Source organism: Paraflavitalea speifideaquila, from assembly GCF_032395985.1.
Taxonomy (GTDB): Bacteria; Bacteroidota; Bacteroidia; order Chitinophagales; family Chitinophagaceae; genus Paraflavitalea; species Paraflavitalea speifideaquila.
The window spans coordinates 4,882,323-5,332,165 of record NZ_CP135920.1 but is presented as its reverse complement, the minus strand read 5'-3'; the positions used below and the strand labels follow the sequence as shown (position 1 = coordinate 5,332,165).

Genomic DNA, 449,843 nt, shown 5'->3' with positions numbered 1-449,843 from the left:
TCGTTTTGATCAGCGGTTTATCCAGCAGTTCTACCGCTGTAAGTGGGTTGACCGTAAGAAAGGTGGCTCTTAAAGTGGCTGGTATCTTTTTTACAAATTCACGGATGGTAGTGCCGCCGCCGATCAATACGATCATATCATCTTTAAGGAGGCTAAGCGTTTTGTCGGCAATGACCAGTTTATTGTTGCGGGAGTAGGTTTTGGAGTCATCGCCAATATGATAGGCGGCCGACATGGCGCCACCCTTGATCCGGATCACCTGACCTTCTTCGGCCAGCTCATTCACGTCACGCCGGATCGTATCTTCCGATACGTCGATCAACTTCACCAGGTCGGCAAACATCAGGCGGGTATGGATATTTACCTGCTTAATGATCAGTTGTTTCCTTTCCTTTTTTTGCAATGCTACCGGTACTGGTGGCTGTTGTTGGTTGCTTGGCATAACTCCCTGATTATTTCTGTAAAGTCCGAAAGTCCGAAAGTCCGTAAGTCCGTAAGCAAAACAAACATTGTGTTGCCATTTTATTCCCGTGTTCCTGACTTTCGATCTTCCGGGCTTTCTTGCAATATTTGCAATGATACAACTTTTACCTGATTGATGGCAATTATTGAATTGCAAACGCTATTTGCCTGCCTAATTTGCCATTTTGTAATTGGTTGTGAATGCAATAGATTGGCTATTAAATTGTTAATGAGGGTCTTTACTCCAAATACAGCGCTTTGCTATAATGATTTAGTTAGGCAATATTTGCAATACAGGAAACTATTTTCTGCGTATTATTTGCAGTATTTGAAAAATTTGCAGTAGATTTGGTTGCTTTTTGCAATTATTAATGATTCTCCAATAACTAACGCTCATGAAGAAAATTACGTCAACGAGGCTATGGCTGCTATACTTAGCCTTATTTCTGGCCACCTCCTTTGCCGGCTTTGGTCAAACAGCCAGTGATCCGGTTTCTGTTACCGGTACCATCAAAAGCGGTGATGACCCCGTGCCCGGCGCTACAATTGTGCTGGCTGCTAATAAAAAGGTAGTAACCACTTCCGACAATGCAGGGTTCTTCACCCTCAAAGTGCCTGCTGCCAACAGTCAGGGTAAGCTGGAAATTATTATCAGCTCCATCGGCTACCTGGCGCAAACTGTGGCAGTACCCGCCGGACAAAATGCCGTAGCTGTACAATTACAAAAAGACCCCGGCGCAGTAATGGCCGATGTAGTGGTAACCGCCCTGGGTATTCGCAAATCGAAGAAAGCAGTTACCTATGCCGTATCCGAAGTAAGCGGCAGTGACTTTACACAGGCCCGTGAAAACAACGTAGCCAATGGCCTTACGGGAAGGATTGCCGGCGTAAATGCAACCGGTATCTCTACAGGCCCCGGCGGATCGAGCCGTGTACTCATCAGGGGAAATGGTTCACTCACCGCCAATAGCCAACCACTTTATGTAATTAATGGTATGCCCATCGACAATAGTGTACCGGGTGGAGTGGGTACGCCCAATGGTAATTCCATCAGGAACAGTACCGACCGCGGTGATGGTATTGGTGGTATTAACCCCGATGATATCGAAACCTTTACGGTGTTAAAAGGCGGGGCCGCTGCTGCCTTGTATGGCTCCAGGGGCGCCAATGGCGTTATCCTCATTACTACCAAAAAGGAAAAATGCAGAAAGGGGGCAGGGGTATTGGTGTTGAATACAATGGTACGCTTACCCTGGAAAACGTAGCCGTATTTCCCGATTTTCAATATGAATATGGTCAAGGTGATAATGGTATCAAACCTACCACCCTGGCGCAGGCGCAGGCAACCGGCCGCCGTTCATTCGGAGCCAGGATCGACGGATCGGAGTTTATGGCTGCTGATGGAAAGATGCATCCCTATACTGCTCAAAAAAACAACCTGAAGAATTTTTACCAAACAGGCACTACGGTTACCAACTCGGTAGCATTATCAGGAGGCAATGAAGCCATTGTGTACAGGTTGTCACTTTCCGACATGAATGCAAAAAGCATCTTACCCAATAATAAGTACAACCGTAAAACAGTCAACCTGAATATCTCTGCCAAACTCAGCGATAAACTGAGGATGGAGTCAGTTGTTCAATACAATGTAGAAAAAGGTAACAACCGGCCCATTGCCGGTGACGCCCTGGGCAATCCCAACTGGATGCCTTATGAAGTAGCGAATACGGTGGACGTACGCTGGCTGAAACCTGGGTATGATGCCAATGGTAATGAGCCGGTTTGGAATGATGCCACCATTGTTACCAATGGTTATTTTGTAGTGAATAAGTTTAAGCAATCGGATAACAGGAACCGGTTCATTGGCCAGGCTGCTATTTCTTATGATATCCTGGACAACCTGACCGTGAAAGGAATAGTTACACGTGATTTTTACAATTACAACTTCACCAGTATCGTGCCCACCGGTACACAATACTGGCCCAACGGTCAATATGATGGTATTAAATCGGATGTATCCGAAACCAACAGCATGATCACGGCTACCTATAAATCGTCGATTGCTGAGAAAATAGGTTACACCGTCCTGGCAGGCGCCAATACCCGCCGGGCCAAATCTAATGAGCTTACTTTATCAGGCCGTGATTTCACCACACCGTACTTCTATAGTTTTTCCAATTTGAAAACTTCTTCTACGGTGCCTGTATCGGGTGATATCAAAACCAACTCAGTGTTTGGATCAATTGATCTTGACTATAAGAATATCCTGTTCCTTACTGCCTCTGGCCGTCAGGATTGGTTTTCTACCCTTAGCCCCGATAACAACAGCGTTTTCTATCCCAGTATCGGTTCCAGCTTTATCCTGTCGGATGTAGTAAAGATGCCTGCTGCCGTGAACCTGGTGAAATTAAGGGCCTCCTGGGCGCAGGTAGGCGGTGGCGGTCCCGATCCCTATACCATCAACCTGGCTTATAGTGCCGTACCCAGTGATGGATCCGTGCCCTTACAGAATGTAAGTTCTACTTCCATTACCAATGCCAAACTGAAACCTTTTACCTCTACTACCCTTGAAGCGGGGTTGAATGCACAATTCTTTGGCGGAAGGCTGGGATTGGACATAGCCGTATACGATCGCAAATCAACCGACGATATCGTAAGTGTGCCCATCTCCACCTCTTCGGGTTATACCAATGCCATCCTAAATTCGGGCGAATTAAGTAATAAAGGGATCGAATTACTCATCGATGCCACACCCGTAAAGAAAAAGGATTTCAGCTGGAATACCAGCTTCAACTTTGCGTACAATAAAAGCGAAGTATTGAAACTGGCCGATGGCATCGCCCTGGCACAACTGGGTGTTTCGGTGAATGGAAATGCCTTCATCAACAATAAGGTGGGCAATACGTTTGGCGCCATCTATGGTTTCCGTATGCTGCGGGATGCTTCCGGAAGCATTGTGTATGATCCCAATTCCAACCTGCCCGTACAAACAGATGTAAACCAGGAGTTGGGTAAAGGCGTACCACCTGTAACAACTGGTTTCACGAATACCTTCCGGTATAAGAAATTTTCATTGGACATCCTCGTGGATGGCAAATTTGGCAACAGCATCTTCTCTGTAATGGAGGTATATGCTACGCGTTTGGGCCTCATGAAATCTACCCTGGCAGGCCGCGAAAATGGTTTGAAGCTGGATGGGGTAACGCCAACCGGCGCCAAATATTCCTATACGGTACCGGTAGCCAACCTGCGGGCGGCTTATTACAATAGTCTCAACAGGTATACTGAACTTTTTGTACATGATGCCAGCTTTGTAAAACTGCGCCAGGTAATTCTGTCCTACCGGTTGCCCGATAACTTCCTGAGCAAACTGGGCGTACAATCGGCCAATATCTCTCTCGTAGGCCGCAACCTGTTTATCCTGTATAAGAAGACCGACAATTTCGATCCTGAGCAAAGCCTTACCAATGGCGCTGCGCAAGGTATTGAGTCGATCGGATTGCCACGTACCCGTTCTTATGGCGTGAACCTTATGCTTAAATTCTAACTACTAAAAGTAATTGCGATGAAATTTTTCCTTCAAAAATATACCAGGCTTCTTCCAGTGGTGCTTTGTGCTGCGGCCCTGCAGAGTTGCGATAAAGACTTTGAGGAGATCAATACCAACCCCAATGCCGTATCAACCCCTACGCCTCAATTCATCTTCAGTAAGGCATTGTATGATGGAGCACTTAACTGTGGCAATACCAGTAAGCTTTTATTGGGTACGATGCAATACACCACCAGCTTTAATGATGTGGAAGGCTTTGGTTCCAAATACGTAGCCTCACAGGTAAACCTTACGAATGTTATTTTTACCAACTCTTATCCCAACCAGATCAATGAGATCGGTGAGGTGATCAAGGCCGTAAAAACGATCCTGCCAGGATCAATATGCTTTCAGTAGCCCGTATCTGGCGTGCATACTGCTTCAGCCGGTTGACAGATCTCTATGGTGATGTTCCCTATAGTGAAGCCGCGCAGGGTTTCAACCTTTCCCTGTATCAACCCAGGTATGATACCCAAAGCGCCATCTATGCCGATATGTTGAAAGAACTGGAAGAGGCGGCCGCCGCGCTCAATCCGGCCAATACCACCACTTTTGGGACGGCTGATCTTATCTATCAGGGCAATACCGATCGCTGGAAAAAGTTTGCCTACTCACTCATGCTGCGCCTGGGTATGCGCCTTACCAAAGTGGATGCCACGGCAGCCAAAACCTGGGTTACCAAAGCCATTGCCGGTGGGGTGATCAGGGACTATGCCGATATTGCTAAAGTGGCCTATCTGGCATCTGGTCAGAACCTCAATAAGAATCCCATTGCCCTCCAAATGTTCAATGATAATTATGTGAACTCCGATGGGGTGAGCAATCCGGAGGGAGGTAAGTATCATCAGGCATTTATTGATTCCCTCAAATCCAATAATGACCCCAGGCTCAGTGTCATCTCGGTTGTATATGTTGGTGGTGTGCCCAATTCTACAGAAAGTATCCAGAAGGGATTGCCTGCGAATATCAATGGTGCTAAACCGGCCGATTTTGTAACGTATTCAGAACCCAAAAATCAACAGTACTGCGTGTGGAAGCGCCCTTGTTGATATTTACAGCTGCCGAATCTAATTTTTTATTGGCTGAGGCTGCACTGCGCACCTGGTTTACGGGTGAAACTGCTGCCGCCCTGCACGAAAAAGGTATCCGCGCAGCTATGCAGCAATGGGACCTTATCAGCGGTACTGCCAATACCATTGATGCAGCACGCATCAATAGTTATGTAACGGGGCATGCGTTGAAGACCAGTGCTTCTGTAGCGGTGCAAACAGAACAGATCTATAACCAGGTATGGGTAGGCTTGTTTCCCGATGCACAGGAAGTATGGAATAACTATCGCAGAACAGGTTATCCTGCGCTGGTGCCCAATAACTATCCAGGTAATGCGACCGGTGGCAAATTCCCCCGCCGGTTCGTTTATCCGTTTGCCGAGCAAACGCTCAATCCGGCATCCTACGGTACGGCAATTGGCCGGCAAGGTGCAGATGATCTGAATACCCGGATATGGTGGGACAAACAATAACCAATAGGTCACAATTTCATACGTCAGAGATTTTAAGCATGGGGGCATTTCTATGCCCTCATTTTAATACTTCAGGAGAGCGGGATTATTGGTATTCCCACTTCCCGAAGCGCACAGCCCGAAGCTTGTAGCTCACAGCTTTTATTCCGTGTTAGATACCTTTAAACTTTTGCATGAGAAAACTGGCTAGTATTGTATTGTTTTTTTACTGACAGGCGCCGGGTTATTTGCCCAGGGCATTCAGGAAACGCCGCCGGCCATTATTCCCTGGCCGGTGGAAGTAAAAAAATGGATAGCTGTTTTGTTGTCGATACGGCTACGGCTATTTATTATAGCAATAGCGTACTTGAACCAGCCGCAGGGTTGCTTCAATTGTACCTGCAACAACAGCCTGGTGCAGGTACCGCGCCTGCCCTGGTAACTACAAGACCTGCCAGCAATTTGATTGTATTACAACTGGATACCATTGCCATACCCCAGGTGTCTGGTTATAATTTGCGTATAGAAAAGAGCCAGGTATCCATTACGGCGCACGATGTAGCCGGTATGGTACATGGCATTCAATCCCTGCGGCAGTTATGGCAAACAACCGTGGGTAAGGCTTTGATCATCCCGGGATATATCATTTATGATTATCCCGCTTTGGATACCGGAGTATGGCGCTTGACGTGAGTCGCTATATGTTTCCGGTATCCTTTATTAAGCAATACATCGACCTGCTGTCGCTGTATAAATTCAATACATTTCACTGGCACCTTACCGACGATCAGGGATGGCGCATCGAAATAAAACAATTCCCCAGGTTGCAATCGGTCAGCGCCTGGCGTAAGCAGACATTGATCGGACATAAGAAAGAAACACCCCACCGTTTCGATGGTCAGCGATACGGTGGGTATTATTCACAACAAGAAATAAAAGAGGTGGTACAATATGCCGCCCGGCGGGGCATTACCATCATTCCCGAAATTGAGATGCCGGGCCATGCCCTGGCTGCCCTCTCGGCTTATCCGGCATTGGGATGTACAGGCGGCCCCTATGAGACCGCTCCTTTTTGGGGCGTATTTGATGATGTGTTCTGTGCAGGCAATGACAGTACCTTTACTTTCCTGCAACAAGTACTGGATGAAGTAATGGGATTATTCCCTTCGCACTATATCCATATTGGGGGCGACGAATGCCCCAAGGCCAGGTGGAAAACCTGTGCCAAATGCCAGGCCCGCATGAAGGCCCAGGCATTGAAAGATGAACATGACCTCAATCTTATTTTATACAACGCATTGAAAAATATTTGAACAGCAAAGGGCGCGACATCATTGGCTGGGATGAGATACTGGAAGGCGGCCTGGCACCCAATGCCACGGTGATGAGTTGGCAGGGAGAAGAAGGCGGCATTGCCGCAGCCAGGCAAAAACATGCCGTGATCATGACACCGGAAAGCCATGTGTATTTTAATTATTACCAGTCACGCCATACAACCGAGCCGGTGGCTGCCGGCCATTATATTCCCTTAAGCAAAGTATACAGCTATCAACCTGCTGCCAGCTTACCCGATTCCTTTCAAACTTATATAGCCGGCGTGGAAGGTCAGGCCTGGAGTGAATACATGAACAATGAGCAATTGGCAGCCTATATGATCTTTCCCCGTGCATTGGCCCTGGCCGAACTGGCCTGGACACCGGCCAGCCTGCGCAACTATGACCATTTTTTACAACGCCTGCGGCAGCAAACGGCTTTGCTGGCGCAACAAGGCATCAACAGTGCTCCCAATTATGATGAAGTGATGGGTGCCGGTATACAGGCCCGGCGGGGCAGCGTAGAACTGTCACTGTACAGCAGCTATCCGGGCGTTGCTATTCGTTATACCACCGATAATAGTATACCTTCTTTGCAAAGCGCCTTGTATACTGCACCTGTGAGCATGAAAAGACCGGGTACCCTCAAGGCCCAGGCATTTGATGAAAAAGGGCGGCCATTGGGCCGGGTATATGAGCAAGCTGTAAGCGTGCATAAGGCCATTGGCGCTGCGGTTACTTTATCCCATACGCCCATGGCGCGGTGGAACCCTGGTATCAATACATTGGTGAATGGAATTGCCGGTACCCACCGGTACAATGATGCGCAATGGTTGGGCTTTGATGGCGATAACCTGGAGGCCGTGATAGATCTGGGTGCTGCCCAATCTATTCGTACCATTGGGATCAATTTTCTAAACTATCATTGGCAAAGGGTGTGGGCGCCGGTAGTATTGGAGGTGCTGATATCAGAAGATGGCGTACATTACAGCAAGGTATTTACACAAAAGAATTTTCCGGTCAACGGTATTAATACCGTGCGGGCCGTGATCAAACCGGTGAAAGCCAGGTATGTGAAAATAAACAGTATTAATAAAGGCGTACTTCCTGCCACAGAATATGGGGCAGGCAGCAGGGCCCTGCTGATGATCGATGAAATAGTGATTGATTGATATTTTTGTTGGAGAAGACACCTTTCGTTTGCAAGGCAGACAAAGGTGGGCCACCCTGCCGGGCTGCTGTGCCGGGCAGCAGGGTGACTCACCTTCGTTTTAAGAGGTGTCAGCTCTGAAGGGAAGAAGAAAATTTGAATTAACCGATAGTAAAAGCCCTTAGCATGTCATATATCATTGTACTGGTATGTATTGGTCTGTTGATCCTGCTCACCACCTGGGGCAAGTTCAATACTTTCCTGGCATTCCTGCTGGTGTCGGTACTGGCGGGCATCCTGTTACAGTTGCCTTTGGATAAGGTGATCGGTTCAGTACAAAAAGGCATGGGCGATACCCTGGGTTCATTGGTGATCATTATTATTTTCGGGGCGATGTTGGGCAAGATCGTGGCCGAAAGCGGCGCTGCCCGGCAAATAACGGCGGTACTTATGAAAGCGTTTGGCCCGCGTTATATGCAGTGGGCATTAATGGTTACCGGCTTTATCATTGGCATTCCCCTGTATTATGGCGTTGGATTTGTATTAATGGTACCCTTGATCTTTTCGGTGGTGTATGAATATAAGCTGCCCGCTATTTATGTGGGTTTACCCATGTTGGCTGCTTTATCCGTTACCCACGGTTTTCTGCCCCCGCATCCCTCACCCGTTGCCCTCGTAGGGCAACTGCATGCCAATATGGGGCTTACCCTATTGTATGGTTTGGTAGTAGCCATTCCTGCTATTATCATTGCAGGCCCTGTGTTTGCACAGTTTCTGAAAAAGGTACACTCCGAACCCTTACAAACATTCAGGCCTAAAGACATTGCAACGGCCAAACTGCCGGGAACCGCCAATAGCTTTATGAGTTCCCTGCTGCCCGTGTTTTTATTGATGGTCACTACGGCATTGCCTTACTGCTTTCCGCAGGCTTCTTCCCAGGCCAAAGCCGTACTGTCTTTGCAGGCGATCCCGCCGTGGTGATGCTGATAGCCATATTGGTGGCCACCTTTACATTGGGCACTGGTACCGGCCTCTCCATAAAGGCCGTGATGGATATGTATACCGATGCCGTAAAAGATATTGCTATGATCCTGCTCATTATAGCAGGGGCTGGCGCCTTGAAACAAGTATTGTCTGATAGTGGCGTCAGCAATGAAATTGCCATTGCTTTACAATCCTGGCCTTTACATCCACTCGTATTGGGATGGCTCATGGCTGCCATCATCAGGGTTTGCGTAGGGTCGGCCACTGTGGCCGGACTCACCACCGCTGGTATCATTGGGCCCCTGGTGGCCCAATCGGCCGTTAACCCCAACCTGATGGTATTATCCGTAGGGGCGGGCAGCCTTATGTTTTCCCATGTGAATGATTCGGGGTTCTGGCTGTTTAAAGAATACTTTAACCTCAGCATCAAAGACACACTCAAAACCTGGTCGGTCATGGAAACCATTGTTTCTATCGTCGGGCTAATAGGTGTACTGATATTAAGTTTATGGATCTAAAAACTCACCATGAAGGATATGACACTTAAAAGCGCAGAAGAGCAGTTTGTACAGTTAGGGTTAAGCTTACCTCCGGCACCCACACCATTAGGTGTTTACAAACCTTATTTAATTGATGGGAAGTACCTGTATATTTCAGGCCATGGCCCGGTGCTCAATAACAAGAGCCTGATTACCGGGCGTATTGGTAAAGACCTCGATATAGAGCAGGGTAAGATGGCCGCCCGCCAGGTGGGCCTCACCATCCTCTCTACTATCCGTACCCATGTAGGCGACCTGGATATGGTAAAGCGGGTGATCAAAATATTGGGCATGGTGAACTGTACCCCCGATTTTGAGCGCCACCCCTATGTGATCAATGGTTGTAGCGAATTGTTTGCAGCCATCTGGGGCGAAGAGTATGGTATAGGCGTACGCAGTGCAGTAGGATTTGGCTCCCTGCCCGATAATATTCCGGTGGAAATAGAAGCCATGTTTGAGTTACATTAAATTGAACAATATATGATGGGTAATAAACCTGTAGATTGGTATACCATCAACAATATTGCGGAGATTGATTCCCCGCATTGGTGCTGTATTATGACAGGATAAAGGAGAATATACGTTTATTGAAACAGCTGTCGGGCAATGTATCCTTGTTGCGCCCGCATGTCAAGACCAATAAGATAGCAGAAGTATGCCAGTTGATGTTGGATGAAGGGATCACCAAATTCAAATGTGCTACCATTGCCGAAGCAGAGATGTTGGCACTGATAAAGGCCCCCGATGTATTGCTGGCCTACCAGCCCATTGGTCCTAAGATGCAAAGGCTGGTGAACCTGGTGAAAGCTTATCCCACCACCCGCTTTTCCTGTTTGCTGGATAATCCCGGTGTGGCGGCTGATCTATCTGCTGTGGCTGTAAAGAATGGCATTACGCTGGATGTATACATTGACCTCAATATAGGAATGAACCGCACCGGTATCCTGCCGGGTGACGAAGTCCTGGCCCTGTATACACAGGCGCTTGCTTTGCCTGGTTTGCGCCTGCTGGGCTTACATGCTTATGATGGCCAGATCAAAGAAACAGATGTCATAAAAAGAAAGCAGCAAAGCGATGAAGGTTTTGCCAAAGTGCAGGCCCTGGCCGGCAGGGTACGGTTGCAGTTGGGCGTTACCCCATCATTATAGCTGGTGGATCACCCACATTTCCTATCCATGTGCACCGGGCAGGAGTGGAATGCAGTCCGGGTACCTTTGTATTTTGGGACAGGGGCTATAAACTGCAGATGCCGGAAATGGCATTCGATTATGCAGCCCTGGTCATAACCCGGGTGATCTCCGTTATCGACGCCCAAACTATTTGTGTAGACCTGGGCCATAAATCGGTTGCAGCCGAAAGCCCTTTTCCAAGAGTTTATTTTGTGAATGCACCCGATGCTACTCCCATCGGGCAAAGCGAAGAGCACCTGGTATTGAAAGTGCCCGATGCTGCTGCCTATACCATTGGTGATGTGTTGTATGGCGTGCCCATGCATATTTGCCCCACCGTGGCCTTGTACGAAAGGGCCCTGGTGGTCAAGGATCACCTGGCAGTGGAAGAATGGAAAGTTGTAGCCCGCGATAGAAAGATCAATATTTAACTAAAAGGTGGGTCGCCCTGTAGCCCCACTTTTGCAGCAAAGTCCCGCCGTATTGCGGGGCGGCTTATTTTATTTAGAATACAAAAGAATAATCTGTACAAGCGTATGTTTACGATCGATGCCCACCTGGACCTTAGCATGAATGCCATGGAATGGAACCGCGACCTGCGGCAACCGGTTATGGCCATTCGGGAAAGGGAGAAAGGTTTGGAAGATAAGCCCGACCGGGCAAAAGGAACCGTGGCCCTGCCCGAATTGAGGCAGGGGAATATTGGATTGGTCGTAGCTACCCAGATAGCCCGTTATGTAGGGCCAGGTAATCCCTTGCCTGGCTGGCATTCGCCCGAACAGGCCTGGGCGCAAACACAGGCCCAACTGGCCTGGTACAAGGCCATGGAAGCAGCAGGGGAGATGGTGATGATCAAAGATGCCGCCGCATTGGAGCAACACCTGAACTTGTGGATGGATGAAACTCCCAATCATACCAAGCCAGTGGGTTATATCCTAAGCCTGGAAGGCGCCGACTCATTGGTAACTCCCCATTACCTGGAAACCGCTTACCAGTATGGTTTGCGTGCTGTAGGGCCTGCCCACTATGGGCCGGGCAGGTATGCCAATGGTACTGATGCTACGGGCCACCTCAATGAGCAGGGAAAGGAATTGCTTAAAGAAATGGAACGGCTCAATATCATCCTGGATGCTACCCACCTGTGTGACGATGCATTTTGGGATGCAATGGACTTGTTCCAAGGCCCCGTATGGGCCAGCCACAACAATTGCCGCACACTGGTGAACCACAACCGGCAATTCAGTGATGATATGATTAAGGTATTGATTGAAAGAGGGGCCGTGATTGGTGGCGCCCTGGATGCCTGGATGATGGTGCCCAATTGGGTGCGACAACAATCTACCCCGAAGGCATGCAATGCAACCTGGAGAAAATGGTGGACCACCTGGATCATATTTGCCAATTGGCTGGTAATACCCTGCATGTAGGTATGGGTACCGATCTGGATGGGGCCTTTGGCAAGGAACAAAGTCCTTATGACCTGGAAACCATTGCCGACCTGCAAAAGATACCGGCCTTGTTGTCCAAACGGGGTTATTCAACCGCTGATATAGAAAATATTATGCATGGCAACTGGCTGAGATTTTTGCGTAAAGCCTGGGGATAGGAGCGGGCTGCCTATGTTTGCATAAACCGGCATGTGTAAACGCCTCATTCAAACAAACTTTTACCTATAACTGTAAATAAAGTGAAGCAGGCTTATTGGTGGGCAAAACATTCAGCAGCCACTTTGTAGCTTTAGGGTGGGTCGCCCTCTCAGGGCGGCATACCCTGATGGGACTTCAATAAATGACAGGGGTGGATAAATGCCGAAGAGGCTGTCTTATTAATATTAATTCCTCATCAGTATATACTAATACCCTCCGGTTCATTATATCCCTGCACTGCTGCAATGGGATCATAGGCCTTGTCATTAGATCATCATTAGATTTTTCCGAATTTGCCGTCTTTGATTTGGAAATTGTTTTCATCCGATTTGCTAATTTATAATTTGCAAAATGTTGATTAATCAATATACAGTTAACTGATTCATACAATAGGAATCTACCTATATGTACTATTACTACCAACTATACCTTCGGGAAAAATGGGCGTAACTGTTTGCGTTTTGATCGGGGATTGATTGGGGTTGATTGAAAAAAATAAAATTAGTAGGGGAACGATAAGCTCTGCTTTCCGGTTTACCGTTAAACGGAACCGGATGGATTCAATATGTTCATGCTCCTTAGCGAGAAACACTAATTTTCATGGAGCCCTTTTACTTTTAATTGTATGACGAAACGATAATTGAAGGGTAGCTTTTATAGAAGCTGGAATTAATCAAACAAAATGGTAAAAGTTTCTTTTACGGTAACATTCTGGTTATCGCTTAATGTTTGCTCAGGCTGATTTACGGCATTATTTTCTACAAAGTCTTTTTGATGTAATGGCAACATGTCGTTGTCGGTGATAACAGTCGAGTAAGCAAGGGAGTTTCACCCCAAACTTCTCACAGGACCGTGCTTGAGCCTCTCAACTCACACGGCTCTTGTTATCCATCATGCTTTTACTCCCAACCGACAATGGTAGAACATATCTGGATTAGCAGCCTGTATGTTACGATATTTCTCATACAGCCATACTTTCCCTTTTATCTTGTAGGTGTTCTTAACCCACTGACGAATTAATTCATTGAGATAATAAAACACATCGAGTCCTATTATCCTGTTGAACTTGGTGTAGTAGTTCATCCATCCTCTTATTTTGGGATTCAATACATCGGCAAACCACTCCAGCGACTTATCACTCCATCTTGTCTTCAGGATTTCTTTCAGCACTTTGCGGATATTTGTCTTTGCCATCTGACTGATAGCAGGACTAAACACCACAAGCCTGTTCTTTCTGCCAAACTTATCTTTGATTGTTCTGGGCTGGAAGCTGTAACTCAAAAGGTAAAGCTGTTGTTATCATGCTTATCATTGCGTTGATAATTCTTGCAATACACAATCTTCGTTTTATCGGGGTGCAGCTCTAACTCAAACTGCTGCATCCTTACTTTTAGTTTTTCCAGTAACTGTTCGGCTTCTTCCTTGCTGCTGCAATGGATAACTATATCATCCGCATATCTTTCGAAGGGATTCTGCAGATTCATTTCATTCATCCATTTGTCAAAAGCTTGATGCAGATAAATGTTAGCAAATAGCGGGCTGGCTACACCACCTTGCGGTGTGCCTTTTGTCCTTGCTTTAATGCTTCCATCTTCTTGTTCCACTCCTGCTTTCAACCAACGTTCTGCATACAGCATCACCCATTTCTCCTGTGTGTGCTGTTGCAACAGTTGCAGCATGATGTCATGACTGATGTTGTCAAAGAACCCTTTATATCTACATCAACCACCCATGCATATTTGATACAGTTGTCCTGGCATTGTTTTATTGCATCGTGTGCACTTCTGCCTGGTCTGTATTCAAAAGAACTTGGATGAAAGACTTTTTCCAATTCGGGTTTTAAATAATCCTTTACTACACCTTGTGCAATGCGATCGCTGACTGTTGGTATGCCCAATGGCCTTTTACCGCCTTGCTTCTTGGGAATAAACACCGTTCGCACCGGTGGTGGAAAATAACTCCCTGATGTCATGCGATTCCAAAGCTTGTACAGGTTATCAGACAGCTTTTCGTTGAACTGTTCAATGCTCTGTCTATCTATCCCTGCACTTCCATCCTTTGCAATAACTTTCAGATAGCTGTTATACACCATCCGTTTACTAATAGGCAATGACTTTGTCATTTTCTTTTACAATCCTCCCATTTTAATGGTTGTGATAAAATACTGTGACTGGATAACCGAAGCCCTTCGCTCCATTCCCATTACAAGAACTTCTTCACTACTATGGCTTCGTCCGACGCTTCTTGTTGCATTTCCCGTTTGTAACGAAATTGAGTTGCAGTATGAACTGTAGAACATTTGTTGAACAGTCTCCATTACAGATTCCTGCAAAGCTTTTGGCACATCAACAAGGAAGCCTCTCACGTTCTGAATAAAAGCCTGTGTAAAGCTCCTGCCGCCTTAATGCCGGTCAGCCTGTAACCAGTAAGCAGCTATCCGTTACAGTTTGTAGCCTCAGTCGTGGAAACTTTGGCTTTTGCATGACAAGGAGCCGTTTCGACACTTCATGAGCGGTTCAGTGAAATTCAGCTTCTTTACACGTACCTGATTTCGATATATCGAAGTCTTTACCTGAACGTTCAGCACCACAACTTTTGATTGCAGCACCTTCAGGTGGTTTGCATACTCTGTCTGCACAGCGTACGCGGTAGGTCTACTACCATCTTTTATTCAGCATTCAAAGAACTTATCCTGAACTTTGATTCGTGACACACCCGACAACGGCTTAAATCTTCTTTTAAGCCTGAAATAAATTCGCAAGCTGTTTGCATTTAAGTTAATATTCAAAAAGGACAGGCAGGTGAATCTTCCAGGCATCTTAAAATCTAAAAAGAAACAAAACTGATTGTTGGCTACCATGTAAATGCCGGACTGCTTCGCAAGCCATATAATATACATTTATTTGAATTGTTGAAATAAAAGCGCCTACCTTTGCTATTCAACAGTAAACAACATTCCTTATTAACCGGAATGATTTCCGCAACCCTCTCGTCTTTAGAAATCCCAGGTAATAAAAATCTATAACTGCTTGCCTTCACCAGGTAGTTAACAGTATCCGGCTATGGAAACCCCGGCCTGATCATGATACCCTCTGGAATAAATTGCGTAATGGTGGCTCTTTACCGTTGTTTTATTTCCATCACCTATTAAACAATAATATATGACTGAAACAAAAAGCGTAAAAGGGATTGTGCATAGTGCTGATTCCGGCAAGCCTTTGAATAGTGTTATTGTCATGATTACGGGTAGATCTTATGAATACCCGGATATAGCTTCCCAGTCTGATGAACAGGGCGTATTTTTTTGCCGGAGATAAAAATACCCGGTACCTATAATTTGTTAATACGGTACGGTGAACAGTCAAAAAAAATCGAGGTGCATCTTAACAGGGATAGCATCATAAGCAATATCTTTTGACCGCTAAATAATGCCGAGACCTGGCCGGCATTTTTGTAACATGTCATTTCAGCTTTGTTCACAGTGAAATTAAGGCCGTTTGAGTTCAAACAGTTTCCCAAACAGTTTTTCAGTAGCTATTACTTGTAGGGTACCATTAGAAGATAACACTATATTCTTTAATGAATAAAGCCCCGGTCGGCAACGGTTGGGTACCGTTAAACCTTCAATAGTTGCCTCTGTCGGCAAACAGCCCCCATCCCCGGCATTAACCTTTTCAATGATCTCAATAGTTTCCATCGGGCAGAAATAGAGAACCATTTTACCATAGGAACAATTCTCCAGTCGCACCGGTGAAATATTGGCCATCACTGTTTCACCATTAGTTAATCTTTCTTTATGCATCCGTTGATGCAACACATGGGTCTGTGAATAATAAGAGACTTCTACCGGCGTGGTCTTTTCAGACCCTGCGGATTTGCCCTTTGCCCCAAAGAGATTCCCGAAAAGGGGGTGTGTTCTTTTTCATGACGTTTAATTTTTAGATGAGAAATAAAATCTGCCATGATCGTTTGGTACTAATTTAATAAACTTTGCATACGGCTTTTGTGATCCAGGTATCAGATCAGAGAAGATAAATCCTGCTTTTGATTACTACGTTAGCTGAGTGATTAGTGGTTGGGCTTCTAACATTCTGACCAAAGTTACGTCAAACTTTGAAAATGGACTTCATCTTCGATGACTTGTTCGTATCTGTTTCAGCTTGCCTTTTAATCATAAAAATATTCAAAGATGGCACAACACTGATTTTAGAAAATATTTTCGTATTGATCGGATAATTCAGCGAGTTCATCGGTGATATAAAAAATATGTAGGAGATTCCTTAGTGTAAACCGCTACACATTTGAGCCAAGAATTATAAGAATTAAATGCGAATTTAAACAACAAGACTTTGAGCTTATAAAAAGATCGTTTCTTTTATGGTGTCTGCTTTGTGAACCCTGATGATCCAACCAACCGTTTCCTGGCAAGCGCCTGATTTGAGCATTGGTTACTTTCGAAGCTACTGGACATTTATTTATTTTTAGCTAAGTCATTTTTATAATATAGGCACGTTTCGCTGTCTCCTTGAAAGTCATTTTCTATTTTAATCAATAATAGCAAGTTCATCCATGCTGGAACAATGGCGGCCATTATATGAAATGCTGATAAATGAAATCGAAACCTGTACTTGCAGGGAACATTCGGTACTCAGTGTATAGAGTGTTGCTTTCAGATCAGTGAACAAACCTGGCTTCGGCTTCAGAAAAATATCGAAAACTATGCCTTTGGAAATGAAACAGAAGAAATTGAGTTCTTTAAAAATATCAAACCCCAATTTACAGCCCAGGTAGAGTACTATACCCTTTTGTATAGGGCAGAGCTTTTGCTCCTTCCCAAAAAGATGAATTGCTGCAATACTGGAACCGCGAAATCATTCTTTGCATGAATTTCTTTTCCAAATACGAAGAATTTTATCTGTACTATTAGCAGGGAGCATCAGAAAGTGACCAGCAATATTTTTACGTGCCAATATGAACCCGGATAATTTTCCCATGATTAAGGCGTATGATGAAAAACCGGAAACAGTTACTTCACATGACCGCCTCCTGGCCTCCATTCTGGCCAGGGAAAGATATGTGCAGTATATACGGGAGAAGCTTAAGGAAATCGGGTGAAGGGCATGATTAGGACATTGTTATTTATTTAATAAGTGTTATTACCATTGACTTTCCCGTTCAAGATATTCATGTGTATTAACCTCTTGCCATATCTCGGAGCCCCCATCCATCAAACTAAAATTAACATTTTACACTTTAAGCATTACTGGCAGCGGCATTTGCCACCAACTACTACAACGATTTTGTTTTTCTTTTAAAAGAAACTATTTTAGCAACAGGCTTATGAGATTTCCGTGGTAAAATTATTAAACCAGGCCGTCAGAGACAATGTTTTGCATATACTGCACTTCCCTTAAAAATCCGGCTTTTTTTTGCTAAATTTATAATGCATCAACTTTGCTTATTTTACAGCTCCTTATCATTTCACTTCTCCTATCACCTAATCATATCCACTAACACAGAATACCTTCCTGGAATTTAGCCTGAAAATTGCATCGAAAATGCAGGCTTCGTTTGTTTATCACCGTTTTACCTGACGAAATGAAAATTCTTTCCGATGATATTATTCTAAGATTTAAAAAGGCGATACCGCCGCCTTTAACAATTTGTTTAAACATTTCTATCCCGAACTCTATTATTTCGCCCGTAAGCTGACGGGCAGTAAAGAACAGGCAGAAGATATCGTCATTGATGTTTTCACGAAGTTGTTTGAACGCCATGAGTTATTTGACACCTATGCCAACATCAAAGCATTTCTCTACATATCTACACGCAACTCTTCTCTCAATTATCTGAAACATATTGCTTGGCAGAAAAAATGGCAAAAAGAATTTGCTGAAATAATACAAGAAGATGAGGGATTGCGCTTCTACTATGAAATTGAATCCGATTTACTGGAAGCTGTTCATAAAGCAATAGATGAGCTTCCCGATACATGCCGGAGAATTTTCAAAATGCTGTATTTCGAAGACCTGAAACCCGCTGAAATTGCAAAACTCCTGAATATTTCTGTAGATACAGTGTATAGTCAGAAACGGAGAGCACTTCAAATTTTGCAATTAATGTTGAGCGATAGCTATTTTGTCATTTTTCTTATCCTATGCTGTACTATTTCGATATGAATGCATCTTGATTCTGTTTTTGACCAACCCGACGCCATCAGATTGCAAGATTTACTTCATCCAAAGATGATTTAATTTACTCTTCATGTCAATATGTAACCTGATGCTAAGCATTTAGATTATTGACGAATAGAAATATCACGAACATGCTGCTAATTTGTTGCTTACCTGCTGCTATAAATTGCATTTTTGATTAACCTGGTGCTATTGGGTATCAATCAAAATCTAATAACCTCTTGCTTGGTGTATAAGGATTTCAAAATCGAGAATACCATATGTAGTATCCGGTTCCTGATAAATTAGCATCGGGTTCCATTTTTGACATCTGTCATTTATAGCTTTTGGTGCGACGCTTTTTATAGCTATCAATGCGACATAATAGGCCACACAAATCATTGACTATTATAATTCATAGATTAATTAACCCGTCGCATCAAAAGGTATATAAATAGTCGCACTATAAATTATAAAATGACAACATCAGAAGAAAAACTTTTATAATCTAAGGCTAACTTTTTGCAGATTTTGCCCTACACGTTTGTTTTCATTAAAAGAGCATTTCCAATTCTTATACAAAAGCAATTGAAAATAATATCGAAAAAAATTGGGCGACTGGTTTTCAAATATATCCGCAAGGAATTAACCTTTGATGAAGCCAATGACCTTAATGAGTGGCTTAATGAATCGGCGCTTAACAGGAAATTTTTTGAACAATCAGTTAATTCTGAGCAGCTCATTGAAAAATTAAAGTCCGGGAGAAAGCACGGAAAGAAATGGGCATAAAAAAGCATGGGAAAAACTGACACTTAGAAATCCGGAGTTTAAAACGTCGAAGGTGGTATCTATGCGAAACATATGGCGCAGGTATGCAGCCGTTGCGGCGGTCTTGTTGCTGGTTGCCGGTTACTGGTTGCTTGTGCTTGAAAAACGGGATTCCGGTAGCGCCAGGGATGGAGGTCAGAAGTCTGAAATTGTTACAAACGATGTAAAAGCGCCTGAAACAAACAGAGCTACGATCACACTCGCTGATGGTAAAACGGTTTATCTCGATTCAGTTGGCAACGGGCTGATGGCAGTTCAGGGAAATGTAAAGTTGCTGAAGCTGGCGGATGGAAAAATATTATATAGTCGGGAATCAGGAGTCGGGAGTCGGGAATTAAAGTATAATACTCTTACTAATCCAAAAGGAAGTAAAGTGATAGACATGACACTCCCTGATGGCTCAAAAGTTTGGTTGAATGCCGGATCGTCGGTGACATATCCTGTTGCTTTTGTTGGAAAGGAACGTAAAGTGTCAATCACAGGTGAGGCATATTTTGAAGCCTCCCCAGCCCCTCCGAAGGAGGGGGAAACGACCCTTCATTGTAAGCAAAGACGATATGAGTGTGACAGTACTTGGAACAAAATTCAACGTAAATGCTTACGATGATGAACCTGAAATTAAGGTAACACTGCTTGAAGGAAGTGTAAGAGTGACCCTTCGACAAGCTCAGGGTGACAAAGAAGCCGGTGGTATTAAATCAGAAGTATTGCTTAAGCCTGGTGAACAAGCAGGGGTGAAAGTCTCCACTAACGTGGGAGGTCGGGAGGGGGCTTCACCACTCACTATTCACCATTCACCAGATATTGAGCAGGTAATGGCCTGGAAGAACGGTTACTTTCATTTTAACCGTGATGATCTGGAAACTGTGATGCGCCAGATTGCAAGGTGGTATGATGTGGAGATAGTTTATGAAGGCAAAATTCCTCAACGCTTTTTGGCGGCGAAATCCATCGCAACACCACAGCTTCGCAAGTATTAACCATATTGGAAAGATACAATATACGATTCAGGATAGAAGGGAAAAAGATTATTGTGATGCCGTGATTGGAATTAATAAAATTAGTTCTGAAGAACTACAATGAAAAAGGATTTACTCTAAGTTCTTGCAAATACACTTTTTAATAAGCTAAGCAGTTATTGGTTGAAGTATAGCCATGTTTTTAGAGTCAATTTCATCCTTAAAAACTGGATGAAGTGAGTTGAATTTTTCCGGTAATAGTTTTAACTCTTTTCTCATGTGACTATGCTAAGCTTAAGCTATTGGAAAACACCAGGCTTTACCGGAGAAGGAATGATGGTATTAGTACCCTTTTGTAAACCCGTTCCATTCCATGCCAATGTGACACAACAGGTGGTATGGCATGGAAAATATTACAAGCAGCAAAGCCTTATCATTTAAGAAATACAGAGAATTTCTTGATAAGGGGTTATAGCCTTCCTTGAAAATTCTGTTGCTGCCTTATGAGAAAAAACAGATTGGAATGATTAGTTAACTTGGTTGAGGCTTCGCCGCTATTTCTTCCATGAGGCGGGGAGATTAAGAGTGGCCGGAGCCAAAAAAGCCGGAAGTGTTGGTGCACTGCCGGCTTGCAATGGGTTAACTGTTTTGATACACACAACATTCATTAACCCCCGTCCGGATGGATTCATCCGCGCGGACAACAGCAAAGTTATGCAAGTTTTTGCATCACCCAAAACTCTGCTATGGGGCGGAGTTGAACCAAAACTAATCCCGCTTGCAGCGGAAAACTAAAAATCCGCCTCAGGCGGGACGGATTATGAAGATAACCGCCATTATATTACTGGCCGGCTGCCTGCAGGTAAGTGCCGCAGGAAATTCTCAGACTGTGACACTCTCCGAAAAAATGCGCCCTTGCAAAAATATTCAATGCTATTAAGCAACAAACCAATTATGTTTTCTTTTATGAGTCTACGGCCCTGCAAAAAGCAAGGAATGTAACCATCGAGCTAAAAATGTACTCTTATTGGATGCCCTGGATATTTGTTTTAAAGATCAACCCCTTACTTACAGCATAGTGGGGAAAAATATATTAATAATAGATGTTAAGGGCAGCAATAGCGTTGATGTCCTGAAAAATGAGAGGCCCTTTGCGTTACCGCCCATTGAGGTAAGAGGTGTAATTGCAGATGAATATGGTAACCCACTTGTTGGCGCAAACATAAGAATAAAAGGAACAAATATTGGAACTGTTACAAAAGGGGATGGATCGTTTGTTTTAAAAGGTGTTGATGAAAATGCAGAGCTTGAAATTTCTTATGTAGGTTTTGAAACGCAAACTGTTTCTATAAAAATAATACCAACATTATTCTTTCATTAAAAAGAAGTGAAGGAAAATTAGATGAAGTACAAATAATAGCCTACGGGCAAACAACACGGCGCTTAAGTACTGGTAATATAGCTACGGTGAAGGCCGCAGATATTGAGAAGCAACCCGTTCAAAATCCCTTGCTGGCGTTGCAGGGCCGGGTACCGGGCATTGAGATTACACAACTAACGGGTATGCCGGGTGGAGGAGTAAGCGTGCGCATCCAAGGCCGCAACAGTATTGCTAGCGGCCTTGAACCGTTTATCGTTATTGATGGAGTGCCTTTTCCTTCGGTGCTGGAATACTCCGCCCGGGAACTGATGTTACAGGAAGGTAGCCCGCTAAATTATATAAACCCTGCCGACATTGAATCAATCACTGTTTTAAAAGATGCAGATGCCACTGCCATCTATGGTTCCCGTGCCGCCAATGGCGCTATATTGATCACTACCAAAAGGGGAAAGCAGGACGCACCACGCTACATTTCAACCTGCAGCAGGGCTGGGGAAAAGTGACCCGCAAGGTGAATATGATGAATACCCGGCAATATCTTGATATGCGTTATGAAGCATTTAAAAACGACGGTATTGCCAGTATCCCTTCCAATCAATTTGATCTTACATTGTGGGATACCACCCGCTATACAGACTGGCAAAAACATTGATCGGCGGTACAGCGCAATATACCAATATCAATGCCAGTGTATCCGGCGGTACAGCCGCTGTGCAATACCTGGCAGGAGCTACCTACAACCGGCAAACCACCGTATTTCCCGGAGATTTTGACGATAAAAAGGCACAGTTCACTTTAATATTAACGGCAGTTCTGCTAATCAAAAGTTCAAAATGCAATTGTCCGGCAATTATATGTATGACCGGAATCATCTCCAGGGAACAGATTTAACGCAGCGAGCTTTGGTTTTAGCGCCTGTAGCACCTCCCTGTATAATGCAGATGGCACCCTGAACTGGGCGCCCAATGCGGCCGGCACTTCTACCTGGGAAAATCCACTAATCTATACCCGGTCAAGTGAATTCAACAATACAACCAAAAGCCTGGTAAGCAATATCAACCTTAGCTACGTTATAGTGCCCGGCCTGGAAATCCGCAGCAGTTTCGGGTACAGTAATATTCAAAGCAATTTATTTCTACCTGTACGGTTGGAATCCTATAGACCGGAAGAAAGGGCCACTTCTCAGCGTTTTGCATCACATGTACAGCGCGATATGAGTTCCTGGGTTATTGAGCCCCAGTTGCAGTATGCGGGCAGGGCCGGCAAAGGCAAAATAGAAGGGCTGTTGGGCGCCAGCCTCCAGCAAAACAGCGCGGAAGTGTTTACATTGTTCGGTATAGGATATTCCAGTGATCTGCTGATGAAAACATTGAGAGCAGCCCAATCAATTAGTGTTGATGTATCCAGCTTTAGCAAGTCGAAATTTAATGCCTTGTTTGGCCGGCTGAACTATGTATGGAATGATAAATATATCATTAACCTAACCGCCCGCCGTGATGGCAGCAGCAAATTCGGGGATGCCAATAAGCTGCACAACTTTGGGGGCGTAGGACTGGCGTGGCTGTTCAGCAGAGAAAAATGGATACGGCAGGGCGTTCCTTTCCTGAGCTTTGGCAAGCTGCGAGGTAGTTATGGCACTACCGGTAATGACCAGGTTGGCGATTTCCAGCACCTGAGTTTGTATGGAATTGTAAGGCCCGGCATTCTCTACCAGGATGCTATTGGTCTTTCCCCATCCGTATTCCCAATCCGCACCTGCAGTGGGAAGAAACCCGCAAATGGCAGGGAGGAGTAGACCTTGATTGATACAGGACCGGGTAATACTGGGGGCCACTTATGCCCGCAACCGTTCTTCCAACCAGTTGATAAGTTATGTGATCCCCTCTACCACAGGTTTTACCGGTATTACGCAAAACCTGCCGGCTACTATTCAAAATACCAGTTGGGAATTTACGCTCAATACCACTAACATTAAAAAGAAAGATTTTTTATGGACCAGTGGCCTCAACCTTACCATTCCCTGGAATAAACTCATCAGTTTCCCCAATATTGAAAAACAATCTATGCTACCGGTGATTTTGGCGTCATTGTTGGTCAACCGCTTGCTGTCATCAAGGCCTATAAAAATGCAGGTGTCGATCCGGCAACCGGCGATTACCTGGTATATGACAAGAATGGCAACCCAACTTCCAGTCCGGATTTCTTCGAAGACAGAGCCGTTTTGATTGGCAACCTCACAAAATATTATGGAGGCATGCAGCAAAGCATCAGCTATAATGGCTTTCAGTTGGATGTTCATTTTCAATTTGTACGGCAAAAGGGATCAAGAGATTTATATTATTTTAATGGGTTCACTACAACCGTTCCACCTGGAAGTTTTGCTGCAAGTACAAGCAATCAGCCGGTTACATTAATAAACAACCGTTGGCAAAAACCGGGAGATAATGCTGAATTTGCCCGTTATACTTCCCGCCGCCGTGGTATAGCTATCCTTCCTTTACTGAGTGATGTTTGGTACAGTTATGATGCTTCTTTTATACGCTTAAAGAACCTGTCATTATCCTGGCAATTACCCGCCCAGTGGCTGCAGCACGCACACATACAAACTGCACGGCTTTATTTCCAGGGACAAAACCTGTTGACCATCACCAATTATACGGGATTAGACCCGGAGAATAGGAGCACCAGGTCCCTGCCACCCTTACAGCTATGGACGGTAGGAGTGAACATGGAATTGTGAGCAGGGTACCTGAATGACGTGATTATAATGATCAATCTAAAAATTAATTCAATATGACTGCCATCGTTAAGATAAAAGGGAAAACGCTTACTATAAGATTGTCCCATTTTATAGGTGTACTCCTGCTATTAAACACAACAGCCTGCAAAAACTTGTTGAGACCCCCATACCTACTGACCAGGTGGCGGAAAATGCTGTGTATAACAACGATGCTACTGCTATATCTGTGCTTACTGCAATGTATAGCGACATGAATACTACTCCTTTTCAGGGAAGTTTGACATTTGGTAGTGTTGCTTTATTTGCCGGGTTGGCGGCAGACGAATATACACTTGCCGCGGGTATTACACAGCCAACTTACTTGGCCTTTTATCAAAATGCTTTATTACAAACAGATTTATTCAGCAACCGGAGCAGAGCACTGGCCCTTGTTGTACAATTTTGTTTTTAAATGCAATGCTGCCATCGAAGGGCTAACCCGTTCAACTACTTTAACTCCTGCCGTAAAACAGCAGTTACTGGGAGAAGCAAAATTCATGCAGGCCTTTATGTATTTCTACCTCGTGAATGAATTTGGGGATGTGCCGCTGGCACTGACCACAGACCCTCAGGCCAATACCCTGCTGGCCCGCTCACCCCAGGCAAAGGTATATGAACAGATCATTACCGACCTGCTGGAAGCGGAGCAGCAATTAAGCAACGATTACCTGGATGTAACGCTGGTAAAAACACTTCAGAGAGAGTGCGCCCTACCAGGTGGGCAGCTAAAGCATTACTTGCCCGGGCGTATTTGTACACAGGAGATTTTAGTAAGGCAGAGGCTAAATCAACCGAGGTGATAAACAATAATGCTCTTTATGACTTACTCCCTTCCTTAAACAATGTATTCCTGAAAAACAGCCGCGAGGCCATCTGGCAGATACAACCTGCCGATATTGATTTTAATACACGCGAAGGCCAAACCCTGGTTATTCCACCAACAGGCCCCAGCATTGTAGGTACTGACAATCCTGTTTACCTAAGCGATCACTTGTTGAATAGCTTTGAAGCAAATGACCAGCGGGCTGTTTATGGAAATTGGTTAGATACGACCATTTACCCAATTACAACTACACCTTTGGTTTTGGATACAGTGATCTATCCATATAAATACAAAATCAATGCCTCGCCTGGCGTAAATACCATTGATGGGTTGCAGGAATATTTTATGGTGCTTCGACTGGCTGAGCTATACTTAATAAGGGCTGAAGCCAGGGCGCTACAGAACAAAATTGTAGAGGCGCAATCCGATCTGAATGCTATTCGTACGAGAGCAGGATTGGCCACAACAACAGCCAATGATCAAGCTTCCTTATTAACAGCTATACTTCATGAACGCCAAGTGGAACTATTTTCTGAATGGGGGCATCGCTGGTTTGATTTGAAGCGGACAGGTAAGATTGATGCGGTGATGAGCGTGGTAACACCACAAAAAGCGAATGGCGCACCCTGGCAATCGTACCAGCAATGGTTCCCGCTGCCAGTAACGGATTTGCTGATCTCGCCCAACATGACGCAAAATGCAGGATACTGAAAGTGAAAAACAAACAGAAATTTATGAAACGGATTTTGCTCTTACTGTTTATGATTCCTTTGTTAGCAAAAACGCAAGAAAAGCAAATAGATAACACAAAACTGGCAACAATCTCCGCCATTCAATGGACAGAAGGTTTAACCTGGCAGCAGGTAAAGGAAAAAGCAAAGAGAGAAAATAAGTACATTTTCATAGATGTCTACGCTACCTGGTGCGCGCCATGCAAAAAGATGGATAAAGAGGTGTACGCTAATGATACAGTGGGCAATTATTATAATGACCGGTTTGTTTGTGTAAAGGTCCAGATGGACAAAACGAAGCAGGACAATGCATTTGTTCAAAGCTGGTATAACGATGCAGCCACCATTAAGAGTGCATACAAAGTGTTGGAATTACCCACTTTTATCTTTTTATCTCCTCAAAGAATTGTTGTGGAGAAGTCAACAGGCTTTATGGCAGTGAATGATTTTTTAACGCTTGGAAAGAATGCCCTGGCGACCGGAAAAACCTACAATGATCCCTATGCGGAATACGACCACCTGGTAGCGGAATATCGAAAAGGGGTTCTCCATTACAATCGAATGCCCTATATGATTAAAACAGCGTTTCAATTAGAGGATTCAGTTTTAGCCATGAACCTAGTGAAAAGGCATACAGATTATATAATGGGGTTAAACCCGGAAGAGCGTTATTCGAAGGAGCATATTGAGTTGTGGTCCTCTTTTTTACTAAGTAGCAAAACAAGAATATTCCAATTCTTCTACAAAGATGGAGACAGGATTGATAAGGTGATGAATAAAAAGGATATGCAGCCGCAGTTGTAGATCGTACCATTATGGATGAGCTGGTGCTTCCTTTTTGATAGTGCAAAATAGGGATTCATCCATAGCTATGGATGCTGGAATGATACTGACCGGACCGGGGCTAAAAGCCAATTACCAGGAGGCTGATTGGGAAAAACTGTATAGAGAGATCCGGAAGGGATTTAATACTACTTATGCCAAACGAAATTTGCTGCAGGCGCGGAAACATTGGTACGAAAGGAACAGGAATTATCACGCATTCGGAAAATACAGTTTACAATATTTAAAGGAATATCCGCCCGATCTTACAGACCATAATCAAAGAGCGCAGTTGAACAGCGTTGCATGGAATATTTTTTTGCATACTACCGATAAACAACTGATTGATGAAGCTATCCAATGGATGAGGAAAATATTTGATCAGAATCCCCATCCTGTCGAAAAGGGTTTCGCATCAATAATGGATACCTATGCCAATTTACTGTACAAAGCAGGAAGAACAGTAGAAGCCATCCAATGGGAAGAAAAAGCGGCAGCTCTATGGCCGGAGAGAGAACTTTTTAAAGAAGTCGTCAGGCAAATGAAAAGAGGAGAACCAACCCATGGCGCCGTATGGGGCTACCATTAAGGGTCCTTTATTTTTCGCCTGAACCCCCTTTCGCATAATATAAATAATAACCCTTATATAGTACTGTTCTTTTATTCTTACCTTACTCATAAAGTACCAAGTATGAAGCAAGTGCTTGTTTTATTTTTTTAGTGAGTAATACCCTTGGTGTGCCGGCACAGCTTACTGTTGGCCGGGAGCCAGCTATTTCCCAAACCGGATACGCACAATGGGACCTCAACCAATATGTCTGGAGTCATACGCTTGCCAAAGGGAATAAACCGCCTTTGGATTTTGAAGCTATTGATAACTGGCCGGTGCTGGAGCCGGGTAATCTGTCCAGCAGTCCCAACGGCCGGTATTTTGCTTATACCATTGAACGAGGATTCGGGCCTTCTTACAAGCGGCCGGATAGCCTGGTAGTACAGAGTACCAATAATTCCTGGAGGAAGACTTTCCCTGGCGGAAGCCCGGGCTTTTTTCAGGCGACAGCAAACAATATATATTCCAGGACAAGGAAACACTCTGCTATTTGCCCACAGGAGGCGAACAGCCACGCTGCGTGAAGGGAGTGGTTTCTTATCAATTGCCACATAATGACCGGAATGAATGGCTTGCCTATACATTAAAGGATAATAACACGCTCGTATTGCAAAACCTGCTGACAGGAAAAGTAAAACACTTTAATGAAGTAGCTGATTATAGTTTTGACGAGAGCAATAATTGGCTGATTGGCCAGCTCAATAACGAATCAAAGGATTTATTCATTTATCACCTTGCAACAGACAGGGAAAGGGTATTTTCGTATGTTACCGGTTACCTGTTCCACAGGGATGGGCAATTGCTGTTATTGAAGGTAGAAGAAAAGCAGAACACCAAAAGCACCACAAGTTTACAATATGTAAGCCTGCCACAGGGAGCAGCCCAAACGATTTGGGAAACCAGCGATAGCAGCATTCAGGTAAGCAATTATACCATAGACGGAAGCGGCAGGCAACTGGTATTTACGTTGCAAAATGCCAATGCAAATGCCATCTGGTATTATGCAGCCGGCATGGACAAAGCAGTACTAAAAGTAAACCAACAAACAGCGGGTATTGATGCGGGCTTATTCATACAGGGCACAGCATCATTTACGGATAATGACCGTTATATTCAATTTGCTTTACTACCGCAGCCGGATTCCCGGAAGCCCGGCCCCGATGCAGTACAACTGGATATATGGAGCTACCAGGATACCATTCTTCAAAGTACTCAATCCCAACTGTTGAAGGAGCCTGTAACTTACAAGGCAATCATCAATGTGAAAGAGCGTCGGGCAATGTGCCTGGAGAAGGAGGGTGAAAAGCTATATCTACTAAAAGGTGATTTTGCTGTTATTAAAAAGCCGGGAAAGAAAATTTACGGGGACCGTTTTTGGGAAAAGGATTATGACAGGGACAGCAACTGGGTGCTATCACTAAAAGACGGTACCCGCCGTTTATTGCCAACAAAAGCAAACTATGATTATAATATCTGGTTTCCCCGGAAGGTAATTACCTGGTTTATTTTGATGCCGGCCAGGATTGTCATTATTTTAGTTATGACCTGCGTAGCCGCAAAACAACGGACATATCTGTGGGCGCGCCTGCCGGACTGCTGGGTAGTACATCATCTTACCTGCTAACTGATGAAAAGCCTCGTTGGGAAGTCGGGATCGCAGCCTGGATAGAGGGCGAGGCCGGGTTGCTGGTGTATGATAATTTTGATATCTGGCAATTAGACATCACCGGTAAAAAGCCCGCCATCAACCTGACCAATGGTTATGGACGCTTGCATGAGGTAATGTTAAGCCTGCTGAATGGTGATCGTTATGATCCCGTGATTCCAAAAGTTCCCAAAAAGGAAGCGCTGCTATTAAAAGCGTTTAATCTCCGAAATAAATACAATGGCTTTTTCAGGAAGCCGTTGGGTGCGGCTAATGACCCGGAATTACTGTTTATGGGCCCCTGCCTTATGCGAAGCCTGCGGCCAACACATGTGGGACTATATAACTATGGTATGCAGCCATTAAAAGCAAGGGATGCAGCTACCTGGATTGTGCAGCGCCAAACGGCTACCGAGGCGCCTAACTATTTTGTGACCACAGATTTTAAAAATATAAACCCTTAACCAACCTGCAACCGCAGAAAGCGTACAATTGGCTCACAACAGAATTACATTCCTTTAAACAATTGGATGGAACTATCAGTCAGGGTGTTTTATACAAGCCGGAAAATTTTGACCCGTCTAAAAAAATACCCGGTCATTATATCTTTCTATGGAGAGCTGTCCAGTTATTTATACCGTTACCCGGAGCCATTATATCCTCACCACCCTGGCGTCTTCGACCGGCCGGCCTGGTGGGCAAGCCATGGCTACCTGGTATTTACCCCGGATATCTATTTTCGTGAAGGCCAATGGGGTCCCAGTACGGTGAACACGGTTGAGGGGGCAGCCCGGTATATGCGTACCCTGCCTTATGTGGATAGCACGCACTTAGGCGCCTGCGGCCATAGTAACTCAGGACGGTTTGGCACTTATTTATTTACCCATTCCAAATCCTTTGCAGCCATGTCAATTGGCGAAGGCGCGGGCTATTCCAATGTTATAAGTCATTCTTTATCGGTTGATCGTGAAAATGGAAGCTGGTTAGAATGGGCAGAAAAAGGGGCTTATGCCGGGGATGGGGGATGATTTGGGAGAACAAGGCAATGTGGCTTGATCATACTGCTGTTTTACATCTCGATAAAGTAGCATCTCCTGTACTGATTTTTGCGGAGGAAGAGGAAAAGGAAGTGAAGCAATCAATGAAGCAAACAGCAACAGGAGAGTAGAGCTAACTATTCAGCTATTTACGGCATTACGCAGGCTTGAAAAGAAAGCATGGTGGTTGCATTATAATGAGGAACTTCATGTGATAACCCGATTGAAAGATTTAAGAGATTTTACCATTCGCTATACACAATTTTTTGATCATTACCTGAAGGCGGCTCCTCCACCGAAGTGGATGACGAGGGGCTTGCCCTTCAAATTGAAAGGTATTGAAAGCAGGTATGAACTGGACGTGGATGGTTCATGCGGGAAGGATTGCCCGGTATGCCCGGTAAATGAAAAGAGTTCATTCCCTCAATAAACTAAGTGATCCATCATACTGTATTGTTTGGTGGATCACTTTTTCTAAATTATTGTACTACAGCCGCTCCTATTAATCAAAGAGGCTATTCGTAATGATTAAAAGGTATTAATTGGCTGTGAGCCTCACTGGATTTGCATTCGAGCAAGGAGTATTAGGATTACATCCATTAGGAGGAATTGCTGTACAAAAAGGCCCAACTCCTCCTTGATCAGTTATCGCTTGATCAATTCGTAAATTTGGGCATTTCAACCCAGATGGACAGTTACCAGCAATGCCTGGAGTCGTAGTACAAAAATCTGTAACAAATTTTGCTTTAAATGCCAAAGCTCCGCCTACTATTGCAAATAGAGCAAGAGACATGAGCATGATCTTTAATTTTTTCATACCTGAATTGCTTTTTAGTTCAAAAGCTAAATTTTGGTTTTAAAAATGCCTACGCTTACATAAATAACTTCAGCAAAAAGGTGATAGGCATTACCCCTCCTGTGAAGCATCCGGATAAGTTTATCTTTGTGAAATGAGTTATTCTTCAGTTGCTTTTTTATCTGACTGCTGTAAATTTTTCCCTCAAAGGTTTTGCTTAATTTCTTATTCTTCCCATATATCGCTATATAAGGAACCCCGCTAATTTCAAAATAGTCGCTTACTGCAAAGGCGGTATCTATACCGGCGATAATGTTGGGATATTTTTCCAGGTGGTATTCATTGTAAAAATCTTTCATGGCAGGTAACGGGTGACCGGTTACGAAGTAAAACTGTATGTCTTTTAGTTTTTCTATATGCTCTATTATTTGTTTTGTCTGCGCTTTACAGTACGAACAGTAAGGACTTAAATAAAAATAGCAACGGATTTGCCGGCAGGTATATCCCGGCTATGTATCAGGGTGCTGCTGTCCAAAAGCAGCAGGCTGAAATCTGGTAATGGCTTCCCTTCATTGCCTGTTTTTTCGGTTCTTTACCAAAACAACCGGCTAGCGCAGCGATGGTGAGCGATAAAATGAGTTGCTTCATATTGATAAGTTTTTGTGAGTGGTCAATGGTCAATAAAGCGTGGGACGTGAAACGTCAAATGCGAGCCATTACTTCATTCGATAAATTCCCTTCCTGCTGCTTTTTAATTGCTTCCTCCCGCTTCATACTCAACATCAACTGTGCCATCCAGTCGACCAGCAACAGGGCAAAGACGGTGGTGAGAACAATCGGGAACGACTGGAACCGCAGGGCCGCAGACGAAGCCAGGATGGTAAACCCGGCATTCAACAGCCAAACCGTACCCCCATAATTAGTGTTTTATTAAATATCCGGTTGTATTGCCAGCCCTTGAGCAGTATATAGTATAGTAATCCAACAAGCATCACTACATTGATGATACCTGTAAGGATGGGGTAATAATCCAATACCCATGTTTTCCTATCATCCGCCCTGGTTGTTACATTCCTGCTTTCATATCCAAACCATTTTACAGTCTGACTATCCACAGTTTCATACCCGGAATTATAATATTGCAGGTATTCCACCGGCGGCGCAAAATATTTACGGCTGTTAGGCCATACAAAATGTGCAGCAAAATGCAGGGGGTACTGCCGGATAATGTACAAACCGTAGTCCTTATAAAACGGCCCCATGCTGGCCCATTTCTTCAATTCTGAAGCCATACTATCATTTGCTTTAAACAGGCTGTCGCGGTATTGCATCAGCGGCATGCCCCGGCTCCACATATAAAAGGTGCTGGCCATCGCTTTCTCATAGGGATATATACTCAAGTCGCGTGTCCTGTCATAGAATTTCCGGATCATACTGTCCAGGGCCTGGTACCTGGAAGGTACAGGTTTGCGGTCGGCACTGTCAACATCCCGATATGTATACATGGCATTGTTGGCAAACTGCCAGCCGCTGAAAGGAGAATACTGCCAGTAACCTGTAAGGCTTTTGTATTTGTACATGGTAAAGCATACAAAAGAACCACAAAGTATTACCACCATACCTAATCCAGCCAGTTTTTGCCTCAGCGGCATTTTAGACAACCAAAATGCCAGCAACGCAATGAAAGGATAAATAAGGGCATTATAACGCACGGTAAAAGCAATGAACAGTACCACAGCATGCCACACTACTACCTTTGGCGAAGGCCGGTGAATGATCCACAGCAGTAGGCTGAACCATGTAAGGCTCAGGGCCAGGAAAACCCCATCGCTGTTTACCAGGTTACCAAGGTGCAGGAACAGGGGATTTACAACCATAAAACCCAGCAGTATATATTGTATAACCCTGCCTGGCTTATAAAAATAAAATATAGTGAATAACAAGTATAAGGCGCTGCATTGAATAAACAGGTATTGAAAGGCTGTCAATACATAATCCGTTCTGTTAAAAACACTGAACATGCGCAGGAATTTGGAATACCCAATCAGATATGTATTAATATCCAGGTTTTTTTTCTGCTGCCTCCAGGTAAGAAAAAGAATCGCCATGTATATAACTGGCATAGGGATACAAATATTTGAATACAGCAAACTGGATAATGATAGCGGCTAATGTCAGCCACAGCATAATCCTGTTTCTCCGGTTCTCAAATAAAAAGCCCTTAAATGAAACCTGGTTGGCCGGTATGGTAGTTAGGTCATTCATAAACTTGTCAATGGTGAATGGTCAATTTTGTCAATCATTAGTCAGCAATTATCAATGCACTTGTGCCTATGCCACTGTTTGTTTAAACGTTCAATATTTGTTGCTTCCTTATGCGTCTTTCCAATGCAATGCCCGTAATGCCGAGTACGATAAATATACTGTTGAATACGAGGTGCCCCTGCCACGATAATAACGCTATCACCCCTCCGCAACTGCAGGGCAGGTCCCTGCTGAAGGTCATGATGGCGGTGATGTATATGGTAAAGAGCAACATTAATGTGAATGATGCATATAATCCCTTCAGCCGCCAGCGAGGGATAAACAATAAAAGAGATACTATAAATTCAGTTAAAGGCAATAGCCAGGCAGCGATGGCGGCTATTGGTTTCAGTATAGGTGATTCAGCAATTTGTTCTTTAAATACCGAATACTCCATCAGTTTGCTGATACCGGTATATAAAAAAGTATTACAAAAAGCAAGGCTATTAGTTCAACAATGCTGCTTTTCTTCAGCCATTTGAAAGAAATTAGTTTATAAAATACGTTTTGATTTTTCAAATCTGCGGTATGTAATGATGTTTTTCCATAGTATCTAATGGTAGTATAGTGTAAGGTATTCCCCTTCCGGTATCTTACTTAAGCCTTATCCTTTATTCCTGAAAATAGCTATACCATATAATACCGGTCCCGATACAATTTACCGGCAATATGGTATTGGACAACATTAAATAATCAAGGAGGGTACTTGCATTTTCAACTGTGCGGAGTGTAACAGGTAAGGATTTAAACCTGCCAACCGGAGGACTGGTGTTTTAATGTGGTTGCCACCATCTCTATTTGAGCGATCGAAATTTTAAGCAAACATTGTCCCTCTCACTGTCCAACAGTCAGCAGATTAGGAGTAAGTATTTCCCGTTATTTTTTTTTTTATTTGCCCTGGTGAGCAATGCTGATTGAGTTCAAAAAAGCTGAATGCGTTTTTCATATAGCGCTACAAATCTTCCGGCGAACAACTACCGGAGCCTCTCTTAGTTTCTGTATGTAAGTTAGAACGAAAATAACGTCAATGCAAATCTGTTTTATATGAGTTTAGTACTTTTTTATATGAATTTAGTCCGTGCCGGAATCATTTAATACTTATTCCATGGCACTGTTTCCATTCCTTTTTGCCAGTTAGTGGGTGACATTTTTTTATTTTTCTTAAAGGCGTAACTGAAATTATTTTGATTGCCATATCCACACTTAGTAGCTATTTCTTTTTGGTCATTTCGCCATTGGCAAGCATTACACTTGCAGCCTCCATTCGGTTTAGCAGTTGGTATTCGCTGACCCTTTTCCCAAATTTTTGCTTAAAACATTTTTGCAAGTCTTTCCTATTTACCTGGTGCATTCTGGCAAGCTCTTCAGTGCTTATCCATTCCAGCGGATGCAGGTCTATATAATCTTTTACTTTAGCCATGGCGTTTAATACCTTTTACAGAAATGATTTTTAGTACGCATGGTCAGATAAGGGTTTAGTTTTTAAAATCAGGATGCCGGGCCTTCGAAGGGTTAGAATAAACGCCTGGCCGGAATGCCTTGCAGCTTGTACGTAAAACAGTAGTTGCTTTATTATTTGTAGTTAGGTACGGACAATAAAACAATAATCCGGCTGTATAAGCGGGTATAAAGATTTGTAATGAGGGTCAATGAATGTGGGTTCGGAGCTCGCTCCTGCCTGAATTATAGCGTAGTAATTTGAGCAATGAAGTACTACGAATTTACCTTTTGACAGGGAGTTTATTAAATATTTTAAATATCTCTATGTAAATGAGTGTAGGTAAATAACATATACGCCATTGTTATAGTCCTCCTGTGAGAAGGTTGGGCAAAACCTTTTTCTGAATTTCAGCTATTAGCGAGTCTTTACCAAACAGGCCATTAAAAAGCATTGAGATATTGGCAGCAATAATATTATAGCAGATAAAATAGAAAAAAATTTTAATTAGCGCCAGTAAACATGAAAGATTATGCGTAGATGATCGGTAGCCGGTAAATACCCGCAACAATGCCATACAAGTATGTTGTTTATCCGCGACCAAATTTTTTCTATAAATGTATTCTTCACATTGCTTCGTCATCGAGGGTTAATTCAGGCCTTTAAAATTTGAGGTTTTTAAGGCTGTTATACTATAATCCACTGATAATATTAGGGGAGATAAAAATATTATTAATTTTCGCTACGTTATTCAAAAAATTAGGGTTTAATGGTTAATGGCTTTGGTTTAGCGCTGGCATCCCTCCGGGAGGCTTCTTTTCATTTTACAATATCACATAATGGTGGCACTGTACTTATCTGTCAATTGTAGCCATAATAAAGGCAAGGGCCTCCCCGATTGGTTACCCTTGCCTCCCTAATTAACAACCGGCTACGAACTACCTGTCAGCCGCCAAAACCGTGGCCGACTGACGGGTGATATATTCCTTTACATATTGTTTTATGGATAATCCGCTGAAATAACCCGCGATATCCCTTTCTATAGCTTCTGCTGCTTCCTGATTTCCTGCCCGCTGGTATGATGTTGCCAGGAGTTGCATGGCCTGTTCGAGGTTGATATTGTCCAAACCACGCCCTGCCTTGGATTTATCAATCACCGCTCTGAGCAATGCCTGACCCAGGTCAAAATTGGGCTTGCGAATCTGGATCTTCTTATCGGCTGTTATGGTTTTGAAAGTACGCAGGGCATTTACTCCTTTCAGGTATTGCACATATACCGCCAGGTCCGGGGAGGACTCGAACCTCCAACCTACATTTGATGGAGGATATTACCCTGTGCGGCAATAGCATACAGCGCGTTACTACGGCTGCACTGTGCTGCTTCTTTGAAACAGCCACCTGGTTTGCCGTTCAACAGGTCAATACCCTTCTTGCCGTTAAGCAAGCTATTTCGTCTGCACCTGGATTGGTATCAGACAACTTTATCGGCACAGCAGGAACTGGCAAATGCGTATGGCTTGGCCCTGAAGGCAAATCCCATTCCCATCATGTAGCCCATCGCATCTTTCAACGCGTGGTTACTTTTAAAGTTGGGATTGGTGTTGATATCGGCATGCACTTCCATATCCACACTGTAGTTGGTGAATAAACCGCACAGTTGGTAGGCTACTTCTATACTTTTGGCTACCTCCGTCAACATCCGTTCTTTTACGCTCATCGGTTGTTGCGAATTGTCGCCCAGTACATACATAAATCCCCTTTACCTTTGCGCAGGAATACGATCACCGTGGCAAAAGCGGTATTACCTGCTCTTACCTGGCTATCGGTACCGATACAAACTTTTAATTGATGCCCATGGGCTTTTTCCCTTGCCAAAACCGATCTTACTTCTTCTTCGATCGGCCGGTGAATGGCTGTACCATCCAACCGCTGCCATTGCTGTTCCATTGTTTGTGTTTTTAGGTTTCTCTGATTAGATCCATGATCTGACTTAATGATTTGTTTTTATATTGATATACATTCGGTTTTGCCGGCCAGTGATACTTATATGGAGTATGACCATGCATTATTTTATTCAGACGTCGTTGCAATTCGTTCCACTCCAAATAATCTTCAATGGCATCCATCCTGGCTTCAATCAATGTGTCACTTCTTTTTATGCGGGTGATCATATTAGGGCGTACACGCAATACAAAACGCCAGGGTTCATTAAAAACATAGCGTTTTTCCAGTCTGTGACGCCAATCGTAGCTATAGACCTCATGGAATTGGTGCTTTCCCCTTTCCGTAAGGTCCATCTTCATAAATTCCGATTCAGAAGGCTCTTTCAGATTTTGTCCCTTTACCTGGTACTTTCCCTTGCCATATCGCCTTTTGTGGATCTTAAAATCCCTTCGGTAGCTCCAGTCTGATGTATTGATCTTCTGCAGCAAGTTTTCATAGAACTCCGCATGTTTACTGCGGGCTATATCATCACGCAATACAAAAAAGCGGTTCCAGCCTCTTTGTATGGTCGGATCCAAAGGTTCCCATCCCAGGTCTTCTATTTGCTGATCCAGGGAATTGTGTTCCCGGTGCAGCCTTAATAACTGTTTGTCAAAATCTTCATACTGCATCCTTTTCTTTTGGCGGGCAGTACGGAGGCGATAGGAGAGGATGTCCTCCCCATATTGCTGAATAAGTTTCTTGTCCATAATGAGGTTATTTGTTCCGATCGGAAGCTGCAGTGCCACCGGGCCCCGCATATCCTGTTTGTCATTATGAACTGTTGATTCCTTTTCATTTTATTTATTTTAAGTGTTTTTCTGCCTTCATCTTCCAGGCCTGGCCCCGAAACCTTGATGCCTCGTTGCCTCACTGCCTTGTTGTCTTTTAAAAGTTGGTCCGGTGCGGCTCGAACGCACAACCCTCCGGTTAAAAGCCGGATACTCTGCCAATTAAGCTACGGACCAGGGTTGGTGATGACTGACGGATTCGAACTGTCAACCGGTATCGTATCAGGATACTGCTCTGCCATTGAGCTAAGTCATCGGAGGCGGGGCATAAAAAGCCCGGTCGATTATTCCGACCGGGCTGTGGTTGTTGTACGGCTGTGGTTACACAGCGTACCCTTGTACACAACATGGTCGAATGGCTATACTCTCCCTGTTAATAATGAGCCACATACCCTGGGGTATATACGCATAGCGTTTATTGCCGGGGCATAAAAGATATGCCTGCAATTCCGTACACGTAGTATGGCCTGTTGATAGTAGCTTCATCTGTTAAAATTTAGTGACAAAAAGCCCCGCAATCTCTTGCGGGGCCCGTGTTATCGTGAATTCGTTGTTTCAACTTATTCAGTAGGATAACTCCCCGCAACCGGTTTTGCCGTCTCTGCGGCTAAATCCGTTTGTTAGTTCAATATGTAATACGAGGTTTGTCATCTGCTGTTTTTAATTTGTTTTGCGATGCAAAGATGGAAATAATTTTCCGTTGTTTCCAAATTTTAGGGAAGTTTTTTTATATTTTCTTTAACAAGTCCTAAGGCTAAATGCCCTGAAAGGCTTACTGGTATTGGGTTTGGGGGAGGTTTCATAACCTGGTATAAGGCATAAATAATATACGGCTTTTGCGGCGAAATAAGAGTACCTTCGCCGCTGTTTGCCGCCAACAACACGAGCCTGTTTAAATGTGTTATACCTTAACAGACCGGGTTTTCTCTAACAACCTCAGTTAAATAGATTATCTTAAATAAAAATAGCATCATGAGAAGCGCAGGAAGGCCGCCAGTAGCACCCATTCAATTGAAGAACGGATATTATATTGAAGTGTGCGACAAAGGCTCTAAGAAAGGAATGAAAATATGGAATGCAACAGAGAAAGGCATGCAAGATGCTGCCCGTTTGTATGCAGGCCATAAAACAGTGATCATCCACGGAGAATATAAAGATGGTGGCTTTACCGGAACTTCGGTTATACATCAGTAAGTCATAGTCTCCACCCCTTACAATGATTTTCTAACAATCATTCGGAAGGGGTTCTTTACCTGTTTTACTTCTTTGTTCAGTAACATTTGAGCGGCTGTGATTCCCATGCCCTCAAAGTCAGTGGTCACCACCGTGATCTCCAATAACTCCTTCAATACCGTTTCATTGAAGGAGATTATACCCACCTCTTTGCCCAATTGTAAATTGGCTTCCCTTGATTTCTTGATCAACTGCGCCAGGTCCGACTCGGCCGTTACAATGTATACCGTGCCGGCCTGAGGTAATTCTTTATCAAGACTGGAGAGCACAGAAAAGGCTTTCTGGTGCTTGAGGCAAAATTCATTACAGCCTTCTACAATATCCCGGGGTGGTTGCTTTGCATGGGAAACACGATGACCAACTGCTTGTATTTCTTCAGCAGTGTTTCCGATGATTCCAACACCTCGTGTATATCCTGCTTAAAATCCTGGTATACCGTCATCTGGTGTTTCCCCAGCTCCGGTACATGTTTGTCCATGATCATCAATTGCGAAGGTGGGATTGATTTTAGTACCCGGAGGTAACTTTTCTTGCTCGTCTTATGAAAGAAATGAGGCATGATCACATAATAGTGGTACTTGCCCATATTGGCTTCTACAATCTCTTCCAGGCGGCGGATATCATAATGGTGCACCTGGAGGTCTACCACCGCTTTGTCTTGCAAGGTTTCCAGGAAACTATAGTAGATGATCTTCTTATAAGAGCTAAGTTTATTGAAGATGAGTAATATTTTGAGCTTTTTATCCTTGCGTCCCACTACATAATAACCTTTGGCCGGCACCGCATATACATATCCTTCTTCGATCAGTTCCCGGTAGGCCTTTTCAACCGTATCGCGGCCATAGTGATAGGTTTTGCTGAAGTCATTGATGCTAGGCAGTTTACTGTGGGGCTTCAGGCCGCCATTGTCGATGGACATGGATATGGCATGTACGATCTGCTTGATCTTGCTGGGAATATGATTGGCGTTGATGCTGAAAGACTTCATGTCATATTTTTAATAAGGATCAGGGTTGGATACGGGCTCAACCTCGAAATGGGACCGGTTGAATGACCGGAATCATGAATAAATATAAATCACTGGATGAAAAAACTAACAAAAGCTTTAGAATTGGCTCAATGCAGTAGGAGAATGCCAACATACTTTAGGATTGAAATGCAAGTTCCGGGCATTGTGCAAAGCGCTGTGGACAGCAAACGGGTGCCTGCGGACAAATCAGTTGTAGTAAAGCGCGTAGCCCGCGGCTCATAGCTCATGGCTTGCGATTCTTTATTTTCAACCACTGTTGCCGGCCAAAGACCAGGAACAGGAGCCAGGCAAACAGCGTGGCCACCAGGTTGGTAGGGTCGGGGTGGTGGTTGACCGACATCATATCATTGAGCTGGCTATTGTAATATACCTGCAGGGGGCTCCGGGTTTCAGTACCGCATATTCTTCTTCTTCAATGGGGATGGTCTTTTCTTTTTGTCATATAATACCGTGGCTTCATAGGTAAAGAACCAATTGCTGCGTTTGGATACCGATCGGCGGCTGGTGCTTAGTACGGCTACAGTTTCCTCCCGGCTGCCGGTTTTTAACCGGCTATGGTAGCGGTAATATTGCCAGGTATTATACGTGAGGTAGCCAACGCCGGTGAGCAGCAGGGCGATGAAAATAAGACTGCCCGGCAGGCGGAGCCATGATAAGCCGGTGAGGGTTGCCAGCAGGCCCGTCAACAGCAAAGTGAATACCCCGCTAAGCACGATACAGGCCAACAGCCATTTACTGCCATCATTCCACCTATTGATAATGGTAAACCGGATAAGGCGCGATTGGTTGCTATAGTCTTTGAAAGCGCTGAACGAGCGGGGTTGCCGGAAAGCCCCTAACCCGGTATGATAGAACAACTCTACCCGGTCGCCCGTATTGAGCCAGGTAGTATCCTGGTGATAACGAAGCGTATACGGTTTGTTTTGAAAAGTAAAAGTAATGTAAGCCACATTGGTAAACTGGTCTTTCCACGATTGGTATGCCCGGCTTACCTGGTCGGCCCGGACAGTTACCCGCTGGCCTTCCGTACTGATGCGGTCGTAAGTTTGTTGGTCCACGTATTGCTGCCACGACCACCAGGCCACCAGGCCAATCAAAGCGGTGATCACCAGCATAACAATAAACCCTGCCACCACGCCCAACCGTTTAAAGAAAGAGGGAGCCATCTTGCGAAGTTGGGGGAATGAGGCAATGTTGAAATCACTCAAATGTGTGAGTGGGGGATCCTTATTTCAGCACATCAAAATCCACTACCCGGCGCAGGTATTTTTTATCCTGTATCACCCAGGTATATTCATTGCCTTTGAAGGCAGTATTCAGGATATAGATATAAAAGGAGCGGCCATCATTGGATAAGAAAACGCCATTACGCGTTTTGGAACTACCATCTGTATCCTGGTAAAAAAAAAGCAGGTTCATACAGGTCAAAAAAGGCTGTGGGTGGAATGGCTACTGTATCCTTGCCAACCATAACCGTAATGGATTCAATAGTAGTGCGGGGCATTTCACCATAATTGCCATAATAGGGTTTGCCATCAATTTTAACCACATGCTTTTCTTCCAGCATGATCTTGTGTTTGGAGGGGTCAAATACACCCGTTTTGATGGTTACCTGGATGTCTCCATTGGACCAGGTCATATAATTATTGCCATAAGATTTTACAGGTACCGACTTCAGGGGCAGTTTGGTAATGCTTTCATCAATACCCGCCATGAGGAAGGAGGCCAGATCGGCCCGGATATCTTTTGTGACACCTTCACAAAATTGTCTTTCTTATTGCGAAAATCCCGGAACTCATCGTCCTGGGCCAGGCAAAAAGTGCTGCAAAGAAGTAGTATGGGCAAAATGATACGCATAAACTGGAGTTGGAATGAATCACGAATGTAATACCCGTTCATCATACCAGCAAGATGCGTGTTATTGTGTGCGTTTACAAGGATTTTGTGTTAAAAAAGCGGAAGATACATCTGGGAGAGAAAGCTACGAGCTGCGAGCTTTGAGCTGCGAGCCACGAGCTAATACCCGAATGCTTCGAAGCAAACGGCTCAAAGCTCGCAGCTCAAAGCTCGTAGCTTGTATTGGCTCACAGCTCGCAGCTAGTAGCTCACAGCTGGTTGTTACGGTTCCGTCACCCCATTCAATATCCAGGGCAGGTTGAATTTATGGAACTCGATCGAGCGATGACTCGTGGCATTATTGCTCACATCTTCATTGATCTCGATCAGGGCGGCCACGGCAAAGTCGGCCGTTTTGGCCATGCTGGAATAACCACCCTTGCCCTGGTCGCAGGTTTCCTCATCTGTGAGCCAGTCGTGTGTTCTGCGACTGATGGGCCAGGTAGCTCCTTCATCATAACTGATGCGGATGCGCATTTTGCACCTTCTTTCTGTACTGGCCGGGTTGAGGAACATAATACGGCTGGGTTCGCCCGTATACCGCAATACCGATCCTTCGCAACGGGGGTCCAATAGCGTATTGTGCGGGGCAAAAGCGCTCCAGCCTGTTTCGATCCTGCCCGTAGAGATCCACCGTCTTTTGGCTGTTTCAAATTGAGCGCTGCCGGGCCGGTCATTGCGCTGTAGCCTGCCGTCGATCAGTTCAATGATCGTGGGTTCGCCCGATCCATTGGGCACCAGCTGGTACTGCCAGGTGGCGCCATGATCATCACTGTAAATATTACGCCGGTTGGCGGGGATAATAAGCCTGCCTGGGTGGTCAACGCTCGTTTGTAAGCCCACGCCGGGGCCCATGGCATCCCAGACAAAGCCGGGCGGCAGCAGGGAGCTCGTCTTGTCCACCGGCGTAGCCCAGCTCACGCCGTCATTCTCACTCCATGACACATACACTTTCCGGTCGCCCCAGGTGTCGATCGGGTCATAGCCGTCCGTGCCACCCTGGTTGACCGTGCCCGAGTTCCACGACATCCAGAGCCAAATCCACCCCGTATTGCGGTCTACTACCGCGGTAGGATTACCCCAGGTACCGGGGCCCACCCCTACCACTTCGCCCAGGGCGCTCCAACTGGTGCCATTGTCGGTAGAGCGTTTAAACACCAGGTTGATATTGCCATAATCTTTGTTGTCACTCATGCGGCCTTCCGCAAAAGCGATGAGTGTGCCCGCATTGGTGCGCACGATCGAAGGGATGCGGTAAGAGTGATACCCTTCCGAGCCGCCATTGAACAATACCGTGGTGTTGTGATAAGGCGCTACTGCTGCAGCGGCCACCGCATTGGTGGCAACATCCTCTGCGGAAGGCGTAGCCGGTTCGGCGGGATTTACATGCCGGGTACAGGAGAGTACACCAGCCATCAATAATAGTAGAAGCGAAGGGGATAACCTCCCCGATAGGAACGTTTTTTCATAGACCAGCTCGTTTTAGTGATTATATGTTGTTATGTAATACATATTAAATATAGCACTTCTCCCCGATATTCCCAAAAGAGCCATGCCCGGGGGATTGGGTGTTGAACAGCGGGTTGGGAATGCTATGCCCCGGGGGCAATCCGGCCGGGCAGGGGATGCATGGAGTATTCAGGTGGTATGGCCTGCCTATTCACTACGTATTGCACTGGCTCTCTAGTGTAGTAGGCAATGTTTAGTGAGTGCCAGTGCAATTCCGGGGCAATGTGCAGGCCTGTAATCCAGCACCCGCCTGCATTTCAGCTGCTATAAGTCTGGAGTTTTTAGTGCAATAGGGGCAGTTTGTTTAAAAAGATCCATTCAATGCCAATTGAAAATTGAACAAAGCTTTATGGGAGAGCCGTAAAACAGGGCTATTGCAGGAAGCGGGGGAGTATGACGGCCATGAAGTAGCCAGCCCTTCCGGGGCATATCCCGGAGAGGCCTGGGATTGCCCTTAGTCCAGCCAGCTACCAGGTAAGCCGGCAGTAAACTTTAAAGTAAACCGTAAGTAAAGTGAAATGGCCTTATAAGTGCTCCAGGTGAGGCAGCAAGTGTTGTCGCATGGCATTGGGAAATTCCTCCGGTTTGTCGCCATGGAGGATGCGTACCAGGTCGGCATGCGTAACCGAGCCAACGGAAGTATGTTCTAATTTGGATTCATATTCCACCACGTATTCAAAAACCGGCATGAGGATCGTCTGAAAACGCTTTAGCGTCTCATTACCGGCCATTTCGTAGAGGGTGGAGTGGAAGTCTACCTCGCAGCGGATGCGCTCAATAGAAGTGCTCGCACGGCGCTCACGATCGACGATAGCATCCAGCTGTTGCAGGTGTTCCCTGGTTTTGCGGCGGAAGAGCAGGTCGCCCAGGCCTATCTCCAGCACGATGCGCAGTTCAAACAACTCCTTGCGCACGTTCATATCCAGCATGTTAGGATGCAAAATGCGCTCCAGGCCCTTCATCACATCAGGCTGGGTGAGGATCATGCCGCGCTTTTGCGCGACTCGATCATGCCCAGCATCCGCAACCGGCTCAGCGCCTCCCGTACCACATTCCGGCTCACCCCAGGGCTTCGGCAATCTCCATTTCCTTCGGAATGGCATCACCCGGCCGGATGGAACGCTTGATGATATAATCCCGTAACTGGGTCTCCACCTGGTCGGCCATGGTGAGGGAGGCGATAGGCTTCAGTTTAAATAGTTCCTGCTCGGTCTTCATAACGGCAAATGTAGTGAATGGTGTTGATATGTAATACTTAATAAGGGGTTTTGTTCCGGAAAGCAGCGTCAGGCACCCCTGGATGGTATTCCTTGATTTCTCCTCTTTTTTTATATAAATACCTATTTATCAAATAGCTAACCATCGAATTAAATTTTACCCAAAAACTTGGCTGGATACAGGAGTTCCCTATATTTGTGATATGTAGTACATAATAATCTACTCACAAGCTAACGCAAGCCATTATGAAAAAATTGATCACCTGCCTCACACTGGGCTGCTGGTTACTCCTCTCTTTAGGTGCTGCTGCACAGGATACGGAACTGGTCATTACGGGTACTGTTACCAGATCAGGTACTTCCGAAAAGCTGCCCCACGTGACGGTTTCGTTAAAAGGCAGCTCCCGGGCTACGGCTACGGATGCCAACGGACAATATTCCTTAAAAGTAAATGATCCCCGGGGCATATTGGTATTTAGCTCTGTGGGCCTGGGAGAAAAAGAAACCCCCATTAATGGGCGCAGCCGGATTGATATGGCGCTCGAAACGGGTAATACCACCCTCACGGATATTGTAGTGGTAGGGTATGCCCAACAATCCCGTACCAAGATCACCGCGGCGGTATCAAAGCTCAATCCCGAAGAACTGAAAAACACGGCCAATCCCAATCCCTTGCAAGCCATGCAGGGGAAAATAGCCGGCGTATCCATTCCCATTGCTACCGGACAACCAGGCGGCGGAGCCAACAATATCATTATCCGGGGCGGTACCAAACTCAATGCTTATGGCAGCGGCCTGGGCAATGCCAATGGCAGCGCCCTGGGGGCGTCTGATGGCACCAGTCCATTGGTCATCATTGATGGGGTATTCAGATCGCTCAATGACATCAACCCCGATAATATTGAATCCCTCCAGGTGATGAAAGATGCTGCCAGTACCGCCGTATATGGTGCGCAAGGCGCCAATGGTGTTATTGTGGTGAAAACAAAGGGCGGCAAGTTCAATAGCAAAATGGGCCTTACACTTAATCACCGCACTACCTGGGAAACACCCGCGCGGGAATACAAATACCTCAACGCCGATCAATACCTGCCACTGGCACGTACCACGGTGAAGAATACCTTTGATGGCCTCGATAAGAACAACCTGCTCAATAACGGCGGCTTTTCAGCCGGTACACGGGTATATACGGCCAAAGGGCAGTATGGCAATAGCATCAACCTCACAGCGCTGTATGATAATATTGTGGCCATTGAAGGACAAGCTTATGTAGACAGGCTACTGGCCAATGGGTATAAGACGATGGACGATCCCATCAATCCCGGTACCAGGCTACTGTATGCCGATAACCACTACCAGGATATGATCTGGGTAACAGGGCTTACCAATAACACCAACGTATCTATTGACGGTGGCAGCGAAAAAGCCAGTTACAATATGAGCGCCGGTTATACCGACCAGGCCGGTAGTTTTGTAGGTACCCGCTACCGGCGTTATGATGTGCTGGGCAATTTCAGTTTCAAGGCAACGGAGAATTTCCGCATCGATGCCATGATCAACTACCAGAACGTACTGCCCAATTTTGTGGATGCTTACCAGAATGAACTGGTGCGGGGCACACGCATCACGCCCCTGATCCGCATTTATAAAGATGATGGCAACCCCACACCGGGCGAACTATATACGGTGCGCAACCGCTTCCATACCCTGAAGTATGATGATTTCCGCGTCAATACCGAAAGATTGATTGGCCGGGTAGCAGGCGACCTCACGATTATTAAAGGACTGCACTGGAAACCGGCTTTCTCCTACATCATACAGGATTACCGCGAACTGTTCATGCGCAAGGGTACACCCTCCAATGAAATACAACCTGCTACCCAACGGCAAAAAAATGAATACACGGATAATATGCGCGACCTGATGACAGATCAGATCCTGCAATATGATTTCAATATCCAGGGCGATCACCAGTTCATGGTACTGGGTGGTTTCAACTTTCGCAAGGTGACCAATAGCATTATCAGCATTGGTTCGCAACGCGCCAATAATGATTATATCTATACCATTGTAGAACCGGCAACAACGGTGATCGGTGGGGTGGTGACTTCAATGTAACCAATTTTGCGACCACCCTCAGGGAACAACGCTCTGTTAGCTTCTTTAGCCAGTTGGCCTATGATTTTAACAATAAGTATTTGTTTGGTGCCTCCCTGCGCTATGATGGATTCTCCAACTTTGCGCCGGGCAACCGGTATGCCACCTTCCCCTCCCTGTCGGCAGGTTGGAATATCCACAAAGAAAATTTCTGGAAAGTAAAACCGGTTAGCTCCCTGAAACTGAGGGCCAGTTGGGGTACCAGCGGTTTAAGTGGCCTGGACCTTACGGATACCTATGGTGGCTATAGCGCCACGCAATATGCCGTGGGATCAGGTATCCTGCGCACCAACCTTAGCAACCCCAACCTGGTATGGGAAAGTACAGAAACCACCGACCTGGCCCTGGATGCAGGTTTTCTCAATGACCGTATTAATTTCTCGATTGATCTTTATAATAAGCTCACCAAAGACAGACTGGCTTCCAAACCCCTGCCATCCGAAGCGCCCTTCCCTTCTATTACCTATAACAATGGGGTGTTGCAAAATAAAGGTGTAGAGATTGAATTGGGTGGTACGGTGATCAGGACGGCCTCATTTACCTGGAAGGCCAGCCTGTCCTTTGCCTATAATAAAACAGTGGTAAAAGAACTACCCAATAATGGCCGGGCTAAGAACCGCCAGGGTGGAGATATTGTATACGATCCTGCTTCCAAACAAAATATAGAAGCTGGTGGTTTTGCCGAAGGCGAACGTCCCTATGGCCTCTGGGCGTATAAAGTGCTGGGTGTATTTGCTACTGAAGCCGAGGCTACTGCATGGAATGCTACTACCAAAGATAACCTGGCCTCACCCTCTGGTATAGCTGTTAAAAAACATGCCGGCGATTTCAACTTTGCCGACATCAATGGCGATGGTGTAATTGATAGCAAGGACCAGGTATTTATGGGCTACCGCACCCCCGATAAGATTGGTGGTATGCAAAATACCTTCAGCTATAAAGGCATCTCCCTGCGGGTAGCAGTTGACTATGCCCTGGGCCACCTCATCAGTAATGGCGCCCTGGCCCGTTCACTGGGTACAGGCCGGGCCTTTAATGAAGGCGCACCTTCCGAAGCACTGGGGCCCGATATCTGGCAAAAAGAAGGCGATGCCGGTAAGCAATATGCCCGCTTTTCTTTTGCTGATTTCGACTTTGGCCAACGCAACTACCTGCGCGGCGCTACACTGGGTGTTAATCAATCCTACAGTTCTGATGTATCGGTCATGATCGAAAAAGGTGATTTCCTGGCTTTCCGCGAGCTATCTCTTTCTTATGATGTGCCCAGGACCATCCTGAAGAAAATACGCGCTACCAATATGAATGTATTTGCCAGCGTATTCAACCTGGGTTATATCACGAAATACAAAGGACTCAACCCCGAAAGCTATGCCGGTTTCGATCCGGGTGGTTACCCCAGGCCCCGGCAGTTTTCGCTGGGAGCGACGGTGAGGTTTTAAGAAGACCGGAAGACCGGAAGACCGGAAGACCGGAAGACTGGAAGACCGGAAGACTGGAAGACTGGAAGACTGGAAGACCGGAAGACTGGAAGACGGAAAGTCCTGAAAAAGGCAGGAGCTATACATTCAAAAAGAAATAACGAGCATATGAAAAATATTATAACAATAACTATCCTGACCATTGGCTTGCTGGCACTGGCGGGTTGTGATAAACTGCTGGAGGTTGATCCCCAGTCGACCATTACAGAAGAAAGCTATTGGCAAAATGAGGCGGACTTCGAGCCTTATGTTACCGGTATCTACACCTATATGCGCAGCTTTGCCAATAATATTACCTATGGCACCGAGCGGAGTGAGGAACTGGTATCGGCCCTCAACTCCCGTTTTGGGGTAGCCTGGGCGCAAACTATTTCGCCCTCCTCGGGTGCCATCAATTACAACGACTGGTACAAAGCCATTGGCCATTGCAACCTGTTGCTGGAAAAAATAAAAGGGTTTGATTTTGCTTCCAACCCGGATACACGCAAACGCATCCTTGCTGAAACCTATAGCCTGCGTGCCTATTTCTATTTCCACCTTACCCGTATTATTGGCGATGCACCGTTGATGCTGCAAGCCGTGGTCAACGAAAATGTACCCCTGTTGCCACGCTCCAAAGCAGTGGAGGTGATTAAGCAGGTAAGAAGCGATATTGATTCCGCCATTAACCTGTTCAGCAGCATGAGCAGTTTCAATGTAAAGACCTATCCCTCCAAATACCGTTTTGCCTATGGATCAGTACAGGCGCTGAAAGCAGATGTATGCTTGTGGAGTGGTAAGGTATTGGTTGGCGGTAATGCCGCTTACAATGATGCCATTACGGCCATCAATGAAGTGGAAGCATCGGGTATAACACTCAATGCTGATTTTAAAAATGTAACCGGTATCCGGGCAGGTACCAATACCGAAGCGGTGCTGGCCGCCTATTTTCTACGTGATGAAAGCGGAACCAATTATGCCTTGAATGCCTTGCCCTACCTGTTGGGCGTGCAAGGGGCCTTGAACCTCGACAGCCTGCCTTATGTAGCGGCAGTTGGTAATGGCCAGGGGGCTTACCAGATCAGCCCCAAATCAAGGGCGCTGTTTGATGCTTTTCCCAATGACAAACGCCGGCCCTATACCTGGATCACTGAAAGGCAGGCATCGGGCCCTAAAATATCCTGGATCACCAAATACCCCGGCACCAAATATCCCGACGACCGGATACCGGATAACGATATTATCATTTACCGCCTGGCAGATATTTTCCTGCTGAAAGCCGAAGCGTATGCGGCACTGGACAATACCTCACAAGCCATTATTTATTTAAACAAAGTAAGGGCGCGTACCGGCAATGGCGATTATACAGGTGCTACGGATAAAGGCACCGTAGAAAAGAGATACTGAATGAAAGAGGCCGGGAACTGTTCTTTGAAAACAAACGCTGGTACGACCTGATACGTTTTCACAAAGGCGGCACCATCGATGTATATACCTATGTGCCCAACCTGGTGGGTAAAACAACGCCTTTATTCTGGCCATTGAATACCACCGTACTGGCCAATAATAATAAACTGCTTCAAACGGATGGGTACTAACCCGCCACCCCTAACCTACATAACTGACCGCTATGACCTACAAAACAATTGCTTATTACACCTTGTTCCTGGCCCTGCTGGTGGTGTGCAGTGTACCTGCTACAGGCCAGGACCGTATTCTACAGGTAACCGGTAAGGTTACCGATGAGCTGGACCGCACGTTGCCGGGCGCCAGCATAAAAATTGCCGGCACTAAAATTATGGCCATTACGGGGAATGATGGTGCGTATCGTATTATGGTAAGTCCATTGGATTCATTGGAATTTTCCTTCACCGGTTATAAAACCGAGGTCTTTGCCGTACGCAACCGGGTAGACCTCAGTGTGCGGCTGACGCCGGTAGCCGGCGGCCTCAATGAAGTAACCGTGATTGGTTATGGACAACAGAAAAAGTAAGCGTGATCGGCGCCCAATCGACCGTAACACCGGAAGACCTGAAGTTGCCTGCACGCGATATTGCCGGTATGCTGGCCGGCCGTATTTCGGGTATCATCACCACCTCGAGGGGGCGGACCCGGTCAGGACAACGCAGGGGTACTTGTCAGAGGGGTCGCTACTTTTGGCACCAGCACCCGCACGCCCCTGATCATTATTGATGGGGTACCCGACCGGAGTTTCAATGATGTAGACCCGGAGGATATCCAAAATTTCACGGTATTGAAAGATGCCGCTTCTACGGCTGTGTATGGTACACGGGGCGCCAATGGCGTAATCCTCATCAATACCAAACGTGGCGTAGCAGGTAAACCTGCCATCAATGTAGAGGTCAACCAGGGTTTCACCCAGTTTGTACAGGTACCCAAATTATTGGATGCGCCTACCTGGATGGAAACCTACAATGAAGCCCTTAAAACAAGGGGCCGCGATCCTTTCTATTCGGATGAAAGAATTGCCCTGCACCGCAATGGTACCGATCCCGATCTGTATCCCAATACAGATTGGTACAAAGAACTGTTCCGGGATGTTGGACTTACCCAACGGGCCAATGTAAACATCAGCGGCGGATCGGAAAAAGCCAATTACTATATTTCTGCCGGATACTATAACGAAACAGGGTTATTGAAAACACAGCCTGAAAGGAGTTATGATACCAAGACCTATTACCGCCGTTATAACTTCACCGCCAATATTGGAGTAAGTGTAACCAATACCACCAAGCTCGATCTGGGCATTGCCACCATCATCGACCAGCGCAATGGGCCTTATGATGGTTCCAATAACCCACAGAACGGCGCCTTTGAACAATCCCTCCGGGTGCCTTCACATATTATTCCGGCCAGGTATTCCAATGGTCAATGGTCTTCTACGCCTGATGGGCGAAGCAGTCCCGCCCGTATCATCTTTGGTATTGGTGCAGGCAATGAATACTCTGCCACCCTGCGCCCCAATATCCGTGTAAAGCAGGAGTTGAGCGCCCTCACCAGGGGTTTGTCTATCTCGGGCCTGTTCTCCTTCGATGTATATACCGATGCGCTGGTGGCTACTACCCATGCTTCGCCTACCTTCTATGCCGAAGGGCGCGATGCCAATGGCAAACTGATCACCCGGCAGGTGAATACCAGCAATGATATCCTTTCTTTGCTTCGGCCCGTACCTCCACCCGCCGTATGTATACCGAAGCCTCGCTAAACTATGCCCGCACCTTTGGTAAACATGAAGTGGGTGGTTTGTTCCTTTTCAACCAGTCGGAATATGTAGATGGTAATGCTACTACCTTCACCACGGCAGTGCCTTTCCGCAACAGGGGTTTAACAGGCCGCGCTACGTACGGATACGATAGCCGCTATTTTGGAGAAGTGAACTTTGGTTATACCGGTTCTGAAAATTTTAGCCCCGGTAAACGTTTCGGTTTCTTCCCTTCCTTTGGTGTGGGCTGGCTGGTATCGAATGAAAAATTCTTTGAACCCGTAGCGGATGTACTCAATTACTTCAAATTACGATATAGCTATGGTTTGACCGGTAATGGTGGATTTGCCACCCGTTTCCTGTACCTGAGCCAATTGAGCAAGGCGAGCAACGTATACCAGTTTGGTACGCCTACCTCATTATCACCCAGCTATGGGGGATATTCAGAATCACAGATCGCTACAGACCCGTCCTGGGAAACCTCTTACCGGCATAACCTGGGTGTAGAAATGAATTTCCTGAACAATGGATTGAAGATGGTGCTGGAACTCTTCCGTGAAATGCGCAAGAATATCTTACGCGCCGATCAAACGATTCCTTTAACATCGGGCTTTGGTGGCGTGAACCCTACGCGCAATATCGGCATCGTACTCAACAAGGGTATTGATCTCACGCTTTCTTACAACAAAGCCTTCAGCAAATCACGCTGGATCAATATTACGGGAACGCTGACCTATAACAACAATATCAATTTGGCAGATGGCCAGTCCACACAACCTTATCCCTGGATGAAGTGGAAAGGAAAGGAGGTAGATTCCAAAGAATTATATACCAACCTGGGCTTGTTTCAAGACCAGAAAGACATTGACACTTCTGCTACACAGAGTGGCGATATCAGGCCCGGCGATATCAAATACAAAGACCTGAATGGTGATGGAGTGATCAATAATTTCGATGTATCGCGGGTGAATGTATCGGGCACACCCAAACTGATGTATGGTATCAACCTCTCCTTTGGCTATAAAGGTTTTGATATCGGCGCCTTTGTGCAGGGTACGGGCAAAGTATGGTTATTGTATGGTAGTGGCGATGGTACTTATCCATTCTCTACAGGCGCCAACAGTCCCAACCTCTATGCCATTATCCAGGACAGGTGGACGGAAGCCAATCCCAACCCCAATGCCTTTTATCCACGCCTCACCAGTAACCAGGACCCCAATTCCAATTTCCTGGTGAGTGACTGGTGGCTCAAGCGGGCCGATTTTATCCGCCTTAAGAGTGCAGAGTTTGGTTATACCCTTCCTGCAGGACGCGTAAAAAAACTGGGCATTAAGAACCTGCGGGTCTATGTGAATGGTACGAACCTGCTCACCATTTCCAAATGGAAACATTGGGACCCTGAGTTGAATGATACGGGCACCAGCTCTACAACTGTTACACGGGGCGGTTTTTATCCCAATATCAAAGCTTACAACTTTGGCGTGCGGGTTACTTTTTAAACAGGGTAAGGTGAGCCGCTCTGCAGCAACACAGGAGCTGCCCCACAGAGCGACCCACCTTAAACCCGGAATCCTGGGTAATGCCACCCTGAACTTGTTGAAGGGCTTTCAAAGGGTGGGTCGTCCTTCGGGGGCGGCTCACCCTGGTTCGGATTGATCACATTATAAAAGCTATTGCAATGAAAAAAACGAATACATATACAACTGTGGCGATTGGCCTGTTGTTGAGTGCTGCCACCCTGGTGCCCATGGGTTGCACGAAGGGTTACTTTGATGCGGTACCCAAAGACCTGGTAGATGTGAATGCTATCTTCAAGAATAAAACCGAAACGGAAAACTGGCTGGCAGGGATCTATGGCAAGATGCCGGACCCCTGGGGTACTGCGGCCAGCTCGGCCCGGTATTTTGCGGCCTGGAGTGAAGAGTTGGACCTCAACACACCTTCGGCCCAAGCCACCAATGCATTGAGTCCGGTAACAGCCGTGAATATCTGGACGGTCAATTACCAAGGTATACGCCTGGCCAATATTTTCATGGCCAATATAGAAAACCCCGCAAGTAATTTGCTGGATGAACCCAATGGCGCTGTCCTGGTGCAACAATACAAAGGGAAGCCCGTTTTTGCGCGCTTACTTTTACTGGACGCTCATGAAACTGTATGGTCCGGTAGTACTGGTAGGTGATAAAATAGGAGAGGTAGATGATAATTACCAGCAAGCCAGGAGTACCTGGACGGAATGCATTAATTATGTATTGTCTGAAATGGATGCGGCCAAAGAAATGGTGCCCGAAAGGCATGTGGTAGTGGCTACAGGCGCCGATGATCTGTCACAAACCGGCCGGATCACCAAACTGATCATTGAGGCCGTGAAATCGCAGATCACATTATATGATGCCAGTCCCCTGTTCAATGGCAATGCAGGCATGGCCAATTTCAAGAATAAAGACGGACAGGCCTTGATGAATACCAGTTATGATGCCACCAAATGGGCGAGGGCTGCCACGGCTGCCAAAGAAGCAATAGATCATGCCGCATCCCTGGGTAAAAAGATATTCAAGGTAACCAATGCGGATGCTTTTGTAGCGGCTTTCAATAGTACCCGCGACCTGCACCTGACGGGCTGGTCGGATGAAGGTATCTGGATACGGACGGTAACGGCCTATGCCCAATGGGAAATTGATGCGGCGCCCCGCGCTGCCAATGGCAGTACTACCAATTCCAACCTCACCCCGCCACAGGAAATGGTAGATCATTACCGGATGCTCAATGGTAAAAGGATCAATGAAACAGGCAGCGGATATTCCGAAACAGGGTTTACCAATAGCGCTAAGACCAATTATTATGTGGCAGGTACCTCTAATATGTATGTAAACCGGGAACCCCGTTTTTACAATACATTTACTTTTAATGGCTCCACGGTACCCTTTATTGCAAAAACAGGACAAACGCACGTACAGTTTTGGCCAGCGGGTAATTCGGGCAATGGTGGCGGTAGTGAAGTCAGGTATTCCCGTACGGGCTACCTGGTGCGCAAGAATACCAACCCGGCGCGTAACCTGTCCAATAATGCCGGCAACATTGTGCGCCCGGCCATGTACATCCGCCTGGGCGAACTGTACCTCAACTATGCCGAAGCTTTGAATGAATCGAATCCCGGTCATGCCGATATCCTGTTTTACCTCAATGCCATTCGCACCAGGGGCGGTATCCCTGCGCTATCGGGCAGTATTTCACAAGACGATATGCGTAAACATATACGACTGGAACGCTGTATTGAACTGGCCTATGAGGGGCACCGGTTCTATGATGTGCGCCGCTGGAAATCGGTCAATGATGCTGACGACCGGCAGGGTGGTGAGTTTACCGGCCTGAATGTATTGAATGGAGCGAGCTTGACAGATCCCGTTTTCTATACCCGGACAAGGGTTGCTACACGGGCCTGGGATGATCGTTTTTATTTATTCCCGCTGCCGCAAAGTGAACTGAACAGGAATACCAAGATGGTGCAGCCGCCGGGATATTAGTGAACATTGAAAATTTGCAAGAAGAGGTGACACCTTTCGTTCGCGTCGCAAGGGAAAGGTGTCACCTCTTCCTGGAAAGCCTTTGAACCGATAAATGCTCAACGCTCAATGTTCAGAAAGAATATAAAACAGATAATTAAACAATATGTCCGTGCTTAAGAAGATAAAGATCTATCCCCTGTTCCTTCAAACCACTGTAGCCATCATAATGTGCATGGCATTGCCGTGCATATTATTGGCTGCGGGACCAGGAGAGGAGTTGGTATTTACACAACAAAACTACCAGGTACCGGTACTGATAAAAAGAAAGACAATCCGGTGCTACGTATACTGGTTCATAATACCGGAACGAAGGAGTCTTTTACGGAAGGGTTTCGGTTGAACCTGCATGGTACTTCAAATCTACAAGATATCAAAAGGGTAAGACTGTATTACGCGGGTAGTGATTCATCCTTCACCAACCTGACCAATGTAGGCAAGATGAAGCTGTTGGACAGTATAGATCGTATGTCGGATATTATGTGGATAGGTAAGCTGCAGGAACTGAACAAGGGTTTCAATGTGTTCTGGGTATCCGTAGAGTTGAATGATAAAGCCGATCTTTTGCATAAGATATATATCCGGGCAATCTCATCCATGCAGGGGCATCAAAACCCCGTTGCAATACCCAATACAGTGTACAGTCCCTTGCGTATTGGCTATGCCCTGCGCCAGCACAATGAGGATGGGGTGCATACCTACCGTATTCCCGGACTGGCAACGGCCAAAGATGGTTCATTGCTGGCCATCTATGATGCCAGGCGTGAAAGTGCCCGCGACCTGCAAGGGAATATTGATATTGGCCTTAGTCGCAGCACAGATAAAGGCCGTACCTGGCAGCCCATGCAGATCGCTATGGACAGGGGCGCCTGGGGTGGATTACCGGAAAAATTCAATGGGGTATCCGATGCCTGTATCCTGGTAGATAAAAACACAGGCCATATTTTCATTGCGGGGCTGTGGATGCATGGGGTACTGAATGCCCAAGGCAAATGGATTGAAGGGCTTAACGAAGACAGCACGGCCTGGAATCACCAGTGGCGGGATAAAGGATCACAACCGGGCTTTGATGTGCAGCAAACTTCGCAGTTCCTGATCGTAAAAGTGAAGACCATGGTAAAACCTGGAGCCAGCCGGTGAACCTTACGCAACTATGTAAACAGGCCGATTGGTGGTTGTGGGCGCCCGCGCCAGGACAAGGCATCACACTCAAAGATGGCACGTTGGTATTTCCTACGCAGGGACGCGATAAAACCAGCAAGGCCTTTTCCAATATCACCTATAGCAAGGATGGCGGCACAACCTGGAAAACCAGTGAACGGGGTTCGGATTTATCCACCACCGAAAACATGGCCGTTGAATTAACAGATGGCAGCATTATGCTGAACATGCGTTCCAACAGGAACAGAACGGATACAGGAAGCACCAATGGCCGGGAAATAGCAGTGACCCATGACCTGGGCGTTACCTGGCAGGCGCATCCCTCATCACGTGGTGCCTTGATAGAGCCTACCTGTATGGCCAGCATCATCAGGCATGACTATACGGAGAATGGCAAGCTAAGATCGGTTTTGCTGTTTTCCAACCCCGATTCTAAAACCACCCGCCACCGCATGACGATCAAAGTGAGTTATGATGATGGGAAGACCTGGATAGATAGCAAAAAGATATTGTTGGATGAAGGAAAGAGCAGGGGATATTCCTGTTTAACCAGCATAGATAAAAATACCATTGGTATCCTGTATGAAAGCAGTATGGCGGATATGGTATTTCAGCAAGTGAGTTTGAAGGAGTTGTTATAATGATCTGACAGCCTGAGCCTGACGAAGGCGGTTTAGGTGGGTCGCTCTCCTGGAGCGGCTCACCCTGGTCTAAAGAAGCCTGACAAAAACAAAAGCATGCTTACAGCGAAAACATTGAAGGGAAACTGGGCCACTTTGCTATTGCCCATTAATAGTGATGATAGTATTGATTATGTGCGATTGGCAGAGGAGATTGATGATATGATCCGGGCTGTACCGGACGGTATTTATTCCAATGGTACAGCCGGTGAATTGCACAACCAAACAGAAGCCGAGTTTGACAAGGTGCAGGAAATAATGGCTGCTAAATGTGAGGCGGCGGCGGTACCCTTTCAAATAGGTGCCAATCATCCATCGCCATTGATATCCTTACAACGGATGCAAAGAACGGTAGCCTTGCAACCGGCCGCCTTCCAGGTGATCCTACCCGATTGGGTAAGTACCGGTGCGGGTGAGCAAGTTACTTTTTACAAAGGATGGCAGCAGCTGCGAATGGCATACCGCTGGTATTGTACAATCCGCCCCATGCGAAAACAGTCTTACTGCCGGCTGAATTGGGAAGGCTGCAGGAATTGGTGCCGCAATTGATTGGTATCAAAGTGGCGGGTGGCGATGGCTCCTGGTATGATGCCATGCGGATCTATGTCAATAGCTTATCCGTATTTGTGCCTGGGCATTTCCTGGCTACGGGCGTGCAGGCAGGCGTGGCTGCCGGCGCTTATTCCAATGTGGCTTGTATTAGTCCACAGGGAGCGCAGTGGTGGTGGCGTTTAATGCAGTCCGACCTGGCCAGTGCGCTGGACGTGCAACAACGCATCCTGCAATTTTTCGATACTTGTATTGTTCCTTATAAGAATGCCGGTTATTCCAATCCTGCTTTGGATAAATTCCTGGCAGCAGTAGGTGGCTGGGCCGATATTGGTACCCGCTTGCGCTGGCCTTATAAGTGGATACCGGAAGCAGAAGTGGCTGCAGCGAGGAAAGCGTGTAAACAATTGTTGCCGGAGTTCTTCGAGGGGCGGGTGGTAAGTGGCAAGGTGGATGAAAAACTGGTTGGCCATGCAGATGCCTACTAGCTATTAGATTGAACATTAGATATTAAACATGATACAAGTCGTACAGCTTTTTTATTACTGGTTTTGTCCGTGGTAGCAGGATGCAGAACGGGGCGGTCTGTACCAAAGGCCGGCAATGCTGAACCTGCAACTACCGTGGTATTTGAGCCTATTGCAGGTTCCTATGCTTCCATGCGTATTCCGGCGCTGGTGCTTACCAAACAAGGCAGTTTGCTGGCTTTTTGTGAAGGCAGGATCGGTACGGCCAGCGATTGGGCTGATATGGACATGCTGATGCGACGCAGTACCGATGGTGGCAAAAGCTGGGAGCCCATCCAGGTCATTGCTCCCCGGCAAGGCGGCATGCCTACCAGCAATGCCACGCCTATTGTGGATGCGGAGGGCAATATTCATTTGTTGTTCCAGCGCGGTTATGCCCATGCTTATTATACCAAATCAACGGATGATGGTAAAACCTGGGCCCCGGCTGTTGATATCACCTATGCCTTTGATGCCTTTAGACCGGAATACAACTGGCAGGTACTGGCGCCCGGTCCTGGTCATTCTATTCAATTGAAAAATGGGCGATTACTGGTGGCAGTATGGATCTGTGAACCAGCTAAACTATTACCACATAAAAGCCATTACCCTTCCCGCATCGCTACCATATATAGCGATGATTTGGGTAAAACCTGGAAGCGGGGCGAGATACTACCAGGTGGTGTAGTGAAAAACCCCAGTGAAACCATGGCAGTACAACTGGAAGACGGGCGGGTGATGCTGAATATCCGTCATTCGGGTGATAGCCATCGCCGGGGTGTGAGTTATAGCGCCGATGGTATTAGCGGATGGACAGCGCCGGTGCTGGATGATGAATTGTATGAACCAGTATGTATGGCTTCCATTATCCGGGTCTATGATAAAGGCAAACCTGCGCTGTTGTTTACCAATCCCGACACGCGGCATGCACCCAGGCCACCGCGTAAGAACCTGACAGCCAGGTTGAGTTATGATGAAGGCAAAACATGGAGTATTCAACAAGTGATCGATACTTCCTTTGCCGGTTATTCAGACCTGGCTGTTGACGATAAAGGAACGGTGTATTGCCTGTATGAAACGAATACGGTAGGGACAGGCTTTAATTATAGCCTGGTATTGAAGCGGTTTAGATTGGAGTGGATGAAGAGGTGAATGGGATTGTGAATTGAACATTGAGCCTTGAACATTGATGACGTTAATAAAGAATCAATGTCGTTTACATAGAGCGTCAACATTCAATGGGCATTCAGACACCTTTAGGGGTCGTGCTTTGTAGCAACAGGTTAAGAATTTGATCCGGTGCCGTAGGCGACGAACCCTGGGTGGTGCGCCTACAGCGCACAATACCCATTGATTACGTTTTCTACAAAGCGGGAGCCCCTAAAGAGGCTCGTAATACCCAGCAATAAAATCAAATAAGTTAAAATACAATAACATGATGAAAATTGAAGGATTGATCGCGGCGACGTTTGGAGCCTTTCATGAAGATGGATCATTAAACCTTAGTCCAATTCCCGACCTGGTGGACAAGTTAATCAAGGACGGCGTAGCCGGTGTATTTATTTGTGGCACCAATGGCGAAGGTCCCAACCTGACGATTGAAGAGCGTATGGCAGTAGCAGAAGCCTATGTAAAAGCGGTGAACAAGCGGGTGTTGGTATTGGTGCATGTAGGACATACTTCCATTGCCGAGTCGCGCAAGCTGGCAGCTCATGCCGCGCGTATTGGGGCGGATGCTATTTCGGCGGTGGCGGCATTTTACTTTAAGCCCGGCTCGGTACAGAACCTGGTGAACAGTATGGCGGAGATCGCTGCTGCGGCACCTTCCCTGCCTTTCTATTATTACCACGTGCCTGCCCTTACGGGTGTGGGCATGGATATGATCGATTTTCTGCGACTGGGTGAGGATGCCATTCCCAACCTGGCTGGTATTAAATATACCGCCGCTACTATTTTTGAATACCAGGCTTGTCTTAACTACAAGAACGGTAAATTCAATATCCTGTATGGCTATGATGAAATGCTGTTGAGTGCCTTGGCAGTAGGTGCAGGCGGCGCTATTGGCAGTACGTATACCTTTGCGGCGCCCTTGTATTTAAAAGTAATGGCCTTGTTCAGAGAAGGTAAACAGGAAGCAGCGCAACAATTGCAGTTGAAGCTGGTAGAGATGGTTCGTTGCCTGTTGAAGTTTTCGCCCATCCCGGCACAAAAAGCCATTACGGACATGCTGGGTTATTCACTGGGACCTTGCCGGCTGCCGCTGGTAAGTCTGACCCAACAGGAAGCCACTGCTTTGAAATTGTCTCTGCAGGAAGTGGGTTTCTTTGAAGAATTGGAAAAACATTATGCGGGCAGGAAGGGCACCAGTACGCCAACACACTAGGCTGGGCTGCATACTCATATCATACCTTTACCATAAAATGACAAGTAGTCGGAGCACCTTTTACTGCATACAAAAACGTCAAAAACGATTTAGGGCGCAAGGGATATCTCCGACTTCTATCTTCTTTCGAGCTTGAACAGTTCCCAAAAGGACAGGTTAAACTTGTCACTTAGCATCTATGAGTAAAAGCCAGGAAGACCGTCATTTCCATAGTTAATATCTAAAACAATGTTCTATGGCTAAGCTACTTAAGTATGCAATTGGCCTGGACATCGCCAAGGACAAGTTTGACGCATGTCTGGCCGTAATTGATGAGACGCAAAAGGTGACTATCAGGTCCAGCAAAGCAGGGATTTCCAACAGCCCCAAAGGTTTTGACGAGTTACTGCATTGGGTAAAAAGCATATTTCTACTCAGGCGCCCATCCTTTTTTGCATGGAAGCGACAGGGATTTATTATGAACAGCTTGTCTGGTTTCTATATCAAAAGAGCATCCCGTAAGTGTTCTGGTCCCTAATAAAGCCAGGCATTATATGCGTTCCCTCGGTATCAAATCAAAAGACGATAAAATAGATGCAAAAGGCCTGGCAATGATGGCAGCTCAACAAACACTGAAATTATGGGTGCCCTTCAGCAATCAGATTTATGAATTAAGACAACTTACCCGGTTCCATCAACAGCTTCAGGATACCAGAACCATGCTTCGCAATCAGTTGCAGACAATGACTTACGCCAGGACGGAAAACGACACCGTCACTTTGGGCTTCAGGACGCTCCTTGCAGAAGTCGAAGTACAAATTAAACAGGTAGCAGCTGCTATCGAAAAACACTTCGTCAGGATGCTGCCTTATGGGAAAAAGTGGAAGCTATTAACTCCATTAAAGGTGTAGGCCTGATCAGTATAGCTACTATTATTGCCGAGACCGATGGCTTTACTTTATTTCAAAACCAGGCGCAACTGGTAAGTTATTGTGGATACGATGTAGTCAAAAATCAATCAGGAAAAAGACAGGGGAACACAAAAATATCAAAAATTGGCAACAGCCGTATAAGACGAATCCTATTCATGCCGGCATTTAGCGTGGTGAGGTACAATATCAAACCATTTACTGATTTATATGTCAGGGTATATATGAGAACACTGGTAAAAATGAAAGCATATGTAGCAGTCCAGCGAAAGCTACTTATTCTCATTTATACAATATGGAAAAAGGGAGAATCATTTAATCAGGACATGCATCCGGAGATGGGGACTCGGTCGCTCTCTTTCCATAAGACATAAAAAAGTAGCTCTGGATAGACCAGAGCTACACTAGATGAACGCATCCGTCGAAATTCGACTTCGGCGCTCTCTTTCCATATCCTAAAGTTCCTATTTTTTTAGAAACAAATAAAATTTGGATGACAGTTCCTTGCGCCAGGGGCCAAGAGGTGACACCTTTTCGTTTTCGTGGTAAGGGAAAGGTGTCACCTCTTTCCTGATGAAGGTGAGCCGCTCTACAACGCTGCATTTGCCAGTCTGCAGAGCGACCCACCTTTCGCCAGGGTGCAAACAAATAAAATTTGGATGACAGTTCCTTGCGCCAATTGAGGGGGATAAACACTATGCTGGTGGGGGAATACAAGCTGCGAGCTACTAGCTATGAGCTGCGAGCCGTTCTAAGCATTGAACATTGATTATTGCTTTCGTGGCAAACCTATTTACGATTCTCTTGCTTGGAGAGGTGACACCTTTCCTTTGCAACGCGAACGAAAGGTGTCACCTCTAAGCAGACGATTCACGATCACGATATATAACATGAAATACATCCTATACTTTTTCTTGCTGGTATTGCCATTTAGCTCACTGGCTGGCGATGCCCCCATCCTTCTTACCTAAGCTGGAAACAATTGCCGTCTCTGCCAGGTACACCTGGTTTAGCTGGTCCTTTGCCGGTGTGTCCAACGGGGCCCTGCTGGTGGCGGGAGGGGCTAATTTCCCGGATGGGGGTACACCCTGGACGGGCAGCACCAAGACATGGCAAGACAAAATATATGCGCTGGAAACCGTCAACGGTCAATGGAAGGAAGTGGGCAAGCTACCTCGTCCATTGGGATATGGTGTGTCGGTAAACTGGCGGGATGGATTGATCTGTATTGGTGGCAGCGATGTGAAACAGCATTATGCGGATGTGTTCATGGTGCGGTATGCGAATGGCCAGGTGCAAACAGAAGCCTTGCCCGCCTTGCCAAAACCATTGGCCAATGCCAGTGGCGTGCTGATAGGCGACATCATTTATATAGCCGGCGGTACAGTGAGTCCGTCTGCTACTCAGGCTGAAGGGGTTTGCTGGTCGCTCGATCTGTCGGCAAGCCCTGCCAACCGCCAATGGAAGGTATTGCCTTCCTGGCCGGGGCCTGCCCGTATGCTGGCGGTAACCGGCACGCTGGATGGTGCTTTCTATTTGTTGAGTGGGGTAGACCTGGTGAAAGGGGCGGGTGATAGTACGGTGAGCCGGGTATACCTGAAAGATGCTTATCGTTATACAACGGCCAAAGGCTGGCAACGTATTGCCGACCTGCCCAGCCCGGTTGCAGCAGCACCCAGTCCGGCTTTTACTACCGGCCAATCTCACCTATTGGTATTTGGCGGTGATGATGGCCGTTATAATGGACAGGGGCCTATCTTAAAAGAAAAACATCCTGGCTTTTCCGGCCAGGTATGGGCTTATAACAATATTACCAACGTATGGACAGGTATGGATACCATCTTCACCAACAAGCAGGCCGATGCAGCGGCACAGCCCAATAACAGCGTATGGGCGCCGGTGACTACGCCTGCCGTAGTATGGAATGGCAGCCTGGTATTGCCTTCGGGTGAAGTAAGGCCGGCAGTAAGAACAGCACGGGTGCTGATGGCGACCCCTATACAGCCTGCCGGTGCTTTCCATTTGCTGGATTGGATCATTGTAGGCATTTATTTCCTGCTGGTGATTGGCATCAGCGTAGTGGTATCGCGCAAGATGGAAAGCTCAACGAGTGATTTCTTCCTGGGTGGTGGTAAGATCCCCTGGTGGGCCGCAGGCCTAAGCATCTTTGGTTCCAAGCTAAGCGCCCTCACCTTTATTGCTATTCCGGCCAAAGCGTATGCTACGGATTGGGTATACCTGCTCAACAATATTATGATCGTAGCAGTAGCGCCGTTGATCGTTTATTTCTACCTGCCTTATTTCCGTAAGATGCAGCTAACAAGTGTATATGAATACCTGCGCATCCGGTTCAATCAACGGGTAAAATTGCTGGGCAGTCTCACCTTTGTATTGTTCCAGGTTAGCAGGCTGGGTATTGTGATTTACCTGCCCGCGCTGGTATTGAGCGCCGTAACGGGCATCAATATCTTTGTTTGCATTATTGGTATCACGGTGATCACCACCGCCTATAGTGTATCCGGTGGGATTGAAGCAGTGGTGTGGACCGAGGTGATGCAGGTAGTAGTTTTGTTGGGTGGTGCGTTGATGGCCCTCATCTTTATGGCCAATTCCCTGCCCGGCGGTTTTGGACAATTGTTTACTGAAGCGGCTGAAAGTAATAAGTTCCGCATGGCCATCATGCATGGCAAGATCACCGAACCTGTTTTGTGGGTGGTGCTGGTAGGGGGATTCCTGACTCAGTTGGTTACCTATTCGTCCGACCAGGTAGTGGTGCAGCGCTACCTGACCACGCCTACTGAAAAAGAAGCTCGGAAATCCATTTATACCAATGCCCTGTTGGTGATCCCCGCTTCACTCATCTTCTTTTGTGTGGGTACCGCCCTGTGGGTGTTTTTAAACACAATCCTGCCGCCCTCAATCCCAATGGCCGTATTGATGATGTATTCCCCTGGTATATCTCCAATCAATTGCCATCGGGCCTGGCGGGACTGGTGATTGCCGGATTGTTTGCCGCTACCATGTCTACCATCAGTTCCAGTATGAACTCCATTGCTACCGTGGTAACTACCGATTTCTATCAATACCTGAAGCCTGCCAGTACAGACAAGCAGCGTTTTGCATTTGCCCGCCGTACAACGGTTGTATTGGGTGTTCTGGGCTTCTTTATTGCCATGTATATGGTGTACTTAAGCAATGCTTCTATCTGGGATCAATACCTCAAGATCATTGGCTTATTTGGTGGCTGCCTGGCGGGCATGTTTGTGGCCGGCATTTTCTTTCCGCGTATCAATAGTATGGGTATTTTCATTGGCTTTATTGTTAGTGCTATTTGCCTGTTCTTTGTGCAGGCGGCCAATATCGTCAGCTTTTTCCTGTATCCCGCCGTAGCCGTGCTGGCCTGTGTGCTGGTGGGGTATATTAGTAGTTTGATCTGGAAAGAGAAGTAAGTTGAACATATATAAATAAAAAAGCGTCATTCCCAGGAACAGGAATGACGCTTTTTTATTAGAGATCATTATTTCCTGAACTCCAGGTAATGTTCTACGTTGCTGGTGCCGTCATCATATTTATCAAGCGTTTTCAATTCATTGTCGGTAAGTTTTTGAATGGTGTAATCGTCGCCATCAATGACCATGAGGGATTCGCTTTTAACCTGGTAACCAACAGTATCATACTCTGTTCGATTGCCGTCCAATATCTTGATATAGATCTTTCCGTCTGTTCTGAAATCGAGGGTGAAAACGCCCATGGGTATATTGGCGCCGGTTGAATCTTTGAAGGCGCCGGTATTGTAGGCATAGGTCTTTTCATATTCCTTCACCATATTCCAGGTGCCCAGGATACGTTCGGAAGGGGATTTGGGAGCTTCGTCTTTGTCTTTTTACAGGATAATAAAAGGGTCAGTGCAGTGAGACCAAGTAAAGGATAACGCAAAGAAAGGTTTTTCTTCATATTGGATACGAATTGATTTGAGCGCCAAAATAATAGAAAAATTGGATCGGTCAAATAGGTGAGTAAGTAAGTAACAATATATTGTTACTTGTTATGTATTCGTGTGTATATTATACACTTATTACTGATTGTCTTCCCTAATCAGGTGTAATGTGTAGTGCATAACGGCATCCCGGTTTTCAATGAAATCATTTTGTGATTGGGTGACGATCTTATCGGGCAGGATGCCGGAGCCGAAAGGTATATCCCGTTTGGGGGTTACATATTGCTGTAGGTCTACCACAGAAAAAGAAAAGTTGATACGGGTGTGCGGTAGTTCATAAGCCACTTTGTTGTGGCCGGTATGACCATAATAACCACCCATGGTTTCTTCACCGATCAGGGTAGCATAACCTTCACTTTTTACCATGCTGGCAAAAGTGAAGCTGCCGAAGCTACGGCTGGACTAACCAGGAGGTACAGGTTGCCTTTAAAAGCCAGGCTATCAGGTTGCCAATAAGGGTTAAAAGTGGGGTTCTGGTAATACCTGCCTTGGCTGAACTGGTTGTGCTCCTCCTGGAAATTTTCTTCTATGTCAATTATGTCGGTACTGTCGTCGGTATAAAAATATTGGCGGTAGGGTACTTTTTGAAAAAGGGTGTAGGCCTCTTTATTTTCTTTAAAGGGATGGTGGGCCAGGTAAGAAAAGGTGAGGAGGTCGTTGGGATCAGTACCGCCCCGTTCTTGCGGATGTCTACTACCAGGTTGGAGATATGCTTTTCTTTGAGGGTGGTGAAACACTGTAGCAGGAATTGTTTGTAGGCCGCATGTGTTTTGGAGTCGGGACCTCCCAGCGAAAAGCTGTTAACGGTAAGGATGGCGGTATTCAGGCTGTCGATCAACTCAAACTGGTACCGGTCGTCTAATAAGGTGTCGAGGTAGAGGGAATGCCTTTGTTTACGAAAGGAGCGGTGTTCCTTATAAGTGATGGCCTTGAGGGTAACTGTCCTGGCCACCGGTGCCTGGAAGGCTTTGTACATAACCTTGAACTTTGTAGCAGGGCCTAGTTCATAACGGTAGAACAAGGAGAATGCAGCACTGATACCGGTCAGTTTGCCAGTGGTATTCAGTCCGTCGGTTGTATAGTATTTATACAATCGGGGCAAGAGGGAAGGAATGGATTGTCCATTGATGGATAGAATTTCGGCGCCAGCCGGGATGGCCTGACTATCTATATTGACCAGGAGTTGCTTATTGATCAGGCTCACCGGGTACGGGAAAAAAACAGGTTGGGCGGCTATCTTGCTCAGATAGTTTTGGGGCAGGCTAATGTCATCGTGCAAACTGCCGATATAGGCCAGGATAGAGGAGCAATAGCGGTAGAAAGCAAGCAGGGTAGTAGTGGAGCTGATCTGCCGGCGGTAATGGCCAAAGATGCTGTCAACAGACTTTTGGGAATGGTATTTATACAGGCCGGCATGGGCTTTTTCGAGGATCTGCCGGTACAGGTCGAAGTCGGATAAGAGGGTTGTTTTACCCAATACGGCTGCTTTCGGGGCGATCTGCTTGTTATTGGGGGCTGTTGGGAGTAGGTTTGCTCTCCCCATACAATCAAGGTAAGGACTAATAAGATTTTCTGCATACAATGATGATTTGCTCATTGTTCTATACGCAGGTCTTCCATCGGCTGGATTCTATATGCTGTCTTCAGTATGCTTTCTCTTAAAACTGGTACTTGTATTCGATCTTGCCGATCAGCACCTTGGTTTTGGAAAAGCAGGCATCTTGTGCTTTCAGGCCTTTCTCATCATAGGTATAATACCATTTTTGGTAGTCGCCTGCGCCTTCGATGGTTACCAGCATGGAAGTTACGCGGTTCTGCTGATCATGTTCAAAGATATAATCGGGCAATAATCTTTTAGCGCGGTTGTTGTACCGGACAATATCTGTCAGGCGGTTGTTATCGTCATAATAGTAATAAACGGTAGGCAGGTTTTGACCTTTGTGTATGCTTTTTTCTTCGCCGGGATTTCCTTTTTCATCGGGCACCAGGGTGATGGTGGTGGTGTCGGAGTTGTTCTTGATCTTGTCCATCCGTATGGGGTTGCCATTGGCATCATAGCTCCAGCGGTGTTGCTCCTTGTTGACATAATTGCCGGGGGAGAAAGAATGGCTTACAATATTGGTGATGCGGTTATTGGCATCGTAGGTATAAGTGATCTCGGTCCTATTGCCATCAGTGGTATCGGTTGTTTTAATGAGTTGCCCGGCAGTATTATAATAAGCCGTATTGACGGAGGTGCCGGCCAGGGTGGTGCTGGTTTCGGTGATGATCTCTGTAAAGTTATTCTTTACATTTTGTTCACATTTAAATCCGTCGATGGGTTGGTTATTGCCATCCAGGCTGTTGAAACGTACGGACTTTACACGTTGTTGCAGCCATACGGCCCTTTTCTTCATTTGTTCGCCGGTCACTACCAGGTCATTATAATAATGCTGACTAAAAGTGGCCATGGCCATGCAAGTGAAGAAGAGGACGAAAATCGTTGTTTTCATGCTGGTGCTAACGAAGAAATGCCTGTTTTCCATATCGAGGATATCCAAATTTTTCTGTAAAATACTGTCTTTCCTTATTTTTAAACAAAATTTCACAGGTGTCCCATTCCAAAGAACGTCACGAGAAAATCTGTTTAAACTGTAATGCTGAGTTGTCCGGGAGGTATTGTCACGAATGCGGACAGGAAAATATCGAGCCAAAAGAGACGGTGTGGGGGCTGATCAGTCACTTTTTTATGATATTACCCATTTTGACGGTAAATTCTTCAGTACGACCCGGTACTTGATCACCAAACCGGGCTTTTGCCACAGGAATATATCAAGGGACGCCGGGCGCGTTACCTGCATCCGATCCGGATGTACGTATTCAGTTCGGCGATGTTCTTCATTATCTTTTTATGCTATTCAAGCCCAAGGATTGGTTCAAGGGTAATTTCGATCCTGATGATATCATTACAAATGTGAAGGATTCGGCGGTGCAGCTGGATATTGCTCAGCGGCTGGTATTGAAAACAGCCCATTCCAGGGAGGATTCGTTGGAGATCATCCAGTCATTTACTCAGGCCAAAGAGAAAGTGATCGATGCGAATGAAAAATCAAAGAAGACGGACAGTCTGCGTACGGATAGTTTAAAAAATAAGCTGAAGGGAAAGAAGGAAAATACGGACACCCGGATACCCTGGGGAAAAGCGCATCAATATTATAAATCGGTGGCTGACTATGATTCAATACAGAATGGATTGCCGCCTGGTATCAAAGATGGCTGGTGGGAACGAAAAGCGGCCCGCCGGAATATTGAACTGAATAACCGTTATAGGGATAATGAAGGAAAGCTTATCCAGGACCTGATAGACAAGTTTATGCATTCCTTACCATACCTGTTGTTCATTTCCTTGCCATTGTATGCTTTCTTTATGAAATTGTTGTACATCCGGCATAAGCAGTTCTTTTATGTAGAGCATGGTATCTTTTTCATTTACCTCTATATTTTTACTTTTATTTTCCTGCTGCTCTATTTTTCGGTGACGGAGCTGCGGCAGTATACGCACCAGAACTGGATTGGCTGGCTGGAAGGCCTGCTTATTCTGTGCGGTGTTTATTACACTTATAAGGCCATGCGTAAGTTTTACGGCCAGGGCCGGGGGATAACGATACTCAAATTCTTCCTGCTGAACATGCTGGCTTTTTTACGCTTCTTATCCTGTTCATATTTTTCTTTACGATCACGATCTTCCAGGTCTAAAACATATTAATGATGGAAACAAATAAGTTGGCGGCAGCATTCCTGCGCCTGGTGACGATCATGGATGAACTGCGGGAAAAATGCCCTTGGGACCGGAAGCAAACGGTAGAGACCCTGCGGCCGCTGACGATTGAGGAGACCTATGAGCTGGCGGATGCCATTACGGATGGTGATTGGAAGGGGATTAAAGAGGAAATTGGGGACCTGATGCTGCACATGGTATTTTATGCCAAAATTGGTGCAGAGCAGGGGAAGTTCACGCTGGAAGAGGCTTTGCAGGGGATCTCGGATAAACTGGTATCGCGCCATCCACATATTTATGGAGATATTACGGTGAAAGATGAGGAGGAAGTGAAGCAGAATTGGGAGAAATTGAAGTTAAAAGAGGGTAAAACCTCGGTATTGGGCGGAGTGCCGAAGGCGCTGCCGGCGGTGGTAAAAGCCACGCGGTTGCAGGAAAAGGCGAAACAGGTGGGATTTGAGTGGGATGAGCGGGAGCAGGTATGGGACAAGGTAAAGGAGGAAATGGATGAGTTGCAGGAAGCTGTGGCGGTGAAGGGGCCCGTGGAAATAGAGGAGGAGTTCGGTGACCTGTTGTTCTCCCTGGTTAATTATGCACGGTTTTTGCAGATAGATGCTGAAAATGCGCTGGAAAGGACGAATAAGAAGTTTATCAGCCGTTTTACCCGCATGGAGCAACAGGCCAACCAGGAAGGGAAATCCCTGGCAGATATGTCTTTGGCCGAAATGGATGCCATCTGGAACAGCATTAAAAAACAAAACCCCGGCACTTGAAGCAATTGCTGAAAAACTGGCTCAGTAAGAATATTTACCTGTTGGCTGCGATTGGCCTTTTCGGCGTAGCCTTTATTCTCAATAAGTACGTCATTGGTACTACCACGGCGCGGTATTATGTAAACCTCATTGAAAAAGGATCCAGCAAAAGGAAAAGGACTTTCAGGAATTTGCCAGTGATACAGCACAGGTGGGCAAACTGGTAGATCAACGCCATGATGAAGCGGGGTTGAACCGGGTATTGGATACGAAAAAGGGCTATGAGGTGTTTATCTATGAACACGCGCATGATTCGGCCAATACACCGCACCTGGTATTTTGGAATACTCAGAATATATTACCGGATGTATCTTTCTCCTGGGGCATGGATACCAGCCGGCTTACCAATCTCAGGAATGGGCAGTATGTATACAGCAGCCGGCGTATTACACTGGCCGGCAACCGGGAATTTACGATACAAGGGTTTATACCGGTGGTGTGGAAGTATTTTGTAGAGAATGAGAACCTGAAGAAAGAGTTTGCGGGTTATGCCAAAGCGGTGGAGCGGGTTGATCTGGTACTATCGCCCACGGCTTACCCGGTAAAAAGTGTACGGGGCAATACGTTATTTTACCTGCAGCGTATCAACGAACACCTGCAACAGCACAATATTTGGTCGATCCTGTTGGTGATTGGCGGTTTCTTCCTGCTCTTTTTATATTTACAACAAACTGCCGATCAAATAAGTCGCAAATACGGACTTTGGTATGGAGCTTCCTTTCTGATTGGCGTGTTGTTGATCCTTCGTTTATCATCCTACTTCTTCCCGGAAATATTGGACCTGCGGCAGTTTGAACTGTTTGATCCCTATATCTATGGTTCGAGCCTGGTATTGAGTTCACTGGGCGACCTGATGATCAATTCGCTCTTGTTTTGCTGGATGGTGATCTTTGTGAACCGCCGGCTCAATAATTCCAAACGCTATGCTTTTGCAGGTTTCTGGAAAAACTGGGGTGCGGCTACAGGCATCCTGATCCTATTGGTGATCTGCACTTTCACATTTGCCGATGTGTTGCAAACGCTGGTATCGGATGCGAAGATGTCGTTTAATGTGACCAACTTTTTCAGCCTGGTTGAGCAATATAGTTTTGTTGGTTTTGCAGTGATGGCCACACTGGGACTGAGTTATTTTTATTGTCGCAGATATTTCTCACGGTCATTGGTAAACTGGTAGGAGAACGGAACTATGTGGTGTATATCATTACGGCCTTTCTGGGTTTGTTGTTGCTAAGTTTCCAGCACAATAATGCCATGGTAGAGCTGAACTTGTATACGTTGTTGTGGCTGCTGCTGTTCATGTGGCTGATGCAGCAAAAGATATTTGCGGGATTGAACTACCGCCTTAATGTATCGGAAGTATTGTTCTGGCTCTTTGAATTCTCTTTTTCGATGGCGGCGGTCATTCTCTTTGAAAACGGGAAGATCGAATTTGAACAACGGAAACGTTTTGCCGAAAAGCTGGCTTCGCAGGCAGACCCCTCAAATGAGCGGTTATTGAGTATTGCGCTGGCTTACCTGGACAATAATTTCCTGGAACCTAATTTTCAACGTTTCTATAACCAGCAAGAAAATGCGCGGCTGAAAGATAGTATCAGCAATACAGGGTTTATTGGTTATGCCAATAAATACGATACCTGGTTATTTACGTTTGATAAGGATATGAACCCCTTGTACAATACGGAGCGGGGTTCGTATGATACGCTCAATACTATATTCCGCAATCAGTCAAAGGCCACCAATATACCCGATCTGCGGTATTTTGAACGGTCGTTCGATAAGTTCTCTTATATTTTTAAGAAGGAGGTTATAGATAGTAATGACGTAACTATTGGTTACCTGTTTGTATTGTCGGACCCCAAGCGCTACAAGAGTGAGGCGCTGGTGCCTGAATTGTTTAAACAAACACGGGAGTTAACGCCAGGATACTCACCCTCCTATGCCTATGCTATTTATGATAGCCTGCAATTGATCGTACATTATAATGATTATGCTTTTCCTACCTCGCTCAATAAACAATCGCGTAAGGAAGAATACAGCATTGTAAAAAAGAAGGGTATGAGGAACTGTGGTACCGGGGTACGCCGGATAAGGTAGTAGTGGTAGCGCGGAAAAATAACTCCTTCATTGAGGCTATCACGCTTTTTGCCTACCTGTTCAGTACCTTCCTGTTCCTGCTGGCCTTTTACCGGATTGTGGCTTTCCTGATGCGCTCGCGCCTGCATAAAACTCCCTTCCGGCAGTATTTTGAATTGAGCATCCGTTCGCAGATACATAGTACGATCATCCTGATCAGCCTGCTGTTGTTTGTAGTTATTGGGGTGGCCAACGTATTTTTATTATCAACCGGTATCATCGTAATAACCAGGAGCGGCTAACACGGGCCATCCAGATCATGGTGAATGAGGTAGAGAAAAAGCTGGACGATCACTCTACTTTCAATGAAGGGGTGATGTTGTATGAACCAGGTTTTAGTGATGAAGTGGAACAATTGATGCGTGATATTTCGGATATCCACGGGATGGATGTGAACCTGTATGATACATCGGGCGATCTGAAAGTAACTTCCAATCCTGATATCTATTACCGGGGGTACTGAGTGAAAAATGAACCCGCTGGCTTATTACCGCCTGCATACGCTGCGGCAGGTACAAACGGTTACGGATGAAAAAGTAGGGAAGGTAGATTACCTCAGTATCTATGCACCGGTGCGGGATGATGATGGGAATGCGGTGGCTTACCTGAATGTGCCCTCCTACAGCGCAGAGGTAGAGCTGACGCAGGAGATCTCCTATTTCCTGGTGACCATCATTAACCTCAATGCGTTTATATTCCTGGTGGCCGGTGCTATTGCCTTGTTCATTACCAACCGGATCACCTCTTCGTTTACGCTCATTACGCAAAAGCTGCGGGATATTAACCTGGGCAAAATGAACCAGGAGATCAATTGGCACCGCAATGACGAGATTGGGGTATTGGTAACTGAATACAATAAGATGGTGCGGAAGTTGGATGAGAGTGCGGAATCGCTGGCTAAGAGTGAGCGGGAAGGAGCCTGGCGGCAAATGGCGCGGCAGGTAGCGCATGAGATCAAGAACCCGCTGACGCCCATGAAACTCAGTATCCAATACCTGCAAAAAGCCATTGACGATAACTCGCCCAACGTAAAGGAAATGACCACCAGTGTAGCACGTACGCTTGTGGAACAAATAGACCACTTGTCGAAGATCGCATCAGATTTCTCGCAGTTTGCCAATATTGGTAATCCGCGCAATGAAGTATTTGACCTGCATGAAATGTTGTATTCGCTTACTTCGCTTTACGAGGCTACGGAGAACCTGGATTTTAGTTGGGAGCCGGTACCGCATAAGGTATTGTTGTTTGCCGATAAAACGCAGTTGAACCGGTTATTTACCAACCTGATGCAGAATGCTATTGAGGCCAGTGAAGACCGGCCGCAGCATATCATCCGCATCCAGGAAGAACTCAATGGAGAATACATTACGATCAGTGTTTCGGACAATGGCGGTGGTATACCGGAAGCTACACAATCAAAAATTTTCACGCCTAATTTTACTACGAAGTCGTCGGGTACGGGACTTGGCCTGGCCATGAGTAAAAGTATTGTGGAGCAGGCGAAAGGGGAGATCTGGTTTGTGACGAAGGAAGGTGAGGGTACTACTTTCTATGTAAAGATCCCCTTATTAAGAGCGATGAATTAATTGCGCATGCTCGCATAAGCCAATAATCATTAATTATTGGAAAACGCTCAATGTTCCATTCGCAACTGACTCCCGAAAGTTTTCCTACCTCTTGCCACTCAGGCATGCAATGGTTTCTTTAAGCTTTTTGTTTTTTTGCCCATGGTTTTCATCGGCCTCATCGAGGGAGTGGGAACTATGGAGATCTTTCTCCTTTTCGGACAGGTGGGATAGGTTGGTGTAGAATAAAGGCCAGGCTCTACAAAGTTCATTAACTCCTTTTAATGTGCTGATAACCTGGGTAGAGATTTCTACAGAATGGCGGCTTAGGCATGGGCATGTTGTTTGAAAATAGTAAGTTAAAATCTGCACCATGTTAAGCGATATTCAAATCGGTTTCCTAACCGACCGTATCCATGAAATCGGTAGCGCTCTTTTTGCCAATACGGGCAATGCTATCTTTAAGTTACCCACTTCTATTATATCTGTGCTGCGGGTAGATGAAGCAGGCAATATCTGGTTCTTCCTGCATAATCCTGACCTGTTTATACAGGAAGGCGACAAAGAGTTTCCTGCCCGCCTGGACTTTTACCGCAAGGGGAAGCCTTTTTCTTACAGGTTTCCGGCAATGCGCTGGTGATTACTGATCAGGCAGCGATCCATGACCTGGCGGGTATCCCGGAAACTTCAACTCCCCATCATACAGGCAGGTAATGCTTGTTAAAGTGCGGGTAGAACATGCTTCTTATTTTGAACAACGGCAACGTACGGTAAACCGCTTTCAATCCTGGTGGCACGCTATCTGCAAATACCTATTACAGGAAAAGCCCAGCCTCCGGCCTTATAAGTTACATCCGATGATCCTGGCTTAAAGAAAGAATGAGAACAACTAAACAAATAAACTACTAACAACTAAAAACATCGACCTATGCGCTTTATCCTGCCACAGAATCTGAAGTTTGTAAAACGCTTTATTGAAAGAACATTTTTGGCTCGCTGAAAGTACATGATAAAGAATCACAGGAACGATTCCTGGTAGAAACTGTTTTTATAGGTGCCAACCAATACCTATGGTGTTGCTGTGCGGAAGAGTTGCCTGTGGCTACCGGTATATTCCCGGTTTCGTTGAAGTACATTGAAAAAGTGATAGGCATTTATAGGAAGGTAACAGGTATATCCAGCCGGATGAAACCGGGGCATGAAAGGGATACCGTAGTAGCGCCCAACGGTGCAATAACGCATAATCCCGGTTTGCCTTATTGCGGGTTAAAATGACAGAAACTGTGTACTATAAAAATATAAAGGCCAGATCAATTTTTTGGCTGTAGCCAGTTAAAGAAGCACCATAAGGAAGTTTATAAGAAAACCACCCTAAGAGAGAGATGCGGTTTGATCGTTCCTGATTGGACCGCATTTTCTTTTAGAATAGAGAATATAGTAAACAGGTTACAGCATCATTTGATTGGCCAATGATGGGCAGCATTTTAGAACATCGGAATGATCTATATTAATAATCAATAACTAATAATCAATAATCCACCATTTGCATATGTCGAAAAAGAAAATCATCATTTCCATTGTGGTATTGCTCCTTATTGCGGGAGGGATCGTGACGTGGAATAGGTATAAGCGCAAGATCGTGAAGGACAGTATGGCCAAAACGGTATCGGATAAAACGGATAACCTGTATGGCATACAAACGGATAAATTGGATATTGATGAGATCGCCGGTAATCTTACGGTGACCAATTTGCGGTTGGAGCCAGATTCCAATGTGTATAACGGGCTTGCCAGGGGGATGCAGCACCCTCGGTATTGGTAAAGATCCATATTCCTTTGCTTACGGTAGCAGGGGTTAAAACGCCCAGGGCATTGCTGAACAGTGCCATTGATGGGCGCAAAGTGGTGATCGAATCGCCGCGCATAGAACTGTTTTTACGGGTAAGGGCAAGGATTCGCTGCGGTCGGTACCTGATAAAGAAGTATACCGGCAAATACTGGGCAACCTGAACCTGATCAAAATAGATACAGTATCGGTGGTGAATGCCAGGTTGATCACGCGGGATTGGAAGACGGGTGATATGCGGATGGAATTTGACAGTGTGAGCATCGACCTATTCCGGATTGCGGTGGATAGTGTGCATGATAAAGACAGTACACGTATCCTGTTTGCCGAGCAGGCATTGGTAAGCTGTAAAAAATACACTGGACCAGTGAGAACAAATTGTACCATTACGAGGTACGGGATATCCACCTCAACAGTGGGGAAAAAAAGTTGGGCATTCATCGCTTCATCATTGATCCCCAACTGCCTGAACAACGTTTTCTGCAACAATTTAAATACGCCAACGACCGGTTTGATGTAGACCTGCAAGAGATCGGACTAGCCAACCTGAATATACCCTTGCTGCTGCAGGGACAAGTTGAAGCATACGCGCTGGTATCGGGCAAAAGTAGTATCCGTATTTACCGTGACCTCTCTTATCCGCATGATAAAAGAACCGGATCGGCACGTACCCACAGCAGGTTATTATGAACCTGCCTTTTGACCTGGCTATCGGGCAAGCTCATTTTAATCATTCTTTTATTGAATACAAAGAACGGAATGGTAAAAGTGAAAAGAGTGGTAAGGTGCAGTTTTACGATGCAGGCATCAGGGTTAAGAACCTTAGCAGTCACCGGCAACAACTGGCAGATATTCCGATGCAGGTACAGTTCAATGCCCGCTTCTTAAATAAAGCGCCTGTTAAAGCGCTGATCCATTTCTATCCGGTTAACGGGAAGTTTACAATTGAAGGTGAAATGGGGAGCATGAGCGCCAAAGGCCTGAATGAATTAACCGAACCCATGGGATTGGCTACAATAGAAACAGGCACCATCAGCAGTTTGCGGTTCAACTTTATTGGTAATGACCGGGTGGCGGATGGGAGCCTAACGCTGCTGTATGATGACTTAAAAATATCATTGCTAAAGAAAGACAGTGTGGACAAATCGCTTGATAAAAGAAGTTTGCCAGTCTGCTGGCCAATATGCAGGTAAAGAATGGCAACCCTGGCAAAAACGATGAGGTGCGCCGGGCCAGGGTGCATTATGAGCGGGATGTTCATAAATCCTTTTTCAACCTTATCTGGAAATCTATATTTACGGGGGTGAAGGAAAGTGTGGGGATAGGGGAGTAGCATGCAGAATCCAGAATATAGAAGACAGTATGCGGAATATTGATTGGTTGAAAGGCTGATAGGTTGGAAAGGGAAAAGCAGGTGTTTTTTCCTTGTTAACTTTTCAACTTGTTAACCTATCAAGTTTACAGCTAATACCGCACACAAGTAGGACAAATATTCACTTCAGATAGCCCTTTATTCCTGATGAATACAGAATCGGTGAGGGTAAGGAGGAAGGCTTTTAAGGTTTGTTAATCATCGGCGGTGAGTGGCAGGCCGGTGCGGCCGGAAGGCTGTACCAGGCGGGGGTCTATATTATCAGTAGGCTGCACGTCGATGGCATAATGTTGCAATACGAAATCGAGGTTTTTGAAACGGCCATCGTGCATGTAAGGGGCTGTCAAGGCAATGTTTCTTAAGGAAGGTACTTTGAAGCGGTTTTTATCTCCAGGTTGTGCAGTTATGCCCATACGGCCATAATCGTCGCTATAAGTATACAAGCCAAATTAGGGCTGGCCATTCAAAACATCTTTGATAAACAATGGAAGGAAACGCAGTTTGATACAGAAAGCCGCTTGTTCAATGAAGCGGCACCGGTATCGGTCCATTTTTCACCCGGCACGCCTTTCTTTGCGAAGCTTAGTTTCACCTATAATTTTTAGTGCGGCAATCGGTAGTCGTGAATCGGCAATCGTTTGCTTCGAGACACAAGTACGCCAAGGCACAGTAGCTGGGCTGCATACGCGCCAGATGGGGGTATTCACTCACTCACCAGCGGCGATCGGGTGCCAGGTATCTCCACTTTCCTGATGAAGGAGAGCCGCTCTACAGCGCTGCACCGGCCAGCCTGCAGAGCGACCCACCTTTAAGAGGCAGCTTGCGCCAGGGGTGTGAAAGAATTCAGCATACAGCATACAGAACGGAACAGGGAGCACAAGTACGCCAGCGCCCAAGGCCGAGCCGCATACGCGCCAGGGGCTAAGAGGTGACACCTTTTCGTTTTCGTGGTAAGGGAAAGGTGTCACCTCTTTCCTGATGAAGGTGAGCCGCTCTACAGCGCTGCACCGGCCAGCCTGCAGAGCGACCCACCTTTCGCCAGGGGCAAACAAATAAAATTTGGATGACAGTTCCTTGCGCCGGGATAGGGGAAGAGGTGACACCTTTCGCTTGTTTCGTGAGCGAAAGGTGTCACCTCTATCATTTTGGGCTAATGGGGAATGGGGCAAAACGTGGAATAAATTACGCAGGAGTGGATTCAGGATCAAGCAATTACGAAAGGCATTGTTTTTAAACAGACCTTTGTAGAATAACAAACAAAATAAGTTGTTATGGTACGCTGGTCCATTGGGCTATTCATTGTAGCGCTGATTGCCGGATTGCTTGGATTTGGAGGCTTTGCCGCTGGTGTGGCGGCTATAGCCAGGGTGTTGTTCTTTATTTTCATGATAGGGTTTGTGGTATCACTGGTGGTGGGCAGTTTACGGGCACATTAGCGCAGGCGATGAATGGTTTCCTCCTATTTGCTGCTTTGAAAGGACTGCAATTCCTGAAGCAGGACTGCGAGAACAAGCACAAACTCGCAGGGAGAAGTATTTTATGTGATCGCGATATAGGAAACCGGTCTGATAGGAATTGACCGATTGTAAACAATTAAATCCTTTAGTTATGTTACGATGGACTGTCATTTTTTTAATAGTAGCCATTATAGCGGCTATATTGGGGTTTAGTGGTATTGCAGCCAGTGCTGCAGGCATTGCCAAGATCCTGTTTTTTATATTCATCGTGTTGTTCCTATTGTCACTGATATTGGGAAGAACTAAAACTCCCTAGCAGGGCCTCTTTTTCAACATTCGATCGTTATACCTGTATGGCGCAAACCAATCATCCCCTGAAAGGGTGGAGCAATTGGTTTGCGCCATGCTTTTTTATCCTTGCTCAACTGCTAAGAGAGGTAATAATCAATTATTGATTATTGGTTAGTGGGAAATGTTGATGCTTGACCTGGTCATTCACCAATGGCCTTGTTTACTTGATCTTCAAAAAAAAGAGGCATTGATCGCTACGACCACGGTGCTGATGCTCATGAGTACGGCACCGGCGGCGGGACTTAGGAGGATGCCCATCTTGTATAATACCCCGGCGGCCAGGGGCAGGGCTACAATATTGTAACCGGTGGCCCATACCAGGTTCTGTACCATCTTACGATAGGTGGCTTTACCAAACAATAAGAGGCTTACCACATCTTTCGGATTGAGTTGACCAATACAATGCCGGCGGTCTCCGCCGCCACATCGCTGCCCGATCCAACGGCAATGCCTACATCGGCCTGTGCCAGGGCAGGGGCATCATTCACCCCATCGCCGGTCATGGCTACAAACTCACCCTGCTGCTGCAATTCTTTGATCTTCTCCAGTTTTTGATGGGGCAGTACTTCTGCAAAATAGTTATCCATATTGAGTTCCCTGGCTACAGCAGCAGCTACCTGCCTGTTGTCGCCGGTGAGTAATACGGATTTGATCTTGTGCTCGTGCAAGGTGGCAATTGCTTCGGCTGATTCGGGACGGAGGGTGTCGGACAAAGCAATGAATCCTGCCAATTGATCATCGATCAATACAAATACAATGGTCTTATCGGCACTGTCGGTAAAGGCGGCAGGCAGGGGTATCTTTTTCATCGAGATAACCGGGACTTACGACTTTGATATCGTGGCCATCTACAGTAGCTTCAATGCCTTTGCCGGTAAGGGCGGTAAAGTTTTGTACAGGCAGGATGGTGATGGCCTGTTCTTTTGCTTTTTGGAGTATGCCGGTAGCAATGGGGTGCTCTGAGTTTTGTTCCAGGGCAGCGGCATATTTCAGTAGTTCTTTTTCAGACAAATTGGGCAGGAGGGATTGGATGGTGGACACTTCAAATTTGCCCACAGTAAGGGTGCCGGTCTTGTCAAATACAAGGGTGGTTATTTTCCGGGCATTCTCAAAGGCGGTCCTGTTCTTGATAAGCAGGCCATGTTGGGCTGATAAGGCAGTGGATTTGGCTACTACGAGGGGTACGGCCAGTCCCAATGCGTGTGGACAGCAAATGACGATAACGGTTACCATGCGTTCAATAGAGAAGGCGAGGTCTTTGCCAGCCAGGTACCAGGCCAGGAAGGTGGCGATACCGGCCAGGATGGCAATGAGGGTGAGCCAACGGGCTGCTTTGTCGGCCAGGAGTTGTGTATTGGATCTTGATCGCTGGGCATCCTGTACAAGTTGGATGACCTGGGAGAGGTAAGAGTACTGGGCGGCATGGGATACGGTAATTTGGATAGCGCCATTGCCATTGATGGAACCGGCAATGACCTTGTCGCCTTTCTTTTTCTCCACGGGTTTGGACTCGCCGGTGAGCATGGATTCATTGAGGTAGGTGTCGCCCTGGGTAATGATGCCATCGGCAGGTACTTTTTCGCCGGGCTTGATGAGTACGGTATCTTTTTCCCGGAGGGAAGCTGTTTTTACTTCCGTAACCTGGTTGTTTTGTACGAGGTGGGCTTCATCGGGCATGAGTTGGATGAGTAGTTCCAGCTCGCGGGAAGCGCCGGCTACAGACTTCATTTCGATCCAATGGCCTAAGAGCATGATGAGGATGAGGGTGGCCAACTCCCAAAAGAAATCCATGCCTTGCAGGCCCACTACGGTGGCTACGCTGTATATATAGGCCACGGTGATGGCAAAGCCGATGAGGGTCATCATGCCAGGATTCCAGTGGCGCATTTCCTGGTACCAGCCTTTGAGGAAGGGCCAGCCGCCATAGAAGAATACAAAGGACGACAAGGCGAGTAATAGATACGCGTCGCCGGTGAAACGGAGCCGGATGCCCAACCAATGCTGGATCATTTGCGACAAGAGCATGATGGGAATGGTGAGCAGGAGCACGATGTAGAACCGTTTTTTAAAATCGTCGATCATCATGGCATGGTGATCATGGCCAGCATGGCCCATGGGTGGATTGGCATCATGACGCTGGTGTGAAGAAGTGGCTGGTGGATGTTGGTGGCCGGCATGGTCGTGGTGTTGGGCAGCTTGTTGGTGCTGATGGGCACTTTGGGGTTCCTTTTTTACAGGGCCGGTTACCGGCACGAGGTCCATGCCACAGATAGGGCATTTGCCGGGAGCAGGTTGTACCACTTCGGGATGCATGGGGCAGGTGTACTGTTGGTGCTGATGTTGGTGTTCCATGATAGTTGATTTACTGTTTTTGTTCAAGTAAAGTGACTGTTGTATTGGCCCAGTTGATGATGAGTTGTTGTTGTGCTTTGTTGATGCCGGCGCCGGTATGGATAAGGGTATAGGAAGAAAGGGGCATGGCGCCTTCCCGTACCTGGGAGGCAATAGACTCCAGTTTGCTGATCTGCTTTTTGGGGCTATAGTTTAAGAACTCATCAAAGTTCAATTCCTTTTTCCGTCAACAATATGGTTGTTCATGTACCAGGCCAGGGGTTGTATATTGGTATACCAGGGGTAATGGGTACGGTTGCTGTGGCAATCGTAACAAGCGGTCTTTAACAGGGCGTTGACGGTGTCGGACAGGGGCAGGCCATTTTGTATACGGGCTGGCTGGGGAGCGGTGCTGTTGTTTTTCAAAGGTCGGGGAAATAATTGTAACCCGGCCATGATGATGACCAGTACAATTAGTATCCTCCAGGTGCGACGGGCGAAAGGTTTCATGTTGTAATTTTCAATCAATGTCATTTACTATTACTGTCACCTTGTCGAAGGTTGTCGAAGCTGCCTTTTACGAGCCCCTTTAGGGGCTCACGCTTTGTAGAAAACGTAAAGAAGGTGTTTTGTGCGCTGTAGGCGCACCACCGAGGTTCGTCGCCTACGGCGCCGGGTCGAATTCGCAACATGTTGCTACAAAGCGGTGACCCCTAAAGGGGCCCAAAAAACCAACCCTGCGCAAGTATGCAGCCAATCCACTGTGCGTTGGCGTACCTTGTGCCCATTCTTCGTAAAATTTTCAATATTCAATGGTCGATTTTCAATGTTCAATACTTAATGATTATGGCCAGCCATAGGATCAGCGCCTTTCTTCAAAATGTATTCGCTGTACAGGAGATAGGCGCCGGTAACGACTACTTTATCACCTGCCGCTACACCTTCGGTAATTTCGACCAGGGTAAAATCTTCCTCACCTGTTTTCACCATAACGGGTTTAAACTTGCCTTTGGCGGTTTCTATCCACACATGGGCGCCCCGGCCATCTCTGATCACGGCATCTACGGGCAGGGTCAATACACCGGCCCTGCTGGTTATGGGCAGCAATACATTGGCTTGTAATCCCGGTTGCCATTGGGCATTGGGATTGGGGATGCTGCCCCGGAGTTGGGTAAGCTGGGTACCATTTTGATAGGCCGGATTGATGAATTGTACCGTCATACGGTAGGTATTGTTCTCCCAGCCTGGAATAACTACTTGCAACAATTGTCCCACTTTAATGCTGGCGGCCTCGGCGGGATAGAGATCGGCTTCCACCCAGATGTTTTGATAGGCTTCCAGGCGCATGATGGCGCCACCTTCGGCTACATACTGGCCTTCGGTAACGGAGAGCTCGGCCACGGTGCCGCTGGCATTGGCGGGATAGGTGATATAGGGAGATATTTTTCGGATTGTTGTAGCTGGTTTAGTTGTGCAGGTGTTTGATCGTACAACAATAGTTTTTGACGGGCGGCCTGTTCAATTTGCCGGAACTTTTCATTGTCGGGAAATTGTTTTACCTGTGCTACGGCCAGCAGGAATTCCTGTTGCAGGGTAGCCAGTTGTTCGGAATAGATCTTATAGAGGGGCTGGCCCTTGCTGACCTTCACGCCGGTTTCTTTTACATAGAGGGTTTCTATGCGGCCAGCCACGCGGCTGGATAGGATACTGGTTTGCTGGGGATCGGTCACCAGGCGGCCATTCAATTGCTTGAAGTTGGACAAGGCATTGGCGCCAATGATGGTAGTGGTGATATTGGCCAGGGCGATCTGGCTTTCGCTGAGTTCCAGGAAGGCATCTTTGTTGTTCTTATCAAAAGGCACCAGGTCCATACCACATATAGGGCAGGTGCCTGGTTTGGTTTGTACCACCTGTGGGTGCATGGGACAGGTATAGGTTTTTGCGGCTCATTACTGGTTGCGGCCGCTTGTTTTTTGTCTTTGGCGTTGCAGGCCACCAGGAACAAGGAGGGCGCGAGGGAAGCCAGGGCAACGGTGCGCAGGAATTGCTTTCTTTCCATAATCTTATTGTTGTGGGCTGTTACTGGTTTTAATAAAGCTCTCGCTATCGACGAGGTAAGCGGCATTGGCCGCTATTTGCCAGCCGGTAATATCGGTGCTTACTTGTATCATGCTGGCCACGGCGGCGGTAATATTAATTTCCACGGGGGTAAATACATTGTTTGATTTCCTGAACAGGATGTACTTATTGCCCAGGCGGGTAACGGCTTGTGCGGGCAGCCAGAAACCACCTTCGTATTCCACAGGCAGGGAGGCGGTGAGCAATTGCCCGGGCCTGAAGGCGCTCTTGTTGAGGTATACCCTGGCCAGGGTAAAGTTCTGTCCGTTCCTGAAAAGAGGTTCAATGAGGCCAATATGACCGGTAATGGTATTGTTCTTGTCGTTGGGCGAATAAAAGGTGAGTGCCTGTCCGCGTTTAAGCCGCGCCGCTAGTTGTGGGGTGAGTGAGAACTCCGCCACCAGGCTATTGGGTTGGTAAATGGTAAATACGGGCTGACCGGCAGCTACATACTGGCCTTCGCGCAGGAGTACGGGTGTGGAGGTGGGAGCGGCGAGGGCCGGTGCTGTTGCGGCAGATTGATCGCCCATAGCACCCATGCCATCACCTGCAGCAGTGGGGGCCATGGCGGTTGCTGCAGGAGCGGTTGCTGCGGCGGCCGCTTGTTCCAGGATATAACCACTGGCATTGCTGAATACGGGTACGCGGTAAATGACCTGTCCCGTTTTCAATACTTGTTCTATTTGTGCAGGCTGCATGCCCAGCAGGAGGAGGCGTTGTTTGGCTTTGGACAGCAAACCATCGGTATCATCCTGCCTGGCAACAAAGAGCAATTCTCTTTGGGCGGCGGCCAGGTCGGGGGAATAGATCTCCATGATGAGCTGGCCTTTCTTAACAGGCTGGTAATTGTATTTGACCAGGAGGCGTTCTATCCTTCCTGCTACCCGGCTGGCAATGCTGGTTTGATTGCGGGTATCATAGGCCATCACACCATTCAGTTCCATGGTATAGGTACGGGTGCCTTTTTTAGAACTGATGACGGGAATGGCGGCAATGACCTGTGCATTGACGGGTTGGGTCAGGGCTTTGAGGGCGGTATCGAGCTGCACCTGGTCATGACCGGCATGGACCTTAGGAGGTGTTTTCTGCTGGCAGGAAGCGGCCACAAGGACCACTGTTAAAACGGCTGCTGTACTAGCGATATAATTCTTTCTCATAGTCCACTATCATTTCGTAAAGTTTCAATCTTTCATCTTGTACGTTCAGTTGCATCATGGTGAGTGCTTCCCAGGCATCGATCACCACGGGCAGGGCTGTTTTGTTTTCCTGGTAGGAAAGAAAACTGGCATCCATGGTTTTTGCAGGGAAGGGATGATCCTGGTTTCCATGGCGGTAATGCGTTGTTGCATGGACCTGATCTCGTATTGCATGCCATAGAGCATACCCTGTGTTTCCTGCAGCATGGCGGCCCTTTCTTTTTCCATAGCCTGTATCTCGTATTTCATGCCTTTGATGCCCGACTTGTACATTTTAGACGACCAGGGAGCAATGGGAATACTGATCATACCCATAACGCTAAAGGCATTGGGCATCATGGCATCGAGGGGTACATATGGTCGAAGCGGATGCGGAAATCGGGTTGCTTGTCCTTCTTCATGCTCTCGATGTTGAGTTGCATGGAGCGGATGGATTGGTTCATTTTAAATACATCCTTTCGTACGGTGGCCAGCATGGCGGTATCGTGGGAGGGGCGGCTATAAACACGGGCTGTACAGTGGTATCGGGTTCAAAGAGGGCGTTACCTGGGGCATTCATGAGGCTGTTGAGCCAGGCCCTGGCTTTGGCAATGGTGCCTTCCTGCATACGCATCATGTTCCTGTTGTCTTCGATCTTTGCATCGGCCTTGTATACATTGCCCAGTTGTGACTGGTTGTAAGGATAACGCACTTCCTCGATCTTCTTCATCATGATCATGATCTGCTCGTTCTGCTGCAATACACGGATGCGTTCGCGGGCAATGAGCCAGTTGTAATACAAACGCCTGGCCTGAGCTTTGAAATCGTTGAGGGTAATATCGCGGGTGGCCTTTTCTACATTGGCCTGTGAGGCGATATAGTTCTTCTTCGCTTTCAGCTTGGCGGTATTGGGAATGTCCTGTTCGATCTGGAGCATGAGGCTGCCGCGGTCTTTGGCATCCATGATCATTTGTCCGGGGTAGGGCGTCATAAAGGTACCTACACCCACCATGGGGGCCATCCAGGCGGTGGCGGCATCGGCGCTGTATTGATAGGATTGTGCTTTGAGGCCATAGGATTGCAGCAGCACATTGTTTTGATCAATGCGGCTTAGAATGGTATCCAATGGCAATATGGGTGCCTGCTGTGCTATTGCAAACAAGGGGGCTATGGCCAGTGCCAGGTAGGTTATTTTCTTAATGATTTGTTTCATGTATCTCCAGTTTTCCGTATTTACGCAATTCATATTCTTTACTCATGAGGAAGATCAGGGGAGTGACGAGTAAGATGTGGATGGAGGAGGTCAATACGCCACCAATCATGGGCAGAACAATAGGTTTCATTACATCGGTACCTACGCCGGTGGCCCATAGTACGGGCACGAGGCCAAAGAGGGATACGCAAACGGTCATGAGTTTGGGCCGCAAGCGCTTGGCTGCGCCGTGGATCACATACTGGCGCAGGTCTTCCCGGGTGATGGTTTCCCTTGAGTTGCCTTTTAGTTTTACGAGTTGGTTCATGGCATCGTTGAGGTAGATGACCATAACAATACCTGTTTCTACGGCAATGCCGAATAAGGCAATGAACCCTACGGCCACGGCTACGGACAGGTTAACACCATAGAACCAGATGATGTAAGCGCCGCCGATAAGGGCGAAGGGTACGGTAATGAGGCTCAGGAATGCTTCGCGCAGGGAATGGAAGGCGAAGTACAAAGAGAAAAAGATGATGACGAGTACAATGGGGGCTATCCACAGCAGGGTTTGCTGGCCGCGGATGAGGTTTTCATACTGGCCGCTCCATTCGAGGTAATAGCCTTGGGGGAGTACACCATTGGCCTGGTTCATTTTATCAATCGCTTCTTTTACGGTGCTGCCCAGGTCACGATCGCGCACATTGAACAATACGGCGCCGCGCAGCATGGCATTTTCGGAGGTGATCATCGGTGGGCCATCCTGGAATGCGATATCAGCTACGGCTGAGAGGGGCACTTCGCCAAAGTTGGGTGAAGTGAGGGGTATGCGTTTGATGCGCTCCACACTGTTGCGGTACTCCTGTGCCAGCCTTACGCTGATGGAGAAGCGCTGGCGGCCTTCTACGGTATTGCCAATGGAAGCGCCGCCGAGGGTCGATTCGATGGTTTGGTTAATATCGTTGATGGTGAGGCCATAGCGGGCCAGGTCGGCACGGCGGGGGCAATGGCCAGGTATTTACCGCCGGTGATGGGCTCTACGTAGAGATCGGCCACGCCGGGGTGCCTTCGAGTACCTTCTTCACTTTTTCTGATACGGCGGCCAGGGTATCGAGGTTTTGTCCATATACTTTTACGCCTACATCGGTACGGATACCGGTGGAGAGCATGTTGATGCGGTTGATGATGGGCTGGGTCCAACCATTGACCACGCCGGGTATCTGGAGTTTGGCATCCAGCTCATTGATAATGTCTTTTTGGTGAGGCCTTTGCGCCATGCTGCGGCGGGCTTGAGCATGATGATGGTTTCGATCATGCTGATGGGTGAGTTGTCGGTAGCGGTGCTGGCGCGGCCAGCCTTGCCCAATACTTTGTCAACCTCGGGTACGGATTTGATGAGCTTGTCCTGCACCTGTAAAATGCGTTTGGCCTCGGCATTGGATACATCGGGCAGGGTAATGGGCATGAAGAGGATGGATTGCTCATCGAGTGGAGGCATGAATTCGGTACCCAGGGAACGCAGGAGTGGAATAGTAAGGAGGAGGGCAATGATGTTGATGGCCAATGTGGTCTTGCGCCATTTCAATACCAGTTTTATAATGGGGGTGTATATTTTTCCAGCAGCCTGTTGACAGGATTGGCATTATCGGGCCTGAACTTGCCTTTCAGGAAAAAAAGAGATGAGTACAGGAGCCAGGGTAATGACCAGCAGGGCATCGGCGATCATAATAAAGGTCTTGGTCCAGGCCAGTGGGTGGAACAGTTTCCCTTCCTGCCCGGTTAGCATGAATACGGGTAGGAAAGAGGTAATGATGATCACGGTGGCAAAAATACGCCACGTGACACCTGCTTGCTGGATTGCTCTATGACTTTCAGCCTTTCTTCCTCTGTGATCCAGGGGCTTGTTTTGTTTTCTTTCTAAACCATTTCATAATTAAACGGGTTGATTATTTTGCTTAAGCCAGGTGGCATACCGTTCGGACAAATGCTTGTAGGCATTTTCGCTCATGATGATCCCATTATCGACAATCACGCCAATGGCCAAAGCAATACCTGTAAGTGACATGATATTGGAAGAGATGCCAAAGGCATTGAGTAATATAAAGCTGGTGGCCAGGGTAATGGGTATCTGAATAATGATGCTCAGTGCGCTGCGCCAGTGGAAAAGGAATATGATGACAACGAGTGATACAACGATCATTTCTTCGATGAGGGTACGTTTGATGGAATCAATGGATTCGTTGATGAGTTTACCCCGGTCGTACACGATGTCGAACTTCACTTTATCGGGCAGGCCCCTGGCCACTTCCTGCATTTTGGCTTTTACTTTTTCGATCACGGCGGCGGCGTTCTCTCCATAGCGCATGACCACAATGCCGCCTACGCGTTCACCCTCACCATCCTGGTCGAAAATACCGAGCCTGGTTTCACCGGTCATTTGTACAGCGGCTACATCGGCCACGCGGATGGGGATGGAGTTTTGTGTTTTAATGGGAATATTTTGTATCTCTTCAATGGATTGTAGGTAGCCGGAGGTTTTGATGATGTAACCAATATCGCTTAGCTCGAACTTCCTGCCGCCGGACTCATTGTTGTTGGCGCGGATAGCATTGATCACTTCGGCCACGGATAAGCGGTAATAGAGTAGTTTATTGGGATCGAGGGTTACCTGGTATTGTTTTTGAAACCGCCAAAGGAAGCGATCTCGCTTACGCCTTCCACATTTTGGAGGGCAAACTTAATGTACCAATCCTGCAGGGCACGTTGCTCGCCCAGGTCGACGGTAGGGGCATCGAGGGTATACCACAGGATATGGCCCACACCGGTGCCATCGGGGCCCAATTGGGGGTAACGCCGGTAGGCAGGGTACTGGTAACGGTACTTAATCGTTCCAATACTCTTTCGCGCGCCCAATAGATATCTACATCATCATTAAAGATGACATAAATGAAACTCATGCCAAACATGGAGCTCCCCGCACGTATTTGATACGGGGCATGCCCTGCAAACTGGTAACGAGGGGATAGGTTACCTGGTCCTCCATGAGCTGGGGACTGCGCCCCATCCATTCGGTAAATACGATGACCTGGTTTTCGGACAGATCGGGGATGGCATCAATGGGATTCTTCTTAACAGAGAAGAAACCCCATACGAATAACCCGGCAGATAAAACCAGTACAATAAACCTGTTCTTCAAACTCCATTCTATAATGCGGTGTACCATGTGTAGTTTCTTTGTGTTGCTGTGAGCGTACAGCTAGGAGCTGTGAGCTTCGAGCGAAAGGCAATTGAATCATTTTCGATGCAAATGGTTCGACGCAAAAGGCTCGAAGCTCATAGCTCGCCGCTCGCAGCTGGTTTTCAAAGCGCGCGGCTCCTGGCTCACAGCTTATTTTATTTGATGGCTTCCTGTACCTCGCCGCAGGTAAGCATTTCTTTTCCGAAATAGGGATTTTTAACGGCTGCGGCAGTGCTTATCCAATAAGCGCCTTTGTTGTCGAAAGCCATGGGGCAAAATGTTTTGTATACAGGCTTACCAGCGCCAAAACCTATGATGAGTTCATACACATCCTTGCTCATCTTTTCAAAATGCTCGCGTTGGTGTTTGATGGCGCCGGTGCTTTTGCCAATGTGCTCGGCATGCTCGCGGAGGTCTTCTTCATTCTTTTCATAGAGTGCTTTTTGATCGGCGGGCATGGCGGCCTTGTTCACCCTGGCCATCGCATCCACCAGGGCTACACCACCATTGCCGGCTTCATTGGCATCATCATTGGTGAGGGCAAATTCGATGTGGAAATAATGTTGCCATACTTCCTGCAGGCTGGCGCTGATGGCAGGATCTACCTGGGTAAAGGTGGGGGTAATGGTGGTTAGGTTTTCGGGCACAGCAGCAGCGGCTGGAGCAGCGGAATCTTTCTTTGCTTCATGGCCTTCATGGGCGGAGCCAGCTTCGTTGTTGCCACAGGCTGCCAGGAATAGCGTACCGATCGTGAATGTGCTTACAAGAATACGTTTCATACTGAATGATTTTATTTGGTGGTTGTGAAGAAGTCCGGAAGTCGGAAAGTCCGGAAGTCCGGAAGAAAAACAGTTTTAGGTCAGGGTGAGCCGCCCTTAGAGGGTGAGCCGCCACTTGGAGGGCGACCTACGCTTGGAGACGCAGTCTGACAATTGATTAGTGTTTATGGCCTGAATGGTCATCCTGTTTGGCTGCCTTCTTACGGTCATAAAGACAGCAACCGGGTAGTTTGTCGTATACCTGGGCATCGGCAGAAAACTTGTCGGTGTCATGACCAACGGCTGCAATCTTTTTCTGAATGGCCTCATTGGTGATCCTGGCGGGATCGTAGGTAACGGTCATCATTTTGGTGGCTACATTCCACTCGGCCCTGGCAATGCCTTCGGCAGCGAGTGACTTTTCAATTCTTTTCTTGCACATGCCGCAATTGCCATACACTTTAAAGGAATCGGTCTGGTTGGATTGTGCCAACAAACTGGAAGAGCTCAGGAGTCCAAACAGGACGGCCAGGAGAAAAACTGACTTTTTCATTTGTTTAGTTTTAGATTAAAAGGAAACATTATTGCTTAATGGTAATGCCATTGGGTTTTTTGCCTACAGTGATGTCTTTGATCCTGGTATGGCTGCCCACATCAATAACCGATACGCTGGCAGCCATTTGGTTGGTAACGTAGGCGGTATTGCCATCGGCTGTAAATGCGGTAGCATGGGCGCCGGCGCCTGCCGCGAATGCACCTGCATGAACCCATTGGCTGGTAGCCACATTCCATGACCAATAATGGACTTTGGCATTATCGGGATCGGTTACCCACAATTCTTTTTAGCGGCATTGTGGGCAGCGCTGCCGGGCATGAAGCCCAGGTTAATGGTTTGCACCACAGTATTGCTGGTGATGTCGATCACGCTGATGGTTTGCCCTTCTTCATTGTCCACATACATTTTACCATCGTATCCTATCCAGGCGGCTACGGGATCGGCACCTACGGGGATGGTGGCCATCACGGCTTTGGTAGCAGGGTTAATAACAGATAAGGTATTATCACCGCCATTGGCTACATAGGCCTTGGCGCCATCGGGTGAGAAGGTTACTTCGGCCGGCTGCTTGCCTACGGCGATGGTATTTTTAAGTGCGTAGGTGGTGGCATCGTATACCAATACTTTACCGCTGTTTTCCATTTGAGAGGTCCATATTTCGCTGCCATCGGGTGAGTAGGTGGCATTGTGGTTCATAGCCGGGACTTCGAGCTCTTTGGTAATGGTGCCTTTAACGGCATCGAGCAGGAGGATCTTTCCTTTCATACCTGCCATACCACCGGCATGACCTGCGCTCAAGTCCATACCGGGTACGCCTACGGCCAAATGATGAGCCCCGTTGGTATTGTGGTAATATACATGGTGGGGCCACATAGGCATGGACATGGACCCGCCTTCGCTCATTAATGGTATGGTATCGCTCACCGTATTGGTGGCGAGGTTGATAACAGAAATAGAATTGCTTTCGCCATTGACTACGTAAGCGGCAGGATAGTTGATGTTTTTGCTGGCATTTCCATATCATTCATTTTATGTTGACGACAGGAGATTAGGGCCATGGCAGTAGTGATGAGCAGGGCAGCCGGAATGGCCACACGGCGTATAGTGATAGTCATAAAACCAAAAGATTTAAGTCTTGGAGAAATAGGTACTAGTAAAGTGTAGGCGCCGGGCAATATGGGCTATAGCATAGCCATTATGATGGTATTGGAAGGCCCGGTTACAGGAGGAAAGATCAGATGCGGAAACTGCTGTTCAAAATAAACAGGTGGACTTTGCTACTTCGGGGAGGTGCATGTGCTGGGGGCAATGTTTGCTCTACAGCCAGTGGCAGCACCTGGGGTAATTCCAGGTAATTAACTAGAGTAGCGGTAGAAGTAAAGGCTACCAATTTGAAACTGCCGGCTTCGGCTGTTTTTTGGTCCTGGGCGGCCTGGAGTGTTTTGTGTTTGTCCTCGCAACATTTTTTGTTGCAGGTGTTGACTTTCTTTTGGATTCACAGTTGGCGCATTTATTGACTTTCCCGTGCCACAGGCCCATTTCCACCAACTGACCCATGCAGAAATGCATGTGAAGGGTAGCTCCGGAAGAAGTGCCCATGTAGAGAATTGCTAATATGCTAACTATGAATTTCTTCATTGGTATTACAAAAGTAGTGAATATCTACTAATGGGTGTTATAAAATTTTGAGGATGATTTATATTTTAATGGGGAGGTTCATTTAATAGGTTGATGGTGCCGAAAGCTGCCGTGAGGGAGTGGAGGAGTGGGAAAGGCAGTATTTAAGGTAAAACTGGAGGAAAAGCCATTGATCGATTTGATTTTCAGATATCACGATTAAATATATTACTAGGATACTAACATGATATTAACAAAAGATCATTAGCTTTGCCTTCTCCAATAAGCCTCCTTCCATATATCCATTGGATTTAGTTATCACCCTCAATTAATCTTAAGTAAAACCACGCTGTCACCTTTGCCTGCATTCCTGATGTAGCCACTTCAGGGCTTATATCCTTATGCATAACCGCCTGTGAGGTATCTAAAAACTGAATTAACGTTTTAAACCTTAGCGCAATATGAAGCGAATATTACTTCTAACAGTAACAAGTATGTTATTTTGTGTGGCCATGCTGCAAGCACAAAATGTGTTCGATCCTGCAGATACGCTTGTCCGGTGGAATGGCTCCACGCCATTGGGTTCTGTTACCAATCCCAATCCCGGCCAGCCCGGCATGCAAAAATGGGTAAGTGTGGCCTCCAGCGGTATTAGTACCGGTTTTGGCAGCTGGGATGTTACTTCCTACAAGGCCTATTATATTAATGCCGGTGGCATACAGATGAGCTTCCGGTTGAAGTTTCCCAAAAGCTTCAGCAATCCCGACAGCATCAATAAGAAATACCCGCTACTGCTATTCTTCCATGGTTTGGGCGCTTCCGGCTGTCCTGCCAATGGGGGCATTTACAACAATGAAAGGCAGCTGGTATATGGTGGTCAGCAGTTCAAGGACCGTGTGGATAAGGGGACTTTGATGGATTTGTGTTTTTCCGCAGGTGAACAATAACAGTTGTTCATACAGCTGGGGAATACCCTATTCAAATTATGCCAATCTTTTGAACAAGGTGATGGACTCACTGGCAAAGCATGTGCGTATGGATATTGACCGGGTGCTTGTAGCGGGTGTATCTGAAGGTGGTTCCGCTGCCTGGGGAATGATTACTGATCATGCGAAAATGGTGGCTGGCGGTGCTCCTTCGGCTGCGGCTACGGGTAGTACCAATTTTGGTGCTTTTGTACACGTGCCCACCTGGTTTGCTACGGGTGGTAAGGATACCAGGCCCAGCCCAACGATCGCGCAGGGTGTTTATGTGAATTTGAAAAATATAGGAGGAGATGTCAAATATACCCTGTATCCCGATCAGGGTCACAGTGTTTGGTATGCGCATTGAGTGAACCCGGTTTCAAGGAGTTCATGAATACGGCGCATAAGGCCAATCCACTTATTTTCTTCCAACGCAATGAGTTTTGTCCCGATTCTGTTATCAATGTAAAGCTGGGTATTACCCCGGGTTTTGTAGCTTATGAGTGGAAAAGGGGGAGACGACCATCGCTTCTATGAGCAATGAGGTTACAACGGTCCATGATCCGGGTGTTATCATCAATTATGCTGCTGGTGGTAATGAAATTACGGTGAAGGCGTTGGGTACTTATAGTGTCCGCTTCAAGCGTACTGCTTCCGGCCCCTGGTCGGTCTGGTCGCCAAGGCCGGCGGTGATCAGTTCCAAACCGGTGACGCAAACACCGCTGCCGCAGGTGAATGGGCTGAAGAGTAAGGTATTGCCTGCTCCTGATGGCAGCACTACGGTACCGCTGATGTTACCGGCTGGTTATGTTTCTTACCAATGGCTGCAGGGCGCTACGGTGGTAGGTAACCAGGCTGCTTATGCGGCGGCGGCTGGTAATTATACAGCCAGGGTGGTGGAACAATATGGTTGTGGCGCTTTGCCTTCACCGGTATTTACGGTGGTGAATGCCAATGGCCTTCCCAAACCCGAGCCGGCCAAAAACCTTGCTGCGGCTGCACTGTCGCTAACCAGCATCCAACTGGATTGGAGTGATAACCCCAATGCGGGTGAAAATGAGACGGGCTTTGAGGTCTACCGCAGCCTGACGCCCGGCGGTCCTTACCAACTGGTAGCGATCACACCGCCCAATACGATCACGTATACCAATACGGGGCTGACAACGAATACGCAATACTATTATATCGTGCGGGCGGTAGGCGCTTCGGGTGCTGCTGCCTTGAGCAATGAAGCCGGTGTCAAAACGGCTGTAGACAATACAGGTCCTACAGCCCCTTCCAACTTGCAATTGCTGAGTACTTTCACCAATTATGCCAACGTTTCGTGGGCAGCTTCTACTGATGAGGTAGGGGTGGGTAAGTATGATATCTTCATCAATGGCTCCAAAACCTATACGACTACGCAAACCAATTTCACGATTGCTAACCTCGACAGTGGCCAGGTTTATTCGGTGTACGTGAAAGCACGTGATGCAGCAGGCAATTATTCATCGCCCAGCAATCAGCTCATCATTTCTACCAAGCTGAGTGTAAATGGCCTCTCTTACAGGTATTATGAAGGAACCTGGACCAGCCTGCCCGATCTCAACGCGCTTACGCCTGTCAAGACGGGCACTACGGCCAATATTGATCTGACTCCCAGGAATCGCAACGACAATTTTGGGTTCCTATGGCAAGGGTATATCAATGTACCTGTTACCGCCAATTATATATTCGAGGTATGTTCGGATGATGGCAGTCGCTTGTTCATTGATCAGCCTTATGGCTTTGCGCGAACGCCTTCGATCAATAACGATAATATGCATGGCAATACGTGCAAGTCGTCGGGCAGTATGCTGCTTACGGCGGGCATGCACTCTATTGCCCTGGCTTATTTTGAAGCGACCAGCGGGCAATCGGTGACGCTGAACTGGCAGAACGATGCCGGCTTGACCAAGCAGGCAGTACCTGATTCTGTACTTAAATCTGCCGAGCAGGTGGCTCCCTCCCTGGCGGCACCTACCAACCTGGTAGCTACGGGTATTGCTCACAACAAGATCCAGCTTACCTGGGTGGATAACAGTACCAATGAATCGGGCTTTGAGCTCCAACGCTCCACCAGTGCTGCCGGTGTTTATTCGCAGGTGGCTACGGTAACCGGTAATACGTATACTGATTCCGGCCTACTGGCCAATACGCAATATTTCTATAAGGTACGGGCTGTTGGTCTAACCGATGAGTCGGTATACATACAATCATCCGGCACCACGCTGGTCACGCCAGCGGCCCCGGCTGCTCCCTCGGCCCTGACGGCATTGGCTGCTTCGGCCACTACGGTGAACCTGACCTGGCACGACAATGCCAGTGATGAGACGGGTTTTGAGATACTGCGGTCTACTACGAACAACGGTAATTACCGGGTGGTGGCGATATTACCAGCCGGGGCTACTGCTTTCAGGGATACGACGTTGTTTGCGAATGTGACTTTCTATTATAAGCTAAGGGCTACGGGTGTGGCTACTCCTTCCGCTTTCAGCAATGAGGTTGCTGTGGTAATGCCCAATACAGCTCCTTCTTTTGCTTATATAAATGACTTTACGATCAGGTACAATACAACGCATACTTTAACGGTAGTGGCCAATGATCCCGATGGTGATCCTTTGACATTTACGGTGGGTACGCTGCCGCAGTTTGTGTATGCACAAGGCGCTACTGCCAATAGTATCGATATCGTATCGGTTCCTTCAATAGCCGATCAGGGTGCTTATGCTATTACAGTATATGTGGAAGATGCGTTTGGTGGAAAAGACACGATCATCTATAATATGGAGGCCAACAGCAATAACCTGCCTGTGATCGACCCCATTGCCAATGTGCTGATGAATGAAGGTGACACGCGTAGTATTGCGCTGGTGGCCAATGACGATGACGACAATGGTACGCTGGTGTGGAGGGCCGTTGCAATACCCTCCTTTGCTACGTTTGTAGACAGTGGCAATGGCCGTGCTTCGCTGAAGCTGGCTCCCAATCTTGTGCAGGGTGGTTCTTACCAGGTGACGCTGAAAGTCGAAGACGGCTTTGGCGGTTCGGCGACCAGGACATTCAATGTGACGGTAGCGGAGCATGATCCTACTGAAAAGATCCAGGTCAATATGAAGTATTTTACAGCCGGTGGTGCTGGCTGGAATGATGTGGATACCTACAATGGGGGCGTATTCAATGTTGCCAACCTGAAGAATACGAAGGGGGCTACAACTACGGCGGGTATTAACCTGGTGAGTGGCATTTACAATGGCACAGACCGTGGCGTACAGGGCGGCGGCGTATTCCCCAACACGGTAATGAAGGATGGCATCTTTTGGGGTTATTGGTGGCAGACTGGTTCTACGGATACTTTGCGCCTGCGGGTATATGGATTGGACGTGGCCAAGAAATACAATTTTGTATTCATGGGCAGCAATAACAATACAACCTGGGGAACTCCGGCTACGGCCGTTACCACTTATAAGATCGGTAATGAAACGGCGGTGATCCCCTTTATATGAATGCCAATATTACGGATACGATCTACCAGGTGCAGCCCGCGGCCAATGGCGAAGTACTCATCACGATGATCGGAGACGCAGCCAACGGCATCGGTGGGGTGCTGAATGCACTGGTGCTGGATGCACAGTACGATGATGGTACCAAGCCGGTGAAGCCTACCAACCTGGAGGCAGAACCGATAGCTGGCACCGGTGTGAAGCTAACCTGGACTGATCAGGCTTACAACGAGTATTATTATAATGTATACCGTGCCGCTACACAGGCGGGTCCTTATACCCTGCTGGGTACGCTGGAGGCGGGTACAACGGCTTATACCGATCAAACGGTATCGCCTTTCACGCAATACCATTATTATGTAGTGAGCGCCAACAATTATGGTGGGGGTGTTTCCAGCGACACGGTGGGGGTAATATCGGCCAATAATAAACCGGTGATTGCCGGCCTGGTGAGCAGCCTGGCGGTGAAGACGGATGCCAGTGTACAGGATGACTTTACGGTAACCGATACACCGGGTGATGTGGTAACGGTTACGCTGGTGAATAACCCGGCTTATGTGAGCCTGCAATCGCTGGGTGGCAATAGCTACCGCCTGATCGCCGCTCCTTCTGTGAGCGACCTGGGCAGTACGGCCTTTACGGTGAAAGCGGTGGATGATAAAGGCGGCGAGGTAACTGTGGAGTTGACGCTCTCCGTGAGCGATAAGAATACCCGCTCGGTATACCTCAATTTTGGCAATTTTGGTGATAATGCTCCTGCGCCCTGGAACAATATGATCGGCTATGGCAATGCCGGTACCACGCTCAATAACCTGAAGGATGAGAACAATGCGGTTACGCCCTTTGGGTTCCAACTGGTGGGCGGATGGCAGGGTGTTTCGATCCTCGGTCATCAAACAGGCAACAACACCGGTGTGTTCCCCGATGTGGTGTTGAAGAGTGGATTGTGGGACAACAAGACGGAAACGCGGCAGGTGCGGTTTACCGGTTTGGACGATAGCAAAATGTACAACGTGGTGATCGTTGGTTCGCAGAATGAAGGTCTGGATGGCAGCGCCCGTTATGCTGCCGGCAGCACGAGCGATACGCTCAATGCCCGTTACAATACGCACCAAACGGGTAACCTGAACAACCTGACACCGGTGAGTGGCGTGATCAATATCGACATGACGAAGCTGTCGGGTGCAACTTACCAGTTCCTGACGGCTGTGCAGCTGGAAGAGTTTACGCCAGGTACCAACCTGAATCCGGTAAACCTGTATGTAGAGCCCTGGGACCGTAATTCAGCTATCCTGAGCTGGAGTGATCGCAACAGCAATGAAGATGCTGTGGACGGTTTCCAATTGCAACATGCTACCACCTCAGACTTCTCGAGTGCTGTGGGTGTTGACCTGGCAGCGAATACGACTACCTATAAGAGCACCGGCCTGACCCCCAATACCAAGTACTGGTATCGGGTGCGCAGCAAGATCGGTGGTGTATATACGGAATGGAGCAATGTGGGTAAAACGATCACACCTGCTTCTATTACTTATGTGAACTTTAATATTGCTACGGAGTACAATGCTGCCTCGCCCTGGTTCAACCTGGAGGCTTTGCCCGATCAGCATTTCGTGTTCGAGAACCTGCCCAACCAGGCTAATCAGCCGACCGGGCTGACGCTCAGCATCGAAAAACGATGAATGGTGATAATAACTTTGGGGTGATCACGGGCAGCAATTCGGGTATAGCTCCCGACGTGGTATTGCAATCGAACTACTGGATCGATAATACGCAGTTGGCCCAAATGAAGCTGACGGGCCTTAACCAGGCCAAGCGTTACCGGATCGGGTTCCTGGGCAGTATGAGTACCAATGGATGGAGTGCTGGTAATTATACCTGTACTTATACGATCAATGGCCGCACGGTGTACCTGAACTCCTGGATGAATTCGACCAAGATCGTTTACATCGGTGATGTGCAGGCTGATGCAAATGGTGAGTTATTGCTCGACTTCTCCACCACTAAGGAAGCGGCGTATGGTTTCAGCGCCGGCCTGGTGATAGCGTCTTATGATGATGCACCCGAAGGAGGCACGGTGCTGAACCGCAGCAACAAGCAGCCAATTACGCGGACTAGCAGTGTGGCCGGCGAAACAGCCCGGGCAAACACCAGCCCCATCACGGGCGGCAGGGTGTACCCCAATCCGTTCATCGACCAGATCAACCTGGATTTCAACAATACTGCCGCTGATAATCATGTGAGCGTGGATGTGTATGACCTAAGTGGTAAGCTGGTATTCAGAAAAGGGTTTGGCAAACTGGCCGCCGGATACCGTACGCTGCGGGTGGCTACGGGCCATGCGAACCTGCCTACAGGTATTTACCTGGTTACGCTGAATGTAAACGGTAAACCGGTACAGGTAAATAAAATGATAAAGACAAAGCAGTAGGGATTAGAAAATTGATCAATTAGAAAATTAGCCGATTAGCGATCAGCAATGAAAATAAAAATCCGGGAGGGCTCGTGCCTCCCGGATTTTTTACTTTACAATGCCGTTCATTACTAACCGCTAATGCCTAATTCAATGTCGTTTACTTAAGAAATGAATGTCAGGCTGAGCCTGTCGAAGCCTTTTAATGTGATTAAGCTCCTTAGTAAACCCTTCGACAGGCTCAGGGTGACAACTAAAGTAAATACACATACCTAGTTCTTAATTGCTTCCGCTTTAAATCCTGCCTTTTCAACTGCTTCGCGTATGATGGCTTCGTCACCTGTTTCGGATGATACGGTGAGTACTTTATCGGCCGACTGAAGATCTACCTTCCAGTTTTGCTCACCTGCTGCCTGGTTCAATCCGGGTGTTACGGTTGCTAAACATCCTGAACATTTGATATTCGTTTTAAATTGTACTGTTTTCATCGTTATAATTTTTTGTTGTTAATGTTGATTGGTGTTGTAAAATTAGGATCGATATCCCGGGTTGTTGTTACATTATTACGGTGCCTTTGTATATAATTGTTTGGAGAGAATTCAGAATACAGAAGAAATACAGGGCCGGCAGTCGGCATGCCTCGATGCCTTGGTGCCTTTACAACTTCGCGGCTTTCAGCCTCAGGCTATTGGCTACTACGCTGACGGAGCTCAGGGCCATGGCGGCACCGGCAATCATAGGATCGAGCAGGAAACCATTAAAGGGGTACAATACGCCGGCCGCAATGGGAATACCTATTATATTGTAAATAAAGGCCCAGAAGAGGTTTTGGCGGATGGTCTTCACGGTTTTGCGCGACAGCAGCAGGGCTTTGGGAATGCTGTTGAGGTCAGAACTGATAAGCGTCATCCGTGCTACGTCCATCGCAATATCGGCGCCCTTGCCCATTGCTATGCTGATATCGGCCTGTGCCAGGGCATGTGAATCATTGATACCATCACCCACCATGGCTACTACTTTACCAGCTTGCTGTAATTCCTGCACAAAGGCAGCTTTACCAGCAGGCATTACTTCGGCCTTAAAGGAACGGATACCTACCTGACGTGCCACGGCTTCGGCGGTATGTTGGTTGTCGCCGGTAAGCATGTGCACTTCAATACCCTTTGCTGCAAGGTTTCGATGGCTGTTTTAGAGCTTTGTTTTATTTTATCGGCAATGGCCATGAGGGCTAGTAATTGGTTATTGGCAGCAAACCAGATCACGGTTTTGGCATCTTCCTGCAAGCTGGCGGCTTTGGCCAACAGATCGGGGCTGATGGACACCTGGTATTGCAACATCAACTTTTATTACCTACCAGGTAGGTGATGCCCTGTTGCACACCTTTGATGCCCATGCCGGTGATGCTTTCCACAGCTTGAAAGGTGATGTTCTTTTCAACGGGTTGTATATGTTGTACCACGGCCTGGGCCAGGGGTGTTCGGATTGTTGTTCGAGTGCATATAAAATATCCTGGTGTTGTGCTAACTGCTGTGGCTGGTTGTTCCAGACCAGGTCGGTAACGAGTGGTTTGCCTTCGGTAATGGTGCCTGTTTTATCGAGGATCACGGCATTTACCTGGTGGGCCAGTTCCAGGCTTTCGGCATCTTTAATGAGGATATTGTTTTCGGCGCCTTTTCCAACACCCACCATGATGGCGGTAGGTGTAGCGAGGCCAAGGGCACAAGGACATGCAATGACCAATACGGTTACAGATGTAAGTAAGGCGTGGGTAAAGGCATTGTCGCCGCCCAGGAGCATCCAACTGATAAAAGTAAGGATAGCGATACCAATGACCACCGGTACAAAGATGCCGGCAATTTTATCGACCAGCTTTTGTACGGGGGCCTTGCTACCCTGTGCTTCCTGCACCATTTTAATGATCTGCGCCAGGAGGGTATCGGCGCCTACCTTGGCTGCCCGAAACTGGAAGCTGCCTTTTTGGTTGATGGTGCCGGCATATACAAAGTCACCATTGTTCTTGGCTACGGGTACGGGCTCGCCGGTGATCATGCTTTCATCTACATAAGATTGGCCGGAAACGAGGTAACCATCCACCGGGATCTTTTCACCGGGCTTTACCAGCAGGCGGTCGTCTATTTTTACCTGTGCCACGGGCACTTCGGTAATATCGCCATTGGAGGTAACGAGGAATACCGTCTTGGGTTGAAGGCCCATGAGTTTTTGATGGCGGAAGAGGTATTGGACTTGGCTTTTTCTTCCAAAAGTTTACCTAAGGAAATAAATGCTATCACCACGGCAGCAGCTTCAAAGTAGACGTGTGGATGAAGGCCGCGCTGGTGCCAGAAAGCAGGATAAATAGTATTGAAGGCGCTGAACAACCAGGCGATGCCGGTACTTAGGGCTACCAGGGTATCCATATTGGCTTTGCGGTGGGTAGCTTGTTTCCAGGCATTGATGAAGAAGTTGCGGCCAAAATAAAATACCACGGGGGTAGCCAGGGCCATCATGATCCAGTTGCCATAAGGCATATCCATAAAGAACATACCAATAACTACAATGGGCAGGGACAGGATGGATGCCCAGATGGTGCGTTGTTTTACCTGGCGGTAATGATTGCGCTGTGCTTCTTCTTTGATTGCTTCCTGGTTGTCTTTATCGATCAGTAGATCATACCCAATGGAGCGTACAGTAGCCTGTAATTGGGCGGTGGTAACGCGTGCGGGCTCATATTCGACCCAGGCGGTTTGGTTGGCGAAGTTGACGCCGGCATCGGCCACACCGGGTACTGATTTGAGCATGGACTCGACGCTGATGGCGCAAGCGGCGCAGGTCATATCGAGTACGGGATAGGTTTCTTTTATAGTAGGGCGGCCGGTAGTAGTGGCGGCTGTTGTTGTGCGTTTTGTGGGAATGGCTGTTGCTGTTGACATAGTCCGATCATTTTTGTAAAGGTAGGACCGGTCAACAGGGGTGTTGTTACAGGATTATAGCCGATATGTATATAATTATGGGGGATTAGAATACAGAATACAGGAGACAGCATACAGAAGAATACAGGGGGCGCTTAGTTATTGGAAACTAATCATTATTGGCGTATCCAAAGCTTCTGAATTCTGTATTCTGTCTCCTGTATTCTCTCCTACACTTTATCCAAAGGCTTGCGTTTGTTTTCTTTTAGCTGTTTGAAATGGGAGGGGTGAGGCCGGTGATCTTTTTGAATTGTTGGGACAGGTGTTGTACGCTGCTGTAACCGAGTTGATCGGCAATTTGTCCCAGACTCAACTGATCGTACATTAACAGTTCTTTGGCTTTTTCCACGCGCTGGAGGATGGCATATTTTTCAATGGTAATACCTTCTACAGAAGAAAAGAGGGTTGTGAGGTAATGGTAATCCATCTGGAGTTTTTCTTCGAGGAGGACGGACAATTTCATGGGCGCTGCCTCATTGGTTGCATGATGAATGAGGTGGATGATGGTATTCTTTATTTTTTCGACGGTGGTGCTTTTTTATTGTCGAGCACTTCAAAGCCCAGGGCCTGGAGGTTGGTTTGCAGGGATTGCAGTTTGCCGGCGGCAGGTGTGCCGGTCAGTTCCACTTCGCCCAATTGGATATGGCTATGGGTAAGGCCGAGTTGATCCAACTGTTGCTGTACCACGAGGATGCAGCGATCGCACACCATATTTTTAATGAAGAGTTGCATAATGGGTGCAAAGGTACGAAATGCAGGAGACAGGAGAAGGAATACGAATACGGCCTATACCATACAGAAGAAATGCAAAGGAAGGGATGAATCGCTGATTACGCGGAAAGGATTTCGTGGATCAGGCAGCCAATTGAGGGGTGGCGGCTTTAGGAGTTTGGCCTGCATTTTACGCCGGTGTTCTTCCTGTTCTTTATAGCGGCCTTTGAGGCGTTGTTCTTCGAACCATTGGAGTTGCTTTTCGCGGGCTATGCGTTTGCGCTCCTTTCCAGGAGTTCGGCGGTATTGTCATAACTGCTTTTCCAATGGTTGCGGCCAATGAGGCGGCGATAGCGGCAACGTTTGGGATTGCTGTCGCGGTGTTTGAGCCGGGTTTTATAGTCCTTCGGTCTTTTGACGGGTTGTTGTTTGCGGCCTGTCTCGAGCTTAATGCCGGTAGCTTGCTGGTAGAGTACCCAATACTCTACATAGGTCTTCCAAAGGTAATCATAGGCTTCCTGTGGCGTAGCTTCCTGGTTGAGCATGTTGATGGCTTCACCGGTGAAGTCGCGGTACATCCAGAACTGCCGCCAGTGGAGGGGCAGGTCGCTGTAAATAGAGGAAGCAATTTTGGAAGCTACGGCCAACCGGTTGGCATAGAACCTGGTTTTGGCAAAGGCGGGGTGTTTGAGCACCTTCTCGCGGGTAAGGCGGCTTTTCTTGCGCACAAAGTAGCGGCCTCCATCTTGTAGAAGGTGAGGTTGTCCCAAGGTACATTCAAGAAATATAGGTCCCATTACTTTGGCCATAACTGATTGGATTGCTTAATAAATTTACAGCCTATTTTTGAATGCTGGGATATAGGTGACCAAAATGGCTAAAATGGCCGCAAATGGCCGGTTTTGAGAACAGCTTCGAGCTATGAGCTGCGAGCTGTGAGCGAATACAGGTTGCTGTGTAGGGAGGAAGACTAAGGGTTGGTAGGAAGGGGGTGTTGGGGTATGGGAGTGGGCTTTGTGATTATATTATTGATTATTAGTTATTTATTATTGCCTTTGCGGGTAGTGACGAATTGAGGAAATGTGAATATTTAGGAAAATGCGCCTTTACCTACAAGGATAAGGCTGGGATGAGACAAGGGTTAGGCTTGGGGGAAGTCCGGAAAGTCGGGAAAGTCCGAAAGACCGTCTCCTGATAGCTATTGGGAAGCGATCTGGACTAAGGGTGATATTTATGAAAATGCGCCTTTACTATGGGAGCGGTACGGGAGGGCTACGGGTTAAGGTGGGGAGAGCTGCCAGGGAGGTACGGAAGAATGGCTGATTACGCAGGATGGAATGGATGCGTTTAATTGTTGTGTTAAGTTATAGTGTATAAACATGCTGTTTAGCCGAATCTATATTCCATTTAGTTGTTTCTATGCCGACTGCTTAGCTTCCTGTTCTATCCTTCTATTCTCCAATTGCTCCCTGCGCCAGGTGGCGGGTGGCTGGTGCATATTTTTTTGAAGAATTTAATAAAGTTGGTTTCTGCGTGATAGCCTATAAATCCAACGGAGATGGCGATGGTGCGAATAGTAACATCCGCCAATAATAATTCCCGGGCTTTTTCCAACCGCTTTTGTAACAGCCAGCCATAGAGGCCCATGCCAAAGGCTGTTTTAAAATCTTCCTTCAGTTTGTTTTTGTTGATTAATAGCTTTTCGGCCAGCTCGGGAATCCTGTAGTGGTATTTGAGATTGTTTTCAATAATGCTTGCAGCATGCAAGACCCTTTCCAGGTCCTTCGGGGACAAGGTTGTGACTTCTTTCATAGAAAGCAGGTTTAACGGCCTGGATCTATTCGATCCGGTTGTTTTTTTGAACAATAAAATAGCAATATGTATACTGCCTTACCAGTAAACAAGTATCTGCCCAGTGGCAGGGGGAAAGAATAATAAGGGAAGTTCGAATGTTGTGCAGTAGTAGAAATCGCCTTTTCTGCCATAGCGAAACTACAAATAATGGGAACCGGAAGTTCACAATGAGATGTAATTTTTTTCACCTAGATGTTAACCCCTACAATGGGGAATTGTATTTTAATATTCTGTAGTAGAAGAATTGTCCTCCCGCGAAGCGAAAAACAAAAACCAATCGGGATTGGCTCTATTGGCTTCGATGGCTTTTTCAAAACGCTCACTAAAATCACCGGGATTGGTACAGGCATCCAATGTTTTGAAATCGGGATAACCGCCCAGGTCTACCTCCATCAGGGTCATAATGGTTTCCGCAATCTCTTCCCGGGTAGCCGGCAACCCAGTTGCCTTATTGAGCATGCGCCCCCACTTTCGGACCAACGCACAAAAGCAACAAATTCTTCAGGTGACCCGCTGAATGCTGGTTTTTTGAACTCCATAGTGGTATTGGTTTTTATGAAGTTAGGATAAAATGTATATATGTATACCTCGTGTTCACCCAGGCCTGCTGTTGATCTTGCGCAGCCGAACAAGGGCCAGGAAGGTATACAGAAACAAGAGGGCTATGAGGTGCAGTATATGGGGCATATTTTGACCAAGGGAAGCGCCTCCCTGTACAATAGACTGATACATATTGATAAAGGGGGTAGTAGGCAATAAAGCAGACATCCACTGGAGGGGCACAGGTATGTTTTGTAAAGGAAAAGTATAACCCGCAATGAGGAAGAAAGGATAGGTGGAAAAAGCCATGACCTGCACATTCAACAAAGGATCTTTAAACAGCCCCCAATCCACTGAGCCATGGGTATAAGGGTAATGATAAAGAGAAAAAAGCAATGGCCAGTTGAAACCCATCACCCCGCATGGGCAGCTCCAGTATCCTGAAATTAACGGTCATAAAAAAATAAGCATACGCACAAAACAAAAGATATAAAAAGATCCCTTGCCCCAGATAGCCATGGAAGGACTGCCACCGGCAGCCTGCAGCCAGGCGGGAACGGTTTTCTTCTTCCTTTCGAGGGCAACGCTGGCCGACAAGCCGATCAATAAGGTTTGCTGTAAAATAATGGCCAGTAGTCCGGGCAACATAAAAGCGCCATAAGAACTGCGGCTATTGAACAAAGGCCGGTAGTCGAGGTTGACAGGCATCACTTCCTGCATGGACCCACCGGTATTCATGCCCTCCGATTTTTGAAGGTATTGCAGGCGCACACCCGCTCCCAGGGTAAGGCAGGTTTGGTTAATACTCAACAACAGATCGCTGGAGGGCAGGAACCGGGCCGCATTGAGTGCTACTACCACATGGGCCTGCTTCAGGGATTTTACTTTCTGCTCCAATCCATACTCGATATACAAAAAGCCCTGGCATTGGCCTTGGTACATGGCCTCCTTGGCATCTTCGATAGAAGGTACCAGGAATACGGAAGTGATCTGGGCATTGCTGACCTGCTGGGTAATAAGGCGCGATAAATACGTATGGTCATCATCTACCACGGCAAGTTTTACGGCTTCTTCTTCCTTGTACTGGTAAATGCTGCCATAAAAGAAAGCATAGAGCAGGGGGCAATGAGCAGGGTCAGCAGCAGGCTATGATCCTGGGCAATGCGGTGCACCTCGCGTAATATCAGTCGCCACAATATGGTCAGTTGGTTAGGTGATGGCACGTTTCAGTTGATTAAGTTGTTGCTGGTATAGAAGGATGGCCATGGGATAAGTAATGGCAATAAAAAGCAGCAGATAGCCCATTTCGGTAATGGCATAGCGTAAGGGGAGGTCCATATAATACACCTTAAAAAAGGCATCGAGAAAATGGGTATAGGGCATGATGTTGGCATAATACTGATCGTACCAGGGCATGGCCCAGCGGGGAAAAGTAAAGCCGCTGAATACAAAGGCGGGGAGGTATAAAACAAAGCGGCATCGGTGGCCACCATGGTATCGCTGAAGATGGCCGAAAAAGCTGGCCAATGCCCAGGCAGGCCAGGCTTAACAAGGTATACACCACAAAGAATTTACCAGCCGCTGCCATAATGCCCAGGTTGAACAAGGGAAAGATGATAAAGGCCACGAGTATAAAATTGATCCAGGCAATGACGAGGTGGGCCAGGGTTTTACCGGCAATCACAGCAGAGGCAGAGCCCCTGGCTATATACCAGAGTTGCTGGCGGGTATTGGTGGTGGCTTCATAATTCAACAATAATACACCCACCATGATGATGATCATTTGCAGGGCCACGGTAATAAGACCGGGTACCAGGTAATGCTGGTAGTTATAGGTGGGGTTGTACAAGGTATACGGCACCAGGGCAATGGGTTGAACAAGCGCCATGGCTTTGTCTTTGTCCATGCCGGTCTTTACAAACTTCTGGAGGATCACACCCGAACCGGCCGTGATGATCACCTGGGCGGCTTCCTTGTAAATGAGTTTGGCAGGTACTACGGCAGCAGCATTGGTATATACTACTACATTAACCGGGTGACGGCTCTTGATATCCTGTTCCATCTTTTTAGGAAAATGAACGGCACCCAGTATTTTTCCTTTTGAATAAGGTCTTCCAGTTCATCAATACTGCTAACCTGGGTGGTGAAGTGGCAGGTTTTTCCCTGTTGCAGCAGAAAGGTAAATTGGCGCGAGAGGGCAGACTGGTCGTCATCCCAAAGGGCCATGGGCAGGCGCTCTACCTGTTGTTCATTGTAAATGTAGGCGTAGAGTAAGAACAATATGGGCGGAGCCACCAGCAATACAAGGTAGTGTACTGGCAACCGGAAGATACGCTTCCATTCTCTTAACATGACCTGGCAGGTGGTTCGCATCAGGGTAGTTGAAGTGATGCCGTCATGCCGGAACGCAATCCCTGAATGGTTCCGGGGCGGCGGGTTTAAATTCAATGGTAAAGGTGCGCAGTTCGAACTGCCCTTTTTCTTTGGAGGGTACCCAATTGGCAAAGGTGAGGGAAGGGGCCACGGTAGAGACGACCACCTTAAACTCCTCTGGGTTACATCCGGGAACCTTTACGCTGGCATTGGTGCCGGGTTGCAGGGAGGCAGCAATATCCTGCCGGATATTGAAGCGCAGAATATAAGAGTTTTCTTTTTCGACGGTCATGATGGGATAACCGATGGATACGATCTCGCCCTGGTGGATAACAAGGAACTGATCACGCCGGTGGCGGGCGAATGGATCCGGGTATGTTCCTGCAAGGCCTTGGTCAGTTCAGCAGCCTGTTCAGCCCGTCGTACAATGGCCTGGGCACTTTTGATGAGCTCGGGGCGGGTACCGTTCTTCAACATCTCCAGGTTGAGTTTGGCCATTTCCATTTCTTTTTGGGCAGCCTGGTATTTGAAGAAGAAGATATCGCGCTCCTGTCCGCTGATCACATCGGCATTGTACAAGCGCTGCATGCGGTCGTAGGTTTTGCTGAATAGGTTGTACTGATCTTCGGCAATCTCCGTGAGTTTGCCGGTGGCGCTGATGAGTTCTTTGCGCGGGCCTGCTTCGAGTAATTCCAATTGTCCTTTGGCGGCATCTACAGCGGCTTGCGCCTGTGCGCGGATGGCATCAATTTCATTGGTGCGCAATACACCCAATAGTTGTCCGCTTTTGACGGTATCGCCCTGTTCTACAAACAAGCTATCGAGGCGGCCCGGGAATTCGGCGGCTACATCAACGCTGGTCGCATCCACCATGCCCAGGGGGCATTGGATTCGGTGGGAGATTTCCGAAAGAGAAACCATATAGCCACCACCAGTACAAGGATGGGGATGAAGAGGGCCCAGTATTGTTTGATGAACGTTCTCATATTGAATGATTTGAAAGAGGCATTAAGGCAACGAGTGAGAAAGGCAAGTTGTGAGCTGCGAGCTTCGAGCTGCGAGCGAAAAGCAAAGAGGGAAAGAGGCCACGCGGTATCGCTGTATTAGGCTCGCAGCTAGCGGCTCGAAGCTCGTAGCTTTTGACGCAATAAAGTATTGAGTTGTATGCATGTTTTACGGGATTAGTTCGGTAATGCGGTTAGGGGTACCATATACGTTCCAGTAAGTGGCCAGGGCCAGGTAATAGGCCAGGATGGCGGTATGATAGCCTTTCTCTACTTCGCTCTGGATGAGTATCACATCATTCAGGTCTTTGAGAGAAGACAGCTGGTTTTGTACGCGTTCATTAACGAGGCGGCGGGTGGTGGCAATATCCTGGCGGGCGCTATCGGCTGTATTGATCTCATTTTGAGCGGCCAGTATTTTATTGCGGGTAACCCGGAGTTGCATCTGAAGGTTTTCTTTGGTATTGGCTTCGGCCAGTTTTACTTCTTCTACCAACTGGTGGGCGGCCAGCTTTCTTTTTGTGTTTGGGTGCCGCTGAAAATATTCCATTGCATTTCAACGCCCACCATCCAGGGAGAAATGGTAACGGGCAATTGATTTTGGTAGAGGTTGAGGTTGCCAATGGCAAAGATATTGGGCAGGTTGTAGGAACGGGCAATTTTCTCGCCCACTTGCGCGGAGGCAATTTTACTTTGCACCATTTGATACACGGGGTTTTGCTGCCAGGCGTTTTGGTCATCAAGTGGGATGATGCCGCGCTTATACACCAAAGTATCATTAATGGTAAGGGCGGAATCGAGGGAGATACCCAATAATTTGTTTAATTCAACGAGTGCATTTTGTTTTTCCATGCCCAGGTTGGCATAATTGGTACGTGCCTGTGAGAGTAATACTTTGGTCCAGCTTTTTTGGTAAGGGGCGAGGATCTCATTTTTGACCATTTCATCACCATAGGCTTTGTTCTTATCAAACGCATCCACCACGCCTTGCTGTATTTTCAACAGGGTATTGAGGTAGTGTATGCGTATATATTGGAGGGTGATGGCAAACTGAACCTCTTTTTCGGCTAGAGCGGTACCAATGATACCGGAGTTGACTTCGGCTTCGGCAAAGTTGCGGACGGCGGTTAACTTATTGCCCAGGAAAATGGGTTGACGGGCAAAGAGACCCGCCAGGAAATAGGATTGTTTGCTAAGCGCCGGATTGTAATCGGGATATACAGCGCCGAGAATGGTTTTGGAGGTGTTATATATTTTGTCCTGTACCGGTTGGGATAGCTGGTTGCCGGTGATCTCCTGAAATACGGTATTGGCTGCATTGACAGCTTGTTTGGAACTGCCATCGAGTATGCCATTTCTCACGGTTTGTAAATTGATCTCAAGGGGCGGCTCAGGTAGGTATAGCTGGCCAGGGCATCTATCTTGGGTACAAAACGTTGTTTTTCTACACCAAGGTTGTACTGTGCCCGCAAGAGGGAGGTCTTGGATTGTTGTACGAGTTTGTTGTTGCTGGCAGCCAGCCGATAGCAGTCGTGCAGGGTGATATCCTGAGCGATGGTGGAGGAGCAGCCTATGGAACAAATGAGAATTACGGAGCGTACATAATGCTTCATAGTAGTGAATCTTTAGTCGGCAATCGGCAGTCGGCAATCTTTTGCTTCGGGGGCACAAGTACGCTCACACACAAGGCCAAGGCTGCATACTTGCACCAGGGGCTAAGAGGTGACACCTTTTCGTTTTCGTGGTAAGGGGAAGGTGTCACCTCTTTCCTGATGAAGGTGAGCCGCTCTACAACGCTGCATTTGCCAGTCTGCAGAGCGACCCACCTTTCGCCAGGGGCAAACAAATAAAATTTGGATGACAGTTCCTTGCACCAGAATGGTGATGAGACGAAACAAAGTAGTGCTACAGAAAGATAGATTTGCTTCATATAGTGAATAGTCAATAGTGAATGTTCGATCTTTTGCCTCGATTGTCTGGCAGATGGCAATTGTCAAACGTCGATGCTGGTACGGTAGCAGGGATGGGGGTACAGTGTAGGGCAGGCTGGGTTAGGCAGTGGGGGAGGGGAATAAGGGTTATTTAAAGTTAGGGAAGTTTTGGGTATGCTTTACAGCACTTACCATAAACCGAGCAATTTCCACCACAAACCTCCCACGACAAACCATATAACGAGAAAGAAAACGGAGATGAAGAATCCATGTTTCCACCAGTCTTTCATGTCTACATAAGTGCTGCCAAAGAAAATGGGGGCAGGTCCGTGGCCATAGTGGGTAAGTGATCCCATAAGTGTAGCACAGGCGCCCAGGAAAATAGCCAGCATGGTGCCAGGCACACCTACGGCAATGCCTACAGCGAGGAATACGGGATACATGGCGGCGGCCTGTGCGGTAGCACTGGCAAACATATAGTGGCAATAAGAGTATACAAGTATGAGGATGGGGAAAGCCACTTGCCAGCTGAGGTGGGCCATTTTGCTGCCGATGAGGTTGCCAAACCAACCTACAAAACCCAGTGAGTTGAGGTAGGACCCCATCATGACGAGTGAAGAAAACCATACGATGGTATCCCAGGCGCCTTTTTCGGCTTTTACATCCTCCCAGGTAAGGACACCGCTTAGCAACAAGATACACAAGCCAATTAAAGCGCCCGTGGTGGCATCAACTGCTATGAGGTTGCCAAAGATCCATAAGATGAGGAGTATGATGAAGGTAGCCACCATCAGCCATTCCTGGCGGGAAACGGGGCCCATCTCTTTCAGTTTTTCGGCAGCCATGCGGGGAGCTTCTTTTGTTTGCTTGAGTTCGGGTGGAAAGAATTTATAGAGTAGCAAGGGTAATAATAAAAAGCAAACGAGCCCGGGCAATAAAGCGGCGATGGCCCAACTGCCCCAGGTGATGGTAATGCCGAGGTCTTTGGCAAATTTCTGGGCCATGGGATTACTGGCGGTAGCAGTAAGGAACATCACGGAGGTGATCATATTGGCATTGTAACTGCCAAGGGTAAGGTAAGCGCCTATTTTTCGATGTGTTTCGGGTTTATCGGGCAAGGAGCCCATATTGATAGCGATGGATTTCATGATGGGGAAGATCACACCGCCTGCGCGGGCTGTATTGCTGGGGATGGCGGGGGCCAGCAGCAGATCGGCGGTATTGAGTCCATAGGCCAGTCCCAGGGTGCTTTTGCCAAATACTTTGATAAAGTTATAGGCGAGGCGGGTGCCCAGGCCGGTTTTAATAAAACCGCGTGCGATAAAGAAGGCAAGGCCAATGAGCCAGATGGTGGAATTGCCAAAGCCGCTCAATGCATTGGTAACCGCATGGGCAGGATCGCCCGGGGCCAATACTTGTGTAACAGCGCAAAGGGTAATGCCCAGCATGGCCATGGTGCCCATGGAAGCCGCTTTGAGGATGATGCCAAAAATAGTGCCCAGGAAAATAGCCAGCAGGTGCCAGGCATTGGGTTTAACGCCTTCGGGTACTGGAATAAACCAGATGATCAATGCAATGATGAGGGTAGCCAGTAATGCCTTGGGTTTGATTTCCTTCATAAACGTGCTTTTAGGTATTGTTTAAAACCGGATCTGTAATTGTGCGTAGGCCAGGTTATTGTTGTAGGTGGTGGTGAAAGGGATCTTGGTTTTGTAGAGATCGATGGCCACACCTACCTGTAATACGGCATAAAAATTATCGGCAAAGATGAGCGATACATTGGGGATGATGGTTTGCCGTGGATTATCATGTTGTTTATAATTTTCATCGAGGTATTCATACCGGGAAGAAAATTCAATGGCCCTTACCCTGGGTCGTTTGTATTCATAACGAAGGGTGGGGAAAAAATAAAAGCCTTGTGTACGGAACTGGCTAAGGGATGGCTTGGGTTGTTGGGTACTGGTATGGTATGCTATAAAATCGGAACCTGATTTGTATTCGCTCATGAGGAGGAGTTGCCATTTGTGGGAGAGGGGATCTTAGTGGTGGCATCGGCTCCCCAGGCATTGCCGGTACCGCTGCGGGTATTGGTATTGCCATTGGTACTGCCGGTGCCGGCATTGAGGGCGAAGGTTATATGGGGGTAGGGGTGGCTTCGAGGCGGGCATAGGCGTTTTTGGTATCATCATCGTCAGTAGCCTGGTTGCGGTTGTTGCCATTGTATAGACCGGCAAAGTAGCGGAGGTTGCCTTGCTGATCAATATTGCCAAAAACAGAAAGGCCTACCTGGAAGCTTTGCCAGCCATTGCGGCCAAAAGCATAATACTGGTTGGAGAAATCGAGGGTGCGGATGATATCAACAGGCAGTGCATCTTCAATACCGAAGAAGGGACGGAACTGGCCCACTTGTACATTGAAGTATTTATTGAGGGAGTATTTGATATAGGCGTTTTCGAGTACTTTATTGGAGGGGCTGCCGTTGAAATCGGCAAAATTGACGAGGATATTGGCCGAGAAGTGATCGTTGATATTGGCCCTGATCATGAAGCGGGCGCGTTTTACGAGAAAGGTATTGCGTACTGGTTTAGGGGTGGTAGTGGTATTGGGATCGAAATGTTTTCCATTTACATCAACGTTGTTGTTGAGGGAAGCCATATAACGGGTTTGCAATACGCCGGAAAAAGAAAGGGAACGTTGGAAGGCGGAAAAATTGGTAACGGTATCAGCAGAGGTGAGGGAGGTCTCATCTTTTTGCTGTGCCTTCGCAGTAAAACATAATAGTTGCATGCCTGTATATACGATCAGCAGGTAGTTTCTCATGAGGGTTAGTACTTAATGGTACTATAAATATATTAAAAATTAGGATTGAGTGATGAGGGTGATAGGACGATCGTACTTTAGTTTGGCTCGCAGCTCGAAGCTTATATCTCGCAGCTCCTCGATTTGATATATGTTAAATCGAATAGTTAAAGGAAGCAACAACCTGACAATAATACCCAAATGCCCCAGTGAATAATAAGTCGCTTACAAATTGATAAGTGGTTTTGCTTACTGTTGGTAGCGCGTTACGAATTAGGTTATTGTTTTGTGCAAGTTTTATAAGCATTACCCACTATTGTTAAAACAAATGCTGGCTGTTCCTTGCTTTAGTCTTATCATTGATGTATCTCCTGAAATAAAAATGCTGCCAAGAAATATAAATCAATGCTGCTTTTGAGTTGTTTAATTAGGGTTAAGTAGGCTTTAGATAGTAAATTGAAATACATTGATCAGACAGGAACTTCCAACCACCCATTGTGTAACACCAAAAATGAATTTATGATTGTACAAGCAAGTCGAGTCAGGTACTTTAGGCGGAAATGCAACTATTTATTCGCCTCGTCCTCCCATTTGTTCATGCAGCCCGGGAAAACCCCTGTCATTGGACAACTGTCGTGGCCGTTTCCCAACCATGATCTCCCCAGGTCATCCGGCTTCCAGCAAACCGCATAGAACATTGCTTCACCGGTTAACTCAACAATCACCGTAGATAGATTAAAGAAAATTGGTTACTACTACAGGCTGTTAATAACAAGCCATGTTAAGGATACCCCACCCAGGTTTAATGTATGAGTGTGTAGCGTGATTCCGTACAAGGATTTGCTATGCCGGGAGTTGAGCAATGTAGCGAATGCATCCAGCATACCCAGCCGGGTATGAATGGTTAACATTACACTACTAACATTAAATTTTATTCCATGTCTAACGATTTACTTTATCAACTGCCAATGGCAGGAAAGAACGATAAGCCCGGCTATACTTACGAATTGTCAACAGAACGGATAGCCAATATTGCGGCAAGGTTACATTGTTTTATGCATGAGCAAAAGCCTTTTTGCGTTTTGGTTATTCGATCCGCGACCTGGCAGATGACCTGGAGATACCATCGTACCAGTTGAGCGCCTACCTCAACCGGGAAATTGGGGTGAACTTTAATGATTACCTCAATCAGTTTAGGGTGAAGTACTGTGAGGAACTGCTGCAGCAAGGGATGGTAGTGCAGCTAAATTTTAAAGGACTGGCCTTGAAATGCGGGTTCAGTAACCGGAATACGCTTACTACGGCTTTTAAAAGTTTACGGGTTATACGCCATCGGTGTATACGCGGAATATGCTATCGTTCCGACGTTCGGCGGTCATGGCGGGTTGCCAATAATTGCCATAGGAGGCAAGGGGCAGGGCCGGTTTATGGGTGAAGTTCTTATGCCTTTCACTTTTCTTGTGCCCCGGTATTGGCTGTTGTGAATTAAGAAAGAGGTTGTTGATACCGGGGCACAATTTTTGGCAGGCCGCTTGTTGTCCCAACACATGATGACCGGTGTTTCAAGGATAATAGACCGTTTTTTCACAGAACAGGAATAGCAGTAAGTCGAATCGTAGGCAGTGTATTTCTACACATAGCTTTTCATTCTTCAACCTGATCACTGGGTATCGCCATGATCAACTGGGTGCAGAGGTTCGTTTGATAAAGCAGGTGTTTTTCATTGGGGGCTCCGCATCGGCGGACCCCCTTGTGTTTAAATTACCCAAACTATACAATGCTTGTAAAAGGTCAGAGTGAGGCCTGTAAACGGTCAATCTCAACAAGGGTAAGGGAAGAAGTACGGTGCCAGATTCGTTATTTTACTAGCCATAGCAATAGAAATGGTTTTTAAAAAAATAAGTCATGAAACAGTTAATAATTCGCTGGCCTGGAGCTTGTATTTATAACAATTGGCAGGTTATGCTGAATTATTCAGTAGCAAAATGGTTATATTTGTATGGCACTTCTATAAGGGGGTAACGTGTAAAGGCCACAAAAGCACCTCCTTTGTGATTAGCTTTCATTTTGATTAGTAGTCATCTTTAATACAACTGGACAACCCATACAGGGCTGAAAGCGGTAGAATATTTTCTATCAGTCTTTCTCTTGGTGGATGCTGTAGATTAGATGTTGTTTTGATGAGAATGTATTATATTTGATCATAATCCAAAATACGCTTATGAATACCCGCCGGCTTTTCCTTGTAGACGACGATATGGACGAACAATGGATCTTTAATACAGCCCTTTGCGCCTTAGATCCCACCATCGAATTATCAGGAGCCGCCAATGGGCAGGATGCCATCCGGCAACTGGCCAGTTCCCACTCAGTCCCCGATGTTATTTTCCTGGATCTTAATATGCCTGTTATGAATGGATTGGAATGTTTGCGACTGATCAAGTCCAATCCCGGCCTGTCGGGCATTCCCACTATTATCTACTCTACTTCTGCTGATCCGCTGACGATCTCTAAAACCATGGAAATGGGAGCAGAAGATTTTATTACCAAGCCATACAATTTTGAAGACCTGGTCAATACCTTGCGGCATGTGCTGGACAGGATAGTTGCTTAAGCTGGCTGCTGAAAAAGGTTGGTATCTTAACAAATGGTTTGCTGTATTCACTTACAATGAATTTAATAATGGCTGGTATAGCTCCACAGTGGCAATTTTTACAAGGTGGAGGAGAAATGGGGGCGTTGACCCGCGCTTACCGCTGGGAGGAAACCTCCCTGGGCGGGCCTGCACAATGGCCCCAGAGCCTGCGCACAACAATCAGTATTGTACTGAACAATTGCTTCCCGATGTTCCTGTTCTGGGGACCGGAATTATTATGCTTTTACAATGATGCTTACCGGCCCAGCCTGGGCAATAATGGTAAACACCCGGATGCGCTGGGAAAACCTGCCGTGGAGATATGGCCTGAAATATGGACGGTGATCAAACCGCTGATCGACCAGGTGATGGCCGGAGGACCGGCAATCTGGCGCGAAGACCAGTTGATACCCATTTACCGCAATGGCCACCTGGAAGATGTTTATTGGACATTTAGCTATAGTCCCGTACGCGATGAATCGAATGCGGTGGCCGGGGTATTGGTAACCTGTACAGAGACCACAGAAAAGGTACAGCAGCTTGCCACGGTAGTGGAGTTTTCAAAGGAGCTGAAAAGGCAGGTGGCTGAACGTACATCGGAGCTGGCAGCCTCTAACCTGCAGTTAAGACGTTCAAACCAGGAGCTGGAACAATTTGCCTGGGTGGCATCGCACGACCTGCAGGAGCCTTTGCGTAAGGTGCGGGTGTTTACAGGGATGCTCAAAAAGGGAATTTGCCGCCGCTGGAACTGATCGATAAGATCGATGCTTCCACTGCGCGCATGAGTAAACTGATACAGGATGTGCTGGATTTTTCGCGGTTATCAACACAGGAAGGATTGTTTGTGCCGGTTGGGCTGGAAGGGGTGATACAGGACGTACAAACAGACCTGGAGTTACTGATGGCCGAAAAAAAGCGGTAATCGACTATGGGGAGCTACCGGTGATCGAAGGGATACCCTTGCAGATCAATCAACTGATGACGAACCTCATCAGCAATGGCCTTAAATTCAGTGATCCGGGCCGGGCGCCCCATATCAGGGTAATAGCCGGGGAAACCGATGCAGAGACCCTGACCGCCTATCCTGAGTTGGCTGCCGGCAAAAGGTATTGTATGATCCAGGTGGCGGACAATGGGATAGGCTTTGGACAGGAACATGCAGAACAGATCTTCAATATATTTCAACGGCTGCACAGCCGGGAGGCTTTTGCCGGTACAGGCATTGGCCTGGCCCTTTGTAAAAGATCGTGCTCAATCACCAGGGCAGTATCAGTGCTGTCGGGAAACCCGGCGAAGGGGCCGTATTTACAGTAGTATTGCCTTTTGAGCAATAAGCTCCGGCGGGCGGCTTTGGCAGATTCCCTTAGACTGAGAATGTCAGGTTGAGCTTGCCGAAACCATCTTCAACAGGCTATGGTATGCTCCTTCTATCAACAACAATCATGGTAAACTTCCTGTCGGGACAATTGTTATCTTTAGCACTGGTTTAATTGCCTGGTTGTACATGGAAACATTTTTGCCTATAGCCACCTTATCGCCTTTTATCAAACATTACCTGGTTATTGAGAGCCAGGAAGTGATGGTGAACAGGACGCTGCCGGATACTTCGCTGGTAATGGCTTTCCGCTTTAAAGGGCAGGTACAGTTTCTGATGCAGGATACTACCCTCCATTTATCGCCTTTTACTTTATCGGGCCTTCGTAAATCTGACCGGCTTATCCAGTATGCCCCGGAAACGGGTAATGTGCTGGTGGTGTTCCGGAAGGCAGGGGCTACTGCTTTTATTCAGGAGCCTTTGCATGAATTGTTTGAGGAGCATGTAGCGCTGGATAGTTGTAAAGGATTTAATCAATTGTCGTTGCTGGAAGAGCAATTGGCGGCAGCGCGAAACAATGCTGCCCGGGTAAACCTGGTGGAACAGTATTTATTATCCAGGTTGTATGACCGGGAATCAGATGCTTTGATCGCCACAGCTATGGAGCGGATCCATGCCGCTAAGGGTATGATCCGCATGAAAGACCTGGCGAAGGGGCTTTATATCAGCCAGGATGCCTTTGAAAAACGATTCCGGCGGGCGGTGGGTGTATCGCCCAAACAGTTTGCCTATATCACAAAAATGAAAATGGTGGTGCACCGGATGGTCAATAAGCAGTCCCTGGCCGAAGTGGCGCTGGATGCGGGGTATTATGATCAGCCGCATTTTAATAAAGACTTCAAACTGTTTACGGGTCGTACACCTACGGCTTTTATGAAGGCCCCCAATATTATGTAAAAGCGAGCCGGGTAATGAGCAGCCTTCCCAGGGCTTTTAATAACTTCCTCCTCTTTGTATGGCATCAATTTTTACGAGGATGCCACCGGCATCATAAAAAAGCGTTGCTGGTTATTGCCTTTTTCTGCAATTACCTCATAATACATCTGGCGGGCGCGGCTTTCATTCCTGTAAAAACGGGAGCTTCTTACTTTAAAACCAGGATAGTCTTTTCGGATACCTTTCAGGGATTCCTTTACTGTGCCGGGCAGGTAGGTGAGGTCCTCCTGTTGTTTGGTCATAATGAGGAGGCCTGTGGCTGAAAACAGGCTGTAAAACTTTTGATCGCCTCTTTTAAGTACGAGGAGGTAAAAACTAGCGGGATCGGAATAGGATACCATGGTATCGGCATCGGCCCAGGCATTTTTGGCTGTTGCCGGGGGCACGGTATAAAACTCAATAGGGGTGGCTTTGGGGAACAAGCGGTGGAGGGAGTCGATCACAGGTGCCGGTACCAATTGGCGGTTGATCTTGGTCGCTTCATTGATGACAAATGCATCTTCCTGGGCAATGGCATAATAGGCGGTAATAGTGAAGAAGAGTAACAAGAAAAATGGTTTCATGGCTGCATTTTTGGTGAATGAAAGGTGTGTAGCAAGGAGTGGGCCCATGTGGCGGAGGTCATCCCCGGGGCAGATCAATGATTTTTACAAGGCGGGATGACGGCTTGCAGCGAGTTTTGCTTTCATAAAACACTGCAAAAATGAAACCATCCGTTTTGCCAGGCAGTTTATTACTGGCGGTATTGATCCTTACGGCATCTGCCCATGCACAAACCACTATTACCAAAGTCAAAAAAGAAGTCAGATATGAGTATTATCGAACAAAACAAAGCCACCATACAGGGAATGTATGAGCAAGCGTTGAATACGCATAGGTTTGAATTATTGGGAGAATATGTAGCTCCCGAATATACAGGGCCTGGCGGGCTGAAAGGAGCCGCGGGTTTTGGCGACCCACTACGGCCGCTTATAATAGCGTTTCCGGATTTTCACTGGCAGCTGGATGAGCTGGTGGCAGAAGGGGATAAAGTAATGATACGGTGGACGGTGACAGGCACGCACCTGGGGCCTTTGAATGGCCTGGCCGGTACGGGCAAAAAGGTAAGAAGCGCTGGTATGGGGGTGTTTGGGATGAAAGATGGAAAGGTTACCAACGGGCAGGTACTTACTGACCGGCTGGGCTTTTGCAAGAGCTGGGGTTGTTGCCATTGGATGTAAACCAGTTTTATACGCGTCAGGGAGCGGCTGGTCAGGTACGGTTCATTGATAAATTCCTGGTACCGGCGGCTGGCAGGCAAGCATTTCTGGAGCGGGTAAGGATCAACCGGGAGTTCATCAAAAAATTGCCAGGTTTTGTGGAAGATGCGGCGTATGAACGTACGGACGAACAGGGCAGCCTGGTGTTTATTACCGTAGCGGTATGGGCGCATGAACAGGCATTGCAAAAGGCCAAAGAAGCGGTACAGGCCGGGTACAAACAGGAGGGCTTTAACCCGGCAGCCTTTTGGGAAAAGTTGGGTATTTCGATGGACAGGGGAGTATATACAATAGCTGGTCATTGAGTTTATAAAATATGCCTTTGATAAACGATGGGCCTCCTGCAAGGGGGGCCCATCATTTTTGTAGGGGGAAGGGGTGTTATCAGCAGGATAACCGGAGGGGCGCAAAGGAGGACGCTTATAAGAGGCTGACTCGCAGGTAGTTTTAAGGGGGCGACGGACAGGGTAAAAGGGTTGATGATATAGGCGGACGGTGGATATTTAAGGCGGGTAAATGCTAAATATATTAGTATATTTGTGCTAATTTGTTTGGTTTGTGTGCCGGGAAAGTGCGGGGACTGTTAAACGCTGAGCAATGCTTCATGGGAGGCTAACAGTATAAAAAGTTAATCTTCTAACTAAAAAAGTTCACACCTCTACACAAAAAAGTATGAAACGTACATGACTAAAATTTGATTAATCATTTACTTTGACTAACGCAAATGTACATGGATGAACGATACAGAGTAGTAAAGGATTATATTGAGCAGGAGAAGATCCTCGAGTTCAGGGATATCTTTAAATACCTGCCCAAGACTGTATTGACCAAGGATTGGGGCTCAATAATTACCGCGTTACACGCTTCATTGAATACCCACAACAATTATCGGTGGAAGAGATCTATGAGATTGCGAAGCTGATCAATGTACATCCCGATCTGTTGGTAAGAATGGTGGTGCGTCAATTCAATAATATGATCAATAGCCATAAGAAACGGAAATAAGTAAGGGTACCATTACCTATCCTTTTGTAGCGCTGCTACTGATTTCCCGGACCATTGTACCTGTACAATAGCAAGCCATCCATGCTCCTGGATGGCTTTTTATTGCCCATCAATCATGACTTTAAGTCCACTGTAGTTGAATTAAGAAAGATGTCAGGCAGAACTTGTCGACTATCAGCCAGAGCCTGTCGAAGGCGTTTTAAGAGTGGGTCCCCCTTCAGGTCCCGCCAGTTGGTGAGATCACCCCGGTCTAAAGGCTCTCTTCAGTCGCCAGCCTCTGGCTGGTGACACCTATTTCAAAGCCTCCGGCTTTGTTGATGCCGTCTAAAGAAGCTTGTCGAAGCTGTATTAAGGGTGGGCGTCCTTCCCGCCCGTAGGTGGGACGGCTCACCCCGGTCTAAAAGATTTTGAGCCCCTATACAGTGGGGAGGGCGACAAATAGGGGGAGAATGCGACTTTCGCCTTCAAATATTTGCGTAAGTGAATACTTACGTATACATTTGTAAGCGATTACTTACATAATACAACTATGAGAAGAGATGTGTTCCAGGCAATAGCCGATCCTACCCGGCGCGAGATCATTAACCTGGTGGCTTTTAATTCGCTGAACTTAAATGCGATTGCCGAGCAATTTGATGTGAGCAGGCCGGCTATTTCGCAACATATTAAGATACTGACAGAGTGTGGTTTGATTGTGATCAAGCAGCAAGGGCGTGAGCGGTATTGTGAGGCGCGCTTGCAGGAGTTGGTAGCGGTATCCAACTGGTTGGAGCCATTCCGGAAAGAGTGGGAGCACCGGTTTGATAAGTTGGATAACCTGTTGCTGGATATAGAGGAGCCGGTGAAGAAGGGAGTTAAGAAAAAGGGAGCTGCGAAGAAGAAAGGGTGAGGGGGCAACCAGCTTCGAGCGACGAGCTGCGAGCTTTTTGAACACTCGCTCGCCTCCGGCTAGTGAGTCTATTACGTAGCCTCCGGCTACGACGAAGCGAGAGTCTTCAAAATACCCGTCCTCAGCGAGACGGTGGCGGCTGTAAGAATCATTGAACATTGAGTATTGAACATTAACCAACGAGGCAATCGACTGCCGATTCACGACTGCCGATAATAATAGGTTCATTATATAGAACAGCTACAACGATTTATCAACTAAAAACAACAATCAATGCAAAAGATCGTCACATTTCTCTGGTTCGATGGCCAGGCCGAAGAAGCGGTAAATTTTACACGCGTGTATTCAGGGATTCAAAGATCGTTACGATGGCGCGTTATCCCGAGTCGGTTCCGGGATTGGGCGGCAAGGTGCTTACAGCGATATTTGAACTGAATGGCCAGCGTTTTATGGCACTGGATGGAGGACCGCAATACAAGTTCAACGAAGCGATCTCGCTTTTTATTAACTGCGATAACCAGCAGGAGATCGATTATTTCTGGAATCAGTTGACTGCTGATGGTGGCAAGGAAGGTCGTTGTGGTTGGCTGAAGGACAAGTACGGTGTTTCCTGGCAGGTAGTGCCTGTGAATATGGGTGAGTTGATGCAGCCCAAGGATCCTTCAAAAGGTGGCAGGGCAATACAGGCCTTGATGCAAATGTCGAAGATCAGCATTTCACAACTGCAGGAAGCATAAATTGATTACTCAAACAACATAAGCCATGACAAAGAAAAATCCTACCATCGTTACGGCCGAGCCCGGCAAACAAGAGGTGGTTATTGCGCGCGAATTTGACGCGCCACGTGAAAAAGTGTTCAAAGCCTTTATTACACCGGAATTATTAACGCAATGGCTGGGCCCCGGGGTTATACGATGACCATTGATTATTTTGACCCCAAGGCAGGCGGTTCTTATCGCTATGTACACCTGGATGGGAAGGGCGGTAGCTATGCCTTTTCGGGTGTGATCCATGAGGTGACGACTCCCGAACGGCTGATCCAAACTTTTGAATTTGAAGGCCTGCCCGAAAAAGGACATGTATCGCTCGATACGGCGGTATTTGAATCCCTACCGGGCGGCAGAACAAAAGTGACGATGAAGACCATTTTTCAATCGGTGGCCGATCGTGATGGTATGGTACGATCGGGTATGGAAAAAGGGGTATCGCAAGGGCATGAACGCCTGGATGAACTGCTGGCCCTCGGTATTTAGAATGGGTAGCCAATACCCAGGTTCCAGGTGAGGTTGTCTTTTCTCCACCTGTTGTTTCCCAATTGAATTTTATCGATTATCCAACGTTCGCCATCTGGCAGCCAGGGCTTGCGTAAGGGGAATGCTACGTCCAATCGGATGATGAGGATGGTGATGTCCATGCGCAAGCCCACACCTGCCCCTACGGCAATTTCCTTCAGGAAGTTTTTAGAAAAGCGGGCGCCGGGTTTATTGGGATCGCTGTTGTAGAGCCAGATATTACCGGCATCTATAAAAGCGGCGCCTTCAAAAATGCTGAATAGTTTGCCGCGTAATTCGGTATTTAATTCCAGTTTAATATCACCAGTTTGATCGGGCAGGGTGTTGGTGGCACTGCCATCGTAGGTGCCGGGGCCAATGCTGCGGTTGCGGAAGGCGCGTATGCTATTGGTACCGCCGCTAAAAACTGCTTGATATAAGGAAGTGACCTGGAATTGCCATGCGGCAGGCTGGCGCCAATAATGAGGCGGTTGGCCCAACTGCCTTTTGGCGCCGTTTGCAGGTAATACCGGAAATCGGCCTCTCCTTTTACATACTGTGAAAAACGGCGCCGAATAGCTGACCCGACTTACCCCGGCTGCTATCGCCAAAGATCAGTCCTGCCGCATTGCCCGATACATCGGCTGTACCGCTGAAAAAGAATCCGGTAGCATGGGCCTGCTTATCTATCCGTGTATCGTACGTGAAGTTATAGGTACTACCCAGTATGAACTGTTTTTCGATGGCCTTGGCCAGGGAAGGAATGGTATCCATCTGCCCCTTGTATTCAGCCGTAACGTTCAGGGGTTGTACGTAGTTAATGCTGATAAAATTGAACTGGTGTTCTTTGTACAGGCTTTCTTTCCAGGCATAACCATAAGAAGCGCGGAAGGAGTTGAGTGTATACAGCTTGCTTTTGTTCAACATATCGTATCCCAGCATCATATTGGTTTTGGGTACAAAGCCGCTTCGCGTCCTGATCTTAAAGAAAGGCACCAGGAAGCGGGGGAAGGTTAAGGTGCCTTCCAGGCCAATGCGGTACACATTATAACCCTGCTGGGCGCTGCTGTACTGCACTTCGGCACCACCAGAGGCGGTGATGGTGAGCAATTCACCCGCGCGGAAAGTATTGCGGTTTTTCCAGGATACCGCCAGGTTGGTACCTACCAGGTTATTGCTTTTGGATGTACCATTGAGCTCGGCCCGCAATGATTTTTGGGGTAGGGGGTGAGGTAGTAATAGGTATTGAGTTGGGCAAAGGGCGAATTGGCCACCCGTTCAAAACGGTTCTTCACAAATTTGAATACGCCCAGGTTGACCAGGCGGTTCAAGGATAAGTTATGGTCTTTGCGGTTGTAAATATCATTGGGTTCAAACTGCATGGCCTGTTCAAACAGGTAGGGTTTATAGAGGTTGTTGCGATCTATTACATAATAGCCTTTGTATAGCTTCGCGCCTTTGCTGGAAGTATCGGAGCTTGATTGGTTCAAGCGGAAATTGGTATAGATAAATACATCTTTGATGGTGTACAGCTCGCGGGAGTTTTTGGGTAGGTTGGGTTTCAGTACCACATACATGTTCACACGGTTGTTACCAATGGTACTATCTGTTTCTATCAACAGGTATTCCGGGTTGAAATAATAAAATCCATTGTCTTTTAAATAGCCGTCAATGCGTTCGCGTTCCAGTTTGATCACATCGAGGTTATAGGGTTCTCCCCGTTTCAATAATGTTTTGCTTTCTGCCTGGCGGATGGTATTACCCAGGAAGCTGCTGTCCATCTCATACCGAACAGTATCGATGGTATACTGTTTGCCGGTTGTAACAGTATAAGTGGCAGTGGCCTTTTATTTTTAATGGTGGTGTCGCCGGTGGCCTGGGCCTGAAAAAGCCCCTGTTCTCCAGGTAATTTTGCAGGATGGCCGTATTCCTCGCCAGGTTTACATCACTTAATAATACAGGTGGTTCACCGGTCTTGTTTTTCATCTTACCGCGGAAGGAGGTTTCTTTTTGGGATTGCCGGCCAGGTTGTAGATCCATAATTTGATACGCATGCCCAGGAACCTGCGGTTGGGCCGGGGCCTGGTGAGGGTACTTAGTTCGGTGGTAATCGCTTTTCTTTTTCTTGCTCAGCCCTTCGCCTTTCACTTTAACCGTAGCGCCCAGGTACAAGGCATCATTGGCCGGCAGGTGTTTGGTATTGCTGCAGGCGGATAGAATGAAGATGAATAGGGGCAGTAATAAACCGTATGTGAATGATTGTGTTTTCAAAGTGAATGGTCAATCTTTTGTTTCAATAGTTTTTGGCAGTCGACAATCGGCAGTCCTTTGCTTCGCTGTTTTTGGGCTCGCAGCTCAAAGCTCGTAGCTCATAGCTCGCAGCTGATATTCCCCTAGTTGCTCCCCGCGCAGGCAGGGCAGGTGGTTGTTCTTCTTTTCCTTCCTGCAGTTGGCGCTGGCGTTGCCGTTCCAATCTCCTGGCCTGTCGTTTCTTAGCCGATTCAAATATTTCCCTGAACTTGTTGTAATCAATGGTAATGACGAATCCTACGCCGGTCTCAACAATGTATCCTTCCAATATACCTTCATACTCGTTTTTGCGGTAGGCACGTACTTTATACCGTCCATCCTGGCTCAATTGGTAATCGAGTGATACGTTGCCTGCAATATTATTGCTTTGGCGGTTGGTATTCTGTGCCCCTTCCAATTCAAAATTGCTACCCACGGTCACGGTGAGGCGGTCATTCAACAACCGCTTGGACACTTCCACATTCAGGTCGGTACGGTTTTTAAATTGGCCGGTACTGTAATCTTCCTGCGACTGTACATCAAAGTTGATGTCTACACCTGCTATCAACCCGGATGCCAGCTGGTTCAATTGTTCGGTCAGTAATTTGCTTACGCTTTGCCGTATAAAACCTTCGGCGCCGGGACTGCTGTTGCCGGTGATAAAGGGATCTTCGCGGATAAAGCGGTTGAGGAGTAATAAGGCAAATACTTGTTTGTTCAACTCGGCTGGTTGCTGCCTGATCTGCTCCAACTTGGTATTGGAAGCTTCTACTATTGATTTATCTACATTGTAGTTCTTATCCTCTGGCAGCTTAATATCAAACTTAATATTGGGTTTCATCAGTTCACCGGTCATCACCAGGTATACTTCAAAAGGTAGTTTTTGCCGGTAAGTGTTGCGGGTAGTGGCGCTCATGGTCTCCAGTTGACTTTCCACCAGGTCAATGGGAGCAGTATTAGCAACATATTTGGCAGTAATATCTACATCGGCCCTGGTAGGTTCGCCTACCCAGGTGATGCGGCTTCCTTTTACAATATCAAACTTGCGGTGCAGGAAATTGAAGGACAGATCATAGCTGCCTTGCTGCAGTTCATAAGCGCCGGTAAGGGTTACTTTGCCGCTGGGGTCGATGCCGCCATTAAGGTTGGCTTCACCTTTCACCCGTAGTAAATCACCATTGCCCTCATCGATCACCAGGCTCAGCTCGGCTTCTTTATCAATGGTAATGTTCACGGAGATATCGTAATCCCTGATCAGGGTGCGGTTGAGGGAATCAAGGCCAGATATCCAGATGGAATCTTCGGGAATAGAATCGCGGTCTACAAAACGCACAATGCCTTCGCGGTCCTGTACGCCGGGATCGTCCTGAGGCAATACGACGGTGAGTTTGGTTTTTCATTCACCTTCAGGGTACCATCAATGATGGGATGCAGTTCGGTACCTTTGATATTGAGGCGACTATTAAAGAAGAGGTCACCATAGTATAGGTTATTGTCCTTCCTGGTACTGTTCAATGCCTGGAAATTGTTGGCATTGAATAACAGGTCGAACTTATAATTGCTGAAATTGGTCGTGTAGGCGGTGCCATCCAGTTGGGCGCTATTGCTGGCTGAATCACGGATGGTAAACTTATTGAACACGATGCCCTCATTGGTGATGCGGATCTTTTGCTGGTCTATTTTTAGTGGGCTGCTCAAGGCGGCGGGTATGAGCATGGCTTTGTTGAAATTCAATTCGCCGTCTACAGAGGGTTTGTCCATCGTGCCTTGAATGGCAAATTGTCCATGGAGCGTGCCCGATGCTTTTTTGATACTGCCCATGCTAACGCCTTCCAGGGCGCTTAGTTGTAATTGGCGGACGGCTACTTCAAAATTGAAACTGCTTACCCCGGCTACTTTGTATACCCCTTTACGCCTACATCATTGCCACGGCCGGTAAGGGTAATATCGGCTGCATATTGATCGGGCTGGGCATTGTTCACTACCCCACGCAGATCGCCCAGGGTATCCTTGTTCATGCTTACATTGTTCACCGTGAGATCGCCGGCAAAAATGGGTGCTTTGGTAATATTGGCAAACTTGATGCTGCCATTCAATTCACCATCTACCAGCAGCGAATCTTTTTGGATAAAGCTGGCCAGGGTAGCAATGCGGAACCTGGAAAAATCGACACCCAGGGGCTGACCAGGTTCATTGACCCTGGTTTGGATGGTGAGCCGCTGGTCCATAAAGCTGAGCCAGAAATTATGGGCGGTGATATTGGCAGAGTCGATCCGGATCTTATTGTCATTACTGGCCAGCCACTCCTGGTAGTTCAACATCAGCGAATCGGGGCGCAGTGAAAACTCATAAATGGCATTGCTGGGTTGTGCCAGCAGGCCTTCCAAATGGTATTTGTTTTTGCCGTTGATGTCTTTGGTGTTGAGGGCAAAATTGATCTTGTTATTGGCCAAAGCTGCATTGAGCGAAGTACCATAAACCGTTAGGGATTGTCCACTGCGAAAGGCATCGATGGTGGCCAGTGCTTGTAATTTTTCCTCATTGGTATGGGCGGTTAATGAGAGGTGGTTGATCTCGTTGGTACCATTCACCACCAGGGGGCTTGTAGAGAAGCGTTGATGCCGCCATTGCTGGTAAAATGGCCGTCCAGTATTACAGGGTCCATCCGCTTCAGGTCGGGCGCCAATACTTGCAGTAAGGGTTTGTTGACGAGGGTAGCCTTTACCCAAAAATCATAAGGTGGCAGGCTCGTGAGGGAGTCGGGTGCATTGGAAAAATATTTTTGCAGCGACCTTTGCATCACCGTACCCAGTTCGGTCAGGTGGTATTGGCCCCACAGTTGGGCAGTGAGTACTTCGCTGTTCACGCGTATCACCTGGCCCGAATCGTTCAGGTCGGCAAAAACTTCCAGCGTGTCTGTTTCAATGCGCCGTTCGCCCAGCACCAGCAGGTTGCGGGTAACCAGCAAATGGCCCTGGAGGCTATCTATATGGGTACTGGGAAAATCAGCATCGATCTTACCCCGGTACAGAATGGGATCATCTGTGAGGTGGAGGGCCTGGGTGTTGATGCTGTCTATTACCACGTGCATTTTAATGGAGGGCCAGGTACTGGCCAGGTTGCCGCTAGCATCCAGGGTGAAATGGATGGGTTCGTTTTGGATGGCGGCATTGAGTTTAAACTGTTGCTGGGCAATTTGTCCATTCATACGGAAATCGCGATAGGTATATCCCTTGTATTGGGCCTGGGCGATATGTCCATCTACGGTAGCATTCATTGTTTTGGGTACCCGCCCCTTTCCCTTCACCGTTACGTTCATGGTCAGCAGCCCCAGGTCGGGCTGTTGGAGTAACTGCTTCAGGTCGAACGATTGGGTCGTCACCACGGCATCATAGCCAATATTGTTCGAGTCGGCTGGGTTTTGCACGGTTCCTTTTACCGTAGCGGTGCCCAGGGTGGTATTGAGCAGCAGGTCGGCGGCCAGGTTTTTCGGTTCCGTTGATGCGGCCCGACAGGTTGAATTGAGAAGGGATGGTGATATTGTTGGGCAGGGTGCCGGCCGGCAGGAATGCGCGCAGGTCTTTGGCGCTGCTGCTAATATCTTTAATGGCCAGGTTGGCTTCCAGTTTTTCATATCGGGTAACCCTTTGATATAGCCCGAAAGTTCGATATTGGTTTGCTGCATGCCCTTTAGCCGGAAGGAAGCAATGCGCAGGTCGTTGACAGATCCTTTCACTTTACTGTTGATATACCAGGTAGCCTGTGGATTGGAGAAGGCAGGTTGCGTACGCAGGTCGGGTACAAAGCTGAGGATATCCTTTACCTGCACCTGGCTGTTTTGGATATCCATATTGAGCTTAAGTAAGCTGATATTCTTTTGCAAGACATCGAGCGAAGGATAGGATACTTCAATGTTGCGCTCCAGTTTAGTGCCGGGCGTTTGCACCAGCAGGTCTTTCAGGTAGGCGCCCTGGTTGGTATATTGAAAAGTGGTTTTAAGTTGTTGCAGGGTAAAGCCCGATCGTTCGGCAAAAGCGCCGTTGGTGATCTGCCCGCTGATGGTATCGGCACTGTAACGAATATCCCTGGCAGCAAAGTGGAGGTTGCTGAGATGGAGGTGGGCATAATCCATGCCTGCTGTTGCCTTGGGGGCATTGTCGTCGTCCATCCGGAAACCATTTTTTCCAGCTGGAGCTTGTTGACGGAAACGGTCCATCCGGCATCAGCCCGGACTTGTGCTTCCTGTTTTATTGCTTTCACCACTACTGTAGTAGCGGGCTTTTTACCCATACGGATGGAGGTGGTGGTATTGTTCAGTATCACCTCATTGAGCCTGATGAGCCTTTGGGTGAGGTCCAATTGCCGCATATTGACTGTGAGTTCTCCCAGGTTGAGGTTGGCATACAAGGCGCTTTCATCATTGCCGTAATCGAGCTGGCAATCATCCAGCGCAATTTGTTTGAACCTCAATTGCATGGCGGGGGCTCCGGCTGCTTCTGCCTGATCCGTGGCCGGCGACCCGGGGTAACGAGGGGCTTGCGCTGGTAGATACTGGCCCGTAAGCCACTGAGCCTGGTAGAAGGAACAGCATATACGGCATGAGCGGGATCAAAGGCATCGATGCGCGTATCGAGGTGGCCCACAAAAACAGTCATATCGCTGCCACTCACCACATCATTGTAGCGGGCCCGCACCCTATTGAGCACAATGCGTTCAATCTGCATTTTCATAGTGCTGGTATCGGTAGAAGGGGCGGCTGGCTCTTTGGAAGCAAAGGCATCTACAATAAACTGGAAGTTAAACGTCGTATCCGGTAAGGTTCTTTTAATATGGGCGGTGAGGTCTTCGAGGTTGATCTCATTGACCACCAGTTCACTCTTGAACAGCTTCCACAGGTTCACGTCAAACTTCATCCGGCCACCATAGAACAGGGTGTCTTTTTGGCGGTCTTCGAGGTAAACGCCTTCCAGTACGATCTTTTGGGAAATCCGATATAGAGTTTGTCGACAGCTACGCGGGTTTGCAATTTCTTTTGCAGCCAGGTCACGGCCTCCCCCTGAGGAAGTGCTGAACAGGGGGTGTTTGTAGCAGGATCAGCAACAGGATCAATATGCCCAGCGTGATCAGGATGGTCTTAAGGAAGATCCTCCCAATCTTTTGAGTTTAGTAGGCACAGTGGTCGGTTGTTTCACAATCAGTCCTGCATTTGTTTGTAATACTATCAGTTATGCGAAAGGCTTCCCCATTCAATTCAAAAAGCAAGCCTTTTTACCCTGCTTTATTTCCTTGATTGTAAATAAGAAACGTAGAGATCGCTCTACAAATTAGGAAAAAACTACTGGTTGAAGATGTTTGAAAGTGGTAGATGGTTGGATAATGGTAAAAGGACGCACTACCCGGTATATTGGATACCCTTTTCTTCATTGCCTATTTTATGGAACCACCAGGCAATTTGCTGGCATTCCGTAAAGGTGGTGGGTTTGGTGATGTAGGCGGCGGCGCCAATCTCTTTGCACCGGGTGCGTTCCAGGTCATTCACGGAGGTTGAAAAGATAATAACAGGAATAGTATGAAACCGGGGATGTTGTTTCAGGAAACTCAATGTTTCGCGTCCATTCATGCGCGGCATGTTGAGGTCCATCACGATGAGGGAAGGCAATTGCTGCGTTGGTAACTGTTGCAATAGTTCAATGGCCGATTCGCCATTGTCGGCAAACAGGAGGGAATCACCAATGCCATTATCGCTGAAAGCTTCCTGCATCAGGAATTGGTCTTCTGAATCATCATCGACTAATAAAATGGTTTTTTCAGTCATGTATACAGTTTAGCAGGTATATGCACCTCCTGGGTACGATAGTGGGCATTAGTAGCCTCCTGAAAAATAATGCCTGTTTTCATAAAGCAGGTAACAAACCAATGGCATGGCCTTTATAACCTTATTCCTGATCACATCTGCCATTACAAATAGCTAAAAATGGCGATGTGTGGTTTTGCCCAAAATGTGGAAATATTACCCATATTGGGGAAATTGTTTAAGTATATCCCATCAATATCCCCTGGAAACCAATACAGGCAGTGTCCCGTTTTGCGCCAAAATCTGGCATGATTTATTATTTGGTATACGTTCTCACTTTAAACTTTTACTATGACCTGCCCAAAAATTAAGGCCATCCGGTCAACGGATGGCAATAGCATTGATACTGCCAAAAAAATGGATCTCCCAAATCCAATGGTTCTCCGAAAGCCATTCCGGCAGCTGACAACAAAAAAAGGGTGTCCGGACAGTTAGTGTATGATGGAAGCGGGCAACAGTTGGGCGCACAGCTTGATGAACGGGCTTTATTGCATGTACTGACAGAGATAAAGAATGGGAATTTCAATGTGCGCATGCCCATTGATGAGGTAGGCCTCAATGGAAAGATATGTGATACGCTCAATGATATTATCTCCCTTAATGATAAAATGATGCAGGAGTTTACCCGGGCTGGCAATACCATTGGCAAGCAGGGTAAGCTGACGCAACGGATAGAAGTACCCCATGCCAGGGGAGCCTGGAGTACGGGTGTAGACTCGCTCAATACGTTGATCTCGGACCTGGTGCATCCCACCATCGAGGTTGCGCATGTGATCAGCCTGGTGGCCAAAGGCAACCTGTCGCAGGAAATGCCGTTGGAAATCGGGGGCACCTGTTGCAGGGCGAGTTTGCGCGGATTGCCAAAGAGGTAAATGACATGGTGAAGCAGCTCAACCTTTTTCGATCGAAGTAACGCGGGTGGCGCGTGAAGTAGGTTCCGAAGGTAAGCTGGGTGGCCAGGCCGATGTACCCGGCGTAGGTGGTACCTGGAAAGACTTAACAGACTCCGTCAATAAAATGGCTTCCAACCTTACTTCGCAGGTGCGCAATATCGCCGAGGTAACGACGGCGGTGGCTACGGGTAACCTGAAACAAAAACTAAGTATTGTATCAAGGGGAGAGGTAGCACAGCTTACGGATACGTTTAATGAAATGATCGATACGCTGGCGGTATTTGCCGACCAGGTAACTACTGTGGCCCGGGAGGTAGGGGTAGAAGGGCGATTGGGCGGCCAGGCCAGTGTGCCCGGAGCATCGGGTATCTGGAAAAACTTAACAGAAAACGTGAACCAGCTGGCGCAGAACCTCACTACGCAGGTGCGCTCGATATCGGAAGTAGCCAGTGCGGTAACCAAAGGCGACCTTACACGAACCATTCGCGTAGAAGCCAAAGGAGAGGTGGAAGCCCTGAAGGATACCATCAACCAGATGATCAGTAACCTGAAGCAAACGACGCTGCGTAACCAGGAGCAGGACTGGCTCAAATCGAACCTGGCCAAGTTTGGGCAAATGCTACAGGGACAAAAAGACCTTAAAACCGTAACGCAGCGAATCCTTTCGGAACTGGCGCAGGTAGTATCGGTCCATTATGGGGCCTTCTATATTCTGAAACAGGAAAATACACGCCATGGCATGCTGAACCTTTTGCAGCCTATGGTTATAAGACGGATATAAATATTCCTACAGCGTTTGCCATTGGCGAAGGACTGGTAGGGCAAGTAGCTTTTGAAAAAGAAAGGATCATCCTCTCCAATGTACCCGGCAATTACATCAAGATCAGCTCGGGACTGGGCAGAGCCAAGCCTGCCAATTTGATTATCCTGCCGGTGGTGTTTGAAAACAAAGTGAAGGCAGTGATTGAACTGGCTTCGCTGGACATATTCAGTGAAACGCACCTCGACTTCCTTAGCCAGCTTACAGAAAGTATTGGTATCGTGTTGAACACCATCGAAGCCAACACCCGTACGGCCGAACTGCTTACGCAGTCACAATCACTGGCGGGTGAGTTGAAAATACAGCAGGAAGAGTTGAGTAGGACCAACGATGAGTTACAGGATAAAGCCTTGCTGCTGGTAAAACAAAAGAATGAAGTGGAAGCCAAAAATAAAGAGGTGGAAGAAGCCCGGCGTTCACTGGAAGAGAAAGCGGAGCAGTTGACCCTTACGTCCAAGTACAAATCAGAATTCCTGGCCAATATGTCGCATGAGTTGCGCACACCATTGAATAGTTTGCTCATCCTCGCCCAGCAATTGTATGAGAATGCAGAAGGCAACCTGTCTGATAAACAGATACGCTACGCCAAAACCATCCACTCCTGTGGGGATGACCTGATACAGTTGATCAATGATATCCTTGACCTGTCGAAGATCGAATCGGGCTTTATTACAGCCAATTTCGGGGCCGTACGTTTTGCGGAGATTGCCGGCTTTGTGGAAACTACTTTCAAACCTATTTCCGAAGCCAGGCATTTGCGGTTTACCATTGAAACAGACCCCAGTTTGCCGGATGCGATGGAGACAGACCTGCAGCGGTTGAACCAGGTATTGAAGAACCTGCTGTCCAACTCGTTCAAGTTTACCGAGAAAGGAGAGGTGCGGCTGCGTATGTATGCAGCGAAGAAAAACTGGAAACCGGGCACCCATAGTCTGGACAATGCAGCGAAAGTGGTGGCCTTTGCCATTACGGATACGGGCATCGGCATTCCGCAGGAAAAACAGAACATCATCTTCGAGGCCTTCCAGCAGGCAGAAGGTAGTACCAGCCGCAAATATGGTGGTACGGGATTGGGCCTGTCCATCAGTCGCGGTTTGGCCGAACTGTTAGGCGGTACTATTGAACTGGAAAGCCAGCCTTCCTTTGGCAGCACTTTTACCCTGTTCCTGCCGGTGGATGTGGTGGCCAGCCTGATACCTCAGGAGGAAACACTTTCTACGTATCGCCAATATCAACTGGGCGCTGATAGCGGAGAAATAGATACCCTCATCAATTCCATCCGCGCTACTACGGAAGGTAAAGAAGGGCAGGCAATGCACGCCATGGTGAATGAAATGATCAATGAAGCGGGCGACGACCGCAACCTCACACAGCCCAATGATAAGGTGATACTGATCGTGGAAGATGACCTGCCCTTTGGCAAGATCATCATCGATAAAGCGCATGAGCTGGGCCTCAAAGCCATCGTGGCCACCAATTACATTGAAGTATTTGATTGCATCAACCGCTTTTACCCATCGCCATTACCCTGGATGTGAATTTGCCCGACACGAGTGGCTGGAAAGTGCTCGACCTGTTGCGCAATGACCTCAATTACCGGCATATCCCCATTCACCTCATTTCGGGCGAAGAGAATAAAGAACTGGCGCTGAAACGGGGCGCCCGCAGTTTCCTGCTGAAGCCGCTGGACAATAACATGCTCAATGAATTGTTTGATGATATCATGGGTTTTCACCAGAAGAGCGTGAAAAAGGTACTGGTGGTGGAAGACAATGAGGTAGATTCTTCCCAGATCGTAAAAATATTGCAGGCCGATAATATGGAAGTGGTACTGGCCGATACGGGCCGGGAAGCCGTAGCGCAGATCGCTGATAAGGAAAACGATTTTGATTGCATCATCCTTGATTATACATTACCCGATATTTCAGGTACGGATATTGTGAACAAAGTAATAGAAAACAAACAGAAGCATACGCCGGTGATCATTTATTCGGGGAAGGATTTTGGGAAGAAAGAATTGCAGCACCTGGGACGTACTTCCAACAGTATTATCCTGAAAGGCGTCAATTCGCTGGAACACCTGCTGGAAGAAACTGTACTGCAACTGCACATTAACCACAAGGATCTGCCGCAGGAAAAGAAAAAGGTGATCGAGAATATCCGGATGAAAGAGGATATCCTCACCGGTAAAAATATACTGGTGGTGGATGATGATGTAAGAAACCTGTTTGCCCTTACCACCGTATTTGAAAGATATAATATCAATGTGATCACCGCCGAAAGTGGTAAGGATGCCATCAATATTATCCGGGATGAGCGTCCACGCATTGATATGGTACTGATGGACATTATGATGCCTGAAATGGATGGGTATGAAACTACGCAAAAGATCAGGCGGGAGCATAAGAACAGTACACTGCCCATCATTGCCGTAACGGCCAAAGCCATGAAGGGCGACCGGCAGAAATGTATTGAAGCAGGCGCTTCCGATTATATCACCAAGCCGTTGAAGATCGATCAGTTGTTGTCATTGATGCGCGTATGGTTCTATAAGTAGTGGGTGGAATCTACCTTCGGTGTCATTTCGAACGAAGCGGAGCGCAGTGAGAAATCCCGCGGAGCGGAACAAGTTCTGCTATCGAGACAAACGTCGAAGCTGTCTGTCGAAGGGTATTCTCTCCCCTAAAGGGGCGACAGCTTTGTAGAAATGAATATCAATAAATTCATTTGCCCTGTAGAGCTTGTCCCGCAATAAGCGGGTGGCAATCCTCTACGTAGTTGTGACCTAAAGGAGCCTGTTAAAGTGAGCGAGTGGCTACAGCGATCCAAGTCCTAAGTATTAATATCATTAAATAGAAACCCACTACAGCATGCAGCAAAAGATCTTATTGGTAGACGACCGGGAAGATAATTTGCTCTCCATGGAGGCCATCCTGGAGCCAGACGGCTACCAGTTCATCAAAGCTGCGTCGGGCCGGCATGCGCTGAAGATCCTGTTGACGGAGTTCGACTTTGCCCTGATCCTCATGGATGTGAAAATGCCCAACCTCAGCGGCTTTGAGACCGCCGCCCTCATCTACGAAAGGGAGAAGCTGCGCCATATTCCCATTATATTTATTACCGCCAACAACTATGGCGAAGACAATATTTTCAAAGGCTACCGTACAGGCGCGGTAGATTATATCTATAAGCCCATCAATCCCGAATTGCTGCGCACCAAGGTATCCGTATTCATCGACCTGTACCAGAAGAACAGGCGCCTCCTCATGCAGGAGCAAAAGCTCAAAGCCATCAATAAGAACCTGGAGGATGAGATCAATGAGCGCAAGGCTTCCGAAGAAAAGATCAAACAACTGAACCGGCAACTGCTGGGCAATATTACGTTGCTGGAGTCGGCCAACCGCGACCTGGACCGGTTTGCTTTCATGGCCTCACACGACTTGCAGGAGCCATTGCGAAAGATCCGTACTTTCAGCGATCTGCTGGCTACGCGCTACCGGAACGAACTGGATGCAGAAGCCAATACTTATATCAGTCGCATACAGAATGCCGCCGCACGTATGCAGGCACTTATTAAGGATATCCTGGCTTTTTCCAAACTCACCGGTGAAAAAGAGAACTTTGAATTTACCGATCTGAATATCCTCCTGTCCGAAGCCATGGGCGACCTGGAATCGGCCATCAAAGAAAAGGATGCCCGGATCAGCGTGGTAGAACCTTTGCCGGCACTGGAAGTAAATCCCGGTTTGATCAGGCCTTTGTTCTATAACCTCATCAGCAATGCCCTTAAGTACAGTAAAACAGAGGTGGCGCCCTGATCAGTATCCGTTATGAGCTTACTGCCGGACTGACCAATAAGCCTAATACCAACAAGGAGAATACCGGCAAGTACTGCCGTATTTTTATTGAAGACAATGGCATTGGTTTTGACCAGGTGTATGCCGGGCAGGTCTTTGAAATGTTCCGCCGCCTGCATGTGAGCAGTGCTTTTGAAGGTACCGGTATTGGGCTGGCCCTTTGTAAAAGATCGTTGAAAAGCACCACGGTTTTATCTCCGCCAACAGCAAGGCCAATGAAGGCGCCACCTTTGTGGTTACCTTACCCGTTTACCAACCCGTAAAGGTGATCATGAAGCAGTGAACATGGGCTGCACTGCCCTTCGCGGTCAGATGACCTGGTATTGTATTACCTGGCCAAATAATCCACAAAATGCTCTTCCAATCTGCAAACTGCAGCAATATAATCATCTGCTGCAACCGGCGCCTGTAATACATTGTCTGGCACGGCCAGTGCAGCTTCCAGCCTGGGCAGCAAGGGGATGACCCTGTCGAGCAGTTGGTTTTTAGAGAATAAAAGTTCCTTCCATTGCAAAGTAGTGGTCAGTTGTTCTCCGCTGAGCCACCCTGCATATTGCTCAAGCTCATGGATTGAGAAAAGATGCAGGAGGCATTGCAGTGTTATTCGATCTTCCTCCAGGCCCATGTTTGTCAATACACGATTAAAAGCTGCTATGGCATAATATAGCCCGTATAGTTTTGCCAGCAGAAGCGCATTTGGCGTCTGTTGATTCCAGGCGTTGAAATCTTTTGAGATCGCCAATTCCCGGTTCATGCTAGCCTTTAAATGTTGTATCGCTTTGGCAAGTAACACCTGCACAAAACCTGGGTCCCGTACATTCACCGCATCAGGGACCAATGGACCGGGAGCCGGTAACAACTCTCTGGCCACTTTAATGGCTATTACAATATTATCCCCTTCAGGGGGTATGGCGCTTTGCGTTAGCAGCAGGTAATCAACTATCCGGTTCATTTCAAATAGCCCTTGTGCGCCACACCGTTCCTTGCAATTAACAAGCACCTGCTGCGCTCCCCATAGAATACTCGCTTTGGCCAGCGCTATTTGTTGAATGGCCTCTATAGGTAATTTTGTTGAAAAAGCCGATCCTCGTCAAGCGATTGAACATATTGATTGGAAAGGTCATTCAACCAAAATGTATAGGCATAGGCCTGTGAAAAATGAACCGCCAGCTGCTCCTGAAGGTACCGGTAAACACTTACCGGTACCTGGCTAACGCCGATCGAAAATGTTAACCGCTGCCTTAAGTACCTGGTTAGAATGCTTAAAGCACCGTGCAGGTGACCAATAGCATACATGCTCAGGCATATTTTACCTGTTTGCACCCTGCTTACAGAATACAAGAACCGTTGTCGGATATTCGCTGTTTCACAATAAAAGGTACCATCCCGCTGTAATGTAGCATGATTGCAGATCAAAGACTCAAAAGGTAATTCCACCTGGTCAAATGAAGTAAGACCATGATCAACAGGCGCTCCCGCCCGGTGAGGAAGAGGAACCACCCGCACGCCTTCCCTAAGTCCATCCGCTGTTCTCAGGGTAAACAGGAAAGGGAATATGCCACAGTCTTCGCCTTTTACAATCAACCGGGCCATTACCACCGCTATTTTAGGCATAGTAGCATGACCAGTGTTGGGCATAAATTTGCGCGCCTTATCCGAAGGCGTATGTAAATAAAATACCTGTTTATTACTATCATAAACCGCAACCGTTTCCAGGTTGGCCACATTGTTGCCATGCCCAAGCTCCGTTAGCAGGTAAATGCCCGCGGCAGCTCCTGTTCCAGCAATTGAAGATAAGGTTTCACATCCGCTCTGTTCCCTCCATGGTCCAGGATGGTGCCCGAACACAAATTATAATGGATGGTGAGAATGACTGCCAGGGAAGTATCGGTCATGGCTGCCCATCGATGCAATAAGAACAAACGGTGAGGATGGGTGATTAAACCTTTTATGTCCTTCAACTCACTGGCTACAAAACCTAAGCGCTTATAGGCGCGGTCAACAAGGGCATCCGCAGACAGGAAATAGCTTTGTTTGAATTCCGGCGACGTAAAGATCCTTTCCATCTCCTCGTACACGGATTGTTGATGATTTACAAGTGCGTCAGTAATGGTACTGAACATAACAGATAAGGTTTTTTGATTTTCAATGAATGATTGGCAAAGCTGGATAACGCTTGTCCAATGTTCGATCATCGTTGGTATAGGATGCGATGCAGGAATGTTTCCCTGGTCTTCGCGGATACTATTTTAATAAGATATATTCCTGAGGATGCAGTATTCATTTTAAGGGTGTAATAGTTTGACCGGAGCACTTCCTGCTGCATTAACTGCCCATTTGCGTCGTATACATAAAGCAGGCTGCCAGCAAGATATTGGTCTGTTTCAATCCTGATCAGGCCGCTCGTGGGATTGGGAAATAGTTGTAGGCATGGTTTTTCGGCTTGTCCTGAAGAGGACCGTTGAGCCTGGAAGCTGTTTCTTTAGCAACCAGGTTGTTGAAGCAATTGGATACAGTAACTACTACCTTTGCTCTTTCCGGATATTGGCACTCATAGCCAGAGGCAGCATAATAGGTAGTTGTACTGTCAGGGCTTACACGATAATAGTTGCTGCTGGATAACAAATTCCCACCGGTGGGAGTATCATACCACCTAAATCTGATAGTGGCATCCGGTAAGCCAGGCACAAATACATGCAACGTAACACTGTCTCCCAGGCAGATATTCAAACTATCCTCATCTACCGCCGGCATTGCTGTGGCCCCTCCCATACTGTAGATCATATGCACAGTATCCGATCTGCAACCTGTCACCGAATCCATGGTCTGAACAAACACATCGACATCAACCGGAAACTTTGGATATATGGGCGGTGTCGTAATGCTATTGCTGTTGCTTACTACATAGCTGGTGTCTGCTACTGTACCCTGGAAACTGCGGTATAGGAACCGTACACGGTAGCTGTAGCCAACTGCGTGATTAAGTACCGGTAAATGCTGAATTCCGCATGCTACACCCTGGGGAACCACATAGTCAGGAGCAGCAAGCTTTCGTACTATTACTCTTGCTGGCGTACGTACAGGATAATCACATTCAAAAGCTGCTGTTACGTAGTACGTGGTGGTGGTATCCGGACTAACGCTAAAATTATGCCCTGTGTACAATAAATTGCCACCGGTCGGACTGTCATACCAGCGGATCAATGCCAGGTTGGTCCCGTTTGGATCATTAAAGAGATTGGCATTCACGATGGCTGTATCCCCCTTACAGATAACTACACTGTCTCCGGTAACCTTTACAGGCGCAGCATGCCCGCCAAATATAAAGAGCTGCTTTACACTATCCGATTGGCAACCGGTAAACGGATTTACAGCCCGGATAGACACGGCCGCAGTAGCATTGAAGTAGTATGCCAGGTCCCGCACTGGAATGCTATTGCTGTTATAAACCGTGTAGGAAGTATCAAAATTGAGGTTGCCACTCCCAGTGTAGTTAACACTAGCAGTATAATAGATACCTGGTTCGTAATTGGATACAAGCAAATTCACATTTCCGCAAGTACGACCCTGCGGAACTGTATAAATGGGGTTTGCGGGCCGGCCGGAATTCCGGTAAGCATAATAAATGTGGAATCCATTGAGCAGCCCCACCAGGCCGCTGCTTAAGGTTAGTTTTACGCGGTCAAAGGACTGACCGGGATGTAATAGTATTTCTGCCCGGGTATTGTTCTGCAATAGCCGTATGATACTGCTGTCCACCACCTGCGCATCATTATTGGCGGTGGTGCCGTTAAAGGTTTGCACAGTAATTCCTCCAAACAGGTTGGCAGAAAGAATGGCATTGCTGCTTCCAATGCCAACGATCAATGAATCGCAGCCGGTGCTGCTAACCGATGGGAAGATCAATGTTTGATGTACTGATACCCCAAGCAATCCGGTTGTAATGTTGAATTGAGAATAATCTTCCAGGTTGACGCTGTTAACCGGATTGTTGGGATTGGAAACGCCGCATAGCAAACATAAACCTGTAACGCCATTGGTTTGACCAGTGGCATATTCTCGTTGGGCATGCGCTTGCATACCTAAAAACAAAAGAGGAGGAAGATGGTCCTGGCTATTTTGCCCTGAGCGTAAAAATGATGATACATATGATAAGTTTTTTTGCAGAATGAATGGCTGCCTTAACCTTTAAAATAAGTAACATGCATTTTGTCTTGGTGTTTTGCCATGTTGGAATGCGAAAAGTAAATCGCTAATCATCTTGCCACCACATTCAATATCCAAATTTAGCTGTAAGGTGTATTGCGAAAAGAAGTAAAATGGCAAATAATATAAACCATAGTTACTCCTTTTTCATCCTTTTCCAGGATCGCCACTATCTTGCTCAATAGGTGAGCTTTGCCAATCAAAAGTCAACACAAAGGACTGCCGCCTGCCGAAGTATTTGATGCAAAAGATTGCCGACTGCCGAAAATGATCGAAGTGAAAGATTCCTCCCGCCGCATGGCGGGACCGATTGCCGAAGTATTCAAAGTAATCATGTATTCTTCTGTATTCTCATTTCCCCCGTTCTTCACCAGGTCAGCCACCACCTTATCAATCGGCAACGTCACTGCCTCCGCAGAAAAATCCTCCCAATCAATAAACCGGAAAGTTTCCGTTTCACCTGTGCGGTGGTATACTTCCATTTGTTGCTCGTCGAAGTCGAATAGTTTGGTACGCAGCGGCACTTTAATAGGTTCCAGCGCATGCGCAAAATAATAGATCGCAATGATCTGCTGATCGGGTGTGAAAGCGCTCATCTGGAAAAAGTCTGTGGTATAAATATGATCGCCGATACGAACTTCCAGGTCCATTTCTTCTTTGAACTCCCGTTTGAGGCAATCCCGGGTACCTTCTCCAAATTCCAATCCGCCGCCGGGAAATTTCGTATAATGACCACCACGAATGTATTCATCACTTACCAGTACCTGGTTGTTTTCACCAAGCAGGATACCGTAAACGCGCACATTAAACATGTTAGAATATTTTCTTTTTCAAAAAGAACCAGCCGATCACCAGTGATATGACCAGTGACAGGAATACCGGTATATAAAAAGCGTAAGGAGAATCCTTATAAGGGATGGGCACGTTCATGCCGTAGATACTGGCTACCAGTACCGGGAAGGTCAATACGATCGTGATCACCGACAGGCGGCGCAACACTTCGTTCTGGTTATTGGCAATGATGCTGGCAAAGGCATCCAGCGTACTGCTGAGGATATTGGTATAGATATTGGCCATTTCAAGCGCCTGTGAATTGTCTACGATCAGATCCTGCAGGAATTCCTTTTCCTCTTCATTGAGGGCGAGGAAATTCGTGCGTTCGATCTTCATCAGCAACATTTCATTCGAGCGCAGGGCCGTTACAAAGTATACCAGGCTTTTCTGTATACGCATCAGTTGCAGCAGCTCTTCATTCCGGTTGGCGGCATACAGCTTTTGCTCTACAATATTCCGGCGGTGGTTGATCTCCTTGAGCGATTCCATATACGTTTGGATGATCTTCTCAAAGATCTTCAGCGCCATCATCTTCCGGTTGTCCGGGTGACGGTTCTGGAAAGTGTGCAGGAACTTTTTGATGGCCCCGTTGTCGAAACTATTCACCGTTACGATCTGGTTGTGCGTCAGGATGATCACGATCGGGATCGTGATGTACAGGGCATCACTTTCATTGAAAGAGTTGTTTTCCGTAGGTGTTTTGATCACCACCAGCTTCACATTGTCGTCTTCCTCAAAACGGCTTCTTTCATCAATATCCAGTGAGTCCGTCAAAAAGTCGAGCGGGATATCCAGTCCATCCGACATTTCGGTAAATTCCTCCTGCTTCAGCGGAGGCAATACATTTACCCAGGAGCCATTTTCCGGTTTGTCGATGGCGACCGTCTGGTGGTTGATATTTTTAAAGTACTGGATCATTTTGCCGGCGCAAAGGTAAGGGTAAACAGGGTCGAATCTTCAATTTTAAATATAGGGTTCTTTCACAAGCTACGTGCTTCGGACCGCGGGCTACGGGGCCCTCAACAACCCGTTGCAGGCGCCTAGCCCCGGGCCCTTTACTTAGAACTTCTTGGCGACGAAAAAAAGCTCCTAATTGTATTTCGCTCGCAGCTCGCAGCTCATAGCTCGCAGCTTGTAGCTCTCAGCTGTTTTAATGAATTCTCCGCTGCACAATTTCCAAATGATGATCGGTATGGTAAATGGTGAAATAACACAATTCCCTCAGGGTGATCTTACCCAATAGGGGATGTTCTACCAGGTAATGGTCCAGTTGGGCATCTTTCCAATTTTTGCGCAGGGCTTGCAGGTAAATGGTGGTAAACTGTCGCCAATGGTTGATCAGTTCTTCCTTATTGGCCGTAGCTTTAAAATGTTTGGGAATATTGCGGCCTTTTGCCTTGCCGCCCGTAGCCAGTATTCGCTGGTATTGTTCTACCAGTTCGGGATAGGGGCGGAAGGGCGATTGGGTTTGCCGCCAAATAGGCGTACCAGGAAACGGGGCAGTGCATAGGCGGCCGTGGCCGTTTTGGTGCAGATCACCAGGTGTTGCAGGTTTTGTGCAATCGACCAATGACCGGCAGGCTCCCGGAAGAAGGTATCGGCAGGAATTTCTTTACAGAAAGCCGTAAAGCGTTGGAAAGCTTTTTCCGATTCGCGCAGTATCTCTTCTATGTTAAGGGTAGGGGGTAAGGGTTGTTGGATCATTTCAGTTCGATCCCTCCCTCAAACACTTTTTCTGCGGGACCGCAAAGCCATACATTCTGGTAGGTATCATCGGCAATCCGGTCGTATTCAACCGTTAATTTGCCGCCACGGGTAAGTACTGTTACATCATTAAAGCCGCGCTCATTGTGGTAACATACCAGGGCGCTGGCCGTAACGCCCGTGCCGCAGGACAGCGTTTCATCTTCCACACCGCGTTCGTAGGTGCGTACAATGATCTCATCTTCTTTTTCTGTTCTACAAAGTTCACGTTGATACCTTCTTTGGCATACGTATTATTGTAGCGGATGTCCATTCCTTTTATATACATCAAAGCCCATCACGTCGGGCACCATCTTTACATAGTGGGGACTGCCTGTATCGAGGATAAAATCGCCATGACTTTCGCGGATGCCGGCCACATCTTTCATTTTGAGGCTTACCGTGCCGTCGTCATCAATTTCCGCTTCATGCGGACCATCTACCGCAATAAAATGGTAAAGGCTTTTTTGATACCCTGGTGCCAGGCAAATTTTACCAGGCAGCGGCCGCCATTGCCGCACATCGAGCTTTCGCGGCCATCCGCATTGTAATATTTCATTTCAAAATCGTAGCCTGGTTTGGTATTCAGGAGCATGAGGCCATCGGCGCCAATGCCAAAGCGGCGGTCGCACAAAAACGGATCTGTTCGGTGTTCAGTTCGTCGTATCGCTGATCTCTGTTATCCAGGATCACGAAATCATTCCCCGTGCCCTGGAATTTGTGAAAATTTAAATGCATAGTTTTAGTGAATGGCTAGTGGCTAGTAGTTGCTGTGTCTAAACTGTTGATTTTGCTGCTCAACATTCTAAATACGGATTCCATGTACTGCTCTATTTCCTTTATTTAAATAATTTAAGTTTAGGGCAATTTCAAACTGATTATCAATTGCTGCCAGTGAACTTCCTGATACCTCGAAAAAAATGGTTCTTTTCCGGCTTTGACCTCCTGGCAGCTCCTGCTGCAATATTACTACAAACAGGAATAACCGCCCTGCGCAACTGGTTTATCAATACAAATCACGCTTCTTCAACAAGCCATAAGGCAATTTGATAAACTTCCAGCTTTTTGTGCGACAAATTTAACATCTGTTAATGATTTAGTTTTAACGACTTGCTACTAATCATTAACCGTTTTTGCCTCCCCGCCCGCCATTAGTTACTTCCCACTCGCTGTTTCACTCAACACTTCTAATGTTTTGGTGATCAAACCTTGCACTGCCAAACTGCCATCTTTTGAGAATTCTTTAATAATTCGGTTGGCTACAATGGCGCTTAGCGACAGGCAATGGTGGCCCAGCAGCCCGCTCAGGCCATAGATGCCGGAGGTTTCCATTTCAAAATTGGTAATGCGGTGCTGGCCGAAGCTGAAATCCGTTAGCCGGTCTATAAGATTGGGATTGCTCAAGCCCAGGCGCAGGATGCGGCCTTGTGGACCATAAAACCCGGGACAGGTCACGGTAATACCGGCATGGATGCCGTCGCCGGCAAAATGCTTCATGAGCGTGGCGCTGGCGGCACTGATATAGGGCTGTGAAATGCGGTGATTGAGCTGCGTTTGTGTAATAAAGGCCTGCAAGAGCTGCTTTTCTGCGTCATTTTCCTCATGGCGGTAAAAATTCAGGAGGTTGTCGATGCCCAGGCCGTGGGTGGATACCACCCAACTGTCCACCGGTATATCGGCCTGCAGGGCGCCGGAAGTACCTACGCGAATGATATTCAGGGTGGTATGATCGGGTTTGATCGTGCGGGTGTCGAAATCGATATTTACCAGGGCGTCCAGTTCATTCAGTACGATGTCGATATTATCGGGGCCAATACCGGTGGAAACCACCGACAGCCGTTTTTGGCCAATATAGCCCGTGTGGGTTACAAATTCCCGGTGACTGCGCTGGACTTCTATGCGGTCAAAATGCTTACTGACCTGGGGTACCCGGTCTGGATCACCAACAGTAATAATCGTGTGTGCAAGCTCTTCTGGACGTACATCGAGGTGATAAATGGCGCCGCGATTGTTGATAATCAGTTCCGATTCCGGGATACGTTGCATAAAAATGTGTTGCTGTTGTTGTCAAATATCCAACAAATATCCTACTTTTGCACACCCCAATCAGGCATACGGTGCCGGGTGTGGGTAAATAAAGGGTCCTGTGGCCGAGCGGCTAGGCAGAGCTCTGCAAAAGCTCCTACACCAGTTCAAATCTGGTCGGGACCTCCAAAGCCGATAAAGTAAAACCCGCCACTGTGGCGGGTTTTGCTGTAATCTACAGGCCATGACATCCCCGCGATTCTATGGGATGAATTTAAAAAAACGAGTAAAGGATGATTATTCGATCGATTCTACAATCAATGCCGCCTTACCTTAACCATTCCAATCGCTTCGCCCAATCCAGCAATACATCGTTCCTCCACTTGGCAACCGTTTTCCCGCCCTGTATTTTCCCATCGTAGTAGGCGGCAGCCGATTTGTCGGTATACCAGTTGCGGCCTGGTGGGTAATCGGTAGCATGGCGATTGCCGGGCCAGGAATTGGTAACCACCAATACGCCTGTTTGTTCTGCAAAGCCAGGTATAGGAAAAACGATCCGGTAGTTTACCACCTCCGCCTGCTTGGGGATGTATTGCAGCGGCAAATGCTTGATTTGTTTTCGGTGTAATGTTATTTTGCTTTACGCCGTTCCTTCACGAGTTGAGGAACGTATCTGTTTTTATCCGCTTGATCCTCGTATCCCAACCGAACATATACATCACCACCGATTCCCGGAAAAACAATGCCTTGTTGATTGCTTTCGCTGTCTTCAGCAAAATATAAATATTCAAACTTTTCGGAGATAGATTGGTCAAATTCCTGCTCCAGGTCAGTAGTAGCCCCTTTAAGCAAAACGGGGGCAACCACAAAAATCTGTTGCGGTGTAACACGCTCGATTAAATGAGTAAGATTGGTTCGAACGACACAAGAGCTGGATATAATAGACTTAACCACGACAATCACCTTAGACTGATCGTAGTGATCTTCATGATATTCTTTTAGAATGGGAGCTACGGGTATTTTATTTTCTGAACCGGCATTAAATCGCTTATTCCAGAAAACGACAAGACGTACTTCAACGCTGTGAAGATTGAGTTGCTCTAAAATACCCCGGCATAAATAATCTGCATCTTCAACGGTACAGGCAAGTGTAACAGTCTGACTGTTTTTTAATTTTCGAGACAACACCTCGCCAAATGTTTTACCCAGTTGAAAGAGCGTATCCGCATAATCCGTTGGGGAGGTGCTTGTGTCTACCAGCGTCCAGCAAACCGGTAACATTATTGTCTTTCGCTATGGAAGAATACATTCTACTCATGATACTGACAAATAAGGTTCGAGATCTTCAAATGTTTGTATGGGCGCCAGTTGAAAAATATCATTTTCCCATTGTTCAAATTCCTGACTGCCGATCCTTAAACCCACAGTACCATTGTCGGTAGCCAGGTAAGACCAGACAATATAACTATTTTGCACTTCAAATTTAAAGCCCGGGATCCCCATTCAATATGCCGGATAGTTTATCAGACAGTTGTGCGTTGCCTCCTTTGAAAAAATTGGGGTTGATCGAAACACACCTGTCAATATATTGTTTCAGGGGTACCCGATCCGGAACAACACCAGCCCATGCGCCCAGCAATAAACTTCCTATCAGGTCCAATTTGTCAATGGAAGGATTTTTCAGTGCGCAAATGCCTTCCAGGGCCTTTCTGAATTCGCTGTTGGTGCGGATAAGATTATTGATGGAATTGGCCCCTTCAAAATGGGTCACCGTTACTTTACGCTGGATGTTGACTGGCAAGTTATTTTTCAACTGCTGTTGTACATCGGCCAGGGAAACTACAATTTCCAAATGGGCTTTATGACCAAGTTGGGCGCATAGCGCATATTGAACGTCGACATCGTCCGACAAATGATGATCTCCATTGTTCCAGCGAAGGTTCGCAACATCTTTAATCTGATAATATTCGGTTAGCTTCTCAGCCATTTTTTCAATCACGAGATCATCGATAAAGGCTTTTACCTGCGATGAAATAAATGTAAGCTCTGGATCCGCTTTCACCTGCATCAAATAAGCTAGTTTGTAAATGGCTACGAAATTTTCAAAGATGCTGCCCTTACCGTTATTTCGTCCTCCGGCATGTTTATTTTGCACATACTTCCAAAGATACTCACCCCTGTCCTTCTCATATAGCTTAATCAGTTCATCTTTGGTGTGCATTCGCAGGCAAATTAAGTAATTGAATGATTACTGCTTATTTACTGTTTTCACAATTGTGGATATCCTGACATTCACCCGCTTTTCCTCCCCACCTACCGTAGAAATCCCCGTTTTTCAGCCACTGGCGACAAAAACGGCTAGAAAAGCGCTTTCCAATGCACCAGTCGGAGAATGTGCATAGCTATTTCACGGCACACTGATTTTCAAAAAGTAAAACCGGGTAGCAATAACAAAATAGACCATTTTACCCTCCCCGACGACTAAATAATATTGCCCAATTCATTTTTCTCCTTGCCTACCACCTGTTTGTCCAGCCATTTCCCCTGGCGGCTGGTAAAGACAATAATACTGTCTTTGTCCTCTTGCATGATCTCCCGGGCTTTCTGTAGTAATTCTTTCAGCTTCACCTCCGTCAGTTCCCCCTCGAACACACTATTCTGGATCCAGTTGAGGTATTGACGGCAAAGTTTTAACATCTTAACCACGCGCTTTTCTTCTATATCATATACCAGTATTACATACATCTACCACCATGCTTTAAATGGTTTGTATTCCTCCATTTCCAATATATGCTTCACCAGTTTATAACATTCCAGCTTTACCAGGTGCCTGTAACTCACACTTCTGCCCAACGTACGGTGCTTGATCGTTTCATTCAACCGTTCGTCCCAGGCTTTTACAACCTTTTTACGACCGCTGTCTTTCAGTAAACAGCTATTCAGCTTATGGTCAAAATCAGCTTTGCCAATGATCTTTTTGTTGAGCAATGCAAATACCAACCGGTCCGACAGAATAGGCTTAAACACTTCTGCCAGGTCTAGCGCCAGCGAATAACGCCTGAAACCAGGCTGGTGCAGAAAACTGATCGTGGGATTTAGCTGTGTATGATAGAGCTGATCCAGGCACAGCGTGTAACACATCATATTCACAAAAGAGATCATAGCATTCACTTCGTTCGATGGAGGTTGCCTGGTCCGGTTGCCCATTTCAAAATCATTGATGATCTGGTCAAAAGCCTCATAATAAGTAATGCGGATATTGCCTTCCAATCCCATCAACATTTCAATGTCTGTTGCCTGGGGTATGTTTAACATCAACGATTCTATGCGATCTATTTGTGCTGAAGTGTCTTTTTCCCTGTTATCGTAGTAGCGAAGGTTTTTCAGCATATTGAAAGCTGCCCCCTCTATGATTTTTTGAGCCAATACCAGCCGCTTCCTGGCCTTGCTGTACATTTCAGTCTGTGCTATTAATACCTTACCACTTAGCAAATAATCTTTCGGCATAAAACTGCCCGTATAATGTTCATAATAATCAAAGAAATGAACACTTACCTGCTGCTGACCTAAAAAATTGAATAAAGCACTATTTCCATCCAGACTGCCAAAGCAATAAAGATTGTCTACCGTTTCTACAGGAATGAATTTGGGCATTCCTTCCTTGCCCTCCTCATCTACCGGCGTAAATTTAAGCGTATTATCCTTCCTGCTCATACGGCCAGGATTGAACAGGTAGTAAGATTTTTTCATGAGTCATTAAATTCAAATCATTCTTGCTGGTTTTATTCTCCCACATAACACAGATCATAATAACTACAACTTTTGCAGATCTTTGCATCAATGCGCTGAGGGCACGCATCGTTTTTCAACAATAGCTTTATCGCCGGGACAATCTCCTGTAAATAAGACCTGTCTGCCTGGCCAAGCCATACTTCATCAGTTTGCCGCAGTTTTGGATATTCCAATATCGCATGCGCGTCCGTAATCCCGTTCAACTCAAGAAGCCAGATATAATATTTTACCTGCCATTCATGCGCCTCCTCTACTTTGTTGCTACGCTTGGTTTCATGAATGATTTTATCTTTGGCATCGTAAAAATCGATCTTTCCGGAAAGCGGGGTGCCATCCGGTAATACAGCTGATAATTCAATCTCCGTATGCTTTTCAGCCCGCTGTGGATAGCTCATTTCATGCAGCAGCTTGCCGTCATAAACCGTATCACTGGTATGTTCCATCCTGATGCCATGCGCATGCAGCCACATTTCCCGTGGGCATACATGATAAAGGTTGATGAGAGTGGCATTGATCGTCATAAGCTAGAGTATTTCTGCTGTATTCCAGGGGCTTCCTCATCTGCTATCAGGCCTAATTCCTCGTTGTATTTCTTATTGGTTATCAGGTATCGTTGTTCCATCTGTTTATTGTTCCTGGAATAGACAGTAATGTCCGACCTTATGTTGTCATTTTGCTTCCACTGCAATAGCCGGCCTTTTCTGATTTGCACTTTTTGGCTTTCAGCATTGATAAAATCAAAGGTGTTTAGATAATGTTCGTAGGCGGCCCGATTCGCTTGAGGTAATATTTTGATCCCGTCAAACTGATCGTAGAAGTCCTCCTCCGTACGTTTATCTTCAAATAGGGGCGAAAGGCCCTCCAGCGCTCCCTTCAAATAACTATATTGAGCTTCAAACTTTTCCTTGTCCGTTCCATTCCAGTTTGGATATACTTCATCTATCGAATGCTGTAATACCGATTCATCAATCACCCCTTCATGTGCAGTGATAATTCCCTGCAAGGATTGTAAAGTCTTTCCGATGATTTCCTTTGGGTAAATGAAAAAATCACTGTCGTGATTTGTAGTGAACACAATGCAGGGGCACACACCTTTTATTCTCCTCCGGTTTACCCGGCCAAACCGCTGGATCAAGGCATCAATAGGGGCTGCTTCTGTAAATAAAATATCATAATCAATATCCAGGCTCACCTCAATGGCTTGCGTACCTACCAGTAATCGTATACCACCTCTTAATAACACTTTTTCCTTCTTTGCCCGGTCAGCCCCGAAAAGGAGCCGTGCAATAACAAAGCCTCGCCGTCCGGAACATCATTTTTCAGTTTTTCAAAGACATGCTGAGATGATCCTACAGTGTTGCATACCACCAGCACCTGCTTCCCTGCACTCAATTGTCTTTTGATCTCAGCCAGGCCATCACCCAGTAGACCTTCTCGCAGTTCTACACGATGGCGTTTAAATTGGTCATACACTGTACGATCTGCTTTTACAATGGTATGTTTCCCAATACTGCCTTCCAGCATAGCCTGCATAAATGCTGGCATAGTAGCCGTCATGATCATTACGCGTGCATTCAAATGCCCCGTCGCAAATTCCAATAACACCTTTATTTGAGCCAGTGTCTCAGGATTATAAGCATGAATTTCATCAAATACCAGGTACGAACCCACCATTTCAAAGATGCCTTGCTCATAACCTTTCAGGCCAAACAAATGTTTTAACAATTGGAAAGGGGTAGCTACTTTCAGCGGTGTTACCACACTTTTAAACTTCTCTTTAATGGCTTGAATGTTTTCTTTTTTAACTCAACACTATACTGCAGGTCATCAAAGTAATTATTCAGGTAATCGTTCAGCTTACCATGCAGCATGCCGGCTTTCCCATCACCCATGGCATTATCAATGCGTTGATACATCGCGTTGATGGAGGCCGTGTAGGGAAGAATATAGAAAATCCTACCCTGACCTGTCTCCCTAAGCTGATTACGCAGCCATAATAACGCGCTTTCTGTTTTGCCGGAACCAGTAGGGGCCGTAAGCAAGATGTTGCCACAGATAGTTGAACAATAAATTTGGTGCTGGTAAAGATCTCCTCCCTTTTCAATCAATCCTTTCCGTTGTTGTTCAAGGAATGCGAAATCAGCATATTCAATCATTTTCAGGTCTGTTACCATTGCTGAGCCCAGGTGGTCGCACCATTTCAATCCTCCAAACAGTAGCATCAATTTAAAGTATTCATCCTGGTTTAACCTCGCAGGTTTTCGGGCATAGCTATAGATAATATGGTTAATAGGCTTCGCTTCCACCTCGTCAATAGTTAAACCATAATGGGCCAGTAATTGGCGTACGGCCGCTACATCCACCTGCCGAAAGGCTTCTTCGTACGTTTCCATGTCTTCTACTGTATCATACCTCTCTTCCGTATCCGGCCCCGGTAATAATTTATTTTGTTCAATAACGTCTCAATATCTTTATGATGTCCGGCTACTACCAATCTTACCAGGCGCAATAATACTTTGTCCTGTTTTAGTATCGCTTCCACAAAAGGAATTGAAAACAGTTCATGTCTTTGGGCATTCCATTTGTGCGGCTTCTGTTGTAAAAGTCGCTGAAATTCCTGGTGTGCTTTTCCTGTGTCATGTAGAATGATGGAAAGTCGAAGCACCTCCCAAAATGCCGGTCCCATGCCCGACAAAGTAGCCGCTTGCGGAAACGCTTTCTGTATAAATGCCCAAACAGCCAGACAATCATCAATATGCTCTTTCAATGTTCTGGCGGCAGTTCCCTGTCGGTTATCGGTGGATTTAGCCAATAATGCCATCCTATTGGAAATTCAATTCATGAAAGTAAATGTGTACTTCTTTGCCGTCGGGTAGCACATCCAGGTACGTGGTTATATCCCTGGATGATAATCGGGATTTGTGATGAATGATAGAGTAGGGGCTTGTTCCCAGGTTTTTCCGGGGAAATTCGTTCGTGAAGTATTGAGGCAGCGCCTGTATTTGCCCCGGCATCTGGTACCTGAGTGGAATGAGCTGTCCACTGATGGCTGTCGAATGCTCCACTTTTTCAAGTTTGTTTACCCGCCACACTTTTTCTACTGTTGCAAGGTCGTTCATGCGTCCCAGCACCAGTTGATAATAGGGTTGCGATAAGAAGCCGGCAATTTGTGCATCAGTGGTATATATACGCAGGTAGTTATTATATAAGAAACGCCTGTATATAATATTTGACTTCGCATTATTGGTTGGCTTGCCGTCTTTGCTGCTTACCTGGTAAATCGTTTCCAGGTCTTCTCCCGCTGCTTCATACTCAAAATAATAGCCCAGCTGGAGCTGCTGATGCCGGAGGTATTGGCCAGCCGCTGCATTGATCAAGCCCAGTACCGTGCTGATGGGCGGTACTTCCAGCGTGGGTTGCGTGCCACTGATGAGGTTGGGATAGCGGAAACTGGCAGTCCAGCTCCTGATATCAATTTTATATACTTCCATATCAGGGCAGTTGTGTCTTTACCTGCTCACAATACTGATCGATGGCCTGGTTTATACTCAACACTTTCACGTTCGGAAATTCACTTTCAAGGCCTTTCAATGAATCATTGTAGTCATCCAGGAATCCCGACCGCTTGCCAATAAAGATCGTTCCTTTAAATTGGGCTTTATAATCATTCAATACTTCCTTCAGCCCTTCAACGTTAAGCAAAGCAATTTCACCTCTTTGGCCTTCATTAACAGCAACATGAGAGAATGGATGATTGCCCGATGCCATCGTAGCAAGAATGATGAATTTAGGAGTTACATCGGCCATGTTATTGGTCTGCATAGCTCCTCCGGATATCGTCTTTAAAGCAGCAATTGTTTCAATCACCCTGTTAGTCCGGATATTCCTGGCCAACTGCACTAGCTTTTGCGGTTCACCGCTTTTGGTCTTTACAAAGGGTCATTGACTTCTGTAGCGCCTTTGCTGAGCGCTTCTGTTTTCAATTTTTCCGTCAGGTTCTTGAATCCCGTCTTATTATAAGTGGCGAACGTGCCTACCTGGAAAAGATCGAGCGAGAACATTCCTTTCATGATAGCAGAGTACTCTTCTTTAACATAGGGTACACTGTCGCCTTCCTGCCTGGCCATGCTCGACCAGTTTTCAGCGGGAGAAACTGTTGTTACGGAGACTATGGCCGAGTTCTTTAATGGAGAAACCCTCGTAACTGTAACATCTTCTTTCACTTCCTTCCCCTTTTTGTCCAGTTCTGGATTCCCTTCCTCATCCCGCACCACATCCTTGGCCGCTTTCATATAACCAAATACATCATCGTCTGCATATTGTATGGGGTCTGCATCGGTAAAAGCGATCTTGCTTTCCCGGGTTACAGGAGATAATGCCCAGCCATTTACTTTCAGGGCTTCCCGCCACCAATACCGCCAGGCTTGTCCCGATACATAAGTATAAGTACGGCCATTCTTGTAAATTTTCTTAGTGGCAACTGCATTGTCAAAATTGCTGGAGGTGCTTTTGCCTGCATTGTTGAGAGCAACAACATCTACATCCAGCAATACGAAACCTTGTGTTTTCAGGTTCATGTCAATACTATTAATGTTTGATGAAATAATCTTGTAATGTTCAGCGTAATTGGAAAATGCCGAATTAGTCTATTTCCACGTTTTCCAGATCACCGGCTTCAGCCAATACCTTTTATTCAGTTCGTGCAATTTCTGATAGATAGCTATTAAGAGTATGTCACGGATCTCATTCCAGTAAGAGCCGTCGGGGAAAAGATATTCCGTGTATTCCTCTACGCTTATAAGTGGTTTTGGACTATCACTGTGCTTTTCATTATAAAGGCCCACCAGTTTTAATAAATACCTGCGAAGGTCATTGCCCGACTTTTGACGATTGATATTCGTAATTGATTTTGATATCTCATCATCGCTGCTATCCGCAATAATGAAGTCGGCCAGTTCTTTGATCTTGGCCAAAGTTCCTTTATGCATATTTCGAATTTTTAGTTGGTATTGTTCTACAATCTGGAAGTTGAAGCTGTATTTCCTGGTATGTCTTAGAAATGCGTTCCTGACTACCTGTGTATTATCCGTTAGCAGCGCTTCATAAATCTTATTACGCCAGGATTTAAAGGTTGCGTAATCTGCCTGTTCTTTGTTGTTGAACCAAATTTCCTGTTCACTGTCATAAGTAGCCTGCTTGAGCCTGGCGCTGTATTGCCTGTAGATGAAATGTTGCCAATCTTTCTTATACCGGGAAATACAAATAGCATAAAAGTCAAATACCGTGGACCGCAGGGATAGGAGGTGGATTGTTGGGCTCGCTCCAAAATTGGTAAAATGATACAGGTTTAGCGTAATGTTCTTAGTATCAGAAATGTCTTCGTCTTCCTGGTAAGCTGCGGCGGGTAAATGGTCTATGCATTGCGTGGCGTAATCAAATAATGCATTTGAAGGGTTCGTGAAGTCCGATCTGACAATGGATTTTGACATTTTCTTTCCCAGCGCATTCCAGTTTTGATCTACATTTCTGTGTACAAAATACCGGGTTACTTCTTCATTATTGCTTATCAAAGCAGCCACTTTGTCCCCTACCTGTTCTACGCCCAGCGGGACAAAGAATATTCTTATCAATGCCTCTTTGGATAATTGCAGCCCGCTTTCAAATCCGTGATGAAAGTTGATAAGTGTGGCAGAGCCAGACATGATATGGTTATCTCTCGCGGCTGGGTAAACAGTGGTTTGCTGTCCCGTGATCCTGCAATAGCCGGGGATGCCTTTTTCGCCTTCCAGTAAACCTTGGTAATAAGCCATTGTCTTGTCATAGCCTTTTTGTCCCTTGTTTGAATTATGCGTAATGGTTGAATTCAGGAAAAAGCTATGCAGGTTATTGTCCCATTGTTTTACATAAATGCTGGTTGCCCATTCTATAAGTTCCGGTATGGACTTTTCAGGCGATCGTTCCTGCAGGTATGCTATCACCAATCCGCCGATATCGGCAAATACATCACCCGTAGGATGGGTTAGCCAATTAATGCTACTCATATGTTTTATGGGGTGTTTTCAGCTTTTTATATAATTGGAATTTAACAATTACGGCTTCTTTCATATCCTGAGTCAAATATTCATCATACCAGCATAATGCTTGTTTTTGCGCATCTTGTTCTGTCATGCCTTCATTCACGAAATAATCTATCTTAATGATTATTAATAGAATAATGGTCGCTTTATCAATAATACCGCCTGAATCTGTGGTAAGTTCCTGTGCCATTTTTCTATAATTTCAAAGTGATGTATATCACTTAATATCTTATTTATCTTTACATATTTAATGTAAAGTAAAGGAATATTTACAGAAAAGCGCGAAGATTTTTTAACTTTACAACAGTTCGTCGTCATGGAATTGAAATAAGTGCTATATGGCACTGATTGATAAATAATTGTACCAGACGGATTTATGAGTCTTGTTCTCAAGACTCATTTTTTATTTAAGGATATTTATTTATGCAAACTTGGTGAAAGACTAACCCTTTTAACCGGCCATTTCAAGACAGCCGAAGCCAAGAGATGAGTGGATGCCGATTCCTGCGTTCAAAGCTAATTGGATCATATCATGTGGTGCCGTTACCTTCAGCATAAACCGGGTATACCCCTGAGTTTGCTGGCCGCTGATGTACCTGCTTTGATAATGGGCTTGCGTTCCTGGGGCGGTTTGGTCAGTAATTCTACTTCCAGTGCCACCTGATTACGTAATCCGGCTGCTGTCTCTTCCGTATCCGGATTGGCAGCAAGGTATTTCTCAATCCAGTTGTGCAGCAGGCAAGTTGTATAGTCTACATCTTGCGGACTTCGGTAGTCGTAGTGTCCCCTGTCATTCTTTACGCCTGTTACTATCGGCGATATGGGTTGAAGTAAAACAGGTGTGTTCTTTTCTGCAGAAAGCCCAGAAGGCAATGCCTCTACCTGCCTGATCGTAAATACTGAGCGGGAGCCGGTATCGGCAATTTCAAGCTGCTGGTTCATGAATAGCCCTTTCACAAAGCTTTCTGCGGCATGAGGTACGTGAAAGCAAACTATCACTTTTATTTCCTGACTTTTGAGGTATAACCGGTCGTTGGTAGGAGGTGCAAAAGGCCCCCTGATATCGGAGAATGTGAATAATTTGAATTGCTTGGCTGAGCCTGATTTGCCATAGCCTGTATTGTGGAGAAAGGCTGCATAGCCAGTATCAGCCTTTTGAATGACCTTGTAAATGGCTGCGCTAAGTGGGTATTGGTAATTGATCGGAATTACCGGTTTATGTTCAGGGCTGTATAAGGTTAATAGCAATCGCATAAGGCAGGTGAGGTATTTAAGGAGCAAGGCCTTCTTTGCAAATATTAATAAATTTAGCATGGATACTATGTCTCATTGTCCTCATTTTTGCACATCTGTTACTTCCGATTCAAGGCTAAAGGATTCGGGGGCAGGTTCAAAGAGTTAGCAAAATGATATAATACATATATGTGTTAGGGTTTGCTTATTGGTTGCCACTACAATAGACCAGGCCATAAAATAAAGGTCAACCCCTGTTACAATAACAACTAAAGTTGCTCGGTGTACTAAAGGGAGTCTAACTTTTTATTCAGAATCGCGCACTTCCGGCATTTGCAAGGCTGATAGTGCATTTGTGTACTTTCTCTTTAATGCTACAATGGTTATTCATCTTTTTGACCCACGAAAGGTACAGTTAAGTAGATTCTTGGTATTACGGGAAACCGTATTAAGAGAGATTTTCATTCCACAATGGTACAATTAAGAGACCTAAAACAACATTATCACTACCGTTCCGTAATCCCATTTCAATTCCACAATGGTACAATTAAGAGGCCTAGGGGTTCATGTAACCAGCCATGTGATACAATTTCAATTCCACAATGGTACAATTAAGAGCGAACACAAAGACGCCGTAGGGATTATTCCTACAGCATTTCAATTCCACAATGGTACAATTAAGAGAAAGCAGGCCGGTACCACGAGGTACTGGTAGACACATTTCAATTCCACAATGGTACAATTAAGAGCGATTTCATCCTGTCGAATAGGTCAGCCGTAGGAAATTTCAATTCCACAATGGTACAATTAAGAGTTTCTACTTCCTCGCCTTCCAATCCTGCATATTGCTATTTCAATTCCACAATGGTACAATTAAGAGTTGGGGTACCCTATGAGTATTATAGAGTAAAGGTTCATTTCAATTCCACAATGGTACAATTAAGAGTCAGTATTCAAATCCGCGCTTGATAAAATAGGCTTATTTCAATTCCACAATGGTACAATTAAGAGTCCAATGCTGCGACCGTTTCCTCGCTGCCGTTCTTAAATTTCAATTCCACAATGGTACAATTAAGAGGGAATCATAGTACACTGCATCACTGGGTATATTCTCATTTCAATTCCACAATGGTACAATTAAGAGTGACAAGAACCTCGTAGCCATAAGTGAGGTACCCATATTTCAATTCCACAATGGTACAATTAAGAGTCCCTTCTTATCTGCATCGGAAAGTTTATCGAACGCCATTTCAATTCCACAATGGTACAATTAAGAGATGGCGGTTTTGCCCTACCAAAAACTGAACAACGAATTTCAATTCCACAATGGTACAATTAAGAGTTTTTGCATTTATATTTAAGTGTGTTCAAATCCGCTATTTCAATTCCACAATGGTACAATTAAGAGAACACAACCGGTACGACCGGCCTGGGTTTTCAAAATTTCAATTCCACAATGGTACAATTAAGAGAATATATCTATTCGGCTGTTATCCAACAAAATTATGATTTCAATTCCACAATGGTACAATTAAGAGTTTAATTGTGTTATATCGTTTTTTTGTATTTGTACAATTTCAATTCCACAATGGTACAATTAAGAGTAGTTCTGCTTCGGACGATGAGTTGCTTATTACTTCCATTTCAATTCCACAATGGTACAATTAAGAGGTTTTTTTTTATGGGGAGGTTTCCCTCCCGTTTTTAATTTCAATTCCACAATGGTACAATTAAGAGTATCCTACTCCTCTTACGCCTAAGTATGCTAATAGGCAATTTCAATTCCACAATGGTACAATTAAGAGATAACACCAGCAGCAGCAGTGTAATGGCAGATATTGATTTCAATTCCACAATGGTACAATTAAGAGGAACTTGGGAAGAGGGGTGGCGATTGCCTTGGCTAGTATTTCAATTCCACAATGGTACAATTAAGGTGTGTCTCCGAGTAGCCTAAAAATCGTATTGTTTAGTTGCCTAATTTTGCTTTAAGCCGTAGTGATGGCTTGTGTTTTTTCCACTGGTGGGGTAAGAGTTTCCTGAGTTGCGCGGTAGTCATCTCGTTGATGTTATGACTAAGCACTTCGCGGAGCCACTCATAAGGGTTTACGGTATTAAGTTTGCAGGTAACCAGCAGCGAGTATAAGAGGCCTGCTCTTTTGGCCGCTTCATGCGAGCCACAGAACAGGTAGTTTTTGCGTCCGACAGCCAGGTTTTTCATACAGCGCTCTATGGGATTATTATCAATATGCAAATGATTAGTAGAGGCATAGAGACTTAAGCCGTCCCAGCGTTTGATGCTGTAAGCTATAGCCTGTGCTATAGGGCTTTTCGGTTTTAGCTTTACATACTCCTGCTTCATCCACTCTCCCAGTTCTTTTAAAATAGGCACAGATTGTTCTGTCCGCCGCACTTTGATCTGGTCCGGGTTGAGCTGCTCTTCTCTACATTGCTCCTCGATCTTATAAAGCTTCGCTATCTCGGTCAAAGCATATTCTGCCCGAACTTTATCATTGCCTTTCGCCTCATAAAAATGACGACGGGCATGGGCCATACAAAAGAACACATGTATTCCTTTGATGTCCAACTCTTCATAGACATCATAACCATCTACCTGCAAGTGACCCTTAAAATGTTGTAAGATATGTTTGGCTGCCAATGTATCCCTCCCCCGATGATAATCAAAGTAGATCAGTTGCCCGTTATGCGTTAAGTACGTCCAGTAATACCCCTGGTGGGTATCTTTCTTCTTATTCCTGTCCAGAACCTGTATGGTTGTTTCATCACCATGCCAATAATCATATTGGTACATCTCATGCAGGTGCAGATGGCCCAGTGGCGCTACCACGTTCGCAACCTGCCGTACCCAATCGGTAATGGTTGAATAAGCAATGGTGACATTACTTCTCTTGAAGCAGTCCAACTGACGATTCAGCGGTTTATGATCTATAAACTTATCTATAATGATCTGTGCTAACAACTCCGGCGTGGCAATGCTCTTAGACAAGGCTTGCTCTGGAAGATGCGCCTGCACTATACGATGCTGATCAGGCCGTTCTGCTACAGAGCATTTATACTGAGGGATAATAGTACGTTGGAGAAATATTTCTCCCGGCTTCCAGCCAAGCTGTTCCTTTACTTCTTCTCCCACCTTCTCGCATCCGCTCACATCTTCCGGAGGCTCTATCACGGTCTCTTCCACCCGTAGATGATCCGGAAAGGCATTGGCTAACCCGTTTTCCCGTTGAACCTGTTTTTGCTTTACGTAACTTATCTTTTGAACATCAGCAAGGTTGGTTGCTTTATACCCCTGCTCAAAGGAAAGGCCTAATTCCTGCTGTTGCTGTAAAGGGGAAGGAACAAACTTCTCAGTCTTAAAACCACCCAGTAACTTCGTTAGTTGATACAATTGATATTGAAGCTGCGTTACCTGATCGCGTAATTCTTTATTGCTTTGTAATAGCTCCTGGTTGTTTTGTAGTAATTGTCCATTATTTTGTTGCTGTAGTTGCAGCATTGGAAGCAGTTGCTCATAGAGCGCTTTGTAATCTATATTTTCTGCTGCTGCTGACATTATACAAAGATAGCCCGGCTATGCATTTAAGCTATATCGTATAACCGAAAGTTATACAGCCGATGCGTGGATAAACCCGCATTCAAAAATGATTTTAAAAACAGCACCAAAAAATGTGGATAACCCGGCCTGTTTTTCTTAAAATAAAAAACGTTGCCATTTTTTCGATGGCAACGTCAAATATATTCAACCCATGATCCATAAGGATTACATCGTACCGATGTACCGCTTTCGAAAAACGCTTTCTTCAAAGAAACGCCCTGTAAGATCATACTTAATTGTTTAGCCGTAATACTACTGTGAGTGCCTTCCATAATACCTGCCGGTAACTCAAAGGTACCTTCCTCTAATCGCTTATAGTATAAGCTAAAACCATCCCCTTCCCATTCTAACGCCTTCAGGTGCGTTTGCCGTTTGTTCAAAAGATAAATACATCACCCGTCTGAATTTCCATTCCCAGTTCGTTGGTAACAAGCCCGCTCAAACCGTCAAAACTCTTCCTTACATCCGCCCACTTATGATACAACCAGTAATGGGTGCCGTTGTTGATCTGTAACATAAGTTAACTGATTAAAGCTTTTAAAAAACTCACAGATGGCTCCCGGTAAAAACGGATGCCCCGGTATTCCGCAAAGAGATCCTGGGAAATGGAAACCTCTTGCTGCCCTGTCACTGTTAGCAAAGTGAAACTACTTTGATTCTCCATCGGCTTATCTTCCAACCGGGCGTGATATTTCTTCTGCCAGTAGTGATATGTACCAGGTGAAAGATCATACAACTCACAAAAATCTTTTACTGTCATCGAACTGGCTTCATGTTCAGCTATCAACGCGAACATTTTTTGCTCCTTCGATAAGCCACTTGATTGCTTTTGTTCCATACGTTTACATTTTTGATAAGCCCAAAAGTAAACTTTTTATAATATCTTAATTTTTAGCTACTCGGAGGTACACCAATTAAGAGAGGCAAAACTGCCAACACTTACCAAGGCTATATTTTATTTCAATTCCACAATGGTACAATTAAGAGAAAGACGAATTGGCCTGTCGGATACTTTTCCAACAAATTTCAATTCCACAATGGTACAATTAAGAGAGGAGGAGCATGGCACAATCGATGGTGATACTCTGGAATTTCAATTCCACAATGGTACAATTAAGAGTACACCAACAGGGTTAATAAGCAATCAACAATATTATTTCAATTCCACAATGGTACAATTAAGAGTATCTTGTAGTCGCTTCCCATCCACTTAACAGTAAAATTTCAATTCCACAATGGTACAATTAAGAGCGGCTCCCTGCCCTACGGGGCAGGCCTATATCCTAATTTCAATTCCACAATGGTACAATTAAGAGCTTCTATATTGTAGTCACCCGTCGTTGTTACTAGCAATTTCAATTCCACAATGGTACAATTAAGAGAGGCACCGCAGACACTCCCATTGAAAATAAGTAATATTTCAATTCCACAATGGTACAATTAAGAGTTGTTTCCTTGGCTATAGTCTAGCCGTGGTGTAATATTTCAATTCCACAATGGTACAATTAAGAGTTTAATTGTGTTATATCGTTTTTTTGTATTTGTACAATTTCAATTCCACAATGGTACAATTAAGAGCTGCCCTACATCATTTTTCTTTACATTTTTCTTAAAATTTCAATTCCACAATGGTACAATTAAGAGCTTTTGCCACTTACATCCAAAAATCGTAAATCATGTTATTTCAATTCCACAATGGTACAATTAAGAGTTGTGGTGACCAGGGAGACGAAGGATTGTTTGTTTCATTTCAATTCCACAATGGTACAATTAAGAGTTTGCCACTTACATCCAAAAATCGTAAATCATGTTATTTCAATTCCACAATGGTACAATTAAGAGAATTAAATGCTATTACAAGCACAAGAAGCCATACCATATTTCAATTCCACAATGGTACAATTAAGAGATTTATTTACCTGGGTGGATGGCATCTACTTCGAGGTATTTCAATTCCACAATGGTACAATTAAGAGAGAGGGCAATTATATGGTAAGGATTGGCGAAATAAATTTCAATTCCACAATGGTACAATTAAGAGTTTTCTTTATTCTTTGGAAAATGGCGAATTCGTTTTATTTCAATTCCACAATGGTACAATTAAGAGGGCGATAACAATAGTATCCATAATAGCTATTTTAGGAATTTCAATTCCACAATGGTACAATTAAGAGCGACGACCTGTTTCTAAACCAATTATTCCCAACCGAAATTTCAATTCCACAATGGTACAATTAAGAGATATTTAAAATCAAAAGGGTATTTTTAAGCATTTTATTTCAATTCCACAATGGTACAATTAAGAGACGCCTGTTCGCATTTTTACGCAAGAGGGAATCATATTTCAATTCCACAATGGTACAATTAAGAGTTCTTAATTTTCTTAGGTGTCTCCTTCTGTTTGTTTTATTTCAATTCCACAATGGTACAATTAAGAGCTTCGACATGGAAGCACTTGGCAATAGTTCTACCGCCCATTTCAATTCCACAATGGTACAATTAAGAGTATCTCCTTCGTCACCATTTTCTGTAAAGCTATCCATTTCAATTCCACAATGGTACAATTAAGAGTATGCCGGTCCTGTACCCTTTAACCCGACCGCATCGGATTTCAATTCCACAATGGTACAATTAAGAGCCATTCCATTTGTTAGATACCCTCGGATCGAAAGTGTATTTCAATTCCACAATGGTACAATTAAGAGCTAAAATCGCCCTTTTTGACACCTACGACGAAGCGGATTTCAATTCCACAATGGTACAATTAAGAGACCAGGAGGCCAAGTCTTCAGAGCGGCGATTAAAAAATTTCAATTCCACAATGGTACAATTAAGAGGCTCTTGGGAACTCATATGAACCCTGTACTGCATCATTTCAATTCCACAATGGTACAATTAAGAGGCCTCATTACGGGCTCGTTCTATAGTAGTATGATACATTTCAATTCCACAATGGTACAATTAAGAGTCGCGTTTTATTTTCTGGTCTAAATAATGCTGCGAAATATTTCAATTCCACAATGGTACAATTAAGAGAAGGCACCGCGGATACTCCAAATGAAACTAAGTAATATTTCAATTCCACAATGGTACAATTAAGAGACCGGTCACAGGGTGTACAACAATTACGCGCACCACATTTCAATTCCACAATGGTACAATTAAGAGCCTTGGATCGGAGCATCGATCCCCACAGGAGATGTCTATTTCAATTCCACAATGGTACAATTAAGAGAAGCTGCCGCTGTGGCTGCTACCCTGGACCTCCCTTATTTCAATTCCACAATGGTACAATTAAGAGACAAGGAGAAGCAATCATTACCGATACAACAACGTTATTTCAATTCCACAATGGTACAATTAAGAGTATAATGTCATTTCACAATTTAAACAATAAAAAGAATTTCAATTCCACAATGGTACAATTAAGAGAAAACCAGGAATCTTTACATTCCCACTCGCAAACATATTTCAATTCCACAATGGTACAATTAAGAGAAAAACGCAAATCTGGCTGTGTTACGATTGTAGGTTTATTTCAATTCCACAATGGTACAATTAAGAGCCTTTGATATTGTATTAGTTAAGCGTACATACCAAGATTTCAATTCCACAATGGTACAATTAAGAGGCTTTGCAAACCGCTGGGGTTACGGGGGCGTGGTAAATTTCAATTCCACAATGGTACAATTAAGAGCCGCCTGATCAACGACTAAAAAGCCTTGACGCACAAGTCTTTTCACCGCGAACTTATGATTTTTTACCATCATGAGTCGTCTGACCCCAATAATAAGATTTGAAAGGATGCTCGACGACTGCTGGCCGCTCTTCAAAACCAAGGTATTACAATATAACCAGTTGTTCCAGGATAACAGTTCTTAAATTATCTGCCCTCTTCGACGCGAAAATAAGCAGCCTCCCGCTTACTGTTTCCAAAGATAACTATGATATAGGCTTACTGCTCTCCTGACAGCCCTCAGCTACCATCCAGGATATTTATGGTATTGGGCCACCATCGTTAAGACTGATCAGGAAATACTCCTTCAGAAGTTCCTCGACGTGGTGGTGACATGATTGCCGGTCAACTGACGCTGGGTAAAATTCGTCACTTTTTCAAGAAAAATATATAGTGTGAGGTGCTAGTTTGGATCGGCTCCCTTTTATTCAATCCATATAAGAAGATTATCACATTATAGTCAATTCGCCTGGAGAATACAGTAGCCGCCTGATCCTGCTGTTGGGGAGTAGATAATCGGATTCGGCTGGGATATTTTTAACAGCGTAGGTCATGATTGGGCCATAAGGCGAGTAGATGAACTATGAACCGAAAAGCACGCCCCGGGGGCGTAAGCATTTGTGTAGTAATTGGGCCATTTCAATATCTCCCAGTTTCCATAAATCCGCTTCCGGTTGTTACTTCAGTGCTAAATTAGCATAGTTCTATTTAGCTTCTTCCCTACGACAGTAGGGGAAGTAGGGTTCTATGGTTTTCCTGGTAGCATATTAACAATGGTATTTCGAAAGATCAACATAGGTTTTATTGCCATTGCTATTGAAATAGTAGCAGCCACCACCTGCCCCTTTGTAAAGAGTTTTCCCGTTATAAGTGCCACATCCGGTCGAACCTCCACCGTTATTGGGATTAGGTGTTTCTGTGTCTGCATCACTGGATTTGCCGCAGGCAATGGCTAGACTGATCAAAATTACTAAGAGGCATTTTTCATAATTTGGAGTTTAATTATTAGGAAGATTTCAAGAAATCGGCAGAGCATTAAGTCCCTGCATCAACCAGACCGAAACAATCGCAAGATAATCGGCGCAGATGCCAATTATTTACGGGAACCCGTACCCTCAGCCAGCACAACATCTCCGCTCTGCGGAAGCCTGTCACGCGCTGCTGAGAAACAAGTATTCCGCCAACCAGTTACAACTGCCTCCTGCTGCCTGATCACCCCGCCAGCTCTTGAGTGCCACCACCATCCACTGCTCCTCACCCCACCCGCACCTCGTACCAGCCCCGATCACTTCCTCCCAAAAACATCAAAAACCGCCAGCAAAATAATGCAGCATGCCGGCCCACACCAACCCATATCCGCCCCCGCCTACCCACCCATCCTAAAAAATCTGTCTACAGTAACCGGCAACTGCAAACCCAGCCAGCAACTTCTTCTCCTCGTTGCCCACTGCCTCCTTGCCTTGCTGCCTTCCCCCACCGGCCGCCAAAAACGGTCCGGCATAAAGCTTCAGTACCAGCCAGCATCGACCTGTCCCGCACCAGCTGCTGCAAGTCGGTTCTGCCAATGTATGCCGCGCATTTATTCCGGTCCTTTTTGGCCTTGCGCTCATGCTGCATTGAATGCTGCAGGCAGCTTTTGCTGTTATTTTTCATTTTTAAATGTTTTGTTATGAAGTATTATCTCGTGGCTTCCACTACTTGCGCGTTGGTCGGCATTGAGCAGTGTACCGTCTTCGTTGTTGGCCCTGGGCGCCAGGCGGCCTTTGAAAGGCAGTACAAAGGCCGCATCCTCATGGTCAGCACCAGCCGCCAGGCCCTTCCCCCGTGCCCGGCCGCGTCTATCAGTAAGGGCTTCGGCCCTTTTTCTACAGACACCAATATGAACACCTCCGTCATAAGCAGACAAAAACAGGCATGGTAGCCAATAACGGTCAAAACAGGCCGGAGTACCTCATTGAAAAATACGGTCGTAAAAACCTGAAAAGCCTGAACTTCTTGAAATTAGAACGGGAACCGATATATTTATCGCTGAAAAAGATAATTTATGCAGGAAGACATGCTCTTACAGATTAGCAATAAGATCAAAGTGATCCGCAAGCAAAAGAACATTACTGTGCAGGAACTGGCCAGTAAAGCCGATGTCAGTAAGGGCCTGATCTCGCAGATTGAAAACAACCGCGCGGTTCCCTCCCTCTCGGTATTAATGAGCATCGTGCAGGCATTGAATCTTGACCTGACCGATTTTTTAAAGACATCACCCCAAAAAGAAAACCCAGGCCAAGGTTACCTTCAAATCGCCTAAAGACTACCAGACCTTTGAAAAGAATATGCCAAAGGTTTTTGTATCACCGCGTTTTTACCCGTACTATTCAAAGCGTCCCGGTTGATTTTGTTTTGCTCGAAATGAAAAAGGAGCCCGGCGAAACAAGTTGATACAATCGGAATCGGTTGAATACAACTACATGGTAAAAGGGAAAGTAGAATACCATGTCGATGGCAAAAGCTACGTTTTCAGTGAAGGCGAATCCATTTTTTTAGACAGCCGGATGCCGCACAAACTGGCCAATATTGGCGACGGCGATGCCCTGATGCTCGTCGTTTATTTCTTTTTATAGATGGCCATAAATAACCTCCCCGGGATGAGCTGCGATCAATAGCCACTGCTTTATTTCCAGTAGATTTTCCTGCTCCCCTTCAGAATTACGCCCACCTGCTTAGGATTACGAAATTCCGCAAACGTTTGTCTTTACAAGAGCACACGATTGCGTAATAATGTTTACTAATACTAAACTTTTGTTTAGTAATTAGTAGTATATTTATACTAAACAAAGGATACATATACTAAACACGTTTCTTAATCCCAAAACAACTGCAATGAAACTGCTAAAACTAACTATGTTGCCGGTACTCCTTACAGCGGTGGCTGTATTGGCCGGTATGGGGGCTGCCTTTGCCCAAACCGAGATCAAAGGCGTTGTTACCGATCCAGGCAATCAACCTTTGTCTGGTGTATCCGTAATTGTAAAAGGATCTGCGTCGGGAACCAGTACCGACCTTCAGGGACGGTTTACCATTAATGCGCCTGCAAACGGTACCCTTGTTTTTAGTAGGGTTGGCTATGCTTCACAGGAAGTACTGCTGAAAGGACAATCCTCCATCGACTTGCAACTGCAGCAAGGCAAAGAAGCCCTGGATGAGGTGGTAGTAACGGCCCTGGGTATTAAAAAAAAAAAAGGCGGTTGGCTACGCTGTGCAAGAGGTAAAAGGCAATGAGTTGGTGAAAGCGAGAGAGCCCAATGTCCTCAATTCGTTGACAGGTAAAGTAGCAGGCCTGCGTGTTGCCGCTTCTTCCAACCTTTTCGGCGATCCAGGTATTGCATTGCGTGGACGAGGTACCATTATAGTAGTAGATGGTGTTCCCATCAATTCTGATTCCTGGAACCTGAGCGCGGATGACATCGAAAGTTTCTCTGTGTTGAAGGGACCGTCTGCTGCCGCTTTGTATGGGTCAGCCGGGGCCAATGGAGCCATTCAAATTACCACCAAAAGAGGTTCCAAAAATAAACGGGGCTACTCCATAGAATTCAACTCAAGTACCCAGCTTCAAACAGGCTTTAACGCCGAACCCGGTTTGCAATCCGAATATGGCCCCGGCTCCAACTTTCAATATGAATTTGTGGATGGTAAGGGCAGTGGTACCAATGATGCCGACTATGATGTTTGGGGCCCCATTTTGAAGGTCAACTCATCAATCAATGGGATAGTAAAGTTGACCCCTCTACCGGTAAACTGATCCCCTTGCCCTGGACAGCGAAAGGCAAAAACAACCTGCACAACTTTCTGCAGAATGGAATTTTATCTTCCAATAACCTCGCCATCTCAGCCAACAATGATAAAGGGGATATCCGTTTCTCCATGACCCAGCTGTACCAGCGTGGCCAGGTGCCCAATACAAAGCTCAATACTACCAACATCAATTTTTCAGGCGGGTTGAACATCTCTGAAAAATTGAGGCTGGAAGCCAATATCAACTACAATAAACAATACACACCCAATTATCCCAGGTTTGCTTACCAGCCGGCCAGTCCCATCTATTCCATGATGGTTTGGGGCGCAGCCAATTATGATGTTCGCGACCTTAGGGATTACTGGCAACCGGGTAAAGTAGGAACCCAACAGAAAAATGTGGAATACTATCAATATAGTAACCCCTGGTTTACAGCTTATGAGCAATTGCAAGGCTATTATAAAGATGATATTTATGGTTATGCCAAACTAAAATACAATATCACGGATAACCTGGATATTCACTTCCGTACAAATGTCAGCACCAACTACCTCAACCGCCAAAACCGTTTCCCCATCTCTACCTCCCAGTATAATGGCGATGGTAATTATTTTCAGAAAGGCGGCTATAATGAATCATTCAGTTTTTTCTGGGAGAATAATACCGATGTATTGGCTACTTACAATAAGGACATTAACCGGAATTTCTCCTTCAAAGGATCAGTGGGCGCCAACCTCTTATCCAGGAAAACAAATTACCAATACAGCCATACCAATAATGGTTTGTTGGTGCCACAATTATGGACCGTTCAAAACAGTGTTGACCAACCTTCTGCAGAAACAAGCAAATCGGCTTACCAGCGTAAAAGCATATATGGTTATGCCGACTTTGACTACAAGAAAATGCTCTTCCTGAGTTTAACAGGGCGCATGGATCAGTCTTCAACACTGCCAAAGCAAAATAACTCCTACTTCTATCCATCTGTTTCATTGAGTGCACTTATATCCGAAATGGTGAAGCTGCCTGCTTTTGTTTCTTTTGCAAAGATCAGAGCTTCCTATGCTAAAGTGGGAACCGATCTTGGCCTGTATTCTTTATCCCCTGTCTATTCTACCGGTGTAAGATGGAATGGAAACCCCTCCCTGTATTATGGCGGTACTTTGTATGATCCGGAAATTTTGCCTGAATTTAACAAGGCATTGGAATTTGGCGCCGACCTGCGTTTGTTCAATAACAGACTGGGTATGGATATTACCTATTTCAGAAATATTGAAGGCCCTTCTATCTTTTACCTTCCCCTGTCTTCCAGCAGCGGTGTTACTTCATTGCAGCGAAACGGGTTGACCTACAAACGCACAGGTGTAGAATTGATCGTAACAGCTACGCCCATAAAGAAACAAAACTTCAGCTGGGATGTAACGATCAACTGGTCAACACAACAGCGTTACCTGAAAGAAGTGTACGATACCTTAAAATCCTATAACCGGGTAAAAGTGGGTGAAAGAACCGACATGTTGTTTCTTTCCGATTTCCAAAAATCACCGGACGGACAAATCGTTTATAATGCCAGCAATGGAAGGCCTTTGTTCAATAACTATACTACACTGGTGGGTTTGGGCAATGAAAAATGGATGGCCAGCTTACAAAATACTTTCCGTTACAAAAATGTTAGCCTTGGCTTTATGGTAGATGGTCGCTATGGAGGCAAACTGGTCAATTATCTGAACCAAAAGCAATGGCAGGCTGGCGCTCATCCTGAATCGGCCAATGAATACCGCCTGGCTGACTGGAACAACCGTAATACGGTGGGTTATGCCGGTACTTATGTCGGACAAGGTGTTAACATTACCGGCGGCACATTGGTCGTCGATGGAGATGGTAATGTCATTTCAGACACCAGGACCTTTAAGGGCAACGCTAAAACCATTAAATGGGAATCATTTGCCAAAGGATACTGGGAAGCAGTATTGCCAACCTGGTTGATAAATCCTTTATGAAACTAAGAGAAGTGATCATTACCTATAATGTACCCCAAAAATTGCTGTCAAAACAAAAGTTCTTCAATGCAGCTTCCCTGTCGGTGGTTGGCCGCAACCTCTGGTACCATGCCAAAGACAAAAGCGCCAGGAACATCGATCTTGACCAATGGACCAGTACAAGTACCGAACTGGAAACCCCTTCTATTAAAAGTTTTGGCGTGAACCTTCACCTCACTTTCTAAACTTCAAAAACAGCAACGATGAAATCTGTATATAAAAAATGCATACTGGCAGCCGGAATCATTTCGCTGCTGTCAACAGGATGTAAGAAAATTGAAGAACTACAGCAGAACCCGAATGCTTCCGATCAGGGATCTCCAAAATTGATCCTTACCGGTATTGAATATGATTTGTATGATAATTCCTGGACTAATTACTCCTATCCGCACCGGATGGCCCAATCCATTGTCCTGAACTTTGATTATTATGGCAACCAGGCCTATACCTGGGGATCGGGTGACCTGTATTATGGTACCCTGCGCAATGTGGACCGTTTGGAAATAGAGGCAGACAAGCTCGGTAGCAATGCAGTCACCAAAAGCTATAAGACCATCGCCAAATTCATGCGAGCCTGGTTATACAGCCGGATGTCCGGACAAATGGGCGATGTTCCTTTGAGCGATGCCATGAAAGCAGCCAAAGGCACTTATTATCAAAATACGATAGTCAGAAGGAGGTGTTCAAACAATGCCTCCAATGGCTGGAAGAGGCCAATACCGAATTAGGAGCTATTATCAGCGAAAATCCATCTACTGCTGTGCAGGGAGATGTGTTTTTCAATGGTGATGTCACCAAATGGAGAAAAGCGGTGAACGCACTAACCCTGCGGATACTGATCAGCCTCAGCAAAAAGGAAGCAGATACCGACTTAAAAATTAAGGATAAGTTCAATGCCATTGTAAGTAACCCTGCTAAATATCCTGTAATGACAGGCAACGGGGATAATATGACTATGACCTACAACAGCAGCCACCTTAGCAACAATTTCCCGATCTGGCCGGATGATTCAAAATTCTACGTCAATAGGAATATATTAGGTGCCACCTGGGTCAATATCCTTACCTCGTTAAAAGATGCCAGGATATTCAAAATTGCTTCACCAGCTACCGGCATTGCCGATGACCCACTCAATCCATTTGCCCGGTACAAAGGAGCTAAGACGGGAGATATCAAAGCGATATTCAAACCCAAACCAACCTGGGTAAATATGCCACGATAAACAGGGATTATTGGCTGAAGGATGCAAATGGCATTCCCTGTATTCAATTAGGCGCCAGCGAAACCTATTTTAATATTGCCGAAGGCATCAACAAGGGCTGGACAAGCGGAGATGCAGCCGATAATTATAAAAAGGCATTGAAACATCAACGGCATTTTATGGCGTAACACAAACAGCAGCCTATTGGACACAACCTGAAGTGGCCTACAAAGGAAATAATGCAGACGGCCTGAAACAAATCCTTACCCAGAAATATGCCGGCTTTTTCAAAACTCAGGATGGCAGGCATTCTTCAATCAACGCCGTACAGGAGTGCCCACATTTGACATTGGTCCGGCTAATGAAAATGGTGGAAAAATACCTGTTCGCTGGTCTTATCCGCAATCAGAGTACACCAATAATGGGGTCAATGTAAAAGCCGCTGTTCAAAGCCAGTTCGGAGGATCCGATACCAGGAATGACCTGATGTGGTTATTAAAATAGCTTTTTCTCATAGGCAAGCATAAACAAAGGGCCGTGTTCTCACGGCTCTTTTAAAACCTCAGGCCCCAACATGCAGAACGCAGTATCCTCCGGAGGAGGCACCACTTGAAAATATTTAAGCGAATAAATTTAATCTAATCTAATGACAATCTCAACACAGGCATTTGAAGCAAACGGAATAAAATACCAACCGGCAGGCAAACCAATTGTAGTTATTTGTATCGATGGATCGGCTGATGAGTATATAGATACGACCATGTCATTCGACAGAATGCCCAACCTGAAACAAATGACAAGAAATGGGTACCGCGGTATGGTGCGCGGCGCTTTGCCTTCCTTTACCAATGTCAATAATTCTTCCATCGTTACCGGTGTGCCCCCGTCCGTCCATGGCATCAGCGGCAACTTCTTTATGATGCTGCCAAAGATCAGGAGGTGATGATGAATTCAGCCGAATACCTGCGTGCCGAAACCTTATTGGCTGCTGCAGCCAATGCAGGAAGAAAGGTAGCTGTTGTGACAGCTAAAGAAAAGCTGAGAGATATCCTTTCCTTCAAAATGAAAGGCATCGCTATTTCTGCCGAAAAAGCCAACCAGGCAAAGAAGGAAACCCATGGCATAGACAATGTAGAAGAATGCGTGGGCCACAAAACACCGGCTATCTATAGCGCCGATGCCAGCCTGTTTGTATTGCGTGCAGGCGTGGCTTTTATTGAAAAGGGACTGGCCGATTTCCTCTACCTATCCCTCACCGATTATATGCAGCATACTTACTCCCCGAAGCTGAAGAATCATTGGCTTTTTATGAAGCCATGGACAAAGAGATTGGAAAGTTGATAGCCTTGGGCGCTATTGTTGGTGCCACGGCAGACCATGGCATGAATGCAAAAGTAAAGGCAGACGGCTCACCCAATGTCTTGTTTGTAGAAGATATGCTGGAAGAAAAGTTCGGCGAAAATGAGTTCCGCGTCATTTGTCCAATAACCGATCCTTACGTAAAACACCACGGCGCCCTGGGCTCTTATGTAGTAGTGCACCTAGCCGATAAAAGCAAAATTGATGAAATAAAGAACTGGCTGGCAGTACAACCCGGCATTACCGAAGTGTACGATAGGGCTACCGCCGTCCATGTGCTCGAACAGCCGGAAGATCGGATTGGCGATTTGGTTGTCCTGTCAGGAAGAGACGTGGTAGTAGGACGACGCCCGAAGTACCATGACCTGTCTGCATTGGATGGCACACTTCGTTCACATGGTGGCCGATATGAGGAAATGGTACCCATGGTGATCTCTCACCAGTTGAATACAGCCTACAAAATGAAAGCATCAGGCGATCCTAGAAACTTTGACATTTTTGATTTTACCGTCAATGGAACGAATTGAGCTATAAAGAGGAGAATGGGCAAAGGCCATTGCCGGTTTGCTTCCTAACTCAAAAGCCATTTTCAAATCCTAAAAGCCTTTAATTAAAATGAGCAATACAATAGTGTCAGCAGCAGAAATGCTAAGTGAGACGAACGGAACAGCTGTCATTGATCTTTCCTGCTATATAGCTGGAAAATCCATTGATTCAGATAAGGTGGTAGAAATTCGTAGCCCTTACGATAAACGGCTGGTAGGTACAGTCAAACTGGCCAATGCCACCCATACACAGCAAGCTATTGAGGCAGCATTAAAAGGCGGCAAGAAATTATCGAGATACGACCGCTACAGCATCCTGGAAAAAGCCAGGCAATTGCTGGTAGAACGAAAAGAGGAATTTGCCCAGGTTATCAGCGCAGAGTCAGGATTAGCCATCCGGGAAGCCCGGTACGAAACCGACCGTGCCCATGATGTATTGATGTTTGCCGCCATCGAATCTTTAAAAGACGATGGTCAGATATTTTCCTGCGATATATCGCCCAGTGGCAAAGCCAGGAAAATATTCACCACCAGGGAGCCCCTGTCACTGGCGGTCTGCATCACCCCTTTTAACCATCCCCTTAACCAGGTGGCCCATAAGATTGCGCCGGCTATCGCCGTAGGAACCCCGGTAATTTTAAAGCCATCCGAGAAAACACCACTCACGGCTATTAAGCTGGTAGAGCTGTTGTACGAAGCTGGATTGCCACATTATATGCTGAGCGTATTGCTTGGCCCTACCACTGAAATAGCAGAGCCCCTGGTAAATGATCCACGGGTAGACATTGTTTCTTTTACAGGAAGTGTGGCTGTGGGTAAACACATTGCGGCAAAAGCAGGATACAAAAAAGTAATCCTCGAATTGGGAGGCAATGATCCTATTATCATCATGGAAGACGCCGATCTCGATAAGGCTGTTTTCCTGGCGGCAGAAGGGGCGTTCCGCAACAGCGGGCAACGTTGTACGGCTGTGAAAAGGATCCTGGTGCAGGAAACCATTAAGGAGGCATTCATAGAAAAGTTTGTTGTCAAAGCAAGAGAATATACCTGTGGCAATCCGGCCGACCCGTCAACCATGGTAGGCACCGTGATTGATGAAACCGCCGCCCTTTATTTGGAAGAAGTAGTCCGGAAATCAGTAGCACAGGGCGCAAAAGTCCTGTTGGGCGGAAACAGGAAAGGCGCCTTAATGGAACCCACCGTCATTGTTGATGTGCCACCTTATGCCGATATGGTCGTGCATGAATCCTTCGGCCCACTGGCGCCAATCCTCACATTCAGAGATATCGATGACGCTATCGCTCTAAGCAATGCTACGGCTTATGGCCTGTCGAGCGGTATTGTTACCAATAATATGGAATATGCCCTTCGTTTTATCAGAGAACTAAAGGTGGGTACCGTAAATATCAATGAAGTACCGGGTTACCGGATTGAGAGTTCGCCATTCGGCGGCATAAAGGACTCTGGATTGGGAATAAAGGAAGGCGTGATCGAGGCCATGAAATGCTTCACGGTGGTAAAAACCTTCTCGATGCCCTGGTAGCAGCGAAACAAGATCATTTGTATAAACTCAATAAAGAAGAAAATTACGGGCAATGAAAATTAAATCTGTTTTCTTTCTACTGCTGCTGCTTGGTGTAGTGAAAGGATTTACGCAGCAGAGAAAAACTAAAAACGTTATCCTGATCTCCCTGGACGGTTACCGGTGGCGGGAGATTTTTCTCGGCGCCGACTCGGCCTTGTTATTCAACAAAAGGTACACAAAAGATTCAGCCTGGACCTTTCAGAAATACTGGGCGGCTACTGTTCAGGAGCGCAGGGAAAAATTAATGCCTTTTACCTGGAGCCAAATCGCAAAAAATGGACAGCTATACGGAAACCGCACTTTAGGCAATAACGTAGATCTGAAAAACACCTACTGGTTCTCCTATCCTGGCCGCAGTGAAACGTGGACAGGGTATTTCGATCCCGCGATAAACTCGAATGACAAGATGGATAATCCTAATGAGAATGTAATGGAGTTTATTAACAGACAAAAAGGATTTGAAGGCAAAACAGCTGCGTTTGCGTCCTGGGATGTGGTGGCCTGGATACTCAATCGCAACCGCAATGGTATCACCGTGAATATCTGGGGCGAAGATGTAAAAGGCCCTAAACTTACCCCTCAGCAAAAGAAGCCAATGCATTTCAGCACATGATGCCCGATACCTGGGGGCAGGGCGAACGATTGGATGTAAGCACTTATCGCCTGTCAAAAGCCTACCTGGAAGCACAACATCCTCGTTTGTTCTATATTGATTTTGGCGACCTGGATTGCTTTGCCCATGACGGCGCATACAATAAGTACCTGGATGCAGCTTACAAAACCGACCTCATGATCAGAGACCTGTGGGAGTACCTGCAAAAGATCCATTTTATAAAGACCAGACCACCCTCATCATTTGTGCCGATCATGGCAGGGGAGAAGATAGCAAATGGACCAGTCATGGCGCCAGCACCCCACACGCTAACGAAACCTACTTACTGGTAATGGGCCCTGATTCAAAACCATTGGGTGAAGTGATAACACCTGGTCAAATTTACCAGGACCAGTTTGCACAAACCATTGCCAACTTACTGGGCTTTCAGTTTACGCCGGGCCATCCTGTTGGCGAAGCGGTGAAGTCCGTGTTGAAGGGTCACTAATTGTTCATATTAACGCAATCTGGCATTGCTCCCAAATAGGTAATGAACCAACTACAAAGGCTGCTTAGCCAATCAAAACTATTCTTCATTGCCTGGTGCATGCTGGCAGCATTTGGAACTTATTTCTGCATGTATGCTTTTCGGAAACCATTTACTGCCGGCACCTACAGTGGCCTCATTTTGTGGGATCTTCATTATAAGAGCATTCTTATTATCTCCCCAGGTATTGGGTTATATGGTCTCCAAATTCATCGGCATTAAGATCATATCTGAGCTAAAACCTGCCCAACGCAAAAACTGATCATTGGCCTTATACTTTTTGCAGAGCTTTCATTGTTGTTTTTCGGTCTTGTTGCCCAACCCTGTAATATTCTTTTTTATTCCTCAATGGCCTGCCATTAGGTATGGTATGGGGTATTGTGTTTAGTTACCTCGAAGGGCGGCGGTTTACAGAAGTATTGGCAATAGGGCTTAGCATTAGCCTGATCATTTCTTCCGGAATATTGAAAACGGCCTATTTCGAAATACACGACTGGTTTCCCGCCGTTTCAGAATTCTGGATGCCCGCATTGGTGGGGGCTGTTTCTTCCGGTGTTTTTATTGTTTGTCTGGATGCTGTCGGTAATACCTAAACCGTCACAGACCGATATATTATTAAGAGCAGAACGGGTACCCATGACAAAAAGCGATAAAAGACATGTATTGAAGGAGTTTGGGGTTGGCATTGTTTGTTTTGTTGTGCTGTATTCATTACTGGTGACCATGCGGGATTTTCGCGACAATTTCTCCGTGGAAATTTGGAAAGAAATAGGGGAACCTGGGATAAAACTATTTTTTCAAAAACAGAACTGATTACAGGACTGATCGTGTTAGCGGCCATAGGTTGTCTGTCCCTCATAAGAAGTAATATCAAAGGTTTCTGGGCTACACTGTGGCTGATTGCCTTGGGCCTCGTAGTAAGCGGCGCCAGTACTTTGCTGTTCCAGTTAAACTTACTGACTCCTTTCTGGTGGGTATTATTAGTAGGAATGGGCTTGTTTTTTGCCTATATACCCATACAGGTTGCCCTGTTTGAACGGCTGATCGCTTTATTCAAGATCAAGGCAAATGCAGGTTTCTTTATTTACATCTGCGACGCCATTGGTTACCTGGGCAGTGTTGCCTTATTGCTGTATAAAGAATTATTTATGAAAGACCAGCCCTGGGCGAAGGTCATGATGCGTTTTAGTTATGTACTCACGGCAACCTGTTTATTCTTCCTGGTATTGTCTGCTATTTTCTTCAACCGTAAGGCTGGTATAAAAGGCCCAATAACCGGAACATTGGAAAAACTACAATCAACATAAAATTATACAAATGAAACCAGCTCAATTACTATTCACGCCGGGGCCGCTTACTACTTCAAGGTCAGTAAAAGAGGCCATGATGCAGGATATGGGATCACGGGATTACGCCTTTGTCAATGCAGTAAAGGATATACGGAACGGCCTGTTGCAACTGGCACACTTATCAAAACAGGAAGGTTACGAGTGCGTGATCATGCAGGGCTCCGGCACCTTTGGAGTAGAAAGCGTTGTTAGCAGTGTGGTAGGAAAGAAAGACGTCTTATTGGTACTTGCCAATGGCGCCTACGGCGAACGTATGGCAAAGATGGCTTCCATCCACCAATTGAATCACCAGGTGGTTCGCTTTGCGGAAGATGAGATGGTATCCCCTGAAGCAACTGCAGCATTTCTGCAGGCACACCCTGAGATTACACAGGTGGCCTGTATTCACAGCGAAACCACTACCGGACTTTTAATCCAATCAGGGAAATAGGCGCAGTCTGCAAAAAGTACAATAAGGTTTTCATAGTGGATGCCATGAGCAGTTTTGGTGGGGTGGAAATGAATATGAAAGAAATGCAGATCGATTTCCTTGTTTCCTCGTCTAATAAGTGTATTGAAGGCGTTCCCGGTTTTGCTTTTGCCCTATGCAAAAAACAGAACTGGAAAAAGCAAAAGCACAGGCAAGGAGTTTAAGCCTTGACCTGTACGAACAATGGGCAGGACTGGAGGCCAGTGGCCAGTTCCGCTTTACCCCCTACACTTAGCATCATGGCTTTTCGACAGGCCCTGCGTGAACTGGAAGAAGAAGGCGGTATAAAAGCCAGGGAAGGTCGGTATAAGGCCAACAAGCAGGTATTGGATGCTGGCATGAAAGAGCTCGGTTTCAGACAATACCTGCGCCCGGAAATTCAGGGACATATCATTACCTCGTTTTTGTACCCGGATGATCAAACTTCAATTTTGATACTTTTTACAAAAAACTGAACGAACGTGGCTTCGTTATTTATCCCGGTAAACTGGGAAAAGCAGATGCCTTCCGCATTGGTAATATCGGGCAAATTTTCCCGGAAGATGTAAAGGCGTTGATCGTAGCAGTAAAAGAGGTACTGGAAGAAGAACATTGGATGATAGCGGAAGCCTGATGCCCTATAAAAGAGCACCTATCTGCCTTGTTGCAGTAAACAAATATTTACCCTGCTAAATCCCCAATCACTTATGAGCGGGGCCTCGAAACTGAAAAAGATCGCTTCGGCGATCCTTTTTAGTTGTAGGCAGTTGTAGGCTCAGTGACAAAGCCATTACACTGCACCCCTCATATTCCCCGAAATCAGGTGTTAAACTGATGAAGGCTACCAGGAGAATGTTTTGACCCGGTAGAAAATCCATTTGATGGATGCAATAAGTATATGGCTAAGACTCCATTATGTTTAGAAAGTACAAAGCCATTGGTACAATCCTTACAACCCTTCAACAAGCATGTATAGTTTTTTTAGTACGAGTCAATATGTAAAAATGGCCCCGCTCTCACGAACGGGGCCATTGCATAGTAACACCAGGTCAATACAGGTGATGGCATGCATTGCTGTATATACTTATCAAACATTGACATGTTCAAAAACAGGCTATATAACCGTTAGCTCCTAACAGTTCAAGCCAAGGCCCTTGTTCCGGCCAAAACCTGCCTTCCATTCTGCTGTTCCTGGCGCAAGGAACTGTCATCCAAATTTTATTTGTTTGCCCCTGGCGAAAGGTGGGTCGCTCTGCAGACTGGCAAATGCAGCATTGTAGAGCGGCTCACCTTCATCAGGAAAGAGGTGACACCTTTCCCTTACCACGAAAACGAAAAGGTGTCACCTCTTAGTCCCTGGCGCAAGTTTGCAGCCCGGTAACTGTGCCAGGCGTACTTGTGCCGTCGAGCCCTGGTGGCTGGCTCACCAAAGCTTTTAACAGATCACAGCAGCAAAATGAAAACCAGTGGCAATAGCCCTCAGCCGGTAGCCATCAACAAACTGCTAATAGCGAAACCTTAAGGCCAACTGCTAAAACCCAACCGCTAATAGCCCAACCTGGCCGCTAAAAGCAAAAGCTAATAGCTGATACCTAAAACCTGACTGCTGACTCCTAAGGCTCACAGCTCGTAGCTCGTCGCTCCAAGCTGGTATTCCCAAGTGTTGCACAACACTCCTCGTACATCAACCGTGCTTAGGGGCCCCGTCCACACAGTCGATCAGCTTCTTTATGTATACTCCGCCAAACCCCTCAAAAGACATCCAGCGAAGCAAAAGTTCATAATCCGCGAAGTCACTTTAATCCATTAATCAGCGATTCTATCTGCGATTCATTCTTCGATTACAAACATACGACAGTCAGATACCCGTTTCCAATACCCCATTGCCGGTTTATGTCGTTTCGGCTATAAATCGACGTCAATTACGTCGATTTATAGCGCTTTCGACATAAAATAGCCGAAACGACAAAAACACATTTGGAAATGGCCTGGCCAGTGTCGTACGTTTGCCCTGCAGTGTTACTGAAAAAGAAAAGAAAGAATAAGCATAAGGACCAGAAGCAAAGCACAGAAGACAACAGTAAAGAATTTACAAAGCTCTGAGTAATCAATAATCAGTATCCCTTCAGTATAGCTTCAGTATACCTTCCCTATAGATAGAGTATACTAATAGCACTAAACACAAAAACAGCCCATTTTTGCACAAAGTGGCAGGGAAGCTGGCGCCTCCCACCCAAAGCAACAATGGATGTAGATAGGTTGCACCGCGGGCAACCGCTTCACAAAGTTCTTTGATCGGGTGGTCTTACTTCGCTCAACTGCTGTCTCACCCGGCATTGCCGAAGGCGCCTTCCGTAAAGCCTCAGCGGTTCAGCAGTACAAAGCAATAGAAAGACTGCCTGATCAAAGGACTTTATTAAAACCTGAAGACCCTCAAAGTAAATAATCAAAGCGACACCTGGGGAGGAGTGAGCCCGCCAGGCCGCGCGGAGCGATCGGGCCTGGCTTGACTTTTTGGTTCTTTTGCATCAAGGCAAAGAACAGAAGAACTGTGCCGGCAGGCACCTCTGGCAAAAGAACAGAAAAAGATGCATCAAGCCAAAAGAACGAAAGAGTATTCAATGCAAAAGAACAAAAAAATGCATCAAGACAAATGAACAAAGAACCTGCTAGTCATTCAAACCTACAGGTCGCCTAAAGCAAATAACCAAAGCAACACCTGTGGAGGAGCTGGCTCGCCAGGCCGCGCGGAGCGATCGGGCCTGGCTTGACTTTGGTTCTTTTGCGTCAAGGCAAAGAACAGAAGAACTGTGCCGGCAGGCACCTCTGGCAAAAGAACAGAAAAAGATGCATCAAGCCAAAGAACGAAAGTGTATTGAAGGCAAAAAAAACGAAAGAGTTGATCCAATACGTCCGCCTTAAGCTTTTACAATCCTTACTACCTGCCCATCACTTGTCTTCAACAAATAAATACCAGCCGGATAGTCCTTAAGACGGATCGTGAAAGCCGTGCCCGTAATGATCACCGACTGCAATTGTTTACCATGCAGGTCATATAGCAGCGCCACAGTATGAAGCAGTTGATTACCTACAGTTACCGTTACCACATCCTGCGCAGGATTGGGATAGAGGCTGATCCTGCCCTGACCGCTTGCAATTAACCGGATGACGGAAGAGTGTGTAGCCCGTCCGTCCAGGTCAATTTGCCTGATCCGGAAGTAGGCAGTGGCCGAAAGCAATTGGTTATATGTAAAGGAATAAGCGTGTTGACCATCACCCTGGGAAACAAGTTCACCAACCACTACATACCTTACGCCATCTGTACTTTTTCTACCTGGTAATTCCTGACCTGTTGTTCTTCCACTTGCCAGTTGATACGCGCGGATCCATTATCCAATACCTGCCCCTTTACCGATAACCACCGTACGGGTAAGGCAGCAGAAAGGTAAAGAGCGATTGAGCACTTTCCACCTGCTGCCGGTCGGCCGTGGTCAATGCCAGGTTGAACAGGATTATTTCTGGAGTATGGAAGTTAGCAGCACTGCTTCCATCATTCCGGTTGCCCAGCATCAGGCTATTGCCGCCATCCGCAAAAGCTGGTACAGGTTGGTTTCCTGCCTGTACTCCATTTACGTAGTTATAATAAGTGCCCATAGAAGGGATCACAAAACTGTACACCGATTCACCTGCCTGGTCATTCACCGTCGATCGGGGAGTGCTGTTGCCTGCATGAATACTATTATAGGTAGCCGTATTGGCATCACCCACCGTAAATTCCGCGCCGGCATTCGTATAATCAAATGGCCCCGGATGCGCAGGATTACTGCCCGCAGCTGTTCCTGTTTTGGTCACGAAGGCAGAAGGCGTGTTGTTGTTGCCTTTGGCAACCCCCACCAGCGAGGCCCCCTGCGTGAACATATATTCTTTCCTGGTCAGGAGATGCGTTGCGTTAAAGTATACGGCCGGAAGACGGTTGATCCTTTCTACCACACCACTATTTACGATCACCGGCTGCAGGGCATTATTGCCCTGTTCGGCAGGAAAATTGTTACCACTCTGATCATACCACCGCGCTACATAACCATTACCAGAACCAACAAAGGCTTTTAACGAAGCAGTATCCAGGTGCCCGTCCGGGGTAAAACCGATATTCTGCGTGGCATTGTCACTGCTACGGCGAACAGTAATAGCCGCGCCTGCATAGGCACTGCTCAATAACCGCAGCGAATAAGCAACAGCCGCTGGAGTAGCACTGGTAAGGCCCACTTTGTCCAATGTCTTGGGTACAATGCTTTCAGTTTGCGTCTTGATAAAATAGCCACCCGCACCGATAGAATTAAAGCTCAGCTCCCAACGGTTGTACAGCCCATTCCAAACAATATCCGCATCATTGGGATTGGTGTTAATACTAGCTCCTGAATAGGAACCCGGCATGCCTGAACCATCAGCACTGGTGCCCAGGATTTTTCGATCAGTAAGTTCGCTTTATTGTTGGCCGCGTCTGCTGCATCAATGGGCAATTTTACCGTGTTCACGGCATTGAAATCAGTAAACTCCTGTTGCGTAAAATACAAGGTGATTCTTTTCGCTCCCGTACCGCTACTGATGGAAGGATCGATCTGGAAAAAACGTTTCACATACCGGGCAGGTTGTTGCGATGCCAGCCACACATTGGCCGTTATAGGTCCGCTAAAGCCCAAATTGGTTCCATACTGTTGAATACGGGCTATAAGGTTGGAACAATCAGTGATATAATCCGTAACGCGTGTTTGTATTTTCGTTATACTCGTATGCACAGCCGCGAGCGTAATGCCGGCAGGCGCCGCAATGATTTGCTTCGGCAGCAGTACATCAGTAGTCGTACCATCGCCCAGGTTACCATTGGTATTACGGCCCCAGGTCCACAGCGAGCGATCCTTTTCATCGCCCCGCCGAAATTCCAACCGGCAATCGCCGACTCCCAATTCACATCAGTGCCGATCTGCTTGGGTATTCTGGAGATAGGCGATCCGGTTCCCCAGGCATATGTATCACCTCCTCCCCACGACCAGGCCGTGCCATTATTCCGTATACCGATCGTGAAACCCTCACCAGGCAAAAGCCCTACCCAATCAGTTTGTACGCCGATCTGTATAGGGCTTCTTTCAAGGCCGCCCTGCTGATTGTTGCCCAATTGACTTACAAAGTTATCACCCCAGCCCCAGGCCGTACCATCAGGCGCGATGGCCATACTATGCAGGTTGCCTGCACTGATATAAACGAAGTTGCCAGTGGGTATAGCCGTAGGCACATTATGATCTCCGGAATTGCCGGTGCCGCACTGTCCACGATTGTTCCTGCCCCATCCCCAGGAATTGCCGTTGCTTTGTACCGCGAGGCTGTAATCACTACCGGCTGATATCATCATCCAGTCGGTACCCGTACCCACCTGCACGGGGATGTTTTTATGAGTGCAGTCGCTTCCCTGGCCCAGTTGGCAATAAGTATTGTTACCCCAGGTCCACATCGTACCATTATTTTTTAATGCCAGCGAGTGCCTGTAACCGGCAGAAACAGTTTTCCAATCAGTATCTGTACCTATTTGCGTAGGTGTTGCTTTATCCGTATTGGTGCCATCGCCCAACGCGCCAAAGCCATTAGCTCCCCAGGCCCATAGCGTGCCATTGGTTTTCACAGCCAGACTATGAACACCGCCCGCAGATACGTCCAGCCAATCGTTGTCCGTACCTATTTGTGTAGGCACCAGCAGATCTGCGCCACCACCATCGCCCAGCTTATTGGAAGCATTAGAACCCCAGGCCCACAAAGTACCATCGAACCTGATACCTAATACATATCCTTGTGGTGTACTCTTACCCGAAGACAGCTTGATGAAATAAGTACATTGGGCCCCTGCTGAAGAAGAAGCACAAAAGACAATCAGAAAAAGGATAACAGTTTGGAGGGTTTTGGGTATTGCGTACATGGTGCAAAGCAATCATATTTGGCGTATAGAAAGAACCGTAAGAACACGGCTGTTTCGCATGCAGCTACAACCGGAAGAAAACCAGTGGCGGGAAACCTGCATGGGCAGGGCGCTTGCGTGAATAACAAGGCCATAGCCTGTACATCGGCGAACGATCCATTTCTTGACAATTGTCAATAGGTATTTTAGCTGGTAGGTGTTTTTTTACGTTTTGTCCTGGAGGCAGCCGCATTTTTACTGCGCAACCGGCTAAGTGTTTCACTCGCAATACCTAAATAGGATGCAATGTATTTTTGAGGTATTCTATTCGATAGATTGGCATGCGTATGTAAGAAGTGATTGTATTTAAGGGCCGCATTTTTTAACCGCGTCAGCAAGGCCCTGTTTTCGGCATCCGCATAATATTGTTCATAGATCTTGCGGGCAACCTCATTAAACGAAGGAAATTTTTCATAGATGTATTCCAGATCAGCATGAGAAAGTGCCAATAGTTCACAATCCTCAATGGCCTGCACATATTCAATCGTTTTTGCCTGGAATACAAAACTGCTGATGGCCGCTACAAACTGGTTTTCCATCGTGATCCAGGTAGTACTGTCCGTGGCCCCGTTTTTCACAAATCCCCGTAATACACCCGATCTTACAAAGAAAATGTGCGAACAGATCTCTCCGGGCCTTAATAATAACTTCCCTTTTTGGATGCTGCAGGGCAGCATTTGTTGAGCAATGTACTTTCTTAGCCTTTTGCTCAATGGTTTAATACTGTCCAATACTTCTAGCAAAGGATCTACATTGGCCGCTACAGGATGGTTTTTATATTGAAGGCGCGTAATAAATTCCAAAGGGGATATTAAAGGATACTAATGCCTGTAAGGCATCACTGGTTGCTGCATGGGGAAATTGTTGTACCGGTGAGCGGGATAGCCATATTGGTACCCATACCGGCTTACGCCCACACTACCCGATAGGGAGAATGTGCGCTGGTCATTTACATACATTAATCCCATTTCCACCCTGGCAGGAATGGCAAATTGATTCAACCCATATACATTACCTCCGGGATAGTTTTTATTGAACCCCGGTGGATGGCTGAAGCCATTGTTAAAGTTAAGGTAGGAAGGCGCTATAGAAAGACCGGTAAAAGCGTACAGGTTATTATTGAGCCGGCGGTTCAACTGAATGCCAATAGGGGCCGATAAAAAAGTAGCCTGTCCGCCATTGAAAAAGCTGAAACCCGTCGAAATGCCACCATACTTACTGAGCGACCATTTCTTTTTGGCATTGCTGCTATCCGGTATAATAGGGTATTGATTAAACTGGGCCGGGTGCAAACCCATCATTCCATTGGGATAATTGGTTTGCGCTTTTAAGGAAAAGCCGGCGACACAGAAAACCAGGCAGAGGAGTAAACGCATCCTGTACAGTTTGTACTATAAAAATACGACAAAATAAACAGAAACAAAGCCCTCTTTGACCGGCCGGAAATACCGCGTTAGACATCATTTTGTCTTATTTTACCCGCAAGCTTGTCTCACTAGCCCCCTTCGGCTAACTGATTAACCAGTAGTTTTGTTTCCAACCTCCAACAGCCATGCAAACTATGAAAATGAAACCTGCCGAGTTCATTGCCCTGTCGGCCTGTACCATGATGCTCACCGCCATTGGCATTGATATCATGCTGCCCGTATTTGGGAGCTCCGCAAACACTTTGGCCTTCCGCACGGCTCCACCGCCACTGCACAGGTCATCGTATTTTTCTTCATGGGCCAGGTGACACAGATCATTTTTGGCACCCTTTCAGATCGTTTTGGCCGGCTGGCCATCCTGCGGGTAGGGTTTCCACTTTACATTGTCGGCGGACTGGCAGCAGCTCTTGCACCTTCACTGACATTGATGTGTGCCGCACGTTTTGTGGCAGGCATGGGCGCCTCCGCCGTATTCATGACCACCATCGCCAGTGTACGCGATCGCTTTGCAGGCGATCAGATGGCCCGCATCATGTCATTTATACTTACCATCTTCCTGTTTACACCCGTACTAGCCCCTTTTTAGGCATGGCCATCCTGAAGCTGGCATCCTGGCAAATGGTATTCTTTACGCCACCACTCTTTGCCGTACTGGTTTTTTGCTGGTCATTCCGGCTGGAAGAATCACTGCCGAAAGCGCAACGCACCCTACTCAATTGGCCAACTATTGGCCAATCCATCCGGCAGGTGCTGGGCAACCGCATCTTTCTTCGCTATACCGGTATCACCACGCTTCTTTTCACAGCACTCAGCTCCTACGTGGCCAGCTCCGAACATATAGTGGGCGAGATCTATGGCAGGCCCGGACTATTTGCCTGGATATTTGCAGGTATCGGACTGACCATGGCCTTATGCACCTTTATCAATGCCCGCCTGTCAGCCACTTATGGGGCGCGGCGTTCTATACAATGGCTCCTCACTGGTTATACCATAGCGGGATCTGGCCTTCTGGTGTATACCCTTGTTATGGGCGATCCACCGCGCATGATATTTTTTTCCTGGCCGTGGCGGTACTGATGGCACTTAACCTGGGCGTAGAGCCCAACAGCAGCGCGTTGGCCATGGAACCCATGGGCAAGATGGCAGGCATAGCCTCCGCTGTATATGGCACCTGCTTCTTCTTCATTGGATCGGCATTGGGAGCGATCATTAGTCACCTGATGACCAAAACCGTTTTCCCCATTGTGTGTAGTTTTTTTGTGATCGGGTTAGTCACCCTGCTGCTCGTATTTACCGACCGGCGCCCCATCAAAAGGCCAGTTGGTTAAACAGTTTGTAGAAATAATAATAGCTATGAATAAACAAGTGCTTTTTATACACGGCGGTGGCGACGATGGTTATGGGGATGGTGCTAAACTGGTAACATCCCTGCAAGCAGCCTTGCGAAAGGAGTATCAGTTCACTTATCCTCAAATGCCCTGGGAGGAACAGCAGCCGGATTATGGCTGGCTGAAGCGGATCGGAGCAGAGATCGACAGGCTGGAAGACAATGCCATTTGGATGGGCCATTCATTAGGTGGATCGATGTTGTTGAAATACCTGGCTGAAAATAAAATAACGAAAAAGGCCGCCGGCATCTTTCTCCTGGCTCCGCCATTTTGGAGCGGTAAAGAGTCATGGAAGCAGGGGTTAATACTCCAACAAGATTTTGCCCAAAAACTTTCTACCAATAGCCCGATATTCTTTTACCATTGCCAGGACGACGATGTAGTGCCCGTTGCCCAGATCGCTACTTATAAACGAGCTCTTCCGGAGGCTACGTTTCGCAGTATGGAGCGCGGGGGCACCTGCTGGAGAATAACCTGTCCATAGTAGCCAAAGACATCACGAACCTATAAATCCATCAAACGATTGTATCATAACAAAGGGCGCCGGAATGCCGGCGCCCTTATAGTATATGCCTGTGAATGATCTGTCAGGAGTGATCCCATAGAGACCTTTATTAAGTGAAGACTTTGTTATTTGGCGGATGCCTTTACCGCTGCTTCGATAATTACCTTAGCTACTTTTTCGGGTTGCGGCATAAACACCACGTGGCTGCCTTTTATTTCGGTTACTTTGGTATTGGACCCCTTGTACATAACGTGCTGTATGTTGGGCACAATGGCCTTGTCGTCCGTAGCGATGATACCATAGCTGGGTTTTACTTTCCAGGCAATGGTAAAATACTTATTATGCTGATCGCGGGTATAGAACCGGCGATCAAAATCGGCTTCGTCCTTCAACAGCAACAAGTGTGCGTCGGTAGGAGTATCAGTGATCTTTAGTTTCATTGCCCCGGATGGCTTACACCCTGCCCTGGCCCCACCATTGCAAATTGAGCATTGCTCCTCCTTGCAACCTGTCAACCCTATGTAAGCTTACCAGTCATTCAAATCTTCAGGTTGCCAATAGCAAACAACCAAAGTTACACAAGGGGAGGAGTGAGCCCGTCTGGCCGCCCGGAGGGATCGGGCCAGACTTGATCTTTGGTTCTTTTGCATCAAGGCAAAAGAACAGAAGAATCGTGCCGCCAGGCACCCCTGGCAAAAGAACAGACAAAAGCCCTTGGGGCTAACCCAACCTATCGAAGCAAAAGACTGCCGGTTGCCGTCCCACGTATCCCGTCTCACCGCTCACGCAATAGCCCTGGCCAGCGAAGTACGAAAACTGTTTCGGTAATGACTGGGTGTTATTTGCAAATGCCGCAAAAATACCCGGCGCATCGATACCGCGCCACCCAGTCCGCATTTATCAGCGATCAGTTCAATGTTGAGGTCGGTTTCCGAAAGGAATTTGCGGGCAGTGTCTATGCGTAGTTTCTCCAGGAATTTGGCAGGTGTTAAACCTGTTTCTTTAAAGAACACCCGTCCAAAGTTTCGCACACTCATATTAGCTTGTTGCGCCATGTCTTCCACTTGCAGCGTTTTGCGCAGGTGTTGCAGCAGCCAGGGTTGCAGCATGCTTACGAGGGGACTGGTAAGTTCGAGTGGCGGCAGGGATTGGCCAAACTGAAGTTGACTGCCGGGTCGTTTCAGGTGCAGTACCAGTTTACGCGCTACCGTGAGCGCTATTTCCCGGCCCAGGTCTTCTTCTACCATGGCCAGTGCCAGGTCGGTACCTGATGAAATACCACCGGAGGTATAAATGGAACCATCTTTTACATAAAAGGGACTACTGTCTACTTCTATCAGCGGATATTCAAATTGCAATTGGTCGCAATACTCCCAGTGCGTGGTTGCCCGCTTATGATCCAGCAGGCCGGCTTTGGCCAGCGCAAAAGCGCCCACGCATACCGATCCCATGCGGCGCACCTGCCGCTGGTGTTCCTGTAGCCAGGTAAAAAAAACAGGCGGTATTTGGGCGGCAAAAGCAAAGGGCATACCTGCGATCAGCAGCGTGTCTACCCCAAAATTGATTTCCGATACCCGTACCGAACAGGTGAGGGGAATGCCCGTTGCACTCACTACCCGTTTGGAGCGCGTGGCCGAAGCCAATATAATTTCATAACCAGCCGTATCCTTGCCTTGCATTTTGGCAGCTACCCTTGAGGCCATGGTAAATACATCCGCCGGCCCGGCCACATCCAATAAATAGGAGCCGGGCATGGCCACCAATACCACCTTCTTTTTACCGTTGCGCGGAGCACCCATACACTTGATTTGCATACGAAGTTACGTTCCCTACAGTTCTCCTACCAGTTCTGCTATCCGGTGCGAAATGCCTACTTCATTATCATACTAGGCTACCACCTTCACCGATTTTTGGATCACCTTGGTGAGTAGCCCATCAACAATCGATGAATGCGTATTGCCCAGTATATCGGCCGATACCAGCGGCTCTTCCGTATATTCCAGGATCCCTTTTAATGCTCCTTCCGCATATTGTTTGAACAGCCCATTCAATGCTTCGGCAGTAACAGCTTTGCTAAGGTTCACGGTAATATCCGCAATAGAACCATCAATTACCGGCACGCGGTACGAATAACCATCCATTTTCCCTTTGAGGTTGGGCAATACTTCTCCGATGGCTTTGGCTGCGCCGGTGCTGGTAGGGATGGTAGAAAAGGTGGCCGCCCTTGCACGGCGCAGGTCGCGGTGCGGAGCATCTTGCAATTGTTGATCAGCCGTGAAGGCATGTACCGTACTCATAAAACCCGTTTCGATACCAAATTCTTTGTCGAGGATATACAGTACAGGTGCGATGCCGCCCGTGGTGCAGGAAGCGGTGGAGTAAATAGTATCATTGCCGATCAGTTCATTGTTGATGCCATGTACAATTGTTTTCACACCGCCCGTGGCAGGTGCCGTGATCAGTACTTTTTGAGCGCCTGCCTGGATATGCGCTTGCGCCTGCGCGCGGTCGGTAAAGCGGCCGGTAGATTCAATCACCACATCAATGCCCAGCGACTGCCACGGCAGTTGTGCAGGGTCTTTCTCCGACAGGAACAAAATGTTTTTACCATTTACCACCAGGGCTTTATCCGTGGCCGAAATAGTACCGGGGAATCGGCCATGCGCACTATCGTATTTAAGCAGGTGTGCCAGCGTGTCTACATTGGTGAGGTCATTCACCGCTACTACTTCAATACCGGGTTTATTTTGCAAGGCCCTTAAGGTCATACGGCCAATCCTTCCAAACCCATTAATAGCTACCTTCTTCATAATATTTGATTTATTTCCTCGTAAAGGTAGTGGCAGGCGGGCTTGTCGGCCAGGACATAAAATATACCATTTCGGCCAGGATGGGGTTGGCCTTTTCAGGTCAAAGAAGGGCTGTGGAGTGAGGAGCGTTTAGCTGATCGGGGGAAGGGAAGCAAGGGAAGCAAAGGAGAGATCAATTCTTGACCAGTTCAATGTTGGGCGTCAGCAGGTGCTTCGTAGCTACTGCCCGGCCTTGTTCTACAGCGGCCCCGGGTTTATTGTTCACACCACCTACAATAGTTATCACCCCACTTACTTTTACTTTTTACCGTGCCATTTTTTGACCTGTTCATAGTCTAGATGAACAACATAACCTTTTAAATAAATGCCCTCTTTAGTGGCATTGGCAAGGTCAACCGTTGCTATGAAAATCACCATATCCGATCCCTGCCTTGTTTTCTTAGGCAGGGTATCTTTACCTGGGCAAAGGCCGGGAGGCAAAGGAGTGCTAATAACAGCAAGTATACGTATCTCATATCTTGTAAGGTGGATTTGCAAAATGGTGCTCCGGATAAGATGCACGGCCCTTAAATATCCATACGATTGCTATTCACCCCAGGCGGTGATCACCAGTCGCCTGTTGCCGCCCTGATCGCGGTGCTCACACAAGTAAATACCTTGCCAGGTGCCCAGGGCCAGCCGGCCATTGTTAACAGGAATCATGACCGAGCTGCCCAGCAAAGCTGCTTTGAGGTGGGCCGGCATATCATCGGGACCTTCATCATTGTGCAGGAAATCAGGATCATTTTCTGGTACTGCTTTATTGAACCAGGTTTCAAAATCCAGGCGTACCGTAGGATCAGCATTTTCATTCAGGGTGAGCGAAGCTGAGGTATGTTGAATAAATACCTGGCATATGCCTGCCCTCAATTGACCGATCTGTGGCAGGGCCCGCAATACTTCCTGCGTGATGAGGTGAAATCCCCGCGGGCGTTCCCGTAGGTCCAATATTTGCTGAAATAATTGCATGAAATAAAGGTCGGTAAAATGAGGATTAGCCTCCTGATCAATGCACCCGCTTCACAAAAATTTGTTCAGGCATATAGCCAAACACAAACTGCGTAACTGCACACAACCACATTTGTTGCATTACTTTTTTACCTTCAAACGTTTCCATCATATACATACCCCCGCCGATTTCGGTATCGCAAAGTTCCTGCAGGGTTAATACATCGGCCCCGGTAAAGGGTGCTGTAGCCAGCTCGATCGTAACGCGATCCTGGTTGCCAGACATTACATCCAGCATGGTATCGGCGCCAGCTACCATTTGAAGATCGCCTTTGTCGCCTCCATTGGCAAGGTAGGCTGGCAGGTCAATAAACCATTGGTCAGCTTCCTTTATAAATGTGTGGGTTTCCATACAATAAATTTAAGGAATACTGGTAAAACTAAAAGAGAAAGAGCTACTACTCACTCCTCTCTTTATCAATCTGGCAGGTTTGTTGCCGCAGCTTTATGCAGGAGGTAGTATTTCCTGACAACCGGTTGCTGGTTGGCCCACGCGCAACTATTGAAATCCCGATCTTCGCGCCAACATCAACCCAACCTGCACATGAGATATTTACACCTGGTCACCTCCTTATTGATCGTGTCGGCGGCATCCGCACAAAATAACCTGGTTACAAAAGCCAATTACCAACAGGCTTCCCGCTTTGCACCGCGCAAACTGGACAAACTCATCTTCAGCACCAGTGTAGACCCGCACTGGCTCAAGAAATCCGACCGCTTCTGGTATGACTATGAAACCACCGATGGTAAGAAATGGTATATCGTTGACCCTGTAAAGGCGAGAAGCACCAGCTGTTCGACAATGCCGACCTGGCCGCTAAAATTACTCGCATCGTAAAGATCCCTTCGATGCACAACACCTGGGCATTGATAGCATGCGTTTCATCAAAGATGAGAACTGGATACAGTTTGAAGTGAAGAGTACCACGGAAATAGAGAAGAAAGATACCACTGCCGCCGGCGCTAAAAAGGCGCTGCCGCAACGCCGCCGGTAAAAGAGAAAAAACCTTCTATTTTGAATACAATATCAATACCCGGGAACTGATCGAACTGCCCGATTTCAGGAAACCTAAACGTAAGCCTTCCTGGGCTGCCATTTCGCCCGATGGCAATACCATCCTGTTTGGAAAAAAAATTACAACCTGTATTGGATGGACAAAGCCAACTATGAAAAGGCTTTGAAGAAAGAAGACGATAGTACCATTGTTGAAAATAAACTCACCACCGATGGATTGGAATACTATGCCTATTATTCCGGTGGTTTTGGCAATGAGACCAATGTAGATAAGGAAAAGAACAAAGACAAACGCAAATCGGTGACTGCTTACTGGTCGCCCGATTCCAAATACTTTTCCCTGGTACGCAGGGATGAACGCAAGGTAAAAGAGCTGTGGGTGATCAATAGCGTGGCCGATCCACGTCCTACACTCGAAACCTATAAATACTGGATGCCTGGCGAAAAAGAAGCGCCCGTAGATCATATTTACTTATTTGATATGACGGCCCGTAGTGGCAGGGAAATGCCCGTATCCGCTTTTAAAGACCAGGCCCTTTCCATCTGGTCTACCCCGGCCCCGGCCAATACCAGGGATGATGATTGGCGCCCCACCACCTGGCTGGGCAATAACGGCAGGTTTTATTTTACCCGTACAGGCCGCGACCTGAAGAAGGTGGATGTGTGCCTGGTGGACATCAATACCGGTACCGTGAAACCCCTCATTGAAGAAAGGTTCAATACTTACATTGAAATAAAAAGAGTGGGACTTGTTGCAGAAGGCAAGGAACTGATCCATTGAGCGAGCGCGATGGTTGGGCCCATCTGTACCTGTATGATGAAAACGGCAAACTGAAGAACCAGATCACTTCAGGTACCTGGCATGCCGAAAGCATATTGGGAATTGATGAAGCCAAAAGAGTACTGTATTTCTCCGCCAATGGCCGCGAACCAGGCGAGGACCCTTACTACCTCCATGCTTACCGCGTGAATTTCGATGGCAGTGGCCTCAAACTCCTCAATCCCGGTGAGTTTGAACATGGCATGAGCATCAACGACAATGAGACTTACTTTGTAGACAATTACTCCCGCGTTAATACCGCACCCAGGTCTGTTTTGTATGCAGCCGATGGCCGTAAAGTGATGGACCTGGAAACGACAGACCTTTCCTCGCTGATGGCTACGGGGTATAAGTTTCCTCAGCCCTTCAAGGTAAAGGCCGATGATGGTATTACAGATATCTATGGCGTTATTTACAAGCCCATGGATTTTGATTCCACCAAAAAGTATCCGGTGATTGAATATGTATATCCAGGGCCGCAAACAGAGGCCGTCAACAAGTCCTTTGGTAGGGGTATGGACCGTACCGACAGGCTGGCCAACCTGGGCTTTATTGTGATCACCATGGGCAATCGCGGCGGCCATCCTGCCCGTAGCAAATGGTACCACAATTATGGTTATGGTAATTTACGCGATTATGGGCTGGCCGATAAGAAAGCGGCGGCCGAACAACTGGCCGATCGCTATACCTGGTTTGATATTAATCGGGTGGGCATTCATGGGCATAGTGGCGGTGGGTTTATGAGTACGGCGGCTATGTTGGTATATCCTGATTTCTTTAAGGTGGCGGTATCTTCTTCCGGCAACCACGATAATGCTATCTATAACAGGTGGTGGAGTGAGCAGCACCATGGCGTAAAAGAAACCATTAGTGATAAGGGCGATACCAGTTTCCTGTACAGCATTGAAAAGAACCAGGACCTGGTGAAGAACCTCAAGGGGCATTTACTGCTTACTACCGGTGATATCGACAACAATGTGCATCCGGGTGGCACCATACGCGTGGCCAATGCATTGATCAAGGCCAATAAGCGTTTTGATTTGGTGATATTGCCTGGTCAGCGCCATGGTTATGGTGATATGACAGAGTATTTCTTCTGGCGTATGGCCGATTATTTCACCTTGCATTTAATGGGCGATACCAATGAAAGGCCGGTGGATATAGAGCAGATCAATCGTGAGCAGGAGCAAAGTGGCGGTGCGGCTGGCAGTGGCGGCAGGAGAAGACCGGAAGATAATTAATCCATCTCAACGCATGGAGTAAGCCATGCTTTATCAAATAGCTGTTGCAAGGGTGTGCTGATCGCCTCCCGGCAACAGCTTTTTTGTGCATCATTAGTTCGATTAAAAGAGATAATAGGTTGCTTGAGAGAATTACAGGTAAGTTGACTAATGCAATAGGAAATGCTGGTAAAAATGATTATATTGGCCATAGACTGTATATCCTTCTTGTTTTTGGATAATCTTTATAAACGCTAAACCAGACTACTGAATATGGGAAGGCCTTTTGACGATATTACACTCTACCTGCCAACACCCTATGCCAACTCCACTCCGGAATATTGGGAGGAAACCTCACTGCATAATTATATCAGTGATCTGTATGTAAGGAAAATGTAGGGATACAAACCTCCTGGGGTAGTCAGTATAAGCGTTCAGCCGGCTTACCACCAAATATGGAATGACCCCTCGAAATTTGGCTCCGTTGTATTGGTCGCGCCTGCATTCTGCTATGACCACTGCAGGACATTGGATAAGGATGCCAGGAATCTTTACATCCTCAATGTGATACAGGCGGCTGTCCTGCAATGCTGTGAAGTTTATAACTGGGACAGGTCAGTTTTTGAAAACGCTTACCAGGAAGTCTTAAATGGCAATTTCAACTTTATCATCCCTTATCCGGCCAAGCAGTCTAAAGACAGGAAAAAGACAGCACATATTTGTATTGAAAAACACCGGTCATAACTTCCATTTTTGCTATTATAGAAGTTGGCGGAGAATTAACTAAAGTAAAGTTGACTGATAAAAAAATGGTTGGTGGTATGATACTGCCTATAGATGGGCCAGGCACAGTAAATGGTTTGATACAAATAAATTTGGGATTAGTTATCCCGATACAAAAACAGAATTATGGTACTCCCTGTTGAATAACCAGGTTGGACTATTCGTTGATGGCAAGGCTGAAACATCTTTTCCTGCATTCTAGCAGGGGAATTGTCCCCTTTTCCCCTATACATTACAATTAAAAGTCAGCTACTCCCAGGCAATGGCCACCGATTCCATTTATCTCGATTCCTGCATGGTACAATTAATAACCCTATCAAATGATCCTTCTTCAACTATTGTATCGGGTATCAATTACCCAGATACCGGAGCATGGTACCCCCATTCCGTTTTATGGTAACCCCTCATTCCGGTGATGGTAACCCCACCCCTCGGCTTCGTTTTTATCCTCCTGGATTTTATATCTCCCGTAACTTTTTCCCCTCTTTTTTGGTGCACTGTAATAATTTTTCTTTTCCCCGCACTGTCATTCCGGCACATGGTAACCCCTTTCGTTACCCACTTGCGTAATAGTCATTCCGGAGCATGGTAACCCCTTCAGCAGAAGCCTCCAAAGAGTCAGTGCTATTTGTATTCATTTGCCCTTTTTAAGACGATTAAACAGGGAAAATGGCTCAAAAAAGCAGTTGATATGAACCAGATAAAACAAGTCAAACAATTAAAGCAAGACGGCGTTCCCATAAAGGAAATAGTCCGTCGAACGGGTATCAGCCGTAAAACGGTTAAAAAATACTTGCGCAAAATGGAAGTCATCGATGATGATGATAGCCAATCATTATTAGCTAGTGATAAAGAGCTGGCAGCGGTTGTTTATAACAGCGATGATACAATCATCCGTGGTAAACGCTTCGAAGCCCTGCTGGCTCACGTTGAGCAGGCGCAGAAAGAACTACACAAAACCGGTGTTACCAAACAGTTGCTTTGGATAGAATATTGCCAGCAAAATGAAGAACCCTATCGCTATAGCCAGTATTGCTACCTGTTTAGAAAATATTTGAAAGACACTGACCCCGCTTTCCACTGGGAATATATTCCGGGAGAGTTCATGCAAGGTGATTTTGCCGGAAAGAAGCTCAGTTATGTAGACAGGCAAACTGGCGAAGTGATTGCCTGCGAAGTCTTTGTTGGTGTATTGCCCTTTAGCGGACTGATATTCTGCAAGGCTGTGCCATCACAAAAAACAGCCGACTTTGCCCATTGCATTAATGAGCACCTCAAGTACGTTGGTGGCGTTACCAAAACCATCCTGTGTGATAACTTCAAAACAGCCGTAAAACGCGCCGATAAATACGAGCCTGCCTTTACTGATCTTTGCAACCAGCTTTCTGAACACTACAATACCACGCTCAGCGCTACCCGCCCGAAAGAACCTACCGATAAGGGAATGGTGGAAAATGCAGTGAACATAGTCTATACACATATCTATGCCCGGTTGCGCAAAGACGTGTTCCATAGCATCGAATCGCTCAATCATCACATCCGCCTGCACCTGGATGTCCTTAATCGAAAACCATACAAGAACAGTTCGGAGAGCCGCATGGACATCTTTATGCGCCAGGAGCTTCCCGTGTTAAAACCGCTTCCCCGGAGCCATTCCGGGTGAAAAAGGCAAACAGGTAACGGTGCAATCAAACTATGCCATCCAACTCACCGATAACATGCATTATTACACGGTTCCATATCAATATGTCGGATACAAAGTATGGGTGAGCTATGATAGCAGGACAGTAGAAGTATTCTGTCAAAACGAACGCATTGCCTTCCATGTGCGCAGCAGCAACGAACCTAAGTTTAACCGTATCCATGAGCATATGCCTGCCAATCATCAGCATATGGTTGAGCTACGGGGATGGACGGTAGAGCAACTGCTTCAGAAAGCCGGATGGGTAGGCGAATATACCCGGCAGGCAGCCGACCGACTGCTGCATAGCAGCATATACCCGGAACAGAACTACAAGGCCTGTCACGCCATGATACGCCTGCAAGACGCATATGGGAAAGATCGTCTGGAAGCGGCCTGCCGCAGAGCAGCCAACGTTCCCAGGCCAACGCTGAAAATGATCCGTAATATCCTTGAAGCCGGACTGGATAAACAACCATTGCTTTTTGATGAAGAGCAGGACGAACAAAAAGAACAGTTGCCTGAACACGATAATATCCGAGGCCCTGAAAATTACAAATAGGGATCAAAACGATGATACAGCTATTACACACGCCAGCCCTCCGACGCCTGCCGCGGGCTTGCACTGTAGGAAGCATATGATTTTACTACCGGTATTGAATGAATGCTTTTATCAACCAATCATATGCTTCCTACAGCGCCAAACGATATTTTTAATCACTTATAAAAATCAACAACAATGAACACGACACAAACCCTTGAGCAAATGCAAGACTTAAAGTTAAACGGCATGGCAGCCAGTTACCGATGCCAATTGGAACTGCCGGTTAACCAGCAACTCGAAGGACACGAACTACTGGCTCATTTACTACAGGCTGAACAACTGCACCGTACCAACGAACGCATGGAATCCTTGTTAAAAGCCGCCAGGCTGCGTTTTAATGTCACGCCCCAGCAGATAGACTGTAGCCCTGAACGTAACCTCACAAAAGCCACCTGGAGCAGTTTACTGGAAGGCAACTACATCGGGGCCGGAGAAAATATACTGATTACGGGCGCTACCGGTTGCGGCAAAAGTGTAGTTGCCTGCGCCCTGGGACACCAGGCATGTATGATGGGCATTAAAACGCGCTATTTTAACATGAACCGGTTGATTGAAGCCATCCTCATGGCTAAAACTGAAGGAAGCTACGTAAAGCTGTTAAACCAATTGGAAAAGGTACCCCTGATCATTCTGGATGATTTTGGCTTACAGCATATCAACAAAAATATAAAGCTGGCATTACTTCAAATCATGGAGGACCGGTACGAAAAAAATCGCTCATCATTACCTCTCAATTACCTGTATCTGCATGGCATGATTACCTGGATGAACCCACCCTGGCAGATGCAATCCTTGACAGACTGACAGCCAGATGCCATCGAATTGAATTAAAAGGAGAATCACGCAGAAAGAAAAATAATAGTCCTTATCCCCCAAATCATATCTTTGAAATCTTCAAAATAGCTCTTTCTCTTTTGGGCCTTCTTGCAGGGGGTTACCATCACCGGAATGAGGGGTTACCATCAGCGGAATTTACACTCCGGGGATATGAAAAGGGATTTTTGGTGTAGTTATGGCTTGTATACTATGGATATTCTAATTTCAGTACTTTGCCATCAACAGGTTTTCTGAAAGTTGATGAAAAAACTACTGGACGACGGGCATGTTTTTATTAAACATATTTACATAAGCCTGGTGAGGAAAAAGCATAGGATTGTTGATGAGCATTAGTAATTGATTAAGTTGGAATTTAAGGGATAGGATAGTGTTGCCGGTAACTGTATAGTTGCGTAATGTTAATTCTGATATTTCCTTGTTTGCCCTTATGTTGGTAGAAGTTCCGGCATGGTTTAAATATTTGTACCACTCGTCAAGGTTTTTGTCGCCGGAGGTGAGGGTTAGTTGATTGCTGGATTCATTGGCACATATTTCAAAATCGAACAGGTTTTTTATAGGTTTTGTGCTGTTTTCCTTTCCGGATTTACACAAGTAGCAGAGGATGCTAATTGGCTGCGTTGCTGTTTGGCTTTTAGTAGTTTGATCTGTTTGTCCTTCACTTATTACGCCGGCATACATCCGGGCGATTGAGCGTGGGTCTGTTTTTAAAAGCCTAACGGCATCTATCCATTTTTCAGTTCCTGGTTTTTCAGGGTATTGCTTTTACATTGAATCACTATGGCAACTGCTTCAATGGGTATAAACATGATGTTGCCATAATTGAATATGAAGGGCGTATACTGTTCATCAAATACGACTAAGTCTACTTCCTGGGAAACCTGCCCTTTTGAATCAATGATGAATACGCCTTGCTCGATAGAGAATTTTTTGGGGATGATTTGCCGGAAAAGCGATTTCCAAACTTCTTCCCTGTAAGCGCCTGTGGTAGGGTAATGGTTTGTGATTTCGATGAACAATTGTTTTACAATTGACTCCTCCAGTTGCTTATAGTTTTGTATTATTTTACTGACAGTATCTTGTTGCATATCCTATTGTATAATGGGAGGTAGTGTTGGCTTGGGTTTGATGGATACCCATCCCAAGGGTGTCCAGGAGTGTTTTGCTACCAGCCGGGTTATGGGGAAATGGTCAGGGTTATTAAACTTTGTTTGGCCATAGGTCTTTAGGAAATTCTTAAAATGGGCGCCCCCTTGAAAATCATAAACAGCCAGGCCCACCGAATTAAAATAATACCCTTTGCCACTGCCAAGCCTTAATATCCCTGTTTGTGAGTTGGATTCCGAGGCAGCTTCATTAATAGAATGATGAAAGTCGGCAATTGGTATATTATAACTTTTCGAGTTAATTTTATTTTCGAAATTTTCAAGCATTTGCCATTCCCGGTCATTGTTGTGACGTGCATATTGATTGAGAATGGTAAATAGATGGTTGATTGTATTATCTTCAGGAATGCTTACCACTATTTCGGCAGATTTGTTGCTGGGAATAGCCTCCCAAATTTGAGGAATGCCCTCTGTTCCCGTTTTTAAATCCAACCGGCATGTTTCTAAAACAGTAAGGTCATTTTTGCCAAACGGAACACTGTCCGTAAATCGAATTTTAGAAAATTCCTCCATTTTCTTCTCCAATTCACGCTCTACTTCCCGCCTTTTTGTTTCGTTCTGTAGGTTCTCCAATAAAAATTGCAGGCGATGCTTTCCGTCCTTGATAAGCCAATCGTATAACATCGCTGTTTTGACAGCACCTTTTAGTGTGCTTCCAGGAATATATAGTTGTGTTCCGCAATGATTAATAGCAGTGTTTAATTCTTTCGCGGTAGTTACCTGTGTAGTAGCTTTTTAATTGAAGTACTTTTGTAATCAAATTTCAATCTGCTGGTATAAAAAGTACTAAGGTTAAAGCCGCTTTTATTATTATTCATTCCGGTGGTAATACCATTTACATACTCATCTATCAGCGTTGTTTTTTGGGACAGGGCATGTTGCACAAGCTCGTGGTTGATGTAATAAACGGTTTTATCCTCAATAATGTAGTCACTGTAAGGAGAAAGCTTAATGCCGCTGCCAATGGATACGGGTGAAAGAGTATCGATCGTAAGTGGTATATGCTTCATAAGCCTGGATTTGTTGTCGTACAATGATTAATATGCAGGGGCAATGAAACATTGCATCCGTATCGCCAGGAAGGATAACCCGGAATAGAACAATCTACTATAGCACCGGAAAGGGGAGCTGATTGAACGGCCCCTTCACCGATGGCATGTATAACCGGAAGCCTTTTCGCTGGCCCCAGGTGCATGCCACCTCTGGTAATTACTTTATAGAGCTGGAGCCTTCCTAATTCCTTTGAGGCTGGTATGGTTAATGAAATGCTTGCATATTGATCGCCAGTATGGTCAATTGCTAGTGAAAAAGTACGGTATTCAACGGCATCAATTTTGCCGCAACCAGTTGATCGCTCACCGCCAATACCCCTTTGAGACATGACCTCAATAGCCTTCCGTAATAATTGGCTACATTCTGGCAAGCAGTTGTTCTCCTCTAATAAAAAATACCAATAAATCTTGTTTTCCTGGTTTCCCAATAACACCAGATCGGTTTGTGTATACAGGTTGCCGGTTTCTTGTTTTGTTCTAACTTGTACTTTCTGGCTATCCTGTAAAGCCGAAAGTCTGAATGGAGTTAACTGATCAAGCTCAGTTTTCAATACGACGAAATTCCCGTCTGGGCTATGGCAATTTCCGGATTGGTTAAACCAGTCTGCTGCACCTATACCTTTTTCCCAGACACCTTTTGAAATGTATTTAACTTTACGCAGCTTTTTAAAATCATCAGAAAGAGCAAGGTCCTGGCTCATGGGTTTGGGTAAAAGGTATACATATTTTCCCGTTGATTGATTTGCGATACAGTAAAAAGCAGACGATATCTTAATATTCCCTTTCTCAAATTGTTCCTTAATGGTATGTAATGATTGGGGAGAGATGGAATTGATGGCTTGTATGAGGGCGCCAAATATTATATCTGAATGAATGATTTCAGCACACCTGTTCAAAGCATTGTCATTGTTTGAAAATGTTCCAAAATGAAACCTGGCGCCTGACGATGTTTTTAAAATTACGGCTTCCATTATTAGGAATAGGTTTTGGTTTCCGGTTCAATGTATTCCATGTTTATCTTGCCGTACCCCCTCGTGCCGCTGCCGCCCAGGTAATCATCATTCAACAAGGAAATGCCCTTTAAAAGGTATTCATAAAGATTTACTCCTTCATCATCATCATCATACACATCCAATACTATTTCAAAATTAAACTTAGCACCAGCAGGTACTCTTTCAATGTTCCTGAGACCACCATTGGCAGCTTTTCCACTTTTTCTGTCGATAGTATTTTCATATTTCTCCTGGGTGAAATTCGTGTCCAGGATGGCATTCTCAAATTCCTTATTAAAGTGTTCAACATCCAGGTAAGCATCCCTGAATATCAGTCGTGAAATTACTGGCTTTATAGGAGGTTCATTCTTTCCGTGAAACCCAAAAAGCTTCATTATTATTGGTTCATCCTCCTCAATGGGTGATTCCGTTCCCTTGGTGTGTTTGGCCAGTAAGCTCCTGATTTTCCCTTTTAGCGAACTGCCGGGAATATAAGGCACACCCTGAGGTGTTTTAATTACCGGAGAATCTAACCCGCCGATATCCATAGAGGATTTGGATCCACCGATGTGCAAACCCGTTTCTAAAGTGATGGTTCCTCTGAGTATTTGTTTTGCTTTTAGTCTCATAAGCTAAAAAATTAACCGTTTTTCTTTCCATAAAATTTGTGATACGCTACCATGGCTTCCATCGTTTTTTTGAAATTCTTGTGCCTGGAATCTGTTGTAACGTTTTGTATAAGATCATCAATAAGCGCCATCACTTTCTTCCCATCCGTGTTTTTATCCAACCTTGCTGCTACATAAGCCAGATTGGGACGCTTGCAAATCAGTTTTTGCCGGTCATTCCCTGCTCCCAGTACAAGGGCATACACATTGCGCAACTGGCTGATGGATAGATTTTTTCCTACTTCCCGGATAAACACTTCTAAAGCATTAAAGACATTGTTTAGATCGCTTTCGTTGGAATAATCCAGTAATTGTTCATAAAGGCCCTTGTCGAAATATTTATTCTTTACACCTGTAGCCAGGTCTTTCAGTGTTTCCGGTGGCTTTGGGAATCTTGATTGAGGTTGGTTGAGCTGCTTATCCATAATAAGTAGGTTTAATTATTTAAGCATTGTTTTTGGTCAGTAGTTCAGCCCAGCGAGCTGCTACCGGGAATTGGGCAGCACTACTAAGCTTGTTGGGGCTGATAAAATCTGCGATCAAAGCATTCTTATAGGTCTCAAAAATTTGCTCAATAATGGGCTGGTTTTCCCGCTTTACATTTCGTAAATAATATTTAAGGCGGTAAACTTTTGGAAATTCGATTGAGTTGAAGTTGACAGCTTTCTCCTGTAAACTTCTGAACCCTATTTCGCTTGATTTAACCCGTTCCAGGAAACCTCTGGACTCTCCACCCGTAGCAATTGCTGATTTAAGTAATGCTGCATTCTTACCAGCGTTTTCAAATTCCTGCCAGGACAAAACCTCTCCAAAGACTGCTATTTTGTTTTTGCCGTTATCCTTTGCTAAGGATAACGCATAGTCAGCCTCTGCTGCAATCCGTACAACCGGAAAATTTGGATTAAACACGGTCAAACTGCCAGAAATAGTTAGAGGGTCGCTTATCCCAGGAACCTCCTTGCGGAGTGTTTCCTGAATTGTGAAAAGGCTGTTTCTAATTTGCTGGCACAATCGAAAAGAATGTCCCAGGCGCCAATTAAAAACAGTCATCCCCTCCTGCAAATAAGGGATAGATATTCCCACTGTCAATGCCATTTTTCAATAGTTGCTGGTAAATTGTCTCTGAAAAGAACTGGTCGATTTTCCGCGATACGATCATGTATTCGGCCTCATTCCTTTCTCTGAATATTTTGCTAAGATTATCAACATCAATTTTCAGTGCTGCCAGCTTGTTATCTACTTTCCTTTCATTTATACAGTTGGCGGCGATTTGGTCAAAGGTTACCACTGAACCGTTTTCAAGTAAGTATATTTTGTTCAGCAGCTTATTAGTAAAAGCATTGTTTGAATTAGTGAGCTTGAATATATAGCCAGCCTTGGTAAGGCCTGATTTCTTAACTGAATCATTTTCATTGCATTTTACTATTTCAAATCCCTGGCTCGTAGCCAGTTCTTTCGTGAAATCTTTCCAGTGGTTTTCTGGCGCGTCATTGTCTATATCCTTCTTGTCTGGGCTAAAGGTTCTTTGCAGCTCCTTTATTTTAAGTGCTTGGTTTAAGGTTTGCATTTGCTTTTTGAAATCAATGCCATCGGTGTTTATGAATGCTATAAACGGAAATAACTGATCCCAGAGGAAATAAGATTGAAATGTATGAGTGACCCGCTCCAGCTCTTCCTGATTGGCTGTTATTTTGACTACAAGATTTCCGCCACCTTTGTATACTACTGAAAAGTTATGTGGAAACTTATCCAATAGCAATTGGTGTGCGATTTCAGTTATGGAATAAACGTAAATTGAACGCCCTTTCAACTCATTGGCGGCCCCTTTTGACTTGACATCAAAAATAAAAGATTGTATCCCCGAAATGTCTAGTTTTAATAGATACTGTTGTTTTTCCATCTGGTAAAAAGGTCAATCGTATAGTTAAGTTTGTGTTGAGCCTGGATATTAGCCTGTTTGTTTTTGGGCTCGGCTACTCATGCCACCTTCACCAGTTCCAAACAGCCATTTCCAACTGAGCAGTTTAAACCAAGGCCAGCGTCCAAAACCAGTTCCACCATTTTGTAAGGGGCTTTTACCTGCAATTGGAAGTTCATATAGCCTCTTAATTTACTAACCTTGTCAGTTCCATCCTTGATGATGGGTTTCCGTTCCCTGGGTGGTCGCGCCATTTGCTTTACGGAAATAGTAACCTGTGATCTCAGGTCGGCCGCATCATAGTGATGACCTTTGTACGCTGCCAGGTATTTTTCCACCCAGTTATACAACAGGCATTCTGTATAATCAGCCTCCAACGGATTTCGGTAGTCATATAGGCTCCGCTCATTTTTTTTGCCGGTTACAATCGGCGATAAGGGTTGTAATACCACGGTTGGGTGGTCTACCTCTGGCAGGCCGGTGGTAAGCACCTCCACCTGCCGGATGGTAAAACTGGCTTTGGAAACCTTGTCGGCAATGTCTATATGCTGACTAATAAAAAGCCCCTTTACAAAGCTTTCGGCAGCATAAGGTATATGAAAGCAAACAATAACTTGTAACTCCTGTCTGAGCAGGTATAAGCGATCATTGAAGGGCGGTGCAAAAGGCACCCGGATATCTGAGAAAGTGAATAACTTAAATTGTTTGGCTGAACCAGCTTTTGCATAACCTGAATCATGTAAAAAAGCGGCATAGTCCATGTCAGCCCGTTGAATGATCTTGTAAATAGCTGCACTTAACGGATATTGATAATTGATAGGGATTACCGGTTTTTCTTCATTAGTTACCAAGGTTAGTAATAGCCGCATACATGCTGATTTAGTTTATTGAAAATAGTTCTGCAGGTACCTTGTTATTGAAATGCAAAACAATGCTGGCAATCCGGCAATTGTTTGTTGCATAGCTTCGCCACCCCGCTTCTAAAGTATGGGTAGCGAACAGATGAACTCGTTATCGCACTCAAATAGGCTCCACCAATGATTTGAAACCGTCAGGGGTATAAATAAAGTAGGTAATCTGTGCCAATAGTTATTGATACCTGTCAGGTTCAGGGTATGATGGAGGTAAAATATATAAAACTTTTGATAGTTCAGAATGACTTATGTCAACATTGTCCTCGATACCCTATGTTGCCACTTCTTATTGATAGTACAACAACCAAACGGGTGTTTGGTACTAAACGATCTTCATATTTATTTTTATTGCATTGAATTTTCTATCCTACGTTAATTTCAACCAATCCCTAAATGTAAAGTGGCTGAATAAAGGATTTTTACGGAAACCCGTAAAGAGGCAATTCCTGGAAGGCAAAAAAAAGAGAATTATGGAGTTATATACAAATTGCGGCATTGGAATAATAATATCCTTGCCTTGTACGACCAGGGTACATATATTTCTTTCCAAAACAAATCGTTTCTCCATGTAGGTGGGAAACCAGCAGCTCTTAGGTCAATGGAGGGCAGACGATTGATCAATGTTAATAATTTCCCTTTGATATTTGAAGTGGGAGTGATACGTTTCAACATATAGGTAATGAGACAAATACTCAGGTACAATTTATCATTTCTCTGGGGCGCTTGACTGATCCAAGGTAGTACCGTGTGCCTTGGAATGGTGGGGGTTACTATTAATATCCTGTTCCAAAGCCGCCCATGATGCGCACAAATATTTCGTATATAGGTAAGGTGTTCGATCCAGCTTTCCAATATTGTATGATGTATTCCAAAATAAGCGGCTACTGCTTTTTTGCATCACTGTTTACCAGCGATTTAAACATCTTAGATAGCTGACCCAGGGATAAAGTTTCTATAGTCATCCAGGAAGGAGGTAGGGCAGGATGGGTATATTTATTTTTATAATGGTCAATAAATACCTCCCTGGTTCTGTCTAGTTCTTTATTAATAGCCGCCCTAAGTTGTGCATAATTCCTGCTATATAAACCTGCATCATCAAACCAGTGAGAACCATGCCGGATGGAATATTCGTATATGATCTTGCACCGAAGCGCTATTTCAATACGCTCAATAGCATCCATTAAAATGCCCCTTAATTCTCTGTCAAATCTGTAAAGGTTCATAATGCGTTCAAAACTTGCCCAGGGCATGAATTGATGATTAGGATCATTGTACCTTTGAAAGGGTTGGAAATAGGCGCTTAGCCGGTAATAACTGATATTCTTTAAAGAATGTTCGGCATTCGCTTCATTGGCAATCTTAAGGCCCCTCGACTTAAGCAATGAAATTTGTTGAGATATTGGTAGCGGAAGTTTGGTAAACTGCATCGGCTATAAACGAAAAACCCGCCCGGGTGCGCTGTTCAGATGGGAAGCGTGGCAGGTATGATTAATTCAAAAATACAACTTATATCTTAATATAAAAATATAATCAATGTTTTTTATTAATTACTTCTATGATCATAAAAACAATCTAATTGCGACTGATTTCCTGGCCAAATGGCCTGCTTGTAATGTTAATGATCACTTAATTGTTCTGTTGCATTAATTAATAACAACTAAACCGGTTGTTTGTACTAAAGCGCCAGTACATTTTTTTACCGTATTGGGAAGGTGATGGAGTTGCCTACTAACATATACGTATATACTTATCCAGGTAGTAGCCACCGGTTAAGGGCACTATCCATTATCCCGGGCAATAGATCAGGGTATATAATAAACGCTCGTCTCCTCCAGCAACGACTGCATTAATTCCTGCGCCTTATGATGTTTTAAAATGGGTGCAATTTGTCCACCCCAGAAATATACCATGTCCCACTGCTGCTGATCAATGGCCGCTTTTCTAAGCGCCGACATAAACGTGGTTTGTAAAGGAAAAGGTAGGAATTGCGCCTCCTGGCCCAACACCTCACGCGTGATCCTGTTGGCCATTCCGCGACCCAGCCGGCCCGTAAAGCCCCTGGATAAAGTAGTGTACTGTGCCGCCTTGGAGAAAAGCATTTGCTTGTGGGCAGGCAAGGCATTGCTTTCATCACAGGCCAGGAAAGCCGTACCGATCTGCACCGCTTCGGCGCCCAGCGTCATCGCAGCCGCTATACCCCTGCCATTGGCAATACCACCTGCCGCAATCACCGGCACCTTTACTTTTTCCCGGATCAACTGCACCAATACAAAAGTGCCGGTAAGGGAAGATTCGGAAGAAGCCAGGAACGAAGGCCGGTGACCACCCGCCTCAAAACCCGAAGCAATGATCATATCCACCCCGTGGCATCCAAAGCCAGGGCTTCCTCCAGCGTGGTGGCGGCGCCAATGGTCACAATACCCCGCTGGCGGCATAACTCCAACACATCAGCCGGCAACATACCAAACATGAAACTAAAGACCTTCGGACGGATATCCAGTATCACCTGCAACTGGTTTTCAAACCGCGACGTAAAAGGCGCCGGTTTGGCGGGCAGCGGAATGCCCGCCTTATCAAAATAAGGTTTGAACAACGCACTGGCCCTGGCATACTGCGCATCGGTAATGTTGCCATCAGGCGCATCGGTATCCGATACCCATAAGTTGAGATTAAAAGGCTTATCAGTAGCTGCCCTGATCTGACTGTTAAGGGTATAGATATCCTGCGCCTCCATCGTATACGCACCATAACCGCCCAATCCACCCGCATTAGACACCGTAGCTACCAGGTCAACAGATGAAAGCCCTCCACCAAAGGGGCCTTGCAAAATAGGGTAGTCAATGCCCAATAATGCCGCTGCTTTCGTATTGTACCACATGGTTCACTTTTTATTGTTTTACGTCGCTGAACATTTTATTAACGATGACCCATTTACCATCGATCTTGTGAAAAGACAAAAGATCATAGTAATTGAAAGTATACATTTTCATCCTTACCTCCGCTACAGCGATCGAATTGATCACTTTAACATGCAGTAACTCACTGGTAAAAGGTTTACCCGAGTCCTTCGGACTTTGCCGGTTTTTAACAGCATCCAGGTATTGCGCCAGTGTTTTGGCATAAGGCTGCCCCTGTACATCGCCATACAGTAAGGTGCCGGGATGGAAGGCCTGGGATAATATCTCCACATGGCCCTCATAGATGCCCTTGAAATAATATTGCTCCAATACCTGGGCAATTTGGACTGAGTCATTGTGTTGAGTTTCCATGGTTGAATGATTTTGTGCCTTGGCGCTCCACCAGCAGCAGACCACCAGGACCGGTAATAAAACTTTTTCATTGTTGTTGCATTTACCACGTTGTAAAGTTAGGCAGGGTTTTATGGAGAATTCCGTGACCTGCATCACATTTATACCAGTTACTCCATCCAACCAGGCAAACAGGTAGTATACCTTGATAGGTCTACTACTAGTCACGATCAAACCTCAACCATCCTTTACCTGCCAGGGCCTTTAACCATAAATTATGCGTTGGGTTTTGGCGGCAAATAGTAGCATTATTACATTTTATAAACATTCAATTTAATGACTATGATTACCGTTAACATTCCGTATTTCGCACCCATTGCAATCAACTGCCTGGACGAAGAATATCCAGGAGAGCTCGAGCTTAGAGGAGAGCAAGTTAGATTGGATCTCAATTTTGAACGGGACTGGATCGCTGCACAGAAACTGGAGCCTGTGCGAAAGATGGTAGGACGCCTGGTCTCCATGGACCAAAAGAGCATGGTCTGCCTGCATAAAGATTATATGGACAAGGATAGTACGATTGTCCGGTACTACCTTCAATACCTCCTTGAAAATGTCTGGCGGCCCACCCTCCAAAAGCGGGTGGATTTTCTTAGCCCAACCATATCTCCAATGGACCAGCTATTCCAATTGTTTCGGCTGGAGCGGGTAGGTTTTTATCCCGAAAAAGAAGAGTGGATGGCAGTATTTGATTATTTTATTGATGCCCGTTATTCCGAATCTGTGATCGCCATGCACTACAGCCATGAGGGCAAGTTGATAGAAATTCTTATGCATAACTAACCAAATCGACCCATTATGATATCAGCCAGCGCATTCCGTATGTTATGGATCAATCCGCACCATTTCTGGACATGGTTTCAGGAGCACCAGGAAAAGTTTAAATATCCGTCCAGATTGCCCGGCGATCAGGTCATTTATTGGGAAAAAGAAATGTATGGTGAGCTCATGCGGTATGGTTTTCTCAACCTGTTTGCAGACATTACAGTTGATGAACCAAACAATTGGGCACGTTTGGTAATCTCCGCTTATGGTAATAAAAAATATTTCGAGTCAGTAGAAATGTTGATTGAAGCTGCACCAAAAATGGAAGGCTGGGAGTTTGTGGCGTTGTATCCCCTGTGGCGGCAGGTACTCCCATCCTGCATAATTATCCGTCGGTGGCCATTACGCCCGGGGATATCTGGTTTTCACCACTACAAATGGCGCCAGTTAAGGGAATGTATAACCTTGAACTGTATACGGACAAAAAGGCGCTTGTTGACTGGGAGGTAACAGGAGCAGCCAAACAAATGATGTATGGCCTCCTGGGCGAAAAACCGGTACCCTGTATATACGCAAACTGACCGTCAGCTCTCTTGAATGGGCGATGCCAGCACTGAGGCAAAGCTTTCTACCCATGACGCAATTACCCGCCTATATACAGCTTGATGGCCGTTCCGGGATGGAGATCACTACCCGTGGCCTCAACCTCCCCGGAGGGGGAAGTAGCATTGCCTAGTCACTGCAACCGGTTGGCTACGCAGCGCCAAAAGCTCCCGCAGGGTTTCTGATGCACCTTTCTTATCCTGCTTTCTCCCATTCAGTGCAAAATCCAATTGCCGGTATCTATTTCTTATCGGCAGTGATACCTTGCTCACGCAATACAGATACCTGTTCGCCGGCATAACCCCAATTGTCCAGCTCTATTTCCTGTATCGAAATATGCGTAAGGTGCGGGTCTTTGTTAAGCACCTGCGTAATGAGGTCAGTTACTCCCTTGATCAATTGTTGTTTTTGTTCACGGGTAACGCCTTCACGCGTCAGCTCTATTTTAACGAAAGGCATAATAGTAAGTTTTAAGCCAATGCTACTTCGGCGGCAGCTTTGGCGGTGATGCGTACGTTTAAATCAAAATCATTGTAGATAAGGGTGTCGCCCAGGTTCTGAAAGAAATTGCCCGAGCGGTATTTCATATCGTACAGCGTACGGTCGATCACCAGCTTACCCGAAGCGGTCAAGTCATCACCGGTGAGTTGGAGCTTCACATAAAATGAAACAGGATGCGTAATCCCTTTTATGGTGAGGGTACCCTCTACATGCTGGTTGTTGACAGAGATAATGTCAAGCCTGGCTTCCGGGTATTGCGCCGAACCGAAAAATCGTCCGATGCCAGGTGGCCGGCAAACTGGGCATTGGTAGCCGGGTCGGTTACATCGAGTACGATGATGGAAGTGGTATCTGCGATAAAGTGACCACCGGTTAGTTGACCATCAGCTACAGTTAATGTTCCTTCCTTAAGCGCGATGGTGCCATTGTGTGCGCCAGTGATCTTGCGGCCTGTCCATTCAATTTGGCTTTGCGCAGTGGCGATTGTAAATTGTTGATGTCTCATAATTGTGTGCGTTTATTGCCACACAAAGATGCGCCTATACTAGGAGTTGATTGTGTGACCTGTATCACATTCCTGGCAGGGGGAGGGGTTAGTGATCTGCGTCACTAAACTAAACACGATGTCAGGCTGAGTCCCGCCGACGGGCGGGAAAGCAGTCTTGGGGTGGGTCGCCCTCTAAGGGCTATTGTGTACCCACAAATAATAGCTTTGTGACTATGAATCAAAGCAATTATAATTACTTATTCGGGGATAAACGAATAGAGCGTCGCGGGGAACAATTACTAAGTTCTTTATTTCGAGCAGGTTATAGTAGTATTCAATCGATATCCAATAGTCGTGCAGAACAAAAAGGATATTATCGTTTTTAAAGAATGATAAAGTACAAGAAGACCTGTTGATCAGGGAGATGGTAGAGCGTTGCGGTAAGGTAAGTGCTGGCAATGTAGTTTTATCGATACAGGATACCACCGAGATCAATCTATGTGATCATAGTGGACGGATCCTCTATGATGAGAGTCTTGGTCCGATCAACGATACGATAAGAGGGATAGGCTTTAAGTTACATCCGAGCCTGGTAATAGATGCCCGAACGAGCTATCCCTATGGGTACTCGGGTATTGAGGTGTGGTCCAGGGAGCATCAGAGACAGGAAGTGTCGCATTATGTTCAGCAGCGCAAGAGTGTATCAGAAAAGGAGAGCCAGGTATGGGTGGATTCCAATGAACAGACTTACAAGAGCCTGTCGGCAGCCCAGGCAGTGATCATTATTCATGACAGGGAGGGCGATTTTTATGAACAGTTTGCCATGGCTCCCCAGGATGGCAAGTTCTTTTTGCTGGTACGCAGCAACCATAACAGGCGGCTGGAACAGGGTGTAAAGCTTTGGGATCATATAGAGGGATTGCCCGTAGCGGGTCATTATAGGACAACCATCAGCTATCAGCATAAAGACAAAACCAGGAAAAAGAGGGAGGCTGACATAGCCGTAAAAATTGGCAAAGTAAAGTTAAAGAAGCCTCATAAGAAGGCAGCGTCCATGCCAGGGTCATCGGTACAGTTAACCGTAATAGAGGCGCGGGAGGTAAACACAGACTTTGCAGACCCGATATTATGGCGTCTATATACTACCTGGCCGGTAGAAGACTTTGAACAGGCCCATACGGTGATAGAATGGTACAGATGCAGGTGGTTTATCGAGGAGGTATTTAAAGTGCTAAAAAGGAATGTTTTAATATTGAAGGCAGTGAGCTGGAAAGTGGTTGGAGCATCCGCAAACTTACCCTCATGCTGCTGGACACGATCATTAAGTTGTTTCAGATGTCAATTGCCTACGGTATGGAGGAAGGGGATAGTCCTGATACGGGAACAATGTTTGAGGATGAGGAAGTAGCGTGTTTGGCAAATATCAATAAAAGGTACAGGGCAAAACAGAGAAACAATCAAATCCCTTTCAGCAGCAAAACTTAGCCTGGGCATTTTGGATATTAGCACGACTGGGGGGATGGAAAGGATATGCATCCCAAAGAAAACCAGGGTTTAATACCCTGATAAATGGACTAACTAAGTTTTACACCATTTATCAGGGATATGCTTTACAAAAAGATGTGGGTACACAATAGCCCTCTAAGGGCGGCTCACCCTGGAGTCGGAAAAACGACACCTTTCAGCAAGGGTGACAATCGACAAGTTAACAGCTTAGGTAAATGAGATTGGATCAGGAATGATGCAGGCGGCTAAGGGTTTCACGGCTTACGCCCAGGTAAGCCGCCACCAGTTGCTTCGGAACGAGGTTGTAAAGTTCAGGGTATTGTTGCATCAACTCCTCATACCGGTGTTTGGCATCACTGTTCATGAACGACAACAATCTTTTTGTAAGGCCACATAACCTTTGTTGGTACGCCAGCGGAAGAAATAGCCCACTTCCGGTATTTCCCGGCACAGTTTCTCGCGGTCACTATTGGAAAGGCGCAATACTTCGGCATTGGTAATACAATCTACCTGCACCGTGGCACGGTGACCATTGTACAAGGCATTGTAATCGGAAGCCCACCAGGTGGGCATGGCAAATTGCAGGATAAACATCTTCACCTCATCATTGATAAAGAAAGATTTTAAACAGCCTTCCAATACAAAATATTCGTGCTCTACTTTATCACCTTCGGATACAATGGCCTGCCCTTTCTTGAACGACTGTTGGGAGAAGTGGGAAAAGAAATAACCGAATTGCTCTTTCGACAGACTAATGGTTTTAGCGATATGCGCTTGTAAAATGTCGGCAGCTTGCATAAATAGAAAGGTTTCAATAGTAAATAACCATCACAAAAGTAAGCTGCAGGGGATATACAAATAGTAATCGTTTTTAAAGTATGGTTACCTTCCTGTAAAAGACACCATTCCTATACAGCTATTGTCAGCGGAATTTGCTGGTATTTTCCTGGCTGAAAAGCCTGTTCACCTTGCCTCAAAGGTCATTCAGCCCGTAAAAACCACATGAAGATGTCGCTTTTCTTCAATGGTTTGCTATTGGTTGCTGTTATCTTTGTGCCCGTTCAATAGCGTTCAGCAAGTATAATGATTATTGTATATAAAGAGTTCAGGCCTTCGGTAGCGCTGCAGCCCTATATAGAAAACTATTGGCTGCAGGTGTTTAATGGTGACCCCGCAGCGGAATCGCCGCACCAGGTATGCTTGCCCCTCGGTATGGTACAGATCATTGTGCATGTCAATGAACCCGAGTGCTTGTTGTCGCTCGATGGCCAATGGCAAGCGTTGCCACATGCGCTCTTTGCTGGTTTGTACAGCAACACGGTTACCTGGAAAGCCAAAGGATATGCGGTATGCTTTGGCATCAATTTCAAGCCCGAATCATTCATCCGGTTATTCGGGGTACCCGCAGCGGCCTTGTTCAACGACTATACCGATGTGCGTAATTTCCGGAATGCCGCTATTGACGAAATGGTCAATCGCCTGTATGGGGTGGAAGAACCGGCACAGTTGATCCGCATAGCAGAGGCCTGCCTGCAGGAGAAGCTAAAAGGATCCATTACCGGCAGCAGCATTGGCAACAGGCCATCCAACTGATCCGGCAGGCCAAAGGCAATATATCCATTGAATCACTTTGTAAAGACCTATATATAAGCGAAAGGCAGTTGCAGCGTAGTTTTCGTGACACCCTTGGCGCCAGCCCGAAAACCTATACGCGCATCATCCGCTTCAGAAATGCTTACCGGCAGGTAATACAAACTGCTCACAAAAAAATATCCTGGGCACACCTGTCCCTTGATCATGGTTATGCCGACCAGGCTCATTTTATCAGGGATTTCAAAGCGTTTGCCGGCGTAAGCCCTTCCCTGATCATTGAGCGGGAAGGACCATTTTACCAACTAAGTACTCCTATATTTCGCAAATAAGGCGGGCGCTATCGCCCAAACCATCCATGACATCCTGCTGGTGAAACTAATTTCTTAAATACAACTCAATATGAAACGATTCATGTACCCGGCCCTATTGGCCATCAGTGTAGCATTTGTGGCCTGTAATGAAACGGCCGGTAAAGACGGCGGTAAAGAACCGGCCACAGAAACACAACAAGCCGAAAGAGGTAAATACCTGGTCAACGTAATTGGCTGTAACGATTGTCATACCCCCAAGATCATGACCCCGCAAGGACCTGTACCGGATATGACCAAACTACTGTCGGGCTATGATGCGGCGGCAGGCCCCATTGGTCAGTATGATACGGCCGTCATCCGCGATGGAAGATGGGCTTTACTGAAGGGTGATCTTACTGCGGCGATAGGACCCTGGGGTATTACCTATGCGGCCAACCTCACACCTGATGATACAGGCCTGGGCGGCTGGACATACGACAATTTTCGCAGGGCGATCAAAGAAGGCAAATACCGTGGCGTAGCCAATTCCCGTCCCCTCATGCCACCCATGCCTACGCAATCATTGGCCCAGTTGACGGATGAAGATGTAAAGGCTATTTATGAATACCTCAAAACAATTAAGCCAGTGAAGAACCTGGTGCCTGCAGCGGCCCTCAATCCGCCGCCACCACCTGCACCAGCGAAATAGATTTAGTTGATCGCACTTTGTTCACCACACAGGTGACACCTTTCGTATGCGAAGCAAGCGAAAGGTGTCACCTGTGATCGTTTCTACCAGGGCAAGTAAGATCATGCCCTTTTTCCTATTTTTGCCCGCAACCATTCAGGCTGGTCAGTCCATCCGAACAACGGCCCGCCCCTAACTGTTGTACCCATCACAAATAGTATAGCATGCCCAAACAAAACAACGCCCTGCCGCAAGTAGCCAAAACAGGGATCGACTTCCTCAAAGCCCTGCGTAAAAACAATAACCGCGATTGGTTCAATGCCCGCAAAGAGCAATACCTCGCCCAGCAAGACAATATGATCCTGGTGGCCGAAGCCCTGCTGCAACAAATGAATGCCCATGATGAAATAGAAACCCGCTCGGGCAAAGAAAGCCTCTACCGCATTTACCGCGATACCCGCTTCTCCAGCGATAAAACACCCTATAAAGACAATTGGGGCGGCCGTTTTAAACGGGCCACCAAATACCGCCGCGGCGGCTATTATTACCAGGTGGGCCCCGGCAATAGTCTCATCGCCGGTGGTTTCTGGGCGCCCAATACCGCCGACCTGAAGCTGATACGCGATGACATTGCCTTCGATGCCACCACCCTCCGTAAAATAATCAGTAGCCGCTCCTTCCTCCAAAACTTCGGCAGCCTGCAGGGCGATCAATTAAAAACAGCCCCAAAGGTTACCCCGCCGATCATGAAGCCATCGACCTGCTGCGCTACAAACAATTCCTGCTCATCAAAAGGTTCACCGACGAAGAAGTACTAAGCCCCATTTTGTGAAAGAAGCCAGCCAGGCATTCAAAAACATGCGCCCCTTCCTGGATTATATGAGTGAAGTGCTGACCACTGATGCCAATGGGTTAAGCAGATAGGGAAGACAGTAATTAGGATCCAGAAGAAATACAGGCAGCGCAGCAGTGAACGCACGCCAGGGTGGGACAAATTGTGCGCTTCGGGCGAAATTCAGCGTAGCCCATGTTTTCGGCACCTTGCTGCCTTGTTGCCTTTGCTTGTTTTCCTTGCCTTCCTTGATCTAAATCAAGCATTTAGGGCCGGTTTTCCCGGATGCCAGCCAACAATTTCCCGATTCTGTAAACAGAAAGCCGGGCCGATGGGTACTTTTGCCGCCAAATCAGTCACCCCTTCACCCCATGTTATTAACAGGCAACTTCTTATCATCATTATACCAGGTTAAACACATACAGATGAAACGACTATTGGTCCTCCTTTTGTAGCGGCGTCTTTGTACGGGCAAGCGCAGAACAATGTATTATTAGACCCCGCGTTCTGGAAAAGCAATCCCGACCTGGCCACGGTAAAAGCAGCCGTGGAAAAAGGCAATAACCCGTCGGAACTGAACCGGTCGGCCTTTGACCCCGTGGTATATGCTATTAACAACAATGCCAGTACAGAAGTGATCACCTACCTGATCGAACAAAAGGCAATGAGGTCAATAAATTAACACACGATGCCCGTACCTATATTTTTTGGTCGGCTGCCCGCGGCAACCTGCCCATTGTAGCGTACCTGCTCGGCAAAGGTGCTAAGCTGGACCTGCTCGATAGCCATGGCAGTACCCGCTGGGCTTTGCGGCCAATGCTGGTCAGGCCAATACAAAGATCTATGAAGCATTGGTACGTGCCGGCGCCAATATCAAACAAAAGAACCCGGATGGGGCTAGCCTGTTGTTAACCGCCATCGCCAATGACAAAGACCAGGTACTCACCAATTATTTTATATCCAAAGGACTTTCCTTACAGGATACCGATGCAGCCGGCAATACCGCTTTTAATTATGTGGCCAGGAGTGGCAACATTGAACTGATGAAATCACTACTGCAAAAGGCGTTAAATCCACCGACCAGGCTTTCCTGATGGCCAGCCAGGGTAGGGAGCTAGCGGTGCTGGCAATGGAATGCCCGTTTACGAATACCTTGAAAGCCTTCACCTGAAGCCAACGGCGGTAAATAAGAACGGCGAAAACCTATTGCACTACCTGGCACGCAAGCCCAACCAACAGGAGATCATTCGCTATTTTATTGGCCGTGGCGTCAGTATCAACCAGGCCGATCTGGAAGGCAATACCCCTTTACTGAATGCTGCTGCTACCAATAAAGATACGGCTACCTTAACCTTGCTATTGCCCGCCAACAGCATTAACCAGGCCAATAAAAAGGCATCACAGCACTGGCCTTGGCTGTTAGAAGCAATTCACCCGAAGTGGTTCAATACCTGCTCAACAAAGGCGCCGATGCAAATGTGTATGATGCAGCTGGCAATAACCTGGCTTATTACCTGGTACAATCCTACAGTGCCCAAGGTGGCGCACAGGATGCTTTTGGTGCTAAAATGAACGTATTGCAACAGGCGGGTTATAATATCACCACTCCTCAAAAAGACGGCAATACCTTGTATCACCTGGCCATTGCCAAAGGCGAATTGTCTTTGTTGAAAAAGATAACACTTTTGCAGGTGGATATCAATGCCAAAAACAAAGAAGGTCTTACCCCGCTGCACAAAGCAGCCATGCTGGCCAAAGATGATGCCATGTTGAAGTACCTCCTGAGTATCGGTGCCCAAAAGAGGCAACCACCGCGTTCCAGGAAACCGCTTATGAACTGGCCAAAGAAAATGAGTTCCTGTCAAAAACCAATGTATCTGTAGATTTCCTAAAATAATGATGATGAAAACTGTTTATAAGCTGATGCTGTTATTGATCCTGTTGTATGTGTTGCCGGGTAGGAGCAGGGCGCAGAATGGCGGCAGTACACAATACAAATGCATGGTGCAGATGACCAATTATGTGGGCGAAGGCGCTTATATCGTGGTGTCGCTGATCGACAGCAAAGGCAAATACGAAAAACATTGCGCGTAATGGGGCCTGATAAAAAATGGTACAATAGCCTCAAGTCATGGCATGAGTGGCGCAGCAAAAAGCCCGTGAATGTAGATGCTGTTACCGGCCCTTCCGTTACCGGTGGCGACCGCTCGGTAACCATCCTGGAAATTGACAATGCCAAGATCAATGCGGGTTATAAATTGCGGTTTGAAACAGCGGTAGAAGACAAGAAGTACTACGAGAAAGACCTGGAGATACTCCTCACTACCGAGGGACTGGCCGCCAAGAGCGAAGGCACCGGGTATATCCGTTATGTACGGCTGGCTCAAAACTAATGAATCGCCCATGACCATTTCTGTTTGGAGATACAGCCATTTCGCACTGGCCGTATCTTCTTTTCTTTTTATTGTACTGGCTGCGGTGACCGGTATTGTCCTCGCTTTTGAGCCCATCACCGGTAAGATACCCTCCTATAAAGGGGAGCGTTTTGATGAACTCTCGCTGGCCCAAACCATTCCTGCCCTGCCATCCTCTTTTTCATCTGTCACCACCGTGAGTGTGGATGCCAACCAGTTTGTTGTGGTAAAAGGAACGGACGTCAACGGCAAGCCCCTGGAGGCCTACGTTGATCCCGCTACCGGTAAAGTATTGGGAAAACCGGGCAAACAACATGCTTTTTACCAGTGGGTAACGGCCCTGCACCGCTCGTTGTTCTTACATGAAGTAGGCAGGTTCTTTGTGGGCCTCGCTGCTTTTCTGTTGATGTTGATTGCTATTACCGGCGCCTTACTGGTGGTGAAGCGCCAGCGGGGCTGGAAACGTTTTTACCCGCATCGTCAAAGGCAATTTCGCACAGTACTACCATGTGGTACTGGGCCGCTGGTCACTGATACCCATTATCCTCATAGCCCTTACTGGTACCTGGTTGTCCCTGGCCCGTTTTGGCCTGCTGTCCGAAAAGAAGATCGCTCACCAGGTTGATGTGGACAATATTAAAGAAACCCCTGCCATCAAGCCTGCTGCTTTTCCCGTTTTTAAGCAAGTGAAGCTGGCGCAGGTACAAAGTATTGAATACCCTTTTTCTGAATTTCCCGAAGATTATTATACCCTGAAGCTGAAAGACCGCGAGATTGTGGTAAACCAGTTTACCGGTGAAAAGTTGAGTGAAGTGGTTTATCCCATGACCACCATCTTATCGCGGCTAAGCCTCGATTGGCATACTGGCCGCGTTAGCATCGTCTGGGCCATCGTCCTGGCCATTGCCTGCCTCAATATCCTGTTCTTTATTTACTCTGGTTTTGCTATTAGTCTTAAACGCCTGGAAGCCCGTAGCAAGAACCGGTACAAACCGGAGGAATGCCGGTTTATCATTTTGGCTGGCTCCGAAAATGGCAGCACACTCACTTATGCCAAAGCCTTGCAGCAACAACTGATCGCTGGCGGCGAAAGCGCTTATTGTACTGAACTCAACAATTACCAGCTGTTTCCTAAAGCTGAACATATCATTGTCCTTACCGCTACCTATGGTTTGGGCGATGCACCTACCAATGCCAACCGGTTTGCTGCCTTGGTGAAAAAATACCCTCAACAGCCAGGGGTACATTTTTCAGTAGTGGGTTTTGGCTCACATGCCTATCCCGATTTTTGCCAGTTTGCCTTTGAGGTCAACAACCTCCTTACCGCTCAGCCCTGGGCAGTGCCCTCGTTGGAAATTCATACCATCAATGATAAGTCGCCCGATCAATTCAGCCAGTGGCTCATTACCTGGTCGCAAAAAGCGGGGCTTACCGGTATTGCCCTGCCCGGAACGCTGAAGCAAAAACCAACCGGCCTGGAAACGATGACGGTGGTGGAGAAAACGGACATCACCCATGCCGATGAGCCTTTTATCCTACGCCTCAAAACCTCCTGGCGCAATAAATATACTTCCGGTGATCTGCTGGCTGTTTATCCTGCCAGTGATTACCGCGAACGGCTGTACTCCATTGGTAAAGTAGATGGGCAAATACAACTCTGCATAAAATTGCATCCGGATGGATTGGGGTCCAGCTACCTGTACCAACTTCAGCCAGGCGATACGCTGCAGGCACGTATAGCGCCCAATCCCCATTTCCTGTTCCCGCAGGATGTTCCCACTGTGATCATGATCTCCAATGGCACCGGTATTGCCCCCTTCCTGGGGATGATAGAACAGAACAATCAATCGGTAGAATGTTATTTGTACTGCGGTTTCCGTTTTCAGTTGTCATTTGAACCTTTTGCAGCAGCCATGGCCAGGCATATGGCCGCCAATAAGCTTGATGGCTTGCAAGTAGCCTATTCACGCGAAGAGGAGAAACAATATGTAAAAGACCTGCTGGCAAATGATGCTGCCTTTGTGGCCCAAACCCTCGCAAGAGGCGGCGTGCTGATGCTGTGCGGCTCCCTGTCCATGCAACATGATGTGGTGGCCTGGCTGGAAACCATTTGCCAGGATCGAAATGGCAAAAGCATCAGCCATTACCAATCCCATGGCCAGGTACTGATGGACTGCTATTAAGAAGCATATCGGATCCTTTTAAAAGTTTTTCTTCCCGGCTTTCCAACTGATAGCTATCGGGACCGGCTTCCGGTGTTTCCGGCTCCCGGACCTTTCTTTTGTATATGCCAATATAATTGTAATATTGACATTTATATACGCCCAACCAACTTGTTTGCCTATGAGATCGATCACAACACCAGCCCGGTATATCCTGGTATTGACCATTGGCCTGCTTGCTCTGTCCTTCCTGGCCAAAGCCCAACCTGCGCAAAGCGCTACCGATTCTGTTTACCTATTCTCTTATAGTACGGGCAAGAACAATGACCACAATGGCTTGCATTTTGCCTGGAGCCGCGATGCGGTAAACTGGCAATTGATCGGTAATGAGTATGCCTTTGTACGGAGCGATTATGGTCGCTGGGGATCAGAAAAGAAAATGATCAATCCATACCTGATACGGGGCGCTGGTGGCGAGTGGCAATGCGTATGGGCGCTCAACAACAAAGAAAAATTATTTGCCCATGCCAGTTCGCCCGACCTCATCTCCTGGGGGCGTCAAAGCTACCCCTCATGACCGCCGGCGCCAATGTACTGAAGCCCATCATACAATACAACCAGCAAAAGCCCCAATACACCATCACCTATGCCGATGCCTCCGGCAGGTATTTCCAGGTAACCACTAAAGACTTCAAAACCTATACACCGGCAGCGGCAGTACCTGTTGCTCAATATGTCGATCCCAGCACCACCATTCAACTGCCTTCGGGCAAAACCACCGGTCAACTGCATCGCGTGGCCTGGACCAACGTTGATCAACTCATTCGCCATTGGGAGGGGAAACAATACCGGAATACACTCTATGGAGAACAAGCAGCACAGGATGGACAACGCTTTGCCAACCTCAAACCAGTGGAGGTACAATTATCTATACAAGCTGACCGGACTAAGCCTATCAGTAATTTATTGACAGGCGTATTTTTGAAGACATTAACTATGCGGCTGATGGCGGCCTCTATGCCGAGCTGATCCAGAACCGCGATTTTGAATACGCCCCCGGCGATAAAGAAGGCCGGGATACCAATTGGCATAGTACATACGCCTGGACCTTGAAAGGTGATCAAACCACGTTTACCGTAGGTACCACGGCGCCCATTCATGCCAATAATGCACATTATGCGGTACTGGATACGAAGATGCCCGGTGCGGTATTGAGCAATAGTGGGTTTGATGGCATACCCATCCGGCAGGGCGAGCAATATAAATTGTCTGTTTTTACGAAACAAACCGCGGGCAGGGGAAAACTTCAGGTGCGTCTGGTGGGTAGTACAGGTAAAATATTGGCGCAAACAACCCTTGTACCTGCTGCCAATGAATGGAAAAAGCTGCAGGCGGTATTTACTGCCAATGACAGTGATACGCAGGCCAGGTTGGAATTAGTGCCTTTGGGTAAGGGATGTCTGCAGTTGGATATGATCTCCCTCTTTCCCCAAAAAACATTTAAAGAAAGAGACAATGGCTTGCGGGCCGACCTGGCGCAGGTGGTAGCGGATATCCATCCACGCTTTATCCGTTTTCCAGGTGGCTGTGTAGCCCATGGCGATGGGCTCGGCAATATCTATCACTGGAAAAATACCATTGGTCCCCTCGAAGCCCGCATTCCACAACGTAATTTATGGGGGTATCACCAAACCGTTGGCCTGGGCTATTTTGAATACTTCCGGTATTGTGAAGATATTGGCGCCGAACCATTGCCTGTACTGGCCGCTGGTGTACCCTGCCAGAATTCGGGCAGCAGCGCTACGGGTGGCGGGCAACAGGGTGGTATTCCCCTTGATCAAATGGGAGCCTACGTACAAGATATACTGGACCTGATTGAATATGCTAATGGCGATGTAAATACTACCTGGGGCAGGAAGCGGGCCGAAGCTGGTCATCCCCAACCCTTCCACCTCAAATATATTGGCATTGGCAATGAAGACCTCATCACCGATCTCTTTGAGCAACGTTTTACCATGATCTACCAGGCCGTGAAAGCCAAATATCCGGCCATCACGGTTATCGGTACGGTGGGCCCTTTTATGAGGGCACCGATTATGAAGAAGGGTGGCAACTGGCCGGCAAACTCAAGGTGCCCATGGTTGATGAGCATTACTATGTATCCCCGGCTGGCTCATCCACAACCAGGATTATTACGATAAGTACGACCGCCGTAAATCGAAAGTGTACCTGGGCGAATATGCGGCACATTTGCCGGGCCGACCGAATAACCTGGAAACGGCGCTGGCCGAAGCCCTGTACCTCACATCACTGGAGCGCAATGGCGATGTGGTGACCATGAGTTCTTATGCTCCCTTGTTGGCCAAAGAAGGGCATACCCAATGGAATCCCGACCTGATCTATTTCAACAACACAGAAGTGAAACCTACGGTAGGGTATGAAGTACAAAAACTCTTCGGCCTCCATGCCGGCGATCAATACCTGCCTGCTGTTGCCTCCTGTCCAATAACCAGGAAGCCGTCAGGAACCGGATCGCCTGGTCGGTGGTACGCGACACCAAAACCCAGGACCTGGTCATCAAACTGGTCAACCTACTGCCCGTGACCGTGCATACAGCCTTGGATCTCGGAAGTGTCCATCCCACTGGTATTACGGCTATGAAGACCGTATTGCAAGGACAGCCTGCCGATAAAAATGCCAGGCCGGTCAATACCATCATTCCCCTGGCCGATATTCCCGGGTTTGAACTACCTGCTTATTCATTTACCGTTATCCGGTTAAAAACAAACTGATTTCTTACATAAAACAGCAGGCCAGATCGGGTGATCGATTTGGCTTTTTTATGCCCTGTTGCGAAAATAAATCTCTACCAGGCTGGTAACAACCTGGTAAAACGGTCGGCAGAATCGTGCCAGCTTTGTGTCATCAAAATTGACGTATATGACAAACACACTCAACATAGCTGGACGGGATGGTAGCGTAATGATACCTGTATTGTCTGAAACTGGTAGCCGGATTGCCTGCCTACTCTATCCGGATCCCCGGGGAATCCCAGAGGAATCCTACCCCGCCAAGGCAATACCCAGGCAATACTTAGGCAATACCCAGGCAATCCCTCCTCAGGATAACAGCCATGCCGGGCGAAGTGGGCACGATTGCGCGCCTGGCTTGTCCCGGCTGTATAAAGATTTTATCAGTTGGACCGGCCAGCCATTTTTATCACCAGTAAAGCAAATCGCAATGGCAATATCAAAAGAGTAAGCACCGACAAGAGCATGAACGATCCGGCCTATGAACGTACACGGGAATACATGGCCGGATTCGGGCGGGCAGGTGAAGCCGCCAGTATCGTACGCGACCTCACGGCGTATACAAAGGACGACGACATACAGGCAAGGCTGTTGACCGTCCTGAAGCGTGAACGCTAAGCTGCTACGGTCAGCAAAAGGGGAGAACGTGCTGTTGCCAGGGGCGGGCAGGGGCAGTTGAAGAGCTTTAACTTCAACGGGCGGGTGTAAATTGAGGATGCTTGCTTTTAATGACTATAAAGGATAAACACTGTTCTCCTGTTCAGGCCCCGGCCACGGGCTGTGGTATTCGGCGCTACAGGCCTGGTGGAACCAAAGCCCCTCGCAATTAGTTTGCTTCGGTCAATACCAGCGGCTGCCAGGTACTCCAACACAGTTTGGGCGCGTTCACCGCTTAATTGCTCATTCCTTTTGTCGTACCCCTATTGTCGGTATGACCTTCTATCTGTAGTTGCTTAAAGGGCTGCGTTTTTAGCAGGGCAATGATCTTATTCAATACCCCTGCTGATGCTGGCGACAAGGTGGCCTTATTGGTTTCAAAATAGATGTACTGGGCCAGTTCATTTATGATAGTGGAAATACTGTCGTTGGTTTTTAAGGTGTCTATGTGCATTATAACGGGCGGCGGGTTGGTATTAGGTGGCGGGCAACCATGGTAGGCTGCCAGGCCAGGCGATGCCGGACATTGGTCCTCGTTATCAGGAATTCCATCGCCGTCTGCGTCCGGGCAACCATTAAAGGCGGCAGGGCCTGCCAGGGTGGGGCAGGCATCCAGGCTATCGGGTATCCCATCCTTATCTATATCTGCAGCTTGTTGTTGTATATGGGTTGCCTGCTGGTTGCTATCGGTTTTGTTTTGCTTTTTCGTTGCAGGATGGTTCCCAGCAAGCCGATTGATGCTGAAACATTGTTGTTGATCGTGGAAGAAAAATGGAACTGGTAGCTCAGTTGAGTATGCAGGAAGATAGTGCTGGAAATACGCAACTGAAAACCGGTGGCCGCCTGCAGGGTAGGGCTAAAGCTGGTATTATACAATGTAATACCTGGTCCGGCCCCTGCAAAGGGATTGATCAATACAGTATCGGCATATAATCTTCGGATACCATATATATTAATGAAGTGTAGTAAGTTGTTGCCATTGTTTAACGCTTTTCCTAACGGGTGTTTGGGAGATATACTACCTCCCTGTATCATGTAATCGTACTTGCCCGAAAGGCCATCTAAATAAGATAAAGCATATCCGTGATTGATCCTGTTGATCTCGAATGGAGAATGACTAAAGTTGGATATGCCGTAATGTAATCCTATGGCTGGGTTCCTTCTAACTATGTTCTTTCTGCTAACGTTGGTTTGTGCTAACAGGCATGAAACATAACAAAAAAACAATACAACTGTAAGTAAGATAGTTTTGAAAGGATGGAAAGGCATTGTAAATTTTCGGTTAACCTTGTGTTGGGTTATAGAGAAAAAAATAATTGTTGCAGAATTTGGATGCAATGTAATCCATTTCGTACATTTATTGAAAGAGGAACTCTCCATTCTCTGAATAACAAAAACCCTGTATGTCTCCACGCGCATAAGGGTTGTTTATTTTTTTCGATTAAATAATGTACAACTATTGGTCATGGACATCATGAGAGGAGGACCTATGTCTTTCCTGATCGTGCTGGCCTGCAACAAATAATGTTTTTCTTTTTGTCATTGGAACCACCTTATCCTTTGTATGGAAACGTTATGCCCTAACGTCAGAACCTGTAGTCTATTAACCTTCTTCCTGCTTGTGATTATGCTCACAGCCCAGGCAAGGCAGGATATAGGTTGTGCCTGTGCACTGGTAGATAGTTCCTGGATTGCTCAACTCAAACAGCCCTTGAAAGGGATCAACAGCAAACTCCCATCCGACTCCGCTTTTAATGAACTGAAAAAATACAGAAAAAGAAGATATGCCTTCCCGAAGTTCAATTATCGAAGGATAAATTATTTAATGGTCATTCGCTCAGTTACAATGCTACTTATATTTCAAGAATAGAAGGTGTATATGATTATGGTAATATTCTTCAACAAAACCTGAATTACACCACCAAAGTTGCCCTGTTGGCGGGTATTCCTTTCACGGTCTCTCTGTTTGGCCGGTATACCAACTCCCGTTACTTTAGAAATTACCTCGATTTTAACATCGATCTTGGAGCCAATGACCTGTCGGCCATTGCCCGTGGCCGTCAACAAACTGCTTTGCAAAATACCTGGGACGCGAAAACGCAAATGCTGGAGCTATACTTTAATGATCAGTTAAAGCAGTTGGCTTCTTTCTCTTCTTTGTTGCGTGTACCCGATAACCCGGACTGCCTGAACCGATACATACATTACCGTGAAATATTGGCCAATAAAGATATTTACCTGAGCAGCATAACTTCCGGCGCCGATTCAATTGCCCGGGCTGCCAGCTATGTAGAAAAGTATGACAAAGCAAAACATACCCTCGACTCGCTGAAGCTCATGACCGACAGTTTGACCAATGAATATAAAAATGCGGCGGGCGATATTCAACGGCTTATACAAAATGGTAAAGATAATGCAGCAGGAAGCGGTGACAGGCTGATTAAATATGCCGGTTACCTGAAGCGCCTGCGCGCAGATACCACCGCGCCGGATGATAACCGTAAAACCTGGTGGGATGGCTTTAAAAAATTGTCCATAGGAAGAAGCATGCCATCGCTTACACAATTGAGCTTTCAGAATATTTCAATCAATGGCATCAATACCCGCTACAGCTTTGGTCAGGTATTTACGGTATTACAGGCAGGATGGACAGATTTTGGGTTACGTGATTTTGTGCTCAACTCCTCCCGGCGCAGGATCAATAATTTTGTGTACCAGGCAGGGCTGGGTATAGAAGGGCGGAATAAAGATTATTTACTGGTAAGCCTCTTTGGCGGCAAACAACATCCCGTTTATACCGGCAATGCCCAAGGTGCCCTGCAACAGCGTACGTTGGGGGTAAGTCTTTCGGGACAACTGTCCTGGAAGTACCTCACTTTACAAGGTGAAATAGCCCAGTCTGATTACGCAAAGCCAGCCGGATCAGGTACCAAACGTTCCTTTCGTTTTTCGGATAATACCAATAAGGCCTATAGTGTTACGGCCTATAGCCTGCTGCCGCGGCTGGGCGTAAATGTCAATGGTTTTTATAAGTACTACGGAGTTAATTATTATGGATTTAACGCCTACCGCCTCAATGCCAATAATAGCCAATGGGGGATACAGGGGGCAAGTCTTTTTAATAACGCACTGACGGTGAACCTGGGAGTAAAAACCAATGATTATCAAAATCCTTATGTAGAACAGGTATATACAGGAAGGAATACCATTACTACCATCAATGCTAGTTTTAGGAGGAATAAATGGTTTGTAACAGCGGGTTATATTCCTTCTTATCAATATGTAAGTATTAATGATACAATCTATGAGAATCGCTACCAGGTCATTAATTGTATGACCAGCTATTCTTACCGGATTGGGGATATTCCATCTACCTCTTCTATCATCTTCAATCGTTTTCTGAATGATAACGGCGCTTCTGCCTATTTCTATGGCAACTCAACCAATATAGCGTTGACGCAGACCTTCAATTTTAAAAATACACCTCTTCCTTCAATACTTCTGTAATCAAAAACAACCTCTACAGTTATACTGTATTTGATGGAAGCATTCAGTACCAGCTTAATGAGATCATAGCCCTGAAGGGTGGATTTAAGATCAACAGCTTGTCGGCTCTTGATTATGAAAGTAAAGTGGGGGCTATGGTTCTACTGCCCTGACCATCCCCAAAGTAGGCACCGTATCGTTGCAGGTGGATTGCAATTATTATCCGGATATCAATTATAAGTTATACAACAATACGATAGGAGTACTTGGGTTCACTACCAATTTTAAATAAAAGTTATGAAACGGAATAGTATATATTATGTAAGTGTTGTCCTGACCATGCTCATGTTCAGGGCTGTTCATGCCCAGGACCTGGTGGTGAATGCCTTTATACCGCCGGGGGCATTGATCCAGAAGGAGCAATTGTGGAATGTGGTCATTTCAAATCCATCATCGGCTGTCCGCACCTGCCAGATTTCCCTGACGATCCTGAATAAAGCCAATGGCAACAAGATGCTTACTGCGCTTACCAACAATATAGTAGTGCCCGGCGGGGCCCGGCAGATACAGGTGGCTGATGTGATGCCGGTTGTATACAACGCACTTCATGAACAGGTGACCCTGGGTGGGCAGGGTTTGCTGCCTGTGGGCCATTACCAGGTATGTTATGAACTGGTAAGCAATAAGGGAGCGAGTTATGGAAGTACCTGCATAGATGTGCAGGTAGATGTATTGGCGCCTCCGCAACTTATATTCCCGGAGAATAAAAGTGAATTACAGGAACAGCAACCTGCTTTTAGCTGGATGCCGCCTGCTCCTATGGCCCTGGTGCGCAATTGTACCTACGAATACACACTGGTAAAAGTAAACAACAACCAAACGGCAGCTGATGCCATTAGGGATAATGCGCCTGTGTATAGAGTGGGCCGGCTAACGAATATTGCTTTCACTTATCCTGCATCGGCCATGGCCCTGGAGAAGAAGCAATTGTATGCCTGGCAGATCACTGCCCAAGCTGCTACAAATATAAAAAGTGATGTATGGACATTTTCTGTAGCGGATAAAGTGCCGCCAAAAGGTACGCCAGGCGATGGATTGGCCTACACGAAACTGGCTAGGAAAAATGAACAGGTAAGTTATTCTATCGTAGCACAGGGATTGAAATTCTCCTGGTACAATGAAAGCCTGGACAGTTTGTTTCAAATAAGAGTGGTGGATGTTACGGGCGGCGATCACATTCCTGTAAGTATAAACGAAGAATCTATACCTGTGTTTTCACCAGGTATCAATATCGTGGAGATAGACCTGGCGAAAGCGGGGAAATTTATCCGGGATCACCTGTACGAATTCAGCCTTATCGACAAGCAGGGGCAGGAGTGGAAGATGTCGTTTGAATACAAAGGCAAAAAGAAATAGGATATCAATTATTGTAAACGGTTTACAGAACTCAAATACGATAGTATGTTAAAGCTACTCGGGCAAAAATATAAGAAGCACATTGCCTTCCTGCTGATTAGTATTTTCTATGTAGATCTTTTAGGGCAGCTACATGCAGCTATCACCAATGCAAGGCCCTATTTTGTAAATGCCGGCAATCATTTTCCGTGTTTGTATCGCTACACTAAGCCACTGAACAACGTGGGTTGGGATCCGGTTAGTATGGCTGACAATAAGGTACTGGCTACTGAGCGACCTGCACCCATTAGCGGGACTACGCAAAAAGCCCGGCGGGTTGCTGCTGATATAGGACCTGCCCAACCTGAATCCTCCTCTTTCCAGAGTGCAGGTACTGATAACATGGTGGACCTGTTTTCAGGTGGTTTTGCCTATAATATTCCATTGATGGATGTGGGTGGCTATCCCGTTTCCGTTCATTATAGCAGCGGTGTAACGATGGACCAGGAGGCAAGTTGGGTGGGCACCGGGTGGAATATCAACCCTGGCGCGATCACCCGCACCATGCGTGGCCTGCCCGATGATTTCAACGGCCAGGACCTCATAACCAAAACAGAATCCATTAAGGAAAACAAAACAGTAAGTGTTAACGGATCGATTAATATAGAGCTGATCGGTATTCCCGAGTTGAAGAAAATGATCTCTGCAGGGCTGGAAATAAGTGCGGGCGTTTTCTACAACAACTATATGGGTTGGGGCGTAGAAACAGGTGTCAGCCCTTCTATCAGCAGCAATATTGCCGGTGGTAAAAATGTTTCCGGCAGTTTAACGGGTAGTTTATCCATCACCAGCAACTCCATGTATGGGGTCACCCTAAATCCCAGTTTATCCTTTTCTATCAACTCCGAAGAAAAAAAGCGGTCAATAGGAGGAGGTATTGGCACCTCGTACAATAACCGTACTGGTATCAGCTCACTGCAATTACATGGGGAGCTGAAACAGTCGGCCAAATCTTATGAGAAGTCAAGATTTTCCACCTCTGGTTTTGGTATGCCGGTGGCCTCTCAGATATCGTTTGCCACGCCAACTTATATTCCTACGATGACCATGCCTTACAAGAATACGGCCTACAGTTTTACCGGAAAGGTAGGAGGCGAGATCTGGGGAATTAGTCCAGGTATTGGCATCTCGGGCTCGGTACAAAGTCAAAAGCTGGCCTATACCACCAAATCATTTCCCGCCTATGGCTACTTTCATTATACCAAATCCATGAATGACCCTGATGGGTTAATGGACTTTAACCGGGAAAAAGAGCTGGCTTTCAACAGCGAATCAACGCCTCATATTGCGCTGCCTGTTTTTACACCCGACCTGTTTTCTATCAGTGGAGAGGGCACAGGGGATGTTCAGAGCCTACCGGGGCGATGTGGGTTATATAAGGGACCATAAAATGCAAACAACCAATGGTTCCGACAGGTTGTCGGTGGATATAGGCGCAGGTGGGTATGTACACGTAGGAACCGATCTGATGATGGTGGATGCTTCTACTACCAATGAAGCCTGGAAAGATGATAACCGGCTGGCTCCCTATCTGAAATTTGCCAATGATGATACTACCTACGAAAGTGTGTACTTCAAAAATCCAGGTGAGCAAACGTCGGTGGATAAAAACTTCTATGCAGCCCTGGGGGATGATGAACTGCTGCGTGCATCGCTGAGTGGAACGGGACAAAATGTAGTGCTGGATTCGAAGTTTGAAAAGATACGTAGCGGAGGCGTGATCAATGGTTACCTGAATGTAGCTGCTCCTATCATGCGTAAAACACGCGACAAGCGTACGCAGTTGATCACTTATTACACCGCCGGACAGGCTGCTAAATATGGATTCAATAAGAAAATATATTCCTATCCCGAAAACCTGCTTGGGCAGCCGCTGGTCTTAAACCTGGGTGGAGATACGGCTTGCATGACCGGGTTGACGAAAATAGAAAGAGAAGGGCCGATGAGGAAAACTAACCATATTTCGGAAATTGATGTATTGGGAAGTGACGGGAAGAAATATGTGTATGGCATTCCGGTGTATACGACCACGCAGCAGGATGTTACTTTTTCCGTTCAGCAGTCAATGGCTAATATAGACAAAGGATTGATTGCCTATGATGCCACAGATGCATCCATTGCCAATAATAAAGGCAAAGAAAATTACTATTCCAGGCAGGAGACACCCGCCTATGCACATTCATTCCTGTTGACTGAGATACTGTCGCCGGATTATGTAGATATACGGGGAGATGGGGTTACGGATGATGACCTGGGTGATGCGATCCGCTTTAATTATAGCCAGGTTTGCACAGAAGCCAATCCCTTCCAATGGCGCATCCCTTATTCCGGTACGCGATTTATGGCCAACTATAATGATGGGTTGAAATCATACAACCGGGATGACAAGGGTAGCTATGCTTTTGGCAAAAAGGAGTTGTGGTACCTCAATACCATCGAATCCAAAAACTTTGTAGCGGTGTTCATCACTTCCAGGGACCGGGCCGATGTGCTGAATACGGTTGATTCGACCGGCGGATTGATCAACGATGCTGCCCGCTCTCAAAGAAGGCTGGAAAGGATTGATCTCTATGCGAAGGCCGATTGGGTAAAGAATGCTGCCAACGCCCGGCCGGTAAAATCAGTTCGTTTTGATTATGATTATTCGCTTTGTAAGGGCATAAGTGGCGATCCGGCAAAGGGAAAGCTCACCTTGAAAGCTATTTGGTTTCGCTACAATAATGGCAAATGGAAAACCCTTACCGCTTCAATTATACAGGCAGCAACCCCAATTACAATCCTGCCCGTTATGACCGGTGGGGTAATTATAAAGATATTGCTTCCAATCCGGCAGGGATGGATAACTACGATTTTCCCTACGTGGTGCAGGACAGTGCGGTAACGGCAGCGCATGTGGCGGCCTGGAGCCTGACGGAGATACAACAACCATCAGGGGCCAAACTTAAAGTGACCTATGAAAGTGATGATTATGGTTTTGTACAAAACAAGCGGGCTTCGCGTTTATTTAAGATAGACGGATTTGGTGTTAGCCCTACCAGTACTGCCAATAAGTTTATCTATGAAACAGGGGTGAAAAATTTTATGTTTTTGCTACTTTACCCGTAGCAGTGGCGGATAAACGGGAATTACAATCCTTATATTTTCAGGGTATAACCAAGCTGTTCTTCAAATTGAATGTTCCGATGCCGGCCACGGATAAATGGGGTAACGGTAATGAATGGATACCACTGTATGCCGATATAGAGGATATTGGCCTGGTAGCCGGTACCACCAACAGGGTATGGATAAAAGTAAAAGAGGTGGAAGGTGTCAGCCCGTTTAAAAGGTAGCCATTCAATTCCTGCGGCTCAATCTTCCTTCTAAAGCCTATCCCAATTCTGAAACAGGCAGTAATGTAAGTTTTACAGATATGATCAAGGTCATATTTGGCTCTGTCGCCCAGTACCGGCAATTGTTTTCAACCTTTGACGGGATTGCCCAGGGGAAAAGCTGGTGCAAGGAAGTAGACCTTGCCAAAACATTTGTGCGGTTGAATGAGCCTACCTTTAAAAGATATGGAGGAGGTATGCGGGTAAAACGCATTGAACTTACTGACAATTTCAATGCGCTGACTGCCGGCAAACACCAGGATGCTTCCTATGGTAAAGAGTATACCTATACCACCACCGAAAACATCAATGGAAAGTTAGTTTCCATCAGTAGCGGCGTTGCCAGTTATGAACCCCAGATTGGCGGGGATGAGAATCCTTTCCGGATCGCCAAAGAGTTAAAAGAAAAGACCAACCTGCTGGCGCCGGTAAACCTTATGTATTCTGAGGAACCCCTGGGTGAATCCTTCTTCCCCTCGGCCATGGTGGGCTATTCCAAAGTAAGGGTAAGGACCATCCACCATGCCTACAAATCGGCCAACGGATCGAGTGAAACGGAGTTTTATACAGCCAAAGACTTTCCAACACTGACTGAAATGACACCGCTGGATGGTTATGCCAAGAAACCATTCCGCTCCAAACTGTCAGAATTCCTGAAGATCGACTCCCGGCAATACATGAATGTGAGTCAGGGTTTTAAGATAGAATTGAACGATATGAATGGCAAAATGAAGTCCCAGGCCAACTATGCTGAAACGGACCCGGTCAATCCTATTTCTTACCTGCGGTATTTTTATAAAGTGGATAATGATAAGGCCGACCGTAAAAAGTTGAACAATGAGGTGAGTGTGGTGAGTGGCAATAAAGGCGAAGTAATAGCGGGTACGGTTGGAAAGGATATCGAGGTAATGGTGGATCTGCGGCAGCAGTTGTCTAAAACAACTTCTACCAACCTGGGTGTGAATGTAGATGTGATCCCTGGGGGCATCTTTCCCATACCCCTTCCTTCGGCCATTCCTTTTCCCCAAAAGGAGATCATGCGTTTCCGTTCTGCTGCCGTGGTAAAAGTGATCAACCGGTATGCTTTGCTGGATAGCGTGGTGCAGATGGATAAGGGCAGTATTGTATCTACCAGGAATGTGGTGTGGGATGCTGAAAGCGGCCAGGTAGTGATAACACGTACCAATAACGAATACAATGACCCTGTATACAACCTTACCTATCCCGCCTGGTGGGCCTATGATGGTATGGCGCCTGCCTATACCAATATTGGTATTAACCTGGGTGCGGATGCTACCGGAAGGTCATTGAAGATCATCAAAGGCAAGTTGTTTGATTATGACAACAATACGGTGGATAATTGGGAGAAGTTCTTCAAAAGTGGCGATGAGATCATTGTGCAAAGGGAGTTTGAAGAAGACTTGCAGCCCATTACTCCATTAATGCGGGTAGCAGCGGCAGGACCGCCGATTGGTTTTGATCCTGCTTTGTGCGGCGATCCAAAATGGCGCATCGCACTCAAGCCGTTCATTAAGCTATGGGCTGTAGATGCGGGAGAAGGAAAAGAAAAGCACCAGGGCATCTATTTTATAGACCAGGAAGGCAGGCCATACAGTTGTACGGGTATTAAAGAGTTCAGGATCATCCGGTCGGGAAGAAGGAATATTACCGCTAGTCCCGCAGGCTCTCTGGTATCCTTGGCCAACCCCGTGCGCCTGGTGAATGGGGTCAATAAAATTACCATCGATGCACAAACCAAAGTGCTGCAGGCTTCTGCGGTAACGTATAAAAACCTGTGGAAAGTTGTTAATCACTGGTATGTAAAGGATTCGTCTTATATACTGGAAGAGGATAAGACGGTTACCCTGTATTCCAGGAGGAATTTATTGATGAAGAAAGTATCCTTGTCAACCTGGAATGGTAAAACGGGCTCGCACCTTGTTTCCCGCAGCAGCATTCCGCAGAGTCAATACTTTATCGCCAGCAATAACGTAGAGTTTTACAGGAATAGGCGGATCAGTTTTGAAGGAAGGGGCGGCTATTTTTACGATGCTGTATCACTAATAGATTTTGATATCAGGAACCAGTTGCTGGCAATTGATAATGATTTCTTTCGCAAGAACAATACCGTATACCGTGCCGTACTGAATTTCAATGCACAGATACCGCGTACCGTATGGGATTGGCGGGTAGATGCCCGTGGGTGCGATGGTAAAAGGGATGATGGGTGTATCCCCGACTGGGTATCCAGAACTTATGCGCATGCCAACAATGGATCTACCAACGGACGAAGCAACCTAACCATATTGCAGAATATACGTACGCCCTGGTTCAACAATACTCATGTTGACAATGTATTGTACACCGGCTCTACTGTTAGTCTGGGTACAATGGGCAATGGAACATCCGGCAGCAAAACAGACTTTAACATCCTGCCGCTGGTTACAGAAGCCCTGGGTGGCGGAGGCTCGTATGGATTCCGGCTGACCCTTCAGGACATGTATACCTATAGTCAAAATACCAGCGAACGCACCCAGTCTTATGCAGTTCCACTTTCCCTTAACATGTCGTACCGAAATTTTAAAAGGATCGACACCCTGCTGTGCAAGCAATATATTTCTGATACGGTGGTCAATCCTTACCGGTTTGGCATACTGGGCAATTGGCGGGTGGACAAAAGTTATGTATTCTATGGTGACCGTGATAGCCGGCGGGAGAATGACCTGGCGACCGCCCCGGTCAATGTAAGGACAGATGGTTCCTTATCTACCTTTAATCCTTTTTGGATATTTTCCACCACCGGAATTGCTGCTACTACGGATACCACCCAATGGGTTTGGAACAATGCAGAAAACTTCTTCAACCGGAAAGGATACGAAATGGAGAATTATGACGCTTTGTACCGTTATAATGCAGGTCAATATGGGTATAACCAACAATTGGCAATAGCTGCCACCCAAAATGCCAAAATGCGGGAAACCTTCTTTGATGGTTTAGAAGATTACGATTACAAAACCAATAAGTGTACCTATCTCTGTAAAGACACGCGCACCTTTGATGGGTTCAACATTACCAGTGAGGATAGTCACACCGGTTTATACAGCCTGAGCCTGCCGGCGAATCAAACGAAAACGATCTCCTTTCCTTTAACCGGGAAAGCTGATACGGCGGTCAATCTTTCTATCAGAGTCGATTCTTCGCTGGTGTTAAAAGAAACTGCTTTTCCCAAGGGCACCGGGTTGATGGGTTCCTATTCTGCCTGTGGCGGCACGGCAACACGCCTGGATAATACCATCAATTTTTCCTGGGCTAAAAAGAGCCTTGTCATCCTTCTATATGCGCCACCAATTGGACAGAGATCAGGTGGCGGGGAAAAATACAAGCACCTTATTCAGATACGTATCGTTTTTATTTAACCCACTCCGGCGGGCGTTCCACCTCGTATAGCATGAAGGTGAATGGGGTGGCGGTAGCTACCAATGTATCAGGAAGTGTGCCCCTGTTCCTGATGGTGGGAAGGTTGTATGATATTGAGATCTATGCAGTCACCGAACGTTCTCATAAGTTCTGGTGGTTTGACACGGATCATTATGATTTTTCGTTTTCAGCTTCCTGGAGCAGGGACAACAGTCCGGCGAGGGTGATCATTCCTCAAAATGTTTTGTATCCGCCCGGTGTTATTGATACCACCGGCAGTTACAAAAAGGAATGGTTTTATTGTGTAAAGCTCAACAGGATCAAACCCGAAAGCGTCCTGTTGCCCAAGGTAGCGCCGATCGAAGGCACCAGGTCAGTGGTAACAGCCTGGGTAAAAATTAAGGACGACCATACCAATACGGCCAGCACCAGCGGCCTGGCGCCCATCAAAGTTCAATATACAGGCGCCACCGGTGCTGATATGACCTTAAATGCCACAGGCGTGCGTATTGAAGGCTGGCAGCGATATGAAGGAGTAACCGATATACCCATCAACGCTACTGGTATACAGCTCGTATTCCAACCCGGTACCAGGAATATACTGGTGGATGATATCCGCATCCATCCATTCAACAGCAATTTGAAATCGTTTGTGTATGACCCCGTCACCCTGCGGTTGATGGCGGAACTGGATGAAAACAACTATTCTACCTTTTATGAGTACGATGATGAGGGTAACCTGTTGCGCCTCAAAAAAGAAACCGAAAGGGGATCATGACGATTAAGGAAACGCGGCAGAACACACAAACCATTTTACAATAACCACCATTTATAAAGTCATATATGAGATACCTGTTGAAAATAGCTATAATGACCACATTGGGTTGGATCATCTTCCAACAGCATGCAAAAGCCCAGAACGAGGGAATGCTGCCTTTGGGAGAAAGGCTGGGCAGCCGCACCGAAGCGCTGATGGAGATGAGCAGGATCGGACAGGTGTACCAGGCTACTGACCTGCTTAATTATAATATATCCTATGATTTTGCCGATAGTGCGGCACTGTCAGTTATTTTGGAGCATAAAGAAGGGAAGTATGCGCTGTATAACAATCTTTTTGGGGAATAGTAGACAGTAGTATGGAGTACCTGCAGGGACAACAATATTATGTAGTGGCCGATCACGATACCAAGAGCATCTATATTTATGATAAGCTCAATTATTCCAGGGTTATTAATGTTCCACTGCTGGATTCTTTATTTAATGAAGTGTCTTTAAAAGACCTGGTATTGACCCGGCCGGGGGCATTTATAAAAACTAAGTATCCAATACCTGCCTAATAATCAATACCGGCAGATAGAGATGATTTACGACTCTGCCACCTATTTGTTGAAGAGTATAGCTTACTATTACGATGCTGCTATTTACAGCCAGGCTTATTACAACTGTATGGATACGGTAACTACCCTGGCTGTGCCGGCTACAGGGATAGCGATGCCGGGTACGGTAACCTGCGCCAATCTGATAAAAACGTACAAAAATTTTATTGCCGAATTTCCTGCCCATACTAAGGGTGCCACCGTACGGATGTATGTTTCGCAAAGTGGCGTTGCCTATAACAACAGACCTGCAACCACTCCTGTACCCCAGGAAATAAAAGAGCTATGGATCGTTCCGCAGGCTGCTTCGCGTAGGGACAGACCCGTGAGAGATACGATCACGCCGCCACCCCCTCCAAAAAAATATGAAAGCCAGTTTATTGGCGGCGGGCAGTTGGGTCGATTCTGCTATGAGCGCCCTGAAGTTGTTTGAATGGTATATGAATGAGCACCTGGGTGTTCAATATTCAGGCGAAGTGTATACAGACTGGCTGGTAAATACCTGTGGATATAAACTAAGCCAGTTGCCTTATAATGAAACGACCATCGTTCGCCAGGATACCTTACAAAATATATGGAACCGTTTTGTGGCCAGGTACCCGGTATCCCAGCTATCCATTACCGAAACGGTAAGTGTGCCTGTGACAAAGGGGATTTCCACCACTACATTGTACGGGGCTGATGGGTATGACGGTGAATATATACGTCCTTCGAATTGGACAGATGGTTCCTGGTATATATCAAGGGGGCACTACCTACGACTTGTCTGTATTACCTCAAAATGCCAGTATACAATCGGCTGCTCTTAATCTGTATGCTTTTTGCCCCTCCTGGTTTAATGCGCCTCATTTCCGGTATGCTAACCAGTACCCATATATGCAGCTGCAGCCGCTAAAAGGAGTGCTTATACCCGGTAAAACAAATTTTGACATACGGCCCGAAGCGTATGCCGGCATGCCATCCATCAATTTTCCACCTACCAGTACCAACCAGGTACCTCCTACAGGCGGGGACTTCTGGAGCAACCAGGATTATCTGAATCAGCCAGTTTTAAGCATTGTAAGTGCAATGTATAACAAGGTGCAGACCACGGGAGTGAACTATCCTATAGAGTATAAAATGAATGATGAAAGTTACGTATATAAAAATTTCTATTTCGGCGGTGTTGAGTGCAGTAATGTGGCTAAAAGGCCGGTGCTGAATGTGGGATATACAGCTGCCCGATGTGATGTATTTACGGCTTTTGTAAACAGGGCCCTGGGCACCTATTTAAGTTATGATCAGGTGGTGGAGCTTTTTAAGTTCAGTGGTAAGCTGGACATTAACAGTAATTGTACAACTGCCACGCCGGGTGCAGGTTGTGAAGGGGATCCCGGTAAAGCTATTACAGGTGTTACCACTATTAGTTTTACTAAAATCGATGAAACCACACTGGACCTGAATTTCTTCAACGAAGCCAGGTTTATTTATAAGGTAGGCGAGACATTTATGCCGCAGAGCATGTATACAGGCTATACGGTGATACCGGTATTGGGAGGTAATTAATGGTAGCAAAGAATGCTGGTGTGGTAGAAATATAATAGGTATTGAATAATAAGGTTCAAATAATTGAAATATGAAACGAATCGTTTTATTAGCGGTATTGCTGACTGGTGCTATGTTCATTAGTTCCGATGCATGGGCGCAATGGAAGTATGAGGAATATACGAATGTGTTGAATGGCGCCAGCAATCCATTGAATACGGGCGATACCTTAACCGTAAGCGATACGCTGTTAAAAGCGCCCAATCTAAAGCCTGCAGTGACAGCAGTCAATGAGATTGCGAATATCATTGCATTCGCTTTCAATGAACCTGTGCAGTTTGGGACTGTCGTGCTTCCTGATACCTTTAGTATTACCCTCAATACCCTGGTGAGCGTTCTGCAAAACGAAGGAGGTACCGTTAGCACTACCACCAGGAGCTTTACCATCACCTACAGCAAGAACAACCCTTATAAAAATCGGATATTTTCTATTTCAATAATGGAAGGCGGGTTAAAGTGGAGCTAACGGGTATTAGCGCCTATAATATTAATATCAACCTGGCAAAATCAATTGTACAGCTTACGAATGATATGCGTATCGACAGGAGCTATACGACCGATTGTGCGGATTGTGGTTTAGGCGCTTTTAATAGTTATGCCAACAATATAACCGACAACCGCGATACCTTGTTGGTAAGCTGGCCGCTCAATAAATGGGCAAAAGCTTATGACCTGGAATGGACCTATATCAGCAATGAAGCCTACACTGATAACCGCTATGGAACGCCGGGAACAGTTGCTTTTGCACAGAATATTTTCAGGAACAATGCCACAAGGGTTACGATTACGGGATTAATGTATAATATTCCCTCTTGTTCAATGACAATGGATATGTATTTTTCAGGTTCAGGGCTGTACAGCCGTTGGCCAATGGGGAACGGATCACTTCTAAATGGAGCCCTGAATACAATCTTGTTAGTGGGTTGGGGAAAGCCTGGTTCATTGGCCACCAGGGAAATCTTAACTGGCAGGCTGCCACCAGTTTTGCGGAAGAAGGGAAGCTAAAAAGCATTGTGCAGTATTTTGATGGAACGCTGCGGGGAAGACAAATGGTGACCAAGGACAATAGCACCAACACCACCGTGGTAGCAGAGTCGTTGTATGATCACCAGGGCAATGCTGTATTAGCGGTATTGCCGGCGCCTACTTTAAACAGTATTATTCAATATACCCCTTGTTTGCGAGGAGCCTGAATGCGCCGGGCTCTGAATACAATAAGGACCTCTATGACGGCCTGGCCGCTACAGCCGATTACTGCAATGGCGCTGCGCCCGGCATGGCTACTGACACAGGGGCTTCCAAATATTATTCGCCACAGAACCCATTAAAACAGGTAGGATTTAACAGGTATATCCCGGATGCAGAAACATTTCCCTTCTCTGAAACAAAATACACCCAGGATAATACGGGCCGTATTGCGGCTCAGGGAGGGGTGGGTAAACTGTTCCGGTTAGGTTCCGGCCATGAAACCAAAAATTATTATGCCTCTGCCAGTCAGGCCGACCTGGACGCCTTGTTTGGAACAGATGTGGGAGATGCAGCCCACTACCAGAAAAATATGGTGCGGGATGCCAATGGGCAATATAGTGTGACTTATATAGATATGAAAGGACGCACCATTGCAACAGCCCTTGCAGGCGCGCCGCCTGCCAACATGCAGGCATTGAACAGCTTTCAGTTTACTACCCAAACAGAAGCCCTGCTGACGCCGGTAAACAATGTGGTCAAAGACAATAATGTGGTATTTACCCGCAGTATAGTAGCACCCATGGCCGGACCCTATACCTTCACGTATTCCTTAAACCCACAAACCCTGCGGATGGCCAACTGGGCCGGTCAGGAGATCTGCTATGACTGTTTGTACGACCTCACCATCACCATTGCTGATGAATGCAATAACCAGAGCATGACGGGTGGCAAACCTTATGTATATAAGAAATCCAACTTTTCGCTGAACAGTATCAACAGTAATTGTGCTGATCCGGTGAGAGGATTGTCCGAGTCATTCACCATAACCCTGGGCGAAGGTTCCTATACTATAACCAAAGAGCTATCCATCAGCCAGTCCGGCAAAAATTATTACCGGGATAGCGTTTACATGGCCAATAATAACAGAACAACTTTTGAGGATATTTATAAGCAGCAAATGGTATTGGTGAAGCAGCAGTTGGGCGATTGTAATACGAATGGCGACATCGTTAAAACAGACAATGATGATGTGAATACCTATGCCGACCTGATGTACGCTCAAATGACAGGAGATGGCATTTATGCTGCGCGGTACAAAGGCATTTATGATGTTTATTCCCGGCTGTTTGGCGGTAACGAACCTTTCCTAAAGATCATTATGTTGATGTTCCATCCCGAATACCAGGTGTATGTAAATTATTCCCAGCTTGTCACCAGCAACAAATGGGATGAAGCCATGGGTACAGTTGATACCTATCCGGCAGCGGTATCAGCCGGCTACCTCAACCCGCTTCAGATGACTACAGCGCCTGCAACCAGTTTTCCCGGTAACAATCCCGATCCCTTTTTCCAGAATAATACTTCCTATAAATCAAGAATGACCGATTCGCTGAACCGGGCGATGGTGACGAACGCAATTATATTTGGAGGCCGGCCCATCCCGATTGCATGGACCAACCTTTGGTCGCTGAGCAATATGATGGTGAAATGTAAAACCCAGCCAAACGGCCTGATGGAAGCAGCCTGCGTAAGCCAATATAGCAACCTGGCAAATGTGTACAATAGTTCCTTGTTGTGCGCTACGGAACTGGATGAGGCCTGGCGCCGGTTTAAGACGATCTACCTGGCCAAAAAAGAATGATGACGGCCGATTTTCTCTTCTCTTTCAATTACCCGGTATTGGAAAATGAAAGTTATCGCCTGTTTGTAGATCCCCGCAAATACCTCAATGCAGGTGCGCTGGGGTAAATCCTTATGAAACCGATGGCAATGTATTGAAGCAGCAAGCCCAGCAGGCGCTTACCAATTCCATTAGCGAGAACTGCCGCAACTACGCAGCCTATTGGTGGGATAAACTGGTAGAAGCGGGTTGCGGGTTTCAGAAGACACGTGATTCGGCCGCTATCATTAACCGGCTGATAGCCATTTGTAAAGAAGGAGGTGATGAAACGCATCCACTGGGCGCCAGTACGGTGAAGCCGGGTAGTACCTGGCCTTTCAAGAGCTTTAATGAGGCCATTATTGATTATGTAAGGAATACGCCTGGAGTAAGTCAGGATATCACTTTGTGCAACGGGGTATTGATCGATGCCCCGGGATCGTATGAAAAGCCATTTATCACGGTATATAAGCCCATTGCCGACAAGCCTACTGATTGTGAGTGCAAGAATATAAAGGGGCTTTTCCAGGTGTATCAAACCAGTTATAGCTCGAAGTATCCTTCTATGAGCAACTTTATGCTGGCGGTGTATAAAACCAATATCAGTAATGGTGCCCTGGATAGTCTTCGCCGTATGTGTAACAATGAATTTACCTGCCAACGCCTGCCAACACCTCCGGGTGCAATTGTAATGCCCCCGTATTCCAATGCGGAAATGTACAAACTGTATGTGCAGATTGTGAAAAAGTGAACATTGCTTATACTGCATTCAGACAAACTTATACAACCGTAATGCCTACGAAAAATGAAGATACTGCCCGCAAGAACACCTTTTTGCAGGATATATGCGTGATAAAACCGGACTTGACAAAACGGCGACGGAGTACCTGAATTTTATAGACCTGTGTAATAGTACACCTGGCAGTTATGCCGGTTCTATAGAGATCAATGATGGCAGTTGCCCCGGGATACCCTGACTTTGGCTTCTACCGGCATCAGCAGGCCTGCTGCTATTAGCTGTGCTGACCTGGTAAAAACCTATCAGAACTTCATAGCCGAATTTCCCAATCATACCAAAGGGGCTACCGTGCGCATTTATATATATAGTGGAAGCGCCTTGCGCGAAGCGCGCGACCCGGCTGGGGAGAAGTATGCCCTGGCCATGGCGGCCCCACTATCGAAAGGAGGGCCCAATATGCCCGAGTTTATGGCCACGGTATTGGATACGATCAAGCCCAGGGCTTCCAAACAAATGTTCGCCGCTTTCGCTTCCACGGGTTATTGGATGGATTCGGTAATGACCGCCAAACAACTCTTCCAATGGTATATGAACGAGCACCTGAGGCAAGGATATTCACATCTGCATTATGCGGATTGGTTGATCAACAGTTGTGGCTATAAGTTGAACCAGTTGCCCTGAGTGATACGGTGGCTGTTCGCCAGGACACTTTGCTGAATATCTGGAACCGGTTTGTAGCGCGGTACCCGGTATCCCAGTTGTCTATTACCGAAACGACTGCTGTGCCTGTAATAAAGGGGCTGCGTCCTTTTCTGATTGGAGTTCAGTGGGATATCATCCCGAGTACCTGCAATCCATGACCTGGACCAACGGGTATTGGTATACAGTCCGGTCGGCCAATACCTATAACTTGTCTGTGTTACCCAAAAATGCCAGTATACAAGCAGCCTACCTGAATCTCTATGCCTATAACCCGCCGTGGTCCCATGCTCCTCATTTCCGGTATGCGAATCAATCGCCTTTTTTGCAAATACAACAGGTTAGAGGGATATATATACCTGGCACATTCCCGTTTGCCGATCAACCGGCCAGCTATGCCGGGGTGCCCGGTTACAACCTGGCTCCTGTGAGTACTAACCAGGTAGCCGGTGGTGCGGGCGATTTCTGGAGTGCACAGGACTATCCCAACCAGAATGTGCAGGGCATGATAAGTACTATGTACAGCAATATGTTGACAACAGGGGTCAACTATCCGGTACAGTATAAGATGAATGATGAAAGCAATGTGTATAAGATGTATGAATTTGGCGGTCCGGATTGCAGCAATACAGCAAAACGCCCGGTGTTAAATGTGACCTTTAATGCCTCCCGTTGTGAGGTCTTTGCTGCCTTTGTAAACAAAGCCCTGGGCACCTATATGAATGTATTGGATATTAAGGACTTGTATGCAGCCAAAGGTAAAATGGTGATCGATAACAACTGTACTTCCTATAGTGCCGGGCCGGGTTGTGGCGGCGATACGCCTCCGGTAAAAGTGTATGCATCCGACCTGTTGTTGTGCAGCGCCAACACCGAACCTACCTTTGTCCCCTTGCCAATCAGTATATTGCCCAATGCCTGCAAGGACTCCGTGGCCATGGCCTGGTCTGTAGCGCAGGAGATGTATAATTACCGCAGGGATTCCCTGTTGGGTAATTTTGACAACGAATACACCCAAAAATGTTTATCGGCAGCAGCTATGGAAGGGCTGACGATGACCAGCACGATCAGCGAATACCACTATACTTTGTACTATTATGACCAGGCTGGTAACCTCGTGAAAACAGTTGCTCCGGCTGGGGTAGTGGTAGATCGCAGCGCTACCTGGCTGACCCAGATAAAGCAGAAACGGGCTGCCGGACAAGTTCAAACACCTGCTCACACAAAGTTTAGCTTGTACCGGTATAACAGCCTCAACCAGGTGATCAGTCAATTCACCCCGGATGGAGGACAGTCCAATTTGTGGTACGACAGGATGGGTAGAATGGCAATAAGCCGGAATGCGGAACAAAAGAAAACCAACCTGTACAGCTATACCTTATACGATGAACTGGGCCGTGTGGTAGAATCAGGCCAAAAACAACAGCCCAATGGTATTACAGATGCCATTGCACGGAATATAAGTTTGCTCAATAGCTGGTTGAATCTCACCAATGCCACTTACCCGCATACACAGGTAACCCGATCACAGTATGATAAAGCGGCTACCATTAGCCAGGTATATACCCAATTCAACCAGAAGGCATACACGTTGCGCAACCGGGTAAGCTATATGCAATTGTTTGACCAGTTGCAGTATGCTGGCAATATGCCTACCTACCTGAATCATACACAGGCTACCTATTTCAACTACGATATTCATGGTAATATAGACACCCTGTTACATGATTATGCCAGTGGAGCGATGGCCGCCAATGGATACAACCGTTTTAAAATGGTGGCTTATGGATATGACCTGATCAGTGGCAATGTGAACCTGATGAGTTACCAGCCAGGTCGGCAGGACGAACTATACCATCGTTATGAATATGATGCTGAGAACAGGATCACCAATTTGTACACTTCGCACCGGAAAGCATTTGTGGGCGACTGGAATGTGGAGGAACGGGATGCGCGGTACAGTTATTTTCGACATGGGTCACTTTCCCGCTTGGAAATCGGTAATAACAAAGTACAAGGTATGGATTATGCATATACCTTGCAGAGTTGGTTGAAAGGAGTGAACAGCACGGCACTGAATCCTGCTTTTGATATGCGGACAGATGGTAATAGTATTTCAAGTCTTACAGCCCGGGATGCGATCGGATTCTCGCTGAATTATTACATGGGTGATTATAAGGCCATCGATGCCACGGTTTTGCCCTTTGCAGAGCCGGGTGCTTTCTTGGGGCAGGTTATAAACAGATGTACAATGCTAATATCAGCAGTATGAGTGTGGCCATAAAAGGCCTGCAAACTATGCTGTTCAATTATGGTTATGATCAGTTGTCCCGCCTGGTCAATATGAATGCCTCTATAGGGTTTGACAGCCTTACGAACCAATGGGGTGGTTTAACTGCAGCTAATAAGTATGGTGAGGTAATAACCTATGATGCGAATGGAAATATACTTACTTACAACCGGGATGGTGATAAGGCGGGTGCTTCTCTGGCCATGGACAGGCTGCAATACAATTACCTGGCCGGTACCAATCAATTGGGTTATATCACAGATGGTGTTCCGGATGCAACCTACGTCAATGACCTGGATGGGCAGACGGCAGGTAATTACAACTATGATGCAATTGGTAATCTGATCAAAGACACGAAAGAAGGAATCGCTAATATAGAATGGACGGTATATGGAAAGCTGAAACGGATAACGAAAAACAATGGTGTGATCATCGATTATACCTATGATGCAACGGGGTACAGGATCAGCAAAACACTGAGTGGGGCAGGTGTTCCCGGTGGACCAGTTACTACCTGGTATGTAAGAGATGCACAGGGAAATACGCTCAGCACCTATATAGTAAATGCTGCAGGGGTAACGATCGACGAACAACTAGTGTACGGAAGTGAGAGGATGGGAATAAAAAATCGTAACTTAGTTCTGAACAGCACTTTGAATATTCCTTCCAGTACTGTGCCTGGTATTGGGGTCGTGTATAATGAAGAGTTCATGAGGGGAATGACCCAGTATGAATTGAGTAATCACTTGGGCAATGTACTGGCCACCATCACCGATAGGAAGGTGCCACATTTGAACGGAGGGGCGGTAGATTATTATGAGGCCGAGGTAGTCAGCGCACAGGATTATTATCCCTTTGGTATGGTGCAGCCTGGTAGAAGTGTTAATACCGGTGACTACAGGTATGGGTTTAATGGTAAGGAAAATGACAATGAAGTGAAAGGATTGGGTAACCAGCAGGATTATGGCATGCGAATCTATGACCCGAGGGTGGGAAGATTTTTGAGCGTTGATCCATTGTTTAGAACATTTTCGATGTTAACGCCTTACCAATTTGCAAGCAACACGCCTATAGCAGCAATTGACCTTGATGGATTGGAAGCTAAAATTGCTGTTTATGGGGCTGGTGTGCATAGAAACGCAACAGGAGCGATAACAGAGCGGCATGAGTCTCAGTTTAAGACTGAATCAGATAGAGATGTAAGTAGAAAAAATGCTACCATTTCAGTGGCCTGTCATACTGGGGTTGACCTGGTACGGATAATGGAGGAAAATACAACGAAAGAGGGGTCCATTGAATATTTATCTATAGCAAGTCATGCCGGGCCCATGGGGATTATTCTCGATAACGGTCAATACGGCCTGCAAGTGGTGGGTCATAAAGAGACAAATCTATGGACAAATAGCCTGGGAGCAGCCTATACCTCTATTGATATTGACGACATAACCAAAAACGTTAATATTAAATTTGCTAACAATGCCCTGGTTGTTTTTGCCGGATGCAATGCCGGAAGAACTGTAGCTTTCAGTGATAACAAAACGCCTATATACTCGGTGGCTAAAACCTTTACTGAAAAACGGGAGTAGCAACCATTGGAGCTTATGGTTATACTTCACCTTCGGGAAAAGGCGGAATAGAAAAGCAGATTATGAGTACCGGCTTTTCTATAAGGATGAGAATGATGCCTTGCAACAAGTTTCTTTAGGTAAGGAGCTTTCTCAGGCAGCCATCGATAAAGCAAAAATATATTAAATGATGTTGTTAAGAAAAAAAGAAGAAAAACTTAAAAAAGCGGCTGGCACCACCACCAGTACCACAGGTCCTTAGCAGAATAACCTTCATTACTCTTTTATTTGCCTGCATTGTTGGTTTTAATACAGATAAAAGCGTAATGAAGGAGCAGCATTTACAGTTTATGAAAGAATGTGGGGATTATATTACAAATTATTCACCGCAATACTTCGTTAATGGGGATACATTTGAAATAGCCCGGTTTAATAAGGTGCCTGCAAGAATAAATGATTATTTGATCAGTTGTGCACGTCAAGGCGATTTTACGCCGCTTAAATATGCCGCCGCATTAATTATCAGGCATAATAGAGAATATGCCAGGAAGAATAAATCAGATTTTGTGATTGGTGACGGGCTGCTTTATGAGAAAAATGGATTTATAGTCCTTTACGACAGGCCATGAAAGTGGGTAAAGTGGATGATGATATAGATACCATGAATTACTTTATCTATAATACGGGTGAGGTTTGCTTATGGATAAACAAGAATAAACAATTGTTCAGTGATTACGATTATGTAAAACGATATATTAAGAAGTTTTCCAAATAGTGTAAAAGCCAAAGAGGCTGTCGGCAGCCTCTTTCTTTAATAGGTCAGGTGAAATTCTATTTACTGTGCATATAGTTTGCTCTGCTGGTGTGTTGCAGCATTGCCTGCCTGCTCACTTCGCCTATCCTACTTCGCAAAGGCAGGCGTATCCTTCAAAAAAAAAAATAATTTGGCAATAATTAAATCATGGCTAACTTAGCGTTTCACTTTAGGGACTGAACGAGGATTTAGAAAGCAAAGATTGAACAGCGTGGTCTCGTTTTTCACTCAACTCTTCAAAATTGCCAGGTAAAAGCTACTTCCCGCAAACCAAGCACAGGTTATTTCTCTGATTAGCAAGTACGGATACACAATGGTCATTCACTCAGGTGATGCTGTTTGAATCATCTTCTCACCCAACCATCTTCGCAAGGGTTTCGACAAGCTATTATCGCTAACCAATAACCATTTAATCCATGGCAAAGCAATCCTCCGTTACTACCGGACGCTGGACACGCGACTACGTGTTCGATATCCTGAAAGATCTTGGTATCCATTATATTTTTGGAGTGCCCGGCACCAATGAAATACCGATTATAGATGGTACCAGTTATGAATCCAATGGCGTAAAATATATCGAGTGCCTGCATGAAAACATTGCTATTGGCGCTGCCATGGGATCTGCCCGTATGAGCGGAAAGCCGGGTGTACTGATGGTACATGTTACCCCAGGCATCGCCCATTGTATTGGTAACCTGTTCAATGCCTACCGGTCAAGCATACCACTGGTGATCCTCTGTTGCCAGCAGCAGCATGAGCTGGTTACCCAGGAGCCATTGCTGGCTTCCAACCTGGTAGAACTGGCCAAACAGTATACTAAATGGGCCCATGAGGTACGTACACCCGCAGAAATGCCACTGGTGCTTCAACGGGCATTTAAAGAAGCCATGGCGCCCCCTAACGGACCCGTATTTATATCCATCCCCTGGGACTTTACCATGGTGGCCATTAAGGATACCGACAAAGTGAAAGGCGTAACCCGTATCTCTCCCCATTTTACTGGTGATGATGCGAGTATACGGGAAGCTGCCCAATTACTCGCAACGGCCCAAAGCCCGGTGATCGTGGCCGGTGATGCTGTTGGTTATGCCGATGCCTGGGAGGAATTAGAAAACCTGGCAGAACTGACAGGCGCACCGGTGGTACTGCAAACTTTTAGTAGCATAGCTAATTTCCCCAACAATGACTACCATTGGCAGGGGAATTGCCGGGAGCCCAAGGCAATATTCAGAATATATTCAAGAAACATGATGTAGCCTTCCTGGTAGGATTTGGCGCGCAGGCACAGCTTGCCGTATTCAAATATGCCGATGGTCCCCTGTTTCCGGACAACCTGAAACAGATCTATCTCACCAACAATACCTGGGATATAGGAAAAACTATTATGGCGATGTAGCCATTTTGGGAGATGTAAAAGTCTCCCTGCAAGTGCTGAATAAATATGTAAAAGCACTATCGCCGCAGGGGGCTACAGAAAGAAATGCCCTGCTAAAACAGCTGGCAGCCACAAGAGCCAAAAACTGGGATGCCTACCTGCAGGAGGCGATGAAAGAAGAAAAAATATGGACTGTAGTCATCGCCAAAGCATTGAAAGACGCCATTGAGGCCAGGAAACTGGTGGATAAATATGTTTATGTGCATGAAGCGGTGTCGGATGGCGCACCACTGCAATATTATCTTCCATTGGGTACTACCGGAGCTCGGCCTGTGAGCTATTATTGTGTGGCCGGTGGCTCCCTCGGCTGGTCGATGCCTGCTTCACTAGGCATAAAACTGGAGGGAAAAACATGTCAGGGCACTACTACACAACTGGTGATCAATGCTGTGGGCGATGGATCAGCTCTCTTTTGTCCGCAGGTATGGTGGACGGCCACCCATGAGCAGTTGCCCATTCTCTTTATCATCACCAATAACCAGGAATACCATACACTACAACTGGGCCTGCAACAGGTGGTAGCAGCTTATGGCAGCGCCCCGGTTATGAATGGCATCCCAAAACAATGGACCCTCCCTATCTGCGACTGGAGCGGCCCGCTATCGACTATGTACAACTGGCCAGGGCATTTGGCATTACCGTTGGTGAAAAGGTGGAAACACCAGGCGCCGTGAAAGCTGCCATAGAAAAAGGAATTGACCACGTATTGCAAACCAAAAGCTCCTACATATTGGATATGCGTATAGCCCAGGATACACCCAGCGTACCTGCCGGTAAAGCGGCCCTCGGTGCTGGTGCAGCCATCAGTCAGCATTATCTTTTGCAACCCGGTCTTGACGTATTTCATGCCAATGGCGCAGCTTTAAAGTCAAAGAGTAAAGCGGGGGAACACGAAAACGGTACCACCATTCCCGCTAACATGCCAGTTTTATTCTAACACATCATTAAACAAGGAGGATATCTTATGGCAAACGTACAACTCGACATCGCCATCATAGGCGGTGGTGTTTCCGGCGTATACAGCGGCTGGAAACTGAAAGAAAAATACGGCGATAAAAAAAGATCGCCCTGTTTGAAGGCGCCGGTCATATTGGCGGTCGCTTACTCTCGGTAAGACCACCCGGTATTGATAATATGATAGCCGAACTGGGCGGTATGCGCGTACTGAAAAATGTACAGGAACGCATTATGAAACTGATCGATGACCTTAACATGAAATTACCTGCCGAAGAGAAGATCAAACTGTTTGATTTTCCTGTAGATGAAAACCAGAATATTGCCTACCTGCGTGGCGTCTACCTCCGGTTGTCTGATTTCGTGAACAATCCCGATAAGGTACCCTATCGCCTGGCCAGCGGCGAATATGCGAAAACCCCGGGAGGGATCATTGTAGATGCGATCGAAAAAATAGTACCCGGAATAGGTGAGGCTACCGATGCACAGCGCCGCGAAATGGTGAAGATCGCTACCTATGAAGGGGTGCCACTTTACCAATGGGGCTTCTGGAACCTGTTGTACCGCGTGGTGAGCACTGAAGGATACCAGTTTAGCCTGGATGGTGGTGGCTATGATACTACCCTGGTAAACTGGAATGCAGCCGATGCGATTCCCTGGTTCCTTTCTGATTTTGGTATTACGCCAGAGTATATGGGTTTCACCAATGGTTTCCAGCAAGTGCCTATCGCATTGACACAGTTTTTCCAGGACCTCGGCGGCAGCATTACCCTCAATAAAAAATTGCTTGGGTTTGAATGGAAAAATGATCATTTTGAACTCACTTTCCAGGATGAGGTCATCACCGCCCGGCAACTGATACTGGCCATGCCCCGGCGCTCACTCGACCTGCTGGCTCCCAAAAGCCCCAAGCTACAGGAGATCCATACCCTTACGGGCACAGTAACAGGCCGCCCGCTCTTCAAATTGTTTACCACCTTCGATGAACCCTGGTGGCGGAAACTGGGAGTGGAAGACAAATATCCACCGATAGAGCAGGGGCGTACCGTAACCGATATCCCGGTGAGGCAAACCTATTACTGGCCCAAGGATGACGGTCATCCCGTAACAGCAGGCAAGTGCATGTTGCTGGCTAGCTATGACGATGGCAATAATACCGGCTTCTGGGATGGCCTGAGGCCCCAGCGAAGCCTGGCCTGGCGTCTCGGAAGGGCCAGATCACTTGCCGATACTTTCAAAGGTGCCGATGACAACCTGAAAAATACCAGGGGCCTGTCATCCACCTACGGGCTCAACCAGGAATGGGGCCAATATGCAGCACCCAAGCGCATGGGAGAGGAAATAGCCCGGCAGCTAGCCCAGGTACACGATTTAAAAGTAATCCCCCGATAAAAAGCGCTGCCTTCCGCGACTGGGGTGAGGACCCATACGGCGGCGGATGGAATAGCTGGAATATTGGTGTTAAAAGCTGGGAAATAAGAGACAAGATCGTTCACCCCCTGGCCGACTGCCCCCTGTACATTTGCGGGGAAGCCTACTCTGATGCCCAGGGATGGGTAGAAGGCGCTTTGCAAACTGCCGATATCATGTTACAACATGTAGTGCAAGTGAGCAAACCTTTGCCTGTGGGCCAGGTATAGCCATTAGTTTATCAACAATAGAAACCGCTGCCTTTCCGGAGCGGTTTCTTAATTTATGAAAGGTTCATTGCTGCCTCCTCGTGCATGGAATACATAATTAGGGCCAGATGCCTGGCCGAACGCTATTAATGGGAATTAGCTGTACAGTTGGGAACTGTTTTTTGATCTTTACATTGGTTTACCTGGTATAGTTATTCGTTATAACTTTACAACCAGGCAGCTGCTTATGAGACCCAGTTATCCTCATAAACATTTTCCCGATTCCAGGGAACGTTCTATCTTTCTATTGGTGGCTTTAGCTACCAATCATTCCTACCCTTGATAATTACATATATTTTTTTGTCTTTAAGCGTAAAATTATTAGCGCCAAAACTGGCTTTTTAATCTAACCCACTTCTTATGAACCCTGTTGGTGTAGAACAAATTACCGGACCCGAAACAGAGCAATTCTGGAAGGAGATCTATGAATCCTATTTTCATGTATTGGTTCAGTATGCCCACCGGTTTGTTGAACTGGAGGCGGCCAGGGATCTTGTAACGGATGTATTTATCGATATGATCGAAAAGCGCCGGATGTTCGGGGGTGCGATCGATGCAAAAAATATTGTACTACCACTGTGCGCCATGCCTGCTTAAAACACCTGGATAAGGAAAAAAAGGCCGCCCTGGCCGAGACCGAACTGGGCATTCTGTTTCCCGATATAGAACAACGCAGTGTAATATTCCTGCATGAAGTATTGACCATCCGCGAAGTATTGAATAAACTCATGACGCACTTGAATCCGCAGGAGGAGGCGATCATTCGCATGTTTTATTTTGATAACCAGTCGATCGGTCACATCGCTACAGCAATGGACACCAGCGAAAACAGCATCCGGGTGCAAAAATCGAAGGCCATTAAGAAAATGCGCGATTCGGACAACGGCCTTTTGATGCGTTGGTGTACAGCATACTGGTGATAATGAGCGGTTTATCCTCTTAACACCAGGGTCTTAAAAAAAAGTGCCGGAAAGTTGTTAATAATTCCCCGGAACCATCCTTATATAGTCAATACCATTAAATCATGCAAAAGCTTAACGAAGACCTTGCTGAGATCAGGTTATTATTAGGCGAGGGAGTACCCCTTCGGGCGGAGCAGCGCATCTTATGGGAAGCCCTCGAAAACGAAATCAGATCAAGCGGATATAAAATAGTTACAAAGGAAAAACTGGACGAACAAATAAGGATCAAAGAGTACTGTGGCACCTGGGAAACATTTAAGCAAGCGTTGGGTATCAATATTCAGGGGGTAGAGCAGGCTGTACGTGAAATGGCAGCCCCCCACGATACCTGTATAGAAAATGGCTTGCCATTGCTGCCAGCATTGTAGTGGTATTGGGAACAGCCATTTTCCTATACCAGAACGGGCCTTGGAAAAAAGTGAAAAACAAATAATCGTAGCGGAACAGCAGGATGCAAGACAGTCGGTTTTGTACCTGGCCGATCATTCGGTGGTACGTCTACAGTATGATCAGGTCGTATTGCCCATCAAACAGGGCAATACGCTGGTCAGCGTCAAGCCGGGTGGCGAACTGCAATACAGTCCGGATAATACTGGCTCCAGTCCCGATACGGGGTACAACAGGATGGTAATACCCCGGGGCGGCACCTACAAAGTGGTATTGTCCGATGGTACCCGGGTATGGCTTAATACGGCCTCCCAACTTAGATACCCGGTATCCTTTGGAACAGGACAAAGGGTGGTAGAGCTGACTGGGGAAGCTTATTTTGAAGTAGCTAAAAAGGCTGCCCAACCTTTTATTGTAAACGTTAAAAATGCAGCAATAGAGGTATTAGGTACCCACTTTAATGTAAGCGCCTATCCCGATGACCCGGCTACTACTACCACTGTATTGGAAGGTGCTGTAGCGGTTAGTGCCGGCCCCAGGAAAGTGCTGTTGAAACCTGGGCAACTGGCCGAGGTAAAGGATGCCAACATCGGGTTGGAGCAGGATGTGGATCTGGAAAAACTCACCGCCTGGCAAAAAGGATTCTTTTATTTCAATAACGATAAGCTGTCTGATATTATGCGGGCGCTGGAACGCTGGTATGATGTAAAAGTTACCTATGGTGAGGGCGTGGAAGACAAGCGCTTTATGATTGGCCGTATAGCGCGTAAAGAGGATATTAATAAGCCCCTTACCATTTTAACGATGACCGGTTCTATTCATTATAAAATAAGTGAAGATGGAAAAGAAGTATTGATCAGTAAATAAGTACAACAAAATATTCTATCAGTCGCCTTTCTATACCATTAAACCTATCCTTTTTGTTACCATTCAAACCTATCCATTACAAACTGGTTAAATGCTCTGATACGCTGTGAACTGTCATCCTGACTACAGCGTTTGATCTCCGGCCAGTTTCTGCACGTTTTTGAAATCCAATTGCCACTGAACCACAAGGGGGTACGGCCTTTTCCTATGCTGGGTTCCATTGCCATTAAGCCTTTTAATGCCCGTCTCTTCCCATGAGGCGGGCACCCCTTTGTCCTATACTGCTGGGACCGGGGTAACTTGCCGGGTGTCCAATATAAAAATTGGGCATGCCATGACCTGGAAGTATTGCCGGGAAGTGGTAATTTATGGCAGGATGGCAATGGGATCAATATCAAAACTAATGTTAGCATGAAAGAAAAGAACTTTCTACACTGGTGGTGGCTGGTGGTGTATCTGGTAGCTCCTGCTACTGGATTTGCCCAGCAAGAACCGCCGGCAACGGAAGTCTATGTAACGCTGGACCTGCGCAATGCAGGCATCCACCAGCTGATCAAGCAGGTGAAGCGGCAAACGGCTTACCAGTTTGGATATGCAGCGCCGGATATTCGCCATGTGAAGGGTATCAACTACAGTGGCGCCAGGGTTTCGCTGGACGAGGTGTTCAAAACCATCTTACCTCCCTATAAACTGCAGCATAAGATCTACCAAAATTTCATTATCCTGACCAAGGTGGAGCCTGTGGTTATTCCGCAGGTGGCCAGGCGGGACCCCTATACGCTGGTGGGGTATGTGCAGGATGAAGATGGCATACCCATACAAGGGGTCAATGTGATGATTGCAGGCAAAGAAACGGGTGTGGTGTCGGACCTGAATGGAAAATTTACCCTCACCAATGTGCGCGAGCAGGCCGAGGTTTTTTATCCAAAGAAAGTTATAGAACCAGACGGGAGATCATTTCAGTGAAGGACACGTCGAGGATCTACCTGCCCCGTTTTTGTACAGGCCTCGATGAAGTGGTGGTGATAGCGTATGGTAAATCCAGTCAGCGGTATAAAACAGCAGCCATTGATAAAATAAAAGGGGAGGAACTACCTAAAAAATTTGATCCTAATCCGCTTACTTCCCTGCCCGACAGGATACCTGGTATCAGTGTTATTGGATTTAATGGTATTCCTGGCAGCACGCCTTTTATCGCTATACGAGGCTGGAGGCAACGGATAGGAGAAACATTGGGGCCTAATGATATGCCGCTGAACAATCCGTTGATCATTATTGATGGTGTGCCGTTGGTTACCGGTAATAAATACATCAGCAAATACAATTCTTCCGCCGGCATACCAGATGCCGGTGGTAATGCAGCCGGTGGTTTGAACCTGCTCAAAATGCTTAACCCTAATGATATCAAAAGCATTGAAGTGCTAAAGGATGCCGATGCCACTGCCATTTATGGATCATTGGCGGCGCATGGGGCCATCCTGATTACCACTAAAAAAAGGCAGTACCGGCCAATTTCAATTTACAGGCAATATCATGCTGGGAGGCGCCCGTACAGCCTATATACCAGCCATGCTGGATACCCGGCAATATGTAGCGATGCGTCGCGAAACACCCGGTAATAACTGGCAGGATCCCAGTAGAAATCCTGAATTGGTAATATGGGATACTACCAGGAACCAAAACCTGCCCGAACTGATGCTGGGCAATACGGCAGCTATAACAGATGTGCACCTGATGGCCAGTGGGGGAACTAAAAAGATAATTTTTACCTGGGGATGGGATACCGGAAGTACAACACTGTATTGCCGGCCAACCTGCCCAATGAACAGTTGTCGGCCACCTTCAACTACAATAGAGAGCTGACCAAAAAATTACAGGCCAACTTTGTTTTATTGCTTAGTACGGCCAGGGACAACCTAACGGTTACCGATCTGGTGCAGCTGTTTAGATTGCCCCCAACCTGCCACAGCTTAGAGACCCGGCTACGGGTAGCTATATATGGGAAGAAAAGGGGTTGCCTTCACCAATCCCTGGCCCATTTACAAAATCGTTATTATGCTGATATGGCCAGTTTACTGGCCGGGCTATTGCTGGAGTACAAGGTGACACCTAAAACCACCTTAAAACTCAACATGGGTATCAACAACGCCCGGGTTGAAGAGCGGCAAGCCTATCCTACAATAGCGCAAATGCCGTCGGCGGCATTGACTGGCGCCGCTTTCTTTGCTTATGCCAGGTATAAAAGTTTCATTGTAGAGCCGCAATTGCATTACTCCATTGTGAGGAAGGAAAAGGAAAAAGACATATCACTGTTGCTGGGCGGTACTTTCCTTTCCCAGCAGGATGAAGCCCATACAATAGCCGGAAGCGGATATACCGATGATGCCCTGCTGTTTACCCCCAGGGGGCCGACTCCACGCATGTGGAAGCAGGCTCTTCGCGCTACCGGTATGCGGCTATTTTCAGCCGCCTCAATATCCGGTTGCGGGATAAATACATCCTGAACCTGACAGCCCGTACCGATGGCACCGGGATGACCGGCACATCGAAAAAGTGGAATTTGTATGGAGGCCTGGGGGTTGCCTGGCTTTTTGGAGAAGAGACTTTTTCAGGAATCATGCGGACTGGGTTACAGGCGGAAAGCTACGCGCCAGTTATGGTACCTCGGGCAACGATCCGGCATTGTACCAAACCATTGGTGTATGGCAACCATCGGCTGGTGGAAGTGGAGGCGGCCAACCCGGCAATGGCCAGGCAGGTCTGGGACTTCGGCCTGAATTGAACAAGAAATTTGAAACTGCTATAGAACTGGAGATTGCCAGACGTTGGTCAATTGGTGTAGCCAGGTATACCAACCTTACCTCGCGCCAGGTAATAACGATCAATGATCCGGGAACGGTGGACAAGCAACGCCTCATCAACGCCAATGCAGAAGTAGAGAATGCGGGCTATGAGATCAGCCTGAGTTACCATACTCCGGCTAACAATAGGCAATCCTTTTTTACTGAGCTGGTGTTTTCCACGTATAAAAACAAACTCCGAAAGTTTGAAGGGCTTGCCAGCTCCTGTACAAGGATCAGTTGATCATTGGGCAACCGCTGACTGTTCAAAAGCTTATGAATTTGATGGCGTTGACCCCTCAACAGGGAAATACCGGTTTGTGGACCAGAACAAGGACAATAACCTGGATGAACAGGATCTAATCATACGGGGGCGCTGTCGCCCCGGTACCATGGCGCCTGGACGTCCCGGTTAAGGATGGCTCAATTTGAATTTAAGTTCTGCCTGGAATTGCATGGCCAGATGGGTATTGATCCTACTTACTACTGGCTATACCTGAATATGGTGCCGGGCAGGTTTAATCGAAACCTGCAAATGAACCTGCCGGCTGCGTTTGATGGCAGGTGGAGACAACCGGGGATATCAGCTCCATACAAGCCACGGGCACTACTAAAGAGTTCACCGAAGGAATTAATAACCTCAAGGCATCCACCGGATTTGTGCGTGATATGACGTACTGCCGGCTCAAGTCGATTGGATTGTCTTATGAGTTTCCCCTGCGCCTGCTGCATCCGATGGGCCTGAAGGGTGGGAAGCTGTATGTAGAAGGACAAAATTTATGGACTGGCAGGAATGGCTATGCCGGTGATCCCACCATTCTGCAGTCCTATATGGGTATACCTTCGGCCGCAGCAATACTCATTGGGTTGGAGATAAAATTTTAACAGATATAATAGGTAAACTTTATAGATTCCTTACTTCTGTCATTTCCTCAATTAAAGAAAGGTGATAACCACCTGCTCTGATTGATCCTTGTCAATACAATGGCCGATCAGTCAGGTGGTTTATTGTTGCTGCTGAAAAAAATGTATCTTGTTGGCGGGCTTCTTTGTGATAGCCCCTTTCCGTTCCCTCCTTTCGTGAGTACAACCCAACAAGGCTATACATTCACATTAATAAACCTCTCATTTATGAAACATTTACTTATCCTGTGTGCGGTGGCAGCATTTGCTGTCAGCGGACAAAGCAACAGAGCCGCAGCAGTACCCGAAACCAACAAAACTGTTGCTCAGGCGGCATTTAACGGTTATACCTGGTATACTGATATGGATCTGGAAAACCCTACAGGTACTTTTGGGTCCATTGGGTCAGAACTTGCCCGGTTACGGAGTTTACATCCCGGTTATGTATTCAGCAGCTCATTTTCGCTGGGGCTGCAGGAATTTGAATATGGCTATTCGCCCTATTATTTTACGCATGTTATTTTCTCTGATTATTGATCTTGAAAGTCGACACTAATTAATTAATTTATTTTTTGCTGTATAGCATTATTGCCGCCATTGGATAGCTCTAGTGTATCCTGGCGGCAGTTTTTATTATTACGCCGCTGTAAATTTTGTCTTGCTATAAGCAAGAATGATGTACGGAACGAGGTAAGCAATCGATATGTTCCGATTTGCTTACCTTAGTACTACCTTTCCTATATGCCCTCATCCTGTGGACCGCCACATTAAGAACGCATTAAAATCCCCCGGTGTTATGAGGTGTATAGTAGTGCTTGCCTGCCTGTTGATTGCATGGACAGTTGTTTCAAAAAAACGCATGCCGGAGAAAACGACCCCTTCTTCCTGCAACAATACGATAACCGCAACGGCCTTTCCAATAGCGCCATCAATTATATCTACAAAGATGCGGGCAACCTGCTGTGGATCGCCACCTGGGATGGACTCAACCGCTACGATGGCAATAACTTCCATGTATTCAATTACAGCAAAGACAATGATTTTAAAAGCATCGGCAGCAATGTGATCCGCCAGGTAACAGAAGATAAAAGCGGCAATATATGGGTGATTACCATGGAAGGCATTTCCCGTTACGAAAAACAATCGGGCCGCTTCTACAATTATTTTTACAGCCAGCAGCAAAAGGGCCGTATCAGCGAGCAGGAATATGCCCTGGCTATTGATACAGCAGGCAAAGTGTGGTGCCTGGACCGTAAAACCGGGCTCAATTGGTACGATGCGCCTGCCGATACGTTTCGCAATGTAGGTCCCTTGCTGAAAAATACAGCTGTGGGTAAACTCTGCTTCGATGCAAACAACCAGTTATGGATGCTGGATGCCAATGGCGGCATTGCCGTATTCAACCAGTCAGGACAACACTTTAAGTTGCTGCAAAACATACCCGCTGCTGTCGCTGTCAATTTCTTTCGCGTGGGACAGGAATTGTTTTATACAACCCTCAACAACCAACTGTTCCGTATTCAAACCGCCACCCGTACAGTCGAGCGGATCATGGACTTGCCGCAGGGGCTGGCTGCTATGACCTATTATAAGGGACATTATTTCCTGGCCTGGACCAACAAGGGGTATACAGTGTACAATCAGCAGTTTCAACCCGATGGCTGGCTGCAGGAACAAACCAGCCAGTTGCAGGATATCCGTATTACCTCCTGGGCCATTGGTAGTGAAGATATCTTATGGCTTGGCACCGATGGCAATGGTATCATCAAACTTTATCCCAAAACAAAATCCTTTGGTACCATTGGCACAGCTGGCAATGGCCTGCCTTATAACCGGGCCGTTCGTTCTTTTGCTGAAGTGAAAGGCGATCTATGGGTAGGCACTAAGGGCAGCGGCATCATGGTGCTGCATGACTTTTGGAAGCAGCAGGAGGCAGCGCATAAGACTTACTTTGCGGCACCCGTTTCGATTGATAACAACGCGGTATATGCACTTACAAAAGGTACAGATGGACTGGTTTATATTGGTACCGATGCAACGGGTATTGGTGTGTATGATCCCACCCTTCAACGTTTCTATAAATGGGCCGACCTGAATGGCAGCAAAGCAGGTCCTGAATTTGGTTCAGTATACACCATCCAACAGGATGCTGATGGATCCCTTTGGCTGGGCACCAGTGGGTATGGATTGGTGCATACGAAAATTAAGAAAGAACGCAACGGCCAACTCTCGGTGTCATTCATTGAACGGTTTATGTTCAACAACAGCCATACTGGCCCTGCCAATGATATTATCTATGCCCTTACCGCCGAAGGCAATGACCAGCTATGGATCGGCTGCCGCTATGGCGGACTCAACCTGTTCGACAAGCGTACCCGCACTTTCAAAACTTTCAAGGCCTTTACCTATGAAGGAAGCCTAAGCAACAACGATGTGCTTTCACTTTATAAAGACAGCCGCAACCGGCTATGGGTAGGCACCAGTTATGGACTCAATTGTCTTGATATAGCCGAAGGCATTCAAAAGGAGCCGGTATTCCGCAAGCTCACCACCATCAATGGCCTGCCCAACAATACCATTCATGGTATTACAGAAGACAGTACGGGTCAACTATGGGTAAGTACCAACAAGGGGCTGGCCCGGCTGGGCAATGGTGACCAGATAGCCTACTACCAGCAGGGGGATGGTTTGCAAAGCAATGAGTTTTCGGATGGTGCTGTATGGAAGGATGGCGAAGGGCGTCTCTTCTTTGGCGGCACCTATGGGTTCAACCAATTTTTACGACCCATATTCGCAGTTCACGCTGGCAGCCCAACCTGCTTTTGTCGGGATTACTAGTGGGCGGCCAGGAAACTGGTATGGATGGTTACCAGGTATGGGACACGGTGAGCCGCCAACCATTGCATATTGATGTAAGCCGAAAAGACAATTTCTTTGAGCTGGACATGAAAGCCATCAGTTTTCTCAATGCCGAAAAATGTGAGTATGCCTGGTTCCTGGAAGGTTATGATAAAGTATGGCATTACAGTGGCACTTCGGGTAGGATACTGTACAGCAATATTACACCGGGCCATTATAGCCTGCGGGTAAAATGGAGTAATGGCGAAGGCAGTTGGTCGCCCGAAATTTCGGTGCTCACAGTAACGGTAATGCAGTATGTATTGCTGCGCTGGTATGCCCTGGTATTTTATTCCCTGGTGGCAGCTTTGCTGGCATTTATGATCTATGTTTATCGCAAGAACAAGCAGGAGATCAGGCACCAGCTGGAAATAGAACACCGACTGCGCGAAAAAGATGAAGCCATGCACCAAAGCCGCATCGGCTTCTTCACCAATATTGCCCATGAATTGCAAACCCCACTCACCCTCATCATGGGATCTGTAGAGCGGTATATGGACAAGGCCAATCCTTATTTCCTATCGCTTATCCACCAGCAGTCCAGCCGCCTCACTTACCTGGTACAACAATTACTCGAATTCAGGAAAGGCGAAGCAGGCTTTGCCAACAACCAATACAGCTTTATTGATATCTCGGCCCTGCTGCAACACCTGGCCGAGCCTTTTGTACCGCTCAGTGAAAAAAATGGAATGGAATATGAACTGAGTATTCAGCCCGGCATTACGGGTTGGATGGACAAGGATAAATTGGAAAAGATCATCTTCAACCTCCTGTCCAATGCTTTCAAACATTCCACCAAAAATGAACAGGTATATTTCAGTGCTGTAGAAAATATCCAACGGCAGGAACTGGAGATCACCGTGGTCAATACCTGCGATACTTTATCGAAAGAAGACCTGGAACGGCTCTTCGATCAGTTTTATGTGAATCCGGCAGGCGCAGCGGCCACTACGGGTAAGTTTGGCACCGGTATTGGCCTGGCTTTTACCCGCCAACTGGTGCACTTGCTCAAGGGTACTATCACCGTGGCCAATGAACAGGACCGCATCATCTTTACTGTGATCCTTCCCATCCTGACGGAGGAAATGGAAAACAGTGCGCCCATGGATGTAAAGGTCATGAGCCACCATCCATCGCTCTTATACCGTTCTGTTACTACCCATCCCGAACCGGTGAGCCTGGCAGATACTACTAATAATAACAAACAGGCATTGCTGGAAACCCTGCAAACGGGCGACCGGAAAAATATACTATTGGTAGAAGATGATGCCGGTATTCGCTTCCTGGTAAAAGACATATTGAAAAATGATTACATTGTTCATGAAGCCATGGATGGCCTGAAGGCCCTGGAACAAATGGAACGTATTATGCCCGACCTGGTGATCTGCGATGTGATGATGCCCAATATGAATGGCCTCGATTTTTGCAGCCGTGTAAAAAATGCACCTGCCACTTGCCATATACCTATTATTATGCTATCGGCCCGTGGCGCAGAGGATCACCATATGGAAGGTTATGAAGTAGGAGCCGATGCTTATATGGCCAAACCCTTCCAATCGGCCCACCTGAAGCTGCGCGTGCGTAAAATGCTGGAACACCGTCAGCAACTACTGGAAGTGTTCAAACGTGGCAGCACCATCCAGGAACTGGAAGAAGCCGGTCTGAACAGTGATGATAAAGTTTTCTTGTCGAAGGTGATCAGCGTTATTGAAGAGCACCTGGCCGAAGCGGAATTGAATGCCCTGTTGTTGGAAAAAGCCTGCAACCTGAGCAAAATGCAATTGTACCGCAAAATAAAAACCCTTACCGGTATGACCCCGGCGAGTTCATTCGCCTCACCCGGTTGCGCCATGCGGCCGGTTTATTGGTGAATACACAACTGAGCGTAATGGAAATTTTTTACCGTACTGGTTTCAATAACCAGTCCTACTTTTTCCGGGAGTTCAAGAAAACCTACCACTGCGCCCCCGGTGAGTACCGCGAAAAGCGGGGAGTGATATAAAGAGGAGACACCTTAAAGAGGAGACACCTTTCCCCTTGCGCCGCAAACGAAAGGTGTCACCTCTGAAGAGGAAAGGTGTCACCTCTTGAGTGGTACCAACACCAGCAAACGCTTCATGAACTGTCCTTCAACCAATTAGTACTGCTAAAATGATACCCCGGTACAGTAAAATGTTACCATAGTGTAGCCATTCCGTCGGCGTACAATCTAATTTTCCGGTATCAATTACGCTTATTATGCCAACGATTCATTGCCACCATCCGCAACTTTTTACTGCCAACCAGCCCCCGGTCACTATGCTCCATTGAACCGGCCTGGATAATCCAGCTGCACCATTACCTTATTCTTATGGCCCTTATTATATTTTCTAAAACTATTAGCCGGTTTGGCTGTCTGCTGCCATAACCGCTCATGATCGCTTAAAAGTTTGCAGTATGAAAAAAAGATTATGCATTACCTGATTGCTCCTGCGCAGCTACGCAGCCAGGTAAATAAGCTGCTTGCCTGCCTGCTCCTTTTGGTATGCTTTGCCAATAAAGGCATGGCGCAAACGGGTAGGGTGGCCGGCATCGTCACCGATGCTCAGGGTAAACCCATACCAGCCGTTACCGTACAGGTAAAGAACAGCACGGTATATACCGCCACCGATAGCAGTGGTCATTTCTCCATCAAAGCGTCGCCCACCGATACCCTGGAGTTTAGTTCTGTGGGTTTTAAAAAATTAGCGCTGGCTGTAGGTGGTCAATCTACCTTGCAGGTGTCGCTGGAACCCGAAGCCGGTACCCTTAATAATGTGATCGTAATAGGTTATACTACACAACGCAAGAAGGACCTGACAGGATCTGTTTCTACGGTCAATACCGGCGATATTGCCGGCCTGCCGGTGGGTGGGGTAGACCAGATATTACAAGGTAAAGCCGCTGGTGTAACCATTACCCAAAATACCGGTGCGCCTGGCGATGGAGTAGTGGTGCGTATAAGAGGTATTGGCACCATCAACAACAATGATCCCCTCTACATTATTGATGGCGTGCCCACCAAGGATGGCATTAACCAGATCTCGCCCAATGATATTGAATCCATCTCTGTATTGAAAGATGCCTCTGCCGCTTCTATTTATGGCGCCCGGGCTTCCAATGGGGTGGTGGTGATCACAACCAAAAAAAGGAAAAACCGGCAAGCCCCGCCTAAGCCTCAATGCTTATACAGGCGTACAACAACCGGTAAACCTGATCAAGATGGCCAACACCCGCCAATATGTAACGGCTTTTAATACAGCTGCTGCGGCTGATGGCCGTCAGCAAATACCAATGGGTATGCTGGATACCTTGCCCAATGTAGACTGGCAAAAGAAGTATTGAGCAGCGCACCTATGAGCAATATCCAACTGTCTTTAAGCGGTGGTTCGGAGAATACCAAGTACCTCCTCTCGGCCAGTTATTTTACGCAAGAGGGTATGATCATGAACTCGTCTAATGGCCGGTTCAATATCCGTGCAGCTATCGACAGCCGTATCAATAATATGTTCCGGGTGGGTACCAACATCAACCTGGCCTATACCAAAACCCGGCAGGTAGGTAGTTCGGGTGATGGATTTGGTGCAGGCAATCCGGGCGCCAGTGTAATGCGTTACGCTTTGTTTCGTGCACCTGCCAGCCCCGTATATGATAAGACTGGCAACCTGGTAGATATTCCCAATCCTTCGGCTTTCTTTGGTGATGGCCTCAATCCTGTTGGCCTGGCGCAAAATACCGACCGCAACTTTCAAAACTCCTCTTTATTGGGAGATGTATACCTGGAAGTAACACCGATTGATCACTTGAAACTAAGAACGGCCTTCGGTACCAATTATATTATTACCGATTACAAACAGTTCTTCCCTACCTGGGGCAGTCCACAGCGTTTGCAAAACTCGCCCAATTCATTGGCGCAGTCCAATACCAATAATTTCAATTACAACTGGACCAATACCGCTACGTACGCTTGGCGGCTGGACAAACACCAGTTCAATTTCCTGGCGGGTACGGAGATCATCTACAACCGCTCGCGTCTGATAAGTGCTTCCAATACAAACTTTGCCAATCAATCGCCCGGTTTCATTTACCTGGGCAATGGCACCGGCATCACCCCTTCGGTAGGTGGTGGTCAGTCCAGTGCTTCCCTGTCATCCGTATTTGGCCGCATCGATTACCAGTATGATAGTCGCTATATTGCTGCCTTCAACTTCCGTCGCGATGGTTCGTCCAGACTTGATCCGTCTGATCGCTGGGGTAATTTCTATTCCGGTTCCGTAGGCTGGCGCATCAGCAGTGAGCAGTTCATGGAAAATGTAGATTGGATCTCCAACCTGAAACTACGCGCCAGTGTAGGCCAACTGGGCAACCAGGAGATCAACTATTACAATTATACTTCTCTGATAGGTAACTATGGTTATTATCCATTTGGTACTACTGCCAATGCAGCTTATACCGTTTACCAAAAAGGTAATCCCAATGTAAAATGGGAAACCAGTACCACCACCGATGTGGGCCTGGACATAGGTTTCCTGAAAGGCGATCTGAATATCACTGTTGATTATTACCGCAAGGTAACCAGCGACCTGTTGGTAAATCCTGCAGATCCCAGCAGCGCCGGCTCTATTGCCGCCCCTGCTTATATCAACAATGGAAAGATCCTCAACCGTGGTTTTGATTTTGAAGTGGATTATAAGAAGTCCCTCACCAAGGATTGGAACATCGGGTTGAATGGTAACCTTTCTACTGTTCACAATGAAGTATTGTCACTACTCAATAACCAGCAACTGGCATTTGGCCGGGTAGACAATGGCGTGTTTGTAACCAGCGTGGCCGTGGGCCAGCCCATTGGCGCTTTTTACCTGCTGGAACAGGAAGGTATTTTCCAGAATGCGCTGGATGTATTTACCCATGCTTCGCAAGGCGCCAATGTGCAGCCTGGTGATGTAAAGTTCAGGGATGTGAACAAAGATGGTAAGATTGATCAGAATGACCGGGTATTTGCCGGCAGCGCCATTCCCAAGATCACCTATGCATTTACCGGTACGGTAGGGTATAAGGATTTTGACCTTAGCATCTTTTTTCAGGGTGTGCAGGGCAATAAGATTTACAACCAGGTGAATACGGATATAGAAGGCTTCTATCGTTCATTCAACATTACGGAGCGTACGGCTACTGAGAGCTGGCATGGCGAAGGTACCAGCAACACCCAGCCCCGCTTATCCTGGACAGGCGCTCAAAACAATAAGATCACTTCCACCCGTTTCCTGGAAAGCGGTTCTTACCTGCGCCTCAAAAACGTGCAGTTGGGATACAACCTGCCCAAATCATTTACTGCCAAAGTGAAGATCAGCTCGGCCAGACTCTATGTGAGCGGTCAGAACCTGCTCACCTTTACCCGCTATACCGGCCTCGATCCGGAGATGGCTACCAGCGCCAATGCGGGAGGTGAAGGCGCCAAAGCTGCCGGTATCGACTGGGGTACTTATCCCTCTGCCCGCATATTAATAGTAGGGGTAAACGTAAATTTCTAACGGTTAAATCAATTGGCCATGCGCAACACAATCAAACATTCCATTATTATAGGTTCCCTTGCATTGGCAGCCACTGGTTGCAGCAAGATACTGGACCAGGATATACAGGGCAGCTATACGCCCGGCAACTATTTTACTTCAGACCAGAATGCACAGCTGGCTGTTAATGCCGCCTACCGGCCTCTTACGTTCAACTCCGGCGCCAACAATGCCATCTGGGTATTGGGCGATGTAGCATCGGATGATGCCATTAAGGGCGGCAATGAAGGCGACCAGGCTGACTTTGATGCGGTGGATAAATTCAATATCCTGCCCACCAACTCGGCGGTAGAAGCCGTATGGAAAAACTATTACAATGGTGTATACCTGTGCAATGTGGTATTGGATGGCGTAAGTGCAGGTAATACGGCCATCAGTGAAGCTACCCGCAAATCGGCGGTGGCACAGGCCAAATTCCTGCGGGCTTATTACTATTTCATCCTTACCAATGCTTATGGTAAGATTCCCCTGCACCTCAAGGTAGAAACAGCGGTGGAGGCACAAACACCAGCCCGTAGCCAGGACAGCATCTATACACAAATAGAAAAGGATATACAGGAGTCCCTGCCCAACCTGCCCCTGCCGGGGCAGGCAGAATTTGGACGGGTAACACAGGGTGCTGCTTTGGCACTGCTGGCCAAGACCTATTTGTTTCATAACAACCTGGCCAATCATTACCAACTGGCCGCGCAAACAGCCGATAAAGTGGTGGCCTTGGGTTATCAGCTTACTCCTAAATACTATGACAATTTTAGTACAGCTGCCAAGCAAAATACCGAAGCCATCCTGTCGGTCAACCATATTGCAGGTACCCTGGGCCTGGGCAATGAACTGAATGCCTGGTTTGCCCCCGCTCATTGAATGGTTATGGATTCTTTTTCCCACCCAAAGCCTGGTAGATAATTATGAGAAAGCCACCAATGGCGAAGTAGACCCCCGCCTGGATTATACCCTCGCAAGAAGCGGCCGCCCTTATTTTGAAACGCCTTTCGATGGATCATGGACTACTACAGGGTATATCACTAAAAAGATGGTGCAGCCTTTGAGTGAAGTAGGCACCAGCATTAAGAACGTAGGTACCGTGAATTATGAAGCCCTGCGTCTGGCCGATATCCTGCTGGTGCAGGCTGAAGCGCTCAATGAAAGCGGACAAAGCGCTGCCGCCCTGGCGCCCCTCAATAAAGTGCGCAAAAGAGCCCGTGAATCCTATCTCAATGACAATACTTTGCCAGGATTTGGCACGGTGCCTGCCGGCTTACTACCCGATATCAGTACTACCGATCCTGCACAGCTGCGCGCCATCATCCGCAAAGAGCGGCGGTCCGAACTGGCGCTTGAATTCCAACGTTTCTTTGATGTGATACGGTATGGTAAAACCTATGCCGAAGCGGCCTTAAAGCCGGGCGCTCCCAATTTCAATTACGACAACCAAAAATGGTTTCCGTTGCCCCAAAGTGAGCGCGATGCCAACCCCAACCTGTTCAAATAAATTGTTTCATTCCTAAAATAACGATCATGCATACCATACAAGGCATCTACCGTTTTTTACTGGCAGCCGTCATCCTTTCCCTGGCAGCCTGCTCCAAAGACGATGAGCCTGCACCGGATTACAATGCCGATAAAACAAGGCTTAAACAAGTAATAGATAGTTTAACCACCGTGTCGGGCAAATCGGTGGAAGGCTCCAAGCCAGGGCAATATGTAGTAGGTGCTAAAAAGCACTCGATTCGGTATTGACATTGGCAGGCCAGGTATATACCGGCAGCTATACACAACTGCAGGTCAACAATGCACTGACCAGCTTACTGAATGCCGGACAAAGCTTCAAATCCAAATTGCTGCAGGAAGTATCTGTAGCCAACCTCATGGCCTTCTGGAAATTCAATGGCAATGCCAACGATTCATCCGGCCATGGGCATCATGGCGCCCTCATTACGGGCCTTACCGGCAGTAGTGCCGCGGTTGCCAAAGATGGCGGGGTATTGCCCCAATTGGTAACCGACCGATTTGGCCGCGTAAGTATGGCTTACGACTTTAAGAACGGTGCTACCATTGAAGTGCCCTATAGCGCCGAACTGAACCCCCAGAACCTGACCATTTCTCTATGGGTAAAACGGCATACTACCAGTCCAAGCAATTACCTGGTATCCCTCAACCGGTGGAATGGGTATAAGTTCCAGTTGCAAAGCAACAACTTCCCCTTCTTTACTTTTCAGGATTCCAACAATGGTTACCACGATATAGATGCCAATCCCGGAACCGTACCACAGGATGTATGGACACAAGTAACGGTCACTTATACCAATGGCACCATGAAATTTTATATTGATGGGGTAATGGCCAAAACCATTGCGGTAAGTGGTACGCCCATCACGGTGAACCCTCCGGTCAATATGTCCATCGGTAATGAATTGCCCAAGAGCTATTATGAACTGGTCAATACCAATAGCCCCAATTTTTACTGGGGCGAAAGTTTCTTAAACGGATCATTGGATGATATCCGCCTGTACAATACCGCGCTGACTGATGCAGAAGTACTATCGATATATACCCAGGAGAAAACATTGTAACTATTTCCGTACCTCAGAACAAGTATTCAAATGATCCGGAATAACTATTTACAGGCCCTGATCTTTACCTGCCTGGTGGCAGTACTTGCCGGCGCCTGTTCTAAAAGCAATAAGGGCGATGATAATCCGGGGCCTGGCCCCGGCCCTGCACCCGATACCTCGCTTACCAATGGCTCCCACCTCAATAACCTGCAGGTATCCGTGAATTTTGAGAATGGGCAAAAAGGTACCGGCGTGTATATATATGCTGATGCGCCTTCTTATGCGCCTGTAGCTGCGCCTGGTGAAGGTTTTGCCTGTGTGGATGATGTGGCCCGTGCTTTATTGTATTATGTGCGCAGCAGCAGCTTTGCCACCGATAAGGCTATACAGCAAAAGGCTTTTGGGATGACGCGCTTTGTATTGAACATGCAATCGGCCAATGGGTACTTTTACAATTTCGTTCAAACTGGCAACCTCATCAATAAATACGGCATCTCCAGCATCAACCAACCCAAGTGGTGGAGTTGGCGTGCCTTGCAGGCATTTACCGAAGCAACGCCCATTATCAAAACAAAAGATGCGGCCCTGGCCCGGCAAATGGAAACAGCCACCAGTAAGCTCATGGCAGCCATCAAGGCCGACCTGGTAAATGCACCCAGCACTACCGCACTCAAAGATGGCATTGAAATACCTCAATGGCTGCCCGAAGGGCCGACCAGGCGGCTACGCTGATCCTGGCCCTCATTCCTTATGCCCGGGAAAATGGTGATGCGGTGATTAAAACTTATATCAAAAAACTGGCCGATGGTATGGTACTGATGCAACTGGGTGGCCCCAATCAATTTCCCTATGGAGCTTTCTTAAGTGCCGGTACTGCCTGGCATGCCTATGGCAATGACCAGGCTACCGCACTTTTTGCTGCAGCTTCCTTTTTAGGCGATGCTGCCTATGCAGCCAAAGCCAAGTTAGAAGTGGATCATTTTTATCCCTGGATGCTTAGCAATGGATATAAAAGTTCCTTCAGTATAAAACGCGAGAACAATACCCTGGTGGGCTACAACCAAAGCGATTATGAACAGATCGCCTATGGCATCAGGCCCATGGTATTTGCCGCTATTGCTGCTTATGAGCTTACCAAAGATGAACAGTATGCCACGATGGCCGGACGCATCGCTGCCTGGTTCATGGGCAATAACAGCGCCTCCGCTACCATGTATTCCACCAGTACAGGTATTTGTTATGATGCCATTGCTACCGGTATGGTGGTAAACAGGAATGCAGGGGCCGAATCGACCATTGAAGCCTTGCTGACCATGCAAAAGGTGAGTCAATACCCAACGGTGAAAGCCGCTATGAACAAGTATAAAAAATAAAGGACATGAATGATATGGCGAGGCGATACAGCGGTAATCCTATACTTAGGCCGGCTGATCTGAAACCCAGTATAGAAGGACTTGAAATAGCCTGCCTGCTAAACCCAGGTGTATTTCAATATGAAGGTAAGACCTGGCTGTTGATCCGGGTAGCCGAAAGGCCCCAACAGCAGGAAGGCATGATCTCTTTTCCCGTACTTACCAATACAGGTGGTATTACCATCATGGAGATACCGGCCGATGATCCGGAGCTGGATGCCAGCGATCCACGCGTGATCAATTACAAAGGGTTGGATTACCTCACCACCCTCTCACACCTGCGCCTGGTATGTAGTGATGACGGGCTCCATTTTTATGAACCAGAAGGCTATCCACAATTGGTGGGCGAGGGCATTTTGCAAACCTTTGGCATTGAAGATTGCCGGGTGAGCTTACTCGATAACAAATACTGGCTCACCTTTACGGCGGTATCACCCAATGGGGTAGGAGTGGGGCTGCGCACCACTACCAACTGGAAAGAGTTTACTGCTCATGGTATGATGTTGCCTCCTCATAATAAGGATTGCGCCCTTTTTGATGAAAAGATCAATGGTAAGTATTATGCCCTGCACCGGCCCAGTAGTGTAGATATTGGCGGTAATTTCATTTGGCTGGCATCTTCGCCCGATGGTATTCATTGGGGCGATCATCGCTGCCTGCTCACTACCCGGAAAGATAGTTGGGACAGCAAACGTATAGGTGCTGGCGCAGCACCCATCAAAACAGCACAAGGCTGGTTGGAAATTTACCATGGCGCCAATGCTGCCCACCAATATTGCCTGGGCGGCTTCCTGATGGACCTCAACGATCCTTCTAAAGTCATTGCCCGTTCAACAATGCCTATTATGATACCAACTGCCCCGTATGAATTGACCGGTTTCTTTGGCAATGTGGTATTCACCAATGGGCATATTGTGCACCCCGATGGTGATACCATCACGGTGTACTATGGCGCTTCGGACGAAGTGGTGTGCGCAGCTGATTTCTCCCTGGCGGAGATTCTTTCATCTTTAAAATTCAATGATGCTTAATAAACTCAAGCAGGAAGTAGCCCACTTTAAAACCCAGCCCCATAACTTCCAGGTACTTACAATGACTAACCTGGTATATGCCCTGGTGCTGCCGGTGATTGATATTTTTGTGGCGGCTTATGTGATGCGCAATTCCAACGATCCTGCCAAGGTAGTGATCTACCAGCTGACTATCTATACGGGGATACCCCTCACCTTTTTGCTGAATGGATTCCTGCTCAAACATGTTAATATCCGCAAGCTTTATTCGGTGGGTATGATGCTGAGCGGTGTTTCTATGATCATCATGATGTCGCTCAAAACCCTCGACCTGGTAGGTGTTGGCATAGCCGGCATTACCATGGGTTTGTCGTTTGGCTTTTACTGGGCCAATCGCGATTACCTGGCCCTGGCCATCACCAATGATGAGAACCGCAACTATTACTATGGGTTAGAAACTTTTTCTATACCATCATTGCCGTGGTGGTGCCAGTAGGTATTGGCTGGTTTATTGAATGGAAGGGCGGCAGTGGACAGGCGCATACGGCCTATGTGATCATTACTGCAATTGTGTTGGCCATTACCATCTGTGCTTCCATCGTTTGTTTCCGTGGCACCTTCACCAATCCCGAACAGAAAAAATACATCTTCTTCAGGTTCCATCCCCTTTGGTACAGGTTGCTATCACTGGCCATGCTGAAGGGCCTGGCCCAGGGTTTCCTGGTTACAGCGCCCGCCATGCTCATCATGCTGCTGCTGGGGCAGGAAGGCGCGCTGGGATCGGCTCAATCCATCGGCGCCATCATTGCCGCCGTGATCATGTACATCCTGGGCCGGCTTACAAACCTTCGGACCGAATCAAGATATTTGCTGCCGGTCTGTGCTTGTTTGCCCTGGGTGCTATTTTAAATGGCATCCTGTTTAACCAGTTGGGGGTGATCCTTTTCATCCTGCTGCTACTCATTGCCAAGCCTTTGCTGGACCTGGCTTATTTTCCCATCCAGTTCAAGGTTATTGACATCGTATCTAAAATTGAAAAGCGCGGTGAATTTGCCTATATCCTTAATCATGAAGCTGGACTTTATGTAGGCCGCTTTATTGGTGCTGGCACTTTTCTCTTACTGGCTTATGGTATTTCGACCGAAATTGCATTACGTTATGCCATAGTGATCATTGCCCTATTACAACTTTGTTCCATCTGGGTAGCCAAAAGATCATCGCCAAAGGCGAAGCTTTAGCCCCGGAAAAGAGCTAGAATACGATTGACGAAAAAACATTCCCCGATGAAGATTATCCAACTCAGTTTCGTATTGGCCATGGGCGCGCTTTCCGTAACTGCCCAGGTACAACAGCGTGCTTTATCAAGAGTAGACCAAATGGCCCATCTGCCTGCACCTTTGCAGGTTATCGACTACCAAGCCCTCGCGCAAAAATTCGATAAAACCGTATACGATTTCAACGCTAAAGGCGCTTTCTGGCCCTTGGTTTGGATGGACAGCAGCAACAAGAATTTCAACCAGCCGGTGCTGGGCATGTATACCGCCATTGGCGATGTGCGCCAGGGGCTGCAACACAACAAGGGTATGTTTCATGAAGCACTGGCCAATATGGGTGCTGTATTGGGCGCCAGTCTGACCGGCATTGACAAATCGAAACAGCAGCACAATTATGTGGCTATGTTGAAGAACTACTTCAACCGGGAAACCGGTTGGAATATCATGATGAACAATACTTGTCCGGAGGTGGCTTTGTTGGGTGGCGGTTATGGGCGCGATTGGTGGTATGATGTGTATCCCAACCTGTTGTTCTATGCTATTTATGATAAGTATCCCCATGAGCCCGGCTTTACGGAAATAGCCCGTACCATAGCCGATAAGTTTTATGCGGCCGATTCCATACTGAATGGCAACTATAACTGGTCATATTTTGATTATGGTAAAATGCAGCCACAAAAGAACAATATCTGTGCACAGCCCGATGCGGCGGCGGGTCATGCCTGGTTGTTGTATGCAGCGTATAAAAAGTTTGGTGATCCCCGCTATTTAAAAGGGGCCCTGAACGCCCTGGCGGCTTTACAAGCGCAGACTGTCAATCCTACCTATGAACTACTCATTCCTTTTGGCGCTTACCTGGCTGCCCGTATCAATGCTGAATTGGGCAAAGATTATGATGTGCACAAAATACTTGGCTGGACCTTCGATGGTACCGCCGTATGCCGGGAAGGTTGGGGTGTATTGGTGGGCAAATGGAATGGTTATGATATTTCCGGTACGGTAGGTAGTACGGTAGATCATGGTGGTTATGGATTCCTGATGAATACTTATGATGCAGCCTGGCCCCTGGTGCCCCTGGTGCGCTATGATAAATCCTATGCCCAGGCAATTGGTAAATGGATGCTCAATGCTGCCAATGCAGCCCGCTTCTTTATCCCCAATACATACCGGCGACGCACCAGACTATTCCGCAGCTGGCTGCCGTTACCAAAGGCGTGATAGCTTATGAAGGCATCATCAAACAATCGGGCTTTGAACAGTACAAGCACCTTAAAGCACCTGTAGCACAGGGAGATGGTCCTTTATGGGTGGCCAATAAAAATCCCCAGGAGTCGCAGTTCAGTGTATATGGCAGTGGGCATGTGGGTATCTTTGGCAGTATTATCCGTACTACCAATGTAAAAGGCATTTTGCAACTGAATCTGCTGGCTACAGATTTCTTTCACGAAAAGGCCTATCCCAGTTACCTGTACTACAATCCTTACACCAGCCCTAAAATAATCACTATCCAAACTAAGAAAGGGGAGAAGACTGATCTGTACAATACTATTACTGGTAAATTTTTAGCTCAAAATGTGACCGGCAGCACTACGCTCACCATTCCAGCCCGTTCGGCGGCGGTGATCGTGCACACGCCTGCTGGCGGGCAACAAACTACGGTAGGCAACAAGCTATTGGTTGATGGAGTGATAGTGGATTATAGAGTGCGGTAACCCTGTATGATCGGCAACTGTTGGACCAATTTGATGCAACTTGCAAATGAAGTTGCACCGCATTATCTTGTATTCCATGAAACCCCTCTATACCCTCCTGTTTCTGCTAGTCGTCGCCAAATTAACCATGGCCCAGGTGTCCGTCATCCATGATAAGGATGGTATTTGTAATGTAAGGGAAGATGCCGGAACCAGCAGTAAGGTGGTAGATAAACTACCCAATGGGCACCTGGTGTATGGTTTAGCAACCAAGGGTAACTGGGTGAACATCGACTACGCCAACAATAAAAAGAACGCCAGGGATATGTGTATGCCGACAGGCTACTGCCAATTAGTGCCTATCCTGCAATGCCATCCACCACAAAAGGCGACAGCATCTCTTTCAAAAAGGATTCCATCCAGGTAATTGTGACACAAGCAAAATTCGACAAACGTAAGTACCGCTTTACCTATTTCAAAGAAAACCCTGATCAGATCCAGTTTATCAATGGTAAACAATATTGGGGGCATGATGGTGGTATGCCTTCTACTATTTATAAGTCGATCGTCATCCGCATTGGAACAAAGAATCTTTCCTTGCCCGCCAAAGCATTCGATGATCTTTTGAACCCAGTCTTTACAATACAACGGTCAACTACGACGCAAAAAGTGATGTACTCTATATCCATTCCATGAACAGCGATGGAGCAGGGGCCTAGGATATTAGTATTCCCGCCCGTGATGGCCACAACCTGGGCCTCAGCTATGGCGTGTTAAGCGCCTTGGCGATCATTGTATTTATATTAGCCAGGAAGGTGAGGAGGGAGCGCCGGCTCGTGAATCGGCAATCGGCAACTAACTACGAGCTGCTAGCTGCGCGCAACGAGCTGCGCAATCCATCTCATCTTTGCATAACCTGCGTTTCTATTTCCCTGCTTTGCGCCGCAGCTCAATTACTTTTGAGCGGCATACATGGGTTCCATATCGCGCAGGTTCTCAAAATGCAGAATAGCTGCTGTCCATTCTCTTTGTTGTTCGTAGATGAGGCCCAATCCATTTTGTACATTGAACCATTGCTCGGGTTGGTCTTTGGGTGTATAGTAGGTCTGTGCTGCTTCGTAAGCAGTGGCTGCCGCTGCCAATAAGGCTACATTGTCGCCGGCGGCGCGGCCGCTTTCTTCCCATAGTGCGGTGCCCAGGTTGTATTGCGTACTGGCCCAATCGGCAGGATAACAATCTTTCGTTCTTACCGTCAGCGCTTGTTTGAAGGCGGTAGCGGCTTGCGACAATAAGTCCCTGCCTCCTTCGCGCCGGCCCTGCTCAAAAGCGATACACCCAGGTTGTGTTGTGTCCAGCCCCATTCTTCGGGAGTGGCAATAGCTGTATATACTTCCAATGCCTGACGGTAGGCAAGGGTTGATTGTGTAAAGAGGTCAGTGCTTTCGGCTCCTTTTGCTTTGCCGGCCTGGCATTGCAGCATATTGCCCAGGTGGTAGGCGGTAGATGCCCAGTCGCGGGGATTATCCTGTTCTGTAAAGATGGCCTGTGCCGACCGGAAAGAAGCGGTAGCTTCTTTAATAGCCCCCAGCTTACTTAATACTACACCCAGGTGATGCTGCATCCGCGCCCAGTCTACCGGCAGCTCTTTTTGCGTATATACGGTCAAGGCCTCATTGTAGGCCGATATGGCCAGCATGTATAAACTATCACCGGCTGATGCGCCACTGGCCTGGTCGCCCAGCAATTGCCAAATAGCGCCCAGGCGACATTGTGTTTTGGCCCATTCCTGTGGATTGGTGGCGGGTTGGTAACGGGCCAATATATTTTTTTCCAATAACGCGGCGGCGGTTAAGGATTCATAACTGTGTTGATCATTGAGTTGACTACCTGCTTCCAACAAGGCAGCTGCCAATAGGCGCTGCAGGTCGTATTTTTTGCCAGGAGAGAGGAATATGTTTTGTCGGCCGGTGCGGGCAGCAGCAGTATACTGTCGGCTGTTCGATACAGCCGGATAGCCCGTTGGTAGTTGCCGCCGGCAACAGCGCTATTGCCTGCCAGTGTAAAAGTGGCGCAAACTGTTGCTGCTTCTTCGGCATCGCCGGCAGCCTGTTCATAATACAAGGAAGAGGTTTGGTATTGCCGGAGGTAGTAATGCCGGGCGCCCTGCAGCAGTACATCCGCTTCATCTTCGGCCACTGTACGGCCCGCCACCCAGGAATTCATGAGGCTACGTACTTGCTCGGGACTCAAATGATGTTCAAAGGCAAACGCGCGAAAATATTGATCCTGTAAAGCCGGGAGCTTACTCCTCTCGGTCATGGCTTGTGCCGTGGTTTGTGTGGATAGCTCACTAATAAAGGTGATGAAAGTGGCATTGGTGAAGATCCTGAAAGGGCTGCCCATGGCAGAATCCTGCCTGGTAGTACCAGCAGTATCGGGCTGTACTTCCTGGGCATGGAGGTATGGCAGGGTGGCAAATGCCCATATAAAGATCAGACAGGTAAAGCACTTACGCATAAGCTGTACGATTGTTGGTGCAGGGTACAAACAATTTATTCATTCAGGCATACCAGATAACGGTGTATCAATCAAGAGGATAGGGAAATAAATAATCAACGGCAGGGTAGGTATTCTGCAGGAATTGAATGGTTGGGAGCGGTACGGTCGGTTGCTGGGACAAAATTAATCAAAATAGGCAGCTCTCCAAATGAACGGGCCATAACTTATTCCTGCCTGCACCCCACAATCCCGGCATGGGGATAGAAGCAAAAAATAAAGGGACCGCAGCCCCTTTATTAAATTTCTTCCAATCCTATAAATCCAATGGATCATGGTTCAGACGATCAATCCTTCCACCTCCATTCTCCTTCCAGTTCCAGCGGTTCTTTCAGGTTGTGCTTGAGCAGGAATTCTTTTGTTTCTTCATCATTCAGCTTCTTTACAGGAATAGCTGCTGCGTCGCCCAATCCATACAGCAACATGGTTACAAAACGTACCGTGTTTTTCATGCCTTGCTCACTGGTCACCAGACTGAATACATCACAATCGGCATGGTAACAGCCTGCAGGGCCATTAACACCACGGGCGCCGCCGCCACCGCCTGTTGGTACACCTTGCAGCATAAAAGGCTGGTGATCGCTGTGCAAGCCGGCACTGCTGGAAAAGCCATTATTGAAAGTGGTATCGATCTGGTTGATCACTGTGCCAATGGATTGGAACAGTTCCTTAGCAGTAGGGGCGCTGGAATAAAAATTGCGCACATCGCCTGTCATATCAAAATTGAGCATGAACCGTATCTGGTCAATCTGTTTATTTTTGGTGGCGGCTGCTACATACGCTTTGGAGCCCAGTAAGCCCTGCTCTTCACCCATAAACATCACAAACTCCACCGTGCGTTTGGGTTTCAGTTGCAGCTTTTTAAAAGTGCGGGCCATATCCAATACTGAAAAAGAACCAATGCCATTATCAATAGCGCCAGTGGCCAGGTCCCAGCTGTCGAGGTGGCCGCCTACAATGATCTTTTCCTGGGGCAGGCTACTACCCTTGACGGTGGCGATCACATTGCGTGCTTTGATGAGGCCCGAGTTGTTGGTCATCAGGATGCGGCTGAAAAGCGGGCTGCTTTTCAACGTCTCTTTCAACTTCATGCCATCTTCCTTGCCGATACAAACGGCGGGAATGGGGATCAACTTGCCGGTAACTGATGCCGTGCCGGTCAACAAAGTGCCGCCATCAACCGTATTGATAATGATGATTCCCTGGCGCCATACTTAATAGCGATGGCTGTTTTTTCCGACCGGTGCAAATACCTGCCGGTAGTGCCGGGCAATATGCCCAGGTATACCAGTGCGATCTTATCTTTTACCACACCAGGTTTGCGTACATAATCACTATCCAGTCCATTGCCCATATCCACTACTTCGGCAGTCAGGTCTGCTTTAACCGGTGAGTGCGCCAGGGATACTGATTTGATGGGTTGTAATTGGCTGGTACTGCCGCCGGCCGTCACAGTGAGCGTACCGCGGCTCCAGCTTTCTACTTCAAAAGGCTGATAGCGTACATCAGTAAAACCATACGATTTGAGCAGGTTGTACGTATAGGTTTCCGCTTTCTTACCATTTTCAGAACCCGTTAGCCGGTGGCCAATGGTTTCTGTAGCTTCTTTCAGCGTGCTATAAGCCCGTGAATTTTGTTGTACCTCCTCATTGATCTTCCTGAATACAGGTTCCAATGAGGGGGTGCTGTGCCAACAGGGCATTGGCTGTGAAGGTCAATAAGCCGGTTAGTATGATTTTATTCATGTGCATGGGGGATTAAAAGCGATGAAAATAAGGAAAAAATAAATCCCCCTCCCTACAATGGTATGAACGGATAGCACTTCCACCTGCGCCCTTCGAGCCGGTTACGTCTATTGGCTTATGGTCCCGATTATTCCGATCGCAGACTTTTTACCGGGTTGGCCATGGCTGCTTTGATAGCCTGGAAGCATACGGTGATCAACGCAATGAGTACCGCTGCCAATCCGGCCAGTGCAAATACCCACCAACTGATGGATACGCGGTAAGCAAAATCCTGCAGCCATTGGTGCATGGCCCACCAGGCCAGCGGAAAGGCAATAATAGAAGCGATGAGTACCAGCCGGGCAAAATCTTTGGACAACATGGTTACGATACCGCCAACGCTGGCGCCTAGTACCTTACGTACCCCGATCTCCTTGGTGCGTTGTTCGGCTGCATAGGTCACCAGTCCAAACAAACCAAGGCAACCGATCAGGATGGCGATAATAGCGAAGGTCAGGAACAACTTCCCGGTTTGTTGTTCGGCTTGGTACATATTGTTGAAGTCCGCATCCATAAAAGAATAACGGAACGGTTCACCGGGTACAGCTAGTTTCCATTGCTTTTCAATGCTGCTTAGGATGGCAGGAATATGTTGTGTATTGACACGCACTGCAATATTGCCATTGCGGCGGGCCAGTTGCATCACCAGCGGCCCTACTTTATTGTGCATGGTGCTGAAGTTAAAATCCTTCACTACGCCCACCACGTGGTAAGGAACCGGTTGATCGTTGTTGGAACCATACAGCGTTTCTTTTAAGGGATCTTTGAAGCCCAGCATTTTTACCGCTTCTTCATTGAGGATAATGCCCGTTGAATCCGTTGAATGTTCTTTTGAAAAATTCCTGCCTGCTGCCATTTGCATGTTCAGCGTAGGGATATATTGTTCGTCTATCTGGTAATTGGCCATGATGATGCCCTTGGTGGCATCCATCGTGGCATCTGTAAACCAGCCATTTTGATTAAAGGTGGCGCTGGTAGGCAGATCGGTTGTTACGGTAGCGTTTTCTACGCCGGGAATAGTTTGCAACTGTTGCCGGAATGAATTCACCTGCCTTCCTAATGGGTAGGTATTCTGTAGCACAAGTACTTCATTACGGTTATAACCGATCTGGCGATTGCGCATATACTCCAGTTGATTGTATACGACGATCGTCCCAACAATGAGGACGATGGAAATGCTGAATTGAAAAACCACCAGCGTGCTGCGCAGCCAACTGCTTTTAAAGCCTTTGGCGATCTTACCTTTTAATACTTCTACCGGTTGAAAAGATGATAAATAAAAGGCGGGATAACTGCCGGCGATCAACCCTACGATCAATACCAGCGCGATCATGACAGGCAATAACCAGCCTGCTAATAAAGTGCTTGCCTGCAATTCTTTGCCCGATATGATATTGAACAGGGGTAATAACATAGCCGACAGTAAAATAGCCAGCAGCAGAGAGAAGAAACTTAATAGTACGGATTCGGTGAGGAATTGTGTGATCAGTTGCCTGCGCCGTGAACCGGCAGCCTTGCGTATGCCCACCTCTTTAGCACGGTTGGCCGAACGGGCAGTGGACAGGTTCATAAAGTTTACACAGGCTATCAACAAGATGAAAGCGGCGATTACGGAAAAATGTACACATAGCTGATATTGCCATTGGCTTCAAATTCATACGATTTATTGGAGTGTAGGTGTATATCTTTCAGCGGCATTAATGGATAACGAAAATGGTTGCCTTTACTTTCTACTTCTTTTAAAGAGGAATGAAGAAAGGACTCCAACTGTTTGCCCAAATAATTATTGATGGCAGCATCCACGCATGATTGGATGAAAGATTGGCTAACACCCGGCTTTACCAGAATATAAGTATGCGTATTATTGCCCAGCCAGTTGTCGGCATTACCCCTGAAGCCATCGATCAGGGGGCGAATAAAACTGAAATGTACATGCGACTGACGTGGCATATCCTTCATTACACCCGTGATCTTACAGGTCGTTTTATTGTCGATCAGTAAAGTTTTACCTATTATATCCGTGCTGTTGAAGTATCTCCTGGCAGCACTTTCATCAATCACGATGGAGTTGGGTTCTTTTAAAGCGGTAGCCCTATCACCTGCTATCAGGGGCGCCGTAAAGACGTAAAAAAAAGAAGAATCAGCAAATACCGCATGGTGGTCCTGGATGTTTTCATTCCCTTTGCGGATGCTGATATCGCCCATATCATTGAAACGCACCATTTGCTCTACCTGTGGGTGGTCGTTCAGCAGGGCTGCTGCCAGCGGTTCGGGGTTACTGCAAAATTAACCTGGGTATTGTTGAACAGGATATCGGCGTCGATACGATAAATACGGTCGGCCTTTTCATTGTATTGATCATAACTCAATTCTTCTTTTACATACAACACGATCAACAGGCAAACGGCCAATCCTGCTGCCAGTCCCATGATATTGATGGAAGAGAAAGCTTTATTTTTCCATAAGTTGCGGAAAGCAATCTTCAGGTAATTCTTGATCATAGTATGGTTGATTATTCTGAAAGTGATGGGCCGTTCTGTGATAGCCGTCCAAATCACCCGGTTAGTTTGATCCAACATCTTGCCATTTATTAATGCCTTGAAACGCAAGTGGTTAATTAGCAGGACGACAGGGAAGTTGTGCGGATATGATACACTGGCCGCCCGTTTTTGACTGCTGCGGATACCTGGAAAAAGGGATGCCTTTAGGCCGGCCAGTAACCCGAAAAGTTAATAAATGAAAGATGTGGAGAACTATTTAAGTTACAATAATTTAACTCTAATCTAGCATTGTTAAAGGTATCTTCGCCTCTCCTTATCAGGGCACAAATGATACGCCCAAAAATGGTAGGCACAATGCCCCCAAAATTACCAAGATTAGCTGCTTCGTATCGACACACTCAAAATTCAATAGCGCATGAAACTTGGTAATTTAACGATCGGATTTCGTACAAAAGATCAGGAACTGGATGATTTGATCAAGATGGAATTTGAAAAAGAAAAGATGCAGTACGAAAATCAGTTTACAACAGAATCCCTCATCACCATCATACTTAGTGCAACGAAAGAATCTGTAGAAAAGTTGTTGCATTTTTTCAGGCGTCACCGCGAAAGTTTCAGTATTGCTTTTATACGTACGGCAGATGGTACCACCTTGTCTTTGTTTGAACATGCTGATAAGGAGGTCTTCAGGTTGGCCGGTGCGGGCGATTTGTAAGATGCACATTTTGCCCTTCCAATTTACCTGCGGGAAAGGAGTTTTTGGTCCATAAAACGGGCAAATTGGCTGGCGGAGCAACCGTAGAAATAACCTAACTTTGATTAAGCATGGAGGAAGCATGTTTTTATCCGGAAGGGGCTTTCCGGTTCACACCTGCTGAAAAACGGGCAGTATAGCACAATCGTTTTCCCCATATTGTTCTTGGGGCGCTTCCTACACACCTTATCTTCCCGGTTAAGTAAACTTTGATTGAGCATCACATGGTTCTGCACAGGGAGAAACTGGCAAACCCTTTGCTTTTTCTATCACCATAACCGCGCTGCTATGGAAAGTAAACTTTACATTACCCGAAGAAAGGACTTGTTTGATCATACTGATAATTCAGAGATCACTTTACAAGAATGGACCAATTTTGTGGCCAATGATCCAGACATGCGTTTGGAGAATGAAACCACCGTTACCCTACCCGATGGAACTGATTACCGCTACCCGAGTCCCGGCAAAGCTATTTGGCTCAACAGGCAACCAGGTGAACGGATAGCCCAGGAAGTAATATTTGATTATGCCTCTGGCAATATTATCATCGATGATCCTGATGCCGCCACCCTGAAAAAGATCAGGCATATTGCTTTCAAACTGAATACCCGCGTTTTTAAAGAAACACCGCACGATACAGGGCAGGTATTGGAAGAACAAACAGTGTTGGTACCACGCTTTAGCTTTGGATCGATGATGGCGCCCTTTAAAAAAGTTTTTCTCCATATAGGCCACCTATTTCACCAGGCCTTTTTTTCCCTTTTCAGCAATAGCCCGGAAAAATTGGTGCGCAACAGTAAGGACAAGAAACCGTGAACCGTGAAAGCGGCAATCCGTAGCCAGCTATCGTCAATACGTTTACCTGAAATCGGGGTTAGTTACTCCGCGGCTTCCGGACGCTAGCGGCTAGTGGGTGTCGTTCCCTGTTAACCTTTCAACCCATTAACTTGTCAACTAGCTCAAACTTACAGTGTACCTATGCCCTCCTTCTCAATTCTGTATTCTGTCTCCTGTATTCTGTATTCTGTATTCCATTTCTTGCTAAATTGTTATAGTTAGCGTACTTCAGCTGCACAGGTATTGGGAAATTTACTTAATATTGTCAACAGCTATCCATTTGTATAACTGTCAAGCCCTTTCAAAAGAGGGTGGCCAACCAACCTTTGCAGCACTATGAGCACCTTACTCAAATACCTGGCAGGTATAGCAGGTACCCTGGTTTTTAGTACCCTGTCAGCACAAACGCCGAAAGTTCCTGCCTTTACCAGCTATGTAAATACTTTTATTGGTACCGCCCCTCTTACCGATCCCAGGATACTGGGATATGAATTGCCCAAAGGGTGGCGCTCCTGGGCAGGATTAACTTTTCCCGGTAGCTCATTGCCCAATGCCATGGTACAGTTAAGTCCCATGACCGAATACGGTTCGGGCGCCGGTTATGAATACGAAGATTCAGTGATCCTGGGTTTTACCCATACCAATAAAGGCCATTGGAACCTGTGTAATATCCCCGTATTACCCTTGTCTAATCCAGGTGCTCCCTTTGGATCCCGCTTTTCACACCAAAAAGAATCAGCCGCACCTGGTTATTACCAGGTATACCTGGAAGATTATAAAGTGGATGTTCAACTTACCTCCACCCTGCGCTGTGGTTATCACCAATACCGCTATGACAACAATACCAACCGGCAAATATTGTTCGACCTGGCCCGGGCCAATAGCCGCGTGTCTGCCTGGAACATAGAGCAGGTAGGTGATTCGGCAGTAAAGGGATTCCAGAGTGGCGAGAACGTTTATTTTTATGCCGTGCTGAATACCCGGATAGACCGATTGGAAAAAGAAAGACGAAGGCCGGCCCAGCGGTCATGCCATTGTACACCTGGTCAATGGCAGCACAGGGCCTGTTGAATTGAAAATAGGCTTATCCTTTGTAAGTACCGCCAATGCCCGGCAAAACTTACAGCAGGAAATTGGCAACCGGTCTTTCAATGATATTCGCCAGGCTGCCAACCGGCAATGGGAAACCATCTTATCCTCCATACAAGTAAAAGGAGGTACACCCAAACAGAAAGGAATGCTATATTCTTCATTATATCGCTCCTTGTTGTGGCCCGCCTTGCGTAGTGATGTAAATGGTGAATATACCGATGCCAAACGGCAGGTAGTAAAAGCCAATTTTAATTATTATACCGAGCCTTCTTTATGGGATACCTACCGCAATAAGGATGTATTGCTGGGATTGGTGTCTCCGCAGGTTGCGTTGGATGTGATCAAATCGATGAAAGACGTGGGAGATAAAAAGGGTTCATACCTACCTTCTTCCATGGCGATCATGGCGCTTCTTCTATTGTGGGCGCTTACCTGCGTGGCATTGATCAGTTTGATATAAAAGCTACGTATGAAATATTGTTGAAGAATGCCAATACACCCGGTGGCGCACGGCCCCATATTGAAGAGTATATCAAAAAGGCTATATCTCCGATCCGGATATTGCCCATCCCCATGTAGAAACAAAAGCCAATGCGGGTGTTTCCAAAACCCTGGAATATGCTTATGATGACTATTCGGTAGCGCAGCTGGCTAAAAAGCTGGGTGATACAGCCAATTACCGGATACTGATGGCCCGTTCAAAGAACTATAAGAATATGTTTGATCCGGCTACCCGGTTTATGCGGGGCCGCCTGACCAATGGCTCCTGGATCACTCCCTTCGATCCCCAATATCCTTACTATGAATACATGTACCGCGAAGCCAATGCCTGGCAGGTATCTTTTTTTTGCACCGCATGATATGAAAGGTTTGGTTGGCTTATATGGCGGCGCCAAAGGATTTGAATCCAAACTGGATTCCCTATTTACCGTTCCCTGGAATCCCAAACATATTGCCCGCAATGTGGAAACCATGATTGGCCAGTATTGCCATGGCAACCAGCCCGATCACGAAGCGCCCTTTGCGTATTACTTTATCAACAAGCCGGCGAAGTCGCAAAAGATCATCGATACCATTCTCAACAGTCTGTATGGGATAGGAGAGGAAGGACTGGCCTTGTGTGGAATGGATGATGCTGGAGAAATGTCGGCCTGGTATGTATTCAGTGCATTGGGCTTGTATACTTTTTCAGCCACCGATCCCGAATACCTGGTTACCGTGCCCCTATTTGATGAAGTGAAATGGAAGACCAGCACCGGTAAATGGCTCACCATTGCAAAAACAGGTTCAACGAGGAACCTTTCCTCTATAAAAGTGAACAACAAAACAAACAAAGGATACTTTGTACCACACGATCTATTCAAGGTTGGCGGTAAGATAACTGTTGTCACCAGGTAGCGCCCTGATCGGCCATATTCCCCAGCATATTTGTCGCATTAGCACCCGTTTTTCAGCTGGTGCTGGTATACCTTTGGTCGGCAAAAGCGATATATATGAAAACTCTTTTTGCCATCTTGCTTATGATCAACGTTACCGGTGCGGCAACCGCACAATCCAATGGCCATTATGCCCAGGTGAATGGCTTGAAAATGTATTATGAAGTACATGGCGAGGGGTTTCCCCTGGTACTCATTCATGGTGGAGGCTCTACCATTGGTACCACTTTTGGCAGGATATTACCTGTACTGGCCAAAACCCATCAAGTCATTGCGGTAGAAATGCAGGCGCATGGACATACTGCCGATATTAACCGCCCACTGAGCTTTGAACAGGATGCCGATGATGTAGCTGAACTGTTGAAGCAATTGAAAATTACCAGTGCCGATGTATTTGGATTCAGCAATGGCGCCAGTACTACCTTGCAACTGGCCATCCGGCATCCTCAATTGGTGCATAAGGTCATTGTAGCTTCTACTTTTTACAAGAAGTCGGGCGCCCAGCCCTGGTTTTTTGGTATGATGGCACAGGCCAGTTTTGAACAAATGCCTCAGGCATTCAAAGATGCTTTCTTGCAGATCAATCCCGATAAAGATGCCCTGTATGCCATGTATAAAAGAGATGTGGTGCGAATGCAAAACTTTCAGGAAACAAAAGAAGAAGATATCAAGGCCATCACTGCGCCCACACTTATTATCAGCGGCAACCAGGATGTAAATACCCTGGAGCATGCGGTGGAAATGTCGCGGCAGATCAAACACGCACAGTTAGCCATCTTTCCTGGTGGTCATGGCGATTATATTGGAGAAATAACCACCCTGAAGCCTGGGCAAAAGAGTATGTGGCGCTGCCAGTGATAGAAGCATTTTTAGCCACCACGAATTAACAGTAGGCGATAAATGAGAACTGGTTACCGGTTTGAGAAAGCTGGTAACTTACCTGCTTAGTAGGGATGCTATCTAGTGCGGGATGCCTGAGCGCATGTATAACAAGTTCATTGCTGCGATTGGTAGTATGCTGATTGGTTACCGGCAGGAGAAGGCTTATCATCCCATTATAAAGTTGTATCCTGTATTCTTTCCTACATTTACTCCTGCATGGAGCAACTGTTACAACACCTGAAGAACTTTTATCATTTAAGCGAAGCTGCACAGCTAACACTGCAGGATAGTTTTACTAAGGTCATCTTGCCCAAAAATGAAATGCTTATTACTGAGGGTAAAATATGCAGGCATCTTTATTTCTTAGAACAGGGATGCCTGCGTGGCTTTTATAATTTAGAAGAAAAAGAGATCACCCACTGGTTTGGGTTTGAAAATGATTTTGTAACCTCTTTCCACAGTTTCACTACCCAACAGCCTGCCGTAGAAAATATACAACTCATAGAAGGCTGCGTATTGTGGTCCCTCTCCAAAGACACCCTCACGGCGCTATTCAATCAACACCACGAAATAGAAAGACTGGTACGCATAGCTTACGAAAAATATTATATACGACTGGAAGAACGCTTCGTCAATGCCCAATTCCGGACTGCTGGTGAACGATACCAGGACCTGCTGGAGCAAGCGCCACATATAATCGACCGGGTACCATTGGGATATATAGCTGCGTACCTGGGCATATCACAAGAAACGCTTAGTCGAATCCGCAGCCGGCTTTAACATTTGTGATGGACTGTTTTGACTGTTGTCAAAAAAAATGGGGAGGGGCTTGGTAGTTTTGGATCCATAAAATAACATATATGGAACCCAAGAACCCCATGCAACCTTCTAATGCTTTTATTGCTGCTTCCTGGATAGCCCTCCTGGCAGGGATGATCGCTTACAATATTGGCTTATGGAATGCCCAGATGGAGCTGAATGAAAAAGGTTACTATTTCACGGTACTCATGTTTGGCCTCTTCTCTGCCATTTCCGTACAAAAAGCAGTGCGCGATCAATTGGAGGGTATTCCTGTTACGAACCTCTATTATGGCATAGCCTGGTTTACCACACTTTTGTCGATCCTGCTGCTTACCATTGGCCTTTGGAATGCCGGCCTCACCAAAAGTGAAAAAGGGTTTTATGCCATGTCGTATACCCTTAGCGTATTTGCGGCCATTGCCGTACAAAAGAATACCCGCGATATGAAAGCTGCACAGAAGGATGACCACCATTCTACCGGCACCAATACCGAAAAATAAGCAATCAAGGCAATTAAAGCCATAAAGGGCGTGTATCGAAACTGCGATACACGCCCTTCTGCCTATTCACCCAATAGCGGCCCAGGTAGGTCATCCACACCATATTCGGGGCTGCCAGGCATTTTACCCTGGCTGTGAAAGGTTTGATATACAGCATATTATGCCCATATCGCATGAATGGTAAGTAGTATTTATTCCCTTAAGTCTCCAGGTGGAACCATTGTTAATGTATTAATGGTGTAGTGCTGCTTTTTATATAATACGTATATAATTCCTATACAATAGCATTATATTCCGTACATATTCCGTCTCTATAAAGGACGTGATATATACGGAATATCTACGGATTGTATACGTAATATCTACGTATTATCCTATCATTCCAGGTAAAGCCTGTATATGGCAAATAAGGTCTTGCCCACCATCTGGTATGAACTTTACACCTCAATACTTAAATAGTATTAGGTAATTATGTCCCAATAAGGGATATTTATACACCTATTTCCTTTTTAAGCAGATCCCCCATTATTCCTCCCTCTGCCGTATTACCCCTTCGCTCAATGATTAGTAGCAACGCGTTGACAACAAGCTATTCAACAAACACCTTTATATGCGAATCCTCTGCTTCTGGGTACTCTGTTGCCTGGCCAGTCCTGCTGCAACCTTGTCTCAATGTCCACATATAGCCGGCATTATGGTAGACGCCTGCGGTTTAGAAAACAATAACGAGTTTATTTTCCTGCGTACGGGCTCCAATCCTGTTAATGTGAATGATATTGGCATCGCGTTACCTGCCAACGGTAACATTACTGTGGCTAATTTGAATGATTTCTCTCCGCCTGATCCTTCCAATCTGACTCCCTGGGTGCTTGTCTAGTGGTGATAGACGATGGTGCGGTCATTCCTCCCAATTCATCGGTGGTGATCTTTATGTCGAATAATATCACCATAACGTATAATTTTACATCCTGGTGCACCCAGTTTGGAACCGTGTACATTTTATACCGGAACCTTGTTTCACCCACCACGCCCACTTTCCTGAACACCAGTGCTTCACCTGAACAGCGCACGGCCAGCTTGTCGATCAATGGGGTACCGGCTTGTAATGCTGCTTTTAAGTACAATGTGCCCACTACTTCGACTGAGGGCAATTTTTACCAGTTTCCCACACCCACCGCTGGCGTCAGTATATCGCCGGGATCGGTTAATAATGGATGTGCTTCTCCGCCATTTAGCGTATTGCCCATCAGTTTGAAAAGCTTTACAGCCACCCTGGCTAATGAAGCGGTACAAATCCAATGGACTACCAGCACGGAGCAGCAAACCGATTATTTTGAAGTGCAAAGAAGCAGTAATGGCAGCCAGTTCATCAGCCTGGGGAAAGTGGTGGCAGCAGGTAACTCAAACAGTGATCTGACGTATAGTTATAAGGATCCCGGAAAAATTACTGCCCCCGCTTACTATCGCCTGCTTACGGTTGATATGGACGGAACAAAAGAATACTCAAAAGTAGTAAGGGTGAAACCTGGTATTTCGGCCTTTGAATTGATAGAGGTAAGTCCCAATCCGGCCATTAGCGAATTGGTGGTAGCTTGGAATGCTGTCTCCGCTGGCTCCACCACCGTCATGATCGGCGATCTGTCTGGGCGGGTAGTATATACGAGAAACCTAGGCGGCGTTGCGGGATATAACCGCATTCGCTTGCCAATATCTGTTTTATTACCTGGTCTCTATCAGTTACGTCTGCAAAGCGATCAACATACGGCTTCCAGGAAATTCATTAAACAATAAGGTTCGTCCAGTCCGGGCAGTTTGTGGGTCGTTTCAGGAGACTAAATTTTCAGTTCGGACAATAGTGTATGTCCAGTTGGGGCAGTTGTAATAATTTGTATGGCTGATACAAAATATTATTCCATGCATATATCTGCCAGGTGTTTACAGATCGTTTTTCTGGTGCAAGGCATTACCTGTGTGGCGCAAGAGCGCATGCCAGCATTGGATAAGGGCAAGTGGTTTCCGGCGCCCCTAAATATTATTCCTTTCAAAGGGCCGGTTATTTTGGTTTTACCCAGCAACAACAACTGCAAATGCTGGGCAATATGGCAAAAGTGATAGAGCAGATACACCAAACGCCGGTATTGAATCCGCCTAAGGGATTTTCGGCCGGCGCCTATGCCTCGTTGTGTGAATATGGATGTGAGGTTAAAAAACAAATAACAGGAGAATCAGGTATTATTTTCCTGGAATTTTATAGAACAGGTAATAATCCCCAGGTCAAAGTGGAAGAGGAAGGCCCCTCTTTGAAGCTGTTTTTTAATAATATTGATATCATCGTTAGCAACAACGGCCTCAATAAGGATGATTATTTTGAAGAGCCGGATGTTACGGATCATATCCAGGGCTTTCCCGTGTACGGAAACCTGGTAGCCATTACAAAAAACAAGGAACCGCTGTTTGTGCCGCTTACAAAGGAACGTTATTTGCTACTGGCTATAGCGGCAGCCAAAAACAGGTGGAGGAATTGAAAAAGTCATCTGCTGAAGGCAGTCCTTACCAACAATGGCTAAAGACTAAGGATGCGGGTATGAAAGGGGCGCTGGAAGGGTTTGATATGCTGGCCAAATCTGAACCCGCGAAAGCTAAAACGGCTAAGGAGAAATACCTCAAAGAAATGCAGAAAATAGACAGTATGTATAAGGCCGATGAAGCCAGTTTTTACGCAACCAGCAAGCCATGATTGATAAGCCAGCAGGGAGGTGCAATCCAATCAGCAGCAACTGGCTGCTTATACAGCCGAAGAAAAAGGCAGCCCATGCTGGCGCGTAGTGGCCGCCCTTATATGCAATGTAATTCTAATTTCTTCAATAAGGCATTACCGCCCTATGCAGTCCAACTTGTTTTAATAGATTTGTACAAATACCCACGTAACAAGTCGGTTGTCCTTAGCAAACGCGACCATGATTTAATGAAAGAGATACTGGAGACGCTAGATCTTAGCAAGGTGCAGGCAGTATTGCAATAGAGCAGTAAATGTTAATTGTATCCTTTATCTCCACCTGATTTACGACAAGTGAGTATCGCTCTTTTAATAGTCACGGTGTATGCTCCATTGGATATATCGGTTGGCCTACAAAAACACATGGCTACTTCCTGGCTATCGGGAATGCCAAAACAAGCATCGGGAATGGGAAACTTACAGGAGGAAGGTGGTAATCCATTGGTGCCTGCTGGTTTGGCTGATAGGCGTGTAGCATGACCATGCATATATGCTGGCTTAACAGATGGGGTGGTTGGCTTAACGGAAATCATCACATCATGCATACGGTTGCGTGGGCTACTTTCAATCTTATCGGTTATCTTAGGGCATCATTAAAAAGGTGTCCCCTTCATGCAAAAGCTCATTACTCTATTGGCGGCCTTATACATTTACTTGGGTGCAGGTGCTCAGGTATTGCAGCCGGCTACTCAACCCAATGCGGCTCAGCAGGCCATGATCAAAAGAGGGTATGGCATGTTCATCCATTTTGGTGTGAATACTTTTGCGGATGTAGAATGGTCGGATGGTACGATTCCCGTTGACAAATACAACCCCACCCACCTGGACCCTGATCAATGGGTGCGTACGGCTAAGGAAGCCGGGTTTCGTTACGTATTGCTCATTACCAAACACCATGACGGATTTTGTTTGTGGGACAGTAAATACACCACGTATGATGTAGCTTCCTCACCGGTTAAAACAGATGTGGTTAAAGCGGTAGCGGCTGCCTGTAAAAAATATGGGATACAGTTTGCCATCTATTACTCTCTCTGGGACCGGCATGAGGCTTCTTATAAAGACAAAGATCCACAGGTATATGTGCAATACATGCTCAATCAGTTAACGGAATTGTTTACGAATTATGGGCCTGTTTGTGAATTGTGGCTGGATGGTGGCTGGGACAGGAAACCTACGGACTGGGGTATTGACCAGGTTTATAAACTGGTGAAGCAATTCAATGCGGCTTGTGCAGTGAGCGTGAACCATACTATTGTAAACGAAGCAGGCAAACGTAAGTTTACCCCTCCTTCGGACATGACGGTTGATAATAAATATTACTTTCAATACTTCCCCTCCGACTTCCGCCTTTGGGATCCCCGGCTGGCCCATAAGTTTGATAAGAAACAATACCTGCATGAAGGCAAATCATATTACCTGCCTTTTGAGCATACTTTATGCCTCAGCCAGCGATGGAACTGGTTTCAGAAATCAATGCCATTGCCTGTACGGGAACCCGATGAACTGGAGGAGTTGTTTTACTGGTGTACTGATAACAACAATTCGCTGGTGATCAATGTACCGCCCGATCAAACGGGCAGGATACGGGAATATGAAGCTTTGGCGGTGATCAACCTGGGCAAACGCCTGGGCCTGGCAGGGGGTAAACCATTGCCCCGCAATGGCCGTTATATCTCCTTACTAAAGCCGGCAACAGCTAGCAGTGTATGGCCTGATAAAGACAATCAGTATGATGCAGCAAAGCTCACCGATGGCAATCTCGACAGCCGATGGGCTTCGGCCGATACGCTGGCTACTGTGGAAATTACCCTCGATCCAACACAAGCATTTAATAAGATCAGCATTTTTGAGTACAAGGATACCAAATCATTGCCCGATGGATTTTCGCAGGCGCGATTGCCCCGCATACAGGAATACCAAATAGATATATTTCAGAATGGTCAATGGTATACTATTTACTATGGACATGAGCCCATGGGAGATTGTAAGGTGATCAGGTTGCCGCGTAGTTACCATGCTGGTAAACTTCGATTGAAGATCAACCGGGCTACTGCTCCTCCCTCTATTCATGAAATAAATGTGAGTGACAGCTCCCGCTAGATGATGGCTGCCCGCGACCAGCCACTAGCAATCCTCCCAGGGTGAGCCGCCCTTGCAGGGCTATTGTGTACCCACAAATAATAGCTTTGTGACTATGAATCAAAGCAATTATAATTACTTATTCGGGGATAAACGAATAGAGCGTCGCGGGGAACAATTACTAAGTTCTTTATTTCGAGCAGGTTATAGTAGTATTCAATCGATATCCAATAGTCGTGCAGAACAAAAAGGATATTATCGTTTTTAAAGAATGATAAAGTACAAGAAGACCTGTTGATCAGGGAGATGGTAGAGCGTTGCGGTAAGGTAAGTGCTGGCAATGTAGTTTTATCGATACAGGATACCACCGAGATCAATCTATGTGATCATAGTGGACGGATCCTCTATGATGAGAGTCTTGGTCCGATCAACGATACGATAAGAGGGATAGGCTTTAAGTTACATCCGAGCCTGGTAATAGATGCCCGAACGAGCTATCCCTATGGGTACTCGGGTATTGAGGTGTGGTCCAGGGAGCATCAGAGACAGGAAGTGTCGCATTATGTTCAGCAGCGCAAGAGTGTATCAGAAAAGGAGAGCCAGGTATGGGTGGATTCCAATGAACAGACTTACAAGAGCCTGTCGGCAGCCCAGGCAGTGATCATTATTCATGACAGGGAGGGCGATTTTTATGAACAGTTTGCCATGGCTCCCCAGGATGGCAAGTTCTTTTTGCTGGTACGCAGCAACCATAACAGGCGGCTGGAACAGGGTGTAAAGCTTTGGGATCATATAGAGGGATTGCCCGTAGCGGGTCATTATAGGACAACCATCAGCTATCAGCATAAAGACAAAACCAGGAAAAAGAGGGAGGCTGACATAGCCGTAAAAATTGGCAAAGTAAAGTTAAAGAAGCCTCATAAGAAGGCAGCGTCCATGCCAGGGTCATCGGTACAGTTAACCGTAATAGAGGCGCGGGAGGTAAACACAGACTTTGAAGACCCGATATTATGGCGTCTATATACTACCTGGCCGGTAGAAGACTTTGAACAGGCCCATACGGTGATAGAATGGTACAGATGCAGGTGGTTTATCGAGGAGGTATTTAAAGTGCTAAAAAGGAATGTTTTAATATTGAAGGCAGTGAGCTGGAAAGTGGTTGGAGCATCCGCAAACTTACCCTCATGCTGCTGGACACGATCATTAAGTTGTTTCAGATGTCAATTGCCTACGGTATGGAGGAAGGGGATAGTCCTGATACGGGAACAATGTTTGAGGATGAGGAAGTAGCGTGTTTGGCAAATATCAATAAAAAGGTACAGGGCAAAACAGAGAAACAATCAAATCCCTTTCAGCAGCAAAACTTAGCCTGGGCATTTTGGATATTAGCACGACTGGGGGATGGAAAGGATATGCATCCCAAAGAAAACCAGGGTTTAATACCCTGATAAATGGACTAACTAAGTTTTACACCATTTATCAGGGATATGCTTTACAAAAAGATGTGGGTACACAATAGCCCTTGCAGGGCGACCCACCCAAAGCCGGCTTCAGCCACCCTTACTAGATAAGAACTGCTATCTGCTAACCGCTTTTAGCGGTAAGGTATTACCTTATACCTTATATAACTCCTATGAAGGCGCGCTAATAGTGAGGTTTTGCTTTTTTGACACAAAACCAGTAGATAACGAATGATTATTTTTATGCAAGTGTAGATGAAATATAAATTTATAGCCGTTTCCAATATTTAATCATTAAACTCACGGCTATGCAAAACTATCCAAGTTGTCCTTGTACAACTTGAAAGACGAAGTGGTGGTAGATAAGTTATCTGGCACCCTCGATCAGCAATTGCTCAACTCCACCTTTGAATCTTACCTGAAGCTCGACGGCGAACACACCAATCATTTTAAAGTAGGTGAAAGTTATTATGCCATAGGTTCTACTGAAAATGGCAGTCCTGTCAGATCTGAAACAGTTGTGTGTAAAGTGGCGAGCCCTCATCCTGTTTTTGAAGGTAATTTGACATTGCCTGAACCAGGCAAAGGAGGCAATCCTGCACCATTGGCCGGAGGCGATATGATGATCCAGTTCACCAATTTTTCTTCCACTACTTTCAGTCTTAGCACACATGGTGCTAATCTCCAAAAGGGATTGGGTGGATTGACCACAGCGCCAGGGCCTTATTTACAGACTATTTCCGGGATGCAGTCCATGAGTGCCAACCAGGTGTTGGCCGGAATTGAACATGGCGACTCGGGCATCTTTTTGCCAATGCGGTGTCGATGAATCAACCCACCTATGCGGTAAACTTTCTGGATCTTCCGGCTGGTACCGATGAAGGGACAATAGGGGAACAGCTATTCGGCACCACGGATAAGCTGTATTGTACCGATTCATTGGTTTATGGTGCAATAGGTGATGAAACTATATTGGACGATCTGGCAGAAGCTGGTAGAATGCTCGTACTCTTTTTGAGCGCCTGATATTTCATGATCACGCACCACGGGAGGAGTACTACCAAGTGGTGAGTGGTCATTTATTTCAATTCATCGGGCCAGGCCACTTGGCGGCCACTGGCTTTCCAGGTGGGCATTTGTGCGTCCCGCTGTCTTAGTTCATCACCCAATAAGTGGGCAAGCCTTGCTACCTGTTGTGGATAGGTGGATGCGAGGTCATGCTGCTCACCCAGATCGGTATCAAGATTGTAGAGTTCCAGCTTTTGTTGTTTCATTAGGTACACCAGTTTCCAGGGGCCTTTGCGGATGGCACTGACCCAGGCAATGCCTTCGTCTTCGCGGGTAGTCCACCGGTTGGGGTAATGGAATACCAGTGCACGGGAAGTGTCTGTGTATAAAGGATTCTTCAACACAGGTACATAGCTGCGTCCGTCAATACGGGTAAGTTGTTTTGCCGCCGGCTGGGTTGTTTTACCAGCTTGCAGTAATGACTTTTCGCTGCCTGCTTGTGGAAGGGGAATACCTGCCATGGCGAGTATGGTTGGAAAAAGGTCTTCGGCCATTACATATTGTTTGGTACGGCTGCCGGGCTTTGTGACACCGGGCCAATGCACCATAAGTGGTACGCGGATGCCCCCTTCATATACCGATCCCTTGCCTGCCCGCAAAGGCAGGTTGTGGGTATTGCGAATGCCGCCCCGGCCCGCATTGGACAGGCCGCCGTTATCGCTCATAAAGATGATGATGGTGTTTTTGTCTATCCCTTTCTCGCGTAGGTAATCCATAATGTCTCCCAGACTTTTATCCATGCCTTGTACCAGCGAAGCATAAGCTGCTTCAACGGGTGAAAGGCCGGCCGCCAGGTATCGGTCTACATATCTTTTATCGGGCTGTATGGGCGTATGCACGGCATAATGCCCCAGGTAAAGAAAAAGGTTGCCGGCGGTTGATGGGTACTTCCATCACCTCCTTGGCTTTATGAGTAAGTGCATCTGATAAGAAAATATCTTGCCCATAAAACTCCTGCAGCCCTGGTACTGCATTAAAAGTTGCTTTGCCCGGCTCATTGCCAAAGTTCCGCTCTCCATAATAACTCTGTGGATGTCCCAACGATCCTCCAGCTACATTGGTTATGAAACCCAGGTTCAGCGGATCACTGCCCGGTGTGCCCTGGCTGCCCCAATGGGCCTTGCCCACATGCAGGGTTTGGTAACCTGACTCCTGTAACAATTGCGGAAAAGGTTTGGTGGTATAAGCACCAGTCAACGGGTGGGGCTGATGCCATTGATATTCCACACCGGCGGCTGTAATAAACTATCCGGGTAGTCTGTAGGCTGATCGCGGGTAATATTCGTCCAGTTGGTGATATGGGTGCGCGCTGCACTCATACCGCTTAGTATGGAGGTACGTGTGGGTGTACATACCGGATTTACATACGCATTGGTAAATACCATACCTGCCTTGGCCAGCCTTTCCATATGGGGGTATGGAATTGCCGGTTGAGGGCCATTACCGAATCGCCAAAGGGTAGGGAAGTATCCATCCAGCCCATATCATCAACCAGGAAAAAAATAATATTGGGACGTTGCTGCTGCGCCGGTCCTTGTGCCATGCTGGTCAGGAAGTAGAGTAAACAGGAAAGGGTGGATAGTATCATTTTCATACAGCTGCGTGCGTAACCGGAATACGGGTTACCCTGCTAATATAGTGCAATTCAATGGGGTGCTCCTTATAGCACGATGTGCAAACGTATGCGCAGTGATTTCCTGGTTGGCCTTTGCTAAAATGACCTACTTTCATCGCGCATGATACATTGATGACCCAATAATAAAATTGAATGAACATGATCAGGAAAGGCTTACTGCTGATAACAAGTTTAATGTATGTGAATACCATGATGGCACAACTGGTAAAAGCGAAGGCGTCAAAACCTGCTTTACCCAATATTGTGTACATCTATGCTGATGATTTGGGTTATGGCGACCTGGGCTGTTATGGCCAGCAGAAGATCGAAACACCGAATATTGACCAGTTGGCAAAAATGGCATGCGTTTTACACAGCACTATGCTTTCCCGGTTTGCGCTCCTTCGCGTTACTTGTTGATGACGGGTAAGCATTCGGGCAGGGCCTATATACGGGGTAATGATGAATGGGGTGAAAGAGGACCGGTATGGAATTTTAAAGCCATGGAAGAAAACCCTTTCCTGGAAGGTCAACGTCCCATTCCCGATTCAACGCTTACGATTGCAGAGGTACTGAAAGAAAAAGGCTATACTACTGGTATGGTTGGCAAATGGGGATTGGGGCTCCCTTTACCAGCGGCGTTCCTAACCGGCAAGGGTTTGATTATTTCTATGGTTTCATCTGTCAACGGCAGGACCATACTTATTATAGTGGTCATTTATGGGAGAATGAAGACCGGGTAGTGCTTAGCAATAAAGTAATGGACCCTGCAGTGAAATTCCCGAAAGACCTTGATTCAAGTGATCCTGCAAACTATGCGATCTACGAACAGAAAGATTATACGCCCGACTTCCTGATCAAGTCGGCAGTTAACTTCATTGATAAGAATAAGAACAAACCTTTCTTCCTGTATTATCCATCGCCATTGCCGCATGTGTCATTACAAGCGCCTAAGAAATGGGTAGACTATTACCATGCCAGGTTTGGTGATGAAAAACCTTTCCTGGGCGATTCGTATTTTCCATGCCGTTATCCACATGCTACCTATGCCGCCATGATTGCTACGCTCGACGAGCAGGTAGGGCAAATTGTAGCTTCGCTCAAACGAAATGGCCTGTATGAGAATACGATCATTATGTTTTGTAGTGACAATGGGCCTGCTGCCAATGCGGGTGTGGACCCGGTATTTTTCAACAGCGGAGGCCCCTTCCGCGGCGATTATGGTTGGGGTAAAGGTTTTTACATGAAGGGGGTATACGGGAACCGTTCATTGTACAATGGCCGGGCAAAGTTCAACCAGGGACTACTTCCGATCATCTTTCCGCTACCATCGACATCATGCCTACGCTTTGCGAACTGCTGGGTAGGAAACCTCCAACCGATATTGATGGTATTAGTCTTTTACCTGCTTTGCTGGGTAAAAAGAAAAACAGCAACAACATGCCTACCTCTATTGGGAATACCCGGAATATGGCGGTCAGCAGGCGGTGAGAATGGGCAATTGGAAAGCCCTGCGGCTGAACCTGCTGAAGGGAGTGATTAAAACAGCCTTGTTTGACCTGAGCAAAGACCCGCAGGAGCAGTATGACCTGGCCGCACAATACCCCGAAATTGTAAAAAGATGGAAGCCATTATGCTGCAGGAACACCAAACGCCGGAAGTGACCCGGTTCCTGATGCCGGTACTGGAAAAATAGGGGTTAGCTGTTAGCTTGTAGCTTTTACTGTTAGTAGTTGGCTATCAAGCTAAAGCAGTTAATTAACTAATGTGAATGGTAAAAAAACGGACTCCTTACTTTTTACTACCTCGTCCTGGTCAATGTTCAATTTTCAATGCTCTATGTTCTATGTTCTATGTTCTATGTTCTATGTTCATTGGGGTGGCTCTCCTAATGTCTAATAGGTAACAATTCGCTCCTCCTCACTCATTTGAGTACCTAAAAGAATAATGCAGGTAGTATAACTTGCAGGAAAAGATTCCTGTGAAAAATTCTTTTGTTATGGACAATGGGTAGGGATATACGTAATTAAGTGGAGACTTATCTTTACTTATGCCCTAAACACGCTTTGTAATTCGCTGCTTACTAGTCGGTTAATGTAGACTGTATGATTGAAGGTTGATTAGTGCCCCATGAATAGCAACAGATAGGTTGTTGGCCCTGCCTGGCAGGATACGTTAATTTAATCATTAAATCATCCTCCACCCCTTCGTACAATTGAAAAAAATAATTAATTTGTTATTCCCCTGACTATTTTATGCGACTAATAAATCATTAATCACTTTTTAAAACCTTCCAAGATGTCATTTAATGCAAAGCTAAAATTCGGCAGCAAAGATAATATCGATGTCCTTGCCTGCGATTATGCACTTCGTCGTGATGTAGATGCCAAGGGCCGTCCCGCTTCCGGTGTTTATGGTGGTACTATTAATCTCACCGTTGAATCTACTGATGATACCAGTATTATTGAAGCGATGGTGAATCAATACAAACCTGTTGATGGCAGTATCACTTTTAAGAAAAGTGATGAAGACTCAAAGATGAAAGAACTCACTTTTGAAAAGGGTTATGTAATTGCTTTCCAGGAAAGTATCGATATTAAAGGGGCAAAACCGATGCAGATCGATTTCACTATTTCAGCGCAAAAGATCAAGGTAGGCAATGCTGAACATAAGAATGAATGGCCTTCCTAGTTAGTATTTGTTATTTCATGGATTCCTTTCGACTGTTTCTATATCGTTCCCCCATACTCCCCGTTAGATTCAAAGTTGTATCTATCTCTTTGTTTTAATTCCTGAAGGAAAACCACTTACCGTACTTGATTCTTTATTTAGTTGATGTTTGCCTTTGTGTAAATGTCAGCATGAACTGTTATTCCTTATAACGCAGGCTCCAGGGGTATATACCTATGGTAGCCTTCCCTTGTTGGATAAAACCGGCGCCGGCGTTGCAGAAGGAACATAAATCTTTGTAAGATGCAAAACCAGGTCATTGCCGATATTGAAATTGAAGACCAGAAAATTGATAATTACAGTGTTGTTGTTATCAAGCAGCGCTTTAATGCCCATCATGAATTTGCCATTCGCATCCGGTATGATGTACTGGGGCAGGGCAGTTCCTTCAAGCTGAAGAATAGCCAGAAATTGATTGGTAAAATGGCCTCGATCAAACTGGTACAGGCCAATACACGTGAGCAAGCCTATGAGTTCAGGGGCTTATTTGCGAGGTGAGTATGGAGCAGTCCGATAATTTCACCAGTGAGTTGGTATTGAAAGGTTACAGCCCTACCATCCTCCTGGAAAATGGTCCGCATCTGCTCTCCTTTTATAAGAAAAGCCTGGACGATATTGCCAACCAACTTACCGAGCCCGCCGCCCAAAGTTGTGATGTGCAATTGGCTCCCATACACAAACCGCCACTCACCTACATCTGTCAATACCGCGAAAGCACCTTCCATTTTCTTAACCGCCTATCAGCCGATTTTGGGGAATGGCTATACTATGATGGTAAAACATTGTTTTTTGGTAAGCCCTCCTCATCACCCGATGTTGATATTACCTACGGTCAGGATGTGCACAATATGCAGTTTACGCTGCGTATTCTGCCGTTGAATTTCAGTGGTTATTCTTACTTGTCGAAGGATGATAGTTTTATCTCCGGCAAATCACCCAAAGAGGTAGAAGGTCTGGATGAGTATGGGTCTTTTGCCCTGAAAGAATCGAATAAGGTCTTTGCCGAATCGGTTAGTTTTCCAATAAAACCCCGGGTTGAAAGCAAGGGGGACCTGGATGCCTTTATCAAAAAACAAAAAACAGCGATGGCTGCCCGTCTGGAAGTATTGACTGGCAGCAGTGATAATCCCTTCATTTGCATTGGTGCTGTAGCCAACGTGAAGTTCTCCAAATTTGAAAATGATTCCTTTACGAAGGAAGATTATGGAAAATTCCTGATCACCTCCATTGAACATCATGTTAATGAGAACGGTAAATACTACAACAACTTTGAAGCGATACCTACTGGATTAGATATGATCCCTGTACAGCAGGTAGTGGTGCCCATTGCAGAGCCACAGGTGGCTACTGTGATGGATAATGCGGATCCGGATAATAAGGGCCGGGTAAGGGTGCAAATGCTGTGGCAGCGAGCCAGTGGTGAAATGACCGATTGGATAAGGGTGATGACTCCTGATGCCGGTGGTGGTAAGGGTGGTGCCCCCAATCGTGGACTGGTAGTGATACCCGAAACGGGCGACCAGGTACTGGTTGCTTTCCGGTACAATGACCCCGACCGCCCCTTTGTAATGGGCAGCCTGTTTCATGGTAAAACAGGCGGCGGTGGTGGACAGGGTAATAAATCAAAAAGCCTTACGGCGCTTTCGGGGAGTGTGATTAGCCTCGACGGCGATGCCATTTCGGTGGTTGATGCCGCCGGTAATAAGATCCACCTGGATGGAGCCGGTAAGATCAATATCAATTGTTCTACGGAGATCACGCTGGAATGCGGTTCCTCAAAAATTACGATGAATTCGGGTGGTAAGATAGAGGTCACGGGAACCGAGATCATTGCGCATGGTTCAACCAAGGCTGAGATGAAAAGTACGGCTTCCTTTACAGCACAGGGTACCTCGGCCATTGTACAAGGCACCGCCACGGAGATCAAGGGCGATGCCAAAGTGGATGTGGTTTCCCCTTCCACCAGTGTCAATGGCGATGCCAACCTGCTGCTTCAAAGTAAAGGCACGATCAATGTAGACGGCACCACTATGACGAATGTAAAAGGTGGTACGGTAAACCTCAATTAAAACAGGCATGCTGGCAGAACACAATCCCATAGCAGAACTGGTACATAAGATACAATCGAAGTGGATCAAAGAGGTATCACCTTTTCCCCACCTAAAGATGGTGCGTTGGCTTATCAAGCCGGAAGAGGCCCGGTTATATGAAGGATTCCTTAAACTGGAGTCAACCGAACACGGCGCACTTCCCGAATTGGTGGTAACGCTGCTGACGCCCTTTGAAAATGAGAACGACCATTCCCTGCATTTATACAATGATTGGATCAACACACTCCAGGCCGATCAAAAAGCTCAGCAGGTATTGACACCTGCACAGATAGCGGCAGTTGAAGGCACTGGGGGAGGGGACCGGATGCTGATGCTCGTTTGCTGGCCATGTTGACGCGTTTCCGCGAACAACTGCCCGATAAAACGATGCCCCTGGTAGTGGCCCTGTTGCCACACGCCATTCATGATATGGATGGTTACCGACAATGGCTCATCGGGTTATTGAAAAAAGGTATTCCTCCATCTGTCTCTTTCATGATTGTAGATCATATAGGAGCTTACTACTTTGATGGCGTGATGAAAAAATACCCGGATAACACCAAATCATTGAGTGTGGAGCTGGACCTGGATGGGGCCATCAGTAAGATCGCTAAGTCGGGCAATAGCAATGCCCCGGTAGCCAAACTCAATGAATGTATTTTGGAAATGGGGAAAGCAGTACAGCAAAACAATGTTGCACGGGTAGATGAATGGGGCGAAAAAGCATTGTTTATTACCCAACGATCTGGCTTGAAAAGCCTGTTTGCCACTGCCCATATTGTATATGCAGGTATGTTATTCAACTTCAAACAATTTGAGAAAATAGATGGGCTGCTTACAAAAGGTTTGCGCCTGGCTACTCAGGGCTTAAATAAAGAAGGAGATGCCTGCCGCCCCTTACTCATACAGTTTCATGGTTATATCGCGGCCAGCAGCCAGTTACAGAAAAATGCCTGCTGCAGTAGCCGGATTTGAAAAGCAAGGCGATACGGCACAGGAATATGCCCTGCCGGGAATGGCCATCAATGCCTACCGGCAAGCCTATACCTTAAGTAAAAAAACGTACCGGAGAAATATGCCGATCTGCTCACCAAGGCGCTCAATGCAGGTCGGGCCATGCCCCTTGAAGAACAGCAAAGCAGTCAATTAGGACCGGTGGCCCTTGATAACCTGCAATGGTATGAAGGAAAACAACGATGGGATGAGGTCAAAAGCATCGACCAGGAGTTCACTGCTTTACTGGGCCCACAATGGAAAGAATCAGCGAAAGATAAGCACGAGTCCATTCTCCCAAAACAACGCGAACCTGTAACCTAAACCAACTACGATGTTACCGGCGAACAGGCATTTATTACCCATCATTGGCATTGACATCCATATGGTACTCATATTGGGTGCGCCTGTTCCTATTCCGCATCCTTTCATTGGACTGGTACTTGATCCCATGGATTGGATACCTAAAATAGGCGCTTCTGTGCGGGTAAATGGCATGCCCCGGGGCAATGCGGGTACGGATGGTATGCTGGGTTGCAAGGTACATATTCCCATGGGTGGTCCCTTTGCCATGGCGCCCATGATTGGGCATGATTCCAAAAACTTTTTCGGTAGTCCCAAAGTAAAAGCAGAAGGTTCTTATTTCAGTGGAGCGGGTTTCCTGTTGATGTCGTGCAACGATGTAGGTATTCCTTTGTCTATTACGCCCGGTAAAAGTTTAAACCGATCCCTTCTTTATACCTGCCTACTTCGGCAGCCATTCCCATTCCGGCAGGTAAACCGGTGGTGGTAGGCGGTCCGTATGTGCCCGACCTGATGAGTATGCTGATGGGTCTGGCCATGTCGTTTGGCTTTGGCGCGCTCATGAAAGCAGGCGGGAAGGCCATGAAAAAAGCGTTGACTGCTTTTAATCAAAAGGTGCTCAAGAAGTTCAAATGCACGAAGAGCCTGTCGAAGAAATTCTGTAAGCATGGCTTTGAACCGGTAAACCTCATCAATGGTAGTGTACTGTATGAAGGGATAGATTTTGAACTGCCCGGCCCTATTCCTCTTAAATGGGAACGGACCTGGTATTCCGATTCAGGTTATGAAGGATTGATGGGGCATGGTACACATTGCAATTACGACCTTACGTTGCTGGTGATGGAGCAGGATAATGGTATTGGCATTAGCCTTCCCGATGGCCGGGCCACGGGATTCCCTTTACTGGTAGCGGAAGGAGATCAGTTTTTAACCGGGCCGAAAAACTAACGCTTACCTGTAAAGATCATAATCATTATGACCTGTTTGATCACGATAGCCGGCTAACCTGGCAATTTGTAAAAAGGCATGACAATGTATTTAAGCCGGTAGCGCTTGTGAACCAGGCTGGTTTAGCGATCCGTTTTTCTACAACAGGAAGCATATCCTGGAAAAGATCGTTGATACGGCGGGGCGTGAGATCATGCTTACGCTGGATGCCTTTGACCGGGTAGTGAAGGTAGAGGGCGTGCATCATGGATCCAGCCGGTTGTTTGTAGCATACGGCTATAATGAAGTGGGTGACCTGGCAAGGATAACGGATGCCTATGGTAAAACCACTCATATTCGCTATGCGAATCACCTGATGGTAGAGAAGACAGACCGCAATGGACAAGCCTTTTATTGGGAATATGATGGTACGGCTACCGGCGCCCGCTGTGTACATACCTGGGGTGATGGTGGTTTGTTGGAAGGTAGTATTGAATACCATGATGGTTGCAATGTAGTGACCAATTCGCTAGGGGAAAAGAAGTTGTATTACTATGATGAAAACGATTTATGTATCCAGCAAACGGATGCGTTGGGCAATTCCATATTCTATGAGTATACGGATGGGCCGGAACTTTACCTGGAAGTAGATGAAGAAGGTAATATAACGGGCTATGTATATGATGCCCGGGGTAATAAGGTATCGGTACAAACACCCGATGGAGCTGTTACCGCGTATATGTATGATAAAAGTGACCAGGTGCAGATGATTACGGATGCAGGAGGCAATGCCACGGTGTATGTGTATAAAAATGAACAGCTGCGATCGGTAGTGGCTGCCGACCGTGCGGTAACCTCTTATGAATACAATGAACGTGGGCTGGTAACCCTCATACAAAATGAGCAAGGGAAGCACACGTTGTTGGAATATGATGAGGACCATAACTTAACCAGTATAGCTGTACCAGGTGGTGCAGTATCCCGGTGGGAATATGATGCCTGGGGTAAGTGCATCACGGCCACCAATCCCGAAGGGCAATCCAAAAGTTTTGGATACGACCTGCTGGACCGGTTAGTACAGGTCAGGGGATATGATGGCAACCGGTTTAAATTCCGCTATGATGCTTATGATGAAGTGGTGTATGCGGAGGATGCGCATCACAAAGTACATTTTGAATATACACCGCTGGGTAATCTCAGTGCCCGGGAGGAAAATGGCGTTCGTATCCATTATCATTATGATACGGAACAAAGGCTTTTATCGCTGGTCAATGAGCGGCATGAAGTATTTCGCATAAAACGGGATGCTCGTGGAAAAGTGGTCCAGGAAACCAGCTTTGATGGTTCGACGACTGTCTATACACGTGATGGGGCTGGTAAAGTGATCCGGGTAGACAGGCCCGGTAAAAGTTTACGTTACTGGAGCATGATCTGGCAGGACGTATTACGCGGGTAGAACACAGTGATGGGAACTGGCAGCTTTTTAATTATGATGCCAATGGCAGGATGGTAGAGGCGATCAATGAAAACAGTAGGCTTCACATTCAGCGGGATGCGCGGGGCCGTGTGATCAGCGAGGACCAGGATGGTCACCAGGTGCAAAGTAAATATGATAAGCCGGGCAGGCGTATGGAGATGGTCAGTAGTTTAGGTGCTGCTGTTAACATTAGCCGCAATGCTGCAGGGTATATCAATCAGCTACAAGCTGTAAACCAGGAAGGCGCCAGTTGGGAGGCGCAATATGGGTACAATATACTGGGGCTGGAGACGGAACGTTTGCTTCCTGGCGGCATCCTGGCCACCTTTCAATATGACAGGGCCGGCCGGCCGGTGGAACAAGCAGTCAATAATTCTTCCCGCAGCTTGCGCCACCGCATTTATGCCTGGAATGTGAATGACCGCCTGCAAAGCATGATGAATGGCCTTACCAGGGGACTGGTACAGTATAGTTATGACGAGTTTGCCAACCTGGCCTGGGCTAAATATGAAGACAATACATTCGATTGTCGCCAGGCGGATCATGCAAAGAATTTTTATCGTACCAAGGATCAACGGGACAGGAAATATGGTCCCGGCGGCCGCCTGCTATCGGCCAACGGTACGCAATATGAATATGATGAAGCTGGCGACCTGGTATTGAAAACCACCAATACCGGAGAGCAATGGTGTTACGAGTGGCTGGGTAATGGCATGTTGAAGAAAGTGATCCGTCCAGATGGTAAAGCAGTAAGCTTTGAATATGATGCGTTGGGCAGGAGAACAGCCAAGCTGTTTGACGGGTATATTACGCGTTGGGTATGGGATGGCAATACGCCGTTGCATGAATGGAAGTATGCCTTGAAAGAAAGGCCGGTAACAGTGATCGATGAGTGGGGAGATGTGCATAAGGATAAGGTGGAACCTGTGACTAATATGATCACCTGGGTATTTGATGAGGGAGCTTTCAGGCCGGCAGGTAAAATACAGGGTACCCAACGATACAGTATCCTTACCGATTACCTGGGTACGCCGGTGGATATGTATGATGGGGCGGGTAATCCAATATGGAGTGTGGAGTATGATATTTATGGAAAGGTAAGGAAGCAAAATACCGGAAATGCTGTAGATTGCCCTTTCCGGCTACAGGGGCAGTATGAAGATGCAGAAACAGGCTTATATTACAACCGGTACCGGTATTATGCACCGGATGAAGGGATCTACATCAGCAAAGACCCTATTGGATTGGAAGGTGGGCTGGCGTTGTATGCATTTGTGGATGACCCGAACAGTCAGACGGATATATTCGGTCTGTATATCTATTACCAATTGAAAGACAAGTATGGTAATGTAGTGTATCATGGTATTACGGAGCGTGACCTGGAAGATCGTACAAAGGAACATGCGCGTGATGGAAAGACCTTTACCCAGGTTACTTATGTGGATGATCTTGATGACAGAGTAGCGGCAAGAGACCTGGAAGGTTCGGCCTTGTACCACGCCAGGGATAAGGTACTGCAAAATGCGGAAAGACCGGTAACGCCGGGTTATTACCATAGTTATGATCCCGATAACCTGAAAGAGGGGAGAACGATGAAGACGGCGAAGCAAATAAGTTTGAAAATGAAAACCGGTAAAACGGTGAAGGTAGATGATGCTGGGAAAATAAAATGTAAGTAACTGTAAACTATGAAGCAAAGCAATATGGAACAGATCGAGGCTTTATTAAAGAAAAAGAAAACATTGAAAGAAGAAGAGGCCGTGGAACTTTCCAAAATAATAAATGTAGAAGCGGCGGAAGAATTTACCAGTGCAAGGAAAGCAAAGTATGCCAACCTGCCTTACATTAAAGAGATCATTGGTCTGGCTACAGGGTATGAAGACAATGCTGTAATTCTCCGGAACATTGTTTCTGCTGTAGGCTTTATTGGAAAGAAATATGAGTTTTATCCCGACGCCGCATTTGATTTCATTGCCAGCCAAACCGGCAATAAGAACAGCATCGTAAAGATTGCTGTGGTAAAGAATATCTTCCGGTTCCCGCAATTTGTGAAAATGGACAACTGTTGGGACTATTTGCTGAGTGTGCCTTCGATTGCTCCTAAAAAAAGATTCGATGGATTATTTCTATGTGGCCGTTAAAACCCTGCAAAAGGAAATTCCGGCTGGCTATATCGATAAAATAAAAGCTGTGTTTAAAGCCTATATTGATAAAAACCCTGATCAGTATGCTGTTAAGGAATATAAAACATTTTTGACAAAACTTAAGTAGTAGCTGTATTAACACCCCTGAATGCGTGTAGTCATGGCCAAACCTTCTCCCGTAGTAAAAAAGTACATCCTGGACCGGCGCCAAAGGTTGTGAAAAGAATAAAGGTGGACATCGCCAGCCAGCGGTTGTATGCTTACGAGGATGATGTGGCAGTACATGTGTTTGGCTGTGTTACAGGTGATACCAGGCATGCTACACCCAAGGGTAGGTTCAAGATCCTGCGCAAGGAAAAAGTACGCAGAAGCGGAAAGTACAATGCACAAATGAATTATGCCTTACAGATCAATGATACTGGTATCTTTATTCATGAGTCGTACAATTATATAGAAAACCCCGCCGCACAAAGCACCCTGGCCACCGTAGTTTCTGATACTGCAGCCGTTTCTATGTCTCGCATGCGATCCTGGTTTCCTACGATCGCAGAGAAAGAAGTGGTTGTTAAAAACCTTAATCTGATCGGTTCACATGGCTGTATAAGGCTGGCCCATTCACATGCCGTAATCCTGTTTGATTGGGCCGAAGTGAATACAGCTGTTGAAGTGAAGTAAAACTGTATACGGATGCTACCGGCTAATAGACATTTATTGCCAATCATTGGCATTGATATTCACATGGTGCTCATATTGGGTGCACCTGTTCCTATTCCACATCCTTTTATCGGATTGGTATTTGATCCCTTTGACTGGATCCCCAAGATTGGGGCTACCGTGCGGGTAAATGGCATGCCCAGGGGCAATGCCAGTACCGATGGTATGCTGGGTTGTAAAGTGCATATACCCATGGGCGGTCCTTTTGCCATGGCGCCCATGATTGGTCATGATTCCAAAAACTTTTTCGGCAGTCCCCGGGTCGTGGCGGAGGGATCGTACTTCAGCGGTGCAGGTTTCCTGCTCATGTCTTGCAACGATGCAGGTATTCCTTTGTCGCTTACGCCTGGCAAAAAGTTTAAACCAATCCCTTCTTTGTACCTGCCTACTTCGGCAGCCATTCCTATCCCGGCTGGTAAACCAGTGGTGGTAGGTGGTCCCTACCTGCCCGACCTGATGGGTATGCTCATGGGGCTGGTCATGTCATTTGGCTTTGGCGCTTTGTTGAAAGCGGGCGGTAAGTTGATGAAGAAAGCGCTGAAGGCCCTTAACCACAAGGTGCTGAAGAAATTCAAATGCACGCAAAGTTTGTCGAAGAAATTCTGTAAACATGGTTTTGAACCGGTGAACCTCATCAATGGCAGTGTGCTGTATGATGGGGTGGATTTTGAGTTGCCCGGGCCTATTCCCCTTAAATGGGAACGAAGCTGGTATTCCGATTCGGGCTATGAAGGATTGATGGGGCATGGTACGCATTGCAGCTACGATCTTACCATGTTGGTGATGGAGCAAGACAATGGCATAGGCATTACCCTGCCCGATGGCCGGGCTACGGGTTTCCCCTTACTGGTAGCGGAGGGTGATCAATTCTATAACCGGGCTGAACGGCTTACCCTTACCTGTAAAGACCATCATCATTATGAGCTATTTGATCACAATAGCCGCCTTACCTGGCATTTCGTAAAGTGGTATGACCATGTTTACAAACCCGTGGCGCTTGCCAATCAGGCTGGTTTGTCTATCCGGTTTTTTACAATCGGAAGCATGTACTAGAAAAGATCATTGATACGGCGGGGCGCGAGGTGCTACTGACACTGGATGGATTGGGTCGGATAATTAAAGCAGAAGCGCAACACAGGGGTATCCGTCGGAGCCTGGTGGAGTATGGATATAATGAGGCGGGCGATCTGAATGCCATTACTGATGCGAATGGTAAAACCACGCATATCCGTTATGCCAACCATTTGATGGTGAAGAAGACGGACCGCAACGGACAAACCTTTTACTGGGAATACGATGGGGTGACTACGGGCGCCCGCTGCGTACATACCTGGGGTGATGGGGGATTATTGGAAGGATCTATAGAATACCGCGAGGGATACAATGTAGTAACCAATTCACTGGGTGAAAAGAAGCTGTATTACTATGATGAGAGTGACCTGTGCATCCAGGAAACAGATGCGCTGGGTAATTCGGTATTTCATGAATATACGGATACGCCAGAGCTGTACCGGGATATTGACGAAGAAGGAAATATTACGGGGTATGTGTACAATGACCGTGGTTATATGACGACTGTTCAACAGCCGGATGGCGCAGTGACGGCCTACCTGTATGATGAAGCAGGTTATGTGCAGATGGTGACGGATGCGGCTGGTAATGCTACGGTATATGTGTATAAAGATGGTTTATTGAAATCGGTAGTGGCGCCCGACAGGGCTGTTACTGGTTTTGAACACAATGAGTATGGCTTGGTTACTGCCATACAAAACGATAAAGGGCAAAAAACATTTGTGAGTTATGATAATGACCATAACCTGGTAAGTATGACGGTGCCTGGGGTGTTACTTCGCGTTGGGAATATGATGAATGGGGCAGGTGTACCACGGCCATAAATGCGGAAGGTCAAACACAAGGGTTTAGTTATGACCTGCTGGACCGTGTAGTGCGGGTGCGGCAATATGATGGCAATAAGATACAGTTTCGCTACAACGCGTATGAAGAAGTGGTGTATGCTGAAGACACGCACCATAAAGTGCATTTTGAATATACTCCTATGGGCAGTCTTGCTGCCAGGAAAGAAAATGGTATTGCTCTTCGCTTTAATTATAATACCGAAGAAAAGCTGGTATCGCTCATCAATGAGAAAAAGAAGTATACCGGCTGCGGTATGATAATGGGGGACGAGTGGTTCGGGAAACGGGATTCGATGGGCTTATCAGGGATTATGCCCGTGATGGTACAGGCAAGATAATACGGGTAGATAAGCCGGGCAATAAGCATGCTCTATATGAATATGATCTTGCCGGTCGCATCACCCGTATCGAACACAGTGATGGTAGCTGGGAATTATTCAGTTATGATGCCAATGGTAGGATGATAGAAGCGGCCAATGAGCACAGCAAGGTGACGCTTCAGCGGGATACCGCCGGAAGGATCATCAGCGATAACCAGGATGGCTACCTTGTGGAAAGCAAGTACGATAGGCTGGGCAGGCGCTATGAAATAGTAAGTAATTTGGGAGCTACGGTTAAAGTAGATCGTGATGAAGCCGGGAATATCAGCAGCTTGCAAGCCGGCAATGCAGCAGGAGCTGATTGGGCAGCCAAATTGAGTTGTAATGCACTGGGCCTTGAAACGGAACGATTACTGCCGGGTGGTATTGTAGCTACTTTTCAATATGATCGTAATGGTCGTCCGGTGGAACAGGCAGTAGGTAATAATACACGCAGGATGCGCCAACGCATTTATGCCTGGAATGTGAATGACCGGCTGCAAAGCATGGTGAATGGACTTACCCGCGGTATTGTGCAGTATGGTTATGATGAATTTGCCAACCTGGCCTGGGCGAAGTATGAGGATAATAAATTGGATTTCCGTACGCCTGATAAAACCGGGAATCTTTACCGTACCCGGAATCAGGACGATAGGACCTACGGTGCGGGTGGCCGCTTGTTAACAGCCAATGGAACGCGGTATGAGTATGATGAGGCAGGCAACCTATTGTCCAAATGCCTGGCAGACGGAAAATGCTGGCGTTATGAATGGCAGGGTAATGGTATGTTGAAAAAGGTGATCCGCCCCGATGGGAAAAAGGTGGGATTTGAGTATGATGCGTTGGGCAGGCGGACAGCGAAGATCTTCGACGGACATATCACCCGTTGGGTATGGAATGGGAATATCCCCTTGCACGAATGGAAGTATCCCTTGAATGAGCGGCCGGTAACTGTTATTAATGAATGGGGTGATATAAGCAAGGATAAAACGGAGCCGACACGGAATATCATTACCTGGATCTTTGATGAAGGTACATTCCGTCCGGCAGCAAAGCTACAGGGCACGCAACAATATAGTATTATTGCCGATTACCTGGGTACACCGGTAGAAATGTATGATGGTGAAGGCCAGGCAAGCTGGAGTGTGGAATATGATATTTATGGGAAGATCAGGAAGCAGTATACGGGCAAATCCATTGATTGTCCTTTCCGTTACCAGGGACAGTATGAGGATGAAGAGACAGGTTTGTATTACAACCGGTTTAGGTATTACGCGCCCGGGGAGGGCCGGTATATTAGTCAGGACCCAATTAGAATGGTATCGGGGCAACCTGATTTTTATGCCTATGTGCATGATCCCAATGGCTGGGTGGATGTATTGGGCCTGGATTGTAAGCCGGGCTATCATTACCGGCAGGGAAAAGCATCCGATCCTGGGTTGGATGACTTTGTCAATGGACTTCAAAGCAGGGGCGTAACGGTAGTAGGCAAAAACCTGGAGATAGTGGAAACAGCCACCGGCAAAGTAGTGGGAGAGGTGGATGTATTAACTACGCATGCTGCCATTCAATATAAAAATGGGGGATCCAGTGCCGCAGCAATTACGGACCAGATCCAGAATAAAACAGAACCCTATGTGACCAAGCCTGTTATCGGCTTTGTGGAAGGGGCCAATGGAACCACCAAGGCCGCTGTGCGGACGGTTAAAAATGCAGGTGACAAAGTTTTGGTAACAAATGATATAGATTTGCTGGCGGCTGTCATTAAATAATCAGAACCAATAATGCCACATTCAATTATAATTATCACATCCGGAGCTATTGATTTGTCTAATATTCATGCTTCTTTGTTGGGGCTGGGTGCTAAATACAAGTTAATGGCAGGACAAGATAATTGTTATGTAGAGAACAAACTGGCTGATGGTACCAGTAATTATGTATCTATTGACAAGCTTCGCTCAACAACGTTGGCCAAAACAGACTATGCGGAAAGAGATGATGTGCCCGAAGCTTTCAAGAAGGAAATAGGAGGGAGTAATTTTTTTATCGTCAATTATAATGACCTTTTTTGTGTAATGAAGTGCTGCAATTTTTTCTCGCTGAAAATAAAACAACACTGGACAGTATATGGTTTGATAATGATTATGCTGCCATCTTACAGGGGCCTGCCGTTTTAGAAGCAATCACTTTAAACAATGGCTGGAACTGGGATCGATAGGCTTTAATTGTCTTCGGAGTTTGCCAGCCGGATAAGTGATAAAGAGGGTGCTAAAAAAATTAGTTTGATTGCATTGAAAAAATAGTATATTTGTGTGGATGTAAGAAATTAGGACGGAAATAGTAATAACTTAAAAACTAATGATCCATGGAAACCATATCAATGACCAGGCTCTACGAGATCCTTGCCCAGAAACTTGGAAGAAATGAAGCGGAATGCCTGACGCAATATGTAGAAGTAAAAGTTAAACACGAAGTGGAGAACAAAGTAAACATACTAGCTAGTAAAAAGATGTTTTCTTAGTCAAAGAAGATATTTTTCATGTGAAAGAAGATATTCACATCGTGCGCAATGAAATGAAAGACAGCACCATTACGGCGCAACGGTGGTTTCTTAGTACGTTTATTACTTTGGTTGTCATGATCCTTGGATTGTACGCTGCCATCTTATTAAAATAATAAGATCTTACCCATTATCTATCTAGCGATTCACGCCCGAAAGTTTTCGGGACCACTCACAAGAACGTATCCTCACCCAATACCGCATTCAGGTCGCTTTCTTCATCCGCTAACCGGGTGAACTGCTCATTATCAGGCAATACAAATTTTGTAACAATATCGAGATGAACGGGCAACAGGTAATCCAATAGGGATTGCAATACCTGCTGACTACTACCTCCATGCATGAACTGCTGTTGTATGGTATGCGGTGCCGGTCCGATGCTGACCACTATTTCGTCCATCCCTTCCGCTATCATTGTATTGCCAGTAGTAAGGTCAATGCCTAAGCTGCATTCGCTCATAGTGCTGAGGATGGGGTGGCTATTGTAGAATGGCAATTGCTGTCTTAATTGAATGTGTACCGGTACCTGTACCATCATTTCGAGTACATTTTCTATTATCCGGTGATCATCTCGTATATCATGAATAATGGGCAGCAGGTGCAGGAAGATATCCGCTTGCCGGGCATCCAGGTATTGGAAGATGGGCCAGTGATGGGAAAAAATGGAAACCAGGTCATTGTATTCTGAACGCTTATCAAGGCGGGTTTCGTACAAGGCTAGTTGGGCGCGCAGGAAGTTGATGGCGCATTCAAAAGGAAGGAAAAATTTCCGGGCGTTGCGTTCTTCTTCTTCCCGTTGCTTAATGGCCTTGATAAGCTCCTTCTCCGTTCTAAGTGAACGGGAGGTAGGGGCCTGGTGAAACAAGCGTTGCGGCAGCATATCATAGATCCCTTCCCGGGCTGTCTTGATCAGGGTATAGCTGCGACGATCATAATCCGACACCACTTCTTCAATGAGGCTCACATCTTTACTCACTGTTCGTTTCATGGCACCCATCATGAGGATCAGTATCCGGTCGGGATCCGCTCCCTGCTCCAGCATTTCGGCCGCTATTACTTCGGCTTTAAAATCCTTCCGGGCATATTCCAATGATGTAAATAAAGGTTCTGTCATCTCCTGTATAATTAACCTCCATTCTTGAATCAGGGTGAGCCGCCCATTTGAGGGCGACCTACCCTTTGCTTAGTTGTATTTTTGCTTTCGCTACCGGATAGCTGATCCTTCCTGTAACAATATCCGGTAATTATTACTGATACCCGAACGGGCTTGTAATTTTGATCTCAATTGTTCACAAAGTATTTCCCATTCCTTGTTTTGCAAAGCATGGGGATCGGCAGGAGTAAGCAATACATCAATGGTTCTTCTAAAAGCTTCCCGGGGACCTGCTCCCATGTCAATTCCTTTCTCTACCCTGACCTGTAGCAGGCGGTCGCCCAGTTCATAAAAACAGAAATGGCGTATGTCCTCTTTTGTCACGATCCGGTTGCGGGTCATGATGCCATAGCGGAATGCGTTAACCCTTTCACCCGGCCTTAGCCTGTTCTTGCCACCCAGGCTGGTGGTGACGAGCATCAGCTGATCGGCCTTTACTTTTACACCTTTTTCCAGTTGCAACTTAGTCCCTGCCCGCAGGTTATTGGCTGTTTCGGCCAGGGTAGTCCAGTATTCGGTATACATCACATCGCTGTCTTCAAATGGTTTTACTACCAGGTAATGGGGGCTTCCGTTGCATTATTGGCATTGCCCTGCATTTTCTGTTCCATCACATGGATCTTTTGGTTCATTTCGCGTAGGGTGGTAGCAATAAAATCATAACCATATCCGGCAAAGGCGGCGCTTTCACTGCGCAGTAATTCCAACAAATAGCTGATCATTTCATGGGCATTGCGCGTATCAAACCGTTCTACACCACCTGTGCGCAAAGTATAAGTACCTGTTTGCTCTTCTTCCATTTTCCGGTAGGGAACGGATTTGAAGGACCTGGTCTCATCCGAAAGGGATTTGATAGAAAGGAAATGCTCAAAATCACGTGTCTTCAAGGGAATGATATAACTACCCCTTTCAAACGGTGCTTCTGGTCAAACAGGCGTTTATTGATCACGGGAAAGGCATTGGGATAAACATATAGTTCGTCCAGGTGCTCTTGTTGCAGCGCTGCCGGGAAAACAATGGTGATCCATAATAGCTTATCGGTGATCTTCTGCAATTCATTGGCCGGAAAACTCCGGTTGAAGGCAGTGGGCCAGGACTGTTGTTGAACGACTACCGTATCGAGGCTCGTAATGGTAATGTATTTAGGGTTGTAATAATGCTTAATATCCTTTTCTATCAATGGTAGCAGGTCATAGTCCATAAAGATATTGTCATTCCTGCCCGATTGGTTATCAGGTGCCTGGTATTGTAATCCAGGTGTGGTTTCCAACAAAGTATTACCTATATACCATTTTGAAAGTGGCAATAGCTGGTAAATATGCCGGGAAAGTTTGGATTCCAGGTTCTTGGTGTCGAAGCAAAAGAAAAGGTTTTGCAGCTGATCTACCTGCGGATTGATCTTCAGTCCCAGGTGTAGGGTATTGTTTTCGGCGTTGAATCCCTGGCCACGGATGAGTAGCTGTTTATGGAATCCTGAACCATAGGCATACAGGTTATTGCCGGTACCCAGGTAGGCTATGGTGAGGTCATTCAGCTGAACTGTATCTACCGGGGTAAAATGTATATTGATGGCGGTGCCCGATCCATCATTGGCGGGAGAGGGGATCCTGGAGGGCATAAAAAAGCTACTGGTATTGCTTAACCATTCGGTGGCTTCGGTAGGGGCGGCATGCAGGATGGCGTGGGCTGGTGCCGGGGCTGTCAGGGAATCTGGTGCCAGCAGACCAGCAATCTTTTCCAGTATGCGTACCTGGGCATCCCTGGTTTCATTGCCCAGCATGTAAAGCTCCAGCGACAAAGCTTCCAGTATCAACTTCACCGATGGGTCGAGGTCTTCCACCTGCCGGATACCCCAATAGGTGAGGGCATGCTTGATCATCCTGTTTTTGATTACTTCTTTGGAACTGTTTATGTCAGAAAGCATAATGGTAATTATTTATTCGATGGAAAGCGGACTTAAGAACATGCTGGTATTGAAGACAAAAGGTTCGCCGGTTTTATGGATCGTACCGGTAACGCTGATATTGACACGCTTTTTCAGTTCTGTTGCCTGCTTGAAAATACTGAACTTTTCAAGGTCGCTGATGGTCACATTAATGGCTATATTGTTAAGTCGTAGTTCATGGCTGGTTACTGATTGCAGCAAAGATTTGCGGAGGCTTTCTTCCCAGGCGGCAATACTGGAAACCAATTCAAAATCAAGGTTCCATATCTCACTGCCAAAGCTGGGATCGCTGCGGTGCTCACCGAAGCGGGTAGTAAGGATTAATTCAAGATTCTGTGTAACAGAATGCGATAAGCTACACGAAGCCAGTTCGTTGCCTTTCATTACGGCGTCAAATTGTAGGGGTAGCTTGTAATAAGTACTCATGATAGCTCATTTGTGTTATATCAAATTGCTCTTTAATCCTGTAATTTGTGCACCATTTGCACCGTATTAACGTCATTCGTAGCCGATTCCTGTTATTCGTACTTTTCAGGATTTAGTTTAGTCTTTGGCGTTGACCTGTGACCTGTATTAAAGGGGTAATCGTTCTTCCTGATAATCAATTATTCGTCGGTGGTGTAATACGCAAAATTAATAATGGAAATTAGGATATTTCGGCTACATTTTCTATATTTAGCTTCACTTTAAAAAGGCAATTACGCTACAAGCCTTACTGGATCTGCCCCCGGATACCCTATAGTTAATCCCCTTTACTCGCTTAGAAAATTACGTTCATGTGCTGCGATAAACAGCTCTAATCAAATACATGTCGACAATTGTTCTTAATGAATCCATGAAAACTGCGGTGGAAATTGCCCAGTCTCTTGCCAGGGAATATCATAACGAGTATTTCTACCCTGCACATATTTTGCGTGCCTTAGTTCATAATGAGGTAGGATTGAAAGACTTCCTGGAGTCTATTGATAAAGATCCCGGTTATATAAAGGAGTGGGCCGAAGAACATATGGCCGCTTGCCCTAAGGTGGGAAAAGCCAAGGATAGTATAATGGGTGATCCCGTGGTGAAAACGGTCTTCGATGAAGCAGATCATATACGTATTAAATTGGGGTTGGATAAGATATCCCCCATTTGTGTACTGGCAGCCCTTGTTAAACCAGGTGTGGCATTCAGCAGCGCCCAGCTGAAATCTTTCCCCGTTATTGAAAAGAAATACTGGATGCCTTTATCAATGAAGGTAGCATCCAGCAGGCTGTGAAGGGAGCCGATAAAAGCGCGCCGGCTTCCACAGGCGCTATATACAAATATTGTATTGAGCGTACTGCATTGGCCCGGGCGGGTAAAACCGATCCCATTGTAGGCAGGGATAAAGAGACCAGGATGATGATGGAAATACTGGGCCGGCGTACTAAACCCAATGTAATGATCATAGGAGAGGCGGGAGTAGGTAAAACAGCCTTGATAGATGGATTAGCCCTTGATATTATTAATAAACAAGTACCTGAACGACTGGCTGAAGCACAGGTATTTGAACTGGACCTGGGCGCCTTGATTGCCGGCGCTTCCTATAAGGGCGAAATAGAAGACCGGCTCAAAAATATCCTCAAAGAAGTAAAGCAATTTCCCAAGGCTGTTATATTTATAGATGAGATACATGTGCTGCTCGATAGTAAGGGAGGCAGTATTGGTGCAGGAGCTGCCAATCTCCTAAAGCCTGAGCTGGCCAGGGGCGAACTAACGGTTATAGGCGCTACTACGCTTGAGGAATACCGGAAATTTATAGAATCTGATCCTGCCTTTAATCGTCGCTTTGAAGTATTGCAGGTAGGGAGCCCGATGAAGTGGCAGCAGAAAGAATGTTGGATTGCCTGGCTCCTAAATTTGCTGAACATCATGCACTTGTCATTGAGAAAGAAGCTATTCGTGAATGTGTGCGCCTGGCAAAAGATACCTCAAAGATCGAAGACTCCCCGATTCAGCCATTGACCTGCTCGACAGGACTATGGCTGCTATTAAGTTGATGGTAGATACTAATAAGCAAGACCTGGTGCAGTTGAAGGCTGAGTTTGAAAGGTTAAAAACAATGGCCATGTTTCCAGTCAGGAACTTTTTCCGACTACAAGTGGTTGGATACGGTGATCCAAAGTAAGATTAGCCCTGTATTGCTGGGCAAACTAGAAGATCCGGTACAGACCGATAAATTTGAAACTGCGGAGGAATTTGACCAATACCTGACCAGGAGCCTCGACAAGTTGACTGTTTTAGCCGATGACCTTAAGGGTGATGTGAATAAAGAAGACCTCGCAGCGGTGGTTTCTTATAAGACTGGCATTCCGTTTGGTAAGATAAAAGTGCAGGAAAAAGACAAATTGCTGAATATGGACAGTTACCTGAAGCGCAGGGTAGTGGGGCAGGATCATGTGATCAGGGTCATCGCAGAATCGGTATTGCAATCGCGCAGCGGCCTGAACAAGAAGGGGCAACCGATTGGATCATTTTTCTTCATGGGTCCTACGGGTACGGGGAAAACTGAACTGGCCAAATCGCTGGCCGAGTTCCTGTTCAATGATGAAAAAGCGATGATCCGCTTTGATATGTCAGAGTTTAAGGAAGAGCATTCCGCTGCTTTGTTATATGGCGCCCCGCCGGGCTATGTGGTTATGAAGAAGGCGGTATGCTGGTGAATAAGATCAGGCAGAAGCCCTATTCTGTATTACTCTTTGACGAGATAGAAAAAGCACATGCCTCAGTATTTGATACCTTTTTGCAGATCCTGGACGAAGGTGTTATGCATGATAGGTTGGGGAAAGAGGGAGACTTCTCTAATTCCTTGATAATCTTTACTTCTAATATTGGCAGTGAATGGATAACGGAGCAATTTGATAAAGCTACTATCCCTGGCTCCAACAAACTGATGGAGATCATGTCGAAGTATTTCCGCCCCGAGTTCCTGGCAAGGCTAACCGAGATCATTCCCTTTGCCCCCATTAGTGAAGGTAACCTGGTGCGGATCTTTGATATTCAAATGAAAGGATTACTGGAAGCATTAACAAAGCAAGGCATTGGTTTGCAGATATCTGATGAGGCTAAACGATATCTTGCTTTAAATGGCTTTACCCCTAAATATGGCGCCAGGCAGGTGGCTGGGGTTATTAGGAACCAACTGAGCCGTCCCATTTCCAAATACATTATCGGTGGAGAGGTGAAAAAGGTCATCAGATCGTGGTGGGATTGCAAAATGAGGAGCTGGCATGGTCTATTGAGTAACAAGCAAGAATAACACAAAGTGGTAATAAACTATGTGTGTTTATATATCTAACTTACATAGTTCCATTATATCCAATGAAGTGTCGGACTAAGCCATGTTGTTTAACGGGAGGGCCTTCACGATAATAAATTAAGTCATTACAAAACCATCCAAATATGCCACAAAATAAAGCTGGTATTGCTACTACGATACTTGCGCCGGAACCCGCAGGAGAAGGTTTTATTGAAATATCACCCAATAAAACACTCTTTATTCAGAAGCTTACGAATGAAGATCCCCCTTGCCCGAAATTGTAAAGGGCCTTGAAACAGTAGAAAAGGTATTTGAGCATTTTAAGCCTAACGTAGATGTGGAGTTGAATAAAGAAGATGGCTCTACTACCAAAGAGAATTTTGCATTTGCCGGCCTGGGCGACTTTGAAGTAAAAGCCCTGGTTAACCAAAGTGCCTTCCTCAAAAACCTGAGCCTGGAAAACGATGCCTACCTGAAGGTGATCAGCCAGCTTAAACAAAATCAGTCACTTAATAATGTTATTCAGAATCCTGAAACCAGGGCTGCCTTTGTGAATGCATTAAAGGCATTGGCTGCAGAACTGGAAGCCATTGAAGGGCAGGAATAACCTGGGCCCTCCATTGTATTGAATACCGAACTATTAAACTTTCTTATATGGAAAATGAATTAAAAAGCTCCAATCAACAGGCATACAGAGAGGCTGACAACAAAGAAGCGGTACAGGTACCATCCTTGGAAACAGCTGTTAAGGAACTGGCCAGTAAAGGCGGTTATGATTTTCTGGAAGCTGTGGTGGATGGGGTTGACAGTATGAATCCAGCCCGTAAAGCCAAAAGGAATATCTTCCTCACCGATCCTGATAAAAAAGCCAGCGTGGCGACCTCAAGAAGAAGCTGAACCTTTGGATAGATCTATTGTCGGAGAATAACTCCGTAGCAGAAATGGTGGATAAAGCCTCCGAGCGGTCGAAAGCGGCCGATAAATTATTGAAAGGAAACGTAAAGAAAGTATTGGAAGTTACCCGCGAGCTGGAAACGAATTACCGTACGGTACACCTCTTTTACAAGAATACAGAATCTTCCAAGCTGAAGAATGTAAATATCATGAATGCGCCTTTGCGCCAATTGACCAACCTCACGGAGCCTAAGTTTATTGAGTATGTGGCCAATGAATTAAAGACCAATTATGATAGGCTGGATATGCGGCATAATTACTCACTGATGGTGGTGCCTGGTTACCTGAAAAACAATACCACGCTGGATAAGTGGACCAAGATGGCCTATAATAACAAGGTGATGCTGGTGACTGATTTCCTGAATGTGGAGTCGCCAGGCGAAGCGCTTGATATCTTTACAGATGCTAATTTAACCAGTGGCGATCCGCATAAGGCCAATGTGATCATGACCTGTAATTATATGGTGTGCCGGGGTAAGAATACAGATGTTGATGAGCAAGAGGATCTCTATGTGCCAGGCTCGGCAGCGCTGGCTGGTAAAATGTACTGTACTAAATTATCACAACCGGTGGCTGGTAAAACCTATGGCTCCATTGATGAGGTAGATGCTATTCGTTTTGGCACCCTCAAAGAAGATATCTCTATGTTGGAGGATGCGGGATTGGTACCCCTGGTAGAGTGGGGCCGTGTAATGCCTTACTCGGCCAAAACCCTGTTTACAGGTGATAATATTGGTATGAAAACGTATTCGGTAGTCCGGGTATTTGATTTCATTGCCAAAGTATTATCGGATTTCCTGAACCGGCGTGCCTTTGAACTGTGGACTACCCAAATGGAGAAGAACCTGCGCTCACAGATTGTAAAGTTCCTGGATGGTATCCAGGGGCCTGATAAACTGATCGAGAAGTTTCAGATCCTCCGGTTTGAAAAAGATGATACCCAGCCTGATCATGTATTCCTTGATATCCATATTACACCATTTTTCCCTGCCAAGAGCTTCCTTGTAAAGCTGGATGGGTACAAAGGTGATGATGGTGAGGAATGGAAGGCTGAATTGAAAGAAGCTAAGGATAAAAATAGCCCAGTTGCTGCACAATTATGACACTCAAATTCTTTTATACCTACATAGGCATATTCCTGGTCAGCTCGGTATTCATCGCACTGGCTGTAAAACAATTAGTACCTGGTTTTACGTCGGGCGGTAAGAAACCTTATGCGTTTGGGATCCTATCTTCTTTGATGGCATCCGGCGCAGCTTTTTATCCTCGGTGATCTCCAGCCATTCCTTCATTGTTTTTGGATACTGGCATTGGTGTATTTCTTATTCGGGGTGATCTATATACTGATAGGCCGTAAGTATTTTAAAACGGCCGGTCAACGTACCAGTAAGGTCATCCTGGGCGAAGTGATCTTCGGGCTATCGCTTATACTTTTACCATTGTAGTTTTTTCGGCCTTGCAATATTTCGTTGCGGATAAGTCATTCCTGTTCTATCCCATGCTCATTAGCACCTTTGCCTTTTTCATTCCTTTATTGTTTATGTATACGTTTGAAGCAGCCTGGGCCATTCCCGCAGCCTCGTTCAAAACCTGGCAATACCCGCTGGATGCTTCTAATCTGGAGATGCGCGGTGAACAATCGGGTGAAAAATTGCTGGCTGTCTTTTGAACTGACCAATAGCCCGGGTGATAAGGGAAGGAATAAGTTCACTGCCACCGCACCTGAGCATATGACGTTGGGGAACTGTATTATCACCTGATCAATCATTACAATGAAGTAAGAAGCGAAACGCCGATCATCTTTGAAAATAAAACACATGAAGCTTATCACTGGTGGTTCAGACGAAAGCGCAAATGGTATCAGTTTCACCGGGTGCTAGACCCTGAAAGTTCATTCAGGGACAACCGGATCAAAGAAAGCACGGTGATCGTATGTGAGCGTATATCTATCAGCCATTAATTATTACCCATGATGAGAGACTATCCCAAACATTTTCCGGTGAACTGGATTGATGGGATGAAGATCAATAAAGGACATTTTATTGCCCAGGACAATGCCTGGACGGATGCCTTGCATGAGGTGGGGGCCCTGGCCACTTCACCTATACGCTTTGGCATACTGCCAGCTACCTTTCCAGGGGAAGACACGTATAATGTGAAGCTGTCGTTGGACAACCAGCAAACCCTGCGGGTAACGGTATTGGCCTGCCAGGCCGTTACACCTGGCGGTATCAGGATCAACCTGCCCGCATTCAATGGGTTTAGCAGGGCGGCCACAGATGGGGCACCAGCCTTGTCTTTTTCCTTTTCTTTTCAGGAAGCCAAAGCTGCTACCGAATGGTGGGTCATTTTAGCTGTTAATCCCTTTGATAAGCAACCAGCCGGCAATCCCGATCTGGCCGAAAATCCACCCCGGTATCCGCACGTATTGCCTTCCTATACCATACAATTGGTGAGTGAATATGAGTTCAATCAGTTCATGAACCATCCTTATGCCATCACGGTGGGTAAGGTGCTGGTGAATGGTAATAATGTAACGGTAGACTATGACTATATACCACCTTGTTATACGCTGAGTGCTTCGCCCGACCTGGTGAACCTGCATGCTGAAATTGATCAGTATATGGCGAGGCTGGAAATACTCTGTTCACTGGTGGTGCAAAAGATCTTTCAAAAGGACCAGCAGAATGATATTTCCAAGCTGATCATGTTTCTGTGCGACCGGGTAATACTGTACCTGGGGCAGGCCATAACGCATATTCGCTGGATGATGCTGCATGAATCGCCGGCAGCACTTTTCCAGGCCATTGCCAACCTGGCCAGGGTGATGAAGAATACCATTGACTTGCGGATAGGATCGGGGAAAGACCTGATGGTAACCTATCTCAGTGATTGGAGCGAGTTGAAGCAAGGTGAATTGGAAAGCTTGCTCACTGGTATGGCCAATATCAGGTATGATAATAATGACATTAACCAAAATATTGGGCAGATAACGGTTTTTGTAGAAACAACACGGCGTTTATTTGAAAAGCTGAACACGCTGGAATTTATAGGTAAGCAAAAGGATACGGGACCATTTGTAAAGGAAGAAAGATTGGATAAACCCGAGCCTGGCGAAGCCAATACAAGACGTCGTTTTTTTGAAGTAAATAATTATTAGTCGTATAAAATATCATTTATGCCTCCCATTAACCAGGATGCAAGAAGAAGATCCTTTCTCTATTTCTTGCTCTTCTTTGTAATAACCATTGGGGTTATTACCACTACCATCTTATTTAGTTTCCAGGTGCCATTCAAAGAAAACCAGAAGCTGCGCAAGGAAATGGACCGTGCCGAGAATGAAAAGGCGTTTATGCAGTCGTTTGAAATCAAACTGGAAGAAACGATGAACCTGCTGGATTCTGTCAATCTATCGGCCGACAATGCTTACCTGATGGACAGTAAAATAAGCAGGAACATTGATGCCATGTTAACCATGAGCGCCAATGACTCCATTTCCTTTAAGGGTATGGTCAATGTGATCATTGACAACCTTAAGAACCTGCAAGTGGCAAAAAAGCAATTGCGGGATGTAAATAATAGTGCTGTTGAGCTGGAGAAGAAAGATCGAAAGATTGAGCAGTTGGAAAATGAGGTGCGTGATTATCAGAAAATATTATTGCAACCAAGGCAGGGCGGAGCCCAATAATCAATACCCATTACCATGCAACCATCCACCATATTTACCCGCAAGATAGCAGGCCTTGATTACCATGTATGGATCACCATGCTGGTCCTGGTATTGATCTCTGCAACCTTATTCAGCTATACCATCATCAACAGGGAGAAAAAGATACCTGCGCTGCCTATGATATTTATGTGAACGGGCGTACAGTTACTGATACGCTGGCCTTCCATACGGGCGACCCAGTAAGCTTTAGGATCGCCTATGCTCCCGATAGTAAGGTAGTCTGGGATTTTGGAGATGGCGTAGCCGGGGAAGAGGGATTTCATACGATACATACCTATAAACAGGAAGCCCGGTTTACAGTAAGGGCGGTGGTGAATAAGGTATGTGTGTATGAAAAGAAGATCAGCATTAAAACGCCGCATATTGAGCCTGCCTTTGGGGCAGATATTATTGGGGAAAATGAGGCTACTACGGGTGAAACCCTCGATTTTACAACACCACGGCCTGCTACGACCTATGAATGGTTTATTGAGAACAACAGCAACTTCCCCAAACAAGCTGGTACCAAGGCAAGTTTTAAGTTCAAGCACCAGGGTACTTACCTAGTGGTGTTGATATTGGACCAGGACCGGCAGAAGAAGTATCTCAAGTCGGTGGTGGTATCTGATGACCCGTTATTGAATTCAGATATTAAAAAAGAAAGCTGGTAATACCCCCATCTTCGGGGCCTGTGGCTCAACCTAAGGATACCCAGGTGATCAGTTTGCCCGAAACCATCCGGCGCCCGGCCACCAAGGTGATCAGCGACGATAACTTCAGGAACCTGGTGCAATCGGTGGTGTGCGAAAAGATGATTGCCAAGGACTTTGGCCAGTATTTATGTGAGGGAGAAAATACACCTGTTATCCTCAATAACAAACGTATCACTTTTGCCATGCTGTGCAATGAGATCAGGGGCAAGAAAATGAAGGTGGAATCGGTGCTAGCCAGCCGTGACAACGATAATTGTGTAACCAGCCTTACAGTGAGCGTTGATAAGAAGGGGTGGCTGGGCAAGAATCCTTGTAAGTAATACCGGCCAGAAAGCTGTTTCCCCCAACCATATTAAAACAATCATCGTATTTTTTTAATGTGTAGGGTACGCAATGTTGGCCCTTGTGAAAGAGTCTAAGAAGTGCATTTTCTCATATTAGCAGTTAGTTTTGGTCAGCCTGGGTCTCTACCCGGGCTATTTTTGGGCCTTTGACGGGTTTGCAGTGAATGGTTTGACCAATGCCGGGCCTGCTCTTTGGTCACTAAGTATAACCCCTTCAAAATCTATTATTTAAGTGCCTGGGGCTCATTGACCCATCAACCTGTCAACCGATTTAACTATCTTCGCCCCTCTTTTTCAATATGAAATACTCTCAATGGATTGGCATAGCTGCCGCTGTAGTACTTGTTGTAGCCTGTTTTTTGCCCTGGACGTTTCATCCCGACCTCAATAAGCATTTTACGGGGTTCTTTTCGGAGAACAATAATTATGGCAAGCCGGGCAAGGTGTTCATCGTACTGTCTGTGGTGGCGGCCATCTTCTTCATAATCCCCGGGTATGGGCTAAACGTTGGAACTTGTTGGTAGGGGCTTTGATTGTGGCCTATGCCATTAAGAGCTTTATTGTGTTTTCCGGTTGCTACAATGGTATTTGCCCTACTAAACTGGCGGGTCTGTGGATAATGCTGGTATCGGCTATTGGGGTGCTGGCGATGGCCTTGCTGCCTGATATGAAGGTAGTGGAGAAAAAGGGCTAATAAGCGCTAATAAAGGCGGTATAAGAACCAACGAATGATGTTGCCACCATCCGTTGGTCAATAGTAAATATTAATCTTCTTCTATAATTTTTGTTGCGGGACCGGAATAAGAGCCGGTTACTTTTTTCCATTAAAGTCCAGGCTATAATCGATGGTAAAGTTGCTGCCATTTACCGTAACGGTGGCGCTTCCTCCTGTGATATCATACAAATAAATTCCGTTGGTTAAATTGGGAAAGGTTACATCTATATAGGTATTGGCATCAAAAAAGTGTTTGGTGGGGTCATAATTAGGATCAGTATCCCTTTTAAAGGTGTAGGAGCCAGCCGTAATTTTGTCATTGTCAAAAATAATTTCTACCCCGCTTAATTTTCCGGAATAGTTGCTGGAGTAAGCTCCTGACGTAAGTAAAATTTCTGAATAAGTGATCTGACCCGAAGTTCTGCTCTTGAAGCCAATATGAGTGGCATTGTTGGTGGTGTAGGTTTGCCCATTATGGGTAAAAGAACCTTTGGGGTCATTGTTGTCTTTGTCTTTTTACAGGCACTGAAAAGATTGCCATGCTTAATAGCAGGGTGAGAGAACGGATGGTTGTTTTCATGAATGCTTGTTTAGGAGTGTAATGGTGAAAAATACTATCTCGAACTAATAAACGCAGGTATTGACATTTTGGTATATTCTGCTGGTTCGTATAGGGTGGCTTATCTTATGAATTTGCGACCTCTTTTCACTGGGAGGGGCTGTGTCAGCAGGTAAGTATTCGATATTCTATACATGCGTTCCGGTTGGTTGAGGTTGACCATTGAATAGGCCAACCCAACCATTATGGACATCGTAGTAGCCTATAGAATTCTTTCCTGGCAGGTAATAAAAGAATTTGGAAAATGGTTATCCGGATCAGGGTTTGTCCAGGATCGACAAGGTACCTGCAATAATATTAACGGATTCCAGTACCTGCTCCCGGTTGATGAGGAGTGGCGGCGAAAGGCGGATCTTATCGCCATGGGTAGGTTTGGCGAGTAGCCCTTCCTCCTTCATGGCCAGGCAAAGGTCCCAGGCTGCTTCGGGGTGGGGATGGTCGATCACAATAGCATTTAAAAGCCCTTTTCCACGAATTGTTTTAATATGGGGGAGTTGAGGGCTTGTAATTCCTGGCGGAATAATTGCCCCATTTCCATGGCATTTTCGGCCATCTTTTTCATCACGCAGTACATTGAGTGCAGCCATGGCCACTTTACAGGCCAGGGGCTTCCTCCATAGGTAGAACCATGTTCACCCGGTTTAATGTTGAGCATGATCGCATCAGCGGCCAAAACTGCTGATACTGGCAGGGTGCCTCCGCTGAGGGCCTTGCCAATGATCAGGATATCGGCGCGCACGCCTTCATAATCGCAGGCCAGCATTTTGCCAGTGCGGCATAGGCCGGTTTGAATTTCATCGGCTATGAACAATACCTGTGCATCCTCGCAATATTGTTTGGCAGAAGCTAAATAACCATCGTCGGGGATCACTACGCCGGCTTCACCCTGGATGGGTTCTACCAGCAATCCGGCTACATTTTTATCCTGCAGGGCAGTTGCCAGTGCCGTTAGGTCATTGTAGGGCACTACTTCAAAACCCGGCATAAAGGGGCCAAAACGATCGTACGAGGAAGGGTCGGTACTAAAAGAGATGACAGTACTTGTACGGCCATGAAAATTATTGGTACATACCAGGATCTTCGCTTTGTTGGAGGGGATGCCTTTAACATCATAACCCCATCGGCGACAAAGTTTGATGGCGGTTTCCACGGCTTCCACCCCTGTATTCATGGGCAATACCTTATCATAGCCAAAATAGGTGGTGATGAATTGCGTATACTCACTCAATAGCTCGCTGTGAAAAGCACGGGAAGTGAGGGTGAGTTGCTGGGCCTGTTCCATGAGTGCTGCAACAATGGCCGGATGGCAATGGCCCTGGTTGACGGCCGAATAACCGCTTAGGAAATCGTAATACCGCTTGTTGTCTACATCCCATACAAAAACACCTTGTCCCCTGGTTAGTACGACGGGCAGGGGGTGGTAATTGTGTGCGCCATACTTTTCTTCCAGATCGAGGTAATATTTTGTTTTATCGGACATCATCATGGTGGATTGCATACAAATAGAAATAAGTGTGAAGAAATGGGTGAGACTATAACAACAGGGTCCGGCATGGGTGTATGCCGGTAGTAGGGGAGCCACCTTAGTGGTTGAGCAGATCGAGGTTCTGCAACAGGAAATGTACTATATAAGTGCCTGTATTGATAGGTAGTAATTTGAGAGGCAAAGATACGCAATTTTGGCGGCACCTCCTAGTCACACCGTTGTGTCATGTTGTACTGCCCGATAGGATGGAGCATCCTTTCTATCGGTGCAATTATCCTTTAAAGTAAAACAGGGATAGTCAGGAAATAGGCCGTCAGGGACTTTTTCAGTAGGAAAAATGCCATAAAAGCTGGAACCGCTGCCCGTCATGGACGCATATACAGCGCCGGAAGCATACATGCTTTCTTTGATATCCCCAGGGCGGGGTGCAGGCGGCATACAGGGGCTTCAAAATCATTGATCAGGGTATCCTTCCAGGCGCTTAGGGGTTGTGCAATTACCTCGTTAATGGGCTTCTCCTGCGGGGCAGGAGTAATTTGCTCAAAGGCCCATCCCGTATTGATATGTACTTCGGGGTATACCAGCAGGAATGACCAGCCTGAGAGGTCGAGGGAAATGGGTTGCAGCAATTCTCCCCGGCCGGTGGCTATACAAGGTTGGTTGATGATAAAGAATGGACAATCACTGCCCAACTCCAGGGCATACTCCAGTAGTTTTTGAGGCGATATGCCCAGCCTGAATTTATTATTGAGCAATTGGAGGGTAAATGCCGCATCGGAAGACCCTCCGCCGAGGCCTGCCCCCATGGGGATGGCCTTGTGCAAATGCAATGGTGGATAGGCGGCAATTGGGGAAATCGTTTTTCAGGAGCTGCCAGGCTTTGACGCACAGGTTATCGACAGCATGGCCATGGACCGGTAAGCCAGTCAGGTGAAGATCAACGGTATTGCTTCCTGTATGGAGGGGGAATCCCTGGGCTGTTTGAGGGGTGGTGGTAATTTCAGGGCATCTTGCAAGGGGAGGGGGTAGAACACTGTTTCCAGGTCATGGTACCCATCTGGTCTTTTACGGGTAATGTGTAAACCGAGATTGATCTTGCAATTGGGAAACAATATCATTACCTGCCTCGTTTACGGCTATTGATCTCATCGCGGATGGCGATGGCTCGGATATAATCTTCCTGGTCCAGCACCTCATTGAGCAAGGTATTGAGTTCTTCGAGGGTCATGGCTCTAAGGTCATCATGTGCGCCACCAGTTTCAGCAGCTACCGCTTCTTTGGGCTGCTTTTTCTTTCCGGAAGGATCTTCCATTAAGATGCCGGCACTTTCCAGGATATTATCGTAGGTGTAGATAGGACAGCCAAAGCGTACGGCCAGTGCCAGGGCATCGGATGTGCGGGAGTCAATTTCTACAGTATCATGTTCACTTACACAGACCAGTTTGGAGTAAAAAATGCCTTCCTGCAGGTCGCAGATAATGATCTCCTGCAGGTCGATATTGAAAGCATTCATGAAATTCTTCATGAGGTCATGCGTCAATGGCCTGCTGGGGTGCATTTTTTCCAGGGCCACAGCGATGGCTTGTGCTTCAAAACCGCCGATCACGATGGGCAAACGTCGTAGACCGTTCACTTCCCCCAATACAACTGCATACGAATGTGTTTGGGTAATGCTATGTGACAGTGCTACTATTTCCAGCTCGATTTTTTTCATACGAAAGCACGAAACTAAGGGTTTTTTACTTAAAAAAATGCGGTTGTGAATCAACCGCATTTACAGCTTTTATTGTATAGGAGGCATAAAATCAGGCTACTCCCTTCACTTTTTTAACCGCTTCTATGATTTTGGGTACTACTTCAAAGGCATCGCCTACAATACCGTAGTCGGCGGCCTTGAAGAAAGGTGCTTCGGGGTCTTTATTGATCACTACGATCACCTTGCTTCTGTTTACCCCGGCCAGGTGTTGTATGGCGCCGGATATACCGATCGCAATGTAGAGGTTAGGCGCAATGGCCAGCCCCGTTTGGCCCACATGTTCGTGGTGTGGGCGCCAGTGTACATCAGCTACGGGCCTGCTGCAGGCCGTAGCAGCTCCCAGCAGGTGGGCCAGTTCCTCGACCATACCCCAGTTTTCGGGGCCTTTCAAACCACGGCCACCGCTGACTACGATCTCGGCCTCGCTCAGGGGCACTTCGCCAGTTACCTTATTAACGGCGGTTACCTTTACTTTGGACGCTTCAACAGTTGCATTCAATGCTGCCACTTCAGCAGTGCCTTCGCCAGCCACTATTTTATAAGAATTGGGATTGAGTGATATGATCTTGATGGGGAGCTAAGGGCAATATTGGCAAAAGCCTTCCCGGAGAATACGTTCTTTTTCACCACAAATCCATTGCTGGTATCGGGTAAGGCTACTGCACCGAAACCAATCCAGCCTTTAAGCGGGCTGCCAGACGGGGGCAATGGCTTTTCCATCTACGTTATTGGAGAAGATCACTACGGTAGCATTGGCAGCAGTTACTGCCTGGGCTATTACAGCGGTGAATACTTGCGCATCAAAATGGTTGAGGGTATCATTGGATACATGGTGCACCTTTTGATACCATATTTACCCAGTGCGGCCAGGTCTTCCGTTACAGTACCCAGTACCACACCTTCGGCAGTGGTGCCCAGTTGTTCGGCTACCTTGGTGCCGTAGCTCAGGACTTCCAGTGATGCTTTCTTTACATGGCCGTCGGCCTGGTCTATGAATATAAGGACTGACATATAATTAATTTGAGAATTAGATAATTTGAAAATTTGATAATGAGCTTAATTGCTTTGTGGCTGTGTACAGGGACATTTTCAAATTGCCACATTGCCACATTATCAAATTAGCTTGGCTTCTTCATGCAGCAACCTTACCAGCTCGGCAGGATTGTCGGCAGGTACCAATTTCACGCCTGCTTTGGCAGGAGGCAGCTCAAAACCTACAATGGAGGTTAGGGCATCGGTGGCTACGGGTTCTACCACTTTCAGGGGTTTGGTGCGGGCGCCCATAATACCTTTCATATTAGGTATGCGTTGCTCGGCCATGCCTTTCTGGCAACTCACTACTACTGGCAATGGTACATCACATATTTCTTCGCCGCCCTCTATTTCGCGGGTAATGGTGGCGGTAGTACCGTTGAGGTCAAACTTAATGGCCAATGAAACATACGGCAGGTTGAGCAGTTCGGCTACCATGCCGCCGATGGAAGATCCATTGTAATCAATGGTTTCTTTACCGGTAAAAATAAGGTCGTAATTACCTTGTTTGGCTACTTCTGCAATTTGAGAAGCAATATAAAAACTGTCATGGCTATCAGCGTTTATCCGGAAAGCCTCATCACCACCCAGTGCCAGGGCTTTGCGAATTACGGGGTCCGTATCAGAGCCGGCTACCGTAACGAGGTGCAGGACGGTGGAGGGATCTTTTTCTTTTAATTCAATGGCGCGAACCAGGGCATACCACTCATCGTATGGATTGATGATCCATTGTACACCATCCTGTGCGAATTTCGTATTGTTATCCGTGAAGGCTATTTTTGCCGTTGTGTCCGGCGTTTTGCTGATACAAACTAAGATCTTCATAACGTTTATTTTTTGTAGCCCTGATGCTTTTAGTCCCAGGGTGGGATTGATGGTTGTTTATGCAACCAATCCTTATACAAATATAAGTGCCGCAAAGATAGTTTTGAAATATTTAATGGGGGAAAAAGATGGAACGAATTGACAAACTTAAAACATTTCTACAGGCCAGCCCCAACGACCCTTTTCTGAAACATGCATTGGCGCTGGAATATGTGAAATTGGGGGATGAGGCGGGCGCCCGGAAATTATTTGAGGAAATATTGACCCAGGATCCGGGGTATGTGGGTTCCTATTACCACCTGGGTAAGTTATTGGAACGTACGGGTGAGCGGGCATTGGCGCTGGAATGGTTTGAAAAGGGGCTGGCGGCAGCTAAAGTGGCTGGCGACCGCCATGCGTATGGGGAGTTGCAGGGGGCTTATGACGACCTGCAGGATAACTGAGGATCACTGAGCGAAATAAACATGGAGGCCCTGGTAGGCACTAATATTTTTGTTCATCATTTGTTTGACATCCATAAAATGAGTTTATTAAAGCAATTTATTGATTACATAGGTAAGGAACATCTTTTTACATCAAAAGATACTTTGCTGCTGGCAGTGAGCGGAGGAGTTGATTCGGTCGTATTGTGTGAGCTATGCTACCAGGCAGGGTATGATTTTGTGATAGGGCATTGTAATTTCCGGCTAAGGGGCAGGAGAGTGAGCGGGATGAACAATTTGTGCGCGAACTGGGGGAAAAGTATGGAAAAGAAGTGCTGGTCAAACATTTTGATACGGAAGGATATGCTGCCCAACAAAGAGTATCCATACAAGTTGCTGCCAGGGAGTTGCGTTATGGGTGGTTTGAGGAAATTGTGAAACGTAAAACGTCAAACGTGAAACGGGAAACGTCAGATGTGAAAAAGGATGATCCCATGTCTCACGTCTCACGCCTCACTTCTCACGTCTCACTTCTCACGTCTCACATCGTAACGGCCCATCATCTGGATGATAATATAGAAACGGTGCTCATGAAATTCTTCAAAGGCACGGGTGTGGCAGGATTGAGGGGCATTTTGCCTAAACAGGGTAAAATTGTACGTCCCTTGCTATTTGCCCGAAAGGAAGAACTGGTACAGTTTGCCACCGGTAGGCAGCTTGCCTGGGTGGAGGACAGCTCCAATGCGCAGGATAAATATGCCCGCAATTACCTGCGTAATCAGGTAATTCCTTTGTTGCAAAATATCTATCCCGAAGTAGTCAATAACCTGGCAGGGAATATTAACCGCTTTCGTGATGTAGAAGTATTGTACCATCAATCGGTGGAGGGACACCTGAAAAAACTGTTGGAATACAAAGGCAATGAAATTCATATTCCGGTTTTGAAATTAAAGAAGGCCAATCCCTTGCCCACCTTAGTATATGAGATCGGCAAACCTTATGGCTTTACGGCTGCACAAATACCTGATATGATCCATTTGCTGGAGAGTGAGTCGGGGAGATATGTAGCTTCCGGTTCGCACCGCATGATCAGGAACCGTAACTGGCTTATCATTGCCCCACTGGCTGTGGAAGGAGCCAGCCATATACTTATAGAGGAAGGAGAGAAGAACGCTGCTTTTGCAGGAGGGAGTATTACCTTGAAATTGATAGTGCCCAGTCATCCGTTTACTCCACCGGCTGCTGCTGCCATTGCCTGTCTTGATGCCAGGCAGGTGCAGTATCCCTTATTACTGCGCCCCTGGAAAACGGGGGATTATTTCTATCCACTGGGCATGATGAAAAAGAAAAAAATTGGCTCGTTTTCTCATCGATCAAAAGGTTTCCAAAACCGACAAAGAAAAAGTGTGGGTGTTGGAAAGCAATAAAAAGATCCTTTGGATAGTGGGCGTGCGTATTGATGACCGGTTTAAGGTTACCAACAGTACAGAACAGCTGATTCAGTTTGAATTAAAGATGTAAGTACTCCTTCACCTGGCTGACAAATTGCGACAGCACGGGGTAGTCTGAAAAAATAGCAGCCATTACTATGACGAAGATCATGCCATACAGAGCGCCCCATATATGGGCTGAATGGTTAATATTGCCACCACCACGTTTGTCAAGATAGGACGAGATACCCAGGTAGATAAATCCAAAAATAAATCCAGGTATGCGGATGCCAGGAATAAAGATGAGGCCGAGATTGGCCATTGGATTGACCAATATATAAGCAAAAATAACTGCCGATACGGCGCCAGATGCTCCCAGACTACGGTAATACGAATCGTCCTTATGTTTGCCATAGGTAGGTAACAAACAAACACCGAGGGCCGAAATGTACATCAGCATATAGAACAGTTTCCCCTTATCCTGAAAAAGATAATTGGAGAAAAAGCCTTCTACTCCCACGCCAAACATGTATAGGGCATACATATTAAAGATCAGGTGCATCCAGTCGGCATGGATCAAACCGCAACTAAAAAGCGGTACCACTGTCGCTGGTAGGTTACTGCCGGTGGATAAAAGATCAGGTCATTGTATATCTTATCGCTGGAAAATGCCGAGATGGAAACCAGTGCCGTTATAATGATAATAATTAAAGTAATACTCATTGCTATTGCTATTGGACTCAAATCTAATCAAAAAGCTGACAGGTTTAGTGGGGTAATTTTATTTAAGGTGGGTCACCCTGCCGCGCTGCTATGCCGGGCAGCAGGGTGACTCACCTTTATTTTAATGAGGTGCCCCTTTAACTATGGTGGTATTTTTCGTTGCGGATAATGCTGCACGCGCGGTATACCTGCTCGGCCAGGATAAGGCGTACCAACTGATGGGGGAAAGTAAGTGCCGACAATGACCAGGTATGGTTGGCTCTTTTCAAGACAGCTTCATCAATGCCATAGGCCCCACCGATCAGGAAAACTATTTTTTTAACACTTTCATTGCCCCTGGCCTGGATGAATTTGGCCAATCCTTCCGAACTGAAAGATTTGCCTCGCTCGTCCAATGCCACCAGGTAATCACTGCTATCCAGCCATTCCAGAATGGTTTCGCCTTCCCTTTTCTTCAGGTCCATTTCACTGAGCATACCCGCATTTTTGGGTACCGGGATAATGCTCCACTGAACCGGATAGTATTTTGTAATACGACCGGTAAAATCTTCGATACCGGCATTTACATAACTTTCATGCTTCTTTCCTATCGACCAGAAATGGATCTTCATGGGATAAAAATACGGAAAACTGAAGTTGGAAGTCCGTGGCAATGGTTTTGCATGAACTGTGTAAATAGCTATTTTATGACCCGTATTGTATTTAGCCTGATGCTTTTGTTGGTAATGATCAATCTATCATCCTGCGAGGTGATTGGGGGCATTTTTAAGGCCGGTGTATGGACTGGTGTGCTGGCGGTAGTTATTGTGGGTGCTTTACTTATCTGGATCATTGCCCGGATAAGTGGCAAGAAATAAAAAACCGCCGGCATAACACCGGCGGCTTACCTGTTGATTCACCTTTCCATTTATCTGATAATAACGGATTGTTTGGCCAATAGTCCATCATCGCCGGTGATGCGGATCATAAAAGTGCCTGTAGTATGTCCGGTGGGGGTGGCATGGAGCTGAAATAACTGTCTGCCGGCAGTCAACGTGCGTTGTTCTGATTGTACAATGCGCCCATTCATGTCTACAAGCTCTATCATTACGCGATTCATTCTTTTATTGGCTTCAATAAATACTTGCTTACTTTCTATGATCGTAGGGAAGACCCTGATGGCATCCGGCTGTTGGAGAGATACTGCTACGATGGTTGAATATCGTATAGAACCATCTTTGTCGACCATCGCGAGGCGATACCATACTTTGGCGCTTTTTACTTGTTGTTCGGTATAACTATAGGTCTGGAGTAGGCCGTCGGTTTTGGCCGTCACCTTTGCTATTTCACGAAATTGTTGTCCATCAGTACTTTTCTGGATAAGAAAATGATCAAAGTTTACCGCCTCGGCTGTTTTCCAATTGAGTGCCACATTATTGGTGTTGATGGCTTTGGCATTCCAATCAATAATGGTCACGGGCAAGATAGTAAGTTGTGTAGCAGAAAAGGAGAGCCTGTTACTACCGGAATTTTCATAAAATTCCAATACCATATCATAGGTGCCATTGAGGTTGTTGACAGTGCGGGTGGTGGTTTTGTATGATTGGGCCTGCCATTCATTGATGATCCAGGTAGTGCCTCCATCAAGGCTAAGCCGGTAACCATCATCGCCACCTACGGTAAAGGAATAACTACCCGTCAAAGTGGTTCTTGAGCGGAAGCGGGCGCTGAAATATTCGGTAGTAATGCTGCAATTGCTGGTAGCAAACGTAGTATTGGAGCCTCCAAAACTTTCATCAAAATTCATGGTACTGCCGTTGCCTTTGGAAATAAAACCCTTGTACTGGTCAAAATTATTGCCCTGGTATAAATAGCCAATCCAGGAATTGTTTGCGCCAAAAATAGCAGGGTTTCCATTGCCGGTACAAACGGCTGCTACATCAAAGGTGATGCGGTTGGCGCCAAAGTTTTCATAAAACTCCAGCACCAGGTTGTAAGTGCCCGCCGTAAGGGCAATGGTACGTTGTTCGGTCGTATAGCTCTGATCACCCCAGCGGTTGATGAACCAGGTAGCGCCTCCATCGAGACTAAGGCGGAATCCATCATCGCCACTTACTGTAAAGCTGTAATTGGAATCAGCAAATGTTTTAGAGAGCCTGAAACGAACACTAAATGTATCGGTATAGATAGCACAGCCATTGGTTGAATAATTGGCCTGGTTACCGCCAAAACCTTCATCGAAATACGGATTGGCGGGATTGCCTTTGTTTACATAACCTTTATAATTCTCAAAATTTTTGCCCTGATACAGGTAGGCTATCCAAACGTTATTGAGGCCATAAGTGTTGGGGTCGCCCTGTGGTGTACAGGATTGTCCAATGGCAAAGGTTGCCGACAGGAGGAGTGACAGGATAAAGAAAAAGGGTTTAAGCAATTTGTAAAAAGGGTACATGACATACGATTTGGGTACGATATGATTATTCCCATAGACGTGCCAAAATGCAGGAGACTTAATTTCAGTAGTTTATGTATGTGTGGGATATTGATCCCTTCCCAAGGGTGGAATAGCATTATTAAAATGAGAGTTATTTATCATAGATCAATGAAGGCACTTTGATCTATGATAATAAGATAACTGTATGCATACGTCTATAGGATAAAAGCTTTAATAACTTTTAAGCTAACTGTTAAATATCATTTGAATAAACTACAAACCAGTCTATATCAACGGATACCCTTAATTTTGCGGCCGGCAGGTATTGTGAAAATTAAAATCGTCATACAATTAGTTGTTTGTATCCTGATGGGATACCTGGCAAGGGCCGAAGGCCCTCGCTGGGAAAAACAACGTATGGGTTGCGACAATCCCAGTTATTACAATTTATCGCACACTCAGGCTGCGTTGGGATACCAGGACGAAAACGTAAGCATCGCTACCCAGCCGCCCAGGCATAAACAGTTAAAATGCCGTACCAGGTTCCGCGCTGCTGCTTCCTTTACGGTATCCAGCACGGCTTCGGGCGATGGTTCACGCTCCTTTGATCACAGTAGCCTGGACGAGCCGCTTCGCAGCAGTAATGAACATGGTATACTTCCTTTCTATTATATCTTTCTTTTCCGGTTTACTCCCTTTTGATTTAGTAATCAGCATAGGTTGCTGTTGATCTCTGTTGCCTGTTAACAGGCAATTTTCATTGTGTCCATAAACTACCAATGCGCTATTGGCCGTCATGATCCAATTCATGGACTGCGCAAAATTGTTTTTGCCACCTGGCAAGGCATTATTCTAAACCAATATATAGTTATGAAGATTCTACCAATTGCCGGTTTACTGGGCCTATTGTATCTCACAGGTTGCACGGTAAAAGGCAATACGAAGGAAAAACAAAAAGACATTGAATTGCCGGTGTTACAGTTGGATTATAAAGACACGCTGCTGCACCGTTCGTATGTAGCCACCATCAATGCTTTTCAGAATGTGGAGCTGCGTGCAAAAGTGAATGGCTTCCTGGAACAGGTGCTGGTTGATGAAGGTCAGCTGGTAAAAAAGGACAAGCATTGTTCAGACTGAATGATGCCGAATTCAAAGTACAGTTATCGGAAAAGAAGGCCTCCCTGGCCAGCGCCCATGCCGAAGTAAAAGCCGCTGAGGTAGAAATGACCAGGGTAAAAACATTGGTGGGTAAAAATGTATTGTCTGCTTCGGAGCTGGAACTGGCCAGGGCCAGGCTGGCCATGGCTACGGCTATGGTGGCCGAAACATCAGCCCAACTGGAAAAAGCACGTATCAGGCTTTCTTATACGCTTATTCGTGCTCCTTTTAATGGTATCATCGACCGGATACCGCTCAAACTGGGCAGCCTTATTGCGGAGGGCAGTTTACTCACTACTGTATCAGATATTCATAAGATGCATGTTTATTTCAATGTATCAGAAAATGAATACCTGAACTATGTAAAGGGTGATGAAAGGGAAAACCGCATCGGGCAGGCGGTCAACCTGGTTTTGGCCGATGGCACTACTTATCAATATCCCGGAAAGATCGAAACCATGGAAAGTGAATTTGAACCGGAAACAGGTTCTATTGCTTTCCGTGCCAGTTTTCCCAATCCCTCCAAATTGTTGAAGCATGGCGCCAGTGGTAAGGTGATGCTTACAGCGCCCGCGCCCAAGGCGTTGATGATACCCCAGCGATCTGTTTTTGAGATACAGGATAAGAACTATGTATTTGTAGTGGATCAGCATAATATGGTTCGGATGAAAAGTTTTGTGCCTGATACGCGGGTGGAAGACTTTATACTGGTTAAATCGGGCCTTTCTGATGAAGACAAGATCATTTATGAAGGGGTACAGCATATCAGGGAAGGGAATAAGGTCATTCCACGTCCTGTGTCGATGGAGCAGGTGATGGGGGAGGAGTGAGTTGGCAATCTTTTGCTTTGATTGGGAAGTGATGGTAATGGATAATAGGTAAGATCAATATTAAAAACAAGACATGCTTGAAAAGTTTATACGCAGGCCGGTATTATCATTGGTGATCTCATTGGTGATTTCACTGCTGGGGTTGCTGGCCTTATTTACGCTGCCGGTAACACAGTTTCCGGATATTGTTCCGCCTTCGGTAGTAGTTACGGCCAGTTACAATGGCGCCAATGCTGAGGTTTGTGCCAAAGCGGTGGCAACGCCATTGGAGCGGGCCATCAATGGGGTGCCAGGGATGACCTATATGAATTCGGTGAGCAGTAATAATGGGGTTACGTTGGTACAAGTGTTTTTTGAAGTAGGTACAGATCCCGATCTCGCCGCCGTGAACGTGCAGAACCGGGTTACCACGGTATTGGACGAGTTGCCCGAAGAAGTAATCAAAGCGGGGGTAACCACAGAAAAAGAGGTAAACAGCATGTTGTTGTACCTGAATGTGATGAGTACGGACTCTGCTGCTGATGAAGAGTTTATTTACAACTTTACAGATATAAATATATTACAGGAGCTGAAGCGTATTGATGGCGTAGGCTTTGTTGACATCATGGGTTCGCGCGATTATTCAATGCGGGTATGGTTGAAGCCGGACCGTTTGCTTTCTTTTAATATTTCCACGGATGAGATCATTGCTGCTTTGCGGCAACAGAATATTGAGGCAGCGCCTGGTGTAACGGGCGAAAATTCGGGCAAGGATCAACAAGCCAAGCAGTATGTACTGAAGTATACGGGCAAGTTTAATACGCCGGAGGAATACCGAAATGTGGTGTTGCGGGCTAATAATGATGGATCGGTACTGCGTTTGAAAGAGGTGGCCGATGTGGAATTTGGTACGGTGAGTTATGATATGGTGTCCAAAACAGATGGCCGCCCATCGGCCTCGATCATGATCAAGCAAAGGCCTGGCTCCAATGCGCAGGAAGTGATCGGTATGATCAAAGAAAAGATGACCGAGTTGGAAGCCAATACTTTCCCGCCGGGCATGGTGTACAATTATGCGTATGATGTATCGCGTTTTCTCGATGCCAGTATCCATGAGGTATTGCGTACCTTGATAGAGGCATTTATCCTGGTGTTCTTAGTGGTATTCATTTTCTTGCAGGACTTCCGTTCAACGCTTATTCCGGCGTTGGCGGTACCGGTGGCGTTGGTGGGTACGCTGGCGTTCATGCAAATGCTGGGCTTTTCCATTAATATGCTGACGCTGTTTGCCCTGGTATTGGCCATTGGTATTGTAGTAGACAATGCCATTGTGGTGGTGGAAGCGGTGCACGTAAAAATGAACCAATTCCATATGAGCGCCATGGATGCTACGGTGGCGGCGATGAAAGAAATAGGCAGCGCCATTGTAGCCATTACCCTGGTAATGTCGGCTGTATTTGTACCGGTAGCCTTCTTGTCGGGGCCTGTGGGTGTATTTTACCGGCAATTCTCGCTTACGCTGGCTATGGCCATTGTAATATCAGGTATCAATGCGCTTACGCTTACTCCTGCCCTCTGTGCCTTGTTGTTAAAGCATACGCCCGAAGGAAAACGCCGGAAGAATTTGTTGCAACGCTTCTACAGGGCCTTTAACAAAGGGTATGATGGTACGGAGCGTAGGTATGGCAGGATGGTGCAATGGATGGCGGGCCGTAAGTTGGTCACCCTGGTCATGCTGGCTTTCTTTTGTTTCGCCATCTGGGGCAGTGGTAAGTTGTTGCCCACGGGTTTTATCCCGGCGGAAGACCAGGGTATGATCTATGTGAATGTTACCACACCGCCTGGTTCTACGGTAGAACGTACAGAAGATGTGCTGGATGAAGTGCAAAAGGCAATTGGCGGTATCAGGAGTATTGAGAATACGAGTACATTGGCGGGCTATAGCTTGATGAGTGATATATCGGGTGCCTCTTATGGTATGGCGATGATCAACCTCAACGGATGGGCCGAAAGGGAGGAAACGGTACCGGAACTGATCACGGAATTGAAAGCAAAAACAAGGCATATATCCGATGCGGCCATTGATTTTTTTGCACCGCCTACGGTACCTGGTTTTGGTAATGCAGGTGGATTTGAATTGAGGTTATTGAATAAGAACCGTAGTACGGACCTGAGTGAGACGGCGAAAGTGAGTGATGCATTCCTCACTTCACTACAAAACAACCCTGCCATATCAGGAGCTTTTACCAGCTTTGATCCCAATTTTCCGCAATATATGATCCATGTAGATCAGGAGATGGCTGCCAAGCAAGGGATTACGATCGACAATGCGATGAGCAATCTTCAAACATTGCTGGGCAGTTATTATGCTACAAACTTCATTCGCTTTGGGCAAATGTATAAGGTGATGTTGCAGGCACTGCCACAATACCGGGCCAATCCAGAAGATGTTTTGAAGTTGTACGTGAAGAACAACAAGGGGGAGATGGTACCCTACTCCAATTTTATCAAGATGGAGAAGGTATTTGGCCCTGAGCAGATCACGCGTAACAATATGTATACGGCTGCTATGATCAATGGTGATGCGGCGCCGGGGTATACGAGTGGGCAGGCCATTGCTGCAATACAGCAAACGGCTGACAGGGTATTGCCGCGCGGATACAGTTATGAATGGAGTGGTATGACGCGGGAGCAGATACTGTCGGGCAACCAGGCTATTTACATTTTTATTATCTGTCTGTTATTCGTTTACCTGTTGCTGGCGGCGCAGTATGAAAGTTTTCTCTTACCGCTGGTGGTTATTCTTTCACTTCCTGCGGGTATAGCCGGGGCCTTTGCCTTATTACTGGCAACGGGACTTGAAAACAATATCTATGCTCAGGTAGCGCTGGTGATGTTGATTGGGTTGCTGGGTAAAAATGCCATCCTTGTCGTTGAATTTGCAGTGCAGCGGCAACGGGAAGGGTTAACGGTGCTGGAGGCTGCGCGGGAAGGAGCGGTGTCGCGGTTGCGTCCCATTCTCATGACCTCTTTTGCTTTTATTGCGGGATTGATCCCTTTGTGTGTGGCCAGTGGAGCTGGGGCCATGGGCAACCGGTCGATAGGTACGGCGGCAGCAGGCGGCATGCTTACAGGTACGCTGCTGGGTATTTTCCTGGTGCCAGGCCTCTATGTTTTGTTTGCTTCCAGGAAGAAGAAAAAGTAATCTCCATTCCGGTAAATGCATTGCCCGAACAAGGCTTGCAGCCTGATCAGGTATCGGGGTAAGACCGAAAGTTGGGAAGTCCTTCCCGATAGCTATAGTGACGGAAGACCGGAAACTTGGGGATGAGGTTGATAAGTTACCCGGGTGAGTTATAAAATTGAAAACAGTATGTACAACAATATTAAAAAGCGCATTTACTTTTTGCTATAGTCATCAGTGTACTGCCTGCCGGTTGTAAGGTGATGGCGCCTCTGCCTGTACCTGAGGTAAGAGGGCTGCCTCAACAGTACAACCGGCCGGATTCCGTACTGGCAACGGATACGGTACAATTGGCTTTCAGTCAATTCTTCCCGGATCAACACCTGGCATCGTTTGTTGATTCGGCTATGAAATACAATACCGATCTGCAGGTGGCGCTTCAGCGGGTGTTGACGGCAGAGGCAAGACTGGCCATGCGGCGGGGCGCCATGGCGCCTACCTTGGATGGGGTGATCAGTGGCAGTGCCGACCGGTATGGCGATTATACGCTGAATGGCGTAGGTAATTTTGATACGAATCTATCTCCCAATATTGATAAGGACCGGAAGATACCTGTACGGCCTACTACGGACTTGTTCATAGGGTTGCGGAGTAATTGGGAAATAGATGTATGGGGTAAACTCAAGCACCTGAAAAAGCGGCCCTGGCCGATGTATTAGCTACCAGAGAGGCAAAGCAGTTTGTGGTGACCAACCTGGTAGCCAGGCTTACGCAGGGGTATTATCACTTACTGGCGTTGGATGCTGAATTGGCCATTGTAAGCAGGAACGTAGGTTTGCAGGAAGAGGCATTGGAAATTGTAAAAATACAGAAGGAAGGAGGCCGGGCTACTGAGTTGGCAGTACAACAGTTTGCGGCACAAGTACTCAATACACGTGCCATTGAATTTACTTTACTACAGGAACGGGTGGCCGTGGAAAATGAATTGAATACGCTGGCAGGCAACTACCCGCAAACCATTATGCGTGATACTTCGATGTTACAAAAGGTACGAACGGTTACCATCGCAACAGGGGTGCCAGCCTCGCTGTTATCCAACCGGCCCGATATCCGTCAGTATGAATGGCAATTGCAGGCCGCCCGTGAAAATGTGGGTGCAGCGCGTAAGGCCTTTCTGCCTTCACTGGTGATCAGTCCCTATATAGGATTGAATGCTTTTACACCCGGCCTGTTGTTTAAACAGGGCTCGGGAACGTATGGCTTATTGGGAGGTATTACGACGCCTTTTCTACGGCAGGGTGATCTGCGGGCGCAATACACCATGGCCAATGCAGCCAACCACGAGGCGGTTTACCAATACCAGCAATCGCTATTAGACGCTTATAGTGAAGTGGTAACGAATATGAGTGAGGTGGAAAATTATAAACGCTCCTATACCTTAAAACACCAGGAAGTAAAGCAATTAAAGGAAGCTGTGGTAACGGCACGCGATCTTTACCTTTCGGGATATGCCAATTACCTGGAAGTAATTACGGCACAGAAAAATGTATTGGAGGCGGAATTGCAACTGGCCCGGCAGCAACAGGATATCATTGTAGCGCAGGTGCAGTTGTACCGGTCGCTGGGTGGAGGATGGAAGGAGGGGAGGTAGGGGAGGTAGGGGACAGAATACAGGAGCTGACCTGTAAGTGAAAAAGGTCCGTGTGGATTTGCAGGTAAGTGGCCAGGAAGGTTATCCAGACTGTGGGCAAAAAATGGCGGCGCGAGCGTGGAGAAAGGGTAATTTTATTGGATTATTTAGATTGAAGCATGCAATTAACAGCGGAACAGCAGGCTATTGTGGAGTCTACGGGTGATATCAGGATCAATGCGGTAGCAGGATCGGGGAAAACGACGACCGTCATCGAGTATGCCAGGGCGCGTCCGGAAAGCCGTATCCTGTACCTGGCTTTTAATAAAGCGGTGAAGATGGAAACTGCCCGGAGGTTTGAGGCGCTGGGACTTCATCATGTAAAAGTAGAAACGGCTCACTCACTGGCTTATAAGCATATCGTCTTCCGGCATCAGTACAAAGTGCGGGCGCAGGGTTATAAAACAACGGAGATCGTATCCTTGCTTAACCTGCCAGCTTCTGGTGAAAGGCATGCAGAATATATACTGGCCAATCACATTAATAAGTTTGTTTCCTATTTCTGCAACAGCGACAAGCAACGGGTGCAGGACCTGAACTACCTGGATATTGTTACGGATAAACAAGCGATCAAGTTTGTAAAAATAATTACGAACAAATTGAACAGCATACACGGTTATTGCTGGCCAAAATGGATAAAGGCGAAGTGGAGATCATTCATGATTTCTACCTCAAAAAGTTCCAGTTGTCCGCTCCCCGGCTACCTTATGATCATATTCTCTTTGATGAAGGGCAGGACGCTTCCAGCCGCTATGCTGGATGTGTTTTTCAAGCAACCGGCTACCAAGGTCATTGTAGGCGATACGCATCAACAGATCTATGGCTGGCGATTTGCGGTGAACTCACTGGAGAAAGCCAATTTCAAAACCTATCACCTGTCTACCAGTTTCCGCTTTGGGCAGGATATTGCCAACCTTGCCCTGCGGGTATTGACCTATAAGCAGCATATTGACCAGGAGGAGGCGGTGACGATCAATGGACAGGGCGAGAACAAGGAATTGAAATCAAAAGCGGTGATTGCCCGTTCTAACCTGGGGTTATTACTGGCGGCCATTGGGCATGTACAGGAAGGTAAATTGAAAAAGATCTACTTCGAGGGTAATATCAACTCCTATACTTATGCTGATGAGGGCACTTCTTTGTACGATGTGCTGAACCTGTATAATGATAAACGCGCGTATATAAAAGACAGCCTGATTACAGGCATGAAGGATATGAAGGACCTGGAGGAATATATCGACAAAACGGAAGACATGCAATTGTCGATGATGGTGGAAGTGGTGAAGGAATATGGTGATGAGATACCGGCCATTCTCAAGAAGATCCGCGACAAGCATGTACCGGATGGAGAGAAAGACAAAGCAGAGATGTTCTTTTCTACGGTGCACCGGTGTAAGGGGATTGAGTATGATGAGGTACATTTGGCCGATGATTTTATTACAGAGGAACGATTGAAAAAGCTGAGGGAAGAAAAGAAGGAGGAAATGAATATTTCCAAACTCAATGAGGAGATCAACCTATTGTATGTGGCAGTAACCAGGGCCAAGGTGAGTATTTTTATGCCAGAACTTATTATGCCCGATGGATTGGCTTATTCGGCGCATGTGAAAACATTGCCAATTACAAAACGGGCAACTTACCCGGCTTCGGGCAGTCTACAGCAAGGAGCCAGGGTGATGAGTAAACCCTATAAAACCACCCCGGCCACGCGTACCTATTCTTATGAGAGGGTACGGGATGACCACCAGGGAGCTTATACAACCTGGACAAATGAATTGGATGATGAGCTGACGATCATGTATGGTGATGGAGTGAGTATTGCAGATATCGCAGAACATTTTGGACGGACCAAGGTAGCGGTGATCATGCGTATCAAGAAGCTGCGGCTGGATTGGGATAGTTGAATAGGTGGGGGTGGGGGTGAAGGTTGTCTAAACGTCAGATAATCAATATTTTATATCATATAGGTGTATGTTCCTGAAAAAGCTTTATAGTAGGGGGTCAATATTTTATGAAAATGCGCCTTTACTACCCTTCCGGTGCCCTTCGACTCCCCTTGTTCTACCCTGGGACCACCCTAGAGGCTAGTGGTGACTCGTCCATTGGCAGGATGGGGTAGGAATATAAATAATTGTTTTCCTGATAAATGTGGAAATTTTATTGAATTCTGTTTGGGAGCAATCGATAATATCTTTATTTTTGCAGCCCATTTACACAAGGTAGATGTTCACAAGGCCCCGTAGCTCAATTGAATAGAGCATTTGACTACGGATCAAAAGGTTTCTGGTTTGAATCCAGACGGGGTCACCACATTGAATTTTCAAACTTAAACCCGCTCTCGTAGCGGGTTTTGTTTTGCCTGCACATCATCCCCATTTAATCCATTCTGTATAATCCGGTTGGGTTCAATGTTTTTGTGGTTTGATTCCAGTTTGGTAGCCGGATTGGAATAATTCAAACCGGTTCATTGCTACACCAGCAGGAAAGGACCATTCTAAAAACAAGGTCTTAATGAAATTATATTACCTAAACATATGAGACGTTAAAATCCGCCCCCGATTTAGCAGGGGAAAATGACAAAGCCTTTTCAGTGAACGGTAATAGATAAAATTATTTTTATGACGATACAAGTTTTTGAACAGCTACTAAGTGATGGGCAGGTAGCTAAAGGGCTGGGCTCTTTCGAAAGCGGATATATACACGAACTGGAAGAATAGGAATTGTTCGCCCAACTCAGGCCATCTTCATTACTATTTCCAGGAATGTCTCGATATTGCAAACATTCACTTTAGGAAACTCAAGGTTCTTCACCACATTAAAATGAGCATCATTCGTAACAAGATAATCTGCGTTACAGGATACTGCAATATCAAAAATTTATTATCATCGGGATCAGCGGTAATTACTTCCCATTTGTAATATATATGCTTGAAAACAACGTCCGGAGATTCTGTAAGAATATTTGCGATGATTTCAAAAGCCCCAGGTGCGCCGTGTACTCCTATCACTTCTTCATATTCATGCAGGATTTCCTGACACAATCCAATTTCAAATTTGCCTTCAACAAAGGCGCTCCAAATTGGCCGGTAACGGCTCCTTTTTCCTATGGCAACCAGTAAAACATTTGAGTCAAGAACTACAAGCATCAGTTGGGGGAGTGTGGCTTGCGAAGATGTTTTTAGCGAGATCATCATAATGTTGAGTGGTAATGCCTTTTTCCTTTTCCCATTCATCCATCTGGTTGTCGAGTTGTTTAGCCAGAAGTTGTACTGCCAAACGCCTCAATTGGATATAGTCCTCCTCGGGCATAGGATTTTTAAACAGGCGAAGCATATCCTGTTGCTGCTGATTAAGGTGGTTATATGATAAAGGCTCTCCCATTTTTAAAGAATGATTTATTCCCAAATTTACTTCTTTCCATGGGATTTGGCAACAAACAGGTATTGTCGGCAGGTGAAAATGATCACCTGCGGGTGAAGGATAAGGGAGCCCGATAGTGGGAAATTGGCTCATTAAAGGCTCAAAATGGGCTCAGATATCAAATTAGACTAACGTGTACATGGTCAATTTTTTTGGAGTCACCGAGCTAAATTATCCAATAATCTTTGTTACCTTATTTTATGTAAATCAATGACTTAATTCTATACAACTGCCTCAAATCCTCCATCAAACGGTTTGAAGATATTCCAATCCGGTTCACAAAGCCCTCCGGCGATAGCTGGAGGGCTTTTTTCTGAAAAGCCTTCAAGAAGTTCCTTATCAACCTATCAAGGGATCAAATTTTTTCTACGTGCTCTGAGGCACAGCTGCGGATGCTTGATAGGTGAAGCCAGTTTTTGTGCCGGTTTATATACCAGTAAAGCCTCGGCCTTTAAGGTTGCAATACAGCTTCATATCCGAGTTGTTTGATCTTCTGCAGATATGCATTAAGCTGTTTGGTTTTTATTTTTTGTTGTAATACAATTGGATCGGGTTGTGTAAAAGGTTGCTTGTCTTTAATCATATGCCAGACTGCACACAGGATCTTATGCCCTATAGCGATGAGCGCCTTTTTAGCGCCTATTCGTACCGCGAGGCTATAATATTTGTTACGTAGGTAGTCCTTTCCCTCGCCCTTGCAATGTGTAGCAGCCCAGGCACATTCTACTAGAACGGTTTTGAGTTGGGGGTTGCCTTTTGTTATTCGGCCGCTTTTTTTTACCAGCACTTTCATTATTGCCAGGACTAATACCAGCCCACGATGCAAGGTGATGTGAAGATGGGAAAGCCTCCATATTGTCACCAATTTCACTAATGATAGTAGCGGCACTATCTTTCCCAACTCCTGGTATGGTTTGCAGTAGATCAACAGACAGTTGGTGACTTTGCAGATGTTCGTCGATCGCCTGGTCAACGTCTGCGATAACTGCCTGTATTTGGGCTATAGACTTTTTGATTGTCTTGAGCATGAAGCGATGATGAGCAGTGATACGCCCCTGCAGGGATTTATGCAAGGTGTCTTTGGATGCTTTTACCCGACCAAGGGCCAGGGAGGTCAAAACAGCAGGATCTGTTTGGCCGCCAATGATGGCATCGATCACAGCTGACCCACTTTTGCCAAACACATCACTGATGACACTGCCGAGCTTGATGTTAGCGTCTTCCAGTATCTTTTGAAGGCGGTTCTTCTCGGCAGCAATCTGACCGGTGAGTTTCTTTTTATAGCGGAACAAGTCTCGCATTTCTCTTATGTCTGAAGGTGGAATGAAGCTGCCGCTCAATAATCCACTGAGCAATAATTTGGTCAGCCAACGGCTATCGGCCTTGTCCGTTTTGCGGCCAGGCACATTTTTTACATGCCGGGCGTTAACCAGCAGGATCTCGAAGTCTTCTTCCAGGATATTATAGACAGGCTTCCAGTAAACACTGGTGCTCTCCATGGCTACGTGGGTAATACCAGTTTGCTTTAACCAATGGCGCAACTGCTCTAAAGAAGCAGTAAAAGTCTCAAAACTTCGGGTTTCTTCCACTATCCCTTGACCTCCAATACTGGCTACCACACTGTTCTTATGAACGTCCAGACCGCAGCCTGCAGCTACTACCTGGTCAAACTCAATTGTTGACTTTACCATAGTAACCTCCTTGTTTTGTATATAGGAAAGTTACCATTTTTCAACGGCTCACACTTTTCATGGGCGCGGGTGCTCAAAAGGCATCAATGTTTTTGTTGTGTGCCGGGCATGTATATCAGCTCTAGGGTGAAAGTCCCGAATACGTGTTACAGTGCATAGTATTAGCCAAGGGCAAGGGTGTCCATCGCGAGGTGGAATCTGAAAGAAGCCGGCGGCAAACGTTCGAGCCTACGAACAGAAATTGCATACAAGGCGGGCTGACATGGGTGATGTTGCAACACAAACAGAAACCCTACACTGTGCAGACTGTCAGAACGTAAATGCAGAGGCTACATGAACGGAAAGCGGATATACTTACCCCGGGAGGTCTGCAGGCGATTCTTCGCTTAGAGCAGAAGTCAGCCGAAGCCGTAGTAGGAAGGAAACGAGCCATCTCCCCGTAAAGGGCAAAGACGGAAGACTCACAGCCAAACCGAAGGGCCGAATGTTAGAATGGCGAAAATGAACAAGACGTTTATGATTGAGGCGATTACAATAGAAGAACATTAGAAAACTACCTGTGTGAGGATAAGCCGGAAGCTAAAAGTAAAACACAGGAGGAGTTGAGCCTCATCATGCAACCAATGGGAATAACGCTGGGATGATTTTTTTTTAAGTAATAGTATGCTGGAAGAAATATTAGATATCCGCAATGTACAAAAAGCCTTTAAGCAGGTAACTGCCAATAAAGGGGCTGGAGGTATAGATGGTATGCAGACCGATGAACTTCGCGACTACCTGAATACCAACTGGCAAACACTGCGTACTAGTATTTTAGAAGGCACGTACCGCCCCCAGGCAGTGAAGAAAGTAGAAATAGACAAGGAAAACGGAGGCGGTAAAAGGATGTTGGGAATACCTACAGTAATCGACAGGCTAATTACGCAGTCAATAGCCCAGTGGTTGAGTCCGCAGTATGAAGCGGAGTTCTCCAATTATAGCTATGGGTTTAGAGAGAATCGCAGTGCTCATCAGGCAGTGTATCAGGCTCAAACCAGCCTGAACGACGGCAATGAATGGGTAGTAGAGCTGGACCTGGAGAAGTTTTTCGATCGGGTGAACCACGACCGGTTAATGTCGGCGCTGGCCCAAAAGATAACGGACAAGCGGACACTGAAGCTACTGCGAGCGTACCTGAACTGCGGAATAATGGAGAATGGAGTAGTGATAGAACGCAAAGAAGGCACTCCTCAAGGTTCTCCGTTATCACCGCTGATGAGCAACATTGTTTTAAATGAACTGGACAAAGAGTTAGAGGCAAGAGGCCACCGGTATGTACGATATGCAGATGACTGTAGCATCTATGTGAAAAGTGAAAAGTCAGCGGCTCGAGTGCTGACTACAATCACAGAGTTCATAGAAAAGAAGCTAAAGTTAAAAGTAAACCGCACAAAAAGTAAAGTCAGCCGCCCCAATGACAGTACGCTACTGGGTTTTTCTTTTTACCGAAGCGAAAAGGGCTGGCAAATACGTATTGCGCCCAAATCGCTGAGAAAGATTAAAGAAAAGATGAAAGAGCGAACTCAGCGTAAATCCCCCGGTAAAGTGGAAGACAAGATAAAGAAGATGGAGGCGACAATCGTTGGTTGGGTGAACTACTTTAGGATAGCCAAAGCCAAAAGCAGAATGGAGGAACTGGACAGATGGGTAAGAACGCGTCTAAGGATGGGAATATGGAAACAATGGAAAAGACCAAAAACGCGGTGGATTAACCTGAAAAGGCTGGGAATCAATCCTGGGAAAGCCTATGAGTGGTCAAATAGCCGTAGGGGCTATTGCCGCATTGCACACAGTCCAATATTGACAAGGGCATTAAATAATGAATACTTTGTCAGGCATGGATACGTAGGGTTCGCAAACTACTATTACTGGAAAACAACTCACCAAACTAAGTTATTCTGACAAACCGCCGTATACCGGTCGGTACGTACGGTGGTGTGAGAGGTCTGTGAGGGAATTAATCCCTCACAACCTACTCGATTCGCAACGTTGAAAGCTTGCTTTCAAAAGCGGAGAAGCAAAAAGCCCTCACCACGCGACAGCGTGGTGAGGGCTTTGAGTAAGGCCAATGCGAAACGGATCATGTAATAATTCTGAGGGGTCACAGAGCCTTTCGGTTATTACCGGAAGGCTTTTTGTTTGGTAGCATTGAAAGCTTGCATTTAAAGGCGGTAAATAAAAAAGGGATCAAGTCAAATTCCTGTAGACCCGGTTGTAGATTTAAAAAGAAAGGCCCCGCTCTTGCGAACGGGGCCACCTATGATACAGTTTAAATGTTATTAAATGACTACTTAACCAAAGCCCTGAAGTTAATAACTAACCGCTAACTCCTCACAGTTAATAGCAATTGGCTCTTCGCCCGTAGCCTGAGGCTCGCTGCTTTTATTCCCAACCAAAACCTGCCTTTCATTTCCTGCTGCCTGCGGACCATTGTCCAGTGCCTGGTGGCTGGCTCACCGAAGGCCTTCATCGATCACAGCGGCAAAACGAAAACCAGTGGCAATAGCCCTCAGCCGGTAGCTACCTGAAAAACAAATAGCAAACAGCCAAAACCTACAAGCAAACTGCTAAAAACCAACCGCCAATAGCGAAAAACCAATTCCTGACTAACCGCTAATTCCTAACTGATAAAAGATAACCGCTAACTCCTAACTCCAAACTGCTGTTTCTTACTCCTCAATTCGTGTTGCACAACACTTATCATTCATCAACTGTGCTTAGGGGCCCCGTCCACACAGTCGATCAGCATTTTTATTTTGTTCTTCCCCGGTCTACTCAAAAGAAACCCGGCGAAGCAAAAATCATAATCTGCGAAATCCATTTTAATCCCTTAATCTGCGATTACAAACATACAACACCAGGATACCCGTTTCCAATACCCACTTGCCGGTTTATGTCGTTTCGGCTATAAATCGACATCAATTATGTCGATTTATAGCGGTTTCGACAAAAATAGCCGAATCGACAATCGCACATTTGGAAATGCCATATCCTTCTTCTTACGTTTGTACGGTAGTGTTATTGAAAAAGAACTCATGCCGCTCAAAAGAGATCCAACGAAACAAAAGTTCATATATCCTCAATCTGCGAAATCAGTTTAATCCGTTAATCTGCGATTAAATCATGGTTCCGACAACAAACATACAATACGCAGATACCCGTTTCCAAATCCACGTTGATTGATTCCGAAAACTTTGTAAGTTTTGAGTTATAATGCTTGAAAAATCAATCATTATGCATCATTTCTTACAAAAATTGCGGTATCTGTCAAAATGCATTTGGAGATGACCTTTCTCGCGTCGTACGTTTGTAAGGAAGAATTACTGAAAGACAAAATAAAGACAAGGACGAAGAAGAAAAGTACAGAGAACGAGAGAAAGAAATCTGCAAAGCAGGGAGTAATTAACAACCAGAGGCCCGTAATCAGCGACCAATAATCAGTAATCAATAATTAACAATCCCTATCTCTACACTATAGCATCAGTATACCTTCAGTATAGATCGAGTATGCTAATAGCGACAAACGCAAAAACAGCCACTTTTCGCAAAGACTGGGCAGGCAGCTGGCGCCCCTTACCCAAAGCAACAACAATTCCGCTATTACCTGGCAGGAAATAGGAGGTGGTGGCTTTTCTAAGGGTTGCCAAAGCCGGAACGAAAAGGTTCTGGCAAAAAGCAGCTAAATTTGCGGCTCTTTAAACAGTTGTTCGATATGAAAAGTATAATGGTCTGGCTAGTGTTTAGTATGATGTCTGTTTCGATGTATGCGCAGCAATCAGGTTGCTCTTGCGTGGTGGTATTGGACAAACTTATACAGAAAGTGGAGGCAGAGTATCCCGGGTTTTCAGTAAAAACCAAAGAAAGAGTTTCCTACGACGAGTTAAAACAAAAGCTGGGCGGAGATGCAGGCAAGGTGGATAGTGCCGGATGCGGGCAGGTGCTGAGAAAATATACGGATTTCTTCAAAGATCCCCATTTATGGGTTGGTTTGAACGGCTCTCCTTTTCCTTCCGGCAACGGCGGTTTGGCAGAAACCATAGAGGTTGATGTGGTGGATTTCAAAATACAGTTAAGGGCACGCGGGATCCACTGGAAGGGGTATGGTCAACAGAAGGCTATAAAATTGGGATCAAAAGGTAGACAACAATGAATATACCGGTTTTATCATCGCAGCAACATCAACGCTGTGGAAAGCCGGAGATGTCAAGTTTAAGCTATTTCAAAACGGCTCATTTGAGTATGCACTGCTTGACCGGTCAAAAAAGAACGGACACTACAATGTGTACAAAGAGGGTATCCTATACCTGGATGCGGTTGGGATGGCATTAGTCAGAGAAGTTCCTTCGCCCTCGGTAACCCCGGCTCAGCTCAAAGAAAAATGAAGGAACTTACAGGCTTTTATTTCAAAAAACTGTCTGCCAGGACATCTATCCTTAAATTACCAAGTTTTGAATACCAGCATCTTGAAGAAATTGGTCAATTGATCTCCAGCAACAAAAAGGGTATCGAAGGTTGCGAAAACCTGATCATCGACCTGCGCGGTAATCCCGGAGGGACCACAGATGCTTATCAAAAACTGTTACCCTACATCTCGGGAAAAACAATACGAAACACAGGCGCTGAATTTCTTGCTACGCAGACCTATATCGGAAATCTGGAGGCTTACAAACGAAGTCTGAAAAAGGGCAGTCCAACGAGCGGCATAGACAATAACATAGAACTGCTAAAAAGAACCTGGGCAAATTCGTCAACTTTAACGATGCTGATAAACCTGTCTACATCGAACAGGTTAAGCCGGCATCCAAAAGCCCCCGGCATGTTGTTATCCTCGCTGATAAGGGAACAGGCAGTTCGGCAGAGTACTTTCTGTTCATCGCAAAACAGAGTAAAAAGGTCAAGCTGTTGGGTAAGCCCAGTTATGGCGCCCTGGATTACGGAAATGCATATTTAAACGATTTTGGATGTTCCGGTTACCAGGTGTTTATGCCTACCTATCGTGCCATGCGATTGCCCGAATTTCCGATAGACAATATCGGGATCCAGCCGGATGTTTACCTGGACAGTTCTGTAAAGAATTGGGTGGAATTTGCATTGAAGTATGTAGAAGAATAATTTAGAACATTACCTGGCAGGTAATCCAGGCAGGGTTGCCAGGTGGGACAGGCCCAAAAATACCTTAGGTGACTTGTTAAATATTTCTTAACCCACCATTTCCAATCCACACAGGGGGTAACAAACGGCTTTACTCATGGATATACCGGTATGTAAACATTTCTTCACTAAAAAGGATGTTATGAAATACCTGGTATATTCCCTGCTTTTCTCCCTGTTACTGGCCTTCGATGGATTGGGGCAGGTTGCCAAACTAAAAAAAAGACACCATTGAACGCAATGACCGGTATTGGCAGATCTCCCTTCGTGGAGGCCTGGACCTGGCTACGAAAAGTAAAATGCCAGGATCGGTCAAAATGCCATTAAAAGGCTACATGGCTGGCCTGAGTATCGATAAATACTGGGGTTTCTGGGGTATCGGCCTGGATGCGGACATTTTCAAGAACGATGCGCCGCATCATGATTCAACAGGATTCAGCCAGCAGGTTGCTCCCTGGGTTGTAAATAGTTATACGACCTCCTCCACTAAGCTGGAACGCTATTTTGCCGGCATTGGACCTTCCTTTAAATACCAAACTGTCAACAATCATTTTACGGCTGAATTGAATCTTCGTGGCGGTGTTACCCGCACAGATGGATCTGCTTTGTATGCACAGACATTGATTACAGGCCCAACCAGTTCCCTCCTTACCCCGCTCTTCCTTCATACAGGTTACCAGGAACAATATCATCCGGCAGCCAAAGCACAGGTACGTTTTAGTTTCTATCCGGGCAAACGTATCGGCTTACAGGCAGGCGCTTATTACCTGCATCAGTTCAACAGTGAGCAACCTTTTCAATATGCCGTATTCAATGCCAAGCCGGACGATCCGGTAATCGCTTACCAGCAAACTGCCTTATCTTCCTACGGGGCTTTTGCCGGGATCAGTTATCGCCTGTTTGACCGGAAGTCAAGACAATTAGTGCACCAGGCAAAGAGCGCTGTAACAACACCTGTGCCTGTTGCAGAAAAACCTGCGGTACCCGTAATAACAGAAAGAGATGTGATCGTACACGTGAAGGATGAACAGACAGGACAACCCTTGTACCATGCTACAGTAGTGATGAAAGGTGCTGATGGAAAGGAGCAGACAACCCATACCGATAAACAGGGTATTGCACGGTTTCCAAAAACCTTGTCTGCGGCTTACGAAACGATGGCAACGCTGAATGATATCAACTCTACCAACGCCACTATCCTTATAGCAGATTTCAATACAACAGGTTCTATCGAACGTACGCTCTATCATAATGACCCCAGGTTTACCTTGGTAGGAAAAGTGGTCAACAAAGTCACACAGTCTCCCGAAGGCAGTGCATTGGCCACCCTCACCAATGAAACCAATAATGGTGTCAGTCAGGCCTCTTCTCAATCAGGTACCGGCGAGTTCAGGTTTCAACTCGAACGCGAGTCTGATTTCTCGGTAGTGGGGAAAAAGCAGGATATATATCTAATATCGAACGGGTATCCACAAAAGGGCTGAACAGAAGCCAGGTATTGTATGTACAGATCGAACTGGGCGTAGAAGAAGCTACGAAAGGTAAAAGATCACGCTCAACAATATCTATTACGATCTGAATAGCGCCGCCCTTCGCAGTGATGCCAGTAGTGATTTGAAGAAACTGTTGATCTTCTTGCGCGATAATCCAGCGCTGCATATTGAGCTTGCAGCACATACCGATGCCAGGGGAAGTGATAGCCACAATATGCGATTATCGCAGTCCAGGGCGCAAAGCGTAGTGAACTACCTGGTGAATAATGGCATCGCCCGTGAGAGAATGGTAGCGAAAGGATACGGTGAAACCCAGTTAATGAATCGATGCGCTAATGGTGTAGGGTGCTCAGAATATGAACATCAACAGAACCGGCGGACTGAGATAAAAGTACTGAACGGGTAAATAGTCAAAGTAGATGTAATTCTTCCACTTGCCGTCGTTCCAAAATAGGTTCGACAATGGCCCCAACGAGGGACACAAAGCCTTTCAGCGACAGCTGGAGGGCTTTGTCGTGATAGAATTTCATGCAATCGTTTGACTAATAAATGTACCATCCTTTCTCCTAACTTAGAGTATATAATAACTGCTACTGCTTGATAATCTACCAATCATATACTGATGCTGAACTGCTTTTGCTCATTCAGCAGAACGACGAGGCGGCTTTTCGTGTTCTTTACGAGCGGTATTGGAAGAAGCTGCTGACGCAAGCATATTTCAAATTGCAGTCGGCAGAAGATGCAGAAGAAATTGTCCAAACTATTTTTATCAACCTTTGGCGGAGGCGCCAAACGATTCAATTGAAGCATAGCTTTCATACCTATGTCGCTTCTATGCTGAAGTATGAAGTGCTTCATAAATTATTATTACACAAAAGAGACCAGAAGAATAAAGCGGATGTACCCTGGTTGCAGGTTGTTGAGGATGATAGTACCTGCCAGTGGCTTGATTATGAGCAGCTCAGGAGTGAAATGGAGAAAGAAATACAGCGGTTGCCCGAAAAATGCCAGCTTGTATTCCGGTTGAGCCGGGAGGCCGGGCTTTCTGAAAAACAAATTGGTCAGGTGATGGGCATTGCTCCCAAAACAGTACAGGCACATATGGGTAAAGCGTTAAAACAACTAAGAACCTCTGTGCAGCGATTGCTTTACATGGTATACTGAATTGATTAGTATAAGGTATGGTTCCGCTAAATGGCAGGCCAGGGTTGGTGAAAAAAAAAAAAGTTTTGGCAGACTAAGGGTAGAAGAGGCTTCCGGCACGCTATATAGGAAACCAGTAATCTTCATGCCATCCTTCCTTACACAGGCACAGCTAAAAGAATATGCAGCAAAATGGCTGAAGGGAACCATTACACCTGAAGAAAAGGAATTATTTGAACAGTGGTATAACCAACAGGCTCCGGATTCGATCGAATGGCCTGGCGAGGAAACAGCCAGCGCCCTTCAGGAAAAAATATTCAATAAACTTCAGCATGCCATCTCCGAAGAACATAATAATACACCTGTTGTTAAAAACAGCTGGATAACACCCTGGCGAATGGCCGCTTCAGTGGCTGCACTCATTATATTGAGTATAGCAGTACTTAAATGGCCGGTAAGCAAGGACAAGAAGCAGCCGGAGCCGGCAAGCCCTTTACTCAACAAGACCATCCTGGATAAAACAACGGATTATACCCGGCATCTCACTTTGCCTGATGGTAGTACAGTGGTGCTCCGCGCCAACAGCAAACTTGATTATTCCGGAAACTTTTCAGGTAACTCCAGAGAGGTGATCCTGGTGGGCGAGGCCTATTTCGATATCGTTCACGACGAAAAAGACCCTTCATTATTCATACCGGCGAGGTAAAAACAACTGTTTTAGGTACGGCATTTTACATAAATGCCAATCCGGGATCAAAAAAAATTACCATAGCGGTTACCCGTGGAAAAGTGCGGGTAGAAAAGAAACAACAGATACTGGCTGTTTTGACACCAGACCAACAAGTAACCTATAATGCTGAGGAACAAAAGCCTGGCCAACAACAAAAGGTCAATGCTTTGGCGATCGTAACCGATTGGACAAAACAGGAGATGGCATTTGAAGATATCTCTTTCGACAAAGCTGTTCAATTATTGAACCGCCGGTATAATGTACCCATACAATTCAAGAATCCCGCTTTACAAAACTGTACGATCAAAGCCTATTTTAATGGTACTGAACCTTTAGAGAAAGTGCTGGACGTATTATGTATTATCAGTAATTCCAGTTATACCATGACAGAAAATAAAAGTGTATTACTGGATGGCCAGGGATGTGAAAAATAAAACGAAAACCAAACAATTAGCTGGATGAAAAGAAAAATTAAGCTGCGCATTCATCATTCAAAACCTCCACCGTCAACTGGGGGATAAATGAAAAACCCCTCCCGCCGTGGAAAGCTTTGAGGGGTTGCTTAAAACAATCGATTATCATTTTAAACAATTGCAATTTATGCAAAAGCCAATTACTTCTGGCATTATTCGCCTATGTAGGCGATGGGCCAGGGTGCAACCTCAATTAAATGTATCTTTTATGGGGAAAGTGAGTATTGGACTGGTCATATGTATGATTTTATCCATTCAATTCCTGGTTGCTGGCAATGGATTCGGCCAGCCATTGAAAGACAAATTAATTACGCTTGAGTTGCGTGATGTTTCTTTACGTGATGCACTTAATAAAATTGAGAAACTGTCGGGATTTAAGGTTGCCTACATCCTGCAGCAGGTAGCCAAGTATACGAATATCAATTTGGAAAAAGACACACGTTCTGTTTCCACCACACTCGAGATTATATTGTCTTCAACTCGGCTAGGTTTCAGGCAGGAGGATAATACGATCCTGATCTATCCCAAAGAGCGGGTGGCATCAACTGATGCCGGGGTTAATGAATACGCGGTTCCTGTTTTGAAGCCCATTCACGGCCGTGTTACGAATGAAAAAGGCGAACCCGTTTCCGGCGTTTCTGTCTACGTAAAAGGTAATAACACAATTGGTACCACCACCGACGATAAAGGAATATTCAAACTGGAAGTGCCTGACGAGGCAACTATGCTGGTTTTTAGTTCGGTGACGACCGAGCGACTGGAACTCTCCATCGCTGGCAAGCAGGAAGTTAATGCAGTGCTCAGGATCAAAGCTGTTCAACAGGAAGAGGTAGTTGTTGTTGGTTATGGAACGCAAAAGAAAAGTGATCTGACAGGAGCTGTGACCAGCCTGAAATCCAGCGATCTTACCCTCGGCGGTACGATCAGTAATGCTGCGCAGGCTTTACAGGGGAAAGCTGCGGGGTGTTGGTAACACAAAACTCGAAAGCGCCCGGTGGCAGCATCTCGGTTAGGATTCGCGGAGCCAATTCTATCAGCAGTACCAATGAACCTTTATATGTAGTAGATGGATTTCCCACATCGAACGGATCGGATATCAACCCCAATGATATCGCCTCGATGGAAATATTAAAGGACGCTTCTGCTACTGCTATCTATGGGGCAAGGGCGGCCAATGGTGTTATCCTGATCACTACCAAAAGAGGCCGCAATGGCAACAGCCAGGTTTCTTATAATGGGTATATGGGTACGCAAAAGATCATTAACAAGCTGAATATGCTGAATGGAAAGGAATACATGTTGCTGGCCAATGAACTGTACCAGGAAATTGATGGACAACAGGGACAACAGTTTGCGGTGTATACCGAATCCCAATTGAAATCAACCGTCAATACTGATTGGATCAAGGAAACCACCCGGTCGGGCATTGTACAAAGCCATACCATTCAGTACGAAGGTGGAAATGACAAAACAAAGATTCTTACCAGTCTTGGCTACTTTAAGCAAAAGGGCGTTTTAGAGAACACCGATTTTCCCGCATCTCGGCCCGCATTAATGTTGATCAAAGAATAAACGATTATATAAGAGCGGGGGCGTCGGTGTACGGACAACGTTCTAATTCAAATATCCAGGACTATAGCGGAAACATATTGCAGCAAAACGTATTGCTGGGCATCTTAACCTATGATCCAACGGTGCCTGTATACAATGCGGATGGTACCTTTGGCCGGCCTCCGGGGAAAGGGAGATAATCCATTAGCCAACCTGCTCGGCCGCCAGAATGAATTGAGAAAAGATTGGTTAAACGGAAACACCTATTTAGAAATTAAACCGATACCGGAGCTTACCGGCCGGGTAAATGCCGGTGTTGAGATCGCACATAATTTTACGGGAAGGTATTTACCCCGGTCTACTTACCAGGGGGCATTGACAATGGGGTGGCCAGTACCAATGATGGCACTTTAACGCACCACTTGCTGGATGCAACGTTGAACTATACCAAAAAGCTCAAGGGAGATCATTCGTTTAGTATACTGGGTGGTTACGCCTATGAAAAGACCATTTCGGAACTCCGTAATATTGGTGTAAAAGGGTTTTCCACCGACCTTTTTCGTTCAATAACTTAGGAGCGGCTTCTACGATAACGGGTATTTCATCGGCTAAATCTGAGAATATATTGATATCCTTCTTCGGCCGGTTCAATTACTCTTACCTCGATAAATACTTGCTTACACTCACCCTGCGCCGGGATGGTTCATCTCGTTTTGGTAAAGATTATCAGTGGGGTTCGTTCCCATCAGGTGCTTTTGCCTGGCGGTTGGACAGGGAAAAGATCATCAAAAGCCTGGACCTGTTCTCCAGTTTAAAATTCAGACTCGGTTATGGTAAAACGGGTAATGACCAGATAGGGAATTATGCCTCCCTGGCTTTAATGAGCAATACCCGTGTTTCATTTGATGGATCCGGTAATACAGCCGGTACACACCTTAATCAGTCAACCCCTGAGAATTCGGCTTTGAAATGGGAAACTACCGACCAATACAATGCCGGCCTGGATATGGGATTTTTGACTCCCGCTTACTCGTTACAATAGATGGATACTATAAAAACATCTGATCTGCTGATCAGAAAAACCTTCCGCTGTATTCCGGCTTTACTTCAGGTCTTGCCAATGTTGGCTCGGTCGAAAACAAGGGTGTTGAGCTGGAAGTGACCACGCGCAACCTGGTGGGTGTCTTTAGATGGGATACCCGGCTTAACGTGGCGATCAACCGAAACAAAGTACTCGATATTGGCGGCGGCGGCGATATCTCCCTGACCTCCTCAAAGCCCATAGGAACTGTTTCTGAAGAGCAATTTGCGGTGATACGGAAAGGTGAACCGATAGGCTCCTTTATATGGATATGTATATGCCGGTGTATTGCAAGCAGGAGAAAACTATGCGGCGCAACCCAATTCCAAGCCAGGGGATCCAAAATTCCAGGACCTTTCCGGGCCTGACGGAAAACCGGATGGGAAGATTGACAACTTTGATCGGACAATCCTCGGTTCTGCCAATCCAAAATTCATTTATGGGGTTACCAATACGTTCAATTATAAAAACTTTGATCTTTCTGTTTTTGTACACGGATCAGTGGGCAATAAGCTGCTCAATATGTCGCGCATGAACCTGGAATGGAACAGGACTACTGAATCGTTGAAGCGTTGGACGCCTTCAAACCCCAATACTGATATTCCACGCAACGGTTTTTATTATTCCAAATACGGTGGCTATGTCAACTCTCATTTTATAGAGAATGCCTCCTTTTTACGGATGAGAAATGTTACACTGGGTTATACCGTGCCGGCCAATTCGAAGATCTTTCAATCGTTGCGCCTGTATGCTACGGTCGAAAACTTGTTTACGATCACAAAATACAGTGGCTGGGATCCTGAAGTGGATACCAAGGGATATGAATCCAATTCAACGGGTGGACAAACAGCCAATGCCGGCGCCGGGCTCGATTTTAACTCGTATCCCAGCATGCGTTCCTTTACGATTGGTGTAAACCTCAATTTCTAGTAGGTATAAAAACAAAACAATGAAATATTCAATTATAATACTTGCGGTGTTGACTGCTGTGGGGTGTACAAAATTAGAGCCGGAGCTATACAGTGATCTAACTACGGCAAACGCTTATTCAACAGAAAGTGATATCAATGCGGCGTTGACAGGCATTTATGCCGATCTGGCGCCTTTTCCGGGAGATGGTTGGATGTATTATAACGGGTACCTCGTTATGACAACTGATTATACAACGGATATGGGATTTTCCACGGCGGCTGGTGACCCAACCAAACTCAGCAATTTTACCTATGACGCCAATAACCGCTACATACGGTATAACTGGCAATATATGTATGAGGTGATCAGCAATGCCAATGTGTTGTTGTCGAAAATTGATGCGGTAACGATGGATGAAACGAAGAAAAAAAGGATCATTGGGCAGGCGAAGTTTTTAAGGGCATTGGCCTACCGCGATCTAACCGACGGATGGGGACCTGTTCCATTGATCACTACGGTTATCCCGCCGGGCAAAACTTTAGACATGGACTTAAGTCCTGTATCGGAAGTGGATAAAGTCATCATGGAAGACTGTAAGTATGGAATCGAGAACCTGCCGTTATCCTGGAATGCGAATGAAGGTTTATCGCGGGCAACAAAAGGTGCAGCCGCTACCTTACTGGGACAGGTGTATCTCCGGGCGCATGACTATACCAATGCCAAAACCTATATCGATATGGTGCTGGACTTGAAAACCCAGGGGATCTATCAGTTGAATCCGGATTTCAAGAATGTATGGTCCGAAAGCAACAAATTTGACAAAGGGTTTATTTTTTGTATCCTGCATGAACCTGCTTTAAATGGTGGGGAGATCACCAACCATTTTGGGCCGATGGACAGCCGTGAAGTTCCTGACCGCTGGCAGTATTATGCTGTTTCATTAGAGTTTTGGAGAAAGTACAATGACCAGGATCCCAGAAAGAAGTTCTTTTATTATAACTATGAAGGTGCAGCTGCCCGTGATGCTACTACATCACATGGATACTATTATATGTTACCGGCTCCGGGACAAACAACTCCGCCCAATGATACTACGAAGTTCTTAAAGAATGTGGCCACCAAAAAGTACTCCTATGAAATGGTGTCTAATTCTTACTATGATGGCCGTACCATTGCTGTTTTACGCATTGAGGATGTTATTTTGAATAAGGCCGAAATTGAAAACCAATTAAGCGGGCCCGCGGCAGCCTTGCCTTATCTCAACCAGATAAGGGCCAGGGCAGGCGCTCCACAATATGGTGCGGCTCCGGGTTTTCCGACCCCAACGACCAAAGAAGATATGGCCCGGAAGATACTTGATGAAAGAGGCTTTGAATTGGTATTTGAATACAAGCGGCGTCCGGATCTGATCCGTTTTGGAAAATATGAATCCACCTGCAACGATTATTTGATTGCCCGTGGCCTGGCGCCGGTGGTGAAACCCAATCTCAATATTTCCCGTATCCTTTGGTGGATGCTCAGTTGAATAATAAAATGTCCGCTGCCAACGCAACAAGGATCCCCTGATAATATCATTTTCCCCTGGCAATGATTGTTGCCAGGGGGAAGTTTATCCGATCAAGATAAGTGTATGTGATGAATAGAAAACGAACAAAAGTAGTATTGATCCTGGTGGTTTTGCTGGGCCTGGCAGCCACCGGTATTGCCTTGTACCTGAACAACTCGATTTCGATCAAAAGTATTGAGTTGAGTTCACCGGGAAACTATGCGATGAACGAAGACGTGAAAGTGAAACTGAATGCAACAGCAGCGTTGTATATCAGGTATTGGAAAGAGGGTTCCGGAGAAATTTTTAGAACCGCGACCACTGGTAAAGCAATGGAGCATACGGTCAGGTTATTGCTGCTGCAACCGGATGCCACCTACCATTACGAAGTAGTTATAGATAAACTTGTCAATGCTTCCTCGAAAACCTTTTCATTTCATACACGGAAACAATCTCCCTGGTTAATACATAATTGGGTAAAAGAAGATAATCCACATGATGCCGGTGCTTTGGGCAATGGTATGGTAATGCTGTGCAATGCCAGATTGCCCGGGTATATTGCCATGGTGGATGGTAAAGGATCGGTTAGGTGGTACTGGCAAACCGACGATATCGGCGTAAGGGCCGCTACCATCACACCCAGGGGAACGATACTGGCCATGCTGCGACCGCCGATGAAAGATGTTATTGACGACACGCCGAAAGAGGAAGCCGACTCCTTGCGGGAGATGGAAAAACCGATCCGCCGCGGAGCTATGGGTTTTGCGGGCGGTACGGCCATTGCCGAGATAGATCTGAATGGCAATCAGCTTTGGCGGATCAACATGGACACTGTATTGGGGGTAAATACAAGGTCATACACCATGATGTGAAGATGGACAAGAACGGGCATGTTGTAACGCTAACCAGGAATAGTAAAGTGTTCGACATGAAACTGGTAGGAGGGAAGAATATCGACACACTGGGTGGTGATGGCATCATGGTGATGGATACGGCGGGGAATAAGATCTGGGAGTGGAATTGCTGGGATGTGTGGGATATCAAGAACGATCCTTTTATACAGCAATTTGCCTATGACCGGTTTCATATTAATTCATTAAGCTTCGATACAGATGGCAATTACCTGGTATCGTTGGCTGTGGAGGACCAGGTTTGGAAAATCAATGCAACTACCGGAAAAATTATGTGGAAGCTGGGCAAGGGTGGTGATTTCAAAATGGATACCACCAATTACTTCTCTTTTCAGCATTCAGTACATATCAATCCCTATGGAGACCTCATGGTGTTTGATAACTCGATATGGAAAAAGCAATCCGGGGCTGTTTCTTTTTCATTGGATACGGTTCATTGGACAGCCACCGCAAAAATTAATGCCATTTTGCCAAGGTCCAAATATACTTCCCGCATGGGAAGCGCCTATGTGTTGCCGAACAGGAACCTCTTACAAACCAGTTCCAAAACCGGGGCCGTGATGGTGACTGGTGAAAAGGGGAACATTTTATGGGAGCTGAACTGTTACTTCGTTCCTTACCGGGCCGAATATATTCCGAAGGGGCTCTGGAATAGTTATTTTACGAGCGAATGATTGGTAAATCTTGTTTTAATAACCTGCTTAATTAAGATCATGATACGTGTAGTTACCATCTGTGTGGTTATCAGTTTTTGCGTCATTGCTTTCCATTCCTGTCTGTCATCGGCAGGGGAGGAAAACCCGCGTTATCCCAGGAGGAGCAATTCATTATTGTAGACACGGCTTTGATTGGACTGGATAAATTTGGTGATGCAGTCCGCTACGGCCGAGAACTAATGATCAATACCGCTTATTATATAGGCCCCAAAGGGGTTAAAGGAAGCTACCTGGGAAATATCATGAACTGCACCAATTGTCACCAGGATGCGGGAACAAAACCTTTTCGTTTAACCTGATGGCCACGCACGATAATTATCCGCAATACCGGGCAAGGGAAGGGAAGATATTAACCCTGGCAGAACGGGTTAATAATTGCGTTATGAGGCCCCATAACGGCAAGCCATTGCCGCTGGATGGTGAAGAAATGGTTGCTTTCCTGTCCTACTTTAAGTGGATCAATGGTTTTGTACCGAAAGGGAAGCCTTTCAAAGGTGGTAAGAACATGAGCGTAGATTTTCCCGCCATGGCAGCCAGTTCCGAACGGGGCAATATATTGTATGATCTCAATTGTGTAAGATGTCACGGAAAAGACGGGGAAGGCCAGCTCAATGCGGATAAGACAACTTATGTGTATCCTCCTTTGTGGGGCGCCAGTGGTTATCAACCGGGTTCCAGCATGCACCGTGTCATTAAACAGGCACAATGGTTGAAAGCGAACATGCCTTATGATAAAGTGATGGTCAATAAACCTTTTCTTACCGATGAAGAGGCTTTGGACATCGCAGCTTATGTAAACAATGATGTGTTGCATAAAAGGCCGGACCCCAGGACCTTTGACTATCCGCATATAGACGAAAAAGCAATTGATTACGACCATGCTCCATTTGCCGATACCTTTTCTGTTGCGCAGCATAAGTACGGTCCTTATCAACCCATTATCGACTATTGGAAAAAGCAGGGCAAAAAGCCCAGTTATTAAGGGAACACAAAATATTTCACTACTTCATGAAGCATATGGGACGGATTAGTTTTTCATTATCAGAAACAGTTTTAGGGGCGGCTTTGGCATTAGCGCCCGTTTTTCGACTGCACAGGAGATCAGGTATACCGTATGCGACGGTTGCTGGAATCCGGATTCACTGGGCAACCATCGCGCTGTTGTTTTGTTTGAAGGTGAGGGTAACTTAGCGAAGGTTACTATCCCCTGGCGAAGGAGGGATAAGGATCCGCAAAACAGGCGTATCATCGTGGCAGATGCCAAAACGGGACTGAAGATACTGAATACTAAACCCGGTGTCGTCAATAGGGAGTATGGAGAAGTTTACTTTGAACCGGTTTCAGGTAAAGGGCAGTATTATATTTATTATATGCCCTATAAGAATGAAGGCAGGTCCAATTATCCCAGGGGAACCTACCTGAAGCCGGAAAACACGGCCTCGGAGCCCTGGATAAACACAATGGCTGACGCAGCGAAGGTTGCATCCAGGTCAACTGCTGCCGTCGTGGAGTTTCAGTCCATAGATGCTTTGAATAGCTATTTCCCCATGGAAGTTATTGCCACTGCAAAAGAAACGGATGAGTTACTATCGCGGAATGCAGGAAAGCCTTTTCTCGTTTTCCCGGAAGATCGGGAGCGTTCCATCCGGATGAGGAATGACCTGCCATATAGCTGGATACAAAAAGGGGTGCAAACATCTTTTAATGCAGAGGCGCGCAAAGGGGAATTCTATACCTGGCAACTGGGAGTATATGCACTGCAAGATCTGGATGAGGTAAATGTTACCTTTAGTGATCTAACAACCCCGGCAGGGACGAAATTACCAGCTTCGCTGATCTCCTGCTTTAATACGACCGGCATTAATTATGATGGAAAGTCATTTGCCAAAACAATAGCTATCCCCGACAGGAGATCCAGGCGCTATGGTGTGGCATCAACATACCGGCCCAGGCAAAAGAAGGATTGTATTCGGGCATTGCAACAATAAAAGCAAAAATACGGCTCCTCAAACCATACGCATCCAACTTACAGTAGGTACTGCAACGCTAACAGACGGAGGGATCAGTGAGCCCTGGAAAATGACCAGGTTGCATTGGCTGAATTCTACCCTTGCCCAGGAAAATAGTGTCATCGCACCTTATACGCCCCTACAGGTTAAAGGGAACACCATCAGTATGCTGGGTAGAAAAATGATCATCAAACCAGACGGGTTCCCGCAACAAATACAAACTTATTTCACCCCCGAAATGACGGGTTATGCTGCCACGCCTAAAAATATATTGGTTCAACCAATACAGTGGATGGCGGAATTGGCAGGGAATAAAAAGCTGACCTGGAGAAATACTGGCCTGAAGTTTACAACTATACAGGCGGGAACGGTTAAGTGGACCAGTACCAGTATATCGAATGCGTTAAAAATGGAGGTAACGGCCTCGGCTGAGTTTGATGGCTTTGTCGCTTATGAAGTAAAAGTAACGGCACTGAACGATGTATCGCTTGACAATACCAGCTTACAATTGCCGATGCATCAATCGGCTGCCAAATATATGATGGGGCTTGGCCAGCGGGGCGGTTACCGCCCTTCGGGCTTTGATTGGAAGTGGGATGTGGCGAATAAAAACCAGGACGGCGCCTGGTTGGGAGATGTAAATGCAGGTCTGCAGTATTCCTTGCGTGATGAACGTTATGTGCGCCCCTGAATACCAATTTTTACTTGCAGAAGCCGTTGGTATTGCCTTCATCGTGGGGTAATGACAACAAAGGAGGTATCAGTATTCGTGAGGAAGATAATACTGTTTTGGTAAACAATTACAGTGGTAGCCGGAACATGAAAAAAAGGGGAGGTGTTATTTTATAATTTCACTTTGCTGATAACGCCTTTTCATCCGATCAATACAGACTTTCAATGGGCTACCCGTTTTTACCATCGGTACAAGGAAATTGACACAGTTAAAGCAACAGGGGCTACGGTGATCAATATCCATCACGCCAATGAGATCAATCCCTGGATCAACTATCCCTTCATTGAGCATGCTAAAATGAAGACTTATATCGACGAGGCGCACCAGAAGGGATTGAAGGTTAAAATTTATAACACCGTCCGTGAATTGTCGAATCATGCTTATGAGACTTTTGCTTTAAGAAGCCTTGGTCACGAGATCTATTCTCCTGGCAAAGGAGGCGGCTTTAGTTGGCTGCAGGAGCACGTTGACAGCGACTATATAGCTGCCTGGTTTGTTCCGGAAATTAAGGATGCTGCTATTGTCAACAGCGGCATGAGCCGGTGGCACAACTATTATGTGGAAGGGATAAACTGGCTCGTAAAAATGTAGGTATTGATGGCATTTATTTGATGACGTAGCTTTTGACCGCATTACGATGAAAAGGGTCAAACGGGTACTTACACTAAACAATCATCCTGGCATCATTGATCTGCACTCGGCCAACCAATATAATAAAAGCGATGGCTTTAATAACAGTGCCAACTTGTACATGGAGCATTTCCCTTATCTCAACCGCTTATGGTTTGGCGAATATTTTGACTATGAAAAGAGTGACCCGGATTTCTTCCTTACGGAAGTGAGCGGTATCCCTTTCGGATTGATGGGCGAGATGCTGGAAGGGGGTGGTAATCCATGGCGCGGCATGATCTACGGATGACCAATCGCATGCCCTGGAGCAATGATGCTGACCCAAGGGCCCTTTGGCAATTGTGGGATGATTTTGGTATGAAAGGCACTGAGATGATTGGTTATTGGAGTGAAAATTGCCCGGTCAGGACCACTGATTCAAAAGTATTGGCCACCGTTTATAAGAAGAAGGGGGCTGCACTTATTTCCATCGCGAGCTGGGCCAATTCCGATACGACGGTAGATATAAATATTGATTGGGAAAAATTAGGCATCAACCCGGCTAATTGTATCGTACAGGCTCCAGCCATTAAAAATTTTCAGCCCTCGCAGGCATTCACTTTATCCAATAAAAATTTGGAAAAGCTGACTGTGCCAAAAGGTAAGGGTTGGTTGTTGGTGGTGAAGGAAGTAAAATAAGTGGCGTCCATTTCTAATAATTCTCAAAACCGGCAAACGCGTTTCCTGGTATGAAAAAAACATCGCTGGTCCTGCTTGTGGCATTGTTCTGCCTGCAATATGCAATGGCACAAAGGGCAAAGGTCAATGAGTATAATAAGGTATTCACCACTTATCCATTTTCCGATCCCAACCCTATTCCTTCCTTCAGCAAAATTTATCCCTATTTCCGGTTTGACGGTTTTACCAACGCTCCTGTTCAAAAGGAGTGGAAAGTAGTAGAGTTAGAGAATGATTATATTAAACTTTCCATCTTACCAGAAATAGGAGGGAAGATCTGGTCTGCTATTGAGAAATCAACGAATCAATCGTTTATTTATAATAACCAGGTAGTAAAGTTTCGTGATATCGCGATGCGGGGACCGTGGACCAGCGGTGGCATTGAAACCAACTATGGCATTATTGGTCATACGCCTAATTGTGCCTCACCGGTTGATTACCTTGTACGAACCAATAAGGACGGTAGTGTAAGCTGTATTATTGGCGTGCAGGACCAGTTGACAAGAACAAACTGGCGTATCGAGATTAACCTGCCAGCGGATAAAGCCTATTTTACGACAAGGTCTTTTTGGCATAATGGTACGCCGTTGGAACAGCCCTATTATCACTGGATGAATGCAGGATTAAAGGCTAAAGGAAACCTGGAGTTTATTTTCCCCGGAACCAAATACCTCGGTCACGACGGTGAATATGCCGACTGGCCAATGAATAAGTCCAACGGTAAGAACCTGGCTTTCTATGAACAAAACAATTTCGGCGGCTACAAATCCTATCATGTATTTGGAAAGTATACACCTTTCTTTGGGGGTTATTGGCATGATGATGACCTGGGTATGGTAAGATACGCGCCTCATGATGATAAGGCGGGAAAGAAAATATGGATATGGGGCCTGTCACAGCAGGGCATGATCTGGGAGAAGTTATTAACCGATGATGATGGGCAGTATGTTGAAGTACAATCGGGGCGATTGTTCAATCAAAATGCAGAGAAAAGTACCCTGTCGCCTTTTAAGCATAGGAGCTTCGCACCCTATTCCACGGATGAATGGATTGAATATTGGTACCCTGTATTGCGTACCGGCGGATTCGTGGAAGCCAACGAATTTGGGGCGTTCAACATGAAGCCCGAAAATGGGTGGTTGAAACTTTATTTTTCACCCGTTCAACCGATTGATGATACACTGGAAATAAAGGCCGGTGACCAGGTAATATATCGGAAGCCCATTTCCCGACGGGTATTACAAACGTTTGCTGACTCTCTTAAACTTACAGCCGATTCCCGAAACCTCACAGCAAGCCTCCCGAAAGCGGGCTTGGTATATCATCTGCCATCAGCGGCTAACGATCTTTCCCGGCCGGTAGATGTTCCCAGGAATTTGACTGGAACAGTGTCTATGGATTATACCTCGCTGGAAAAGAGTTTATGGATCAAAAGCTCTATGTTGAAGCGGAAATGAAATTAGTGGCGGCGCTGGAAAAGGACCCCAATTTTTTACCGGCTTTAACGAAACTGGCGGCCCTGTTCTTTCGGAACCTGCGTTATGCGGAGTCGCTGGAACTGACACGCCGGGCATTGGCTATTGATACCCACGATGGTGCCGCGAATTATTACTATGGACTAGTGAATGCAACGTTGGGTCACCTGGTTGACGCCAAAGATGGGTTGGACCTCGCGGCTCTGTCAGTAGATTACCGCAGTGCCGCCTATACTGCCTTAAGCAAATTATATTTGAGAGGAAAGGACTATCAAAAGACATTGACCTATGCGGATAAAGCGCTTGCCTTTAATCGCTATGACCTTTCGGCTTATGAATCAAAAGCCATAGCCCTTCGTTATCTCCGTCAGCAGCAAAATGCGGTATCTGTGTTGGATACAATATTGACCCTGGACCCACTCAGCCATTTTGCACGTTTTGAAAATTACTTATGGGAATCGTCGAAACAGAAGAGGGATAGTTTTACATCGTTGATCCGCAACGAACAACCCAGGGAGTCTTACCTGGAGCTTGCCATCAGTTACTTTAATACAGGTTGTATAGAAGAAGCCATAGAAGTACTGAAACTGGCCCCTCCAATGCGTTGGTGGTGTACTGGCTGGCTTATCTTAATCACCAGCAGGGTAGGGCGTTTCAGTCGCAACTGGAAAAGGCCAATCAATCATCACCGGCATTCATATTTCCTTTTCGTTCCGAAACTGCCGCTATGTTGCAATGGGTGACCCAACAAACCGATGACTGGAAACCCAAATATTGGCTGGCGCTTATTTATAAAGACAGGAACAGGCTAGCAGAAAGCAGTATGCTGTTGCAACAGCTGAAGGAAATTCCGGATTATGCGCCTTTCTATGCTGCCCGTGCCTTGGCCAGTGAAAACAAACCGGAGCAAATACTACGGGATCTTACCAGGGCCATGGCATTGGATAACCAGGAGTGGCGTTATCACAAGTTGCTGGGCGAATGCTATATCCGTCAGGGGCGGGAGGATACTGCGCTACTGGTGGCTGGAAATTTCTATTCAACACATTCCTCCACTTACATTATGGGCATGCTCTATGCCAAAACATTATTGTTAAATAAGCAATATGCTGAAGGGGATAGGCTGCTTTCCAAATTAAACATCATTCCATTTGAAGGGGCTACAGAAGGCCGTGAACTGTACCGGGAAGCGAAATTGATGCAGGCGCTACAGCAAATAAAGAATAAGAAGTATAAAAAGGCACTGACCTTTATCAGGGAAGCCCGGGAATGGCCTCAGCATTTAGGGGTAGGGAAACCATACGAAGAGGAGGTGGACGAGCGCTTGGAAGATTGGCTGATGTACCAGTGCGGGCATAAAACAGGCGACAAGGATCAGGCTAAAGCATCTTTGGATAAGATCACCCGCTTTCATCCTAAGGTTGACAATACGGTCAGGAATTTCATTCCGGCCAATGCGTTGGTTACCCTGTGGGCGCTGGAAAAACAACCAGCAGGGCTAATGCCGGGATCTGGCTGAACGATCAACTGGCTAAATTTCCGGATAATGAGTCCCTGGTATGGGTAAAAGAAATATTTCAGGGTGGCAAATCGGATTTAGCGGAAGTGAAGAAAGATGCTTCCATTAGAATTTTAGAACAATTGATCAAATTGGAAGAAAAGAGCCGGGTTGAATAATCTATTCACCAGGTTAACTGCCGTGGGAATAACCTATTCAGATGATGCTGTGCAAGTACCGATAGTATACCGCTTTGGAAAAATACAAGTGCAGTAATGATCTTAGCCTTTCAGCGCTGCTGAAGGGCTTTTTATTTACTACAGGCGGGCCACGCTGGTAAAATAAAATACAACTTAGTTGCATTTAGTAGAAATTCCCCTATCTTTGATTCCATGTATCGCGCAAGGCATATACCTACCAGGCAACTGATCGCATTACTGCTTCTGTCGGTAATGATGCTGGTACATGCGGTGAAAGCTTTGCACACACATAACTCCTTTAGCTCCGACCATTCTTCCTTCCAGGAAAACGTACTTACAAAAGCCGGCGCCATACACAGTACCTGTGACATCTGTGATTTCCAACTCGCCAAAGACGCGCCCTTTACCGGCGAACTACTTCTGGTGATAGCGCCTGTACACATAGCACCTACTTACAGCAGGCTGCTCACTTCCATCAATCCCGATCGCTTATTTGTTACAGAAGGCCGGGGACCACCCCGCGCCTAACACTGCCTGGTACAACGATTACCTGGTGGCCGTTCCTGGATAGGAGACGGGCCAATGGTGATACGTACCATCACCCGGCAGGCAATCGCCTGATAAGGCATGGTTATGCCCGCTGCAACTAATTCCTTACATCAAGTCTGAGATCCGCCGTGGGACAGATTGTCCCCTAAGCATACTGAATTGCCTTGCGGCACGCGGTACCCGTGCAACTATGGCATAGAGGATATCGCCGAACACCTCTTTCCAAAATAGTAGGCATTATCAATTAAACATTTTTACTATGGAAATCATCAACCGCGATGCGCTCATTGCTTCCCTCATCGAAGAAAGAGAAAACGCATGGACAGGCGTTGGTACACATTGCTGCGGCGGCAGCCATTGCTGCAGTTCACAGGATTAATGGTTAGTCTGTTGTAAAAAAACAGCGGGGCCATGTTCCCCGCTGTTTGTACCAAAACCAAACCACCATGCAAAGTACTGACCTCACAACACTGCTGCAATACAACAACGAAGATGTACTGTCGCGCTTCACCGATCTGTTTGAAGTAACGGAAACGGAAGCCGCAGATATTTTTACCGAAACCAGGAAGTTCCTTTTCATCTGCGGGCAGCCAGACGTATTCATACCCGACGAACTGCTGATCATAGATGAAATGTGGCACAACTTCATCCTATTCACGGCCACCTACCAGGATTTTTGTCATCAATATTTCGGTACTTATCTGCACCACCAGCCTGCCTCGAAAGTGGAGAAAATAAGGCATCAGGAACAGTTGGCTGCAGATGTGGCCACAACCAGGAAAGTATTCAATGAAAAACTAACCAGGTTTATGACCGTTACCTACGATCAGCTGGGCCATGATACAATGATCAAATGGTTTCAGCAATACCCTGTGCAGTACAGTAAACAAGTCATCAAAAGTCTTAGAAAGAACTGACATGAGTATTTTCCCCAAACGCGCCGTGGCCGGCAGCAACGTCACCATCCACTGGAACCTCACCCTCCCGGCAGGCATGACATCGGCTGTATCTCCGTATGTACGCATCGGCATTCATACCCCCGATGGAAAAACGCAGGTGCTTTTGAAGAGCACGTACTGTTGCTGCCCTCTACGGCGGCGCCTGCTGCACCTACCTTACCGCAAACCAGCAATTTTCAATACCTCAATAAGCATACACCCTTGGTTGTACTGGCCTCCTACCTCGCCGGCCAGCAACCACGTGAAAAGCTGGTGGAAATATTGACCAATATACAGAACGGGCGGCACTACTATTTTACCTGGGCGATCCCTGCCAACGCAGCGCCCGGCAAATACACGCTGCTATCGGAAATGTACCTTGACGGCACACTCAAACAGTCAGGTACTGCTGCAGATGATTTTTCTATGTAGAACAATTGGATATCATTTCCCATTCTCCGGGTGAAATTATTATCCATAACCCTGGCCCGGAACCCGTACCTGCCAAACTAATTACGTATGCCAGTGGCCGCTACCAGCAGCCTGAGGCGATTGATGTATGCTACATCGAGGCAGGTGATAAACGCCACATTACCACTACTGCTAAAAGTATTTTCCTCGTGTACAGCGAAGAAAGGATCATCATTCCCTTGCATACCGGGCAGCAGCCACGTGCGCTGCGCAACCAGCAGCACCATGCCCTGTACAAAGAGGAGGCAGGAGAAGCAGTGACCTACATATTGCCTCGTGCGGGAGAAATAGCCTGGCGGCTCACTGGCGTACAACGGGCCTTTTGGGAATTGGCAGACGGCATGACAGGCGCAGAACAACTCCGGGCAACAGATAGCAATGCTTATGATGAAATGCTTGCCCAGGGCTTAATTATTGAAATACCATGAACAAACAATATACCCTGTTAACCCTGCTGGCCCCTTTGCTTTTCCTGTACAACAGCCAGGCGCAAACTTCTACCACAGCGGCAAACGGTACATCCATATACCTGGACACGCTGAAGAAGCCTGCCACCCAATTAAAGTCGGTACAGGTAAGCGCTGTGTCTTCCGGCAGCTTGCAACAATCCAATCGTGCTGTCACCGTGATCGACGCCAAAAAAATATTATAACCGCCCGGCCACCACGCTGGCGCTCATCAACCAGAGCCCAGGGGTACGTGTACGGCAGGATGGGGGCTTGGGCAGCAAGGCCGACTTCTCCATCAACGGCATCAGTGGCCGCCAGGTGAAGTTCTTCATCAATGGTATCCCTGCCGATTTCCTCGGCGCCGGCAACCGCCTCAATATTTTTCCTGTCAATGCCATCGACCGTATTGAAGTGTATAAAGGTATTGTGCCCATCGAACTGGGCAGTGATGCCCTCGGCGGCGCCGTCAACATCGTCACCCGTCAGCAACTCAGCAATTATACCGATGCTTCCTACAGCATGGGTTCTTTCAATACGCACAAAGCAGGGGTGAACACCTACCAAAACCTGGGTGAGCACTTCTTCCTGCAGGCCGGCGGCTTTTACAATTACAGTGACAACAATTACAGCATTACTGCCGATGTACCAGACCGGCTGGGCAACCCCAAGCCACAAAAAGTAAAGCGTTTCCACGACCGCTACCGGGACTACCAGTTCAATGCAGAGGCGGGTATCCTTAAAAAGAATTGGGCCGACCTGTTCAGCATCAATGCTTCGTATTACGGTATGGACAAGAACGTGCAGCACAACCTGGTAATGACAGAACCGTATGGCGCTGTAACCCGTGATGAACACACCTGGAATGCGGGGATACGCTATGTAAAACAACAGTTGCTGCCGAAGCTCAACTTATCTTTCTACGGCAATGCCGGGCAGATCAAAGAAAACTTCCTCGATACCTCGTACAATGCTTACACCTGGGACGGAAAAGTATATGAAAGAAGAATTGCCTATGGAGAAATAGCCAGCTCACGTACCGATCTGCTTTTTACTACCTATAACCTCGTGAGCAGGCTGCAACTGGACTACCTGGCCGACAGCAGCAACAAGTTCAGCTTTTCACTCACCAGCACCTGGTTCACCCGCAAAGGAAAAGATACCATTGCGGAACATTATTATGGCCAGGATTTCTATGGCCACCCGGTGCGAATGCAGAAGAATACGGCGGGCCTCGCCTGGCAGCATCAGTTTGCGCGGCGCCTTACGAGCACCACGTCGGTCAAATATTACTGGTACAAGGCTAATGGTTTCACCATCGACAATATGGTATTCAACCCAGCGACACGCTCCAAACAACAATGGGGGTAAGTGAAGCCCTGAAATACGATCTCAACAAAAACTGGCTTATTAAACTATCCTACGAATATGCCACCAGGCTACCGGATGAGATGGAGGTGTTTGGTGATTTTAGTTTGGTAAAAGCCAACCCTGCCATCCAACCGGAAAACAGCCACAACATCAATTTGATGACGCGGTATACGCGGGCGGCCTTTACAGCGGGCGTCAATGGGTTCTTCCGGCTTACCGACAATATCATTTTTCTGCAGGCTTCGCCCCGCAGCTCCCAGTACCGCAATCTGCTCAAAGCCCTGTCAGCCGGTATCGAAGCTGAAGCGAGTTACCAGTTCACGCCCACACTTTCGCTATGGGCCAATGGTACTTTTCAGCATATCATCAACAAGTCGGATAAGGAGAATACTGGAAACATTGACGACCGGTACTATAACCAGCGGCTGCCCAACAAGCAATTTCTCTTTGCCAATGGCGAACTGCAATGGACACGCCGCAACCTCTTTCGCAGGCAGCATGTTTTGCAGTGCTGGTACGGCATCAACTACGTCAACTGGTTTTACCTCTACTGGTCCAACGATGGACGGCGGGATACCAAGGCCGTCATCCCTACGCAGTTGGTGCAACAGGCAGGTGTGAGTTATGCCTTCGCCAACAACAAAGCAGCCCTGAGCTTTGAAGTGCACAACCTGGGTAATGCACAGGTGTACGACAATTTCAATGTGCAACTGCCTGGCCGCGCCTGGACGCTGAAGTGTAGGGTGTTTATAGAATGATTCTTTGTCAGGTTGAGTCCCGCCGACGGGCGGAAAACCGCCTTAAGGGTGGGTCGCCCTTCCGGGGCGGCTCACCCTGGTCTAAAGGAGCCTGTCGAAACCTACTCGATGCCTCTAAAACAAAATATTCATTGATCAATAAAAGCAACTCTAAAAAATGAAACGTAACAAAACGCTGACAGCAACCCTCTTACTCTTCTGTATGATCGCCGACAGTGGCTGTAGTAAAGACAAGGACAGTGGCGGGGACCCCGTCAACAAAGACGCCAACCAATATGCCATAGCCCTGGTAGCTGGCACCGGCAATGCACAAACCACCTATATTCAGGGCCTTGCCGGTTTTGACACCATATCACTGGGCAACAACAATGCTACCGAACTCACCGGCAATGGCCGGATGTTGGTCTATAACGGCGCAGCTTATGCCAGTGTGTACAATTCCCCGCCACCATGACGAAGTACGCCTTTGATAAAAACGGGAAGGCCACCAAGGCAAGCGAGCTCGTCGTGCCTGGCGCCAAAACCTACAGCACCGTTGAGTTCGTAAACCCTACCGAGGCTTATGCTTCAGTAGCCGGCGGCCTGGCCAAGCTGATCAAATTCAATCCCACCACGATGGAGCGCACCGGCGAGATCGACCTGTCGTCCATCCTGCGTGCAGAAGCGCCTGTGATGTATTACCTCGGTATGAAGGCACGCGATGGCAAACTGTTTATGGGTGTATTCTATGAAGGCGCCGGATTTGTAGAGAAATACAACGACACGGCTTATGTGGCCGTGATCGACCTCGCAACGGGCAAGCTGGAAAAACTCATCAAAGACTACCGCACAGGTAGTGTATTTGATGCTTACGACTCATTCTCCATCGATAAGAACGGTGATATTTATGTAGCAGCCCTCGGCTATACCAACCGCCCCAGTGGACTGCTGCGCATCAAAAAGGGGCAGACTGATTTTGATCCTGCTTATTTCTTCGACTTCGATGCAGCCACAGGGTATAAATGCCGCGGGGTATCCTTGTTCGACAATGGCCTGGCCTTTACCCTTGCATTGGTGAAACCCGCGGACTCCTATGAGATCAACGGTCCTTCCCATCAGTTTTATAAGTTGGATGTAGTACAGAAAACGAGTGCCGGCAAACTGGGCGGTCTGCCCGATGTATTTGGTTCTAATGGCGCTACCATGCGTCTCTACGGCAACGATCAGGTCATTTTTGCGTTTGCCGGTAAAACGGAGAACAGCCTGTACAGCTACCAGCTTGCCAATAGCAGTGTAAGTAAAAAAATATCCTCACCGGAGGCCGTTGCAGCGGTTTCGGTAAACTACAATAAGAGATCATGATCCGCAACTTGTTACAGATAGCCATGAAAGAGTTGACCACGGTATACCGCAGCAAGATGGTCCTGCTGATAGCAGGCATCATCCTGCTGCTGCTGGGGTGGCGGCCTGGAGCGGCTATCGCGATTATCATACAGCAAAATATATACGGGACGAAGCAAAGCGGGAAAAAGGGAACAGTGGTTGCACCAGGACCCCAAGCACCCGCATATAGCAGCACACTTTGGCACCTTTGCCTATAAGCCCAAAACCTGGTTCAGCATGTTCGATGCCGGGCTCGACAGTTATGCCGGGGCCTATGCTTACCTCGAACCGCACCGGCAAAATGATTTCGTATTCAAGCCTGCCGAAGGTCATGGCGCCAGCATTCGCTTCGGGCAACTTACGGTAGCACTTGTATTGCAACTGCTGGTGCCCCTGCTTATCATCTTTATGGGTTTTGCTACCATTACCCAGGAAAGGACTCAGGGCACGCTCAAACTACTACTAAGCAGCGGTGTTTCTTTTACCACCCTAGCGACTGGCAAGGTGTTGGGCCAGTTTACGGCCCTGCTATTATTGTTATTGCCTGCGTTGCTGCTCTCTACTGTCTTTTACTCAGGCATGGCACCGGGCGCGGGCAGTGACAGGTGGCAGCGCACGCTACTGCTGATGGCTGTATACGGCACTTACTTTTTCCTGTTTACCCTGCTCACTGTATTCATATCGGCCATCAGCAAAACCAGCGGCAATGCCTTGCTTGCCCTGCTCACCATCTGGATCACTGGCTGTATCATCCTACCTAAAACCGCGGCCAATATGGGCAGTGATCGTTATCCGCTTCCCGCTCAATATACTTTTCGTGAAGCCATCCAGCGCGATATCGTACAGGGTATCAACGGGCACAATACCAAAGATGATCGCGCGCGGGAACTGGAAACAAAACTCCTGCAACAATACCATGTAAAGCAGGTGAGTGAACTGCCTTTCAATTTTGAAGGCTACGTGATGCAGGCCGGAGAAGAATACAGCAGCCAGGTGTACGATAAACATTTTCACCAACTGCAGCGAACCCTGCTTCAACAGGATGATTTCTGCCGCCTGGCCGGTATGGTAGATCCCTACCTGGCCGTACAAGGGCTTTCCATGGCCCTGTCGGCTACCGATCTCTATACGCATATTGATTTTCAGCAAAAAACAGAAGCCTACCGTCGGCGCTTTGTGCAGCAGATGAATGAGGATATGATGCATCATTCCAGGCTGGGCGATTGGGATTATAAAGCCTCGCAGGCGCTCTATGCATCGGTGCCGGATTTTGAATACCAGCTGCCACCCTTACAGGAGGTACTGCATCGCTACCGCAGGGAACTGTTGTCACTCGCTGCGCTGCTGGTACTGGCCTGTTTGCTTTTTTACAGCGTATTGAAACGTGTTCACCTGGTCACCTGATGTAATGCTCTTATCTATTATTCATCAAAAACGGCATCCCGACTTCCGGTCATTCGGACTTTCGGACTTCCCGACTTTAAAACATGAAAACACTGCTTCTCATCAGCACGCGCGAATGGAAAATATTTACCAGGAACTACGGACAACTGGTGATATTGGCTGTATTCCTATGTGCGGGCCTGTATGCTATCCACTACGGCAATGCAGTGATCGACCGGCAGGAAGACACGGTACAATACATCCGCCGGCAGAATGCCCTCGACCAGCAACAACTGGTAAAGGGGCTGGAAGCCGACACCACTTCAGCAGCGGGCAGGGCCGCCTGGGAAAAAGCCGCCTATCCATCCAAAGTGCGCTTCTTCCTGAACTACTATGCCATTGACGAGCCGGCGCCGCTGTCGAGATTGTCCATTGGTCAGCGCGATGTGAATGCCTTTTACCTGCCACTCAACGCACAGAACCTGTACCTGCAGCTCTTCCGGTCGGAGATCGCCAATCCGCGCAAACTGCTGGCCGGCAATTTCGACTTGTCGTTCGTTATCATCTACCTGCTGCCATTACTTATCATCAGCTTCGCCTACAATCTGCTGTCGGACGAAGAAGAGAAAGGCACCTTGCCCATGTTGCGAATACAACCCGTGCCCCTTCATCGTATCATCCTGGGGAAAGGATTGTTTTGGTTTGGCATCACAACAGTTTTGTTGCTGCTCCTGTCGGTGATAGCCTTCGTATGGAGCGGCCTGCCGGGCAGCGCCCTGGCCTCCATGGGATGGTGGTTGCTCATCACCTTATCGTACGCTGCCTGCTGGTTTGCACTGTTGCTGCTCATCAATGCCTTCCGCTACACCAGTGCTTTCAACGCCCTATGCAGTCTCGGTAGCTGGCTGCTTTTCCTCGTGGTGCTACCGGCCCTGCTCAACCTGAGCTATACAGATGAAAGCCAGGCCGACCCTACCAAACTCACCAACTATATCCGCCGCCAGCAAGGGCTGGGCGAAACGAAACAGGAGAAGCGCGAAGTATTGGAACGTTTTTACAAACTATTCCCGCAGTACAGGAATGCAGATACGACAGCTGCTGCCAGTTTCCTGGAATTTCAGGCGTATTCCGCCTACGTTGCCCTGGCCGATGTAGAGGCAAAACCGGTAGTAGACGCTTACTTTCAGCAGGTGTGGGGCGCCATCAAAAGATCGCCGCTTTCAATCTCATCAACCCGGCCGTCAATACGCAAAACCTGTTGAATACCCTGGCCCATAGTGGGCTTGATGACGCATTTGCCTTCCGGGAATCCACCACAGTCTTTCACCGGCAGTTGTGTCATTTCTGCTTTGAACCGCTCTTTGCCGGCAGGATGATGACCAGGGCCGACTTCGACCATATACCTGTTTTTACATCCATTCCACGCCCGCCTGCAGCAGCCATGTTGTTGAGGGGATTGGGATGGCTGTGGTTGTTGACGGCCATTGCAGGCGCCCTGGCGTACTACCGGTTACGGTACAGGGTATAGAACACTTTTAAATAGTATTATTCACACCAATAAATGCTAATTATATGTATGCACTACAGGCAACACAGTTATCAAAACAATATAAAAACCATGCAGCGCTTAACAACTTGAACCTGACGGTGAACAAAGGCGAAATATTCTGCCTGCTCGGACAGAACGGGGCAGGCAAAACCACCACCCTCAATATCTTCCTGGGCTTTATTCCCGCCAGCGGCGGCCTGGCTTCCATCAATGGCGTGGCGGTATCGCCCAACAACAACGACACCAAAAAAATTCATTGCCTATATACCCGAGGTGGTGATGTTGTATGGACAGCTTACCGGGCTGGAAAACCTCGACTTCTTCAGCCGCCTCGCCGGTTTCAGGTACAAAAAGAACAGTTGCAGGAATTGCTGCAAAAGGCCGGTCTGCAAGCCGAAGCCTTTTCTAAAAGAGTGAGTACCTATAGCAAAGGCATGCGGCAAAAAGTGGGTATCGCCATCGCCCTTGCCAAAGATGCCGACGTGATTTTCATGGACGAGCCCACCAGCGGCCTCGACCCTAAGGCCACCAACGAGTTTACAGCTATCGTGCAGCAACTGGGCAAGCAGGGAAAAGCGGTATTGATGGCCACCCACGATATTTTCAATGCGGTGAACGTAGCTACCACCATCGGCATCATGAAGCAGGGACAGCTCGTCCATGTGCTAAGTGCAAACGATATTGATGCACACAAACTACAACAGCTATACCTCGAAACCATTTAAAGCCTGCTGCCTGCAACGGCTTGTTTCATCGATCTATGTAATACACTACCATGAACACTCCTTATTCTATTATCCTGGTTATATTGCTTGCGGCAGTGATCCCGGCTGCCGGGCGGGCACAATCAGCGCCTGCCGGTACGGCCGGTACCAAACAGCCATCTGTGAAAAAGGATACCCTTGCGTTTCCCCACACCGATTCTATGCGGCAGGTAACCGTTACCGCTACTAAAAACACTTTGCAGGTAGAGAATGGTCGTATTGTTATGAACCTGGCCAATAGCGCCCTCACCAGCGGCGCTTCGGTATTCGACCTGTTGAAGAAGATGCCGGGCATCAGTGTAAGTCAGGACGATAATATCAGCCTGCGCGGAACAGAAGGAGTGAACGTACTCATTGATGGAAAAATGAATTACCTATCGGGGAAACAATTGGCCGACTTTCTGAAAGGACTGAGCGGTGATAATGTAGCGAAGATAGAACTGATCACCGCGCCTGCAGCGGAGTTTGATGCCGCCGGCAATGCAGGCATCATCAATATCGTTACCCGCAAACGTACCATTCGCGGCTATGCCATTGACCTGCGCTCGGCAGTGACCAGGGGTAGCACCTGGATGACAAATCAAAACATCAGCGCTACACTCAACACCAGTGCTTTGAGCCTCTATGGTTCCTTCGATTACAATACGCCCAACCGTAAAGTGATCAGCACCAGTAGCAATACCATACAGGAAAACGGTGCTGCTTTTCAGCTTCAACGATCTGGCGACAGCCGCTACCTGATCAAATTTTACACCTGGCGCCTGGGCGCCGAGTGGCAGCTCAACAGCCGGCACCAAGTGAGCGCTCACTATCATGGCTACTTCGATGATTTTGCAGCACCCAAAGATGCATTGGTATATAAATACATGGGCAATCACCAGTTGCATTCCATTATCCAAACTGACAATAATATTGTGGAACCCTATCATTACGATGCAGCCAATTTGGCCTGGACCTGGCGCATCGATACCACGGGTAAAAAACTAAGTACAGAAGGTCACTACATCAGTTACCGCAATCTTTCCGATGCGCTCATGACCACCACCGTGACCAGTGGTACCGACGGTTCACTCCTGGAAAAAAATACCCTGCGTTCTCATCAACCAGGATACATCACCATCCGCTCGGCCAAAACAGATCTCGAATGGCCTCATAAAGGGATACTATTCAAAGGAGGGCTCAAATATGCCTACGTGACCAATGACAACAATTTCCGCTTCGATTCACTCATCGGCGGTTCTTATAAGGAAGCCAGCACTATGTCGAATCATTTTATTTACGATGAACGCGTATCTGCCGCTTATCTTTCTGCTGCCAAAAAGATAAAACGCACCAGCATTATGATTGGCCTGCGGGTAGAACATACCGATGCCAAAGGGTATACCGTGAAGGACGGCTTTAGCAACCGGTGGGCGTACACCAGTTTCTTTCCCAGCTTATCCATAGACCGTGAGCTGAAACAACACAAGCTGAACTTATCCATCAGCCGTCGCATTAACCGGCCTACTTATTCCGACCTCAACCCTGTACGTTGGTATACGGATCAATACTTCTATTATTCAGGCAACCCATCGCTTGTGCCGGAAATGGCCTGGCTGATCTCCGGCGCCTGGACCATCCACCGCAAATACATTGTAACGGCCACCTACGCCCTGCGCAACAATTATATGACCAAAAGGCTACTCCATGACTCTGCCACCAATGCCATTAAAAGCGTGACGGCCAACTTCCACTATATGCAGCGGTTCGACCTGCTCTTCTCGGCGCCTTTCAATGCGGGCCCCTGGAGCATGCAGGTATCCGCCGGCGCCAACTATTCCCGTTATCCCTTGCCGCAGGCAGGCGATGATGTCATCGCCGCCCGTTGGGCTTTCAATGCACAGGCCCAGCAACAAATTAGGCTGCCCATGGGGTTCCGCCTCGAAGTAGCCACTTTCTTTCATTCGCGTGAGCTATGGGGCATTTACCTCAAAGATCCCTTATTCTTTATGGATGCCGGTATACGCAAATCCATGATGAAGGACAACCTTACGTTGCAGCTCAACTTTATGGATTGCCTGCGCACTTACCGCCTGCGCGGAGCCTCACTTGCCAACACAACGGATTACAGTTATTATGACCGGCCCGAAGCGCACCGCATCAGCTTCAGCGTACGGTACCATATTGGCGGCAAGCTTACCTCCAAAAGAGCCAGCAGCATTGAAGAACAGGAAAGACTATAATCATAAAGACATACAATGTCTTTGGTTTTAGGAATATCGCATCCCTTTAAACCGGCCATAAACAGTGTAAGTCTTTGGCTTATTCGGGCAGGCGCCCTTATAAAACACACCATTGTATACTCCCTCTACATAGGAGCCAATGTTGCCCCAATTTGTAACAGTTATTCCGCCCGAGGAAAAAGCTTTTTCGAGGGGTTAGTACACGTTAAATAGTCAGAACCATAAGCATCGTGTATAAGATAAGCGATCCCGACGGCTCTTTCACTGGTATACGTATAAAGATTGTTTAGGTCAGGGGTAACCGTTTTTATTGCCAGAACCAACTTTGTGCTTGTCTGTGAGTTCAGCACGGTTATTACTGTACTGGCACCGTTGGTGCCAATAATCAAGTTGTCAAAGGCCTCGTTTCCATCCTCAGAAATAACCGTGGCAAACTGTTTCTTATTCAGTACAGCGAAACCAACATGGTGTAACTGAATCCCCGTTCTGAACTTTTCACGCTTGCTATCGAGATCAATAATCTTTGCGGAAGTGGGCACGCGCACCACGGTTTCCATAGCACCTGTTTTATCAGGTGCTGTAATGGTTGCTTCACTTCCGGCTGCGACAATAGTGGCGCCGCCATTGACGTTCCAGTCAGCAATCGCGGAAGGGTTATTAAATACGGTCATATCACCTACTGGTAAAATATCTTCAATAATGCCGGCAGCATCTTTTATGGTCAATTCATTGGCCATTACTTTAAGATGGATCTGCTCATTGTGCCCAACTACTTCATCTGTTGTCTGCAACTGATATTGTTCAAACAAGGCCCAATCGCTAAAATGCATGGTTTCTACTGTTATTGTGCTACTGTCTTCATTAAGCTTTGACCTCGACTTGACCTGCCAAACATGCTGTGGATCCTGAAAGGCAAAGTAAAGTGCCCCGGCACTGGTTCCGGCGAGATCCGCGTTTGAATAGTGAAACAGCAGGGTAACCGGTTTCTGAAAGCTGGTGGGTGACGGTAATAAACGATATGCCACACCAGAACTAAGCGGGAGTGTATTGGTAATCGGCTGTATTGAGAAGTCAGTGGTCACACTAATTGCTCCTGCAGGAACTACAATTGTCAGCCGTCCATCTGGTGTGCTGAACTGGCCGCCTGCGGCACCGATCGGTTGGGTAGTAGCATTACCTATAGCAACACCCTGTTCCCTCGGGACAGGGTGTACTGCTGGCTCTTCTGTATGGGGAGAACGCTCTTTCTTACAGGAAGCCAGCAATAGGATAGCCGCTATGAGCGTATACGTTAATATTATTCCTTTTGGGTTGTACATGGAAACAAGTATTAGAGAAAGCAAAGTTAGCCTGGTATAAAAGGGCGGTCAAGCCCACAGATATGTATAAGAGTAATAAAAAATGGGAAAAGGGCAACAGATATGTGTCACATGTTACCTCCAGCATTCTTTTGCAAAAAAGAATGCTGCAATTCAATTATTAATCGTAATATTGCGATATGGGTCTGACGAAATCAGAAATATTCACGGATAAGCAAAATAGGCTGGCGCAGATGATGAAGGCATTGGGGCATCCTGCCCGCATAGCCATCATACAATACCTGGTTAAGGCGCAGGCCTGTATCTGTGGTGAATTGGTAGAAGAATTAGGGCTGGCCCAGGCAACCATCAGTCAGCACCTTAAAGAACTTAAAAATGCCGGTTTGATCAAAGGAACTATTGAAGGTACCAGTGTTTGTTACTGCATTGATCCCAAAGTCTGGCATCAATACCGTAGTGCATTTGATGCCTTTTTTGTATCCTATGTTAACAAGGATGAATGCTGTTAGCATTTTTTTGCCCCTAATAATCGCAATATTGCAATAATACAATTAACTATTAATCAATGCAAACGCCCGATCAGATCAAAGACATGGTGAGGCAGAAATACAGTCAGATTGCCTTACAGGATAAAACAGACAATGCAGCCTCCTGCTGTGGGGCTGGTGGCTGTTCTATTGAAACGGTTAACATTATGACGGATGATTACAGCAACCTGGAAGGTTACAATCCCGATGCCGACCTGGGCCTGGGTTGTGGATTGCCTACGCAATTTGCTCAAATTAAAAAGGGCGATGTGGTGATTGATCTTGGCTCCGGAGCTGGCAACGATGCTTTTATCGCCAGGGCCGAAACAGGCGAAACAGGTAAGGTGATCGGTATTGATTTTACGCCGGCAATGATTGAGAAGGCCAGGCAGAACGCTGAAAAATTAGGCTTCCATAATGTAGAGTTCCGGCAGGGTGATATTGAAAATATGCCTGTTACAGCCAATACAGCGGATGTAATTGTGAGCAATTGTGTACTGAACCTGGTGCCCAATAAGGACGGTGTGCTTAAAGACATATTCCGTGTATTGAAGCCTGGTGCGCACTTCAGCATTTCTGATATTGTATTGGAGGGTAACCTTCCCCCGCTATCCAGGAAGCTGCAGAAATGTATGCCGGTTGCGTTTCTGGCGCCATTCAAAAACAGGTGTACCTTGAATTAATAGGCAATAATGGATTTACGAATATCACCATACAAAAGAAAAGCCCATCCTAATTCCTGATGACATACTAGCTGGTTACCTTTCGCAAGAGGAAATAAAAGAATTCAGAAGCAGTAATACAGGCATCTTCAGCATTACCGTTTATGCAGAAAAGCCAACAGAAAAAACGGCCTGTTGCGAACCCGGTTGCTGTAGCTAAACTTACACCCAGCAGGATCGCTACTGACATTTTGTAGATAACCAATCAATGAATGGCTAATGGGTGCTAATAATTGTAATCCGGCCAATGAAAGGCAAAGGCTTGGTTTTTTGGATCGGTATCTGACGCTATGGATATTTCTGGCCATGGCATTGGGGGTGGGTATCGGGTATTTTGTACCCAAATCAACAACGTTTATCAATTCCTTTTCTTCGGGCACTACCAATATTCCACTGGCGATTGGACTAATTTTAATGATGTACCCTCCCTTGGCAAAAGTTAGGTATGAGAAAATGGGGAGGTGTTTAAAAACACGAAGATACTGGGCATATCGCTACTCCTCAATTGGGTGATTGGCCCCTTACTTATGTTTTTGCTGGCAATGCTCTTTTTAAAAGATTATCCTGAATATATGACCGGCCTTATCCTGATTGGCCTGGCCCGTTGTATTGCCATGGTGATCGTTTGGAATGAATTGGCTGAAGGCAACCGGGAATATGCAGCCGGTTTGGTAGCGCTGAATAGCATTTTTCAAGTGGTATTCTTTAGCATTTATGCATATGTTTTTATCACTGTATTACCTCCTTTCTTTGGTTTAAAAGGTCTGGCTGTTGATATTACCATTGGACAAATAGCAGAAAGTGTAGCGATCTATTTGGGAATTCCCTTTGCAGTGGGTGTGATCACCAGGTTTGTACTATTAAAGGCAAAGGGAGAAAAATGGTACCAGGAGCAATTTGTACCTGCTATTTCACCCATCACATTAATAGCCCTGCTCTTTACCATCGTTGTCATGTTCAGTTTAAAGGGAGAACTGATTGTTCGTATTCCCTTTGATGTCATCAGAATAGCTATCCCATTGGTCATCTATTTTGCGATCATGTTCCTCGTTAGCTTTTTTCTGGGCAAAAAAAGGGCGCCGATTATTCGCAAAATGCGGCTGTCTCTTTTACGGCAGCGGGTAACAATTTTGAACTGGCCATTGCTGTAGCCATTGGGGTGTTTGGCATTAATAGCGGCCAGGCTTTTGCCGGGGTAATCGGACCATTGGTTGAAGTGCCGGCGCTCATTGCCCTTGTTAATGTGGCTTTCTGGCTACGAAAAAAATATTACACAACTACTCAAACGGTTTAATCACTCCAACATGAACATTGCATTGTTTTCTGACATTCATGCCAACCTGCCTGCCCTGGAAGCCTTCCTTAAAGATGTGGATAGCCGCCAGCCGGATGCCATCTATTGTCTGGGAGATCTGGTAGGTTATAATATCTGGCCCAATGAAGTGATCCATGAAATACGCAAAAGAGGCATCCCTACGATTGCAGGTAATTATGATTTTGGCATTGGCCGAGCCAGTGATGATTGTGGTTGCGCTTATAAAACCGACGAGGAAAAGGCTAATGGAGCCGTCTCCATTTCCTTCACGAATGAGCTTGTTAAGCCGGAAGAAAGGAAATACTTAAGGACCTTGCCTGCGCATCTCCGGATTGAATTTCAACTGAACCAGGATAAACTGAATTTATTACTGGTACATGGAAGTCCCAGGAAAATAAACGAATACTTGTTTGAAGACCGGGACGAGAAGAGTATGCTGCGTATTATGCAGGATGCCGATGCAGATATCATGTGCTTTGGACATACGCATAAGCCTTATCATCGTATTTTAGGGGCTAATGATAACAACCATTTCCGCCACGCCATCAACATTGGTTCGGTGGGCAAACCCAAAGACGGTAATCCACAGGGAGGATATGTTATGTTACATATTAATGACAACAGTTCCATTACAGATAAAAACAGTATTCAGGTAGAATTTATCCGATTTAGGTATGATGTAGAAAAGGCAGCAAAAGCAGTAGAGGACAGTCCGCTGCCCAATGCCTACGCAGAAAGCCTCCGTACAGGAATTTAAGCAGCAGCAAAGTAATAGGTATGCATAATAGTAAAGCCCCCATTATCGGGGGCTTTACTATTTAAATCAAACCTTGGCGGTTAACCTTTGTCACACTTGCTTTTGTCGCAGCAAGGTGGGGTTGGTTTGGGACAAGGTTTAGGGCAAGGCTTTGTACAGTTTTTTCTGTTTTTGCTTTGCTCTCTTTATTTTTTTACCGCCATTGGCAAAGGCTACTGTGCTGCTCATGCACATAGCAATAGCAGCCAATAGAAATAACTTTTTCATATTGTTGAGTTTAAATGAAATTAAAATGATTGTAGAAAAATAGCTGGTATGTACCTAGCCGAAGTTTGGTGGCTTCCACGCAGTAGAGCAGTAGGTGAAAATGTAATTTGACTGATAAAGCGGGTATTCTGTTTTTACAACTCCGGTAGATCTTCCAGGATTGATAACGCTAGTGAGGGTGATTACATAGCAAAGCGGGCAGTTCAAACAGCAGTCGGCCGTATTGCTTTTGTTCTCCGTAGGTGATTTTTGCAGGGAGTGCTTGCCTTTTTGCAAGCGCTGTTGGTCTTTTGCTGCTACAGCTGCTTTGTTTGATTGGAACTGGGTTGCAATACACTGGTAAAGCAGCTAATTCCATGATGTAGATCAGCAGGCAAAAGGTTAATATGGAGGCTTTACATTTCAAACAATGGTTTCCTTTCTGAATGTAAAATAGCAAAAAAGATTGAAGAATACCGGCCTTTGTCCAGACCACCGGTTAATCTGTCCACTTCACAGGGTTGTCTTTCTCCAGCGACCCTAAGTCCGGCAATTTCGTGTCATCAATTAACACTAAACAAGTTATAAGATGAATACCAATAACCGCCGTTCCATCACCACCGCTCTACTTTTCAGTATCACTTTGCTGGCTGCCAGTCAAACGGGCAATGCGCAGCAGGCCGGAAATACCACACAGCCTTCATCTTCCTTTGACGAGATCAAACAAGTTAAAACCGGTATCCTGGATATTGGTTATGCCGAAGTAGGTCCGGCCAATGGCCAACCTGTGATCCTGGTGCATGGCTGGCCTTATGATATGCATAGGTATACCACCGTATCGGCCCTGCTGGCTGCCAGGGGTTACAGGGTATTGATTCCTTACCTGCGGGGTTACGGCACCACCCGCTTCCTGCAGGCATCAACACCCCGTAATGGCCAGCAAGCGGCGCTGGCAGGTGACCTGATCGATTGCATGGACGCACTGCATATTGATCAGGCGATACTCGGTGGCTTCGATTGGGATGCACGTACGGTAGATATTGTAGCTGCCTTACGGCCCGAACGGGTCAAAGCGCTCGTATCGGTAAGCGGTTACCTGATCGGCAGTCAGCAAGCGAACCAGAAGCCCCTGTCACCCAAAGCCGAACAGAGTTGGTGGTACCAGTTTTATTTCGCCACCGGGCGGGGGCAGCAAGGATATGAGGCCAATCGCCGCGATTTCAACAAACTGATCTGGCAAACGGCTTCTCCCAAATGGCATTTCGATGAGGCTGAATATGAAAGATCAGCCGCTTCATTCGACAATCCCGGCCCTGTGGCCATCGTGATACACAATTACCGCTGGCGCCTTGGGCTGGTGAAGGGAGAGGCACGGTATGATGCCTGGGAGAAGAAACTGGCCGCCGGGCCTGCCATTACGGTACCTACGGTGACCCTGGAAGGTGATGCCAATGGGGCGCCACATCCTGATCCTGCGGTATATGCTGCCAGGTTCAAAGGCAAATACTCAAACCATTTTCGCAAGGGGACCTGGAAAAAGCCATCGGCAGGGTAGAGTCGCGGGGTAATTTTTTTCAGCGTAATAGCCAGCCCGGTCTCGCGGCTTTATTCAGCAAGTTGGGCAAAGAGGAAGGCAAAAGAGTTTTCTCGTATTCCAGGATAATAAGTATGTGACTGTTCCTGCGGACCAGATCGCCTTTTTTTATTCCCGCCATGAAACCACCCACCTGGTGAGTTTTCAGCAGCAGACCTATGTGGTGACTCAGTCGCTCGATCAACTGCAAAGCCAGCTATCGGCCTCCCAGTTTTATCGGCTGAACAGGCAATACATTATCAACTTCAGTGCAGTAAAGGAAGTGGAACATTATTATGGCCGGAAATTGTTGCTTCACCTGCTGGTGAAGGCGCCTGACGACTTGTTGATCGGGAAAGAAAAATCTACCGCCTTCCTTAGTTGGTTGTCGGAACGTTGACTTTCGGAAAGGTATCAAGTGACTGCTGGTTCATTAGCATATTGATTGCGTATTGGCTTTTGTGTGATGTAGCGTGTAAAATGTCTAATCATCAAAGCCCTGCCTTAATGGTGGTAAGGAATTGTTTGTTGTTCGACTTCTTAATTTGGATATCGTGGCAACGATTGAATTGGGCAAATTGTTGAATGGCTGCTGTGATCCTGGCAAGGTTTGCTTTGCTTAATTTCACCGCTTCAAAGTGTAGGTTATGGATGATTAGTGTCTTTTGTTTTCTATCGGCCTTGAGTCCATCCTGGCCACAAAGGTGTCGCCCAATAGTACGGGTAGTGAGAAGTAGCCATACTTCCGTTTGGGTGCAGGTACAAAACATTCAACCTGGTAGTCGAAGTTGAAAAAGTCGCGCAGGCGATGCCGGAAGACATTCAATACATCAAAAGGCGAAAGGATAAAAACGTCACCGGTCAGGTTGATCGTTTTATTTTTATAAGCAGGCAGCATATATAGTGGTACGGCTTTCATTCCTTCTACAGTTACCTGAACAATTTTACCCTCTTGCAGGAGATTTTCCAGTTCTGTTTTCAACAGGTTGTTTTGGGCTCGTCGGGCACGCCAGGCTATTTCTTTTACACCGGCAATACCCAGTGCTTTTAATTCCCGTAGGATAGCATGCCTGGCAAATTCCTGTTGCGTGGGTAGGGTGGTGTCAATATCGTCTGGTACCAGGTTGAGGGGCAGGTCGTATATTTTCCGGAAGTTGCTGTCGCGCGTTACCATGAGTTGCCCGTCCATATACAATCTTTCGAGGGCTATCTTCGATGGCCGCCAATCCCACCAGCCTGTACTGGCTACCTGGCGGTCATTATCAAAGTCCTTTACCGTGAGGGGACCTTCGCGGGCAATCCGGTCCAGCACTTTTGCATAAGATTGACCTCGGGCTGGGTCAGCGGTTGCCTGTTGGCTGCAAAGGCTTCTTTAATTGGCAGTGAAAAGCGAAAGTGGGGCATGGGCATATAACCCGAGTCGGAGGTAAAGAATTCAAAGATCCTTCCATCGGCCTGCAATTCTGCCAGGTATTCGGGTTTGTAATCGGGTACACGGGCTGCAATGGCATGGTGATGGGCCCGCTCAACTACTGCAATGGTATCGATCTGTACATAACCCAGGTGGTCAATAAGTTTATACACCGCCTCACGCCCTTTTCCCCAATAAGTAGGCTTTGAAAGCCCGGCTGCATGGAGAATGATCTTCCTGGCCTGGGATAGGGTAAGCGTGACTTGCTTCATAATGGTATTGTTTTTGCAAATGGCTGATTAATGCACTTGAAATTACTTATAAATCAATCTCGACCAGAACAGAAGTGCCTCCACCCGGAGTAGAATTAATGTCCACCCTGCCTCTTAGGAAATCTATCCTGTTTTGAATATTGATCCAACCGGTGCCTGCTCTATTGTCTGCCGCACCCGGTTCAAATCCCTTGCCATCATCTTCCACCGTTACCGACAATATTTTATCTTGTTCGGCAGCATGAAGCTGGACCAGCACGGTGTTTGCTGCCGCATGTTTTATTACATTGTGTACCAGCTCCTGTACGATGCGGTAAACGGCCAGCGAAGTGGTCTGATCGATTGCTGTTTTTCTAGTCCCATTGGCTGGTATACGATCGTGATCACCCCACTTCGGCCAATCTCATTGCAAAATTCTTTCAAGGCGGCATGCAGTCCATATTTGAGTAGTATCTCGGGCATCAGGTTGTGGGCTACACGCCGCATTTCGCGGATGCCGGTATCCAGCATGTCCAGGTTGCGTTCAAATGCCTGGGCGTTCTCAGGTAGCATAACGAGGTTTTCTTTCATATTGATGAAAGAATATTTTATACCGCTCAGCATGCCTCCCAGCAGTTTCAACATACTATCTATTGCAGGCAATGGCTGTGCGGATGCGGCATAACCTTGCAAAAGGAAAAGTAGGGTAATAATAGTATTCCTCATTTTAAAGCAGTCTTTCCATTCTTTACAAAACAAAGGATTTGTCGGGTTAATTCCTTTCAACCTTTTAATGATATTACTGAAAATGTGATAGAAATCAATCATTTTATTGATTGGCCGGTCTCCTCCGGCGTTCTACTTTTACAAAGTAAACATTTCTGGTAATACCTGTCTTCTGAAAAGCACTGATATTGAGGTTGACCGGAATGGGATAAAAGCGGTTGTAGAGGTGCTTCTTTTTAACCAGGCCTTTAGCCGGGCCAGCAGTTCCCGCATTTCAAAAGGCTTTGCCAGGTAATCAACGGCGCCGGCATCAAAGCCCACCACTTTATCATCAGTACTGCCCAGGGCCATTTTTTTACCTGCCTCGCCGTCATGAACGGTGGTCACCTGGTAGCCTGCCTCTTCCAGCCCGCACTGCACCAACTGGACCATCCTTATTTCATCTTCAATAATTAAGATAAGGTGTAGGGAAGCTTTGAGCCTGGTCTACCTGCTTTGTGTAAACTGGACTAGGAAAGTGTTGTTCATTGCCGGTAATTTTACTGCGTCAACAACAATTATCTTCTATGCAATTTTCGATTCAACCCATTATGGAAAATAACAGGGCCCTCCTGCTTCCTTTGGAAGCAACGGATTTTGAGGCTTTGTATGCAGTGGCTTCCGATCCCAAAATATGGGAGCAGCACCCCAATAAAGAGCGCTGGAAAAAGATGTGTACACTACTTTTTTGAAGGAGCCATGGAAAGCAAAGGGGCTTTTAAGATCATTGATAAAGCAACCGGCGAAATAGTGGGTAGTACCCGTTATTACGAGTATAATGAGGCCGAAAACAGTTTGGCCATTGGTTATACTTTTTATGCTACCAGGTGTTGGGGCACTGGTTTCAATCCTTCCATCAAGCAGCTCATGCTTGATTATATGTTTCAGTATGTGGGTAAGGCCATTTTCCACGTAGGGGCTACCAATATCCGTTCACAGATAGCTGTAGGCCGCTTGGGCGCCGTTAAAACAGGCGAACAAACAGTACAATATTATGGTGAACCTCCCAAGCTGAACTTTGTGTATGAAATAAAGCGGGAAGATTGGCTGGCGCGCACAGGCAATAGTGCGGTTGGTGTAGCCAGGTAATGGGTTAAACAGGCTGCCTTTTTATCAGAATAAGCTGCCTTCCCTCCAACCAGGCAAGTCCGCCAACCACCAGTACCTGTAGTACCAGAAAGATAGCGCCAAAAATAGTGGCGCCCGGCAGGTACAGGATCAATAACACCACGCTCACAAGTGTCCAAAACCAATTGGCATATACCAATATCCGCAGCCTGCCCGGGTGTGACTTTGGCGGCAGCGCCAATGATATTGCAAACAGCCCATAGGCCAGGGTTACTGCTGCGACGATAAAGGTCAACCAGGCGGGCAGCCCTAAAAAGTCTTCCAGTATCTTATAGAGTAATAAACCGGGTAGCGTATTCCCTGCACTCTACTACAAATTAAGTATTTTATACCCGGCCAGAAGGTAGAAGTTTTGTACCCATCATTCACTTTAAGTTCTGAGCAATGAAAAAGATACTATACTACCTGCTACTTGTAGCCCTTATCAGCAATGGCTGCCGCAAAATGACCGCGGCGGCAACACCGAACCTGACCCCTCTATTCCCGGACTGCCTAAAGAAGGCATAACGGTTGGTACCAGCGTATTTGGACGAATTGTCGATGAACAGGATAAACCGCTGGCCGGCGTGGCTGTTACAGGAGGCGGTAAATCGGTGGTGACGGATGTAAACGGTATTTATATCCTCACCGATGTACAACTCGACCAGGCGCGGGCTTATATTACAGCCCTTAAGCAAGGTTTTTCAAAGGGTCACGCATCTTCCAGCCCATGAAGAATGGCTTGTCCAAACCCCTTTAATTAAGCTGCTGGCGCAAAAAGTATTGGCACCATCGGCGCCACAACTGGCGGTGCGGTAGAATCGAGCGGTGGTATTAAGATCGAATTGCCTGCCAATTCCATTGATGGCTATACCGGTCAGGTAAATGTAGTAGCCAATTATATAAACCCCACCAGCCCCGATTTCTTTGCCCGCATGCCGGGCGATCTGGCGGCAGATAATGCCGATAACAAAAGAGGTGCACTTATTTCTTATGGCATGTCGAACCTTGACCTGCTCGATGATAAAGGCAATAAACTAAAGATCAAAGCAGGCAAAGATGTAATGGTGACTTTACCCGTACCGCAAAAACTGCAAAGCTCGGCTACCCCTTCTATAGACATGTGGTATTTTGATGAAGAAAAAGGCATCTGGAAACAGGAAGGGAAAGGTGCCTATCAACATGGAAAGTACGTAGGTAAGGTTACTCACTTTTCCGTCTGGAACTACGACCACTGGAATCCCCTGATGATATTGCCAATGGTGTTGCGTTGGATCATACCCAATATTACCAGCATGCCGCCGGATGAGGTCAGTGATATTGTAAATCACCCGCCCGACTTTTTACTACAGGTGCGCGATAAAAAGACACAAACAACCTTGTATACGAATGTCTTTCCGCCACCCACCCCCAATCCCAACAACAATCCTCCCGGTGGCACCAGCACCGTCACTTTCCCCTTGCCCAGTATGACAGACATCATGGAAATAACCGTGATGCCGGTACAGCCCGGCGGCCCTGATTATCCCACCAATCCCAATCATACACCTACAGGAGGAGAGACTCCTCCTGCGGCGCCTACATTTGCAGATGAAGGGCAAAGTGTAACCATGGAGGTAAGGCCTACCAATCCGCCCACTACCATTACCATCACCCTGCCTCCTGCAGGTGGTGGCGGTGGCAACGGCGAAACCATTGTGAATGTAAATGGCAAGGCAGTGAATTGTGATAACAAACCGGTAACTGCGGGGTATGCCTTCCTTAGTATGCGCAGTGGGAATACCATTGTAAAAGTACGACGGCGCCCGTATTTGGCGCCGAAGGACGATTCACGGCACAATACCTGTTCATGCGGGCCTTGACCAATAAGGTCGATAACGTAGTATTGACCGTTTATGATGTGGCCACCGGCAAAAAAGCCAGGATATCAAGATCAACGTAACTCCTTCTGTGGCCTATATGCTACAGCAGCCGGTAAAAGTGTGCGATAACCCCGGCACGGGCAACCCAGGTACAGGGGATGATAAAGTATTCCAGGGCAATTATTCCATTAACGATGCTACCAGCCTGAAAGCATTTATCGATTCAGGATATACTGCTGTAAGCGGCATGTTGTACGTTTCAAATATGACCGACCTGGGCGGCATCGTAAAGCTGAAAAAAGTAGGGGTTTGGAATTGCGCCGGAACAATATAACGAGCCTGGGTGGACTGGCAGAAGTTGAAGATATGTCCTATCTGTCGTTGGTAGAAAACGGTCAATTGGTCAGTGCGGCCTTTCCCAAACTGGCCAGCAAGACCGTGCAGGGTATTCATATCAACTACAACCTTTCGCTGGTGGCACTTACCTTACCCTCCATTGAATCGGTGAGCCCCTGGGCAATGATAATATTTCCATTACGGGTAATCCATTGTTGAAAACCCTGTCCATTCCGGGTTTGAAATCGGTTGACAAGTGTGGCTTAATCGAGATATCCAACACCCTACTGACTAACCTGAGTACATTTGCCAATGCCAGTGGTACATTGGGAGGATGGGGCATGACGCTGGTTGACAATCCCGACCTGACTTCGGTAAGCGCACTTAAAAATATTGTGTGCTCCAGCAGGCTCACCATCGATCAGTGCCCGAAGTTAGCTTCTCTCGAAGGCATCAATATACCGGCTGTGATGACAGATTGGGTATCCATCACACGCAATGATGCACTCACCGATATTACCGCCGTGGCCAATAAACTAAAGTCAACCGGGGACTGACCATAACCTCCAACAAGGTATTGCAAACAGCTCATTTCCCGCTTTATGAAAAAGGCAATATTGCCTGCAAGGAAAATGGGGCGCTCACCACCTTTACCTTGCCCATGTTCAGGGAAGCTGAATCTGTCAACCTTACCCACAATATAAAACTGGCTACGATCAATATGAATGCGCTGGAAAAGTTGCCCAACGGTATTCACCTGGATGGCGGATTTGAAGTCGTGCAAGCTTTAACCACCTTCGATCTGCCTGCCTTAAAAACCTGTGGCCGGTTTACCATTATTAATTGTCCGGGCATCACCAACCTGGATGGGTTTGCCAACCTGGAAAGTGTGGACGGCGACCTGACCATTTCAAATGCCAATATACCCGGTGCCAGTATCAGGTTGCAAACGATCAACGGATTTAATAAGTTGACAATCGTCAAATACTCCCTCGGATTGGAAACCGCTGCAGGATCCGGAGACGGGTTGGTTGGATTTGACGGTCCACTCAATAGCATCAAGGGTTTTAAGAACCTGAAAACCGTAGGGGCTATGTTTACCATCGGCGGCAAGAACCTGGCCGATATTTCAGGCTTCTCCAACCTGGAAAGCGTGGGGATGGACCTGCGCATCATTACAACAGGGTTAACCGGACTCACGGGCCTGGCCAGGCTGACCTCTTCGGGGCTTAATGAAAACCGGGCGATCAATATCACCGACAATACCAAACTCACTACCCTGAAAGGATTGGCTGCTATAACCAACGTGGTGAGCATCTTTATTGCGCGGAACCCGGCACTGCTCGATGTTGATGGCCTCGAAAAGTGGTGACGATGAAATACGGCATTACATTGGGACAGAATGATAAACTGGCCAACCTGAACGGATTAAGTAATGTGGATGGTACCATTACCAACATTAGTATCAACGGAAACAAAGTGTTGAAGAACTTATGCGGGATTACCAGGGTGGTAAAGGCAGGGGCCATAACCGGCGGCTATTATGTGGCCAACAATGGCTATAATCCCACCCAGCAGCAAATAATAGCAGGGCAATGCAGCCAATAGCGGGGAATCCGGTAAGTTTGAGGAATAATAGGGTGTACATGCCTCGTATTACAACAATCCTGTTGTTCTTCCTGTTGCCCGCAACAAATTCAGTTGCTCAAACCGGCATGATAGACAGTTTACTGCAAACTATTTATCATGCCGGTACTGAAAAGGATAAATTAACGGCCATCCTTAATTTGTGCGAAGAATACCAAAGCCTGGATCGTGATACGCTTGATCATTATGCCTATAAGGCCAGGGACCTGGCCGCCAAAACCGGCGATAAGAAAGCGATAGCGCTGGCAACCATCGCAGTGGCCAATGATTATCTGCGCTGGGGTTGGGTAGATAGTGCCATTGCCACCATTAGCCCCGTATTGGCAGCACACAAACCAGGGGAGCCGGGGGAAAGAGATATTTATTTTAAGGCGGCCCGGCAGCAGGCACTGTATTATGGAAGTCATAGCAAATATGCCGAAGCTTTGGCTGTACTTTATAAGATCGTGGGAGAGGCCGAAAAGTACAAGGATACCCTGGTGATAAGCACGAATATGAACACCATTGGTTCTATTGCCCTTGCCCGGGAATTGCCAACAGAAGCATTGCAATGGTTCAGGCGGGCACTAGTGAACCTGACGAATGAGCCCCGGTTCAATATGGTGCGCGCATCTGTCTATGTTAACCTGGCACAGGGGTATTTATTGAATAATGAACTGGATACGGCCGTTTATTATGGTGAACAGGGTATACAATTGTTGCGGCAGGGGCAAAACCTGCATGTACTCGCCATGGCCTTGCAAAGACAGTCAACTATTTTTCTGAAAACCAATGCCGTCAACAAGGCTGAAGCTGCTTTGCAGGAAATGATCCAGGTTAGGGATAAAATGCGCGATGGGGCTGTTTGGATCGATGATCATTTAGCACTCATTAATTTCTACATCACCACCCAACAAATAGATAAGGCCATTGATTACTGCCATAAGAAATTGCAAAGGGGGCAACTGCATGCCGCCAGGGCCGGACCCGAACAAACCTTTGCCAATACGCTAAGTATGCGCATTGGCTATTATGATTTGCTGGCCAAATGTTATAAGATCAAAGGAAACAATGCGGCGTACGAACAAACACTGGAGCAGATCATCCGGGCCAAGGACTCTTTGTCGGATGTACAGGCCGAACAGGCCATTGCAGAGATGCAAACAAAATATGAGGTACAGAAGAAAGAGAATACCATCATTTAACAGCAACTAACCATTGCTCAAACGAATAACAGCTTATTGTTGGCAGTAAGTATTGGAGGCCTCGTGCTTTTAATGGCCTTCATGTTTTTCAGGGATTACCGGAAAAAACAGCGGCAAAAAATGCAGCAGGCTATAGACAAAGAGAAGACCCTGGCGGTGAAGGCTGTGGCTGATGCCGAAGAAAATGAGCGCAAACGCATAGCGGCCGATCTGCACGATAACCTGGGCGCTTATGCGGCTTCCATTGCTTCCAACCTGGATATTATACAAACGAATGGCATCAGCGAAGAGAATAAAACAGCCCTGGAAGAATTGAATAATAATTCACAAACCATGGTCGCCCAATTGAGCGATACCATCTGGGCCTTGAATAAAGATACCCTTACCCTCACGGCCATCAGCGACCGGATCAAGGTGCTGCTGAACAGGATCAGGAAAAGCCATAGTGGTATCGATATGGAAGTGATAGAGCATATAGAACTGGATAGGGCCCTGCCGCCCACCCAGGCATTCCATCTTTTTCAGGTGATCCAGGAAGCCATTACCAATGCTGTAAAGCACAGTGGGGGCAACCAGGTATGGATTGAGGTAACAGGTAATACGAACTGGCGGGTAAGTGTGGCTGATAATGGAAAAGGAATGATGAACGAAATTAATCAGGCAGGGAGGGGGTAATGGATTAAAAAACATGCGGGCAAGGGCCGCCCTGGCCGGTTGGGATATTAGCTGGGAAACTGTTGATCCATCGGGAACCAGGGTTATTATTCAACCTATGCCTGCTAAAAATTGAAGTTATGAAATTCAGGATCGCGCTGGCGGAAGACAATGCTGTAAATCGTAACACCTTCATGCAGAAATTGAAAGTGTCGGGCCAAATGGAATTGGTATTTGTAGCCTACAATGGCAATGAATGCCTGGAACAATTGAAAGGCTTGCCCCATACGGGACTGCCCGAAGTACTGTTCATGGACCTTGAAATGCCCGAATTGGATGGTATTGAAACGATCCGTATCGCAAAAACCTTGTATCCGCAGATACAGTTTATTGTGCTTACCGTATTTGATGATGATGCCAAAATATTTGAGGCCATCAGGGCCGGCGCTTCCGGTTATATATTGAAACATGAACCGGCGGCCATCCTGGAAGGTGCAGTAGTAGAGGTGCTGCAAACAGGCGGTGCGCCCATGAGCCCGGCCATTGCCCGCAAAGCATTGCAGTTATTGAGCCGCACCACCGCCCCCGAATTAGCCACCGCCCCTGCACAAACCATCCCCGTCAATATCACAGATAGGGAGCAAGAGATACTCCAACACATGGTAAGCGGTTGGGATGCTAAACGGATTGCCGCCGCCCTGCAGGTAAGCGTACTCACCGTAAGAAAACATATTGCCAATATTTACGACAAACTACATGTCAACTCCCGGGCGCAGGTAATATCCCTTGCCCATAAAAACAAATGGCTGAAAGAATGATTGGCAGCATTAGCCTGGTTATTGAATTTCATTCCTGGTGCCACTTACTTTTAATTGGCCATGCTACTAAGTTTTAATAGCTTCCGGTTTCATCAAAATCAGTCGCCCCATGAACCGCCTGGCTGCTATTTATCTTCCCCTGTTCTTTCTTTTTGCAGGTTTGTGTTTTCAGCAAAGCCATGCGCAGTCTGCTGCAGCAGAAAACTGCATAGCGGAATGGATGAAGCAATCAAAAGTGGTAGGCTTGTCCGTAGCTGTTGTTAAAAACAATCAGCTTATTTATACCCATTCCTTCGGATATAAGGACCTTGAAACAAATACCCCACTCACCGATAGCAGCTTGTTTCGCATTGCCTCTATTTCAAAATCTTTTACAGCTACCTCCCTCCTGCAATTGGTAAAAGCCGGGAAACTATCACTGCATGATGATGTTAGCGACCTGGTAGGTTTCCAGGTGAGGAACCCCCGTTATCCCGATACCAGGATCACCCTCAGGATGATCCTTTCACACCGTTCTTCCATCAATGATAGCCAGGGTTATTTTACCCTCGATGCCATCAATCCCGGTAAAAATCCCAATTGGGCCAAATGTTACAACCAATATGCCCCGGATAGCGGATATATGTATTGCAACCTCAACTTTAACCTGGCAGGAGCTATCCTGGAAAAGTATTCGGGCGAACGATTTGATCAGTATGTAAAACACCATATCCTCGATCCCCTGGGTTTGTATGGTGGTTATTGCGTGGATTCCTTGGATAGATCACGCTTTGCCACTATTTATGAATACAAAGCCGACTCTGATAAATTCATCCCTTCGCCCGGCGCTTATGCCCCCGCAGCGAAGAGATCGCCAACTATACCAGGGGATACAGTACCCCTGTATTTTCACCAACCGGCGGTATGAAGATCAGCGCTACCCACCTGGCCAGGTATATGATGATGCACATGAACCTGGGTAAACTGAATGGCAAAAGGATCATCAGCCGGAAAAATGCGCGGCTGATGCAAACACCACGATCAAAAGAAGAAGGATATGGGCTGGCCATCACGACCACAGATAACCTGATCAATGGCAAAACACTTAAAGGGCATACCGGTTCGGCTTATGGTTTATACAGTTCCATGTTCTTTGAACCCAAAGAGAAATGGGGCATCGTGGTCATTACCAACGGCTATTATTCTACCGAACCCGGCGGATTGAAACCCTTTGTCAATTGTTTGTATGAGTATTTGATTAAAGAGTAGCTTGAAAAGCGGAAAAGTTGATAAGTTGAAAGGGTAAGAAGTACAATCCTCATTACCCTGTCAACTTATCAACTCGTTAACTTTCAACCTTCCAACGTATCAAGCAACTTGCTCCCCATTACCAAACCCTGAAGATCTCTCTTGAACCCGTAAGATACAGATCCGTATACCCGGCCATTTTCTCTCCCATCTTTTTCATTTTCTCGGGATCAGCTTCCATCCTTTTCCAACTGCCTTCAAAATCGGCCATGTCTTTATACTGACTTACAATGATAACCCGGTTGTATTGACCGGTAAGGTCAGACAGGATATTGACCAGCTCCGTGCTATCGGCCATTACTTCTTTGAATAATTTGGCCAGTTTGAGGCATTCCCCGGTTTGCAAACAAAAGTTTCTTGAACAATGATCATAGCTACTTATTTAATTGTGAATGATAAATCAATGTCGTTTACTTCAGCATAGCGTCCTACTTGGCTTATTGATGATCTGCCCGTGCCTTCAACACCCGCTCGCCTCCTCAACACATGCTTGCCTCAACACTCGCTCACCTCTGTCAACACTCAACACTCGCTCGCCTCTGGCGAGTGAGACCATTTCGTAGCCTCCGGCTACAGATCTGACAGTAGTCTACAGAATCCTGCCCAGGGCGGCTGTCGGGTGGGTCGCTCTCTCCAGGAGCGGCTCACCCTGATCTGGTTGTATTGCAAAGTTGGAGCCTGGCTGGCACCTGCAGAGGGGGAATTGCGACTGTTTGGATGGCCTTTTAGCCAAATGGCCTATTTTATCCAGGCCAATACCTGTTGGGCCACTTTACTGCCATTGTCATCAAAATGGTGCCCTCCTTCAATCGTGATGGTGTTGTAGTTGTGGATGGACAGGCTTTGGAGGGGAAACTGGTTCCTTTCAGTGCCCAATACAAACAAGATAGGTCTGACTATTTTATTGATCTCATCGGGCACACTGTAAGCCTCTTTTCTTGAAATGCCCAGCATCTCCGTAAGGTGTACCTCAAAGTCGGTTGATTTGTAAGGCAGCATCAATACAATATGGCTCGTTTTAGCGGCAATGTTTTTATCCAGGTAGTTCTGTATAAAAGGTGTCACATCAGCGCCAAAAGAATAACCGGCCAGTATCAATGAATCACGATTCCATTCAGCCAGGTATTTGTTTAATAAAGCACCTACATCCGCTGCCGTTTGCGCCGGTGTTTTTCTTCCAGAAATAATCTTTGGAGTTCAAGCCGATCACAGGATAACCGGCTTTGTTAAAGGATTGCAGCAGCGCATTGGAAAAGCTGGTCCAGCCACCATCACCCGAGGCATAAAATATAATGGGCTTGCCGGGTATATTACTGCTCAATAACTTAATGGGCAGCTTTTCCGTTTGCGCCTGGCCATTGGTAAAAAACAAAAGCTGGCTACTAAAAGGAAATATTTCATGCTATCATTTTTTATGCAGGTGTCTCCGAGGCAACAGCAGCAGGGCTTTCTTTCAACTGCTGTTCTTCCTGGATAAACGATTGCCTGGCCATTTTGGCTGTTTTATGGTTTCCGGTATGGCTCCAGCCTGGTGGCATCACCAAATACAACAGCTTATTTTTTATGCCGGGTGCAGCCACAATATCTTTCCCCAAACAAATAAACTCACCAAAATAAGCATCCCATAAACTATTGGGTTTCATCTCCCGCGTAATGCCATATTCAATTTTGATATCCCTTCTTTCTGTTTGGTAGGTCTTGAAGATCCGGTCCCAGATATTTAATAGATTGCAAAAATTGGTGTCCATATACAATGGGTTTTTTGCATGATGAACCCGGTGATGAGAAGGCGTCAATACAATATTGTTTAAGAAACCCAACCTGGCGTCTTTCAGTATATTTTCTCCAATATGTATAAAAGATCCCCAGAAACCGTCAATGAACATAATGAAAAACAACAAGGCAGGATTAACCCCCAGCAATATACAGATCGAAGTACGGACCACATCCGCATAAGGCGCTTCTAAAAAGAAATGCGCAAAATTAACAAAGAGGTTCATTTGCTGTGGGGCATGATGCGTGGAATGCAGGCACCATAGTAGCCGAACCTTATGTGCTAAAGCATGATACACGAAATGCGAAAATTCCCAGATAATATAACCATATATAAGCCAATACCAGGTAAAAGTGGTGGTAAAAATAGCCCACTTTTCAAGTAGCCCGATGCAAAAGGCCACGGCTGCAATGGAGATAAACCGCGATATGAATCGATTTAGCACAAACACCAGGAAAGGCATCTGGTAATCCTCTATTTTAAAACGTTTGTAAAAAGGGCCCGTATGATCTCCAGTAATAGCAATAAAGGGATGATGGGCCCTATCAAAGATTGTATGCCTCCTAAGGTAGAAAGAGCGCTATAATCGCCCGATTGCCCCAGTTTAATAATACCGCCAATACCGAAGAAGCCAATTAACTCATTGTATAATGTTTGTAATATATCCATGGGGGTATTTAAAACTTCTAACTGTTTTAAGGTACAAAAAGTCTTTTTACAAGTATCTTTTTTTCCACGCCTGCATCATGTGCACATTGATTGCCCACTGATCGGCAATTGGCTGGTTGGTAAATGGAACAGTTGGCATATAAGTAGGAGGACCAAATTCCGTTAACATCGTGAGCGTTTTGCCTTGTTCCTTTTTTAAGGCAACTATCTTATCCCACCAGGAAAAATGCGCCTCTACGGCAGATTTCCACTCCGGGGCACGTGGGTCGCTCACCTGCGGACCCTGAGCGTGACCAACCCGTGAATGAACATGATCTGTACGGGATATAGCCAGTTCAACAGTGGCTGGCTGATCTTCCAGTAAGCTTTCACTAACATTACACCAGTGTGAAATGTCCAGCGTGAGCCGAAGATCCGGGTTGCCCTGTAGATAATGCAAAGAGGCGGGTGCTGAATACAGCATACGCGATCTGTGGGTTTCATGATAAATGGGTACACCTGTTTTCTTTGCATGGTCTACCGTAAAATCAATAAACCGCTTGTTCTCTTCGTAAGTAAAAAGTCCTTCCCCGAATGCACATTGATATATAATGGCGGCTGGTAAGTATTATCGGTTGCTTCCTTCAATACCTTTTAAAAGTGGCAAAATGCGGATCGGGAAGCGCTTCGTCTCCCCGGCAAAGAAAACCTACGGCTAATTGATACTTCTTTAAGGCACTGAACAATTCCTTTTGCGTGGTGGGATCAGCATTCCAAAGAATTTCCACCCCATCATAACCGTCCTGTTTTGCCTTCTTACAAAAATCAGTTACAGCGCCATTGAACCCCCAAAAGGCGCCATGATCTTTAAGGTAAAACCTGCTGATATCTTTTCCGGGAGCATGGTAGCGGATCCGAAGGTGTCTATTGAGTTTAAAAAGAGGGCCGTTGTTGCTGCAACACTATTCCCAATAAAATTTCGCCGGTTAAACTTCATAACAATCAGGGTTTTGGAAATACAAATTACATGATTTTTAATCAGTACAGACCGGGATGTAGTTATTTTTATAACACCGGCCGCATCACCTTCCTAAGTGCAGCAGGTAAACTGAACAGGTCAAAATCATGTTCATATACCAGGTATTTATTTTCCCAGAAACTGGCATACTTTTCTTTGAACTCCCGCAGGCCATAATACTGCCTGAACCGTTTGGCATTGGGCGAAAACAATTTTAATAATTGCTCGGCCGTATTGTCGGGTTGGTTAATACCTGTTAACGGTACCATGCCCAGGTTGATGAACGATTTCTGTTTCCTGCGCGCATAATTGATCAATTCAAGTATCAGCGCATCGGCAGCGGCAGGCGGGGCCTCATGGGTTTTGCGGATCAGGTCATACGTGCATTCTTCCGCTGCATAGTCGGGAATGATGTTCAGAAAAGCAATGACCTTGCCGGCTCCATCCGCCACCGTAATGATGTCTTGCTGCATTAACTCCCGCGCATCAAACATACCTTGCGCAAAGACCAGCTCAGTGCGGGTAAAGGTTTGCAGCCAATCGTCCGATACCCATTTCAATGCCTGTACAAATGCTGTGCTTTGCGGTCCTTCATGTACCGTAACAACATATCCCTTCTTTTCTAAATTGTTCAGGCCATTGCGCAGCGATTTTTTATCCCTGCCTGCCAGGTTGAATTTCGCCAGTTCCAGTATCCCTTCCTGGCCAATCATCAGCTTTTTCTTTTTCATGGCATGGAAATAAGGGATGCTGTCTTCGTTTACCCGGTAAAAAGCAGTCCTCAAACCCATCTTCCGGCAATGCTGGTCAAACTCCATCAATACCACTGCTTTATAGGCTTCAGCACATACCGGTTCCTCCAGCACAATCGCAAACCCACCAGCTATGCGGTAGGCAATAAATGCTTCCTGCAGGTCGGAGAAGAAATACAATTTGTCCCTGTATACTTTGAAATAGTCCATGGCCGAACCGCCGTATTGATTCAGCAGGAATTGCGCACGCTGACGAAAGGTTTCATTGACCTTATGACGCCTCGTATAAGGTATGATCAGCGTAAATAAGAGAAATGCCCAGGTAAGAAACCCGGCCACACGGATGATAACAATGAACTCATGTCCAAACCGCGTCAAAGGATGCAGGCCACTGTCTTCAACCAGCAAGAAACTATTCAACGTATGTTGCAGGGATTGCCGCCAGGTAAAGTCAACTCCAAAATGTTTTTGGTCGATAAAATAGAAACTTAAGAACCCAAATAACAAGGCGGCTGATATACTAAGCAGCGCTGTTTGAACCCCCGTCTTGATCCACTTATAACTGCTCCGGGCGCGGTATTGATTGCCCGTGGTGAGCAATATAAACAATGTAATACCCGCCAGTAGCGCTTCCTCATAATCGAGGGCTTTGGTAAGATGCCCTGCGAGAGAAAGAAAAGACAGGGCCAACGCAATGATCCAGGCGCTGCGTAAGCCGCGCAACAGGAAGGCAGCCGTAACTACCAGGCCCAGCCCAATGTACAATACCAACACATTGGAGGCATGCATCGTACGCATGGGCAGGTATTCCTGCAACAGGTGCAGGCGGCCATGTACCGGTGGCAATACAACCGATATGATATTGATAATACCCAGCGAGAAAGTAAGCAGGGCAGGGGCCACCCGGAAAAACAGCTTTCGTCCCTTCCACGCAAAAGCTACCAGGCCAGCCAGTAAAGGCAACCAAAATTCAAATACCCTGAACAATACCATCACCGCCAGGGCTTGCTGCAAGGGATACCCAAATTGTTGTAATACATATACCAGCGATATTTCTACGGCCCCTAGCCCCTTTAGGAAAGGAGATACTACCATCATCAATACACCCGCCGTATAGGCTGTTGCTACCGCCATCAGCGAGGCCGGCAGACCCAGGGCCAGCATAGCCAGGTACAAGTGAAGGATACCGCATACTTCTACACCCGTAGAGAAGAGAATGGCCCCTGTATATTGTTGTAGGTCTACCCGGGCCGAGAACAGATCGTCCAATTGAGGCATCGCCTTGGGAAACTTTTTTGCTAACCATAAATAGAGCTTTCCCTTTTGAGCGATGGAACGTATGGCCAGGGCCAGCGTACCCAATAACAACACCATGATCACCAATCCGCCAACCATATAACCTGGTTGAACCTGTTTTACCATAAAGGGCAACAGGATAACGACAGGTAAGCCTACTACGACCACGGTGAGCAGACTGGCAAAACCAAAGAGGCCGCTGGCCTGGTATACCTGGATTTTGCTAAAACCGGCCTTGCGGATCTGCGAAGGGGGAATAAGCCAGTGCGCTGATGCTGCCGGCAGGCAGGAACACACTGATAAAATTCCTTTTCAGGAAAAGCAGGATGGAATTGATCCAGGAAAAACGCAGACCAATAGCAGCAAAACTTTTTAGATAGATACCCGATTGAAACAGGATGTAGATGCCGGTTAATGCCAGGCCCGCCGTTATCCACCAGGTATTGGCCTTGTGCAGTTGTGGCAGGATCGTGTTTAATTCTTTTCGTTCACTGCGGAAAAAAACAAAGGCCAATAAAAGCACCAGGATGGCCAGTATTTCCTTTTAGGTGCACGGCGAAAGAAGCTGTTAGCCTTATGTTGTTGGTTAATGTGCATGGAAGGTATTTGCAACTACAAACCTACCATGGATAAATGCCTGTTCACCCCTTGATCGGTGAACAGGCATTTATCGTCGGCGGTTGGGAGCTTGTTTAGCCCCGTTTATTTGATCTCGATACGGCGTATGACACTTTCTGAACTGCCTCCTTTACCATCATCAGCAATCACTTTCCAGTAATAAGCTTTACCCGATTCCAGGTTGGCAAATTCATGCATCATCGTGGCGGTGGTGCTGCCTTTGTTTGCGCGGCCACAGAAGTAATACGTGGCAGCTACACCCAGTAAGATCAGCAGCAATACCAATAACAGCAGTCCGGGTTTTCTGCGCATACCCAGGAAGAAAAGAAGGAAGAATAGCAGCAACCCTGCCAATCCGGCCAATGCGGTGCAACCCGTTTGCCTTTTCCACCAGGCGGGGGTGCCGCCTACCAGGGTAGCATTGTTGTTATTGGGACCATCATTGACCGGCCATACCACCAGTTTGTAAGTGATGGGGTCCCCGTCTGCATCTTTAGATTTTGTCCATTCAAATTTTACAGGCATCGTCAGCCCTGTTTTAAAATCATCGGGGAAAGTCAGTACCGGGGCATCGGGTATGGCGTTGTTATTGATCTTATCGGCCTCCACATAGGTTTTGCCAAATCCTGTTTCACCGGTTGCCATTACATCCAATACACAATTGGATCTGCGGTTACCATCTTTTATTTCACCACATATTTTTTCGGCTTCGGCCTTGGGAATGGGGCGCTGTGGTTTAATACCACCCGGAACATCCGGTGGAATACAATTTTTAGTAGAATCACCGCCCGGCCAGGAAGGGTTCGTAAATGTTTTGGTAGAAGTGCCGGGGGCGTAATCGAACAGCGAAGTGGTATCATGCACCCGCCAGGCATTGCCAAATACTTCATACAGGTCGTGGTAACGTTGTGTTAAACTGCTAGGCATGGGGCCCAGCCATTTCCCATCAGGAAGCGCTGGCAGCCAGTTGCCCGCAGTTATTAGGCCCATCAGCCCATCTGTGGCCCTTACATGGCGCGAATCAATATTAAGGTACCATACTTTGTAATGATCCCACCAGCCCGGGGTAATGATCAATACCGTGCCGCCTCCCGGCTCAACCTGGATGCCACCGGCAGCACTGGTTTGAATGATGCGGCCGCCCGTATTCAGTGGAATACCCGCAGCAGTTAACCGCACCGGTTTGCCATCAATGCGCAACTGAAGTCCCGATGGATCGGGTTCACCATTTAAGTTGGGTTGATAAGTGATCCGTTGTTTGCCTGCCCTGATAGCAATGGCGCTGTTCACACTTACACAGGAAGTAAGCCCTGTGTGTCCATTGGCCCCAGCGGGGCATCCGTTTGTACGGCTTTGTGCCGCGCCTGTACTTCCATTCCCTCGTCACGCAATAACACAAATTCACCCGCGGCCTGGAAATCGTAGTTGATATCATTCACCGTTTTAATATGCGGGTCGCCATTCGTGGATGGACGGCCACCTACTATCCACCGGCGAATAGTTTCAATATCAGCTTTGCTGAGTGCCGGCCCGCCGCAGGGCATCAGTTCGCGGTTCATAATATTACAATCCTCACTGGCGCGGATCAACCGCTCATATATACCACTGGTAAGTCCGCCATTCGTATAAAGGATGGCTTTGTCATAAGACCGGGCCAGGCGCGGACTTACACCGGCAGGGGTACCGGCAGGCGGCGCTTCATCTTCCGACACATCGAGGAAGGTACCGAAGCGTACATAAGGCGGATAGTCCAACCCGCCATGGCATTCAATACAACTTTTATTAAAGATCCTTTGTATATCCGTATACTTGGGCACATCGTTCACTCCAGGTAAACTACCTAAAGTACTATTCACTGCAGCTATCACCTCCGCACTATTCCCGGGATTGGTAATGCCGCCCACCGGGTTGCTGGTTAAACTGGCACTTAAGCCCGACGAAAATACCGTAGTATAAGACGTAAACACATCGGCAAACGTATACGACCTCGACCGGCCACGTACACCCATCGACCATTTGTCGACCGACATACCCAGCGGTTCAAGGAAATAACGGTACAAGGCTATTTTCTCAATATTACTTTCCAGTTCACGATCTACATAAATGCCACCCATAAACGTACGGTCGCCCACACCTGCATCAATCGGCCTTCTGAATACTTCCTGGCGCACCCTGGCCAGTGAGGCGTCTGTACCCGCTGCTGTAGCCGCGCCGTATTGTTGTGCCATGCCAACAGCAGGCGCACCAACAGCCAGGTATATATCATCCGTACGGTTCACATTTAACTTTTTGCAGATCGGCCTTTCGCCGGGGTATGCTAAACGAGCGGTTCCTCGTATCCGTCACCAGCTCATTAATACTCATCCCATTCCTGGAATTGAAGAACGAGAGAGCAACTGTAAGGGGCGATCCGCCCACTGCACTTTGCACCGTATTGGAGCCTGCATTGATAGACAACATATTATTGGTGATGGCCAGCGCTATCGGCCGTATATCGATGGGTACACTGCCGGTGGCAAAGCGGTGATTGATCAGTTCATCCGTTATCCGTTGCGGATTGAGGTTGCCGTCGGCGCCGCCCAGCAGGTCAAAGAGCTGTACCCCGCGTCCTTCTACATTGGTGGGCGTAGCCGAGTGGTGCAGCGTAAGGAACGTACCGCCCCTTACTACCGTAGTAGCCGTACCCGATCCTGCCACCCCTGTAAAATTATAATTGGTGGTAATGGAGGCGCCACTGCCTACAGGTGCTGGTTCTGTCAGCACGATCGAACCCCATCAAAGGCAAAGTTTACATGCCCATCATTGGCGCCACCCGTTGTTCGGGTGATGGCATCACCGGCCGGTACGCCGGGTGGTTGTAGTTGCAGTTGTTCCATTACTGCCCTTACCGGTTCATTAGCAGACCAGGTCCAGGGATTGAAGAGTTTCCGGAAAGCAGCCGCTTCCAATGACCCCTGGTAAATGCGGTCGCGGTTAAAGGGCATCATGCCACCCCAGCTATCATACGTATCCCAGTTGGGTTTGTTCTTAAATTTAAGCGAGCCGGGTACTATGCCCGTAGTGCCGGGAAAAGTACTGAGGTTAAGTACATTGTTGGTGGAATGACATTTAGAGCATTTGCTATCATCAATAGAGATCGAACGCGTTCTGGCCGGTACCGTACCCATGGCTGGTATACTGGCGAGGATGACCTCATGAAAGCGGAAGTTTTTTTTCCGTGGCATCCCATTGCATCATTTCAATGGCCATGGGATGAGAGCCGGGGTATGAGCCATGTGTTACCAAACCAATGGTGAAAACGATCTGGGCATTGGCATTGGGCAACAGTAAACGCGGAAATTCGGCCGTGCCCGTTTGCAGGCTCTCTGACCGGCTCATCAATATCCAGTTCTGCCTGAATTCGGCAGGCAATGCACTGACAAAGCGGGCAGGTGTATTCACCGTGGGATTGGCGGTGAGGTAGGCCTGAATGCCGGCTGGTGTAAAATTGGTGAGCGTAGGGATGGCGGTCGTAAGGTCAAATACCGCTCTTACCGAGGTGGTGCTGCTGGCCGTGATCGTTACCGTAGTAGCTGTGCCTGATGCATCACCTTCCCAGTGGGAGAATACCGATCCCGGATCGGCAGTAGCCGTCAGCGTAAGCGAGGCTGGACCGGTGATCGTTTCCGTACAATCGCCACCACAATTAATACCCGCGGGATTAGAAGTAATGGTGCCTGTTCCCAGGCCCATCTTCATCACCCGTACATCTACCGGCGGTGGCGGCGTAGCCGTTATGATAAAGGTGATCAGCAGAATGCCAATGCATAGTATAACCCGTAAGGTGGGTGAAAGCCATTTCGATAAATTAACAGAGAATCGCTTTACCGATTTCATATTGGTGTTGTTTTATTGGTGCATAGAAAGTTTGTTGGCCCGCAGGCAGCCATGGCTTTCAGATGAGTGGCAAACAATAAAAAGGATTCCAGCCATGTTTGCTGGAGGTTAATTTTTCTTAGGGTGCTTAACCTTTAATTGGGCTACTAATTGGTACTGTTGTGGCAGGAATGGGCATCCATAGGGATGTAAAGAAGATAATTGAAGGTAAATGGAATGTTTCGGTTGTACAATACCCTGATAGTGGTATTTGTTCACCGGGCGCGGGCTACCCGTTAGTGGGAGGGTATGGGACAACAAAAAAGCCCCCATCTTGCCGAAGCTGAATGGAAGGCCTTTTGTTGGTAGGGAACCAGGGATTTATCTATGAACGTATGCAGACCTTATACTGCGCATTACCGGATCACCAATTTTTCTGCACCCTGTTCAAATTTTACAACATACGTACCTTTGGCATATCCCGATACGTCGATGACCTGTTTGCCAGCGGCTACTTGTTTTTTCAACAACAGTTTTCCGTCGGCGTTATACAACTCAACTGTACCCGCCTGCGCCTGTTGCACCAGTAAGCGCCCGTCCGTAACCAGGCCGGTCAATAGTTTCCACGCTTTGCCTGCTTCCCTGTTCTTACACTTACCACCTTGCTTTGCGTACTCCTGCCATCCAGGTCCCGCTGCAAAATGCGGTAATAGTTGATGCTGGCAGCGGGCTGCCCATGCAGGTAACTATATTGTTGCGGACTGTTGCTATTGCCAGCGGCAGTGGTAGTACCGATATTGTTCCATTGACTGCCATCAGTGCTGTGTTGAATAATAAAATCACGGGTGCCTTGTTCCTGTTCAGTGCCCCATTTCACCAGCACCTGGTTATTGTGCATCGTGGCGCTTACCTGTTGCCAGGTAAGTGGCATTAACCAGGCTGGTCCCAGCGTGGCATAAAAAGGCCGGTAAGTATCCCCAAAACTGCTGAGCGTTCCTCCGGCAAATACATAGCTGGCATTGGCGCCTACCGCCCAGGTGGTAGGCTGTAAAGTGCCTGTATACCCTGCATTGGGGTTCCAGGACGCTACATTGCCATTGGTATATACAGCCGCCAGGTGATTGCGGGACACCGTTCCAACCGTTGTAAAATTGCCTCCTATATAGATCGTATTGCCTTGCTTGGCCATACTCCATACAAAATTATTGGTGCCAGGGGCCCAACTGGTGAGCGCACCGGTGCTAAGGTTGAAGGCTGCCAGGGAGCGGCGTGTAAAACCATTGATGAAAGGAAAATAACCACCTACATAGAGCGTATTGCCATCTTTCAACAGGCAATTGACCATGCTGGTTACACTAGGCGCAAAAGAATTAAGACTGGCGTTGGTAGCATTTACTGCAGAAAGGAAGGCCCGGGTGGTGCCATTGATAGTGGTTTGCTTGCCCCCAATATTACCTGGCTGCCATCCACCACGATCGCATTGATCTCGTTATTGGCATTGGGATTCCAGGCTGCATCCAGTGCCCCTGTAGTAGCATCTACTGCGGCTGCATTGTTACGAACAGTACCACCCACATTGGTGAACCAGCCGCCCAGGTATATTTTGCTGCCATTGACGGCAACGGCATTGACCGAGTTGCCCGTTACATTGGGATTCCAGGCGCTCAGTGCCCCCGTAGTTATATCCACTGCGCCCACCCGGTTGCGCGTAGCGCCACCCAGGGTTGAAAACAGACCGCCTACATAAAGCGTAGAGCCCGATTTTACAAGCGTTCTTACCCCACCACCACAAGCAGGCGCCCACGACAAAAGATTACCGGTGGGAATATCAATCGCCGCCAGTCCATTGCGTACCGTACCATTGGCTACCGTATAATCACCCCCAGGAAAGTGGTAGTGCCGGAAATATTTATGGTGTATACCCGGCCGGATGCCATGGGATTCCAGGTTTGCAGGGCCCCATTGCTTACTGCAAACGATGCTGCGCCATAGCGGGCAAAACTACCATCGGCCGCTGCATTATAGGCCCCCGCAGCATATATATTGGTGCCTGATATCGCCATACTGAATATACCTCCTATATTAAGGCTGCCGCCCGGCGCCCAGGCCGTAAGCGCACCTGTGGTATTGTTCACCTGCGCCATATATGGACGTGAAGTACCGGCCAGCGAAGCAAATGATCCGCCAAGAAATACATTGGTACCGCTGGGCACTATGCTGTATACCGATCCATTTGCATTGGGATTCCAGGTGCTTAATAGGCCGGTAGTCACATCGTAGCCAGCTGCCCGCCGGCGCGTATTGCCGCTGATAAAAGTATAATCACCGCCAACATAAAGCGTAGCGCCATTGAGCGCAAATGTATTCACCGCCCCATCAGCATTGGGGTCCCAGGTCATAGGGGTGCCTGTAGTAAGGTCAATGGAGGCAATGCGGTTGCGCGTAGCACCGCCGATGGAGGTAAACCACCCCCGATATACAATACAGTACCCTGCACCAGGAAGGCCCTTACACTGCTATTGGCATTAAGGTCCAGGCTGCCTACCGTGCCTGTACTGGCGTCCACGGCGGCAAAATTGTTGCGGCTAACACCACCGATCGTAGAAAAATTGCCCCCTACATATACCGCAGAGCCATTCAGGGCCAGTGCATAGATATAGGCAGAGGAAGAAGACACATCGGGATTCCAACTGTGCAGCGTGCCATCCGCATTGATACGTGCCAGGCAGTTCCGCGTTTGTCCAAGAACCGAGGTAAAACCACCACCTATATACCAACCTCCAGCTCCATCAGGTATCGAAACACGGATATCGCCATTCACGCCCATATTGTGCGACCATTGGGCCGTCCCTGTAGTCGTATTAAAGGTTTGCGCCCTTTCATAGAGCGGACCGATCATCGTAAACATGCCACCCAGGTATAAATTATTGCCATCTTGTTCCATGGCCCTCACCTCGCCGTTGATATGCCAGTTATAGGGAAGTACAAGCGATTGTGCCGATGTGGGCAGCGATAATAAGAAAGATGCTGCAACCAGCAGCCATAAGAAAAAGGAATGCGTACCTAAAGAATGTCGTGATCTGTGTAGATAACAAGTCATATATATTATTTATAGGTATTGAATGCAGAAGGAGCGTCTCGGCTCTTGTGACTGGTAAAACACCTTAACAGGCAGGTGGCGTAAGATGGTGCAGGAGCAGTTTCATAACGATGATTTTGGATGGTCAATATTAGGAATGGATGTTTGCTTTTGCAGGAAGCAAACCTAGTCAGGCCGCGTGGAAATTGGTGGTAATACAGGGCGAGGTTTGTGCCATTTTTCAAAAATGACACAAGGTAAAAGACAAGTGGGGCTTGCTATGCCTGCCTGTGGCTGATAAATTCGCTGGGCGACAGCCCCGTTACTTTTTTAAACGATTTAAAGAAAGCAGAACGCGAAGCGAAACCCGCTTTTAGTCCAATTGCTTCCAGCGTCAGTTCATTGCTTAATCCGGCTGCGATCAACTCCTGTGCATAACCAATGCGGTAACTGTTGCGGTAGTCATTAAAGGTTACCTGTTTGTGCTCGCGGAACAAATAACCCAGGTGGTGGGCAGGCACATTGATCATATAAGCCAGTTTCAGCATATTAAAGGCAGGCGCCAAATAGGGCTGTTCTTTTTCCATATAACGATCTACCTCTTTGGCCAGGGCATCCAGGTAGGGAAGCTCCAATTGCATTTTGGGCGATAGGTCGGCTGTCATTGCCATACCCGTACCTTCCACAACCGTATCCGCAACATCAGTAGGCAGGATGACTTCAGTAACAGGTGTGTGTACCTCCCCTACAAGTTCTATTTTATCGGCCACAGTATTGTGTGATAAAACAGGTTCAACCGTTATTGATTGAAGCGGATCGCTGGAAATAAGCGTGCGGGCAGGTAACCGTATTTCATTTTCTTCCTTGAATGCGGGCCTGCTGTCAAAATCAGGCAATCCATACAATACCTGCGGAAACAGGAAAGGGGCCAGCAGTAATCCCACCATCGAAAAAGCAACCATCACTTGCAGCGTTCGGGCATTGAGCAGGTGAAAGAAAATATCCGGCCGCTGCCCCTGCAACAGCGCAATGGCAAAACCCAGGAACAGCAACAACTGGAAAGAAAGAAAGCAGGCCACCCATTTTTTGATCACCCGGCGTTGTGTTGTCAGCGGCGATAGCCTGATCCTGCGCAAGTGCCTTCGCCAGATCACAATAGAAACAAAAGCGTAGATCACAGCCAGCAGGGGGCGGCTCAGGTACATCACCATATTGGCGCCTGTCAGCTCAGTAAATAGATTCGCCTTGTGTACAAATACATAATTGATATTATTCGCAATGGCCGCGCCTATCCCCAGCTTTTCAGAAAATGGCAATACCCAGTAAGGAAGGGATATTAATACGTGGATCAGCGCAGGCAGGAAGTGAATTACATCCTTCCCGCTTAGTTGCGTATTGTCGCGGATCAGACTGCGTACATAAAAGTAAGCCATGGGGCCCGTGAGGTAAGCAAGAAAGGTTGAGTGCACATAAAAGACCGCAATCCAGAATGGCGAACGGGCATAAACAAATATATAATGGCTAAGCCCATACACACTGACCAGGAAAAAGAATACCCCAGGTAAATACTCGATTGAAATCGCCTGCCGTTAAAGTACAGCAACAGGAGCGACATCAACAAACCCAACAAGGATAGATATAATAACATACGGCGACTTAGGGGCCGCAAAGATAACTGGCGTTATTGAGGCCAACAAGCAAGGCGCCTGCTTTGCCTTTTATTTTTCAATCAGGTAACCGTAAATATGTTCTACATAATAATCCGGATTTAACTAACTTGGTCACCCAAACCAAACCAGTTATATGAAGTTTGTCATCTTTGCCAGTTTGCTAAGCCTTGCTTGTTGTCAATCGTCCCTGGCCCAAACATCGTCTGCCACGGCCAATCCTGATTATCGCCCCGGTGCTTATGCCGTGAAAACCGCTCAATTCAGAGCCTATCCCAATTCAACAAAAGATATTATTTTCCTGGGCAACAGCATTACCGCTGGTACCGACTGGGCCGAGCTGCTGGCCAATCCCAATGCCCGCAACCGCGGTATCTCTGGCGATATTACCTATGGCATCCTCGCCCGCCTCGATGAAGTAACAGAAGGTCAGCCCGACAAAGTATTCCTCCTCATCGGCATCAACGATATACAGCACAATACCCCCGACAGTATTATTATCGCCAATTACCGGAAGATCGTGCAAACCATCAAACAGGCTTCACCCCGCACCAGGATCTATGTACAAACCCTGCTGCCCGTAAACAATACCTTCACCCAATTCAAAAATCATTACAATAAAGACGAGCACATCGCTGCCGTAAATGAAGGCATCCGCAAAATAGCGGCTGAAGAAAAGGTAACCTGCATTGAATTGAACAAAGCATTCCAGGATGCAGAAGGCAAACTGGATAAGAACCTCACCATGGATGGACTGCACCTCAAAGCCGAAGGGTATAAAGTGTGGGCCGGTATTTTGAAGCCCTACCTGTAAACCAGTAGAACACCCTGGTGTAGTTTTTATACCTTAGCGCCGTTCATTGATGTCGTTGAATTAACTAGTTACTCTGTAGTAGTAGACTGTCCGCCTTGTCGACTGTCAGGCAGAGTCTCGCCGACGGGCGGAAAGCCGACTTAAGGGTGGGTCGCTCTCCAAGAGCGGCTCACCCTGGTTCTTCAGTCGCCAGCCTCTGGCTGGTGACGCCTATTTTGTAGCCTCAGGCTACAGACTTAAACTGTAGTCTAAAGGAGCGTGTCATTTGTTACTGAATTCAACGACATCGTAGCTTATCTCTTCAAAAACACACAAACATGAATCGTTTGCATTGGCTCCTCGTTTGTTGCTTTGTTCTGGCAGGTTTTTCATCTACTTACGCGCAGCAAAGCAAAGAGACACTTCCTTTTAAAATGCGTGAAGGAGCACACAATTTTACCCTTCAATGGATTGGCTGGGAAAATCCTGGCAAAGTGCAGATCACCAAAAAAACAGACAGTACCTATTCCATACAGGGAGAACAAAGAGGGGAAGGAACTGATTTTGTAAGCATTCACGGTACCCTGAAAGTGGTATCGCCACGTGAACTGACCTTCGATGGTACCATCCTTACCAAGATAAGCCATATCTACGAAGGAAAAGTTTGCGACCGTACTGGTACTTACCATTTCCTGGCAAAAGGCGCGCGCAAATACTGGCGTTTGCAGGAAATGGACAATTGTGCCGGCGGCGCTCATGCCGTGGATTATGTAGATATATTCTTTTAACGGCGTTGCTGTGCTTAGGGTAGCGCCCTGTCCTGAGTGTAAGTTTAATTAATTGCCTGCTGTTACCACATACTTGAACGTGAATCCTGGTATCACATACGTATTCAAGCCCGTAGGTACAGGTGTGGTGGGCCCGGCAGACCAGTAATAATGCAGGCGGATATTGCCCGCTTTAAATTCATACATGAAATGGTGGTTAATAGCAGGAAATGCACCCAGGAAGCTATAGGGCAGGTTAGTCCAGCTATCGTTGTTGGGTTTAAAAAACACTTCCACCGATCCCCGCTTAATAATGTCTGCAGTAATGAGGTCCGTAGCTATGTCCGCATAGCGGGTTGAATAATACGTGATAGCTCCTCCCCCTGTTTGCAGTGCCCATTGACCAGGATACAACCAATTGCTATTGATTAGCCTAATAGTATCGCCTTTTACATTGGCATTGCCTGCCGGGCCCGGAGGCCCCTGGGTTCCTTCCTTTTTACACCCAGCTAAGGCTGGAAGGATCAGCAAATAGGTAAGCATATGGCGGATGATGCCTGATTTCATAGCCGGGATATTTTGGGCAAAATTTGGAATAAGCTGCGCAGGGAAAGCGCCAGTTAGCCATTCACAGGAATGAGTGAGCCAATGGGGCCGCATGCAAAAATTGGGCTACCTTTAACAGGTTAAATACTGCGTTATGGGTGAAAAATACAATTACTCCATCCCAAAGGCAAAAAACTGGCCCGCATTGACAAGGATAAATATGATACAATCCGCAAAGCCATCCTGAAAGCGTTGAAAAAGGCCCCTTGCAACATACTCCCTTGCTGGAAGCCATCCTGGCTGATTTTAAGAAACGCAACGTACAATTTGAAGGAGCCATTGAGTGGTACATGGAAGGCGTAAAGCTCGACCTGGAAGCCACCAGGGTGATCCTGCGCATTCCTGATAAACCTCCTTATCAATGGCTACTGGCGCCTGCTGTTCCTTAATAACCATCCAACCACTGCTTGTTCCTGCAATGCTTGGTACCCGACTGGGTTTTGTATATTTACTCCCACATAATGAAAACCTATGCATAAGAACCTTTTTTTGTTGGGGATGAGCTGCCTCCTGGTAAGCGGGCCGGCCAGTACCCTCGCAACACCATCAGCTTCCATTAGTCATGTGCACATACAACCTGTTGCCGAACCCAAGGACCTTATTGGCCGTTGGGATATTACCATCGACAGGGATGGAAAACCCGTTCCCTCCTGGCTGGAAGTAAAACTGAGTGGCAACCGCACCCTGGTGGGTTATTTTGTAAGTGTTAGCGGCAGCGCCCGCCCTGTATCCAAAGTAAACTTTGACAATGGTAAGTTTAGTTTTGCCATTCCTCCCCAATGGGAGCGGGGCAACCAGGACCTGGTACTGGAAGGTGAAGTAACCGCCTCTGGCATTCAGGGAACTGTTGTAACGCCCGAAGGAAAAAAATACAACTGGACCGGCGTAAAAGCCCCTTACTTGCTTAGAGCCTCCGCCCCCGCATGGGGTAAGGCCATCAACCTGTTCAATGGCAAAGACCTCACCGGCTGGAAAGCCCTGGGTCAAAACCAATGGGAAGTAAGAGATGGTATTTTAACCAGTCCCCGTTCAGGCGCCAACCTGATCTCTGATCAAACTTTTACCGATTTTAAATTGCATGTAGAGTTCAGGTTCCAGAAAGGCAGCAATAGCGGCGTATATTTAAGAGGCCGTCATGAAGTGCAGATAGAAGACAATCCTGCTACCGATCATCCTTCTGCCCACTTATTCAGTGGTGTATATGGTTTCCTGGCCCCCAGCGAAATTGCTTCCCTGGGTCCCGATCAGTGGCAAACCTATGATATTACCCTGGTGGGTCGTATGGTGACCGTGGTGGTGAATGGTAAAACAGTGATCAGCAACCAGGAAATACCCGGCATTACCGGCGGCGCCTTAGACAGCAATGAAGGCGAGCCAGGGCCTATTTATATCCAGGGCGATCATGGCCCTATTGAATTCAGGAAAATTGTGATCACACCCGCTAAATAAGGCCAGGTCGTTCAGCATGATAACTATTTTAGAAAGTTTCACCCCTCCCGGTGGAACTTTTCTTTTCCAGATACTAGGCCATTCCTGCTTAATCCTCAACACCCTTTGTTGGTATGCCCAATTTCAACCAGTTTTGCCAGGCGATCATTGATTGGGATAACTTATTAGAGCATGACACCAAATAGCCACCATAACAGTTATAAACAATGGATAGCTAGCTTTTGCCTGGCTATGGCGGGATCGTTGTCTGCCGGTGCGCAAGACAAGGGGACCTCCTTTGGCAATCATTTTCTGTTCGAGCTGTTCACCATTACTACCCGTGCCCAGGTAAAAGAACCCGTATATACCCTCATCAGCGATACTGCCTTGTACAGCATCTTTGATAAACTACAGGCGGGGCCAAAGGAGGGCGTGGTAAATAATACACCAAAAAGCCCCTTGCTACTGGGTATTAAACTGAATCCCCAACTCACCAGGTACAATGCCAATATTGTTCATTCCATCAGTAAAACATATACCAGCTACCGGATTGCCGATAGCTCAGCAGCCATCCTGATAGCGATGGGGATTACCGCCACCAATAAAGCCCAATACCAATACCATGTGGTGATGAACGATAGCGTGGAACTGGTGCCCTGGAGCCCCGTCACCAAATTGGAGCAACACTATGGAGCCAGGCAACCCTATGCGGCGCTGGGTACATTCCAGTCGCCCGGCAATATGATCATGGTAGAGGTGGCCAACCGCAAGGATTACAGCATCCGCGATGGCGTGATCTTCGATTGGCGCACCAACCTGAAACCTGTATTGGAACATATTACCATAGACATGCGCCGCGACTATTTCAACCTGGCCTACCTGGCCCGTAACCGGCAATATGCTACCCGGTTTGATGCACAAACCGGTGTGCCCCTCGATTTTACTTTTCCGCAAGACAGCATAGAGCGACTAATCATCCAGTTTGAAAAACGGCCAACCGTGGCTTATGCAGCTTACTTGCTCAGAGATAGGGCAGGTAAAAAGATACACTCACCCTTGAGTTGATGAGTGAAATGGGACAGGTGGTACTCGATAAAAACAAATACCATCAACCCGGTCGATATGAACTGCGTGTAGAACCACAGGCAAGGATACCCGTATGGAAAGAAGCCAGTATGATCACCATACCATTCGAGGTTTTACCCTCACCAGTCCGTAAGCCCCTTACCCTCAAACAGGTTTGGCCTTGGATAGCAGGTGCGCTGGTGCTGATTGCCCTGGTATTTGCTGCGTACCGGCAGTATACCAGGCGACTGGTTCGCCAGGCGGCACAACAACGCAGTAAGGTACAGCTTACCCTAAGAAGCATCCGCTCTCAACTGAATCCCCATTTTATGTTCAATGCCCTGGGCTCCATCCAAAACCTCATGAACAAACACCAACTCCTGGAAGCCAACCATTACCTGGCCAAATTTGCCGCCTTGACCCGCCAGGTACTCAACACCAGTGAGCGCGAATTGATCAGCCTGGAAGATGAACTCAAAATAGCCAGCGATTACCTCGAAATGGAACAACTAAGGTTTGCCTTTCAATACCGCTTGCAGGTAGCCCCCAATATAAATCAGGCCAATAGCGAAATACCTTCCATGCTATTGCAGCCCTTTATTGAAAATGCAGTAAAACATGGCATGGCCAGCCTGCGGGAAAAGGGCTTCATCACCGTTGAAGTACAGCAGCAGGAACACAACCTGGTGTTTACCATACATGACAATGGGCCGGGTTTTAATAATGAGCCCCCGATACTAAACCTGGTTCATTTGGTTTGAAGCTTAGCCGCGAAAGGATTGACCTCATCAACCAGGTGTATAAAGACCAGCCAGCTTCCCTGCACATAGATTCAAAACCAGGCAATACTACCATTACACTTACTTTAACCAATTGGATATAACCATGCCAATCAATGCCGTGATCATAGAGGATGAACCCAATAACCTGGAGAACCTGCAAGGCCTCCTGGCCAATTGGTGTACCGGTATACAGATTGTAGGTACAGCTACTACCGTGGATCAAGCTGTGCAGGCCATCCGTACACATCGCCCCAATTATTATTCCTGGATATCCAACTCCATGATCGTACGGGTTTCGATGTGCTGAAAGCCATCGACTCAATCAATTTTGAAGTGATCTTCATTACCGCTTATGACCATTACGGCATACAAGCCGTAAAATTCTCCGCCCTCGATTACCTGTTGAAACCCATTGATATCCGTGAACTGCAACAGGCTGTTGACAAGGCACGGCAAAAAATAGCGGCCAGGCAACAGAACAGCAACCTGGAAAACCTGTTGCAGTATATCAGGCAGGTGGGTATCGATATGCCCCGTATTGCCTTGCCTACCTTGCATGAAACGCGCTATGTAAAAGTGAGTGAAATAATACGTTGCGAGGCATCGAACAATTATACCCGGTTTTATTTGAGTAGCGGTGAAAGTATCCTGGTAAGTAAAACCCTGAAAGAATTTGCAGAGCTGTTGAAGTCTTATGATTTTTACCGCATCCATCAATCACACCTGGTCAATTTGAAGTATGTGAAAAGCCTGCTACGCGAAGATGGTGGCGCCTTACTGATGGAAGACGGCGCCAGGGTACCCATATCCCGGCAAAATATGGAATCCATAAAACAAGCCCTCAACCGGCTGTTGTAAGTATAAATAGTTTCCCATGTCATTTACTTAAGCAAACGTCTGTCAGGAGCCTGTCGACCTTTCAGTCTTGTCGAAGGTGGGCCACCCTGCCGCGCTGCTTTGCCGGGCTGCAGGGTGACTCACCTTTCATCTAAAGGAACCTGTCGAAACATGCTGTCTTGTTGAGCTTGTCGAAACCGGCTGAAGGGTGGGTCGCCCTCTCAGGGCGGCGCACCCTTCAGACAGCACTCGCTCGCCTCTGGCGAGTGAGGCTATTGCGTAGCCTCCGGCTACCAATAGCTCATCCTGTTATTGAAATAATTTCCTTCATTTATTAATTGTTCTTCTATGAAGTATCTATCATTATGCATGGTAGCCGTCATTGCTATGTCTGCTGCCTGGGCCCAGACCCCCATCCCAAACCAGTAACCATAACAGCAGGCGTAGTACATGTTACCGATAGCACACCTACCGTATTGGCCGTTCATTTTGTGAACCCCTTTTTTAAACAATCACCCAGGGCCCAACTGAATAAAAAAGGCACCCTGTTGGTACGGGGTGAAATGCTCTTTGCCCAAAACATGACCGTACGGTACAATGATGTTTTTATCAACTTGTATGTAGTGCCCGGCGATTCCGTACACCTGTCTATTGATGCTGCCAGGCTAAACCAACCAAACTTTGCCTGGCTCACCATTTCCGGCGATCATGCCCACTTAAGTACCCAGCTCAACAAGGCCCATCACTTTATCATGGGCCTGCCCAATAAAAAGTATGACTGGCGTTTGCCGGCTCCTGCTATGCTATTGGCTATTAAAGAAGATTACAACAACAAGGTGGCCAGCTTCAATTCCTATGCCATCAACAACCAGTTAGATACCCTGGTGATTAATTTCATCCGGCGCGACCTGTTGTATGCTATTTCAAACTACCTCACCGATTATGTATATGATACCCTGGCGCCTGCTGAAAAACAGGCCCGCATTAACCTGTTCAGTGACACCCTGTTTGATATGCACAATGCGGCTAATTTTCAAACCATGCTATTTGCTTATCACCTGGGCTGGTATGCCCAGTGGATTACCGGCAGCGATAGCCTGGTGCAACAGGCGAAAGCGAAGGAACAATACCAGACAGCGGCCAGGGTAGGGGCAGCCATCCTGTTAAAACAACCAGCTACCATCAGCCGCGATTATATGCTCTATTCATTTCTTTCGGGCCTCGGCCTCAAATCACCAGCCCTATTGAGTGAATTACCCGAAATACCCAGCTGCTTTACTACATCACTGTATTATGATTATTTAACCAGCAGTATGCAACGTGCCCATTCATCCAACTTTGCCGTACTCCCCATTTCCGGTATGTATTATTTGACTGCATCCCGTAAAGAACAAGCCGTACCCCGCACCGGTATACTCCAATACCTGACAAAAAAATATCCCGGCAAGGTCATTTACCTCGATGTATATGCTACCTGGTGCGGCCCCTGCCTGAAGGAAATGAAATATGCTCCCGCCCTGCACCAGCTTTACAAAAACAAGGGAATTGTGTTTGTCAATATCTGTGCACAGGACGATATCGTGTATTGGAAAAACTGGTCAAAGAAAAGAAGTTGCCAGGCGAACATTATTTTCTGGATGTAGATGCCAGCAAACTGTTCATGGGCAATTACCAGATCGATGCTTTTCCTACCTATGCCCTCATCAATAAAAAGGCGTTATCGTCACCACCCATGCCCCCAGGCCATCCGATGGACCGAAGTTGCACCGTAAGTTCGAAGAATTATTGGGGAACGATAAGTAGTGTAGCCTCCGGCTACAGAACCGAGACAGAAGCCTAAAGCCTTTTCTTTCCGACTTCCGGACTTCCCGACTCCCGGACTCAAAAGGCGCCTACCGCCATTTGTCAATAGAGGTGACACCTTTCGTTTTCTACGCAAGCGAAAGGTGTCACCTCTGATGCCCCCTCACTCGCTCGCCTTCCCGCCGAATGGCGGGATGAGGGTATTGCTTCACTCGCTCGCCTCTGGCGAGTGAGGGTATTTCGTAGCCTCCGGCTACAGAACCGTGACAAAAGCCTAAAGCCTTTTCTTCCCGTCTTTCCGACTTTCCGGACTTTCGGACTTTCCGACCCCGGACTCAAAAGACCCTCATCGCCATTTGTTCCTGATCCGGTCCCAACTCGTTACTCCGATCTTGAACTGCACCGGATTCCGGAATTGATTGGCAGCCGAGCCAACTACATATATACCTACTTTGAATTTGGCCAGCGGTGCAAAAGGCCATTTGAATACCCGTTCTACTCCGGCAAATATTTCGCCATAATGCAACTTGCGTTCTGGCGCTATGAGGAAACCGGCGCCGGCTACTTCGCGCAGTTCCAGCTTTTCAACAGCGGTACCTTGTTTAAAAGAAAGCCATTGAACTCATGCAGGTAATGCGCCTGGTAAAAACGGTTGAATACCGGGAAGGTAGAATCCAGCGATTGAAAGGCTTCATGGGGGTTAGAGAATAACAGTGGATCGCCACGCCGTTGGAATTTATAATCTACCAGCCGCAGGTCCTTCCGGTTGAGAAAACTACCACTCAACAAGGTGTAAGAGGATATGCCAGTAATCCCCAGCTTTACTTGTTGTTCCAAACCAAATTCCAGGTAGTCAAAATCCACCTTACTGTTAAAGGGCCCCTTGATGCCCTTACGCCACAGCCCATAAAAAGTAGGCCAGGCCGATCCCAGGATGATCTTCTGCCTTGGCTCACGGATATAACGCTGCCCTGGGGTGTAGGCCAGTTTTACTTTACCATACAAGGCATTGTACGACGCGAAGGCGATGGCCTGGTTATCCTTCAGCACATTGCCAAATAAACTGTCTAGTTGCGGATTGGTCTTGTAATCACTCACTGAACGACGGTAAGCGAAATCAATATCACTGTACAGGAAAAGTCCATTCACCAATTCCAATCCATGTCCTACACTGACCGGGTGATCGAGAAACACATTACTGCGCTTCAACTGATTGATCCAGGCATCACCGGCGAAGATGGCCTGGAACTCGCGGCCCACCGCAACGCGTACAAAACCACGGTTGAAGGGATTGTATAGATGCGATGCGTTGATACTGCCATTGATATCTTTGTTGCGCAGTCCGTAACTGATATTGGCATAGAACTGAACCGTTTTTCGACTTAAAGGTTTTATAATAACCCAGCGTGGGGTTGATGCGTGTGCCGCCAAACTCCAAAGGCTGGTATAACCCCAATACAGTGGGCAATACCCAGGTTCTTTCTTTTTCCCGGTTATACAATTCCTGGCCCAGGATGCCGATCTTTTTCCAGGTGATTTTATTGGTCATCCTGTCGATGGAGTCAAGATACCTCTTGGTATGCGTAGCATTGTACACACTGTCCTTGTACCGGATGAACTGTATCTCCTGCGCGGTAAGCGGCTCTGTACGCGTTTGCTGCCAGTAAGTACTGTCCCGCTGATAAGCTTCCTGCGTGGTAGCACTTACTTCATTGCCAAAGTAACCTTTGGGAAATTGTTTGTTCAGACTAAAGTGGTGATAGTTGACAATCGTTTGTCCCGACACCTTTCCTTTGCCATGCCTGGAGTGATACCTAAAAGATTGCCGGGTGATCATCCAGGCCGTATCATGTACACACTCATATTGTTGGTCTACTTCAAAGAAATCATATTCCGGCAAATGATAGCGCGGCATCCGAAAAGTGGCCGACAAGATCACCCAGCTACTATCGGCTATTTCAATTGACCCTCCATCGTAGCATTGCTCAGCTGGCGGGGCTTGAAACTGACCGTAAATACTTTTTGCCCATTTTTCTTTTCTGTACTGAGCGTTTTATACCGGTAGGCCACCAGTCCACTGTAGCTCACAGGCGATATAAAAGGGATCGTTGAAAGCGTGCGTGATTGGAGCAGGTTCTTATATAGATTAAAATCCCCTTCCGAAGCCGATAAATAAAACAAGCCTTCCGGTGTTCCCCGCTTGCTAACCCCCTGCCTTTCTTCATGTACCTGTTGCGATAGCGATTGATCATAGCGTAGCGAGATCTCCGTCATCGATAACTTATTCAACTCACGGTGCAGCAACTGCTGCACCGTACTGCCGGGTTTGATCTTTTTATTTTTTCGGCCATTGAATCCTTGCGTAGCGCCCTGATGTAGATGTCGCAGGAATAAGCGCCCGGGGCTGCCAGGATACTGTCCTTGTGCCGGATCACCTGGCGGATAAATTCTTCGGCCCTGTCCTTGTATTTTGCTTTTACCGTTACTTCAGTTAAGCCATTATTGTCGCTGGGGTCCAGTATGAAGTTTTGGACAGTGTTCTTATTCACCACCATCGTTATGATCCTGCTGGTAAAGCCAACCATGCTGATCACCAGGTCGTACTTGCCTTCTTCCAACTTTAATTCGTAACTGCCATCGGCCTGCGAAAGCGTACCCTTTTGCAATTCTTTTACCTGGATACTGGCATACCCCAGCGGTTCCAGCTTATTGTTAGTAACCTTGCCACGGACGGTATAGAACTGAGCTGCCAGCGGTTGCGTGCAAAGCAATAGGATCAACAGGGCACAGCAGTTGTTGGTCATGGGGTTATTTATGCGGCTAATATGTAGATTTTACCTTTATTATTTTCATAAGGAAATGATAAAGTGCGCGTCAACAGGATAAGCTATTACCGCTCTTTTCCTGACGAACGGATGCCTCCCAATGGTTGGGAACCGGGGTGCTAAAGCCAACTATTTGATCTATCTCAAAGAAAACTTACTAATTTCCGGCATGAATGAGGAAGAGCAGCACAGGTATTATTGGGAACAGTTGCGAAAGGGCGACAAACAAGGCCTTTTGAATTGTACAATAGCACCTACTTCCACCTCGTGCGCTTTGGATTAAAGATCACCGCTAACGATGAGCTCGTAAAAGATTGCGTTACCCAACTTTTCTTTCAGTTGTGGGATAAGCATACCCGGCTCAATGCCGTTACCCATGTACGCGCTTACCTGTTCACCTCCCTGCGCAGGATGCTGCTCGACAAGCTGGAGTATCATTCCAAAACCGATGCAGCCATTAGTCGTCTCTCTACCAAAGAAGATCATGAAGAGCTGCCTTATGAAGAAATTATTATCCGGGTGCAGCATGATGAGGAGTTGAGACAAAAACTATACAGGGCCATGGAGCAACTCACACCCAAACAAAAGGAACTCATCCGTCTTATGTTTTTTGAAGGCCTCAATTATGAGCAGGTAGCAGCCCAAACCTCCCAAAGTATTAAAACCGCTTACAATACAATCTATAACGCTATCCAGGTATTGCGGAAAGTGCTGAAGTAGCTGTTCACACCCTGGCGCAAGCTGCCTCTTAAAGGTGCGTCGCTCTGCAGCTTGGCCGGAGCAGCGCTGCAGAGCGGCTCACCTTTGCCTGCAAAGAGATGACAACTTTCCCTTGCCACGAAAACGAAAACGAAAAGGTATCACACCTTAGTTCCTTTGCGCAATGTAGTGTGGTGGCTGTTGGGATGCCTGCTTGTGCCTGGGTGATCTGCATATTTATTGGAGATCTTTTGGAATCACATATAAGACTTGCAATACTTCATAAGAAAACCATTGATTGGAGAAATAGGCCTCAGCATGACTATTTCCTCAAAGGCCACCTGGGCAATGTGCGCATGGTGCTCACCGAACAAACCGACACCACAAAGTACATGGCTACCATGGAAGCGGCTTACCCATCTTCTGCCATAAGTCCCGATACTCTCGTGGCCAGGGTCGGTGGCAGTGGTCCAAAGGTAGGGCCGGCCCTGGTACTGAAGGTGATTTAACTGGATACTACTTGATGAACAATTAAAATATGTAACTGCCAGTAGTGGAGCACAAGCGGTACAAGGCCCTGATGCCATCAATACCCTTTCGCCGGGTATTGTAAATATCGCCCCAAACGGATATTTTTATGTATACCTCAGCAACGAAACCCAGAATTGGGATAGCTTGTTCCGACAGGCACTGTCGGGATGTTCTTTGATTACCTGGTGGTGCAGCACTATACCGGTCCCATCACCGGGGAAACGCATTATTATCTTTTGGGCTCACCATGGCGGGGGTTAGTTCCAAAGCCATCGGCAAGCAGGATAATAAGTATGAATACAACGGCAAGGAAAAGCAGGAGAAGCAGTTTAGTGATGTTCCGGATGAGTTAACTGCAAAAAAATTGCCGAAGCAATTTGGTTGCCCATATATGGAGATGATGTATTAAAACAAAAGCCTTACAAAGTTCATTTGATAAAGGATTCTATTTGGATAGTTGAAGGAGCTTTGAAACCCAATTATTCGGGAGGAGTGGCATATATCGAAATACGTAAGAGTAACAGTACAATATTAAAAGTTACACATGGAAAATGATTGTCTATTTATTCCTAACCTTTTTTTTTAATAGGTACACTTACAAAAGAATAGGAAGAAGAGGAAACCGGATTAAACCCCAACCCCAAAACTAAATATATATGGAAAAAGGTATTCTGACATGGCTTCAGGAATGGTATGAATCGCATTGCGATAGTGAAAGGGAACATGAATATGGAATAACCATTAATACAATTGATAACCCTGGATGGTACATTACAATTGATTTAGCATTTACAAAATTAGAATCTATTGAACTTGAGGGTGGAACTGTGGAGAATGGTGAAGATGATTGGTATTTTTATAAAATTAATAATAAACAATACAAAGCAAGCGGAGATTGTAGTAAGCTAGAGTTTCTGCTTTTGAAATTTAGAGAGATTGTTGAAAATAATTGACCCCAACTACCACAAGTATGCTGGGAGAGCTTTTTTTACGCTCCAGACCGAGGGAGCTTGTAATGTAACCGATTATTGAATTTCTGCCCAATCCGCCTAAATCTGCGTCATCCATTCCAATCCGCGTAATCAGCAATTCTTCCGCACCTCCCTGGCGGCTCTCCCCACCTTAACCCATAGTCCTCCCGTACCGCTCCCATAGTAAAGGCGCATTTTCATAAATATCACCCTTAGTCCAGATGGCTTCCCGATAGCTATCGGAACGGTCTTTCAGACTTTCCCGACTTTCCGGACTTCCCCAAGCCTAACCCTTGTCTCATCCCAGCCTTATCCTTGATGGCTTCCCGATAGCTATCGGAACGGTCTTTCAGACTTTCCCGACTTTCCCGACTTCCCCGACTTCCCCAAGCCTAACCCTTGTCTCATCCCAGCCTTATCCTTGATGGCTTCCCGATAGCTATCAGGAGACGGTCTTTCGGACTTTCCTGACTTTCCGGACTTCCCCAAGCCTAACCCTTGTCTCATCCCAGCCTTATCCTTGTGGGTAAAGGCGCATTTTCCTAAATATTCACATATCCTCAATTCGTCATTACCCGCAAAGGCAATAATAAATAACTAATAATCAATAATGTAATCACAAAGCCCACTCCCATACCCCAACACCCCCTTCCTACCAACCCTTAGTCTTCCTCCCTACACAGCAACCTGTATTCGCTCACAGCTCGCAGCTCATAGCTCGAAGCTGTTCTCAAAACCGGCCATTTTAGCCATTTTGGTCACCTATATCCCAGCATTCCAAAAATAGGCTGTAAATTTATTAAGCAATCCAATCAGTTATGGCCAAAGTAATGGGACCTATATTTCTTGAATGCACTTGGGACGACCTCACCTTCTACAAGATGGAGGGTCGCTACTTTGTGCGCAAGAAAAGCCGCCTTACCCGCGAGAAGGTACTCAAACACCCCGCCTTTGCCAAAACCAGGTTCTATGCCAACCGGTTGGCCGTAGCTTCCAAAATTGCCTCCTCTATTTACAGCGACCTGCCCCTCCACTGGCGGCAGTTCTGGATGTACCGCGACTTCACCGGTGAAGCCATCAACATGCTCAACCAGGAAGCTACGCCACAGGAAGCCTATGATTATCTTTGGAAGACCTATGTAGAGTATTGGGTACTCTACCAGCAAGCTACCGGCATTAAGTTCGAAACAGGCCGCAAACAACAACCCGTCAAAAGACCGAAGGACTATAAAACCCGGCTCAAACACCGCGACAGCAATCCCAAACGTTGCCGCTATCGCCGCCTCATTGGCCGCAACCATTGGAAAAGCAGTTATGACAATACCGCCGAACTCCTGGAAAGGGAGCGCAAACGCATAGCCCGCGAAAAGCAACTGATATGGCTCGAAGAGCAACGCCTCAAAGGCCGCTATAAAGAACAGGAAGAACAGGAAGAACACTGGCGTAAAATGCAGGCCAAACTACTGAAGCCTCCTCGGGGACTGGCCGCCTAACGTAAAATCATAACTATTTCCAGGCACTACTAGGTCCGCTTTGCGGAAAGCACGCCAGGACAATTGTCTGTGCTACATACTTTAGCCAGTTCTGGAGTTCGTGTAATCCGCGATCTCAACCTCCTACATCAAACTTCCGGACTTTCCGACTTCCTGTCTTCCCGTCTTTCGGACATTCCCGGCTTCCCCACTGCTGTCTTCTCCACCTTCATTGCCCAATCTGCCTCAATCGCGTAACTACACAACGAAAGTTTTAAAATAGTTTAAAAATACCCGGGAAAAAATCATCCTCCCGCCCTCTGTATAATAAAGGGCAGGCCGATGCACAAACCAAACTACACCGTTGAGGACCTCATTTGCGACGTTTCCTTCCAGCATTATTGCCTGGGTTATGATCCCCAGGCCATCCAAACCTGGACCACCTGGATCAACAACAACCCGGAGTTGGCGCCCCTGGCCGATGAAGCCAAACAGGTCATTTTCATCCTCAATGCCAACCAGGGCCACCTGCCCACCCAATTACACCAATTAAAAGACGGCATCAACCGGTTTGACCTCCTAAAGCAGGCCCTCCAGCAGGAGCCAATCGCTCAACCCGCTCCACCAACAAGATCCATTAGCGTTCGCTTCAAATATATAGCCGCCGCAGCCGCTGTATTCGTATTGGTGCTGGCAGGCCATTTCTTATTCAGGCCCGCTGCCACCCTGCCTCCCCAGGAGCAGGTAGCCACTATTACCCAACAACCTACTGTCCTAAGTTCGGGCAGTGAGCCCCGCAAAACCGTGGTTTTGCCCGATGGGTCCGTAGTAACCCTGCGCAGCAATAGCAGCATTACCCTGACCCACCATTTCAATACCGCCAACCGCGAGCTCACCTTGTCGGGCGAAGCTTTCTTCGATGTTACCCATCAGCAAAACCGTCCCTTTATTGTACATGCCAAAGAGCTCAAAATAGAAGTATTGGGCACCGCCTTCAATGTGAGCGCTTATCCGGCCAATGCACATACCGAAACTGCCTTATTCAGGGGCAAAGTAGTCGTAACCATAAATGACCATCCCGGTCAAAAGTAATTCTTACCCCAGTATGAAACTGGTGTATAACAATGAAGTAGCTGCGAAAGCACCTGCACCTGATAAAGATCCTTTCCGCATTGTACCCATGACCGTTGACCCTTCCAACCACAAAGCCAAAGAAATTGCCTGGATACGCAACAGACTTAAAATAGAAGACGAACCACTGGTAGCCATTGCCGCCAAATTGCAGCAATGGTATGGCATCGGGATCGCCTTTGCCGATGACACCGTAAAAACCTACCGTTACTCCGGCACCTTTGAAAGCGAAACCGTAGTGAAAGCACTGGAAGCACTGCAACTATCTTATCCTTTTAATTTCCAGGTCGAAAAAGAAAAAATCATCATCAGCAAATAAAAGAAAAGACAACGTATTGATCACTGAAAACCAACTAACATTATGAAGACTGCTATTGGCTTCACAGGAAGACCCCGGCTCTTTCCAGGCAGGCAACTCTTGTTTTTATGAAGCATATCCTCATTTTATTGGTATGCGTAGGCATGCAGGTGCAGGCCAAAACCTTTGCCCAGGAAAGGATCAACCTGCAACTCCGCAAAGCTTCCCTTAAACACCTGCTCAATGAAGTAGAGAAGCAAACCCTTTACCGGTTTGTATACCACACCGGTACCTTACCCGATGATAAAAGATCGACATTACCGTACGCAGCGCCAGTCTCGATCAGGTGTTATCACAAGCCTTTACCGGTCTGCCACTCAATTATACCCTGAAAGAAGACAACCTGGTGGTGATCTTCTCTACCGAAAAGAAACCCGCACCCGATAAAACCATCAAGGGTAAAGTAACCGGTCCCGACAATACCATCCTGGTGGGCGTATCAGTATTGGTTGCCGGCAGTTCCCTGGGCACCCTCACCAATGCAGCAGGCGAGTATACCCTCGATGTGCCCGACAATGCTAAAACACTGGAGTTTTCACTCGTAGGTTACCAGGAACAGAAAATAAACATCAATGGCCAGTCTACCATCAATGTAAGCCTCAAGCTGTCCGCCGTTAACCTCAACGAAGTCGTGGTGACTGGTTATACCAATTACAACAGGAGCAAATCAGTATCGGCGGCTACTACCATCGGCGGCGATAAGATCAACGATGTGCCCGCAGCTACTTTTGAGCAGGCCCTGCAAGGCCGCGTACCTGGCTTGTCCATATCGTCTGTGTCCGGCCAGCCCGGCACCAGCGCCAACGTTGTATTGCGGGGGTAGGGTCCATCGGCGGCACCAGCTCTGCCCTGTACGTCATGGATGGAGTACCCATTGAAGCCGGCTATTTTCAATCACTCAATCCCGGCGATATTGAATCAGTTACCGTATTAAAAGATGCCTCTGCCAAAGCCATCTACGGTTCCCGTGGTTCCAACGGTGTGATCGTCATCACCACCAAAAAGGCAAAGCCGGCAAACTGTCTGTTGAATACCGCTCACAATACGGTGTATCCACCCTGACCTCTACCAAATTCAGGATGATGAACTCCGCCGAACGCAAAGAGTTTGAAGAAGGCATTGGCCAGGAGATAGGTGATGAGGCTGGCCCCTTCTGGACCTATTCAAAACTCAATCCGGACTATGCTTCCAAAACTCCCGCCGAAAAACAGGAAGCCGATCATATTGTAGACAGCCTCCTGGGTGTTAATACCGGTTGGCGCGACCTGTTCATGCGCAATGGTAGTTTTATAGAACAACAGGTAAGTGCCAGCGGTGGTAACCAGAATATCCGATTCTACACCTCACTCAACTATTTTGATCAGCAGGGACTGGTAAGAGTGTCAGGGCTTAAAAGATATACCCTGAAAAACAACCTCGACTTCAGTTATGGAAAATTAACAGCCAATGTAAACCTCAATATCGGTTACTCAAAATCAACCTATATCCAAAGTGAAGGAGGCTCAAGTGGCAATAATCCTCTATCCGCCGTCTATTATGCCCTTCCCTATGAATATCCTTATGCACCCGATGGCAAACTGGTGACAACGGAAGATGGTACCAATTATCCTGTGCTGGACCTGCGCGAAGGCAGCGATGCCTACGAACGCATGCTCAATACTTCCAGCAAGCGGGATCAGTTAAAAACCGTGTTGGGCATGAGTATCAGTTATAATCTGTTGAAGGGACTCACTGCCAAAACAAGACTGGGTATTGACTACCGCGATCAATCCAATGAAGACTGGATCAACCCGGATTCTTATGCAGGCCGTAAGTTGTCCGATAATGGCGAGATGGGAAGTTTTGGTGAAGGCGTCGTGCGCCACCTGTCCCTCGTTTCTACTTCGGGGCTCACCTATACCAATATCTTTGCCGAAGACCATGATGTGGAAGTATCCGGCTTGTTTGAATACCTATCCAACAAAGACCGTTCCTTTGGCTATATTGGTTATGGTATCGATGGCAGGTTGCCCAATACTTTTGCCGGCGTAGGTAATCCCGGTACCTATATTCCCAACCTGAGCGGCGGCCGCACACAAAATGCCATGGCCTCCTTTATGGGGCTATTAAGATATACCTATCAAAACAAATATACCCTCAATGCCACTTACCGCTATGATGGTTCTTCCACCTTACCGGTACAAAACCGTTGGCATGGATTCTATTCCCTGGGCGCCAGCTGGGAAGTGAAGCGGGAAAGTTTTCTGCAGGAGGTGGACCTCATTTCCAACCTGAGGTTAAGGGCCAGCTATGGTACTACCGCTAGTCCGTTTACCAGCAATTTTGGTTATCTCCCCGCTTACGGACAAGCTAGCTATGGAGGCCTAGCCGCCATTATACCCAAGCAACCAGGCAATGCCAACTACGATTGGGAATATGCCAAAGAGTTGAATATCGGTTTCGACCTGGCCCTTCTCAATAACCGCATCCGGCTTACCAGCGAATTTTATAACCGCATCACCAGCAACCTCTTTATCAACCAGGACCTGCCCCTCACTTCCGGCGCACGCAACCTGGACATCAGCTCCGGTAAAATGAGGAACCGTGGCGTGGAGATCGACCTGCAGGAGATGTGATCAAAAACAAAAACCTGCTGTGGACCATCGGCGCCAATATGGCTTATAACAAAAATGTGGTACTTGACCTGGGCAATGTCAATGAGTTTGAATACCAGTACACCGGTATTATTCGCGTAGGCCTTCCTTTTGGAGCGCACTATGCACCCAAATGGGCAGGTGTTAATCCCGCCAATGGCGATCCCCAATATTACACCCCGATGGCCAGATCACAACCACCTACAATGCGGCTACTTTAAGCGTGGCCGAATTTGGTACCTATGTACCCGTTATTACCGGGGCTTCAATACCTCCCCAAGCTGGAAGGATTTTTATTGCAATGCCCTGTTCACCTTCAATGCCAGGGTGAACCGCTACAACAACGAAGATTATTACAACGAAAACCCCAGCTTTACTACCAGCAACCAATCCACCCGCCTCTTGTACGATCGTTGGAAAAAGCCGGGCGATAATGCCATCCTGCCCCGCATCAGCGCCCGGCGCACCTTTACTTCCAGGGATATACAGGATGCTTCTTATGTAAGGTTAAGGAATGTGAACATTGGTTACAATGTACCCAAATCAGTAATCGGTAAATGGAAAGCCATCAGCGGTATACAGATCAACCTGCAGGCCCAAAACCTGGTAACCTGGACCAAATGGAGAGGCTTTGACCCGGAGAACGGCAATGAATACGCCCGTTTCAGCTATCCGGCGCCAAGAACCTATGTAGTGGGCTTAAACCTTAACTTTTAATTCCAACCACCATGACTACCAAACGCACTTTCTATACAATTACAGTAATGGCCGCTGCTTTGCTGACCCTGTCAATATCATCCTGTAATAAACAGATCGACCTGTTGCCCACTGACCTCATTGACCCTACCAAAGCCTTCAGGAGTGTAAAAGACCTCAATGCAGGTTTGTTGGGAGCCTATACCAAACTCAATTACTTCAGCAGCATTCTTTATACTTCCCGCATTACCGATGAGGTCATGTTGCCTTCTGAAAACAATACCGGAGGTGGTGTAGCCACCTACCGCTGGCAATACGATGGCAGTTTTGAACATGATGCCTGGGGCGATAATTATGCAGCTATTGACTATGCCAACAGAGTATTGGCAGTGATCGACGACATTGTACCCAAGCCAGGTGAGGAAGCGCTGAAACCCCAATACAAGGGCGAACTGCTGGCGCTGCGTGCTTATTGTCATCTTGAGCTTATCCGCAACTTCGCGGCTGGTTATGTAGCCGATTCTTTGGGGTGCCCTATATGGAAAAGTCAGAGATCAGCTACCCGGCCCGCCTGTCTTTTGCCGCTACCATGGCCAAAATAAACACCGACCTCACCGCCGCCAAAGCCCTCATACCGGCTTCATTTGACGACAATACCCGGATCACAGTAATAGCCGTGTCGGCTATCCAGGCCCGCGCTGCCTTGTATGAGAAAAACTGGGACAATGCCATTAAGTATGCCACAGAGGTTATCAATGCGGCGCCACTGGCATCACGCGCTAATTTCCCCGGATATGGACTGACAAGAGCAACGACGAAATATTGTGGAAACTGAAAAGAGTGGTGGCCGATGATGAGAAACGTCTCAGCGACAATTATACACAGGCCAACTTCCTCGATAATCCCGGTGGATCACGTTTATACTATGCCGCATCCTATAAGCTCACCAATCTTTTTGACCAGGCCAATGATATTCGTTTCAGTACTTACATTGTTATAGACCCGGCCCGGAAGGCCGCCGGTAAAACACCCAATGCCGTGGTTAAATTCATGAGCGACGATCCGGATAATCGTAACCTCACCGGCATTAAGTTATTCCGTACCGGCGAGATGTACCTCATACGGGCAGAAGCGTATGCCGAAAAGAATAACCTCTCCGCCGCCAAAAATGACCTCAATGCTCTGCGTGCCCAAAGGATCACTGGTTATGTTGACCAGGACTTTACCACCAAAGAAGCCCTGAATGCAGCCGTAGATACAGAGCGGTTCAAAGAACTGGCATTTGAAGGCCATCGTCATTTCGACCTGCGCCGCCACAAACTGCCCATCAGCCGCAATCCCGAAGATGCCATTAATGCACTGGGTGCCGTACTGCTTAAGCCCACCGATGCCCAATACATCTGGCCCATTCCCAACAGGGAATTACGGGTCAACAAGAACCTGAAACAAAACCCTTATTATTAATCCCTGCAGCACCTAACCTCTTCTCCCTGACAAGAACTGTTTTATTGGTGACCCTCTGCGCTCTTTACATCAACAGTGTCCAGGCACAAAAGTTACTTTAAAACAGGTATACCAATAGTACCTGTTTTTAGGTATTATCGATATAGTGAAAAAGTATTCACCAATTGTTGTTTACTTTGCCAGCATGATCCGCCACACCACCCTCTTCCTGCTGCTGGCAACCATCATTTCAGGGGTCAGCGCCCAAGTGCCCCTGGATGAAAATAGGTACAGCGACAGCCTTAGTAATGTATTGAAGCAGGCCACGGCCGATAGCGTAAAAACCAAGGCCAGTTACTTGCTGTCCTATTATTGGGTATTCAGGGATCCCGCAAAAGCCAGGGAATACCTGGATCAGGGAAGGCAATATGCAAAAAGCAATCCCTTCCAATTAGCCATATCCTGGTTCTATGAGGGTATTATTTTTTTATGCCAACGGCGATATCCCCAAAAGCGAAGCCGCCTTTTTAAGGGCCGATACCCTCCTTAGTAAGTTTGACACGAAGAACGCCAAACTTTTCAGGTCACAGTCATGGCACAATTATGGCGTGCTGCAACAGGCAAAGGGCGATGAAAAAGCCTTTGCCGAAATCCTCATCAGTAAGGCCATTCCCCTGGCCCAACAAGCGGGCGACAGTTCGGGACTGGCTAAAAATTACCACGACCTGGCACTCACCTTTAAGAACACAACCCAATACGGGAAAGCATCTACCTGGTGCCTTTTGGCCATTGCAGTATTCAGGGAACTCCATGAAGAAAGTGCCCTCACCACTGCCTATATTACCGCTGGCGAGAACTACGTATTGTGGGAAAAGCTTGCCCAGGCCAAATCCATGCTCGACAGTGCCAAAGCCATGCTAACGCCTTTCCCCACCTCCTCCCTCCTCGTAGATTATTACGCTGCCGAAAGCATCTATCTGAATGCAGCAAAACAGTTTAATGATGCCCTGGTGAGTGCCAACAAAGGTATTGCGCTGGCAAAGCAAGCAGGCAGGCGCTATGAAGAGCAACGTCTCCTGCTGCAAAAATTCTATGCCTTTTTTGATCAGAAGAATTACCGAGATGCACGGCCCATATTAGACTATTTGATAGCCCAGCCCGAAATGATATCACAGATCACCAACCGCCTCCAACTGTATAAAGGCCTGGCCGAAACCCATGCCGGCCTGGGTAACCTGAAAGATGCCTATCAATGGTCCAAACAATACAGTAAACTTAGCGACAGCGTACATGAAAGCCAATTGAAAACAGATATCCAGGCCCTGGACCTGAAGTTCAATGATGCCGAGAACCATAAGAAGATCGCTGGCCTCCAGGCAGCAAATGAAAAGGCAGCTCTCACCGCCCGTAATACCCGTTTATTGAACTGGTTCCTGGCTTCGGCCAGTATCCTGTTGCTCATTGTGGCCATGCTGGCCCTGCTCTATTATCGCAACAATAAAAAACTGTCTGTTCAAAAAGACCTGAATCACCAGCAACAACTAAAGGAAATAGACCAGCAACAGCAAATCCAGTTCAGCCATGCCATGCTCCAGGGAGAAGAAAGAGAACGGCGCCGCGTAGCGGGCGACCTGCACGATGGTTTAGGAGGGATGCTGGCCGGCGTAAAATGAATTTAACCGGCCTTACCGTAACAACCCCGTACCACAGGATGCCGACCTGCACAAGGTAATTGGACAACTCGATCATTCGATCAGCGAACTGCGCCGTATTGCCCGTAATATGATGCCTGAAGCCCTCCTGAAACTGGGATTGGAAACAGCCTTGAAAGACCTGTGCGAATCGGTGATGACCGGCCACACCCACATCGAATACCAATCTTTTGGCATTGAAACCACCATTCCCCAGCAAACACAGGTCACCATTTACCGTATTGTGCAGGAATTACTCACCAATGCCATCCGCCATTCCGGCGCTTCCAGCATTTTACTCCAATGCAGCCAAAATGAAGGGATCTTTTAGTGACCCTGGAAGATAATGGCAAGGGATTTGACCCCAAAATAACGACCAGGGCCAAGGGCATTGGTTTGAGCAATGTAAAAAGCAGGGTAGATTACCTGAATGGCAAAATGGATATTGCCTCAGCTATTAATGAAGGAACCACCATAAATATTGAATTGTATGTTGCAGGATAAAGACAGGATAGCGCTGACCATTGTAGACGACCATCCTGTTGTCATTGAAGGGATTTTAAAACTACTGGATAAGACAGACCATGTATATGTAGCAGGTTATTTTACTATGGGCGCCACCTTTATTGAGTTTCTGAAAAGCAATAAAATAGATATTGTACTCCTGGATATTTCCCTGCCTGATATCAACGGAATGGATCTTTGTAAGGAGATCAAAATAATAAGCCCCGCTACCTGTATACTCGTATTGAGCAACCACAGTGAGCGGAGCATTATCATGCAGGCCCTGCAAAATGGGGCCAGTGGATATTTGCTGAAGAATGCCTCCTCGGCCGAACTCCTGGCTTCCATCAATGAAGCTTTGAACGGTCAGATCACCTTCAGTAAAGAGGTCAAAGAAATTATTGCCCGGCCTTCTGTAAAGGAGCTAAAAGGCATCCCCCAGCTCACCAAGCGCGAAAAGGAGATATTGCTACTCATTTCAGAAGGCATCACCACCGCCGGTATCGCCTCCCAACTGTCATTAAGCCCACTGACTGTAGAAACCCACCGCCGGAACCTCCTCCAGAAGTTTGAAGTAAAAAATGTAGCTGCCCTGATCAAATTAGCCGTTCAGCAAGGATTGATATAAAATTGGTATTAGCTGTTAGGTGTTAGCATATAGGTGTTGGCGAACCAAAAGCGCTAAAAGCTAACACTCGCTCGCCTTCCCGCCGCATGACAGGGATGAGCCTGGCTTGGTGCATGAGCGTACTGGTGCCCAAGCTAGAAAGAGAAAGTTGCCAACAGTAAATAATCAAAGTTACAGCTGGGGAGGAGTAAGCCCGTCTGGCCGCCCGGAGGGATCGGGCCAGACTTGATCTTTGCATCAAGGCAAAAGAACAGAAAAAATTGCGCAAAGAACAGAAAAACCGTCCTGCCCGGTAAGGCAAATCCCTGTCGGAAGTATACAGCCTGGCTCGGTGCATGAGCGTACTGGTGTCAGGCCTTCCCATCAATTAAACTTAAAGGCACTCAATAAAAAGATAATCCCAAACAAGGCCAGCTGCGCAATATGAAAGAGCTGCAGGTTGCGCTTCACCCGGTTCAGCGATTGTTCGTCGGGTGTTTGCGCAGGGCCTGCTGCCAACAGCCGGTTGAGTTGCGTAGCCAGTCGTCGCCCAAATACCACCCCATTCAAGATCACCACTACCACCAGCGCCATTTTGATCCTGAACCACAACATAAGTCCAAGAACACTGTGAAGAATGGTCATCATACCCACACCCGATAGCAGGATTAGCACAATCCCGGCAACGATCAGTAATGGCAACTTATCCGACATTTTCCTCACCAATATACCCTCTGTCCTGTCTTTGGCATAGAAAGTCCAGAATTTCCGGGTCAATACAAAATCCGTAACCGTGGTGCCGGCCAGTAAAGTAATGCCAATGATATGGAACCATAAGGATGCTTGATAGATCATAATTTGCTTTTGTACCTAAGACAAGCCAACCCATTTTTCTGTGACAGCGTCAATACTTATTCGCCACCTTGCTGGCCATAGTTAATACCATAATTGAGTAAGGGCTCCGGCAGCCACACACCTACATAACTTTCCCGTTGTACACGGGCACTGTGGAGGTAATTGATGCAGCGATTCGTCACCATCTTCACCAGGTAGGCCTTCGTATGCCTCACCGTACCATCTTCCGTTTCCATCCACTTTAGGAAAGTATCCTGCACGATGTCCTCGGCAGTATCCACACTGCCCAGCATATTATAGGCCATAGTGAACAGCAGGGCCTTGTATTCAATAAACAGTGCCGCTTTAGCGTCCATATTAGATAAATCTAAGTTATTTGTAAGAATAGGGGTACCCCCTTTAACAGAAGACAATTAAGCAACCCGGTTTGTGACAGGGGAGTAGGTATTAGCTATTTAGGGTTTAGCCAATTGCTGGCAGAGGTGACACCTTTCGTTTGCGACGCAAGCGCAAGGTGTCACCTCTGACCCTCGCGCAAGTAGGCGGCCTAGCTCCTCAAATTGTTTTTATAGTGCTCACCCACGGGAATCGTTGTTTTCCCAATGCTTACACTGTCTTTTTCCAATTATGGTCAGGTGATTGGTGTTCACTACATACGACCGGTGTATGCGTTTGAAATGTTGGTCCGGCAACAGTTCCAGCAACGATTTCATAGTAAGGTGCGTAATATGGTTGCCCGTAGGCGTCACGATCTTCATATAATCCTTCAGCGATTGCGCATAAAGGATTTCTTCATGAAAGACCTTTACCAAATTACCATCCACCTTAAAATATACATAGTCTTTGGCGGGTGGGCTAAGCGGGGTTGGCTGTTGCTGCAGGAAACGGCTATGCTCTTTGAAACCGTTCGTAAGTGATGGGTTTTAACAGGTAATCAACCGCTTCCAGCTCATAACTCACCAGCGCATATTCGGCATAGGCTGTAGTAAAAATAAAGGCGGGTGGGTTTTTCAGCGATTGTATGAATTGCATGCCATTTACCAGCGGCATTTTGATATCCAGGAACAGCAGGTCAATGCCCTGCTGGTGCAGTACCTCAAAAGCTTCGGCAGCCGTAAAGCATTTGCCTGCCAGCGTCAAACCTTCCGTTTGAGAATATATTTTTCCAATACCTGTTGCGCCAGCGGCTCATCATCAACGATCATACAGTGTACCATATCAATGCAGCATAATAGTTAAAAGTACTTCATAAGTGTCCTTATTTTCCTGCAGCCGCAAGGAATGTTTTCCCGGTACAGCAGCCGCAATCGTTTCCTTGTATTGTCCATGCCAATGCCATAGCCGGCAGCGGTTGCCTGGTCCATATTCCCGTCTGGCCGACTGTTTTTTACCGATAACGTAAGTTCATGAGCATTCAGGTAAATAATGATCTCCATAAAGCCGCCAGGAACTTCCTCTATACCATGTTTGAAAGCATTTTCTATAAAGGGCAGCAGGAGCAGCGGCTCAATCTGCGCTTGATCCGTGATACCCTGCGTGTCAAACCGGATCTTGGTGCTTTCCGGGAACCGTACCGATTGTACGTCAATATAATTGCTCAGGAAGCCGATCTCCTGGCTGAGCGGTTGCCTGGCCTGCCCTGTTTCATAGAGTACATAACGCATCATATCCGATAATTTGGCTACCAGCGGGGCCGTTAGCGCCGATTGCTGCAGGGCCAGCGAATAGATATTGTTAAGCGTATTAAAAAGAAATGCGGTTGTAGTTGCGCCCTGAGATATTGAAGGTCCGTTTCCGCTTGCAGCCGTTTTAGTTCCTGTATTTGTTTTTGCTGCTTGTCGTAATCGATAAAATAAGCCAGGGCGATCATTTCCAATAACTGTACCGCCAGGTAATTGATCGTGAAATGTAACCGGCCCTTCAGTTGCATTACCTTGGTCGCTTCCGTGATCATTTCGGCCGGTAAAAAAGTAAGCCGGCTAATAGATCCATACATAACATAAACCGTGTACACCTCACGCACCACGATAAATAAAAGGATGGATAGTAAAAGTACCCGTATTTTTTCCTGATCAGCAACCGTTGGATAGCCAGTTTATAAAACAGGTAGTGGGGATCACCATAAAAATACCCCACACGATGCGCCGGATGATACTGACCCGAAAATAACTCCACTGTAGTTGGTGGGCCTCTTCATTAAAACCATACTCCAGGTCCGACGCTATGGGAATAACAATCCAGATGAACAGAAAGAAGATCCATTCTATCCGGGTGTATTTATCCATCCCTCTGAAAGACCATTTGAACCCCATAGCTTTTAAAGATATTGTAAACCTGCTTTATAAAAGAGACCTGCCTGGCAAAAGCAGGCCTTTTCGATAAACACCCTTTATTTTTCGATTAACCAGCCTCGTCTTTTGTAGCAACCCCTTGCCGAAACGCCGGTTGTACCCCTGGCAGATGGCCTATGTTTGTTTGAACAATCAATACAATCATGAAACGTATTTTATTATGCCTCCCCCTATGCGCAGCGTCTTTTGCCCAGGCCCAAAGCCCCGGTACCCCCAACAACGCCGTGGCTGTGCTGCAAAAACAAGCACCAAACTACAAAGCCTCACCACCTTCAGTTACCGGCAAACCCGCGAAACAAGGTATTATGAAGGCAATTACCACAATACCATGGGCGCTGACCTGTATATAGAATACAACCAGCAAAGCCCCATCGGGTTGCAGTTCCAGGCACGCAGGGATCAACAGCTGTTTGTTTACGACGGCCAGCGCACCCTACGCCTGGATAACGAGGCCATGACCATCGACACCGCTACTGCCAGAACAGCCCAACAACTGGAAGGCAATAGCTATTTATTCCATTCCTGGCCATGCTGCGCAGTAACCTGCCCACCATCATCAGCGATGACCGGATCCAGAAAACACTTAGCGATACCCTCATTGCCTATCACCATTACCATTGTGTAAAAATAGAATACCCGGGCAGGTATTTTTAGGCTTTAATGGAACTGATTCCATTGGCGTGGCCAATTTGCAGAGACCCTATTACCTCGTCATCAATAAAGAAACATACCTGCCCCATAGCTTCATTTCCAAATATATCCGGGGAAGCGATGACCGCGATTTTCTGACGGTAACCTATACTGCCATCAATACAAAGCCTGCCAGGCCCACCGCTGCCTCCTGGAAATACAGCAGCTATGCAGGCAGCTACATGCCTTTCCGCCCCATAAAGAAAATACCCCTGGTAAAGGTGGGCAGCCAGGTCGCCGGTTTTACCCTGCCCAACTATACGCTTGCTGCCATTGACAGCATCTCCCTTCATCAATACGCAGGTAAAGTCGTGCTATTGGATTTCTGGTTCAAATCCTGTGGCCCTTGTATGGCAGCCATGCCCCATTACAATTCCTTACAAAACAAGTTTGGCGGACAAGCCTTTCAATTGCTCACCGTCAATATAGAAGATGGAGAAAGCGATATGCGGTTCTTTTACAATAAGCACCAGCCTGCTTATAAAATGCTGTACAAGGGTGGTAAACTGTTTAAAAGCCTGGGTTTGCCGGGTTGCCCCTCACTGGTATTGCTCGATAAAAATGGTAATGTGCTGCAGGTTTTTACCAATGGATTTGAGCAGGAGCTCATCGAAAAGAAGATAAAAGAGGCATTGGCTTTGTAAATACTGAAGTGTGACAGGAATGTTGCCAGGTTATAGCAAAATAACCTGGCAATCTGGTACCTGTCCTTGTCAGATTTATTTTACATGCTTGTTGACAATCTTTGCCAGTTCAAACATGGAGATCTGGTCTTTGCCAAAGATGGGTTTCAACTTGGCATCAGCGTTGATCATTCTCCTGTTCTTTTTGTCCTGGAGGTTGTTCTTCTTGATGTAGTCCCAGATCTTCTTAACGATCTCTGTTCTTGGGATAGCCTTTGCACCAATTACTTCAGCAAGTGTTGTACTTGGTGTGAGGGGAGCCATGAAGGCTGCATTTGGTTTCCTGGCTGATTTCTTCTTAGCGGCTTTCTTAGGAGCTGCTGCTTTCTTTGCGGCTTTCTTTACGGCTTTCTTTGCAACCTTCTTAGGTGCTGCTTTCTTGGCGGCCTTTTTTACTGCTTTTTTAGCTGCTTTCTTGGGCGCTTTTTTGTTGCCATTGTTCTGTTTTTTTTTTACGATTGATGATGGTGTCTAATGCAGGAGGAAGGGATCTTATTCCTGCATTAGACAGGATGTTAATCTATCCTCCAAAATTAATGAAGTAATATAGTAAGAAACATCCATATCAGCCTATCATTTGTACACCAGTTATTCACGATTCCATTGAGAGCTCATTGGAGAAATTATCAATGTGACTTATAGGGCAGATTCTTCATTGGGGAGACGTACATTTTAATAACCGGACGTCATTCCAATTGCCGAAGCGCTTTGGCAATATTAGCCACCTTACCCAATACCGGTTTGAATAGATCACCGGTGCTTTTGACCCGCTGAATTGCATTCAACATTGTGAAATCGAGTAGCTCTAAACCCTTCTTGACCTCCGACCAATCCAGCGGCATCGGCAACGTGGCGCCGGGTTTGGGTCGTAGTGAGTAAGCCGCTGCCAGCGTGGCTTTGGGCCGGTTTTGCAGGTAGTCAATATAGATCTTTCCCTTCCTGTTTTGGGTAAGTCTTTCTATGCTGGTGAACCGTGGTAATCTGGGATGCCGCATTAATCCGTCGCTGGTAATTTCAGCATAACTGACCTCGCCTACCAGCTTTGGCCGCAGCCAGGTAACCGTAGCATGCGGTGGGTTGGGCCTGAAACGGGAAGGCTTATTGACGTCTGGCAGTTCTGTAAAAGGGCATTTGGTGGTGATCAAGGGTTTGAACCGCTGCATCATTTCCTGCTGCATCTTATCATTGAAACCCGTACCGATCTTACCGGTATAATGCAAACGCTTTCCATCATATACCCCTACCAGCAACGCACTGAACCGCTTGGGCGAATCCTCATTACGCGTAAAACCGCCAATGACTACCTCATGCCGTTTGTTCACCTTAAGCTTTAACCAATCCCGTGTTCTTTCCCCGGGCAGGTAAATACTATCCGCTTTCTTGGCCATTACCCCCTCCATACCCATGGTTGCGGCCACAGCAAGGAATTCCGTGGCGCTACTCTCAAAAGACTCACTATACCGTATAACGCCTGTTGCCGGTACCAGGGGCTTTAACAGTGCCCGGCGTTCAACCAGCGATAGCCCCGTAAGGTCGCGGCCATCCAGCCATAGCATATCAAATACATAATACACCAGTTCTCCATCCGCTTCACTGCGCCAGTTTTGGAGGGAACCAAAATGCGCAATCCCCTTTCATTGACCACACATATTTCCCCGTCAATGATGGCATTGAGCTGCCAGTCTACCACCGCTTGGTATACCGGATAGAATTTCTCATTGAAGGATTTTTGATTGCGCGATTGCAGTTCTACCTTACCCTTATGGCAAAGGGCCAGCGCCCGGTAACCATCCCATTTGATCTCATACAACCAGCCTGGTGCATCAAACGGTTCACTCACCAGAGTGACCAACATGGGAGATATCTTTTTAGGGAAAGGCGCTTTAGACGCTGCGGGTAGGCTTACTGCTTTTTTTTTCGGGCCAACTTACGGGGAGTAGCTTTCCGTACCGCTTTTTCGAGTAGCGGTTTTGCCGGTCGCTTTTCAATACCCCTACCATTTCCAGCCGGAAATCATAATGCAAGCGCGTGGCAGCATGCTTTTGTATTACGAAGTGTAATGCTTTGCCGGCTGCCTTGCCGCCCGTAGGTTCGGGCGTATGGCTGAATGAGCGTTTTTTCGATAATTTGTTAATGCCATATCAATACATTTCTGCTAAAGGCATCCTTAAATGGTATGCCAGTAGCAGAAAGCGGCCATAAATTGCGGCATTATTGGATAGGAAGGGTCTATCCATCCAGGCGGAAGGAGATCTTACAGATCACCCCGTACGTAACGATCTTATCGTTCTTTACATGGGCCTTGATATCCTTTACATACACCGAGTCAATGTTGCGGATGGTTTTAGCAGCTTCTTTTACGGCATTTTGTAAGGCATCGTCAATGCTTTTTCGGAAGAAGCGATGACCTCAATAACTTTTACGATAGCCATAATGGTAAGTTTTGATGAAAAGGTATCACTGATACAATTTTCATACCTGCCAATCCCAGCGGACTGGCGGCCGGTTAAGTGCGGCGGAGCTTCTACAGTATATAGGTATTTTCATGGCGCCTGCCTGACGCATTCAGCCCGCTTTATTGTCGGATTAGCACAGTACTGGTTTGAGCAATTGACAGTAGGTTTGCTTTATCATTAAATAACCAAGTATATGCCTGTAAAGAATTTTATCGACCTGCCTTTTGCCCACCTGGATAAATTGCTACTAGAACTGGATATCGCCGGCCGGGAATTATTACATGCCCTGGCCTCCTTTAGCCAGGAACAATTCAATAAAGTACCATTTGCCGGTAGCTGGACTGCCGGTCAGGTAGGCGAACATTTATACAAATCATTGGAGGGAATACCCTATATGATGGAGGGAGATACCGCCCCTACCACCGGAAGAAAGCCAGATGCGCATGTGGTGACTATCGAGTCAATTTTCCTGGACTACGATACCAAAATGCAATCACCTGATTTTATCCTTCCTTCCGGCGGGCCGCAGGATAGAAATGCCCAGTTGCAGGGCTTCAGGGCCACCTGGGATGATATGACTGTCAAAGCGCGCACCATCGACCTCTCCTTCACCTGTAATGAATTTGAGTTTCCCGGTGTTGGCCTTCTTACCCGTTGGGAATGGGTCGTTTTCGCCATCTGCCATACCAAACGGCATACTGTACAGCTTAGAAATATCTTTCAGCAGGTGGCAACTGTGGCTGCCTGATAGCACCGATCTTATTTCACCAACCGGGGATCAAAGATGCCATGAGGGCCTGCCAGGAAATGACCGGCAGTCAGCCGGTTGAACCTGCTTGTACTGTTGGGAGATGCAGGCGTAGCCCCATCATCACCGGTAGTCCGGTAGGAGCGCCATGTCCTGCCTTTTGTCTGCGTTGCATATCCAGTCTGCGATGTAATAAGATTAATAAATCCTTTTAATCCGTTGTTGATACTAAGAGATACTGTTTTCATAATTTTTTTCCTTTAATGGTGAATGAATAACCTGTTTGCCTTCGGGAAGGTGGACAGGTGTTTTTTTCTGTTTGGCAAGCACCATACAAAGAATAAAACCGGTGAGCGCTAATCCGGCGCCTACATATTCCGGTGAAGTATAACCAAAACCTGCCGCAATGGGCAGCCCACCCAGGTAAGCGCCCAGCGCATTACCCATATTGGCGCTGGCTTGCAGCGCGGAGGAGGCCAGCATTTCGGCTCCCTTGGCTGCCCGGATCATCAGCATTTGCATGGGTGCTATCACCGCAAAGGCAATAGCCCCTGTGAGAAAGGTCATTACAATGGCTGGCAATTTATAATAACTCACTACCGATACGATCAGCAGCGCTCCAATCATGGTTAATAAAAGCATGCTGGTAGTTTTGAGCGGCGAGAACTTGTCGGCCAGCCGGCCGCCAACAAAATTACCAGCGGCCATACCCAGGCCGGCAATAATCATAATACTGCTGATACGCCCACTACCAAATCCGGCTACTTCTGTCATCAACGGCGCTATATAACTGATCCAGGCAAATAAGCCACCCGTTCCTATACTGCTGATACCAATGATGAGCCAGATATCCTTTTGCTTAAAAACCTTAATGCTTTGACCAAAGCCTCCATTGGCTCCAGGAGCCAGGTTGGGCATCCATTTCCGGATGCTTACCGCGGCGATCACAGCAATAGCTGCAATGGCCAGGAAGGACCAACGCCAGCCAATCGTATGCGCCATCCAGGTGCCCAGCGGAACACCAATGATATTAGCGAGTGTGAGGCCGGCAAACATCATAGATACCGACCTGGCTTCCCTGCCGGGCTCGGCCAGGCGACTGGCTACCACCGCACCCATGCCGAAAAAGGCGCCATGCGGCAATCCAGCAAAGAACCTCGCCGTCAGTAATAGCCCATAATTGGGTGCCAGGGCAAACAAGGTATTGAACAAGGCAAACATACCCATGAGCCCCATGAGTACCGTCCTGGGCCGGTAATGGCCCGTCAGGCCTGTCATCAACGGCGCACCGATCACAACCCCCAGCGCATATATAGCAATGAGGTAGCCGGCCGAAGGAATTGAGATCGACAGGGAGTTGGCTACATCCGGCAGCACCCCCATCATCATAAATTCCGTCATACCCACTACCATGCCGCCCAACGTAAGTGTTAGTAAGCCAGGTTTCAGCGTGGTTAAAAAATTGCTTTGTTTCATGAGCTGTACTTAAATAGTTGAATAGGTTAGGGGTTAAACAAATAAAAATGCCCGCTATTTCAGCAGGCATTCGTGTAGGGGATCTCAAGTGAGCTTTTAGCTCCGTTCCCATAGGTAATATCTTTCACACAGTACAGGCAATTTGACAACTCATTCTGTAACTAAACAATTCTTACATGCTTACCTGTTTGCAGCACTTCTGCCACCAGATCAAGATCACTTTTTGCAGCACCTGAAATAACTACGAGATCTATGCTTGAGTCATCCATGATAGCTCTTTATCCAATACGATTTCCGACTGAGGGTAATGCATCCGGGTGATCTCCGGAGAGGCATTCTGCACCATCACCTTCTTCAGGCGAAAGCCATGCTGGTTGCCCAGCGAATCGGTGTTAAAGGCACCCGTAGGTGTTTTACATTCAATGAGCCCTACATTGGTTATTGTTTCCATACTCACAGGCTTTAAATGTTATACCCTGGCCAGCCGTTCTCTTAGGTATTGACAATCTCAGGCTGGGAGGTTGAATTGTGTTTCGACTACGCAAAGATACGCCCATATGGTTAAACGTTTAACCAGTTATTCCTTTTAACGTTTCTTAATGCCGCTTTAATGCTATAAAGGTATTTATATGATTGATATTCATTGACTTACTTATTGATGGTTGGTTAATGCAATAATTGTATTTTAGTGTTTTATCTATAAACCGGGACATGGAGCGAAAGGTTTCCTTGAAAGATATTGCGCAAAAGTAGGGGTGTCAACCGCCCTGGTTTCCTATGTCTTGAACAACAAGCGCGAGAACAGGGTGTCGAAAGAACTGGCCCAGCGCATCCGGGAAGTGGCGGCCCAACTGAACTATCGTACCAATCAGGTAGCCCGCAGCCTCAAAATCAATAAGACCTATACCATTGGACTCATTGTAGCCGATATCGCCAACCCTTTCTCATCGGGTATGGCACGCATTATCGAGGATGAGGCCGAGCGACATCAATATACCGTAATCTTTAGCAGCTCGGACGAGAATGCCCGGAAATGCGGTAAGCTGATCGATACCTTGTTAGACCGGCAGGTGGATGGTCTCATCATTTCGCCGCCTGCCTTTTCCGAACACCAGGTCATTTACCTGCAAGAACAGCAAGTGCCTTTCGTATTGATCGACCGGTATTTTCCAGCGCTGAAAACCAATTACGTAGCCCTGATAATTATGGCGCTGCCTTTAAAGGAGTAGAGCACCTTATTCAAAGCGGTTGCCGTAACATTGGTATGGTGACTTACGATTCGGAGCTTTTCCACTTGCAGGAGCGCAAACGGGGATATAGGGCCGCCCTGGAAAAACATCAATTGCCTGCTGCCAATAGCCTGATCAAAGAAGTAGATATCAAGGCCGAAAAAGGTACTATCGACAAAGCCATCCAGGAACTGCTGGCCGGTGAAGCACCTGTTGATGCCCTGTTATTTGGCGCTAATAATATTGCCGTGGCTGGTTTAAGGTATATTAGCACCCTATCTGTAAAGGTACCCGGCGACCTGGCCATTGTAAGTTTTGACGAAACGGAAGCACTCGAATTTTTTATGCCCCCTTTGCCTATATCAAACAACCCTTGCCCGAAATGGGACGCCTGGCTACCCGGATATTATTAGAGAGTATTGAAAAACCCAGAGCCACCACCCAGTTCAACCTGGAAGGAGAGCTCATCCTTAAGAAACCTTTTTCATTATTGTAGGAAGCCATAAAGGCTGTAAGTCCGTAAAATATATTTCTCCTTTTATTTTTCCTGCTGACATAGGGCTGTCACTATCACTGATTTCCTTTGAGGTATTCACCAATTAATACCAATTTTAAGCAAGACAGCCTGACAATGCCCGCTGTAGTTATTACTCCCGCCCAATTATTGGAACACTGGCAGGGCCACCGCCAGCTTACCCGTAAGGTAATAGAGGCATTTCCTGAAGACAAACTATTCACTTATTCAATCGGAGGCATGCGTCCTTTTTCCAAGCTGGCCCATGAATTAATACAATTAACCTTTGTGGGTGTGCATGGCCTGGCAACCGGCCAGTGGAAAGAATTGCAGGAATTGTATGCAGGCAATACGGAGCCTGCTACCAAAGAAGGCTTGCTGCAATTTTGGGATGACGCTACTGTTTACCTCAACGAGCAATGGGCGGAACTGAAACCCCACCGCTGGCAGGAAAAAGAAACCTTATTGGGGCAATATGAAGGAACCGTATACGGCGGTATGATGTATTGGCTCGACAATGAGAACCATCACCGTGGTCAGGGATTTGTATACCTGCGTTCGCTGGGCATCGAACCTCCTTTTTCTGGGATAGGGGTACTAGGAAATAGTAGGTCATTGTAGCTTTTGATGTTCTTGTTCAATGATCTTTTCAAGCTCCGTTTCACTGGGAAGATTGACAAGATACTTTGATACAAACACTTGCTGGGGAAGTCCCATGGTTGCGTATTTTACCAACGCGTCATTTTTTTCCTGCACACAAAATGATTCCTATCGGAAGGTTATCTTCCGGTAGGATCTCATTTTCCGTGTAATAGTTGAGATATACATTCATTTGCCCGGCGTCCGCATGGGTGAACTCGCCCATTTTTAGGTCCAGCAATACATGGCATTTCAGTATGCGATGATAAAAAACCAGGTCAATACGATAATGCGTATTGTCAAAAGTGATCCTTTTCTGGCGAGCCTCAAAACAAAACCCCTTCCCATTTCCAGCAGGAAGTTTTGCAGGTGATTGATAATGCCCCCTTCTATGTCGGTTTCTGCATAGGTTGCTTTCTCCTCTAAACCTAAGAAGTCAAGTAAGTAAGGGCTTCGGAAAATATCTTCGGGTGTAAGCCCTGTTCCGTTACGGTGCTTTTCAAGCACTGCTTGTTTATCGCTGCTTAATCCGGTCCGTTCAAATAACATACCATTCATTGCCCGTTGCAATTCCCGGACAGACCAATTGTTCTTAATGGTTTCTGTTTCGTAAAAACTTCTTTGTAGTGCAGTGTTGGTTTTTAGAAGCTCAATAAAATGCGAAAAACTTAGCCGGTTGATCAGCAACTCAGGGGATTCCTGATTACCAGAAAGAGTCAAGGCATCACGCTGCATAAATTCGTCAGACAGCGTCTGACGAATTTCAACTAATTGAAAATCAGATCTTTTAAATTCGTCAGTCACCGACTGACGAATTTGTGGATAATGATTGTAAAACAACCGGAATAGCTTTAGATTGGTTTCTGCGATACCCTTGATGCCTTTTTCTTTAACTGGCTTGCCAGGTTTTCTAGCATTTTGTTGCCATATACAGCCCGGTCCTCGCCGCCTTGCTCATACTCTGTTATATAGCACCCAATGATCCAATTACGTAAGGTTAATGCCCTGTTTACTTGTCTTTGTACCTGGTCTAAAAAGTGCTGATTAGTTTGTTGAATCGCTTGTACAAGGTGATCAAGGTTGTTAATTCCTTTCTCCATTGCTTCCGTTTTGGCCATGCTTTTTTAGGGCATATACGATAACCCGTTGTAGTTAGTTCGCATACCCATGCTGTTTTTATAATAATTGCCTGATAGGAGATGTGTATAAAATACAAAGCCCTCCGCATAAGGGGAGGGCCTGGATATATTGGATCTTATCATTTCTTTTTATTTGGCATCATCCGACAAAGTACCATTGGTAATAAACCTGATCTGTACTTGCTGGTTGTCGTTGGTGGCGCCGGGTATGCCTGCCAGTAATACAGTGTATGCTTTATTTTGCTCCAGCGTAATGTTGCGATTGACATTTACCCCGCTATTGTTTTTTACCACAATGGCCACCTCCCCCGGTGTAATGGCTTTGAATTCACTTACGGCGCCATAAGCTGCATTTTCGTTCACTATATTGCTGCCACCGGCTGCAATGGTAACCATAGGTGTGTTCACCGAAACGGTAATGGCATTGATGTACCGTACATAGGCTTTGCCATTGGATGCCGATAAACTATCAAAATTGTCTACCGAAATAATATTGCGGTAAGCGCTATTGGCGCCAATAACAAACAGGGAATAATATTTATTGTTTTCAAAACTGTAACTGCTGGAAGCAATCGGCGTGCTGTTGGGATAATTGAATGCTTCTACTGGTCTGTTGCCTACATAAATATGCTGGTATACACCTGTGTAATTCGTAT

General features: G+C 46.7%; 597 protein-coding genes, 4 tRNA genes, 32 pseudogenes and 2 CRISPR repeat arrays (2 of these 635 cut by a window edge). Of the genes and pseudogenes, 389 read left to right on the top strand and 244 right to left on the bottom strand.

The genetic code is table 11. The features are described 5' to 3' along the window. Positions 1–442: the 5' portion of a DeoR/GlpR family DNA-binding transcription regulator gene (locus RS881_RS36735; RefSeq protein ID WP_315815315.1), read on the bottom strand. 341 nt of this gene lie to the left of the window's left edge; 442 of the gene's 783 nt are visible here — the first part of the coding sequence; its start codon is at positions 440–442; its stop codon lies off the left edge, out of view. Between the two features lie 415 nt (positions 443–857). Here RS881_RS36735 and RS881_RS36730 point away from each other — a divergent pair, with 415 nt between their 5' ends. The 15 genes and pseudogenes from RS881_RS36730 (at position 858) to RS881_RS36660 (ending at position 12,313) form a co-directional block, all read left to right on the top strand. Next, positions 858–1,727, top strand: a complete 870-nt coding sequence (locus RS881_RS36730) for a TonB-dependent receptor plug domain-containing protein (RefSeq protein WP_315815314.1) — start codon at positions 858–860, stop codon at positions 1,725–1,727. Further along, a complete protein-coding gene (locus RS881_RS36725; RefSeq protein WP_315815313.1) occupies positions 1,664–4,009 on the top strand; it encodes a SusC/RagA family TonB-linked outer membrane protein in 2,346 nt (781 codons plus the stop codon). Before RS881_RS36730 ends, RS881_RS36725 begins: the two co-directional genes overlap by 64 nt. 18 nt (positions 4,010–4,027) lie before the next feature. Further along, positions 4,028–4,408, top strand: coding sequence for a hypothetical protein (locus RS881_RS36720; RefSeq protein ID WP_315815312.1), 381 nt, complete (start codon positions 4,028–4,030; stop codon positions 4,406–4,408). Beyond that, on the top strand, positions 4,396–5,100 hold the full coding sequence (locus tag RS881_RS36715) for a SusD/RagB family nutrient-binding outer membrane lipoprotein (protein ID WP_315815311.1): 705 nt from the start codon (positions 4,396–4,398) through the stop codon (positions 5,098–5,100). The genes RS881_RS36720 and RS881_RS36715 overlap by 13 nt, the downstream gene beginning before the upstream one ends. Further along, entirely contained in the window at positions 5,082–5,573 is a 492-nt protein-coding gene (locus RS881_RS36710) for a SusD/RagB family nutrient-binding outer membrane lipoprotein (RefSeq protein WP_315815310.1), read from the top strand. Before RS881_RS36715 ends, RS881_RS36710 begins: the two co-directional genes overlap by 19 nt. Before the next feature lie 288 nt (positions 5,574–5,861). Further along, complete coding sequence (locus RS881_RS36705) at positions 5,862–6,245, top strand: glycoside hydrolase family 20 zincin-like fold domain-containing protein (protein WP_315815309.1); 384 nt, start codon at positions 5,862–5,864, stop codon at positions 6,243–6,245. Next, a pseudogene (locus RS881_RS36700) lies at positions 6,230–7,191 on the top strand (beta-N-acetylhexosaminidase); the annotation flags it as partial. The gene RS881_RS36705 and the pseudogene RS881_RS36700, both read left to right, overlap by 16 nt. Further along, positions 7,177–8,037, top strand: a complete 861-nt coding sequence (locus RS881_RS36695; RefSeq protein WP_350340282.1) for a discoidin domain-containing protein — start codon at positions 7,177–7,179, stop codon at positions 8,035–8,037. The pseudogene RS881_RS36700 and the gene RS881_RS36695, both read left to right, overlap by 15 nt. A 164-nt stretch (positions 8,038–8,201) precedes the next feature. Further along, a complete protein-coding gene (locus RS881_RS36690; protein ID WP_315815306.1) occupies positions 8,202–8,996 on the top strand; it encodes a GntT/GntP/DsdX family permease in 795 nt (264 codons plus the stop codon). Further along, complete coding sequence (locus RS881_RS36685; RefSeq protein WP_315824717.1) at positions 8,903–9,517, top strand: GntT/GntP/DsdX family permease; 615 nt, start codon at positions 8,903–8,905, stop codon at positions 9,515–9,517. The genes RS881_RS36690 and RS881_RS36685 overlap by 94 nt, the downstream gene beginning before the upstream one ends. 18 nt (positions 9,518–9,535) lie before the next feature. Then, complete coding sequence (locus RS881_RS36680; protein ID WP_315815305.1) at positions 9,536–10,006, top strand: RidA family protein; 471 nt, start codon at positions 9,536–9,538, stop codon at positions 10,004–10,006. Between the two features lie 119 nt (positions 10,007–10,125). Beyond that, complete coding sequence (locus tag RS881_RS36675; protein WP_315815304.1) at positions 10,126–10,686, top strand: alanine racemase; 561 nt, start codon at positions 10,126–10,128, stop codon at positions 10,684–10,686. 29 nt (positions 10,687–10,715) lie between these two features. Next, positions 10,716–11,138 carry a type III PLP-dependent enzyme domain-containing protein gene (locus tag RS881_RS36670; RefSeq protein WP_315815303.1) on the top strand — a complete coding sequence of 141 codons (423 nt, stop codon included), beginning with the start codon at positions 10,716–10,718 and terminating at the stop codon, positions 11,136–11,138. Between the two features lie 105 nt (positions 11,139–11,243). Next, on the top strand, positions 11,244–12,134 hold the full coding sequence (locus RS881_RS36665) for a dipeptidase (RefSeq protein WP_315815302.1): 891 nt from the start codon (positions 11,244–11,246) through the stop codon (positions 12,132–12,134). Then, complete coding sequence (locus tag RS881_RS36660) at positions 12,080–12,313, top strand: membrane dipeptidase (RefSeq protein WP_315815301.1); 234 nt, start codon at positions 12,080–12,082, stop codon at positions 12,311–12,313. The genes RS881_RS36665 and RS881_RS36660 overlap by 55 nt, the downstream gene beginning before the upstream one ends. 931 nt (positions 12,314–13,244) lie before the next feature. On the opposite strand, the gene RS881_RS36655 is transcribed toward RS881_RS36660, so the two are convergent. The 3 genes and pseudogenes from RS881_RS36655 to RS881_RS36645 form a co-directional block, all read right to left on the bottom strand. Then, a complete protein-coding gene (locus tag RS881_RS36655) occupies positions 13,245–13,634 on the bottom strand; it encodes a group II intron maturase-specific domain-containing protein (protein WP_315815300.1) in 390 nt (129 codons plus the stop codon). Then, positions 13,631–14,325: pseudogene (gene ltrA / locus RS881_RS36650) on the bottom strand (group II intron reverse transcriptase/maturase). Before ltrA (RS881_RS36650) ends, RS881_RS36655 begins: the two are co-directional and overlap by 4 nt. A gap of 1,515 nt (positions 14,326–15,840) precedes the next feature. Then, entirely contained in the window at positions 15,841–16,155 is a 315-nt protein-coding gene (locus RS881_RS36645; RefSeq protein ID WP_315815299.1) for a hypothetical protein, read from the bottom strand. Positions 16,156–17,324: 1,169 nt separating this feature from the next. Between RS881_RS36645 and RS881_RS60410 the strand changes: the two genes are divergently transcribed. From RS881_RS60410 to RS881_RS36545, 22 genes are all read left to right on the top strand, one after another. Continuing rightward, complete coding sequence (locus RS881_RS60410; protein WP_350339989.1) at positions 17,325–17,468, top strand: hypothetical protein; 144 nt, start codon at positions 17,325–17,327, stop codon at positions 17,466–17,468. Positions 17,469–18,016: 548 nt separating this feature from the next. Next, on the top strand, positions 18,017–18,532 hold the full coding sequence (locus tag RS881_RS36640; protein WP_315815298.1) for an RNA polymerase sigma-70 factor: 516 nt from the start codon (positions 18,017–18,019) through the stop codon (positions 18,530–18,532). Between the two features lie 844 nt (positions 18,533–19,376). Next, positions 19,377–19,961, top strand: a complete 585-nt coding sequence (locus RS881_RS36635; RefSeq protein WP_315815297.1) for a FecR family protein — start codon at positions 19,377–19,379, stop codon at positions 19,959–19,961. Beyond that, positions 19,912–20,334 (top strand): FecR family protein, encoded by a 423-nt coding sequence (locus RS881_RS36630; RefSeq protein WP_315815296.1) that lies wholly within the window; start codon positions 19,912–19,914, stop codon positions 20,332–20,334. Before RS881_RS36635 ends, RS881_RS36630 begins: the two co-directional genes overlap by 50 nt. Continuing rightward, positions 20,301–20,399 carry a hypothetical protein gene (locus tag RS881_RS61860; protein WP_425476399.1) on the top strand — a complete coding sequence of 33 codons (99 nt, stop codon included), beginning with the start codon at positions 20,301–20,303 and terminating at the stop codon, positions 20,397–20,399. Before RS881_RS36630 ends, RS881_RS61860 begins: the two co-directional genes overlap by 34 nt. Before the next feature lie 941 nt (positions 20,400–21,340). Next, positions 21,341–21,694 (top strand): carboxypeptidase-like regulatory domain-containing protein, encoded by a 354-nt coding sequence (locus RS881_RS36625; RefSeq protein ID WP_315815295.1) that lies wholly within the window; start codon positions 21,341–21,343, stop codon positions 21,692–21,694. Positions 21,695–21,780: 86 nt separating this feature from the next. Continuing rightward, complete coding sequence (locus RS881_RS36620) at positions 21,781–22,197, top strand: TonB-dependent receptor plug domain-containing protein (protein WP_315815294.1); 417 nt, start codon at positions 21,781–21,783, stop codon at positions 22,195–22,197. Continuing rightward, the gene (locus tag RS881_RS36615) at positions 22,194–22,346 is read left to right on the top strand and encodes a hypothetical protein (protein WP_315815293.1); all 153 of its coding nucleotides are present in this window, start codon (positions 22,194–22,196) and stop codon (positions 22,344–22,346) included. The genes RS881_RS36620 and RS881_RS36615 overlap by 4 nt, the downstream gene beginning before the upstream one ends. Then, the gene (locus tag RS881_RS36610) at positions 22,343–22,585 is read left to right on the top strand and encodes a hypothetical protein (protein WP_315815292.1); all 243 of its coding nucleotides are present in this window, start codon (positions 22,343–22,345) and stop codon (positions 22,583–22,585) included. The genes RS881_RS36615 and RS881_RS36610 overlap by 4 nt, the downstream gene beginning before the upstream one ends. 184 nt (positions 22,586–22,769) lie before the next feature. Next, entirely contained in the window at positions 22,770–23,489 is a 720-nt protein-coding gene (locus tag RS881_RS36605; protein ID WP_350339988.1) for a SusC/RagA family TonB-linked outer membrane protein, read from the top strand. 7 nt (positions 23,490–23,496) lie between these two features. Then, positions 23,497–23,919, top strand: a complete 423-nt coding sequence (locus RS881_RS36600; protein ID WP_315815291.1) for a hypothetical protein — start codon at positions 23,497–23,499, stop codon at positions 23,917–23,919. Further along, entirely contained in the window at positions 23,916–24,434 is a 519-nt protein-coding gene (locus RS881_RS36595; protein ID WP_315815290.1) for a hypothetical protein, read from the top strand. Before RS881_RS36600 ends, RS881_RS36595 begins: the two co-directional genes overlap by 4 nt. 181 nt (positions 24,435–24,615) lie before the next feature. After that, positions 24,616–24,885 carry a hypothetical protein gene (locus RS881_RS36590; protein ID WP_315815289.1) on the top strand — a complete coding sequence of 90 codons (270 nt, stop codon included), beginning with the start codon at positions 24,616–24,618 and terminating at the stop codon, positions 24,883–24,885. Then, positions 24,863–25,273 (top strand): RagB/SusD family nutrient uptake outer membrane protein, encoded by a 411-nt coding sequence (locus RS881_RS36585; RefSeq protein WP_315815288.1) that lies wholly within the window; start codon positions 24,863–24,865, stop codon positions 25,271–25,273. Before RS881_RS36590 ends, RS881_RS36585 begins: the two co-directional genes overlap by 23 nt. Next, positions 25,270–26,007: a RagB/SusD family nutrient uptake outer membrane protein gene (locus RS881_RS36580; protein ID WP_315815287.1), complete on the top strand. Its 738-nt coding sequence runs from the start codon at positions 25,270–25,272 to the stop codon at positions 26,005–26,007. Before RS881_RS36585 ends, RS881_RS36580 begins: the two co-directional genes overlap by 4 nt. 23 nt (positions 26,008–26,030) lie before the next feature. Then, positions 26,031–26,831: a thioredoxin family protein gene (locus RS881_RS36575; protein WP_315815286.1), complete on the top strand. Its 801-nt coding sequence runs from the start codon at positions 26,031–26,033 to the stop codon at positions 26,829–26,831. A gap of 67 nt (positions 26,832–26,898) precedes the next feature. After that, the gene (locus RS881_RS36570) at positions 26,899–27,438 is read left to right on the top strand and encodes a hypothetical protein (RefSeq protein WP_315815285.1); all 540 of its coding nucleotides are present in this window, start codon (positions 26,899–26,901) and stop codon (positions 27,436–27,438) included. Positions 27,439–27,569: 131 nt separating this feature from the next. Next, the gene (locus RS881_RS36565) at positions 27,570–27,983 is read left to right on the top strand and encodes a hypothetical protein (RefSeq protein ID WP_315815284.1); all 414 of its coding nucleotides are present in this window, start codon (positions 27,570–27,572) and stop codon (positions 27,981–27,983) included. Further along, positions 27,950–29,083, top strand: a complete 1,134-nt coding sequence (locus RS881_RS36560) for a hypothetical protein (RefSeq protein WP_315815283.1) — start codon at positions 27,950–27,952, stop codon at positions 29,081–29,083. The genes RS881_RS36565 and RS881_RS36560 overlap by 34 nt, the downstream gene beginning before the upstream one ends. Next, on the top strand, positions 29,035–29,568 hold the full coding sequence (locus RS881_RS36555; protein WP_315815282.1) for a hypothetical protein: 534 nt from the start codon (positions 29,035–29,037) through the stop codon (positions 29,566–29,568). Before RS881_RS36560 ends, RS881_RS36555 begins: the two co-directional genes overlap by 49 nt. Positions 29,569–29,676: 108 nt before the next feature. Then, the gene (locus RS881_RS36550; RefSeq protein WP_315815281.1) at positions 29,677–30,132 is read left to right on the top strand and encodes an alpha/beta hydrolase family protein; all 456 of its coding nucleotides are present in this window, start codon (positions 29,677–29,679) and stop codon (positions 30,130–30,132) included. Between the two features lie 232 nt (positions 30,133–30,364). Then, complete coding sequence (locus tag RS881_RS36545; RefSeq protein WP_315815280.1) at positions 30,365–30,571, top strand: hypothetical protein; 207 nt, start codon at positions 30,365–30,367, stop codon at positions 30,569–30,571. A gap of 108 nt (positions 30,572–30,679) precedes the next feature. On the opposite strand, the gene RS881_RS36540 is transcribed toward RS881_RS36545, so the two are convergent. The 15 genes and pseudogenes from RS881_RS36540 to RS881_RS36475 form a co-directional block, all read right to left on the bottom strand. Continuing rightward, positions 30,680–30,958, bottom strand: coding sequence for a hypothetical protein (locus RS881_RS36540; RefSeq protein ID WP_315815279.1), 279 nt, complete (start codon positions 30,956–30,958; stop codon positions 30,680–30,682). A gap of 26 nt (positions 30,959–30,984) precedes the next feature. Further along, the gene (locus RS881_RS36535; RefSeq protein WP_315815278.1) at positions 30,985–31,296 is read right to left on the bottom strand and encodes a hypothetical protein; all 312 of its coding nucleotides are present in this window, start codon (positions 31,294–31,296) and stop codon (positions 30,985–30,987) included. 157 nt (positions 31,297–31,453) lie between these two features. Continuing rightward, positions 31,454–31,585: a hypothetical protein gene (locus RS881_RS36530; protein WP_315815277.1), complete on the bottom strand. Its 132-nt coding sequence runs from the start codon at positions 31,583–31,585 to the stop codon at positions 31,454–31,456. A 54-nt stretch (positions 31,586–31,639) separates the two neighbouring features. Continuing rightward, positions 31,640–31,834 carry a hypothetical protein gene (locus RS881_RS36525; RefSeq protein WP_315815276.1) on the bottom strand — a complete coding sequence of 65 codons (195 nt, stop codon included), beginning with the start codon at positions 31,832–31,834 and terminating at the stop codon, positions 31,640–31,642. After that, entirely contained in the window at positions 31,831–32,958 is a 1,128-nt protein-coding gene (locus RS881_RS36520) for a hypothetical protein (protein WP_315815275.1), read from the bottom strand. The genes RS881_RS36525 and RS881_RS36520 overlap by 4 nt, the downstream gene beginning before the upstream one ends. A 34-nt stretch (positions 32,959–32,992) precedes the next feature. Beyond that, the gene (locus RS881_RS36515; RefSeq protein WP_315815274.1) at positions 32,993–33,202 is read right to left on the bottom strand and encodes a hypothetical protein; all 210 of its coding nucleotides are present in this window, start codon (positions 33,200–33,202) and stop codon (positions 32,993–32,995) included. Between the two features lie 82 nt (positions 33,203–33,284). Further along, the gene (locus tag RS881_RS36510; protein ID WP_315815273.1) at positions 33,285–33,638 is read right to left on the bottom strand and encodes a MauE/DoxX family redox-associated membrane protein; all 354 of its coding nucleotides are present in this window, start codon (positions 33,636–33,638) and stop codon (positions 33,285–33,287) included. Between the two features lie 694 nt (positions 33,639–34,332). Further along, positions 34,333–34,455 carry a hypothetical protein gene (locus RS881_RS60405; protein ID WP_350340281.1) on the bottom strand — a complete coding sequence of 41 codons (123 nt, stop codon included), beginning with the start codon at positions 34,453–34,455 and terminating at the stop codon, positions 34,333–34,335. Further along, entirely contained in the window at positions 34,452–34,661 is a 210-nt protein-coding gene (locus tag RS881_RS36505) for a helix-turn-helix domain-containing protein (RefSeq protein WP_315815272.1), read from the bottom strand. Before RS881_RS36505 ends, RS881_RS60405 begins: the two co-directional genes overlap by 4 nt. A 956-nt stretch (positions 34,662–35,617) precedes the next feature. Beyond that, positions 35,618–35,950 (bottom strand): hypothetical protein, encoded by a 333-nt coding sequence (locus RS881_RS36500; RefSeq protein WP_315815271.1) that lies wholly within the window; start codon positions 35,948–35,950, stop codon positions 35,618–35,620. A 38-nt stretch (positions 35,951–35,988) separates the two neighbouring features. Next, positions 35,989–36,123, bottom strand: coding sequence for a hypothetical protein (locus RS881_RS36495; RefSeq protein WP_315815270.1), 135 nt, complete (start codon positions 36,121–36,123; stop codon positions 35,989–35,991). A gap of 27 nt (positions 36,124–36,150) precedes the next feature. Beyond that, positions 36,151–36,626: pseudogene (locus RS881_RS36490) on the bottom strand (ribonuclease H-like YkuK family protein). A gap of 11 nt (positions 36,627–36,637) precedes the next feature. Next, positions 36,638–37,372 (bottom strand): hypothetical protein, encoded by a 735-nt coding sequence (locus RS881_RS36485; protein WP_315815269.1) that lies wholly within the window; start codon positions 37,370–37,372, stop codon positions 36,638–36,640. A 185-nt stretch (positions 37,373–37,557) separates the two neighbouring features. Next, positions 37,558–37,630, bottom strand: a tRNA-Lys gene (locus RS881_RS36480). 4 nt (positions 37,631–37,634) lie between these two features. Further along, a tRNA-Ile gene (locus RS881_RS36475) sits at positions 37,635–37,709 on the bottom strand. 716 nt (positions 37,710–38,425) lie between these two features. Between RS881_RS36475 and RS881_RS36470 the strand changes: the two genes are divergently transcribed. Next, positions 38,426–38,647 (top strand): hypothetical protein, encoded by a 222-nt coding sequence (locus RS881_RS36470; RefSeq protein WP_315815268.1) that lies wholly within the window; start codon positions 38,426–38,428, stop codon positions 38,645–38,647. A 17-nt stretch (positions 38,648–38,664) separates the two neighbouring features. On the opposite strand, the gene RS881_RS36465 is transcribed toward RS881_RS36470, so the two are convergent. From RS881_RS36465 to RS881_RS36435, 7 genes are all read right to left on the bottom strand, one after another. Further along, positions 38,665–38,955 (bottom strand): substrate-binding domain-containing protein, encoded by a 291-nt coding sequence (locus tag RS881_RS36465; protein WP_315815267.1) that lies wholly within the window; start codon positions 38,953–38,955, stop codon positions 38,665–38,667. Between the two features lie 44 nt (positions 38,956–38,999). Next, positions 39,000–39,674: a winged helix-turn-helix domain-containing protein gene (locus RS881_RS36460; RefSeq protein ID WP_315815266.1), complete on the bottom strand. Its 675-nt coding sequence runs from the start codon at positions 39,672–39,674 to the stop codon at positions 39,000–39,002. 431 nt (positions 39,675–40,105) lie between these two features. Beyond that, on the bottom strand, positions 40,106–40,924 hold the full coding sequence (locus RS881_RS36455; protein ID WP_315815265.1) for a tetratricopeptide repeat protein: 819 nt from the start codon (positions 40,922–40,924) through the stop codon (positions 40,106–40,108). 19 nt (positions 40,925–40,943) lie between these two features. Beyond that, complete coding sequence (locus RS881_RS36450) at positions 40,944–41,135, bottom strand: hypothetical protein (RefSeq protein WP_315815264.1); 192 nt, start codon at positions 41,133–41,135, stop codon at positions 40,944–40,946. After that, positions 41,098–41,430 carry a hypothetical protein gene (locus tag RS881_RS36445; RefSeq protein ID WP_315815263.1) on the bottom strand — a complete coding sequence of 111 codons (333 nt, stop codon included), beginning with the start codon at positions 41,428–41,430 and terminating at the stop codon, positions 41,098–41,100. Before RS881_RS36445 ends, RS881_RS36450 begins: the two co-directional genes overlap by 38 nt. After that, positions 41,391–41,618, bottom strand: a complete 228-nt coding sequence (locus tag RS881_RS36440) for a hypothetical protein (protein WP_315815262.1) — start codon at positions 41,616–41,618, stop codon at positions 41,391–41,393. Before RS881_RS36440 ends, RS881_RS36445 begins: the two co-directional genes overlap by 40 nt. Before the next feature lie 216 nt (positions 41,619–41,834). Continuing rightward, complete coding sequence (locus RS881_RS36435) at positions 41,835–43,028, bottom strand: sialidase family protein (RefSeq protein ID WP_315815261.1); 1,194 nt, start codon at positions 43,026–43,028, stop codon at positions 41,835–41,837. Positions 43,029–43,456: 428 nt separating this feature from the next. Between RS881_RS36435 and RS881_RS36430 the strand changes: the two genes are divergently transcribed. Then, positions 43,457–43,579, top strand: coding sequence for a hypothetical protein (locus tag RS881_RS36430; RefSeq protein WP_315815260.1), 123 nt, complete (start codon positions 43,457–43,459; stop codon positions 43,577–43,579). A 66-nt stretch (positions 43,580–43,645) separates the two neighbouring features. Here the strand turns inward: RS881_RS36430 and RS881_RS36425 are convergent, their stop codons facing one another. Both RS881_RS36425 and RS881_RS36420 read right to left on the bottom strand, forming a co-directional pair. Next, positions 43,646–44,062: a FadR/GntR family transcriptional regulator gene (locus RS881_RS36425; protein WP_315815259.1), complete on the bottom strand. Its 417-nt coding sequence runs from the start codon at positions 44,060–44,062 to the stop codon at positions 43,646–43,648. Positions 44,063–44,180: 118 nt separating this feature from the next. Continuing rightward, complete coding sequence (locus RS881_RS36420; protein WP_315815258.1) at positions 44,181–44,339, bottom strand: GntR family transcriptional regulator; 159 nt, start codon at positions 44,337–44,339, stop codon at positions 44,181–44,183. Positions 44,340–44,584: 245 nt separating this feature from the next. Between RS881_RS36420 and RS881_RS36415 the strand changes: the two genes are divergently transcribed. From RS881_RS36415 to RS881_RS36325, 19 genes and pseudogenes are all read left to right on the top strand, one after another. Then, positions 44,585–46,456, top strand: a complete 1,872-nt coding sequence (locus RS881_RS36415; protein ID WP_315815257.1) for a TonB-dependent receptor plug domain-containing protein — start codon at positions 44,585–44,587, stop codon at positions 46,454–46,456. 23 nt (positions 46,457–46,479) lie between these two features. Further along, positions 46,480–47,934 (top strand): annotated as a pseudogene (locus RS881_RS36410) (TonB-dependent receptor domain-containing protein); the annotation flags it as partial. Between the two features lie 147 nt (positions 47,935–48,081). Next, positions 48,082–49,359 (top strand): RagB/SusD family nutrient uptake outer membrane protein, encoded by a 1,278-nt coding sequence (locus RS881_RS36405; RefSeq protein ID WP_315815256.1) that lies wholly within the window; start codon positions 48,082–48,084, stop codon positions 49,357–49,359. Beyond that, positions 49,353–49,409: pseudogene (locus RS881_RS60400) on the top strand (hypothetical protein); the annotation flags it as partial. The gene RS881_RS36405 and the pseudogene RS881_RS60400, both read left to right, overlap by 7 nt. Before the next feature lie 173 nt (positions 49,410–49,582). Beyond that, positions 49,583–49,945 carry a carboxypeptidase-like regulatory domain-containing protein gene (locus tag RS881_RS36395; protein WP_315815255.1) on the top strand — a complete coding sequence of 121 codons (363 nt, stop codon included), beginning with the start codon at positions 49,583–49,585 and terminating at the stop codon, positions 49,943–49,945. A 60-nt stretch (positions 49,946–50,005) separates the two neighbouring features. Then, positions 50,006–51,178, top strand: a complete 1,173-nt coding sequence (locus RS881_RS36390) for a TonB-dependent receptor plug domain-containing protein (protein ID WP_315815254.1) — start codon at positions 50,006–50,008, stop codon at positions 51,176–51,178. Next, positions 51,157–52,674 (top strand): SusC/RagA family TonB-linked outer membrane protein, encoded by a 1,518-nt coding sequence (locus tag RS881_RS36385; RefSeq protein ID WP_315815253.1) that lies wholly within the window; start codon positions 51,157–51,159, stop codon positions 52,672–52,674. Before RS881_RS36390 ends, RS881_RS36385 begins: the two co-directional genes overlap by 22 nt. 179 nt (positions 52,675–52,853) lie before the next feature. After that, entirely contained in the window at positions 52,854–53,357 is a 504-nt protein-coding gene (locus RS881_RS36380; RefSeq protein ID WP_315815252.1) for a hypothetical protein, read from the top strand. Beyond that, entirely contained in the window at positions 53,323–54,699 is a 1,377-nt protein-coding gene (locus RS881_RS36375; RefSeq protein ID WP_315815251.1) for a RagB/SusD family nutrient uptake outer membrane protein, read from the top strand. Before RS881_RS36380 ends, RS881_RS36375 begins: the two co-directional genes overlap by 35 nt. Positions 54,700–54,909: 210 nt before the next feature. Next, a complete protein-coding gene (locus tag RS881_RS36370) occupies positions 54,910–55,878 on the top strand; it encodes a BNR-repeat neuraminidase N-terminal domain-containing protein (protein ID WP_315815250.1) in 969 nt (322 codons plus the stop codon). Continuing rightward, the gene (locus RS881_RS36365; RefSeq protein ID WP_315815249.1) at positions 55,875–56,540 is read left to right on the top strand and encodes a sialidase family protein; all 666 of its coding nucleotides are present in this window, start codon (positions 55,875–55,877) and stop codon (positions 56,538–56,540) included. Before RS881_RS36370 ends, RS881_RS36365 begins: the two co-directional genes overlap by 4 nt. Positions 56,541–56,636: 96 nt before the next feature. Further along, positions 56,637–57,128 carry a dihydrodipicolinate synthase family protein gene (locus RS881_RS36360; protein ID WP_315815248.1) on the top strand — a complete coding sequence of 164 codons (492 nt, stop codon included), beginning with the start codon at positions 56,637–56,639 and terminating at the stop codon, positions 57,126–57,128. Continuing rightward, the gene (locus tag RS881_RS36355; RefSeq protein ID WP_315815247.1) at positions 57,017–57,616 is read left to right on the top strand and encodes a dihydrodipicolinate synthase family protein; all 600 of its coding nucleotides are present in this window, start codon (positions 57,017–57,019) and stop codon (positions 57,614–57,616) included. The genes RS881_RS36360 and RS881_RS36355 overlap by 112 nt, the downstream gene beginning before the upstream one ends. 135 nt (positions 57,617–57,751) lie before the next feature. After that, a complete protein-coding gene (locus RS881_RS36350; RefSeq protein WP_315815246.1) occupies positions 57,752–58,786 on the top strand; it encodes a sialidase family protein in 1,035 nt (344 codons plus the stop codon). 283 nt (positions 58,787–59,069) lie between these two features. Next, positions 59,070–60,017, top strand: coding sequence for a dihydrodipicolinate synthase family protein (locus RS881_RS36345; protein ID WP_315815245.1), 948 nt, complete (start codon positions 59,070–59,072; stop codon positions 60,015–60,017). Between the two features lie 533 nt (positions 60,018–60,550). Beyond that, entirely contained in the window at positions 60,551–60,907 is a 357-nt protein-coding gene (locus RS881_RS36340; RefSeq protein WP_315814531.1) for an IS110 family transposase, read from the top strand. Further along, positions 60,877–61,299, top strand: a complete 423-nt coding sequence (locus tag RS881_RS36335; RefSeq protein ID WP_315814532.1) for a transposase — start codon at positions 60,877–60,879, stop codon at positions 61,297–61,299. Before RS881_RS36340 ends, RS881_RS36335 begins: the two co-directional genes overlap by 31 nt. Positions 61,300–61,873: 574 nt before the next feature. Next, the gene (locus RS881_RS36330; protein ID WP_315815244.1) at positions 61,874–63,922 is read left to right on the top strand and encodes a sodium:solute symporter family transporter; all 2,049 of its coding nucleotides are present in this window, start codon (positions 61,874–61,876) and stop codon (positions 63,920–63,922) included. After that, positions 63,811–64,374 carry a sodium:solute symporter family transporter gene (locus RS881_RS36325; RefSeq protein ID WP_315815243.1) on the top strand — a complete coding sequence of 188 codons (564 nt, stop codon included), beginning with the start codon at positions 63,811–63,813 and terminating at the stop codon, positions 64,372–64,374. The genes RS881_RS36330 and RS881_RS36325 overlap by 112 nt, the downstream gene beginning before the upstream one ends. A gap of 68 nt (positions 64,375–64,442) precedes the next feature. Here the strand turns inward: RS881_RS36325 and RS881_RS36320 are convergent, their stop codons facing one another. The 4 genes from RS881_RS36320 to RS881_RS36305 all read right to left on the bottom strand — a co-directional run bounded on the left by RS881_RS36320 (position 64,443) and on the right by RS881_RS36305 (position 67,462). Continuing rightward, entirely contained in the window at positions 64,443–64,751 is a 309-nt protein-coding gene (locus RS881_RS36320; RefSeq protein WP_315815242.1) for a hypothetical protein, read from the bottom strand. 249 nt (positions 64,752–65,000) lie between these two features. Then, on the bottom strand, positions 65,001–65,288 hold the full coding sequence (locus RS881_RS36315) for a S41 family peptidase (protein ID WP_315815241.1): 288 nt from the start codon (positions 65,286–65,288) through the stop codon (positions 65,001–65,003). Positions 65,289–65,457: 169 nt separating this feature from the next. Next, the gene (locus tag RS881_RS36310) at positions 65,458–66,465 is read right to left on the bottom strand and encodes a hypothetical protein (protein WP_315815240.1); all 1,008 of its coding nucleotides are present in this window, start codon (positions 66,463–66,465) and stop codon (positions 65,458–65,460) included. A 115-nt stretch (positions 66,466–66,580) separates the two neighbouring features. Then, a complete protein-coding gene (locus RS881_RS36305) occupies positions 66,581–67,462 on the bottom strand; it encodes a hypothetical protein (protein ID WP_315815239.1) in 882 nt (293 codons plus the stop codon). 255 nt (positions 67,463–67,717) lie between these two features. Between RS881_RS36305 and RS881_RS60395 the strand changes: the two genes are divergently transcribed. The 15 genes from RS881_RS60395 (at position 67,718) to RS881_RS36235 (ending at position 76,228) form a co-directional block, all read left to right on the top strand. Further along, on the top strand, positions 67,718–67,879 hold the full coding sequence (locus tag RS881_RS60395) for a DUF3667 domain-containing protein (protein WP_350339987.1): 162 nt from the start codon (positions 67,718–67,720) through the stop codon (positions 67,877–67,879). Next, complete coding sequence (locus RS881_RS36300; protein ID WP_315815238.1) at positions 67,813–68,667, top strand: hypothetical protein; 855 nt, start codon at positions 67,813–67,815, stop codon at positions 68,665–68,667. Before RS881_RS60395 ends, RS881_RS36300 begins: the two co-directional genes overlap by 67 nt. After that, positions 68,667–69,452, top strand: coding sequence for a nucleoside triphosphate pyrophosphohydrolase (mazG, locus tag RS881_RS36295; protein ID WP_315815237.1), 786 nt, complete (start codon positions 68,667–68,669; stop codon positions 69,450–69,452). The genes RS881_RS36300 and mazG overlap by 1 nt, the downstream gene beginning before the upstream one ends. Further along, entirely contained in the window at positions 69,449–69,658 is a 210-nt protein-coding gene (locus RS881_RS36290; RefSeq protein WP_315815236.1) for a hypothetical protein, read from the top strand. The genes mazG and RS881_RS36290 overlap by 4 nt, the downstream gene beginning before the upstream one ends. Beyond that, positions 69,643–70,665 (top strand): hypothetical protein, encoded by a 1,023-nt coding sequence (locus RS881_RS36285; RefSeq protein WP_315815235.1) that lies wholly within the window; start codon positions 69,643–69,645, stop codon positions 70,663–70,665. Before RS881_RS36290 ends, RS881_RS36285 begins: the two co-directional genes overlap by 16 nt. Further along, positions 70,626–71,585 carry a hypothetical protein gene (locus RS881_RS36280; protein WP_315815234.1) on the top strand — a complete coding sequence of 320 codons (960 nt, stop codon included), beginning with the start codon at positions 70,626–70,628 and terminating at the stop codon, positions 71,583–71,585. Before RS881_RS36285 ends, RS881_RS36280 begins: the two co-directional genes overlap by 40 nt. A 2-nt stretch (positions 71,586–71,587) precedes the next feature. Then, positions 71,588–71,866 (top strand): hypothetical protein, encoded by a 279-nt coding sequence (locus RS881_RS36275; RefSeq protein ID WP_315815233.1) that lies wholly within the window; start codon positions 71,588–71,590, stop codon positions 71,864–71,866. A gap of 17 nt (positions 71,867–71,883) precedes the next feature. Beyond that, positions 71,884–72,087, top strand: coding sequence for a hypothetical protein (locus tag RS881_RS36270; protein ID WP_315815232.1), 204 nt, complete (start codon positions 71,884–71,886; stop codon positions 72,085–72,087). Between the two features lie 7 nt (positions 72,088–72,094). Continuing rightward, positions 72,095–73,210, top strand: coding sequence for a sensor histidine kinase (locus RS881_RS36265; RefSeq protein WP_315815231.1), 1,116 nt, complete (start codon positions 72,095–72,097; stop codon positions 73,208–73,210). A 352-nt stretch (positions 73,211–73,562) separates the two neighbouring features. Beyond that, entirely contained in the window at positions 73,563–73,829 is a 267-nt protein-coding gene (locus RS881_RS36260; protein ID WP_315815230.1) for a hypothetical protein, read from the top strand. A 73-nt stretch (positions 73,830–73,902) separates the two neighbouring features. Next, a complete protein-coding gene (locus RS881_RS36255) occupies positions 73,903–74,061 on the top strand; it encodes a hypothetical protein (RefSeq protein WP_315815229.1) in 159 nt (52 codons plus the stop codon). 677 nt (positions 74,062–74,738) lie between these two features. After that, entirely contained in the window at positions 74,739–75,011 is a 273-nt protein-coding gene (locus RS881_RS36250) for a hypothetical protein (protein ID WP_315815228.1), read from the top strand. Then, positions 75,005–75,199: a hypothetical protein gene (locus RS881_RS36245; RefSeq protein ID WP_315815227.1), complete on the top strand. Its 195-nt coding sequence runs from the start codon at positions 75,005–75,007 to the stop codon at positions 75,197–75,199. Before RS881_RS36250 ends, RS881_RS36245 begins: the two co-directional genes overlap by 7 nt. Before the next feature lie 214 nt (positions 75,200–75,413). Then, the gene (locus tag RS881_RS36240) at positions 75,414–75,725 is read left to right on the top strand and encodes a hypothetical protein (RefSeq protein WP_315815226.1); all 312 of its coding nucleotides are present in this window, start codon (positions 75,414–75,416) and stop codon (positions 75,723–75,725) included. Beyond that, positions 75,722–76,228 (top strand): hypothetical protein, encoded by a 507-nt coding sequence (locus RS881_RS36235; protein WP_315815225.1) that lies wholly within the window; start codon positions 75,722–75,724, stop codon positions 76,226–76,228. Before RS881_RS36240 ends, RS881_RS36235 begins: the two co-directional genes overlap by 4 nt. A 373-nt stretch (positions 76,229–76,601) precedes the next feature. On the opposite strand, the gene RS881_RS36230 is transcribed toward RS881_RS36235, so the two are convergent. After that, positions 76,602–76,754 carry a hypothetical protein gene (locus RS881_RS36230; protein ID WP_315815224.1) on the bottom strand — a complete coding sequence of 51 codons (153 nt, stop codon included), beginning with the start codon at positions 76,752–76,754 and terminating at the stop codon, positions 76,602–76,604. A gap of 48 nt (positions 76,755–76,802) precedes the next feature. On the opposite strand from RS881_RS36230, the gene RS881_RS36225 reads away from it, so the two are divergent. From RS881_RS36225 to RS881_RS36215, 3 genes are all read left to right on the top strand, one after another. Next, positions 76,803–77,012, top strand: a complete 210-nt coding sequence (locus RS881_RS36225) for a hypothetical protein (protein ID WP_315815223.1) — start codon at positions 76,803–76,805, stop codon at positions 77,010–77,012. Positions 77,013–77,678: 666 nt separating this feature from the next. After that, complete coding sequence (locus RS881_RS36220; protein WP_315815222.1) at positions 77,679–77,843, top strand: DUF1328 domain-containing protein; 165 nt, start codon at positions 77,679–77,681, stop codon at positions 77,841–77,843. A 172-nt stretch (positions 77,844–78,015) separates the two neighbouring features. Next, positions 78,016–78,180 (top strand): DUF1328 domain-containing protein, encoded by a 165-nt coding sequence (locus RS881_RS36215; protein WP_315815221.1) that lies wholly within the window; start codon positions 78,016–78,018, stop codon positions 78,178–78,180. Between the two features lie 206 nt (positions 78,181–78,386). Here RS881_RS36215 and RS881_RS36210 read toward each other — a convergent pair whose 3' ends face one another. The 21 genes and pseudogenes from RS881_RS36210 to RS881_RS62375 form a co-directional block, all read right to left on the bottom strand. Continuing rightward, the gene (locus tag RS881_RS36210) at positions 78,387–78,590 is read right to left on the bottom strand and encodes a hypothetical protein (RefSeq protein WP_315815220.1); all 204 of its coding nucleotides are present in this window, start codon (positions 78,588–78,590) and stop codon (positions 78,387–78,389) included. After that, positions 78,584–79,024, bottom strand: a complete 441-nt coding sequence (locus RS881_RS36205; protein ID WP_315815219.1) for an HAD-IC family P-type ATPase — start codon at positions 79,022–79,024, stop codon at positions 78,584–78,586. Before RS881_RS36205 ends, RS881_RS36210 begins: the two co-directional genes overlap by 7 nt. Continuing rightward, the gene (locus tag RS881_RS36200; RefSeq protein ID WP_315815218.1) at positions 78,978–80,567 is read right to left on the bottom strand and encodes a heavy metal translocating P-type ATPase; all 1,590 of its coding nucleotides are present in this window, start codon (positions 80,565–80,567) and stop codon (positions 78,978–78,980) included. Before RS881_RS36200 ends, RS881_RS36205 begins: the two co-directional genes overlap by 47 nt. Positions 80,568–80,577: 10 nt before the next feature. Next, positions 80,578–81,002, bottom strand: a pseudogene (locus tag RS881_RS36195) (heme-binding domain-containing protein). Positions 81,003–81,383: 381 nt separating this feature from the next. Beyond that, positions 81,384–81,947 carry an efflux RND transporter periplasmic adaptor subunit gene (locus RS881_RS62385; RefSeq protein ID WP_484557600.1) on the bottom strand — a complete coding sequence of 188 codons (564 nt, stop codon included), beginning with the start codon at positions 81,945–81,947 and terminating at the stop codon, positions 81,384–81,386. Beyond that, positions 81,911–82,468 carry a heavy metal-binding domain-containing protein gene (locus RS881_RS62380; RefSeq protein WP_484557599.1) on the bottom strand — a complete coding sequence of 186 codons (558 nt, stop codon included), beginning with the start codon at positions 82,466–82,468 and terminating at the stop codon, positions 81,911–81,913. The genes RS881_RS62385 and RS881_RS62380 overlap by 37 nt, the downstream gene beginning before the upstream one ends. 141 nt (positions 82,469–82,609) lie before the next feature. Continuing rightward, positions 82,610–83,821 (bottom strand): efflux RND transporter periplasmic adaptor subunit, encoded by a 1,212-nt coding sequence (locus RS881_RS36185; RefSeq protein WP_315815217.1) that lies wholly within the window; start codon positions 83,819–83,821, stop codon positions 82,610–82,612. Between the two features lie 81 nt (positions 83,822–83,902). After that, the gene (locus tag RS881_RS36180) at positions 83,903–84,199 is read right to left on the bottom strand and encodes a hypothetical protein (protein ID WP_315815216.1); all 297 of its coding nucleotides are present in this window, start codon (positions 84,197–84,199) and stop codon (positions 83,903–83,905) included. A 100-nt stretch (positions 84,200–84,299) separates the two neighbouring features. Beyond that, a complete protein-coding gene (locus tag RS881_RS36175; RefSeq protein WP_315815215.1) occupies positions 84,300–85,052 on the bottom strand; it encodes a TolC family protein in 753 nt (250 codons plus the stop codon). Then, positions 85,036–85,977, bottom strand: coding sequence for an efflux RND transporter permease subunit (locus RS881_RS36170; RefSeq protein ID WP_315824714.1), 942 nt, complete (start codon positions 85,975–85,977; stop codon positions 85,036–85,038). Before RS881_RS36170 ends, RS881_RS36175 begins: the two co-directional genes overlap by 17 nt. Continuing rightward, positions 85,935–86,087 (bottom strand): hypothetical protein, encoded by a 153-nt coding sequence (locus tag RS881_RS36165; protein WP_315815214.1) that lies wholly within the window; start codon positions 86,085–86,087, stop codon positions 85,935–85,937. Before RS881_RS36165 ends, RS881_RS36170 begins: the two co-directional genes overlap by 43 nt. Beyond that, on the bottom strand, positions 86,069–86,200 hold the full coding sequence (locus RS881_RS36160) for a hypothetical protein (protein ID WP_315815213.1): 132 nt from the start codon (positions 86,198–86,200) through the stop codon (positions 86,069–86,071). The genes RS881_RS36165 and RS881_RS36160 overlap by 19 nt, the downstream gene beginning before the upstream one ends. Further along, positions 86,170–87,657: pseudogene (locus RS881_RS36155) on the bottom strand (efflux RND transporter permease subunit). Before RS881_RS36155 ends, RS881_RS36160 begins: the two are co-directional and overlap by 31 nt. 38 nt (positions 87,658–87,695) lie before the next feature. Continuing rightward, the gene (locus tag RS881_RS36150; protein ID WP_315815212.1) at positions 87,696–87,944 is read right to left on the bottom strand and encodes a hypothetical protein; all 249 of its coding nucleotides are present in this window, start codon (positions 87,942–87,944) and stop codon (positions 87,696–87,698) included. Between the two features lie 40 nt (positions 87,945–87,984). Continuing rightward, entirely contained in the window at positions 87,985–88,254 is a 270-nt protein-coding gene (locus RS881_RS36145) for an efflux RND transporter permease subunit (RefSeq protein WP_315815211.1), read from the bottom strand. Positions 88,255–88,424: 170 nt separating this feature from the next. After that, positions 88,425–89,048, bottom strand: a complete 624-nt coding sequence (locus tag RS881_RS36140; RefSeq protein WP_315815210.1) for a DUF3347 domain-containing protein — start codon at positions 89,046–89,048, stop codon at positions 88,425–88,427. 157 nt (positions 89,049–89,205) lie between these two features. Then, positions 89,206–89,580 (bottom strand): heavy-metal-associated domain-containing protein, encoded by a 375-nt coding sequence (locus RS881_RS36135; RefSeq protein WP_315815209.1) that lies wholly within the window; start codon positions 89,578–89,580, stop codon positions 89,206–89,208. Positions 89,581–89,608: 28 nt separating this feature from the next. After that, entirely contained in the window at positions 89,609–89,863 is a 255-nt protein-coding gene (locus RS881_RS36130) for a hypothetical protein (protein WP_315815208.1), read from the bottom strand. Continuing rightward, the gene (locus RS881_RS36125) at positions 89,854–90,507 is read right to left on the bottom strand and encodes a YncE family protein (protein WP_315815207.1); all 654 of its coding nucleotides are present in this window, start codon (positions 90,505–90,507) and stop codon (positions 89,854–89,856) included. Before RS881_RS36125 ends, RS881_RS36130 begins: the two co-directional genes overlap by 10 nt. A 50-nt stretch (positions 90,508–90,557) precedes the next feature. After that, positions 90,558–90,698 carry a hypothetical protein gene (locus tag RS881_RS36120; RefSeq protein ID WP_315815206.1) on the bottom strand — a complete coding sequence of 47 codons (141 nt, stop codon included), beginning with the start codon at positions 90,696–90,698 and terminating at the stop codon, positions 90,558–90,560. Positions 90,699–90,817: 119 nt separating this feature from the next. Continuing rightward, positions 90,818–91,182: pseudogene (locus RS881_RS62375) on the bottom strand (HYC_CC_PP family protein). 524 nt (positions 91,183–91,706) lie between these two features. Between RS881_RS62375 and RS881_RS36115 the strand changes: the two are divergent. The 6 genes from RS881_RS36115 to RS881_RS36090 are packed head-to-tail and all read left to right on the top strand — an operon-like array spanning position 91,707 to position 98,117. Beyond that, positions 91,707–92,147: an alpha/beta hydrolase family protein gene (locus RS881_RS36115; protein ID WP_315815205.1), complete on the top strand. Its 441-nt coding sequence runs from the start codon at positions 91,707–91,709 to the stop codon at positions 92,145–92,147. Positions 92,148–92,196: 49 nt separating this feature from the next. Continuing rightward, positions 92,197–92,532: an alpha/beta hydrolase family protein gene (locus tag RS881_RS36110; RefSeq protein WP_315815204.1), complete on the top strand. Its 336-nt coding sequence runs from the start codon at positions 92,197–92,199 to the stop codon at positions 92,530–92,532. Next, the gene (locus tag RS881_RS36105; protein WP_315815203.1) at positions 92,529–92,702 is read left to right on the top strand and encodes a hypothetical protein; all 174 of its coding nucleotides are present in this window, start codon (positions 92,529–92,531) and stop codon (positions 92,700–92,702) included. Before RS881_RS36110 ends, RS881_RS36105 begins: the two co-directional genes overlap by 4 nt. Further along, positions 92,669–95,689, top strand: coding sequence for a fibronectin type III domain-containing protein (locus tag RS881_RS36100; protein ID WP_315815202.1), 3,021 nt, complete (start codon positions 92,669–92,671; stop codon positions 95,687–95,689). Before RS881_RS36105 ends, RS881_RS36100 begins: the two co-directional genes overlap by 34 nt. Beyond that, the gene (locus tag RS881_RS36095) at positions 95,686–97,368 is read left to right on the top strand and encodes a fibronectin type III domain-containing protein (RefSeq protein ID WP_315815201.1); all 1,683 of its coding nucleotides are present in this window, start codon (positions 95,686–95,688) and stop codon (positions 97,366–97,368) included. Before RS881_RS36100 ends, RS881_RS36095 begins: the two co-directional genes overlap by 4 nt. After that, complete coding sequence (locus RS881_RS36090; protein ID WP_315815200.1) at positions 97,365–98,117, top strand: T9SS type A sorting domain-containing protein; 753 nt, start codon at positions 97,365–97,367, stop codon at positions 98,115–98,117. Before RS881_RS36095 ends, RS881_RS36090 begins: the two co-directional genes overlap by 4 nt. 254 nt (positions 98,118–98,371) lie before the next feature. Here the strand turns inward: RS881_RS36090 and RS881_RS36085 are convergent, their stop codons facing one another. The 24 genes and pseudogenes from RS881_RS36085 to RS881_RS35970 all read right to left on the bottom strand — a co-directional run bounded on the left by RS881_RS36085 (position 98,372) and on the right by RS881_RS35970 (position 112,301). Then, the gene (locus RS881_RS36085) at positions 98,372–98,587 is read right to left on the bottom strand and encodes a heavy-metal-associated domain-containing protein (RefSeq protein WP_315815199.1); all 216 of its coding nucleotides are present in this window, start codon (positions 98,585–98,587) and stop codon (positions 98,372–98,374) included. Positions 98,588–98,756: 169 nt separating this feature from the next. Next, positions 98,757–99,245, bottom strand: coding sequence for an HAD-IC family P-type ATPase (locus RS881_RS36080; protein ID WP_315815198.1), 489 nt, complete (start codon positions 99,243–99,245; stop codon positions 98,757–98,759). Beyond that, positions 99,194–99,436 (bottom strand): hypothetical protein, encoded by a 243-nt coding sequence (locus RS881_RS36075; RefSeq protein ID WP_315815197.1) that lies wholly within the window; start codon positions 99,434–99,436, stop codon positions 99,194–99,196. Before RS881_RS36075 ends, RS881_RS36080 begins: the two co-directional genes overlap by 52 nt. 13 nt (positions 99,437–99,449) lie before the next feature. Beyond that, complete coding sequence (locus tag RS881_RS36070; RefSeq protein ID WP_315815196.1) at positions 99,450–100,313, bottom strand: HAD-IC family P-type ATPase; 864 nt, start codon at positions 100,311–100,313, stop codon at positions 99,450–99,452. Continuing rightward, complete coding sequence (locus RS881_RS36065; RefSeq protein ID WP_315815195.1) at positions 100,238–101,029, bottom strand: cation transporter; 792 nt, start codon at positions 101,027–101,029, stop codon at positions 100,238–100,240. Before RS881_RS36065 ends, RS881_RS36070 begins: the two co-directional genes overlap by 76 nt. 244 nt (positions 101,030–101,273) lie before the next feature. Next, positions 101,274–101,531 carry a helix-turn-helix domain-containing protein gene (locus RS881_RS36060; RefSeq protein ID WP_315815194.1) on the bottom strand — a complete coding sequence of 86 codons (258 nt, stop codon included), beginning with the start codon at positions 101,529–101,531 and terminating at the stop codon, positions 101,274–101,276. A 50-nt stretch (positions 101,532–101,581) separates the two neighbouring features. Further along, positions 101,582–101,779: a hypothetical protein gene (locus tag RS881_RS36055; protein WP_315815193.1), complete on the bottom strand. Its 198-nt coding sequence runs from the start codon at positions 101,777–101,779 to the stop codon at positions 101,582–101,584. Positions 101,780–102,048: 269 nt separating this feature from the next. Next, positions 102,049–102,507 carry a hypothetical protein gene (locus tag RS881_RS36050; protein ID WP_315815192.1) on the bottom strand — a complete coding sequence of 153 codons (459 nt, stop codon included), beginning with the start codon at positions 102,505–102,507 and terminating at the stop codon, positions 102,049–102,051. 715 nt (positions 102,508–103,222) lie between these two features. Beyond that, on the bottom strand, positions 103,223–103,591 hold the full coding sequence (locus RS881_RS36045; protein WP_315815191.1) for a helix-turn-helix domain-containing protein: 369 nt from the start codon (positions 103,589–103,591) through the stop codon (positions 103,223–103,225). A gap of 264 nt (positions 103,592–103,855) precedes the next feature. Next, positions 103,856–104,092, bottom strand: a complete 237-nt coding sequence (locus RS881_RS36040; protein WP_315815190.1) for a hypothetical protein — start codon at positions 104,090–104,092, stop codon at positions 103,856–103,858. 135 nt (positions 104,093–104,227) lie between these two features. Continuing rightward, a pseudogene (locus RS881_RS36035) lies at positions 104,228–105,265 on the bottom strand (ABC transporter permease). Beyond that, on the bottom strand, positions 105,235–105,396 hold the full coding sequence (locus RS881_RS36030; protein WP_315815189.1) for a hypothetical protein: 162 nt from the start codon (positions 105,394–105,396) through the stop codon (positions 105,235–105,237). The pseudogene RS881_RS36035 and the gene RS881_RS36030 overlap by 31 nt, the downstream one beginning before the upstream one ends. After that, entirely contained in the window at positions 105,383–105,511 is a 129-nt protein-coding gene (locus RS881_RS36025) for a hypothetical protein (protein WP_315815188.1), read from the bottom strand. The genes RS881_RS36030 and RS881_RS36025 overlap by 14 nt, the downstream gene beginning before the upstream one ends. A gap of 10 nt (positions 105,512–105,521) precedes the next feature. Next, positions 105,522–106,235, bottom strand: coding sequence for an ABC transporter permease (locus RS881_RS36020; protein ID WP_315815187.1), 714 nt, complete (start codon positions 106,233–106,235; stop codon positions 105,522–105,524). Then, the gene (locus RS881_RS36015) at positions 106,196–106,546 is read right to left on the bottom strand and encodes an ABC transporter permease (RefSeq protein WP_315815186.1); all 351 of its coding nucleotides are present in this window, start codon (positions 106,544–106,546) and stop codon (positions 106,196–106,198) included. The genes RS881_RS36020 and RS881_RS36015 overlap by 40 nt, the downstream gene beginning before the upstream one ends. Positions 106,547–106,568: 22 nt before the next feature. Then, entirely contained in the window at positions 106,569–106,838 is a 270-nt protein-coding gene (locus RS881_RS36010; protein WP_315815185.1) for an HlyD family secretion protein, read from the bottom strand. After that, a complete protein-coding gene (locus RS881_RS36005) occupies positions 106,835–107,419 on the bottom strand; it encodes an HlyD family secretion protein (RefSeq protein ID WP_315815184.1) in 585 nt (194 codons plus the stop codon). The genes RS881_RS36010 and RS881_RS36005 overlap by 4 nt, the downstream gene beginning before the upstream one ends. Further along, positions 107,392–107,532, bottom strand: a complete 141-nt coding sequence (locus RS881_RS36000; RefSeq protein WP_315815183.1) for a hypothetical protein — start codon at positions 107,530–107,532, stop codon at positions 107,392–107,394. Before RS881_RS36000 ends, RS881_RS36005 begins: the two co-directional genes overlap by 28 nt. Positions 107,533–107,719: 187 nt before the next feature. After that, positions 107,720–108,046 carry a hypothetical protein gene (locus tag RS881_RS35995; RefSeq protein ID WP_315815182.1) on the bottom strand — a complete coding sequence of 109 codons (327 nt, stop codon included), beginning with the start codon at positions 108,044–108,046 and terminating at the stop codon, positions 107,720–107,722. Then, positions 108,040–108,912 carry a TolC family protein gene (locus tag RS881_RS35990; protein WP_315815181.1) on the bottom strand — a complete coding sequence of 291 codons (873 nt, stop codon included), beginning with the start codon at positions 108,910–108,912 and terminating at the stop codon, positions 108,040–108,042. Before RS881_RS35990 ends, RS881_RS35995 begins: the two co-directional genes overlap by 7 nt. Further along, positions 108,909–109,163 (bottom strand): TolC family protein, encoded by a 255-nt coding sequence (locus RS881_RS35985; protein ID WP_315815180.1) that lies wholly within the window; start codon positions 109,161–109,163, stop codon positions 108,909–108,911. Before RS881_RS35985 ends, RS881_RS35990 begins: the two co-directional genes overlap by 4 nt. A 506-nt stretch (positions 109,164–109,669) precedes the next feature. Beyond that, complete coding sequence (locus RS881_RS35980; protein WP_315815179.1) at positions 109,670–111,100, bottom strand: anion permease; 1,431 nt, start codon at positions 111,098–111,100, stop codon at positions 109,670–109,672. A 21-nt stretch (positions 111,101–111,121) separates the two neighbouring features. Next, positions 111,122–111,487 carry a hypothetical protein gene (locus RS881_RS35975; protein WP_315815178.1) on the bottom strand — a complete coding sequence of 122 codons (366 nt, stop codon included), beginning with the start codon at positions 111,485–111,487 and terminating at the stop codon, positions 111,122–111,124. A gap of 127 nt (positions 111,488–111,614) precedes the next feature. Further along, positions 111,615–112,301: a porin gene (locus RS881_RS35970; protein ID WP_315815177.1), complete on the bottom strand. Its 687-nt coding sequence runs from the start codon at positions 112,299–112,301 to the stop codon at positions 111,615–111,617. 1,054 nt (positions 112,302–113,355) lie between these two features. On the opposite strand from RS881_RS35970, the gene RS881_RS35965 reads away from it, so the two are divergent. The 6 genes from RS881_RS35965 to RS881_RS35940 all read left to right on the top strand — a co-directional run bounded on the left by RS881_RS35965 (position 113,356) and on the right by RS881_RS35940 (position 117,187). After that, positions 113,356–113,715 carry a helix-turn-helix domain-containing protein gene (locus RS881_RS35965; protein ID WP_315815176.1) on the top strand — a complete coding sequence of 120 codons (360 nt, stop codon included), beginning with the start codon at positions 113,356–113,358 and terminating at the stop codon, positions 113,713–113,715. A gap of 762 nt (positions 113,716–114,477) precedes the next feature. Beyond that, the gene (locus tag RS881_RS35960; protein ID WP_315815175.1) at positions 114,478–114,894 is read left to right on the top strand and encodes a response regulator; all 417 of its coding nucleotides are present in this window, start codon (positions 114,478–114,480) and stop codon (positions 114,892–114,894) included. 68 nt (positions 114,895–114,962) lie between these two features. Continuing rightward, positions 114,963–115,667: a PAS domain-containing protein gene (locus RS881_RS35955; protein WP_315815174.1), complete on the top strand. Its 705-nt coding sequence runs from the start codon at positions 114,963–114,965 to the stop codon at positions 115,665–115,667. Then, positions 115,649–115,837, top strand: coding sequence for a hypothetical protein (locus tag RS881_RS35950; RefSeq protein ID WP_315815173.1), 189 nt, complete (start codon positions 115,649–115,651; stop codon positions 115,835–115,837). The genes RS881_RS35955 and RS881_RS35950 overlap by 19 nt, the downstream gene beginning before the upstream one ends. 20 nt (positions 115,838–115,857) lie before the next feature. Then, positions 115,858–116,229: a sensor histidine kinase gene (locus RS881_RS35945; RefSeq protein ID WP_315815172.1), complete on the top strand. Its 372-nt coding sequence runs from the start codon at positions 115,858–115,860 to the stop codon at positions 116,227–116,229. Positions 116,230–116,419: 190 nt separating this feature from the next. Continuing rightward, the gene (locus RS881_RS35940) at positions 116,420–117,187 is read left to right on the top strand and encodes a helix-turn-helix domain-containing protein (protein ID WP_315815171.1); all 768 of its coding nucleotides are present in this window, start codon (positions 116,420–116,422) and stop codon (positions 117,185–117,187) included. Positions 117,188–117,258: 71 nt separating this feature from the next. Here RS881_RS35940 and RS881_RS35935 read toward each other — a convergent pair whose 3' ends face one another. Next, positions 117,259–117,789, bottom strand: a complete 531-nt coding sequence (locus tag RS881_RS35935; protein ID WP_315815170.1) for a hypothetical protein — start codon at positions 117,787–117,789, stop codon at positions 117,259–117,261. Positions 117,790–118,035: 246 nt separating this feature from the next. Between RS881_RS35935 and RS881_RS35930 the strand changes: the two genes are divergently transcribed. The 7 genes from RS881_RS35930 (at position 118,036) to RS881_RS35900 (ending at position 121,632) form a co-directional block, all read left to right on the top strand. Further along, positions 118,036–118,446, top strand: coding sequence for an ester cyclase (locus RS881_RS35930; RefSeq protein ID WP_315815169.1), 411 nt, complete (start codon positions 118,036–118,038; stop codon positions 118,444–118,446). Next, positions 118,413–118,790 (top strand): antibiotic biosynthesis monooxygenase family protein, encoded by a 378-nt coding sequence (locus tag RS881_RS35925; RefSeq protein WP_315815168.1) that lies wholly within the window; start codon positions 118,413–118,415, stop codon positions 118,788–118,790. The genes RS881_RS35930 and RS881_RS35925 overlap by 34 nt, the downstream gene beginning before the upstream one ends. 529 nt (positions 118,791–119,319) lie before the next feature. Further along, a complete protein-coding gene (locus tag RS881_RS35920; RefSeq protein ID WP_315815167.1) occupies positions 119,320–119,490 on the top strand; it encodes a hypothetical protein in 171 nt (56 codons plus the stop codon). 529 nt (positions 119,491–120,019) lie between these two features. Then, the gene (locus RS881_RS35915; RefSeq protein WP_315815166.1) at positions 120,020–120,379 is read left to right on the top strand and encodes an ArsR/SmtB family transcription factor; all 360 of its coding nucleotides are present in this window, start codon (positions 120,020–120,022) and stop codon (positions 120,377–120,379) included. A 368-nt stretch (positions 120,380–120,747) separates the two neighbouring features. Beyond that, positions 120,748–121,116, top strand: coding sequence for a VOC family protein (locus RS881_RS35910; RefSeq protein WP_315815165.1), 369 nt, complete (start codon positions 120,748–120,750; stop codon positions 121,114–121,116). A 25-nt stretch (positions 121,117–121,141) separates the two neighbouring features. Next, positions 121,142–121,297, top strand: coding sequence for an SRPBCC family protein (locus RS881_RS35905; protein WP_315815164.1), 156 nt, complete (start codon positions 121,142–121,144; stop codon positions 121,295–121,297). Next, positions 121,270–121,632, top strand: coding sequence for an SRPBCC domain-containing protein (locus RS881_RS35900; RefSeq protein WP_315815163.1), 363 nt, complete (start codon positions 121,270–121,272; stop codon positions 121,630–121,632). Before RS881_RS35905 ends, RS881_RS35900 begins: the two co-directional genes overlap by 28 nt. On the opposite strand, the gene RS881_RS35895 is transcribed toward RS881_RS35900, so the two are convergent. The 11 genes from RS881_RS35895 to RS881_RS35845 form a co-directional block, all read right to left on the bottom strand. Then, complete coding sequence (locus tag RS881_RS35895) at positions 121,629–122,150, bottom strand: BamA/TamA family outer membrane protein (RefSeq protein WP_315815162.1); 522 nt, start codon at positions 122,148–122,150, stop codon at positions 121,629–121,631. The two genes, RS881_RS35900 and RS881_RS35895, sit on opposite strands and share 4 nt — an antisense overlap. A 49-nt stretch (positions 122,151–122,199) precedes the next feature. Next, positions 122,200–122,859, bottom strand: a complete 660-nt coding sequence (locus RS881_RS35890; RefSeq protein WP_315815161.1) for a hypothetical protein — start codon at positions 122,857–122,859, stop codon at positions 122,200–122,202. After that, positions 122,814–123,431: a hypothetical protein gene (locus tag RS881_RS35885; RefSeq protein ID WP_315815160.1), complete on the bottom strand. Its 618-nt coding sequence runs from the start codon at positions 123,429–123,431 to the stop codon at positions 122,814–122,816. The genes RS881_RS35890 and RS881_RS35885 overlap by 46 nt, the downstream gene beginning before the upstream one ends. A gap of 1 nt (position 123,432) precedes the next feature. Further along, positions 123,433–123,921, bottom strand: a complete 489-nt coding sequence (locus tag RS881_RS35880) for a hypothetical protein (protein WP_315815159.1) — start codon at positions 123,919–123,921, stop codon at positions 123,433–123,435. A gap of 22 nt (positions 123,922–123,943) precedes the next feature. Further along, positions 123,944–125,314, bottom strand: coding sequence for a translocation/assembly module TamB domain-containing protein (locus RS881_RS35875; RefSeq protein ID WP_315815158.1), 1,371 nt, complete (start codon positions 125,312–125,314; stop codon positions 123,944–123,946). Continuing rightward, the gene (locus RS881_RS35870) at positions 125,260–125,760 is read right to left on the bottom strand and encodes a translocation/assembly module TamB domain-containing protein (RefSeq protein ID WP_315815157.1); all 501 of its coding nucleotides are present in this window, start codon (positions 125,758–125,760) and stop codon (positions 125,260–125,262) included. Before RS881_RS35870 ends, RS881_RS35875 begins: the two co-directional genes overlap by 55 nt. Positions 125,761–125,831: 71 nt before the next feature. Beyond that, entirely contained in the window at positions 125,832–126,533 is a 702-nt protein-coding gene (locus RS881_RS35865; RefSeq protein WP_315815156.1) for a hypothetical protein, read from the bottom strand. Next, positions 126,527–128,107: a hypothetical protein gene (locus RS881_RS35860; RefSeq protein ID WP_315815155.1), complete on the bottom strand. Its 1,581-nt coding sequence runs from the start codon at positions 128,105–128,107 to the stop codon at positions 126,527–126,529. Before RS881_RS35860 ends, RS881_RS35865 begins: the two co-directional genes overlap by 7 nt. A 298-nt stretch (positions 128,108–128,405) precedes the next feature. Beyond that, the gene (locus RS881_RS35855) at positions 128,406–128,852 is read right to left on the bottom strand and encodes an AsmA family protein (protein WP_315815154.1); all 447 of its coding nucleotides are present in this window, start codon (positions 128,850–128,852) and stop codon (positions 128,406–128,408) included. Beyond that, a complete protein-coding gene (locus RS881_RS35850) occupies positions 128,849–128,986 on the bottom strand; it encodes a hypothetical protein (protein ID WP_315815153.1) in 138 nt (45 codons plus the stop codon). The genes RS881_RS35855 and RS881_RS35850 overlap by 4 nt, the downstream gene beginning before the upstream one ends. A gap of 345 nt (positions 128,987–129,331) precedes the next feature. Further along, positions 129,332–129,754, bottom strand: a complete 423-nt coding sequence (locus RS881_RS35845) for a response regulator (protein ID WP_315815152.1) — start codon at positions 129,752–129,754, stop codon at positions 129,332–129,334. A gap of 458 nt (positions 129,755–130,212) precedes the next feature. Here RS881_RS35845 and RS881_RS35840 point away from each other — a divergent pair, with 458 nt between their 5' ends. The 6 genes from RS881_RS35840 (at position 130,213) to RS881_RS35815 (ending at position 135,626) form a co-directional block, all read left to right on the top strand. Continuing rightward, complete coding sequence (locus RS881_RS35840) at positions 130,213–130,665, top strand: hypothetical protein (RefSeq protein WP_315815151.1); 453 nt, start codon at positions 130,213–130,215, stop codon at positions 130,663–130,665. A 46-nt stretch (positions 130,666–130,711) separates the two neighbouring features. Then, positions 130,712–131,467 (top strand): HAMP domain-containing protein, encoded by a 756-nt coding sequence (locus RS881_RS35835; protein ID WP_315815150.1) that lies wholly within the window; start codon positions 130,712–130,714, stop codon positions 131,465–131,467. Further along, the gene (locus RS881_RS35830; protein ID WP_315824713.1) at positions 131,371–133,044 is read left to right on the top strand and encodes a sensor histidine kinase; all 1,674 of its coding nucleotides are present in this window, start codon (positions 131,371–131,373) and stop codon (positions 133,042–133,044) included. The genes RS881_RS35835 and RS881_RS35830 overlap by 97 nt, the downstream gene beginning before the upstream one ends. Then, a complete protein-coding gene (locus RS881_RS35825; RefSeq protein WP_315815149.1) occupies positions 133,002–134,063 on the top strand; it encodes a response regulator in 1,062 nt (353 codons plus the stop codon). The genes RS881_RS35830 and RS881_RS35825 overlap by 43 nt, the downstream gene beginning before the upstream one ends. Before the next feature lie 313 nt (positions 134,064–134,376). Continuing rightward, positions 134,377–135,324: a response regulator gene (locus tag RS881_RS35820; RefSeq protein WP_315815148.1), complete on the top strand. Its 948-nt coding sequence runs from the start codon at positions 134,377–134,379 to the stop codon at positions 135,322–135,324. Positions 135,325–135,440: 116 nt separating this feature from the next. Continuing rightward, a complete protein-coding gene (locus RS881_RS35815; protein WP_315815147.1) occupies positions 135,441–135,626 on the top strand; it encodes a hypothetical protein in 186 nt (61 codons plus the stop codon). Between the two features lie 65 nt (positions 135,627–135,691). Here the strand turns inward: RS881_RS35815 and RS881_RS35810 are convergent, their stop codons facing one another. The 13 genes from RS881_RS35810 to RS881_RS35760 form a co-directional block, all read right to left on the bottom strand. Then, positions 135,692–136,315 carry an acyl-CoA dehydrogenase gene (locus RS881_RS35810; RefSeq protein ID WP_315815146.1) on the bottom strand — a complete coding sequence of 208 codons (624 nt, stop codon included), beginning with the start codon at positions 136,313–136,315 and terminating at the stop codon, positions 135,692–135,694. Between the two features lie 104 nt (positions 136,316–136,419). Then, positions 136,420–137,088, bottom strand: coding sequence for an acyl-CoA dehydrogenase family protein (locus tag RS881_RS35805; protein WP_315815145.1), 669 nt, complete (start codon positions 137,086–137,088; stop codon positions 136,420–136,422). Positions 137,089–137,111: 23 nt separating this feature from the next. Further along, complete coding sequence (locus tag RS881_RS35800; protein ID WP_315815144.1) at positions 137,112–137,486, bottom strand: hypothetical protein; 375 nt, start codon at positions 137,484–137,486, stop codon at positions 137,112–137,114. A 68-nt stretch (positions 137,487–137,554) separates the two neighbouring features. Beyond that, positions 137,555–137,752 (bottom strand): T9SS type A sorting domain-containing protein, encoded by a 198-nt coding sequence (locus tag RS881_RS60390; RefSeq protein WP_350340280.1) that lies wholly within the window; start codon positions 137,750–137,752, stop codon positions 137,555–137,557. Between the two features lie 5 nt (positions 137,753–137,757). Next, positions 137,758–139,443 carry an immunoglobulin domain-containing protein gene (locus tag RS881_RS35795; protein WP_315815143.1) on the bottom strand — a complete coding sequence of 562 codons (1,686 nt, stop codon included), beginning with the start codon at positions 139,441–139,443 and terminating at the stop codon, positions 137,758–137,760. Between the two features lie 332 nt (positions 139,444–139,775). Then, entirely contained in the window at positions 139,776–140,381 is a 606-nt protein-coding gene (locus RS881_RS35790) for an NUDIX hydrolase (protein WP_315815142.1), read from the bottom strand. A 1-nt stretch (position 140,382) separates the two neighbouring features. Next, a complete protein-coding gene (locus RS881_RS35785) occupies positions 140,383–141,321 on the bottom strand; it encodes a magnesium transporter CorA family protein (RefSeq protein WP_315815141.1) in 939 nt (312 codons plus the stop codon). 513 nt (positions 141,322–141,834) lie between these two features. Next, a complete protein-coding gene (locus RS881_RS60385; protein WP_350339986.1) occupies positions 141,835–142,107 on the bottom strand; it encodes a DinB family protein in 273 nt (90 codons plus the stop codon). Continuing rightward, positions 142,104–142,316 (bottom strand): diaminopimelate epimerase, encoded by a 213-nt coding sequence (locus RS881_RS35775; protein ID WP_315815139.1) that lies wholly within the window; start codon positions 142,314–142,316, stop codon positions 142,104–142,106. The genes RS881_RS60385 and RS881_RS35775 overlap by 4 nt, the downstream gene beginning before the upstream one ends. An 84-nt stretch (positions 142,317–142,400) precedes the next feature. Continuing rightward, positions 142,401–142,535, bottom strand: coding sequence for a hypothetical protein (locus RS881_RS35770; RefSeq protein WP_315815138.1), 135 nt, complete (start codon positions 142,533–142,535; stop codon positions 142,401–142,403). Positions 142,536–142,585: 50 nt separating this feature from the next. Beyond that, positions 142,586–142,780, bottom strand: coding sequence for a diaminopimelate epimerase (locus tag RS881_RS35765; protein ID WP_315815137.1), 195 nt, complete (start codon positions 142,778–142,780; stop codon positions 142,586–142,588). Between the two features lie 247 nt (positions 142,781–143,027). Continuing rightward, positions 143,028–143,144, bottom strand: coding sequence for a four helix bundle protein (locus tag RS881_RS60380; protein WP_350339984.1), 117 nt, complete (start codon positions 143,142–143,144; stop codon positions 143,028–143,030). Positions 143,145–143,301: 157 nt separating this feature from the next. Beyond that, positions 143,302–144,192 (bottom strand): nucleoside phosphorylase, encoded by an 891-nt coding sequence (locus RS881_RS35760; RefSeq protein WP_315815136.1) that lies wholly within the window; start codon positions 144,190–144,192, stop codon positions 143,302–143,304. Positions 144,193–144,286: 94 nt separating this feature from the next. On the opposite strand from RS881_RS35760, the gene RS881_RS35755 reads away from it, so the two are divergent. Beyond that, positions 144,287–144,360 (top strand) — tRNA-Cys (locus tag RS881_RS35755). Positions 144,361–144,499: 139 nt separating this feature from the next. On the opposite strand, the gene RS881_RS35750 is transcribed toward RS881_RS35755, so the two are convergent. From RS881_RS35750 to RS881_RS35640, 24 genes and pseudogenes are all read right to left on the bottom strand, one after another. Beyond that, a complete protein-coding gene (locus RS881_RS35750) occupies positions 144,500–144,775 on the bottom strand; it encodes a hypothetical protein (RefSeq protein WP_315815135.1) in 276 nt (91 codons plus the stop codon). 26 nt (positions 144,776–144,801) lie between these two features. Next, entirely contained in the window at positions 144,802–145,452 is a 651-nt protein-coding gene (locus RS881_RS35745; RefSeq protein WP_315815134.1) for a hypothetical protein, read from the bottom strand. Between the two features lie 33 nt (positions 145,453–145,485). Then, positions 145,486–145,674, bottom strand: coding sequence for a hypothetical protein (locus RS881_RS35740; RefSeq protein WP_315815133.1), 189 nt, complete (start codon positions 145,672–145,674; stop codon positions 145,486–145,488). Beyond that, positions 145,655–146,392 carry a hypothetical protein gene (locus RS881_RS35735; RefSeq protein ID WP_315815132.1) on the bottom strand — a complete coding sequence of 246 codons (738 nt, stop codon included), beginning with the start codon at positions 146,390–146,392 and terminating at the stop codon, positions 145,655–145,657. The genes RS881_RS35740 and RS881_RS35735 overlap by 20 nt, the downstream gene beginning before the upstream one ends. Before the next feature lie 260 nt (positions 146,393–146,652). Beyond that, a complete protein-coding gene (gene cas2, locus RS881_RS35730; protein ID WP_315815131.1) occupies positions 146,653–146,916 on the bottom strand; it encodes a CRISPR-associated endonuclease Cas2 in 264 nt (87 codons plus the stop codon). Further along, on the bottom strand, positions 146,917–147,921 hold the full coding sequence (cas1b, locus tag RS881_RS35725; protein WP_315815130.1) for a type I-B CRISPR-associated endonuclease Cas1b: 1,005 nt from the start codon (positions 147,919–147,921) through the stop codon (positions 146,917–146,919). Between the two features lie 32 nt (positions 147,922–147,953). Further along, complete coding sequence (cas4, locus tag RS881_RS35720; protein WP_315815129.1) at positions 147,954–148,484, bottom strand: CRISPR-associated protein Cas4; 531 nt, start codon at positions 148,482–148,484, stop codon at positions 147,954–147,956. Continuing rightward, a complete protein-coding gene (locus tag RS881_RS35715; protein ID WP_315815128.1) occupies positions 148,481–149,206 on the bottom strand; it encodes a hypothetical protein in 726 nt (241 codons plus the stop codon). The genes cas4 and RS881_RS35715 overlap by 4 nt, the downstream gene beginning before the upstream one ends. Then, positions 149,197–149,724, bottom strand: a complete 528-nt coding sequence (locus tag RS881_RS35710; RefSeq protein WP_315815127.1) for a DEAD/DEAH box helicase — start codon at positions 149,722–149,724, stop codon at positions 149,197–149,199. The genes RS881_RS35715 and RS881_RS35710 overlap by 10 nt, the downstream gene beginning before the upstream one ends. Beyond that, positions 149,718–150,356 (bottom strand): DEAD/DEAH box helicase, encoded by a 639-nt coding sequence (locus RS881_RS35705; RefSeq protein WP_315815126.1) that lies wholly within the window; start codon positions 150,354–150,356, stop codon positions 149,718–149,720. Before RS881_RS35705 ends, RS881_RS35710 begins: the two co-directional genes overlap by 7 nt. Positions 150,357–150,361: 5 nt before the next feature. Further along, the gene (locus RS881_RS35700; RefSeq protein ID WP_315815125.1) at positions 150,362–150,784 is read right to left on the bottom strand and encodes a CRISPR-associated endonuclease Cas3''; all 423 of its coding nucleotides are present in this window, start codon (positions 150,782–150,784) and stop codon (positions 150,362–150,364) included. A gap of 1 nt (position 150,785) precedes the next feature. Then, the gene (cas5b, locus tag RS881_RS35695; protein ID WP_315815124.1) at positions 150,786–151,454 is read right to left on the bottom strand and encodes a type I-B CRISPR-associated protein Cas5b; all 669 of its coding nucleotides are present in this window, start codon (positions 151,452–151,454) and stop codon (positions 150,786–150,788) included. Between the two features lies 1 nt (position 151,455). Beyond that, positions 151,456–151,857 carry a hypothetical protein gene (locus RS881_RS35690; RefSeq protein ID WP_315815123.1) on the bottom strand — a complete coding sequence of 134 codons (402 nt, stop codon included), beginning with the start codon at positions 151,855–151,857 and terminating at the stop codon, positions 151,456–151,458. 35 nt (positions 151,858–151,892) lie between these two features. After that, positions 151,893–152,540 (bottom strand): type I-B CRISPR-associated protein Cas7/Cst2/DevR, encoded by a 648-nt coding sequence (gene cas7i / locus RS881_RS35685; RefSeq protein WP_315815122.1) that lies wholly within the window; start codon positions 152,538–152,540, stop codon positions 151,893–151,895. A gap of 69 nt (positions 152,541–152,609) precedes the next feature. Continuing rightward, positions 152,610–154,004: a hypothetical protein gene (locus RS881_RS35680; protein ID WP_315815121.1), complete on the bottom strand. Its 1,395-nt coding sequence runs from the start codon at positions 154,002–154,004 to the stop codon at positions 152,610–152,612. Beyond that, the gene (locus RS881_RS35675) at positions 153,997–154,230 is read right to left on the bottom strand and encodes a hypothetical protein (RefSeq protein WP_315815120.1); all 234 of its coding nucleotides are present in this window, start codon (positions 154,228–154,230) and stop codon (positions 153,997–153,999) included. The genes RS881_RS35680 and RS881_RS35675 overlap by 8 nt, the downstream gene beginning before the upstream one ends. A gap of 261 nt (positions 154,231–154,491) precedes the next feature. Then, entirely contained in the window at positions 154,492–154,596 is a 105-nt protein-coding gene (locus RS881_RS60375; RefSeq protein ID WP_350339983.1) for a CRISPR-associated endoribonuclease Cas6, read from the bottom strand. Beyond that, the gene (locus RS881_RS35670) at positions 154,590–155,294 is read right to left on the bottom strand and encodes a hypothetical protein (RefSeq protein WP_315815119.1); all 705 of its coding nucleotides are present in this window, start codon (positions 155,292–155,294) and stop codon (positions 154,590–154,592) included. Before RS881_RS35670 ends, RS881_RS60375 begins: the two co-directional genes overlap by 7 nt. Before the next feature lie 436 nt (positions 155,295–155,730). Then, positions 155,731–157,211: a CRISPR direct-repeat array (repeat unit 30 nt; unit sequence ATTTCAATTCCACAATGGTACAATTAAGAG). 31 nt (positions 157,212–157,242) lie between these two features. Beyond that, entirely contained in the window at positions 157,243–158,847 is a 1,605-nt protein-coding gene (tnpC, locus tag RS881_RS35665; RefSeq protein ID WP_315815118.1) for an IS66 family transposase, read from the bottom strand. 176 nt (positions 158,848–159,023) lie between these two features. After that, a pseudogene (gene tnpB, locus RS881_RS60370) lies at positions 159,024–159,406 on the bottom strand (IS66 family insertion sequence element accessory protein TnpB). 3 nt (positions 159,407–159,409) lie between these two features. Beyond that, a complete protein-coding gene (gene tnpA, locus RS881_RS35655) occupies positions 159,410–159,727 on the bottom strand; it encodes an IS66 family insertion sequence element accessory protein TnpA (RefSeq protein ID WP_315814461.1) in 318 nt (105 codons plus the stop codon). Positions 159,728–159,846: 119 nt separating this feature from the next. After that, positions 159,847–162,586: direct repeats of the CRISPR family, unit length 30 nt; unit sequence ATTTCAATTCCACAATGGTACAATTAAGAG. A gap of 806 nt (positions 162,587–163,392) precedes the next feature. Continuing rightward, on the bottom strand, positions 163,393–163,590 hold the full coding sequence (locus RS881_RS35650) for a hypothetical protein (RefSeq protein ID WP_315815117.1): 198 nt from the start codon (positions 163,588–163,590) through the stop codon (positions 163,393–163,395). A gap of 427 nt (positions 163,591–164,017) precedes the next feature. Further along, positions 164,018–164,278 carry a hypothetical protein gene (locus tag RS881_RS35645; protein WP_315815116.1) on the bottom strand — a complete coding sequence of 87 codons (261 nt, stop codon included), beginning with the start codon at positions 164,276–164,278 and terminating at the stop codon, positions 164,018–164,020. Beyond that, complete coding sequence (locus tag RS881_RS35640; protein WP_315815115.1) at positions 164,268–164,531, bottom strand: hypothetical protein; 264 nt, start codon at positions 164,529–164,531, stop codon at positions 164,268–164,270. The genes RS881_RS35645 and RS881_RS35640 overlap by 11 nt, the downstream gene beginning before the upstream one ends. Positions 164,532–164,669: 138 nt before the next feature. On the opposite strand from RS881_RS35640, the gene relB reads away from it, so the two are divergent. The 20 genes and pseudogenes from relB (at position 164,670) to RS881_RS35540 (ending at position 176,550) form a co-directional block, all read left to right on the top strand. Further along, the gene (relB, locus tag RS881_RS35635) at positions 164,670–164,927 is read left to right on the top strand and encodes a type II toxin-antitoxin system RelB family anti-toxin (protein ID WP_315815114.1); all 258 of its coding nucleotides are present in this window, start codon (positions 164,670–164,672) and stop codon (positions 164,925–164,927) included. Between the two features lie 127 nt (positions 164,928–165,054). Next, complete coding sequence (locus tag RS881_RS35630; RefSeq protein WP_315815113.1) at positions 165,055–165,240, top strand: cupin domain-containing protein; 186 nt, start codon at positions 165,055–165,057, stop codon at positions 165,238–165,240. A gap of 259 nt (positions 165,241–165,499) precedes the next feature. Continuing rightward, positions 165,500–165,898: a carboxypeptidase-like regulatory domain-containing protein gene (locus tag RS881_RS35625; RefSeq protein ID WP_315815112.1), complete on the top strand. Its 399-nt coding sequence runs from the start codon at positions 165,500–165,502 to the stop codon at positions 165,896–165,898. Then, complete coding sequence (locus RS881_RS35620; RefSeq protein ID WP_315815111.1) at positions 165,876–166,418, top strand: TonB-dependent receptor plug domain-containing protein; 543 nt, start codon at positions 165,876–165,878, stop codon at positions 166,416–166,418. The genes RS881_RS35625 and RS881_RS35620 overlap by 23 nt, the downstream gene beginning before the upstream one ends. After that, positions 166,346–168,409 (top strand): SusC/RagA family TonB-linked outer membrane protein, encoded by a 2,064-nt coding sequence (locus RS881_RS35615; RefSeq protein WP_315815110.1) that lies wholly within the window; start codon positions 166,346–166,348, stop codon positions 168,407–168,409. The genes RS881_RS35620 and RS881_RS35615 overlap by 73 nt, the downstream gene beginning before the upstream one ends. After that, positions 168,406–168,633: a hypothetical protein gene (locus RS881_RS35610; protein WP_315815109.1), complete on the top strand. Its 228-nt coding sequence runs from the start codon at positions 168,406–168,408 to the stop codon at positions 168,631–168,633. Before RS881_RS35615 ends, RS881_RS35610 begins: the two co-directional genes overlap by 4 nt. A gap of 18 nt (positions 168,634–168,651) precedes the next feature. After that, positions 168,652–169,670, top strand: a pseudogene (locus RS881_RS60365) (SusD/RagB family nutrient-binding outer membrane lipoprotein). 312 nt (positions 169,671–169,982) lie between these two features. Then, positions 169,983–170,153, top strand: a complete 171-nt coding sequence (locus tag RS881_RS35595) for a hypothetical protein (RefSeq protein WP_315815106.1) — start codon at positions 169,983–169,985, stop codon at positions 170,151–170,153. Positions 170,154–170,295: 142 nt separating this feature from the next. Continuing rightward, positions 170,296–170,592 (top strand): alkaline phosphatase family protein, encoded by a 297-nt coding sequence (locus tag RS881_RS35590; RefSeq protein WP_315815105.1) that lies wholly within the window; start codon positions 170,296–170,298, stop codon positions 170,590–170,592. Continuing rightward, complete coding sequence (locus RS881_RS35585) at positions 170,589–170,990, top strand: alkaline phosphatase family protein (RefSeq protein ID WP_315815104.1); 402 nt, start codon at positions 170,589–170,591, stop codon at positions 170,988–170,990. Before RS881_RS35590 ends, RS881_RS35585 begins: the two co-directional genes overlap by 4 nt. Next, on the top strand, positions 170,948–171,535 hold the full coding sequence (locus tag RS881_RS35580; RefSeq protein WP_315815103.1) for an alkaline phosphatase family protein: 588 nt from the start codon (positions 170,948–170,950) through the stop codon (positions 171,533–171,535). Before RS881_RS35585 ends, RS881_RS35580 begins: the two co-directional genes overlap by 43 nt. 88 nt (positions 171,536–171,623) lie before the next feature. Further along, positions 171,624–173,096, top strand: a complete 1,473-nt coding sequence (gene phnY / locus RS881_RS35575) for a phosphonoacetaldehyde dehydrogenase (protein ID WP_315815102.1) — start codon at positions 171,624–171,626, stop codon at positions 173,094–173,096. A 52-nt stretch (positions 173,097–173,148) separates the two neighbouring features. Continuing rightward, positions 173,149–173,751 carry a hypothetical protein gene (locus RS881_RS35570; protein WP_315815101.1) on the top strand — a complete coding sequence of 201 codons (603 nt, stop codon included), beginning with the start codon at positions 173,149–173,151 and terminating at the stop codon, positions 173,749–173,751. Then, the gene (locus tag RS881_RS35565) at positions 173,748–174,083 is read left to right on the top strand and encodes a hypothetical protein (RefSeq protein WP_315815100.1); all 336 of its coding nucleotides are present in this window, start codon (positions 173,748–173,750) and stop codon (positions 174,081–174,083) included. Before RS881_RS35570 ends, RS881_RS35565 begins: the two co-directional genes overlap by 4 nt. Further along, positions 174,083–174,238: a hypothetical protein gene (locus RS881_RS35560; RefSeq protein WP_315815099.1), complete on the top strand. Its 156-nt coding sequence runs from the start codon at positions 174,083–174,085 to the stop codon at positions 174,236–174,238. Before RS881_RS35565 ends, RS881_RS35560 begins: the two co-directional genes overlap by 1 nt. 133 nt (positions 174,239–174,371) lie before the next feature. Then, entirely contained in the window at positions 174,372–174,539 is a 168-nt protein-coding gene (locus tag RS881_RS60360; protein ID WP_350339982.1) for a DUF5690 family protein, read from the top strand. 103 nt (positions 174,540–174,642) lie between these two features. Next, positions 174,643–175,584 (top strand): annotated as a pseudogene (locus RS881_RS35550) (DUF5690 family protein). A 10-nt stretch (positions 175,585–175,594) separates the two neighbouring features. Next, complete coding sequence (locus RS881_RS35545; RefSeq protein WP_315815096.1) at positions 175,595–176,056, top strand: hypothetical protein; 462 nt, start codon at positions 175,595–175,597, stop codon at positions 176,054–176,056. 35 nt (positions 176,057–176,091) lie between these two features. After that, complete coding sequence (locus RS881_RS60355; RefSeq protein ID WP_350339981.1) at positions 176,092–176,259, top strand: aminotransferase class V-fold PLP-dependent enzyme; 168 nt, start codon at positions 176,092–176,094, stop codon at positions 176,257–176,259. 75 nt (positions 176,260–176,334) lie between these two features. After that, positions 176,335–176,550, top strand: coding sequence for a hypothetical protein (locus RS881_RS35540; protein WP_315815095.1), 216 nt, complete (start codon positions 176,335–176,337; stop codon positions 176,548–176,550). Between the two features lie 2,442 nt (positions 176,551–178,992). Here the strand turns inward: RS881_RS35540 and RS881_RS35535 are convergent. The 6 genes from RS881_RS35535 to RS881_RS35510 form a co-directional block, all read right to left on the bottom strand. Continuing rightward, complete coding sequence (locus RS881_RS35535) at positions 178,993–179,376, bottom strand: T9SS type A sorting domain-containing protein (protein WP_315815094.1); 384 nt, start codon at positions 179,374–179,376, stop codon at positions 178,993–178,995. Positions 179,377–179,482: 106 nt separating this feature from the next. Continuing rightward, complete coding sequence (locus RS881_RS35530; RefSeq protein ID WP_315815093.1) at positions 179,483–180,508, bottom strand: arabinofuranosidase catalytic domain-containing protein; 1,026 nt, start codon at positions 180,506–180,508, stop codon at positions 179,483–179,485. Further along, entirely contained in the window at positions 180,418–180,948 is a 531-nt protein-coding gene (locus tag RS881_RS35525; protein ID WP_350340279.1) for a hypothetical protein, read from the bottom strand. Before RS881_RS35525 ends, RS881_RS35530 begins: the two co-directional genes overlap by 91 nt. After that, positions 180,855–182,039, bottom strand: coding sequence for an RCC1 domain-containing protein (locus RS881_RS35520; protein ID WP_315815091.1), 1,185 nt, complete (start codon positions 182,037–182,039; stop codon positions 180,855–180,857). The genes RS881_RS35525 and RS881_RS35520 overlap by 94 nt, the downstream gene beginning before the upstream one ends. A 185-nt stretch (positions 182,040–182,224) precedes the next feature. Then, positions 182,225–182,881: a Crp/Fnr family transcriptional regulator gene (locus RS881_RS35515; RefSeq protein ID WP_315815090.1), complete on the bottom strand. Its 657-nt coding sequence runs from the start codon at positions 182,879–182,881 to the stop codon at positions 182,225–182,227. An 18-nt stretch (positions 182,882–182,899) separates the two neighbouring features. Further along, a complete protein-coding gene (locus RS881_RS35510; RefSeq protein WP_315815089.1) occupies positions 182,900–183,454 on the bottom strand; it encodes a hypothetical protein in 555 nt (184 codons plus the stop codon). 176 nt (positions 183,455–183,630) lie between these two features. On the opposite strand from RS881_RS35510, the gene RS881_RS35505 reads away from it, so the two are divergent. From RS881_RS35505 to RS881_RS35485, 5 genes are read left to right on the top strand one after another with little or no spacing between them, the layout of a single operon-like run. Next, positions 183,631–183,813: a hypothetical protein gene (locus RS881_RS35505; protein ID WP_315815088.1), complete on the top strand. Its 183-nt coding sequence runs from the start codon at positions 183,631–183,633 to the stop codon at positions 183,811–183,813. Then, the gene (locus RS881_RS35500) at positions 183,726–184,091 is read left to right on the top strand and encodes an MFS transporter (protein ID WP_315824712.1); all 366 of its coding nucleotides are present in this window, start codon (positions 183,726–183,728) and stop codon (positions 184,089–184,091) included. Before RS881_RS35505 ends, RS881_RS35500 begins: the two co-directional genes overlap by 88 nt. A gap of 2 nt (positions 184,092–184,093) precedes the next feature. Then, positions 184,094–184,582: an MFS transporter gene (locus RS881_RS35495; protein WP_315815087.1), complete on the top strand. Its 489-nt coding sequence runs from the start codon at positions 184,094–184,096 to the stop codon at positions 184,580–184,582. After that, complete coding sequence (locus tag RS881_RS35490) at positions 184,570–184,833, top strand: hypothetical protein (RefSeq protein WP_315815086.1); 264 nt, start codon at positions 184,570–184,572, stop codon at positions 184,831–184,833. Before RS881_RS35495 ends, RS881_RS35490 begins: the two co-directional genes overlap by 13 nt. A gap of 25 nt (positions 184,834–184,858) precedes the next feature. Then, entirely contained in the window at positions 184,859–185,377 is a 519-nt protein-coding gene (locus RS881_RS35485) for an alpha/beta fold hydrolase (protein WP_315815085.1), read from the top strand. Positions 185,378–185,523: 146 nt separating this feature from the next. On the opposite strand, the gene RS881_RS35480 is transcribed toward RS881_RS35485, so the two are convergent. The 5 genes from RS881_RS35480 to RS881_RS35460 all read right to left on the bottom strand — a co-directional run bounded on the left by RS881_RS35480 (position 185,524) and on the right by RS881_RS35460 (position 189,607). Continuing rightward, positions 185,524–185,838, bottom strand: a complete 315-nt coding sequence (locus RS881_RS35480) for a hypothetical protein (protein WP_315815084.1) — start codon at positions 185,836–185,838, stop codon at positions 185,524–185,526. Between the two features lie 342 nt (positions 185,839–186,180). Further along, positions 186,181–187,197 (bottom strand): GlxA family transcriptional regulator, encoded by a 1,017-nt coding sequence (locus tag RS881_RS35475; RefSeq protein WP_315815083.1) that lies wholly within the window; start codon positions 187,195–187,197, stop codon positions 186,181–186,183. 87 nt (positions 187,198–187,284) lie between these two features. Then, a complete protein-coding gene (gap, locus tag RS881_RS35470; protein ID WP_425476303.1) occupies positions 187,285–188,208 on the bottom strand; it encodes a type I glyceraldehyde-3-phosphate dehydrogenase in 924 nt (307 codons plus the stop codon). A gap of 585 nt (positions 188,209–188,793) precedes the next feature. Beyond that, positions 188,794–189,216: a secondary thiamine-phosphate synthase enzyme YjbQ gene (locus tag RS881_RS35465; protein WP_315815082.1), complete on the bottom strand. Its 423-nt coding sequence runs from the start codon at positions 189,214–189,216 to the stop codon at positions 188,794–188,796. A gap of 37 nt (positions 189,217–189,253) precedes the next feature. Beyond that, positions 189,254–189,607: a DUF6717 family protein gene (locus RS881_RS35460; RefSeq protein WP_315815081.1), complete on the bottom strand. Its 354-nt coding sequence runs from the start codon at positions 189,605–189,607 to the stop codon at positions 189,254–189,256. Positions 189,608–189,799: 192 nt separating this feature from the next. Here RS881_RS35460 and RS881_RS35455 point away from each other — a divergent pair, with 192 nt between their 5' ends. The 8 genes and pseudogenes from RS881_RS35455 to istB all read left to right on the top strand — a co-directional run bounded on the left by RS881_RS35455 (position 189,800) and on the right by istB (position 196,388). Then, positions 189,800–190,093, top strand: coding sequence for a hypothetical protein (locus RS881_RS35455; protein ID WP_315815080.1), 294 nt, complete (start codon positions 189,800–189,802; stop codon positions 190,091–190,093). A 313-nt stretch (positions 190,094–190,406) separates the two neighbouring features. After that, entirely contained in the window at positions 190,407–191,051 is a 645-nt protein-coding gene (locus tag RS881_RS35450) for a DPP IV N-terminal domain-containing protein (protein WP_315815079.1), read from the top strand. Further along, complete coding sequence (locus RS881_RS35445) at positions 191,048–192,331, top strand: S9 family peptidase (RefSeq protein ID WP_315815078.1); 1,284 nt, start codon at positions 191,048–191,050, stop codon at positions 192,329–192,331. The genes RS881_RS35450 and RS881_RS35445 overlap by 4 nt, the downstream gene beginning before the upstream one ends. Before the next feature lie 252 nt (positions 192,332–192,583). Continuing rightward, positions 192,584–192,709 (top strand): hypothetical protein, encoded by a 126-nt coding sequence (locus RS881_RS35440; protein WP_315815077.1) that lies wholly within the window; start codon positions 192,584–192,586, stop codon positions 192,707–192,709. A gap of 129 nt (positions 192,710–192,838) precedes the next feature. Next, positions 192,839–193,054, top strand: a complete 216-nt coding sequence (locus RS881_RS35435) for a hypothetical protein (protein WP_315815076.1) — start codon at positions 192,839–192,841, stop codon at positions 193,052–193,054. A 730-nt stretch (positions 193,055–193,784) separates the two neighbouring features. Then, on the top strand, positions 193,785–194,756 hold the full coding sequence (gene istA / locus RS881_RS35430) for an IS21 family transposase (protein WP_315814183.1): 972 nt from the start codon (positions 193,785–193,787) through the stop codon (positions 194,754–194,756). Between the two features lie 19 nt (positions 194,757–194,775). Continuing rightward, complete coding sequence (locus RS881_RS35425) at positions 194,776–195,336, top strand: Mu transposase domain-containing protein (RefSeq protein WP_315814182.1); 561 nt, start codon at positions 194,776–194,778, stop codon at positions 195,334–195,336. 177 nt (positions 195,337–195,513) lie between these two features. Then, positions 195,514–196,388, top strand: a pseudogene (gene istB / locus RS881_RS35420) (IS21-like element helper ATPase IstB). 76 nt (positions 196,389–196,464) lie between these two features. On the opposite strand, the gene RS881_RS35415 reads toward istB, so the two are convergent. The 14 genes and pseudogenes from RS881_RS35415 to RS881_RS35355 all read right to left on the bottom strand — a co-directional run bounded on the left by RS881_RS35415 (position 196,465) and on the right by RS881_RS35355 (position 206,191). Next, a complete protein-coding gene (locus RS881_RS35415) occupies positions 196,465–196,893 on the bottom strand; it encodes a hypothetical protein (RefSeq protein WP_315815075.1) in 429 nt (142 codons plus the stop codon). Between the two features lie 44 nt (positions 196,894–196,937). Continuing rightward, positions 196,938–197,300 (bottom strand): DUF6602 domain-containing protein, encoded by a 363-nt coding sequence (locus RS881_RS35410; protein ID WP_315815074.1) that lies wholly within the window; start codon positions 197,298–197,300, stop codon positions 196,938–196,940. 3 nt (positions 197,301–197,303) lie between these two features. Further along, the gene (gene csm5 / locus RS881_RS35405) at positions 197,304–198,041 is read right to left on the bottom strand and encodes a type III-A CRISPR-associated RAMP protein Csm5 (protein WP_315824710.1); all 738 of its coding nucleotides are present in this window, start codon (positions 198,039–198,041) and stop codon (positions 197,304–197,306) included. A 53-nt stretch (positions 198,042–198,094) separates the two neighbouring features. Then, positions 198,095–198,388: a hypothetical protein gene (locus RS881_RS35400; protein ID WP_315815073.1), complete on the bottom strand. Its 294-nt coding sequence runs from the start codon at positions 198,386–198,388 to the stop codon at positions 198,095–198,097. Then, on the bottom strand, positions 198,385–199,401 hold the full coding sequence (csm4, locus tag RS881_RS35395; protein ID WP_315815072.1) for a type III-A CRISPR-associated RAMP protein Csm4: 1,017 nt from the start codon (positions 199,399–199,401) through the stop codon (positions 198,385–198,387). The genes RS881_RS35400 and csm4 overlap by 4 nt, the downstream gene beginning before the upstream one ends. A 2-nt stretch (positions 199,402–199,403) precedes the next feature. Then, positions 199,404–199,997 (bottom strand): type III-A CRISPR-associated RAMP protein Csm3, encoded by a 594-nt coding sequence (gene csm3, locus RS881_RS35390; RefSeq protein ID WP_315815071.1) that lies wholly within the window; start codon positions 199,995–199,997, stop codon positions 199,404–199,406. Positions 199,998–200,062: 65 nt separating this feature from the next. Beyond that, complete coding sequence (csm2, locus tag RS881_RS35385) at positions 200,063–200,515, bottom strand: type III-A CRISPR-associated protein Csm2 (RefSeq protein ID WP_315815070.1); 453 nt, start codon at positions 200,513–200,515, stop codon at positions 200,063–200,065. Between the two features lie 19 nt (positions 200,516–200,534). Next, a complete protein-coding gene (locus tag RS881_RS35380) occupies positions 200,535–201,173 on the bottom strand; it encodes a hypothetical protein (protein WP_315815069.1) in 639 nt (212 codons plus the stop codon). Then, entirely contained in the window at positions 201,127–201,990 is an 864-nt protein-coding gene (locus RS881_RS35375) for a Cas10/Cmr2 second palm domain-containing protein (RefSeq protein WP_315815068.1), read from the bottom strand. The genes RS881_RS35380 and RS881_RS35375 overlap by 47 nt, the downstream gene beginning before the upstream one ends. A gap of 77 nt (positions 201,991–202,067) precedes the next feature. Next, entirely contained in the window at positions 202,068–202,877 is an 810-nt protein-coding gene (gene cas6 / locus RS881_RS35370; protein WP_315815067.1) for a CRISPR-associated endoribonuclease Cas6, read from the bottom strand. A 513-nt stretch (positions 202,878–203,390) separates the two neighbouring features. Next, positions 203,391–203,774: an Abi family protein gene (locus RS881_RS60350; RefSeq protein WP_350339980.1), complete on the bottom strand. Its 384-nt coding sequence runs from the start codon at positions 203,772–203,774 to the stop codon at positions 203,391–203,393. A gap of 29 nt (positions 203,775–203,803) precedes the next feature. After that, entirely contained in the window at positions 203,804–204,304 is a 501-nt protein-coding gene (locus RS881_RS35365; RefSeq protein ID WP_315815066.1) for an Abi family protein, read from the bottom strand. A gap of 420 nt (positions 204,305–204,724) precedes the next feature. Beyond that, positions 204,725–205,800: pseudogene (locus tag RS881_RS35360) on the bottom strand (NAD(P)H-dependent flavin oxidoreductase). 10 nt (positions 205,801–205,810) lie between these two features. After that, the gene (locus RS881_RS35355) at positions 205,811–206,191 is read right to left on the bottom strand and encodes a nuclear transport factor 2 family protein (protein ID WP_315815065.1); all 381 of its coding nucleotides are present in this window, start codon (positions 206,189–206,191) and stop codon (positions 205,811–205,813) included. A gap of 321 nt (positions 206,192–206,512) precedes the next feature. Here RS881_RS35355 and RS881_RS35350 point away from each other — a divergent pair, with 321 nt between their 5' ends. Then, a complete protein-coding gene (locus RS881_RS35350) occupies positions 206,513–207,013 on the top strand; it encodes a DUF2004 domain-containing protein (protein ID WP_315815064.1) in 501 nt (166 codons plus the stop codon). Between the two features lie 338 nt (positions 207,014–207,351). Then, entirely contained in the window at positions 207,352–207,576 is a 225-nt protein-coding gene (locus RS881_RS35345) for a hypothetical protein (protein ID WP_315815063.1), read from the top strand. A gap of 262 nt (positions 207,577–207,838) precedes the next feature. Here RS881_RS35345 and RS881_RS35340 read toward each other — a convergent pair whose 3' ends face one another. Genes RS881_RS35340 through RS881_RS35330 form a run of 3 tightly spaced genes read right to left on the bottom strand, consistent with a single transcriptional unit; the run spans position 207,839 to position 208,604 of the window. Continuing rightward, positions 207,839–208,057, bottom strand: a complete 219-nt coding sequence (locus RS881_RS35340) for a tautomerase family protein (RefSeq protein WP_315815062.1) — start codon at positions 208,055–208,057, stop codon at positions 207,839–207,841. Between the two features lie 11 nt (positions 208,058–208,068). Next, positions 208,069–208,329 (bottom strand): YceI family protein, encoded by a 261-nt coding sequence (locus RS881_RS35335; protein ID WP_315824709.1) that lies wholly within the window; start codon positions 208,327–208,329, stop codon positions 208,069–208,071. Further along, complete coding sequence (locus RS881_RS35330) at positions 208,305–208,604, bottom strand: hypothetical protein (RefSeq protein WP_315815061.1); 300 nt, start codon at positions 208,602–208,604, stop codon at positions 208,305–208,307. The genes RS881_RS35335 and RS881_RS35330 overlap by 25 nt, the downstream gene beginning before the upstream one ends. A gap of 215 nt (positions 208,605–208,819) precedes the next feature. On the opposite strand from RS881_RS35330, the gene RS881_RS60345 reads away from it, so the two are divergent. Further along, complete coding sequence (locus RS881_RS60345; RefSeq protein WP_350339978.1) at positions 208,820–208,972, top strand: transposase DNA-binding-containing protein; 153 nt, start codon at positions 208,820–208,822, stop codon at positions 208,970–208,972. A gap of 26 nt (positions 208,973–208,998) precedes the next feature. Beyond that, on the top strand, positions 208,999–209,994 hold the full coding sequence (locus RS881_RS35325; protein WP_315815060.1) for an IS4 family transposase: 996 nt from the start codon (positions 208,999–209,001) through the stop codon (positions 209,992–209,994). Between the two features lie 324 nt (positions 209,995–210,318). Here the strand turns inward: RS881_RS35325 and RS881_RS35320 are convergent, their stop codons facing one another. Both RS881_RS35320 and RS881_RS35315 read right to left on the bottom strand, forming a co-directional pair. After that, a complete protein-coding gene (locus tag RS881_RS35320; RefSeq protein ID WP_315815059.1) occupies positions 210,319–210,456 on the bottom strand; it encodes a hypothetical protein in 138 nt (45 codons plus the stop codon). Continuing rightward, the gene (locus RS881_RS35315) at positions 210,453–210,890 is read right to left on the bottom strand and encodes a Crp/Fnr family transcriptional regulator (RefSeq protein ID WP_315815058.1); all 438 of its coding nucleotides are present in this window, start codon (positions 210,888–210,890) and stop codon (positions 210,453–210,455) included. The genes RS881_RS35320 and RS881_RS35315 overlap by 4 nt, the downstream gene beginning before the upstream one ends. Before the next feature lie 285 nt (positions 210,891–211,175). On the opposite strand from RS881_RS35315, the gene RS881_RS35310 reads away from it, so the two are divergent. The 18 genes and pseudogenes from RS881_RS35310 (at position 211,176) to RS881_RS35220 (ending at position 221,499) form a co-directional block, all read left to right on the top strand. Continuing rightward, the gene (locus tag RS881_RS35310; RefSeq protein WP_315815057.1) at positions 211,176–211,685 is read left to right on the top strand and encodes a DUF6597 domain-containing transcriptional factor; all 510 of its coding nucleotides are present in this window, start codon (positions 211,176–211,178) and stop codon (positions 211,683–211,685) included. Positions 211,686–211,753: 68 nt separating this feature from the next. Continuing rightward, entirely contained in the window at positions 211,754–212,014 is a 261-nt protein-coding gene (locus RS881_RS35305) for a helix-turn-helix domain-containing protein (RefSeq protein WP_315815056.1), read from the top strand. Between the two features lie 70 nt (positions 212,015–212,084). After that, complete coding sequence (locus RS881_RS35300) at positions 212,085–212,684, top strand: c-type cytochrome (RefSeq protein WP_315815055.1); 600 nt, start codon at positions 212,085–212,087, stop codon at positions 212,682–212,684. A gap of 203 nt (positions 212,685–212,887) precedes the next feature. Then, positions 212,888–213,495: pseudogene (locus RS881_RS35295) on the top strand (DUF2461 domain-containing protein). Positions 213,496–213,958: 463 nt separating this feature from the next. Next, positions 213,959–214,177, top strand: a complete 219-nt coding sequence (locus RS881_RS35285) for a hypothetical protein (protein WP_315815054.1) — start codon at positions 213,959–213,961, stop codon at positions 214,175–214,177. Positions 214,178–214,346: 169 nt separating this feature from the next. After that, positions 214,347–214,589: an ankyrin repeat domain-containing protein gene (locus tag RS881_RS35280; protein ID WP_315815053.1), complete on the top strand. Its 243-nt coding sequence runs from the start codon at positions 214,347–214,349 to the stop codon at positions 214,587–214,589. Positions 214,590–214,629: 40 nt separating this feature from the next. Then, positions 214,630–214,815: pseudogene (locus RS881_RS60340) on the top strand (hypothetical protein); the annotation flags it as partial. Positions 214,816–214,907: 92 nt separating this feature from the next. Further along, positions 214,908–215,378 (top strand): ankyrin repeat domain-containing protein, encoded by a 471-nt coding sequence (locus RS881_RS35270; RefSeq protein WP_350339979.1) that lies wholly within the window; start codon positions 214,908–214,910, stop codon positions 215,376–215,378. A 13-nt stretch (positions 215,379–215,391) separates the two neighbouring features. Next, entirely contained in the window at positions 215,392–215,589 is a 198-nt protein-coding gene (locus RS881_RS35265) for a DUF2271 domain-containing protein (protein WP_315815051.1), read from the top strand. Continuing rightward, positions 215,589–215,888, top strand: a complete 300-nt coding sequence (locus RS881_RS35260; protein ID WP_315815050.1) for a DUF2271 domain-containing protein — start codon at positions 215,589–215,591, stop codon at positions 215,886–215,888. The genes RS881_RS35265 and RS881_RS35260 overlap by 1 nt, the downstream gene beginning before the upstream one ends. A gap of 10 nt (positions 215,889–215,898) precedes the next feature. Continuing rightward, complete coding sequence (locus tag RS881_RS62370; RefSeq protein WP_315815049.1) at positions 215,899–216,534, top strand: PepSY-associated TM helix domain-containing protein; 636 nt, start codon at positions 215,899–215,901, stop codon at positions 216,532–216,534. Beyond that, positions 216,419–218,092 (top strand): flavodoxin domain-containing protein, encoded by a 1,674-nt coding sequence (locus tag RS881_RS62365; RefSeq protein ID WP_315815048.1) that lies wholly within the window; start codon positions 216,419–216,421, stop codon positions 218,090–218,092. Before RS881_RS62370 ends, RS881_RS62365 begins: the two co-directional genes overlap by 116 nt. A gap of 160 nt (positions 218,093–218,252) precedes the next feature. Continuing rightward, the gene (locus tag RS881_RS35245; RefSeq protein WP_315815047.1) at positions 218,253–218,648 is read left to right on the top strand and encodes a hypothetical protein; all 396 of its coding nucleotides are present in this window, start codon (positions 218,253–218,255) and stop codon (positions 218,646–218,648) included. Continuing rightward, positions 218,645–219,100: a hypothetical protein gene (locus tag RS881_RS35240; RefSeq protein ID WP_315815046.1), complete on the top strand. Its 456-nt coding sequence runs from the start codon at positions 218,645–218,647 to the stop codon at positions 219,098–219,100. Before RS881_RS35245 ends, RS881_RS35240 begins: the two co-directional genes overlap by 4 nt. Beyond that, the gene (locus tag RS881_RS35235; protein WP_315824706.1) at positions 219,037–220,272 is read left to right on the top strand and encodes an alpha-L-arabinofuranosidase family protein; all 1,236 of its coding nucleotides are present in this window, start codon (positions 219,037–219,039) and stop codon (positions 220,270–220,272) included. The genes RS881_RS35240 and RS881_RS35235 overlap by 64 nt, the downstream gene beginning before the upstream one ends. A 22-nt stretch (positions 220,273–220,294) precedes the next feature. Next, positions 220,295–220,675, top strand: coding sequence for an alpha-L-arabinofuranosidase C-terminal domain-containing protein (locus tag RS881_RS35230; protein ID WP_315815045.1), 381 nt, complete (start codon positions 220,295–220,297; stop codon positions 220,673–220,675). Further along, complete coding sequence (locus RS881_RS35225) at positions 220,672–220,863, top strand: hypothetical protein (RefSeq protein WP_315815044.1); 192 nt, start codon at positions 220,672–220,674, stop codon at positions 220,861–220,863. Before RS881_RS35230 ends, RS881_RS35225 begins: the two co-directional genes overlap by 4 nt. A gap of 405 nt (positions 220,864–221,268) precedes the next feature. Further along, positions 221,269–221,499: a hypothetical protein gene (locus RS881_RS35220; protein ID WP_315815043.1), complete on the top strand. Its 231-nt coding sequence runs from the start codon at positions 221,269–221,271 to the stop codon at positions 221,497–221,499. 107 nt (positions 221,500–221,606) lie between these two features. On the opposite strand, the pseudogene RS881_RS60335 reads toward RS881_RS35220, so the two are convergent. Continuing rightward, a pseudogene (locus tag RS881_RS60335) lies at positions 221,607–222,166 on the bottom strand (OmpA family protein). A gap of 11 nt (positions 222,167–222,177) precedes the next feature. Next, on the bottom strand, positions 222,178–222,765 hold the full coding sequence (locus RS881_RS35210) for a hypothetical protein (protein ID WP_315815041.1): 588 nt from the start codon (positions 222,763–222,765) through the stop codon (positions 222,178–222,180). A gap of 708 nt (positions 222,766–223,473) precedes the next feature. Here RS881_RS35210 and RS881_RS35205 point away from each other — a divergent pair. The 62 genes from RS881_RS35205 to RS881_RS34905 all read left to right on the top strand — a co-directional run bounded on the left by RS881_RS35205 (position 223,474) and on the right by RS881_RS34905 (position 272,327). Next, positions 223,474–225,045: a hypothetical protein gene (locus RS881_RS35205; RefSeq protein WP_315815040.1), complete on the top strand. Its 1,572-nt coding sequence runs from the start codon at positions 223,474–223,476 to the stop codon at positions 225,043–225,045. A 276-nt stretch (positions 225,046–225,321) separates the two neighbouring features. Further along, positions 225,322–226,440 (top strand): hypothetical protein, encoded by a 1,119-nt coding sequence (locus RS881_RS35200; RefSeq protein ID WP_315815039.1) that lies wholly within the window; start codon positions 225,322–225,324, stop codon positions 226,438–226,440. A 45-nt stretch (positions 226,441–226,485) separates the two neighbouring features. Next, entirely contained in the window at positions 226,486–227,868 is a 1,383-nt protein-coding gene (locus tag RS881_RS35195) for a hypothetical protein (RefSeq protein WP_315815038.1), read from the top strand. Beyond that, positions 227,822–229,360, top strand: a complete 1,539-nt coding sequence (locus tag RS881_RS35190; protein WP_315815037.1) for a hypothetical protein — start codon at positions 227,822–227,824, stop codon at positions 229,358–229,360. Before RS881_RS35195 ends, RS881_RS35190 begins: the two co-directional genes overlap by 47 nt. Continuing rightward, a complete protein-coding gene (locus RS881_RS35185) occupies positions 229,315–229,584 on the top strand; it encodes a hypothetical protein (protein WP_315815036.1) in 270 nt (89 codons plus the stop codon). Before RS881_RS35190 ends, RS881_RS35185 begins: the two co-directional genes overlap by 46 nt. 65 nt (positions 229,585–229,649) lie before the next feature. Further along, positions 229,650–229,808, top strand: a complete 159-nt coding sequence (locus RS881_RS35180; RefSeq protein WP_315815035.1) for a hypothetical protein — start codon at positions 229,650–229,652, stop codon at positions 229,806–229,808. 80 nt (positions 229,809–229,888) lie between these two features. Next, on the top strand, positions 229,889–233,263 hold the full coding sequence (locus tag RS881_RS35175; RefSeq protein ID WP_315815034.1) for a hypothetical protein: 3,375 nt from the start codon (positions 229,889–229,891) through the stop codon (positions 233,261–233,263). Between the two features lie 32 nt (positions 233,264–233,295). After that, complete coding sequence (locus RS881_RS35170; protein WP_315815033.1) at positions 233,296–234,042, top strand: hypothetical protein; 747 nt, start codon at positions 233,296–233,298, stop codon at positions 234,040–234,042. Positions 234,043–234,107: 65 nt separating this feature from the next. Beyond that, positions 234,108–234,389: a hypothetical protein gene (locus RS881_RS35165; protein WP_315815032.1), complete on the top strand. Its 282-nt coding sequence runs from the start codon at positions 234,108–234,110 to the stop codon at positions 234,387–234,389. 11 nt (positions 234,390–234,400) lie between these two features. Next, on the top strand, positions 234,401–234,601 hold the full coding sequence (locus RS881_RS35160) for a hypothetical protein (RefSeq protein WP_315815031.1): 201 nt from the start codon (positions 234,401–234,403) through the stop codon (positions 234,599–234,601). Between the two features lie 46 nt (positions 234,602–234,647). Then, complete coding sequence (locus RS881_RS35155; RefSeq protein ID WP_315815030.1) at positions 234,648–235,073, top strand: hypothetical protein; 426 nt, start codon at positions 234,648–234,650, stop codon at positions 235,071–235,073. Then, positions 235,006–235,449, top strand: a complete 444-nt coding sequence (locus RS881_RS35150) for a hypothetical protein (protein WP_315815029.1) — start codon at positions 235,006–235,008, stop codon at positions 235,447–235,449. The genes RS881_RS35155 and RS881_RS35150 overlap by 68 nt, the downstream gene beginning before the upstream one ends. 67 nt (positions 235,450–235,516) lie before the next feature. Further along, a complete protein-coding gene (locus RS881_RS35145; protein WP_315815028.1) occupies positions 235,517–236,185 on the top strand; it encodes a hypothetical protein in 669 nt (222 codons plus the stop codon). A 70-nt stretch (positions 236,186–236,255) separates the two neighbouring features. Further along, on the top strand, positions 236,256–236,690 hold the full coding sequence (locus RS881_RS35140) for a hypothetical protein (protein ID WP_315815027.1): 435 nt from the start codon (positions 236,256–236,258) through the stop codon (positions 236,688–236,690). Then, positions 236,681–237,229 (top strand): hypothetical protein, encoded by a 549-nt coding sequence (locus RS881_RS35135; protein ID WP_315815026.1) that lies wholly within the window; start codon positions 236,681–236,683, stop codon positions 237,227–237,229. Before RS881_RS35140 ends, RS881_RS35135 begins: the two co-directional genes overlap by 10 nt. A gap of 8 nt (positions 237,230–237,237) precedes the next feature. Next, on the top strand, positions 237,238–237,417 hold the full coding sequence (locus tag RS881_RS35130) for a hypothetical protein (protein ID WP_315815025.1): 180 nt from the start codon (positions 237,238–237,240) through the stop codon (positions 237,415–237,417). Further along, on the top strand, positions 237,399–239,054 hold the full coding sequence (locus tag RS881_RS35125; RefSeq protein WP_315815024.1) for a hypothetical protein: 1,656 nt from the start codon (positions 237,399–237,401) through the stop codon (positions 239,052–239,054). Before RS881_RS35130 ends, RS881_RS35125 begins: the two co-directional genes overlap by 19 nt. A gap of 133 nt (positions 239,055–239,187) precedes the next feature. Beyond that, positions 239,188–239,823 carry a hypothetical protein gene (locus RS881_RS35120; protein ID WP_315815023.1) on the top strand — a complete coding sequence of 212 codons (636 nt, stop codon included), beginning with the start codon at positions 239,188–239,190 and terminating at the stop codon, positions 239,821–239,823. A 94-nt stretch (positions 239,824–239,917) separates the two neighbouring features. Further along, entirely contained in the window at positions 239,918–240,049 is a 132-nt protein-coding gene (locus RS881_RS35115) for a hypothetical protein (protein ID WP_315815022.1), read from the top strand. Beyond that, positions 240,031–240,492, top strand: a complete 462-nt coding sequence (locus tag RS881_RS35110) for a hypothetical protein (protein ID WP_315815021.1) — start codon at positions 240,031–240,033, stop codon at positions 240,490–240,492. The genes RS881_RS35115 and RS881_RS35110 overlap by 19 nt, the downstream gene beginning before the upstream one ends. Before the next feature lie 145 nt (positions 240,493–240,637). Then, entirely contained in the window at positions 240,638–242,782 is a 2,145-nt protein-coding gene (locus RS881_RS35105) for a hypothetical protein (protein ID WP_315815020.1), read from the top strand. Next, positions 242,755–244,386: an RHS repeat protein gene (locus tag RS881_RS35100; RefSeq protein WP_315815019.1), complete on the top strand. Its 1,632-nt coding sequence runs from the start codon at positions 242,755–242,757 to the stop codon at positions 244,384–244,386. Before RS881_RS35105 ends, RS881_RS35100 begins: the two co-directional genes overlap by 28 nt. Before the next feature lie 305 nt (positions 244,387–244,691). After that, positions 244,692–244,994 carry a hypothetical protein gene (locus RS881_RS35095; protein ID WP_315815018.1) on the top strand — a complete coding sequence of 101 codons (303 nt, stop codon included), beginning with the start codon at positions 244,692–244,694 and terminating at the stop codon, positions 244,992–244,994. After that, positions 244,991–245,140 carry a hypothetical protein gene (locus RS881_RS35090; RefSeq protein ID WP_315815017.1) on the top strand — a complete coding sequence of 50 codons (150 nt, stop codon included), beginning with the start codon at positions 244,991–244,993 and terminating at the stop codon, positions 245,138–245,140. Before RS881_RS35095 ends, RS881_RS35090 begins: the two co-directional genes overlap by 4 nt. Before the next feature lie 455 nt (positions 245,141–245,595). Next, complete coding sequence (locus RS881_RS35085) at positions 245,596–246,435, top strand: thiamine pyrophosphate-binding protein (RefSeq protein WP_315815016.1); 840 nt, start codon at positions 245,596–245,598, stop codon at positions 246,433–246,435. Then, on the top strand, positions 246,384–246,575 hold the full coding sequence (locus RS881_RS35080) for a hypothetical protein (protein WP_315815015.1): 192 nt from the start codon (positions 246,384–246,386) through the stop codon (positions 246,573–246,575). Before RS881_RS35085 ends, RS881_RS35080 begins: the two co-directional genes overlap by 52 nt. Positions 246,576–246,607: 32 nt before the next feature. Next, the gene (locus tag RS881_RS35075; protein ID WP_315824705.1) at positions 246,608–247,288 is read left to right on the top strand and encodes a thiamine pyrophosphate-dependent enzyme; all 681 of its coding nucleotides are present in this window, start codon (positions 246,608–246,610) and stop codon (positions 247,286–247,288) included. Beyond that, positions 247,180–247,551, top strand: coding sequence for a thiamine pyrophosphate-dependent enzyme (locus RS881_RS35070; RefSeq protein ID WP_315815014.1), 372 nt, complete (start codon positions 247,180–247,182; stop codon positions 247,549–247,551). The genes RS881_RS35075 and RS881_RS35070 overlap by 109 nt, the downstream gene beginning before the upstream one ends. A gap of 27 nt (positions 247,552–247,578) precedes the next feature. Continuing rightward, on the top strand, positions 247,579–247,728 hold the full coding sequence (locus tag RS881_RS35065) for a hypothetical protein (protein ID WP_315815013.1): 150 nt from the start codon (positions 247,579–247,581) through the stop codon (positions 247,726–247,728). Further along, positions 247,677–248,960 carry a flavin monoamine oxidase family protein gene (locus RS881_RS35060; protein WP_350340278.1) on the top strand — a complete coding sequence of 428 codons (1,284 nt, stop codon included), beginning with the start codon at positions 247,677–247,679 and terminating at the stop codon, positions 248,958–248,960. The genes RS881_RS35065 and RS881_RS35060 overlap by 52 nt, the downstream gene beginning before the upstream one ends. A gap of 647 nt (positions 248,961–249,607) precedes the next feature. Then, positions 249,608–249,844, top strand: coding sequence for an RNA polymerase sigma factor (locus RS881_RS35055; RefSeq protein WP_315815011.1), 237 nt, complete (start codon positions 249,608–249,610; stop codon positions 249,842–249,844). Further along, positions 249,826–250,167 carry a sigma-70 family RNA polymerase sigma factor gene (locus RS881_RS35050; protein WP_315815010.1) on the top strand — a complete coding sequence of 114 codons (342 nt, stop codon included), beginning with the start codon at positions 249,826–249,828 and terminating at the stop codon, positions 250,165–250,167. Before RS881_RS35055 ends, RS881_RS35050 begins: the two co-directional genes overlap by 19 nt. A gap of 104 nt (positions 250,168–250,271) precedes the next feature. Further along, entirely contained in the window at positions 250,272–250,577 is a 306-nt protein-coding gene (locus tag RS881_RS35045) for a hypothetical protein (protein WP_315815009.1), read from the top strand. A 40-nt stretch (positions 250,578–250,617) separates the two neighbouring features. Continuing rightward, positions 250,618–251,463 (top strand): FecR family protein, encoded by an 846-nt coding sequence (locus RS881_RS35040; protein ID WP_315815008.1) that lies wholly within the window; start codon positions 250,618–250,620, stop codon positions 251,461–251,463. Positions 251,464–251,763: 300 nt separating this feature from the next. Beyond that, entirely contained in the window at positions 251,764–252,429 is a 666-nt protein-coding gene (locus RS881_RS35035; protein ID WP_315815007.1) for a carboxypeptidase-like regulatory domain-containing protein, read from the top strand. Then, positions 252,426–253,082 (top strand): TonB-dependent receptor plug domain-containing protein, encoded by a 657-nt coding sequence (locus RS881_RS35030; protein ID WP_315815006.1) that lies wholly within the window; start codon positions 252,426–252,428, stop codon positions 253,080–253,082. Before RS881_RS35035 ends, RS881_RS35030 begins: the two co-directional genes overlap by 4 nt. Further along, on the top strand, positions 253,033–253,326 hold the full coding sequence (locus tag RS881_RS35025) for a hypothetical protein (RefSeq protein ID WP_315815005.1): 294 nt from the start codon (positions 253,033–253,035) through the stop codon (positions 253,324–253,326). The genes RS881_RS35030 and RS881_RS35025 overlap by 50 nt, the downstream gene beginning before the upstream one ends. Then, positions 253,266–253,967 (top strand): hypothetical protein, encoded by a 702-nt coding sequence (locus tag RS881_RS35020; protein ID WP_315815004.1) that lies wholly within the window; start codon positions 253,266–253,268, stop codon positions 253,965–253,967. The genes RS881_RS35025 and RS881_RS35020 overlap by 61 nt, the downstream gene beginning before the upstream one ends. A gap of 49 nt (positions 253,968–254,016) precedes the next feature. Beyond that, positions 254,017–254,547 (top strand): TonB-dependent receptor domain-containing protein, encoded by a 531-nt coding sequence (locus RS881_RS35015; RefSeq protein ID WP_315815003.1) that lies wholly within the window; start codon positions 254,017–254,019, stop codon positions 254,545–254,547. After that, complete coding sequence (locus RS881_RS35010) at positions 254,510–254,719, top strand: hypothetical protein (RefSeq protein WP_315825033.1); 210 nt, start codon at positions 254,510–254,512, stop codon at positions 254,717–254,719. Before RS881_RS35015 ends, RS881_RS35010 begins: the two co-directional genes overlap by 38 nt. A gap of 148 nt (positions 254,720–254,867) precedes the next feature. Further along, on the top strand, positions 254,868–255,188 hold the full coding sequence (locus tag RS881_RS35005; RefSeq protein WP_315815002.1) for a hypothetical protein: 321 nt from the start codon (positions 254,868–254,870) through the stop codon (positions 255,186–255,188). Between the two features lie 246 nt (positions 255,189–255,434). Beyond that, positions 255,435–255,743: a hypothetical protein gene (locus RS881_RS35000; protein ID WP_315815001.1), complete on the top strand. Its 309-nt coding sequence runs from the start codon at positions 255,435–255,437 to the stop codon at positions 255,741–255,743. A 264-nt stretch (positions 255,744–256,007) separates the two neighbouring features. Next, positions 256,008–258,044: a ligand-binding sensor domain-containing protein gene (locus RS881_RS34995; RefSeq protein ID WP_315815000.1), complete on the top strand. Its 2,037-nt coding sequence runs from the start codon at positions 256,008–256,010 to the stop codon at positions 258,042–258,044. Further along, the gene (locus RS881_RS34990; protein ID WP_315814999.1) at positions 258,029–259,975 is read left to right on the top strand and encodes a hybrid sensor histidine kinase/response regulator transcription factor; all 1,947 of its coding nucleotides are present in this window, start codon (positions 258,029–258,031) and stop codon (positions 259,973–259,975) included. The genes RS881_RS34995 and RS881_RS34990 overlap by 16 nt, the downstream gene beginning before the upstream one ends. Beyond that, a complete protein-coding gene (locus RS881_RS60330; RefSeq protein ID WP_350340277.1) occupies positions 259,972–260,106 on the top strand; it encodes a helix-turn-helix domain-containing protein in 135 nt (44 codons plus the stop codon). Before RS881_RS34990 ends, RS881_RS60330 begins: the two co-directional genes overlap by 4 nt. Positions 260,107–260,554: 448 nt before the next feature. Next, complete coding sequence (locus tag RS881_RS34985) at positions 260,555–261,379, top strand: TonB-dependent receptor plug domain-containing protein (protein ID WP_315814998.1); 825 nt, start codon at positions 260,555–260,557, stop codon at positions 261,377–261,379. Next, complete coding sequence (locus RS881_RS34980; RefSeq protein ID WP_315814997.1) at positions 261,345–261,467, top strand: hypothetical protein; 123 nt, start codon at positions 261,345–261,347, stop codon at positions 261,465–261,467. The genes RS881_RS34985 and RS881_RS34980 overlap by 35 nt, the downstream gene beginning before the upstream one ends. Continuing rightward, a complete protein-coding gene (locus RS881_RS34975) occupies positions 261,464–263,653 on the top strand; it encodes a SusC/RagA family TonB-linked outer membrane protein (RefSeq protein ID WP_315814996.1) in 2,190 nt (729 codons plus the stop codon). Before RS881_RS34980 ends, RS881_RS34975 begins: the two co-directional genes overlap by 4 nt. An 18-nt stretch (positions 263,654–263,671) precedes the next feature. Then, a complete protein-coding gene (locus RS881_RS34970; RefSeq protein ID WP_315814995.1) occupies positions 263,672–264,553 on the top strand; it encodes a RagB/SusD family nutrient uptake outer membrane protein in 882 nt (293 codons plus the stop codon). Continuing rightward, on the top strand, positions 264,537–265,181 hold the full coding sequence (locus tag RS881_RS34965) for a RagB/SusD family nutrient uptake outer membrane protein (protein WP_315814994.1): 645 nt from the start codon (positions 264,537–264,539) through the stop codon (positions 265,179–265,181). The genes RS881_RS34970 and RS881_RS34965 overlap by 17 nt, the downstream gene beginning before the upstream one ends. A gap of 26 nt (positions 265,182–265,207) precedes the next feature. Then, positions 265,208–265,429, top strand: a complete 222-nt coding sequence (locus RS881_RS34960; RefSeq protein WP_315814993.1) for a hypothetical protein — start codon at positions 265,208–265,210, stop codon at positions 265,427–265,429. Then, positions 265,426–266,262 (top strand): LamG domain-containing protein, encoded by an 837-nt coding sequence (locus RS881_RS34955; protein WP_315814992.1) that lies wholly within the window; start codon positions 265,426–265,428, stop codon positions 266,260–266,262. Before RS881_RS34960 ends, RS881_RS34955 begins: the two co-directional genes overlap by 4 nt. Before the next feature lie 30 nt (positions 266,263–266,292). After that, positions 266,293–266,976 carry a hypothetical protein gene (locus RS881_RS34950; RefSeq protein WP_315814991.1) on the top strand — a complete coding sequence of 228 codons (684 nt, stop codon included), beginning with the start codon at positions 266,293–266,295 and terminating at the stop codon, positions 266,974–266,976. Continuing rightward, positions 266,940–267,617: a hypothetical protein gene (locus RS881_RS34945; RefSeq protein WP_315814990.1), complete on the top strand. Its 678-nt coding sequence runs from the start codon at positions 266,940–266,942 to the stop codon at positions 267,615–267,617. The genes RS881_RS34950 and RS881_RS34945 overlap by 37 nt, the downstream gene beginning before the upstream one ends. A 5-nt stretch (positions 267,618–267,622) precedes the next feature. Beyond that, entirely contained in the window at positions 267,623–268,687 is a 1,065-nt protein-coding gene (locus RS881_RS34940; RefSeq protein WP_315814989.1) for a glycoside hydrolase family 130 protein, read from the top strand. Continuing rightward, the gene (locus RS881_RS34935) at positions 268,677–269,162 is read left to right on the top strand and encodes a hypothetical protein (protein WP_315814988.1); all 486 of its coding nucleotides are present in this window, start codon (positions 268,677–268,679) and stop codon (positions 269,160–269,162) included. The genes RS881_RS34940 and RS881_RS34935 overlap by 11 nt, the downstream gene beginning before the upstream one ends. Next, positions 269,147–269,575, top strand: a complete 429-nt coding sequence (locus tag RS881_RS34930; RefSeq protein WP_315814987.1) for a hypothetical protein — start codon at positions 269,147–269,149, stop codon at positions 269,573–269,575. Before RS881_RS34935 ends, RS881_RS34930 begins: the two co-directional genes overlap by 16 nt. Beyond that, a complete protein-coding gene (locus tag RS881_RS34925) occupies positions 269,551–269,904 on the top strand; it encodes a hypothetical protein (protein WP_315814986.1) in 354 nt (117 codons plus the stop codon). The genes RS881_RS34930 and RS881_RS34925 overlap by 25 nt, the downstream gene beginning before the upstream one ends. 45 nt (positions 269,905–269,949) lie before the next feature. Then, on the top strand, positions 269,950–271,158 hold the full coding sequence (locus RS881_RS34920) for a hypothetical protein (protein ID WP_315814985.1): 1,209 nt from the start codon (positions 269,950–269,952) through the stop codon (positions 271,156–271,158). Beyond that, positions 271,155–271,652 carry a hypothetical protein gene (locus RS881_RS34915; RefSeq protein WP_315814984.1) on the top strand — a complete coding sequence of 166 codons (498 nt, stop codon included), beginning with the start codon at positions 271,155–271,157 and terminating at the stop codon, positions 271,650–271,652. The genes RS881_RS34920 and RS881_RS34915 overlap by 4 nt, the downstream gene beginning before the upstream one ends. A 76-nt stretch (positions 271,653–271,728) precedes the next feature. Next, on the top strand, positions 271,729–272,058 hold the full coding sequence (locus RS881_RS34910) for an SH3 domain-containing protein (RefSeq protein ID WP_315814983.1): 330 nt from the start codon (positions 271,729–271,731) through the stop codon (positions 272,056–272,058). Between the two features lie 2 nt (positions 272,059–272,060). Beyond that, positions 272,061–272,327, top strand: coding sequence for a hypothetical protein (locus RS881_RS34905; protein WP_315814982.1), 267 nt, complete (start codon positions 272,061–272,063; stop codon positions 272,325–272,327). Positions 272,328–272,584: 257 nt separating this feature from the next. Here RS881_RS34905 and RS881_RS34900 read toward each other — a convergent pair whose 3' ends face one another. The 8 genes from RS881_RS34900 to RS881_RS34865 form a co-directional block, all read right to left on the bottom strand. After that, complete coding sequence (locus RS881_RS34900; RefSeq protein ID WP_315814981.1) at positions 272,585–272,920, bottom strand: hypothetical protein; 336 nt, start codon at positions 272,918–272,920, stop codon at positions 272,585–272,587. Next, the gene (locus tag RS881_RS34895) at positions 272,884–273,465 is read right to left on the bottom strand and encodes a tetratricopeptide repeat protein (protein WP_315814980.1); all 582 of its coding nucleotides are present in this window, start codon (positions 273,463–273,465) and stop codon (positions 272,884–272,886) included. The genes RS881_RS34900 and RS881_RS34895 overlap by 37 nt, the downstream gene beginning before the upstream one ends. A 14-nt stretch (positions 273,466–273,479) precedes the next feature. Further along, entirely contained in the window at positions 273,480–274,148 is a 669-nt protein-coding gene (locus RS881_RS34890) for a hypothetical protein (RefSeq protein ID WP_315814979.1), read from the bottom strand. A 326-nt stretch (positions 274,149–274,474) separates the two neighbouring features. Continuing rightward, on the bottom strand, positions 274,475–275,353 hold the full coding sequence (locus RS881_RS34885; RefSeq protein ID WP_315814978.1) for a M28 family metallopeptidase: 879 nt from the start codon (positions 275,351–275,353) through the stop codon (positions 274,475–274,477). Next, positions 275,347–275,862, bottom strand: coding sequence for a zinc-binding metallopeptidase family protein (locus tag RS881_RS34880; RefSeq protein WP_315814977.1), 516 nt, complete (start codon positions 275,860–275,862; stop codon positions 275,347–275,349). The genes RS881_RS34885 and RS881_RS34880 overlap by 7 nt, the downstream gene beginning before the upstream one ends. 197 nt (positions 275,863–276,059) lie before the next feature. Next, positions 276,060–277,541, bottom strand: a complete 1,482-nt coding sequence (locus RS881_RS34875) for an ABC transporter permease (protein WP_315814976.1) — start codon at positions 277,539–277,541, stop codon at positions 276,060–276,062. A 38-nt stretch (positions 277,542–277,579) separates the two neighbouring features. Next, positions 277,580–278,194, bottom strand: coding sequence for an ABC transporter permease (locus tag RS881_RS34870; RefSeq protein WP_315814975.1), 615 nt, complete (start codon positions 278,192–278,194; stop codon positions 277,580–277,582). Between the two features lie 23 nt (positions 278,195–278,217). Continuing rightward, the gene (locus RS881_RS34865; RefSeq protein WP_315814974.1) at positions 278,218–278,550 is read right to left on the bottom strand and encodes an ABC transporter permease; all 333 of its coding nucleotides are present in this window, start codon (positions 278,548–278,550) and stop codon (positions 278,218–278,220) included. A 337-nt stretch (positions 278,551–278,887) separates the two neighbouring features. Between RS881_RS34865 and RS881_RS34860 the strand changes: the two genes are divergently transcribed. From RS881_RS34860 to yiaA, 10 genes are all read left to right on the top strand, one after another. Next, positions 278,888–279,187 carry a hypothetical protein gene (locus RS881_RS34860; RefSeq protein WP_315814973.1) on the top strand — a complete coding sequence of 100 codons (300 nt, stop codon included), beginning with the start codon at positions 278,888–278,890 and terminating at the stop codon, positions 279,185–279,187. A gap of 327 nt (positions 279,188–279,514) precedes the next feature. Next, the gene (locus tag RS881_RS34855; protein WP_315814972.1) at positions 279,515–280,042 is read left to right on the top strand and encodes a hypothetical protein; all 528 of its coding nucleotides are present in this window, start codon (positions 279,515–279,517) and stop codon (positions 280,040–280,042) included. Between the two features lie 357 nt (positions 280,043–280,399). Continuing rightward, entirely contained in the window at positions 280,400–281,134 is a 735-nt protein-coding gene (locus RS881_RS34850) for a glycoside hydrolase family 92 protein (protein WP_315814971.1), read from the top strand. A 1-nt stretch (position 281,135) separates the two neighbouring features. Further along, positions 281,136–281,615, top strand: coding sequence for a glycoside hydrolase domain-containing protein (locus tag RS881_RS34845; RefSeq protein WP_315814970.1), 480 nt, complete (start codon positions 281,136–281,138; stop codon positions 281,613–281,615). Continuing rightward, a complete protein-coding gene (locus RS881_RS34840) occupies positions 281,576–281,734 on the top strand; it encodes a hypothetical protein (RefSeq protein WP_315814969.1) in 159 nt (52 codons plus the stop codon). The genes RS881_RS34845 and RS881_RS34840 overlap by 40 nt, the downstream gene beginning before the upstream one ends. Further along, entirely contained in the window at positions 281,701–282,015 is a 315-nt protein-coding gene (locus tag RS881_RS34835) for a glycoside hydrolase domain-containing protein (protein WP_315824704.1), read from the top strand. The genes RS881_RS34840 and RS881_RS34835 overlap by 34 nt, the downstream gene beginning before the upstream one ends. A 1-nt stretch (position 282,016) precedes the next feature. Beyond that, positions 282,017–282,553, top strand: a complete 537-nt coding sequence (locus RS881_RS34830; protein WP_315814968.1) for a glycoside hydrolase domain-containing protein — start codon at positions 282,017–282,019, stop codon at positions 282,551–282,553. A 95-nt stretch (positions 282,554–282,648) separates the two neighbouring features. Continuing rightward, positions 282,649–283,449, top strand: a complete 801-nt coding sequence (locus tag RS881_RS34825) for an alpha/beta fold hydrolase (protein WP_315814967.1) — start codon at positions 282,649–282,651, stop codon at positions 283,447–283,449. 240 nt (positions 283,450–283,689) lie between these two features. Next, complete coding sequence (locus RS881_RS34820) at positions 283,690–284,253, top strand: Crp/Fnr family transcriptional regulator (RefSeq protein ID WP_315814966.1); 564 nt, start codon at positions 283,690–283,692, stop codon at positions 284,251–284,253. Positions 284,254–284,333: 80 nt separating this feature from the next. Next, positions 284,334–284,774 carry an inner membrane protein YiaA gene (yiaA, locus tag RS881_RS34815; RefSeq protein ID WP_315814965.1) on the top strand — a complete coding sequence of 147 codons (441 nt, stop codon included), beginning with the start codon at positions 284,334–284,336 and terminating at the stop codon, positions 284,772–284,774. A gap of 13 nt (positions 284,775–284,787) precedes the next feature. On the opposite strand, the gene RS881_RS34810 is transcribed toward yiaA, so the two are convergent. After that, positions 284,788–284,931: a hypothetical protein gene (locus tag RS881_RS34810; RefSeq protein WP_315814964.1), complete on the bottom strand. Its 144-nt coding sequence runs from the start codon at positions 284,929–284,931 to the stop codon at positions 284,788–284,790. Positions 284,932–285,384: 453 nt separating this feature from the next. On the opposite strand from RS881_RS34810, the gene RS881_RS34805 reads away from it, so the two are divergent. The 4 genes from RS881_RS34805 to RS881_RS34790 all read left to right on the top strand — a co-directional run bounded on the left by RS881_RS34805 (position 285,385) and on the right by RS881_RS34790 (position 287,511). Further along, positions 285,385–285,651, top strand: coding sequence for a hypothetical protein (locus RS881_RS34805; protein WP_315814963.1), 267 nt, complete (start codon positions 285,385–285,387; stop codon positions 285,649–285,651). Then, complete coding sequence (locus tag RS881_RS34800) at positions 285,651–286,565, top strand: T9SS type A sorting domain-containing protein (RefSeq protein WP_315814962.1); 915 nt, start codon at positions 285,651–285,653, stop codon at positions 286,563–286,565. The genes RS881_RS34805 and RS881_RS34800 overlap by 1 nt, the downstream gene beginning before the upstream one ends. 218 nt (positions 286,566–286,783) lie before the next feature. Next, a complete protein-coding gene (locus RS881_RS34795) occupies positions 286,784–287,299 on the top strand; it encodes a hypothetical protein (protein ID WP_315814961.1) in 516 nt (171 codons plus the stop codon). Beyond that, on the top strand, positions 287,296–287,511 hold the full coding sequence (locus RS881_RS34790; protein ID WP_315814960.1) for a hypothetical protein: 216 nt from the start codon (positions 287,296–287,298) through the stop codon (positions 287,509–287,511). Before RS881_RS34795 ends, RS881_RS34790 begins: the two co-directional genes overlap by 4 nt. Before the next feature lie 296 nt (positions 287,512–287,807). Here RS881_RS34790 and RS881_RS34785 read toward each other — a convergent pair whose 3' ends face one another. Next, positions 287,808–288,095 carry a hypothetical protein gene (locus RS881_RS34785; protein ID WP_315814959.1) on the bottom strand — a complete coding sequence of 96 codons (288 nt, stop codon included), beginning with the start codon at positions 288,093–288,095 and terminating at the stop codon, positions 287,808–287,810. Positions 288,096–288,162: 67 nt separating this feature from the next. Here RS881_RS34785 and RS881_RS34780 point away from each other — a divergent pair, with 67 nt between their 5' ends. The 5 genes from RS881_RS34780 to RS881_RS34765 all read left to right on the top strand — a co-directional run bounded on the left by RS881_RS34780 (position 288,163) and on the right by RS881_RS34765 (position 292,115). Beyond that, complete coding sequence (locus tag RS881_RS34780; protein ID WP_315814958.1) at positions 288,163–289,650, top strand: alpha-L-fucosidase; 1,488 nt, start codon at positions 288,163–288,165, stop codon at positions 289,648–289,650. Between the two features lie 94 nt (positions 289,651–289,744). Continuing rightward, positions 289,745–289,897, top strand: coding sequence for a transposase DNA-binding-containing protein (locus RS881_RS60325; RefSeq protein ID WP_350339978.1), 153 nt, complete (start codon positions 289,745–289,747; stop codon positions 289,895–289,897). 26 nt (positions 289,898–289,923) lie between these two features. Then, positions 289,924–290,919 carry an IS4 family transposase gene (locus RS881_RS34775; RefSeq protein ID WP_315814957.1) on the top strand — a complete coding sequence of 332 codons (996 nt, stop codon included), beginning with the start codon at positions 289,924–289,926 and terminating at the stop codon, positions 290,917–290,919. A gap of 495 nt (positions 290,920–291,414) precedes the next feature. Then, positions 291,415–291,918 carry a hypothetical protein gene (locus RS881_RS34770; RefSeq protein WP_315814956.1) on the top strand — a complete coding sequence of 168 codons (504 nt, stop codon included), beginning with the start codon at positions 291,415–291,417 and terminating at the stop codon, positions 291,916–291,918. After that, entirely contained in the window at positions 291,915–292,115 is a 201-nt protein-coding gene (locus RS881_RS34765; protein WP_315814955.1) for a hypothetical protein, read from the top strand. Before RS881_RS34770 ends, RS881_RS34765 begins: the two co-directional genes overlap by 4 nt. A gap of 53 nt (positions 292,116–292,168) precedes the next feature. Here RS881_RS34765 and RS881_RS34760 read toward each other — a convergent pair whose 3' ends face one another. The 4 genes from RS881_RS34760 to RS881_RS34745 are packed head-to-tail and all read right to left on the bottom strand — an operon-like array spanning position 292,169 to position 293,751. Next, positions 292,169–292,996, bottom strand: coding sequence for a sulfatase-like hydrolase/transferase (locus tag RS881_RS34760; RefSeq protein WP_315814954.1), 828 nt, complete (start codon positions 292,994–292,996; stop codon positions 292,169–292,171). Further along, the gene (locus RS881_RS34755) at positions 292,971–293,384 is read right to left on the bottom strand and encodes an alkaline phosphatase family protein (RefSeq protein ID WP_315814953.1); all 414 of its coding nucleotides are present in this window, start codon (positions 293,382–293,384) and stop codon (positions 292,971–292,973) included. Before RS881_RS34755 ends, RS881_RS34760 begins: the two co-directional genes overlap by 26 nt. Then, positions 293,351–293,542 carry a sulfatase-like hydrolase/transferase gene (locus tag RS881_RS34750; RefSeq protein WP_315814952.1) on the bottom strand — a complete coding sequence of 64 codons (192 nt, stop codon included), beginning with the start codon at positions 293,540–293,542 and terminating at the stop codon, positions 293,351–293,353. The genes RS881_RS34755 and RS881_RS34750 overlap by 34 nt, the downstream gene beginning before the upstream one ends. Continuing rightward, complete coding sequence (locus RS881_RS34745; protein WP_315814951.1) at positions 293,518–293,751, bottom strand: hypothetical protein; 234 nt, start codon at positions 293,749–293,751, stop codon at positions 293,518–293,520. Before RS881_RS34745 ends, RS881_RS34750 begins: the two co-directional genes overlap by 25 nt. A gap of 174 nt (positions 293,752–293,925) precedes the next feature. Here RS881_RS34745 and RS881_RS60320 point away from each other — a divergent pair. The 21 genes and pseudogenes from RS881_RS60320 (at position 293,926) to RS881_RS34625 (ending at position 310,101) form a co-directional block, all read left to right on the top strand. Continuing rightward, positions 293,926–295,315 (top strand): annotated as a pseudogene (locus tag RS881_RS60320) (sulfatase-like hydrolase/transferase). Continuing rightward, positions 295,308–295,436: a hypothetical protein gene (locus RS881_RS34720; protein WP_315814948.1), complete on the top strand. Its 129-nt coding sequence runs from the start codon at positions 295,308–295,310 to the stop codon at positions 295,434–295,436. The pseudogene RS881_RS60320 and the gene RS881_RS34720 overlap by 8 nt, the downstream one beginning before the upstream one ends. 634 nt (positions 295,437–296,070) lie before the next feature. Then, positions 296,071–296,463, top strand: coding sequence for a type VI secretion system tube protein TssD (gene tssD, locus RS881_RS34715; RefSeq protein ID WP_315814947.1), 393 nt, complete (start codon positions 296,071–296,073; stop codon positions 296,461–296,463). Positions 296,464–296,745: 282 nt separating this feature from the next. Then, positions 296,746–297,000 carry a hypothetical protein gene (locus RS881_RS34710; RefSeq protein WP_315814946.1) on the top strand — a complete coding sequence of 85 codons (255 nt, stop codon included), beginning with the start codon at positions 296,746–296,748 and terminating at the stop codon, positions 296,998–297,000. Between the two features lie 2 nt (positions 297,001–297,002). Next, positions 297,003–298,571, top strand: coding sequence for a type VI secretion system Vgr family protein (locus RS881_RS34705; RefSeq protein WP_315814945.1), 1,569 nt, complete (start codon positions 297,003–297,005; stop codon positions 298,569–298,571). Between the two features lie 7 nt (positions 298,572–298,578). After that, a complete protein-coding gene (locus RS881_RS34700; protein WP_315814944.1) occupies positions 298,579–298,947 on the top strand; it encodes a hypothetical protein in 369 nt (122 codons plus the stop codon). Further along, a complete protein-coding gene (locus RS881_RS34695; protein WP_315814943.1) occupies positions 298,932–299,567 on the top strand; it encodes a hypothetical protein in 636 nt (211 codons plus the stop codon). The genes RS881_RS34700 and RS881_RS34695 overlap by 16 nt, the downstream gene beginning before the upstream one ends. A 141-nt stretch (positions 299,568–299,708) precedes the next feature. Continuing rightward, positions 299,709–299,909 carry a hypothetical protein gene (locus tag RS881_RS34690; RefSeq protein WP_315814942.1) on the top strand — a complete coding sequence of 67 codons (201 nt, stop codon included), beginning with the start codon at positions 299,709–299,711 and terminating at the stop codon, positions 299,907–299,909. Positions 299,910–299,919: 10 nt separating this feature from the next. Further along, positions 299,920–300,378, top strand: a complete 459-nt coding sequence (locus RS881_RS34685) for a PAAR domain-containing protein (RefSeq protein ID WP_315814941.1) — start codon at positions 299,920–299,922, stop codon at positions 300,376–300,378. Then, the gene (locus RS881_RS34680) at positions 300,369–300,836 is read left to right on the top strand and encodes a DUF6531 domain-containing protein (RefSeq protein WP_315814940.1); all 468 of its coding nucleotides are present in this window, start codon (positions 300,369–300,371) and stop codon (positions 300,834–300,836) included. The genes RS881_RS34685 and RS881_RS34680 overlap by 10 nt, the downstream gene beginning before the upstream one ends. A gap of 193 nt (positions 300,837–301,029) precedes the next feature. After that, positions 301,030–302,271: a hypothetical protein gene (locus tag RS881_RS34675; protein ID WP_315814939.1), complete on the top strand. Its 1,242-nt coding sequence runs from the start codon at positions 301,030–301,032 to the stop codon at positions 302,269–302,271. 50 nt (positions 302,272–302,321) lie between these two features. Then, positions 302,322–303,971, top strand: a complete 1,650-nt coding sequence (locus RS881_RS34670; RefSeq protein WP_315814938.1) for an RHS repeat domain-containing protein — start codon at positions 302,322–302,324, stop codon at positions 303,969–303,971. A gap of 24 nt (positions 303,972–303,995) precedes the next feature. Continuing rightward, positions 303,996–304,433 carry a hypothetical protein gene (locus RS881_RS34665; protein ID WP_315814937.1) on the top strand — a complete coding sequence of 146 codons (438 nt, stop codon included), beginning with the start codon at positions 303,996–303,998 and terminating at the stop codon, positions 304,431–304,433. Next, on the top strand, positions 304,408–304,563 hold the full coding sequence (locus RS881_RS34660; protein ID WP_315814936.1) for a hypothetical protein: 156 nt from the start codon (positions 304,408–304,410) through the stop codon (positions 304,561–304,563). The genes RS881_RS34665 and RS881_RS34660 overlap by 26 nt, the downstream gene beginning before the upstream one ends. A gap of 89 nt (positions 304,564–304,652) precedes the next feature. Then, positions 304,653–305,111 carry a L,D-transpeptidase gene (locus tag RS881_RS34655; RefSeq protein WP_315814935.1) on the top strand — a complete coding sequence of 153 codons (459 nt, stop codon included), beginning with the start codon at positions 304,653–304,655 and terminating at the stop codon, positions 305,109–305,111. A gap of 36 nt (positions 305,112–305,147) precedes the next feature. Next, on the top strand, positions 305,148–306,203 hold the full coding sequence (locus RS881_RS34650; RefSeq protein ID WP_315814934.1) for a DUF6531 domain-containing protein: 1,056 nt from the start codon (positions 305,148–305,150) through the stop codon (positions 306,201–306,203). Positions 306,204–306,208: 5 nt separating this feature from the next. After that, entirely contained in the window at positions 306,209–307,045 is an 837-nt protein-coding gene (locus RS881_RS34645) for a hypothetical protein (protein WP_484557640.1), read from the top strand. Positions 307,046–307,095: 50 nt separating this feature from the next. After that, positions 307,096–307,404 carry a hypothetical protein gene (locus RS881_RS34640; RefSeq protein ID WP_315814932.1) on the top strand — a complete coding sequence of 103 codons (309 nt, stop codon included), beginning with the start codon at positions 307,096–307,098 and terminating at the stop codon, positions 307,402–307,404. After that, positions 307,338–309,197 carry an RHS repeat domain-containing protein gene (locus RS881_RS34635; protein WP_315814931.1) on the top strand — a complete coding sequence of 620 codons (1,860 nt, stop codon included), beginning with the start codon at positions 307,338–307,340 and terminating at the stop codon, positions 309,195–309,197. The genes RS881_RS34640 and RS881_RS34635 overlap by 67 nt, the downstream gene beginning before the upstream one ends. 105 nt (positions 309,198–309,302) lie before the next feature. Next, positions 309,303–309,602, top strand: a complete 300-nt coding sequence (locus tag RS881_RS34630; protein ID WP_315814930.1) for a hypothetical protein — start codon at positions 309,303–309,305, stop codon at positions 309,600–309,602. 364 nt (positions 309,603–309,966) lie between these two features. Continuing rightward, positions 309,967–310,101, top strand: coding sequence for a hypothetical protein (locus RS881_RS34625; RefSeq protein WP_315814929.1), 135 nt, complete (start codon positions 309,967–309,969; stop codon positions 310,099–310,101). A gap of 56 nt (positions 310,102–310,157) precedes the next feature. Here the strand turns inward: RS881_RS34625 and RS881_RS34620 are convergent, their stop codons facing one another. The 5 genes from RS881_RS34620 to RS881_RS34600 form a co-directional block, all read right to left on the bottom strand. Then, positions 310,158–311,099: a hypothetical protein gene (locus RS881_RS34620; protein ID WP_315814928.1), complete on the bottom strand. Its 942-nt coding sequence runs from the start codon at positions 311,097–311,099 to the stop codon at positions 310,158–310,160. Positions 311,100–311,189: 90 nt separating this feature from the next. Further along, complete coding sequence (locus RS881_RS34615; RefSeq protein WP_315814927.1) at positions 311,190–311,666, bottom strand: hypothetical protein; 477 nt, start codon at positions 311,664–311,666, stop codon at positions 311,190–311,192. A 23-nt stretch (positions 311,667–311,689) separates the two neighbouring features. Beyond that, positions 311,690–312,025, bottom strand: a complete 336-nt coding sequence (locus RS881_RS34610) for a hypothetical protein (RefSeq protein WP_315814926.1) — start codon at positions 312,023–312,025, stop codon at positions 311,690–311,692. After that, the gene (locus RS881_RS34605) at positions 312,022–313,062 is read right to left on the bottom strand and encodes a type VI secretion system baseplate subunit TssF (protein WP_315814925.1); all 1,041 of its coding nucleotides are present in this window, start codon (positions 313,060–313,062) and stop codon (positions 312,022–312,024) included. The genes RS881_RS34610 and RS881_RS34605 overlap by 4 nt, the downstream gene beginning before the upstream one ends. 12 nt (positions 313,063–313,074) lie before the next feature. Then, positions 313,075–313,509: a GPW/gp25 family protein gene (locus RS881_RS34600; protein WP_315814924.1), complete on the bottom strand. Its 435-nt coding sequence runs from the start codon at positions 313,507–313,509 to the stop codon at positions 313,075–313,077. Positions 313,510–313,891: 382 nt separating this feature from the next. Between RS881_RS34600 and RS881_RS34595 the strand changes: the two genes are divergently transcribed. The 17 genes and pseudogenes from RS881_RS34595 (at position 313,892) to RS881_RS34510 (ending at position 322,777) form a co-directional block, all read left to right on the top strand. Next, positions 313,892–314,341 carry a Clp protease N-terminal domain-containing protein gene (locus RS881_RS34595; protein ID WP_315814923.1) on the top strand — a complete coding sequence of 150 codons (450 nt, stop codon included), beginning with the start codon at positions 313,892–313,894 and terminating at the stop codon, positions 314,339–314,341. Between the two features lie 122 nt (positions 314,342–314,463). Beyond that, a pseudogene (locus tag RS881_RS34590) lies at positions 314,464–314,838 on the top strand (AAA family ATPase); the annotation flags it as partial. Positions 314,839–314,939: 101 nt separating this feature from the next. Then, a pseudogene (locus tag RS881_RS60315) lies at positions 314,940–315,232 on the top strand (hypothetical protein). A 229-nt stretch (positions 315,233–315,461) separates the two neighbouring features. Further along, positions 315,462–315,994, top strand: a pseudogene (locus RS881_RS60310) (AAA family ATPase); the annotation flags it as partial. A gap of 3 nt (positions 315,995–315,997) precedes the next feature. Further along, positions 315,998–316,363 carry a ClpB D2-like domain containing protein gene (locus RS881_RS60305; protein WP_350340276.1) on the top strand — a complete coding sequence of 122 codons (366 nt, stop codon included), beginning with the start codon at positions 315,998–316,000 and terminating at the stop codon, positions 316,361–316,363. Between the two features lie 143 nt (positions 316,364–316,506). Beyond that, positions 316,507–316,647, top strand: coding sequence for a hypothetical protein (locus RS881_RS34565; protein ID WP_315814919.1), 141 nt, complete (start codon positions 316,507–316,509; stop codon positions 316,645–316,647). Beyond that, entirely contained in the window at positions 316,632–316,970 is a 339-nt protein-coding gene (locus RS881_RS34560) for a hypothetical protein (protein WP_315814918.1), read from the top strand. The genes RS881_RS34565 and RS881_RS34560 overlap by 16 nt, the downstream gene beginning before the upstream one ends. A gap of 47 nt (positions 316,971–317,017) precedes the next feature. Next, positions 317,018–317,301 (top strand): annotated as a pseudogene (locus tag RS881_RS62660) (type VI secretion system contractile sheath protein TssC); the annotation flags it as partial. A gap of 3 nt (positions 317,302–317,304) precedes the next feature. Beyond that, a complete protein-coding gene (locus tag RS881_RS34550; RefSeq protein ID WP_527250439.1) occupies positions 317,305–318,420 on the top strand; it encodes a type VI secretion system contractile sheath protein TssC in 1,116 nt (371 codons plus the stop codon). Positions 318,421–318,630: 210 nt separating this feature from the next. Further along, positions 318,631–318,762, top strand: coding sequence for a hypothetical protein (locus RS881_RS34545; RefSeq protein ID WP_315814915.1), 132 nt, complete (start codon positions 318,631–318,633; stop codon positions 318,760–318,762). Positions 318,763–318,773: 11 nt separating this feature from the next. Then, positions 318,774–319,277, top strand: a pseudogene (locus RS881_RS34540) (TssN family type VI secretion system protein). A gap of 9 nt (positions 319,278–319,286) precedes the next feature. After that, positions 319,287–320,477 (top strand): hypothetical protein, encoded by a 1,191-nt coding sequence (locus RS881_RS34535; RefSeq protein ID WP_315814914.1) that lies wholly within the window; start codon positions 319,287–319,289, stop codon positions 320,475–320,477. 18 nt (positions 320,478–320,495) lie between these two features. Further along, on the top strand, positions 320,496–321,005 hold the full coding sequence (gene tssO, locus RS881_RS34530) for a type VI secretion system TssO (RefSeq protein WP_315814913.1): 510 nt from the start codon (positions 320,496–320,498) through the stop codon (positions 321,003–321,005). Positions 321,006–321,073: 68 nt separating this feature from the next. Next, entirely contained in the window at positions 321,074–321,697 is a 624-nt protein-coding gene (locus RS881_RS34525) for a PKD domain-containing protein (protein ID WP_315814912.1), read from the top strand. Positions 321,698–321,717: 20 nt separating this feature from the next. Beyond that, the gene (locus RS881_RS34520) at positions 321,718–322,059 is read left to right on the top strand and encodes a hypothetical protein (protein WP_315814911.1); all 342 of its coding nucleotides are present in this window, start codon (positions 321,718–321,720) and stop codon (positions 322,057–322,059) included. 323 nt (positions 322,060–322,382) lie between these two features. Beyond that, entirely contained in the window at positions 322,383–322,607 is a 225-nt protein-coding gene (locus RS881_RS34515) for a hypothetical protein (protein ID WP_315814910.1), read from the top strand. Beyond that, positions 322,598–322,777, top strand: coding sequence for a hypothetical protein (locus RS881_RS34510; RefSeq protein WP_315814909.1), 180 nt, complete (start codon positions 322,598–322,600; stop codon positions 322,775–322,777). The genes RS881_RS34515 and RS881_RS34510 overlap by 10 nt, the downstream gene beginning before the upstream one ends. Before the next feature lie 897 nt (positions 322,778–323,674). On the opposite strand, the gene RS881_RS34505 is transcribed toward RS881_RS34510, so the two are convergent. The 10 genes from RS881_RS34505 to RS881_RS34460 form a co-directional block, all read right to left on the bottom strand. Then, entirely contained in the window at positions 323,675–323,863 is a 189-nt protein-coding gene (locus RS881_RS34505) for a hypothetical protein (protein WP_315814908.1), read from the bottom strand. 8 nt (positions 323,864–323,871) lie between these two features. After that, positions 323,872–324,999 (bottom strand): ornithine--oxo-acid transaminase, encoded by a 1,128-nt coding sequence (gene rocD / locus RS881_RS34500; protein WP_315814907.1) that lies wholly within the window; start codon positions 324,997–324,999, stop codon positions 323,872–323,874. Positions 325,000–325,113: 114 nt separating this feature from the next. Beyond that, complete coding sequence (locus tag RS881_RS34495; protein WP_315814906.1) at positions 325,114–325,302, bottom strand: hypothetical protein; 189 nt, start codon at positions 325,300–325,302, stop codon at positions 325,114–325,116. Continuing rightward, positions 325,269–325,709, bottom strand: a complete 441-nt coding sequence (locus RS881_RS34490) for a 4-(cytidine 5'-diphospho)-2-C-methyl-D-erythritol kinase (protein WP_315814905.1) — start codon at positions 325,707–325,709, stop codon at positions 325,269–325,271. The genes RS881_RS34495 and RS881_RS34490 overlap by 34 nt, the downstream gene beginning before the upstream one ends. A gap of 120 nt (positions 325,710–325,829) precedes the next feature. Continuing rightward, on the bottom strand, positions 325,830–326,021 hold the full coding sequence (locus tag RS881_RS34485) for a hypothetical protein (protein ID WP_315814904.1): 192 nt from the start codon (positions 326,019–326,021) through the stop codon (positions 325,830–325,832). Beyond that, complete coding sequence (locus RS881_RS34480; protein WP_315814903.1) at positions 326,021–326,617, bottom strand: bifunctional nuclease family protein; 597 nt, start codon at positions 326,615–326,617, stop codon at positions 326,021–326,023. Before RS881_RS34480 ends, RS881_RS34485 begins: the two co-directional genes overlap by 1 nt. A 91-nt stretch (positions 326,618–326,708) precedes the next feature. Next, positions 326,709–327,191 carry an electron transfer flavoprotein subunit alpha/FixB family protein gene (locus tag RS881_RS34475; protein ID WP_315814902.1) on the bottom strand — a complete coding sequence of 161 codons (483 nt, stop codon included), beginning with the start codon at positions 327,189–327,191 and terminating at the stop codon, positions 326,709–326,711. Positions 327,192–327,341: 150 nt separating this feature from the next. Further along, positions 327,342–327,497: an adenine nucleotide alpha hydrolase family protein gene (locus RS881_RS34470; protein WP_315814901.1), complete on the bottom strand. Its 156-nt coding sequence runs from the start codon at positions 327,495–327,497 to the stop codon at positions 327,342–327,344. Continuing rightward, positions 327,437–327,670, bottom strand: a complete 234-nt coding sequence (locus RS881_RS34465) for an adenine nucleotide alpha hydrolase family protein (RefSeq protein WP_315814900.1) — start codon at positions 327,668–327,670, stop codon at positions 327,437–327,439. Before RS881_RS34465 ends, RS881_RS34470 begins: the two co-directional genes overlap by 61 nt. Before the next feature lie 102 nt (positions 327,671–327,772). Further along, positions 327,773–328,516, bottom strand: a complete 744-nt coding sequence (locus tag RS881_RS34460) for an electron transfer flavoprotein subunit beta/FixA family protein (RefSeq protein WP_315814899.1) — start codon at positions 328,514–328,516, stop codon at positions 327,773–327,775. A 128-nt stretch (positions 328,517–328,644) separates the two neighbouring features. Here RS881_RS34460 and RS881_RS34455 point away from each other — a divergent pair, with 128 nt between their 5' ends. From RS881_RS34455 to RS881_RS60300, 3 genes are all read left to right on the top strand, one after another. Continuing rightward, positions 328,645–328,959 (top strand): tetratricopeptide repeat protein, encoded by a 315-nt coding sequence (locus tag RS881_RS34455; protein ID WP_315814898.1) that lies wholly within the window; start codon positions 328,645–328,647, stop codon positions 328,957–328,959. A 278-nt stretch (positions 328,960–329,237) separates the two neighbouring features. Then, complete coding sequence (gene tilS, locus RS881_RS34450) at positions 329,238–330,365, top strand: tRNA lysidine(34) synthetase TilS (protein WP_315814897.1); 1,128 nt, start codon at positions 329,238–329,240, stop codon at positions 330,363–330,365. Next, entirely contained in the window at positions 330,292–330,459 is a 168-nt protein-coding gene (locus RS881_RS60300; protein ID WP_425476302.1) for a tRNA lysidine(34) synthetase TilS C-terminal domain-containing protein, read from the top strand. Before tilS ends, RS881_RS60300 begins: the two co-directional genes overlap by 74 nt. Here the strand turns inward: RS881_RS60300 and RS881_RS34445 are convergent. The 3 genes from RS881_RS34445 to RS881_RS34435 form a co-directional block, all read right to left on the bottom strand. Continuing rightward, a complete protein-coding gene (locus tag RS881_RS34445; protein WP_315814896.1) occupies positions 330,448–330,948 on the bottom strand; it encodes a rhomboid family intramembrane serine protease in 501 nt (166 codons plus the stop codon). The two genes, RS881_RS60300 and RS881_RS34445, sit on opposite strands and share 12 nt — an antisense overlap. Further along, the gene (locus RS881_RS34440) at positions 330,945–331,091 is read right to left on the bottom strand and encodes a hypothetical protein (RefSeq protein ID WP_315814895.1); all 147 of its coding nucleotides are present in this window, start codon (positions 331,089–331,091) and stop codon (positions 330,945–330,947) included. Before RS881_RS34440 ends, RS881_RS34445 begins: the two co-directional genes overlap by 4 nt. A gap of 137 nt (positions 331,092–331,228) precedes the next feature. After that, on the bottom strand, positions 331,229–331,744 hold the full coding sequence (locus RS881_RS34435; RefSeq protein WP_315814894.1) for a 23S rRNA (pseudouridine(1915)-N(3))-methyltransferase RlmH: 516 nt from the start codon (positions 331,742–331,744) through the stop codon (positions 331,229–331,231). 33 nt (positions 331,745–331,777) lie between these two features. On the opposite strand from RS881_RS34435, the gene RS881_RS34430 reads away from it, so the two are divergent. Continuing rightward, complete coding sequence (locus RS881_RS34430) at positions 331,778–331,948, top strand: phosphatidate cytidylyltransferase (RefSeq protein WP_315814893.1); 171 nt, start codon at positions 331,778–331,780, stop codon at positions 331,946–331,948. A 50-nt stretch (positions 331,949–331,998) separates the two neighbouring features. Here RS881_RS34430 and RS881_RS34425 read toward each other — a convergent pair whose 3' ends face one another. Next, positions 331,999–333,522 (bottom strand): PA14 domain-containing protein, encoded by a 1,524-nt coding sequence (locus tag RS881_RS34425; protein ID WP_315814892.1) that lies wholly within the window; start codon positions 333,520–333,522, stop codon positions 331,999–332,001. A gap of 351 nt (positions 333,523–333,873) precedes the next feature. On the opposite strand from RS881_RS34425, the gene RS881_RS34420 reads away from it, so the two are divergent. From RS881_RS34420 to RS881_RS34385, 8 genes are all read left to right on the top strand, one after another. Next, positions 333,874–334,206, top strand: a complete 333-nt coding sequence (locus RS881_RS34420; protein WP_315814891.1) for a hypothetical protein — start codon at positions 333,874–333,876, stop codon at positions 334,204–334,206. A 168-nt stretch (positions 334,207–334,374) separates the two neighbouring features. After that, entirely contained in the window at positions 334,375–334,641 is a 267-nt protein-coding gene (locus RS881_RS34415; RefSeq protein ID WP_315814890.1) for a hypothetical protein, read from the top strand. Continuing rightward, entirely contained in the window at positions 334,629–335,492 is an 864-nt protein-coding gene (locus RS881_RS34410; RefSeq protein WP_315814889.1) for an efflux RND transporter periplasmic adaptor subunit, read from the top strand. The genes RS881_RS34415 and RS881_RS34410 overlap by 13 nt, the downstream gene beginning before the upstream one ends. A 73-nt stretch (positions 335,493–335,565) precedes the next feature. Next, complete coding sequence (locus RS881_RS34405) at positions 335,566–338,676, top strand: efflux RND transporter permease subunit (protein ID WP_315814888.1); 3,111 nt, start codon at positions 335,566–335,568, stop codon at positions 338,674–338,676. A 239-nt stretch (positions 338,677–338,915) separates the two neighbouring features. Beyond that, a complete protein-coding gene (locus tag RS881_RS34400; RefSeq protein ID WP_425476301.1) occupies positions 338,916–339,374 on the top strand; it encodes an outer membrane factor lipoprotein domain-containing protein in 459 nt (152 codons plus the stop codon). A 23-nt stretch (positions 339,375–339,397) separates the two neighbouring features. Beyond that, positions 339,398–340,306, top strand: a complete 909-nt coding sequence (locus RS881_RS34395) for a TolC family protein (protein ID WP_315814887.1) — start codon at positions 339,398–339,400, stop codon at positions 340,304–340,306. Positions 340,307–340,464: 158 nt separating this feature from the next. Beyond that, the gene (locus RS881_RS34390; RefSeq protein WP_315814886.1) at positions 340,465–342,249 is read left to right on the top strand and encodes a 3'-5' exonuclease; all 1,785 of its coding nucleotides are present in this window, start codon (positions 340,465–340,467) and stop codon (positions 342,247–342,249) included. A 329-nt stretch (positions 342,250–342,578) separates the two neighbouring features. Further along, positions 342,579–342,655: transfer RNA gene (locus tag RS881_RS34385), tRNA-Arg, on the top strand. Positions 342,656–343,152: 497 nt separating this feature from the next. On the opposite strand, the gene RS881_RS34380 is transcribed toward RS881_RS34385, so the two are convergent. The 3 genes and pseudogenes from RS881_RS34380 to RS881_RS34370 all read right to left on the bottom strand — a co-directional run bounded on the left by RS881_RS34380 (position 343,153) and on the right by RS881_RS34370 (position 345,456). Further along, positions 343,153–343,539 carry a PIN domain-containing protein gene (locus RS881_RS34380; protein WP_315814885.1) on the bottom strand — a complete coding sequence of 129 codons (387 nt, stop codon included), beginning with the start codon at positions 343,537–343,539 and terminating at the stop codon, positions 343,153–343,155. Then, positions 343,475–343,858 (bottom strand): DUF8507 family protein, encoded by a 384-nt coding sequence (locus tag RS881_RS34375; protein WP_315814884.1) that lies wholly within the window; start codon positions 343,856–343,858, stop codon positions 343,475–343,477. Before RS881_RS34375 ends, RS881_RS34380 begins: the two co-directional genes overlap by 65 nt. Positions 343,859–344,216: 358 nt before the next feature. Next, positions 344,217–345,456, bottom strand: a pseudogene (locus RS881_RS34370) (IS110 family RNA-guided transposase). A gap of 663 nt (positions 345,457–346,119) precedes the next feature. On the opposite strand from RS881_RS34370, the gene ltrA (RS881_RS34365) reads away from it, so the two are divergent. The 41 genes and pseudogenes from ltrA (RS881_RS34365) to RS881_RS34175 all read left to right on the top strand — a co-directional run bounded on the left by ltrA (RS881_RS34365) (position 346,120) and on the right by RS881_RS34175 (position 380,277). After that, complete coding sequence (gene ltrA / locus RS881_RS34365; RefSeq protein WP_315814882.1) at positions 346,120–347,397, top strand: group II intron reverse transcriptase/maturase; 1,278 nt, start codon at positions 346,120–346,122, stop codon at positions 347,395–347,397. A 1,810-nt stretch (positions 347,398–349,207) separates the two neighbouring features. Next, the gene (locus RS881_RS34360; RefSeq protein ID WP_315814881.1) at positions 349,208–349,645 is read left to right on the top strand and encodes a hypothetical protein; all 438 of its coding nucleotides are present in this window, start codon (positions 349,208–349,210) and stop codon (positions 349,643–349,645) included. Between the two features lie 228 nt (positions 349,646–349,873). After that, positions 349,874–350,026, top strand: a pseudogene (locus RS881_RS60295) (hypothetical protein); the annotation flags it as partial. 203 nt (positions 350,027–350,229) lie between these two features. After that, a complete protein-coding gene (locus RS881_RS34355) occupies positions 350,230–350,607 on the top strand; it encodes a S41 family peptidase (RefSeq protein ID WP_315824700.1) in 378 nt (125 codons plus the stop codon). Positions 350,608–350,981: 374 nt separating this feature from the next. After that, positions 350,982–352,130 carry a hypothetical protein gene (locus RS881_RS34350; RefSeq protein WP_315814880.1) on the top strand — a complete coding sequence of 383 codons (1,149 nt, stop codon included), beginning with the start codon at positions 350,982–350,984 and terminating at the stop codon, positions 352,128–352,130. Between the two features lie 130 nt (positions 352,131–352,260). Next, complete coding sequence (locus tag RS881_RS34345) at positions 352,261–352,545, top strand: OmpA family protein (RefSeq protein ID WP_315814879.1); 285 nt, start codon at positions 352,261–352,263, stop codon at positions 352,543–352,545. Between the two features lie 191 nt (positions 352,546–352,736). After that, complete coding sequence (locus tag RS881_RS34340; protein WP_315814878.1) at positions 352,737–353,303, top strand: RNA polymerase sigma factor; 567 nt, start codon at positions 352,737–352,739, stop codon at positions 353,301–353,303. Positions 353,304–353,427: 124 nt separating this feature from the next. Then, positions 353,428–353,988: a FecR domain-containing protein gene (locus RS881_RS34335; RefSeq protein ID WP_315814877.1), complete on the top strand. Its 561-nt coding sequence runs from the start codon at positions 353,428–353,430 to the stop codon at positions 353,986–353,988. Then, positions 353,967–354,017, top strand: a pseudogene (locus RS881_RS62360) (hypothetical protein); the annotation flags it as partial. The gene RS881_RS34335 and the pseudogene RS881_RS62360, both read left to right, overlap by 22 nt. A 54-nt stretch (positions 354,018–354,071) precedes the next feature. Then, positions 354,072–354,446, top strand: coding sequence for a FecR domain-containing protein (locus RS881_RS34330; RefSeq protein ID WP_315814876.1), 375 nt, complete (start codon positions 354,072–354,074; stop codon positions 354,444–354,446). Between the two features lie 106 nt (positions 354,447–354,552). Further along, positions 354,553–355,458 (top strand): DUF4974 domain-containing protein, encoded by a 906-nt coding sequence (locus RS881_RS34325; RefSeq protein ID WP_315814875.1) that lies wholly within the window; start codon positions 354,553–354,555, stop codon positions 355,456–355,458. Then, on the top strand, positions 355,449–356,057 hold the full coding sequence (locus RS881_RS34320) for a TonB-dependent receptor plug domain-containing protein (protein ID WP_315814874.1): 609 nt from the start codon (positions 355,449–355,451) through the stop codon (positions 356,055–356,057). The genes RS881_RS34325 and RS881_RS34320 overlap by 10 nt, the downstream gene beginning before the upstream one ends. Before the next feature lie 365 nt (positions 356,058–356,422). Beyond that, positions 356,423–356,611, top strand: a complete 189-nt coding sequence (locus tag RS881_RS34315; RefSeq protein ID WP_315814873.1) for a hypothetical protein — start codon at positions 356,423–356,425, stop codon at positions 356,609–356,611. Between the two features lie 50 nt (positions 356,612–356,661). Continuing rightward, positions 356,662–357,078, top strand: coding sequence for a TonB-dependent receptor domain-containing protein (locus tag RS881_RS34310; RefSeq protein WP_315814872.1), 417 nt, complete (start codon positions 356,662–356,664; stop codon positions 357,076–357,078). Positions 357,079–357,405: 327 nt separating this feature from the next. Further along, a complete protein-coding gene (locus RS881_RS34305) occupies positions 357,406–358,047 on the top strand; it encodes a hypothetical protein (protein WP_315814871.1) in 642 nt (213 codons plus the stop codon). 19 nt (positions 358,048–358,066) lie between these two features. Then, the gene (locus tag RS881_RS34300) at positions 358,067–359,554 is read left to right on the top strand and encodes a RagB/SusD family nutrient uptake outer membrane protein (protein WP_315814870.1); all 1,488 of its coding nucleotides are present in this window, start codon (positions 358,067–358,069) and stop codon (positions 359,552–359,554) included. Between the two features lie 107 nt (positions 359,555–359,661). Then, positions 359,662–360,447, top strand: a complete 786-nt coding sequence (locus RS881_RS34295) for a fibronectin type III domain-containing protein (RefSeq protein ID WP_315814869.1) — start codon at positions 359,662–359,664, stop codon at positions 360,445–360,447. 2 nt (positions 360,448–360,449) lie between these two features. Beyond that, the gene (locus tag RS881_RS34290) at positions 360,450–361,160 is read left to right on the top strand and encodes an arylsulfotransferase family protein (RefSeq protein ID WP_315824699.1); all 711 of its coding nucleotides are present in this window, start codon (positions 360,450–360,452) and stop codon (positions 361,158–361,160) included. Positions 361,161–361,500: 340 nt separating this feature from the next. Then, on the top strand, positions 361,501–362,184 hold the full coding sequence (locus tag RS881_RS34285) for a c-type cytochrome (RefSeq protein WP_315814868.1): 684 nt from the start codon (positions 361,501–361,503) through the stop codon (positions 362,182–362,184). 184 nt (positions 362,185–362,368) lie between these two features. Next, positions 362,369–363,190 (top strand): glycoside hydrolase domain-containing protein, encoded by an 822-nt coding sequence (locus tag RS881_RS62655; protein WP_527250364.1) that lies wholly within the window; start codon positions 362,369–362,371, stop codon positions 363,188–363,190. Beyond that, positions 363,126–364,060: pseudogene (locus tag RS881_RS62650) on the top strand (hypothetical protein). The gene RS881_RS62655 and the pseudogene RS881_RS62650 overlap by 65 nt, the downstream one beginning before the upstream one ends. Continuing rightward, a complete protein-coding gene (locus RS881_RS34265; protein WP_315814866.1) occupies positions 364,047–364,535 on the top strand; it encodes a glycoside hydrolase domain-containing protein in 489 nt (162 codons plus the stop codon). The pseudogene RS881_RS62650 and the gene RS881_RS34265 overlap by 14 nt, the downstream one beginning before the upstream one ends. Before the next feature lie 46 nt (positions 364,536–364,581). Beyond that, positions 364,582–364,863, top strand: coding sequence for a hypothetical protein (locus RS881_RS62645; RefSeq protein ID WP_527250363.1), 282 nt, complete (start codon positions 364,582–364,584; stop codon positions 364,861–364,863). Further along, positions 364,839–365,252, top strand: a complete 414-nt coding sequence (locus tag RS881_RS62640; protein WP_527250362.1) for a hypothetical protein — start codon at positions 364,839–364,841, stop codon at positions 365,250–365,252. Before RS881_RS62645 ends, RS881_RS62640 begins: the two co-directional genes overlap by 25 nt. A 50-nt stretch (positions 365,253–365,302) precedes the next feature. Next, on the top strand, positions 365,303–366,748 hold the full coding sequence (locus tag RS881_RS34255) for a DUF5107 domain-containing protein (RefSeq protein ID WP_315814865.1): 1,446 nt from the start codon (positions 365,303–365,305) through the stop codon (positions 366,746–366,748). Further along, positions 366,715–367,509, top strand: coding sequence for a tetratricopeptide repeat protein (locus RS881_RS34250; RefSeq protein ID WP_315814864.1), 795 nt, complete (start codon positions 366,715–366,717; stop codon positions 367,507–367,509). Before RS881_RS34255 ends, RS881_RS34250 begins: the two co-directional genes overlap by 34 nt. Further along, positions 367,494–368,285 carry a tetratricopeptide repeat protein gene (locus RS881_RS34245; protein WP_315814863.1) on the top strand — a complete coding sequence of 264 codons (792 nt, stop codon included), beginning with the start codon at positions 367,494–367,496 and terminating at the stop codon, positions 368,283–368,285. Before RS881_RS34250 ends, RS881_RS34245 begins: the two co-directional genes overlap by 16 nt. A 371-nt stretch (positions 368,286–368,656) precedes the next feature. Further along, positions 368,657–368,992, top strand: coding sequence for a hypothetical protein (locus RS881_RS34240; RefSeq protein ID WP_315814862.1), 336 nt, complete (start codon positions 368,657–368,659; stop codon positions 368,990–368,992). 467 nt (positions 368,993–369,459) lie between these two features. Further along, positions 369,460–369,930 (top strand): UCP032817 domain-containing protein, encoded by a 471-nt coding sequence (locus tag RS881_RS34235; protein WP_315814861.1) that lies wholly within the window; start codon positions 369,460–369,462, stop codon positions 369,928–369,930. 162 nt (positions 369,931–370,092) lie between these two features. Beyond that, positions 370,093–370,383 (top strand): hypothetical protein, encoded by a 291-nt coding sequence (locus tag RS881_RS34230; protein ID WP_315814860.1) that lies wholly within the window; start codon positions 370,093–370,095, stop codon positions 370,381–370,383. A 5-nt stretch (positions 370,384–370,388) separates the two neighbouring features. Then, positions 370,389–370,850, top strand: a complete 462-nt coding sequence (locus RS881_RS34225) for a hypothetical protein (protein ID WP_315814859.1) — start codon at positions 370,389–370,391, stop codon at positions 370,848–370,850. Beyond that, a complete protein-coding gene (locus tag RS881_RS34220; protein WP_315814858.1) occupies positions 370,847–371,074 on the top strand; it encodes a hypothetical protein in 228 nt (75 codons plus the stop codon). The genes RS881_RS34225 and RS881_RS34220 overlap by 4 nt, the downstream gene beginning before the upstream one ends. 67 nt (positions 371,075–371,141) lie before the next feature. After that, the gene (locus RS881_RS34215; RefSeq protein ID WP_315814857.1) at positions 371,142–372,239 is read left to right on the top strand and encodes a TonB-dependent receptor plug domain-containing protein; all 1,098 of its coding nucleotides are present in this window, start codon (positions 371,142–371,144) and stop codon (positions 372,237–372,239) included. After that, complete coding sequence (locus RS881_RS34210) at positions 372,230–372,997, top strand: TonB-dependent receptor domain-containing protein (protein WP_315814856.1); 768 nt, start codon at positions 372,230–372,232, stop codon at positions 372,995–372,997. Before RS881_RS34215 ends, RS881_RS34210 begins: the two co-directional genes overlap by 10 nt. 157 nt (positions 372,998–373,154) lie before the next feature. Continuing rightward, positions 373,155–373,451 (top strand): hypothetical protein, encoded by a 297-nt coding sequence (locus RS881_RS34205; protein ID WP_315814855.1) that lies wholly within the window; start codon positions 373,155–373,157, stop codon positions 373,449–373,451. Continuing rightward, positions 373,448–374,338, top strand: coding sequence for a DUF4374 domain-containing protein (locus RS881_RS34200; protein ID WP_315814854.1), 891 nt, complete (start codon positions 373,448–373,450; stop codon positions 374,336–374,338). The genes RS881_RS34205 and RS881_RS34200 overlap by 4 nt, the downstream gene beginning before the upstream one ends. Positions 374,339–374,518: 180 nt before the next feature. Next, positions 374,519–375,763 (top strand): ABC transporter permease, encoded by a 1,245-nt coding sequence (locus RS881_RS34195; RefSeq protein ID WP_315814853.1) that lies wholly within the window; start codon positions 374,519–374,521, stop codon positions 375,761–375,763. An 83-nt stretch (positions 375,764–375,846) separates the two neighbouring features. After that, positions 375,847–377,004: an ABC transporter permease gene (locus RS881_RS34190; protein ID WP_315814852.1), complete on the top strand. Its 1,158-nt coding sequence runs from the start codon at positions 375,847–375,849 to the stop codon at positions 377,002–377,004. Further along, positions 377,001–377,270 (top strand): hypothetical protein, encoded by a 270-nt coding sequence (locus RS881_RS34185; protein ID WP_315814851.1) that lies wholly within the window; start codon positions 377,001–377,003, stop codon positions 377,268–377,270. Before RS881_RS34190 ends, RS881_RS34185 begins: the two co-directional genes overlap by 4 nt. Positions 377,271–377,314: 44 nt before the next feature. Beyond that, positions 377,315–378,016 (top strand): ABC transporter ATP-binding protein, encoded by a 702-nt coding sequence (locus RS881_RS34180; RefSeq protein WP_315814850.1) that lies wholly within the window; start codon positions 377,315–377,317, stop codon positions 378,014–378,016. Positions 378,017–378,066: 50 nt separating this feature from the next. Beyond that, positions 378,067–380,277 carry an outer membrane beta-barrel protein gene (locus RS881_RS34175; protein ID WP_315814849.1) on the top strand — a complete coding sequence of 737 codons (2,211 nt, stop codon included), beginning with the start codon at positions 378,067–378,069 and terminating at the stop codon, positions 380,275–380,277. A 161-nt stretch (positions 380,278–380,438) separates the two neighbouring features. On the opposite strand, the gene RS881_RS34170 is transcribed toward RS881_RS34175, so the two are convergent. Next, positions 380,439–381,596, bottom strand: coding sequence for a hypothetical protein (locus tag RS881_RS34170; RefSeq protein WP_315814848.1), 1,158 nt, complete (start codon positions 381,594–381,596; stop codon positions 380,439–380,441). A gap of 179 nt (positions 381,597–381,775) precedes the next feature. Here RS881_RS34170 and RS881_RS34165 point away from each other — a divergent pair, with 179 nt between their 5' ends. The 4 genes from RS881_RS34165 (at position 381,776) to RS881_RS34150 (ending at position 384,917) form a co-directional block, all read left to right on the top strand. Further along, positions 381,776–382,105 carry an ArsR/SmtB family transcription factor gene (locus tag RS881_RS34165; RefSeq protein ID WP_315814847.1) on the top strand — a complete coding sequence of 110 codons (330 nt, stop codon included), beginning with the start codon at positions 381,776–381,778 and terminating at the stop codon, positions 382,103–382,105. A gap of 56 nt (positions 382,106–382,161) precedes the next feature. Further along, positions 382,162–382,806, top strand: coding sequence for an arsenite methyltransferase (locus tag RS881_RS34160; protein WP_315814846.1), 645 nt, complete (start codon positions 382,162–382,164; stop codon positions 382,804–382,806). A gap of 500 nt (positions 382,807–383,306) precedes the next feature. Beyond that, a complete protein-coding gene (locus RS881_RS61845) occupies positions 383,307–383,996 on the top strand; it encodes an arsenic resistance protein (protein WP_315814845.1) in 690 nt (229 codons plus the stop codon). A gap of 153 nt (positions 383,997–384,149) precedes the next feature. Next, the gene (locus RS881_RS34150) at positions 384,150–384,917 is read left to right on the top strand and encodes a metallophosphoesterase family protein (protein WP_315814844.1); all 768 of its coding nucleotides are present in this window, start codon (positions 384,150–384,152) and stop codon (positions 384,915–384,917) included. 138 nt (positions 384,918–385,055) lie between these two features. Here RS881_RS34150 and RS881_RS34145 read toward each other — a convergent pair whose 3' ends face one another. Continuing rightward, positions 385,056–385,184 (bottom strand): hypothetical protein, encoded by a 129-nt coding sequence (locus RS881_RS34145; protein ID WP_315814843.1) that lies wholly within the window; start codon positions 385,182–385,184, stop codon positions 385,056–385,058. Positions 385,185–385,752: 568 nt separating this feature from the next. On the opposite strand from RS881_RS34145, the gene RS881_RS34140 reads away from it, so the two are divergent. Together RS881_RS34140 and RS881_RS34135 are read left to right on the top strand one after the other, a co-directional pair. Then, a complete protein-coding gene (locus RS881_RS34140) occupies positions 385,753–386,718 on the top strand; it encodes an alpha/beta fold hydrolase (RefSeq protein ID WP_315814842.1) in 966 nt (321 codons plus the stop codon). A gap of 115 nt (positions 386,719–386,833) precedes the next feature. Beyond that, complete coding sequence (locus RS881_RS34135; protein ID WP_315814841.1) at positions 386,834–387,136, top strand: LytR/AlgR family response regulator transcription factor; 303 nt, start codon at positions 386,834–386,836, stop codon at positions 387,134–387,136. Positions 387,137–387,227: 91 nt separating this feature from the next. Here RS881_RS34135 and RS881_RS34130 read toward each other — a convergent pair whose 3' ends face one another. The 6 genes from RS881_RS34130 to RS881_RS34105 all read right to left on the bottom strand — a co-directional run bounded on the left by RS881_RS34130 (position 387,228) and on the right by RS881_RS34105 (position 389,547). Further along, positions 387,228–387,365 (bottom strand): hypothetical protein, encoded by a 138-nt coding sequence (locus RS881_RS34130; RefSeq protein ID WP_315814840.1) that lies wholly within the window; start codon positions 387,363–387,365, stop codon positions 387,228–387,230. A 26-nt stretch (positions 387,366–387,391) separates the two neighbouring features. Next, a complete protein-coding gene (locus tag RS881_RS34125; protein WP_315814839.1) occupies positions 387,392–388,048 on the bottom strand; it encodes a DNA glycosylase AlkZ-like family protein in 657 nt (218 codons plus the stop codon). Further along, positions 388,009–388,419: a DNA glycosylase AlkZ-like family protein gene (locus RS881_RS34120; protein ID WP_315814838.1), complete on the bottom strand. Its 411-nt coding sequence runs from the start codon at positions 388,417–388,419 to the stop codon at positions 388,009–388,011. Before RS881_RS34120 ends, RS881_RS34125 begins: the two co-directional genes overlap by 40 nt. Before the next feature lie 46 nt (positions 388,420–388,465). Next, on the bottom strand, positions 388,466–388,702 hold the full coding sequence (locus tag RS881_RS34115; RefSeq protein ID WP_315824697.1) for a sensor histidine kinase: 237 nt from the start codon (positions 388,700–388,702) through the stop codon (positions 388,466–388,468). Next, positions 388,702–389,124 (bottom strand): sensor histidine kinase, encoded by a 423-nt coding sequence (locus RS881_RS34110; RefSeq protein ID WP_315814837.1) that lies wholly within the window; start codon positions 389,122–389,124, stop codon positions 388,702–388,704. The genes RS881_RS34115 and RS881_RS34110 overlap by 1 nt, the downstream gene beginning before the upstream one ends. Before the next feature lie 138 nt (positions 389,125–389,262). Continuing rightward, positions 389,263–389,547 carry a response regulator transcription factor gene (locus tag RS881_RS34105; RefSeq protein ID WP_315814836.1) on the bottom strand — a complete coding sequence of 95 codons (285 nt, stop codon included), beginning with the start codon at positions 389,545–389,547 and terminating at the stop codon, positions 389,263–389,265. A 143-nt stretch (positions 389,548–389,690) separates the two neighbouring features. Here RS881_RS34105 and RS881_RS34100 point away from each other — a divergent pair, with 143 nt between their 5' ends. Together RS881_RS34100 and RS881_RS34095 are read left to right on the top strand one after the other, a co-directional pair. Then, entirely contained in the window at positions 389,691–389,855 is a 165-nt protein-coding gene (locus RS881_RS34100) for a GNAT family N-acetyltransferase (RefSeq protein WP_315814835.1), read from the top strand. Between the two features lie 7 nt (positions 389,856–389,862). Then, a complete protein-coding gene (locus tag RS881_RS34095) occupies positions 389,863–390,252 on the top strand; it encodes a GNAT family N-acetyltransferase (protein ID WP_315814834.1) in 390 nt (129 codons plus the stop codon). 4 nt (positions 390,253–390,256) lie between these two features. Here RS881_RS34095 and RS881_RS34090 read toward each other — a convergent pair whose 3' ends face one another. Beyond that, complete coding sequence (locus RS881_RS34090; RefSeq protein ID WP_315814833.1) at positions 390,257–390,526, bottom strand: hypothetical protein; 270 nt, start codon at positions 390,524–390,526, stop codon at positions 390,257–390,259. Between the two features lie 331 nt (positions 390,527–390,857). Here RS881_RS34090 and RS881_RS34085 point away from each other — a divergent pair, with 331 nt between their 5' ends. The 12 genes from RS881_RS34085 to RS881_RS34030 all read left to right on the top strand — a co-directional run bounded on the left by RS881_RS34085 (position 390,858) and on the right by RS881_RS34030 (position 398,019). Continuing rightward, positions 390,858–391,004, top strand: coding sequence for a hypothetical protein (locus tag RS881_RS34085; RefSeq protein ID WP_315814832.1), 147 nt, complete (start codon positions 390,858–390,860; stop codon positions 391,002–391,004). Positions 391,005–391,115: 111 nt separating this feature from the next. Next, positions 391,116–392,132 (top strand): hypothetical protein, encoded by a 1,017-nt coding sequence (locus RS881_RS34080; RefSeq protein WP_315814831.1) that lies wholly within the window; start codon positions 391,116–391,118, stop codon positions 392,130–392,132. Positions 392,133–392,229: 97 nt separating this feature from the next. Continuing rightward, a complete protein-coding gene (locus RS881_RS34075) occupies positions 392,230–392,466 on the top strand; it encodes a hypothetical protein (RefSeq protein WP_315814830.1) in 237 nt (78 codons plus the stop codon). Then, positions 392,442–392,687 (top strand): hypothetical protein, encoded by a 246-nt coding sequence (locus RS881_RS34070; protein WP_315814829.1) that lies wholly within the window; start codon positions 392,442–392,444, stop codon positions 392,685–392,687. The genes RS881_RS34075 and RS881_RS34070 overlap by 25 nt, the downstream gene beginning before the upstream one ends. A gap of 20 nt (positions 392,688–392,707) precedes the next feature. Then, complete coding sequence (locus RS881_RS34065) at positions 392,708–393,025, top strand: hypothetical protein (RefSeq protein ID WP_315814828.1); 318 nt, start codon at positions 392,708–392,710, stop codon at positions 393,023–393,025. 20 nt (positions 393,026–393,045) lie between these two features. After that, positions 393,046–393,840, top strand: a complete 795-nt coding sequence (locus RS881_RS34060; RefSeq protein WP_315814827.1) for a hypothetical protein — start codon at positions 393,046–393,048, stop codon at positions 393,838–393,840. 2 nt (positions 393,841–393,842) lie between these two features. Then, a complete protein-coding gene (locus RS881_RS34055) occupies positions 393,843–394,076 on the top strand; it encodes a hypothetical protein (RefSeq protein ID WP_315814826.1) in 234 nt (77 codons plus the stop codon). Between the two features lie 38 nt (positions 394,077–394,114). Continuing rightward, on the top strand, positions 394,115–395,299 hold the full coding sequence (locus RS881_RS34050) for a tetratricopeptide repeat protein (protein ID WP_315814825.1): 1,185 nt from the start codon (positions 394,115–394,117) through the stop codon (positions 395,297–395,299). Between the two features lie 39 nt (positions 395,300–395,338). Then, a complete protein-coding gene (locus RS881_RS34045; protein WP_315814824.1) occupies positions 395,339–395,974 on the top strand; it encodes a sensor histidine kinase in 636 nt (211 codons plus the stop codon). Positions 395,975–396,093: 119 nt separating this feature from the next. Then, positions 396,094–396,771, top strand: a complete 678-nt coding sequence (locus RS881_RS34040; protein ID WP_315814823.1) for a response regulator — start codon at positions 396,094–396,096, stop codon at positions 396,769–396,771. Positions 396,772–396,880: 109 nt separating this feature from the next. Further along, positions 396,881–397,678, top strand: coding sequence for a serine hydrolase domain-containing protein (locus tag RS881_RS34035; RefSeq protein WP_315814822.1), 798 nt, complete (start codon positions 396,881–396,883; stop codon positions 397,676–397,678). Beyond that, entirely contained in the window at positions 397,675–398,019 is a 345-nt protein-coding gene (locus RS881_RS34030; RefSeq protein WP_315814821.1) for a serine hydrolase, read from the top strand. The genes RS881_RS34035 and RS881_RS34030 overlap by 4 nt, the downstream gene beginning before the upstream one ends. Positions 398,020–398,137: 118 nt before the next feature. Here the strand turns inward: RS881_RS34030 and RS881_RS34025 are convergent, their stop codons facing one another. The 19 genes and pseudogenes from RS881_RS34025 to RS881_RS33935 form a co-directional block, all read right to left on the bottom strand. After that, positions 398,138–398,404, bottom strand: coding sequence for a hypothetical protein (locus RS881_RS34025; RefSeq protein WP_315814820.1), 267 nt, complete (start codon positions 398,402–398,404; stop codon positions 398,138–398,140). A 392-nt stretch (positions 398,405–398,796) separates the two neighbouring features. Continuing rightward, positions 398,797–399,379, bottom strand: a pseudogene (locus RS881_RS34020) (alpha/beta fold hydrolase). Positions 399,380–399,470: 91 nt separating this feature from the next. Continuing rightward, a complete protein-coding gene (locus RS881_RS34015; RefSeq protein ID WP_315814819.1) occupies positions 399,471–400,295 on the bottom strand; it encodes a sterol desaturase family protein in 825 nt (274 codons plus the stop codon). An 11-nt stretch (positions 400,296–400,306) separates the two neighbouring features. Next, positions 400,307–400,501, bottom strand: a complete 195-nt coding sequence (locus RS881_RS34010) for a hypothetical protein (RefSeq protein ID WP_315814818.1) — start codon at positions 400,499–400,501, stop codon at positions 400,307–400,309. Between the two features lie 46 nt (positions 400,502–400,547). Next, positions 400,548–400,964 carry a hypothetical protein gene (locus RS881_RS34005; RefSeq protein ID WP_315814817.1) on the bottom strand — a complete coding sequence of 139 codons (417 nt, stop codon included), beginning with the start codon at positions 400,962–400,964 and terminating at the stop codon, positions 400,548–400,550. 160 nt (positions 400,965–401,124) lie between these two features. Next, positions 401,125–401,268: a hypothetical protein gene (locus RS881_RS34000; protein ID WP_315814816.1), complete on the bottom strand. Its 144-nt coding sequence runs from the start codon at positions 401,266–401,268 to the stop codon at positions 401,125–401,127. Between the two features lie 277 nt (positions 401,269–401,545). Next, on the bottom strand, positions 401,546–403,843 hold the full coding sequence (locus tag RS881_RS33995; RefSeq protein ID WP_315814815.1) for a phosphatidylglycerol lysyltransferase domain-containing protein: 2,298 nt from the start codon (positions 403,841–403,843) through the stop codon (positions 401,546–401,548). Next, a complete protein-coding gene (locus RS881_RS33990; protein ID WP_315814814.1) occupies positions 403,770–404,069 on the bottom strand; it encodes a hypothetical protein in 300 nt (99 codons plus the stop codon). Before RS881_RS33990 ends, RS881_RS33995 begins: the two co-directional genes overlap by 74 nt. Positions 404,070–404,248: 179 nt before the next feature. Next, the gene (locus tag RS881_RS33985) at positions 404,249–405,454 is read right to left on the bottom strand and encodes a hypothetical protein (RefSeq protein ID WP_315814813.1); all 1,206 of its coding nucleotides are present in this window, start codon (positions 405,452–405,454) and stop codon (positions 404,249–404,251) included. Positions 405,455–405,456: 2 nt separating this feature from the next. Continuing rightward, complete coding sequence (locus RS881_RS33980) at positions 405,457–406,443, bottom strand: hypothetical protein (protein ID WP_315814812.1); 987 nt, start codon at positions 406,441–406,443, stop codon at positions 405,457–405,459. After that, on the bottom strand, positions 406,427–406,927 hold the full coding sequence (locus RS881_RS33975) for a hypothetical protein (protein ID WP_315814811.1): 501 nt from the start codon (positions 406,925–406,927) through the stop codon (positions 406,427–406,429). Before RS881_RS33975 ends, RS881_RS33980 begins: the two co-directional genes overlap by 17 nt. Continuing rightward, complete coding sequence (locus RS881_RS33970; RefSeq protein ID WP_315814810.1) at positions 406,921–407,388, bottom strand: hypothetical protein; 468 nt, start codon at positions 407,386–407,388, stop codon at positions 406,921–406,923. The genes RS881_RS33975 and RS881_RS33970 overlap by 7 nt, the downstream gene beginning before the upstream one ends. Then, positions 407,357–408,040 carry an InlB B-repeat-containing protein gene (locus RS881_RS33965; protein ID WP_315814809.1) on the bottom strand — a complete coding sequence of 228 codons (684 nt, stop codon included), beginning with the start codon at positions 408,038–408,040 and terminating at the stop codon, positions 407,357–407,359. Before RS881_RS33965 ends, RS881_RS33970 begins: the two co-directional genes overlap by 32 nt. Positions 408,041–408,435: 395 nt before the next feature. Further along, the gene (locus RS881_RS33960) at positions 408,436–408,636 is read right to left on the bottom strand and encodes a T9SS type A sorting domain-containing protein (RefSeq protein ID WP_315814808.1); all 201 of its coding nucleotides are present in this window, start codon (positions 408,634–408,636) and stop codon (positions 408,436–408,438) included. Then, the gene (locus RS881_RS33955; RefSeq protein WP_315814807.1) at positions 408,633–409,364 is read right to left on the bottom strand and encodes a hypothetical protein; all 732 of its coding nucleotides are present in this window, start codon (positions 409,362–409,364) and stop codon (positions 408,633–408,635) included. The genes RS881_RS33960 and RS881_RS33955 overlap by 4 nt, the downstream gene beginning before the upstream one ends. A gap of 47 nt (positions 409,365–409,411) precedes the next feature. After that, positions 409,412–409,828 (bottom strand): hypothetical protein, encoded by a 417-nt coding sequence (locus tag RS881_RS33950; protein ID WP_315814806.1) that lies wholly within the window; start codon positions 409,826–409,828, stop codon positions 409,412–409,414. 56 nt (positions 409,829–409,884) lie between these two features. Further along, complete coding sequence (locus tag RS881_RS33945; RefSeq protein WP_315814805.1) at positions 409,885–410,418, bottom strand: hypothetical protein; 534 nt, start codon at positions 410,416–410,418, stop codon at positions 409,885–409,887. Further along, positions 410,415–411,119, bottom strand: a complete 705-nt coding sequence (locus RS881_RS33940; RefSeq protein ID WP_315814804.1) for a hypothetical protein — start codon at positions 411,117–411,119, stop codon at positions 410,415–410,417. The genes RS881_RS33945 and RS881_RS33940 overlap by 4 nt, the downstream gene beginning before the upstream one ends. Positions 411,120–411,376: 257 nt before the next feature. Then, a complete protein-coding gene (locus RS881_RS33935) occupies positions 411,377–412,567 on the bottom strand; it encodes a helix-turn-helix domain-containing protein (protein ID WP_315814803.1) in 1,191 nt (396 codons plus the stop codon). A gap of 334 nt (positions 412,568–412,901) precedes the next feature. On the opposite strand from RS881_RS33935, the gene RS881_RS33930 reads away from it, so the two are divergent. Beyond that, the gene (locus RS881_RS33930; protein ID WP_315814802.1) at positions 412,902–413,579 is read left to right on the top strand and encodes a GDSL-type esterase/lipase family protein; all 678 of its coding nucleotides are present in this window, start codon (positions 412,902–412,904) and stop codon (positions 413,577–413,579) included. 317 nt (positions 413,580–413,896) lie between these two features. Further along, complete coding sequence (locus tag RS881_RS33925; RefSeq protein WP_315814801.1) at positions 413,897–414,346, top strand: hypothetical protein; 450 nt, start codon at positions 413,897–413,899, stop codon at positions 414,344–414,346. A 48-nt stretch (positions 414,347–414,394) separates the two neighbouring features. Here the strand turns inward: RS881_RS33925 and RS881_RS33920 are convergent, their stop codons facing one another. Continuing rightward, the gene (locus tag RS881_RS33920; RefSeq protein WP_315814800.1) at positions 414,395–414,892 is read right to left on the bottom strand and encodes a hypothetical protein; all 498 of its coding nucleotides are present in this window, start codon (positions 414,890–414,892) and stop codon (positions 414,395–414,397) included. Between the two features lie 144 nt (positions 414,893–415,036). Between RS881_RS33920 and RS881_RS61840 the strand changes: the two are divergent. The 9 genes and pseudogenes from RS881_RS61840 (at position 415,037) to RS881_RS33875 (ending at position 420,883) form a co-directional block, all read left to right on the top strand. Further along, a pseudogene (locus RS881_RS61840) lies at positions 415,037–415,320 on the top strand (DUF6958 family protein). A gap of 82 nt (positions 415,321–415,402) precedes the next feature. Continuing rightward, positions 415,403–416,380: a 3-keto-disaccharide hydrolase gene (locus RS881_RS33910; protein WP_315814798.1), complete on the top strand. Its 978-nt coding sequence runs from the start codon at positions 415,403–415,405 to the stop codon at positions 416,378–416,380. A gap of 171 nt (positions 416,381–416,551) precedes the next feature. Next, on the top strand, positions 416,552–417,424 hold the full coding sequence (locus RS881_RS33905) for a 2-oxoacid:acceptor oxidoreductase family protein (protein WP_315814797.1): 873 nt from the start codon (positions 416,552–416,554) through the stop codon (positions 417,422–417,424). After that, on the top strand, positions 417,424–418,185 hold the full coding sequence (locus tag RS881_RS33900) for a sensor histidine kinase (RefSeq protein WP_315814796.1): 762 nt from the start codon (positions 417,424–417,426) through the stop codon (positions 418,183–418,185). The genes RS881_RS33905 and RS881_RS33900 overlap by 1 nt, the downstream gene beginning before the upstream one ends. Continuing rightward, the gene (locus RS881_RS33895; protein ID WP_315814795.1) at positions 418,182–418,307 is read left to right on the top strand and encodes a hypothetical protein; all 126 of its coding nucleotides are present in this window, start codon (positions 418,182–418,184) and stop codon (positions 418,305–418,307) included. Before RS881_RS33900 ends, RS881_RS33895 begins: the two co-directional genes overlap by 4 nt. 2 nt (positions 418,308–418,309) lie before the next feature. Next, positions 418,310–418,513, top strand: a complete 204-nt coding sequence (locus RS881_RS33890) for a hypothetical protein (RefSeq protein WP_315814794.1) — start codon at positions 418,310–418,312, stop codon at positions 418,511–418,513. Beyond that, positions 418,507–419,064, top strand: a complete 558-nt coding sequence (locus tag RS881_RS33885; protein WP_315814793.1) for a LytR/AlgR family response regulator transcription factor — start codon at positions 418,507–418,509, stop codon at positions 419,062–419,064. Before RS881_RS33890 ends, RS881_RS33885 begins: the two co-directional genes overlap by 7 nt. A gap of 317 nt (positions 419,065–419,381) precedes the next feature. Then, positions 419,382–420,686: a TlpA family protein disulfide reductase gene (locus RS881_RS33880; protein WP_315814792.1), complete on the top strand. Its 1,305-nt coding sequence runs from the start codon at positions 419,382–419,384 to the stop codon at positions 420,684–420,686. Continuing rightward, the gene (locus RS881_RS33875) at positions 420,656–420,883 is read left to right on the top strand and encodes a hypothetical protein (protein WP_315814791.1); all 228 of its coding nucleotides are present in this window, start codon (positions 420,656–420,658) and stop codon (positions 420,881–420,883) included. The genes RS881_RS33880 and RS881_RS33875 overlap by 31 nt, the downstream gene beginning before the upstream one ends. Positions 420,884–421,192: 309 nt before the next feature. Here RS881_RS33875 and RS881_RS33870 read toward each other — a convergent pair whose 3' ends face one another. The 4 genes and pseudogenes from RS881_RS33870 to RS881_RS33855 form a co-directional block, all read right to left on the bottom strand. Beyond that, positions 421,193–421,372, bottom strand: coding sequence for a hypothetical protein (locus RS881_RS33870; protein WP_315814790.1), 180 nt, complete (start codon positions 421,370–421,372; stop codon positions 421,193–421,195). 35 nt (positions 421,373–421,407) lie between these two features. Beyond that, the gene (locus RS881_RS33865; protein WP_315824696.1) at positions 421,408–422,172 is read right to left on the bottom strand and encodes a DUF5686 family C-terminal domain-containing protein; all 765 of its coding nucleotides are present in this window, start codon (positions 422,170–422,172) and stop codon (positions 421,408–421,410) included. Further along, positions 422,072–423,120: pseudogene (locus RS881_RS33860) on the bottom strand (DUF5686 family protein). The gene RS881_RS33865 and the pseudogene RS881_RS33860 overlap by 101 nt, the downstream one beginning before the upstream one ends. 11 nt (positions 423,121–423,131) lie before the next feature. Beyond that, on the bottom strand, positions 423,132–423,650 hold the full coding sequence (locus RS881_RS33855; RefSeq protein ID WP_315814789.1) for a carboxypeptidase-like regulatory domain-containing protein: 519 nt from the start codon (positions 423,648–423,650) through the stop codon (positions 423,132–423,134). Positions 423,651–423,869: 219 nt separating this feature from the next. On the opposite strand from RS881_RS33855, the gene RS881_RS33850 reads away from it, so the two are divergent. The 22 genes and pseudogenes from RS881_RS33850 to RS881_RS33750 all read left to right on the top strand — a co-directional run bounded on the left by RS881_RS33850 (position 423,870) and on the right by RS881_RS33750 (position 436,428). Further along, positions 423,870–424,391 (top strand): RNA polymerase sigma factor, encoded by a 522-nt coding sequence (locus RS881_RS33850; RefSeq protein WP_315814788.1) that lies wholly within the window; start codon positions 423,870–423,872, stop codon positions 424,389–424,391. Positions 424,392–424,489: 98 nt separating this feature from the next. Beyond that, positions 424,490–424,879 carry a hypothetical protein gene (locus tag RS881_RS33845; RefSeq protein WP_315814787.1) on the top strand — a complete coding sequence of 130 codons (390 nt, stop codon included), beginning with the start codon at positions 424,490–424,492 and terminating at the stop codon, positions 424,877–424,879. A 269-nt stretch (positions 424,880–425,148) separates the two neighbouring features. Further along, complete coding sequence (locus RS881_RS33840; RefSeq protein WP_315814786.1) at positions 425,149–425,310, top strand: hypothetical protein; 162 nt, start codon at positions 425,149–425,151, stop codon at positions 425,308–425,310. Then, positions 425,283–425,456 carry an NTF2 fold immunity protein gene (locus RS881_RS60280; RefSeq protein WP_350339976.1) on the top strand — a complete coding sequence of 58 codons (174 nt, stop codon included), beginning with the start codon at positions 425,283–425,285 and terminating at the stop codon, positions 425,454–425,456. The genes RS881_RS33840 and RS881_RS60280 overlap by 28 nt, the downstream gene beginning before the upstream one ends. A gap of 101 nt (positions 425,457–425,557) precedes the next feature. Then, positions 425,558–425,854: an immunity 53 family protein gene (locus RS881_RS33835; protein WP_315814785.1), complete on the top strand. Its 297-nt coding sequence runs from the start codon at positions 425,558–425,560 to the stop codon at positions 425,852–425,854. An 836-nt stretch (positions 425,855–426,690) separates the two neighbouring features. Further along, a complete protein-coding gene (locus tag RS881_RS33830) occupies positions 426,691–427,365 on the top strand; it encodes a hypothetical protein (RefSeq protein WP_315814784.1) in 675 nt (224 codons plus the stop codon). 321 nt (positions 427,366–427,686) lie between these two features. Next, the gene (locus tag RS881_RS33825; RefSeq protein WP_315814783.1) at positions 427,687–428,436 is read left to right on the top strand and encodes a FecR family protein; all 750 of its coding nucleotides are present in this window, start codon (positions 427,687–427,689) and stop codon (positions 428,434–428,436) included. Positions 428,437–428,449: 13 nt separating this feature from the next. Next, the gene (locus tag RS881_RS33820) at positions 428,450–428,794 is read left to right on the top strand and encodes a FecR domain-containing protein (RefSeq protein ID WP_315814782.1); all 345 of its coding nucleotides are present in this window, start codon (positions 428,450–428,452) and stop codon (positions 428,792–428,794) included. Positions 428,795–428,901: 107 nt separating this feature from the next. Continuing rightward, positions 428,902–429,165: a hypothetical protein gene (locus tag RS881_RS33815; protein ID WP_315814781.1), complete on the top strand. Its 264-nt coding sequence runs from the start codon at positions 428,902–428,904 to the stop codon at positions 429,163–429,165. Next, positions 429,120–429,757, top strand: a pseudogene (locus tag RS881_RS33810) (carboxypeptidase-like regulatory domain-containing protein); the annotation flags it as partial. The gene RS881_RS33815 and the pseudogene RS881_RS33810, both read left to right, overlap by 46 nt. After that, on the top strand, positions 429,746–429,895 hold the full coding sequence (locus RS881_RS33805) for a hypothetical protein (protein WP_350340275.1): 150 nt from the start codon (positions 429,746–429,748) through the stop codon (positions 429,893–429,895). The pseudogene RS881_RS33810 and the gene RS881_RS33805, both read left to right, overlap by 12 nt. A gap of 17 nt (positions 429,896–429,912) precedes the next feature. Then, on the top strand, positions 429,913–431,448 hold the full coding sequence (locus tag RS881_RS33800) for a SusC/RagA family TonB-linked outer membrane protein (RefSeq protein WP_315814778.1): 1,536 nt from the start codon (positions 429,913–429,915) through the stop codon (positions 431,446–431,448). Next, complete coding sequence (locus RS881_RS33795) at positions 431,445–431,687, top strand: hypothetical protein (protein WP_315814777.1); 243 nt, start codon at positions 431,445–431,447, stop codon at positions 431,685–431,687. The genes RS881_RS33800 and RS881_RS33795 overlap by 4 nt, the downstream gene beginning before the upstream one ends. A 106-nt stretch (positions 431,688–431,793) precedes the next feature. Further along, positions 431,794–432,183 (top strand): hypothetical protein, encoded by a 390-nt coding sequence (locus RS881_RS33790; protein WP_315814776.1) that lies wholly within the window; start codon positions 431,794–431,796, stop codon positions 432,181–432,183. 11 nt (positions 432,184–432,194) lie between these two features. Beyond that, the gene (locus tag RS881_RS33785; protein WP_315814775.1) at positions 432,195–432,764 is read left to right on the top strand and encodes a RagB/SusD family nutrient uptake outer membrane protein; all 570 of its coding nucleotides are present in this window, start codon (positions 432,195–432,197) and stop codon (positions 432,762–432,764) included. Beyond that, a complete protein-coding gene (locus tag RS881_RS33780; RefSeq protein ID WP_350339975.1) occupies positions 432,752–432,997 on the top strand; it encodes a hypothetical protein in 246 nt (81 codons plus the stop codon). The genes RS881_RS33785 and RS881_RS33780 overlap by 13 nt, the downstream gene beginning before the upstream one ends. After that, positions 432,985–433,626, top strand: a complete 642-nt coding sequence (locus RS881_RS33775) for a RagB/SusD family nutrient uptake outer membrane protein (protein ID WP_315814773.1) — start codon at positions 432,985–432,987, stop codon at positions 433,624–433,626. Before RS881_RS33780 ends, RS881_RS33775 begins: the two co-directional genes overlap by 13 nt. Before the next feature lie 145 nt (positions 433,627–433,771). Beyond that, the gene (locus RS881_RS33770; protein ID WP_315814772.1) at positions 433,772–434,155 is read left to right on the top strand and encodes a hypothetical protein; all 384 of its coding nucleotides are present in this window, start codon (positions 433,772–433,774) and stop codon (positions 434,153–434,155) included. Next, entirely contained in the window at positions 434,076–435,278 is a 1,203-nt protein-coding gene (locus RS881_RS33765; RefSeq protein WP_315814771.1) for a sensor histidine kinase, read from the top strand. Before RS881_RS33770 ends, RS881_RS33765 begins: the two co-directional genes overlap by 80 nt. Before the next feature lie 109 nt (positions 435,279–435,387). Next, on the top strand, positions 435,388–435,627 hold the full coding sequence (locus tag RS881_RS33760; RefSeq protein WP_315814770.1) for a sensor histidine kinase: 240 nt from the start codon (positions 435,388–435,390) through the stop codon (positions 435,625–435,627). Next, entirely contained in the window at positions 435,627–435,800 is a 174-nt protein-coding gene (locus RS881_RS33755; protein WP_315814769.1) for an ATP-binding protein, read from the top strand. Before RS881_RS33760 ends, RS881_RS33755 begins: the two co-directional genes overlap by 1 nt. Further along, a complete protein-coding gene (locus tag RS881_RS33750; protein ID WP_315814768.1) occupies positions 435,787–436,428 on the top strand; it encodes a response regulator in 642 nt (213 codons plus the stop codon). The genes RS881_RS33755 and RS881_RS33750 overlap by 14 nt, the downstream gene beginning before the upstream one ends. A gap of 363 nt (positions 436,429–436,791) precedes the next feature. On the opposite strand, the gene RS881_RS33745 is transcribed toward RS881_RS33750, so the two are convergent. The 7 genes from RS881_RS33745 to RS881_RS33715 all read right to left on the bottom strand — a co-directional run bounded on the left by RS881_RS33745 (position 436,792) and on the right by RS881_RS33715 (position 439,574). Continuing rightward, entirely contained in the window at positions 436,792–437,262 is a 471-nt protein-coding gene (locus tag RS881_RS33745; protein WP_315814767.1) for a hypothetical protein, read from the bottom strand. 56 nt (positions 437,263–437,318) lie between these two features. Next, positions 437,319–437,618, bottom strand: coding sequence for a sigma factor (locus RS881_RS33740; RefSeq protein WP_315814766.1), 300 nt, complete (start codon positions 437,616–437,618; stop codon positions 437,319–437,321). Positions 437,619–437,837: 219 nt separating this feature from the next. Further along, entirely contained in the window at positions 437,838–438,086 is a 249-nt protein-coding gene (locus RS881_RS33735; RefSeq protein WP_315814765.1) for a LytR/AlgR family response regulator transcription factor, read from the bottom strand. A 64-nt stretch (positions 438,087–438,150) separates the two neighbouring features. Continuing rightward, complete coding sequence (locus tag RS881_RS33730) at positions 438,151–438,402, bottom strand: LytR/AlgR family response regulator transcription factor (RefSeq protein WP_315814764.1); 252 nt, start codon at positions 438,400–438,402, stop codon at positions 438,151–438,153. A 95-nt stretch (positions 438,403–438,497) separates the two neighbouring features. Beyond that, positions 438,498–438,977 (bottom strand): sensor histidine kinase, encoded by a 480-nt coding sequence (locus RS881_RS33725; protein ID WP_315824695.1) that lies wholly within the window; start codon positions 438,975–438,977, stop codon positions 438,498–438,500. After that, the gene (locus RS881_RS33720) at positions 438,959–439,258 is read right to left on the bottom strand and encodes a hypothetical protein (protein ID WP_315814763.1); all 300 of its coding nucleotides are present in this window, start codon (positions 439,256–439,258) and stop codon (positions 438,959–438,961) included. The genes RS881_RS33725 and RS881_RS33720 overlap by 19 nt, the downstream gene beginning before the upstream one ends. A 76-nt stretch (positions 439,259–439,334) precedes the next feature. Continuing rightward, a complete protein-coding gene (locus tag RS881_RS33715) occupies positions 439,335–439,574 on the bottom strand; it encodes a hypothetical protein (protein WP_315814762.1) in 240 nt (79 codons plus the stop codon). Between the two features lie 148 nt (positions 439,575–439,722). On the opposite strand from RS881_RS33715, the gene RS881_RS33710 reads away from it, so the two are divergent. Both RS881_RS33710 and RS881_RS33705 read left to right on the top strand, forming a co-directional pair. Then, on the top strand, positions 439,723–440,238 hold the full coding sequence (locus RS881_RS33710; protein ID WP_315814761.1) for a hypothetical protein: 516 nt from the start codon (positions 439,723–439,725) through the stop codon (positions 440,236–440,238). Next, positions 440,231–440,947: a TlpA family protein disulfide reductase gene (locus RS881_RS33705; RefSeq protein WP_315814760.1), complete on the top strand. Its 717-nt coding sequence runs from the start codon at positions 440,231–440,233 to the stop codon at positions 440,945–440,947. Before RS881_RS33710 ends, RS881_RS33705 begins: the two co-directional genes overlap by 8 nt. 75 nt (positions 440,948–441,022) lie before the next feature. On the opposite strand, the gene RS881_RS33700 is transcribed toward RS881_RS33705, so the two are convergent. After that, positions 441,023–441,250, bottom strand: coding sequence for an SWIB/MDM2 domain-containing protein (locus RS881_RS33700; protein ID WP_315814759.1), 228 nt, complete (start codon positions 441,248–441,250; stop codon positions 441,023–441,025). Between RS881_RS33700 and RS881_RS33695 the strand changes: the two genes are divergently transcribed. Beyond that, positions 441,249–441,461 (top strand): hypothetical protein, encoded by a 213-nt coding sequence (locus tag RS881_RS33695; protein WP_315814758.1) that lies wholly within the window; start codon positions 441,249–441,251, stop codon positions 441,459–441,461. The two genes, RS881_RS33700 and RS881_RS33695, sit on opposite strands and share 2 nt — an antisense overlap. A gap of 211 nt (positions 441,462–441,672) precedes the next feature. On the opposite strand, the gene ligD is transcribed toward RS881_RS33695, so the two are convergent. The 3 genes from ligD to RS881_RS33680 form a co-directional block, all read right to left on the bottom strand. Then, entirely contained in the window at positions 441,673–442,560 is an 888-nt protein-coding gene (gene ligD, locus RS881_RS33690) for a non-homologous end-joining DNA ligase LigD (RefSeq protein ID WP_315814757.1), read from the bottom strand. Next, the gene (locus tag RS881_RS33685) at positions 442,479–442,841 is read right to left on the bottom strand and encodes an ATP-dependent DNA ligase (protein ID WP_315814756.1); all 363 of its coding nucleotides are present in this window, start codon (positions 442,839–442,841) and stop codon (positions 442,479–442,481) included. Before RS881_RS33685 ends, ligD begins: the two co-directional genes overlap by 82 nt. A gap of 374 nt (positions 442,842–443,215) precedes the next feature. Further along, positions 443,216–443,317 (bottom strand): dodecin domain-containing protein, encoded by a 102-nt coding sequence (locus tag RS881_RS33680; protein ID WP_315824694.1) that lies wholly within the window; start codon positions 443,315–443,317, stop codon positions 443,216–443,218. A 318-nt stretch (positions 443,318–443,635) separates the two neighbouring features. On the opposite strand from RS881_RS33680, the gene RS881_RS33675 reads away from it, so the two are divergent. Beyond that, positions 443,636–444,190, top strand: a complete 555-nt coding sequence (locus RS881_RS33675; RefSeq protein WP_315814755.1) for a DinB family protein — start codon at positions 443,636–443,638, stop codon at positions 444,188–444,190. A gap of 11 nt (positions 444,191–444,201) precedes the next feature. Here the strand turns inward: RS881_RS33675 and RS881_RS33670 are convergent, their stop codons facing one another. The 3 genes from RS881_RS33670 to RS881_RS33660 form a co-directional block, all read right to left on the bottom strand. Beyond that, the gene (locus RS881_RS33670) at positions 444,202–444,438 is read right to left on the bottom strand and encodes a hypothetical protein (RefSeq protein ID WP_315814754.1); all 237 of its coding nucleotides are present in this window, start codon (positions 444,436–444,438) and stop codon (positions 444,202–444,204) included. Continuing rightward, positions 444,419–445,666: an MFS transporter gene (locus RS881_RS33665; RefSeq protein WP_315814753.1), complete on the bottom strand. Its 1,248-nt coding sequence runs from the start codon at positions 445,664–445,666 to the stop codon at positions 444,419–444,421. The genes RS881_RS33670 and RS881_RS33665 overlap by 20 nt, the downstream gene beginning before the upstream one ends. A 250-nt stretch (positions 445,667–445,916) precedes the next feature. Further along, entirely contained in the window at positions 445,917–446,117 is a 201-nt protein-coding gene (locus RS881_RS33660) for a hypothetical protein (protein ID WP_315814752.1), read from the bottom strand. A 304-nt stretch (positions 446,118–446,421) separates the two neighbouring features. Here RS881_RS33660 and RS881_RS33655 point away from each other — a divergent pair, with 304 nt between their 5' ends. The 3 genes from RS881_RS33655 (at position 446,422) to RS881_RS33645 (ending at position 448,030) form a co-directional block, all read left to right on the top strand. Beyond that, a complete protein-coding gene (locus RS881_RS33655; protein WP_315814751.1) occupies positions 446,422–446,895 on the top strand; it encodes a LacI family DNA-binding transcriptional regulator in 474 nt (157 codons plus the stop codon). Then, complete coding sequence (locus RS881_RS33650; RefSeq protein ID WP_315824693.1) at positions 446,817–447,308, top strand: substrate-binding domain-containing protein; 492 nt, start codon at positions 446,817–446,819, stop codon at positions 447,306–447,308. Before RS881_RS33655 ends, RS881_RS33650 begins: the two co-directional genes overlap by 79 nt. Positions 447,309–447,526: 218 nt before the next feature. After that, on the top strand, positions 447,527–448,030 hold the full coding sequence (locus RS881_RS33645; protein WP_315814750.1) for a DinB family protein: 504 nt from the start codon (positions 447,527–447,529) through the stop codon (positions 448,028–448,030). Between the two features lie 118 nt (positions 448,031–448,148). On the opposite strand, the pseudogene RS881_RS33640 reads toward RS881_RS33645, so the two are convergent. Further along, a pseudogene (locus tag RS881_RS33640) lies at positions 448,149–449,148 on the bottom strand (PDDEXK nuclease domain-containing protein). Between the two features lie 168 nt (positions 449,149–449,316). Then, positions 449,317–449,843: the 3' portion of a DUF4397 domain-containing protein gene (locus RS881_RS33635; RefSeq protein WP_315814749.1), read on the bottom strand. Its footprint extends 214 nt past the window's final position; 527 of the gene's 741 nt are visible here — the last part of the coding sequence; its start codon lies beyond the right edge, outside the window — the gene reads right to left on this strand; the stop codon is at positions 449,317–449,319.

Excerpts from the sequence above, each read along its gene's own strand:
- RS881_RS36730 (WP_315815314.1), top strand. The coding sequence starts at position 858 with ATGAAGAAAATTACGTCAACGAGGCTATGGCTGCTATACTTAGCCTTA.
- RS881_RS36725 (WP_315815313.1), top strand. The coding sequence starts at position 1,664 with ATGCAGAAAGGGGGCAGGGGTATTGGTGTTGAATACAATGGTACGCTT.
- RS881_RS36720 (WP_315815312.1), top strand. The coding sequence starts at position 4,028 with ATGAAATTTTTCCTTCAAAAATATACCAGGCTTCTTCCAGTGGTGCTT.
- RS881_RS36715 (WP_315815311.1), top strand. The coding sequence starts at position 4,396 with ATGCTTTCAGTAGCCCGTATCTGGCGTGCATACTGCTTCAGCCGGTTG.
- RS881_RS36705 (WP_315815309.1), top strand. The coding sequence starts at position 5,862 with ATGGATAGCTGTTTTGTTGTCGATACGGCTACGGCTATTTATTATAGC.
- RS881_RS36695 (WP_350340282.1), top strand. The coding sequence starts at position 7,177 with ATGAACAATGAGCAATTGGCAGCCTATATGATCTTTCCCCGTGCATTG.
- RS881_RS36690 (WP_315815306.1), top strand. The coding sequence starts at position 8,202 with ATGTCATATATCATTGTACTGGTATGTATTGGTCTGTTGATCCTGCTC.
- RS881_RS36680 (WP_315815305.1), top strand. The coding sequence starts at position 9,536 with ATGACACTTAAAAGCGCAGAAGAGCAGTTTGTACAGTTAGGGTTAAGC.
- RS881_RS36665 (WP_315815302.1), top strand. The coding sequence starts at position 11,244 with ATGTTTACGATCGATGCCCACCTGGACCTTAGCATGAATGCCATGGAA.
- RS881_RS36660 (WP_315815301.1), top strand. The coding sequence starts at position 12,080 with ATGGTGGACCACCTGGATCATATTTGCCAATTGGCTGGTAATACCCTG.
- RS881_RS36645 (WP_315815299.1), bottom strand. The coding sequence starts at position 16,155 with ATGCATAAAGAAAGATTAACTAATGGTGAAACAGTGATGGCCAATATT.
- RS881_RS60410 (WP_350339989.1), top strand. The coding sequence starts at position 17,325 with ATGAACCCGGATAATTTTCCCATGATTAAGGCGTATGATGAAAAACCG.
- RS881_RS36635 (WP_315815297.1), top strand. The coding sequence starts at position 19,377 with ATGCGAAACATATGGCGCAGGTATGCAGCCGTTGCGGCGGTCTTGTTG.
- RS881_RS36630 (WP_315815296.1), top strand. The coding sequence starts at position 19,912 with ATGAGTGTGACAGTACTTGGAACAAAATTCAACGTAAATGCTTACGAT.
- RS881_RS36575 (WP_315815286.1), top strand. The coding sequence starts at position 26,031 with ATGAAACGGATTTTGCTCTTACTGTTTATGATTCCTTTGTTAGCAAAA.
- RS881_RS36570 (WP_315815285.1), top strand. The coding sequence starts at position 26,899 with ATGGATGCTGGAATGATACTGACCGGACCGGGGCTAAAAGCCAATTAC.
- RS881_RS36540 (WP_315815279.1), bottom strand. The coding sequence starts at position 30,958 with ATGAAAAAATTAAAGATCATGCTCATGTCTCTTGCTCTATTTGCAATA.
- RS881_RS36535 (WP_315815278.1), bottom strand. The coding sequence starts at position 31,296 with ATGAAAGATTTTTACAATGAATACCACCTGGAAAAATATCCCAACATT.
- RS881_RS36530 (WP_315815277.1), bottom strand. The coding sequence starts at position 31,585 with ATGAAGCAACTCATTTTATCGCTCACCATCGCTGCGCTAGCCGGTTGT.
- RS881_RS36520 (WP_315815275.1), bottom strand. The coding sequence starts at position 32,958 with ATGTTCAGTGTTTTTAACAGAACGGATTATGTATTGACAGCCTTTCAA.
- RS881_RS36515 (WP_315815274.1), bottom strand. The coding sequence starts at position 33,202 with ATGAATGACCTAACTACCATACCGGCCAACCAGGTTTCATTTAAGGGC.
- RS881_RS36510 (WP_315815273.1), bottom strand. The coding sequence starts at position 33,638 with ATGGAGTATTCGGTATTTAAAGAACAAATTGCTGAATCACCTATACTG.
- RS881_RS36505 (WP_315815272.1), bottom strand. The coding sequence starts at position 34,661 with ATGGCTAAAGTAAAAGATTATATAGACCTGCATCCGCTGGAATGGATA.
- RS881_RS36485 (WP_315815269.1), bottom strand. The coding sequence starts at position 37,372 with ATGGACAAGAAACTTATTCAGCAATATGGGGAGGACATCCTCTCCTAT.
- RS881_RS36470 (WP_315815268.1), top strand. The coding sequence starts at position 38,426 with ATGAGAAGCGCAGGAAGGCCGCCAGTAGCACCCATTCAATTGAAGAAC.
- RS881_RS36460 (WP_315815266.1), bottom strand. The coding sequence starts at position 39,674 with ATGAAGTCTTTCAGCATCAACGCCAATCATATTCCCAGCAAGATCAAG.
- RS881_RS36450 (WP_315815264.1), bottom strand. The coding sequence starts at position 41,135 with ATGAACCTGCTTTTTTTTTACCAGGATACAGATGGTAGTTCCAAAACG.
- RS881_RS36445 (WP_315815263.1), bottom strand. The coding sequence starts at position 41,430 with ATGGCGGGTATTGATGAAAGCATTACCAAACTGCCCCTGAAGTCGGTA.
- RS881_RS36440 (WP_315815262.1), bottom strand. The coding sequence starts at position 41,618 with ATGATGAACGGGTATTACATTCGTGATTCATTCCAACTCCAGTTTATG.
- RS881_RS36435 (WP_315815261.1), bottom strand. The coding sequence starts at position 43,028 with ATGGCTGGTGTACTCTCCTGTACCCGGCATGTAAATCCCGCCGAACCG.
- RS881_RS36420 (WP_315815258.1), bottom strand. The coding sequence starts at position 44,339 with ATGAAGACCGAGCAGGAACTATTTAAACTGAAGCCTATCGCCTCCCTC.
- RS881_RS36415 (WP_315815257.1), top strand. The coding sequence starts at position 44,585 with ATGAAAAAATTGATCACCTGCCTCACACTGGGCTGCTGGTTACTCCTC.
- RS881_RS36405 (WP_315815256.1), top strand. The coding sequence starts at position 48,082 with ATGAAAAATATTATAACAATAACTATCCTGACCATTGGCTTGCTGGCA.
- RS881_RS36395 (WP_315815255.1), top strand. The coding sequence starts at position 49,583 with ATGACCTACAAAACAATTGCTTATTACACCTTGTTCCTGGCCCTGCTG.
- RS881_RS36385 (WP_315815253.1), top strand. The coding sequence starts at position 51,157 with ATGTATACCGAAGCCTCGCTAAACTATGCCCGCACCTTTGGTAAACAT.
- RS881_RS36380 (WP_315815252.1), top strand. The coding sequence starts at position 52,854 with ATGAAAAAAACGAATACATATACAACTGTGGCGATTGGCCTGTTGTTG.
- RS881_RS36375 (WP_315815251.1), top strand. The coding sequence starts at position 53,323 with ATGAAACTGTATGGTCCGGTAGTACTGGTAGGTGATAAAATAGGAGAG.
- RS881_RS36360 (WP_315815248.1), top strand. The coding sequence starts at position 56,637 with ATGCTTACAGCGAAAACATTGAAGGGAAACTGGGCCACTTTGCTATTG.
- RS881_RS36355 (WP_315815247.1), top strand. The coding sequence starts at position 57,017 with ATGGCAGCAGCTGCGAATGGCATACCGCTGGTATTGTACAATCCGCCC.
- RS881_RS36345 (WP_315815245.1), top strand. The coding sequence starts at position 59,070 with ATGATGAAAATTGAAGGATTGATCGCGGCGACGTTTGGAGCCTTTCAT.
- RS881_RS36340 (WP_315814531.1), top strand. The coding sequence starts at position 60,551 with ATGCGTTCCCTCGGTATCAAATCAAAAGACGATAAAATAGATGCAAAA.
- RS881_RS36330 (WP_315815244.1), top strand. The coding sequence starts at position 61,874 with ATGCCCCCATCCTTCTTACCTAAGCTGGAAACAATTGCCGTCTCTGCC.
- RS881_RS36320 (WP_315815242.1), bottom strand. The coding sequence starts at position 64,751 with ATGGTGAAGGAATATGAAAAGACCTATGCCTACAATACCGGCGCCTTC.
- RS881_RS36315 (WP_315815241.1), bottom strand. The coding sequence starts at position 65,288 with ATGGTAAAAAGTGAAGGTTATGCTACCCTGATCGGTGAAGAAACCATG.
- RS881_RS36310 (WP_315815240.1), bottom strand. The coding sequence starts at position 66,465 with ATGGGGAGAGCAAACCTACTCCCAACAGCCCCCAATAACAAGCAGATC.
- RS881_RS36300 (WP_315815238.1), top strand. The coding sequence starts at position 67,813 with ATGCTATTCAAGCCCAAGGATTGGTTCAAGGGTAATTTCGATCCTGAT.
- mazG (WP_315815237.1), top strand. The coding sequence starts at position 68,667 with ATGATGGAAACAAATAAGTTGGCGGCAGCATTCCTGCGCCTGGTGACG.
- RS881_RS36270 (WP_315815232.1), top strand. The coding sequence starts at position 71,884 with ATGGTGAATGAGGTAGAGAAAAAGCTGGACGATCACTCTACTTTCAAT.
- RS881_RS36265 (WP_315815231.1), top strand. The coding sequence starts at position 72,095 with ATGAACCCGCTGGCTTATTACCGCCTGCATACGCTGCGGCAGGTACAA.
- RS881_RS36260 (WP_315815230.1), top strand. The coding sequence starts at position 73,563 with ATGTTAAGCGATATTCAAATCGGTTTCCTAACCGACCGTATCCATGAA.
- RS881_RS36255 (WP_315815229.1), top strand. The coding sequence starts at position 73,903 with ATGCTTGTTAAAGTGCGGGTAGAACATGCTTCTTATTTTGAACAACGG.
- RS881_RS36250 (WP_315815228.1), top strand. The coding sequence starts at position 74,739 with ATGTCGAAAAAGAAAATCATCATTTCCATTGTGGTATTGCTCCTTATT.
- RS881_RS36235 (WP_315815225.1), top strand. The coding sequence starts at position 75,722 with ATGAACCTGCCTTTTGACCTGGCTATCGGGCAAGCTCATTTTAATCAT.
- RS881_RS36220 (WP_315815222.1), top strand. The coding sequence starts at position 77,679 with ATGGTACGCTGGTCCATTGGGCTATTCATTGTAGCGCTGATTGCCGGA.
- RS881_RS36215 (WP_315815221.1), top strand. The coding sequence starts at position 78,016 with ATGTTACGATGGACTGTCATTTTTTTAATAGTAGCCATTATAGCGGCT.
- RS881_RS36205 (WP_315815219.1), bottom strand. The coding sequence starts at position 79,024 with ATGAAAAAGATACCCCTGCCTGCCGCCTTTACCGACAGTGCCGATAAG.
- RS881_RS36200 (WP_315815218.1), bottom strand. The coding sequence starts at position 80,567 with ATGGAACACCAACATCAGCACCAACAGTACACCTGCCCCATGCATCCC.
- RS881_RS62380 (WP_484557599.1), bottom strand. The coding sequence starts at position 82,468 with ATGCACCCACAGGTGGTACAAACCAAACCAGGCACCTGCCCTATATGT.
- RS881_RS36185 (WP_315815217.1), bottom strand. The coding sequence starts at position 83,821 with ATGAGAAAGAATTATATCGCTAGTACAGCAGCCGTTTTAACAGTGGTC.
- RS881_RS36180 (WP_315815216.1), bottom strand. The coding sequence starts at position 84,199 with ATGATGCCCAATGCCTTTAGCGTTATGGGTATGATCAGTATTCCCATT.
- RS881_RS36175 (WP_315815215.1), bottom strand. The coding sequence starts at position 85,052 with ATGAAACAAATCATTAAGAAAATAACCTACCTGGCACTGGCCATAGCC.
- RS881_RS36160 (WP_315815213.1), bottom strand. The coding sequence starts at position 86,200 with ATGCTCTCCACCGGTATCCGTACCGATGTAGGCGTAAAAGTATATGGA.
- RS881_RS36145 (WP_315815211.1), bottom strand. The coding sequence starts at position 88,254 with ATGGTACACCGCATTATAGAATGGAGTTTGAAGAACAGGTTTATTGTA.
- RS881_RS36140 (WP_315815210.1), bottom strand. The coding sequence starts at position 89,048 with ATGAAACGTATTCTTGTAAGCACATTCACGATCGGTACGCTATTCCTG.
- RS881_RS36135 (WP_315815209.1), bottom strand. The coding sequence starts at position 89,580 with ATGAAAAAGTCAGTTTTTCTCCTGGCCGTCCTGTTTGGACTCCTGAGC.
- RS881_RS36120 (WP_315815206.1), bottom strand. The coding sequence starts at position 90,698 with ATGACTATCACTATACGCCGTGTGGCCATTCCGGCTGCCCTGCTCATC.
- RS881_RS36095 (WP_315815201.1), top strand. The coding sequence starts at position 95,686 with ATGAATGCCAATATTACGGATACGATCTACCAGGTGCAGCCCGCGGCC.
- RS881_RS36090 (WP_315815200.1), top strand. The coding sequence starts at position 97,365 with ATGAATGGTGATAATAACTTTGGGGTGATCACGGGCAGCAATTCGGGT.
- RS881_RS36085 (WP_315815199.1), bottom strand. The coding sequence starts at position 98,587 with ATGAAAACAGTACAATTTAAAACGAATATCAAATGTTCAGGATGTTTA.
- RS881_RS36080 (WP_315815198.1), bottom strand. The coding sequence starts at position 99,245 with ATGCTTACCGGCGACAACCAACATACCGCCGAAGCCGTGGCACGTCAG.
- RS881_RS36075 (WP_315815197.1), bottom strand. The coding sequence starts at position 99,436 with ATGTTGCAATACCAGGTGTCCATCAGCCCCGATCTGTTGGCCAAAGCC.
- RS881_RS36070 (WP_315815196.1), bottom strand. The coding sequence starts at position 100,313 with ATGGGCCTTCAACCCAAGACGGTATTCCTCGTTACCTCCAATGGCGAT.
- RS881_RS36065 (WP_315815195.1), bottom strand. The coding sequence starts at position 101,029 with ATGTCAACAGCAACAGCCATTCCCACAAAACGCACAACAACAGCCGCC.
- RS881_RS36060 (WP_315815194.1), bottom strand. The coding sequence starts at position 101,531 with ATGAAATTGTCCGTCCTCCTCGAAGAAAAACTCCAGATGGATTACCAT.
- RS881_RS36055 (WP_315815193.1), bottom strand. The coding sequence starts at position 101,779 with ATGGTGTGCGATCGCTGCATCCTCGTGGTACAGCAACAGTTGGATCAA.
- RS881_RS36045 (WP_315815191.1), bottom strand. The coding sequence starts at position 103,591 with ATGAAAGAAGTCACAACCTTGTCCCCGAAGGACCTGGAAAGGGTCTTG.
- RS881_RS36040 (WP_315815190.1), bottom strand. The coding sequence starts at position 104,092 with ATGCTCAATAAGGCAACTGGGTTGCCGGCTACCCGGGAAGAGATTGCG.
- RS881_RS36025 (WP_315815188.1), bottom strand. The coding sequence starts at position 105,511 with ATGGACCTCCCCTTACGCTATGCCATTACCGAAATGGGCTATCTGCTG.
- RS881_RS36020 (WP_315815187.1), bottom strand. The coding sequence starts at position 106,235 with ATGGAACAGGATATCAAGAGCCGTCACCCGGTTAATGTAGTAGTATAT.
- RS881_RS36015 (WP_315815186.1), bottom strand. The coding sequence starts at position 106,546 with ATGCGAACCACCTGCCAGGTCATGTTAAGAGAATGGAAGCGTATCTTC.
- RS881_RS36010 (WP_315815185.1), bottom strand. The coding sequence starts at position 106,838 with ATGACCGTCGAAAAAGAAAACTCTTATATTCTGCGCTTCAATATCCGG.
- RS881_RS36005 (WP_315815184.1), bottom strand. The coding sequence starts at position 107,419 with ATGGTGGATGCGACCAGCGTTGATGTAGCCGCCGAATTCCCGGGCCGC.
- RS881_RS36000 (WP_315815183.1), bottom strand. The coding sequence starts at position 107,532 with ATGAGAACGTTCATCAAACAATACTGGGCCCTCTTCATCCCCATCCTT.
- RS881_RS35985 (WP_315815180.1), bottom strand. The coding sequence starts at position 109,163 with ATGAAGCATTATGTACGCTCCGTAATTCTCATTTGTTCCATAGGCTGC.
- RS881_RS35980 (WP_315815179.1), bottom strand. The coding sequence starts at position 111,100 with ATGAAGGAAATCAAACCCAAGGCATTACTGGCTACCCTCATCATTGCA.
- RS881_RS35975 (WP_315815178.1), bottom strand. The coding sequence starts at position 111,487 with ATGAGCGAATACAAATCAGGTTCCGATTTTATAGCATACCATACCAGT.
- RS881_RS35970 (WP_315815177.1), bottom strand. The coding sequence starts at position 112,301 with ATGAGAAACTACCTGCTGATCGTATATACAGGCATGCAACTATTATGT.
- RS881_RS35955 (WP_315815174.1), top strand. The coding sequence starts at position 114,963 with ATGGCTGGTATAGCTCCACAGTGGCAATTTTTACAAGGTGGAGGAGAA.
- RS881_RS35940 (WP_315815171.1), top strand. The coding sequence starts at position 116,420 with ATGGAAACATTTTTGCCTATAGCCACCTTATCGCCTTTTATCAAACAT.
- RS881_RS35935 (WP_315815170.1), bottom strand. The coding sequence starts at position 117,789 with ATGAAACCATTTTTCTTGTTACTCTTCTTCACTATTACCGCCTATTAT.
- RS881_RS35930 (WP_315815169.1), top strand. The coding sequence starts at position 118,036 with ATGAGTATTATCGAACAAAACAAAGCCACCATACAGGGAATGTATGAG.
- RS881_RS35915 (WP_315815166.1), top strand. The coding sequence starts at position 120,020 with ATGAGAAGAGATGTGTTCCAGGCAATAGCCGATCCTACCCGGCGCGAG.
- RS881_RS35910 (WP_315815165.1), top strand. The coding sequence starts at position 120,748 with ATGGCGCGTTATCCCGAGTCGGTTCCGGGATTGGGCGGCAAGGTGCTT.
- RS881_RS35905 (WP_315815164.1), top strand. The coding sequence starts at position 121,142 with ATGACAAAGAAAAATCCTACCATCGTTACGGCCGAGCCCGGCAAACAA.
- RS881_RS35900 (WP_315815163.1), top strand. The coding sequence starts at position 121,270 with ATGGCTGGGCCCCGGGGTTATACGATGACCATTGATTATTTTGACCCC.
- RS881_RS35885 (WP_315815160.1), bottom strand. The coding sequence starts at position 123,431 with ATGGACAGCAGCTTCCTGGGTAATACCATCCGCCAGGCAGAAAGCAAA.
- RS881_RS35870 (WP_315815157.1), bottom strand. The coding sequence starts at position 125,760 with ATGGGCAGTATCAAAAAAGCATCGGGCACGCTCCATGGACAATTTGCC.
- RS881_RS35860 (WP_315815155.1), bottom strand. The coding sequence starts at position 128,107 with ATGGACGACGACAATGCCCCCAAGGCAACAGCAGGCATGGATTATGCC.
- RS881_RS35855 (WP_315815154.1), bottom strand. The coding sequence starts at position 128,852 with ATGAAGTTTGACGTGAACCTGTGGAAGCTGTTCAAGAGTGAACTGGTG.
- RS881_RS35845 (WP_315815152.1), bottom strand. The coding sequence starts at position 129,754 with ATGACTGAAAAAACCATTTTATTAGTCGATGATGATTCAGAAGACCAA.
- RS881_RS35820 (WP_315815148.1), top strand. The coding sequence starts at position 134,377 with ATGCAGCAAAAGATCTTATTGGTAGACGACCGGGAAGATAATTTGCTC.
- RS881_RS35810 (WP_315815146.1), bottom strand. The coding sequence starts at position 136,315 with ATGAACCGGATAGTTGATTACCTGCTGCTAACGCAAAGCGCCATACCC.
- RS881_RS35800 (WP_315815144.1), bottom strand. The coding sequence starts at position 137,486 with ATGTTCAGTACCATTACTGACGCACTTGTAAATCATCAACAATCCGTG.
- RS881_RS35795 (WP_315815143.1), bottom strand. The coding sequence starts at position 139,443 with ATGCAAGCGCATGCCCAACGAGAATATGCCACTGGTCAAACCAATGGC.
- RS881_RS35790 (WP_315815142.1), bottom strand. The coding sequence starts at position 140,381 with ATGTTTAATGTGCGCGTTTACGGTATCCTGCTTGGTGAAAACAACCAG.
- RS881_RS35785 (WP_315815141.1), bottom strand. The coding sequence starts at position 141,321 with ATGATCCAGTACTTTAAAAATATCAACCACCAGACGGTCGCCATCGAC.
- RS881_RS60385 (WP_350339986.1), bottom strand. The coding sequence starts at position 142,107 with ATGATCCAACAACCCTTACCCCCTACCCTTAACATAGAAGAGATACTG.
- RS881_RS35770 (WP_315815138.1), bottom strand. The coding sequence starts at position 142,535 with ATGAAAGATGTGGCCGGCATCCGCGAAAGTCATGGCGATTTTATCCTC.
- RS881_RS35760 (WP_315815136.1), bottom strand. The coding sequence starts at position 144,192 with ATGCAACGTATCCCGGAATCGGAACTGATTATCAACAATCGCGGCGCC.
- RS881_RS35745 (WP_315815134.1), bottom strand. The coding sequence starts at position 145,452 with ATGTTACCGGTTTGCTGGACGCTGGTAGACACAAGCACCTCCCCAACG.
- RS881_RS35740 (WP_315815133.1), bottom strand. The coding sequence starts at position 145,674 with ATGGGGATCCCGGGCTTTAAATTTGAAGTGCAAAATAGTTATATTGTC.
- RS881_RS35735 (WP_315815132.1), bottom strand. The coding sequence starts at position 146,392 with ATGCACACCAAAGATGAACTGATTAAGCTATATGAGAAGGACAGGGGT.
- cas2 (WP_315815131.1), bottom strand. The coding sequence starts at position 146,916 with ATGTATGTAATACTGGTATATGATATAGAAGAAAAGCGCGTGGTTAAG.
- cas1b (WP_315815130.1), bottom strand. The coding sequence starts at position 147,921 with ATGAAAAAATCTTACTACCTGTTCAATCCTGGCCGTATGAGCAGGAAG.
- cas4 (WP_315815129.1), bottom strand. The coding sequence starts at position 148,484 with ATGACGATCAATGCCACTCTCATCAACCTTTATCATGTATGCCCACGG.
- RS881_RS35705 (WP_315815126.1), bottom strand. The coding sequence starts at position 150,356 with ATGGAAACGTACGAAGAAGCCTTTCGGCAGGTGGATGTAGCGGCCGTA.
- RS881_RS35700 (WP_315815125.1), bottom strand. The coding sequence starts at position 150,784 with ATGGCATTATTGGCTAAATCCACCGATAACCGACAGGGAACTGCCGCC.
- cas5b (WP_315815124.1), bottom strand. The coding sequence starts at position 151,454 with ATGGAAGTATATAAAATTGATATCAGGAGCTGGACTGCCAGTTTCCGC.
- cas7i (WP_315815122.1), bottom strand. The coding sequence starts at position 152,540 with ATGAACCTGAAAACACAAGGTTTCGTATTGCTGGATGTAGATGTTGTT.
- RS881_RS35680 (WP_315815121.1), bottom strand. The coding sequence starts at position 154,004 with ATGAGTAGCATTAATTGGCTAACCCATCCTACGGGTGATGTATTTGCC.
- RS881_RS35675 (WP_315815120.1), bottom strand. The coding sequence starts at position 154,230 with ATGGCACAGGAACTTACCACAGATTCAGGCGGTATTATTGATAAAGCG.
- RS881_RS60375 (WP_350339983.1), bottom strand. The coding sequence starts at position 154,596 with ATGCTGAAGGTAACGGCACCACATGATATGATCCAATTAGCTTTGAAC.
- RS881_RS35670 (WP_315815119.1), bottom strand. The coding sequence starts at position 155,294 with ATGCGATTGCTATTAACCTTATACAGCCCTGAACATAAACCGGTAATT.
- tnpC (WP_315815118.1), bottom strand. The coding sequence starts at position 158,847 with ATGTCAGCAGCAGCAGAAAATATAGATTACAAAGCGCTCTATGAGCAA.
- tnpA (WP_315814461.1), bottom strand. The coding sequence starts at position 159,727 with ATGGAACAAAAGCAATCAAGTGGCTTATCGAAGGAGCAAAAAATGTTC.
- RS881_RS35645 (WP_315815116.1), bottom strand. The coding sequence starts at position 164,278 with ATGAAAAATAACAGCAAAAGCTGCCTGCAGCATTCAATGCAGCATGAG.
- relB (WP_315815114.1), top strand. The coding sequence starts at position 164,670 with ATGCAGGAAGACATGCTCTTACAGATTAGCAATAAGATCAAAGTGATC.
- RS881_RS35625 (WP_315815112.1), top strand. The coding sequence starts at position 165,500 with ATGAAACTGCTAAAACTAACTATGTTGCCGGTACTCCTTACAGCGGTG.
- RS881_RS35610 (WP_315815109.1), top strand. The coding sequence starts at position 168,406 with ATGAAACTAAGAGAAGTGATCATTACCTATAATGTACCCCAAAAATTG.
- RS881_RS35590 (WP_315815105.1), top strand. The coding sequence starts at position 170,296 with ATGACAATCTCAACACAGGCATTTGAAGCAAACGGAATAAAATACCAA.
- phnY (WP_315815102.1), top strand. The coding sequence starts at position 171,624 with ATGAGCAATACAATAGTGTCAGCAGCAGAAATGCTAAGTGAGACGAAC.
- RS881_RS35570 (WP_315815101.1), top strand. The coding sequence starts at position 173,149 with ATGAAAATTAAATCTGTTTTCTTTCTACTGCTGCTGCTTGGTGTAGTG.
- RS881_RS35565 (WP_315815100.1), top strand. The coding sequence starts at position 173,748 with ATGATGCCCGATACCTGGGGGCAGGGCGAACGATTGGATGTAAGCACT.
- RS881_RS35560 (WP_315815099.1), top strand. The coding sequence starts at position 174,083 with ATGGGCCCTGATTCAAAACCATTGGGTGAAGTGATAACACCTGGTCAA.
- RS881_RS60360 (WP_350339982.1), top strand. The coding sequence starts at position 174,372 with ATGCTTTTCGGAAACCATTTACTGCCGGCACCTACAGTGGCCTCATTT.
- RS881_RS35545 (WP_315815096.1), top strand. The coding sequence starts at position 175,595 with ATGAAACCAGCTCAATTACTATTCACGCCGGGGCCGCTTACTACTTCA.
- RS881_RS35540 (WP_315815095.1), top strand. The coding sequence starts at position 176,335 with ATGGCTTTTCGACAGGCCCTGCGTGAACTGGAAGAAGAAGGCGGTATA.
- RS881_RS35530 (WP_315815093.1), bottom strand. The coding sequence starts at position 180,508 with ATGCCGGGTTCCTATTCAGGAGCTAGTATTAACACCAATCCCAATGAT.
- RS881_RS35520 (WP_315815091.1), bottom strand. The coding sequence starts at position 182,039 with ATGTACGCAATACCCAAAACCCTCCAAACTGTTATCCTTTTTCTGATT.
- RS881_RS35510 (WP_315815089.1), bottom strand. The coding sequence starts at position 183,454 with ATGCGTTTACTCCTCTGCCTGGTTTTCTGTGTCGCCGGCTTTTCCTTA.
- RS881_RS35505 (WP_315815088.1), top strand. The coding sequence starts at position 183,631 with ATGCAAACTATGAAAATGAAACCTGCCGAGTTCATTGCCCTGTCGGCC.
- RS881_RS35495 (WP_315815087.1), top strand. The coding sequence starts at position 184,094 with ATGGCCATCCTGAAGCTGGCATCCTGGCAAATGGTATTCTTTACGCCA.
- RS881_RS35485 (WP_315815085.1), top strand. The coding sequence starts at position 184,859 with ATGAATAAACAAGTGCTTTTTATACACGGCGGTGGCGACGATGGTTAT.
- RS881_RS35480 (WP_315815084.1), bottom strand. The coding sequence starts at position 185,838 with ATGAAACTAAAGATCACTGATACTCCTACCGACGCACACTTGTTGCTG.
- RS881_RS35475 (WP_315815083.1), bottom strand. The coding sequence starts at position 187,197 with ATGGGTGCTCCGCGCAACGGTAAAAAGAAGGTGGTATTGGTGGCCATG.
- gap (WP_425476303.1), bottom strand. The coding sequence starts at position 188,208 with ATGAAGAAGGTAGCTATTAATGGGTTTGGAAGGATTGGCCGTATGACC.
- RS881_RS35465 (WP_315815082.1), bottom strand. The coding sequence starts at position 189,216 with ATGCAATTATTTCAGCAAATATTGGACCTACGGGAACGCCCGCGGGGA.
- RS881_RS35460 (WP_315815081.1), bottom strand. The coding sequence starts at position 189,607 with ATGGAAACCCACACATTTATAAAGGAAGCTGACCAATGGTTTATTGAC.
- RS881_RS35455 (WP_315815080.1), top strand. The coding sequence starts at position 189,800 with ATGAGATATTTACACCTGGTCACCTCCTTATTGATCGTGTCGGCGGCA.
- RS881_RS35450 (WP_315815079.1), top strand. The coding sequence starts at position 190,407 with ATGGACAAAGCCAACTATGAAAAGGCTTTGAAGAAAGAAGACGATAGT.
- RS881_RS35440 (WP_315815077.1), top strand. The coding sequence starts at position 192,584 with ATGGGAAGGCCTTTTGACGATATTACACTCTACCTGCCAACACCCTAT.
- istA (WP_315814183.1), top strand. The coding sequence starts at position 193,785 with ATGAACCAGATAAAACAAGTCAAACAATTAAAGCAAGACGGCGTTCCC.
- RS881_RS35415 (WP_315815075.1), bottom strand. The coding sequence starts at position 196,893 with ATGTATGCCGGCGTAATAAGTGAAGGACAAACAGATCAAACTACTAAA.
- RS881_RS35410 (WP_315815074.1), bottom strand. The coding sequence starts at position 197,300 with ATGCAACAAGATACTGTCAGTAAAATAATACAAAACTATAAGCAACTG.
- RS881_RS35400 (WP_315815073.1), bottom strand. The coding sequence starts at position 198,388 with ATGAAGCATATACCACTTACGATCGATACTCTTTCACCCGTATCCATT.
- csm4 (WP_315815072.1), bottom strand. The coding sequence starts at position 199,401 with ATGGAAGCCGTAATTTTAAAAACATCGTCAGGCGCCAGGTTTCATTTT.
- csm2 (WP_315815070.1), bottom strand. The coding sequence starts at position 200,515 with ATGGATAAGCAGCTCAACCAACCTCAATCAAGATTCCCAAAGCCACCG.
- RS881_RS35375 (WP_315815068.1), bottom strand. The coding sequence starts at position 201,990 with ATGGAAAAACAACAGTATCTATTAAAACTAGACATTTCGGGGATACAA.
- cas6 (WP_315815067.1), bottom strand. The coding sequence starts at position 202,877 with ATGCGGCTATTACTAACCTTGGTAACTAATGAAGAAAAACCGGTAATC.
- RS881_RS35355 (WP_315815065.1), bottom strand. The coding sequence starts at position 206,191 with ATGGAAACTCAACACAATGACTCAGTCCAAATTGCCCAGGTATTGGAG.
- RS881_RS35350 (WP_315815064.1), top strand. The coding sequence starts at position 206,513 with ATGATTACCGTTAACATTCCGTATTTCGCACCCATTGCAATCAACTGC.
- RS881_RS35340 (WP_315815062.1), bottom strand. The coding sequence starts at position 208,057 with ATGCCTTTCGTTAAAATAGAGCTGACGCGTGAAGGCGTTACCCGTGAA.
- RS881_RS35330 (WP_315815061.1), bottom strand. The coding sequence starts at position 208,604 with ATGAGACATCAACAATTTACAATCGCCACTGCGCAAAGCCAAATTGAA.
- RS881_RS60345 (WP_350339978.1), top strand. The coding sequence starts at position 208,820 with ATGAATCAAAGCAATTATAATTACTTATTCGGGGATAAACGAATAGAG.
- RS881_RS35320 (WP_315815059.1), bottom strand. The coding sequence starts at position 210,456 with ATGAACAGTGATGCCAAACACCGGTATGAGGAGTTGATGCAACAATAC.
- RS881_RS35315 (WP_315815058.1), bottom strand. The coding sequence starts at position 210,890 with ATGCAAGCTGCCGACATTTTACAAGCGCATATCGCTAAAACCATTAGT.
- RS881_RS35310 (WP_315815057.1), top strand. The coding sequence starts at position 211,176 with ATGATTATTGTATATAAAGAGTTCAGGCCTTCGGTAGCGCTGCAGCCC.
- RS881_RS35300 (WP_315815055.1), top strand. The coding sequence starts at position 212,085 with ATGAAACGATTCATGTACCCGGCCCTATTGGCCATCAGTGTAGCATTT.
- RS881_RS35265 (WP_315815051.1), top strand. The coding sequence starts at position 215,392 with ATGATGATGAAAACTGTTTATAAGCTGATGCTGTTATTGATCCTGTTG.
- RS881_RS35260 (WP_315815050.1), top strand. The coding sequence starts at position 215,589 with ATGGGGCCTGATAAAAAATGGTACAATAGCCTCAAGTCATGGCATGAG.
- RS881_RS62370 (WP_315815049.1), top strand. The coding sequence starts at position 215,899 with ATGACCATTTCTGTTTGGAGATACAGCCATTTCGCACTGGCCGTATCT.
- RS881_RS35245 (WP_315815047.1), top strand. The coding sequence starts at position 218,253 with ATGAGATCGATCACAACACCAGCCCGGTATATCCTGGTATTGACCATT.
- RS881_RS35240 (WP_315815046.1), top strand. The coding sequence starts at position 218,645 with ATGACCGCCGGCGCCAATGTACTGAAGCCCATCATACAATACAACCAG.
- RS881_RS35200 (WP_315815039.1), top strand. The coding sequence starts at position 225,322 with ATGAAACGGAATAGTATATATTATGTAAGTGTTGTCCTGACCATGCTC.
- RS881_RS35195 (WP_315815038.1), top strand. The coding sequence starts at position 226,486 with ATGTTAAAGCTACTCGGGCAAAAATATAAGAAGCACATTGCCTTCCTG.
- RS881_RS35190 (WP_315815037.1), top strand. The coding sequence starts at position 227,822 with ATGTTCAGAGCCTACCGGGGCGATGTGGGTTATATAAGGGACCATAAA.
- RS881_RS35185 (WP_315815036.1), top strand. The coding sequence starts at position 229,315 with ATGGATAACTACGATTTTCCCTACGTGGTGCAGGACAGTGCGGTAACG.
- RS881_RS35175 (WP_315815034.1), top strand. The coding sequence starts at position 229,889 with ATGATCAAGGTCATATTTGGCTCTGTCGCCCAGTACCGGCAATTGTTT.
- RS881_RS35170 (WP_315815033.1), top strand. The coding sequence starts at position 233,296 with ATGAAGGTGAATGGGGTGGCGGTAGCTACCAATGTATCAGGAAGTGTG.
- RS881_RS35165 (WP_315815032.1), top strand. The coding sequence starts at position 234,108 with ATGAGATACCTGTTGAAAATAGCTATAATGACCACATTGGGTTGGATC.
- RS881_RS35160 (WP_315815031.1), top strand. The coding sequence starts at position 234,401 with ATGGAGTACCTGCAGGGACAACAATATTATGTAGTGGCCGATCACGAT.
- RS881_RS35150 (WP_315815029.1), top strand. The coding sequence starts at position 235,006 with ATGAAAGCCAGTTTATTGGCGGCGGGCAGTTGGGTCGATTCTGCTATG.
- RS881_RS35145 (WP_315815028.1), top strand. The coding sequence starts at position 235,517 with ATGCAGCTGCAGCCGCTAAAAGGAGTGCTTATACCCGGTAAAACAAAT.
- RS881_RS35140 (WP_315815027.1), top strand. The coding sequence starts at position 236,256 with ATGAAACGAATCGTTTTATTAGCGGTATTGCTGACTGGTGCTATGTTC.
- RS881_RS35115 (WP_315815022.1), top strand. The coding sequence starts at position 239,918 with ATGCGTGATAAAACCGGACTTGACAAAACGGCGACGGAGTACCTGAAT.
- RS881_RS35100 (WP_315815019.1), top strand. The coding sequence starts at position 242,755 with ATGTACAATGCTAATATCAGCAGTATGAGTGTGGCCATAAAAGGCCTG.
- RS881_RS35095 (WP_315815018.1), top strand. The coding sequence starts at position 244,692 with ATGAAGGAGCAGCATTTACAGTTTATGAAAGAATGTGGGGATTATATT.
- RS881_RS35090 (WP_315815017.1), top strand. The coding sequence starts at position 244,991 with ATGAAAGTGGGTAAAGTGGATGATGATATAGATACCATGAATTACTTT.
- RS881_RS35085 (WP_315815016.1), top strand. The coding sequence starts at position 245,596 with ATGGCAAAGCAATCCTCCGTTACTACCGGACGCTGGACACGCGACTAC.
- RS881_RS35070 (WP_315815014.1), top strand. The coding sequence starts at position 247,180 with ATGGACCCTCCCTATCTGCGACTGGAGCGGCCCGCTATCGACTATGTA.
- RS881_RS35065 (WP_315815013.1), top strand. The coding sequence starts at position 247,579 with ATGGCAAACGTACAACTCGACATCGCCATCATAGGCGGTGGTGTTTCC.
- RS881_RS35055 (WP_315815011.1), top strand. The coding sequence starts at position 249,608 with ATGAACCCTGTTGGTGTAGAACAAATTACCGGACCCGAAACAGAGCAA.
- RS881_RS35045 (WP_315815009.1), top strand. The coding sequence starts at position 250,272 with ATGCAAAAGCTTAACGAAGACCTTGCTGAGATCAGGTTATTATTAGGC.
- RS881_RS35025 (WP_315815005.1), top strand. The coding sequence starts at position 253,033 with ATGCTGGATACCCGGCAATATGTAGCGATGCGTCGCGAAACACCCGGT.
- RS881_RS35000 (WP_315815001.1), top strand. The coding sequence starts at position 255,435 with ATGAAACATTTACTTATCCTGTGTGCGGTGGCAGCATTTGCTGTCAGC.
- RS881_RS34985 (WP_315814998.1), top strand. The coding sequence starts at position 260,555 with ATGCATTACCTGATTGCTCCTGCGCAGCTACGCAGCCAGGTAAATAAG.
- RS881_RS34980 (WP_315814997.1), top strand. The coding sequence starts at position 261,345 with ATGGCCAACACCCGCCAATATGTAACGGCTTTTAATACAGCTGCTGCG.
- RS881_RS34970 (WP_315814995.1), top strand. The coding sequence starts at position 263,672 with ATGCGCAACACAATCAAACATTCCATTATTATAGGTTCCCTTGCATTG.
- RS881_RS34960 (WP_315814993.1), top strand. The coding sequence starts at position 265,208 with ATGCATACCATACAAGGCATCTACCGTTTTTTACTGGCAGCCGTCATC.
- RS881_RS34950 (WP_315814991.1), top strand. The coding sequence starts at position 266,293 with ATGATCCGGAATAACTATTTACAGGCCCTGATCTTTACCTGCCTGGTG.
- RS881_RS34945 (WP_315814990.1), top strand. The coding sequence starts at position 266,940 with ATGGCTGCCCGAAGGGCCGACCAGGCGGCTACGCTGATCCTGGCCCTC.
- RS881_RS34940 (WP_315814989.1), top strand. The coding sequence starts at position 267,623 with ATGAATGATATGGCGAGGCGATACAGCGGTAATCCTATACTTAGGCCG.
- RS881_RS34935 (WP_315814988.1), top strand. The coding sequence starts at position 268,677 with ATGATGCTTAATAAACTCAAGCAGGAAGTAGCCCACTTTAAAACCCAG.
- RS881_RS34920 (WP_315814985.1), top strand. The coding sequence starts at position 269,950 with ATGAAGATTATCCAACTCAGTTTCGTATTGGCCATGGGCGCGCTTTCC.
- RS881_RS34910 (WP_315814983.1), top strand. The coding sequence starts at position 271,729 with ATGAAACCCCTCTATACCCTCCTGTTTCTGCTAGTCGTCGCCAAATTA.
- RS881_RS34890 (WP_315814979.1), bottom strand. The coding sequence starts at position 274,148 with ATGCGTAAGTGCTTTACCTGTCTGATCTTTATATGGGCATTTGCCACC.
- RS881_RS34875 (WP_315814976.1), bottom strand. The coding sequence starts at position 277,541 with ATGAACCTGTCCACTGCCCGTTCGGCCAACCGTGCTAAAGAGGTGGGC.
- RS881_RS34870 (WP_315814975.1), bottom strand. The coding sequence starts at position 278,194 with ATGGTGCGTTTCAATGATATGGGCGATATCAGCATCCGCAAAGGGAAT.
- RS881_RS34865 (WP_315814974.1), bottom strand. The coding sequence starts at position 278,550 with ATGTTGGATCAAACTAACCGGGTGATTTGGACGGCTATCACAGAACGG.
- RS881_RS34860 (WP_315814973.1), top strand. The coding sequence starts at position 278,888 with ATGAAACTTGGTAATTTAACGATCGGATTTCGTACAAAAGATCAGGAA.
- RS881_RS34855 (WP_315814972.1), top strand. The coding sequence starts at position 279,515 with ATGGAAAGTAAACTTTACATTACCCGAAGAAAGGACTTGTTTGATCAT.
- RS881_RS34850 (WP_315814971.1), top strand. The coding sequence starts at position 280,400 with ATGAGCACCTTACTCAAATACCTGGCAGGTATAGCAGGTACCCTGGTT.
- RS881_RS34830 (WP_315814968.1), top strand. The coding sequence starts at position 282,017 with ATGAAAGGTTTGGTTGGCTTATATGGCGGCGCCAAAGGATTTGAATCC.
- RS881_RS34825 (WP_315814967.1), top strand. The coding sequence starts at position 282,649 with ATGAAAACTCTTTTTGCCATCTTGCTTATGATCAACGTTACCGGTGCG.
- RS881_RS34820 (WP_315814966.1), top strand. The coding sequence starts at position 283,690 with ATGGAGCAACTGTTACAACACCTGAAGAACTTTTATCATTTAAGCGAA.
- yiaA (WP_315814965.1), top strand. The coding sequence starts at position 284,334 with ATGGAACCCAAGAACCCCATGCAACCTTCTAATGCTTTTATTGCTGCT.
- RS881_RS34810 (WP_315814964.1), bottom strand. The coding sequence starts at position 284,931 with ATGCTGTATATCAAACCTTTCACAGCCAGGGTAAAATGCCTGGCAGCC.
- RS881_RS34805 (WP_315814963.1), top strand. The coding sequence starts at position 285,385 with ATGCGAATCCTCTGCTTCTGGGTACTCTGTTGCCTGGCCAGTCCTGCT.
- RS881_RS34785 (WP_315814959.1), bottom strand. The coding sequence starts at position 288,095 with ATGCATGATGTGATGATTTCCGTTAAGCCAACCACCCCATCTGTTAAG.
- RS881_RS34780 (WP_315814958.1), top strand. The coding sequence starts at position 288,163 with ATGCAAAAGCTCATTACTCTATTGGCGGCCTTATACATTTACTTGGGT.
- RS881_RS60325 (WP_350339978.1), top strand. The coding sequence starts at position 289,745 with ATGAATCAAAGCAATTATAATTACTTATTCGGGGATAAACGAATAGAG.
- RS881_RS34765 (WP_315814955.1), top strand. The coding sequence starts at position 291,915 with ATGAATCAACCCACCTATGCGGTAAACTTTCTGGATCTTCCGGCTGGT.
- RS881_RS34750 (WP_315814952.1), bottom strand. The coding sequence starts at position 293,542 with ATGGTATTTACCAATGCGTATGTAAATCCGGTATGTACACCCACACGT.
- RS881_RS34745 (WP_315814951.1), bottom strand. The coding sequence starts at position 293,751 with ATGAAAATGATACTATCCACCCTTTCCTGTTTACTCTACTTCCTGACC.
- tssD (WP_315814947.1), top strand. The coding sequence starts at position 296,071 with ATGTCATTTAATGCAAAGCTAAAATTCGGCAGCAAAGATAATATCGAT.
- RS881_RS34710 (WP_315814946.1), top strand. The coding sequence starts at position 296,746 with ATGCAAAACCAGGTCATTGCCGATATTGAAATTGAAGACCAGAAAATT.
- RS881_RS34705 (WP_315814945.1), top strand. The coding sequence starts at position 297,003 with ATGGAGCAGTCCGATAATTTCACCAGTGAGTTGGTATTGAAAGGTTAC.
- RS881_RS34700 (WP_315814944.1), top strand. The coding sequence starts at position 298,579 with ATGCTGGCAGAACACAATCCCATAGCAGAACTGGTACATAAGATACAA.
- RS881_RS34690 (WP_315814942.1), top strand. The coding sequence starts at position 299,709 with ATGCCCCTTGAAGAACAGCAAAGCAGTCAATTAGGACCGGTGGCCCTT.
- RS881_RS34685 (WP_315814941.1), top strand. The coding sequence starts at position 299,920 with ATGTTACCGGCGAACAGGCATTTATTACCCATCATTGGCATTGACATC.
- RS881_RS34675 (WP_315814939.1), top strand. The coding sequence starts at position 301,030 with ATGCTTACGCTGGATGCCTTTGACCGGGTAGTGAAGGTAGAGGGCGTG.
- RS881_RS34670 (WP_315814938.1), top strand. The coding sequence starts at position 302,322 with ATGGTAGAGGCGATCAATGAAAACAGTAGGCTTCACATTCAGCGGGAT.
- RS881_RS34665 (WP_315814937.1), top strand. The coding sequence starts at position 303,996 with ATGGAACAGATCGAGGCTTTATTAAAGAAAAAGAAAACATTGAAAGAA.
- RS881_RS34660 (WP_315814936.1), top strand. The coding sequence starts at position 304,408 with ATGGATTATTTCTATGTGGCCGTTAAAACCCTGCAAAAGGAAATTCCG.
- RS881_RS34630 (WP_315814930.1), top strand. The coding sequence starts at position 309,303 with ATGGCAGGACAAGATAATTGTTATGTAGAGAACAAACTGGCTGATGGT.
- RS881_RS34620 (WP_315814928.1), bottom strand. The coding sequence starts at position 311,099 with ATGACAGAACCTTTATTTACATCATTGGAATATGCCCGGAAGGATTTT.
- RS881_RS34605 (WP_315814925.1), bottom strand. The coding sequence starts at position 313,062 with ATGCTTTCTGACATAAACAGTTCCAAAGAAGTAATCAAAAACAGGATG.
- RS881_RS34600 (WP_315814924.1), bottom strand. The coding sequence starts at position 313,509 with ATGAGTACTTATTACAAGCTACCCCTACAATTTGACGCCGTAATGAAA.
- RS881_RS34595 (WP_315814923.1), top strand. The coding sequence starts at position 313,892 with ATGTCGACAATTGTTCTTAATGAATCCATGAAAACTGCGGTGGAAATT.
- RS881_RS60305 (WP_350340276.1), top strand. The coding sequence starts at position 315,998 with ATGGAGATCATGTCGAAGTATTTCCGCCCCGAGTTCCTGGCAAGGCTA.
- RS881_RS34565 (WP_315814919.1), top strand. The coding sequence starts at position 316,507 with ATGCCACAAAATAAAGCTGGTATTGCTACTACGATACTTGCGCCGGAA.
- RS881_RS34550 (WP_527250439.1), top strand. The coding sequence starts at position 317,305 with ATGGTGGATAAAGCCTCCGAGCGGTCGAAAGCGGCCGATAAATTATTG.
- RS881_RS34535 (WP_315814914.1), top strand. The coding sequence starts at position 319,287 with ATGATGAGAGACTATCCCAAACATTTTCCGGTGAACTGGATTGATGGG.
- tssO (WP_315814913.1), top strand. The coding sequence starts at position 320,496 with ATGCCTCCCATTAACCAGGATGCAAGAAGAAGATCCTTTCTCTATTTC.
- RS881_RS34525 (WP_315814912.1), top strand. The coding sequence starts at position 321,074 with ATGGATCACCATGCTGGTCCTGGTATTGATCTCTGCAACCTTATTCAG.
- RS881_RS34515 (WP_315814910.1), top strand. The coding sequence starts at position 322,383 with ATGAAATACTCTCAATGGATTGGCATAGCTGCCGCTGTAGTACTTGTT.
- RS881_RS34495 (WP_315814906.1), bottom strand. The coding sequence starts at position 325,302 with ATGTATGCTTCCGGCGCTGTATATGCGTCCATGACGGGCAGCGGTTCC.
- RS881_RS34490 (WP_315814905.1), bottom strand. The coding sequence starts at position 325,709 with ATGGGGGCAGGCCTCGGCGGAGGGTCTTCCGATGCGGCATTTACCCTC.
- RS881_RS34485 (WP_315814904.1), bottom strand. The coding sequence starts at position 326,021 with ATGATATTGTTTCCCAATTGCAAGATCAATCTCGGTTTACACATTACC.
- RS881_RS34480 (WP_315814903.1), bottom strand. The coding sequence starts at position 326,617 with ATGAAAAAAATCGAGCTGGAAATAGTAGCACTGTCACATAGCATTACC.
- RS881_RS34465 (WP_315814900.1), bottom strand. The coding sequence starts at position 327,670 with ATGTCAGTCCTTATATTCATAGACCAGGCCGACGGCCATGTAAAGAAA.
- RS881_RS34460 (WP_315814899.1), bottom strand. The coding sequence starts at position 328,516 with ATGAAGATCTTAGTTTGTATCAGCAAAACGCCGGACACAACGGCAAAA.
- RS881_RS34455 (WP_315814898.1), top strand. The coding sequence starts at position 328,645 with ATGGAACGAATTGACAAACTTAAAACATTTCTACAGGCCAGCCCCAAC.
- RS881_RS34440 (WP_315814895.1), bottom strand. The coding sequence starts at position 331,091 with ATGAGTATTACTTTAATTATTATCATTATAACGGCACTGGTTTCCATC.
- RS881_RS34430 (WP_315814893.1), top strand. The coding sequence starts at position 331,778 with ATGACCCGTATTGTATTTAGCCTGATGCTTTTGTTGGTAATGATCAAT.
- RS881_RS34425 (WP_315814892.1), bottom strand. The coding sequence starts at position 333,522 with ATGTACCCTTTTTACAAATTGCTTAAACCCTTTTTCTTTATCCTGTCA.
- RS881_RS34420 (WP_315814891.1), top strand. The coding sequence starts at position 333,874 with ATGGGATACCTGGCAAGGGCCGAAGGCCCTCGCTGGGAAAAACAACGT.
- RS881_RS34415 (WP_315814890.1), top strand. The coding sequence starts at position 334,375 with ATGAAGATTCTACCAATTGCCGGTTTACTGGGCCTATTGTATCTCACA.
- RS881_RS34405 (WP_315814888.1), top strand. The coding sequence starts at position 335,566 with ATGCTTGAAAAGTTTATACGCAGGCCGGTATTATCATTGGTGATCTCA.
- RS881_RS34390 (WP_315814886.1), top strand. The coding sequence starts at position 340,465 with ATGCAATTAACAGCGGAACAGCAGGCTATTGTGGAGTCTACGGGTGAT.
- RS881_RS34380 (WP_315814885.1), bottom strand. The coding sequence starts at position 343,539 with ATGATGATCTCGCTAAAAACATCTTCGCAAGCCACACTCCCCCAACTG.
- RS881_RS34375 (WP_315814884.1), bottom strand. The coding sequence starts at position 343,858 with ATGAGCCAATTTCCCACTATCGGGCTCCCTTATCCTTCACCCGCAGGT.
- ltrA (WP_315814882.1), top strand. The coding sequence starts at position 346,120 with ATGCTGGAAGAAATATTAGATATCCGCAATGTACAAAAAGCCTTTAAG.
- RS881_RS34360 (WP_315814881.1), top strand. The coding sequence starts at position 349,208 with ATGAAAAGTATAATGGTCTGGCTAGTGTTTAGTATGATGTCTGTTTCG.
- RS881_RS34350 (WP_315814880.1), top strand. The coding sequence starts at position 350,982 with ATGGCTGGCCTGAGTATCGATAAATACTGGGGTTTCTGGGGTATCGGC.
- RS881_RS34335 (WP_315814877.1), top strand. The coding sequence starts at position 353,428 with ATGCCATCCTTCCTTACACAGGCACAGCTAAAAGAATATGCAGCAAAA.
- RS881_RS34300 (WP_315814870.1), top strand. The coding sequence starts at position 358,067 with ATGAAATATTCAATTATAATACTTGCGGTGTTGACTGCTGTGGGGTGT.
- RS881_RS34290 (WP_315824699.1), top strand. The coding sequence starts at position 360,450 with ATGGACAAGAACGGGCATGTTGTAACGCTAACCAGGAATAGTAAAGTG.
- RS881_RS34285 (WP_315814868.1), top strand. The coding sequence starts at position 361,501 with ATGGCCACGCACGATAATTATCCGCAATACCGGGCAAGGGAAGGGAAG.
- RS881_RS62645 (WP_527250363.1), top strand. The coding sequence starts at position 364,582 with ATGAAAAGGGTCAAACGGGTACTTACACTAAACAATCATCCTGGCATC.
- RS881_RS62640 (WP_527250362.1), top strand. The coding sequence starts at position 364,839 with ATGGCGCGGCATGATCTACGGATGACCAATCGCATGCCCTGGAGCAAT.
- RS881_RS34255 (WP_315814865.1), top strand. The coding sequence starts at position 365,303 with ATGAAAAAAACATCGCTGGTCCTGCTTGTGGCATTGTTCTGCCTGCAA.
- RS881_RS34250 (WP_315814864.1), top strand. The coding sequence starts at position 366,715 with ATGGATCAAAAGCTCTATGTTGAAGCGGAAATGAAATTAGTGGCGGCG.
- RS881_RS34245 (WP_315814863.1), top strand. The coding sequence starts at position 367,494 with ATGTTGCAATGGGTGACCCAACAAACCGATGACTGGAAACCCAAATAT.
- RS881_RS34240 (WP_315814862.1), top strand. The coding sequence starts at position 368,657 with ATGTATCGCGCAAGGCATATACCTACCAGGCAACTGATCGCATTACTG.
- RS881_RS34235 (WP_315814861.1), top strand. The coding sequence starts at position 369,460 with ATGCAAAGTACTGACCTCACAACACTGCTGCAATACAACAACGAAGAT.
- RS881_RS34220 (WP_315814858.1), top strand. The coding sequence starts at position 370,847 with ATGAACAAACAATATACCCTGTTAACCCTGCTGGCCCCTTTGCTTTTC.
- RS881_RS34210 (WP_315814856.1), top strand. The coding sequence starts at position 372,230 with ATGGGGGTAAGTGAAGCCCTGAAATACGATCTCAACAAAAACTGGCTT.
- RS881_RS34205 (WP_315814855.1), top strand. The coding sequence starts at position 373,155 with ATGAAACGTAACAAAACGCTGACAGCAACCCTCTTACTCTTCTGTATG.
- RS881_RS34200 (WP_315814854.1), top strand. The coding sequence starts at position 373,448 with ATGACGAAGTACGCCTTTGATAAAAACGGGAAGGCCACCAAGGCAAGC.
- RS881_RS34190 (WP_315814852.1), top strand. The coding sequence starts at position 375,847 with ATGAAAACACTGCTTCTCATCAGCACGCGCGAATGGAAAATATTTACC.
- RS881_RS34180 (WP_315814850.1), top strand. The coding sequence starts at position 377,315 with ATGTATGCACTACAGGCAACACAGTTATCAAAACAATATAAAAACCAT.
- RS881_RS34175 (WP_315814849.1), top strand. The coding sequence starts at position 378,067 with ATGAACACTCCTTATTCTATTATCCTGGTTATATTGCTTGCGGCAGTG.
- RS881_RS34170 (WP_315814848.1), bottom strand. The coding sequence starts at position 381,596 with ATGTACAACCCAAAAGGAATAATATTAACGTATACGCTCATAGCGGCT.
- RS881_RS34165 (WP_315814847.1), top strand. The coding sequence starts at position 381,776 with ATGGGTCTGACGAAATCAGAAATATTCACGGATAAGCAAAATAGGCTG.
- RS881_RS34160 (WP_315814846.1), top strand. The coding sequence starts at position 382,162 with ATGCAAACGCCCGATCAGATCAAAGACATGGTGAGGCAGAAATACAGT.
- RS881_RS34150 (WP_315814844.1), top strand. The coding sequence starts at position 384,150 with ATGAACATTGCATTGTTTTCTGACATTCATGCCAACCTGCCTGCCCTG.
- RS881_RS34145 (WP_315814843.1), bottom strand. The coding sequence starts at position 385,184 with ATGAAAAAGTTATTTCTATTGGCTGCTATTGCTATGTGCATGAGCAGC.
- RS881_RS34140 (WP_315814842.1), top strand. The coding sequence starts at position 385,753 with ATGAATACCAATAACCGCCGTTCCATCACCACCGCTCTACTTTTCAGT.
- RS881_RS34120 (WP_315814838.1), bottom strand. The coding sequence starts at position 388,419 with ATGAAGCAAGTCACGCTTACCCTATCCCAGGCCAGGAAGATCATTCTC.
- RS881_RS34110 (WP_315814837.1), bottom strand. The coding sequence starts at position 389,124 with ATGAGGAATACTATTATTACCCTACTTTTCCTTTTGCAAGGTTATGCC.
- RS881_RS34100 (WP_315814835.1), top strand. The coding sequence starts at position 389,691 with ATGCAATTTTCGATTCAACCCATTATGGAAAATAACAGGGCCCTCCTG.
- RS881_RS34095 (WP_315814834.1), top strand. The coding sequence starts at position 389,863 with ATGGAAAGCAAAGGGGCTTTTAAGATCATTGATAAAGCAACCGGCGAA.
- RS881_RS34075 (WP_315814830.1), top strand. The coding sequence starts at position 392,230 with ATGCTACAGCAGCCGGTAAAAGTGTGCGATAACCCCGGCACGGGCAAC.
- RS881_RS34055 (WP_315814826.1), top strand. The coding sequence starts at position 393,843 with ATGAAATACGGCATTACATTGGGACAGAATGATAAACTGGCCAACCTG.
- RS881_RS34050 (WP_315814825.1), top strand. The coding sequence starts at position 394,115 with ATGCCTCGTATTACAACAATCCTGTTGTTCTTCCTGTTGCCCGCAACA.
- RS881_RS34040 (WP_315814823.1), top strand. The coding sequence starts at position 396,094 with ATGAAATTCAGGATCGCGCTGGCGGAAGACAATGCTGTAAATCGTAAC.
- RS881_RS34035 (WP_315814822.1), top strand. The coding sequence starts at position 396,881 with ATGAACCGCCTGGCTGCTATTTATCTTCCCCTGTTCTTTCTTTTTGCA.
- RS881_RS34030 (WP_315814821.1), top strand. The coding sequence starts at position 397,675 with ATGAAGATCAGCGCTACCCACCTGGCCAGGTATATGATGATGCACATG.
- RS881_RS34015 (WP_315814819.1), bottom strand. The coding sequence starts at position 400,295 with ATGCCTTTCCTGGTGTTTGTGCTAAATCGATTCATATCGCGGTTTATC.
- RS881_RS34010 (WP_315814818.1), bottom strand. The coding sequence starts at position 400,501 with ATGGATATATTACAAACATTATACAATGAGTTAATTGGCTTCTTCGGT.
- RS881_RS34005 (WP_315814817.1), bottom strand. The coding sequence starts at position 400,964 with ATGCTGTATTCAGCACCCGCCTCTTTGCATTATCTACAGGGCAACCCG.
- RS881_RS33970 (WP_315814810.1), bottom strand. The coding sequence starts at position 407,388 with ATGCCACGGAAAAAAAACTTCCGCTTTCATGAGGTCATCCTCGCCAGT.
- RS881_RS33965 (WP_315814809.1), bottom strand. The coding sequence starts at position 408,040 with ATGAAATCGGTAAAGCGATTCTCTGTTAATTTATCGAAATGGCTTTCA.
- RS881_RS33955 (WP_315814807.1), bottom strand. The coding sequence starts at position 409,364 with ATGGTCAATTGCCTGTTGAAAGATGGCAATACGCTCTATGTAGGTGGT.
- RS881_RS33945 (WP_315814805.1), bottom strand. The coding sequence starts at position 410,418 with ATGACCTGGGACCCCAATGCTGATGGGGCGGTGAATACATTTGCGCTC.
- RS881_RS33940 (WP_315814804.1), bottom strand. The coding sequence starts at position 411,119 with ATGACTTGTTATCTACACAGATCACGACATTCTTTAGGTACGCATTCC.
- RS881_RS33930 (WP_315814802.1), top strand. The coding sequence starts at position 412,902 with ATGAAGTTTGTCATCTTTGCCAGTTTGCTAAGCCTTGCTTGTTGTCAA.
- RS881_RS33925 (WP_315814801.1), top strand. The coding sequence starts at position 413,897 with ATGAATCGTTTGCATTGGCTCCTCGTTTGTTGCTTTGTTCTGGCAGGT.
- RS881_RS33920 (WP_315814800.1), bottom strand. The coding sequence starts at position 414,892 with ATGAAATCAGGCATCATCCGCCATATGCTTACCTATTTGCTGATCCTT.
- RS881_RS33910 (WP_315814798.1), top strand. The coding sequence starts at position 415,403 with ATGCATAAGAACCTTTTTTTGTTGGGGATGAGCTGCCTCCTGGTAAGC.
- RS881_RS33905 (WP_315814797.1), top strand. The coding sequence starts at position 416,552 with ATGACACCAAATAGCCACCATAACAGTTATAAACAATGGATAGCTAGC.
- RS881_RS33900 (WP_315814796.1), top strand. The coding sequence starts at position 417,424 with ATGAGTGAAATGGGACAGGTGGTACTCGATAAAAACAAATACCATCAA.
- RS881_RS33890 (WP_315814794.1), top strand. The coding sequence starts at position 418,310 with ATGCCAATCAATGCCGTGATCATAGAGGATGAACCCAATAACCTGGAG.
- RS881_RS33855 (WP_315814789.1), bottom strand. The coding sequence starts at position 423,650 with ATGACCAACAACTGCTGTGCCCTGTTGATCCTATTGCTTTGCACGCAA.
- RS881_RS33845 (WP_315814787.1), top strand. The coding sequence starts at position 424,490 with ATGACAACTTTCCCTTGCCACGAAAACGAAAACGAAAAGGTATCACAC.
- RS881_RS33840 (WP_315814786.1), top strand. The coding sequence starts at position 425,149 with ATGGCGGGGGTTAGTTCCAAAGCCATCGGCAAGCAGGATAATAAGTAT.
- RS881_RS33835 (WP_315814785.1), top strand. The coding sequence starts at position 425,558 with ATGGAAAAAGGTATTCTGACATGGCTTCAGGAATGGTATGAATCGCAT.
- RS881_RS33830 (WP_315814784.1), top strand. The coding sequence starts at position 426,691 with ATGGCCAAAGTAATGGGACCTATATTTCTTGAATGCACTTGGGACGAC.
- RS881_RS33825 (WP_315814783.1), top strand. The coding sequence starts at position 427,687 with ATGCACAAACCAAACTACACCGTTGAGGACCTCATTTGCGACGTTTCC.
- RS881_RS33820 (WP_315814782.1), top strand. The coding sequence starts at position 428,450 with ATGAAACTGGTGTATAACAATGAAGTAGCTGCGAAAGCACCTGCACCT.
- RS881_RS33815 (WP_315814781.1), top strand. The coding sequence starts at position 428,902 with ATGAAGCATATCCTCATTTTATTGGTATGCGTAGGCATGCAGGTGCAG.
- RS881_RS33800 (WP_315814778.1), top strand. The coding sequence starts at position 429,913 with ATGATGAACTCCGCCGAACGCAAAGAGTTTGAAGAAGGCATTGGCCAG.
- RS881_RS33785 (WP_315814775.1), top strand. The coding sequence starts at position 432,195 with ATGACTACCAAACGCACTTTCTATACAATTACAGTAATGGCCGCTGCT.
- RS881_RS33780 (WP_350339975.1), top strand. The coding sequence starts at position 432,752 with ATGGCCAAAATAAACACCGACCTCACCGCCGCCAAAGCCCTCATACCG.
- RS881_RS33765 (WP_315814771.1), top strand. The coding sequence starts at position 434,076 with ATGAGGGTATTATTTTTTTATGCCAACGGCGATATCCCCAAAAGCGAA.
- RS881_RS33760 (WP_315814770.1), top strand. The coding sequence starts at position 435,388 with ATGATGCCTGAAGCCCTCCTGAAACTGGGATTGGAAACAGCCTTGAAA.
- RS881_RS33750 (WP_315814768.1), top strand. The coding sequence starts at position 435,787 with ATGTTGCAGGATAAAGACAGGATAGCGCTGACCATTGTAGACGACCAT.
- RS881_RS33745 (WP_315814767.1), bottom strand. The coding sequence starts at position 437,262 with ATGATCTATCAAGCATCCTTATGGTTCCATATCATTGGCATTACTTTA.
- RS881_RS33740 (WP_315814766.1), bottom strand. The coding sequence starts at position 437,618 with ATGGACGCTAAAGCGGCACTGTTTATTGAATACAAGGCCCTGCTGTTC.
- RS881_RS33720 (WP_315814763.1), bottom strand. The coding sequence starts at position 439,258 with ATGTATGGATCTATTAGCCGGCTTACTTTTTTACCGGCCGAAATGATC.
- RS881_RS33715 (WP_315814762.1), bottom strand. The coding sequence starts at position 439,574 with ATGGGGTTCAAATGGTCTTTCAGAGGGATGGATAAATACACCCGGATA.
- RS881_RS33710 (WP_315814761.1), top strand. The coding sequence starts at position 439,723 with ATGGCCTATGTTTGTTTGAACAATCAATACAATCATGAAACGTATTTT.
- RS881_RS33695 (WP_315814758.1), top strand. The coding sequence starts at position 441,249 with ATGAAGGCTGCATTTGGTTTCCTGGCTGATTTCTTCTTAGCGGCTTTC.
- RS881_RS33700 (WP_315814759.1), bottom strand. The coding sequence starts at position 441,250 with ATGGCTCCCCTCACACCAAGTACAACACTTGCTGAAGTAATTGGTGCA.
- RS881_RS33685 (WP_315814756.1), bottom strand. The coding sequence starts at position 442,841 with ATGTTGGTCACTCTGGTGAGTGAACCGTTTGATGCACCAGGCTGGTTG.
- RS881_RS33675 (WP_315814755.1), top strand. The coding sequence starts at position 443,636 with ATGCCTGTAAAGAATTTTATCGACCTGCCTTTTGCCCACCTGGATAAA.
- RS881_RS33670 (WP_315814754.1), bottom strand. The coding sequence starts at position 444,438 with ATGAAAACAGTATCTCTTAGTATCAACAACGGATTAAAAGGATTTATT.
- RS881_RS33665 (WP_315814753.1), bottom strand. The coding sequence starts at position 445,666 with ATGAAACAAAGCAATTTTTTAACCACGCTGAAACCTGGCTTACTAACA.
- RS881_RS33660 (WP_315814752.1), bottom strand. The coding sequence starts at position 446,117 with ATGGAAACAATAACCAATGTAGGGCTCATTGAATGTAAAACACCTACG.
- RS881_RS33645 (WP_315814750.1), top strand. The coding sequence starts at position 447,527 with ATGCCCGCTGTAGTTATTACTCCCGCCCAATTATTGGAACACTGGCAG.